Consider the following 359,735-nt stretch of genomic DNA (forward strand, 5'->3'; position numbering starts at 1 on the left):
AGCTTTACTTCCGCCCGTGCCTCCAGCTCCGCCTTGGAGAAGACCCCGAACCGTTCAAACATGGCGATGGCTTCCGGCCGGATCAGCGCGGGCTCCGCGTCCACCATGCTGGGCAGATTCGGCAGCCCGCGGCGGGCGGCCTCCTGTACCCATTCCTCGGAGTAACCGTTTCCGTTAAATACAACCCTTTGATGCTCCGCCGCATATTTCTTGATCAGATTGTGACATGTCATCGGCACATCGTCCGACCGTTCCAATTCATCGGCCACTTCGCAAAACGCCTCGGCGACCATCGTATTCAATACCGTGTTGGCGCAGGAGATGGAATCAGAGGAACCGACCATACGGAACTCGAACTTATTTCCGGTAAAGGCGAACGGGGAGGTCCGGTTCCGGTCAGTAGCGTCCTTGGAAAAAGCCGGCAGCGTGCTGACGCCGGTTTTCAGTCTTCCGCCCTTGATGCTGTGGGTGGCGGTGCCGGTATCGATCAGCTGGGAAAGAACGTCTTCCAGCTGTTCCCCAAGGAACACTGAGATAATCGCAGGCGGCGCCTCCTGGCGGCCCAGACGGTAGTCGTTCCCCACGCAGGAAGCAGATGCCCGCAAAATATCCGCATGTTCATCCACCGCTTTTAAAATACTGGTCAAAATCAAGAGAAACTGTATGTTTTCATGGGGCGTTTTTCCAGGCTCCAAAAGATTGATTCCGTCATCCGTGGTCAGGGACCAGTTGTTGTGCTTGCCGGATCCGTTGATCCCGTCGAAAGGTTTTTCGTGGAGCAGGCAGGCCATGCCATGGCGGGCCGCCACTTTTTTCAGCGTCTCCATCATCAGCTGATTCTGATCGGTGGCCAGGTTGGCCTCTCCGTAAATCGGAGCCAGCTCGTGCTGGGCGGGCGCAGCCTCATTGTGCTGGGTCTTTGCCGGAACACCAAGCTTCCACAGCTCTTGGTTGACGTCTTTCATGTAGACGCCGACCCGCTCCCTGATACTCCCAAAATAGTGATCATCCATCTCCTGGCCCTTCGGCGGTTTCGCGCCGAATAACGTCCGGCCGGCGTAGATCAGATCCTTTCGCTGCAAGAATTTCTGCCGGTCCACCAGGAAATATTCCTGCTCTGCTCCGACCGAAGGGGTCGCCCGCTTCGAGGTCGTATTGCCAAGGGCGCGCAGCAGCCGCATGGTCTGGATATTCAGCGCCTGGATGGAGCGGAGCAGAGGGGTTTTTTTATCCAAAGCTTCCCCGGTATAGGAACAAAATGCAGTGGGAATGCAGAGCACAACGCCGCTGGCGTCTTCCTTTAAAAAGGCAGGTGACGTACAATCCCAGGATGTGTAGCCCCTGGCCTCAAAGGTCGAGCGCAGGCCGCCGGATGGGAATGAGGACGCGTCCGGCTCTCCTTTGATCAGCTCCTTGCCGGAAAACTCCATGATGGTCTTCCCCTCCGGTCCCGGCGCGCAGATAAACGAGTCGTGCTTTTCCGCCGTCACGCCGGTCAGGGGCTGAAACCAGTGAGTATAGTGAGTGGCCCCGCGCTCCACGGCCCAGTCCTTCATCGTATTGGCAACCACTTCGGCGGTCGCCCGGTTCAGCTCGGCTCCCTCCCGGATCGTCCGCTTTAAATCCTCATATACTTTTTTCGGCAGACGTTCCCGCATCACCACATCATTAAAAACATTTGCGCCGAACAGCTCTGTTGCCGCTTCGCTCATTTCCTTATCCTCCTGGTCATTGTTTTCGGCCAAAAGATCCGTGAGGCATGCCCCACATTTCTCATGCTTTTCTGAAATAATATCTAAGCATACATCAAAAAAGCTTCGGTTTCAAGTCATTTTTCCTGCATCCGGGCTGAAATTTCATCGCATTTGCGTACCCTAAGGGACAGACCCTGTGCATCCTTAATGGAGCGTTTTTTGTTCGATCGGGAATTCCAAAGGAATTTCCTATGAAATCAAAAAGTCCTCAACCCCTTGGAAGGCCGAGGACTTTCCTCCGATGGCGGCTGGACAATTAGGAAGCTTCCGCTTTCCCGCCGGACGAAGCCAAGTTTATTTCTGGTGCTTATTTACAATCCGGGTCTCATAGGTTCCCGTAGCAAGATCAATGTAGCGCACGAACAGGGATACTTTGTTGTCCTCGTTCAGATTGTTCCAGACAAGGTCCGTAAAGAAATCGATGTCGCCGGGGATCGCCACCCAGGTCGGCTCTCCCTCAAAGCTCGGAAGCGGGTTGCCGTCGCCCACGTAGGTGTGGATGAAATGCCCCTCCCCTGCCTTCGGGTTCTCGTAGGCAAAGGTAAAGCGGTGACAGGACTCCGGATCGCCCTGATTGCTCTTTAAGATGGAAAGGGCGTAATTGTATGTTCCGTTCTCAATGTGCATGATGCCCGAAATCCTAGGGGTATAGTTCGGCGCATCCGGCTCAAACTCGCGGCAGCGCAGAGACTGTTCAAAAGTAAGCTGCTTGTCCATGCCCTCATAGATGGTGTCTGTCTGGTCCCCGTTTGTCACAATGGTTTTATTTCCCAGGACACGGACCGGCGCATAAATAATCAGGCTCGGATCCACCAGCTTGGAAGGGTCGAAAGCCTCGGTGCGGATGCCCTCTCCGTCCGTGACAAATACACGGTTGCGGCTGTTCTCACTTCTTCCCATAATAAAGTAGGCGGTCACAGCCTTCGTGCCGTCCTCCGATTTGCCGATCACGATGCCCCGGCCGGGATAAGCGTTGCTGCTAAGCTCTGTCTTCAGACATTTCTTTTCCATTTTCTGTTTCCTCCTGAAGTGGTATTTGCGCCCTGTGGCTTTTCTCGACTTTCATTCATGGTAATGTCTGCGTAAGCAGACATGTCTGTTTCATAGGAAATAAAAAAACCCAGGTACTCCAACGTAGTGCCCAGGCGGTCGACTTTGATTCCTGCGTGCTCCCTGTGGTTTTTCCACTCATCCGCCAGTTACACGCTCTTTTTAATCATACCCTACTGAATCTCCGTTTGCAAGCAGATTTTGTAAAAGTTTGCCTCCAAAATAATCATTGACAAAGTAAGAAATTCGGTATAAAATAACATTAGATATATAACATATGCTCTTTAAAGGAGAAACCATGCCTCCCAAAACAAAAGTGACAAAAGAAAGTATTCTCGCCGCTGCGCTCCAGCTTGTCCGCGAGAGCGGAGCCGCCGCTTTAAATGCGCGGGCCGTGGCAAGGCGACTGGACTGTTCGACACAGCCGATTTTCAGCAACTATGCCTCGATGGAGGAGCTGAGAGAAGATGTCCTAAAAGCAGCGGATGAACGTTACCAACAGTATCTGGCGGATGGCAGGAAGGACCCGTCCTATCCGCCCTATAAGGCAAGCGGTATGGCCTATATCCGCTTCGCCAAGGAGGAACGGGAGCTGTTCAAGCTCTTATTTATGCGGGACCGCTCCGGGGAGATCATCGAGGAAGACCGGGAAGGAATTGCAGATCTGATTCAGCTGATCGCCGCCAACACCGGACTGTCTCCGGATGAGGCCTACTTGTTTCATCTTGAAATGTGGATCTATGTCCACGGCATCGCCACCATGGTCGCCACAGCCTATCTGGATTGGGATTGGGAGATGATCAGCAGGCTCATGACCGACGCTTATGAAGGGATAAAGGGGCGTTTTACCGCCGTCTCTGCCAGGAGGTAAACATATGGATTCCATTGTCATTCAGGGCCTGACCAAAACATACAAGGATGTCACGGCCGTCAACCATTTAGATCTGTCCATCCGAGACGGCGAGCTTTTTTCTCTGTTGGGCGTCAACGGGGCGGGAAAAACCACCACCATTAAGATGCTTTCCTGCCTGACCAGTCCCACCGGCGGCGACGCGCTGCTGAAGGGTAAAAGCATTAAAAACGATCCTCAGGCCGTCAAGTCCATCATTGCAGTCTCTCCCCAGGAGACCGCGGTTGCCCCCAATCTGACGGTAAAAGAAAATCTGGGGCTGATGGCCGGCGCCCACGGCTTTTCCAGGGAAACGGCGAAAAAGAAAGAGGCCGAATTGATGGATCAATTCGATCTCCGCGAGATTTCCGGCAAGAAAGCGAAAAAGCTCTCCGGTGGCTGGCAGCGCAGGCTCAGCATTGCCATGGCCTTGATTTCAGAACCTCAGATCCTGTTTTTGGATGAACCCACGCTGGGCCTGGATGTGCTGGCGCGCAGCGACCTGTGGGATGTGATCCGGTCCCTGAAAGGAAAAGTAACCATTATTCTGACTACGCACTATATGGAGGAGGCTGAGGCGCTCTCAGACCGGATCGCGATCCTGAAAAATGGCAGTCTGCTGATCGCCGGGACCGCCGGTGAAATCAAAGACCGGGCCGGAACGGAAAAATTTGAGGACGCTTTTGTAAAGCTGGTTAAGGAGGGAAAATAAATGGGCGCTATGACTTGCTCCGAACGCACGGCAAAAGAAATTCTGCGGGATCCGCTGAATCTGGCTTTTGGAATCGGATTTCCCCTGGTGATCCTTCTTCTGCTGTCGGCCATCCAGGCGAATATTCCCGTCAGCCTTTTTGAGATCAGCTCCCTTACTCCGGGAATCGTTGTCTTCGGCCTCTCCTTTCTGACGCTTTTTTCCGCGACACTGATTTCCAAAGACAGAACCAGCTCTCTGATCCAGCGGCTTTATACAACGCCTTTGCGCGCAGGCGATTTCATTCTCGGATATTTGCTTCCGATGATCCCCATCGCCATGATGCAGAGCGTCATCTGCTTTCTTTTCGCCCTCTTCCTGGGGCTTGAAGTCACCGTTCAGCTGATCTACTGTGTTCTGTTCACCGTACCCATCTCCCTGTTTTTTATTGCTCTTGGGCTTCTGTGCGGCACGCTCTTTAATGATAAGCAGGTGGGCGGCATCTGCGGCGCCCTGCTGACCAATTTGGCCGCCTGGCTGTCGGGAACCTGGTTTGATCTGGATCTGGTGGGAGGCGCATTCCGGAAAGTCGCATACGCTCTTCCCTTCGTCCATGCCGTGGAGCTGGAGCGCGCCGTATTGGCGGGCAACTGGGAAGGAATCTTCCCACATCTCTGGTGGGTGCTGGGATATGCCGCCGCCGTCTTAATCCTGGCGGTCTTCGTGTTTACCAGAAAAATGCGGGCAAATTAAAAAGGAATTTCCTATGCCGGTTCGTTCTTATGGTCAGGCTAAAATTAAACGCAGGTGTAGCCGCCGTCGATGGGCAGGATCACGCCGGTCACATAGGACGCCTCGTCGCTGGCCAGGAAAATCGCGCCGGCATTCAGCTCTCCGGATACGCCGTAGCGGCCCAGCGGCACCGTCATCTTCATGTAGGCGGTGAACGCCTCCGTCTTCAGCGTGTCCACCGTCAGCTCCGTCTCAAAATAGCCGGGGCAGATCGCGTTGCAGGTGATGTTATATTTGGCAAGCTCCGCCGCAACGGCTCTCGTAAAGTTGACCACGCCGCCCTTGGATGTATGATAGGCTACGGTATCCATCGCCGTATTGCCGACCAGGCCGTACATCGACGCGATGTTGATGATTCTGCCGTACTGTTTTTTCTTCATGATATTGCCGAAGGCGCGGGTTACGTAAAACACGCTGTTCATATCGGTATCAATGGTGAAATCCCACTCGTCATTGGTCATATCGAGAACACCGGCGTTCTTCGCGGATCCGGCGCAGTTTACCAGCACGTCCACCTTTCCGAACTCAGCCTCTACCTGCTTCGCGGCCTCGTCCACCATTGTGGAATCCGTCACGTCGCAGCGAACCGGCAGGCACTTCCGCCCCATCGCGCGGATCTCCCCGGCCAGGCTGTTCAGTTTTTCCATTCTTCTTGCCATGATTACCAAATCAGCCCCCTGGCCGGCGAAACCTCTGGCCATCTGGGCTCCCAATCCGGAGGAAGCTCCGGACACTACTACGACTCTTCCAGTCAAATCAAACATATCAAATCCTCCAATCCTACTCTCTGCCTCCTGAAAATATTTCCCGGCAGACAGGGGCAGCCAGCTGTTAAGACGGCTGCTTCATTTATTGCCTATTCTATTATAACGAATATCGATATTTTTTCAAGTGAAGATCGCAGGATAAAACGAAGGGATTCGTTCTCAAAATTTGGACGGCGGCTTGAAAAAAGATATGGGTTCCTGTATCAGAATCCTTTCCCTCACTTCCAAAAGCCCCCGGTTTTCCGTGACTTTCCTAACAGTCCAGTAGGAAATTCCCCGGATTTCATTGACTTTTCCCGCGCCGCCCGCTATCGTATAGGCAGGCTTGCAAGACCAAATCTGCTGCTGGTTTTCCGGCAGAGTCAGGAGACAGAAAAGAATGGAAAATAAGAAGACATTCGGAGCCTATATTCTTCGGCGGCGAAAGGAACTGAATTTAACGCAGCGGGAATTTGCCGAAAAACTGTATGTGACGGAATCAGCTGTCAGCAAATGGGAGCGAGGAGTTTCCCATAGTTAAAGATATTACATCCAGTGTGCAATACCCACGCTTATACATCACTTGTCACGCTCCAATGGGCGGAGGCAAAGAATTTTTTATAAAAATACAGTCCTGTTCTGAGTAATAAAAAACCTCCTTTAGAATTGTATAAAGAACACAAACCGTTCTGAATACAACAAAGGAGGTTTTTTTATGGAAGGTAAAACTTACGGTTATGTCCGTGTATCTACAAAAGAACAATGCGAGGATCGCCAGATCATCGCCCTGTACGAATTTCCTGTTTCGGAGAGCAATATTTACATGGATAAACTCAGTGGGAAGGATTTCAACCGACCGCAGTACCGGAAACTGCTGAAAAAACTCCGTCCCGGTGATCTTCTGGTCATCAAATCTATTGATCGGTTGGGACGCAATTATGAGGAAATCCTGTTACAATGGCGGATTATCACTAAGGAGAAGCAGGCGGATGTGGTGGTGTTAGATATGCCTCTCTTAGATACTCGAAAATCAGGTGATAATTTAACAGGAACCTTTGTGACTGATCTTGTACTACAGATTCTTTCGTATGTAGCGCAGACCGAACGCGAGAATATTCATCAGCGGCAGAAGGAAGGTATCGCTGCGGCAAAACTGCGGGGCGTACAGTTCGGGAGGCCAAGAAAAACTGTACCGAAGGAATTTTGGACACTCAAAGAGGCGTGGGAAAACAAAGAAATTTCTTCACGGGAGGCCGCACGGCAGCTTTCCATTGCGCAGGATACTTTTCTGCGGTGGGCTCACAAGTTTACCACATCACAAAAATAAAATTTATGCGAATGAAAATGTAGACTTTTTCATTCGATGTTTATTTTAGATATTCCAAGTTCATTTTACTGGTTTTTCGTTTCTTATCATAAAAATGAGAACAGAATTCTAGCTTTCAATATTATATAATGCTCGAATGAAAAAGTCTACAATATCGGGTAAAAGTGAGGAAGGCAGCAGGATATCGTGAGGAAATTAAAAAAGAAAAAACAAATGTTCAAAAATAACGCCGAGATCCAGCAAAGGTTTAGCGAAACACATTTCATTGCTGTAATATTGTTTCTCACATTTTTTATATTGACTTTTGTTGGTGCAGGAAGCTTTATCGTGGTATCTCTCGTGGGTTTGTTCCTGTGCGTCGCAGGGCTTCTACAAGGATCTGTAAAGGCGGATCTTTGGATATTGATACCACTGATCCTCTATAATATCATCAGCCTTCTCTCGGGATACCGGATTTATGGCAACACACTGGAGGGACTTGCTTCTACTCAATCGGTTTTTCCAGTAGTCTATCTGCTGGCGGCATATCTTGGCAGCAGTGAACGGACGGTTCTCAAACGATGGTGTGCTATATGGGTCGGCGTAATGGCAGTAATGGGAATCGGGCAATTCATTATGGCGGCATTTACCTCAACAGCCTCCAGGCTGTCCGGCGCCATGGGAAATCCAAATGCCATGGGCGTCATGCTGGTTTTCGGCTGGTTTGCGCTGCAAAGCTGCCTTTTAGATGCTAAAGAGGGACCGCCGTTACTTAAAAAGCTCCTGCATGGGTTAGAGTTTTTTATATTGGCGGCTCTTGCGCTGACCTTGTCGATGGGAGCTTTTGGAGCCCTCGCTGTCGGAATGCTTGCGATGCACATCTATGGAAAAGAAAACTTCTCCGCTTTGCTTTGCAGAGGGGCTGAAATCATTTTCGCTGTTGCCTGCGGTATTCTCCTTTACATAGTCGGAGATTCCACAGATTGTCCCTGGCTTTGCCTTCTCCTCTGTGTCTATATCTTCGTCGGCGCATGGTACAGGGAAGAATTCAAACATTATCTGGAGAATGCGCAATGGCTGACTGTCCTGATCTGCTTGGCGGGGATTTGCGGTACAGGCCTATTGTTCTTTTTAAGACCGAATGCGGCTGCGACCTTCACGGAACGTCTGGCCATGATAAAAAATGGGTTGGGCTATCTTGGAACAGCTCCTCTATTGGGAGTGGGGCCGTATCAATGGCGATGGCTGAATTTACAGGACACGGATTTGTACTTTAATACATGGCACATTCATAACATATTTGTCCATATTGGCGTGGAATTGGGGCTGATTGCCATGGCTATGCTGATTGTTGCCGCCGTTCGCCATGTGATGAAAAAAGAAGATTCGGCGCAGCGGGGCGCATTTTTTGCCGCTCTTACCCACAACCTGATGGACACCAGCTTTTTCTATGTCGCAACCATGCCGTTTCTCATTATGATTTCAGATAAAGACGAAAAAAGAACCCGACTGTTAAGTGGTGCCGCCGTGAAGTGCATTTTGGGTTTATTTGCAGCGCTGTTTGCCTGGAATACGCTTCAGTGTCTGTTATAAGGAGGTGAGCAGGCGGTTGAATAGTAAAAACAAGTCCGTGCCGCCGCGGTACGTGATGGCTATTTTGCTGATTGGTTTCTGTGTTTTGTCTGCCGTTACCCTGGTTGGGGCGTATCAGGCGAAAAAAGCACTTCCGCCTTACGTGGGAAAGCAGCTAACGGAAGCAGAGATGAACGAGGTCATTGCAAGAAATAGCCCTTTTACTTCCTATGTTCATCTGTCTCCTAATGCGGATTTTCCCCGGGAGTCGGAAATTACGAAGATTACCATTCACCATATGGGTGCAGATCTTACCCTGGAGCGGCTTGGGGAATCCTTTGCCAAGAGGGATCGGAATGCTTCTTCCAACTATGGAATTGACCGAAACGGCAGCGTGGCGCTCTATGTGGAGGAAGCAAACCGGTCATGGGCAAGCTCTAATGCAGAAAATGACCATATGGCAATCACCATCGAGGTAGCCAATGAAACCATCGGAGGCGACTGGCGGGTAAGCGAAGCATCTTACCAGGCGCTGATTGAGCTATGCGCAGATATTTGCAGGAGAAACGGCATACACCAGCTAGAATATACAGGAGATGCCGGCGGAAATCTGACCACCCATAATATGTTCCGGAAGGATACGGAGTGTCCGGGTCCTTACCTGGAAGGGAAAATGGCAGAGATTGCCGAAGCGGTGAATCAAAAGCTGAGTGATTCACGGGAATGAGCCATTTAGTAAAAGAGCATCGCTTGATAATGGAGTATACTTGCATGGTTATGGAGATTAAAAGAAAGAGGTAAACAGTAATGAGTGAATTAAAAAAACATGTTTATTGCGGCATCATAGGACTGATGCTGTGCCTGGCCGGCTTAATTGCTCTGGGGAGTGGCAGCATAGTTGTCAATGCCGAAGACGGTCCATATGACACTTATGTGGGAGGCAAGGGGAACACCCTGATCTTCCAGAAACAGTGGGACGATGATAATGACACAGAGGGCAGGCCGGAAGAGATTACTTTCAGCGTATACTTAGAGGATAATGATAGACCAGGTGGATACGTGGGGCATTCAAAAAGAGAAACCATTTCTCTGAGCGCGAAAAATAATTGGACTTATACATATACAGATAGCGGCCTTAGCTATGTGCCGAATACTGTGAAGGAAGTAAATGTTGATGGATATGCGTATGGCGGGGTAACCGTTGATAATAAGTACGATTACTCCAAATACGAAGGCACAGTCACAGTCACATTAACGAATAAAAAACAGAAATTAGAGGTAACTAGCGCAGAACTTGGAATCAACGGCATTAAGACCTTGACAGGACGGGAATTTCAAATAGGGGATAAGTTTAAATTTGAAATCCGAAACAGCGCCAATGCACCTGCAAATCAGCCTCTGCCGGATAAAACGGTATGTGAGATTACCCCGGCATCCGGTAACAGTGCAGATATTGGGTTCGGTACCTTTACTTTCAAAAATCCGGGAACATACATCTATGTTATTTCGGAAGTTCTGCCGCAGCAAGGCGGCGCAGAGATCATCCCGGGCGTCACCTACGATACAACCGGTTACCGGCTGACGGTCGATGTTACAAACGATGACACGGCCAAAGAACTTAAAATTTCAAATGTCAAAATTGAGTCATCGCCGCGGCAGGAAGCCGGCGCCTGGACAGAAATATATAATGGCGCGGCTTTGCCCGGCCAGCAATATTGTAATTTTACCAATACGTATACATCGCTGGAACAAACCATATCCTTAACCGGTACAAAGGTGTTGGAAAACAAGAAACTGGCCGATTATGGGAATGACCAGTTTAAGTTTATCGTGGAAGCTGTCGGTAGAAAAGCCGCGGACGGCAGCTATGAAAAGGATCCTGACCAACCGATGCCTGCCGGAAGCGCTGATGGTGTTTACACCTGCAAAAACCTTGTCACAGGCGGCATTGTTCTAGCGAACAACACATTTACACAACAGCATGTCGGCAAGGAATACCGTTATACAATCCGGGAGGCACAGCCGACTGCAGACGGGACATTTAACGGCGCTCCGCTAGAGGGGGCATATAAGGTAGACATCGTAACCGGGGCCCCCACAAATGAAGAGGTTACAGCGGACGGAACGATAAAATGGGTATACAAAGGCGTAACTTTTGATAATCATGTCCACACAATAGATGTAACAGCGGGAAAAGTAACGAATGATGCCGGACAAGAGGATATCAAAGTGTCAGTCACCCATGATACGCATAACACCAGCGGCAGCGCTATGCAGAATTTTGTCTTCATCAATAAGTACAACTCCGACGCCAGCATTGCGCTGACCGGCACGAAGAAGCTGACCGGCCGCGACTTTGCGGCGGGGGATGCATTTACCTTTGACATCATCCCCATGTTCGACGCGCCGGTTCCGGTTGACGGCGAAGGAAATGAGTTGACGCAGGTCACCATTGAGCCTACCGGCGGTACGGAGGCTGCAATCGACTTTGGAACTCTCCTTTTTGATGTCACAGACTTGGGCACGGATGTGGACGAAAAAATATTTAGTTATAGCGTCAGTGAAAGGAACGGCGACGCCGAGGGTATGACCTACGACAGTCGGCAAAGGATTATCCAAGTCAAGGTGACGAAGGGCGGAACTGGCAAGATGAGCGCGGAACTGGTATCGGATCAAAGTGAGCTTATCTGGAACAATGTATATCAAAGCACGCCTGTCACTCCTGATCCCGATGAGACCAGTCTTACGGTGAAGAAAGAGTGGGTGCTGAATGACGGCGGCAAAGCAACGGATTCCATCAAGGTGGAACTGCTGCGAAACGGTGAGCGCTTTGACGAGATCACGCTGAACGCTCACAATGGCTGGGAGTATACATGGAACGATCTGGCTGGCGGCTACCGTTGGTCGGTGGCCGAAGTTGATGTGCCGGAGGGCTTTACTGCGGAAGTTTCAAATCAGGGGAACACATGGATTATCACCAACGATGATATTCCCTCGAAGCCTGTAGAACCCACTGATCCGAAGAAACCGGTTGATGATGCTCCCAAGACAGGGGATGAAACGAATTTGACTCTGTGGATGGCTCTTTTCGGAATTTCCGGCATGGGTGTAATTATTACATTGCTGGGAAGCAAACGCAAATATAGAGGAAAATGAGTATGTTGAAATCTATGGAAAAAAATAAGAAGTATATTTTAAGGATGTTTGCTACACCCTTTCCATGTGGCTGCAATTTGATTTTTCCGTATGGAACAGCATACAGACCTCGGTCAATGTTCTGGCCATCCTCCTCATGGTTTTACTGGTCTCATCGGCCGTATTCGGGGTGATGGGAGTCATTTCCTGCCACAAACAAAAAGATTCGATATCATAAAAACGAAGGCTGGCTGAAAAAGAATTTCCTACAAAACAACAATCGGGGGAGTGCCAAGCACTCCCCCTGATCCATTCCATCGTTTTTACGCTTTTCCCACTGATCCGAACAGGGTCAGTTTTTCTTTCACTTTTGCCTTGATGGCTTCCGCGCCGGGAGCCAGAAGCTTTCTCGGATCAAAGCCCTTGCCCTCCAGATCCTTGCCGGCCTCGATGTATTTGCGGGTCGCTTCCGCGAAGACAAGCTGGCACTCGGTATTCACGTTGATCTTCGCCACACCAAGGGAGATCGCCGTTTGAATCATATCCGCCGGGATGCCGGTGCCGCCGTGGAGCACCAGAGGCATATCGCCGACTTCTTTTTTGATATTTTCCAGGATATCGAAACGCAGTCCCGGCCAGTTCGCCGGATATTTGCCGTGGATATTGCCGATGCCGGCCGCCAGGAAATCAATCCCCAGGTCCGCAATCATCTTGCACTCCTTCGGATCCGCGCACTCGCCCATGCCGACCACGCCGTCTTCCTCGCCGCCGATGGCGCCCACCTCTGCTTCCAGGGAAATCCCCTTGGAGTGGCAGACTTCCACCAGTTCTTTCGTCTTTGCGATATTTTCTTCGATCGGGTACTGGGAGCCGTCAAACATAACGGATTTAAATCCGGCGTCGATGCACTTGTAGCAGTGTTCATAGCTGCCGTGATCCAGGTGCAGGGCCACCGGCACGCTGATCTTCATCTCTTCCAGCATTCCATTTACCATGCCGACAATGGTCTTGTAACCGGCCATATATTTTCCCGCGCCTTCCGATACTCCCAGGATGATCGGGGACTGAAGCTCCTCCACCACCTGCAGCACGGACTTGGCCCACTCCAGATTATTGATATTGATCTGGGCGACCGCATATTTTCCTTCTCTTGCCTTCTGAAGCATCTCTGCTGCTGAAACAACCATGTTAATCTCCTCCCGTTCTTTCCGACTGTCCTCGGAAGCCGACACCGGACCGCTCTGCTGCGGCGCAGCATCACATCTGGTTTATTATATCATAAAAATACGACATACGTCAATACACGCGGATGCAGCTGGCGATTTCCCGCACTGTGGAAAGGCTCTTCAAAACCGTCATGGCGTCCTGGAATCCGGACTCTTTGACCTGATCCGTGATGATGACCAGCTCGGCGGTTTCCGCCTGTCGGCTTTTGCTTTTCTGCACGACCTGGGCAATGCCGACGCCGTTATTTCCCAGCACGCTTGCGATACCGGCCAGGACGCCGGGGCGGTTGGCGGCCCGGATCCGAAGGAAGAAGCGGCTGACCGACTCTTCAATCGGCTTCACCGTAAGCTGCTTGTAACAACTGCATCCGACTCTTCCGCTGCACCCGTGAATCAGGTTGCGGATCTCATCGATGATATCCCCCATCACGGCGCTGGCCGTCGGCATCTCCCCGGCCCCGCGGCCCATGAACATCGCGTCGTCCACCGCGTCGCCGTGGACAAACACCGCGTTAAAAGAATCCTTGACCGTGGCCAAGGGGTGCTCCGCCGGAATCAGCATCGGATGGACCTTTACCTCAATGCCGTCCCCATCGTTCCTCGCCACGCCCAAAAGCTTGATCTCATAGCCGAACTCATGGGCATAGCGGATATCCTTAGAGGAAATCTTCGTGATTCCCTCGGTGTAAACCTGGGAGAAGGTCACACGGGAGTTAAACGCCAAGCAGGCCATAATCGCGATCTTTCTGCCCGCGTCGTAGCCTTCCACATCCGCGGTGGGATCCGCCTCGGCATAGCCCAGCTCCGTGGCCTTGGCCAGCGCCTCCTCGTAATCCATGCCTTCGTCGGACATTTTGCTCAAAATATAATTGGTGGTGCCGTTGACAATTCCCATGACCTCGGTCAAATGATTGCCCGCCAGGGACTGCTTTAACGGACGGATGATCGGGATCGCTCCCGCCACAGCCGCCTCGAACTGCAAATCGCAGGAATTGGCATCCGCCGCTTCCATCAGCTCCCGGCCCCGCTCCGCCAGCAGGTCCTTATTCGCCGTCACCACCTGCTTGCCTGCATTCAAGGCTTCTATAATATAAGTCCTGGCCGGTTCAATGCCTCCCATCAGCTCCACCACCAATTGGATTTCCGGATCCTCGATGATCTCCTTCCAGTTGTCGGTCAAAAGCTCTCTCGGTATGCCCGGCCGGTCTTTCTTCACATCCCGGACCAAGATCTTGCAGATGGAAAGGGCGGCTCCGGCCTTTTCCACCATCTCATTCTCCAGGCTTTTCACCAGTTTATATACACCTCCGCCCACTGTCCCGATGCCGAGCAGCGCGGCTTTGATCGTCCTGTTCTCCATTTCATTCCCTCCTGCACGTTCCAGCCCCATTGTGCGGGGAAGCCGGAATCTGCTTTTCACTATAGCGCAAAACAGAAAAGAAGTCAACGAAAGCCATTCCTCAAAACGCTGCTTCTAAAAAGAAAAAGCGGCGGCGCATTCCAGGGCGATCGTCAGATAGCGGTCGCCGGAATGAATTCCATAATCCGTCAAATCCCTGGGCTCCCATTGGGCTGCGTCCAGATTGTCTGCGCCGAATAAAAACTGCATCAGCGGGATCCCCCGAAATCTCCCAACCGCCAGGGACGCGGAGCACTCCATCTCAACCGCAATGCAGCCCTGCTCCTTCCTCTCCGCAATCCTTTGGGCCGTCTCCCGATAAATTCCATCGGTCGTCCAGGTCTTCCCGGCGACATAGGGAATCCCGTGCTTTTCCAGACATGCTTTCAGGATCCGGAGACACCGGGGATCCGCCTCGATTTCCTCTGCGCCGGGCAGATAGTGATAACTGGTTCCCTCATCCCGGACAGCAGAGGAGGGGAGGATCAAGCGATCTCCCACGGCGTCTTGGTTTAAAACGCCGCAGACGCCAAACTGAACCAGTTTTTTCGCACCCATGGCAATGACCTCCTCTAAACCGGCCGCACAGGCGGGCGCGCCGACCCGCGAAAGAAAAAGCCCGATCTTTTTCCCGGCATAGCAAGTCTCATAGACCGGAAGGCTTCCGTTCGCCGTGCAGAGTTCGGCAATGGCCGAAACTGCATTCCTCTCCGCATAATTTCTTATGATTCCCTCGGAAAATGTGGTGATGCAGACCTCTGGGAAGCCGGGAACCGGTTTCGTCGTATCGCCGGGGTTGATAAATGCGGTCTTCTCCTCACTAAAATGCTGAAAAACAGTTGCCATCGGATTCCCTCCTTACCAATATCGCTCTGATTTCCCGAAGCATCCCGGCCGACCGGCATCAGTTTGCTGTACATTCGGATCCCCTGATAGGAAAATACGATCAGGTCAAAGACTGCCTGCACATCCACATCGGCAAATTCCTTCCGGCCGACGCCGTATTGGATCAGCTTCTTCCAGGCCCGAAAGGAGGCCTGATACTGTTCCGCCAGCGGATTGTCCTGGGCCGAGTTTTCCTTCCTGCTGTAATACTCATAGATGGCGACGCTCAGGGAAGACTGGCTGTCGGTCATTTCCTCCCGGTAGCGTTCCAAAACCTCATCCAGAATGCTGACGGCGGATTGGTCTCGTTCTATTTTTGCATTTATCTCGTCTTCCTGGCTGCTCATAAGATCACGAAGGATCTCCTGAAAAATCTGCTGGGTGCTCTCATAGTGGCAATAGAGCCCGCCCCTGCTCAGGCCGGATACTTCGCAGACGTCCTTCATGGTCACATCCTTGAAGCCTTTCTCGGCAAACAAAAGGGCGGCTTTTTCTTTGATCCACTTTCTTGTCTCGATTCCTCTCTTATTCATAAAAAATAGGAACATCCGCCGGCACCATGCAGCCGGCGGATGTTCCTTCTATATTTTATTGTGACTTCGCTTTTTCGAAACCGCGTGGCTTCCCTGCCTGCCGCACGCTCTATCCCGTTTTACACGATCGCTCCCCCGCCGTCCACAACGATGAATTGTCCCTGGACATAGCTGGAAGCGTCGCTGGACAGATACAGGACCGTTCCGTTCAGCTCTCCTTTATTTCCAGGGCGGCCCGCCGGGTTCATCGCGGAGTAGCCCTGTAAGAATGCCTCGGACTTAAACAGAGTCCCCGCCGTCATCTCCGACTCAAAGAGGGCCGGGCCGATAGCGTTCACCGTGATTCCATATCTCGCATAGGAGCAGGCCATTCCTTTCGTCAGGCCGAGCACGGCGGATTTGGACGCATTGTAAGAATGGCGGATGAAGGTATCGTTCTTGTCGGCGATCACGGCGTTGACCGATGCGATATTCACAATCTTTCCGTAGCCCCTCTCCTTCATCTGCGGCACCACGTATTTGGACACGAGAAAGATTCCCTTTACGTTGGTGTCGAAGGACCGGTCCCACTCTTCCACAGACATGGAGTCCACGCCGCCGCGGACCGCGACCCCTGCGTTGTTCAGCAGGATGTCAATGTGTCCGAATTCCTTTAAAACTGTCTCGACGGCAGCCTGAACGCTGTCCTCTTTTGTGACGTCACAGCCCACCGCCAGGATTTTCCGGCCGGTCTTTTCGAGTCCCGCCTTCACCTCGTTCAGTTTCTCCACACGTCTTGCCAGCAGCGCCACATCCGCTCCGGCCTCTGCATAGGCCAAAGCCGCGTCCGCGCCCAGACCGGAGCTCGCCCCGGTTATCACCGCTACTTTTCCAGTCAGATCAAATAAATTTGCCATATTGGACTTCCTTTCTTCTCTCATCTTTAAACGCGCCCGGTCTCCATGAACGCGGTCCTGTCGTAGCGCCCGGTCAGGAGATACGGAATAATGGCGTCCGCATCCAGGTTTTCCGCCAGGTTCAGCTTGTGAACAAGCAGGCTGTTCTTGGAATAAGCCCCTCCAATGATCGTGTGAACCGGCAGCTCGGCCCAGGGATCGTCCACGCTGGACTCCAGTGTCAATTCAGCAAATCCAGGCTCCCAGGACTGATAATTGTATTCGCACTGGTTCATCAGCAGAGCTCCGTTTCTGAAATGGGACACGCCGTTCTCATCGGGCTCCCGGTCAAAGTGGAAATAAAAGCCGCCGCCAAAGGTCTGCTTTCCGGCCGCCGGGGCCTGATAGAGGACATGGGTCAGAGGGCTGTTGTACTCGCCGATCTGCAAGGCGGCGTTCACAAGCTGGGTACCCCGGCGGGTTACACCGGCGGTCACCTGGTTTCCTTCCCGTCGGATCACGAACTCCGCTCCCAGCTTCTTCGGAATACTGCCGTTGTCCCGGCCGCACTGCACGGCCATCTCAGCTCCGGGCCCTCCCAGCACCAGACCCAGGGGGTACAGGCCCAGGTTCTTCCCGTAGGTGGCGTACACGCCAAGAATCGCCTCATAGTAGTCGTCGGCAAAGGAAGGCTTGCGCACATGGCAGACCGAGAGAGTAACCACCGGCATCGAAAACGGCGCCAAAGGCGGCGGAAGAAGTCTTGCGATGGCAGCCGGGTCCGTCAGATAGGCCAAATACAGCCCCTCCTGCTCATCCATCAAGGATACCTTGCCGAAATTCGGCAAATCCTCCTTTGGAACCAGGAAACTGGGAGCTTTCTTTTCCGCAAAGAGCTCTCTTCCGGCTTCATATCCGGTGCGGACCGCCGGGGCAATGGTCCCGTCTTTCACCGCGCTTCCGACCACCTTCACCTCCACGCCTTTTTCTCTCAGCGCATCGGCTAGAGCATGGTCCGGCCGAAAGCCCAGGGACAAAATTACAGCGTCAGCTTCCAGCGTTTTACTCTCATGGCTTTCCACCTGTTCCAGCGTCACGCCGTCCGGGCGGATTTCCTTTAAAGCGTGGCCCAGCAGGAAATTTGCCCCGTATTTTTTCAGGCGGCCGCAGACATCCATCACATTGGTGTGATTGGCGCCCGGCGCAACCGCGTTCAGCATATCCACAACCGTAACCTGATTTCCTCCGGCGGCCAGATATTCCGCCGTCTCCAAACCGGTCAGCCCTGCTCCAATTACCGCGAGACGCTTCCCGGACAAAACCACTTTCCCGGTCAGCACCTCCTCAATCGTATGGACATTATCCCCATGGATTCCAGGAATTTTCCCCGGTATGACCGAGGCGGATCCGGTGGCGATGATCACGGCGTCCGGACGGCAGTTCATCACGCGCTCCACCGTGGCTTCTGTGTTCAGCATCACTTCCACGCCAAGACGGCCGAATTCTTCTTCATAATAATCCGCCACCCACTGCATCCGCTCTTTCAGAGGAGGCTTCTTGGCCAGGTTGACAGTTCCTCCCAGTTCTTCCTTCCGGTCCATCAGCGTCACTTTGACGCCCCGGAGAGCCAGTGTCTGCGCCGCGCACATTCCGGCGGGGCCGCCGCCCACCACCACAACGCGGTGTCCTTTGGGATCATAGGGCAGTTCGGCGTATTTCCTTTCACGGGCCAGCCGCGGGTTCACCGCGCATTCCGGCGGCATCCCGGCCGCATTGTACTCGTTTAAACTCTCAAAGCAGCGCAGGCAGGAAATACATTTCCGCAGCTCCCTCTCCCTGCCTTCCTGCACCTTTCTGCCCCACTCCTCGTCGGCCAGCCAGGCGCGGCCCAGGGAGATAAAATCTTCCACGCCGTCCTCCAGGAATTTTTCCGCCGTCTCCGGCTCCCGGATGGCGGACACGCCGATGACCGGAACCTTGACATGGCTCTTCACCACGGCGATCATCTCCCGCCGCCAGCCTTGTCCGAAGGACACCGGTTCCACGCAGGTCATCCCCGTCTCATAGAGGCCGCAGCTGACATCCAGGAAATCTATCCCCGCCTGCTCCAAGGTCACGGCGATTTTAACGCCGTCCTGAATATGAATATAGTCCTCGGTCACGCCGGTCTGATCCAAAAATTCTTCCACGGAAAGGCGGACGCCAATCGGGAAGTCCGGACCGCAGGTCTCCCGGATTCCCTGGATGATCTCCGTCACGATCCGAAGGCGGTTTTCAAAACTTCCGCCGTACTCATCTTCCCGCTTATTGGTGTAAGGGGACAGGAACTGCTGCAATAAATAGCCGTGGGCCGCGTGGAGCTCCACCCCGTCGCAGCCTGCTTTCTGAACCCGGACCGCGCCGTCGATGAACTGGCAGATCAAGGCTTTGATCTCCTCCGTGGTCAGAGCCCTGGTCTCCTGCTGTACATATTTACAGGGAATCGGGGACGGCGCCACCACAGGCTGGCCTCCGATCAGAGCGGAAACCGTCTCGCGCCCTGGATGGTGCAGCTGAATGAAAATCTTTGTTCCATGTTTATGTACCGCCCCGGCCAGCCGGGAAAGCGGCTCAATGTGGCGGTCCTTGGTGACGGAAAGCTGGCGGAGAAGTCCGGCTCCGTGGACGTCGTTCACCCGTGTGATTTCCGGCAGGATCAGCCCGGCGCCCCCGATCGCCCTCGCCTCATAGTAGGCGATCATGTCCTCCGACGGCGTTCCGTCCAGATTCGCAAGGCCGATCCCCATCGGGGACATGACCAGCCGGTTTTTCACCGTTACCGTTCCGATTTTTCCCGGCTCAAATAATTTTTCGTACATTTTTCTACCTCCTGCATTCCTCTGGCGCTTCCCTATCGTGTTGTTATAACCTTATATAATTTTCTTTCATTTTTCAACGTGCATCGTGAATGATAAATAATTGACATTTCGTGCACCATGCACTATACTGAACCCAAAAGAGGTGCAGCGCTTGCTGCCGGGCGGCGAAAACCAGAGGTGTGCAGATGACATTTTCCCAGTTGGTTCAGCAGATTGGCAAGACACAGGAAATCGAAACTTTGTCCCAGGAAATCGACGGAGACCTTCAAGACGTCGCTCTGATCGACGGGATGCAGGAGCACTACCACAAGAATACCCTCTATTTTGGTTATGACAACCAAATCAAGGCCGGTTCCCCTCTCCCTCCCCAGTGCATCCTGGCCCGTTCCTGGGATCCGGACACACCGGACGTGTTTCCCACAGGTGGAGTGAACCTTGCCCTGGTGGAGTCCCCAGCACTGTTTTCGATCTTCAATCAAGCGAAAGTCCGGGTGGAAGCCACGAGAAGCCGGGGCCTATACGAAGAACTGACCGCTCTGGCGGATGAGACCCGCTCCCTGGAGGCTGTGCTGAACGCCGCGGCCATCCGCCTCGGAAATTCTCTGGTGTTCAATGATACCACCTTCAAAATCATCGCCAGCTCCACGTCCATCCCGGTGGTGGATCCCCTCTGGAAGGAGAATATTAAGCAGGGCTATTGCAGCTATGAATTTATCCAGACGGTCCGGGAGCTGGAGCCTTTAAGGAACATGACTTCTTCCACGGAAGCCGTGGAAGTCACCTGCCCGGAATCGCCCTACCGGAAACTCAGCTGCAAGGTCTTTCACAACAGTGTGCAGGTCGGTTTCGTGCTGATGATTGAAGGGGAAACCTTATTCTTGCCTTCCCACCGGGAGATGCTGCGCTCCGTCAGCCATGCTCTCAGTTACATCATCGACCGGTATCATCCGGAACTGCATCAAGGCGCCAGCCTCTACCAACAGTTTCTCTACGACCTTTTGATCGGAGCGCCCTCCGATGAAATGCTGGCCCGCCTGAACGGCATCGACTTTCCGCCCCGCATGTTCGTTCTCTTCCTCCAACCGACCCAGTTTCTGGGCCGCAGGCATTTAAAGGAGCAGGTGACCCAGCGGATCAAACAGACCTTTCCGGGAACCCATGTGACCTACCACAAAAACGGCGTCGTGGCCCTGGTTCCCCTGAGGCAGACCGTAGAGATTCTGCCGGAGCATCTGGCGAGTTTAAAGGAATTCTCTCAAAGCGAGCATGTCCGAGCCGGTATCAGCAATGCGTTCTCCCATATCGAAAACTTCGTCACCCACTATGAACAGGCCCACGCCGCCATTGAGCTGGGGCAGAAACTGGCTCCGGACGAAACGGTCTGCCGCTACCTGGACTACCAAATCTTCGACCTGTTCTCGGAAGTTAAAAATCCAGATTCCCTCGGCCGTTTCTGCCACCCGGCCCTGGCACTCCTGCGGCAGTATGACCATAAAAATAACACACAGTTCTATCAGACCCTGTGTGTCTACCTGGAATGCGGCGGCAGCATCAAGCTGACTTCCGAACGGCTCTTCATCCACCGGAACTCTCTGGTCTACCGGATGAACCGAATCGCCGGGGTCTGCCAGATCGACCTGGAGGACCCGGACACCTGCCTACTGCTGCGGATCTCCTACTTCATCGACCGGTATAATGGTTTGCAATCCTTTTGAGAAATAAATTTTGAAAAAAGCGGGAGAGCCATCCGATGGCCTCCCGCCTGTTTGTTATGAAAAAAAGTCAAAATCACTTTGCTTCTGTCCCCCAGGGTATCCCTTTCAGCGCCTTTCTCAGGAACAAAATGGAGAGAATCAAGGAGACAATCTCCGCCAGGGGAAACGCCAGCCAAACCGCCTCCAGATTTCCGGTTTTAGACAAAAGCCAGGCAATCGGCACCAGGGCCAGAAGCTGGCGGCCCAGAGAAATCCAAAGACTGTACATGCTCTTTCCCAGGGCCTGGCACGCGGAGCCGCTGATTACGCAGAACCCGGCGACCAGGAAGCTGAGAGAGATGGTGCGCAGGGCGGGCACGCCGATCGCCAGCATATCCTCCGAAGCGTCGAAGGCCTTTAAGAGCAGGTCCGGCGCCAACTGGAATACGGCAAAACCGATCAGCATAATCCCCACGGCATAAAACATACTGTACTTGATGGTCTTGTGCATCCGATCCCTTTTCCCTGCGCCCAGGTTAAAAGCCACAACCGGCACCATGCCGTTGTTCAAGCCGAAGATCGGCATAAAGAAAAAGCTCTGGAGCTTAAAGTATGCGCCGAACACGGCTACCGCCGTGGTGGAAAACGCAAATAAGATCTGGTTCATCGCAAAAGTCATCACCGACCCGATGGACATCATCAAAATCGAGGGCACGCCGATCGCAAGGACCCGCAGGGAAATCTGTTTCTGCGGGCGGAGATAATGCCTTCCAAACTGTAAATCCGGGTTCTTCTTGAAGTTAAAGAAGACCGCCAGGGTCCCGGCCGCGCACTGCCCGATCACCGTGGCCGCCGCTGCTCCGGCCACCCCCAGCTTTGGCATGCCAAACAAGCCGAAAATCAGAATCGGATCCAAGATAATATTGAGCACGGCTCCTGTTCCCTGGGTGATCATGGCGTAGAACGTCCGCCCGGTGGATTGAAGCAGGCGCTCAAATGTCACCTGAGTAAACAATCCGAAGGAACAGATGCAGCAGATTTTCAGGTAAGCTGCGGAGGGCTCCCGGATCGTATCGACCCCGGTTTGGGTCGATACAAAAAAGTCCATCGCAAAAATTCCCAGCAGGATAAAAATCCCGCATCCCACGGCATTCAAAAAAATCCCTTGCCCGGCGGTCCGGTTGGCCCGGTCAAAATTCCGCTCCCCCAGTGACCGGGACAGCAGGGCGTTCATGCCGACTCCGATTCCGGAGCTGACCGCAATCATCAGGTTCTGCATCGGAAAAGCGATAGACACAGCCGTCAAGGCGTCTTCACTGATCTTTGAGACAAAGACGCTGTCCACCACATTGTAAAGGGCCTGGACCAGCATCGAAATGATCATCGGCACCGACATGGAGAGCAGCAGCCGGTTCACCGGCATCACGCCCATCTTGTTTTCCGTTCCTTCTTTTTGTACTTCCACTCTGATAAATCCTTCTTTCTACTATAAATGATACCTGTTTCGATTGACAGGGTATCAGTATAAAAGAATAAAAAATTTATGTCAAGCGAATTCGGGAAAGAAAAACAGCTTCCCAACCATCCACTGTGCTTCGCCTGCCGGGCAAACACAATTGATGATCAAGAAGCTATTTTTTATTGAAACCGTATCGAAAACCGGGAACCGCTGATCCTATGGCTCCGCCAGATCAATGCCTGTGCTTCTTATTTATCCCCGCACACTTCCGCCATGTGGGCCGCCAGATCCAGCACCTTGTGGCTGTAGCCCCACTCGTTGTCATACCAGGCGATCAGCTTGACAAAGTGATCGTTCAGCATGATGCCGGCCGTCTCATCCAGAATGCAGGTATGTACCTCGCCCAGCATATCGGAGGAGACCACCTCGTCGTGAATGCAGGTTACAATCCCCTTCATGGTCGTCTCGGAAGCCTCGCGGACCTTCTCGCAGATCGCTTCATAGGTCGTGCCGGTCTGCAGGCGGGCCGTCAGGTCTACCACGGAGACATCGTTGGTCGGCACGCGGAAGGACATTCCGGTCAGCTTTCCGGCCAGGGACGGGATCACCAGGCCGCAGGCCTTCGCCGCGCCGGTGGTGGAAGGGATGATATTGTCAAATACGGAACGGCCTGTCCTCCAGTCGCGGCCGGCGCGGGCATCAACAGCCTTCTGCTTTGCCGTACAGGAATGGATCGTGGACATCAGACCTTCCTCGATTCCGAAATTGTCGTTTACGATCTTTACCAGAGGAGCCAGGCAGTTGGTCGTACAGGACGCATTGGATACGATATTGTACTCCGGCTTGTACTCCATGTGGTTGACGCCCATCACGAACGTGGGCATGACCTTATCTTTCGTAGGAGCCGTAATGACGACCTTCTTCGCCCCTGCTACCAGGTGAGCGTTGGATTTTTCCACCGTGTTGAACGCGCCGGTCGATTCAATGATGTACTCTGCTCCACACGCCTTCCAGGGAATCTCGGCGGGATCGGTCTCACTGTATACCGGAACCTTTTTACCATTCACAAGGATCCCGTCCTCCGCGGCTTCCAGAGTGCCATGGAAACGGCCAAAGATCGAATCATATTTCGCCATATAAACCATGTGCGGAATGTCGGCGTTCCGCAGATTGATGCCGCAGAGATTGAACTCCTCGCTTCTTTCCGCCAGGATCCGGAAAATGACTCGGCCGATTCGTCCAAATCCATTGATTCCTACTTGAATTGCCATACTTACTGTCTCCTTTAATTGCCTCCCAAATTAACAGCGAACCTGTCTAATATCATCATACCATATTTTCCCGAAATGTCATCTGTTTTTCCTAATTTTTTCTAGCAAACTCTTTCAGAGCCGAAAGAGTTTCCTCTCCCGGAACCAATTCCCGCAGATCCGCCGGAAGAGGGATTTCCCAGGAAAGCGGGGCTCCGGTAAACGGCTGGAAAAGCGCCGCCGCCGCCGCGTGAAGGGCGGCCCGGCCCAGGCCGGATTCCTCGGTTCCATACAAAGGATCGCCCAGAAGCGGATGGCCGATGGCAGCCATGTGAACCCGGATCTGGTGGGTCCGCCCGGTCCATAGGAGAAAGGCCACGAGCGAATAGGTTTTGTATTCCCGCACCACCCGGTACTCGGTCCGGGCCGGTTTTCCGTCCGCGCAGACCTGCATCCGCATTCCTCCCCCCGGCATCCTTCCGACCGGGGCGTCGATCGTTCCTTCGCTCTGCTGGGGCCGTCCCAACACAAGCGCCAGATAGACTTTCTGGAACCGGCCATTCTCTCTCTGCCGCGCCAGGCGGAGCGCCGCCGCCTTATGCTTTGCAAAAACCATCAGTCCCGAAGTATCCCGGTCCAGACGCCCGATGGAGTGAAGGTGGGAGAACCCCTGACCTTCCAGACAGTTCAGCAGAGAATCGGCGTAGTGTCCGGGAGACGGGTGGACCACAACCCCGGACGGTTTATTCACAGCCAAGATATCTTCATCCTCATAGATCACAAAAACAGCGCCCTCAGCCGGGACAAGAAGGCATCCCCCGGTCTCCCGGAACGTCACACTCAGACAGTCGCCTTCCCGCACAACAACGTCCGTCCGGACCCGTATTCCATTCAGCAAAATCCCATCCGGCTGGAATTTTAAGCTGCGGATCTGCCTTGCCGAAAGCGCCAGGCTGCTGTCCAGAATCCATCCAACAGTCTTTCCTGCTTCGCCTGAGGAAACGGCATGGTCTAATTTTCTCTCCACCCTGCCCTCCTTTAACACAAGAACTGGTAGAACGCCGTCATCACCGGCATCGTCACAATGCACAAGATCACCGACATTACGTTAATGGATCCCGCGATTTTGGCGTCTTCGATGCTTTTATATAAGTTAGCAATCTGCGTTACCGCCACCGCTACCGGGGCGCTGACCGCCAGCATGGTGACCAGGAGGACACTCTTGATCGTTTCATCCCCCATGGTAATCCCGGAGATCCGTACGCCGAGGATAAAGAGCGCCGGACAGGCCAAGAGCCTTGCCCCACAGACCAAATAGTTTTTCCCGCGCCGGAACACTTCCTTTAAATCGGAATCCGCCATCAGCATCCCGATCAGAAACATACAGACCGGCCCAATGATCGCTCCCACATTGTCCACCGTGGTCGCCAGGATAGAGGGCAGGGGAATCCTCGCCACAAACAAGGACAAACCCACGACGATTCCGACGATGTTGGGATTCGTCACGATTTTTTTCCAGCCCCCGTTCTCGCTTCCTCCCATCAGCCAGACGCCGTGGGTCCAGATCAGCACGTTTTGGGCCGCGATGAACGCGCAGGTGTAAAATACAAATTCTTTCCCTAAAAGAGCGCTGACCAGCGGAATCAACAGGTTCCCCCCGTTGGAATAAATCATGGAGCTGCACTCAACGGCAGATAATCCCAGAGGCTTTTTCACCAGATGCCCCAACAGAATCAGAACCACCTGGGCGGTAATCGCTGCCACAAACGCAACCACAAGGCCGTGCAGCTTATCCGCGCTGAACTCAATCTGAAAGGCGCTGATAATCATGCAGGGGCAGGCCAAATAGACCGTAACCGCCGAGAGCACATTGCTCTGCTCCGAGCGGAGTATCTTCTTTTTCACCAAGGTAAATCCCATCAATACCATCAGGGCCATGGACAAGATCTGTTTCATCAACAAGTAACTTAATTCCATCTCTCTTCCTCCCGCCTGCCGCAGATAAGGCACAGCGAATCTATTATACTCCCGGCTTCCCGGAGAACGCAAGCGGAATCCTTAAGAGAGATCAGCCCGGATCAGAACCGCCCTCCGCTTTCTGGTTTTCCTGCTTCAGCGCCTCCAAAAGCTCCTGGGGCACGATCGCTTCAATCTCCTGAAAAACGGGCTGGGCCAGGCCGCGCAGCGCTTCCTGTTCCACTTCTGTCAGATGGTACACCGTCAGCCCTTCTTCCCCCCGTCCTTGGCTGTTCTCCCTGTACATCTCTTCCTGCCGGGCGCCGAACAAGTCCCGGAGAGTCCGTTTCAACACTGTCTGATACTCACTGGGAAGGGACTGAAAAGTTTCGGCGTTCATCACAAAGGCGCTTCCCATGACAAACAAGGGACATTTCAGCGCATAGGGCTGCGCGTCCAGCAAGTTTTGGCTCTTTAAAATTGTATATGTGGTCTCAATTCCGTCCACTCCCTTCTCGTCCAGGATATAGGGCAGGCCGTTCAATCCAATATCTTCTACCCGCGTCATGCCTAAAAGATCGAACAGCTTGTTGTGGAACGCGCTGCCGCTGGTTCTGAGCCGGATCCCCTGGAGCTGCTTTAGGGAAGTGATTGGGGCTGCGGAGGAAATCAGCCAGTATTCGCCGGTCCGCAGATACAAAAGTTCCAGCCCTTGTTTTTGGAAGCATTCATTCATCCGGTCAAAGAACATGCCCTCATACACCATATAGGGGCGGATGTATTCCTCATAGCAGGCGGGAATATCCAGCACCGTCGCTTCCGGCACGATGGACGCACAGGCCGATGTGCTGCACGCCACAATGGATAAGGTCCCGTTTTGAACGGCTTTTAGCATCTCCTCGCCGCTGCCCAGGACATTGTCCCCATACAAAGACAACTCCACATCCCCCTCGGTTCCCTCGTACATCCGATCCTTCCACTGCGTTAAACTGGCCGTATACCCTGTGCCGGAATAGCCGACGCCAAAGCCATAGGCCGCCCGATCCCGCTCCGTCTGTACCGGGGCGGTTTCGGATTCCGAAACCAAAACGCTTTCCCTGCACCCCGCCAGGCTGAGCAGGCCAAGAAGCAGCGCGGCCGCCATCCATCTCCCTTTTCCTGTAGTCATCTATTCCTCCCGCTGTTTTTCTATGGTCATCCTTGTTTTCGATAGGTACCCGGAGTCATATTTTTATACCGCTTAAAAACCCGGTTAAAATTTTGCAGGGAATTAAAACCGGTTTTAAAACCAATTTCCTTCACCGGGATCTTCGTCTGCCGCAGCAAGATTTCTGCGCGCTCCACCCGGCACTGATTGACATAGCTGACAAAATTCATTCCGCAAATCTCACAGAACAGGCGGCTTAGATACGCGCTATTGATTCCCACCATCTCCGCCACCAGATCCAGAGACAGGCTGCTGTCCGCCGAGTGCTCCTCGATATACTCCCTGGCCTGCTGGACATACCGGTTCTTGCTTTTTTGGCCGTAATGGCCCAGGCACCCGATCGCACGCTGGCTGGTTTTCCGCACCACCTGTTCCAGATGTTCCCGGTCATCTTCTTCCGCGCTCTGGTGGTACGGTGCAAAAAGGTCCATCTTGTCCTCCGTGGCATGGAGGGAAATCATCCGCTCCGCCAGAGCGCCGATAAGTTCCTCGTACCGCCCCCGTATTTCCTGCTCGTCTCCCGCGGCCTCCCGGATCCGGTCCAGCAGTCCGTCCAGAGCGGCATAGGCCTTTTTCCAATCCCCGCCCACAGCCGGTTCTAAGATTTCATGAAAATCCACCCTGCTGCCGCTGTTTTCTTCCTCCTGATCCCAGTGATAACGCCGGTACCGGAAATCCTCGCGGGCTTCCCGATAGGAATCCGGGAGATTTTGAATCCCCCGGTAAACGCTGCCGGAGCCGATCAAAAAGGAATGCTCCGCTCCGCACTGTTCGCCGAACGCGGTCACCTGATCCGCGCAGTCCGCCTTCCACCTGCCGGCCTGCTCCGCCGTCCATTCTTCCGGCAGACGGACAATCAGAACCAGAGAAGCGTCATCCATCAAAACCGGCTCCAAAATCACCTGAGATTCCAGGGCCTCCTCCTTTGCCAAGCTCTGGCACAGTTTTCCCATCACCATATCCGCATCTCCGGGAAAATCCTCGGTCAGCCCCCCGACAAACACCAGGTAGCGTCCGTCTTCTCCCAGGCGGCCGCCCAACTGGTGGAGACGTTCTTTTAGGAGTGAGTCGGGGAACGTTCTGCCCATCAAAAGGTTTTTATAAAACCGCTCCCGGACAATGGGAGCCATGGCTTCCACCTCCTGGGTTAAGTTATCTTTTTTCTCCAGCGTGGTTTCATAAATTCTCCGCACGGTATCCAGTTCCGTCTCCCCGTTCCCCGCTCCCGGTTCTTCTTTTCCGCCGACAAAGGAACGCAGTTTGTGAATCGGGGTATAGATGGTAAGCGTCACAAACACCGCGGCGGCGGCGCTGATTCCCAAAAAGAGGACTGCCCAGACGCCAAACACCCGCAGCGTGGCCCGTAAGTCCAGCACGTTGTTGTCCGAGTCATTCTGAATCCCGAATTTCCACCCGGTTTCCCCGGTATAATCCATTGTGAAAGGGACAGCCTGCTCCCCATTCCCCGCCGTTCCCGTGCCGTAGATCTCATCCCCGGACGGCGACAGCACCGCCAGGCAATCCGACGGATCCGTTAAAAGATCCCCCAGGAAATCGAACAAGACCTTCCTGTCGATCTCTGCCAAGATCGCCCCATTGGTCTCCGGCGTCGGATAATCGACCAGCACGGCCACCTCCTCGCCTACCGTAATCAAATGCACAGAAAAATCTTCCTTTCCCAGCTCGGTCCGGACAGCCTGGGAATGAAATTCCGGAAGATATTGCCGGAACGCGCTTTCCTTGATTTCCCCGATATTCCCCTGATCATCATAGAGCATTCCGTCATGGTAGCTGAACAGGACCGCCGATTTTGCCAGAGGGTAATCGCTCTGAAAACTTGAGAGGGTTTTGATGATTTCCGTCTTATCGTGATAAGTAATCCGTTCCGGAATCAGAACGGCTTTGGTGATCTCCGTATTCCACAAAACGGAGCGCATGGCGCGCCCCAGATCCAGCAGGGCCGTATCCGCGTATTCGCTGGCGGTGATCAAAATCTGCTCTTGATAATTTTTGCTTCTCTCCCGGTAGCTCTCAGACAGATAAGAATGGACAAAGAAAAAGACCAAAAGAAACATCAGAAAAACCATTGCCACAAGAAGCAGCAAAATCCGATAAAATAAACGCTTGGATTTCATATTCTGAAAGATTTTCATCCCATTTCCTTCCCATTTCCTGCTAACTTGGCTGCTTTGTGCTAATCATGATAGCACAAAAAAATCCCGCCGGAAAGACACACTTTTCGACGGGATGGTAAAGAAATGTTACTTTTCGGGTCCCTGCGCTTGCCGGGTCCCGTTTTTATCCGATTACGGTGATCAAATCCGTTGCCACAGCCACCCAGGTCATGATCACGGCGTTGATCACGGCGCCGGTATGGAAGCCGCCAGTTTTTTTGTAGCAGTATGTCGTCACCTTGCACGTGATCAAATAGGTCAGGATACAATTCAACAGCGTGGAATTCGCGCGGGACATCTGCACATTGGTGATGGCCGTGTAGCCGGTGAGGAACAGTTTTCCGTATGTAAAGATCAAAAACGCAGCCGCCGGAATGGTGCTGGAAAGCCACACCAGGAAGGTAAAACGGCCCTCCGACTGGTTCCGGAGTTTCAGGCCGATGGTCTGGCTGAAATTAAAGATACCAAAGAAGAGCAGGTACAAGGGGAAGTAAGTCAAAAACAGCCCCCATCTGGTATCGTTCAAGACATTGATCTGCACCTTCCACAGCCGGGGAGACAGCCCGAAGAACGTCTCTCCCGCCTGAACGAGTCCATACACCACAAGGACCGCCAAAAAGCCCAGCAGCAGGGATTTGAAAAAGTTCGGCCAGGTGGTCTTGGCGTGAGTCAGGATCCGTTCTTTATTGATGTTTTTATCCCATTTAAAACGGATGGCGAGGATCACCACCGTAAGCAAAGCGCTGCATCCGAACCAGAACACAAACCCGTTGGTATTGTTGATCCGCAGAATATTTTTCACATGGCCCAGGATTGTCTGGCCATTATAGATGGCCCACTTGCAGATCAACGTGTTGATGATGGCCGGCATGATAAAGTAAAACAGGAACGGCGCATTGACGCCGGATACCGGTTCCGGCATCGGACGCTTGATACTCTGGAAAAAGCGGCGCTCCAGCAGGAAAGAAATCATCGGGAAGAGCATCATCAAAGCGCCCACCATGGCAAGGGAGGTGCCGAGCTCCTTTACCCCGTAGATCGTCCCCTCCGCTTGAAGCAAAGCAGGCGCCAGCGCTTTTTCAAAGAAGGCAACCGTATCCAGAATGGGAGTTTTAAGGACCAGGGCTGTCGCATGGCCTGAATTTCCCGTATAGAGAATCCGCCCGGTTCCGTCCTCTGTGTTTCCGTACCAATTTCCCATCTCGATTTCCGAGACGCCCAGCTGTTCCGTAAAAGGCGCCGCCGTGGCAATATCCCGCGGGGAAGATTTTCCCTGACCATAGGTGTTGTCCCAGCTTCCGATAAAGACGCCCATGTTGATTCCTTCCAGGTTAAAAGTTCCGGCGCCCAGATACATCACCGCTTTCATGCCCTCCGCTACCTGGGCCGCGTCGTCGCCGGTGGTCACCGCATATTTCGCCCGTCCGCTTCCGGCCGAATGTCCGACCGCGCCCATCCGGGTTTCATCCACAAAAGCCAACTCTTTCAGGTACGCCATGGCACCTCTGGATCCCACATCCGGCCGTGTCACCACGTCGGACCGTCCGATCGTATAGGGATCCACAGCCATAACCACATAGCCGCGCCTTGCCAGTTCGATGCAGACGCCGCTGAGATTTTCCAGGCTTGCATTTCCACCGGGAAGCCCCAAAATTCCGGGAGCCGGCGTCTCCGGCGTAGCATTGTCCGGAATGTACATTTTCGCGCTCATCTCATAGCCGTCGTTGGTAACGAATTCAATCCGGTCCACGCGGACAGTTCCTCCGCCGGTCTCCGCATACTTCGCGATTCCAAATCCTGCCGTGAGAATGATCAGAGCCAAAATCGCTACCAGCAATTTTTTGTCTAATTTCTTTTCTCTCATATCATGATTCCTCCTCTCCTCTTAAGGGAATTGATTGTGTCGAAATCATCATAAGAGATTATCATTCCAATTTCCAGAAACGATTTTTTGTAAGAAAACCGATTTCCACGAAAAAGTAAAGAATTGTTCTTTATTCAAAAAAATGTTCCTGATTCTCCTGATTCAGCCCTGTTGTTCCCGCTCAAGCCGGTTCCGAGAAAAACAATAGGTTCAGGGAAGAGAGCTCCTCTCTTTTCCCTGAACCTTGAAAGCTGCGGTTCCTCCGGCTTCATGCCAGCCCCAATAGCCAAACAGCGCTGTGAAACAGAAAACACACGGTAATACCCGCCAGGGTCGGCACCAGGAAGGCCGCGGCGGTCCATTTCCAGCTCCCGCTCTCCTTTTTGATCGTCAGACAGGTCGTAGAACAGGGCCAGTGCATCAGGAAAAACAGCATAACGCTGACCGCCGTCACCCAGGTCCAGCCGTTGGAGACAAAAAGTTCGCGCAGCAAGGTCAGGTCGCTGATGTCGATCAGGGAGCCCTGGGCCATATAGGCCATGATCATGACCGGTATCACGATCTCATTGGCTGGAAACCCTAGAATAAAGGCCATCAGGATCACTCCGTCCATGCCGAGAAGGCGGGCGAAAGGATCCAGGAAACCGGCACACCAGGCCAAAAGGCTCTGTCCGCCGGCGGACAGGTTCGCCATCACCCAGATCAGGACGCCTGCGGGAGCTGCCACCACCAGAGCGCGGCCCAGCACAAAGAGGGTCCGGTCAAAGATGGAGCGGACAATCACCTTGCCGATCTGGGGTTTCCGGTAAGGGGGCAGTTCCAGGGTGAAGGAGGAAGGGACCCCTTTTAATACGGTCTTGGAAAGAATCCGGGATGAGACAAAGGTCATCAACACCCCCAGCACGATCACCATCGCCAGAAAAATAGAGGATAAAATCGAGGCCCCAAAGCCGCTGGCCCCGCCTAAAAAGAACATGGTGATGACCGCGATCAGCCCAGGGAACCTCCCGTTGCAGGGCACGAAGGCGTTTGTCAGCATGGCGATCAGCCGTTCTCTGGGAGAGTCGATGATCCGGCACCCGACGATGCCGGCGGCGTTGCATCCAAAGCCCATGCACATGTCGAAGGAAATCTGCGGCGCGCAATGTCCCTCTCCTCCTCTTTCCATCCGTAAAAAATACGGATTACCTGCGTGCAGCGGCCGTCCGCTCCCGGCTCCCCCTGGCAGACCTCGATCCGCTCCACCAGCCTGTGCAACAGAGAAAACGAAGGGTCTTCTCCCCGGAGCGCTTCATCCAGCCAGGAAAAGATGTCCCCGCTTTCTATCTCCCTATTTCCGCCGTTATCTTTTTCGGCAAGCGCCTTCCGTCTCGCCGTCACCGTTTTCTGCTCCGCCTCATAGCCGTCCAACAATTTGTAAAAGCGGGGCTCATCCAGCTTTCCGCTCTCCCGGTCCTCATAGAGGTGGCGGATGATCCCGTCCAGTTCTGCTTCCCGCCGTCGGAGCTGTTTTTCCTGCGTCTTTCTGGATCTTCCCGCCTGTTCAGTGTTCCGCTGTTTTAGGCATACCTTGAGCTCTTTCTTTTCCTCTTCTGATAGAGACAGAAGCTCCCGGAATTCGCGGCCCATGATCTCCCAGAGATTCTCGTAGGAAATCCGGTGGCTACCACATTCCCGGATTCCGTAGCGCTTGTATCCGCCGCAGACCAGAGCGTAGCAGCCAGAACGGGAGGCGGCCGTAGACATCCCGCGCCCGCAGTCCCCGCACCGGGCAATGCCGGAAAAGGCGTTCTGAAAGCCATTTTTCGGCTGCCTTCTCCGGGAAACACGCCGTCTCATCACCCGGTGAAAGACCTCCTCGGTCACCAGGGCTTCATGGCGGCCCGGCACCACGGTCCACGCTTCCTTTGGCTTTGCCAATGTTTTCTTGCTTTTCAACGTCGGTTTTTCGGTCTTTCCCTGAACAACGCAGCCCAGATACACTTGGTTTCCCAGCATCTTGCACACCATTGATGAAGTCCATTCTCCCCGGACGGAACAGCCGCACGGCGTCAGATCCGGCCGGTTCCTGCTCCGGTACAACGCCGGTGTCAAGATCCCTTTTTCATTGAATACGTCTGCAATTTGGGCCGGAGAATCTCCCCGGTCTGCCAAACGGAACATTTCCCGGACCACCTCTGCGGCTTCCGGGTCCGGGAGCAGATGATTCTTGTCCTCCGGATCTTTCCGGTAACCGTAAGGGGCGAAATTCCCAATAAAAGCGCCTTCCTTCCTCTTGGTCCGGAAAGCGCTGCGGATTTTTCTGGAAGTATCTCTGGCATACATCTCATTGATCACATTTTTAAAAGGGGCGATGTCGGTGTCCTCCTGCTCCGAATCATAGCCGTCGTTCACCGCAATGTAACGAACCCCTTTGGCGGGAAAATAGATCTCCGTATACCGGCCTGCCGCGATATAATCCCGGCCCAGGCGGGAGAGATCCTTGGTGATCACCAGATTGACGCGCCCGGCCTCGATATCTTCTATCATCCGCTGCCACTGCGGCCGGTCAAAATTGGTTCCGGAATACCCGTCGTCGGCGTACTCTCCGTACACGGAAAAACCGTGCTCTTTTGCAAAGGCGCGCAGCATCTTTCTCTGGGTGGCAATGCTGGAACTCTCCCGCAGACCGTCCTCCCTGGAAAGCCTCATGTAGAGAGCGGCGTGGTATGCTTTCTCTCCCTTATTCAAAGGCTCTCGCCTCCAATCTCTCTTTAAGAATTTCCCCGATCCGCTCTTTCCTGGACTTTTTCCCGATAAAATACCGCTCGACCTTAACCGTTACATCCGGCAGTTCATACCGGCGGACCTCCTCTTTCCTTTCTTCCACTCGGCGTTCACCTCCTGGAACAGCCTATTCCGGACGGCTTGTTCCCTATGCCCGGAAGAGGAACTCCGCTCCCGACAACTTTATTCTATACTCCCGCATTCCGGCTACATTTTCCGTTCTTCTTTTTTTGACAAAAGATGCCGAAATGGATTGCAACCATTGGTAAAACAATGTATAAATAGATTATAAACTTTGTTGAAAGAACCGTTTCTTTTCCGGGCGGCAGACATAAGAGGAAGAATTCCAATGGTTTTAGAAATTGAATCGCAGCTGCACCCCCTATCTCTCAGCCAAAAGAATATTTGGAATCTGGAGAAAAGCATTCCGGGAACTTCCATTAACAATATCTGTACTACAATTCGCATTGAAGGACGGCTTGACTTTTTACTCTTACAAAAAAGTATTCACCTGCTGTTAAAATCCGACATCTCCCTCCGCACCCAGCTCACGTTAAAAGATGAAGAGCCTTGCCAGTATTTTGTTCCTTACCAGGAAGAAACTCTGGAGGTCTATGATTTCTCCCACACCGGGGAGGACGGCATCCATAGCTGGGAGGAGGCCACGACAAGAGAAGTCCTGCCTCTGCTGGATGCCCCGCTGTACCGCTTTTATCTGTTCCGCGCAGGCGAAAACAAAGGCGGCGTGCTGATCAAGGTCCATCACATCATCTCCGACGGCTGGTCCCAGGTCCTAATCTGCAACCGGATCGCGGAAACCTATCTGAAACTGCTCTCCGGCGAAACGCCGGACATGCCGGAAGCTCCCAGCTACCTGCTCCATGTGGAGGAAGAAAACGAGTATCTGGCATCCCGCGCCTATAAAAAAGACCTGGCCTATTGGAAAGAAATGGTGGAAAAATCCGGGGAACCCTCCTCGATCAAATCCGTCAAGACCGCTGCGGTCAGCCCGGTGGGAAGACGCCTCAGCTTTGAACTGCCCCAGGTTCTCAACCATGCCATTTACTCCTTCTGCCAGAAAAACCGGGTGGCGCCTTTTGCTGTTTTTTATATGGCTCTCGCCATCTATTTCAAACGGATCGGCGGGGACCGCCGCTTCACGATCGGCGTTCCCATCTTTAACCGCACCAATTTCACATTTAAGCAGAGCACCGGCATGTTCGTCAACACGCTGCCCTTTTTCAATGAAATCAGCGACGAATGGAGCCTATCGGAGTTCAACGAACAGTTGATGGAAGCCTGGTTTGACCTGCTGCGCCACCAGCGGTTCCCCTTTCCGCACATTGCCCGGCTGGCCGCCGAAGGAAATGGGTCTGACGGCCGCCTCTTTCAGATTGCGCTTTCCTATCAGGACAGCAAAATCTATGAGAGCCCCATTGCCTCGGTTCACTTTTCCGGCCGCTGGCACTACGGGGGGTATCAGGCGGAGCAGCTCTGCATCCATCTGAGCAACATGGAGGATCACCGGAGATACTCGGTGGACTATGATTACCTCAGCCAATTTTTCAGCGAACAGGAGATCGAAGATCTCCACCGCCGCATCTGCAACATTTTGGAGGAGGCGCTGAAATATCCGGACAAACCGATTCACAGCCTTTCGGTCCTCACCAGTGAAGAGCGGGAGCAGGTGCTCTATACCTTTAATCAGACAACAAAATACTGGGAAGAAGGAAGCCTTCAAAGCGCCTATGCGCGGATCATCCGCGAATATCCGTCCCGCGCCGCCGTGATTCAAAACGGAACCCGCACCAGCTATCAGGCTCTGGCAGAGAACGCCCACGCCATTTCCGCGGCGGTCCGCCGGACCATCCAGGAGCCCAACGCCCTGGTCGCGGTTCTGCTCCCGAAAAGCCCTGCTTTATTTGCCGCGATCGCCGGGATCCTGGAATCCGGCTGCGCCTTTTTGCTGATCTCCGCCGAATGGCCGGACCGTCGCATCCTTGACGTCCTGGAAAGCAGCGGCTCCGCCGCGCTCCTGACCGATTTCTCCGTGTGCTCGAAGGATCTCGCGTCCCGCGCGGATCTCCCGGTCTTGTTTGCCGGCCGGCTTCCGGAACAAGAGCCGGATCCTGCCATGGAAGGTGGCCTAAAAATCAGTGACGAAGACCTGGCTTATGTGGTTTATACCTCCGGCAGCACCGGAAAGCCCAAGGGTATTGAAATCACACGGCGTTCTCTTTTTCAGTTTGCCATGGCCATGGCACCGGTTTACGGAAAAGGAGCCGTGCTCTCCGTGTGCAGCGTGGGATTCGACGCCTTCTTGATCGAAAGCGCCGCGGCAATGCTGAACGGACGCACGATCGTACTGGCCGGCGAGGGAGAGGAAGAGTCCCCCAGGGCTTTGGCCGGGTTGATCCGCGGCTATGCCGTGGGTTTTCTCAGCATCACGCCCTCACGACTCTCCGCCATGCTGAAAGTACCGGAATTCCGCTCCGCCATGCGGCTGATGGAAAGTATTGTCTGCGGAGGGGAAGCCTTCCCCAGCGACCTTTTAGGGCAGCTTTTCGCCTGCACCCATGCAAGGATTTTTAATCAGTACGGACCTTCCGAGGCTACCATCGGCGTCAGCTTAAAACTGTTAAACGAGGCTCATCGCCTGACGGCCGGACGGCCCATGCCCGGCTGCAAACTTTATGTGCTGGACGACTGGATGAATCCTCTCCCGATTGGCGTATACGGAACCCTCTATATCGGAGGAGTCTGTGTCGGAAGGGGCTACCGGAACGCGCCGGAGCTGACTGCCGAAAGTTTTCTGGAAAATCCTTTTGAGAGCGGCGGAAGGCTCTACAATACGGGAGATGTGGCCTGTTGGACCAAGGAAGGGGAAATCCTTCTGGCAGGGAGAAAGGACCGCCAGGTAAAGCTGCGGGGCCTTCGCATCGAACCCCAGGAAGTCGCCGCCTGTCTGGCCTCCCACCCGGAAGTCACCGAAGCGGCCGCGCGGGTCTGCCTGATTCAAAATCAACCGGTTTTAACCGGATATTACTGTGCCAGCGGAGACGTTACTGTCTCCGAGCTTTTAACTTTTTTAGCCTCCTATCTTCCCCGGTACATGGTGCCTGCCGAGCTGATCCGTCTGGAACGGCTCCCTCTCACTGCAAACGGGAAGGTGGATGAATCCCGTCTGCCGGACCCGGAGCCGTTTGCCGCGCCGGCAGGTGGCCGGGAAAGCTCCCGCCTGGCCGGACAGATTCTGGAGATCTTTTCCCGGATCCTGGGACAGGATGAATTATCCTGCGACAGCGATTATTTCCTTTTCGGAGGAAATTCTCTAAATGCGATGGAAACCCTGGGGGAAGTGGAAGCCCTGACCGGAAAAAGGCTTCGCGTCACAGACCTTTACGCCTGCCACACGGCGCGCCGCCTGGCGGAGCTTTTAGAAAAGGACGGCTCCGAAGGGAAGGAAGCACAGGAGTCTCTTTCTCCTGCGCCGAAACTGGATCGGTATCCGCTGACGCCGATTCAGCAGGGAATCTATGTCCAGTCTTTCCTGGACCCGACCGGATACGCTTACCACATGGCCGGAGCCTTTCTGCTGCCGGAATCTCCGGATCCCGAACGGCTGCAGGACGCTTTCCGCCGTCTGATCGCGGAGGACGCCATCTTCCGGACCGCCTTTGCCCAGGATCCGGATGGAATTTTCGCCCATGTAAAAGAGTCCGTCTCCTTTGATCTGGGAAGATTAAGCGCCGGCTGCTTCGACGAGGCAGAACGCGCCTTTCTTGCGCCTTTTGACCTGGCTGCGCCTCCGCTGCTCCACGCTGCTTTGTGGGACGGCGGCGAAGAAGGATGCTGCCTATTTCTCGACATCCATCACATGATCGGGGACGGCATGAGCACCCCTGTCCTGCTGGAACGGCTCAGCGCCGGCTATGCAGGGACCGCCGCTCCTTCAGCTGCCCTTAGTTATCTGGACTATGCCTGGGCAGCATCCCGCGCGGAACAACCGGGGAATGAAAAGGACAAAGGATACTGGAAGGAGCATCTGACGCCGCTTCCCTCTCCTTTCCTTCTCCCGGCGGACAAACCCCGGCCCAAGGAATTCACCTTCCGGGGAAAGGCAGTGCTCCACGCCTTTTCGGAAGAGCTCAGTAAAAAATGCAGGACGTTTTGTCAGGATCACGGCGTCTCTCCCTACGTCCTGTTTTTATCGGCCGTTGGGGTACTGCTTTCCGCCGCCGCAAGAACCACGGATTTTCTGATCGGAACGCCGGTCTCCGGGCGGCGCCGTCCGGAATACAAAAAGATCTGCGGACCGTTTATCGACACCATGCCGGTTCGCCTGCGGCCAGAAAAAGATCTGCCCCTTGCCTCCTACCTGGCCATGGTCCAGGATGAGGTGACCGGACTTTTGGACCACCCCGGCTGCTCCTTGGAAGAGATGATCGAAATGTTCTCTCTTCCCCGCACCGTCAATCAAAATCCGCTGTATCAGACGGCGTTTTCCATGCGTCCTTTTGAAGCCGGCGCCCTTTGTTTCAACGGAAAACCAGCGCTGTACCGCCCGGTTTCCACCGGTACAGCCAAATCTGACCTGAGCATCGAGGCCGCGGTTGAACAGGGGATCTGCCAGCTCCGGCTGGAATATGCCGATGATCTTTTCACGGAAGAGACCATTGTCTTTTACGGGTGCTGTATCGAACAGATCACGGCGGAGATCGTAAGAGGAAAGGCCAAAACCATCGGAGAGCTTACCCTGATGAGTCCTGCGGACCGGCTCCGCCTGATTGACCGGCCAAACCGCTCTTATTATCCGTTCCTGAACCTGCCGGTTCATCAGCTGGTAAAAGAGCGGGCGGAACTGTTCCCGGAACAGGCCGCGGTGATCTTCCACGGACAAGAATTCACTTTAGGGCAAATAGAATCACAGGCCTGCGGCATCGCCGGGCTGCTTACATCCTGCGGGGTTACAAAAGGAGAGGCCGTCGGCCTGATCTGCCGCCGTACCTCTGCCCTGTTCGCAGCGATGCTGGGAATCCTAAAAGCAGGCGCAGCTTATGTCCCGATGTTGACCAATTACCCGGCCGCACGGATCAAGACAATCACAGAGACCGCGGGCATACGCCGGATCCTCTGTGACTCCGATTCCGCCGCCATGCTTCCGGAGGAAGTACAGGAACTCCTCCTTCCTCTGGAACAGGCAAAAGAAGGCGATTTTGAAGATGTGCCTGTGTCCGGCCAGGATCCGATCCATATTTTGTTTACTTCCGGTTCCACCGGAAAGCCCAAGGGAGTCCGCATCCCCCACCGCGCCGTCTCGAACCTTTATGAGAGCGTGCGGGAGATGATGGAGGAGCCAAAAGCGCCGGTTCTCTGCGCTAGCCAGGCAATTTTTGATATCTTTATCACGGAAAGCCTGCTGCCTCTTGCCATGGGGAAACCGGTGGTCCTGGCCGATGAAGAGGAGATGCTTCTGCCCTGGAAAATGGCGGAGCTGGCTGCGGCCAACCAAATCGGCTATATGCAGTTCACCGCCTCCCGGCTCCAAATGTGTCTCGGCAACCATAAGTTTTGCCGGGCCGCTTCGGGACTTCACTTCGTCATCGTCGGCGGGGAAGCCGTTGCGCCGGAGCTGGTGAAGAAATTTAAGCAGGTCAGTTCCGGCCGCCTGGTCAACCTGTACGGGCCGACGGAAGCCACCGTCTACACCACGATGATTGATCTTCTTCCCGAAGAGCCCGTCACCATCGGCCGTCCGATGCGGAATATGCGGGTGTACGTGATGGATGAAGAGCAAAAGCCGGTGCTCCCCACGGCCTGCGGCGAACTCTACCTGGCCGGGGCCGGGATCGCCGACGGCTATGAGGGCCAGCCGGACCTGACCAGGGAAGCCTTCCTCCCCGATTACTATTTTCCCGGTGAAAAAATGTACCGCAGCGGCGACCTGGGCCGCCTTCGCGCGGACGGAACACTGGATTACCTGGGCCGGAAGGACGCTCAGGTCAAGGTAAACGGCGTGCGAATTGAATTGACGGAGATCACCAGCGTGATGCTCCAATCGGGCCTGGCGGCTCAGGCTGCCGCCCTGCCCCTGAAAAAACCCGACGGATCCGCGGAAATCTGTGCTTTTTTTGAACAGACAGAGGAAAGGGTGGACGGAGAAGCGATGAAAACCAAGCTTCGCGCCATGCTCCCTTCCCACATGATGCCGTCCCGGATCTTTGCCCTAAAGAAGATGCCGCTGACCACAACGGGAAAGACCGACTTGCAGGCCTTAAAAAAGCTCTGCTCTTGCCCGGAAGTTTCCCCCTCTCCCAGCGTCCGGGAGGAAAGAGATCCATTCCCTGCTGCCGGAGATTCCTTGTTGCCAGAGGAGGAAAATCAGCTTTCGGAGCCCGGAGAATTCCTTTCCGGCGCTCCCTTGCAGAGAACCGAGGAGCCTCCCTCCTCACTTTCCGGCCAGGCTCCCACGGCAAAAGCGCTGCTTTCCATCTGGAAGGAAACGCTGGGCCGGGAGGATCTCTCCGAGGAGATTTCCTTCTTTGAACAGGGAGGCAGTTCTCTGGCCGCGCTGAGCGTGCTCAGCCGTTATTACAATGAACATTGGGAAATGACGCTGGGTGAATTTTATCAAAACCCCACCGCGTCCGCTCAGGCAAGCCTGCTCGCATCAGGCCTAAAAGTTTCCTCCGGACAGGTTGAAGAACCGGATTGCGCAAAAACAGACGCCCCTTATGGGACGCCCGAAACGCAGCCGGCCCCTCTTTCGGCCATGTGGCCTCCGCAGCCAATTTATCCCCGTTTTGTGCCGTCTTCTTCCGGTGAAATCAGCCGGAGGGACGGTATGATCCTGATCACCGGAGCCACCGGATTTTTCGGCTCCCACCTGGTCAAAGCGCTCTTAGAACAGGGCGCCGGTCCCATCTGCTGCCTGGTCCGCGGAGGAAAAGAAGCTCTCCTCGATGCTCTAACCTGGTATTTTGGGCGGGGCTGGGCCATGCAGGCCATCCACTGCATCCACGTGGCAACCGGCGATATCACGCTGCCAAATCTCGGCCTCTCCGAGACAGACCGCCGTTTTCTGTCCGGGCGAACCGCCCTGATCTACCATTGCGCGGCGGATGTGCGCCACTACACGGAAAGCAGTATTTTGCAGCGCACCAACACCGAAGGAACCAAGAATCTGATCCGCCTGGCTCTGGAGGAAGGGGCCGGGCTCCACTATATGTCCACCGCCAGCATCAGCGGGGAATATCTGGCGGACGCTCCGGATTCTTCCGCCGTCTTTACGGAACATGATTTTCAGATCGGCCAGAATTGGTCGGAGAACGTGTATGTGAAGAGCAAGTTTTTGGCGGAGGCCGACATCTATCGGGCCATGAAGCAGGGACTCCATGCCAAAGTCTTCCGCCTGGGCCGCCTGGTCGGCCGGGATGCCGACGGAGTATTCCAAAAGAATCCGGACAGCAACGCCTTTTATTTAATGCTTCGGGCCGGTATCCGGCTGGGCGCTCTCCCTTTGTCCCTTGCGGACACGGGCATTGATCTGACGCCGGTGGATATCTGCGCCGAAGCGGTTGTGGCTCTTAGCCGCAGTGAGGCCACCGCCTATCATCTGGTGAGTCCCCAAGAGATATCTCTGCGCCGGATTACCGAATCCATCGCACCCCAAGTGATGATTTTGGAGGACGCCGTTTTTTCCGAACGGCTGGAAGCGGCCCTCCGCCAAGATGACCGGCAAATTTTGGCGCCTCTGGTGGAGTTTTGGAACCGGGCCCGCCAAAAGCCGGTCCGGATCTCGGTCAGCGCCCAAAAGACCCACCAGGCGTTAAAAGAGCTTGGCTTTATCTGGCCGTCCCCGTCCCCCGCCAGACTCTTGTCTGGATTTACGCATCCTTTCAACGAGGTGAACTGAATGATATCTGATCTTTCCGCCGCTATTTTCGTCGGGGCTCTGGTTGCAATCCTGGTGTTTATTGTCTGGAACATCCGGACTCCCCGGAAATTGCAGCTCATCAATAAGCTGTACCTGGCAATCGCCGTGCTCTATGCGGTCTGGGTGCTGGCGCTGCTCTTCATCCGGTTTACCCGGCCGGAACAAAGGGGCCTGCTTTTTATCTGGGACGCCATCACCAATTCCGTCGGCACCTTTTTGCCTCCTCTTTATTTGTGTATCGCCCTCTCCTTTGTCAAGGGAGGCGGACAGCTGCCGCGGTGGCACCGGTATCTCTTCATCATTCCGGTCATCAGCAACATTGTAATCTGGACCAATCCGATTCACCACCTCCAATACCAGGTATTTTCGGTGGTGAAAAGCGAGATTGTCTTTGGGCCCTATGTGGTGGTTTCCGGTTTGTACTGCTATCTCTGCCTGGCCTCCGGCATCGGCCTGATGATTCGCTTCGCCCTGAAAAACCGGGTCGGCCTGTACATCAAACAGTGCGTGCTGTTTGCGCTGGGCGGACTGTGCCCCCTTGCCGTCGGCATTTTGGCCACGATCTCGGAAAATATGCCGATTACATCAACGCCAATCAGCTTTATCTCAACCATTGTCTGCAATGGGATTGCAATTTACCAGCTGCACTTTTTGGATATCCAGCCCCTGGCCACCCAACAGGTGTTGGATTGGATCTCCGACTGTTATCTGGTTCTCAGCGACAAAGGCCTGGTGATCAGTTATAACCGGCCCTTTGCCGAAGTTTTTGCCTCCCGGTATGGGATCGCAGAAAACCGTTTTCTCCGGGACTGCGTCAAAAAGGAAGACGTCTCCCATAAAACGGCTGTGTATCATTTGATCACGGCCGTGGAATCCTGCCGCCAAGCCCAGTCGGTGATCTCCTATGAACAGGCAGTCACTATCCAAAAGGATGGCGCCGCACAAAAGTATTATTATATCACCGATATTTCTCCGCTGATGGTCCACAATGAGCTTTCCGGTTTTGTCGCGATCTTTAAAGACATCACTCAGCTAAAAAAGAGTATGCAGCAGCTCTCGGAAAGCCAGGCGAGAATGATGGAGCAGGAACGGCTGGCATCCCTGGGCCAGATGATCGGCGGCGTCGCCCACAACTTGAAAACTCCGATTATGAGCATCTCCGGCTGTATCTCGGCCGCAGAAGCCCTGATCGAAGAATGCGAGGACAGTCTGGACGATCCCCAGGTAGAAAAGGACGATTACCGGGAAATCTACGGAGAAATCCGCACCTGGTTTGATAAGGTGCGGGAATCCACCGCCTACATGTCGGATATCATCACCGCCATCAAGGGACAGGCGACCAACGCCGCGCTCACCCAGGAAGCGACGTTCCCCCTCGACGAACTGATCAAACGAGCGCAGCTTTTAATGCGCCATGAACTGTTCAGCGGAAACTGCCGCCTGATCACAGAGTTCGGCCCATGGAAGGAAGTGACGCTTCACGGCGATATCAACAATTTGGTTCAGGTGCTGAATAACCTGATTTCCAATGCCATCGACGCGCAGAAACAGGTGGGCGGCGGCGATATCGTCATCGGCGCGAAACGAGACGAAGAATCCTTCCAGATTTACGTGAAGGACTCCGGTCCGGGGGTAAGCCCTGGGGTACGCCGGAAACTTTTCAAAGAAATGGTCACCAGCAAAGGGACGCATGGCACCGGGCTGGGACTCTATATTTCCAACGCCATGATCCGCGGGAAATTCGGCGGATCCATGTGGGTGGAGGACAACCCCGACGGAGGAGCGGTCTTTACGATCTCCATCCCGTCGAGGCTTGTCGCCATAACCAATGCGGAGGAAAAGAAAGGAGGGGATACCAATGAGACGGAATAAAACATCCGAGAAAAAGGAATATTCCATTCTGGCGCTGGATGATGATCCGATCATGACTTCCACGCTCCAGGCTTATTTTGAACGTTCCGGCTTTCAGGTGGACGTTGAGAACGACCCGAATCAGGCGATCGAACGGATCCGGGAAAATCATTATGATATTCTTTTGCTGGACTTTTTGATGACCCCGATCTGCGGCGACCAGGTGGTCGCGGAAATCCGCAAATTCAACAAGGAGCTTTTTATTATCCTGCTGACCGGGCACAAGAGTATGGCTCCACCCATCCGGACGATCCGGCAGTTGGATATTCAAGGATATTATGAAAAAAGCGACCGGTTTGACCAGCTGGAACTTCTGGTGGAATCCTGTGTCAAATCCATTAAACAGATGAAAACCATTCGAAGCTATCAGAACGGACTTTCCTCCATCATAGAATTTCTGCCCCAGGTTTACCATCTGCAATCTCTGGATCACATGGCGGAGCAGATACTGGAGGCATTGTCGTCTCTGTTTTCCTGCACCGGCTGTTTTCTGGCGGTTCTGCCCCAGAAAAATGCCAAAGATGCCAAGGTTCAGATTTTTCAAAAGGGGGACTTAGAGGATACTGGACGGATGATCGAAGAGATCCGCACCGGTTCTTCCTCCGAACAAAAAGAGGAATCTGTCCTGACGGCTCTTCTTTCCGCTGAGACGTTTTCCCCTGTTGTGTTAGGCGCCGTACTGGCCCAGCCTCCGCTTTATGAAGAGCGCCAGCTCTTTTCCATCTTTGCCCGGCAGACAGAGGCCGCGCTGGGAAACAACGCGCTGCACGGCTTGGTCCGCAGGAAAAATGAAGAACTGACCCAAGCCTACGACAAGCTTGGCGACAGCTACATGGGAATCATCAGCGCCATGCGCCTGATGGTGGACGCCAAGGATTTCAATACCAGAGGCCATTCGGACCGGGTTTCCGAAATCTCCTACCGCATTGCCAAGGAGATGGGGAGGGAGAAAGAATTCTGTGACCGGGTTCGCATGGCCGGCTTGTTTCACGATATCGGAAAAGTCGGCGTTCCGGATCAGATCCTGTTAAAGCCTGCCAAGCTGACGGACGAAGAATTTGACATCATCAAGCGCCATTGCAGCGCGGGCGCGCAGATCCTTTCCGCCGTCCCGTTGTTCCAAAGTATTGTGCCGGCTGTGCGGGCCCACCATGAAAGGCTGGACGGAACCGGGTATCCGGATGGGGTGAAACGCGATGAGATTCCCCTGGAAGCCAGGATTATTTCCGTGGCGGATTCGCTGGATGCCATGATCTCCGACCGGCAGTACCGAAAAGGCTTCCCTCTTTCCAAAGCCCTCGATGAGCTCCGCCGAGGAAAAGGCACGCAGTTTGATCCTGATCTGGTCGATATTCTTTTGGGTCTGATCGAGAAGATGGGGGCAGAACAATTTTTAGAGGAGACCGGGGCAAAGAGGAATTCAGAGCCGCCTGTAAAGTAGGAATCGATTAGGAAGGGAACAATTAATGAAGAAATTTCTATGGAACGAAGTGGATACTTACGACAACTTCGCCGATTTCTGCACCGGAATGAACCAGAAATTTGGTCCAAAACCAGCGGTTTCCTATTTTGACCGCCGCGGCGATGAAATATGCTATACCTATCAGGAGATGACGGATCAGGCGGCTGGACTTCGGGAAGCCTTGATTCACCGCGGGCTCGGCGGCCGCCATATCGCGATTGTAGGGGAAAATTCTTACGAATGGATCGTCGCTTACCTGGCCATTACCTCCTGCGGCGGCACGGCCGTCTGCATTGATGCCGAGCAATCCGACGAGGCGATCCGGGAGATGGTTGCAAACGCCGACTCCCAGGCTGTTTTTGCCGCCCGCACCTATGTGTCCATCTGCCGCCCGCTTTTGGACGACAAGAAGATTTCCTTCCTGTTTTCTCTGGAAAAGGAGAAGGGCGAAGATGAATTTTCTTTCCAGTCTCTATGCCAGGAAGGCGAAGAACGGATCAAAACAAAGGGGATCACGCCCTGTAAGGTCGGTCCGGATCAGACAGCGGTCATTGTCTATACTTCCGGTACCACCAGCATCTCCAAACCGGTCATGCTCAGCCAAAAAGCTGTTTTGCACAACGCCAGCAATGCCGTCCGCTTTGTTTCCACCGAGGAGAAGGTCTACACGTCTCTTCCGTTTTATCATACTTACGGGATGACCAGCGCGGTCCTGACCACTCTGGTTCACGGCACGCACCTGTACATCAACGGAAATTTAAAGACGGCCATGCGCGATCTGCATCTGGCCCAGCCGGACTCCATGCTCACCGTTCCGCTGATGGTGGAAGCCATACACAATCAAATCTGGCTGAACGCGGAAAAAGAAGGGAAGGCGGAGGACTTGCGCCGTCTCTTTAAATGGCGTTCTTCCCTGAAACGACTGAGGATTCCAGGGAAAAGCAAAATCTTAGAGGAGCTCCGCCGGAAGGCCTTGGGAAATCTGCACATCATCATTTCCGGAGGCGCCCATCTGAGCAAAGCGATCGCGGAAGAATTTCAGGCCATGGGCGTCCTGGTTCTGGAGGGCTACGGTATCACCGAATGCGCTCCAATGGTTGCGGTGAACAGCAATCGTTCCTACAATCTGGAGTCGGTCGGCTATGTGCTCCCCGGCACGGAAGTTAAGATTGTGGAGGAAGAAATCTGGGTCCGCGGGGAATCCGTGATGAAAGGATATTACAAACGGGAAGATCTGACGGCCGAGGCCCTGGAAGACGGGTGGTTTAAAACCGGCGATCTGGGATATCTGGATAAAAACGGCTTTTTATTCATCACCGGGCGCAAAAAGAATCTGATCGTCTTTAAAAACGGAAAGAAAATTTCCCCGGAGAAGCTGGAGGAGCTGATTCGCGCCATTCCTCTGGTCAAAGACGTGGTGGTCTACGGCGCAGCCAATGGAACATCCGCCGACGATGTGACGCTGGCCGCCAGCATTTATCCGGACCCGGCGCGCTCCGAGGGCATGTCTTCCTACGAAATTTTAGAGCATTTGCAGGGAGAGATCAACCAGATCAACGCCGCCCTGCCGCTTTACCAGCAGATCCAGCTGGTCAACATCCGGGAGCAGGAATTCTCCAAAACCGCCTCCCAAAAAATAAAGCGGCACATGGTTTAATGCCGGAGACTTCAGCCCGGCCCGAAGCGGCCATCCATTCAGACAGCAGCAGGGAAAACAGGAGGTTATTTATGCTGGAACTCATACAGAGAATCGTATATGAAGCAACAGGGAAAGAGGGAATCACTTACGACACGGATTTTGTCCAGGATCTTGCCTTAAATTCTTTTGACATTATGAGCATTGTCAGTGCGTTTGAGGTGCATTTCGATACGGAAATTCCAACGCGGGACGTCTGGCAGCTGCACCAGGTAAAAGATGTGATTGCGTATATGAAAGAAAGAGGAATCGAAGAGCCCTGAGCAAATGCGAAACGCCTGGTCTGCGCAGCCCTGATTTCCCTTGACACATGGTCAGCGCTTGTTTTCCGCAGGCGCAGCATTTTTGAAAGCACTTATCCAGATTAAAGGCAACCCGCGGCAGATATCCAAAATCCTCCAGAAGAGTAAAAAGCGGAAAGAAAATCGCCATGGGCGGCAGCATCACCGAGATAATCCAGGCCACGACCCGGTACACGCCGCAGATCAGAAGATCCGTCAGCCAGACAGGGAAAATGCTTCCGGCAGCCAGCTCCAACAGACGGTCCTCAATCCAGAAAAGCCCTTTTGAGAGCAGTTCCGATGGGTAATTGGCTCCGGTGATGGTCAGCCAGAAAACACCGCATAAAAGCAAGAGCATAATCGGGAATCCGGTAGCGCGGCTGGTAAACAACCGGTCCAGCTTCCGGTCCCTTTTATTGTAGGAGGATACAGTGCAGTGAACTACCCCGTCGCAGACCTCCTCTGCTTTTTTCACAAAGGATGCGGCTACATCGTCTTTTCGCTGCCGTTCCCCGATTTCATCCTGTTCCAGATCGCCTTTGATCCGCGCCAAGCAGTACACCAGGCGCTCTTCCTGCATCAGCTCGACTCCCAGGCTCTGGGATAAGGCTTCCAAAAGTCCGGCGTCCGCATCCAAGAGGCGGGCGCAAAGCCAGCGGGGGTTCGGCCAATCGGGGCAAAGTTCCTGCACGACCGGCATCAGCTTCTTGATCGCGTCTTCCAGGTAATCCGGATATTCCACCACCAGCGGTTTCACATCCCCATAGCCGCAGACTGCCTCCACCGCGTCCATCAGCTCCGTCAGTCCCCGGCCGCTGCGGGCCGCTGCTCCCACCACCGGCACTTTCAGGCGTTTTTCCAGCAGCTCCAAGTCCAGGGTCAGTTTTTTCTTCTCCGCCTCATCCATCAGGTTCACACAGACCACCGTCCGGGGAACCGCTTCCAGCACCTGGATTACCAGGTTCAGGTTTCGTTCGAGGCAGGTCGCGTCACAGACTACCACAACCGCATCTGGATTTCCAAAGCAGATAAAATCTCTGGCTACTTCTTCCTCCGCCGAATGGGCCAAAAGAGAGTAGCAGCCGGGAATATCCACCAACACGTAGCCCCGGTCCCGGTGACGGCAATACCCTTGGGCATTGGCCACGGTTTTTCCTGGCCAATTTCCTGTGTGCTGATGCATTCCAGTCAGCTCATTGAATACAGTGCTCTTCCCCACATTCGGGTTCCCAGCCAGCGCAACCACCCGGTCCCCCTCGTCTTGTTTTACAATCACCAGTCCCCGGTCCAAGGACTGGATTCCCACGGATTCCCTGCTCAGTCCCATCGCATCTTCCTCTACTCGGCATACCGGATAAAGATCCGGTCGGATTCCTGACTGCGCAGCGCAATCACGGCTCCTCTCACCAGATAAGCGGCGGGATCGCCCAGCGGGCTTTTTCCCACACACTCCACAGAAGTTCCCTCAATCAGCCCCATATCCTGCAGTCTACGGCGGATGTCGTCTGCCGATTCCAGACGGGCAATCACAGCTTTCTGCCCACGGTTTAGTTTTTTTAAGCTCTCCATATTCTTCATAATCGGTTCTCCTTCATTCATAAGATAAAACAGGCGCCCTCAGGCTCACCTGAAATTTTTTATTTGATTTTAGTGTCCGGAAACTTTGTTTCCATACCCTAATATATGGGTTGGGGCCGTTTCCGGTTCCGATATTTCAGAAGATTTTTGAAGCCGTTTATAATCAAAGCCCCACAGGAGGAAATATGGAGAACGTTCCAAAATTCTATACGCTCGCAGGCTACTCACGCCTGGAAAAAAAGAAGCTGACCGCTTCCATGGAAGATTATCTGGAAATGATCCTCCGCCTGGGAGAGAAGGAACAGCCCGTCCGCATCCATCAGCTGGCCGAAGCTCTTCATGTGAAAGCCTCTTCCGCCTCCAAAATGGTCTCAAACCTAAAAGAGCTGGGCCTGGTTGATTTTGAAAAATACGGGTCTGTCTCTCCGACGCAGGAGGGTAACGAGGCGGGAGCCTTTCTGCTGTTCCGCCACCAGACCCTGCAGGAATTTTTCTGCTGGCTGAACCAAAGCGAGGACGAACTGGAGCAGGTGGAGAAGGTGGAGCACTTTATCACGCCCCAAACCTTAACCAGCATGCGGCGCTTTCTGGACGGCCGCAAGGACAGCGCGGGGGAGGAAAACAACGCGGGGGAGAAAAGGTCTTAAACCGGCCCTCTCTCCCCCGCTTTTGTTCCTCACAGGTATTTTTTCAAGACAGAAAATAAGTTCTTCCGGTCAATCGGCTTTGCGATGTGGGCGTTCATCCCGGCATCCAGGCATTTCCGGACATCCCCGGCAAAAGCATTGGCCGTCATCGCAACAATCGGGATACTTTCCGCCTGCGGATGGCTGCTGCCCCGGATCACTTCTGTGGCTTCATAGCCGTCCATCAGCGGCATCTGGATATCCATCAGAATCATATGGAATTCTCCCACTTCACTTTCGGTAAAGGCAGCCGCGCCTTCCTTCCCGTTATTTGCCACCGTAACTTTGGCCCCCAGTTTCTCCAGGATTCTTCTGGCGACTAGCTGATTGATCGGGTGATCTTCCACCAGCAAAACGCTCCGCCCGGACAGATCCGGTTCGCTTTTTTGCACACCCAAAACCATCTCGTCTTCCATCGGCTCCTCGTCCGCAAAAGAGAGGGGAAGCGTCACGATAAACCGGGTTCCGCCTTCCGGCTCGCTTTTCACCTCGATCATGCCGCCCTTATAGTCCACCAGGTTCTTGACAATGGAAAGTCCCAGGCCGGTGCCCTCGGTGCGCCGCACCTCCTGATTCTCCACCCGGTAAAAGGGCTCGAAGATCCTTGCCAATTTATCCGGCGAAATCCCGATGCCGCTGTCCGAGATGGTAAAACGATACCAGCCAAGCCGTTCATTTTTAGGGCTCAGCTCCGTCACATCAAAGGCAACGGTTCCCCCTTCCGGCGTAAACTTGAACGCATTGCTCAGCAAATTATCTATAATCTGCTGAATTCTCAAAACGTCCCCCACACAGCAGTCGTGCTTCACATGAATCGACGGCTGAAAACAGATCCCCTTTCGGTCCGCCAATACCTGGTTTCTCTCCACTGTCCGCTTCAATTCTGTACTGTGGCGGAACGGCTCACGCGCCAGGATCATCCGGCCGCTTTCAATCCGGCTCATATCCAGGATATCATTGATCAGCCGAAGCAGGTGCTCCGAAGAATTCTTGATCACTCCCAGGCTCTCTATGGTTTGTTCCTGGTTATCCGGGTCTGCCAGGGCGAGATCCGTCATCCCAATGATTGCATTCATGGGAGTCCGGATATCGTGACTCATGGAGGAGAGAAAGTCTGTTTTTGCTTTGCTGGCTTCCTGGGCCATCACCAGTGCATCTTTTAATTCCTCTTTTGTCTTCTGCTCCGCCAGGAGCATATCCGTCACATCCGCTCTCACGATACAGATCGTGTTGCGGGTCTCATCTCCCCACAGCACATTAAACTGCTTGTGCCGAAGCCCGTCCTTGGTCTGAAAAGAAACGATAAACTCGTAGCCCGTGGTTTTCTCTTCCAGCTGCCGCCGCATGTTCCCCACCTGAAACTGATCCCGGATTTTTTCTAGTTCCTCCCCGCGGACTTCCTTCAGCATAATATTCTGCAGCACTTCGGAAAAACGTTCTGACCGGTAAGGTGCCAGGTTATTCAACACGCTCTCCCTGGTATACATCACGAAATTCTCTGTGGCCAAGTCGATGAACCCTGCCAGCTCAAAGGTATAAGCCAGCATATTGAGAAGACCCTGCTGTTCACGCACCGACTCCGTAACGTCAGTCCGGGACAGGCAGACCCGCCCCAGCCGTTCATCGATATAAAAAATCAGCATATTTTTGGTCTGAACGATGCCGTCCGGGGTCATCAGGGAATAGTGAAACGAATAGGAGCCGTCCTCCGTCAGTCTTCTTTTGATGGTTCCAAGATCCAGCATCTCGGAGCAGAGATCCTTGTCTTTCGGAAGAACCCCCTCTTCCAGAAAAGGCTTTGCCTGTCCGGTAAAACTTCCAAGGGCCGTCGGAAGTGCCCCCTCCTTCTGTCCTCCGGAAATCAGTTTGTACCGGTCGTGGATCAAATCCACATCTGCAATAAAATCGGAATTGATGTTCACAAGACGATGAAGCACCCGTTCCGACATCACTTGTTCCGTATCGTCCGAAACCGCCAGAACTCCGATCACATCCCCGCTCTCCGGAGACCGCACCAGATCCACATTGATCCGGACATACCGCCCCTGCGCTTCCTGCGGCAGGCGGAGGAAGCATTTCAGTTCATGCTTTAGGCTGCCCTGTTCAAACGCCTCCCGCATCGGCTGATTAAGGAACAGCTGATAGAATTTCTGCTGATCCTCCTCGTCCAAAATCAGGCTGCCGAACGCAGTAAAAAATTTCTCCCGGTCCATTCCGAACTGTTCCAGAAGGCGGCTGCCGGTCTTATCCGTGACTTCCACCATTTTTCCCTGCGTTATATTGCAATGCCCCGCCATAATCTCATTGGTGTCCAAAGTCCGGTGGTGGCGGATCAGCATGTCATCGTATTTTTTGCGGAGACGGATCTGTTCTTCCATGTCCTTCGTGACATCGTGGCAGACAGAATAAATACGGATCGATCCATCCGCTTCCACAATCCGGCTGGAATTATTCCTCACCCATATATAGCTTTCATCTTTTCTCTTCATCCGGAAAATCGCCTCGGAAAAATCCAGCTCCCCCTGTAAATGCCGGTCGATAATTTGGAACACGGGGTCCACATCCTCCGGATGAATGCAGGACCTGAGATCGGATCCCAACACGCGGCATGCCTCTTCCTGGCTCCTTCCGGTCATAGCGGCCAAGCCTTCGGATAAAAATTCAACAGCCAAAGATCCGTCCGGCCGGTAGCTTAGCACCAGCACCCCGCCCGGCAGATGCCGGATCAGCGTCTGATAATATTTTTCCAGTCGTTCCTTTTCCTTCCTGGTTGCAACGTCCTTTGTGATATCCGCTACATAAACCACGTAGGCCGGAACCCCATTCCAATCATACGCCTTGGCTCTCACCGAATAACTCTTCTCGTATTCGGGAATTACCATCTCATGGTTTTGATGATCCGCCAGGCAGTCTTTCATAACACAAAAAGGACAAGGCTCCTTCATTCCATGGAGCGCTTCGTAACATTTTTGTTCCATCAGACCGCCGGAATCATTCTGAAACAGGTGAACGGATTCATTGGCGTAGAGGAGGCAGTACGTTTCCCTCTCAATCACATAAATGCCGTCCGCAGCGTCATTGGCTATGCCCTGGTACAGCTCCGCCCCGGTAGATACGGAAGATTTTTGCTGGGTGACGTCCAGGAACAGGGCCTGCATCATGATACTGCCATTCTCCGCCCACGTTTTCTTCACTCCGGCAGAGATCCAGCGAATCACTCCGTCTGCGCCGAGAATCCGGCAGGTGTATTCCGCATCTTCCTTTTTCCCTTTCAGATAGCTGCGATGCGCATTTTTCACCGCCTCCCTGTCCCTTGGATCAATCAAAGAATACCATTCCAGCTCCCCGCCGGAGATCACAGCTGTACTGTCGGAAAAGCCCAAAACAGCCAGCGCTTTCTTATTGCAATACCTTATCTTAGGATTTTCCTCTATCGTATACCAGATGGAACCGCAAGGAAGAGCCGAATACAAATCCCGGAGAGATTCATACATCGCATCCCGCACATCCGCCCGATTCTCCGAGCCGCCCATATTGTCTCCTCCTCAGCTATCGAAGTGCTCTTATCTTCTCAAATTCTTCCGTAATCTTCCGGTATTTCGAATCTAGATTTTCCGTAACGCCCGACCGCAGCGGCTCCACGATTTCACAGACCGCATCGTATAAAGGCTGGAACCCCATGTTGCCCACGACTCCCTTTAGCGTGTGTGCGGCGGCAAAGGCAACTTCATAGTCTTTTTTTTCCAGTGCATCACCTAGATTTCCCAAACTTTCATCCCGTAAAAACATGTCGAAACAGCGCTGATACAGCCCCTCATCATTTAAGAAGCGCCCCATCGTAGTCTTGAGATCTACGCCATATTGCTCCAATCGCTTCATCCATTCACTCATTGCCGAGTTCTCCTTTCCGGTAAATAAAATGATGCAGGGTCTGATATAATTTCTGCGGTTCGATCGGTTTTGCCAGGTGTGCGTTCATCCCCGCCCGTTTACTCTTGTCAATGTCTTCGTCAAACGCATTGGCCGTCATGGCGATGATCGGAATCTGCGCCGCATCCGAATTGCTCAGATGCCGGATGCTGGAACAGGCCGTCAGCCCATCCATCAGCGGCATCCGGATATCCATCAAGATGGCATCATAATAACCTGCCGGAGACTTGCTGTACATCTCCATCGCCCGAAGGCCATTGTCGGCAGTTTCCACCTGGAATCCTACTTTTTCCAGAAGTTTTAAAGCGATCTCCGTGTTCAGTGGATGGTCTTCCGCCAGCAGCACCCGCTTTCCCTGAAATAGATATTCCTGTATGGTTTTACTCTGAATTTCTTCTTCCTTCTGTCCTAAAGCCTTGCCGAAGGCTGAGATCAGTGAAGACTTGAACATCGGCTTGCTCATCAGCAGATTCACCCCTGCCCGCTTCGCCTCATGTTCTATTACAACCCAGTCATAAGCGGTCATGATGATAATCGTCACTTCCGGTCCCACCAATTTCCGAATCTGTCTCGCGGTCTCGATGCCGTCCATTTCAGGCATTTTCCAATCGATCAAAATCATGTCGAAATATCTCTTCGCCGCCCAAAGCTCCTTTACCCGGCCGATCGCTTTCCGCCCGCTGTCCACCCATTCCGCCGTAACCCCCATTTCTTTCAGAGTTACAATCGCGCTCTCGCATACCGCAACATCGTCGTCCACAACCAATGTTTTCAGGCGGGAAAAATTTTGAATACGCTTTTTATCATACCGGCGCTGCTCTTCCTCGGTGGTCCCCAGCTTCACATCCACCGTAAATTCTGATCCGATCCCTCGGATGGAGCGGACAGAAATCTTTCCGTCCATCATATCCACGATACTCTTGGAAATGGCAAGCCCCAGCCCTGTGCCGCCATAGGATGAGGTGGTGCCGGTGCTTTCTTGCGCAAACGGCTCAAAAATATGGGGCAGGAACTCTTCGCTGATTCCGATTCCCATATCGTTGATGACGAAGCGGAGGATTGTATCCTTTTTGCTTTTCTCCCTTCGGGAAACAGAGAAAGAAACTTTCCCTCCCTCTTCGGTAAATTTCACCGCATTGCTCAGGATATTGATCAGGACCTGCTGCAGTTTCATCGCATCACCGATATAATAATCGTCCAGCGCCGGATCTACAATACACTCGAAGTCAACCCCCTTGGCTCCCGCCTGGGAGGAACAGATGGCGTTGATCCCATTCAGGAATTCTTCCATGGGAATCTTTTCATTTTTGAGCAGCATCTTTCCGCTTTCAATCCGGCTCATATCCAGAATATCATTGATCAAAGACAGCAAAAAGCGGGATGAGATCCCAATCTTGGAGATGCAGTCTGCAACTTCCTCGTCGTTACCAATGGCCTGTGCCGCGATGGTGCTCATGCCGATGATCGCATTCATCGGCGTCCGGATTTCATGGCTCATACGGGACAGGAAATCGCTCTTCGCCGCATTAGCCTGCTCCGCAGCCACCAGCGCCGCCGCCAGGTTTTCTTTCTGGCGCCGTTCCTGTTCCACAATATTCGTCACGTCAATCCGCGTCAGGCAGAGCCGTTCCATGGTCCGGTCCAAATAAAAACATTGCAGGCGCTTTACGCGGACTTCTTTCCCATTCTCCTGCACCCGGAACTGGAAGGAGTAGGAATCTTCTTTCTGCAAATACCGCCTCAAAAAATCAAAGTCGAGAATGGTATAGCAGACTTCCCGCTCCTCTTCCGGAACAACGCTGTCAATATAACGTTTGTTCTCACTGATAAAGCGTCCCCGCTCCGGCGGAGGACTTCCCGCCTTTTCGTTCCAGGAAATCATCCGGTATCGGTCATGAATGAGATCCACATCCGCGATATAGTCGTAATTGATATCGACCGACCGTTTTAAGATTTGCTCCATGATTTTTTGTTCTGTGGTGTCAAAGGAATAAAAGAAAAAAATCAGATCCCCGTTTTCTGGGTTCTGATAGGAACGGATCGTCGACTGGTTCCAGATTATCGTCCCATCCGCGCACTTTCTCTGCATCTCAAAACTATAGTGCCGTCTTCCTTCCGAAAAATCCTCCAGCACCCGTTCCCTGTTGAGCATCCGGAGAATCTCCTCCGCTTGATCCGGTTCCACCGCGGACCGGGCCAGATTTTGAATAGCCTCGTCATAAGAAATGCCCGCCTTGGCAAAAATCAGATTCTTTTCGGCATAGTAGGACTCCACAATGCCTTTGGTCACGTTGATGCGCCCTTTGGTCAACAGATTCGAGGTGGACAGCTCCGACGAGTAGTTCAACTCCTTCTCGTACTGTTCCCGAATCTGTTCCCGCTGACGGCGCTGCTCAGTGGCATCTACAAAAACACAGTAAAGTGACTTTTCTCCGTTTTTCTCTAAAAACGGCTGTATTTTCATCGAGATCCAGCAAACCTCCCCGTCCTTACGCACCACACGGACTTCCAGCGCGCCTCTCTCCTGCTTTTCCAAAAGCAGAAGGAGGGTTTTCTTTATCTCAGGCAGGTCCTCCGCGAACGTCACCGCCGCCATCCCGCCGCCCATCGCGGAAAACTCCTGTCTGGTATATCCCAGAAATTCAAACAATCCGTCGTTGGCCTGGATCACGGTCCATATGGCATCGGGCCGGCAGCGAAAAACAGCGCCCGGAATATTATTGTAGAGATTAAAAACCTCCTGTTGAGCCAAGCGCTGTTCCGTAATGTCGATGCAGACCGAGATAACCGCAGGTTTTCCATTCTCAGCAATTATTTTTCTTCCCACGCTGTGCATCCAAAGATAACTGCCATCTTTTTTGTGCATCCGGTATTCCACTACGTATTCATCCCCATGGGCTAATTGTTCCATGATCCGGTGTTCCGTCTCTGCTTCATCGTCCGGATGGACGCAGTTGGTAATCTGTCCCTTGATGTCTTCCACAAATTCTTGTTCGGAGGAATAGCCCAGATATTCCCGCATTCGTTTATTGATAAAATAAAAAGGAAAATGCGGCTCCAGATAGCCGCCCATCATTCCGCCGGCAACCGTATCATCAAAGAGCGCTTCTCTCTGCTTCCGGACCTTCTCTAATACCAGCGTTTCCGGATAGTGCTCCTCGCCGGTCTGGCTTCCTCCTGGCTCGGAAAAATTCAGGTGCCGGATCAGCCAGACTCCGTCCAGCAAGGTCAAAGCAAAGACTGCCCGCAGACGCCAGGTATAGGTCTGATTATTCAAGGTAAAATCCATAACGGCCAACATAACGCCGCTTTCCAGCTCTTGCTCGTAGGAGCCCCCATAGATCACCTGAAAAGGCTCCCGGATCTCGGCGATATCCCGGCGCAGATAATCAAACATCGCCGTCTTTCCGTTGGCGTCTTCCGACTTCCCGGTTCCGACAAAGGTGATATCTTCAGCCAGATAAGAGGCGGCGCCGGCGAGGTCTCTCTCCTCAAACCAGCACCGGCAAAAATTTTTTACTGTGTCCCATATCAACTCGTTCCCCGTCATGATTCCTGTTCCTCCCAAAGGCAGCAGCGCCCTTTCCCCAATCCCTTTGCCCGATAAAGCGCTTTGTCCGCCCGCAGGATTACTTCATCTAAAGATTCTCCCGTCCGATACATCGTCGTTCCGGCCGAGCAGGAAATCATTCCTAACTCTTCGCCCAGTTCACAATTTCTGGCCGCTTCGCAAATCCTCTGACCTTTTTTTTGCGCCGCCTCCGCAGAAGGCATATTTTTCATCACAACCAGAAATTCATCACCGCCGATCCGAGCGGCGATATCATCCGTCCGGATCTCAGAGCGCAAGATCACCCCAAACTGCTTAAGCAGCCGGTCCCCGACCGGATGTCCAAATGTATCGTTGCATTGCTTTAAATCATCCAGATCAAAGATAAAGACCGCGTGGTTTTCTTTCCGGTTTCCCAATTCCTCCACAGCAGCTTCAAATCCCCGGCGATTGAGCAGCCCAGTCAAAAAGTCACTGTAGGCGGCGCGCTGCATCAGGCTTGCCTGGTTTTGAATCATATTTCCCTGCTGTTCCAGCTGGGACGCCCGCACCACCAGGCGTACGGTATTCTTTAAAATCACAGGGTCAAACGGGCTCTCCACATAGTCTTCGGCGCCCGCTTTCAAGGCTCTCCGTTTGTTTTCCTTGCCGGGGGCTCCAGTTAAAATCACCGGGATCTCCGCCAGCTCAGCCTCCCCGCGTATCCGGTCCAGCAGCTCCATCCCTCCGATTCCAGGCAGGTCCAAACTGATCAAAGCCGTTACGATATCTCTGGATTCTCTCTTTAGATAATCCAGCGTAGCGTCCCCGTCTTTCATCTCCACCACTTCGTACGTCCCGGTCAGCGTCTGTTTGGCTGTCTCCCGGCAGGCCGCCTGGCCGTCGGCCACCAAAATCACGCCGCCCTGGAATGCTTCGCCGGATAAGGAGTCTTCCGGATCCTCCCCTTCCTCGCCTTCTGCATTCTTGTTGGTTAGAAAACCTTCAAATTCTTCATTCGGCACCGGCCGGGCCAGGTAATATCCCTGCGCATAGCGGCAGTTGATGGCCAGCAGTTTCTGCATCTGCTCTTCGGTTTCCACCCCTTCCGCAATGACCTGAAGGTTCATCCACCGGGCCAGCTCAATGATAAAGCGCAGGATGCTGCGCTTGCCCACCTTCGCCGTCTCATTCTGGATAAACTTAATATCCAGCTTCAAGACATCGATCGGAAGTTCATTCAACATATTTAAGGAAGAATAGCCGCTTCCAAAGTCGTCCATCTCAATCACAAAGCCTAAGTCCCTAAGCGCCGCCACTGTGTCGATGATCTGCTTGGGATTTTCCGTGTAAGCGCTCTCCGTAATTTCCAAGTGGAGCTGGGCAGGGCTTAACTGGTATCGTTCCACCATGCTCTTTAAAATTACCGGCAGGTTTTCATTATAGATATCCGCGCGGGATACGTTGACGGAAATCGGGACAACCGGAAGCCCCCGGTCCATCCAGTTCCGGATCAGCGCACAGGTGCCTTCCCATATATATTGATCCAATTTCGTAATAAATCCATTTTTTTCGAACAGGGGGATGAATTCCCCCGGAGAAAGGAAACCGCGCTCGGAATGCAGCCACCGCACCAAGGCTTCCGCCCCGGACAGCCGCCCCGTCTGAATGTTATATTTCGGCTGCAAATAGATCAGGAACTGCTTCGTGGCCAGCGCCGTCTCCATGCTGTCCGTAATGGACTGCTCCAGCAGCATTTTTTTTCTCAGGTTCTCGTCATAGTAGGCAAAATATTTTCCATAGCGGCCTTTGATGCTCTCAATGGCCAGCGCCGCACGGTCGCACATTTGGTCGACGGAGATGGTGGGATCCGTGATCCGGTAGATTCCCCATTTCATCACCAGCGTCCCTGCGTCGGTGAACTGATTCAGCTCCTGGTTTGCCCGCTCAAAAAGATCCGTCGTATATTCCGCACCGCGCTCCATGAGGCACACAAAAATATCCGATGACATACGGCCAAAGATCCCGTTTCCTCCGACGGACGGAAGGACATGATCTGCGATATAGCGCAGGAGCCTGTCTCCGTTTTTTACGCCGAAAACATCGTTGACCAGCTTAAAGTTTTCAATATCGGAGCAAATGATGTCGTACTGTTTCTCCGGATTCTGATCCAGGATCCGCCTGACTTTCTGATAAAAAAATTCTTTGCTGTAGAGGCCGGTCAGACGGTCGTATTCCATCAGGTTCATCATCGCGGAGGTTTCACGCAGATTGATGATGCTGGCCACCCGGTGGCGGATGATCTGCGCCTTGTACGGCTTCGTGATGAAATCCGTGGCCCCCTGAGACAGGGCGGAAATCTCGTCTTCCTCACTGCCGCTCTGCGTCGCCACAATCACGGGGATGGAGGAGATGGCCGGGTCTGCTTTCATTCGTCCGAGAAACGTAAAGCCATCCATCACAGGCATGACCAGATCCAACAGGATCAGGGATATGCCTTCTCCATACTGATGAAGCAGATCCAACGCTTCTTTCCCGTTTTCTGCCTCTACGACCTCATATTCTCCTGACAAAATCCCAAGAAGGATCTGCCGGTTGATCTCCGCATCTTCTACCACAAGAATTTTTTTCCGTGAAAACATAGCCGAACCCATACCTCATCTGAACCGTTCCAAAACGGTTTATTTCTTCCTCTCAAAATTCCAGAAAAATCAAAGACTGTACATTTTTTATTCGGTAAAATCAGCTTTACCGTCCTATGTTATATGATACCTCTTTTTTCCGGGCCGGTCAAATGATATTAAATTCATTTGATCTACTTTTCCGTCATCTCAGGATCATATTTCGTATTTCCTGAGATTTCGCCATCCGTGCCGATGAATCTACGCGGAGATAGACCTTACCGGAAACCGTGCATGGCTTTTCTCTCAGCTCCGCCACGTCCAGGATCAGAATCGCCTTTTCTCTGGAACCGGAAAGCCGAAACAGCTGAAAGTCCACCTCCGGACAGGGATCGCAGAGATCCCGGATGGAATTGATGATCCGAAGCTTCATTTCATCGGCCCGGCTCAGTTCCACCCCTACCACCTCGCCGCTGTCCTCCACGCCGATCAGGATCAGGCCGCCTCCCGGCGTGTTGGCGAACGCCCCGATCTCATAGGAGATATCCCGCCCTCCCGGCAGCTGACGTTTAAATTCGAAATTCTCCTGTTCTTTCAAAATCAACAACTCATCCAAGGAATAGCCCAGCCTTTTTTCCAGATATAAATCAACGTCCGTGGTCAATTCCCGGATCTGCTCTCCTTCCTCCGGCTGGCCGAGTCCCAGGACGACAAACGGATATTGGAGCGGCAGAGGCGACAGTCCGGTCAGGATTTCCTCGATATCCTCAAAGGAAACGCACCGCAGCGGTCTCCGGACGCTCTTCATGAACAGCAAAACCACGACCAGGCTGATCTGACCGGTCTTCACAATCAAGGGAAACTTCACAAACAAATCGCTGATCAAAAAATCCCGCTTCCCCAAGGCCAGGGAAATTCCCACGTTCCCCTTCGCCCCGTCGATATGCTGTACTTTGTCCTGTCCATACCGGATGACAACATCCCCGTCCCATTCCTTTTGTTTCAAGGCCTCCAGAAATCCATGTTCAAAATCCCGCAGGGAAATCTCTCTCCGGCTTGGAAATCTTTCCCGGAGAAAGTCCTCTTCCTTTATCTGTGATATGGTTTTCCGGATTTCTTCCAACTGTTCCGGATACTGTGTATTCAGCAGATTCCAGCCTTTAAAATGGCTGATGATTTTCCCGATTTGCATGGTCGTCCACCCCGCTTCCACCGCCTCCCGGACCGTATTTTCCACGGAAGAACCGGTCGACGCAGTTTTTCTTTGTAGTTATACTATATCATATCTATACCTGAATCGGTATAGATGGATATAAAAATCCAAAGGGGCCCAGGCATTTGCCCGGGCCCCTATCTATAAATCCTCGCTTTGGTTAGGGTACGAGGAATTGTCTTTACCCTTCAATCATGATATGCTTCTGCTGCTCAATTTGTTTCTTTTCTTTTTTCGGGACGGACAGTTTCAGGATGCCGTCCTCGAACTTCGCGTGAATCTCATCCTGGGTCACTGCCTCGCCGACATAAAAGCTGCGGGAACAGCTACCGGCATACCGCTCACGGCGGATGTAGGTTCCCTTCTGATCGCTCTCATCTTTGTCCAGACTCTTGGTGGCGCTGACTGTCAGATAGCCGTCCTCCAATTTCGCGGAAATATCTTCTTTTTTAAAGCCCGGCAGATCGATCGCCACCTCATAGGTTCCGTCCGTCTCCTTCACGTCGGTTTTCATCAGGTTCTTTTCTCTCTTGCCGTACAGCGGATTGCGTTTTCCGTAAAATTCGCTTTCAAAAGGGAAATTCATCATCTCATCAAATAAGTTCTCTCCAAAAATACTAGGCATCAACATAACTCATTCCTCCATTCTTTCTGACACCCTGTGCCTTTTTTGGAACTTATTCTCCGGTCCTTTTGATCGGGGAAATCGGATCGGGATCCTTTGATTGGATCCTCTTCCTTTGTTCTGAATCTGTTATAGCACATGTTGCTAGCACTGTCAAGAGTCGAGTGCTAATTTTATATTTATTTTAGTTTTTTCTTTTTTTATTTATTCAATTTAAAATATCATAATGCTTTTAACTGTTTACACTTGCTTTTCTTCCATACCAGTTAGTTGTTTTCAGACATTTCTTTGTATTTTTTATCATACCCCAAAACAACCTGTATCGATTCGCTCATCAAGATCAACCCCGGCCTTTTCCTGTCATCGCCTCATGCTCGGAGTGGATCTCACGGTAAAGTTTCCGCACGTCCCAGTCCTGATTGGTGGCCGTCATCACTGCCTTATACGGAATGCGAATCCCGGCTTTGCGCAGCGCCGCCAGCACCGCATCCACCCTGCCGCCGGAGAGTCCGGCCATCACAAAAAGTTCCTCCGCAAGGTCTTCCGCTGTCTTGTCCTTCGCTGCTGTTTCGCTTAGCACCTCCCGTTCATCGGGCGGTGCTTCTGCTGCCGTTTCACGCGGTTCTCCCCGTCCATCCGGAGATCCACTACCGGGTCTAGCACTCAAGTCCTCTCTCCCAGCGCCCTCGGTTTTCCCCTCCTGCTGGTCTCTCTGCTGGCCTGTCTGCTTCTCCCCGGCCAGGACGCCGACCGGCAGGTCATACTGGTCCGGTCCCACGCTCTTTAGCCGCAGGCGCAGCGGCATCAAGGCTCTCTTCACCTGATTCCGCCTGGCTGTATCGTTAAAGTTGATCAATAAGATGGTTTCTTTCATTCTCCGATTCCTTTCCCTGATTCTCCATATTGTTTCCGGATAAACCGCACGAAGGCCTTCGCCTCGGTGCTCAGCTTCCGGTTTTTCTTTGACACAATCCCGATCTCCAAGTTCGCCTCCGGTTCCGCCAGCTCTGCAAAGCATACCCTTTTCTGCCCGGCGGCAATCTCCTTCATCACGAAATAGCCGAGATTTCCCTCCAGCATCCGAAACGCAGTGCCATGCTGCTGGGTGCACAAAAACACTTCCGGCTCCAGCCCCCGGCGCCGGATCTGGCGCTCAATCACCGGAAGATTTTTGCTGTCGTTCTGTTCCAAAATCATAGGGTAGCGGACCACCTCCGGAAAGGTGACCCTGTCTCGGCCGGCCAAAGGGTGCTCCGGCCGCATGCAGTACACCACGCAGGACCGGGTAAACGGCTCCACTTGGAACTCCTCGCGGGAAATCCGGTTGGTGACCAGGATGGCGAGGTCCGCCGCCTCATGGGAAACGGCCTCCAGCGCGCTTTTTTTGATGGTTTCGCTGATCTTAACAACCAGATCCGGGCGCGTCCTCCGGTATTTCCAGATCGGCTCCGCCACAGCAAAGGCTCCGATCGGCGACATGGTCGCAATCCGAAGCTCCTTGTTCCGCCGCCCCAGCTCACGCATGCCGGAAAGCGCCTGGTCTGTCTCAAAAAGCAGCTCTTTCGCCTGGAGGAGAAAACGCTCCCCCTCCGCCGTCAGCTCCAAACGTCTGCTCGACCGCTGGAAGAGAATCACTCCGAATTCCTGTTCCAGCGCGTGGATCGCCTTGGTCAGCACCGGCTGAGTTACATGGAATTCCTCAGCGGCCCTGGTCATGCCTCCGTACTTGCAGACCGCCGTGAAATACCGCACATGGGACAATTTCATCGCCCGCGCCTCCTGTTCTTCTCTCCCCTCAGACACCAGAAAATCCCGCCCATTCTCCGGCCGTCCGGCATGTTAGCTCTTTCCCTGATACTCTTCTTCAATAAACTGCACGAACTGGCTGGTATCCGAGTACAGCCGCTTTCCCTTTTTCCAGACCAAACCGATCTCCAGGTCGGCCAAGGGCTCCGCCAGCTCGGCCGTGCAGACCCCGTCCTGCATCCCGGCCAGCTCCCGCATCACAAAATACCCGGTATCGCCGTCCAGCACCTGGAAGGCCGTGTTGTGCTGCTGGGTGCGGAGAATGATCCTGGGAAAGAGGCCCTGTCTTCTCATCTCCCGCTCAACGGCGGGCATATTTTTCCGGTCATGCTGCTCTAAAATCATTGGGTACGGGGCAAGCTCCGCAAAGGAAAGCTGCTCTCTTCCTGCCAGAGGATGCTCCGGCCGCATACAGTAGACGACGCGGGAGCGGGCAAAAGGGAGAACCGAAAAATCCTCCCGCGAAATTCGATTTACAATCAGGATTCCCACGTCGGCCCGCTCCTTTTTGATCTCTTCCAGCACCTCTGTCTTTACGGTTTCCCGGACGGAAATTTTCAATTCGGGTCTGGCCTTTCGGAACTCCCGGACCGGCCCATCCACCACATAAGCGCCGATGGGGGACATGGTAGCGATGTTCACCACATTGCGTTTTCCGCCCAGATCCTGCATGTTCCGGGCGATCCGGTCTGCATGGGCCAGGAGTGACTCGGCCTTTTCCCAAAAGACCTGTCCGGCCTCGGTCAGCACCAATTTTTTTCCGGCCCGCCGAAACAGCTCCACCTCCAGCTCTTCCTCCAACGCCTTGACGGCTTTGCTCAGAGCGGGCTGAGAAATCTGAAATTCCGCGGCGGCCTTTGTCAGGCTGCCGCACCGGCAGGCGGCGACAAAATAGCGAAGCTGAGAAAAACGCATAAAAGCCCTCCTTTGCGGTCATTATACCATGTCTCCGACATGGTACCGCTCCGCTTTGGATGGCCACTTCGCTTCGCTTCGGGCCGGTATCATGTCCACTTCGTGCACATTATACCATCCTTTCTCTTCTTTTTCCATCTATACCCGGTTTTCCTGGTTTCATTCCTTCTAGTTATATGCAAATAATTTATAACCATTTCCTTTTTGAATGGGATCTTGTTAAAATACAGCTAGATTCTTAAGAACAGTTGAGGCGCGCCCTAGCTCACACAGGCGGCGGCAGATTCGGCCCGGCTCATTCCGAGCAAGCTGTGCCAAACATACCGCTCACAGGAAAGGAGTATCTTCATGTTCACCCAGCCTCTTTTACCCTCCGGGCGGAGAGTAAGATTCATCCACGAATTCCACGGTGTCTATTTCCGCTCCGGCTATGACAAACTGTTTCTGGATCGCGCCCTCTACGAGCCAGTCTTCCCGGTCTTTGAGCAGGACGGCGTCTTTTTCCTCTCCCTGGAGGACCTTTCCCGCATTTACTCCCCGGACCTCCTCGTCCAGGTGGAGGGCGGACGGATCCGCCTGAGGTTTCAAAAATATCTGGACACCATGGAGCGGGTTCAGATTGACAGGCAGTGGTATCTCCGGGAAGTTCCCGCAGAAGAAGCCGTCCTGGCCGTCGGGGAGCCGCTGGCCCAGGCCCATGGAGAATGGATCGAGCTCTCCGCAGGTCCCAGGGAAATCGGCGGCATCCTTTATCTTCCGGCCATTGAGGTGATGACGAAGATCTTTGGCGCGCGGACGGTCCCAGCCAAAAACATGACCGTACTCACCTTCTATGAGGACCTGACGTTCCCCCTCGTTTTGTGGCGGTATTACAGCTCGGTTGTGCGCGGCCGGACGTGCGGGGAGATTCACCGCTCCTTCTGGTTCGAGGAGGGCAGGCGGGTCATTCCGTATCACATGTACATTCCCACCGGTTATCAGCCGGATACCCCTAACAAAGCGGTATTCTATTTTCACGGCGGCGGCGGCAATGAAAGCCGCTTTTACGACCAGTCCGGCCAGAAAGCCCAGCTTTATGCGGAAGATAGAGGCTATATCGTCGCCGGAACCAACGGCTATATCCTCAGCTCCTTTTACGGAAGCCTGGTTCCGATCATTCAAACCCTTGACGTTCTAGATCCGGAAAAGGTCGCATATGAAAATCCGGAGGGTTGGCCGGAGGAAACTCTCCTGCTGCGCCGCCTGGCAGGCCTCTCTATGGAGCGGCAGTTTGAAGAAATCTTCGGGCGCTGGAATCTGGACAAAGAAAATCTGTTTGCCGCGGGAAATTCCGCCGGATCCGTAGCCTGTATGCAGTATGTGCTGATGAGACCCGGCCTGTTCAACGCCATCTGCCCCACCGGCGGCTTCGTCAACTATCATTTTTATGACTTGCGCCAATTCGCCGCCAATCTCGCCCCCCGGCACGCGCTTTTTGTCTGCGGCACCGAGGATGAGCACGGTTTCGACTATGTGATGCGGGGCTGGGCCGAGATGGACCGCCTCGGCATTCCCTACCAAAAGCTTGTGGTCGGAGGCGGCGATCATCCCTCCGGCTGGAGCCAGGTGACGGACCGGATCTTTGACTTTTTTGACAGCTGTCTGACGAAATAAAGATATCAGGAGAAAAGGAGAACACTATGGCGGAGCAAACCAAACCCAAAGGCGGCGGCTACCTTCAAGCGCTGAAAAACATTTTGACCAACCGGAACTTTCTTTTGCTGATTTTGATCCGGGCCAGCTATTCCATCGCTACTGAATTAAATAAGACCACCATCAGCAAATTTGGGGCGGCGGTCGGCGCTTCGGCCGCGGTACTCGGCGTGGTCGCAAGCCTTTATTCCATCACGCAGATGATCAGCCGGCCGATTTCCGGGCGGATTATCGACAGGCTAAACCAAAAAAAGGTGCTGATATCCACATTTATCCTCTATATCCTTGTGAATATCCTATACGTCTTCACCTCCAATGTCCCGCTCTATATCTTTGACCGGATGCTCTATGGTTTTGCCAGCGTATTTGTCATGACCAGCATGGGAACCGTGGTCGGCGCTTCCGTGGATAAGAAGGCGATGGGAACCGCTTTCGGCGTCTATCTGTTCATGCCGAAGGCAGTCTCCGCCATCGTGCCGGTCCTCAGCGTCAATATCTACAATACCATGGGACCCAACGGCGTTTTCTACGGCAGCGCGGCTTTCTGTGCTCTCTGCGCCGTTCTGTCCTGTTTCATCCGTGTGGAGGATGCCAGCAAGCTTTACCGGGCGGCGGCCGAGAAAGCGGGAAAGATCAAATTCAAGCTCTCCAACTTCATCGCCTTCGAGTCTCTTCCCGCCGTGGGAATGCGCTTCTTTACCAGCTTTCTGTTCACGCTGACCCAGACTTACCTGGTGCTCCACGGCGATGAATTGGGCATCGAAAACGCAGCAATTTATTTCTCCATGTACACCCTGCTCTCCATGTGGGGCGGTATTGTCGGCGGGCCGCTCTATGACAAACTGGGCATGGATTTTATCATCTTCCCAATGCTGGGAGGCGCGGCGATCGCCACCTTATTCTGCGGCTTCGCCACGTCGGCCACCCACTTTATGCTGGCGGGCATTGCTTTTGGCTTTACCTACGGCATGTCCAACCCGGCCTGCTCCGCGGCGGCCATTGCCATGGCTTCCCCCGAACGGAGGGGGATCGCCACCGCCACCAATCTTTTGGTGCCGGATGTCTGCTCGGTGGTCACCGGCTTTCTGATCGGATATCTGGCGGACGCCTTCGGCTATGCCGCAACGTTTCGGGTGATGGTCGTTTTCCCGATCCTTGGATTTATCTTTTATCTGTTCAGCCGCCGGAAAATCCAAAACGCCATCTCGGCGAAGACCGATGCTTAAATCCGCTTCTTGCCCCAAGCTTCCGGAAGCGGGAAAAGGGGAAGCCGTATGAAAAAATATCCGAATTCTTTTTTGATCCTGATCGCCTTGATCCTGGTTTCCTGCGCTTTGACCTGGCTGATTCCCGCCGGTTCCTATGCGCGGGAAGCCGGGGAGTCCGGCGATTCCACCTCCGTGGGCCAGTTTTCCTATGGGGAACCCACGCCGGTCAGCCCCCTGGCGCTCCCCGGCTATATCGTGGACGGCTTTGCCAAAAATATGGATCTGATCCTGGTCCTGCTCTTTTCCGGAGGAGCCTTCTCCCTCGTCAATGCCTCCGGCGCTCTGCAAGCCCTGATCCACGGTATCGCCGCCAAATGCCAAAAGCGCAGGCTGCTGCTTCTGATCCTTTTGACCTCTGCCTTTGCGCTGATCTGCTCAAATCAGGCGCTCCAGCTCTTCATCCCTTTTGTGCCGGTGCTCGTCCTGCTGACCGTCTCCATGGGATACGATTCCATCACCGGCGCCGCCCTTTTGATCCTCGGCGGCGGGGTTGGCTTCTCCACTGGAACGCTCCGCACCACGACCACCCTGATCGCCCAAAAGATCGCCGGTCTCCCGCTCTACTCCGGCCTCTGGTTCCGGGCCCTCTGCCTGGTAATTTTCCTGGTTCCCACCTGCCTGTTTCTTTGCCTCTATGCAAGAAAAATCGAACAAGGCCCGAAAATAAGTCCCATGTATGACCTGGACCGGCAGCTTTATTCCGACACGGACCGGATCGGAAAGCGCCTCTCCTCCCATGCGGATCCGTCCGGACAGGCACTTTCCTGTCCCCTGACCAAAAAGCACAAGCGTGTGCTGGCCATCCTGATCGTTGCCCTGGCTTTGATGGTTTACGGCACGCTCCGCTTTTCCTGGAGCGTCCGGCAGCTGGCGGCTGTATTCCTGGTTTTGGGGATCGGAGTGGGAATTCTGGAACGCCTCCCGTCCGATGAAATCTCCGGCTTATTCCTAAAAGGCAGCAGTTCCCTGCTGTCTGCGGCCTTTTTGGTCGGCTTTGGAACTTCCATCTCCCTGATCCTGTCCGCAGGGGGGATTACCGACACGATCATCCATGCTCTCTCCCAAACCTTGAGCCTGGCGCCCCGTTGGAGTCAGGGCGCCTGCATGTACCTGGCAAACACCTTGGTCAATGTATTCATCACCTCCGGCACCGCCCAGGCTTCGGTGGTAATGCCGATCTTTATTCCGGTGGCAGATCATTTGGAAATGACGAGGCAGACCGCGGTTTTAGCCTACAATTTCGGGGATGGTTTTTCCAATTATATTCTTCCCACCTCCAGCGCTCTGATGGGGATCCTGGGCGCGGCGAAAATCCCGTTTGGGCGGTGGGTGAAGTTTATGGGGAAAATGTTTCTGATCTGGGCCGCGCTCTCCTGCCTCCTCGTCACCATCGCCCAAGCGATCCGGCTGGGGCCGTGCTGATGGATTGCCGTTGATGCAATCTCCTTTCAGTGTTATACTAAAAAAGATAAGCCGCCTGCCGCGGCTATAAATAAAGAAATTTGGGGAATTGCATGAAACATAGAGAGAAACTGACAATCGGAATCCTGGCCCATGTGGACGCCGGAAAAACCACCTTGGCCGAGGCCATCCTTTATCTGACCGGCAGCATCCGAAAACTGGGGCGGGTGGACCACGGGGACGCCTTCCTGGACACCTACAGCCTGGAAAAAGCCAGGGGGATCACCATCTTTTCCAAACAGGCAGGATTTCCCCTGGGGGACTACGATGTGACTCTTCTGGATACGCCGGGGCACGTGGATTTTTCCGCAGAGATGGAGCGGACGCTGCAGGTCTTGGACTACGCCATCCTGATCATCAGCGGGGCCGGCGGCGTACCGGGACACGTCCGCACGTTATGGCATCTCCTGGCCCGGTATGGAATCCCGGTTTTTCTATTCATCAATAAGATGGATCAGCCGGGGACTGATCCGGAGGCCATCCTTGCGGGGCTCCGGGAACAGCTGGACGACCGGTGCGTGGATTTTGACAAGTCTCAAAACCGGCAAACATGGATGGAGAATCTGGTTCTTTGCGACGAAGCTTTGCTGGAACAATATCTCGATCAGGGAACCATCGCGCAGGGGGAGATCATCCGCCTCATCCGGGAGCGGAAGGTGTTCCCCTGCTATTTCGGTTCCGCGCTGAAGCTGACCGGGGTGGAAGAATTCCTGGACGGCATGGCTTCCCTGATCCAGCCGCCTGCCCGCAAAGAAGCCTTCGGCGCAAAGGTCTATAAAATTTCCAGGGACAGTCAGGGGAACCGGCTGACCCACATGAAGATCACCGGCGGAAGCCTCAAGGTGAAAGCCCTGCTTTCCAACCGGGAGGAGGGGAACGACAGAGAAAAAGAGACCTGGGAGGAGAAAGTGGATCAGATCCGGGTCTACTCCGGCTCTGGATTCCAAACCGTGGAGGAGGCCCCTGCCGGAACGGTCTGCGCCGTGACCGGGCTGAGCCGCACCTACTCCGGCCAGGGCTTTGGGGGGGAGCACGCCTCCGAGCTGCCGGTTCTGGAACCGGTCTTAACCTATCAGATCTTACTGCCGGAAGGCACTGACATCCCCGGCACGTTTCAGAAGCTGACGCAGCTCGGTGAGGAAGAACCACAGTTAAACATGGTCTGGGACGAGCAGGCCGGGGAAATCCGGGTTCAGCTGATGGGCGAGGTCCAGTTGGAGATACTGAAAAGTTTACTCTGGGAACGCTTTGGGCTGGAAGCGGAATTCGGGACCGGGAGGATTGTCTATAAGGAAACGATTTCGAGCCCAGTGGAAGGGGTGGGCCACTTTGAACCGCTGCGCCACTATGCTGAGGTTCACCTGAGGATGGAACCGGGAGAGCCGGGCAGCGGCCTGGTATTTGGTACAGAATGCAGCGAGGACGTACTGGACCGGAACTGGCAGCGTCTGGTTCTGACTCATCTGGAGGAGAAAAAACACCGGGGCATCCTGACCGGATCGGAGATCACCGACATGAAAATCACCCTTGTGTCCGGGAGAGCCCATCCCAAGCACACCGAAGGGGGAGACTTTCGGCAGGCGACCTACCGGGCGGTCCGGCAGGGTCTGATGCAGGCCGGATGTAGGCTTTTGGAGCCGGTCTATGAATTCCGTCTGGAAATCCCATCGGACAAAGTAGGCCGCGCCCTGACGGATATCCAAAACATGCACGGCAAGTTTTCTCCGCCGGAACTGTTAAAGGATCAAGCGGTCCTGACCGGCACGGCGCCGGTATCTTTCATGCAGGGCTACCAGCGGGAGGTGACCTCCTACACCAAAGGGTGCGGACGGCTGTTTTGTACCGTCAAGGGCTATGAACCCTGCCACAACGAGGAGGAAGTGATCTTAGCCTCCGGCTATGAAGCCGAAGCCGATGTGGAAAATCCGTCCGCCTCTGTTTTTTGTTCCCACGGAGGCAGTTTCCTGGTCCCCTGGGATCAGGTCCCGGAGCACATGCACCTGGAATACCGGCGCGGGCCAAAGGAACCTGCGTCGGCTCCCGCCCCGGCCATCCCCCGGCCGTTTCTCACCGGCGGACAGACCTCGGATGCCGACGAAAAGGAGCTGGAGGCGATTTTTACCAGAACCTACGGCCCGGACCGAAGGGCGGAGCGCAGCAAAAAAAGCCGGATGGACAGCGTCCCTCAGACCAGGTTCCGCCAGCCTCAGCCGAAAAAGGATCCGGAAAAGGAATACCTGCTGGTGGACGGCTACAATATCATCTTTGCCTGGGAGGAGTTAAAAGAGCTGGCCAAGGTCAACATCGAAGGCGCCCGGAATTACCTGATGGATATTCTCTGCAATTATCAGGGATTTCAAAAAAATAACGTGATCCTCGTCTTCGACGCCTATAAAGTAAAAGGAAATCCCGGCGAGGTATTCCCTTATCACAATATCCATGTAGTTTACACAAAGGAAGCCGAGACGGCGGACCAATACATCGAAAAAACTGTCCATGAAATCGGACGGAAATACGAGGTGACCGTGGCCACCTCTGACGCGCTGGAACAGGTCATCATCCTGGGCCAGGGCGCCACCCGTCTCTCGGCCCAGGGATTGCGGGAGGCGGTGGAAGCAGCCAAGATAGAGATCCGGGAAATCTGCGAAAGCCGGACAAAGGAGGAGAAAAACTACCTGTTCAACCACCTTCCGGAAGATATGGTGGATTGGATGGAAGAAGTTCGCTTGGGAAAAAAGACGCTGGAATGAGGAAGGGAAAAGGGTATTGTAAAGTGGACACCGCACCATAAGGTTATTTTACTTCAGCCCCGCTGTTCCTGGGCGTCGTCGTCACCTGACAGACGGTCAGTACACTGTCCCGAACGTTGAATTTAATCTCCCACCCGGCAAAGCGGAAGCCATAGACGCGCTCCGGGTCGTTCTGGTAGGAAGGCCTCGGATCGCTGGCCAGGACGCCGATCAGCGCTTCCCGGCGTCCCACAGGAATCTGCTCCAGCAGGTCCTTGGGAAACTCCACCGAAAGGCGGTAATCCTTGGTGCTCTCGGCAAATCCTCCCCTGGCCTCCGGATGGCTGTCCACAAAGGACAGATAAGGCTTGATGTCATAAATCGGCGTCCCGTCCATCAAATCCGCCCCGGTGATATGAAGAACCGGCCCCAGATTAGGATGAAGCTCAATGCGCTCCAGCTGAACCGATGACAGCCCAATCGGGTTAGGGCGGAAGGGGGACCGGGTGGCGAACACTCCCATGCGGCGGTTCCCTCCGAGCCGGGGCGGCCGCACGGTCGGGGACCAGGTTCCCCGGACGGACTCGGAGAACTCCCAAAGAAGCCAGATATAGGAAAAATCCTCCAGCCCCCGCACCGCATCAGGGTTCCGGAACTCCGGCTCAAAGACAATCTTCGCTTTCAGGGCCTGGACGAGGCCGCTCTGTCGCGGGATTCCAAACTTGGTTGGAAAATCCGTACAGATCCTGGCAATTACTTTCATCGGCTGAGACATCTTCTCCTCCCCTCCACTCTCCTTTTTGCAATTCTTCCGAGTACTGCCTCCGCTGTTTTCTCGCTCTATCTCGGAAATCCTCTATCGAAGGCAAAAACTGATATTTCTGCTTCAAATCCCGGTTTTTTAACCGCTGATCTGTTCAAAATTTCTGTCCGTCAGATAGGATTCCAGATCATCCTTGTTTTTATCCTTCAAGTCTGCAATCGGCGTTCCCTGGTATTGGTGGGTATAAGCATGCTGCTTTGTGCTCTGGTAAATCTTACCGTCCACATAAACCAAGGATGCGCTCCAATTGGCGTGGGATTTATTATTCCCAGGGGCCGCGTACAGGATCACCGTGCCGTCGAACAACGTATACGGCCGCCAATACAAATCCTGATCGGCAAAATGGGACGCATTTTTCATCCGGTCCGCCACTTTTAACAACGATCCCCGTTCGTCATAGACGTTGGAAATCAAATCTTTTCGGTCAAAACCCGGCTTATTAATATCTTTGTAAACCTTCTGTGACAGAGAAATATAGCTCTTCTCGCTTTCCACGCAAGGACAGAGCACCTCCACCGACCGCACGCCGTCGATGGTGGACACCTCCAGCGTATATTTTTCATTGTGCACCGGGCAGTATGCTTCCTTCTCCGCATAAAAACCCAGATCCGCCATATAGTCGATGGGATCGTCTCCCAACACCGCTTTTACCTCCACGGTATCCTTACATTCCCTCAGCTCCTGGTTTTCAATGGAAACCATCTGGAAAACCCTGGCAATCTCGCTTCGCTGAATCTCGCACCGCTTTAGCTGCGCCTTATGTATATATTGTACACAGGTGGGGACCAGGATCGCCATCAGGATCGCAAGTATCACGAGGACCACGATCAGCTCCACCAGGGTAAAGCCCTCTTTTCGATTTTTCATGAAATGGCAACCGCCTTCCCAGCCAAAGCCGTCCGTACCGCTACTAATAAAAATCAGAGGGCGCCGCCTTGGTTCCTTTGCTCAGTAGATCTATTCTATCATCTTCTCTCCAGAAAATCCACCAAAATACATGAAATCTCCCGCGCCTGAATCGAGTGCTCCGTTTCTCCGGAAGTGCCGCCGCAAAAAAAGCAAGTCAAGGATCCCATGGGTTCCTTGGCTTGCCTCTTTGTCCCTCATCTCTTTATTACAGCGTTTTCCTTCTCATGATCCGGATGGCAGCCGCCAGGGCCGAAACCGCCAGAACTGCGCAGATCAGCAGAGGCGGCAGAAAGTCTGAGACAGTCAGATTTCCATTTAACAGTTCCATGTTATCCATGATCAGGCGCACCGGGAGATAATCCCGGACCGGCGGCAGCAGCTGAAGAAGCATCATCGCCAAAAAGGTTCCTCCGGCAACAAACAAGCTCCCGGAGCTCCCCTTGGTCAGGGTGCCACCGAGCAGCAGCAATTGAATCAGCAGCGCGCCGAAGGCCCAGACGAGAAACACGGCGAAGCCGAGGCGAGGGGGCCAAAGCGTTTTCCAGAAAATCCAGCCGTAAAGCAGACTGGCTCCAAAGGCCAAACCATAGCAGACCGTCCAAATCAGCAGGGCTGCCGTGCTTTTAGCCAATATGACGTCGGAACGGGACAGCCCCTTGGTCACAAAATTAACCAAAGTGCCTTTCGTGAACTCTGCCGAGAGAATCGTGCTGAAAAGGATCACCAGCACAATCAGGCCAATCTGGGGCACGTTTTTAAAAAACTGGGCCCAGGAATCGAGAATGGCCGGCTCGCCGATTCCCAGGTTCGCTCCTTCCGGCAGAAAAGCGGCCACCAGGTCCGGCAGGTACTTTGCCGACAGGGGACTCATAATCCCCAGGGCCAGAAACACCAGCGCCAAAATCAGAAACTTATAAGTGCGGAGGTTTTCCATCATTTCCTTTTTGAAAAATGCGCAGTAGCCGTTCACTGTACCACCTCCAAAAACAGATTTTCTAAGGTCGGCTCTTCCCGCTCCAGTTTTACCGGCATCAGGCCATGTTCCCCAAACAGTGTGAAGAGCTCCGCCTCTGTCTTTCGTATCTCCGCGGTACGAAGGGTCAGGGTATGCCGTCCCTCCAGAGCGCAGATTCCCAATTTTTTCTCCTGACAGAGAGAAAGCAGATGCCTGGCATCCGTCTCGGATTCCAGTTCCACCCGCAAAGTATCGCTCCCGCCGGCCTCTCGGAGCCGTTCCAGATCCCCGCCAAGAGCGATCCTGCCGTCTTTTAAAATCGCAATCTGGTCGCAGATCCGCTCCACATCGGCCAGGACATGGGTGGAGAAAATCACCGTCGTATTCTCTCTCGCCCTGCTCAGCAGATCCAAGATTTCTTTCCGCCCCATGGGGTCCAGCGCGGACGTGGGCTCGTCACAGATCAAGAGCCGCGGCCTGCCGAACAGTGCCTGGGCGATTCCAAGGCGCTGTTTCATGCCTCTGGAAAAGCCTGCGATCCGTTTTTTCCGGAAAGAGGAAAGGCCGGTCATCTCCAAAAGTTCCTCGCACCGTTTCCCGCATTCCTTTGCACTCACGCCCGCTACTTTTCCGCAAAGTGTCAAATACTCCGTTGACGTCATGTACCCGTAAAATTCCGGTACGTCCGGCAGATAGCCGATCATCCGGTTCGTCCTGGCGTCCCCAAAGCGCACCGGAGTCTGACACACGCTCAGATTGCCGGCATCGGCCTTTATCAATCCCAGAATGATTTTCATCGTGGTGGTCTTTCCCGCCCCGTTTTGTCCGATCAGGCCAAATACCGAATGCTCCGGCACCGCCAGGTCCAAGCCCCGGAGCACCGGACGGCCGCCGAAGCTCTTTTTCAGCTCGGAAATTTCTAAGACGTTCATTCCTCTTCCCCCCGTCCAAAAACAAAGTAGGCGATCGGGCCCAAAAACTGTACGAGAATTACGACCACAATCCAAATCCCTTTGCTGCCGTGGCGGTAATGAGGATGGCGCAGCACATGGACCAGCGCAAACAAGGCAAGGCCCACTTCAATGAGAATCAGCGGCAGCAGAGCCGGTAAATATTCCATCAGCGTTTCCATGGCTCCCCCTCCTTATATTTGCTTTAATTTCTCTACGCAGCTCCGAAAGCGGAAATCATCCCGGATAAAATCAAACACCGGATTTTGTTCCAGCGCGGCCACGATGGATGCTTTCACCAGCTTCGGCCCCCGCGGCGCCCTTGCTCCGAGGCTGAAATCCTGGAACCATTTTTCCAGGGAATAGAAATAATCGTCCCCGTGGAGCTCTAAGATGTCGTCCCGCTGGCAGACCGCCACAAACCGGTCCAGCGCGGCCAACGTCCGGTCCTTTTCCTTTCTCCCGGCGTATACCGTAGCGGCGATCAGGGATAGGCTTAAGGACGTGGTCGCATGGAGGCCGTCGAGCTGAAAGGCGCCGGCCACAGTGAAAAGCCGTTCTAAGGTAATGTCCTCCACTTCCTTCTGTCCGGGACACAGTGCCATATAGTTGATCAAATCCTGAATTAAGAACAACAGGTGCTGATAGGCTGTGATCAGGAATATTTCCTTGGCCCGGTCCGGGTTTCCCAATAACTGATAGGACGCGGCAATCAGTTCGGCATCCTGTGCCATCGGGAGGATATCCTCCCCCAGCACGTTCAGGGCTTCTGCCGCTCTGCCGGTCATCAAATAAACATAAGCTTCCACATAAACAGCGTCATGAATCAACGCTGCGTCCCTGCTTTCCTCCGCCACCCGGCGGCAAAGCTCCAACGTCTCTTCCTGCAGCGCCGCGTCCGCCTGCAAATCACAGTTGTTTAAATAGAGCACCGCTACCTGCAACAAAAACGGAAAGCAGGAGTAATATTTTTTGACATATTCCCTTGATTTTTCCAGCGCCTCCGCCTTATTTTCACCGGTAAGCGCCTCCGCCAATTCCTGATAGATCTTGCGGATCGCCTCCTTGGTCAGCTGGGGCTCATAACCGATCAGCTGATCCACGGAAATATTAAAAAGCGACGCCAGCTGGGGCAGAAGCAGAATATCCGGGTAGCTGTTTCCCGTCTCCCTTAATTAAAGATATTGTTGGGTAAAAAAGAAAGGTCAGTCGATTTTGCCGATGAAGCGGTAGTAGATTTCTACTTCCTGCTCACGGCTTCCGTCCTCGCCCTTGACAGCTTCGTGGACGGTTATTTTTTCAATTAGAGTGTTCAGAAGTTCGGCGGTCAGCTCCACAGGGTTGACATACTGTTTCATCAGGGCAATCCACTTTTCAGCATCCGCTGCGGTCTGTACGGCGGCTTCCATCGTTTCGTGAAGCTGTCTTATTTTTGTTTCAAGCTCCTTTTGCTCGTTCTGGTACTTCTCGGACAGCATATTGAAGTTATACTCGGTTATGCGTCCGGCAGACCAGTCCTCATACATTTTAGCAAACAGCCCGTCAACCTCGGCTTTACGCTTCTCTGCCTTTTTCAGCTCCGCAGCCTGCTTTTTCTTCGCAGAGTTTCTTTCCCTGTCGCTGGCATTGAGCAGGCGTTTCAGCAGATTGTCCTCGTCTTTCTGTGCCAGCATAGACCAGTATTGCAGTCTTGCAAGCACATAGGCATACAGTACATCATAGCGGATATAGTGCATGGAACACTGGCGTAATCCCTGCCCGTGCTTGCTGCAATGGTAGTACCCGTATGGGTTCTTATTCTGCTTGTTTTCCCCATAGGCTAAAGACCATCCGCAGTCTGCACATTTTATCAATCCTGCGAAAATCTGTGTCGTACCGTTTCTGCGTTTCCTGCGTCTGCTTGCAATCAGCTCCTGAACTTTTTGGAACACTTCTTCAGAAATGATGGCTTCGTGGGTATTTTCCACACGATACCATTCTTCCTGCGGCTTCCGCACCTTTTTCTTGTTCTTGAATGAAATGTTGCTCTGCTTGTTGTGAATGCTGTGACCGATGTAGGTTTCCTCTTTCAAAATGCTCTTGACCTGTGCTATCGTCCACGCATAGGCTTTTTCTGCGGGCGCACCGGCGTAGATATTGGCGAAAGTCCCGTATCTTTCATAGTTCAGCCAGCCGGGGGTAGGTACTTTTTCCTCCACCAGAATCCGTGTAATGCTGGCGGCTCCACGCCCGTGTACAGCAAGGTCAAAAATCTTCTCTACAATCCAGCGTGTTTCCGGGTCGATCAGAAGATGACCTTTTTTGTCCGGGTCTTTTACATAGCCCAGCGGTGCATAGGCTCCATAGTGTGCGCCATTGGCAAATCTTGTGTGCATGGCAGCCTTGACCTTTTTGCTGGTCTGTCGGGCGTGCATTTCATTCAGGATGTTTAAGAACGGTGCAAGCTCGCTTTCTCCGTTGATGGTGTCCACATTGTCATTGATGGCAATGTAGCGTACTCCCTTGCTGGGGAAATAGATTTCCGTGTACTGACCGGTCAGGATATAGTTTCTTCCCAGACGGGATAAGTCCTTTGTGACAACGCAGTTGATTTTCCCGTCTTCGATGTCATCAATCATCCTTTGGAAACTTGGACGCTCGAAATTTGTCCCACTCCATCCGTCGTCAATGTACTCGTCTACAACGGTCAGCCCATGCTCTGCGGCATACTGTCTAAGCATCATGCGCTGGGTCTGGATACTGCCGCTTTCCCCCTGTAATTCATCGTCACGGCTCAATCTCAAATATAGTGCAGTGTTATAAATCGTTGTATTGTATGGTTGTTTCACGGTTAAAAATCCTCCTTCTAAAAGAAACAACCCACGCTTATACAATACTCGCTGGTACAAGTATATCATAAGCGTGGGCTGATTGACAGTCGTTATTCCGTATTTTTTCAGGAAGCGGCGGCAGCGTGCTGGATCACATCTTCCAGCAGGCTGTCAAGCGGCTTCCCATCCTGTGCGAAATGCTCCGATACCTTGATACGGACTTTCCCCATGACAAAATACTGGGTGCCGTCTTTTTCGGTAAGCAGGGTGCCGCTGTTTTTGTTATTGCTCTCGTTTTTGCTTTTTGCCATAGGCAGTTACCTCCATAAATGAAATATGCCCGACAAGGGAATGTCAGACAGGTGTACAGCCGCAGACTGTCTCCGTGTCAACCAAACCGTGTCAACCGGCAGAAAAGACTTTGAAAACAATCCATAGGCGCTCTATTATTACTTTTTACTTTTTCTTTGATTTCTTGGTTGACATGGTTGACAAAGGAGAGAAATGCCCCAAATATCAGGCTTTTCCCCGTCAACCGGCTGTCAACCAAAGCGTCAACCAAACTGTCAACCGGTGGCTTTTCAGAATGGAAGTTCCATTTGCCGGGCTTCTTCTTCCGTGATTTCCTGAAAACCGTCCCCCTCCGGCGGAGCTTGGTTGACACGCTCCCAGCCTTTTTGAGAACCGTATTTCTTATACCGCTTCGGGCTTTTGTAGGCTACCCAGCCCTGTATGATGCCGCCCGCAATGCCGGTATTCATAATCTCGCAGATTGCCCGTGTCTCCCAGTCTGCCGGGGAATTTAAGTTCCCCAGCGCTTCCTCATAAAGCTGCTTGGAACATACCCTGTCGCCGGTGTAGTCCTCCAAATAGGCGTAGATCATGCCCGCCTGCGTGTCCTCCTGCATGAAGTCCTGCTGATGGGCGTTCAGGTATCGGTTCATTTCTATGCTGAATGACAGCTTATACTTCCCGCTGCGGTAAACCGTCATGGCTTCCGCCCACATCTGTTCGATATATGCCCTCGCTGCCGCTTCATCGTCCAGTATGTGAACCTCCGCCCGTTCTGGGTACACCGTTACGGGGAGAAAGCGCCGGTTGCCAGTGCGGTCACGGGGTAAAAAGTCCTGCCGGTTGGTCGTCCCTCCAAATACACATTGCCGCAGCCGGTCTGCCGGGTGTGTCTCATACGGCACTTTGTAGGTTTCTTTCTGGCGGCTTAAGAATGACTTGATTTCCTCAATGCTCTTGGCGTTGGCTGTGGCAATCATCTCCGACATCTCGATAATCCAATGCCCTTGCAGCTTACGGTACACGTTTTCATCGTCCAGCTTCTTCAAATCGTCTGAAAACCATTCGTCCCTGCCTGCCAGCAGCCGGAAAAAGGTAGATTTCCCGGCTCCCTGACCGCCAACCAGACAGAGCATGACCTCAAACTTGCTCCCCGGTCTGAATACCCGCCGGATGGCTCCCATCAGGAACAGTTTCAAGGCTTCATAGGTGTATTCGTCCGTATCGGCTCCCAGAAAGTGATGCAGGGCGTAACGGATGCGCTCTGTGCCGTCCCATTGCAGGCTGTTCAGGTAATCCCTGACCGGATGGTAGCGGTTTTCATTGGCAACAATCTTGATGGCGCTCTGCACCTTTTTCTCGCTGGTAAGCCCGTAATTTTCTTCCAGATACAAAAGCAGGTAGTTCATATCCATGTCGGTCAGCGTGGCACTGGTGCGCTCCCAGCCCAGCGGCTTCACAATGTCAACCTGCTCCGTCAAAAGGTTCAGGCGCAGCGCCCCACGGAACAGCGGGTCACGCTGGAACACCGTCAGGCAGTTTCGGATGCTGTTCTTCACGCCGCCTTTCTGCGTCCCCTCTAACGTCTCCCGGATTTCTGCCGGTGTCTGCGCCGGTTCCATTGTGTCCATCGTCCTTTTGACCGCTTCCTGCGTTTCCGGCGGCAAGCTCTGAAATTCGCTGTTCAAGCCGCAACACCTCCTTTCCCTGTGCGGCGATCAATGCCGCTTTTTCTTCTATTTCTCCGTATAACAAAATATCCAAAAGGTATTCTGTGTAGCTTATCCTCTGCAACGCTTCCACAAACAGAGGATGCCAGATGCCATCCTGCGGCTGTGGGGCGTATGCTGTTTTCCAATGCTCCAGCAGGCGCAGATAATCGCATAGCACCCGGAAACAATACCGTTCCGTTTCCTTAAATCGCTGCTCCGCTGATTTTTGCCGGGGCTGTGACCTGTTGTGACGCTTCCTATCTGGCGGTGCACTGCCGGATTTCTCATAGGAAACGCCGAAGTCCTCCGCAAGTCTGACCGCAGCTTCCCGTTTCCCCAATCCATGCAGCAAAGCGGCAAAGTCGATCACATCCCCGGAAGCTCCGCAGCCGAAGCAGTAAAAGTGGCTGTCCACTTTCATGCTGGGCGTGCGGTCATTGTGGAATGGACAGCAGACCATGCCGTTTCTCCCCACCCGGATTCCATAGAATGAAGCAGCCTGCCGGGTGGTAACAGACTGTTTCACCGCTTCAAATACATTCAAGTGCTCCCTCCATAAAAATGCCGGTAGCGGTAAAGCTGCCGGTTATGTCATAGCTCCATCTCGTTCTTCTTTCTCTGCACTTCCTGCGGCTGCTCCCTCCGGCGCAGTGCGGTATCTACGGCGTTCTGCACCTGCCGCAGCCGTATGACTTCCTCACGGAGCGGCTTGTGCTGCGGGGACAGTTCGGCATACTCTGTTTTTAACTGTGCGTATTCCTGTTTCCATGCTTTCAGGGCAATGGGTTTTCCATCCAGTTTTTCTTTCAAAATACGGCGGGCGGCATAAAACAGCCGTAACTCCGCACCGTGGGATGTTTCAAATTTCTCCCTCTGTTTCTTAAACTTGATATTGTTCAATTCCGTATGGACAGGTTTTAGCCGCTGGTAATTCTCGCCCTTCCTTATCAACTCCTGCAATTCCTTTATCCGGGCAGATTTCTTTTTCATGGAGCCGCTTAACGCTTCAAATTCTTCGCTGACAGAGGAAAGACGCTCCTGCAAATCCTCCAATGTGAGCAGCTTATTTTCTGTCAGATAATTGACGGCTTCGGCAAACTGCTTTAAGTTTCCGGTTCTGGCTTTATTGCTCCATGCCCCTGCGTTGCGCTGGTTGTAATAAGCGATCAGCAGGTCGGCAAGGTTCGGTATCTGCGGTTTGGAAAGTTCTTCTTTTACCTCTGCCATCCAGCCAAACAGGGCTTTGATCTTCTTTCTCACATCCTGTATGAGCCGGTTGGTGGCTTTAATCCAGCGGTTCAGTTCCCCTTTCTCGGTACGGATGCCCTTTGCTTCCATCTGCCGGACATTAGCGCCCTCGTGGACAGTAGGTATCAGGTCAAGCCCCTGCCGCACATAGGAACGGTGGTCGATACGCACATCCAGCCCTTTTTCCTCAAATTTTGTATTAACGGCAACCGCCCACTGCTCCCGCCAGTGTTCCAGCGTTTCCGGCTCGTGCCAGTCGGTGGTATGGACAGCGTTAAACATATAATCGCCGTTTTTATCCCGGATTCGGTTTCCATCTTCATCAAGAAGATATTCACGCCGCTGTTTTTGTCCCCATGTGCCATCCGGGTTCAAGGGGCGCATGGTTGTCATCACATGGAAATGCGGGTTGGGGATGCCGCCGTCCTCTTTCTCCGGGCTGTGAAAAGCAAGGTCGGCAATCATGCCTTTTGCCACAAACTGCTCCTGCACGAACTTCCTCGCCAGCCCCATGTTTTCTTCCAGCGTCAATTCATTCTGCATGGCAATATCAAAGGAATAGGCAAGCTGGGCTTTTGGATGTTTCTCGCAGCTCTCCACAGCATTCCAGAGGGTCGCCCGGTCAAGATATATTTCCGGCGCATGGGGCGGCAACATGATTTCCGAAGCGATCACGCCGCCCTTTTTGGTGTAGTCGCTGACTTCCCCATAGTAGTTGCTGTAAAGACGCTCCCCGGCTCGGTAGGCTGCGCTGGCAATGGCGCTCTGACCGGCGCTGCGCTTTATCTGTGCGATTGAAAAATGATAAAGTGCTATTCTTAGTCACCGCCTTTCTCCTGCCCGGAAATACGGGCGTGGTTCTCTGCGGCAGACCGGATGAAATATTCCGCCTGCGGCAGATTCAAAATGCTTTCCATGAGGGAATAAAATTTCGTTTCGGTCAGCTCCTTTGTCTGCGGCGCAATGCTCTCAATGGCTGCCCCACGGGTAATCAGCCGGTGCGTCCTCTGTTGCCGGGAACCGCTTTCCAGATACGTCTGCCGGTTTTTCAAACGCTGCATTTTCCGCTTTTCCTGTTCCAGCAGAATGGTAGTTTTTTCATATTCCTGCTTCAACTGTTCCAAAGATTTCTCCATGTTCTCACATCCTTTTCTTAGTAAGATAAAGAAAGACCATCCGCAGACAGTCTGTGTGTCAATGCTTCTATAAAACCCGATGAAAAGGGAAAAACGCAGAGCGGATTTCTCTTTTCGGCGGGTGCACAGGGGATAGCCGCTTTAGCGGCGCAAGGGGGTGCAGCCACCTTGTCGGAGCGAAGCGAACGCAGACCTCGGATTGCTGATTTCATCAGCGGCAGAGGTAAGCTCCGCAGGACGCACGATACGGGGCTGAAAGACCTGTATAGAAGTGCGCTTTTAGTTCCTAAGGGATTTTGCCGTTTCCGGCAGTCCTGACCTTTTTCTTGGAACGCTTGGAAAGATATTTTGGACAGTCAATCACAACCGCCCGGAAGCTCTGTTTACATTTGTGCTGGCATTTCCGGCACAGTTCGTTGTAAGTGATACGGCTGCGGTCATTTAAGAAGAAAGACCATTCCAGCCGCCGCTTTTTGCTCATTCTTGCCATAACCGGCTCCTTTCTCCGTTTCTATCTGATGTACGCAGACAGGCGGTTTTTGTGTAGCGTTTCGGTATCATTTTCAAGGATTTTTCCCTCTGTATGCCCCTTTGGAAAGGGCGGCAGTATTGAGTCGGGGAATGATACTTCACGCTTATTTGTCGCTTCCCGGTACGGTTTCGGAGCCTTTTGCCATCCATTCAAAGAAAGCAATTTTGCTGACCTTGATAAGCCTGCCCCTGTGGAATGCCGGAAAGCCGGGGGTGTGTACCAGCTCATAGGCGCTCGCTCTTGAAATTCCCATAATCCGCTGGATGTCCGCCACATCTAAAACCAGCGGTAAATCCTCGTAGCTGTTCAATCTCTTTTTATCGTTCATTCTGTTCCTCCCATAAACCAAATAGGTTAAAATGCTTCCTGCTGCCGTTCTCCCCAAAAGCCGTTTTCCTGCCCCATTCCTGCGGTGTTTCCCTGCATTGGTGCGCCGGATGCGTCACTTCTCCTGCCGGTCATATCCCTTTTGGACGGTCATTCGCTTGTCAAGGTACTGTATGGTACGAAATTACCAACTGCAATCATCATAGCGGACTATCCTTGACAAAACAATGCTTATGCGATACCATGAGTGTAACGGATATAACCAAATTATATAATTACCATAAGCAAAGGCAGGGGATAGGGATGGAGAATCAGTTTATACGGCATGAGCCATGTTTTGAGAGGATTTTGTTTATCCTGACGCTGGACAGGAAGAAAATGAAAGAGCGAATTTTGATTGGGGAAGAACAGCAGATCCGCTTCCGGCTGAACGGGAGCCAAAACACAGAGGTGCTTTGTGATATGACACGACCGCTTGGAACTTTTTTGATAAACTTTGAGCGTGACACGGGCAGAGATTGGAACTTATACGGGCTTTCTCCGCTGCGGCAAGCTCTCCACTCCAACCGATGGAAACAGCCGGAGCTGGAGCAGGCGGCAAGCGGATTTCTTTGGGAGAAATATCTTAGCAACGACCCTCTGAAAATGTATGTGGCGTTCCGTATCTGGAACAGCTATCTGCTTGCCAGAGAACCCCGTGACCGTAACGCTGCCTGTGACCGCTTCATGGATAAAATGAGCAGCCTGATCGGGGTATTCCATAACGAAGCCGTGAGCTTTGACAAAGAGACAGGAAAACCGAAACATTTTCAAGCTGGCAGCCTTTATTTCAAAGGCGCACCGTCAGAAGATACCCGGCTTGACCTCTGGTTCCCGGACAACCGGCGCACAGAAGAATGTGTGTCTGCCTATGCGTCCCTCTACCCGCTGATTACCTATTATCTGAACAGGTTGAATGACTGGGGACTTTGCTTCCGGCGGTGCAAGGTCTGTGGGAAATATTTTCTGGCAAAGAGCCAGCGGTATGAGCTGTGCAGCGACAAATGCCGCAAAGCGCAGGCACTTCAAAACAAGCGGGAATTTGACGAGAGGGCAAGAGAAAATAACTATGACCTGCTTTATAAAAATGAATGCCAGAACTGGCGCAACAAAATAAACCGGGTAAAAAATACCGCAGGCTTTCCGGCTGACCGTCTGGAAAAAATACAGGCTGCCTTTTCTAACTTTAAGAAAGAAGCCTTACAGAGAAAAAAGGCGGTAAAAACAGGAACAGCCAGCCCGAAAGAATTTACGGACTGGCTGTATCAGCAGAGTAATGTAATTGTGGGGCTGACCGACTATTAACCAAAAAACGCTGCAATATCGCAGCGTTTTTCAGAATTTCGTTGCTTTTTTGCAGCGTGTGTGCTATACTTAGACAAGTCAGGAGGCTGGTCATGAAACGATTAGGAGAACAGCTGAGAAAACTTCGTCAGGATTCAACTTTCAGTCTTAACGACGTTTATAAAAAAACGGGAATCCACGATTCGGTTCTCAGCCATATTGAAAAGGGCGAAACTCAAAATCCAGCCCCAGCTACATTAAAAAAGCTGGCTGGATTATATGATGTAAATGTAATTTCTTTATACTTGCTATGTGGATATCTTGATGAAAACGACTTGACACAATATCAGAGGTGCTTTTCTGGCGTTGATTTATTGACTGATGAAGAAAGAGACCTTGTTCAAAAACAAATTGATATACTTACAAAGAAATCTCAGAGGTGATTCCGTATGATTTTTAGATTAGGTGAGTTGTTCTGTGGCCCCGGCGGGTTGGCTTACGGAGCAATGAATGCTCAGATTGAAAACCCCAACTTTAGAATAGTCCATCAATGGGCAAATGATTATGATGGAGATACCTGCGAAACATATAGGCACAATATCTGCCCGAATCATCCTGAAACGGTTTACCATGCAGACATACGCAAATTCAATTTGAAGGGGCTTCCGGATATAGATGCTCTGGCATTTGGTTTTCCATGCAACGACTACAGCGTTGTAGGCGAACAAAAAGGTATGGACGGTGTGTATGGGCCACTTTACTCTTACGGCGTAAAAGTTTTAAATCTATATAGACCAATGTGGTTTCTGGCTGAAAATGTAGGCGGTCTCAGAAATGCTAATGACGGAAAAGCATTTTCAAAAATTTTGTTGGAAATGAGTGAAGCGGGCTACACATTGACACCACATCTATATAAATTTGAACAGTATGGAGTGCCGCAGGCTCGGCACCGTATTATCATAGTTGGGATTCGCAATGACCTTAATGTTAAATATCATGTCCCTTCACCTGAGCCATACAAGGATATTGACAACACCTGCAAGACTGCAATAGAGATTCCGCCCATTCCAGCAGATGCTTTTAACAATGAAGCCACCAAGCAATCGCCGACAGTTGTAAAGCGCCTAAATTATATCAAACCCGGCGAAAATGCTTTTACAGCAGACATTCCAGAAGATCTCCAGCTCCATATCAATGGAGCTAAAATCAGTCAAATATACAAAAGACTTGATCCAACCAAACCTGCGTACACTGTAACAGGAAGCGGCGGCGGAGGAACACATATTTATCATTGGTCTGAACCAAGAGCCCTCACTAATCGTGAGCGGGCGCGGCTCCAAACTTTTCCTGACAGCTACCAATTTATCGGAAGTAAGGAAAGTGTTCGCAAACAAATCGGAATGGCTGTTCCCTGTCAGGGTGCTCAGATTATTTTTGAGGCAATACTAAAAAGTTTTGCTGGAATTGACTATCCTTTTGTCGAACCTAATATTAACGAATAAAAATGGAGGAGTGAACTTCAATCCTAAAGTTCACCCCTCCATTTTTGAATTATAGTTTTTCAATTACGATTTCCGTAGGGCTTGTCCATGTAACCCTAATCTTGTCGCCAATGGAAGCTTCTGTCTGATAAAGCCAATTACCTATTGCTTTCAAGTCTTTATCGCCGGAAAACTGTTTCGCATATCGAGGATTATCTTGATTTCCTTGTGCTCGAATAACTCCTTGATATAAACCGTCTGCTGAGCTACAATAAAAAAGATTTTCTCCAAAAACATCTTTCCCATCAGTTCCATTTTGATTAAAAATATTATTGGAATAAGCGACGTTTGCTGGTATTGGTATGTATCCTTCGCCATATACAACCCCACGGGAATTCGTATATCGATAGGAACCCCATTCTAAATGTGTACGTTTTAATGTGATTTCATAAGATGTTATCATTAAGTCAACCTCCTTAGTCAAATTTATGTTTCTATGATTTTATCATATAGTATTTCCAGATTTTGCTCGGCAACCTTTTTCTTTAATTGACACTCCCATATTATCAGAACTCGCCATCCTTGTTCAGTGAGCAACGCAATGTTCTGAGCATCACGCTCAACATTGCGGTTGATTTTCTTGCTCCAATATTCCACATTTGAAGAAGGCCATACAAATCTTCCACAGTCATGCTTGTGCCAAAAGCACCCATTGACAAATATCACTGCTTTATATTTTTTCAGCACAATATCTGGACATCCCGGAAGCTTCCTGACATTTTTTCTATATCTCAATCCTTTTGAAAACAGGTATTTCCGAACAATTTCTTCTGGTTTTGTGTTTTTACTCCTTATATGTGACATATTCATGCTTCGAATTTCTTTTGTGTGATTATCGGCCATTTTATCACCACACTTTCATTGAATGTCATGAACAGCAAAATCCATATAATATTGTTCCTCATCCAATTTATAAAAGGTTACATCCGTTCTTCCATACGCCTCCAAATCTGCTTTTGTTACAAAAGCACCATTGGACAAACCAAGTCTATTTCGGAAGTATTCTCCTAACTGTGCATTGCTGAGAGGCGTTGTGATAGCCTTGTCGCCTTGCTGCTGAACGCGGAGAATCAGCTGATGCCTGTCATCAGTAAGAACTGTAAAATGCTGTTCATCCAGAGGGAAAAATCCTGTTCTGGCTATTTTGGTAGGCAACGGGATATAAGCTTCATTCTTATTGCGTTTCCCCCTCTGCCCCCAGTTAAGTCCAGATTTTTTCCCAACATCGCCTGAGCGTGAAAGCAGTGAAAGCGTAACAGATGGGATGTCTTGTCCAGTGATACTTCCAACCAAATTATTTTCTTCATCAAGAATAGGATGTGTTGCATGAAGCACAATCTGATCTTCAATCTCGCCATGATTACAATAAATTGTATCTTGTTCTATTTTATTATAATATGCCAACGCTTCCTGCAAGTCACATTCAGTCATAACTTCTCTGCGTTCACGACCAAATGCGCTCTGTGTGAAGTTGGCAGAGCCAATAAATGCTCTCATTGGAGTTGTTTCTTTCAGCCAGATATACAGCTTTGTATGCACAGGAGCATTTTCACACACATAACTGCATGAAAAACTACCTACTTCTGCTGGCAGAGTTGCCGAATCCACAAGAGATTTAAAGCCTTCATGAATTGATATGCTTAATCCATCATAAGGAACCATGCCAACAATCAGCGATATGTCAATTTTCTTTTCTGTTTTCTTCTCAATATTTTTAAAAAGCCATGAAGCCATATTGGGTGTGGCATATCCGCTTATAATAAGCAGATGGTCTGCCCCTGAGGACAGCGGCTCCCAAAATATCCTTTCCAGAAGTTCTGTGTCAAACATTTTTTCACCCCTGTAATCCTATATTTTATTCTTCTGTTACATTGTAGTACACAACCCCGGACGGCAGTTTAATATTAGGAATCCACAATTTTCTTCCATCCCACCCTTTGTTTCCAGTAACTTTATACATAGTCAAAACAGTCTGCTCCGTGTATGCCGCACCAAGAGACCAATCATTCGGGGACAGCAATGCACCGGTTCCTTTTGCAACATCTCTGTTTCTGCGTACAATTAAATATCCCTGAGCAGTCGGCTTGTCAGAGAGCATTATATTTAGCACATCAGAAAATGCCTGTACGCTAAAGTCGTCCGCAGACGAAATATGTTTTAAAATTTCCTGCATAAGCCGGAGATTCACTTGATATATCGGTTCTTTATCGTCAAACGGAGCCAATAAACTGTCCAATGCATCTATACTGTCGTTTTCCGGTGAAAACGGGTAGTAATTTGTGCCGCCTGAAATCATAGAAACTTTTTTGTTGTTCAAAACATTTGCTCTGGTTGGATTTAACCCTTCCGGGTAATAAACTCTAATTCTCTCGCCTCCATTTTCCACCTGTGAAATTATGGAATTATTTGTTGCGTTTATATCTGCAAACAGCTTATATAAAGGTTCATCAATGAAAACTTTCATCAGACCAGGGTCTCGATCATATCCAAACATACGGCTGTGCTGCCACATTGTATCTGCCTGTGGCTTTTTGCTGGTTCTCGTATAATAAATCGTATGAAGCCCCGGAAAAGTTACCCCTCGCCCTAATGTATTTCCGCCTACTACTATGTTATATCCGCAGGCATATTCTTCACTGGAAACTTCATTTTTTCCATTCATAATCAGTATTTTAACACTGTTATTCAACAGCATTTTTTCTGTTTCTGCAAACAATGAATTAAAGGACACCTTAACGCTCTTTTCTGGCTTCAAGCTGGCATATTCTTTTTCCAGAGCCTCTTTAAACGCACCATGCAGATTATCCAAACACCAACTTAATTCTTTTTCAAAATCTGCTGCAAATTTGCTGTGAACATTTTGCCTTACACTTGGATGAATTAAGCAGTTTGATACCTTTCCGCCAGAAGCCGCAGTTTGTCCGGCAACAGCCAAGTGATGTAGAAGAACCGATCTGGTTGGATTATCCAAATCTTCAAGAAAAGAAATACAGTCAGCTCGCTGGTTTTTCGGAAAAAAGAAATCTCCCCCTAAATACGCTTCTCCAGGCTGGAAATAGTATGTAAAATACGGATGCCAGCCCGAAGCCAATGTTTGAAGCAGCAACGCCTGCGGTGTGCCGGTTACCTGCAAATAAATACTGCTGGAAGATTCATTTTTAATCATATCCAAGTATCTATTGATTGATGATTTTTTCCCTTTATTTATAAGCGTGTTAAGCGAGGCGGCATCCGCTTCATCGTCAATAATAAACAAAGGATTCCCTTTCATAAAACCCGTAGAGTTCAAAATGCCAGCCCATAATTTTAAAATGCGGTAATTTTTCTTCAGCACAATAATGGTTGGTTCAATCAAACTGTTTTCTAAAAAGAGACCTCCATCTGTTTCTCCACAAATACAAAACCCTGAAAGATCTGACTTCACTCTATCAAGAGTTTGTTGTTGCAATACAACATTGTCTGTTGTCAGCAACACAAAAACAGGGAATCCCAAATCAGCTGCTTTGCACATGATTCCAAACATCTGTCCAGTTTTTCCTGACTGCACATTGCCAAATAGGAGACCAATTTCATGACTGCTGAATGAAAATGTTTTAATGTACTGATTTCCTACATCTTCAGCTGTTTTAGAAATTGATTCTGCCAGCTTAATATTCCCCCGATCTGATATTGTTTTTAGATATTGTTTAAGATATTTCATTTACTGCTCCTCGTCTATATCGCCTGATTCAAAAGAAAACAGCCAGACATCTAATTCATTCCCATTCTCATCTAACGCCTTTTTAGTGGTTTTCGTCAACACCAACTGATTACAGCCGTATGCCTCCAACATTTCTTGTGTAATCATACCAATTCTGTCTGTATCTCCCCCTGTATCGTTTACTGGAGAAACAAGCCCTGCCGTCGCAAGTCTGCCTTTAATCCACCGTCCCATAATCAGCTCATTGCCAACTGCGCTGAACTGTTTGTTTCCATCACTTGTGGTATGCACTTTAAACCAATATCCATCATCCGTAGCTACAAAGAACGGCTTATTTTTCTCCGGATAGCCTTCTGCTCGTGTAATGCCTTTGCTTACCGTCAGTTGGGTTTCATACCAATCTCTCGCTTTTCTTGCACTTCTTGGGGCAGCATAGCAAACATTTAAATTTGATTTAGTAAAATGTTTCCCATCGTCCAAATGGCGTTCTGCATATTTAGGAACCTTTAATGGAAGCACAAAAGAAATTTCAGTCAAATATTCCTGATAAAGAGAAACCTCAGACATCGGAATTTTTTCAACATTTTCAATGTTATTCAACGATGTGTTTTCTTCGTGAATCAAAGTCATTCCGGTAATCTCAGAAATATTTTCAGAACAAATTGGCTGTTTTAACCTATGGACAAGACGAGCCGCCTGACTGCATTCTGCAACACTATCAATAAAAACAGCCGTTTCAAATTGTCTTCTATTTGAAGCCTCCAATTTTATAACGCCTAAATTTGCAGAGCCAATAATAGCTGAAAAAATGCCGTCGTCCTTATAGAAGCAATACATCTTGCCGTGATATTTAAAAGACTTTACCAACCGTATTTCACCAATGCCTTTGCGATTCCATTCAGCATTTATATCCAGTGCTGTACGATAGGAACTTTCAGGCATCCCTTCGATAAAGTACATTCCAATATTCAAGCAGATTTTCTGAATGCTGTATCGTTCAACCATATCATTCAGTTCTATCAATGATGCTTTAGAAATATAGCCTACCGCCAACTCTACCTGATCGGCTTTTTCAAACTGTTCATGAATACAATCAATTATGGATTGCTGTCCATTTTCCAAACCAACCGGAAGCATATCCGAACAAATCAATTTCATCTAAGTCACTCCTTCCGAGGTGAATGTGTTGGATTTATTATACACTATGACGCTGTGAAATTCCACCTCCGAAGTCGGTCTCAGGCGAAAAAAGGGCAGACACTTCGCTCTATCGCGGAATGTCTGCCCTGCTCAATCCCTATAAAGTTTTTTGATACTAATAAGTAATGTATAAGCGTGGTGTTGTTATGTCTGGTGTGGTATCTTTAACTATGGGAAACTCCGGTTTCCCACTTGGAGACCGCAGACTTAGAGACGCCCAGGTATTCCGCCAGTTCGTCCTGCGTAATCCCCCGTTCCCGGCGCAGACACAAAATATTTCTTCCCAATTTCATTTCACTCATGGCAATCCTCCTTTCTATGGGCTTATTATAGGGTGTTCCGGCAACGAATACAATCGAGTAGCGCGAAACATCGGGAGAAAAAGTTTCCGCGCAGGAAACTTTTTCTTGCTCTGGAAAGGCACGTAGGATACCATCCAGCCTTTCCTTAGAAGAAATTCCCAAAGAAAAAAACCGGCCTCCCATTCGTCAGATTTTCGGTCTGACTTTTGGGGGCCGGTTCACTTTTACGGACTGCCCAATTCCTTCCTTCTTCTGCTTTTCTTTTTACCCAATCTTTTTCCGCTGCCAGGGAAAGGGGGCCTTCTCTTCTCCCCCGGCATAGCCCTTATAATCCTCCGTGTGCAGCAGCCGGTTGGCATTTTCCACCCGCTCTTTCGTCGGAGGGCGGACGCCTTCCAGGCGGTAGGGAATCCCCAGCTGCGCCCACTTGAATGTCCCAAGCGTATGGTAAGGCAAGACCTCCAGCCGCTCCACGTTTTTCAGTGATTTCACAAACGCATTAAGACGCCCAAGGAACACGTCGTCATCGTTTCTCTCCGGCACCAGCACATGGCGGATCCAGACCGGCTTTCCGGTCTCTGAGAGATACCTGGCCAGATCTAAAATATTTTCATTCCCCCACCCGGTCAGCTCCCGGTGTCCTTCCGGGTCAATATGCTTTAGGTCCAGGAGAACCAGATCCGTATCCTTCATCAACAACTGGAACTTCTGGAAAAACGGCTCTTCTCTGGTAAATGGGCCGCCGGAAGTGTCCAGAACCGTGTGAACGCCCTCTTTCTTTGCTTTCCGGAACAGGTCAATCAGAAAATCAATCTGAAGCAGAGGCTCCCCTCCGCTGACCGTGATGCCGCCGTTCTCCCCCCAGTAAGGTCGGTAGCGGAGCGCCTGAGCCAGGAGCTCGTCCGCGGTCCGCTTCGCCCCGGCCGAAAGTTTCCAGGTATCCGGGTTGTGGCAGAACTGACAGCGCATCCGGCAGCCCTGCAAGAAGATCACGAACCGGACGCCGGGGCCGTCGACGGATCCAAAGGTTTCGATGGAGTGGACATAGCCAAATCCCGCATTAGATTTTTTCATGGGAACTCCTCGCAATTACATCCAGCTGCTGTTCGCGGGTCAGGTCAATAAACTTCACCGCATAGCCGGACACACGGATCGTAAAGTTCTGATACTCTTCTTTTTCCGGGTGCTCCATGGCGTCTTTCAGCGTCTCAATGCCAAACACATTGACATTCAGGTGATGCGCTCCCTGGTCAAAATATCCGTCCAGGATGTGCACCAGGTTCCGGACCCGTTCCTCGTCGGTGTGGCCGATCGCGTCCGGGTTAATGGTCTGGGTGTTGGAAATGCCGTCCAGCGCCCACTCATAAGGCAGCTTTGCCACGGAATTCAGGGAAGCCAAAAGTCCATTCTTCTCCGCTCCGTAACTGGGATTCGCTCCAGGGGAGAGGGGCTCTCCGGCCTTTCTGCCGTCCGGCAGCGCTCCGGTAGCCTTGCCGTAAACCACATTGGAGGTAATGGTCAGGATCGAAGTGGTCGGCTCGGAATCCCGGTACGTGTGGTATTTTTTGATATCCTTCAGGAACGTGTGGAGCAGCCATACGGCAATGTCGTCGGCCCGGTCGTCATCGTTTCCGTAGCGGGGGAAATCGCCTTCAATCTCGTAATCCACAACCAGACCGCTTTCATCCCGGATGGCTTTTACCTTGGCATAGCGGATCGCGGACAGCGAATCCACCACGTGGGAGAATCCGGCGATGCCGGTGGCAAAAGTCCGGCGCACGTCCGTATCGATCAAGGCCATCTCGGCGGCCTCGTAGTAATATTTATCGTGCATATACTGAATCAAATTCAGGGTATTCACATACAGACCGGCCAGCCAGTCCATCATCTGCTCGTATTTTTGGATCACTTCCTCATAATCCAGGTACTCCGAGGTAATCGGGCGGAACTCCGGCCCCATCTGCTCGCGGGTCTTCTCGTCCACGCCGCCGTTGATGGCATAGAGCAGGCACTTGGCCAGGTTAGCGCGGGCGCCAAAAAACTGCATTTCCTTTCCGGTCTGAGTGGCGGAGACGCAGCAGCAGATGGAGTAATCATCCCCCCACACCGGCCGCATGACATCGTCGTTTTCGTACTGGATCGAATTGGTTTTTACGGAAATATAGGCTGCGTACTGTTTGAAATTCTCCGGCAGGCGGGATGAGTACAGCACAGTCAAATTCGGCTCCGGCGCAGGCCCCATGTTTTCCAGGGTATGCAGAATCCGGTAATCACTCTTGGTCACCATCGAACGTCCGTCCTGGCCAAGGCCGCCCACTTCCAGCGTGGCCCAGACCGGATCTCCGGAAAAGAGCTGATTGTAGGACGGAACCCGCGCGAATTTCACCATGCGGAATTTCATAACCATGTGATCGACCAGCTCCTGGGCTTCCTTCTCCGTCAAAACACCATTTTCCAGATCTCTTTCAATATAGATATCCAGGAAGGTGGAAATCCGGCCGACACTCATGGCCGCGCCGTTTTGGGTCTTGATCGCAGCCAGATAACCAAAGTACAGCCACTGAGCCGCTTCCTTCGCGTTGGCGGCCGGCTGGGAAATGTCAAAACCGTAGGCTTCCGCCATCTTTTTCATATCCGAAAGCGCCCGGTACTGCATGGAAATTTCTTCCCTCTGGCGGATGACATCATCGGTCATGATCCCACAGCCGCAGCTGTCGTAATCTTCTTTTTTCTTTTCCATCAAAAAATCCACGCCGTACAGGGCTACCCGGCGGTAATCGCCGACAATCCGGCCGCGGCCGTAGGTGTCGGGCAGGCCGGTGATGATCTTATTGTGGCGGGCTTTTTTCATCTCCGGTGTGTAGGCGTCGAACACGCCCTGATTGTGGGTTTTGTGGTACTCGGTAAAAATTTTGTGAAGCTCCGGCGCAGGGGTATAGCCGTTGGCCGTGCAGGCGTCCTCCGCCATCTTAATCCCGCCGAAGGGCATGAACGCGCGTTTCAGCGGCTTATCAGTCTGAAGGCCAACTACCTGCTCCAGATCTTTCAGATCTTCCCTGATATAGCCAGGCCCATGGGAGGTCAAAGTGGACACGATCTCCGTATCCATATCCAGGATTCCGCCCTTTTTGCGCTCTTCTTTTTGCAGCTTCTGCAATGCGCCCCAGAGCTTTTCCGTGGCCTCGGTGGGGCCTTCTAAAAAAGAAGCATCTCCCTGATAGGGAGTATAATTGTTCTGGATAAAATCTCGGGTATTGATCTCTTCCTTCCAGAGCCTTCCTTTAAAACCATTCCATTGCTCTCGTTGTGACATCATTTCTTCCTCCTTCATCGCATACGATTCCGCACAAGTCTTTCTCGTTGGTTTTCTCCTTCCTAAGGATTCCCAAAAATCGAAAAATCTTCCAAAGGGTACAAAAAAACCAACCCTCTGCAGCGGCTTCAGCCCAGACGGTCGGCTCAATACTCGTTATACTTCCTGTGGTCAATTCCACTTCCGTCAGTCATATAACGTTATTAATATATCATGTTTTTAAGGAATGTCAAGGGAATTCAAATGGAAATTCCTCGCGGAATTGTGGCCGTGAGAAGGAGCCGCTGGTTGCTACAATACGATTTTCTGCATTACCTTCAATATTTGATCTGCAATATTTTCCTTTATATAAACGGGATTCAAATGATTTTTGGAGTATTTTAAATACGAATCTGCCGATAGTGCTACCAGCAGTTTGGTAAAAAAACGTTCCCAGCTAAAATTTTCTGCACTTTCAATATAATCATAGGGCTCATCTAATATTTTTTTCAAATCCCGATCTTCCAGCAACCCGCTTTTTAATATCATCCATTCAAAGGATTCCGGCAAATACAGATGAAATCTTGGCTCTAATTTCATCAGATTTAACAATTTCTCTATTTCCGAGCCAAATGCTGCACCATCCGCAACAATCAAAGTTTCTCCAGCTTTTGTACTCAAGGCAACAGAAAAAAGGTTCTATTTTCCTTGCGCGCTCAGACAGTTTTTCCCTTTTCTCTTACAGATATGGGCAAAAAATTGAAAACCTGCATTGGAATCTTCAGTTATAACCTGTCTGGGAATAATCGGAGATGTATCGTCCTGTTTTCCATATAGATGATAGAACTCATTGTAAATCTGCTTCAAAGTACCGTATTTCCCAGAATTGCGGATCCCATAGACCTCTTCTACACTGTAGGGCAACGTGGGCAGCCCCTCTCTAGCTACAATCACATAATAATTATCTGTTTTCTGAATATAGGCTGCAAATTCCCTTGAGGCAACAAAACGATTTCCTTCATCAATAAAAACAATGCTGTCCTGTATGACGGATAATGACGCTTCCCAATTCCGTCCGGATAAAGCCGTACATTTTTTCTCACATTTTAAATTAATGCCACTGTCCGTACCATTTTCATCGAACTCCCGGACCATTTCCACCAGTATTGTTTTTCCTGTAGCGCTGTCCCCACGAATCAACGTTATATTTCGTTTTATTTCGAAATCATAACGAATCCGCTTATTTTCTATAACAATCCGATATTTTCCCTTCATCTACACCACCTACACATAAAGTCCGGCAATCAGGATCAGTTCTTTCCAGTTATGGACCATTTTATCCTCATTCAAAACATGAATCTCAAACTCGTCCTCCCCAAAATCCATCAGGTGTCGTAAGTTAATGGTCAAGTCCTGTTTCTGTGCTATTTTCAAAATCCATTTTGCACAATTATCGCCACAGGCTGAGGCATTGAATATTTTCTCCGGAACATTTTTCATCAAAATCAACGTTTTGACACCTCCGGACAGACTCATCGGAGAAATTTTTCCCAAAACCGGACTGTCAATCACTGCGCTGTCCAGCACACACGATTGATCAATATCTAAAATCATCTCTTTTGCAAAAGAATCCGTAATCCATTCGTCCTCATACACATTTTTGAAATATACAGGAGGATTATAAATCGCTTCCGGCATCTCGCCGTAAAATATGTGTAACAATAATGTTACCTCCTCGTCCATGGTCTCCACAATAACTTCTTTATTTCTGTGATTATACCATATCCCAAAATAAAATAAAACACCGAAATAGATCGCAGCGTTCCGTCAAAAATCCATATCAGCGTTCCAATAAAAAGACGCCGCCCGATCCATCGTTCTTTCCGCTGCGTCCCGCCAGATCGGGGGGCCGCGCCGAACGAAACCTTTCTCATTGGCAGCGTCCTTTCTTTTTCCCTGACAGTCAAGCCGTGAGGGAATCTGTCCTTCTGTCTTACAGATTTTTTACCTTTTCCGTGATCTCCAAAAGCTGCTCCTCCTTTGGCACATACTGGATCCGGATCTTGTCCAGGCAGATGTCAAAACCGCAGGCTTTCAGCTCGTCTTCCACCAGGCCGATGCTCTGGCCGCCCCAGCCGTAGGAACCGAAAGCGAATGCCTTGCGGTTTTTCGGAGAAAGGCCTTTCAGGTAGCACAGGAACGAGGCCACCGTCGGAAGCATCTGATTGTTCAGCGTCGGGGAACCCACCGCGATGTACGTGCAGTCCAGCACATCCGTCAGGATATCGGAATTATGGCAGCACTTCAAGTCAAAGAGCTTTGCGCAGATTCCCTTTTGGGTAAAGCCCTCCAACACGGCGAGAGCCATCTGCTCCGTGGAATGCCACATGCTGTCGAAAACCACCAGCGCCTTTTCTTCGGTCGCGCCGGATGTCCATTTCCCGTAGGCTTCCAAAATCTCCTTGATATGGCCGCGCCAGATCACGCCGTGGCTGGGGCAGATCATCTCGAAATCCAGTCCGCCGCAGGCCGTCACCGCGCCGCCCGCCTGCTTGCTGTAGGGCATGACGATGTTGGCATAGTATTTCTTTGCCTCCTGCAATACCACATCCAAAGGCTCCTGGTCGTCGAACCGGCCGTTGGAAGCATAGTGCTGTCCAAAGGCATCATTGGAAAAAAGAATCTTCTCCTCCGGGCAGTAGGTGACCATGTTATCCGGCCAATGCACCATCGGCGTAGTCACAAAGGCAAGGCTCCGCTCCCCCAGAGAAAGGGTGTCGCCGCCTTTAACCGGCATATAGTCGTATTCTCCGTAGTGAGCCGTCAGCCCCTTGATGCCGGACGGAGCGCTGGTGACGACCTTCGCGTTGGGGCATGCCTTCATGATAACCGGAAGGGCCCCGGAATGGTCCATCTCCACATGGTTGGAAACCACGTAATCGATCTTTTCCGGATCCACGACACTGCGGATTCTCGCCAGCAGCTCTCCGGCAAAGGGCGCTTTCACCGTATCAATCAAGGTAATCTTTTCATCGATGATCAGGTACGCATTATAGGTAGCGCCCCGATTCGTTGTATATCCATGGAAATTCCGAACCGACCAATCCACGGCACCGACCCAATAGATGCCTTTTTTCACTTCGATAGCTTTCATAGGGACCTCCTATTTTCTTAATTGTTTTCTCAGCTTTTTATTATAGCAAAGAGCTTCTTTTTTTACAAGCTGGAATAGAAATAGGAATCATTTCTTTTTTAAAGAATCAGAGGTTCTTTTCTTATCTGCAATACCGGCCCCGCTGGCATAAGAAACCATTGATATAACTTAATGTGTAATAATTAATATGTTAATCTCAAGAAATAATCTTTATAGAATGAATTTCATAGTCTAATAAGTTGACATTACGTGGAAATAATGCGATAATATACAGAAATGCCATTACAAATTACAGAGGAAAATCGCCGCGCCGCCAAAAGCGGCCCGGCTCAACCATCAGGAGGCCATCATGACTCTAACACAGATGCAGTATTTTGCTACCGTATGCCAGCTCCAGAATATTTCCATGGCAGCAAAAGTCCTATACATCTCTCAGCCCGCGCTCTCGGCCGCGCTCTCCGATCTGGAACGGGAAGTCGGCTTTAAGCTTTTTAACCGGAAGAGCAAGGGAGTCTATCCCACGGAGGAAGGGCTCCTTTTTCTGGATCATGTTCTGGCCGTGCTCAAACGCTACAATCTTTTAAAGAGGGAGATCCCTCTGATCTCTCTGAATCAGAACATCATCAAGGTAGGTTTTCGCCCATTCGCCGGAGAAAATGACTTTTTCCGTATCTACAAAGACTTCGAACAGGAGCACAAAGACATCATCCTCCGGGTGAATGAAATGAGCAATAACTCACCCAGCATTTATCTGGACGAAGGACTGATCGATTTTCTGATCGCCCCCAGAGCCAGAGTTCCCGACGACTGGATCACCCGCTACGAATATCACCAGATCGGTGTCGAGAATAGGCAGTTGTACTGCCATGTCGACTGCCCTCTTGCCAGCCACCAGACCATCACCCTAAAGGATATCTCCGAATATCCCTTTGTCTTTTGGGAGGGGCATACCTCGCTGATTGAAAACCTGACCGAAATATTGGCTCAGGAAGGGCTTACGTTAAACATCGCCGCCGTACTGCCTCAGCTGACAGGACTTTTGCAGTTCATCTGCAACAATCTGGCCGTGGGCTTTTTAACCGGAGACTTTTTAAAATACATCTCCATTATTCAGGAACTTCCGCTGCCCACCAAAGACGGAGAAAACATCCTCACCCCATCCGTCAACGTGTACGCCTTTTGGAAAAAGGAAATCGAAAAATTCAAAAACAAAAAACTTTTTATTGATTATATCAGGAGCCTTTGAGAAAAGGGCCGCCGGGCAAAAGCTTGGCGGCCTTTTCCTATCTCGCATTATAAATCAGATTCCCGCAAGTGTAAAAGACGAATCTCTTTTCTGTTATAAGTTTTATTTATATAAGCGCGAAAAGATATATTTGCGCAATTGCCGCCGTTTTCATAAGATAGAGCCATAGGAACAGAAAGGAGCTTTATCATGGCATTGCTTCAGGTAAAAATTGAATCGGGAATCGTAGAAGGCATTCCGGGATGGAATCAGGCGGTAGGACTGTTCCGCGGGATTCCCTACGCCGCTCCCCCGGTCGGGGAACTCCGTTTTAAGGAGCCGCAGCCGGTGAAACCTTGGGACGGCGTGTTAAAAGCATATAACTACGGCAATATTAGCTATCAGGAACGGCGCGCTTCCGAGGGCGGCGGCGACCTGATCGGAAACGAGTTTTACTGCGTGGACTGGCCCCGCAGTGAAGACTGCCTCTACTTAAACGTCTGGACTCCGGCCAACAGTGCGGAGGAAAAGCTCCCGGTGGGCGTGTATCTCCACGGCGGCGGCTATGCCCAGGGCTACGGCCATCTGAACTGCTACGACGGCGAAGGCTTTGCCAAGAGAGGCTGCATCACCGTAACCTTAAACCACCGCCTCGGCATCTTCGGCTATCTGGCGCATCCGGAACTGACCGCAGAAAATGAACATCACAGTTCCGGCAACTACGGAGTGCTGGACATCATTGCAGCTTTAAAGTGGGTGAAGCGCAACATCGCAGCCTTCGGAGGCGACCCGGATAAGATCACGGTTTTCGGCCAGTCCGGCGGCGGCAGCAAGGTGATGACCATGATTGCCTCTCCCCTGACCAAGGGACTGATCACCGGCGCTATCATGCAGTCCGGCGGCGGCCTGACCCGCGTCCGCGGAGAACTGACACTGGCGGAAGCGGAGAAAAAGGGAGCCGAGGTGCTGAAAGGAATCGGCTATGAAAGCATAAAAGAGGCCCGCGCGGCCAGCTCCGAGGAACTGTTGGCCGGCATCCGCCGGTATGTTTCCGGCAATGCGTTCCAATCCATGAACCTCTTCGCCCCCAACGCGGATGGCTATGTCTTCCCGAAACACTGGAACGAACTGTTTCTCACCGGTCAGTATCCGGATATCCCCACCATGATCGGCTGCACTTCCGAGGAATTCGTGGACGACAACTTCATCACCGGGGGAAAAACGAATCTTCCCTCCCGGCAGGAAGCTCTGGCCGACGGGGAGAACCTGTTCGGGAAAGGATACGGCGAAGCCTTCCTGAAGTCCATTCACTACGACGACAATCCGGAGATTGCCAAGGAAATGTACCGCAAGTATGTGAGGATGACCGGCGCGACCCTGGCGGCGGATCTGGCTTGGTGTGAAAACCAGCTGGCGCAGGGGAAACAGCCTTCCTACCAGTATTTCCTGACCCTGGTTCCGCCTTCGGCCACCAGCGCTCATCACAGCGCGGAGCACCACTACGTCTTCCAGACCCTGACGAAGAGCAAACGGCCCTATACCGGCCGGGACTGGGATCTTTCCAATCAGCTGGCGGACTACTGGGCCAACTTTATCCAATCAGGAAACCCAAACGGGGAAGGCCTGCCGGAATGGACGCCTTATACCAAGGAGTCCAAACAGGCGATGGACATCGATTACGATCTCCATATGATCGACGAGCAGACCAATGATTTCGTGGATCTGATCACGGAGTATAATCTCAAAAAGAAATAACATGCGCGGGAAATCCTCTCTGTCCGGCTGAGCCGTCCGCCCGATCAGGAAGGATAGGGATCCGGACGAAGAGGATTTTTCGCAAATGGTGAGAAAATTGGAGAATAGAAATGAATAGCGAAACTACATCTATAAACAAATCAAAAAGCAGTTCCATCTGGACCCCAACGTTTATCAGCATATTCATCGTAAACTTCGCCTTGAACATGGGACAGTTCATGATGAATACACTGATCCCCAAATACGCCGACCACCTGGGCGCCACAGCCTCCATCGTAGGGCTGGTTTCCAGCATGTTCGCCGTCACCGCCCTGGCGATCCGTCCACTGGCCGGTCCTGCCTTTGATTTTTTCAGCAAAAAGAAGCTGTTGATGCTGGCGATCGGTGTGATCGCCCTGGCCTTCGTCGGCTACAGTCTGTCGAGCAGCGTTCAGATGGTCATGGTGTTCCGCCTTCTGCACGGCTTCGGCGTGGGCTGTACGGCTCCGCTGGCCTTGGCCATCGCCAGCGACGCGCTGCCGGATGAGAAAATGGGATCCGGCATCGGAGTCTTTTCCCTGGCCCAGGCTATATCCTCGGCCATCGGCCCCTCCCTGGGGCTTTCTCTGTCCCAGAGTATCGGCTACAGTGCTACTTTTGCCATCGGAGCCGTCACCGTAGGGTTCTCCTGCGCTCTGACGCTGATCATCAAAGAAGCGCCGAGGCCGAAGGACCGGGGACGTTTCCGGATCAGCCCGGACAAAATCGTAGCAAAAGAAGCGGTCATGCCCGCGATCATCATGATTTTCCTGGCCATGTCCTATTCCTGCATCAACTCCTTCATTGCGATCTATGGAGCGGAGCGGAATGTGGAACAGATCGGCCTGTTTTTTACCGTCTATGCGATCTGCCTGCTGCTGAGCCGTCCTTTGAGCGGTACGATCTCCGACCGGTTCGGGTTGGATAAATCCATCGTGCCCGCCTGCATTTGCTTTGCCGCCGCCTTCTTATTGATCAGCATTGCGGATTCGCTGCCTCTTTTCCTGTTGGCCGGGGCAGCCTCCGCCTTTGGTTACGGCGCCTGCCAGCCTGCTATCCAGGCCCTTTGCATGCGCTGCGTGCCCAAGGAGCGGAGAGGCGCAGGGGCCAACACCAACTACATCGGCGTGGATATCGGAAATCTCCTGGGGCCGGTCATTGCCGGACGGATTGCTGAGGCGGTACAGGCGTCCAGCGGTGTGGCGGTGCAGGGATATTCTGTAATGTACCGGTGTATGATTCTCCCGATTGGGATTGCATTGGTTTTGTTTCTGGCCAACCGGAGGAGCCTGCTGGCAAAATCGAAAAATTAAAAGGGGGTGAGGACGGTGCGGCAGGTGCGGATTCCTTTGATCGCCTCCATTGCAGCGTTCTTTGTGAACATATTTTTCAACTGGGGCTTTATCTTCGGCAAGCTGGGCGCGCCGGAGATGCAGATCGCGGGCGCGGCTTTAGGAACTGTCATCGCTTCCTGATGGTGGCCGATCTCTTCTTCCTTTGGGCGGTCTCCGTACCCCTCGGCGCAGCGGCCGGTCTGGTCTGGGGATTATCACCGTTTTGGATTTATATCTGTCTGAAACTCGAATACCTGCTGAAAACTGTCTGGTGCATCGCCCGGCTGCGGAGCCGCAAATGGATCCGCACCGTATAGACAAGTCTCTAAAAGATTCACTCTAAAACGTTCCTTTGCCGATCCGCTCCATCCCTAGGCCGCCGCGCCTTCCGGATGGAGCACCGCTGGCCGGCCGTATATGCTCAGCAGACTTCCGCTTCCTATTATCACATCCCATCCGCATGTCAGTTCTGATATCCCATTTGATCTATAAACTTAATCTTTCTAAGGGTTTCGTTACACTTTTGATACATTCCGGAGGCTTTTTCGATGCAATCCGCCGATATGATAAAGAAAATCAAGAAAACAGGAAGAGTGTGATTGCTTATGAAGATGAATCAAAAACGAATTTCCATGTTGGCCCTGTGCCTGGGAATCACCCTGGCCTTCTCCGCCTGCCAGCAGTCGCCGGAAAAAGAAGTGGTAGTGGGGAAAGAGACGATGCAAAATCAGACGTCCGGCGCTGCCGGTAAGACCGGTGATTCGAATCCGACCGCCGCCGCCCCAGGCGCCCTCCAGGAAACAGCTTATCAAAAAAGCTTTGAACCGGCGGATAACCTCCGCTATGTGGTGGATGCAACGGTAACCAGCTACGACTCCTCGATGCCGGTATTCCGCGCCAAGCCCTATGAGTTTACCGCCGAGGAAGTACGTACTCTGACCGAGTACTTCTTCCAGGGCGAGACTGCCTATGAGAACCGGTCTATCCTGACCAAGGAGCAGATCGAAAAGCGGATTCTGGAGCTGACTCAATGGGCCAGCGACACCGAAGGCCTCCTGGTCTGCGCCGGAAATGAGCAGGAAGCCCAGAAAATGAAGGAAAATTACGAACAGCAGATTCAAACCTGGAAAACGCTCTATGAGAGCGCCCCGGAAACCTATCAGCCGAACGAATGCGACTGGGAGTTCCACCCGGAAAGCTATTTTTATGATGAAATGAGCGTGGTCGATCAAACTCCGTCCGAAGGCGGTATGACCGCCGAAGCCTCTTGTATTCGAGCTACCGCTGCGGTAGGCGGCCACACCCTGGAGATGGATGCGGTGAACCGAACTTCCGATTCGGATCCGAGCCACTCGTTTCTTCTCGCCCGTTCCTGGGAGGACGATGCGTGGAACAAAGGCGGCACCACCGGTACTGAGGAAGAAGCGATTGCCCGCGCCGGGGAATGCCTGAAAGCCCTGGGTCTTGACAGCCGCTGGACACAGAAAGACTGCACCCGAATTCCTGTCTATGCGGGCTGCCGGGAAGATGCGCCGGAATCCGGCTATTATTATACGATCACCTACTTGCCGCTCTATAATGGCTATTCCCTGTCCGATCTGCCTCAGCCCACCGACGAATCGAAAAAAGAACAGTACGCCATGTTCTATGAGTATGAATCCTTGACGATCACGGTCGCCGGCAACGAGATTATCCAGTTTAGCTGGTCGAATCCCCTGGAAATCACTTCGGTGGAAAATGCCGGGGCAACGGAACTTTCTTTTGACCAGATCATGGAGCGGTTCGGGGAGCAGATGGAACTCTCCTATCCGATCGACTGGTTCCGGCTGGTGCAGGCGGACGTTCAGGAGGCTGAAATCCGGATTTCCAAGATCCAGAGGAACCTTGCCCGGATTCAGATCCCGGATGCAGACATGGAATTTTATTTGATCCCGGCCTGGTCTTTCTACGGAATCGTGGGAACCCGCGACAGCGGCAGTCAGGACTTGTCGTTCGGAACAAAATCGCTGGATTCCGAAGGAAATTCCGTCCAGACGGAACCTTATGTGCATGCTATCCTTGCTTTTAATGCCATGGACGGCAGCGTCATCAATATTATCCAGGGATATTGACATCCCCTATGGATATCCTCGCTTCGCCGGGGGCAGACCGATTTGGCCTGCCCCCTGAGGTGCGTTAACAAAGGAATTTGCCGCGCAGCATGCTGCGGCGCAAATTCGTTCCGCAAAGCGGAATGATGGATCACTGAGGAGGAGAGAGATGAAAACAAAGCGAAAACGAAGCTCCCTGTTGGCCCTGTGCCTGGGAATCACCCTGGCGCTTTCCGCCTGCCAGCCTTCGCCGGATAAAGAGGTGGTGGTGGGCAAGGATCAGATTCAGGATTTGGTCTCCAACACCAAGGAGGCAGAAACCGCCGCGCCGAAGGAAACAGCTGCTTTTACTGAGGCCGCGATAAAAGAAAGCACGTTTCAAAAGACCTACGAACCGGCGGAAAATCTCCGCTATATTGTGGATGCGACAGTGAAAACTTACGATTCCTCCATGCCGGTGCTGCGCGCCAAACCCCATGAGTTTACCAGCGAGGAGGTCCGCTCCCTGGCGGAGTATTTTTTCCAGGGGCAGACCGCCTATGAGACCCGATCCGTTATGACGAAGGAACAGATCGAAAAACGAATCCTGGATCTGACCCAGTGGGCCAATGATACGGAAGGCCTCCTCGCCTGCGCCAACAATGAGGAAGAAGCCAGGCAAATGAAAGAGCAGTACGAAAAAGAAATCCGGATCTGGGAGGAGCGCTATCAAACCGCTCCGGAAAAATACCAGCCGAAAGAATGCGACTGGCAGTTTTACCCGGAAACCTATTTTGACGAAGAACTGGAAGTAAGCGAAGAACTCTATACGGATATCTGCGAAGTGGACAAAAATTATTACATCAAGGCCAGCGCCACCGTAAACGGGCGCGAGGTCCAAATCGAGGCGCTGAACCGGACTGCGGGCAGCTATCTCGGCCATTCTTTTTCCTTTGGGATCCCCTGGAGCGACAGCTTCTGGATGAACGGAGGAACCACCGGGACCGAAGAGGAAGCCCAGGCCGCCGCGGAACAGCTTTTAAAGGACCTGGGAATGTCGGGCCAATGGAAATTTCAGACTTGTTACCGGCAGGATCTAAGCCGCGCCGACCAGCCGGATAAAAAAGGCGGTTATACCTATAATCTTCGATTTCTGCCGGTTTACGAGAACTTTCCCCTTTCCGATCTGCCTTATCCTTCGATGGAATGGGACGAGGAGCGCTACGCTCCCTTTTACAACTACGAAGAACTGGAAATTATCATAGCCGACGGGGAAGTCGTACATGTTTCCTGGTCATCACCGCTGGACGTCTCCGTGGAAAATCCTGCCGTGGCGGAGCTTTCTTTTGATCAAATCATGGAGCGCTTCGGAGAACAGATGGAGGCCTCCTATCCTCTGGACTGGTTCCAGCACGGGGAAACCTGTTTTAAAGTCCATGAAGCGGAAATCAAAATCACGGAAATCCAGCGTGGATTTGCCCGGATACTCGTCCCGGACGCCACCATGGAATATTATCTAATCCCCGCCTGGTCCTTTTATGGCGTCATCGGAACGCGGTACGATGATCAAACAAAACTAAGCTATGGCTATGATACGACCGATGATTTGGGGAACACGGTCCATCACGAGGAAAAACCGGTTCACCGGCTGACGCTTAACGCGCTGGACGGCAGCGTCGTCAATACACTGTTGGGATACTGATTTTATCCCGGCAGACCAGGGCGCCTGCCGCCTTATCTGAGGAGAGGATCTCCTGAAAGCTGGTTTTGAGAGGGGCGAAAATGCTCCTCTCACTCTTTTTTCAGCGGGCTCCGGATATCAAATCCAGGGTTCAGCCCCTGTATTTCCGGGAGTTCCCAGAGCTCCAACAGAAACGTCCTGGCAATCTTCGACAGCGTTTTGTTGGCCGGGACAGACAGAACGATGTTCCTCTCCCGGTCCGAGGGGACCGGAAACGCCACATACTCGCCGATCCGGGTAAATGCCTCGGCGTCGCACTCCGGGACCACCGAGACGAGATTTCCTTCTTTCAGGATGGAAAGCATCACGGTCCGCTCATCGGTGATGCAGGCCACTTTCGGGGTAAAGCCTTCGCTCTCACAGAGCTGATATCCGGGCGGCATTTTATTGGAATTCGGCGTCACAAAGACGAACTGCTCGTTCCGGATCATGTCTAATGTAACGGGATCTTTTTCCGCCAGCGGATGGCTCTTCGACATCAAGATGCAGTGCCTGTCCCGATCCAGGATCAGCATCTCCCCGGATTCCGATCCCGGCGGCTCCGCGCAGATAAAGAAGTCCAGGATATCCGGGTCAAGGGAAGCCAGACTGACGCAGTTTTTGACGGAGATCAGCACATCCGGATGCCGGGCAAGGAAACGGGCGATAAAAGGATACAGCTTTAATTCGCTTTTTGACCCTCCGATAAAGACAGCGTTGGACTTTCCAGAGGCAATCAGGTTCCGTTTCATCTGATTCCGGTTCAGCAGTTCAAAAACAGAATTGATATCCCGCAGGAAATTCTGTCCGTCCTCATTTAAGACAATGCTCTTTCCTTTCCGGTCAAAGAGCTCGATGCCTAATTCCTCTTCCAGATGTTTGATGGAAGTGCTTAAGGACGGCTGGGAGACATGCAGGATCTCCGCGGTCTTGGTGATATTCTGGTATCTTGCCACTTCTTGAAAATATTTCAGCTGTAATAAATTCATGCCATCTCCTTTGTACGGTGTTTCCCAACCATTTTCCGGCTGATCTCATTTGTATTTCTCATTATACCGTTTCTGCTTTCCCATTACAATGGCTGAAATAAGCGGCTTTCTTCCCCCTCCCCTATATCTAATAACCAAATTCGTATTTCCGTTTCCTGTCCCGAAAAGATATAGTGAATACAAAAGAACCAGGAGGATCGAGAATGAATCTATTGATTGAAAAAGATGTGGAAATTCCCATGCGGGACGGAGTCTTGCTGAGGGCGGACATCTACCGGCCGCAGGATGACGAAAAGCACCCTGCTCTGGTACTCCGTTCGCCCTATGAAAAAGAAACCCTGGACCGTAGATGGGGGCAGTTAAGTCCCATTGGCTTTGCCAAGGCCGGATACTGCGTGGTCTATCAGGATGTCCGCGGGACCGGCACCTCGGACGGTGCTTTTAACTTCCTTTTTGACCAGGGAGACGATGGCTACGATACCATTGAATGGGCCGCCGCCCAGCCCTGGTGCGACGGAACGGTCGGCGCCTTCGGCCACTCCTACTATGCCTATACCCAGCTGGCTGCCGCGGCAAAACTGCCGCCCCATTTAAAGTGCATCTGCCCGTTCATGCAGAGCTGCAAGCCCAAATATTCCGGAGGCTTCCTTCCCAATGCCCTCCACGCAGACTGGCTTTTGCAGCAGGCGGAGCGCTATCTGAAACGGATTTTGGACCCTGAAAAGCAGGCGGAAGCCCGTCGCATGCTGGATCAGTACACCCAAAATATGCCGGAGCAGTTCCTGCACGTGCCGGAAATCGACATGCCCGCCATGCAGCTTTACCCCTGGTTTCCCTACATGGAGGAGTACCGCATCAAAGTCGCAGGCTTTGACGACCCGGAAATCCCGAAAAAGGAAGGCCGCCCCATCGACCTTTCCCACGTCCTGACCCCTGCCCTGATGTACTGCGGCCTTTACGACACCTCCTCCAAAAACGGTCCCATTGAAAATTTTGAGACACTGACCAAGGAAAATCCCAATGAACAGGTGCGCCAGGGAACCCGGCTGGTGATCGGCCCCTGGAATCATTCCTGTATCTTCAGCAATCAGCAGGGAGAACTGAGTTTTCCCGGAGCCGACGGGGAAGCCCTTGGCATTCAGGGCCACATCATCCGGTTTTTCGACTATTGGCTGAAAGGGGAGGAGAACGGCATGGACCAGGAACCTCCGATCCGTCTTTATGTCATGGGGAAGAATCAGTGGAGGGACGAATACGAATGGCCGCTGGCCCGCACGGTCTACACGGATTTTTACTTGAGAAGCCAGGGCTCTGCCAACACGCTCCACGGGGATGGGGTTCTCTCGCAAAATCCGCCGCCGGAGAACGAACCGGCGGACACCTTCCTCTATGACCCGGAAAACCCGGCGCCTTCCCGGTCTCCCGGCGGCTGTGCCGGACCGATCCAGGATTTCCGCCCCGTGGAGGAACGTCAGGACGTGCTGGTCTACACGACGCCTGTTCTGGAGCAGGGAATCGAGGTAACCGGCAAGGTCCAGGCAGAGCTTGCCGTCTCGTCTTCCGCAAAGGACACCGACTTTTTCTGCCGCCTGCTGGATGTCTGGCCCAGCGGAAAAGCATTAAACATTACGGAAGGGATCGTCCGGGCCCGATACAACAACACCTATCAGGCAAAGCTTCTCACGCCGGGTGAGATCCGAACCCTTACGGTGGACATGGGAAATACCAGCATCTATTTTAAGAAGGGCCACCGGATCCGGCTGGAAGTTACCAGCAGTTGTTTCCCGATGTACGACCGCAACCACAACACCGGAAACCGTCCCGGCACGGACAAAGAGCTTGCCGCCGCCACCAATCAGGTCCACCACTCGCAAAAAGCCCTATCCCGGCTGATCTTGCCCGTGATACCGGAAAAAGCGCAGTAGCCGCCGCGATTCCACGCGGCCGAATCACCCGCCGGGCCCGCCCGGCAGTTCTTACCATGAGGAGGAAGAGAGATGGAACAATCCTATATCGTACTTATCATTCTGGCTGTCATGATCCTTGGTTTTATTCTCAACAAGTGGTCCTACGGCCTGACCACGATGATCTGCTGCGCCCTGTTAGCTCTGACCGGCGTCCTGCCGATTCAGGATGCTTTTGCCGGTTTCTGCAATAAAACGCTGATCATGATCGCGTGCATTTTTGTGATCAGCTACGCTTTTGGAAAGACCAGTTTTCTGCATTCCGTCCAGGTGAAAATCCTGGGAATGCAGGGCGGGAAATCCGCGCTGGCCATTCTCTTGATTTTCTGCGCGCTGATCGCATTCTTCGCCCAGATGATGGTCGCCACCACCACCGTGGCGCTGATGATCATGCTGCTGGGAATCCTCAGCGCAGACAATGAGCTCTGCGCTTCCCGCGTCCTGCTCCCCACCGCGCTTCTGGCAAGCCTTTGGACCTCCAAAGTCCCCGTGGCCATGGGAGCCACGGCCTCTTCCCGTCTGAACGCTTTTTTGGAGGCTTATGGGGAACAGTTTACCTTTGGTCTGACCGATGTCTTTAAAGTCAGCATTGTTCCTCTGATCCTGCTGTCGGTCTACTTTATTCTCGGCTATAAACTGCTTCCGAAAAATGAGATCGACGCCTCCAAGATCGGAAGCGTCAAGGAGTACCAAGCGATTCCCCGCAGCCAGGAGATCGTCACCTATCTTGTCTTTATCTGTGTGATGGGTTCTTTCTTCTTCGGCCGTACGCTCGGCGACGTGATGTATCTGATGCCTGTCCTCGGAGTAATCGTGCTGCAGATCACCAAAACCCTGACCATGAAGGAAGTGCTGCAAAACTTGAGCACCGATATGGTATTTATGCTGGCCGGAATCTTTGTCCTGTCGGACGCCCTGACTTCCAGCGGCGCCGGCGAACTTCTGGGAAATGCCATCAACAGCCTCCTCGGCAGCAATCCTTCCCGGCTTGCCATCGTCGTGGTATTCACCCTGGGCAGCGGAATCATGACCAACTTCATGAACAACACCGCCACCTATAATGTCTTAGTTCCCCTGGCCGCCGCGGCTTCCGTGGCCGGAGGCTTTGATCCGAGGGCCGCTGTCATGGGCGCCGCCATGGCCAGCTATTTCACCATCCTCCCCTACGGCGCCACCAATGTGGCCATGGCCTTTGCCGCCGGGCATTACACCCTGAAAAACACGCTGAAATTCACACTTCCGTTTTTCTTGATCGCTGAGGTCAGCACCATCCTCTGCGCAATGTGGATCTTCCCCAGTTAAGAATCAACAGCGGAAAATCTTCCTGCAACACACAAAGCCCCGCCGCCTGACAGAATCTTCTTTTGTCAGGCGGCGGGGCTTTTTTCTTCTATTCTCCGGATGTCAGCCGTTCCGCCAACTCGTTTAGCAGCCCGTCGCAGGCGGCTAAGACCTCCTGAATCAAGGCCCGGTCCGCCCCGTCGTAATGGATTCCGGCAGCGACCGTGCAGGGTTCTCCAATGGCATCCGCCAATGACTTCGCCCAACGCCCGGTCACAGCGGCTTCCTTATGGGTGCCGAAGGAAATTGTTTTTTCCTCCGGATACCCGGCCCCGGTGACCGCCCCCACATGGGTGCGCGATCCTCCGGTCACCAGAACATGGAGGCCGTGATCCAGCCGGACCGCCTCCACTAAGATCCGGCTTCCTCCTACCATCCGGCTTAGCTCGATTCGCTCCATTTTATCCCTTCCCATTCATAGAGATCCCCGGTGTCGATGTCCAGCTGGCGAAGGATCTTCCCCACCACGTGATTGGTACAGTCCTCCACCGTCTCCGGGTGCTGATAGTAGCTGAGCATCGGCGGCAGAACCACCGCTCCCAGCTGGCTGACCTCCAGGAGATTTTTCAGATGAACCGTTCCCAGAGGACACTCCCGCGCCACCAGGATCAGTTTCCGCCTCTCCTTTAACATCACATCGGCAGCCCGCAGCAGCAGATTGTCGCTGTAGCCGCAGGCGATTCCCGCTACAGTCTTCATACTGCACGGCACAACCACCATCCCGGCGGCCGGAAAGGTTCCGCTGGCCGGTCCTGCTCCCAGGTTCCGGTTCTCATACACCACATCCGCCAGGGAACATAACTCCTTTAGAGAACATTTGCCCTCCTGCCTCACCACATGTCCGGCCGCCTCGGTCAGAATCAGATGCGTTTCCACTTCCGACATCTCCGCCAGACGCCGCAGCAGCGCCTCGGTCAGCGGAATGCCGGTGGCGCCGCTGACCCCCACGATCAAACGCTTCTTCTTCATTTCTTTTTCCCGAACAGCTCCGGCACAAAACGGCTGGGATCGCACTCCATGAACCGCGCCCGGCGGAAGCGCTCTTTCTGCGGATACGGCACCGTACAGTCAAAGATCGTCTTGCAGGCAATCCCAACGTCCGGAATCGAGGCATGGTAAGCCGGGTTCGAGCTGGGATCCAACGGATGGCAGCGGACGCCGGGGATAAAAATCGTATCCAGGTTGCCCTGATACCGCGTATTCATCGCCCACAGAACGTCGTCGGAGTCAAAAATATCCACATCCTCATCCACGAGAATCACGTTTTTCAGCTCCGGGAAAGAGCTGAAAGCCAGAATCGCGGCCTGTCTCTGACGCCCCTCGTCGCTGGGCATGGATTTCTTTATCTGAAGCACCGCCATGTATTTTCCGCCTCCGGCTGCATGGGCGTAGACGTTCTGTACCCGTCCCGGCATGGCCTTCTCCGCCATCTGGAGGATGCTGGCCTCCGTGCAGATGCCCGCCATATTCACGTGCTCCATGCTGGGACCGATACAGGTCTGCATGATCGGCTGATTCCGGTGGGTCACTGCTTTCACCTTGATCTTCCAGCACTGGCTGCTGGCCGGGCCGGTATAGCCAGGGAATTCCGGCATGGCGTAGCCGCTGCCGCTGTTTTGATCCTCCTGCAGGCGGACGCCGGGGATCACCTCTCCCTCGATGACATACTCGGCATTGGCGATGGCTTTCTCCGGGATTGTCAGACACGGACAAAGTTCCACCGGTTTTTCCCGAAGCGCTCCGGCAATGGAAAGCTCGTTAAAGCCGAGAGGGGTTGTCGGCGGTTCAAAACACGAAGTCACTTCGATGGCCGGATCCACGCCGATGCTGATGGAGATCGGCAGTCGCTGCCCCAGCTCCTCGGCCCGCTCCGCCATGGCTCCGATATGCCGGGCTCCCGGCGTAAAGAAAATCGAAAGCTCGTCCTTGCCCTGGATGCAGAGACGGTGAATCGTCACATCCCCGCGCCCGGTGTCGGGATGGCTGGCGTAGCACATGCCAAACGTTATATAGGGGCCTGCGTCGTCCGGCGTATTGGTCGGGGCCGGAATCAGACGGAACAAATCGAAGTCTTCCTCCTCCGCCCGGTGAACCACTTCCTGACAGGGAGCCGGTCCCTCTTTTACCACGGGTTCCAGGGGACGTCCGGCGCATTCTCCAAGCAAATGGCCCAGCCGGTCCGGCTCGCAGCCAAGCATCCTGCCGACCCGTGCTCTGCTGGACAAAAGGCCGATCAGGACCCGATCGTCCGGATGGCCGTTCACGTTGTTAAAAATCATAGCCGGACCGTTTACCTTGGTCGGACGCTGCACCGTGCCGCCTGCCCCCACATAGCGGTACACACCGGCCAGCTCCGCCATGGGTTCCACCGGCACATCCGTCTCCACCAGCTCGCCCGGCGTCTCGGCTAAAAGGGCTAAGGCCGACCGCAGGTCCGTGATATCCGTTCGATTGTTCATGTTCTGCCTCCTTCAATGAGAAACCAGGATCCTTCCCTCCGGACTCCTTCTTTCGTGAAGTTCCTGTTTGGTTTCACTTTTACTCTCTTTGTTTATGATTATAGAAGAGAACGCCGGCAAAAGCAATTCAACTTCCCCTCCATGGTATTCCATCATGGAATAGTCGGACAATTTACACTTTACAAGGGACGGCCGGATATGCTAAAGTAGGAAAAGGGAATGCTCCTGCGGCAAACGAAAGAGATGAGTCTATAAGCAATACATGACAAGCATAAAACAAGCTGCGTAAAATGGGGCAAGGCAATAGAGAAACAGGACGCAGAAATCAAGAAACAACAGGAGGAGGGAACAGCATGAACATCGAACGGCTCCGTTATCTGGTGGTTTTATCGGAATCACGCACCTTTTCCGAAGCCGCCGACCGGCTTTTTACAACCCAGGGAAATGTGTCCAAACAGATCCTGGCATTGGAGAAGGAACTGGGAGTTCTTTTGGCGGACCGCTCCGGCCGGACCGTCACTCTGACAGAGGCGGGAAAAGCCGTCATCATCCGCGCCAGAACGATTTTAAATGAATATGCGGCTCTCCGCCAGGATGCCGCCGCCTTCTCGCCTTCCAGCCGGCCGGTGGTCCGGATTTGCTCCATCCCGGTGATGGCCCACTACCAGATCACGGAAATCCTCAGCAGCTTCCACGCCGGACACCCCCGGTTTCGGATGGATATCCGGGAAGCCGAGGGCGTCAATATACCGGAAGAACTGATCAAGAGGACAGCCGACTTGGCTTTTGCCCGCAGCGACTACCTGGACAACGAAGAGTTCGAGGCGCTTCCATTCTGCCGGGATGAGCTGGCCGCGGTCCTCCCCTGCTCTCATCCTCTGGCAGGCCGCTCTCCCCTGAACCTGAACGAGTTAAAGGGCGAATCCTTTTTGCAGTTAGGTCCCTCCTCCAATCTCTACGACACCTTTGAGGAGAGCTGCCGCCTGGCCGGATTCGAGCCGGACGTGGCCTACACCGGCACCCGGATCGAGAATATCCTGGAGCTGGTGGAAGGGGGGATGGGAATCTCCTTGATGATGCGGCGCGCCGCGGAATACAACCGGACCGGGCCCATCGCCATCCTGCCACTGAAAGAAAAAATCACCAGCGAAATCGCGCTGATCCGCCTGCGCCGCGCCCGCCACTCTCCGGCGGCCAAAGAATTTTGGAACCATTTTCAAGAATCCATCGGATCCGATTTTGACGCTTAGGCGGAAATCATTCTCATTTTTTCCTATCGTTTCTGCAGTTGCTCAAAAATCGCCTGGCCCGTCGGCGTTCCGGCCAAACCGCCTCTTCCGGTCTCCCGCAGGTCCACGCTCATCACGTCGCCCACATTCCGCATCGCGTCGATGACCTCGTCGGGCGGAATCACACTGCGGATCCCGGCCAGCGCCATATCGGAAGCGCTGAGGGCGTTCACCGCGCCGATCACATTGCGCTTGACGCAGGGGATCTCCACCAGGCCCGCCACCGGGTCGCAGACCAGACCCATCAGATTTTTCAAGGCCATGGCCGCGCTGTGAAGGATCGCCTCGGTATCCCCTCCCCCCAGATAGGTCAAGGCCCCGGCCGCCATGGCGCTGGACGCGCCGATTTCCGCCTGGCAGCCGCCTTTTGCTCCGGAGATGCTGGAACGCACTGCGATCACGCCTCCGATCCCGGCCGCCACATACATGGCTTTTAGAATCGCGTTCTCGCCGGGGCGGCATTCCTCCTCATAGGTCAAAAGGACCGCCGGCAGCACACCGCAGGACCCGGCCGTCGGCGCGGCCACGATCCGTTTCATGCAGGCGTTGCTCTCGCCCATCTTCAGCGCCTTTGCAATCACACGGCCGAAGAACGGCCCGCAGAGCCCCTTTCCCGCTTCCACGTAAGCCTCCATCCGGCTTCCGTCTCCTCCGACCAGGCCGCTGGCGGATTTCAGGCTGCCGTCATACCCCTGGTCCGCCTCCCTCATGGCCTCATACATCTCCTGCATCTTTTTCCAGGATTCCTCCGGCTCCACCTGGGAAAACATACAATCGTCCTCCAAGACCACACGCCAGAAGGAAAACTCCTTCTCTCTTGCTCTCTCTGCAATATCCGCCAACGACGTAAATCCCATCACGCGCCCTCCTTCAGACTCAGATAGGTCACCTTCTGCACCTCCGGCAGCCGCCTCAGCTGTTCCCGTATCTCTTCCGGCACTTCCTGGTCGCACTCCAGCACCATCACCGCGTCGCCGCCGGGGCTGTCCCGGTACAACTGCATGGTTGCAATATTAACCTCTTTTTCCTTGAGCAGAGAAGTGACCTCGGTCACGGATCCCGGAATATCCTGGTTCCGGATGACCAGCGTAGGGCTCTCGCCGCTGAAATGGGCCTCAATGCCGTCCACCTGACAGATGCGGATCCTGCCGCCGCCAAGGGAAGAACCGGTCACTTCCATCGTCTGCCCGCTCACTCCAATCATCCGAATCCGGGCCGTATTGGGATTGACGTCCCTCAGGTCAGCCTGTCCAAAGGTGATTTTGACTCCGGCTTCCTCCGCGATCCGAAAGCTATATGGAATCCGGCTGTCATCCGGCTTCATATGAAGCAGGCCGGCCACCAGCGCCCGGTCGGTGCCGTGCCCCTTGCCGGTGGCGAGAAAGGAGCCGTAGAGATCGATTCTGGCCTCTTTCACCGGTTCTCCCAGAAGAAGCCCTGCGATATAGCCGATGCGCACGGCCCCGGCTGTGTGGGAACTGGACGGGCCCACCATGATCGGGCCGATAATGTCAAACACTCCCATAGGAATTTTCCTTCCTTTCACAAAAATGCCTCTCAGGTTTTTCATCGACTTGAGAGGCAAAATGAAGTATCAGATAAAGGTGGCGATCTCCTCCAAAGTCTTTTTCCGAAGCTTAGGGAGCTCATAATTCGGGTCGGGCTTCCCGACGCAGAGGACCATGACCGGAGTTTCCCCCTCTGGGCGGCCCAAAAGCGTGCGCAGGAAAGCAGGCGGAGCCGGCGTATAGGTCAGGCTGGCATAACCCGCATTCCGGATCGCATTGATCAGAAATCCAATGGAGATGCCGGCGGATTCCGGCACATAATAGTTCTTATCCTGGGTTCCGTCCGGCAAGGTCCGGTAGAACTCCTTAAAGATTACGATCAGGCAGGGCGCCTGGGTTAAAAAGGGCTTTTCCCAATTCACTTCCAATTTTGCCAGATCCGCGCGCCATTCGTCGCTGATCTTATTTTGATAAAAATCCTTTTCCACTTCCTCGGCCTGTTCCCGGATCTTTTTCTTCATCTCCGGGTCGGTCACCACGCAAAAATGCCAGGGCTGCTTGTCGGCTCCGCTGGGCGCTGTGCCCGCGGTCAAAATGCAGTCCTTGATCACCTCCAGGTCCACCGGTTCTTCCAGAAAAGAACGGTAAGTCCTCCTCTTGCGGCTTTCCTCCAACAATTCCTTTGATGTCAGCGGCATCCTCTTCCTCCTCGCTCACACCAGCTTCTCGGAGCCGTTTAACACAGCCTCCGCCAGCCGGTCTCCTTCATAGGCTACCTTTAAGGTAAAAAACGGCGCGTCTCTCTCCAGCAGATCGAAGAAAATCCGATCGCCCTCCCAGAGATTCAGCCGGTCCAGCTCCTTTTTGGAAACCCATTCCAGCGTCCCTTCCGGGCAGGGGCCGATCTCTCCCTCATATTTGTCCGCGGTAAACAAGTACATGTGCTCGGTCTCCCAGCGGTCCGAGATAAACGTGACGATCCCTCTCAGGCGGAAACTCGTCAGGGTGAGGCCGGTTTCTTCCCAGACCTCCCGGAGCAGACAGTCCTCCGGGCTTTCCTTTTCCTCAAACTTTCCGCCTACCCCGATCCACTTGTCCTTATTCAGATCATGTTCTTTCTTCACCCGGTGCAGCATCAGGTAGCAGCCGTCTTTTTCAATATAGCAAAGGGTTGTAAACAGCATCTTACCGATACAGCGGATACTTTCCGCAAATCTCAGTCACCATGGCCCGAACGGCGCCGGCCTGGTTTTCAAAGTCCACGGCGGTCCGGTGAATACATTCCGCTATCACATCCATGTCCGCTTCCTTTAAGCCTCTGGTGGTCACGGCCGCCGTTCCCAGGCGTACGCCGCTGGTCACAAAAGGCTTCTCCGGGTCATTGGGGATCGCGTTCTTGTTGGCGGTGATGTAGACGGAATCCAGGCGCTTCTCCAGCTCCTTGCCCGTGATGTTAAGGGAACGCAGGTCCGCCAGCATCAGATGATTGTCCGTACCGCCGGATACCAGATTGACGCCGCGGCTTAAGAGCCCGTTCGCCAGGGCGCCTGCATTTTTCACGATTTGGGAGGCGTACTCCTTAAACTCCGGTTTCAGAGCCTCGCCAAAGCAGACCGCCTTTGCCGCGATCACGTGCATCAGAGGGCCGCCCTGGGTGCCGGGGAAAATCGCCTTATTGATGGCAGGGCCGTGCTCGGCCTTCGCCAGGATCATGCCTCCGCGGGGCCCGCGCAGGGTCTTATGGGTGGTGGTGGTCACAATATCCGCATAGGGCACGGGAGACGGATGCGCGCCGCCGGCCACCAGACCGGCGATGTGGGCCATGTCCACCATCAGCAGCGCGTCTACTTCCTTTGCGATCTCGCCAAGGCGCTTAAAATCGATAATCCGGGGATAAGCAGATGCGCCGGCCACAATCATTTTCGGGCGAACCTCTTTCGCCTTTGCTTCCACCGCGTCATAGTCCAGCAGGCCGCTGTCGGTCACGCCGTAAGGCACAAAATGATAAAGCTGGCCGCTCAGGTTCACCGGCGCGCCGTGGGACAGATGGCCACCGTGAGCCAGGCTCATACCCATCACGGTATCGCCGGGCTTTAAGAAAGCAGCATAGACCGCCATATTGGCCTGGGCGCCGGAATGGGGCTGTACATTGGCAAACTCCGCGCCAAACAGCTTTTTCGCCCGCTCAATGGCCACATTCTCCACCACGTCCACTTCTTCGCAGCCGCCATAATACCGCTTTCCCGGATAGCCTTCGGCATATTTGTTGGTCAATACACTTCCCATCGCAGCCATGACGGCCGGGGAAACGAGATTCTCCGAAGCAATCAGCTCCAAATTCCGCTGCTGGCGCGCCAGCTCCTTTGCCATAGCGCTTCCGATTTCAGGGTCGGCCTGTGACACGAACCCGATCGTATCCATCATATCCTGATACATTTGTCTGTCCCTTTCTTATCCGTAGTCTCCCAAATATTTGAAATAAAATAATTTAGTACGCTTTTCCCCAATATACCATGGCTTTCGCCGGACGGCCGCAGCAAATACAGGTATCGCTTAAATGCTCCTGCTCAAACGGCATACACCGGGAGGTGGCGCCGGTCTCTTCTTTGATCTTCAGCTCGCAAGCCTCGTCCCCGCACCACATGGTTTTCACAAACCCAGGCTTCGTTGCCACAGTTTCTTTGAAAGTCTCATAGTCGTCCGCCTGATAAATATGGCTCTCCAGATGCGTCTTGGCCCGGTGAAGCATATCGTTCTGCATCTGCTCCAGCATCGCACCGGCCACGGCGGTCAGCTGCTCAAAAGGAACCACCCGCTTTTCTCTGGTATCGCGGCGGACCAATACGGCCTGTCCTGCTTCCAGGTCCTTGGGTCCGATCTCCACGCGCAGCGGGATTCCCCGCATCTCCTGCTCGGAAAACTTCCATCCCGGACTCTTGTCGGAATCATCCACTTTTGTCTGAAAGCCCGCCTGAATCAACTGTTCCTTGATTTCCATGGCCTTCTCCAGAACGCCTTCCTTGTGCTGGGCGATGGGCATCACCATGATCTGCGTCGGGGCAATCCGGGGAGGCAGAACCAGTCCGCTGTCGTCGCCGTGCACCATGATAATCGCGCCGATGATCCGGGTCGAAAGTCCCCAGGATGTCTGATGCACGTACTGCAGCTTGTTCTCCTTATCGGAATACTGAATCCCGAAGGCACGGGCAAAACCGTCGCCGAAGTTATGGCTGGTGCCGGACTGCAATGCCTTACCGTCGTGCATCAGCGCCTCGATGGTGTAGGTGGAGTGGGCTCCGGCAAATTTTTCCTTATCCGTCTTTCTTCCGCGGATGACCGGAATCGCCAGAACATTCTCGCAGAAATCCGCATAGATTTTCAGCATCAGAACCGTGCGCTCCTCCGCTTCCTCTGCGGTGGCGTGAGCGGTGTGGCCTTCCTGCCACAAAAACTCCGTGGTTCTGAGGAACGGCCGGGTGGTCTTCTCCCAACGGACCACCGAACACCACTGATTATAGAGCTTCGGCAGATCCCGGTGGGACTGAACAATATTTTTATACAGATCGCAGAACAAAGTCTCCGAAGTCGGACGGACGCAGAGCCGCTCCTGCAGTTTTTCATTTCCGCCGTGGGTCACCCAGGCAACCTCCGGAGCAAATCCTTCCACATGTTCCTTTTCCTTCTGCAAAAGGCTCTCCGGGATGAACAGCGGCATCGCCACGTTCTCCACGCCTGTTTCCTTAAATCTTGCGTCCAGCTGCTGCATAATGTTTTCCCAGATCGCATAGCCGTTGGGCCTTAAAATCATACAGCCTTTGACGCTGGAATATTCCACCAGCTCCGCCTTTTTCACCACATCGGTGTACCACTGGGCAAAGTCCTCCGCCATCGGAGTGATTGCCTCGACAAACTTCTTTTCCTTTGCCATCTATTTTCTCCTTTAATGTAATGCGCTAAAGTGTTCCTATGATAGCATAAAAACTGCTAAAATTCAACCGCCTGCCGGGAAAAAAGCGAGGTTTTCTTAGGATTCCGCAACAAATTTGATACCTGCCCGGCAGCGGCAGAAATGATTGACCAAAGAGAGATCCCGGTACCGGAAATTTTCCGGTCCGTGCTCCAATCCCGGCACTTTTCTATGGGGAAGGACTGGCCTAATGCAAGTGCAGATAGCACAGTGCGCATCCCCAATAAAAATCAAGATTTCCCGCGGTTTTCCGCGGGAAATCCTTCTTCTCTTTTCTGATTTAGATTTTGAACCGGTAGCCCACGCCCCAAATTGTCTCAATGTACTGAGGCTTTGAGGTATCGAACTCAATCTTCTCCCGGATTTTCTTGATATGCACGGTCACGGTCGCGATGTCTCCGATGGATTCCATATCCCAGATATTCCGGAACAGTTCCTCTTTGGTATACACGCGGTTTGGGTTTTCCGCCAGGAAGGTCAAAAGATCGAATTCCTTGGTCGTAAACTGTCTTTCCTCCCCGTTTACATAAACTCTCCGGGCCGTCTTGTCAATCTTTAGGCCGCGGATTTCAATGATCTCATTTTTCTGGACGCTGCTTCCAATCAGCCGGTCATAGCGGGACAGATGCGCCTTCACCCGCGCCACCAGCTCGCTGGGGCTGAAAGGCTTTGTAATATAATCGTCGGCGCCCAGGCCCAGTCCGCGGATCTTGTCAATGTCGTCCTTTTTCGCGGAGACCATCAGGATCGGTGTATTCTTCTCCTGACGAATCTTTTTGCAGATCTCAAATCCGTCCATGCCTGGAAGCATTAGATCCAGAATAAACAGATCAAATTCTTCCTTGAGCGCCCTGGTCAGCCCGGTCGTCCCATTGTTTTCGATCTCCACCTCAAAACCGGAGAGCTCCAGATAGTCTTTCTCCAACTCCGCGATGCTCTCTTCGTCTTCCACAATCAAAATTCTGCTCATTCCACAGGTACCTCCTGGTATTTTCTCAGGACAAAGTGCATGATCGTCCCGGTGTTTTCTTTGCTGGTGGCCCAGATCCGGCCGCCGTGATCCTCAATGATTTTCCGCACGATGGAGAGCCCGATCCCGCTGCCCCCGGTGGACGAGTTCCTAGAAGCATCCGCCCGGTAAAACCGGTCGAAGATGTAGGGCAGATCCCGGACTGAGATTCCCCGGCCGTTGTCCTCGATCTCCACCTGGACAAAATCGCCGGAATCCCGGATCCGCATATTGATGATCCCTTTTTTCTTGTCCATATACTTGACGGAATTGCTGATGATGTTGTTGATCACCCGTTTTAACTGCTCGGCATCCCCGATGATCGTCACATCCTCGGTCAGATAATTATAGTAGGTCAGCTCAATATTCTTTGCCGAAAGCTCTAATTTCAGCTCCTCGGCGCAGTCGCCGAAATAATCGTCGACCTTGATCTTGGAGAAATTGTACGGAATCCGGTTGGTGTCGATCTTGGTATACAGGGTCAGCTCATCGATCAGCTTATCCATGTCATTGGCTTTATTATAGATCGTCCTCACATATTTATCCAACTTTTCCGGTGAGGAAGCCACGCCGTCCAAAATCCCTTCCACATAACCCTTGATTGCGGTGATCGGAGTTTTCAGGTCATGGGAAATGTTGCTGATCAGCACCTTATTGTCCGCGTCATACTGCATTTTCTCCTCGGAATTTTCTTTCAGGCGCAGACGCATCTCCTCAAAAGCCATACAAAGCTCGCTGATCTCGTCTTTCCCGCTGACGTCGATGGAGAAATCCAGATTCCCGTTTTTGATCTCCCTGGTCGCTTTTTTCAGCGTGCCGAGAGGACGGAGGATCGAGCCGTACAGCCAGACCGTCAGGAGGATGGCTGTCAAAATCAGTACCAGGATGATCACATAGATCACATCCATAATCACGCTTCGTACCTCCGGCAGCGCCGGTTCCACATTGGTCACGATAAAAAGGCTTCCCTCTTTGCCGTCCGGAAACAGAAAATCCTGCTGGCTCATCAGGCACTGGGCGTCCCCGCCCAGATAAATGCCTTCCTGATTCATGCTGTCCGAGCCATACCCATAGCCAGGCAGGCGGTGAAAAAGCGCTTCGGCCGCCGCGTCGCCGTAATACAGGATCTGTCCGTCTTTTCGAACGATCAGATAAGAATGCTTTTCCACCAGCCGCTGATTCAGGTTTTTCAGATAATCCGGATCCTGGAGCGCCGAAACATCTTCCTGGAGGATCAGCTCCACCTCGTCCCGCATGCTCTGGGTCAGCGCGTTAAAAAGCTGTAACGAATTCGAGGAAATCAGGCCCTCCGTGTCGCTTAGCCCGTAAATTTCCCGCAGGGCTTTGATCTGAAAATTGTTCATCACCATCACGGACGCCCCGATCAAAAGAATCGGCGCCAGGACAATGGTTAGAAAGGAAATGGTCAGCTTTGTCCTCAGTTTCATTTTAATTTTATCTCCCTCAGACCCTGGTTGCTGAACTGGAGAAACCGGCTGCCGCTCAGGAAGTACAGTTTTCTGGTGGTTCCCTCCAGGTTTCCGTGGAATTTTTCTTTCCCGCTCTGATCCAGAACCAGACATTCCGTTTCGTCATAAAAAATCAGATAATCTCCGGAAAACTCCCCGTGTGTGTAGGAAAATGGGATTTCCGCATTCATTTTTTCTTTTCCGGACGTGTTGTAGAGATGCAGGCGGTATTTGCCGCCGTCCTCCTTCTCCACAATGGCGATGCTGTCGTCCGAGGTAAAGACGCTCTGCACTTCCTGCTCGCAGGGGATCTCCGCGACCTGCTTCGGCTGGGCCTCATTGGCCAGGGAAAACAGATAGGCTTTGCTGTCTCCAAACGCGCAGACTAACTGATCGTTCAGATAGCGGATTTCCGGGAACAGCATTTCCCCATATTTGAAGAACCCCACGACGCGGTCCGCTTCGGTCTTTCCCACGTCAAAGTTGTAAAAAGCAATCCGGCTCTGCATGCTGCCCTGGTCCATATAGACGATGGAGACCGCAAGCCCGGTCCCGGTCGGCGACAGGGACAGATCCAGCGGATAGCCCTCACCGGCCAGCGCCGTCTTTACCTTGATATCCAGTTTTAATCCGGTTTTATCATAAAAATAAATGTAGCTGGCATCCGTATCGTCTAATACCAGCGCCAGGACTCCATGGGCAGAGACAGTCAGATTTAAAATGGATAGGTTTGTCTGGACCGTCCCCTGGACACCTTCCTCGTTAAATATAAAAGCGGTCTGGGATTTCAAGTCTGCAATCGCGCCGTATTCTCCGTTCACAGCGACCGATGGATTCCGCATGGAATAGCCATAATTCCAGAGCAGGTTTCCCGACCGGTCCAGGTAAGACATGCCGTCTTTTCCGTACTGCAAAATTCCCATGCCGAAATCCATGAATTCCGACACGCTCTCGCCGGCCGCCTCTTTTTCCCTCACGATCTCGGCGGTCTCATAGTGGATCCGGCTGCTGATAAAATTCCATAGCAGAAAAACCAGCAGGGCAGCCCCCAGCGCAGCCGCGGCAATGCAAAGCCTTCTCAGCCGGTATCGCCGGACCTCCTCGTGCATGGACTGCAGCTCCTCCTCGGAAGGCTCCGGCGGTTCCGAGACCACCCGGCGGCGCAGCTGCATTTTTTTCTTCTCACGGGAGTAATTTTGATCTTGGTTCATCTATCTAAATTCCTGTCTTATGCGATTTTCTCACCTGCTCCTCCCCGATGGAAAAGAACCAGGCCTCACTTTGTTACATATGGTATCATGTCTGGCGACATTAAGCCATGTCTGGCGACATTATACCACATTTTCCAGTAAAGTGCATAAAGTTTTTGTAAACAGTCCTTCTTCGGACGCGTGCTGGCAGAAGGCGGACGGCCCGATATGGCGGGGCGGCATGAAACAGAAAAAGGAAAGCCAGGGGACCCCCTGTCCCAAACCGGCTTTCCCCTTGCCTATTCACTCCGGCAGAATCAGTCTTTGCCCGCTTAAGATCTCATCCGGATTTTGGATGTTATTGATCTCACAAAAACGCTTCATCGGCCCCAAGGTCCCGTACAGCTTCCAGCAGATTTCGCTGAGAGTCTCCCCTTCTTTCACCAAATAGATGGAATCCGCCGATACTGCCTTTGTCTCCGGCTCAGTCTCTTCCTCCGTGGGTTCCTCTGTCGGCTCCTCCGTAGGCTCCGTCTCCGGTTCCGTGGTCTCCGGCTCGGTCGATTCCGGCTCCGTGGGAGAGGCCGTCGTGGACGCTTCCGTCGCAGCCGCCGATTCGCTGGATGGAACCGTCACCGTCACTTCGCTCTGGGAGGCCGACGCAGAAGGCTCCCCCGAAGCATTGGACGGGGTCACGGACCCGGCCACCAGGCTTTCTCCCGTCTCCGGCACGGTCGCAGACACCGCTGCCGTTCCATTCTCCAAGGACAGCAGGTCATTTACCGAAGTCTCCAGCCCCTTTAGCTTTTCTCGATAATTGAAAAAGGTTACGCCAACCAAAAGAATTGCCACGCAGGCCGCGGCCAGGCGAACCTGTTTCCAGCCGCTCTCCGACAGAAAACTCTGCTTGTCCTTCGGCTTCGGCTCTTCCCCGCTTGGTTTCGCCGGTGCTTCCTGCTGCGGTTCCTCGTTTTTTCCCGGTGAAAGCCAGCTTGCTTTTTTCCCGCTCAGAAGGCGAGGCCCCGGCTTTCCCGCCTCGTCCCCGCGTGATGCTAAAAAATTTCGCTTGTCCCTCCGATCCCGCTTCTCATTTCCGCCGGATTTGCGCATCTCCTCCATCCGGGCGCGGAACTGCTGAACCACAGCTTCCCGCCCCTCTTCCCGCGGCGGTTCTATTTTCCGTTCCGACTCCATGTAAGCCTGCATCGGCTCATTTCTCTCGTAATATATGTAATACCCTTTCATCCGGTCCAGTCCGCCCTTCCAAAGCATGTAAAAGGCTTCCTGATCATCGTCATCGTGGAGCAGAAGGACCTTGTCCCCCTGGGCAAACGCCTCCTCATAAGTTTTTTTCAAAGACAGCTTGTCCACCAAGCCGCCGGATTTTTCATAGACAAACCAGCCGCATACTCCCATATCCGGAAAAAATTCTTCTTTCCGCCGAAAGATATCCTTCCAGGTGCTCTCTGTAAACCGCAGCCGTCCATTTTCGAAATCAGCCGCCCGCGTCTCCAGCGCGCCGGAAATGAACAGGCAAGGTACGCCCTCCCGCACCTGATGTCTGCCAAACAACACGCCGACCCGCCAGGATTCCGCAGACAGCTCCAGTTTTTGGAAATAACTGCAAACATAGTCTTCAACGTAAATCTTGATCCGATCCTCTTTTTCTCCCATCTGCCGCATATTCTTTGGCAGGAGCTTTTCATTTTCCGCCATACCATCACCCCATTATCAAATTTCCCGAAACCTGCGGGCCGGATCCGGCCCGCAGAATCCTATGGGGTATCGTAGCACAGGCAAAGTGAGAAATTTATCAATTCCTGTCCGTAATTTCCAAAAATGTTTCGACAGATTTTATGCCTGAGCAAATCGCGTCGGCCAACTCCATCACCGTTCCCAGACGGATGCTCTGCAGCATCATTGGTTCCCGGCATTGTCCGTTTCCGACCACGCCGGTAATAAAGATATCACCGACCCGGTTCAGCCGCTTCCGCACGCCAAGACCGGGACGGATTCCCCCTCTTCCGAGAGAAATCGTGCCTACTTGTTCCTGCCTTCCGATCGACGCGTCAATCGCCACCACCACATGGGCCGGATATCTTCGCTGGATTTCTTCGACGGTCTCCTCCAAATTTACCGCATGAACCGGCCGGGAGAGAGTTCCGACGATCCGGCATCCCCCCACCAGTTGGTGCTCCAGCTTGTAACCGATAATAGGACCCAGACTGTCGCCGGTGGACCGGTCGCTGCCGATACACAGAAACAGTACTTCCCTTTTGGCCTCGGTCTGTTTTACGCCTTCAATCAGGCTGCCCAGATGGGCGGCGAAGGAGCGGGGCGAAAAAGAGGGCCCCGGCTCATAATAACAAATTTCATTTTGCATTTCTTTCACAATCATCACCGCTATCCAGTATTTCCAGATTTTACAGCTTTATGCGGAAAAGCCAATAACCGAGTTTTTCAGCAGGCCGGTACTGTCGGAATCCAAACATCTCCGCAACCCGGTAATCCTGGTTCATACTGTCGCCCGGCACCCCGATAAAATACAGTTCCTCCTGGACGTCCTTCGCCAAAATCAGATGACGGTGAGCGTAATATCCGTTCAACAGGAAATCGTTCCCGCCCAGATGCCAGTATTCACGGGGCAGGCGGCCGATATCCTGAACCGAAATCCTCAGCACTTCCCAGGGGTCTTCCGGGCCGAAGGGCTGATATATCGGGTATGTATTCCAGAGCTGGTTCCAGGTGATCCGGGGATCCACGTTCCAGGCAAGGTCAGGCTCCAGCGCCTGGGCCGAGACATCCGCCACTGCTTCCTGTCCGGTTCCTCCGGCCGCAGACCGTTCCCTCTGTTCCCCTGCGCTGGGCGTCGCCTCTTGATTCACTCTGTCCGGCTGAATTTCACGGGGCCTCCGGCTTTCGGAAGGCTCCGCCGGTTCAGGAGCGGAGTTCTGCATTCCCGGTCTTTGTTCTGGAGCCATGCCGTTCGTCAGATCTGTCTCCTCCGGCTCTTCGGCCCGGACGCGCCGCTCCGGCGCAGCGGGATTTTGCCGTTCCAGAGGCTCCGGGTTCTCCGCCGGATTGTTCGGCTCCGGCGCCATACGGCTCTGACCCGGTCCCGCCTCATCTATCCCAGGCGCGATTTCCGGCGAAGGCGCTTCCTCCTGGAACTCTTGCTCCGGTTCTTCCGTCCGGCTTGCTCTGTCCAGCTCCGAAGTCTCGGAAGATTCTGCTCCCCCGGAAGGAATTTCAGTCCGGCCGGACATCTGTTCCGGGAGCGGGCGTTCCGCCTCGCCGGGAACCTCCGGCCCCGCCGCGGAATCCGGACTGATCTGAGGCGGCATCTCTTCGGCAGCCCTCTCTTCCCCCTGCCGTCTGCTTCTCTCCGGCGTCCCTTCCAGGGGAGTCTCTCCCTCTTCGTTTTCCCGACTCAAAGAGGATTCCCGGCGGCTGTTTTCCTGCTCTGCAACGCGTTCCCCGCCGCGGGTTCCCTCTGCTTCCTGACCGGGTTCCATCCTCTGTCTGCCTTCCTGTTCCTGCTCCACGGATCCCAGCGGCTCTCCCCCCGGCCCCTGATCCAGGACCGCCGGTTCCTGCTGACCTTCTCCCGGATTCTCCACATTCTCCGCCAGCGGCTGCTCCGGTTCCCGGCGCGGTTCCGGCGCTCCCTCGTCCGCATTCTTGCTGTTTTCAGCCTCTTCCTCTTCCCAGGGCCTGCGCTCATCCCAAAAGCTGAAATACTTCTTTCCGCTGCCATCCGGGAAAACACCGATTCCACAAAATTCACCGAGGGGAAGGCCGCTTCCCGCTATGTTTTGCGCCTGGGTTAAAAAGGCCCCCTCGGCCCCTGATGCCCGGACCGGCATGGTTCCAAGAAAGATCTGTCCAGGCTCCCTTCCGCAGCGAAACATTTCGGCCCGTCCGACTTTTTGGCCCTCAACGTCTCCTTTCAGAAAGATCCGCAGGCGGCACTGCCCGTTCCTCACTTCCAACCGGACAAAGCCGACATTTTTTCCCTGGGTTCTTCCGTGGTATTCGTACAAATAAGAAATAACTCTCCGGTATTCCATCATAAAAAATCCCCCCATACAACACTGTTATTAAGCATTGTATGAGGGGCAAGCCATTTTCATGCCTGATCGGGCAAAGCCCATTTCTGCGGAATTTTGAAATTTCGATGGGCTCCCATCGTGGTACCTGTTTTAGTCGGCGATTTCCTCATAACCGGTCAGATCCGGAAGATTCAGGACCACTTTGTCCCCAAAATTGGTATATTCCTCCGTGATATCATACGTAAGCGAAGCGGTGAATCCCTCGGCCGACAAGTCCACCTTAAGATGAAGTTCCGTCTTCTGGGGCACATTATCCTCGTTCATCAGAAAGCTTCCGTCCGCGTCCACAAAGTTCATGGTCAGCGCTTCCCCGTAAGTATCCTGATATTCCTTGATCTGCGGAATGCTGTCGGAGATCTTTCTCACATCCTCCGCGCCGATCCCAAAATTGATCGTATAGGTTCCGTTCTCTTCCTTCAACTCCATGTTCCGGTAATCCTTGGCTTCCAGCCTAGAAAAGAGGTTCAGTCCGTTAAAAATCTGGGACGAAGCCTGATCTTCGGTCACCGACTGCTGGTAGCGGGTTCCCGCCATGTCCACATACAGCTTTCCACCGGTATAAACATAGGAGATTGGGACCGTCATCGGGCTTCCGGTTCCCATATCCAGGTTCATGTTCGCTTCAAAAAGCAGGGCCCGTTCCGCGCCTCCTTCCCCGCTTCTTCCCGTCTCTTTCACCGTGCCAGTCATTCCATTCTGCGCAGAGCCTCCCTCCTGGGACACCGCCGCATTCATTGTCAGACTAATCTCAACAGCATCCTTTTTCGACCAGGATTCCGCCGCTTTTTTATAAACCGATTCTGCAGTTGCTTTTCCGGAGCACCCTGCCAGGGAAATCCCCAGCACAATGCCAATCAACATCGCCGCCGCTTTCTTCATCTCTGTCTCCTCCTCCCGTATGCTTGCCTATCTATCGGGCCCCCAGGTAACTTTCCCTGCGGACTGTGCCTCCACGCTTTTCCATTCTTGCCGGGGCAGCTGCCCGCTTGTTTTTAGAGTCTTCGCCCACTCTTTAGTCAGTGGGGCGACGGCGGCTGAGATAATTGCTCAAAGCCGCAAACTGCTCTAACGTTAACGCTTCTCCCCGCACACTGGCCGGAAGCCCCAGCTCCGCGATCGTCTCCTGGATTTCTTCCTTAGAAAAGGAGAGCTCCGGAGAATTGTTCAGCCCGTTGGCCAAGGTCTTCCTCCGCTGGTTAAAGGAGGCCCGGATCAGCCGGAACAGGAGAGCCTCATCCTCCACCTGAACCGGTTTCTCCCGGTGAGCCGTCAGACGGATCACCGCGGAACCGACATTGGGCCTGGGAATAAAACAGTTCGGGGGGACGTTGGCTGCCAGATACGGCTCGGCATAATACTGCACCGCAAGGGACAAAGCGCCATAATCCTTGGTTCCAGGACCGGCTTTCATCCGGTCCGCCACCTCTTTCTGCACCATAATGGTGATATTGTCAAGCGGTACGCCGCTCTCGAAAAGTCCCATGATAATCGGGGTTGTTATATAATAAGGAAGGTTGGCCACCACTTTCACCGGCTTTCCCCCATTCCTGCTTTCCGCAAGCGCCTTTACGTCAAGCTGCAAAATGTCCCCGTGGATAATCTCCACATTGGCGCAGCCGGAAAGAGTTTCCTTTAAAATGGGAATCAGATGATCGTCGATTTCCACCGCCGCCACCTGGCGGGCCGCCTCGGAGAGAGCCTGGGTCATCGTCCCGATCCCCGGACCAATCTCCAGGACAAAATCATCCTTTGTCACGCCGGCGGCCCGGATAATCTTATCCAGCACATGACTGTCTACCAGAAAGTTTTGACCGAACCGTTTCTGAAACGCAAATTCATTTTTCCGTATGACCGCGATCGTGGCCTGCGGGTCTACCAGTCGTTCCATGGCTCCTCCTTACTCTCTTGGCTGTGGCAGCCGGTAAAACCGAAACGCATTTTCCCAGGCCGCCTGCTCCACCGTCTCCGGCGAAACCTGCTTCAGCCCGGCAATCGCCTGGATTACCCCCGGCAGATAGCCCGACCAATTTCTTTTCCCTCTGTGGGGAACCGGGGCCAGATAAGGGCAGTCGGTCTCCAGCAGCAGCCGGTCCAAAGGCATGTAGGAGACGACCTCTTTCAGTTTCTTTGCATTGGCAAACGTTACCACACCGCCGATTCCCAGGTAATATCCCATATTCAGGTACTCCCTCGCCATCTCCACGCCATAGGAGAAGCAATGGATCACCATCGAAAAATCTGGCCCTCCGGCCTCCCGGATCAAGTCCAGCGTATCCTTCGCTGCGTCCCGGCTGTGGATAATCACCGGTTTTTGAAGCGCCTTTGCCAAGGTGAGCTGGGCGGAAAACCACTTTTTTTGAATCTCCCGGTCCGGCTCATTCCAATGGTAATCCAAACCGATCTCCCCCACCGCCACGGCTTTCGGATGCCGGAGGCACCGGCGGAGCCAATCCAGGCTGGCGGCTGGTTCTCCCTCCCGGATCGTTTCTTCCGGGCTTCGTTCGAATTCCGCCGTGTCCGAAGGGTGCACACCCGCCGCAGCATAGAAAAAGTCATATTCCTCCGCCAGCTTTAGGCTGTTCTCGGTGCTTTCCCTGTTTGCGCCTACATTGACCACCCGCCGGATTCCAGAGGCGGAGAGTTCATTCAGGACCTCCGCCCGGTCCGCTTGAAATGCCTCATCGTCATAATGGGCATGCGTATCAAAAATCATCGAATTTCCGCTCCCGCCGGCATCTCTTTTTCCGGAACCATCAGAGAAAGATTGCCTTCCGCATCCTCGGCACAGAGAATCATCCCCTCGGACAGCACTCCGGCCAGTTTTGCCGGCTTCAAGTTAGTCACAACCATCACTTTTTTGCCGACCATTTCCTCCGGGGAATAATGGGCCTTGATGCCGGACACGATCTGGCGCACCTCATGGCCGATCTTTACCTGGGAGCAAAGGAGCTTTTTGGATTTCTTCACAGCCTCGCAGGCAATCACCTCTCCGATCTGGAATTGCAGCTTTCCAAACTCCTCGATATCAATCTCCGGCTTCTTTTCCAGATCAATAACCGGCTCTTCTTTTTCTTCCTGTTTGGGAGGAAACAGGGTGTTCACCTTTTCCATCACTTCGTTCAAGTCCTGTCTGGCGAAGAGAATCTCCGGCTTTTCCGTCACCTTGCCGCCGGACGGATATTTTCCGAACACATCCAACTCGTCAATGGGACGCAGGGACGCGGACAGCTGGGCTGCAATCTTCCCCGCTGTCTCCGGAAGGAAGGATTCCAGGAGGGACGCGCCGATCAGAATGCCTTCCACCAGGTTGTAGAGCACGGTCGCCAGGCGGTCTTTTTTGTCCTCTTCCTTGGCCAGCGCCCAGGGCATGGTCTCGTCGATATACTTATTGCAGCGCTTGAACAGGTTAAAGATCTCGGTCAGAGCGTCGGCCACGCGAAGTTTCTCCATCTTTGCGTTCACTTTGCCGACCGTCTCCAGAACCGTCTTTTTCAGGTCTTCGTCCACCGGCTCCGCTGCGCCGGTATCCCTCACTGTTCCGCCGAAATATTTGTTGCTCATGGCGATGGTCCGGTTCACCAGGTTGCCGAGAGTATTGGCAAGGTCCGAATTCACCCGCTCCACCATCAGCTCCCAGGAAATCACGCCGTCGTTCTCAAAGGGCATCTCATGAAGCACGAAGTAGCGCACGGCGTCGACGCCGAAGAAATCCACCAGAGTATCGGCATACAGCACATTTCCTTTGGACTTGCTCATCTTGCCGTCACCCTGCAAGAGCCAGGGATGTCCAAAAATCTGCTTCGGCAGCGGCTCGCCGAGGGCCATCAGGAAAATCGGCCAGTAAATTGTGTGAAAACGGATGATATCTTTTCCGATCAAATGCAGGTCCGCAGGCCAGAGCTTCTTGTACTGCTCGCTGGAATTTCCGTCCGCGTCGTAGCCGATGCCGGTGATATAGTTGGTCAGGGCATCCAGCCAGACATAGGTCACATGCTTCGGATCAAAGGAAACCGGAATTCCCCAGGTAAAGGAGGTCCGGGATACGCACAGGTCCTGAAGGCCCGGCAGCAGGAAGTTGTTCATCATCTCATTCTTCCGGGCAACCGGCTGGATAAAATCCGGGTGGGTGTTGATGTGCTCGATCAGGCGGTCTGCATATTTGCTCATGCGGAAAAAGTATGCCTCTTCCTTCGCGGGCTGGACCGGGCGGCCGCAGTCGGGGCATTTGCCGTCCACCAGCTGGGATTCGGTGAAGAAGGATTCGCAGGGTGTACAGTACATTCCTTCATAGTAACCCTTGTAGATGTCACCCTGGTCGTAGAGCTTCTTGAAAATCTTCTGCACCTGCGCTTCATGGTCCACATCCGTGGTGCGGATGAACTTATCGTAGGAAGTATTCAGGAGATCCCAGAGAAATTTTACCGTACCGGCTACCTGATCCACGAATTCTTTCGGAGTAACACCTGCCTCCTGAGCCTTCTGCTCGATCTTCTGGCCGTGTTCGTCGGTTCCGGTCTGGAAGAATACGTCGTAGCCCTGGGCCCTCTTGTAGCGCGCGATGCTGTCGGCCAATACGATCTCGTAGCAGTTTCCAATATGGGGCTTGCCGGAAGTGTAGGCGATAGCCGTTGTAATGTAGTATGGGGTTTTACAGTTTTTGCACATGTTCTTTATCCTTTCTTAGGTGATGTTTCTTTTTTTACTGAATATAAGCCAGAATAGTAAGCAGGAATTTCGCTTTGCGAAATTCTGCGCCGCAATTTGTCGCGTCAGCGACATCTTCCTTTGCATTTGTGAGTGCCTCTTTAGCGGAGCTTTTTTGTTTGATAGGAAATTCCAAAGGAATTTCCTATCAAACAAAAAAGCTCCCGTCCTGTATCCTAGGACGAGAGCCTGCGCTTCGTGTTACCACCTGGGTTCGCTCCCGCCTCGCGGCGAAAGCCTCTGTGAGTACGGGAAACTCCGATACTCCGGCGCGTTTACGGGCGCTCCCGTCGCATCCTAATGCCGTCAGGCAGTCGGGTGCGCAGCTCCAAGACCATCTTCTGCTGCAGCTCCTGCACTCCTTTTCAGCTTCCGGAGCTCTCTGTGGCTTCACCTGCGGCATACTCTTCTCTTCATTGCTTTTGTCTTTATTGTTTCCGGGAACCCCGGAAATCCTTGTGTTTTCTCATTCTACTATGTTTTCCGGCGGCTGTCAACCCCAGGGCATTAGCAAGCCTCCGACCAGGCACCACTCCCCGTCTATTTTTGCCACCGTCGCGCTGCCCTTTAAGCTGCTGTCCCGGACGCTGCCATTGGAAAACAGAAAGTCCTTGATATCCTGAATATCCAAGGCATCCTCATCATCCGATTCCAAATTTACTTGAACCCGAAGAGCATAGGCGGCATCGATCTCTTCGATATCCAGGCCATACCCTTGGAGCTCTTTGGTCAGCGCCCGAATCTTTCTGTCCGTCATCTCCTCTTCTTCCAGGACTTTATAAGTCAATTTAATCTTCGTCCCATCCAGCAGGTCTTCCAGCCGCTCCTGGATGATGTCAATCATCTCCTCTTTATCCGAATCCACATAGGAGGTCTCCCAAAACGCCTCCGGCACCGCCTTCATCAGTTCCTTCGCGTCTTCATTTTGGATTCCATGAATCAGGTGATCCAGCGGTTTTTCATAGGAATTTCCTCCCACCAGCTTAACGATCAGGATGATCAGTGCAATCACAACAACAGCGATCGCAGCCACCACAATGATCCCGATTTTCCGGTTCTGACTTTTTGCCTCCACAAATCCGCCGTTATCGCCCGAAGGCGCCCCTCCCAGAGGCGTCCCGCACGCACTGCAGAACCGAACCCCATCCGCCAGCTCTTTCCCACATTTTGGACAAAACATTTCTTTTTCCCCTTTCTCTATTCTGCACTCCCGCCGGAATCGCATCAGCAAAAATTATGATTCCCGCTGCGCCCGCTCATCCACGGCCGGGAAGGCTTTTCTGCTTTAATACATCAGACCGCCAAGAATGCCCCACTGTCCGTCTACCTTTCCCACCAGGACCGACAGTTTCACGCTGTTCCCGCGAATGGTTCCTCCCAGAGAAAAATCCTCCTCAAAATCCTTTGCGTTATAGCTATCCTTGGATTCAACCGTGATTCTCAGTTTCAGCTCATAAGCTTCGGTGATCTGCGTCTCATCCAGCCCATAGTCTTCCATGCGCTCCTCGTAGAATTCCCGCCGCTCGGAATCCAGTTTTTTCTTTCCCGTCACTTCATAGGACAAACGCAGCCGGATTCCGTCCCGTTTCTCCTCTAACTCCTCCTGGACATTTTCAATCCATTCTTCCTTGGTCCAATCCGCTTCTTCCTGCAAGCTCCAGTAGATCTCCGGCATACCTTTCAGCATCTCCTTGGCATCCGTATCTTCGATTCCTTCCAGAAAATATCTGATTGGCCTCTCAAATCCGGGAGTGCGGAGCGATACCACGGCCAAAAGCAGCAAGAGGACAATCAGCAAAGCAAAGCCGCCCACCGCAAACATGCCGATTTTCCTGTATCTCCTGACGTCTTCCTCTGCATTTCTCTTCTCTTCCAAGATCAGCGGCATCGTGCCCACAGGGCTGCCGCAGCCGCTGCAAAACTTTACGCCATCCTTTAGTTCTTTCCCACATTTCGGACAAAGCATCCTATTTTCCTCTCGTCACATAGCCCTTCTCTTATGAAATCTATGCCAGTTATAAGGGAAATTCCCCATTTTCCGTCAATCTTCTATAAGCATATCGCAAAACCAGAAACTGTGCAAGTATCAATCCATGGGTTCGGGCCTTGGATCCAAAAAAAGGCTGCCGCAAAAATGGGCTTTCATACAAGATATCGGCTTTTGTATCAAAGCCAAGCTGTATATCTTGTAGAAATTTCCCATTTTGCGACAGCCCCATCTTCGGACACGCGCTGCCCGCAGAGATACTTGATCGCAGTATTCTCTGCTTTATGCTTCTGTAAATTGATCTTTTCCTACGCCGCACAGAGGGCAAACAAAATCTTCCGGAACATCTTCCCATTTCGTTCCGGGCTCAATGCCATGATCCGGGGCCCCGTCGGCTTCGTCGTATTCCCATCCGCAAACTTCACAAATATATTTCATCTGCACTTCCTCCTGATCGGATATATTCTGCGCATCCAACTGCCTGGCTCTGCCCGAAAACAGCTGCCGCCGGCTTCGTCTGCGTTTGCTTATTTTATCACATTCTCATGAAAAAAGCAATGAAATTTCAGACGCAGGCGGATTCTTGAAATGAGATACAAAAACCAGCGGATAAAAGCCGGTTTGTGCTTTTACTATATTTTTTTTCTCATTCATGCTATACTGATACCCAAATACAAAATTTATCGGAATCATGAAAGGAGGTCTCCATGACCAAACAAGAATTCGCCGATTTAGCCGGCAAGGGCCTGATTCTCCTGGACGGAGCGACCGGCTCCAATCTCATCAAGGCCGGCATGCCCCGCGGCACCTGCACCGAGAAGTGGGTGTTAGAACATCCCGATGTCTTGATCGATCTGCAAAAAGCTTATGTTCAGGCCGGAAGCCAAATTGTTTTTGCCCCGACTTTTGGCGTCAACCGTTTTAATATGGAAAGTTTCGGCCTTGCCGGGCAATTAGAGCCTATGATCCGCCGCCTGGTTGGTTTCTCCCAGGAGGCAGTTGGCGGAAAGGCGCTGATCGCCGGGGACATCTCCACCACCGGCCAGATGCTGGAGCCAAGAGGTACGATGACTTACGAACGTTTGCTGGAAATCTATAGTGAACAGATCACACTGCTGGTGGAAGCCGGCGTCGATCTTTTAGGCGCTGAGACGCTGATGAGCATTGATGAGGCCATGGCGATTCTGGACGCGGCCGCTTCCGTATGCGACCTTCCGGTCATGTGCAGCTTGACCCTGGAAGCCGACGGCACGGCCCTCTACGGAGGAAGCGCTGTGGAAACCATGGAAACCTTACAGGAAATGGGAGCGGCTGCGGTTGGCGTCAATTGTTCCGTGGGGCCGGACCAGTTGGAAGCGGTGATTGCCTCCATGAAATCGGTCGCCAAGGTCCCGGTCATCGCCAAACCTAACGCGGGCCTCCCCACCATCACACCGGAAGGCGAAGCCATTTACCGGATGGGGTCCGAAGAGTTTGTCCGTTACATGAAAGTGTTGGTGGATGCGGGCGCCGGAATCATCGGCGGATGCTGCGGTACTACGCCGGAATTTATCGAGGGATTAGCCGCAATGAAACAGTCACTCTTATAAGGAATGTTTTCAAGTTCTCGGTTCATCCCCTTTTACCAGATTTCTAGAAACGTGAAATTGGGAACGCGGACGACTATTTTAGCGTCACCGCGTATAAAATAAATAGAAAAGATGGGAAAGCAGTATTCTATGAAAAAACGATTTATTTCTCTGACCGCCTGTCTGCTGGCATTGCTTTTGATCCTGGGAAGCTGCCAGTCCGGCGGACCTTCAGGGCCTGCGGAAAACAACGATTCTTCCACGGAAGGAACGGCCGCCGAAAGTCTCTCCGAAAAGGACCGCGTTCAACAGGAATTCGATCAATTTACCGAAGATCTGTTCCTGGAAAATGTGGACTCCGACACCATTTCCCTGCACTATGTCCTGGCCGACCCGGCCGCTCTCGGCATCACGGATGTCCCGATCACGTTTGGGGAAATGAGCGCTGCCTCCTACCAGGAGGCGGTCCAAAGCATCAAGGATTCCAGGGCGAAGCTTTCCGCCTTCTCCTATGAACTCCTGAGCGGCGATCAGCAGCTGACCTACGACATCTTGATGTCATACCTTACCACTGAACTTGCATCGGAAAAGTATGAGCTTTACGCAGAATCCTTAGGCCCAACTACCGGGATTCAGGCGCAGCTTCCGGTGCTTTTGGCGGAGTATACCTTCTATACGGTAAACGATATTGACGTCTATTTGAAGCTTCTGGAAAAGCTGCCGGATTACTTCTCCTCAATTCTGGATTTTGAAAAGCGCAAGTCCGAAGCCGGGCTGTTCTTTTCCGATGAGACGGCGGACGGCGTCATTGAATCCTGCGATAACTTCATTGAAGATCCAGAGAACAATTATCTGATCGAGGTGTTCAATGACAAGATCGATGAGAGATCCGACCTGACCGATGAGCAGAAAGCCGATTATAAAGCTCAAAATCAGGAGCGGATCGAAAAATTTGTAATCCCCGCTTACCGCCTGCTATCGGAAGGGCTGCAGGCGCTAAAGGGCACGGGGACCAACGACAAAGGGCTGGCAGGCCTGCCGGACGGCGCCAATTATTACGCTTGTCTGGCCGCTTCTGACACCGGTTCTTCTTGGACTCCGGAGGAAATGATTAAAAGACTGACGGCCCGGATGGCCCAAGATATGATGGGGATCAGCACCGTCATCCAAACCGACAAAGACTGGATGACGAAATTTGATTCGTTCCAATTCGGCCTGACTGAGCCGGCCGACATTTTAGAAGATTTGCAGAAAAAAATCACGGCTGATTTTCCGGAACTGGCCGGGACCAGCTATAAAGTAAATTATGTCCACGAGTCGCTGGAAAAAAATATGAGTCCCGCCTTTTATTTGACTCCTCCGATTGATGTGGATACGGAGAACGCCATCTATATCAACCGGGCCAGCGGATCCGACAGTCTCTATACCACGCTGGCCCATGAAGGATATCCGGGCCATTTATACCAAAACGTTTATTTTGACCGGACCGAGCCCTGCCATCTGCGTCATCTGCTGAACTTTGTCGGCTACAGTGAAGGCTGGGCGACCTATGTGGAAAATCTGGCCTATGGATTTAATACCAATGCCGATGCCCCGGCGATCCAATTACAGCAGCTAAACAACTCCTTATCTCTGGAGCTTTCCGCCCTGGCGGACTTGTATGTCAATTACAAGGGATATTCTCTGGAAGAGTTGCAGACTTTCCTGGCCGGGTTCGGCTATGATGACGCGGCGACCGCAAAATCCATCTTTGATTATGTGGTCGCGGAGCCCGGCGCTTACCTGCCTTACGTGATCGGCTGGCTGGAAATCGAAGATCTGAAATCTTCCGCGCAGACGGCTCTGGGCGACCGGTTTAAGCTGAAAGAATTTCACCGGTTCCTGCTGGATATTGGCCCCGCCCCTTTTGATGTGATTGAAAAGTATATGAACGAATGGCTGGAAACGCAATGATAAAAAATAGCTGCGAAGCAGTTATTTTTGTCCAAACGAAGCAACGCGGAGTTCGGACTTCCCGTTCTTTTTATGGAGCGACGGAGGAGCGAAATAAAAATAGCTGCGAAGCAGTTATTTTTGTCCAAACGGAGCGAAGCGGAGTTCGGACTTCCCGTCCTTTTTTATGAAGCATCCCAAAGAGCGAAATGAGAAATCGTTCCGCTCTTTGGGATGCTCCGCGCCGCTGCGCGCCGGGAAGCCATCAGAATTTTTGATGTCAGAAAAAGCCCCTGTCTCTGTAATCGAAATTACAGGAACAGGAGCTTTTTTACGGTTCCTCTTTATTTCATTTTCCCTCAGCCTTTGCGGCAGGAAAATTCACCTTTTCTAGGTGAGCTTTACTGAGCGGCGGTCGTGGCGGCAGCCGTGGACTCAACCAACTGTTTGGAGAGATCCACCAGATCCTGGAGCGTCATCTCCGCAGTGGCGGAAGTGAAATAAGAGTCAATCTGGGTAACCAGTGCTGCCACCTGGCTGTCGATCTGAGCTTTTACTTTCTCATCAGTCTTCGCCAGCTCTACCAGAGAGGAGAAGTTATCCATCATGGCATCGCCGATGTCCATCAAAACAGCATTGGCCGCAGCGGTTTTCTCTTCATCCGTAGCTTTGGACCATTCCGTCTTGGTCCAGCCCATGTAAACAGCGTTATCGCCAGCTTCCGTGGTTGCGCCGGCTTCCGCCGCCGTCGTAGCTGCTGCGGTGGTCTCTGCCGCCGTCGTAGGCGCAGCGGTCGTCTCCGCCTCTGTCGTAGGTGCAGCAGTCGTCTCTGCCGCTGTGGTGGATGCCGCCGTCGTATTCTTATCGTCCGAAGAGCAGGCAAGCATCATCGTGCTGCAAGCAAGCAGCGCCAGTACCAACATTCCAACTTTTTTCATTTCTTAAAATCCCCTTCTAAAATTGATTTCCTTACTCGCCAAATACGGCTTTATAATCCGCCTGAAACTTTGCAATTCCCTGATCTGTCAAAGGGTGCTTTGTCATCTGTTCAATTACTTTATAAGGAACCGTGGCGATATCCGCTCCGGCGAGTGCGCTGTCTGTTACGTGTATCGGATTCCGGATGCTGGCGGCGATGATTTTCGTCTTCAGCCCCTGTACGGCAAACATTTCCGCAATGGTGCGGATCAGATCAATCCCCGGCACGGAAATGTCGTCCAGCCGGCCTAAAAACGGAGATACAAAGGTCGCCCCGGCTCTTGCCGCCAAAAGCGCCTGATTAGCTGAAAACACCAAGGTCACATTCGTCTTGATTCCCTCTTTGGACAGAATCTTGCAAGCTTTTAAGCCTTCCGCCGTCATCGGGATCTTGACCACCATATTCTTATGGATTGCAGCGATCTCACGGCCTTCCTGAACCATCCCCTCGGCATCCACCGTCGTGGCTTTCACTTCGCCGCTGATCGGTCCGTCCACAATCGAGGCAATCTCTGCAATCACCCGTTTAAAATCGCGGCCTTCCTTTGCGATCAAAGAAGGATTGGTCGTCACTCCGCTGATCACGCCCATGTCGTTCGCCTTTTTAATCTCCTCAATATTGGCAGTATCGATAAATAATTCCATTGCCTTTCTCCTTTCCGTATTTGCCAGCATTGCTGAGCAATCTTGGGTATCGTCCAGGGGTCTGCCCCCCTGGGTACAACAGTATAAAAGATCTGCCAAGGGCAAATCAACAAACCAAATTTTCCTTCCCCATAATACACCGAATTCCTCGGTTTGGCAACCGAAAGATTCTCATTGCCATGGATTGTAGGGATTTTTTTTCGGCCTGCGCTTCAAAAGATAGAACACCAGGCCCACCAGGATTCCAAATACCAGCCCCGAGATGTGCGCTACATTGTTTACCTCCACCGATAAATAGCCGGAAACCAAGGTTAAGGCAATCAGAAGAACCATCTGCTGTAAGGAAATCCCTTCCGCGTCCCGCCCCAGAAGCGCCACGGCGAACATGCCGCCGCACACCCCGAACACAGCGCCGGAAGCGCCGGCGGAAATGACCGCATAATCGTTGGTCGTAAAGTATACGAATACAGAAACCAGGTTCGCTCCCACCGCGCTGACCAGATAGAGCACCAGATAGGGGATATGCCCCAGAATATTTTCCAGCCGGTATCCCAGCACAGCCAATATTAGCATATTCCCCATCAGATGATTGATGTCAAAATGTAAAAAAGCAGCTGTCAACACACGGTAAAACTCCCCGTCCTGAACTCCGGTCAACGTAACGCCCCCGCCGTCTAAAACTTCGTAAAGCGCAGCCGGGATTCCGAATAGGTCCGGCCCAAAAAAGAAGAGCGCATTCACGCCCACCAGGAAAATCGTAATCACCGGATATTGCCGCCAGATCCATCGAAAATTCACAATAGCCTCACTTTCTAACATTGCTTTGCCTGCGGTTATCGTACCATTCGTCCCGGCAATTGTCAACAGAAAAAGGAGCTGCAAGCAGCTCCTCTCCGGCCGGCTTCCGTATGGGCGTTACGGAAATCAGATGCGGGCTGCATCCGGTACCGGCAGCGCACGGGCAATTGGGGAACGGAGAAAAACGCCTCGTGCGCACGACTGTCTTTTGACAATGTAACGCTATTATAGAGGAAGATCAGCTATTTTGCAAGAGATTTTTTGTCTTTTCTGGAAATCGGTGGACTTATTCTTTGTTTTATGACTCTAGTTTGATCGGCTGTACAAAAACTGTAAGGCTACAATTGTTTCTATGTCCGCCGGATCCCCGTAAAAAGTCCATCCTTTCCACAAGAAAAGCCCAAGGAACCTAACGCCTTTACTGGAACAGATATTTTAAATCCGCCAACATAATCTCATCTCCCGCCTGAACTGGATACCGCCGGTTCGGCTCCAGCTTTACACCGTTTAGATACGTACCATTTGTTGAATTGCAGTCGATCAGGTAGATCTCTCCTTCCTGCTGCTCTAACCTGGCATGAATCCGGCTGATCACCGACCGTTTTAGCTGGTAATCACAGGCCCCTTCCATCTTACCGATCACAAAAGGCATGCGGGAAATATGAATCGTATCATGCTTCAGAGAATTCTGGCTGATTAGCAGCCTTTCTCTGGTTTCTGGGACAAAATTCCCCTGCAAAAACTCCGTGACTGCCTCCCCGCTGTCCGGAAAATCGAGGGCGGGTGCTTCTTCTTTCCGCTGTGGCCGCCGGCGCATCTCCCACTCCCGGAGAAGCAAGCCAGCCAAAAAGACCAATGCTACCGCCAGGATCAACACTCCCCAAGAAACCGTATTATCCGGCGGCTCCCATAGTCCCAGCAAATAGAACAGACCAATCGTCCCCATTCCGGCCGCCATCACCACCGTACCTGCCATGGGCCTTTTTTGTTTCTTTTTAGGGGGAAGGATCACCGGATCTTCCTCTTCTTCCGGCATCCAGGCTTCCGCTTTCTCCGGGGCGGAAATTGCTTCCTCCTCTCCGTCCAATGCGGGGAACAAATCTTCAAACCCAAAGAATTCTCTGCGGCTGATCTGAAACAACTCGTAGGCCGCCTGTGCGCTTTTTTCCTCCATCGGATCGATTTTATTCAAAAAATACTGAATCAGCTGACGCAGTCTGCCGAAAAAATCTTCTCTACGCCCAGGATGACAGCACAAGCGCACCTGGGAAAGCCCTTCTTCCGGAACATAAAGAAATTCCGGCTCCAACAGCACATGGTTAACATCAATCAGGTACTCCTCCAAATGTTCCAACACCCGATAGATCCCAAACAGCAGTTCCCGGATATCCTCCAGGCACGCTTGCTTTTTCTCCCAAATTTTATGCAGCGGGCGGCAGCCTGTGATCCCAAAATAGTATTCCTCTCTCCCGTCCGCCCAATGGATCCGGCAGTCCAACAGCCCTGGAATCTGATTTTCCTCCATGATGCGCATGGCGTAAGTATCCGGTTTCATCTCCCCGTCCAGAATCAGGTATGTCTCATTCAGTTCCCTGCGGTAGCGCACATCCAATTGCCTCACCTCGATTCCGCAAGCAGACGGCCAGTCCGCAAAAGCCGGACCGGATCGATTTCCTTCCGCTTCACATAACATTGAAAGGTTCCGTTCTGTTTTATACCAAAAATGCTCTGCCCTCCCCCGGCAGTAGCGCGGAACGTCTTCCCCTGTTTTTCCACGTCCGCACCTTCCGGCTCCGCCCAGAATAACCACTCCAATTCCTGATTCAGCCAGGCGGATGCCGAATCGGCAGACTCGCGTCTAGTCCTCTGTACACTCTCCAAAGTCAAAGCCTCGGCTACGCCTGCGTCTCTCAGCCACATCCCAAAAGTAATCACGAAGAAAATCGCGCCGAGAACCAACGGCATGACAAGAGCCGCTTCCACCGTGACGCTTCCCTGCCTTTTCAACCCATCTCCTCCTTTTCCGCTCATATGCTTCCTTCATTGCAGAAATAAAATGCCTGTCTCCGCCGCCCATAGAAACGGCACAAAGGCCAGCCGTTTTTTTCTCCCTGCCTTCCCGCAGAAAAATAAGATCACAGCCCACAGGGAGGAGAGTAGTAAACCAAGAATCAAGAGAGAAAAGGCTTCTCTTCCGCCAAGAAACCAACCGGCATCCATCAAAACCCAGCCATCTCCGCTTCCCACTGCGCCATTGCTGACGCGGCTGAATAAAAGGATGATCGCTCCGGTCAAAAGGCATTCAGCCGCAGCCAAAGGATCCCAGCCGTTTCTCCAAATAAAACTGATTCCTCCCAGCAGGAATCCTCCGAGAAGCCAGGGAAACGAAAGCTCTTTCGTTCGGAAATCCTGAACCGACAATATTCCCAGCAGGCCCCACGCCACCCATTTCTGCATCCTCTATTCCTCCGCATATCAAATTCTAATTTTTGTCCACTCAGTCTCTCCGGCGCACCGGCAGCCGGGGAACATTCTACTCACCATCTCTTTTACAAAACCTTCCGATCATCCGTAAACTCGGCTTCCCCCGCACCGGCTGCAAGGCGGAAGCGTCACTTCTAATTTCCGTTTGGTCTGAACGTTTCGTTTGAGTCCTCCGCATTCTCTGTCCGTATGATACCGGTTTCCTTCTTGCGTAATCCAGACAATCGCCGGAGTATCCGAATATTTCGCACATCTCTCACAGGGCCGGTACCGTCCTCCCGCTTCATTGCGCCTGCCGTCCACCGAACCAAAAGCGACTTCCCGGATGGAAAGATTCAAGTGTGTGCACTCCATGGAACGATGATAGACCGTGCCGTTCTCCGCCACATACACCAACGCTTCCTCTTCCCCGCTTCCGCCGTCCTCCGCCAGATTCCCGGTCCAGGCGCGGCGGCGGCAGATCTGTGTGACCGGGATTTCCGTCAGACTGCCGAAGGAAATGGGAAGCCGGACCCGGTAAGAAACGCGTATCTCAATCCAATCTCCGTCCTCCATCCAGGAACTTCCCAAAAAGGAAAGCCCTCCGCTCCCTCCGCTGACGCAGGATTGCTCCAGCCGCTCCCGCCCAATCTTCCCGATCACCCGCTCCCTCAAGACCGCAAGCGTCACGCCTCCAGTGACCCACGCTTCCACGCCGCTTCCGGAAAGCGCTTCCCCGTGGTCCTCTCCCCCCTTAAAAAGGGATGCCACGCCGAAAGCCGCCGCCATCTCTTCCCCGGCCTCCTCCGCCGCCGCCTGAATTTCCAGGCCCACCTGCATTGCGGGTTCGATCCCCAAAAAACAGATCACCGCTATCAAAAACAAGGTCATCACCAACGCTGCCTCGACAGTGAGACTGCCCGGCGAGATACCCTCCGATATCTTCCCTGCGGGAACACAAGAAAGTTTCATTCGGGGTCTTGGGGAATCTATTGTGAGTTTTCTTTCTTGCTCCCTTCCTTCGGCAGAAAAAGACTTGTCCCGTAGGGAAGACATCGGAAGGCACCTCCATTCTGTATTCTATCACCAAGGCGGCAATTCGCTGATGCCGTGAAATCCGCATTCCATCCATTCCTCGTTTAATAATGATATCCTGTCTCCGCCTCCCACTCCTGCCTTTTTCCCCAAGCTTCCGCCGGCTGAAAAGCCGGGAGAGCCAGAAAACGAAAGCGGTTCTCCGCCCGCAGGGAAGCTTCACAGGAATAAACCAAACAGTCAAAGCGAAACCCAGGCGAGAGACGTTCCATGGACTGCTGGATCATATCCATCGCCCGATAGCACTTCTCCCCGCGACCGGCAGAAAGAAGCAGCAGCCTCAAATAATCCTCGTAGGACAGCCCCTCCGCGTCCTTCTCCTTTGCCGCCTGATGGTTCTTCTCCCAGTGGATCAGCCCCTCTAAGCTTGTCTGCCAGGAGTCCTTCCCTTTTCTCAGAGGCACAACCCCACCATCCAGCAGCAGCCGGACGTCCGCCAGCGACTCGCCATAAGCCCAGGCTGCCAAAATAAGACCGCTTAACCCCGTGACTAGAAAAGGAATTCCGGTCCAGCCCACCAGGGCGGTGGCCGCAGTTTGCGCCACGGTGCGGCTGGAAGAATCCGAGAGGAGGTAAACCAGATTAAACGCCTCCCGAACCCATAAAATCCGGTGAACGACTTCGCTTAAATTCTCCCGGTCGCTCTCCCCTCCGCTAATTACGTATTCCAACTGGCAGACGGTTCCTTCCTGCGGCGGATCGGAGGTGTAGCAGTCCAAAAAACGCAGCAGATATTCATCAAATAAGAGGGTATCCAGGATATTGGAGACGCCGTCGGAAGCCTGCACCGGACTGTTCTCCGCCGCCCGGCCCCGTTCATCCGCCTGCATCTCGGAGGGACAAAACGCCCAGGTATACGGTTCCCCCGAAAGTTTTTCCGGGTTTTCCACAACCAGTGCCAAAACTCCGGAAGAAATCAACTGTTTCACCGCGTCAATCACATTGCCCTGTGGAATCACCGGCGCTTCTTCCGTCCGATCCGACTCCCCGCCGCTCTCCGCCGCTCCTTCCATGCCCGTTTGTTCCCCGCCGCTTTCTGCCGCGTTTTCCTGTCCTGTCTTTACAGCATCCTCTGCTTCTTTTTTCCAGTTCTCATATTGTTTCTCAACCTCCGCAAAAGAGAATTCTCCCTTCTCTGCACTTTCCCCGACCACCTGGGCCACCGTCTTCGAGCCGTCCCCTAATCTCTCCTGTAACTCCTGCCATAAGATCGCCACGCTTCCCGTCTTCATATAATCCAACACTGCTTTTTCGAACACAGCGCCCTCTTGGTCCGTGGCAAATACCAACTGGGATACCTGAACTTCAGAGACGTCCGGCGCCGTCCAGTCCAATCCGGAGAGGGGAGAGGGGTCTTCTCCTAATTGGGAAGCGCAGGCAAGCATCTCCTCCCGGATCCGGCTCCCCTCCCGATCCCCGCCCGAACAAAACAGGAGCTGGTATTTTTCCCAGAGAATCCGGTCATATCCGGCAAATACAGACTGTAAAGAAGAATCCGCCGCCAATTGAAGCCGGTATCGGAGTCCCGCGCTTCTGGCCGACTCCAGGCACACGCACAGGAATGACAGGATGACCGTGAGGATCAGGCAAAGAAATACCGTAATCTGACCGCTTCGTCTCATATGCCTCCTCAGTGATAGATGTTCTGGGATTTCTGGGAGATGCTGCTGAAAATATTGCTGACCAGCGCAGTGAGCTGCGTCTTAAAAATCAACACCAAAGCGATCAGCACGACCAAGATCAGTAAAATTTCCACGACGCCCACGCCTTCCTCGTCCTGCAAAAAATTCTTCCTATTATCCATCTTGTCCTCCTCTTCTTAAAATGCCAGAAACGCTGGTACCATCAGTAAAACCAACACCAATCCGAATAAAAGAATCATCGGGAACAGCAGCTTGGAAGAAACCTCCTCCCCTTGCTTTCTGGCCAGTTGAAGCCGCTCCTCAAAGGCATCTGCCGCTTCTTTTTCCAAAAGGACTGCCAACCCTTTCGTGCCTTTCCTTCCGTTGGCCTCCAGCAGACTGCCCAAGCGAAGATAAGGGGGCAGCCCGCATCGCTTCCCAAAATCACGATACGCCCTCTCCTCACCGGCCCCCTGCTCCATGGCATGAACCGTTAAAGCCATCTCTTCATACAGATACCGGCGTTTTCCATCTTTTAAATCCGCCTCCCGAACCATCCGTTCCCAAGCCTGGCGAATCGGAAGCCCGGCTCCGGTCAGCACATTCAATTTGCCGACCATTTCCCCGTAGTCCAAAGTCAGCTCCCGGTTCCTTTTTGCATACGCTTCCTTTAGCTTTTGGTCCTCCCAATACAGCAGAGCGCCTGCGGCTAAAATTCCCAGTACGAAAAACATCCCTGCATTTCCCTTCGATGACGGACGGGAAAAGGCCACCGGCTCCCCATCAATCGCATCCGGGAGCGCCAGGAAATCACTGTCCCTCCCCTCCCGGTCTGCCTGCCGGATCGCCGCTTCCGTTCGTTCCAGGAAGGCTTGTTCCGGCGTTTTCCTGGGCTCCACCAACACAATCGGAACCTCCCTGCTGCGCTCCACCGGAGCTCTCCCCTCCGCTTCATAGCGCAGCGTCATGTCCAGACTGGTCTTCTTGCCTTCTCCAAAGACCACCTCCGTGGTGATCGTGCCGTCCGCGTCTACCAAACAAGATTCCCGCGGACTCCAGGAAACGGTCATTCCGTCCGTGGCGGATTCCGTCTGAAAATTCAATTTTCCCCATACTTCATCGAGTGATGCGTTTTCACCGAGGACCTGGAAAAGGGCCTCCTCCTCCGCCTCCCGAAATAAGGTGTCCAGTTCTTCCTCCGTATAGCGGCGGCCCGTCACTTCAGCCCGGATCGGAAAGGAGCCGACGCTTCCCTCCACCTCCAGATCGACGTATGTCTGCGCCCCCTCCCCATCCGGCCGCTCTAAGCAGGTCTCCGGCGCCTCCCCCGATGCCAAATAGCAGGCCAGAGATAAAAGTCCCGCGGCAAAAAAGCAAACCGATGCTCCGGCCAGACGCCGCGCATCCAACTCTCTCGCCGCCTGTTCGGGAATTTTTCCCGGATAAACCGCCCGCAGTCTGGCCTTCCTGGTCTCGGAGACAGCCGGTCTTCCTCTTTTCCGCATCCAGGCATAATAGGCATCCGCCAATCTTTGGCCTCCTCTGTTCCTCATGACTCTCCCTCCAACGTCCGGCCGATGATCCGCTCCCCCCAAAAAACTGCCAGCCCATAAACCAGGAGACACCCGCTCATCACGGTGCGCCCCAGGATTCCTTGATACAGCGGATCCGTAAAACCTGGGTTCCCGATACTGACATAGAGGAGCATGGCCGCCGGCATGCCGCTCATGATTTTCTGTTCCAGCCTTTTTCCCGCCATGATGGTCCGAATTTCCTCCTTCATCCTCGCCTCGCTTCGCAGCGTTTCGGCGGTACGGTTCAAAATCTTCACCAGATCGCCTCCGCTTCGCTTCGCAATGGCAAACACATCAGCCAATTGCCGGATCTCATCGAGCCCGCTGCGCGCCGCCAGGTCGGCAAATGCCTGCTCCACCGGACAATTCATCCGAAGCTTGCGGTTCAGGAATTCCAGTTCTTCCACAATCATGCCCTCTCTTCCATACACGGATATCATTTCTTTTTTCGCTTCCTCCACCGCATTTTCCACAGAATACCCGGCGGACAAGGCGGAAGCAAGAGACGTCAGGCTGTCCCGGAACTGCCGGGCCAGACGCTCCTTTCGGTCACTTTGCATTTTCTTTTGTCCCCGCCGGACCGTCAAAACCATAAAAGGGATGCAGAGGATCAGGGCGAAAAAACTTCGGTAAAACAGCCAGGCAGCGCCTGCGCCCAGGGCCAGGCCTTTTACGGAATAAAATCCCCATTCCTGCACGCTCAGTTTATATGTCCGATAATCCTGCGGCTTCCAGCTTTTGTCTGGAGCAGAGCTCTCCGACTTGTTCCAGACGGCCCTTTTCCCTTTGATAGGAATACAAAGGATTCCAAGAAATTCTGCCTTCTTCATCTTCCCGCACCTCCGTAATCTCCAGAACTTTTCTGCTGCCGTCCCGCATCCGCCCCAGATGCACCATTACATCCAGGGCTGAAATAATCTGTCCCCGCACGGCGGACACAGGGAGGTCTCCTCCCATCAGCACCATGGTCTCCAGCCGGGAGATCATATCCTTCGGACTGTTTCCGTGGCCCGTGGACAAAGATCCGTCGTGGCCTGTGTTCATCGCTTGCAGCATATCTAAAGCCTCCGGCCCCCGGACCTCCCCCACCAGGATCCGATCCGGCCGCATCCGCAGGCTGGCCCGGATCAAGTCCCGGATCGAAACCTCATTTTCCCCTTCCAGATTGGCGTTTCTGGCCTCCAGACGCACCAGGTTTGCGATCCCGCGAAGCTGCAGTTCCGCAGAATCTTCGATGGTGATCACCCGTTCTGTGCCGGGAATAAACTGGGAGAGCGCGTTCAAAAACGTGGTTTTTCCGGATCCGGTCCCCCCGCTGACAAAAAGATTGTATCTGGCCTCCACCAAGCGTTGTAAAAAGCGTGCGGCTTCCCCTGTCAGGCTTCCCCATTCCAACAATTTCTCCATGGTTACCGGATCCCCTGGAAACTTACGGATGGTGAGAATCGGCCCGTCCGGCGCCACAGGCGGCAAAACCACATGGACACGGGAGCCGTCCTCCAGCCTGGCGTCGACGATCGGCGAGGAGGTGTTGACGGTACGGTTTACCTTGGATACAATCTGCTGAATGACGTCCTCCAGCTTTTCTGCCGAAGAAAAGCGCCGGTTCCAGCAACGGACTTTCCCCTCCCGCTCTAAAAAGACCGCTTCGGTTCCGTTCACCATAATCTCTGTGATAGACGGATCCTCCACCAGTTCCTGTAAAATATCCAGGCGGCGGAACGAGTCAAAGATCCTTTTCCGGCAGGCTGCTCTCTGGCCCACCGACAAGAAACGCTGCTTACTCTGTCTCACCAGCACCCGGTCAATTCTGGCCAGCAGTTCCTCATCGCTGATCTCCTCTGAAAGATCCAACTCCGCCATCACAGCTTCCTGTAATTGTCTTTCGACCTCCATCCCTTCTCCTCCTCATCCAACAGATTCTTTACATATTTTCCAAAGGCACTCCACCGCAGCCCCCGGTAATCTCCGCACCCTCCGGCAAGCCAGGGATAGTACGGCAGTGTGATCCGGCGAACCCGTTCCAGGAGATCCTCTTTTCCAATCTGCCTGGCATAGGCCTCAAAAGCGTCCGCTTTTGCCTGGGAAGTCCGGTCTTCACAGACCGGCATGTAAATCCTGTGGCACAGCTCCAACGCCGGGACCGGATCCGCCAAAGCAGCGCCGAAGTCGATCACCAAAGACCGGTAGGAATCCCCTGCTCCAACTTCACGGATCAACTGCAAAATCTCTTTTGTGGAGCTGCCGCGGATATCCGCCGGACAGGAAACCGGAGGAAGGTACGCGAGCTTGCCCAAAAATTCCATGCGGCCGGCTAATCCGCCGGACTCCCGGCCCACGCGCCGGTAGTATAGGACATCCGACAAGTCTTCCTCATACACTTTTCCAAACAGCGCAGGAAAACCAGAGTATTCCTCCAAGTTCAGATAGAGTGCGGCACCTTTTTCTGCCAAAAGCTGTCCTAAAATTAAGGAAAAGGTGGTTTTATAGCATCGGCCCACCGGCGAATACACCCCAAACCCCTTTGCCCGCAGTTTTGTCCCCTCCGCCGTCTCGGCGGTTCCACCGAAAAGCCGTTCTGCTTCCCGCAGAATCCGTCCGCAAGACTGGTATTTATAAATCCCCGGATGTGTTCCGCCGGAATACTCTCGTTCTTCCGTCAGCAGCAAAATTTTTTCCGCCTGCTGTTCCAGGCGTCCACTCAGAATTTCCGGCGGCACCAGCGCCAAGTCCGCTTGCTGTTCCTCCAGGAAGCGTTCCAGTTCTTCCTTTTCTGTAAAAGGAAGTATCTCAAATAAAGCGCCCTCCCGATGATTGCCGAAATCCGCAAACCTCGCCGCATAATCCCGGTCTTCATCATAAAAAATCAATTTCCTTTTTCTCACCGCATCTCATCCGGCCGCCAATAATAGAATCGTCCATACGCCTCCTAGAATCGGGAGCGCCAACGGCAGTCTTGCCTGCGGATCCTCCCTGGCCGGATATGGTAACACCTCCTTTCGGGCTATCATCTCATGAATATATCGGAAAAAACAGTGAATTCGGGCTTTCCAAAAACCGTTACGGCGGCGGACGGCAGCGACTCCCGCCACACCATATAGGCAAGACAAGAAAAAGAGAAAGAGAACGTCCCGGTAACCTAGATAACACCCCAGAACGCCAAGAAGCTTTCCGTCCCCGGCTCCCAACATGCCGAGACGAATCAGCGGAGAAAGAATCAGAACGGTCGCGAATCCCCTGAGAAAATAGGAGGGGTACGGGTCCCAAGAAAAGCCCAGCAGCCAGAAGACAGCCAGCAGCCGGTTGGGAATCCGCCCCAGGGAAAGATCCCAGAGCGCAGCCAGGGACGTCAGCAGCAACAGGCAAAAACATTTCCCGTCACACAAGCAAAGGAACACCTCCCTTCCCGCAGATCTTTAATAATACCGGTGAAAAGCTTTTCGCTTTGGTCCAGCGGCCTATCCTTTCAGGAAAAGGGCGCAAAAAATCCAGCGTCACCGCCATAGATCAGATGATTTTCATCCACGGAATCATGGAATCGGAACATAGAAGATCAGGAATAAAGACAAGATAAAAAATAAATTGAGATAAGATTGAAAACGAAACAAAAACAGAAACTAGATCTGTAATGCTTATGATTTTCTATCATAAACCCTATCCGGTAAAATGTCAAGCTCTTTCTTCTACAGTTTTAAATAAATATGTATTTTCAGACAATCCACACAAAAATCCCATTTGTCCGGTAATATTTACTTATGCAAAATCTGCCGGCCCTTCTGTAAGTTTCCCCGTCCGGATCCGTCGAAAAAAATGCCAAAGGCGAAACGCTTGCAGCCCGGCGGCCTCCAAGGCAACCGCTGATTTTTTATTACGCTCCTTTTTCCATAATAAAAAAACGGAAAGTTGTTTTATCTCAAATGACAGAGCATGATATATTCTTCTTCATCCTCGTCAACAACTTCAAATCCCATTTTTTTATACATTCGTACAGCATAGTTTGTTTTTTGTACGGCAAGTGACGCTTGTTTATATCCTTTATCTTTTAGAATACGGAGCATTTCTTTCATCAAGGCAGTACCTATTCCCAGCCCCCGATAGTCCTTATACAATGAAATTGCAAAGGACGGGGTATCATCGTCTATATGCCCATAGTCATTCATAATGCGTACCCAAACTGCGCCGACTACCTTTTCATCTACTTCCGCAACTAAACCGATATCGTCTTCTTTCTTTCCGAAATCAGTTATATATACCTTCAATTCTGACTGAGTGATAATTGATTTCGGCGGTGCAGACATTCCCTCTGGCACAAATATAGCTTCATATAAAAAAGATTCTAATAAGCTATATTCTTCCTCCGATATCTTTCTGATTTTACAGTCCATAGCCGCCTCCTACAACTTCTGATTTCTCAAGTACGTCTTCTCCGCCAAAGGCGAACGTTCTTTTTCCTTTTACTCTAATTTTAAACGTTGAATCTGTCAAGTTATCCTACATATCCTTATATCGTGTTTCAAGTCTTTAATCCATTGCTATTTTTTATTTCGCTCCTCCGTCGCTCCATTAAAAAGAGGCGGAGAGAAATTTTTCTCTCCGCCTGCGCAGCTCATAGGTAACATTACTGAGCCAAAGAATTCTTGAAAGCGTCAACTGTCGCATCGCCCAGAGCTTCGCGAACCAGTTTCTCTACCGTTTCCGTGCCCATATCCTTCATCTTCTGAAGTTCGGAATCCGGAAGCTCAATGTAAGTCAGGCCAGCGTCGATCAGAGCCTGTTTATCGGTCTCAGCGCTTTCCTTCATCAGGTTTTCCGCATACGTTTTTGCTTCCTCTGCCGCCTCATCAAACTGAGCCTGTACCTCAGCCGGCATGCTCTCATACAGAGCCTTGTTTACGATGAACAGGTTCGGGTACAGAATGTGATGCGTGTCCACCAGGTAGGACTGAACCTCGGCAAATCCTGCGTTCAGAGCGGTGTCGTAAGGATTCTCCTGAGCGTCCACCAGACCCTGCTGCAAGGACAGATACAGCTCATTGAAAGCAACCGGAGTCGGGTTTGCGCCTACCGCTTTCCAGAAAGCAATATGGTTGTTGTTCTCCAGGGTACGGATATTCAGTCCCTTGAAATCCTCAGCTGTCTTCAGTTCCTTCTTGGAGGTTACCTCACGGAAGGTAGCCGCCTGCGCAAAGCTCATGACTTTGTAGCCGGACTTGTCAAAAGAATCGTAGAGGATCTTGGAGAATTCGCTGTCGTTTAAAACCTTGTCGATCTGCTCCTGGGTGCAGCCCAAGAAAGCATAGGGAATATCCAATACAGCCAGTTCCGGTACAAAGGATACCGCGGGCGAAGGCTGGAAAATCATTCCGCCGATATCGCCGGTCTGCAGGCTCTGCATCATCTCGCCGTAGGTTCCCAGCTGGGATCCGGAGTAAACGTCCACGGTTACTACGCCGCCGGTCTTCTCCTCCACCAGCTCTTTAAATTTCAGGCAGTACAGGTCGCCGATGGATTTCTCCGCCGCGCCATGGCCCATGATGTAATGATAATTCTCGCCATCCGCCGCAGGCGCCGCCGTGGTGCCCTCCGCTGCCGCTGTTGTGGCGGCGTCATTTCCTCCCGCCGTGGTGCCTGCCGCTGCCGTCGTGCTGCCGGATCCGCTTCCGCAGGCAGTAAAACACAGACATCCAGCCAGCAGAAGGCTCATCATCGCTTTCTTCATCTTCATATCTCTTCTCCTCTTCTTGCTATATTTCCACCCTGCCGGAACACTCCGGCAGGAAATGGGGGCCAAATGAAATTACAGGAACATCAAACTCAACGCCGGTATGTAGGTAATCAGAAGAACCGCTATCAGGAATACTAAAATGAACGGTATCGACTTTTTCCCAAGCGTCATCACCGGCGTATCCACCATCGGCGAGACCACAAACAGGTTTAGGCCAAACGGCGGAGTAACCAGGCCGATTGCCAGGCAGACAACCAGGATAACGCCGAAATGGATCGGGCTTACGCCAAAATTTTGCAGAGTCGGCAGGAAAATCGGAGCCATGATAACGATGGCGGGACCGGTATCCATGACCATACCCAGCAGGAAAAACAAGACCACGACCGCCAGCAGGAAAATCGCGCTGGAGCTGATATTCGCGGCCATGAAAGCCGAGATATCCTGCGGCGCCCGCAACAGGGTCAGCACACGGCTGAACGCCGTGGCAATGGCCAAAATAAAGCAAAGCGGCGCATACCCTTTTACCGAAGAAATCACTAAATCCCAGATGTCTTTCACCCGGATCGTCCGGTAAATAAACAGGCTGACAAACAGGGAATAGAACACGGAAATACAGGCTGCCTCGGTCGGAGTGGTCAGACCGGAGTAGATGCCTCCCAGAATAATGACCGGGGAGAGCAGCGCCCAAAAGCTTTCCTTTAACAGGTGGCCCAGGCCCTGAGCTTTGATCTTGGTATAATTCTCCAAAATCCGCTCCTTGTCTTCCCCATTTCTCTTACAGTAGACAAAAGCGTAACCCATCAGGCAGAGGCCGACTAAGATTCCTGGAATGATACCGGCGATAAACAGATTTCCCACCGAGGCGCCCGTAGCCAGGCCGTAGAGTACAAACGGGATGGACGGAGGAATCACAACGCCAAGGCTTCCGGCCGTTGCGATCATCGCCGCGGAAAAGTCTTTATCGTAACCCAGATTTCTAAGAACCGGAATCGTCATGGCGCCGACGGCAGCGGCCGTTGCCGGGCCGGATCCGGAGATCGCGCCGTAAAACAGACAGGTGGCAATGGCTGCGCAGGGCATGCCTGCCGTCCGTTTTCCTAAGAAATAGGCAAAAACATCAAACAGTTTCTTGGAGATTCCTCCTCTTGCCATCAGTACGCCGGCAAGAATAAACAGCGGAACCGCGAGAATCGAAATCGTATCCGCGCCGCCAAAGATTGCGCGGATCAAAGCCTCCACAGTCGGAGCGCCCTTCACTCCTACCATTGCAGGAAAAATCGAAGAGATCGACAGGGAGGATACAATCGGCAGTCCGAGAACCAGGCAGACCGCAAATACCAAAAATACTAAACCAGCCATGCTTTTCCCCCTCCTACAGCGATTCCGACGGGTCCGTCGGCTTCACATCATTTTTTCCTGTCAAATCAAAATAAATTTTCTGAACGCTCCGCAGGCTTGCCAGGGCAAACCCTACCGGGATGATCATGTAGATCAGATACATTGGGATCTCCAATGCCGGCGACGTCTGGCCGCTGACCTGCACGTTCTGTACCACGGAAATCGAGCATTTGCACAGAAACGCGTACAGAACCACATTGACCAGGTCCAGCACCAGCTCGGCAATCTTGTGGATTGTCTTCGGCAGCATTTCCAAAATCAAATCCACGCGCAGAATATTCTTCATCCGAATCGTACAGCCAATGCTCAAGAACACCGACCACACATAGAAGTACCGGGCAATCTCTTCCGCCCAGGACAGCGAGTTCTTTGCGAACACGCGCATCAGAATCTGTGCCATCAGGATCAGAGCCATTCCAACCAGCAATACGCCCAGAATGGACTCTTCCAGATTCTTCTCCAGTTTGTGTAAAAACTTCACAAAACTCCCTCCTCATCCATCATTTTTTGTCCAGCCCCATCTCTTTCAGATTTTCCTTCACGTGTTCCAGGTCCTCTTCCAGAAATGTCTGAAAATCAGCCGAATTCAAGAAACTTTTTTCCACCCCGTACTCCTCGCAGAAATTCTGATACTCCTCCGATTCATACGCTTCGGTGAACAGCCGCTCCAGCTCTGCTTTCCGCTCATCCGGCACGTCGCTGGGACAGACAATCCCCTGGAAAGAACCGGCTACAATCGGATAGCCCAGCTCTTTGCAGGTCGGGTACTGCTCGAATGCCTTCAGCCGTTCCTCCGACATCACCGCCAGAATCCGCGCTTTTCCTTCCTCCACATAGGGTTGAAACACCGACGGCTCCAAAGTTACCAGATCCAGTTCCCCATTGGTCAGCGCTACGGCGGCAAGGGCCGCTCCTTCAAATGAAACATGGGAAAACTTGACGCCGGCAGCCTCTTCCAGCTTCGCCGCGCAGATGTGCCAGATGCTTCCGATCCCCACATCTCCGGTCCGCAGCTCTTCCGGATGTTCTTTGGCATAGGCCAGCAACTCCTCCAGCGTTTGAAACGGCGAATCCGCCGGAACCGCGACGCAGGCCGGGATGGTGTTCATCCGGATGATCGGATAAAAATCTTCCAGCTTATAATCCGCCTTCCCCTGAGCCAGCAATGTGTTCAGCTCCGCCGTCACAATCCCCAGCGTGTAGCCATCCGGTTCCGCCTCCTTCTGTGCGGAAAAACCGACGGCTCCTCCGGCTCCGGTCTGATTGGTGACCATCACCACCTGGCCGATTTTTTCTCCGACAATCTGGCTCAGCCTCCGGGCATTGACATCCGCGCTTCCGCCGGGCGCCCAGGGACAGATGATTTCCACCTCGCTGTTAAAAGAAGAAAATTCCGGCGTAGGGGACTCTTTCTGTGCCAGCTCCGGATCCGACCGGCCGGAACAGCCGCCCAAAAGCATAGCAGCGATTCCCAGTGTCAGCAGAAAATACCCGTTTCCTTTTTTCATTTTCCTCCGCCTTTCTGCCTCAGCTGTTCTAAGGCCAGTGTAAAAAAAGTCATGATAAAAAACAAGAAGAAATACTATGCTGTCTTTCTGGATTTTGCATAATATTTCTTCCATCCTAAAATTTGTTCTCTTTTCTGAAATATGTTTCATTTTACGGTTGGGAGGAAGTCCGGACTTTCTCCGCCTCCGCCAGCATTTCATCTACTTTTTCATCCCCCAGGTTCTTTCGCAGCAAGTCCAAAACCACATTGCCGCCCTGGCGGAACATCTCCTTCAGCTCCTTCGACGGCTCCACTACCTGTAGCCCATAGTCGTTTCGCAGCGTCTCCAAGACCTGTTCTTCCCGCTCCGGCATCTGGCGAATCAGTTCCTCGCGGAGATCATCGGCAAACCCCATGATGAATTTTTCTTGTTCCTCCGTCAGAGATTCAAAGCGATCCTCATTCATTGCCAGCACATAGATCATCGGCATGTGCTTGGTGATGGTGATCGTGGTCTGCAGATCCATCAGATTCTCGGCAAGCAATGTCCCGATCGGATTTTCCTGCCCCTGTGCGATGCCTTCTTGCAGGCAAAAACGAAGCTCTTCAAAAGAATAGGGCACGGCCTGCGCGCCGAGACTATTCCAAAATGCTTCGTGGTAGGCATTCTCGATGACCCGCACCCGCAGCCCCTTTAAATCCTGGGGCGTGACCACCTCCCGGTCGCTGCTGAGCTCTCGGTAAGAGCAGGCAAACACAGCTAAAAGTTTGATTCCCGCTGCCGAATAATATTCCCGCATAACATCCAGATAAGGACCTGCCAAAAACTCGTTCCACTGGTCCAAAGAATCAAAGAGCCCCGGCACTTCCAAGAGGGCTGCCTCAGGGATCGCCGAAGTCTGCGACCCCGGCACCGACTGAATCATGTCCAAGGTTCCCAGGCGGACGCCGTGGACGACCCGCACATCGTCCCCCAGCCGGTAACGGTCATAGCTTCGGATTTTCACCAGCCCCCCGGACTGTTCTTCCAGCTTCTCCAGCTGTTCCGCCAAAATGATTCCCTGAGGGGAATCCGTCCAGTTCCCGCAGGATGCCAGAGACAAATACAAAGCCTCTGATTCCGGCGTCTTCGTCTCTTTCGAAACTGCCTCCGTGGGAGGCGCGGACACCGGATTTTCGGAAGCACAGGACGTGAAAAGAAGAACGGCAAGCAGCCAGATTCCGTATCTCTTTATTCGTTTCATCTTACTCCTCCCCCATCCGTTTTTCCGCCGTCCGGCGCTCCCGGTACTGTTTCGGCGACATGCCGGTATATTTCTTAAACACACGCCCAAAGCTCTGGGCGGAATTAAAGCCGCATTTATAGCCGATCTCCGAGACATTGAGCCTCGTCTCCATCAGAAAGCGCTTGGCCTGCTCGACCCGATAATGATTCAGCCAGGAAGTCAGGCCTTCTCCGATTCCCTCAGTGAAAACGCCGCTGAGGTAAGAATAAGAGATTCCCATGGCCTCGCTGATCTCGTTTAAACGAAGCTTTCCTTCCATATAATGCTGGGCAATATATTCTTTGGCCTCCGAGACATAGCGGTTGTGGCTCTTCTTTCCATTCTCAGAAAGCAGGGTCAGCGCTCTTTGATAGAAGTCTTCCACATCCGACTTGGAGGGGGCCGGTTCCAGAAGATCGATTTTGGCCTCCCGCAGCTCTTCCTTGCTGATCCGGCAGGAAATCAGATGTTCCATCACTTCGTCCACCAGGAAACGGTAACAGGCTTCCTCGCCTTTTTCTCTGGCATGAATCTCTGTCAGCAAAAGGCGGCATTCCTCCAGGGCCGCCTCCGGATTTCCCTTTTCCGCCAAGTCGCAGATTCTCCGGGACCGCTCCGTGTAATACCGCGCCTCATAGGGCACCGACTCTTTCTCCGGCTCCTCATCCTCAGCCAAATACTGCTGATAGCGGATATTTTCCAGGGCCTCATGGTAAGAAAACGGCAGCGACATCAAGTCGTCATATACATTTCCGCGGCCAAGTTTCAGGCGGTAGGGAAGATTTCCCGCCTGCTCCTCCACCGAATCCTGTATTTTTTTACAGTTCTCCCGAATTTTCAGCACCGACACGTCTTCCGAAAAACAAAACGCAGCCGCCGCTCTCGTCGGGCTCATGGAGCAGACGCAGATCCGGTATTCCTGTCCTTCCATCTCATTTAATATTTTGAGAAGGCTTCTCTGATAGAGCTCTTTTTCCAAAATCGTCAGCTCTTCGTCCTGGGTGTATTCCAATTCTCCCACCAGGACAATGTAATAACCCGATCTCAGTTCCGGCCTTCCAATGGCTTCCAGCGTACTCAAAACCTGAGAGGTGGCGACTTCCTTTCCAATCAGGATGCTTCGGATCTGCTGCTCTAAAACATCCCCGGATATCGCCTCCATCAGCTCACGGTGCTGTTCGTTCTTATCCCAGGATTCCAGGTAGGCCAGCTCCAGGATATCCGCTTCATTCGGCGTCTTCCGATGAGTACCCGGTTTATCCCTTCGTTTCTTCGGGTTCGTGGTAATCTGGATCAGCCGGTTGATCGGCTGGTAAACGCTTTTCGTGATGTAGACGGTAAACATCTGGCTGACCACGATATAGACAAGCAAAAACGGCACGATTAAACTCAGCAGCGAGGAAACCGACGCTGTCTTCTGCCCTGTATCCGTGCGGATAAAATAATTCCATCCCAGCCGCGGCGAAATGTAGCGGTAATACTCTGCATGGGGATTCCGGCTGTCTTCCGTTGTAAAAAGAGAGGTTTTGTTCAAATCCTCCCGCTGGGGACCGGCCGCCATATAATCAAACAGCAGGGTGCCGTTTGCGTCCGTCACATAGATCGTTGTGTTATACTGGGAATTTTCCATTTGAATGATATCGTACAGAGAACTGCGGTCGATTTCATAGAAAAGTACGCCGACAAAATTAGGAAGGCAGAAGTCAGAGGCTAAAAAGATCCGGCGGTTGTACAAAAGCAGTCTCCATTCGCTGGTCTCTTCCGGGTCGCGTCCCTCCTCCCGAATCTTTAAGTAGGAGTTGACCATATCCTTATCTCCCAGCTCTTCCAGGGGAATATGGGTTCCGCTGTAAAGATAAACCTCATTATATCCAGGCAAAAAGAGATAGGACTTTCGAACCAATTCGTTTTCTTCCACCGAATCCTGAAGAATGCGAATGACCCGGTAGGCCAAATCGGCGTCCTGGGAATCCGGGCGGATCATCAGGCTGATAAAATCCTCCGACCAGAGGCTTCTCGTCATGCCTTTCGCCATCAAGTCAAACGTGAGATCTACGTTGGAACTGACTCGCTGCAGTTGGTGAAGATTTAAATTTTCTATATTCTCTTTTTGACTCTTCACTGTAATCTGGTTAAAAAACAAGCCAAATGCAAGCGCTGTCAGAAGAGATAAGCCGGTCAAAAGGCCTAATGTTTTGAAGAATAATCGCTTGTGCCGGAAAACCCGCCCCGCTTTCTCCCAGGGTTTCTCTCCTTCCATAGACATCCTCCTCTTTGGTATGGGACATTCGGGTTTTATTATATCATAAAACTTTAAGAAAATCTATTTTGGGTTTCAGTTTTTGGTCTTCCGCCTCCATCCCAGCAAGTAGCGTCCGGCTCCCGCCAGATCCGCCAGCACCCATCCGATCGGTACCGCCGCCCAAATGCCCAGCACACCGATTCCCGGCACCGCGGACAGGACGTACGCCAAGATCACGCGGGTCCCCAGCGAAATTACCGTCAGGACCACTGACATTCCCGGCATCTTAACCGCCCGGTAAAATCCATACAGCAAAAACAGCAGGCCAATGCCAAAATAAAAAGCTCCCTCAATGCGTAGATACCCTACGCCCACCGCAATAATTTCCGTTTCCTCCGGGCGCACGAAAATCTGCATCAGCGGGCGCGCAAAGACGCAGACCACGAGGCTCACCGCAGCGCTGAACACAAAAGAAGTGCACACGGCGCTGCGAATTCCTTTGGTGATCCGGTCGTGTTTTTTGGCCCCGTAATTCTGGGCAATAAATGTGGAGAACGCATTGCCGAACTCCTGCACCGGCATGTAGGCGAAAGAATCTATCTTCACCGCAGCTGCAAACGCCGCCATCACCACGGCCCCAAAGCTGTTGACAAGCCCCTGAACCAGCAAAATGCCGAAATTCATCACCGACTGCTGGATACATGTTAAAAAGGAAAGGCTTGCGATTTCTTTCAAAATCCGGGGATTCCACACCATATGGCGCCGGTTGATCTTCAGCTGCGGGAACCGTCTCCACGTATAAATCACGATCCCAAGGCCGGAGCCATACTGGGCGATCACCGTTGCGGCCGCCGCTCCTTCCACGCCCCAATGAAAACCAAGAACAAACAGAAAATCCAGAGCGATGTTCAGCCCGGCCGATATTCCAAGAAAGATCAAAGGCGTGGTGGAGTTTCCCACCGCTCTCAAAAGAGAGGCAAAATAATTGTACAGAAACGTCGCGCTGATTCCCCAAAAAATAATCCAAAGGTAGGCCCGCATCAACTCATATAGTTCCTCCGGGACCTGCAAAAGCCGGATAATCGGGTCAATGCCCAGCAGAACCAAAAGATTAATCAAAATGGATACCAGCGCAATCAGCACAAACGAATGAAAGATGCTGGCCTTTAATTTTTCCTCGTCCTGCTCCCCGAAAGAAAGGGAAAAAACAGCCCCGCTGCCCATGCAGAGCCCCAGCAGAATCGAAGTCAAAAAGGTCATTAACGTATAGGAAGAGCCGACGGCAGCCAAGGCATGGGAGCCCAAATAGCGGCCGACAATCCAGGTGTCCGCCACATTATACATCTGCTGCAGTAAGCTGCCGAGCATCATCGGCAGCGCAAACCGCAGCAGGTTTTTTGTTATATTGCCGTTCAAAAGATTTTGCTGCACAATCTAGTCTCCTTTATTCCACAGATACCTGGCAAGCGTCTCCCGCGCTGAGATCAGAGATCCCACACTTCATAGGCCGTATACCCATGATCCAAATGATACCCCAGCTTCTCCGCCAAGGCCACCGACCGCCTGTCATGGGCGTCCCAGCTTGGGTACAGCCCCCGTTTCAGGCATTCCAAGATCAGCCCCGCGCCGCAGGCGTAGGCCAGCCCCTGCCCCCGGTATTCCTCCCTGGTATCGATCTCAATTTCGATCCCCTCCCGGTACCGGGCATAGGAGGAGGCCCCGGACACCAGCAGATCCCCTTTCAAAACCGCCATTCCCAGTCCCAGATCCCGGTACCGGGCATAGCTGTTGAATTGGGAAACCAAATCCCTGCTCCAATCGTTTTCTCCACATTTTTCATACAGCTCCCGGTCAATGATCCGCATGGAATAGCCGGTTTTCAGCGAATCTGCCGCTGCCTGAAGGTGCTCCTTCGAAAATCCACCGGCTTCCTTCCGGATCGCATACCGTTCTATTTTTTTCGCGCTGCTGCCAAAGCAAGCCTCAATCAAGCGTCCCCACGCTTCATTCCCTGGCACCAGAATCCGAAACTTCGTGGAGCTTTCCGGACGGAATCGAACCAATTCCGGATCCGGCTGTCCTGCAAAAAGGCAAAAGTCTCCCAGGATTGCCGCCGCTGATTTCGGGTTCTCCGGCGCGTCCCCATAGACCGCCCCCATCACGCCCTGGAGGCAGGATAGAATCATTGCCTCCTGCCACCCTTTAAAAAGCCGTTCCGCTTTTCCCGGATCTTCCATTTTAACAATCATTCGTTTCCTCCTCTATCCCGCCCGCAGATTGGCGCTCAGCCAAATCTGCATCACGCGTTCCCTGTCTTCCAAGCGAATTTTACGAATCATGTCCTCTCCTCTTCATACAGGAGCCTGAAATGAGCGCCGTTCCACGCTTCGCTCTCCAAATATTGAATCCGGTCCGTGACCAGCCGCGGATTTTGTTCCGCTGCCAGCTCCAACAGGCCGTAGATCTCCTTCTCATCCACAAGCTGCCCCATGACCTCGGAACGGACCGAGGAGTCCGTAAAACGTATCACAAGATCCGCCTTTTCTTCCGCGGCGGCTTCTGAGAACACCTGCTGAAGCCGTTCTTTCTCATAACCGGAAAACAGCAGGTTGTTCTTCACAAAATAATTGCACGCGGTGGCGGTACACACCGGGAGTTCCCATTGGCCGTCGGGCTGGTGGGTTCGGAACAGCTCCCCCGACGTGACGCAGAAATAGCTGTAATCGATGAAGTCTTTCGGAGCTTCTGTTTCACCGGAAAAAACCGGGTCCCCCCAGGTCGGATCCAAATAGTAATAGTCGCCGTCCAGCCGGACCAAATTCCAGGCATGGCTTCCGCCTTCCGCCGTCCCGCTTACAAAGGTGCAGAAAATCCCCAAACGGTTCAAAAGATACTGGACCGTCCTCGCATAACCGGCACACACCCCTTCGCCCTTTGTGATTACGTGGTACATTGACTGGTCGTTTTGTCCCTCCTGGTAATCGGTCTGCAAAATGACCCGGTCGTACACGGCCTTTACCTTTTCATAATCCGTCCAGGAGTCCGAAATCCCGGAAAGCAGACGGTCCGCCGCAGCCTCCACTTCTTTCTTCGCGGCAGGAAGCTCCTCTTTCCCCATGGAATATTCAAAATAATAAGTAATATCCATCACAATCCCATTTAATGTGTGGGTATTCAGTCTGCTCCCCCCGGACAGCCAGAAAAACTCCGGCCAATCCATCCGCAGCGCCTCCCCGGCCCGAAGGATTTCCTCCTCCGAAACGCCCTGGGTGATCACGGACGGCTCACAGTCGGCAACTGCCGCTGCCATACGATCATATACTTCCTGCTCCCGGCTGTCTAGGACTCCTCTTGCGTAGCGGTTCTCGCCGGTTTCCAGGGCCGCCGCGGATTCTCCCGCCGCGTCGCTTCCCGCCGTCTGCCAATCCGTCCGGCTTTCCTCCCCACCCCAAAAAAGACCTTGTTCCGTGTTTCCCCGATTGCAGCCATTCAAAAAAAGTACCGCTGTCAAAAAAAGCAGGGCGGCTCTCTTTCCCCGTTTTTCTCTCAAAATCATTCTCCTCTTTGATCCACTTCCGTGTACAGCCTCGTTTGTCTCTTCTACCATCTTATCAGAAATGATTGGATTGTAAATAGCTTTTTCCCGCAGCCCCGGAGGCCTTGACCGGCAAATGCCGGCTGAATCCGGCGAAAGCCCTTGCAAAGAATGTCTCGATTTACTATACTGATATCATAATAGGTTTACAACATTTTACTGAAGCCGCTGAAAATCTCACCTGGGACCGCGCATTTCCTTCGTTTTATGTGATGGAAATGCCTCTCTGTTAAATGCTTCCATGCAAAAAGTGTCCCTTCCATGAGGTCCGCCGCACACCTCGCGTTAAGCCTTTTGCGGGAATAATCGTCGGTATAGACAAAAAGGAGTAACAAAAGATGAAGAGCTGGGCCAACCACATTCTTAAGACCACCATCTTATTTCTGACTCTGACTGCTTTCTGCGTTCCTGTACATGCGGAGGAAACGGATTCCTCCACGGTTTTGACCGTCGCTTTTCCGGAAAATACCGGAATCAATGAGGTCTATGAAGACGGTACGTATGGGGGCTGTGTCTATGACTGGCTTCACGAGATCTCGAAATATACGGGCTGGAAGTACGAATTTGTCACTGGAGATGCCAGCGAATTGTTAAACGAAATGACCGAGGGAAAATATGATCTGATGGGCGGCATGTACTATGGAGAAAATTATAAGGAATATTATTGCTACCCGAAGTATGTGATGGGTTCCAACTACTCCCTTCTGATCTACCGTCAGGACGACAATTCCATCAAAAATTTCGACCATACTACTCTCAATGGAAAGAAAATTGGCGTGTTGAAAAAAGCCACCAGCAAAATTAATCGTCTAGAAAAATTTCTAGATTTCAATAAGATCGAATGCGAGCTGGTCTATTACGAGACCATCGAAGATTATGAAGCCTGCTTAGAGAAGCAGGAAGTCGATCTCCTATACGGCAGCGACGTCTACATGAAAGATTCTTATAATGTTGCCGCCAAGATCGAAGCCGACCCTTACTACATTGTCACGTCCAGCAAAAGACCAGATTTGTGTGAACAGCTGTCCGAGGCCATGAGCGCCATCTATTCCGCAAACCCCAATTTCGCCGCCGATCTCTACAATAAATATTTTCCAAGCCAATACATCAATTCCATCGTCTTCACCGAGGAAGAGAGCCAGTTTATCCAAAACAGCAAGCCTATTTCCGTTGCGGTGTTGGAGGACCGGCATCCCCTTTATTATGAGGAGGATGGGGAAATCAAAGGGATGATCCCCGCGTGCCTGAATCTGGTTGCCGGTCGGACCGGACTTACGTTTGAATATACCGGCGCTTCCTCCTATGGAGAACTGCTGGAAATCGTTCAATCCGGCAAAGCGGATTTAATCGGATGTTTTATGAACGACGACTATTCGGCGGATTCGCTTCAGCTGGTCCGCACTGCGCGCTTTGCCGCGCTGGATTCCGTCATCCTGCGCAACAAACAGTCAAATCCCTCCTCCGGCTACCTGATGATGGCCCTGCCGTCCGGAAAGGACACGAAACCGCGCAATGAGGGGGATTCCATTCGGTATTATGAAACCTATGAGGATTGCCTTAATGCCGTAAACCGGGGGGAAACAGATTACACGCAGATTCCGGCCGCCTTTGTGGAAGACTTATACACGAAAAACTATTATGCCAATATCACGATATTAGCTGATACCAATGAGGAAGAAGAACTGACGCTGGCCCTCGCCTCCCCGGCCAATGTCTGCCTGTACTCCGTATTAAACAAAGCCATCTATAACCTGTCGGAGGATGAACTGAACAGCATTTCCTCTCAGGATTTGCTGGCCACCCGCTCCAGCGCCGTAACGGTCAAGAGCCTGCTTTACACGAACCCCGTCATGGTGATTTCCATCTGCGTAGGTTTTGTCATTCTCGTATCCGCCATCATTTTGCTGGTCAACATCTATAAGATGAAGACAAAGATGATGCGCCTGAAATTGGAGAAAGCCGAGGAAACAAGCAGGGCAAAATCGGATTTCCTGTCACGGATGTCCCATGAGATCCGCACCCCCATGAACGCGATCATCGGTTTGACCAATCTGGCCCTGATGACCGAAGAAGCCCCTCCCGTCGTCAAGGAGGACCTGCTTAAAATTGATTCCTCAGCCAAATTTCTGCTCTCTTTGCTCAACGATGTGCTGGACATGTCTAAAATCGATTGCCAAAAAATGAAATTGGAGACAGCCCCGTTTGACCTGGGCGAGACGGTTGACCAACTGAAAAATATGTTTTTGATTCAGGCGGAACAAAAAGGGGTTCGCCTTCTTTTCGACTGCCCGCCGTCCAACTCCCTATACATCGGCGATGAAATGCGGATCCACCAGATTTTAACCAACCTGCTCTCCAATGCCTGTAAATTTACGGACAAGGGAGGAAGGGTTACCCTATCCATCTCGGAGACAAGCCGGAGCGGGGACCTGGCTGGCCTTTTATTCTGCGTCAAAGATACCGGGATCGGGATCAAGGAGGAGGATCTGGAACGCGTTTTCCACTCCTTTGAGCAGTCGGAAGGCGGAAACCGGAAAGTGCCGGGCACCGGACTCGGCCTGTCCATCAGCCGAAGTCTCGTACGGTTGATGGGGGGTGATCTCCAGGTAAAAAGCACTGCTGGAGAAGGCTCCGAATTTTATTTCACCATCCAGCTTCCCATGTACCGGGGAACTTGGGAAAAGAAACCATCTCTCACCGAAAATGAACTGCCGGAATTGAATGGGCTTAAGGTTCTTCTGGCAGAAGATAACGAAATCAACGCAGAAATCGCCATGGAGCTCCTTGCACTGCAAAATATCCAGGTAGAATGGGCGGAAAATGGACAGCAGGCCGTTGATCTTTTTGCCAGCCATCCCGCCGGGTATTATGACTTAATCCTTATGGACGTCAATATGCCGGTCAAGGATGGTTTGACCGCCACAAGGGAAATCCGCGCCATGGACCGCCCTGATGCAGACGCAGTCCCGATTCTAGCCATGACCGCCAATACCTTCCAGGAAGACCGGGAACAGGCATCGAATGCCGGAATGACAGGGTTCCTTCCCAAGCCGTTCGATGTGGAACAGTTGTACCGCGTCCTGTGGGAATCGGTGGGGCAGAAAGAATAGCTCTCATGGCCCAAAAGGCTCCCGCAATTCCTGTTCCCCGAAATAAGCCCGCGCTATTTGATCCAGCTGTCCGGCGATCTCCCGGAAATCCCGGTTCAAATCCAAGGTCCTGGCGCTGATCCGATTGCCGCCGAAGGAAAACTCGCAGTCCGGGGCGATGGCTTCCTCTGTTTTCGCATAGAGCAGCAGGCCGGATACCCGGCCGGTATTCTCTGCATCCCGATTTTTCACGTAGGTAAAGATCTGATACAGGTGGCCGGAATGCAGTTTATGGTTTCCGTACTGCGACTGCATGGTGTGAGAATAATATTTGGTATCCACGATCAGCACCTGTTCTTTATACCGCAGGGTAATATCAGTCTGCATCACGGGCAGAAACCGGATCATGCTCTCATCTGCCCTGTCATCCAGATTCCAGGGAATCTGCGCGCGCTTCACTTCGTCCAGATACGGATGGTGGCGGCGGAAATATTCCAGCACAAACCGCTCGAACAGCTGCTCCATATGTTTTTCAGTGAAAGAAGCGATTTTGTACCGGCCTTGCTCCGCCGCCGGGAGAAGGCCGTCCAGGACAAAATAGCAAATATGGATCAGCATCCGGTAGTTCTGATTGTTCCGCTGGAAACGGAGCTGATCCCAGCGGATCTTGGCCGGATCAATCCGGTCTACGCCATCCAAGTACAAAAGCACCTTTTTCAGCTCTGCTTTATGTTTTTGTTTTACCGCCGGTTCCTTCAGCAGGATCCAGACAGCTGTCTTTAGGATCTGGTTCCACTGATTATTCTCGGACAGCTCGTCAAACTCGCAGGCAAGCCGAGGCTTGCCCTGCCAGTGATTTTGTATGGTTCCATATAGATTCAGCTTCCCCTTAAGCGCCGGCAAATCCTTCTGCCGCACAGCATACTCCCGATAGAGTCCCTGCTTAACCTGGCGGGCAATGCCCTTTGCGAGAATTGCCGCAAACAAATCCGCCGTCTGGTCAAACTCTTCCGCCGCCACTTCCTCGAAATCCGACTGCCTCAGCACCTGAAACGCGTAGGTCAGCATATAGTAAATATTCTTAATCCAGATCCCTTTGTCTTTAATCATGGAAAACACCGCTCAGCGTATTCTTCCACTGCTGCAGTTTCTCCGGTTCGTCAAACCAATATTCCTCCAGCATCGGAAAAATATCATAGAAGACAACCTCCCTCATCCATTCTTCCGTACATTCGCTTTGTCCGCAAAAGTAGCTGTGTCCGATGCAAAACCCCTTTCCCAGAGAACGGTCCGCCGTGATTTCTCTGTTCAGCGCATCAATCCTTTGGATCAAAACGTCGAACATCTCACTGTCCAGCTTCTCCCGGTAGGTCTGAAACCCTTCCGAGTGAAAACCTGGTTCCAGCTCGAAAAAACCGAACCTCCTGCGCAGAGCGTAATCAATCATGGCCAGACTGCGGTCCGCTGTGTTCATCATACCGATCAGGTACAAATTTTCCGGGACGCTGAAAGGCGTGCCGCTGTAAGCCAACGTCGCTTTGGTCCCGCGGTAATCCTTTTCGATCAGCATCAGCAGTTCACCGAAAATCTTGCTCAGATTGCCGCGGTTGATCTCATCAATGATAAAAAAGTAATCTTTTTCCGGGTGGTTGGCCGCCTGCACGCAGAACCTGTAAAAGATGCCGTTGGTCAACTGAAATCCATCCGCCTGGGGCCGGTATCCCATGACAAAATCCTCATAGGAGTAATTTTGATGAAACTGGATGAATTCGATCCGCGAATCGTCCTTCTCCCCCATCATGGCATAGGCCAGGCGTTTCGCCGCAAAGGTCTTTCCCACGCCCGGAGCCCCTTGGAGAATCAGGTTTTTCTTGTGCCGCAGCAAGGAAACCAACGTGTTGAAAGAATCCGGCGGCAGATAGACTTCCGATAAAAAGGCACTTCTGTCATACAGTTCCTTTTCCTTTGCCGCCGAAGAGACCGGATTGCTCTCACGGATCAGGTCCAGAATAAAATCGTATTCCCCTTTGGTAATCCGGAACAGGCTCCCCTGGGAATTGGTGAAATACTCCATTCGTTCCAGCTCCGGGCAGCTCTTTAAGACCTGATAATCCACCGGGGATGTCAAACTCTCCACCTTTTTGAAATAAAGATTCTTTCCGTCGTTTTCCTGCGCGATGACAGCGAGCGCCACCACCTGCTTGACCGGGTAGGATTCATAGCCGATCACCAGGTCCCCGGCTTTTGCATTCAAGAAATTCTGAAAGATTCGCCGCTTATTTCCATTGTCATTGTATAAGGTATAGCTCTGCACATCCCCGACGGCAAGACCGGCAAAACTCCAGATCTTCGGATTCGCGTTCAGCCACCAATAGCCCCGGACATCGTGGGAATCCTCCAGGAGCGCGGGAAGCGTCAGGCCAAAATAGGGCTGCAAGATCAACGCTTCCCATTGTGCCCGGTCGCCTTCCCGCACCTCGATGCAGGTAGAATTGTCATTGGGCGTCCACCACTTTTGCGCGCCCGTGTAGGGAGATGTGTCTTTTGATTTTGCAATCAGCGTATATTCCCGTTGATACCATCCGCCCTGTTTTTCCGGATTTTCCGTCGCCTCATCCGAAGAAATCCTGCCCAGCAGCTGAATGCTGTTTCCGTAGCAAAGATAAAAATAGTCGCCCTTTTTCATGGACAGCATAAAACTGTCGCCCTGGCTCACCTTGCAGGTCCCTTTGGGCTTTGTGTCCTTATTCACCACAATCACTCGCTTTTCTTCGAGCGCCCGAAGTTCGCTGTCAGAGAAGAAATCCGGACCATGGCTGATCTTCCAGAACGCCGGCTCCGTTCCCGCATAGAGAGAAATGTCGGACAGGTCGGTCTGATCCAGCGCAGCGTTCAATTCCTCACGCAGTTTCCAGATGAAACTGCCCTGTATTTCTCCATCGGCTTTTTTCCCCATATATAATATCGGCCACCATCTCGTATTTCCTTCCGCATCCTGCATCAAGGGGCAGCCGGTCTTGTCCGCGACTCTCTTCGCCAGAAAGGCGGATCCGGTCTTGTAAAAATTCTTGTCCTTGCCGTATTTGACCGCAAGCTGGGAACAGGTGGCCTTTCCCCCGTAATCCTTCAACCGTTTCATGATCTCCAGACTGCTGACAGAAAACACTGCATCGTCGGACAGCAGCTTTTTCCATTGATCCACGGAAAGATTGGGGCTGTAATCCGCCGGAAACCACTCTCCGGCATCGCCGGAGGTTTCCCTGGAATAAAACCGGCTGATAAAAAATCCAACGTCGATAGTCATGGTCTTTCTCTCGGTATCCGGGTCCATGGCGCCGGTGACCACGTTTCGGAACATTTGATCCAGCGCGGGATCCTTTATCAGCTCCTCGCAGATCTCATCGTAGAGCTGAAATCCTCGGATCATATTGGCGGCGGACAGCTCCTTTTTCGGGATAAAATCGCTTTCCAGCTGTTTCGCTACGGCGAGGCACTCGGAATACTTGTATATGTAATACCGGTCGGGATAGCGCAGCCACAAGTAGGTGCTGATGGCATTGGTATTCTGATAGTGCTGTTTCCAATGGCCGTCGTCATATTTTATACGGAGACGGTCGGACTCGGACTGGAACCAGTCGACGCGGCTGCTTAAGCTTTTTGTCTCATCATACAGGTTCTGAAACATGGACCGGACCGCTTCCGGATCGGCTTTTGCGAAATTCAGGATCATGGTCCTGGGGTAGAAATATCCGGATGTCAGAAGATTGTCGGTTTTCTCGGTGGCAGTTTCCAGCATAGACGCAAAATTGGGAGCCGAAAGATCCCAGTGGGACTGGAAGTGTTTAACCGCCTCCCACTTATACTTTTCTTTGACCCAGTGGCCGGGAAAATATTCTTTGTATGCTGTGATCACGGCGGATAAGGCTTCTGAATTGATCATGGCGTGTCCTCCTAAGTGGTTTGATGGAAAGCGCAGATGGCTGGTAAAATTATACCATATATTTCAGTATTTGACTCTTTTCCATTACAAATTCCGTTAGAAATGTATTCTTGCTCCCCGGATTCAAACCGCCGGAGCTCCATCCTTGGCCGCCGCAGCCGGCTTTCACACGCCACTGTCAGACATCCTTTCTGACCCTGAAAAATCATAGCACAGCGGCAATTTTCTGTGGTATGCTATGAAAAAGGAACCAATCAATCCGCAAAATAGGAGGAGCCATGACTGTATTAGAATTCGGAAAAAAGCTTAGAGAAATGTATGAGATCAAAGGGGCAAACAAGGTCGCTATGGTCCATCTTTTCGGGATCATCTATGCCGACCAGATGAATAAGGCCGGAATTAAACCGCTTGAGGTAGCGATAGCCGCTCAGATCTCGGAATCTTATTGGACGGAGATCAATAAGGGCAAAAATCTGGCTCGGTATGTGGAGTTAAAACCGGAATATGCCGGGAAATTTTAAGGGGATGGGATTTTAGATCCAGGGAATTGGGGAACCGGGTGGGCCATCGGGAATTCCATTTGCAGCAGCGATCCTGGATTTGATAGAAAAAGCACGGGTCGTATCCACGCGGACAACGGGGAGTCCGCCTTCTTTTATGGATTGGAAAATGTCAGCGACTGCCGGGAGTCAAAACCCATCTTCTTAAATTCCGAACAGAGGAAATCGATCCGGATCGGAGTGATTTTAATACAATACATGGTATGGGACAGTTTTCTCAAATTCTCGGCTGGAATCTTTTTATTGGCGAGCACGCCCAAATACGCCTCTGACCACGGCTCCACCATCTCCGCCGTGCCCATCACCTGCATACCGGCCAACGCATGAAAACCGCTGTATCCGTCAAACTTTCTCACACCGCTCCGTTATCATTGAAACTCCGTTGTACCACATGCCCGAAGGAAGTTCTTAATATTCTCTTTTTCCCGCTTTACATCCGCATTTCCGCGCCCCATCCTGTCACAAAATCCGAACAAGGCAGCCTCTCTGATATCGACCCGGCGTTTCATTTCCTTTAACTGCGCATGCTTTCCTCCCTTTGTCACAAACAGGATCTGCATGTGATAACGCACCAGCCCGCAGACCTTTTCAATCAACATTTTTTCCGCCTGAACTGCTTCCAGGAACTCCCGTGCCAGCTTTTCGCCAACCAAATTATGATTGTAGGAGGTAATCCTTCCCTTTCGGTATTGGGTGGCCGCCGGTTTTCCGATATCATGGAGCAGGGCCGCCCACATGAATGCCCGCGGGGCGCTGCTGCGAGTCCGATATTTTGCCGCGGTGTCCACCACCATCATCGTGTGAATCCATACGCTGCCTTCGGGGTGGTATTGGGGGGATTGTTTCGTTTCTTTCATCCGGCTCAGCATCTCAAACGGATACCGGCAAAACATCTCGGATTCTCCCGCCCTCTCCAGGTATTCTGATGGCTTTTCATCCAGAAGCAGATGATTTTCGATCTCCTGAAAGAATTCTTCCGGGTTCATATTTCTTCCTCCCGCGCTGAAATCGAACCGATCCATTTGGTATCGGCCCCATGTCTGCTTATAATACAAAATTGAAAACGTTTTGGGCTGAGAGATCGGATTCTCTCTGGTTTCAAAACTGGTTTTCTTCCTTTCCTATTATTTCTAAATCAGAGGAAAATTATCACTTCATTCCTTATATCCAAGCTGCAAAAGTCTGCAGTAAGACTGCATTACCCCTTCTCTCGTTCCACACTCGATTGCACAAGTAAAAGCTCGTCCTCTCAATGAATAGAAAATACGATCCACCGGGACATTGCCGCAGCCCAGTCCAAGGTGCGAATCCCGGCTGCCGGAATTGTCATGAAGATGCAAATGGGTGATATAGTTTCCCAGGTTCTCCGTCCAGTCACAGATCGGGGCTTCGGAAAAACAGTTGGCGTGTCCGGCATCAAAGCACAGCCGAAAATTGGGCATTCCCACCTTTTCCACGACCTCTTTCAAAGGTTCCCATTTCCGGTCAAAAACATTCTCTAGTACAATCTCCATTTCTTTTTTGTTTTGAAGAAATTCCCGGTAAAATTCGGCTACCCGATCCGCCCAGCCGATCAATAAATAAGCGTCCGGATACAGGCAAGTATGATACACGATCTTCCGGGCCCCCAGCTCGCAGGCCGCGATGTATGCCTGTTCGTACCGCATCTTTGTCACCCGGTAGATTTCTTTGTCAAATGCCATGGGATTCAAATCTAAAAAGGGCCCATGAATGGTCAGTTTCTCCGTTCCCATCATCTGAAGGCGTTTTTTGTAGGAACGAATGCTTTCTGACAAATGATCCAGATTTTCCGATACAGAAAATTCAATACTTTCTACTCCTGCTCCGGTTTTTTCTATTACGTCTCTCATCTCTTCGTCCGGGAGCAGATGGCTGATATATATCATTGGGCTACCTTTCTTCATGGAAACATCGCATTTTAATGTAATCATACCACTGTCACGATCACTTTTAAAGTCTCCCTTTTAACTGCCGCCTCCCTTTGCCTCCCTGGGGTAGATTTTTCTGGACAAACCAGGGGTCCCGTGATATATTGAAAGAAATTCGGGGACGCTTCCTGCCTCCATAGGCCAGCTTGGCGGAGTCCGGATGTTTTGACAAATGAATTTGTTTTATCGTGCCTGCCGGCAGCGGGAATCAGGTGAAAATCCTGAACGATGAGGTCACTGTAAGGGGATTGATTATCCTTCAAGTCAGGTTACCTGCCGATAGGCGGAATGAAGCTTCCGTTCAAAGCAAATCATTCTGAGAGAAATTGGCCAGACAGGTTTACTCACCGGAGGTGCGCCTGTCTTTTTTATTTGTTCCGGGAACAGGAGGAGGGAATATGACAGAAAACAAGAACGGTTCTAAGGGGCTGATCATCGGCTTGATTGCCTTGGCAGTAATATGCGGGGCAGGATGGCTCCTCAACTACTATGTTATGCCGAAAGGCGAAGAAGGCGCCAAAACAATTCAGGTCCAGGTCGTGCACAGTGACCAGAGCGCGAAGGATTTGGAGTATCACACAGACGCCGCTTATCTCGGTGAAGTTTTGAAAGCAGAAAAGCTTGTGGAAGGGGAGGAAGGCCAGTACGGCATGTTTATCACGACTGTGGACGGCGAGACAGCCGATGCTTCCCGGCAGCAATGGTGGTGTCTCACCAAGGGCGGCGAATCCGTCAACACTTCCGCGGACCAGACTCCGATCGCGGACGGTGACGTATTTGAATTGACATTGACGGAAGGTTATTGATTCCTGGTTTGGAAGAAGGGATTATATGAAGACAAAAGACCTGGTGATCCTTGCCATGCTGACCGGTATTATTTTTGCCGCGCAGGTGGGCATGGCGTATCTGCCTAATATTGAAGTCGTGACTTTGCTCGTGATCCTCTATACGCAGATTTATAAGAAAAAAGTATTTTTCATCATCTATGCTTTCGTGGGCCTGGAAGGTATTTTCTATGGATTCGGAATTTGGTGGCTGAATTACCTTTATATCTGGCCCTTATTGGCGCTCCTGGTCTTGCTGCTGGGAAAAAAGAACACTTCCCCGCTTTTTTGGGCAATTATCTCCGGCGCTTATGGGCTGAGCTTCGGCATGCTCTGCGCGATTCCTTATTTTTTTGCTGGCGGCGTGGGCGCTGGGATTGCTTACTGGATCGCCGGAATCCCCTATGATATTGCTCACTGTATTGGAAATGTTGTGCTATGCCTGCTTTTGTACCGCCCTCTCCATTATGCGATGACACGGATGGTGAGGACCGCTTCGGGGGAGAAGGATGCGTTAAGCCAGACGTAGGCTTCCTGACGGTGGATTTTAAGGGGGACATTGTTACGCCCCCGTATGGTCTTATTGTGATTTCACGTTGTTTTCGCTAATATCTACGGAAAGATATCCGATTCGCTCTGAGCGCCTCATTCAGGTTTTCTATTCATTCAGCTTTTATCCCAGACATACTGTTCTTTTAGTACCCTGATTTCCTCTGCATGTCCCTTTAAATCCGTCGGCGTTTCTAAAATAAACGACAGTTGATATAGGCAGGGATGATTGATAATCGTTCGGATGGTATCCTCACCTATTTTTCCATTTCCAATAAGCGTATGCCTATCTTTATGGCTTGCCCTATCGTTCATGCTGTCATTTATGTGGAATGCTTTTAAATATTTCAGGCCAATGATACGGTCGAATTGCTCCAGGACTTCATCCAAATGATTCACAATATCGTATCCCGAATCCCACATATGACAGGCATCCATGCAGATTCCTATTTTATCCTTCTGCTCTACCCTGTCCAATATATTCTTTAGCTCCTCGAAACGCTGCCCGACTTCGCTTCCTTTTCCAGACATGGTTTCCAGCAAAACTGTTGTCTGCATATCCGGAAACATAACGTGATTGAGCGCTTCTGCGATCTGACCGACCGCACAGCCCACCGACTGTTTTAACCGATTGCCCGGATGAAGGTTATAAAAATTCCCTGGCATAAATTCCATCCGCTTCAAATCCTCATCCAACATCTGCACAGAAAGTTCCCTTAGATGCCGGCTGGATGAACAAAGATTCAAGGTATATGGCGCATGCGCCAGAAAAGGGGTGAAACTGTGCTTTCTTAGGATATCCCGGAATGCCTCGAATTCATCTTGTTTGATTTCTTTCGCCCTGGCTCCTCGTGGATTGCGGATGAAGAGCTGAAACGTATTCGCTCCGATCTGGATCGCATTTTTTGCCAACGCTGTGTAGCCCTTTGCTACGGATAAATGAGTGCCTATTTTTAGTTGTGCTTTGGTTTCCGAAGAGGATCCGGCTGTTGAATTGTTTGTCATGGGGTTATTGTTTGTATTTGGTGATATATTATGTGGGGTGGATGGTAGATGCGGTAAGTAGTTTAGGAAACTGGCGCAGATTACGCTTGCTTTATTGTTAAATTGAGGGGTACCTGCTACGATATGGCGAAGGTGTACCAGTCGATAATTTTGTCCTGTCATTTGAACCATATTTCAATATTATAGAAATGATTTAGATATACTATTGACTATTTCCGATAGCGATAGTAACTTTATAATAAAAACAATTTAGATAGTGTCAAGTGATGTATGAAAAAAACGAGTCAAAAAAACAGGCTCAAATGAACCTTGAAAACTGCAAATATTGATAGTTGAAAGCTCTCCGAGGGTATAGGGCAGAGCCCGAACCCACCCTCGCCGGAAGTCAGGAAAAGGGCGCAGCTGCCCCTTTTCTGCTGAACAGGATAATCCGTGTACCTCATGTCAAATGACTTTAACGGCATAGCAGAACTCCGTTCCATTATTCCACGGTTCACCTGACAACGGTTCCGCTCCGTTATGCTGATGCCTGGTTTTGAAGATTCAGGATCGTCTGTTGTCCGAGGAAAATGAGAAGCTGCCACTTGCCAGGCATGTTATCGGCTCCGTTCAGCATCTCAACCTCATTCAATCCTTTATATCCGGCATATTTATGTGGCCGGAGAGAGTTATAATAGGCAACCCAGAGAGCCAGGTCATAGTTGGCGCCGTTGATGTTATCAAAACCGTTCGTAGGCCTGTAAGAAGCCTTATAGGTACGGTTCAGCCGTTCGATCATCTGATTGAACGGACGAAACTCTTTGGATACTTCATTGTCGTTGGTAAGTCCAATCACCTGAGTATTCTCAAACTTGAATTTTTTGCCAAACTCGTGGAAGAACTGCTGGGCGGCGAGAGGGTAGGCGATATAACCTTCAAGTGGCGGAAAGCCATTCTCATGGCGAGAATGCAGAGGCCGACCCCGCGGTTGAAAGATACCCGATAGCCGATGATAGAGCGTTTTGCAGCATCCATGATGAACCAGATATAAGTCTTGATACCACGGATTTTGATATAGGTTTCGTCAGCAGCAAAGACACTGCCAGAGCCGTAATCATAGTTGTCAACAAAAGGCTTAATACAGATAGCGACAGTCTTGCAGTAATTCGCTATCTGCTGATGGGAAATGGAGATGTTGTACAAATCCTTTAAGGCCTGAGAGACAGCCCGAGATTTACGTGAAGAGTCAGTCACAGGGCCATTGTGTTGGAATCAAACTTGCTGAACTTTAGGGAGGAGGCATTCTTTGGCAAAGAGTTTAGATCCATGCGAAAACAATCTATCTCAAATTCGCGGTAGATGTAGTGGAGTTTATATTTATATTTACCATAGTCTTCATTCAGATCCTTTTTATCGACTTTACGAAGATTGTGAAGGTAGTAAGGACACTTGGGGTTCACACATTTATGGATGATGAAGTGCTTGCGGTTCTTTTTGGGAACGAGGGTATTCCCACAGTGCGGGCAGCGGAGCTTGACTTAGGAAAAACGGCTTTCTTCGGGAGAGAATCGGGTATCACAGACCTTGCAGAGAAGCTGTCCTTTGTAACCGTTGTTCTTGTAAGGATAAGGTGCAAAAAACAATAGTCTTCACGCCTCACCACACAACAACGATCCAACCTCACAAAATTATTATTTAACGCTCTTCTGCAACAGGACAATTCTTCCCAGATGCGGTGAAAGTTATCTTTAATGCTACATGGCAAAAGGTTCGGCTCTTTATTTATAATAAATTAACTGATTTGGAATATCCCCCCTCTTTCCCCTTTGGTTTTCCCCCCTGGTAAGAATTTCACTCCTTTTGCCCCACCTTAAATATCGAATATATGTGCTTTATTATCCTACCAATAAATCTTTTATCCATTTAAGTGCCACCAGTACTTCCTTCCAGGCGCAAGGCATTTTCACAATTATAAACTTCACCCAGAAATGTCAGAATGTATAAAATTCACTAAAATAATTGCAGCATTGATATGTACAAGAACTCATTGATCCTGTTTTCGAAAAGGCCACAAGCAGGAAGTACAGGCGTTTGGTGTAACCACCAAAGAGCTTCTTGCAATAGCTGGCTGGAGCAGGAATGGTAGTTACGAAATGACTACAAAGGAAGGCACCGCACCCTATTGGAAGCGTCTATATGGCCTTCTTGAATCTTCTAACTTGAACGCCATGGTGGTCAATACCCACCATATGGAATCCTTTTCCCTACAGACAGGCATATTTCCTCGTGGATCGTGTTACGCTCCGGCGATAATAAAAATGCTAATAACGGAAGTTCGGTAAGGCCAGAAACGGAAACTTCTTGCTGCAGACCGCTCTGATTACCTGCGTCCACGCAGCTGTAAAGAATAAAAATTCATACTTACATGTGCAGTCTATAAGGATCAGTACCTCTCGTGGAAATAAACTCACGTATGTTAAGACTATCCCTTCAATGTTCATTGCCATTTATCATGTCCTCAAATACGGAGTAGTTTTCAAAGATCTTGGTGCTGATTATTACATCCAGTTTAACAAGGAATGCATAATCAATTATTGTAAATCATTACCTTTTATTTGATTGCAATATCTATGTAACAACTGCGCATTTTTGAGATCAGTAGATCCACCTTTAGAAAAAGGAATAACATGATCTATTTCGCAATCATTCATATTTAAAATTTCATTTCCACAATAGCCACATTTACATCCTTTATAAAAGAGCTGGTTTCTCACATTGTCTGTAAAAAATCTATTTCCTTTCTCCATTCCACTTTTACCAACTACCGTTATTAACAGACTCCATATTCTACTAATTCTTCCAAAAACCTTTTTTCTCGAATTTGTTCCCGCATAAACATTGTTTTTATAATTTTCATCAAACATTTTCACTTTTTCTATCGCACTCCTAATTGCATCTGCATGATTTATCAAATCACATTTTTCATAAAAAGAGAACGGAATCATAATAGAATCATAAACCGCACCGTTAAATTTTTTCCTGCCTTTTTCTTCATAAGCAAAAAAAGCTGTATTCCCTAAAATCATTTTTACAGTATCAATAGTGCTGTTAAACAAAAGCTTTGCTTTTTGTATTTCAGAATCATTATCATTCTGATGAATAGACATATATTTATTCATAGCATTTACATAAGTATCATCAAGAATCATTGATTCTCTTAAAACAAAGAACCTTAATATTCTTTCCTCATATATACTTCTATTGTCTTTATCGTGAAATAATTCAATCAGCTGACTATTTTTTAAAACAATTTCTTTTAGCATATTATTAAAGCTGCCTCGATAAATACAATTACGCAATTCTTGTGGTTTTAGTGATACTGCACCTAAATTAAGCCTGGAGAAAATTTCATACTTTAAATCTTGAGATTCTCTTCCCAGACAAATAGTCTTCAGACAACTTACATTTAACTTACGTTGTATATTTTTATCCAAATTTTTAAAATATTTGTCATTTAACATGCTTAGTTGAGATAAACCAATTAACGAATACTAATTCTTTAGAAATTTTACAAATGACGTTATCCGTTGTTGCCCATCAATCACTGAATATACGCCGTCGTCTTCTTCACATAAATATATTATTGGAATGGGTATTCCTAATAAAACCGATTCTATTAAACTAGATGCGCGTTTAGTATCATAAATATATTTGCGTTGATAGTCCGGATCTGTAATAATATCATTTGCATCATACATTTCTTTTAGCTGTGATAATGACAATTCTTTCGACTCTGTGTGAATAGTGACTCCATTATATGTATTCATTTATCTATTAGTTCTCCTTAACTATCATTACTTAATCATCAATTCGTATGCCAATTGTTCTCACTGAATTCATAATTTTAGATTTACTTTTTTGGTGTTATATTAATATAACACCTCACCACATGCTTTGCATTGTATACAATTCTTTATTATTTTCATAGCGGTTTCTCCCGTCCTTTATCGAATCCCTATATTCCTATTTCCGACGCAATTCGACACAAACCTCGCAATGTGTTGAGGGTGTGAAAAAGATTCCCGAAAGGCGTGATTAGACCTTGGCGAAAAATCCGGCACACATAAAAACCTTTCCTTTTGTAACCGGCGATAACTCAAAACTTATCTATATCTACCTTTACACTTTCTCATTCTGCGTAAAAAGGTAAATAACAGAAACTATTTCCCTTATGCATATATGGCAATCGGAATTACGATTACAGCAGGACCTGAAATCTTCGTCTTTAATTCTGGCAAGTTAAACTGTTTAGTATCATCCGTATTAAAGCCTGCAAACATTTCGTTCAACATTTCCTCGGGCAAAACTGACAGCGTTGTTTTTCTCAAAAGATCAATATTTTCAGTCTGATTCTTACAAATTGCAATAACCTTACCTAATACCCTAAAACGCCCTCCAAGAATTTCCGAAATATTATCATTAGATAAATACTGTTCCTGTGCAGAAAGGACTACAGTTCCTTTTTCATCTGTCAGTATAAAGTCAATAGTCCCTGTATGTTTTAACTCATCAGCAAAAGATTTAATTTGCCGTACCGTTTCACTCTCCTGCTGTTTTTGATTCTTTGCCTGATTCTTACCACCTAGCTGGGGTTTTTCAGTAAAAATATCTGCCATACGAAAAACATCAACAAATATGTCCATGTAATTTATCAACGGATTCTTTTGAAGTTCTCCTTCAACTTCAATGAAATCACCAATTCGCATTTTTGAAACATCAAAGTCTAAATTCAAAATTTTTTCATTAAGCAAAAAGCTGCGAAATTTAGAAAGCAATGATACGTTAGTATGAACCTTTTCTTTCTCAACGCTTTCATTCTCACCATTATTTCCGCTATGGGCCAATTCTCCAGATATATTAATTTTAAGCAGTTTGCTTAAAATAGTAGCGGATGTTGATACACCACCCTCCAACCTCTGTGAAGAATTATTTTCTTTATGCTCCGTATAATTTACCTGACTGACCATAGAAAAGCCATCTTCCATAATGGCAAGCATATCTAAAACAATTTTTTCATTAATATAGGCAGGAACAATGAGGTGTTCCAATTTAACATTATTATACATTTCATTATCCTTTCTTTATATGTTTTTGTAATTCTACTTTATTTTCGACACAATTTCACACAAACCTCACAATATGTTGAGGCTGTGATACGGATTTTCCGAAAGGCACAGTTTGTCCTTGACGAAGCCATTATAATTTCTTATAAAATAGATACTTGGCCTTTTTAGCACATATCTATCATATCCTTTACCGCCTTATCAAAATCTGATTCAATAGGTTGCGTTCTATTAAAAATTTCGTACTCTTCATGTGCCTTTTCAATTGCCTGTTTATGTGATATCCGTCCATTATCCTTAAGAATCTTATATTGCCTGAATTCAAGAAATGCATTAACACTCCTTTCAAATTCAGCCATAGTGAATACATTTTCCCGTTCAATCAAATCTTCGATATAGTCAAAATATCCTGTAACAGCACGTTCCAACTGTCGAATTTGCTTCTCATCAAGATAATTTTTTGCAATTACCACATCTGATTTTAATACCCTGCCATCCGGAGCATTTTTCCATGTTGTCAGTCCCATATGTTCTTTATTATGATCAGCAGTCTTATATACAATCTCTGCTGCCGTATGATTTGTGATAGCATAATGAAACTTGTTTTGTATAGTGGCATAAAAGTGATAAGCGACTTCTGAATCTTTCGTATAATCAATACTGCATTCGGCAAATATATCAGTAATTTGCTGCCATATTCTACGTTCGCTTGCCCGAATGGAGCGAACTCTTTCAAGTAGTTCTCTAAAATAATCTTTACCGAAGGCGGCGCGCCCCTGCTTTAGTCTCTCGTCATCAAGTACAAATCCCTTTTGCATGTACTCTTTTAGAACCTTAGTAGCCCATATTCGGAACTGCGTAGCTTTTTTAGAATTTACTCTATATCCAACAGAAACAATCGCATCAAGATTATAAAAATTAGTCTCCGAAGTCTGTGTTTTCCCCTCAATCGCACCGTGCTGGGTGGTTATTTCCATTTTGGAAATAACCACTTCTTCAGCCAATTCACCATCCGCAAAAATATTTTTTAGATGCTTACTAATTGCGGGGACTTGAACGCCAAATAATTCTGCCATCGTCTTTTGGGTGACCCACAGAGTTTCATCCTTTATATATGCATTTACAGATACATCTCCGTCTTCAGAATTATACAGCACCATTTCCATCTGCTTTGGAAAATCATCCATAATAATCTTCCCTCCCTTCATACAGTAATCAAGAGCGTACTCTATTACTATTTCTGGCAAATCTTTACACAAACCTCACAATGCCCCGACATAGGAAACATATCCACCGGCTGCCCCTCAACCATCCGATATCCCCCCTCCCCCAGCACCTTCACATCCCGCGCCAGGGTCGCCGAATCGCACGACACATAAACAATTCTTTCCGGCTGCATCCGCACAATCGTCTCCAGCAGCTCTCTCTCGCACCCTTTCCGGGGCGGATCCACCACGATCACGTCCGCTCTGGCCGTTCCTTCCCGGTACTTCTCCGGCAGCACTTCCTCCGCCTTCCCGACAAAGAATTCCGCGTTTGTGATTCCGTTCAGCGCTGCATTCTCCCGTGCGTTTTCAATAGCCTCCGGCACGATCTCCACTCCGTACACCATCTTCGCCTTCCTGGCCAGAAACAAAGATATGGTCCCGGTCCCGCAGTAAAGATCCCAGACCGTCTCCTCCCCGGTCAGCCCCGCGTACTTAAGCGCGGTCCGGTACAGAACTTCGGTCTGTCTTTTATTCACCTGATAAAAGGCCAGCGGAGAAATCCGGTACCGGTTCTCCCCGATCCGATCCTCAATCGCCAGAGGCCCAAAAAGCGGAACCAACTGCTTCCCCAGAATCACATTGGTCCGCTCCTGATTCACATTCAGTGAAATGGAAGTCATTCCGGGAGTCTCCCGCAGCCTCTCCACCAGCCGGTCTGCCGCTGGGACCCGCTTCCCATTGATCACCAGGCAAACCATAATCTGCCCGGTCTTCTCCGACTCCCGGATGAGAACATGACGAACCAGGCCGCGCCCGCTTTCCTCATCGTAGGGCTCTACCCGATTCTCCTTCATCCATCGTTTTACGATGCCCAAAATTTCCTCATTGACCGGGCTTCCCAGAAAACACCGCTCAGTCTCCACGATCCGGTGGCTCCGGGCCGCATAAAAGCCGGCCACAATCTCCCCGTTTTTATCCCGGCCCACCGGAAACTGCGCCTTGTTCCGGTACTCCCACGGGTCTTCCATCCCAAGCACTGGCAGCACCTTCGGGTCCTCCATGCTGCCGATCCGGATCAGATGCTCCCGCACCTTCTTTCGTTTCCACTCCAGCTGGCTCTCATAGCTCATGGCCTGTAATTGGCAGCCGCCGCAGGGTCCTGCCACCGGGCATCGAGGTTCCACGCGGCAGGGCGAAGCCTCTTTCACCTCCATGACGCGTGCATAGCCATAGGTCTTTTTCGCCTTGATTACCTTGGCCTCCACCACATCCCCGATCACCGCATCTTTTAAAAAGAGGGTATAGCCGTCAACCTTACCAATACCCTCTCCACTCTCCGTCATATCTTCAATTTTCACTGTAACCAGCTGATTCTTTTCCATTCCACCTGCCGGATGGAGCCCTCCCCATCCGCTTCCTTTCCCAATCCCTCTGCCGGCTTCCGCAACCCCTTCTCAACTCCGGGTAGTCTTCCTGACATTCGTCTCCAGCAGCCTTTGATATCCCAGCCACTCTTCCCCGCCGTCCCCGGCGCTCTGCAGCAGCTCGCACATGGTCTCCAGCTTCGCATCGGTATTGTCCGCGAAGTGCAGCGCCACCGCCTCAATCAGCGCCGGCTTTTTCGGGGATCCATATTCCAGTTCCCCGTGGTGGGACAAGATCAAATGCCCCAGCTCTGTGGCGGTCTGCTCCGGAAAGCCCGGAATCGTACGGACGTGCTCTCGAACCATCTCATATCCGATTACGATATGTCCCAAAAGCTGCCCTTCGTCGGTGTAATCATTGGCCGGGAACGGAGCCAGCTCCTCCAATTTTCCGATATCGTGGCACAGCGCGCCGGTGATCAGCAGATCCCGGTTCAGGATCGGATAAGCGCTGCAATAGTAATTGCAAAGTTCCGTGACCCGCAGGGTGTGCTGGAGCAGGCCTCCGACAAAACTGTGATGCACGCTTTTCGCCGCCGAATGGCTCTTGAACCGGCGGGCAAATGCGTCGTCTCCGAAAAAGCTCTCCGCCAATTCCCGCAGCTTATCGCTTTCAATGCTTTTCACAAAACCCATCAGTTTCCGGTACATGTCCTCCACCGGAAACGGAGACACCGGCAGATAATCCGCCGCATTGTACTCCCCGTCCTGAGCCACCCGGACCCGGCGGATATTCATTTGAAGGGAGCCCTGAAAACTGGTCACATCGCCGTCCACCTGGATATAATCCATGGCCTCAAAGTGGTGAATCGCATTACCCAGCTCCCAGATCTTCCCGTCCAGGGTGCCGGTTTTGTCCTGGAGCACCAGGGAGTAATAGGATTTCCCCATCTTGGTCTTGGCGCTCACTTTATTTTTGCAGAGGTAGATCTCGGAAATCCGGTCTCCCTCGTGTAAAGTCTCAATGTATTTCATCCTCTTATCCTTTCTCTACCGCGGCACCAGCTGTACCGCAAATACCTTTTCGGCATAGCCTTCCCGGCCGCCGCGCTGAATCGTCACTTCAACCTGTGCATCCGCCGGAAGAGTCTCCAATAGCGTCTGCAAATCTTTCATCGCCGCCACGGCCGTGCCGTCCACCGCGGTCAGAATGTCTCCGCTCTGCAATCCGGCCAGGTAGGCGGGCTTGTCCGTCACACACTTGGTGATGTAGATGCCCATCGGAATCCCCCGCTCCTCCGAGACCGTGGCCGAGACGCTCTGTCCTTTGATTCCCAGACAAGCAATCTGAGCACCGTTGGAGAGCCGTTCGATCACGCCTTTCATATCGGAGACGGACAGCGCCCGAATGACATTGGTCTTGTCCGTCGAACCATACTTTCCGGTGATCCATCCCACCACTTCCCCGTCCAGGTTGTACAAAAAACCGGAGGAGGAAGAGCCGCCCACGATATCCGTGTACATCACACGGAGCTGGCTGTCCTCGCCCTGCACATTGTTATTGATATAGGAAATAATTCCAAAGCCCACCGACTTCATCGCGCCCATCGGACTTCCCATGGCGATAACCGGGCTTCCCTGGGTCGTCAGATAGGAATTCCCCAGCGCCGCCGGCTGAATATAGGCGCGCAGATCGTCCTCCAGCGAGTCCGCCGGGACAGCGACCACTGCGACTCCTGTGGTTTCGTCGATCTGTTTCAGATAGGCGTCCCCTTCCCCATGGTTTCCAAAAGAGATGTGAACGCTCTCCTGCCCGCTTACGATGGCCGAATCCGTCAGGATCAAGACTTCCTGGCTGGTAATGGCGACGATGATGCCGCTGCTTTGCTGATCGCTGGAAAATTCGTTGTCAAACCAATCTTTGTCCGTGAACTCGGCCGTCACAGTCACCAATCCCTTGTTGGCCTCCACCATGGTATTCCCAACCGCCGTGTAGATTCCCTTTACGTCCTCGATCCCATTCCTGCTGCGATCGACGGCAGCCTGCACCATCCGTTCCAGTTCCTCCCGGTCAACGGCCGTGCCGGATTCCGCCGGAGCCTGGGTTGCCGGAGCCTCGGTGGTCACGGGAGCAGTCGTCAGATCGTCCCGGTTCAGCGTAATGCTCTCCGGCGGTTCGGTCTCCCCGAAACGTTCCTCCCAAAACGGACGTGACACTACAAAAGTCAGACTGGCTGCCAGACCAAAGACAAGCCCCATTCCTAAGGTAAACAGCGCCAGCCGCCCCCATCTCCTCGGCGGCTCTCTCTTCACGATTGTCTCACGGATAAACTCCCGCTTTTCCTTTTTCTCGTCCTTCGATTTATCACCGGGGTTATCTGCCATACCGCATTACCTCCATGGGGCTATTATAGTAGATTTTTCGTGCTTTGTGAAGCATTTTCCAGTGGAAACTTCGGCCGCGGCGCACTGGACAGGTTTTTCCTCCTGTGCTATACTCTCCTTATGAACGAAAAAGCATTGAAAACCTTAGAATATTACAAGATTATCCAAAAGTTAACGGACTTCGCCAATACGCCGGCCGCCAAGGAAATGTGCCGGAATCTGGAACCAATGACAGAGATTGCGGCTATCGAACGAGCCCAGAAAGAGACCAGCGACGCGGAGATGCGGATCATTGCAGGGGGCAGTCTCTCCTTTTCCGGCGTCCGCGACATCCGCCCCGCTGTCAAACGGTTGGAGGTGGGCAGTTCCCTCAATATTCCGGAGCTGCTGCAGATCGGCTCCCTGCTTGGCGTCGCCGCCCGCGCCAAAGGCTACGGCCGCCGGGAGGACCGGGAAAATCCCGATTCCCTGGAGGACTTTTTTGCGTCCCTGGAACCGCTGACGCCGCTGCGCCAGGACATTGACCGCTGCATTCTCTCCGAAGAGGAAATCAGTGACGACGCCAGTCCCGGACTGCGCCATGTACGCCGCTCCATCCGCAGCGCCAATGATAAAATCCACACACAGCTGAACGCCCTCGTGGTCAGCGCCCGCAGCTATCTGCAAGACGGCGTTATCACGATGCGGGACGGCCGCTACTGCGTCCCGGTGCGGCAAGAGTATAAAACCCAGGTTCCCGGCCTGATCCACGACTATTCCAGCAGTGGTTCCACCGCCTTCATTGAGCCCATGTCCGTGGTGAAGCTGAACAATGAACTACGGGAACTGGAAATCCAGGAAAAGAAAGAAATTGAGGCGGTTTTAGCCGGCCTCAGCAATCAGGCAGCCGAATTCAGCGCGGTCCTGACGCAGAATTTCCACATCCTGACCACCCTGGATTTCATCTTCGCCAAGGCAATGCTGTCGCGGAGCTACAAAGGAAGCGCCCCGATCTTTAACCTGGACCGCCAGATCCAGATCAAAGAAGGACGTCACCCGCTGCTGCCCGCAAAGAGTGTTGTGCCCATCGACGTGTGGCTGGGGAAAGACTTCGATCTTCTCGTGGTCACGGGCCCCAACACCGGCGGTAAGACCGTCTCCCTGAAAACCATCGGTCTTTTCACCTTGATGGGCCAGGCCGGTCTTCATATCCCGGCTGCCTCCGGTTCCCGCCTGGGCGTTTTCCAGGAAATCTTCTCCGACATCGGCGACGAGCAGAGCATTGAGCAGAGTCTCAGCACCTTCTCGGCCCACATGACCAATATTGTACGCATTCTGAAACAGGCCGATGAAAATTCCCTGGTCTTGTTTGACGAATTGGGCGCGGGCACGGACCCGACCGAGGGCGCGGCCCTGGCGGAAGCCATCCTCTCAAGGCTTCACCGGCAGGGAATCCGTACCGTGGCGACCACCCACTACAGCGAGTTGAAAATTTATGCCCTTTCCACCGAAGGGGTGGAAAATGCCTGCTGTGAATTCAACGTGGAAACGCTCCGCCCCACTTACCGTCTTCTGATCGGAGTCCCCGGCAAGAGCAACGCCTTTGCCATCTCCCAGAAGCTGGGGCTCCCGGTGGAGATCATCGAGGAGGCCAAAGAGTCCATCGGCCAGCAGGAAGAAGCCTTTGAGGATGTCATCTCCGATCTGGACGCCCAGCGGCGGATTCTGGAACAGGAAAAGAAGGAAGCGGGACGTCTGCGCGCTGAAGTGGAAAAACTGCAAAAAGAACTGTCCGGAAAACAGGACCGCCTGAACGAACAGAAAGAACGGATTCTGCGGGAGGCCAAGGAGGAAGCCCGCAATATTCTTCAGCAGGCCAAGGATTCGGCGGACAAAACCATTCGCAGCCTGCACAAACACGGAATGCTGATCGACAAAGACCTGGAAGCCGCGAGAAGCGGCCTGCGGGAACAGATTTCCGGATTGGATCAAGGGCTTTCCCGGAAACAGCAAAAGCCGAAGAAGCAAAACGACGCCAAGGATTTCAAAATCGGCGACGCGGTCCGCGTGCTTTCCCTGAACCTGAACGGGACGGTCAGCACCCTTCCGAACGCCAAAGGCGATCTCTTTGTCCAGATGGGAATCCTTCGCTCACAAGTCAACATCTCCGATTTGGAACTGCTTCCGGACGACGGAATTTCCGTGGGCGGGAAGAAGAATTACAGCGGGGCCGGATCCATCAAGATGTCGAAATCCGCTGCGATCCGCCCGGAGCTGAACTTGATTGGAAAAACCGTCGACGAAGCGCTTCCGGAGCTGGACAAATATCTGGACGACGCCTATCTCGCCCATCTGTCTCAGGTGCGCATCATCCACGGCCGCGGCACCGGCGCACTAAAAAAAGCGGTCCAGAATTTCCTTCGCACGTATAAGCATGTGGCCAAGTACCGGCCAGGCGAGTTCGACGAGGGCGGCTACGGTGTTACGGTTGTAGAATTCAAAGAATAGGAGGCGTTATGGCAAAACAGAAAATCCTGATTGTCGATGACGATACGAATATCTCAGAGCTGATTTCCCTCTACCTGACCAAGGAATGTTTTGAGACGAAATGTGTGGAGAACGGGGAGGACGCGTTGGTGGCGTTCTCCACCTTCCTCCCGGATCTGATTCTGCTGGATCTGATGCTGCCTGGCATGGACGGCTACCAGGTCTGCCGGGAGATCCGGAAGAGTTCCCGTACCCCGATCATCATGCTCTCCGCCAAAGGCGAAGTCTTCGACAAAGTGCTGGGGCTGGAGCTGGGGGCCGACGACTACATGATTAAGCCCTTTGACTCCAAGGAGCTGGTGGCGCGGGTTAAGGCCGTACTGCGCCGCACTTACGTGGAAGAAGCTCCGGCCAAGGAAAGCGGCAGCCAGATCGTGCGCCTGCCGGATCTGACCGTGAACCTGACCAATTACTCGGTCACTTACATGGGAAAAGCGCTGGATATGCCCCCGAAGGAGCTGGAGCTCTTATATTTTCTGGCCTCCTCGCCGAACCAGGTCTTTACCAGGGATCAGCTGTTGGATCATGTCTGGGGCTACGAGTATGTCGGAGACAGCCGCACCGTCGATGTCCACATCAAACGGCTGCGGGAAAAACTAAAGGACAACGAGGCTTGGTCCCTGTCCACGGTCTGGGGGATCGGCTACCGTTTTGAAGTAAAAAACAGAAATCGGAATTAAGTCCCCTTTCTGTCACGGAGGCACTTTATGCGTAAACCATTGTATTTGAAGTTTGTCCTGGGCTACCTGCTCTTTGCCGTCGTCTCTTTTCTTTTTATTGCCACGGCGTCGGCCCGAATGACTTATCTTCACTGTCTTGACAAGAAGGCGGACGAGCTGAGAGACATGGCGATCCGGATCTCGGAGAGCTGCAGTGGTTTTTATAAAGGAAGCACCGACGGATATGACGATTTTTTTCAGCCGCTGACCCAGCTTGCCCTGTTTTCCGATACGCGGATCTGGTTCATTGACCCGGAAGGCACCCTGGCCTATGATTCGGCCGGGATTTTGACCGATACCACCGTCGAAGATTTTGACCCCAACGACACGGACTCCCCTTACCGGACCGGGACCTTCTATGACACCCTCACGGAAAAATCCGTCTCAGTCTCGGCGGCGATTACAGGAAACTTTCAAACTTACGGCTATGTGGTCGTCCATCAGCCCTTGTCCCAGATCTCCCGGATCAGCGACGGAATGCTGATCCCGATTTACCTGACGTTTCTCGTAATCTTTGCCATCTCCCTGATCATCCTGGTGATCTTCCGCTATTGCGTGGCCCAGCCGCTCAAAGCGATCACCCAGGGAGCCAAGGAGTACGCGGCCGGGAACCTGAAATATACCGTCAAAGTGGATTCCGACGATGAGATGGGGTATCTGGCCGACACACTGAATTTTATGGCGCATGAGCTGAACAACTCCGAAGAATACCAGAAAAAATTCATTGCCAATGTCAGCCATGATTTCCGTTCCCCTCTGACCTCGATCAAAGGGTATCTGGAAGCGATGGCCGACGGCGTCATCCCGCCGGAAAATCAGGAAAAATATCTCCGCATCGTGATCAGCGAAACGGAACGGCTGAACAAGCTGACCCAGGGGCTTTTGTCCCTGAATTCTTTGGACCGCGCCAATCTGCACCTGGACAAATCCGATTTTGATATCAATACGATCATCAAAAGCACCTGCGAAACCTTTGAGGGGATCTGCGGACAAAAGGGCATCACCTTTGACCTGACATTCCCGGACGTCACCACCATGGTCTGCGCCGATATGGGGAAAATCCAGCAGGTTCTTTACAACCTGGTGGACAATGCGATCAAATTTTCGCCGGAAAATTCTTCGATCGCCATCCAGGTCAGCGAAAAGAATGATAAAGTCTTCGTCTCCGTCAAAGATTTCGGAGTGGGCATTCCAAAGGAAAACCTGAAAAAAATCTGGACCCGTTTTTTTAAGAGCGACGAATCCAGAGGAAAAGATAAGCGGGGAACCGGCCTCGGCCTTTCCATTGTCCGGGAGATCATCCAGGCCCATCAGGAAACCATCGATGTGATCAGCACCGAAGGCGCCGGGACCGAATTCATTTTCCGCCTGCCGAAAGCCCTATGAAATCGGAAGGCGCTTTTCCGCCATGTGACTGCGGGGCGCCGCATCAGTCCTCTTTTTTCCGGATCCCCAGTTTGTCCTGAAGATATGGCATCAATCCCCCGGCTTCAAACTGCTGCACCAGGTTGGCGGGAATCGGCGAGCCCTGAATCGTGAGATCCTTGGTCCAGTTATAAATGATTCCCGTGGCCGGGTCCACCTCCAGCTGATCTCCCACGTCCGCGCTGGCTGTGATGCCAGGGGCCTCAATGCACACCAGCCCCAGATTGATGGCGGAGCGGTAAAAAATGCGCGCAAACTCCTCGCCGATAATAGCCTTTGCCCCGCACATCTGAATGCTGGTGGGCGCAGACTCCCGGCTGGACCCGCAGCCAAAGTTCACGCCTACCACCAAAATCCCGCCGCCTCCGGCCGCCATTTTTTCCGGAAAGTCACGGTCCGCCACCCGCAGGCAGCATTCCGCCCAGTCCTTCGGCCCATATCCCTTTCCCTTGCTGAACTGATTGGAAGAAATCATATCCGTGTCGATATGGTCGCCCAGTTTTACATTGACTTTACCGCAAATTTTCTCCATATGGTGTCCCCTCCCGTCTACATAGTTTCTCTGGGATCGGTTATATAACCGGTCAGCGCGCTTGCCGCCGCCACCGCAGGCGAGGCCACGTACACCCGGCCTTCCGGGCTTCCCATCCGGCCGACATAGTTCCTGTTGTTCGTGGCAAGGCAGTTCTCCCCAGGCAGCAGCGGGTTTTGAATCCCGCAGGCGCCGCAGCCGGGATTTCCGACAATACACCCCGCCTCCGCCAGCGTTTCCAGATAGCCCTCGCGGGCCGCCGCCTCATAGACCACATTGGAGGCCGGATAGAGAATACACTTTAAGCCGTGCTTTATCTTTTTTCCTTTTAAGATGCCGGCGATCACTGCGATATCCTCCAGACGCCCGTTCGTACAGGCCCCCATCAGAATCTGGTTTAGCGGAACCTTACCCACCTCTCCCACCGGAACGCCGTTGGCCGGGCTAAAGGGCACCGCCACCATGGGATCCAGCTCGTCCGCATTGATTTCAATGGTGCGGCAGTACTCGGCGTCCTTATCGCTCTGATAAAACATCATTTCGGATTCGTCCACACCGCGTTCCCGCATAAAATCTGCCACGATCTCGTCCGGCTCAATGATTGCGTTCTTTGCCCCGCCCTCCACCGACATATTGCACATGGTAAACCGAGAGGAAACCGATAATTGATGGACCAGATCTCCCGTAAATTCCAACGTTTTGTAAGTCGCCCCATTTGCCCCGGTGATCGAGAGCACTTTCAGGATCAGATCCTTTGACATCACATATTTTGGAAGGCTGCCGCTGATATGGACGCGGATTGCCTGCGGCACCTTAAACCAAAGTTCCCCTGTCGCCATGACCGCGCAGGCCTCGGTGGAACCGATTCCGGTGGAAAACGCTCCCACGGCCCCGTAGGATACGGTATGGGAATCCGCCCCTACATAAACCTTTCCAGGTTTTGCCGTTCCGCTTTCCAACATGAATTGATGGCTGATTCCCTGCATGTAATGCAGCTGTGTCCCATAATCCTCACAGAATTTTATATTTTCCTGAACCTTCTCCGCGTAGACCCGCGTGCAAGGAGGCGCAAAATGGTCAATAAACACATGTACATGCTCCGGATTTTTCACCCGGAACCCGTGATCCCGGAAGATATAATAAGTCATTGCGCCTGTCGCGTCCTGAATGATCATATCCTCGATTTTGGCGGTCACGATCTCCCCCGCCTTCACCTCTTTTCGGCCCGCGGCATGTGCAAGGATTTTTTCCGTTATCGTCATGCCCATAAAAATTCCTCCTGATTACGAGGCTGCTGCAAAAGGGGACGAGTTTCCTCATACCCCTCGGCCCGATGGCCGCCGTCCCATTTACCGGAACGCTTTTTGCAGCAGCCCCACTCTTGTCAGCGCTCAAAGATCAGTTGCTGAACGCATCCTCAACCGAGCATTTCATATCATAAATTTCCTTGCCTAATTCGCCGAACTCCGCCGCATAGGCATCATATACCGGGTTCATCTTCTCCTGCATTTTCGCCCACTCTTCATCGGGCAGCTCGATGTACTCGGCCAGATTTTTCTTTACTTCCTCCCGGTCCGAATTCTGGCGGTCCGGATAAACCTCGATCGTACGGGCCAGGCATTCCTTGGCCGCGTCCGCCATAATCTGCCGCTGATTCTCGGAAAGCTGATCCCAAGCTTCATTGCTGCAGCAGACAAAGTAAGGGCTGTAGCTGTTGTTTACACTGGGAACCACCATATAAGGACAGAGTTCATACAGCTTGTTGTTCAAAATCGTGTTGGGCGTCGTCATTGCTCCGTCCACCACCCCCGTCTGCAAACTGAGATACAGATCGGAAGAGCTGATGAAGGTCGGCGTACAGCCAAGTGCATTCAGGATATCATCGGAAATCCCGCCGGTGGTCCGGACCTTCCAGCCGGTATATTCTTCCGCCGTATGGATTGGTTTGCTGAATACCATATCGACATATCCCCCTTGGCCGATCGTACCGATATACTTGACACCGGCGTTGTCAAAGGCGGTGAAGATCTGGTCATGGCAGGCTTCCATCACATCGTAGCACAGTTTAAGCCGGTCTGTCAGTTCCTTGGCCGGAGCCGTGCAGGGCATATTCATCACCTCAAGGTCAGGCACCGATCCCTCTACATAAGAGGTATTGACCAGGTACATGTCGATGGTTCCCATCACCATCGCGGACACGGACTCGGTTCCTTTTACTAGCGTCTCCGAAGGGTAAAGCTCAATGGTGACAGTTCCGTTGGACAGCTCTTTGACGCGGTCGGCCCACCACTGCAGATCTTCGCCTCGGTAGTCCTCCAGAGTAAAGGTTAGCCCGCACTTTAAGGTAACGGAAGGATCCTCCGCCGAAGCTGCACCCGCCGACCCGGCGGAAGCGCCCGTGGTCCCGGCAGGGGCCGCCGTTGTCTCCGCCTGTTTTTCTCCGCAGGCGGTCATGCCAAGCGCCATCGTAAGCGCAAATGCAAGGGCAACAATACGTTTTTTCATGAATTTTTCCTCCTTTATTTGTGTGAATTCTTAATTCCTCCGGTTTAAATCAGACACAACGCAATTCCAGGGAAAATGCAGAGCAGTACAATCATGACGATATCAATCAGCAGCATCGGCAAAGCGCCCATCACAGTCTCATTCAGGGAAACATCCGGCGCCAGGCCCTTCACCACGTATGCCGCAAGACCTACGGGAGGGGTAACCACCGCAATACAGAAGTTCACGATACAGGTCACGGCAAACCAGACCGGATCGAACCCCAGTGCCGTGATCAGCGGGAAAATCACCGGCATGGTGAGCAGGAAAATGGACCCGCAGTCGAAAAACATTCCCAGGAACAGATAGGCAATATGGATGACAAGAAATACGACCCATTTGCTGAGCCCCTGCTCCACAATCCAGTTGCTCAGCATCTGCGGCAGGTTCAGCGCCGTCAGCACATAAGAGAAAAGCTGAGCCGCAACCATGATCAAAATGATGGTGGCGCAGGTTTTCACGGATTTCTTTAAAGCTTCAAAAAATCTCGGAAAGGTCAGCCTTCTCATGCAGAGGGTGATCAAGATGGCTCCCACCGCGCCGACGCTCGCCGCCTCCGAGCAGGTGGCAAAACCGCCGTAAATGCTGCCGATCACCAGGAAAATCAGGATAAGGACCGGAAGGATGGTCTTTAAGGAGGAAAGCTTTTCTTTCCAGGAGTAATGCTCAAAAGTGACTCCCTTCATTCTTCCGCTGGCCAGAATGATGTAGACGGCATACAGCAGACAAAGGGTGATGCCGGGTACAATTCCCGCCAGGAAAAGTTCTCCCACCGAGGTCTCTGTGATCACGCCGTAGCTGATCATGGGGACACTGGGGGGAATCAGCATCCCCAGGCCGGAGGTGGCCGCCACAACGCCGCAGGCCAGCTTTGGATCATAGCCTTTCTTTCGCATTTCCGGGATAGCCACGCCGCCTACGATGGCGGCCACGCCGATGGCTGTCCCGCTCACCGCTCCGAAGATGGTGGAGGAGGCCGCCGTGCCGATGGCCATGCCGCCGGGAAGCCGCCCGAACCATTTTTCCATCGTGCCGAAAAGGTCTGCGCCAATGTTGGTGCACATCAGCACTTCCGCCATCAGGATAAAGATGGGAACGGAGGCAAGGGTGGAGTTATTGGAAGCGGCCCAGGAAATATTGGCGACCGCCGCCAGCGGCTTCGGACCCAGAAAAAGGAGAATTCCGATGACGCTGGTAACGCCGATGGAAAAGGCCACCGGAACCCCCAGCATCAAGAATGCAATCAACAACGCCAGTATGGTAATGGCAGGTATCGCCCAATCCATTATTTTTTTCCCTCCTTTGTCTTTTCTTTTTTCTCTTCTTGATACTCATAAATGGTTTTCAAAAACAATACAATGGAGGTAAAGCAAAGAAGCAGTGATCCTGCCGGGACTGCCAGCTGAGGGATCCACAAAGGAGTCGCCAGCGCAGAGTTGGATTTCCAGCCCTTCGTCAGGGAAATCTGCATCAGCTCCGTGGACTTATAAAACAAGACTGACAGAAACACAAAGCTCATCCCAATACTGAAAAGCTTGACAACAAACTGAATCCTTGGCTTCATCTTCTGGATCAGCGCATCGACCGTCGTCATCCCTCCCTGACTATACGCGTAGGGTGCAGCCAGAAAAGCAATAAAGGCGAACAGGTAGCCGCTGTATTCTCCCACCCAGACATTGGAGTGGTTAAAAACATAGCGGCAGATAACTTCATAAAATGTTGAAAATACGATCAGAACCAACATCAAGGAAGAAAGATACCATAACGCCTTGTTGACTTTATCCACGGTTGCAAAAAATTTTTTCACTGTGTTACTCTCCTTTCCCGTTTTTTCTCTCAATGAATTAATTGTTCTATCTATTTTCTATCATAATTTCTCTTTTTAAGCTAATACCTATATCCTCATACGAGCCATAGCTTCCCGGTTATACCACCTCTTTGTCCCGAATTTATCCTTTGTTTTATTCCCCTTTTTCGCTGAAATGTGCTATAATTACACAGAAAAAAGATAGGATGATCCTACTGCCGAAAAGGTTCACCGAGATAGGGAAAGGAGGGAAAACCCATGACGATTGCTCAGATTGCCTGTTTTTTAAAAGCAGCTGAATGCAGGAACATCTCCAAGGCCGCCGGGCAGATGTACATTTCCCAGCCTTCGCTCAGCAAGCACATCACCTTGCTGGAGGAGGAACTGGGGCTTCGGTTATTTGAAAGGAAAAGCCAAGGAGTTTCTCTGACGAAATCCGGCGAAATCATGCGGGATTTTTTCCTCAGCGCGAAAGAACAGTACGAGACGGCGATCCTCACCGCGAAACAGTACGATAAAGAGCCGGTGAGAACGCTGCGGGTCGTCTGTATTGAGGGAAGCGACATTTCCTTCTTCTACCCCAAATTCAACCAGATTTTGCAGGAAAAAAACGCCAAAATTCAACTGCTTTTGGAGGGCTATAACTATTCCAGCATGATTCAGGGGCTGCAGTCCGGCTCCATCGACGTCGCCCTGGCCATCTCCTGCAATTTTAAAGAGAGCAAGGACATCGCCGTACAGCATCTTTTTACCATCGGCGGCAAAGTCCTGATCGGCAACAACCATCCACTGGCGAAAAAAGAGAAGCTGTCCCCTGCCGATTTCCGGGGACAGACGCTGTATTCCCTGGCCCCGTCCACCATGTCTCAAAGCCACCGGAGCTATTATACGGAGCAATTCCGAAAGCGTGGGATTGAGATCGAAATCTCCTACCTTCCTTCTCTCTCTTCTATTTTTACGAAGCTGCAGAGCGGATCCGGCTTTGCCATTGTCGGGGACTGGATTATGATTCCCCACAATATGTATGTGTGCACCTTTCCCGATGATCCGCTGGACTTTTCTTTTGATATGGGAATCGCCTGGAAGCCCAAGAAGTGCTCCAGCGTCACGAAGGAATTTATACAAATTATCACTGAATACTATGGGGCAAGGGCGATGCTTAATTCCGAAGCCAAATGATCGGATATCGAACCAACACTTTTCTCCTAGGTTTATTCCATAAAAACTGTCATTTATATTTTAACAAGTGATTTCTCTTGTATTTTCTGATGTAGTTATCTATAATAATAGAATAGATTGTAAAATTAGGACGGAGATTGTCATACATTGGGCAGCAACTGAAACAGCAGAGATAGAATATTATTTATTCCAAGGAGAAGCGATGAAAGAGATTACAAAATCTGAATCAAAAGTCATGATGGTGATCTGGAGTTCCTCTCAGGACCTGGGGCTCCAAGAGATTATGGCCCTGCTGGAAACCAACTATGATTCCTTATGGAAGCCTCAAACAGTGTCTACCTTCCTCGCCCGCCTGACCAAAAAAGGATATTTAAATATGTACAGGCAGGGACGCCAATTTCTCTATCGGGTTATGGTAGAAAAAGAAGACTACATTCATTGGATGCTCTCCGGTATGATTGATTTCTGGTTTGACGGGAAGAAAGAAAACTTAATTCAAGTGCTAGATCGATAAAAAAAGGGCTGCGCAAAATGGAGTATCTGGAAGGAAAATCCATTTTTGTGACAGCCCTTTTTTAATAAAGACTATATTTCCGCTCAGAGCAGCTCCTCGCTCTGGTGAATCCCGGTTATGGAGTATTCGACCCACTCGGCGATATTTGTCGCATGATCCCCGATGCGTTCCAGATACTTGGCAATCATGATCTGATCGATGGCCCGGCTTCCGTCGCCCCTGCCGGCTGCAATGGAGGAAATCAATTCGTCCTTGATCTGGTCGAAAAAGCGGTCCACGATATCGTCCTCCGCGATCACCCGCTTCGCCAGCTCCCGGTCTCCTTTCACATAGGCGGACACGCTCTGGTTCACCATACCGGCGGCCGAGCGCGCCATCTTTCCGATCTCTGCGAGAACTTTTCCTTCCGTCATTTTTCCGGACTGAATGATCTCCGCGATATCCGCCGCCTGATCCCCGATCCGCTCCATATCCGTGATCATTTTAAGCGCAGCCGAGATCTGGCGCAGATCACCGGCCACCGGCTGCTGCTGCAGCAAAAGTTTCAGGCACAGACTCTCGATATCTTTTTCCATCCGGTCAATCTCGCCGTCGGCCTCCATCACTTCTTTTGCACGCTTCAAATTTCCTTCATCCAGGGCCTTTGCCGCCTCCCCGATCGCTTTCTCGCAGAGCTCCCCCATACGAACCAGTTCTTCCTTCAGTTGTTTGAGCTGCTTTTCATATTGATCCCGCATCAGCCGAACCTCCCTGTAATATAATCCTCGGTGCGCGAATCCGACGGCAGGGAAAAGAGCTTTTCCGTATTCCCTTTTTCCACCACCTCTCCCAGGAGGAAGAACGCCGTGTCGTCTGAAACCCGGACCGCCTGCTGCATGTTGTGGGTGACGATGATGATCGTATAATTCTTTTTCAGCTCCAGCGCCAAATCCTCAATCTTTGAAGTGGAGATCGGGTCCAGGGCCGATGTCGGTTCATCCATCAGGATGATGTCCGGCTCCACGGCAAGGGTCCGGGCAATGCAAAGCCTCTGCTGCTGGCCGCCGGAAAGTCCCATCGCGCTCTTGTGCAGCCGGTCTTTCAGTTCGTCCCAGATCGCCGCCTGGCGGAGGCTTCGCTCCACGATCTCATCCAGCTGATGTTTTCTCCGGATACCATGAATCCTCGGACCGTAAGCCACATTGTCATAGACGCTCTTGGGAAATGGATTGGGCTGCTGAAAGACCATGCCTACCCGGTGACGCAGCTCAATCGAATCCATGTCCCGGTAGATATCCCGGCCGTCCATCCGAATCGTACCCTCGATCCGCACATTCTCCACCAGATCATTCATCCGGTTCAACGTTTTTAAAAAGGTGGATTTCCCGCACCCGGAGGGACCGATCAGAGCGGTAATCTTATTTTTCTCTATTTTCATATCAATCTGTTTCAGCGCGTGGAAATTTCCATAATACAGATTCAGCGCACTGATGTCGAATTGATTTCCATTTTGAGGAATCGCTATTTTATCTTCCATTTTTACTCCTTATTGATCGTCTCAACTCTTCTCGCCGGAATTTTTCCGGCTGATCCGCCTGCTCAGCGCGTTGGCTGCAATGCTGAACACCAAGACCAAAATCATCAAAACTGCCGACGCCAGATTGGCAAGGTCTCTGTCCTGTCCGTTGGTCTGAAGGTTCCAGATCTGGATGGACAAAGTTTCCGCCGGACGGAAAGGGTTAAAAGGGCAGGTCGGGGAGGTAATATCCCAGTTGCCCCAGCGCAGGTCGCTGCCGGAACCGGTGGTATAAAGCAGCGCGGCCGCCTCGCCAAAGCCCCGTCCAGCCGCCAAAATCACGCCGGTCATGATCCGCGGCACACAGGCCGGAAGCAGCACGTGAAAGACGGACTGCCATTTGGTCGCGCCCACGCCCATGCTCGCCTGGAAATATCCAGGCGGCAGGTCCTTGATGGCGTCTTCCGTTGTCTTGGTGATCAAAGGAAGGGTCAGGATCGAGACGGAAAGCGCGCCGGCCATCAGGCTCTTTCCCATTCCAAAGAAAACAAGGAATACCAGATAGCCGAACAGACCCACCACAATGGAGGGCAGGGAAGAAAGCGTCTCGATGCAAAGGCACAAAAACCTTGTCGCCTTTCCCTGCTTCGCATACATCGCCAGGTAGATTCCCGCCGAGACGCCGATCGGGACGGAAAACAGGAGGGAGAGGAACACCAGATAAACCGTGTTGAATAGCTGATTCCCAATACTTCCCTTGCGCAAAAAACCAAACATTTCCGGCGTCGCCCCGGCCAGCCCTCCTAGGATTACCTTGGAGGCGAAGGCAAACAAAAGGGCAAAAAAGAAAAATGCCACCGCATAAAATACAAACGTCATCCCCCGGTCGACCCGTTGGGAACGTCTTACTTTTTGTTTCATTCAGTACTCCTTCCTACTGTTTTGCCGCATACTCCCGCTGTTTGGAGAAATGGTGAATCAGGAAAATGAAAAACAGCGAGATGAGAAACAGCAGTAATGCCATGGACCACAGCGCCGACTTGGTTTCTCCGCCTTCCATCGCGTTTCCCATCTGGGCGGCAATCTCGGTGGTCAATGTCTTGGTCGTAGAAAAGATACTGGTGGGAAGTGCCGTTGTCTGGCCGATGACCATGGCCACAGCCAAAGCCTCTCCAAACGCCCGCGCCAACCCTAAGATAACACCGGACAGAATCCCTGGCTTTGCAGCTGGTATCACCACACGGTAGATCGCCTGCCATCTGGTGGAGCCAAGACCGTAGGCCGCCATCCGGCAGTCCTGGGGGACAGAGCGGATCGCATCCGCCGATACGCTGGTGATCGTCGGAAAAATCATCACCGCCAGCACAATCCCGGCGGCCAGGACCGAATGTCCCACCTGCCGGTCAAACACCGTCTTGATCGCAGGCACCAGTACGGTCAGGCCGACCCAGCCGTACACCACCGACGGGATCCCGGCAAAGATTTCCACCACCGGTCGGTAAAACCGCTCCCCGAATTTTGGGGAAATATCTGTCATAAAGATCGCGGTCCCCAGGGAAAACGGCGTTGCAATGATCAGGGCCAGCAGGCAGGTCGTCAGGGATCCCACGAGAAAGATTAAAGATCCAACCGCTCCTCCCCCCGCCATGCTGTCCTCCGGCGCCCACTCGGCGGTGCCGATAAATTCCCAAAGGGAATGGCCGAAAACCGTAAATGTGGCGGACCCTTTATAGACCAGAAAAGCACCGATGACGATGGTCAGCAAAATGACAAAAAGCCCGCCGGCGGTCATCAGGCTGCGCCAGAAATATTCTTTGGCAAACATGCTCTTTTCTTTGTTTTTATTCATCTTTCCTCCCAGGTACAAGGAAAAAAGGATCTTGCCCCACCGATATTTCCGATGGAATCGGAAGGCGGCCGTTTTCCGACGCCCGCCTTCCTTTTTGGATCCCTTTCCTGTTTTAGTGTTCCGTCTTGGTCATCTTGGAGGAAACGCCGTATCCCAGGGCTTCCATCTGGCCGCCGTATTCTTCGGACATGATGTAGTCGAGAAATGCCTTGGTCACCGCGTCCGGCTCGCCTTTGGTGTACATATGTTCAAAGGTCCAAACCGGATAAGTTCCGTTATATGTGTTCTCAAGCGTAGGCTCCACACCGTCGATGGCGATGGTGGCAACACCGGGGTCGCCGACCAGGTAGGAAAGAGCCACGTAGCCGATCGCGCCCTTCGTGTCCTTTACATTCTGGAGCAGAACGCCGGAATCATCGGTCTCCATGGATACATTGGAGGCTTCCTTGTTGCCGTCGAGGGCATATTTCTGGAAAGTGGCGCGGGTTCCGGAGGATTCCGGACGCGTAATCAGGACAATTTCCTCGTCCGGTCCGCCGACCTCGCTCCAGTTTTTGATTGTTCCGGTAAAGATTCCGATCAGCTGCTCTTTGGTCAGGCTGGTCACGCCGCCGTCCTTGACATCCGGATTGACAATGGGGGCCATGGTAATCACGCAGACCGGATGATCCACCAGATCCGTGCACTGGGCCGCGTCCAGTTTTTCTTCGGCCGTCACATCGGAGTTCCCGATGTTGACGGTGCCCTCGGCCACCTGCTTTAATCCCTCGCCGGATCCGCCGGCATCGATGGTGATGGAAACGTCCGGATATTTTTGATTGAAGGCCTCCGCCGCGTCATCTGCGAGAGGTTTTAAGGCGGAAGAGCCTGCCGCTGTGATCGTTCCGCTCAAATCAGCGCCCGCCTGGTTCGCGGTGGTATTTGCCGCGCCGGTCGATGCCCCGGCTGTCGTGGATCCGGCCGCCGTGGTTTTTGCCGCCGTGGTTTTTGCCGTCGTTGTGGTCTGTTCATTGGTGCCGCATCCCGCCAGAGCGGAAGCCGCCATCAGTGCGCTCATTAAAATTGCTGCTGTCTTTCTTTTCATAACACATTCTCCTCTTTTCTTTTTCAACTTTTTCTCTTTTACAAGACGCATTTTAGCAAGGTCTTGTAAAAATCAGAGGATGGTTATGTTAGATTTATGTAAAAAAACGCAGGATTTATCCTCGATAAATCCTGCGAAAAATTAAAATCGTTCTCTTCTCTTCTAATCCGCCGGGAAAAATCCGTTCCCAGTCCCAAAAGATCCGGCTTCTCCCCTTTCGCACCGCCCGCTTTTCTTACCAATGCAGCCGGTGCAGCTTCCCTTCTCTCTGCATCCCTGCGAAGTTCTGCTGCCGCAACGCTTCATAGAGCACAATCGCCACTGAATTAGAGAGGTTCAAAGACCGGATTTCCTCATTCATCGGAATCCGAATCGCCGTCTCCTTATAATTTACCAGGATCTCTTCCGGTATCCCTGCGCTCTCTTTGCCGAACATCAAGAAGCAGTCCGGCTCGTACTCCACCTCGGTGTAGACCTGCTCCGCCTTGGTGGTCGCCATATAAATCTTCGCGCCGGGATTTTTCTCCAAGAAATCTTCAAAGTTGTCATAAACCGTGACGTCCAGTTCCTTCCAGTAATCGAGCCCCGCCCGCTTTAAGCTTTTTTCATCCAGACGGAACCCCAGCGGACAGATCAGGTGAAGCCTGGTCCCGGTCGCCGTGCAGGTACGCCCGATATTTCCGGTATTGGCCGGCATTTCCGGCTGGTGCAATACGACGTTCATGCCTGCTGCTCCTGATCCAGCCGCTTCACGAAGCGCTCCAGCCGGTCCAAAGCTTCCCGGAGGCTGTCGAGGGAATAGGCGTAGGAGACCCGCAGGAATCCTTCACCGGACCCGCCGAACGCCGTCCCCGGCACAACGGCCACCTTCTCCTCTTTCAGGAACCGGTTGGCAAACTCTTCACTGGTCATCCCAAACCGCTTGATATTCGGGAAACAGTAAAAAGCGCCGTGGGGCTCAAAGCAGGGAAGGCCCATCTCCTCGAACCGGCGCAGCAGATACCTCCGGCGCTGGTCATAGGATTCCCGCATTTCCTCGATATCCCGATCCCCGTTCTTCATGGCCTCGATGGCCGCATACTGGCTGTTGGTCGGCGCGCACATAATCGTATACTGATGAATCTTCGTCATCTGCTCGATTAGAAACGCAGGTCCTGCCGCATAGCCCAGCCGCCATCCGGTCATGGCATAGGCCTTGGAGAATCCGTTGATCACCAGCGTCCGCTCCCGCATCCCCGGCAGGGAAGCGATACTGGTGTGCTCCCCGTGATAGGAAAGCTCCGAGTAAATCTCATCGGACAGCACAAAAACATCTTTCTCAATCAGGACATCCGTCAATGCTAAAAGCTCCTCCCGGTCCATCACAGCTCCGGTCGGGTTGTTGGGGAAGGGCAGGATCAAAACTTTCGTCTTCGGCGTGATGGCTGCCAGCAGTTCTTCCCTCGTCAGCTTAAATTGATTTTTCTCCTGCAGCTCGATCACCACCGGCTTGCCGTCGGCAAGTAAGGCGCAGGGCAGATAGGACACATAGCTGGGCTCCGGAATCAAAACCTCATCCCCAGGGTTCAGCATGGCCCGCAGAGCCAGGTCGATGGCCTCGCTTCCGCCCACCGTGATCAAGACTTCCTTTGACGGATCATATCCCGTATGAATCCGCCGCTTCAAGTACCGGCCTATCTCCTCCCGAAGAGGCATCAGGCCGCTGTTGGACGTATAAAACGTGCGGCCTTTCTTCAAGGAATAGATCCCCTCTTCCCGGACATGCCAGGGCGTGTCAAAATCCGGTTCCCCGACGCCGAGGGAGATCGCGTCGGGCATCTCGCTGACGATATCAAAAAATTTCCTGATGCCGGACGGCGCAAGCTCAACAACTTTATCCGCTAAAAAATTTCTCATGGCATTACCAACATCCTTTCATCCTTGGCTTCCTCGGCCAGCACGGTTCCGTGATCCTTATATTTCTTCAGCACAAAATGGGTGGAGGTGCTTAAGACCGCCTCCATGGGGCTCAGCTTATCCGCGACGAACTGGGCCACCTCCCGCATGGTTTTCCCTTCCAAGATCACCGTAAAATCAAAGGCTCCGGACATCAGATAGACTGCCTGAACCTCCGGATAGTTATAGATCTGCCCGGCAATGCTGTCGAAGCCCATTCCCCTCTGAGGGGTAACCTTCACTTCGATCAGGGCGGTCACTTTATCGGTTCCGGTCTTGTCCCAGTTGATCAGCGTGTGGTAGCCGCCGATCACCTTTTCTTTTTCCATCGCCGCAATCTCTGCCGAGACGGCCTCTTCGGTTTCCCCCAGTAGGATTGCCAGATCCCGCGCCGTGATCCGTGCGTTCTTTTCCAAAATCGTCAGAATTTTTTCTCTCATTGTTGCTCCTTTCCGGCTGTGGCCTGCCTGAGGCAGACAGCCTCATACCCCCTTGCCAAATCCTGCGTCCACAAATCAGACTCCGGATCCCAGCCGAACCGAACCAATTCGTCCGGCTGAGGCTTGGTCAGATACCGCGTCCCCTCCTCGCTTACGACGACGCGCCTCTTTCCCGGATCCGTGCGGCCGATCACAGTCCCCGGCAGCCAATTTCCATTTTCCGTTATATACAGCAGCCCGCCGGACAGCAGCCCATACGGTGTCACATCCAAAAGCTCGCAGATCTCAACGGTCTCCTGTTTCACAGGAATCCGTGAAAGCTCCACATAGAGCCCGGTCTCCGCCGCCTCTCCCAGCCGCCAGAGCGCGCCGAAAACGCCGCCCGGCCCGATGGGAACCGCGGCCAAATAGCCGGTAACCGCGGCCGGTTTTTCCGGAACTAGTTTCGCCTGTTTTACAAAATACGCCGGAAAGCGCTGAAAAAGCTTTTCTTCAAAGCGGCCCGCCAAAAGCGCGCCGCCCAGATCTCCGGCCGATCCGGTCATCACGATATCCATTAAAACAGGGTCAAAATACCGCTCAAAAGCGGCACCACCATACAGAGCACCAGCAGGCCGACGATGACCCAGACAATCCCTCTTTTTGACTTCTTATCTTTAAAATTAAACATAATTTCTTCCTTTCTGGCTCAGGCCTTTGCGGAAGGGCAGACGTCCTTCAGGAAGCAGTTTCCGCAGTCCGGTTTCCGCGCCGTGCAGATACTGCGGCCCAGCGTAATGATATGAATGTTATAAAGAATCCAGTGGTCCTTTGGAATGACCTCCATCAGATCAAACTCCACTTTCACCGGATCGTCCTCGCCGGTAAAACCCAGCTTTTTTGAGATCCGCTTCACATGGGTATCCACCACGATACTAGGATCATTGTAAATATTGCCCCGGATCACATTGGCCGTCTTGCGGCCCACGCCGGCAAGCCCGGTCAGCTCCTCTAGGGTACCCGGCACTTCCCCGCCGTATTTCTCCACCAAATCCTTCGCGCAGGAAATGATGTTCTTCGCTTTATTATGGTAAAACCCGGTGGAGTGGATATCCTGTTCCAGCTCCGCCAGATCTGCATTTGCAAATTTCTCCAGCGTGTCGTATTTCCGAAATAAATCCTTTGTCACGATGTTTACTCGGGCATCGGTGCATTGGGCGCTCAGCATCACGGCAATTAAAAGCTGCCAGGGTGTCTCATAATTCAGATAACAGCGGTATTCCATCCCATACTCGGCGTCCATACGCCGCAGGACCTCCGCCACCCGTTCTTTCGTGGTCATGGCTTATGCTTCCAGATTTGCTGCCTTTTCCGGATGTTTTTCCATCCAGCCTTTGGCATAGCTGCAAGAAGTGCGCGTCTTCCATCCCTGTTCCTCGATCCGGGCGATGGCTGCAGCCATCAGCTTTCCGGCCACGCCCTGGCCTCTCAGCTTGTCGGACACAAAGGTATGATTCAAGTCCACCACGCCGGGCGCAACCTCCGGAAAATCGATTTCCGCCAACAGTTCGCCGTCTTCCGCCTCTGCATAAATGCGATGTGCCTCATAAATAAATTCCATGATTCGCTCCTTTCCTTCGCGCCGCCCCTCTGGGCAGGCCAACTTTTCCGCCGCTTCCGGGCGGGTCCGCGATTGCTCCGCAATCCTGCGATTTTCCGGTCCGTCAGTCCAATGGGCAGGACAGAATTTTCGCATTATTCGTCAAGGGGCTGCGGCGCCGGTAATCAAATATCAGCAGCCGCGTCTCCCCGGTTTCCGTATGAAAAACTTCCGTATGAACCGCCCGCGCCAGCTCCTTGGCCCCGCAGTCTTCATAGTGGGGAAGCAGTTTATGGGTCTCCGCCTCCCTGGCAAGAAAACGTCTGATCCGATCCCGATAAGGGGACAGGTCCCTGCCAAAGGACGGACGGCTTTTCAAATTTTCCCTGGCATAGCAATCCACCAACAGACGCATCCGGAACCCTTCTTCTCTCTCCGGCGCGGCCGTGCGGAAAAACTCCAACAGGATTTCATATTTCCGGATGCGGGACGGCTGTAAAACAAAGAGTCCGTGTTCCCGGTAATATCCGGCCAAGGCTTCATACATGGCGAAAGGGCCGGCAAACTGGCCTTCCAGTTCCTCCAACGAATAAGAAAACTGGCCGCTGTTGTAATAAAGTTCCAGGACTTCTTCGATTTCTTTCAGGCGAAGAACCTCCTCGCAGGAGAGCCAGTTGGTCATAAGGACCTCATAGGGTGGTTTTCTCGTGGCCAGAATCCCATATTCCGCCGCCTTTTCCTCCATGTAAGAGCCTTTCAGCACTTTCAGAAAGCCCAGCTGCAGCTGTTCCGGCCGCAGGGCATACACTTCGTCAAAAGACCGGCCGAAGCTTTGATAATCCTCATAGGGAAGACCTGCGATTAAATCCAGATGCTGATGGATATTCCCCCAGGAATTGATCTCGCGGACCAGGGCAGCGACCTTGGAAAAATCCATCTGACGCCGGATCTCTTTCAGTGTGCGCGGATTCGTGGACTGAACGCCAATCTCCAGCTGTACGGCTCCCGGCCGCATTTCCTTTAAGACCGCCATCATCTCAGAATCCAGCAGATCCGCCGCGATTTCAAAATGAAAATTGGTCACGCCGTTGTCATGATCCCGCAAAAAACGCCAGATGGCCAGCGCATGATCCTTCCGGCAATTAAAGGTCCGGTCGATAAACTTCACCTGGGGCGCCTTCCGGTCCAGGAAAAAGGACAGCTCTTTCTCTACCTGAGCCAGGCTGCGGAAATCCATCCCCCGCTCGATCGAAGACAGGCAGTAGCTGCACGAAAACGGACAGCCCCTGCTGCTCTCATAATAAATGATCCGGTTTTCAAAACCGTCCGCGTCCGAATACCAAAAGGGGATTTCCGACAAGGGGATCACTCCGTACTCCCCGCTTCGAAGGATCCGTACAGGCGGCGCGGAACGTCCCGCCCGGTAGCGGTTTGAAAGCCAGGCAAAAACCGCCTCCCCTGGGCCTGTCATCACGCCGGTGACCGGCAATCTTTCGAGAACCTTCTCCGCATCGTAGCTGACCTCCGGCCCTCCCAGCCAGATATCCGTCTCCGGAAGCATCCGCTTCAGGTCAAAAATCAGCTCCTCCACATAGGGCATATTCCAAATGTAGCAGGAAAAGGCCAGCACATCCGGATGGCGGCGGTACAGGTCCCCTCTTACCTCGGATATCGGATGATTGATTGTATATTCCGCGATTTCCACCGATTCCGCCGCGGCTCCCGCACAGGCTTTTAGGCTGTGCACCGCCGGATTGGAGTGGATATACTTCGCATTGATAGCAGCCAGCAAAATTTTCATGTGTCCTATTATATAGCTTTTGCGAAAAGAAGGCAAGTCTTTCCCTTGTGGGAAAAAAACTCCGATGCTATAATACATACGCCGGCGGTCCGAAAAATCGTCATGACCGTCCAGGATGGAAGGAATGGATCAATATGGAAATTGAAAGAAAGTTTCTGGTCAAAGAAATGCCGGAACAGTTAGAACAGTATGAGCGCCTCTCCTTAGAGCAGGCTTACCTGTGCACCTCCCCGGTGGTCCGGGTGCGCCGTCAGAACGATGATTATTATCTGACCTATAAAGGCCGCGGAAAAATGATTCGGGAAGAATATAATTTGCCCTTGAATCGGGATGCCTATGAACATCTTCTGGAAAAGGCGGATGGAAATAAGATCACAAAAAAGCGGGTGAAAATTCCTCTCGCCCCCTATGTGGTGGAACTGGACCTTTTCGAGGGAATCCTTGCGGGACTCGTCATCGCAGAAGTTGAATTTCCCACGAAAGAGGAGGCCCTCACCTTTCTCCCGCCTTCCTGGCTCGGAGAGGACGTCACCGCCGACCACCGGTTCCACAACAGCTTTCTGAGCGGGATCCAAAGCGCCGAAGAGGCGGCCGGGATTTTTGGGCCGCAGTTTCCCTCAGCGTCCCTTCAGACACTTTAAAATCGCCAGAGCCGTATACAAAAAAGGCCCGGCACCGTCACGTGCCAGGCCTTTTCTTTTTATTCGTGCATATAATCCAGAGGATCCACGGGCGTCCCGTCTTTGGTCATGCCAAAGTATAAGTTACAGCCCTCCACCACATAATATTTGGTGGGAGTGTCCAGAGAAGCCATGACCTCTCCGGCCTCGACGGTATCGCCGGTGGAGACATCGACGGTTTTCAGCTGGCCGTAGGTCGCTTCATAGCCGCCGCCCATATCCAGGACAATATAGTTGCCAATCTCTTCGTTGTTGTTGATCTCTTTTACCACGCCGGACGCAGCCGCCGTAACCTCCATGTCGGGCTCTCCCTGAATCAGGATGGCCGGACTGACCTTATAGGTTTCCAAAGTCGGATAGAACACGGTGGTGTCCATGCTGAACTCCCGTAGGATTTCGCCCTCGATGGGCCATTTCAGCGAATCTTCCTCGGAAAATACCGGAGCAGCCACTTCTTTTTCTGTGGTCTCTTCGGTTTCCGGCTCGGTCTGCTTTTCCGTTTCCGGCTCCGCCTCCGTCGTCTCTTCCTTGGTCGGGCGAGCCGCTACCGGCTCCTCGGCGTCGGTAGCCTGAGTCTGCGGGACCGTAGGTGCGGACTGGGTCTGCGGAACTTCGCTCGTGCCGTACACGACCTGTTCCGGAGATTCATCCATAGGCAGGTACTGATTTTCCTTATTCTCATCGGAACCCTTGCTGAGCAGCATCGCGCCGGTGGCCGCGATACCAACAGCTAAGAGCCCCACCGCCAGAGAATAAAACAAACGTCCATTGAAAAATCTTTTGAATTTATTCACGTCGTCACCCCTATCTTTACTTCTTGTTTTTACTGTTCACAAGTTGATAGGGATAGTGTTGACATGTTACGGAAATGTTATTCATTTCCCGTTCGACTTTTCCTTTGTTTCCATCCAACCCCTGCCGGCTCGCAAGAACGCGGCGCTGCCCGGAATCAGAAAACGGGCGGAAGCTCCGCCCATCTCTGTTATATTTCGATTTTATTCAGATGCCAGATTTCATCCACATATTCCTGAATGGTCCGGTCCGAAGAGAACTTGCCGGAGTGAGCCACATTCAAGATCGCCGCGCGGCTCCACCATTCCTGGTCCCGGTAAGCGGCCTCCACGCGTTTCTGCGCGGCCTCGTAGGCGCGGAAATCCTTTAAAATAAAGTAGGTATCCGCCTTCGCCGTGCTCTTGGTGTTCAACAGGGAATTGTAGAGCGGGCGGAATAGCTCTGGGTTTTCCGGGGAATAAAATCCGTTGATCAGCTGCATCAGCACCTGGCGGATCCCAGCATCCTGGTTAAAGATCTGCATCGGATCATAGCCGCCCTCTTTTTCATAGCGGATGACCTCCTCGGCCGAGAGCCCGAAGATAAATGCGTTCTCCGCGCCGACCTCCTCGACGATCTCCACATTGGCGCCGTCCATGGTCCCAAGAGTCAGCGCCCCGTTCAGCATGAATTTCATGTTCCCGGTGCCGCTGGCTTCCTTGCTGGCCGTGGAAATCTGTTCACTGACATCGCTGGCCGCAAAGATGATCTCGGCGTTGGACACCCGATAATCCTCGATAAACACCACCTTGAGTTTTCCGTGGATTGACGGATCGTTGTTCACGACCTTGGCCACCGCATTGATCAATTTGATCGTCAGCTTCGCCACCTGATAGCCCGCGGCCGCCTTGGCGCCGAAAATGAAGGTGCGGGGCGTCAGATCCATGCCGGGATTGGCCCGCAGCTCATTGTAAAGGTACATCACATGCAGGATGTTCAAAAGCTGGCGTTTGTATTCATGGAGCCTCTTCACCTGTACGTCAAAGATCGACCCCGGATCCACGTCAATTCCGTTGTTTTCCTTAATGTATTCCGAAAGACGCAGTTTGTTCTGGTATTTGATCATGCGGAATTCCTGCCGGCATGCCGGATCATCCGCCAGGGGTGCCAGCTTCCTGATCTGGGAAAGGTCTGTGATCCAGCCGTCGCCGATCTTCCTGGTTACCCAGTCGGCCAGCAGAGGGTTCCCGTGGAGCAGGAAGCGGCGCTGCGTAATGCCGTTGGTTTTATTGTTAAATTTCCAGGGCATCATTTCATAGAAATCTCTGAGCTCCTGGGTTTTCAAAATCTCCGTGTGCAGTCTCGCCACGCCGTTGACCGAAAAACTGCCGACAATGGCCAGGTTGGCCATCCGCACCTGCCCGTCATAGAGCACGGCCATGTTCTTCACCTTTTGCGGCTGATTCGGGTACTTCGCCCGGATCTCGTCGACAAAACGCCGGTTGATCTCATCCACGATCTGATACACCCGCGGCAGCAGCCGGGAAAACAGGTCGATGGGCCATTTTTCCAGCGCCTCGGCCATGATCGTATGGTTGGTGTACGCGCAGGTCTTGGTGGTGATCTCCCATGCCTCATCCCAGCCCAGATACTCTTCGTCCAGGAGAATCCGCATCAGCTCCGCCACTGCAATCGACGGGTGGGTATCGTTCATCTGGAAGCAGACCCGCTCCGGAAGCCGATGGATCTCCCCGCCGGACTCCTTATACCGCTCCACCGCCCGCTGAACCGTGGCCGACACGAAGAAATACTGCTGTTTCAGACGCAGTTCTTTTCCGGCATAGTGTTCGTCGCAGGGATAGAGCACCTTGCAGATGGTCTCCGCCAGGTTCTCCTGTTCCGCCGCCCGCTGGTAATCGCCCTGGTTAAAAGCATTCAGCTCCAGATCTTCCACCGGCTCGGCGCTCCAAATCCGAAGCGTATCCACCACACCGTTCCCATAACCGATCACCGGCAGGTCGTAGGGTACGGCCAGCACCGCCTGGCAGCCTTCCTGTACATAGTGAGGCTGGCCGTTGGGGCCGGTCTCGCAGCGGGTGTAGCCGCCGAACTTGATTTCCTTCTTATATTCTTCCCGGCGCACCTCAAAAGGATTCGGCAGACGGAGCCAATTATCCGGCACCTCTTTCTGGAAGCCGTTTTCGATCTGCTGCTTAAACATTCCGTATTTATAGCGGATCCCGCAGCCGTACGCCGGATAGCCCAGCGTAGCTAAGGAATCTAAAAAGCAGGCGGCCAGACGGCCGAGTCCGCCGTTTCCGAGAGCCCAGTCCCGCTCCTGATCCTCGATCAGGTTCAGATTCACCCCGAATTCCTCCAGGACCTCCTGCACTTCTTTTAGCGCCTGGATATTGATGATATCGTTTCCCAGAGCGCGGCCCATCAAAAATTCCATCGAAAGGTAGTAAACCATCTTACATCCCTGTTCGTCCGTCAGCCGCTTCGTGTCAATCCAGGCGTCGATGATCTGTTCTTTTACGGCATAGCCGACAGCCAGATAGATCTGCTCCGGGTTGGCGTTTTCAATTTTTACTTTTGAGTTCAGTTTCACCAGCTCGATCACCCGGCGGCGAAATACTTCTTTGTCAAACTGATATTTGTTCATGGCACCTCCAATGTCTGTAACCGATACCGTACCGCCAAGTACGGAAAAGAAGGCTGCCTTCCGATGATACGCTCATCCGAGACAGCCCTCCCAATTGCTGTATTCCCAGTCTTATCCGATTTTTTCAACGCCGAGCGTTACGTTCTCGCCATTGATGTTCCATTCTTTACTATAACCGATTTTGTCGTTAAATACAAGATCCTCCGCCAATACTTCCGGCAGAATTTCCTCCTTATGATTTTTCAGCAGATCTTCGATCTTCGCATTCCCCTCGGCGGAAATCCGAATATGGTCCATGACCTCAAAGCCAGCTTCCTTCCGCATGGTCTGCACCTTGCTGATGATCTCGCGGATGAATCCTTCCTCCAAAAGCTCAGGCGTCAGCGCCGTATCCATGACGACGGTCATCTCGCCGGACGCCTCGGAGACAAAGCCCTCGGTCTGCGCCGAATCGATCAGCAGGTCCTCTTTACCTAAGACCGCCTTTCCGGTGGAAATCGTCAGTTTTAGCTCCCCGGTTTCATTCAGCTCATCCATGGCAGCATTGCCGTCGATCTCGGAGAGAAGCGTGCGGATCTCGTTGAGCTGCTTGCCGTACTTCGGCCCCAGCGTCCGCATCTGCGGCTTGAAGGTGTAGGAAGTGAACGCCCGGACATCTTCGGTAAACTTCACGTTCTTAACATTCAGCTCCTCGCGGATGATGTCGGTGTAGAAGCTGTCCAGCGCAAACGGAGCCTTCACAAACATCTGGGCCATCGGCTGACGGTTTTTGATGTTGGACGCATTCCGGCAGGCGCGGCCGAGCACCACGATTTTTAAAACCTCATCCATGTCGGCTTCCAGCTTTTTGTCAATCCACTCTTCGTTTACGGCCGGATAGTCGCACAGATGGACGCTCTCCGGAGCCTTCGGATCGATGTTTCGCACCAGGTTCTGGTACATATCCTCCGTGATGAACGGCACCAGCGGAGCGGCCAGTTTGGCCACCGTCACGAGAGCCGTGTACAGCGTCATATAGGCGTTGATCTTATCCTGCTCCATGCCCTTTGCCCAGAAACGCTCCCGGCTGCGGCGGACATACCAGTTGCTCATATCATCGACAAAACTTTGCAGCGCTCTTGCGCTCTCCGGAATCTGGTAATTGTCAAGGCAACCATCGACGGTCTTCGTCAGGGTGTTCAGCTTGGACAGCAGCCATTTATCCATGACGCACAATTTATCATATTCCAAGGTATACTTGGTTGCGTCAAATTCATCAATATTGGCATATAAAACAAAGAACGCGTAGGTATTCCAAAGGGTTCCCATGAACTTTCTCTGTCCCTCGGTGACCGCTTTTCCGTGGAAACGGTTGGGCAGCCACGGGGCGCTGTTGACATAGAAATACCAGCGGATCGCGTCGGCGCCGTACTGCTCCAAAGCTTCCATCGGGTCCACGGCGTTGCCCTTTGATTTGCTCATCTTCTGGCCGTTTTCATCCTGTACGTGGCCCAGGACAATGACATTCTTATAAGGAGCCTCATTGAAGACCAGCGTGGAGATGGCAAGCAGGGAGTAGAACCATCCGCGGGTCTGGTCCACGGCTTCGCTGATAAAAGCAGCCGGGAAGTTCTTCTTAAAGGTCTCCTGGTTTTCAAAAGGATAGTGGTACTGGGCGAACGGCATGGCTCCGGAATCAAACCAGCAGTCGATCACCTCCGGCACCCGGTGCATCTCTTTTCCGCACTTGGGGCAGGTGATGGTCACTGCGTCGATATAAGGGCGGTGCAGCTCAATATTGTCCGGGCAATTCTTCGACATGCTCTTTAATTCTTCAATGCTGCCGATGGAATGCTGATGTCCGCACTCACACTGCCAGATATTAAGAGGCGTGCCCCAGTAACGGTTCCGGCTGATACCCCAGTCCTGGACATTCTCCAGCCAGTCGCCGAAACGGCCCTTGCCGATGCTCTCCGGAATCCAGTTGATCGTATTGTTGTTGCGGATCAAATCTTCCTTCACCGCGGTCATCTTGATAAACCAGGAATCTCTCGCATAGTAGAGCAGCGGGGTGTCGCAGCGCCAGCAGTGCGGATAGCTGTGCTCAAATTCCAGCACGCGGAACAAAAGGCCGGACTCCTGTAAAGCCTTGATCACCTCTTTGTCGGCATCCTTGCAGAACATACCGGCCCAGGGGGTTTCTTTTGTCATCTGCCCTTTCGGATCCACCAGCTGAACAAAGGGCAGGCCGTAATTGCGGCCCACATTGGCGTCGTCCTCACCGAAGGCAGGCGCGATATGAACGATGCCGGTGCCGTCGGTCAGGGTGACATAGGTGTCACAGGTCACATAGAACGCTCTCTTGTTCACCTTAGCGAACGGGAAGAGCGGCTCGTATTCGCGGTATTCCAGATCCTTTCCGACGTACGTCTCCAGGACCTTGTACTCGCCCTCCAGGACACTGTCGCAGAGAGCCTCGGCCAGGATGTACTTCCTGCCCTCGTTCTCCACCTTGACATAGGTTTCCTTCGGATTCACGCAGAGGGCCACGTTGCTGGGCAGGGTCCAGGGGGTCGTAGTCCAGGCCAGGAAATAGGTGTCCTCCTCGCCGGCCGCGCGGAACCGGGCGATCAGGGATTTTTCCTTGACGTCCTTGTAGCCCTGAGCCACCTCGTGGCTCGAAAGCGGGGTGCCGCAGCGAGGGCAGTAGGGAACAATCTTAAAACCTTTGTAGAGAAGATCTTTGTCCCAGATCTGCTTTAACGCCCACCACTCGGACTCAATAAATTCATTGTGGTAGGTCACGTAAGGGTTCTCCATATCGGCCCAGAATCCGACCTTGTTGGAAAATTCCTCCCACATGCCCTTGTATTTCCAGACGCTTTCCTTGCATTTCTTGATGAAAGGCTCCAGGCCGTACTGCTCGATCTGCTCCTTGCCGTCCAGGCCCAGCTGCTTTTCCACTTCCAGTTCCACCGGCAGGCCGTGGGTATCCCAGCCGGCCTTTCTCGGCACGTTGTAACCCTTCATCGTGCGGTAGCGCGGAATCATGTCCTTGATGACGCGGGTCAGGACATGTCCGATGTGGGGCTTTCCGTTCGCGGTGGGCGGTCCGTCGTAAAACATATATTCCGGGCTGCCCTCCCGGATTTCCATACTCTTCTGGAAGATATGGTTTTCTTCCCAGAACTTCTCAACCTTCTTTTCCCGTTCCACAAAATTCATGTCCGTGGATACTTTCTGATACATGAGTGGATCTCCTCCTTTGACCATTCTCTCCATACACAAAAACCTCCATCCCAAACAGGACGAAGGCCATTCGCTATACCACCTATTTGCTGCATACGCCCATCCGGGGATATGTGCTCTCGATAACGGGAGAAACCGTCTGAGCCTACCAGCCGTCCGGCTTTCGGTCAGAAACTCCGAAGTGATTTTCCGCAAAGCTTACTGGCGCCGGCTCTCATCCTTCCCGGCTCGCTGTGGCGTTTGGTCTAAGCGTACTCTCTTCCTCTACGTTGTTCGTCAATTTCGTGTTCCTTATTATAATGTCTGCTTGAAGAAATGTCAAGTGTTTTGGCCGCAAAAACACCAATTATCCAGGAAAGGTAAGTTTTCTCTTGTGAAAAGGGCTCCTACTATGCTATAATCACGTGGAATAGACAAGCACTCCCCGCCGGAACCCACCTCCGGGGCGCGTCAATACAGTGATAGGAGGCTTTCATGAAGAACAGAAATCTGACCCTGATGACAGATTTATACGAATTGACAATGATGCAGGGTTATTTTAACGAAGACACCCGTGAAGTCGTGGTTTTTGATATGTTCTACCGGAAAAATCCCTGCGGCAGCGGCTATGCCATCGCAGCGGGTCTGGAGCAGCTGATCGACTACATCCGGCATTTGCAGTTTACTTACGACGACATCACTTATCTGCGTTCCCTGGGAATTTTTTCCGAGGAATTCCTGGAATACCTGCGCGGCTTCCATTTCTCCGGCGATATCTATGCGATCCCGGAAGGAAGCGTGGTCTTCCCTTATGAGCCGCTGGTCAAGGTCGTCGCTCCGATCATGGAGGCGCAGCTGATCGAAACCACGCTCTTAAATTTGATCAATCATCAAAGCCTGATCGCCACCAAGGCGTCCCGCGTCTGCTGGGCGGCCGAAGGCGACGGCATCATGGAATTCGGCCTTCGCCGGGCTCAGGGCCCGGATGCCGGCACCTACGGCGCACGGGCGGCGATCATCGGAGGCTGCTGCGGCACCAGCAATGTCCTGGCCGGCCAAATGTTCAACGTGCCGGTAAAGGGTACCCACGCTCACAGCTGGATCATGAGTTTTCCGGATGAGCTGACCGCCTTCCGGAACTATGCCAAACTCTATCCCAAGGCCTGCATTCTCCTGGTCGATACTTACAATACCCTGCAGTGCGGCGTACCTCATGCCATCCAGGTGTTCCAGGAGATGAGAGACGCTGGCATTGAATTTGGCCTGTATGGAATCCGTCTGGACAGCGGCGATCTGGCCTACCTCTCCAAGGAAGCGCGGAAGATGCTGGATGAGGCAGGCTTCCAAGACGCCGTCATCTCAGCCTCCTGCGATCTGGATGAGTATCTGATCCAGAGCCTGAAAGACCAGGGCGCGCTGATCACTTCCTGGGGCGTAGGCACCAACATGATCACCTCCAAGGACTGCCCGTCCTTCGGCGGCGTCTATAAGCTGGCCGCCATCCAGGATGAAAAAACCGGAGAGTTTATCCCGAAGATTAAGCGTTCCGAAAACAACGAAAAAATCACCAATCCCGGAAATAAGATTATCTACCGGATTTATAAAAAAGATACGGGGAAAATCATCGGTGATCTGATTGCGCTGGAAGGGGAGACTTTCCCGGAGGACAAGGATCTGATGATCTTTGATCCGACCTTTATCTGGAAAAAGACTCTGCTCAAAGGCGGCACTTATACGATGAAGGAAATCCTGGTTCCCATTTACAAAAAAGGGCTCTGCGTATACGAGTCCCCCAGCGTCCTGGAAATCCAGGAATACTGCAAGAAAGAACTGAGCACACTGTGGGATGAAACCCGCCGTTTTATCAACCCCCACAAGGTTTATGTGGATTTATCCCAGAAGCTTTACAACCTGAAGATCCAACTTCTGGACAGCCTGAACTGACCGGAGGAAACCATGTTACGATTTTTACTAGTCGCCGCTTTGGTCATCCTGTTTTTGACAACCGTAGGCCTGATCCTGCTGGGCGTCGAAGGGGTGATCGGAAAAGTAAATAAAAAACGAAAAGATACCAGCAGCCTGCATATCATTCAGGCCATGTTCCGGATTATCTTAAAAGTATCCGGCGTGAAGATGAACGTGATCGGGCAGGACCGGATTCCCAAGGACACAGCGGTTCTCTACGTCAGCAACCACCGCAGCTACTTCGACATTGTCAGCGGCTACACCCTGGTGCCGGGGCTGACCGGCTTCATCGCCAAGAAGGAGATGGAAAAAATCCCGCTTCTAAGCCAGTGGATGAAAAACCTCTACTGTCTGTTTTTGGACCGGGAGAACTTAAAGGCCGGCCTGAAAACGATTTTGGAGGCCATCTCCTATGTCAAATCCGGCGTCTCGATCTGGATCTGCCCGGAAGGCACCAGAAATCACGGGGAGACCATGCTGCCCTTTAAGGAGGGAAGTTTCAAGATCGCTGAAAAGTCCGGCTGTCCCATTGTGCCGGTGGCCTTTTTCAAGACCGACGATATCTACGAGAACCATCATCCTGCCATCCGGATGACGGAAGTCACCATTCAGTTCGGAGAGCCCATCGAAGTCGCTTCGATGAGCAAAGAAGAAAAAAAGGCCCTGAGCCATCTGGTTCAGGGCAAGATACAGGAAATGTACAGCGAAGCGGCCGCAAAGGCGGCGGAAGAGGCAGCCAGGAATTAAGCCGCGCCCCCCGTCACCTCCGCAATTTTCGCATCGATCATTCCACGGACCATGGAGGCCACCTCCATGGTCTTTTTGTCTTTGTATTCTTCATAAGGAATGGGAGGAAGATAGTGGATCTGGATCGTCACCGGCGCAATCGAGTTGGTGTCAAACGCCTTGTAGCAGTCCACCAGAGCCACCGGAACAATCGGACATTTGGCGTAGTAGGCCGCCTTGAAACTGCCGCCTTTAAAGTCCAGGGTCTGATTTCCCTTCCGGCTGCGGGTCCCCTCGCTGAAAATCAGATAATTCCGTCCCTTTTTCACTTCCTCGGCAATCGCGTGGATCGTCCGCATGGCGCTTTTCACATCGTCCCGGTCAATCGTAATCCCCCTCAAAATCATCCGGACCTGTTTCAGCATAAAAGTGTTGGTCACTTCTCTTTTCATGACGGGCACAAAAGGATGGGGATCCGTCTCAAAAAATGCGAGCGTGTCGTAGAGCCCCTGATGATTCGGATAAATCATATATCCCATCTCCTGCGGGAGATTTTCCACGCCGGAGCTGACCACCGTCACCCGCCCGGCTTTGTTCGCCTTGGTCAGAATGCGCTTGATCAGGCGGTAACGGGATTCCTCGGTGCCGGCATTGGTGTACGCATAGATCATTAGACGGACAAACCAATAAGGGACAAAGAGAATCAACCGGAATACCATAAACGTAATACGTTTCATTGCTTCACCTCCTCAGGTCAAAGACCATTTGTCAGTATACAAGAATTTTTCCGGAAATACAAGGGAAACCCATCAGCGCCGGATGGTTTTCCCTTCTTTCTCCCCGTGCAAAAGCGCCTGCACCGTCATGAGCAGGACGTCTGAAAGCAGCTCTCCCTCCCCCGCCGTTACGCAGCGCTCCGGGTCCCGATCCACCAGGGGCCTCAGGGCTTGGGGAAAGAAGGCGAGATCTGCCGCCTCCAGCAGGGGAAGGTCAAATTCACTGTCCCCGGCGGACCAAATCTCCGGGCAGCCGGTCCTCTCCTGCAGACGCCGCACTGCCGCCCCCTTTTCCAGTGATTGGGGGAGAGCGTAAATCTTGCTCCCGTTCCGGTATACGTTCAGCCGGGAGTATTTCTCTTCTTTCAGGCGGGAAATGCTTTGCTCCGGACGGCCGCTCTTGGTGAATAGAAACAGACCGTCAACCAGCCGCACCTCAAAGTTTCGGTCCGGGTCCTCCTCCATCCTGCGCCGGGCGTCCAAAAGCTCGTCCGCCGCATCCCGCATCCGTTCTTCCGTCTCCGCTCTCCACTCCGGGTCTTCTTTTCCTCCGGTCAGAAGAGTCCCTCCATTGCTGACCAAGGCAAAGTCCGGGGTCCAGTCCGGGAAGAAGCAGATTCTTCGATATTGGTCTGCGGAGCGGGTCGAGACAGGCACAAAGAGGATTTCTTCGCGGAGATCCCGGAGCAGTTCCCAGGATTTTCTGGTCATAAAGGAAAGTTCTTTATCCTCCATGGTCTCCACCAAAACCTTGTCCCGTCCGATGTCCTGCTTGTAAGAATAAATCAGCGTATTGTCCAGGTCGGACGCCAGCATTCGTTTCGCCATCGTTTTCTCCCTCTCTTCTCAGCGGAGCGTTTTTTGTTACACAGAAAATCCCGCAGGATTTCTCTTGGAATCACAAGAGTGCGGCAAATGTTCTGCCGCACTCTCAGCCTCTTACTTATTCCCGGCCCGGAAAATCAGCTTCCGGATCAAGTCGATGGGATACATGGTCAGCGCCATCAAAATGACGATCAGCCAGCCCTTCAGGCCAAACCGCTCACAGCTGAAGATCTCACCGATCACGCCGCCCACGGAGACCATCACGATCTGGACCAGCATAATCAGGCACCACACCTTGATAAAGACAGGGTTCTCCTTGATGTGCGCCAGCACATTCAAGCTGTCGCTGCGGACATTAAACGCATTCACCATGAAGGCAAACACAAACATGCAGAAAAAGCCGGTGTAGAACTGGGCCTCATTCTCAAAGAAGGTGGAAAATACCGGCACCTTAAACCACAGCAGGCTCATGATGGTCAGCCAGCCACCCATGATCAGGATCTGGATCGCCATGGGCTTGCTGATGATGGATTCGTCCCTCCTCCTCGGCCGGTGGCGCATGTATTCGGTCAGCGCAGGCTCGCCGGCAAACATGATCGAAGCCAAGCTGTCCATACAGAGATTAATCCAGAGCAGGTGCGTCACCTTTAACGGTGCTTCAATGCCAAGGAACGGGCAGATCGCGGATACCAGCACCGCAGCCACGTTGATCACCAGCTGCATCTTGCAGAATTTCAGGATATTGATATACAAGGTCCGGCCATACCAAACCGCATTTTTAATCGAGTTGAAGTTGTCGTCCAGGATTACCAGCTTGCCGGCTTCCTTGGCGACGTCCGTGCCGCTTCCCATGGCAAAGCCGACGTCGGCCGCCTTCAGGGCCGGGCTGTCGTTGACTCCGTCGCCGGTCATGCCGACCACCAGGTTCAGTTCCTGACAGATCTTTACCATACGGCTCTTATCCGTGGGCAGAGCGCGGGAAATCACGCGGATATTCTGGATCTTCTCCTTGACCTCCTCGTCGCTCATGGCATTCAGCTCGGCGGACGTCAGCGCCAGATCCGTCTCGTTCTGGAAGAGTCCCGCCTCCTTGGCGATGGCAACCGCGGTCTCCTTCCGGTCGCCGGTGATCATGATAACCTGAATTCCGGCCTCCTGTACTTCGCGGATCGCCTCCTTGGCCTCCGGCCGCACATCGTCGCGGATGCCGACCAGTCCGACCAGAACCACGTCGTCATTAATCTCATCGCGGACCAGGGGGCTCGGACTGTAGCCGAACGCCAGGACACGCATAGCCCGGTTTGCCAGAGCATCGATCTTCTCATTGACCACATCCAGATCCAGATCTTTTTCCTGACCTTCTTTATCCAGATATTTCTTCGCCTTTGCGAGAATCCGCTCCGGAGCGCCTTTATAGAACGTGCGTCCCTGGGCGGCAATATAGGCCTGGCTGAATTTGTTGGCGCTGTTAAACTCCTGCAGGTCCGTCACGACGCACTCTTCGTTCTTTGCCAGGATCTGATAGGTCTCCTCGCCGAGGAATTTCAGCAAAGCCTGATCCGTCATATTTCCGCCGACTACGTGATGGCGGCTGTCAAACATGGCCCCGGTATTCTTGCCGATGCAAAGATCAAGATTTCCTTTGATCGCCGTCGCCGCTCCGCTGGCCTTCACGTCCAGGACCTCGCCGTCGCCGGTCAAAAACTCCACGACCTCCAGCTGCCCCTTGGTGATGGTTCCGGTCTTATCGCTGAAAAGAATATTGAGGGATCCGGCTGTCTCGATTCCGATGGACTTCCGGACCAGCACCTTGACCTTGTAGAGCTTTCCGGTATTCTGCATCAAGACCAGAGCGATTACCAGCGGCAGGCCTTCCGGCACCGCGCACACAATGATGGTGATCGCCACGGAAACGGCGGTCATCAGCCCCTTTAACACGGCCACCCAGCCCAGCGCCAGGTAAGCGGAGACGCCTCCGGCCAAGATCACGTAGTGGATCAGATATGCCACGGCGATCACAATACCGCCGATGTAGCCAAAGATAGAAATCTGATTGGCCAGCTTATTCAGCTTTACTTTCAGAGGGGAGTCCGGCTCCTTGTCCTCCATGTCTTTCGCCATCTGGCCCATCATGGTGGCCGCGCCGACTTTCTGGACTTCCATATAACCCTCGCCGTCCAGCACGGTCGCCCCGCGGAACAGGCTGTGGGAATCCACGAAAGTATCTCCGGTGATTTCCTCCGGGATCACGAACCCTTCTTCAGCGGCCGTCTTCTTACATTCCTCGGCTTCGCCGTTCAGGGCGCTGTTGTCCACGGACAGCTTGCCCTTCACTAAAACGCCATCGGCCAGCACCTTGTCTCCCGACTGCAGGATCACCACGTCCCCTACCACAAGGTCGTCGACCTCGATGACGGTCAGCACGCCGTTACGGAGAACTTTGGCCACATCCTTTTTCTGGGATTCCTTTAATTTCCGGTAGGCGTTATCGTTGGATACGCCTGTCTTCGCCGATACAAAGTTTACCAGCAGCACGGCGATGATCGTGCCCACCGGCTCAAACCATTCGCTCTGCCCGGCAAAGAACATCACCAGCATGATGACGGCAATCACGCAGAGGATCCGGATCATCGGGTCCTGGAATCCCTCCAAAAACTGCTGCCAAAACGTTTCCGGCTCCGCTTCCTGGATATAGTTGGAGCCATGTTTCTTCCGGCTTTCCTCGACCTCCTGGTCGGTCAGCCCCTGATACCTTTTGTCCATTTTACTCATTTCTCCATCGAAATCTTTTCAAGCTTTGTTCTGCCCTCAGGAAATACGAACCGTTTCGCTTTCCCGGTAACAGAAAAGAAAGGGGAGACTGGTCTCCCCTCTTCCCCCTTTGAAAGAAGTTTTACATGTACCGTTTTGCGAGATCTCCGAGGCCCGGATCCTGGGTGGCCTGGCCAATGGCGCTGAATTTCCATTCTCCGCCGTGACGGTAAATCTCTCCGAAAATCATGGCGGTCATATTGTCGTAGCTCTCAGACAGGTTGTAGCGGCACATTTCCTGATTGTTTCTCGCGTCAACCAGGCGGATAAACGCGTTCCGGATCATGCCGAAATGCTGCTTTCTCTTCACCGCGTCGTAGATATTGACCACCAACACGATCCGGTCGTACTCCGCAGGAATTTTCTGCAGTTCCACAACGATCTGCTCGTCGTCCCCTTCGCCCGCTCCGGTCAGGTTGTCGCCCATATGATGAATCGCACGGCTCTTGTGCTCCAGATTGCCGAAATAAACAATATCCTTGGTTCCGCCGACCAGTTTGCCGTTCTGCAAAATCAGCGCGGAGGCATCGCAGTCGATGGCAGCCGGCTTCATGGAGAATAATCCCCGCGGCCGGGGCGCCTCGTCCCAGCCCAGGCCCACGATCACGCGGTCCAAACCGGCATTGTCCTTTGACAGGCTAACTTTTTGTCCCTTTTGTAAACTAACGGCCATTTTAAAGCCCTCCTATTCCGTTTCCACCCCATAATTTGCACAGAGCGCCGCCAGGCCTCCCTGGTAGCCGCTTCCAATCGCATTAAACTTCCACTCGTCGCCGTGGCGGTACAGTTCACCGAACACAGCCGCCGTCTCGATCGAGAAATCCTCGCCCAGATCATAGCGCAGCAGCTCTTCGCCGGACTGCTCGTTCACAATCCGCACAAACGAATTGTCCACCTGGCCGAAATTCTGTCCTCTGGCCTCCGCCTCGTAGATCGTGACCGTAAAGGCAATCCGGGTAACCTGAGCCGGCACTTTGGAAAGATCGATCCGAATCTGCTCATCGTCCCCCTCGCCTTCTCCGGTCCGGTTATCACCCATGTGCTCCACCGCACCGCTGGGATCCTTTGCGTTGCCAAAAAAGATGAAATCCTCCGAGCGGGTCACCTGTCCATTCTCTCCCAGCAGGAACGCGGACGCGTCGAGATCAAAATCTCCGCCCGTGTCATATCGGTTCAGATCCCAGCCCAAACCGACCAGAACCTTCTGCAATCCCGGATTTCCTTTGGTCAGACTTACTTTCTGACCTTTTGTCAAACAAACCGGCATATTGTCCTCCTTTATTCCGTATCAATGCCATAGTTGGCGCAGAGCGCCGCCAGGCCGCCCTGGTAACCACTTCCGATCGCGTTGAACTTCCACTCTCCTCCATGGCGGTAAATCTCGCCGACCACAACCGCGGTCTCAATGGAGAAGTCCTCACCCAGGTCATAGTGGATGATTTCCTGATTCGTATCCTCGTCCACAATGCGGATGTAGGAATTGCTGACCTGTCCGAAATTCTGACGGCGGGACTCCGCGTCAAAAATTGTTACGGTAAACGCAACCCGCGCGATATTGGCAGGAACCTTCGTCAGATCCACTTTGATCTGCTCGTCGTCGCCTTCGCCCTCGCCGGTCAGGTTGTCGCCCATGTGCTCCACAGACTCGCTGCTATGTTTTAAGTTGTTATAGAAAATGAAATCTTCTCCGCTGGGAGCCTTGCCGCTCTCGTTCAGCAGGAACGCCGCTGCGTCCAGGTCAAAGTCCGCTCCGCCGTCATACTGGTTTACATCCCAGCCCAGGCCGACCATGATGTGCTTCAGTCCCGGATTTCCCTTTGTCAGATCTACTTTTTGTCCTTTTTGAAGATTTACAGGCATTTGATTACCCTCCTTATTTTGAGATATGATAAATTGCCGTTACCGGCTGGTTACATTTTCTGTCCCTGAGACGTCATCATTTTCTGGAACTCGCCTTTGATCGCGGCCAGACGCTGCTGATCCTCGGCCCGTTTCTGTTTGGCGTTCTCCTGGATCTGCTTGGTCTCTTCGATGCCGGTGACGATGGTATGCCACGTATTTTCCAAAGTCTCAATCTTGATGGAGCTTCCGGAAGCCAGCTGAGCCGTCATCTTAGACTGGTTCACCGTGTTCTGGGCATTCTTGATCAGCATCTCGTTGGTCTTCTCATCCAGCGCGGACATGGCCTCGGCCTGGATCCGCTGGCGTTTTAAGAGAATCGCCTGGGTCAGGGCCTGCTTAAACACCGGCAGCGTGATGATGAAAGCGGAATTGATCTTGCGGACCAGGTTCATGTTGCTGAACTCCATGGTCTTCAGCATGGGGATCGACTGCATCGCCACGTTCTCGGCAATCCGCAGATCCTGGGTTCTCTGCTCCAGCATCATCTGGGCCTGTTCCAGGCTTTGCAGCTCAAACTGAATCGAAGGATCCCCGCTGGCCTCAAAGTCTTTCTGGCGCTGTTCCCGGTACTGGGCGATTTCATTTACGCCCTGTTCCCCGGCCAGAATATACTTTTCCAGCTCGTGGAAGAATTCCACGTTGGTCTGGAACATTTCCTCCAGCTTTTTATTGGACTGCTTGATCTCCGCCTCATACTGCTTTAACTGCACGTAGATCTTGTCCACCTCTTCGCCCATGGTATGGTATTTGGCCAGGATTTTGTCCAGCTGCTTGCGCATGTTGTTGAACAATTTTCCGAAGAGGCCAGGATTTTCCTTGATCTCCTCGATATCAAATTTCTCCATGATCTTGGCCAGGGTGTTCAGCATCGCGCTGGAATCGTCCAACTGGCTCATATTCATGTTGTTTAACACCGCGTCGGAGCAGCGGGACACGTTTTCCGCCACCTCGCCGCCGAAGCTGACGATGGTGTCCAGCTCATAGACGGAAATGGTGCTGGCGATCCGGTCCACTTCCTCCGAATTTACCATCTGTGTCCGCAGCTTCTGCTGATCCTCCATAACGTCGAAGGGCACGATTTCGGTTTCCTCGACCGCCGGAGCCGCCGGCTTTGTTCCCGCCGGTGAGTTAAAATTTAATCCCATATCTGCTCATCCTCTCTTGAATATTTTATTCCATAAGCCGCCCTGCTGGCTTCCCCCCGCCGTAGAATCCCAGTTGGGAATCCGCAGATCGTAAAGGTACTCCCCGATCTCATGCTCGATCAGCCATTTTTTTTCAAAATGCTGTTCTACGACCTGATACCCGGTCGGCACGAAGAATACCACGTCGAAACCGATCAGAGAAAGCAGCGCGGCCGCAATCCCATCCTCCAGGCTCAGCACCCGCTCATCGGGGCAGACAAAGATCAGCTTTGGATTTTTTTTCGTAAAGTCAAATTTCTGGATCCTTCTTAGGATCTCCCGGTTCAGGCTCAGTCCCACGGCTAAAATCCGGTATTCAATCCCCTGGGTAAAGGTTCCCCGGATCCACTGACGGTCGATCAGATATTGGATCCTGCTGAGAATATAATTCTGAATTTCCTCCCGCAAAATTCCGTAGGTATAACACTTGTGCGCCTTGATTTTCTGCCGGTCCAGCCGCCGGTTCTTGAAGAACTGGGCGGTGTACGCCATCAAAGGATCGCTGTCGCTGAGGCGGAAATCCCGCTTCACAAAAACCGCGTCGGGTGTCAGAAGTTTCCGGATTTCTTTCCAGTATTCCTCCACGTTCCCATTTTTCACGCCGCTGACTTTGGCCGCCAGCACCGGCAGCACCACTTCGTCCTGGAGAACCTCGAAATTCGGCCGGTAGGTCAATTCCTGATCCCAGAGAAGGCCGATCTCTTCGTACATGGTCTGCAAAATCAAGGGCTCTGCTTTCTTATACTGCCGCTCCCGGTACATGCCCGTGTCCTGATACAGCATGGTGTTTAATTCCTGCTCGGCATGGTAAGCTACGGTTCCCGCATTGAGATCCGAGACGCTTTTCGGAAAATGGGCGAGGACCACGGTGTTTTCCTGTTTCCGCTCAAAGAGGCGCGGATCGCTCCACTCCCCTCCGCCTCCCGCCTGGGGGCTGATCTCCCAGACATCCACGGGCAGCAGGGACAAAAACCGGAGGAACAAAGCTTCCTGTTTCCGGCAGGTTCCAAAGTAAACGGCGGTTGGGTAGGCATCTTCCTTCCATCCTTGAAAAAGCTCCTGGCAATAACGGTTCCACCAACAGGCAAGATATACTGCCTGATTTTTCAGCCGGTTCAGGCTGATGCCCGGCTCCCCGGCTTCCTCATCCAAAAGCGCGGCAAAGGCTTTTCGGACCATGCCATCCAGCGCAGGCTTTGCGAGATACCGAAGTCTTCCGGCCAGCCCGCCGGCGATCTGCCCCAGGCTTTGGTAATTCTGTGGATTTACGGCCTGGATTTCTTCATTGGACGGAGGCGGCAGCGATTCCCAAACCACGAACTTCCGGCCCTGGGCCTCTATATCCACCTTCCAGCGAAAAAGCTCCTGGCTGTAAGTAACCGGATCTTCCGCGCCGGTCATCCGAATCAGCATGTTGTAGATCACCTGGGGCTCGCCGCCCCGCTCCGCCCTCTTTTTCCGGGAATCCCCAAAAAGATCGCCGGACAGCCACGCGTTGGTCCCGACCAGGGGACGCTCGGCTCCTGCCGGACGAACCGGGGAAGCAGCCCGGGCAGACGGCACAGACGGCCGGACCGGCGGCGTGGCTGGTCGAATGGGCGGCACAGACGGACGAACCGGAGGCGGTGTCATTCTGACCGTCGTGGGACGCGGCCGCGCCGTCTGCGGCGCAGGATTCCCTCCCGGCGGACTCATTCTCACCGGAGCGCCTCCCGGCCGGACCGAAGGCCCCTGCGGCGCGGTCCTGACCGGCGCCCGGTTTCCGGCCGCGGCCTGCAATGCTTCCTTCTCCAGCGCCGCTATGGAAAATCCCGGAGGAAAATCCGATGCCGCCGCCCCCGTATAGGGGAAAGAGCGACGGGAGCCGGGATCCAGTTTCAGGTATCCCTGATCCCCCTGGTATTCCAAGAGAATAATATCGCAGCCAGCCTCAGCCAGGATCGAAAGTAAATCCAGCTCATAGCGGCTGACCGTGCCTTCGTACAAGATCTTCGGCACCTGATCCTTTCCCAACTGGTTCAGGATCCGCTCAAACTTATAATAAAGCCAGCACATAAACTTGATATACGCGTTCCGCAGCATATCCTGGCTTTTTCCTTCCCGTTTTAAAAAATCCAGTGTGCTCATCATTGATAAGACCACGTCTTCCCGCTGGCCGTCGCTCAGGCGGGGCAGCCAGCGCTTCATGGCGGCCGCCACGAACTCCTTGTCCGGGCGGAAGTCCTTCCCCATGATCTCCTCATAGTAGTCCAGCTGTTTTTCATTTGGATTCGGCAGCTTGCCCAAAAGCACGACGCCGCACTGCTTTGCCTGTTTTAAATAGAGTTCAATAAACCGCCGGATTTCCTCGCTGTAGCGAAAAAACCGATAGAAATAAACCCCCTTCTCGCTACGCGAGGACAAAGGGAGCCAGAAATCCTCCAATCTGTGAATTTGAACTCTTCGGTACATGATCCCCTACCCCTATCCTGTTGTTTCCGGCCACGCCCGGCGATTTCGCGGAACGCGGCTGCCGCTCTCACCGATGCGCGGCTGGTTTTCCTGTCATCCGTACTGTCTTTCAGTGTAACACATTTACCGGTCCGCTGCAATTATTTTCAGATATCCCTGCATTTTCGGATAATGCCGCAGGCCCTGTAATGCTCCAGGGGATAGAACTCCACCGGCACCTGTTTTTCCTCTGCCAGCCGGAGCAGGTGGCGCAGCATCGGGCTGTCCTTTTCCGCCTCCCGGATCAAAATCTGATGCGGCACGCGGCGCAGCAAAACACGGGTAGTCTCCCCGATCCCCGGCTTGACAAAGTTGATATCCGAGATCCCAAAATGGGAGACAATCTCCTCCACTTCCTGAAACCCATTTCTCAGACGCCCGGCATTCTCCGGATCCAGAGCTTTTGTTTCGCGCTGGCTGCCGTTCCCGTCAAATTCCGCCTCCACCGTATGGAGGAAATCGTAGGACAAATCCTGTTCTTCCATCTCGCCATAATAAACTGCCCCGTGAAAATCATCTGGTCCGATCAGGTCATCCCTCAGGACCGTGCGGCTGATCAGCCCGGAAACCGTGCAGTTCAGGCAAGAGCTGGGAATCAAAAGATCCTCCCTGGTCCCGGCAAGACGCGTCAGCCCGGCAGGATCGGCCAGAACCGCCAGTTCAGGGCTGACGCCGGGAAATGCCCGGCACTCCCGTTCCAGTTCCCGGAGAATCGCGCCTTTGCCAATCCAGCCGTCGACAAACTGAAGCTGCTCCGGCCGAAATCGTTCCAGGAGATACCGCATCGCATTTTTGTCGATCCCCCGGTCCCGGATAATCGATATGCCGTAGTGAGGCACCTCGAAACCGTATTGCCGTCTCAGGTAGTGTTTCATTAAAATTCCGGCGGGAATCCCGGCTCTTGCCAGAGAAACCAGCACCAAATCCCGGCCCTTTTCGGCATAGACCAGTTCCGCAGCTCCTGCGGCCGCCTGGGCCGTCCCGGCTGCGTAGTGCCGCAGCGCTTCCCGGTAAGCTTCCATATATTCCGGGGTTGGCACGTATTCCCGCGGCAGCATCTCCGAATAATGGGTGCCGGACTGGATCCGCCGTTCCCTTTCCTCCGTGGACTGGGGCGCGAGCATTCCTGTAATGTCCTTTAACAGCAGGACAACATCCTCTTCCTTATATGTGCTTCTCATCGGTATCCACCAACCAAAATATTTTGACTTGATCGTTTCCCGCCTTCTTCAAAGCAGAAAGCAGCGAGGCCATGCCGTCCGTCCTCCCCTGCGCCGCATCTGTCAGCACAAACACCTGGTCGTAGGCTGCCAGGTTGTAGACAAATGTGGTCCGCCCCTCCTCATATAAGCTGTTCAGCCGGTACCGGCTGTGAAGGGGATAATCCTCCTCCCTGCTTGTCCGGATCGGGCTGCGGGTCGTCGCATGGAAGCGAACCTCCCTCCCGGCCGTTTGCAGCCGGGAAGCCGTAATCAAAGCCGGATACATCAATTCCTCGGTTCCCAGCACCAAAACCCGGCCTGCCGAATCCGGAACGGTTTGGGAAAGCTTCTCCGCCAATGCTTCACATTGTTTCTGGTATTCCTGAATCTCTACGGCCCGGCGGGTATTCCCAGCCCCCGGCAGCTGATATTCTTCCACCTGCTCCGGAAGAAGGCCGTCCGCCGCGTCCTGCATCTCGCCGTCATAGGCAAACCGGTCCACCTGCATTCCCAGCTTTTGATTTTCCGTCTCCAACAAATAAAACAGCTCAATCGAATCCTTCCGGAACCGATCCCGCACAGCAGGCTCCATACCGTTCAAAAATGACGCGATTGCATAGCGGCAGTCCGGCCCGCATTCCTTCTCCAGTTCCCGGATCAGATTTAGAATCGTGTTTCCGGTCGTCACCTCGTCATCCACGAAAATAACACGGTCCGCCGCCCTTAAAATCGGGATCAGCCCGTCTTTCACCAATTTCTGCTCCGTGGCATGGCTGTGAACTTCGGAAAAATAAAGGTATTCTGCACCGGTAACATCTTCCCGCGTCGTCTGAATGTACTCCGTCTCCTGAGGCAGGGCGGCTGCCACCCCTGCTCCAACCGCAGTCGCCGTCTCAGCAAAGCCGATGACCAGCACGCGTTCCTCCGCCCCGGTCCGGGAAGCGATCTCACCGGCCAGCGCAGAATAAAGGGCTCTCACGGCAAGAGGATCCGCTGGGACATGCTTACCTTGAAGCGGGTTTACAAGAAGATAGGGACGCCGGCTGTTGTTCTCCCGTCCGGCCACCCACACCAGATCTGATTGTGTATATGTTTTCTGTTCATTTAATATCTTGTTCATGGGTATAATTATACTACATACCTTTGCAAAAAATCTATTAATATTCTTTAAATTTATATATAATTCATGGAAAATGGCAGGGACGGATCATCCCTACTGCGGCAGAGAGAAAACTCCGGATGAAAAAGGCGCCGGATCCGTTTGTAAACCCCGGAGGGGAAAGGCTTGCCGCTTGTAAAAGAGCCTGGGTGTGCTATAATCATTTTAACACAACAAGACTGCCGGAGAAAATACCTATGAACGATCATCTATTTTCCACAGTAATCAACAAAATGGGACTGACCGATATGGCTGCTTTCTGTCAGATAAACGGGCGTTTTTCCGACTATCGGAAAGATGTCTGGTTTTTTGGCCTTTTGACCCGTGCCGGGCAAGAGGGACCCGCCCGCGAGCTTCAAAAATGCACTGAACTCTTAGAAATCCGGCGGCAGAGAACGGAGGCGGGATATCTGTGCCTCTCCCGCTTGGAGAACCGGATGTCCCCTGATCAGGTGGCATTCTATCGGGACGTGCGGAGGGAATTCGATGAAAATCCCCATGAGCTTGCGCTTTCTTTCCGCTTTGAGGATTCCACCCTCCAAGATTCCCTGATCGTGCGCTTTCATCAAGTGCTGCGTACCTACCGGGAAGGCGCTCCCGGCGCAAGTCCTTCCATGCTGGAAAATTTTTCGGTCCGGCTGCTGTTTTGGATCGACTTATATTTCCCCGCCCTGTTTGCGGGAAAATTGATTCTCGCCGCCTCCCCGAAGTTTCTCTACTCCGGTCCTCTGAAATGGCCGGAATATCTGTTTTTATATTTTCTCGTGCAGTCCGGCTGCGACGTCCTTTTTCTCGTGGAGCAAGACCGTTTCTGTCTCGATGAAAAGTGGAAAAACCTGGCCATGATCCGGCCTTTTCAGGAGTCCCTTTTGTTTAAAAAGGAACACTCGCCCACGGCGCCGGTTTCTGCGCCGCGCCGGCCTATCGCTGCCGCTTGCCCGGCATCTCCTGTGCCAGAACGCCGTCCGGGCGTTTCCCCGCCTGCTGCCGGATCCGCCCCTGTGACAAGACAGCCCATCCGTCCGTCTCTGGCGCGCCCTCCGAAAAGGACTAAGCCGCCCGCAGGTTCCCGGCCGCCGGGGACGCCTCCTGCCTCCCGGCCCGCCGCGCTTCCGGCGCGGGCGCAGACGCCTTCGGTTCCAGCCGGACGTCCCTCCGCCGCTTCCTACCGCCCAGCCCCTTCCAGGGAACCCCTGAGCTATGAGGAGCTGGCAAAGCTTGCGGCGAGTGTGGTCATGATCCAGGTTTTTGACCGGAACAACCAGTGCTTTAAGACCGGATCCGGCGTTTTTATCGGGGAAGAAGGCTATATTCTGACCAACTTCCATGTGGTCAGCGACGGCGCGTATTACCGGGTTCAGCTGGAAGGGGAGACCGAGACCCATCCAACCGATGACCTGCTGAAATACCATCCTCTCAGCGATCTGGCCTTGCTGCGGATCGACCGCCGCTGCCATCCGATCCCGCTGATGAAGCAGGGTGAAACTCTGGTACGCGGCCAGAAAGTCGTTGCCATCGGAAGTCCGCTGGGGTTGTTCAACTCCGTCTCCGACGGCATTATCTCCGGCTTCCGTGACATCGACGGACACTCCATGATCCAGTTCACCGCTCCCACCTCCCACGGGAGCTCCGGAGGGGCGCTGCTGAACCTGTACGGAGAGCTGATCGGAATCCTGACCGCAGGCTTCGACAACGGGCAGAACTTGAACCTGGCTGTGGATATCAAGACGATTTCCCAGTTCTGCCGCGGATTTCTTCCCAGCCAATAAAAAACGGGAAACACCGATACCAAAACAAGAGATACAGATTTCAAAGAAAAAAGTTGCCGCCGCCGCGGCAGAACGGAGATCCTATGAGAAAGCAATACCAAGGTGACTATGAATTGAACGGGGTCCGGAACGGAAAAAAGACCTACCAATATGTCGGAAGATGGTACCATATTCCGCTGGAGCCAAAAGAATACCGAAAATTTTGGATATTACAGCTGCTGCTTGCCCTAGCCCTTCTGGGTATCCTGATTGCGGCCGGCCTCCTGCCGACTATTTCCCTCTACGCCATTTATGCTGCCCTGCCTTTCGGCGCCAGCTTCATTCTTCTGCTGTTTTTCCTGATTGAGGCGGCCTTTTGCCCGTTCCGTCCGGAAAAGATGGAACGAATGCAGTACGAGCAGCAATATGGGCGGCTGCGGAAGATTTCCTTTGCCAACTCCATCCTTTTTTCCGCCAGTTTCGTGACAAATTTGATCGCCACGCTGGTCCATTCGGCTGTTACGCCCCAGAGTCTGATCCAGCTGGCCCTGCTCCTGGCGCTAAGTCTGCTTGGAGTGATCTTGTACCGGGTAGAAAAGAAGCTACCGGTTGAAATGGACTGAGAAGAGATTTCGGTTTCGAACCTCCTGCCCGCGGCTGCATAAACTATGAAAAAAAGGAGATATCATTATGTCATTTCCTTTTCCTGGATATTATCCGCCGCGGCCGCCTGTAGGCCCCCCTCCTCCTCCGCCAAGACCGCCGGTTCCACCGCCGCCGGGTCCGCCCGGTCCGCCCCCTCCTCCGCCGCCTGGCCCTTGCAGCGGCGGATGCCGTCCGACTCCTCCTCCGCCTCCTCCGCCCGGTCCCTGCGGCGGCGGATGCCGTCCGACTCCTCCTCCGCCGCCGCTTCCGCCGAGACCGCCCTATGGTCCGCGGCCCCCTTACGGACCAAGGCCGCCCCGCAGGCCGCTGTTTCCTTTTGGGCCCTTCGGGCGCTGGTAGCTTGCTTATTCACATTTTGTCTTTATTTTTTTAACAATTATTTCACGCAGGAAACATAATTTCTTCACGTTCCCTGGGTATACTAACATCATCAAAAGGAAATCAGAAAAACATCTGAGGAACTTCAAAATAGCGTACTGGCGATTGATTGATTGCTTTTTTTCATATTTTTCCTTCCCTTTTTCAAACAGGGCCCGCAAGGGTCCTGTTTGTTTTTGTTCTGGTGCGCAAAAAGCGCAGGAAAAGAGGCTCTCCTGCACCGCGCCCTGCAAAATTGAGTTGACGTAGGAAAGCTAAGACTCGGAACGAAGATCTTTTGCCTCCTCCTGCTCCATCAGCCGGTAAGAAAAATTCAAATACAGCAATTCCTCCGGATCCGAAAGCTCCGACTCCAAAATCTCTTTGATCCGTTCCAGCCGGTACAAAAACGTGCTCCGGTGGATAAACAGACGGCGGGCCGCCTGGGTAGCATTCGAATTCTCCTCCAAATAGATCCGAAGCGTTTTGTAGTATTCGGTATGCTGGTTCTCATCCTGCTTTCGAAGTTTCAAAAGCCCCTCATGGCACAGCATATACCCCGGAAGGCGGCGGGCGGACTGTTCCAGGATATAGGAAAACGCCACGCTGTTAAACCAATGGATCCATAAATAAGGCTTCCGCCGGCTGCCCACGTCAAGGGCGATGGTTGCCTGCACGTACTGGCGGCGCAGGTTGGAATGTCCCTGCATCACCCGGCTGTATCCGGCCTTCAGGAAACTTTCCCGGATAAAATATTTGAGACGCCCGCTCAGTTCCTCTATGTCTCCCCCTGCCAGGGTCAAGTTAAAAAACGTTACGATATCCTTCTGGAAGGTAAAACTGCATGCCGGAGAATACCACTCCTCCATATAGCTGCAAGTTGCATTGGCAGTCAGATTTTTCTCGTCCAGATACGTGGTCTGGAAGACCAGGCAGAGGTAGGAATCCTGCTCCCCCCATCCCAGAGCCGAAATCTTGCGGCTGTTCTCCACATAGTCCGCCGTCCGGTCCGACAAAATTCGTTTAAAAACTGCCCGCAGACTATCGCTGTCCGGCAGCGCCGTGCCTTTCCGGTACAGAAGCCTGCCTGCAAAACAGGCCAGGCGCTCCAGGATACAGGCGTCGCCTTCCCCCAGTTTTCTTTCTTGCTCCATCAAAACCAGCCGGTGCGTCGAACTGCCCTGGCGGCGAAGGTTTACATTCCAGGAGCCAAATCCCATGATATGGCCTGGATACCAGAACGCGCCCTCTGTTTCCAGCATCTGATTGTAAAGCTCGTCCTCTTTCAGAGCATTGATGTATTCCATCTGCTCCGGGCCGGGGCGGAAAAATTCCGCTCCCGCCGGAAATTGATCCAGCCCTGCCTGGGCGGTCAGGGAAAAATCCCGGGCCACCACAGCCAGGGGATTTTGAAATACCGGATGAGACCGCTCCAGCAACTCCCTCACACTGCCGTCCCGTTCCAAAATCTGCTCTAAATCTTCCTCCCACGTTTCCAATTCGTCGAAGACAGTTTGAAGCGCATTGAAGACCGCGGCCAATTCTCCCTGTTGCACTCGGATCCAGTCGCTTTTCCAGGGAAGCTCCGAGGCCTCCCCGCAAAAAAGGAAACAGCACGATCCGGCATGCTCCGGTTCCTTCACCGGACGGTCCGTGAGGTAAAAATGTTCCGGAAGGATATCCTGGCCTTCCACATACAAAAGAGGGCGTCCCAACCGGGGCCCCCCTTTTCGCAACTCATATTCCAGGCTTGGAAACCAGGCTTTCAGCCGTTCTGCCGCCGTAACCGCCGTTAATTTCATGGGCCCTCCCGTTAATTAGTAAATTTCTTCGCCACCTCAGCCGCATCCACCGCCGTCTCCGTATAGGCATCCGCCCCAATTTCATCAGCGAACTCCTGGGTGACAGAGCCTCCGCCGACCATGATCTTTAGATTCGGCGGCCCGCTCTCACGGAGACTTTTCACAACACGGCGCATCTCCGGCATGGAAGTCGTCAGCAAGGATGAGATGCAGACAATCTGCACCTGAGGGTTGTCCTGCACCGCTTTTAAAAATTGTTTTTCCGACACATCCACGCCCAGATCGATCACGTGGAATCCAGCGCTTCGAAACATCATGGCAACCAAATTTTTTCCTACGTCGTGCAGGTCTCCCTCTATCGTCCCCAGCAGGACAGTCCCTAAAAAACAGACTTTGTCTTTTTCCAAATAGGGCTCCAAAATATTCAATCCTTTCCGCATGCTCCTCGCAGCGGCCAGGATTCTGGGAATGTCGCCGTCATTATTCCGGTAGTACTCTCCTGCGTTTCGCATCGCCGTTATCATCGCTTCTTCCAGGATCACAGAAGGGCGGATTCCTTCCTCCACTGCACGGGAGATCAGCCGCTCTGCATCTTTCGGGCGGCCGTTTTCGATTGCCGCCTGGATTTCTTCAAGGATAGGCATTTATCTTCCCCCTATCACGATCATGCTTTTAGTATAACGGCTATCGGAACAAAAAACAACTGGTATATGCGATTGTCGCAGGTCCATAATAGTACTGGAGTCCGTTATCCCTGCACACCTCTGTCACCAGCATTCCATAAGCCTCCATGGATGCGAAGCACTTTTTTGGAAAACGGCAGGGCGCATCCGGATAGGTACAGGCCTTGCATCTGGTGCAGCATCCGGCGCCGATCGCCAGCACGTCCTCACCGGCAAGTAAAAGGCGGTCATGCAGTTTCTGGAAACTCTCTTTATGCCTGGCCTCGGTTTCCATCATACCTTCTCCGTCCATCTCATCTTCCAACTGTCCCACAGTCTGAACCAGAATACCCGAAGAACAAGCCGCGATCCGCTCCCGGCATTCCTCCAGGGTGCCGCAGCCAGGCGGGCAGCTCCAGTTTTTTCCGTACATCCGGCAGGAATTACTCTGACACATCTGCCTTACCTCCGGAAGCAGCCTCAACGTTTTTACTTCAAGGGGAACCACATGGGAAAAGCCAATCTCTTTTCCTATTTGCCCCCAGTCCTCCCAATTCATCTATTTCCCCGCTCCTTCCTCATCTGGAAATTCCAATTCATCCACGAATGCATCTTGAAACTGCGGCAGGGACGCCAATTCCAGAAATTCGGTCTTGTCTGCCAGCTTGGCTGCATCTTCCCATGCCCCGGCCTGGAGCAGCACCCGCTTTGCCCCCTCACCTGCCGCATTTCCCACGGGGATCAGCTTTTCTTTACATTCCCTGGGAATCAGCCCGATCGCGCAGGCGCTCTCCGGATTGAGATACGTTCCAAAAGCTCCGGCCAGATAAACCCGATCGATCTGATTCAGGGATACCCCCATGGCCTCGGCCAAAAGATGAATCCCCGCCGCAATGGCGCCTTTTGCCAACTGTACTTCCCGGATATCCTTTTGACTGAGGAACACGCCCTTTTGCCCCTGTTCCGGCCGGATCAGCCAATAAACTTCCGAGCCATCGACCTTGCCGTCCCCGCACAGCTTGCCGCTCTCATCCATGGCTCCCAGCTTCAGGAGAGCGGCAATCCCATCAATCAGCCCGGATCCGCATATCCCCTGGGCCGGACCGCCGCCGATCACCTGACAGCGCAGGCCGCCGTCCTCCAGGTCCACATGCTCAACCGCTCCCTGGGTCCCCCGCATCCCGCAGGATATTTTTGCGCCCTCCAGCGCAGGACCAGCTGCTGTCGAACAGGCAATACGCCGTTCTTTATTTCCGATTACCAGCTCCCCATTGGTGCCGATGTCAATCAGAAGAGACAGGGACGTCTCCTGACCTAGCCCGGTGGCAAGCAGGCCCCCGATGGTGTCCGCTCCGACAAAACCGGCGATCAGCGGCAGGAAAAAGAGTTCCGCGCTTAAAGCCGCAGTAAATCCGCATTCCCCGGCAGGCAGGATCAGACCCTCCCGAACCGCAGGCTGGTAAGGCGCATGGACCATGGAATCCGGCGAAAAGCCCAAAAACAGATGGTGCATACAGGAATTCCCCACCATGCTGATCTGATAAACATCAAACCGGGAAACTCCCGCCCTTTCACAAAGCTGGCCAAGAAGGGAGTCCGCCTCCCGGCGCACGCACTGGGTCAGCTCCTCCTCCCCATTGGTCAAAGCATGGTTGGATCGCTGGATCACATCCGCCCCAAAAGAGACCTGCGGGTTCACTGCGCTTCCGGACGCCAGTTCCTCTCCGGTTTCCAGATCCAGCAGATAGGCGGCGATCGTTGTGGTTCCAATGTCAAAGGCCGCGCCTAAAAGGCGTCTTCCCGGCTCTGAAGATAAATACAAATCCAAGATTCGATCCCTGCGGCGGACCACGGCAAGCTCACAGCCGCCGCCTGTTTTCAATTCCGAAAGCCGCCGGACCATCTGCTGCCGGGGAGGCACCGGTTCCGCGAGGGCAAGCTGGAGCCGTTCCCACTCGGAAAGTTTTTTCTGGTGCTTTCTCGGCGGCAGCGTGACTAGTTCCTTCCGGATGGAAGGGGAGAAAACGACCTCAGTCTGAAACCCTTCCGTCAAAATCCGCAGCTTCCTGTTTTCTCCCAGGGTCTCCACACAGAGATCCTGCTCCACCGGCGTGCAGCAGGCCTTCACCAGGCGCGCCGTCTCCCCGGGAACTTCTAGCCTGACCAGGCATTTTCCGCACTTTCCCTGACCGCCGCAGGGAGCGTCCGGCTGAATGCCGGCCTGGATTTCCGCGTCCAGCAGAGTGGTTCCCTTCTCCACAAGGATTTTCACATTCTCTTTCCGAAAAAAAACGGTGTATGCTGACATAGTCCCTCCCTTTTGATTTAAGACCAGTATAACAAAAAAGCAAGAGCTGCCGCAACTATTTCCGTTCCGGCAGCTCTTGCTTTTCCCTTTGATTAATTATGCCGCCAGCTCTTTTGCTTTCTGAGCAGCGGACGCAGCGTCGGCCGTATAGGCATCCGCACCGATTTCGTCTGCAAAAGCCTGGGTAATCGGAGCCCCGCCGACCATGATTTTAATGGATCCGCGGAAATCCTGAGCGCTCAAAGCCTCCACCGTCGTCTTCATCGCCGGCATCGTCGTGGTCAGCAGCGCAGACAGGCAGACAATCTTCACTTCCGGATCCGCCTTGACCGCTTCCACAAATTTCTCCGGAGCAACATCCACGCCCAGATCGGTCACTTCAAACCCGGCACTCTCGATCATCATGGATACCAGGTTCTTTCCGATGTCATGGAGGTCTCCGGCCACGGTTCCGATGATCACTTTTCCGTTGGTAGCAGTGCTGCCGGACGCCAGATGAGGTTTCAGAACCTCCACGCCCTTCTTCATTGCACGGGCCGCCACCAGCATTTCCGGAACAAAAATCTCATTATTTTTAAATCTCTCTCCAACCACAGCCATCGCGTCAATCATTCCATTCAGAATTTCCGTGGCAGGGGTGCCCTCGTCCAGCGCTCCCTGTACCGCAGCTCCGACTAATTTCGACTTTCCACGCTCCACAAGATCTACTACTTCCGCTAATTTACTCATTTTCTTATCCTCCTTCTATCCTGGTTATTTTACCGGTCCGATCAGACCGTCCCGGTAGGCTCCGATATATTCCATACAATAATCATCCATACCCAAAAGCGCTTCCGTTGCATAAATCAATCCCAGCATATCCCGGTTGGTCGGATCCAAAATTCCGCTGTCCAGGCCGGCGTTCATCGCCAAGACTAAAAAGCCCTGATTGATCAGCTTGCGTACCGGCAGGTTAAAGGAAATATTGCTGACCGCGGCCGTGATATGAATCTCCGGATACCGCTCTCTGACTGTCTGAATTACTTCGATATTCGTCGCAATCCCGTCCTCAGAGGTGCAGAGCATCTCGACCAGAGGATCAATATGGATCCGGCTGGGGGCAATCCCATACTCTTCCGCTTTCTTCATAATCTTATCAAACACCCGAAGACGATCCGCCGCACATTTGGGGATTCCGGTGTCATCGCTGAGCAAGGCAATGACCTGCCAATCCTTATTTTCCGCCTGCGCCATGATCGGAAAGATCGTGTCCAGCTTCGATCCCTCGCCGGAGACCGAATTAAACAATCCCGGCTTATTGCAGAAACGGTACGCCTCTGTCAGAACCGCCGCGCTGGGGCTGTCAACGGAAATCGGGAGATCCGTCACTTCCTGAATGCAGTCAATCATCCAGTGAAGCGTCTCGACCTCTTCCACTTCCGGAACCGACGCGCAACAGTCAATAAACGTGGCATTCGCCTCCGCCTGCATTCTGGCGCGGTTTTTAATGAATTCTCCATCTCTGCGGGCAATCGCATCCGCCACGGCAGGGATGGAACCATTGATTTTTTCGCCGATAATAATCATTTTTCAGCCTCCCATCTTCCTTGCTGACTTTATTGTATCAAAAGGGCTTTGAAAAGGATATCCGGCAGACTTGGGAATTTTTCCTTTTCTCTTCCTACACTTTGTAGGAAGAGAATTTAAAGTTGCTTTTTTGTTTCTCTTACCTCAAAAACGACCAAAAGAAAGCAACAATTGTATACGCAGCGAAACATTTCTGCTCATATCGTAATTATTTGTGTCCAATTTCGTCCATCTATTTCCTTTTTACGCTAAAATCCTCCATGATTCTCTTAACATAACAAGGGAGGATTGTCATATGAACACAGAAAGTATTGGGTCTACCATTCAGGCTATTTCCGGACATCCGACAATGCTCGGATATCAGTATCTCCAGGACGCTGTTTCGCTCTGTATAGAAGCAGGATCCTTTCCCAACCGTCAGGTCATCCAGGTACTGTATCAATCGATCGCCGAAAAGTATGGCACTGGCACAGGAAACGTCGCCCGGAACATTGCCAGGGCGACAGATGACTGCTGGGATCATGGAGACCAAGAAGAATTAAAGAACATAGTCGGGCACAAACTGGCCGACAAACCGTCTCCGGCGGAACTGATTTACTACTTGTTTCGCTATCTCTCAAAATAAGAGAATCGTTCCAGAAACGGAAAGGACGAAAAAAGAAAACCCCCGGCAATACGCTTGCGCGCCTGCCGGGGGTTTTGGCTTTTCTGTAATTATTTGAGGGTAACCTTTGCTCCCTCTTTCTCCAGAGCTTCCTTGGCGGCATTGGCCTCTTCCTTGGAAACTTCGCTCTTGAATACCTTCGGAGCGCCGTCTACGACTTCCTTGGCTTCCTTCAGGCCCAAGCCAGTCAGCTCGCGGACAACCTTGATAACCTTAACCTTGTTCGGTCCGATCTCGGTCAGCTCTACGTCAAAGGAATCCTTCTCCTCAGCAGCCTCGGCAGCGCCGCCAGCAGCAGCAACCACAACACCCGCAGCAGCGGATACACCAAACTTCTCTTCGCAGGCCTTAACCAGGTCGTTCAGCTCTAATACGGACAGCTCTTCTACAGCTGCAATGATCTCTTCAATCGTCAGTTTTGCCATTTTCTTTTCCTCCAATAAGATTTTTGAATGGTTTTGTTTCAGGCGTTAAGCCTCAGCCGGCGCGTCTTTCTCAGCGATCTGCTTAATAACGCGGGCAAAGTTTGCAATCGGAGACTGCAGGCTGCCAAGCAGCTTGGACAGCAGTTCCTCTCTGCTGGGAACGGCGGCAACAGCGGCGATTCCCTTTTCATCATAGTAGGTTCCTTCTACAACGCCGGACTTCATCGAAAAGCTTTCCACCATCTTCGCATACTTCGCGATGATTCTGGCCGGAGCCGTCGCGTCGGTCTTAGAAACCGCAATCGCAGTCGGGCCTTCCAGATCTTTGGACAGCTCTTCAAACGAAGTGCCCTTGACCGCCAGATTCACTAAAGTGTTCTTGTACACCTTGTAAGTAATTCCGGCTTCTCTCAGCTCTTTCCGAAGCTGGGTGTCCACATCTACCGTGATTCCTCTGTAATTCACGAGGACAGCAGACTGAGCGCCGTCAAGCAGTTCGGAAACCTCCTGAACGATCGGCTGTTTTAATTCTACTTTTGCCATGTTTTCGGTTACCTCCTTATAGATTGCCGCGGCAGGCCGCGGTTTGTGGCTGTGATTCACGGCCACGGAGCACCTCTGTCGAAAGATATATGAAAAAGAATTTCCTATGGAACAAGAAAACGCCCTTCCATCCAAAGACGAAAGGGCGGCAATACGCTTCTATGCGAATCTCCTTCCTCGGCAGGCGGACAAGTCCTTACGCCTCACGGCACCTGCTGTCTTCGGCAGCGGTAATTCTTAAATAAGATAACACAGTTTCCTGTGGTTGTCAACAAAAACTTAAGCGTTCATCAGCTTCGTCGCATTCAGACGAACGCCGGGGCCCATCGTGGAGCTCATGGTAACGCTCTTCAGATATGCGCCCTTCACAGCCGCGGGCTTTGCCTTCATGATCGCGCCCATCAGAGCGTTGAAGTTGTCGGCAAGCTGCTCCTCGGTGAAGGAAGCCTTTCCAACCGGAACATGGATGATGTTGGTCTTATCGAGACGGTACTCGATCTTACCGGCTTTGATGTCGTTGATGGCCTTGGTGACGTCCATCGTAACAGTACCGGCCTTCGGGTTGGGCATCAGGCCCTTCGGTCCCAAGACACGGCCCAGACGTCCCACAACGCCCATCATATCAGGCGTAGCGACAACTACGTCGAAATCCAGCCAGCCTTCGTTCTGGATCTTCGGGATCAGCTCCTCAGCGCCCACATAGTCGGCTCCGGCAGCCTGCGCCTCGTCGGCCTTCACTCCCTTGGCGAATACCAGGACGCGAACCGTCTTACCGGTTCCGTGAGGCAGAACAACAGCGCCGCGGACCTGCTGGTCGGCATGACGGCCGTCACAGCCTGTGCGGATATGAACTTCAACGGTCTCATCAAATTTTGCAGTAGCGGTCTTCTTTACCAGTGCAATCGCCTCTTCGGTATCGTACTGAGCGGTACGGTCGACGGCTTTTGCAGCTTCTACATATTTCTTTCCTCTCTTCATCTGCGTACCCTCCTATCAGTCTTCTACTACGATGCCCATGCTTCTGGCCGTACCGGCAATCATGCTGGTGGCGGCTTCGATGGAAGCGGCATTCAGGTCAGGCATCTTCAGCTCAGCGATCTTCTGAACTTCGGATCTCTTGATCGTAGCAACCTTCGTGCGGTTCGGAACACCGGAACCGGATTTGATCTTGCAGGCCTTCTTCAGCAGAACAGCGGCCGGCGGGGTCTTCGTGATGAAGCTGAAGCTTCTGTCCGCATAAACCGTGATCACGACAGGGATGATCATGTCGCCCTGATCAGCGGTTCTCGCGTTGAATTCCTTTGTGAACTGTACGATGTTCACACCGTGCTGACCCAGAGCGGGGCCGACCGGCGGTGCCGGGGTCGCTTTGCCAGCAGGAATCTGTAATTTGATGTAACCTGTTACTTTCTTTGCCATTTGGCTTTCCTCCTATTTTCTTCAGCCTTTCGGCTGATGGTGGTGTTTGGCGGGGCGGATCCCCCTCCCACACTCCACCCGCTTTCGCGGATGTTTTTACAGTTTTCGAACTTCTGTGAAGCTCAGTTCCACCGGGGTCTCCCGGCCGAACATATCGACATGAATGGTAACGCTTTGTTTCCCTTCATTGATCGCTTTGATAACACCGACTGTGCCTTCCCAGATTCCGGCGGTCACCGTAACCGTATCACCCACCGCAAAATCGATGACCAGATCATCGCTTGCAATGCCCATATGATACATCTCTTCCGGCGACAGCGGCACCGGTTTGCTTCCCGGTCCCACGAATCCGGTCACGCCGCGGGTATTTCGAACGACATACCAGGTATCGTCGTTCATGACCATATTAATCAGAACATATCCAGGGAACATCTTTTTCTGGACCGTCTTCTTCACTCCGTTTTTCAGCTCTACCACATCCTGCATCGGCACTGCCACTTCCAGAATCTCGTCGTGAAGCTTCCGGTTCTCTATGGTCTTTTCCAAGTCTGCTTTTACCTTATTCTCATATCCGGAATAGGTATGCACAACGTACCAGTTTGCTTCTGCCATACAATCACCCTTCGCCTTTACAGAATAAAGCCAAGACCGAACTTAATCACCGTATCCAGAATGGCAATCAGGACACCCAGGAATACGCCGGAAAGGATGACGGCAAACGTCTGTTTTCCCGCTTTCTTTTTATCTGGCCAGATGATTTTCTTAAACTCTGCCTTCAGATTTTTGAAGTGGTTCTTCTTTTCCTTTTTCTCGGCTTTCTCCTTCGGAACCGCTTCGTTCGTATTCTCTCCCATAGGCTCAAACCTTTCTAAACGACTTCGCTAAGCGCCGTTCTCTATCTGAAATCCCGCTTCCGTAGCGGCCAGGGGCCGCGGCGCCGGATTTCATCATAAATCATGCCGCGAAACGGCTAACCGGTGACAAATTATTTGGTCTCTCTGTGCATCGTATGAGTCTTGCAGAATTTGCAGTATTTCTTGGTTTCCATTCGTTCCGGATGGTTTTTCTTTTCCTTCATCATGTCATAGTTTCTCTGCTTGCACTCGGTGCATGCCAAGGTGATCTTCACGCGCATTTCTTTTACCTCCACTGGGATTGTTCTATTGGTTTTGGTCGTTTTTATACACAAAAAAAAGACCTAAATCTTCTGACGTGTTCTGTAAATATACCACAAGAATGTTGTCCCGTCAAGTGGTTATAGGCGGTTTTTTCCAATGCTAAAGCAAAAATTTAATCCTACTCCCTTTTCAGCTTTGCCTAATCAAACGTAAACAAGGAATCCAGCGGTTTCCGCTCCGGCAGGCTGGGGATTTGGCCCGCTTTTGCCACGGCAAGCATCTCCTGATAATCGGTCCGGATCGAGGCATAAGTCTCCATTATTTTTTCTCCGGTATGTCCGATCGTCTCCATGAAATCATCGTAATGATCAATCACGGCCTTTACCCCGCGGCGGCCTATTTTTCCTTGATCCGCCATCTCTTGAAGCACTCTTTTTGTCTTTTCCTTATCAAAAGCTTCCTTATAACTTCTGCGGCGGACCAACGCGCTGACAATATCCGAAATGGCGCAGACCCGCTCCTCCAGAGACAAGTCTTCCGCCTTTAACCCCAGCGGGTATCCGGAGCCGTCCAGTTTCTCGTGATGCCGCACCGCGATCCGGTATGCTTTTGGGTTCACATACCCATCCAGAATCTTCCCTGTCTCCGTCACGTGCTTTTTCATAACCTCAAATTCTTCCGGGCTCAGTCTGCCGGGCTTTTCCAAAATCTCTACAGGGGTCGATACCTTCCCGATATCGTGAAGCAAAGCGCCGTAATAAAGATCCGAATAACTGTCTTCGGGGATCTCCAGCAGCCTGGCCAGCGCAATGCTGGCTCCCACCGTCGTGATCGTATGAAGCACCATAAATTCACTGCGGAAATCAATGGATAGAGCCAGCATCTCCAAAAACCGCCGGCGTTCCTGAGCGGAAAAGTGCATACGGCAGACGACATTTTGCAGCTCTTCTCCGTATCGTCCGGAAGATAGCCCTTCCCGGATCCTGCTCTCCGCCGAGAGGCACAAATCCACGTTCTCTATTGAAAAGAACCGGTCTCTGCGGGGTTCCAGATAGCTCCTAAAATCCAGTTCATTTTTCCAAACCGAATCCACCCGGTCCGCAAGATGAATGATATCCGCCAGCCGCAGGCTTTTCCCTTCGATACCAGCCTCCTGAAGCCGCTTAAAACCGACGTGATGGTATAAAACGCCCTCTGCTCCGCCGGAAAGGGGTGACAGGCGTTTGAGATACAGCGCCCCATAGATCGAGTGCTCCCAAACCGTCTGGGATTCAAATTCCATCATCCGGTCGATCTCATCCGTCTTATAGGCCCCGATATCGTGGAGCAGGCAAAGCACCAATACCGCTGCATTTTTCCGCGCATTCAGATCGACCCCTGCGCTGCGCAAAAGTTCCAGCGCAATATAGGCCACCCGTTCCCCATGATCCACCAGCCTGGGATCCACACAGCTCAGCGTGCGGCGGATAATCCCCCAAACCATCCGATCCTCAATGATCTCCATCCCGTTTCTCCGTTCCCATCTATAATCTCCAAAAGGCGTCTCTGTCCGAAGATTTACCCGCGGGCACAAACGGCGGAAATCTCCGCCGGCTGACTCTGCCTGTTCTGCTTACTGGTTAGATTATTACATGTAACCGAAAAAAAGACAAGAGCAGCGGATCACTTTTTATCGACAAATCTGAGAAACTCGCGGATCCATTCCCATCACTTTTTCCTTCAGCTCCCGGTCCACGGTCACCCGCCCCTCGATATGGCGGAGGATCTCATGGTTCAGCCCCCAGAGGTCGCCGAGATATTGGTTTAAAACCAGTTTCTCACCCTTCACCCGGTATTGAATCGGACAGACAGAAGTAAAATCAAAGCGTTCTTCCTCCACCTGTTCAAAATCTTTCCACAAGTATATTTTTTGCTTCCTCCCGTTGACAAAGACGAGTCCGTCCGCCCGGACCTGATAATAAGTCCGTTCCGCCACCCGCTTTGCCCCCCATTGGAGCAGATAGAGGAATGCCATTTCCACCAGCAGGAATAAAACCGTCAAAGGCGCGCCTTTAAGATAAGGGAAGCGCGGAATCACCAGCGCGTCATAAAGAAAATAGAAGGAAAAAATCATCAAAGATCCGGCCCCCATTCCCAGCGTCCTGTATTTAAAAAATCTTCTTCCCAGACGGTAAATATTATCCTCGCGCATTTTTCTTTTCTCCTCCCGATCAATAGGTGCAGGTTCCTCATGCCGCCGCTCAAGCACTTTTCCAATCACAGGCCGGCGGTCAGAGGATATCCTCTTCTTTTGAAAAAACTTCTTCCGGAAAACCGGTCAGCGTATCCCGCCGCCTTACTTCCATATGGGGCGATTGGTCAAAAATCATTTTGTTTTCCCCTCGGTAGGGTTCCCAGGAAAGCTCAGGAGTTTCCGGATTTCCGGTCAGGATAAACCGGCGGATTCCGGCCCTGAGACAGGAAGAAATCCTGCTTGCCTCCGCTCTTTTTTCTTCCGTAACGCCAAAGGACGGAAGACTCCACTGCCCCATCAAAAAGTGAAAGCCCATCCCATGGCAGGCTGGAGGATATTCAAAGGAATAGCACCAGACCGGATTTTCCTCACGGTAAAGCTGATTTGCCAATTCATCACTGTAATAGCGGTACATAAAATCCGACAGCACCTCCGCCCACGCTTCTTCTTGGTCCTTTCCCTCCGCCTCCAGTTTCCGGTAGTGGTTCCAGGCGATTTCACTGTGAGTCCCAAATAAATCTTCCAGAACCTGCTCCCTGTTTTCCGTAAAAGCCGGTTTCCCCGCCAGCGGAGAAAGCTCCCATCTGCCGCTCCCAATCACAGCCGCGCCCTTCCAGCGCGCCCCCTCCTGCCAGCGCCTTTTCCAGCCTGAATCAAACAATTCCCCGTCCAGCACCGGGCCGAAAAAGCAGGTGGATCCTTCTACGCCGCACAGCGCGGCCTGTGCCTGAATCAATTCCTCTCCGGAAAGGGTAAGGAGGGAAGCCTCCTCCGGCAGATACCGGAGATACCTGTGGGTAACCTGATCCGCAGTCTTTTTGCCCCGAAAGGACTGCATGGCTCCGCTTTCCAGGATGACCCGGCGGCAGACCTGCTGGAATTCCGGCAGTGTCAGCAAGGAGGCGATTGCCTTGGCGCCGGCGGAGATTCCAAGTAAGGTGATATTTTCCGGATCCCCGCCAAAGGCGGATATATGGTCCCGGACCCACCGGACCGCCAGCAGCAGGTCCTTAATGCCGTTGTTTCCGGAACCGGCGTAATCCGTTCCGTACTCCTCCCCCAGCTGGAGAAAGCCCAAAACGCCGAGGCGGTAATTGACGGACACAAACACCATCGCATCCTCCTCCATGAACCGGTCCCCCGCACGCTCCGGCGCTGAATTGCTTCCCACCTGGAACGCTCCCCCGTGGACATAGACGGCCACCGGAAGCCGCGCCTTTTCGTCCGGACATTTTGTCCAGACGTTCAGGTTCAAGCAGTCCTCGGATCCCACCACATAAAGATCCGCATCTCTGGGCTTTACCCCCAGAAAACTGGGCTGCATCGCCTTTGGCCCGTAGGAAACGCAGTCCCTGATCCCGTCCCAGACTACCGGCTTTGGCGCTCGGAAGCGCTCTGCCATGCCGTAAGGGATCCCTAAAAATTCATATCCATTTTCTGTCTTTCTTCCGCGAATCCTGCCGCAGGAAGCGTCAACAATCCATTCTTCCATGGAACCTCCCACATAGAAAAGCTGCTGCATGATGGATGGTTTCTCATTTTGCAGCAGCTTTTCTTCATTTTAGCAAACTCGATTACTGAATTCCCAAAGATTTCATCACCAGGTCCACGGGCTCATCGCCCGCCAGTTCCCGGATCAGGGGCCAGCAATTCTTACCTGCTTCCAAAACTTTGGCGTAGTCCTCGTCGGACCACTGGATCAAAGTGATTCCGGCTTCTTCCAAAGCTTTTTTGGCGTTTTCTTCTTCTTCCACGCCTACCTGATACAGATAAGCCTCGGCAGCTGCGCTGGCCGCTTTGATCAAAGCCTGATAATCCTCCGGCAAGCCGTCATAGCAGGCTTTGTTCATCCAAATGCCCGCCACGAACATCTGGTGATTGGTCTCGGTCACATACTTCTGTACTTCAAAAAACTTATTGGTCACAATCGTATTATAAGGATTTTCCTGCGCATTGACCAAGCCCTGCTGCAGGGAAACATAGAGATCGTTGAAGGCGAGAGGCGTAGGGTTCGCGCCGCAGGCTTTCCAGAATGCCATCTGCACATTGTTTTCCGTGACGCGAATATCCAGCCCGCTCAGATCGTCGAAGGTCTTTAATTCCTTATAGGAGCTGGTGACCCGGAATCCGTAAGGGGTCAGCATCAGCAGCTCAAATCCAAGATTGTGGAAGGCCTTGTCCGTGTACTGGCGCACCTCGGTGCCGCTTTCGGTCAGTTTTAAAGCGTCCTCCCGGCTGGTCATGGCCCCGTTCATGTCAAAATATCCCAGAGAGTCGTCCACCAGACCGCCGACATTTCCGCAGCCCATCTGGATTGTGTTGGCTTTCAAATTCTGGTTGATTTCCGTGGCGGTTCCCAGCGTACTGTCCGGGTAGACTTCCACCTGGATATTTCCATTGCTGCCGTCTTCAATCAGTTTTTCCAGGTAAGCATAACCTTTGGAGCTGGCCGACTGGGAAGATCCGTTGTGAGCCCACACCAGTTTCACCGAATCCGTGCTGGTCACCGTCACGCCAAGTTCTGCGGCAGTCAGCTCGCCTTTTGCCGCCTTTTCCCGGTCAAAGCCGCCGGAAGAATTCTCTCCTGTCTCCGCCTTCGATGAGGCTTCCCCCGCAGCCCTTGTCCCAGAAGCCGCTGTTGCAGCCTCTGTTTTGGATGCCGCAGTCTCCGCCGCAGTTGTCCCGCTCTCTCCGCTGCCGCAGCCTGCCGCCGATAAGGTCATAGCCGCCGCCATTAAAATGGCCATCATTCTCTTTCCGTTTTTCATGTTTCTCCTCCATTTTCATATGATCATATTCCAATCCCCGCCCGCTCTGCGGGCCAGGGCAGATCCACTGAATTCAACGATCCGTCAGACAAGCCCAGCCGTTTTCCCCGGATAACCGCTACAGGAACAGTAAAGACAGCTGCGGCACAAAGGTTACAATCAGCAGCGCGGCCAGGAAAAAGAGCATGAACGGCACCGCCGCCTTGGCTATCCGCATGGGGGATTCCCCCACCAATGGCGCCGCCACGAACAGATTGACGCCGATCGGAGGGCTGACCAGGCCGATCGCCAGGTTGATGATCAAGATCACGCCGAAATGAATCGGGCTGACGCCAAAGCTCTGCGCCGCGGTCAAAATCACCGGTCCCATGATGATAATACCGGACGTGGTCTCGCCCACCATTCCCAGAAACAGAAACACCACATTGATCAGCAGCAGAAAAAGGACCTTGCTGTCGATGGTGCTGGTCAGATAGTCGGAGATAATCTCCGGCGCATGGAGCAGGTGCAGAATTTTTCCAAACGCGCCGCCAAATCCCAGCAGTAGGCACATTGGGGCGTAGCTTTTCACCGCGCCCGCCAAAAACGCCGGGAGTTCTTTCAGTTTCATGCTCTTATAAAATGCCAGGCAGACAAAGATCGCATAGAAAATGGATACGCAGGCCGCTTCCGTCGGGGTGACGATCCCACTGTAAATCCCTCCCAGGATAATGACTGGGGTCAGGAGCGCCCAAAAGCCTTCTTTTAAAACCCGCAGGCAGCCTTTCTTTTTCAGCTCCTGATGGTTTGCCCGGATCTTTTCCTTGTCTTCGCCCCGGCGCTTGCAGTAAAGATAGGCGTACAGCATCAGCACAAAGGCAACCAGAATACCCGGTACAATACCGGCGATAAACAGATCGCCCACCGAGACGCCGCAGGCCACACCGTAGACAATAAACGGAATGCTGGGCGGAATGATTACCCCAAGCCCTCCTGCCGTGGCCACCAGAGCCGTAGAAAAAATCTTGTCATAACCAAGCTTCGTCAGGATCGGAATGCACATGGCCCCGACTGCCGCCACCGTAGCCGGCCCGGATCCGGAGATCGCCCCGTAAAAGAGGCAGGTGACCACCACCGCACAGGGAATTCCGGCCGTTACCTCGCCGATAAAATAGGCGAACACATCGAACAGACGGCGGGAAATTCCTCCTCTTGCCATGATGGAGCCGGAAAGCATGAACAAAGGAATGGCAATCAGCGACGTGGAGTCCAGGGCGCTGACCACTGCCCGAAGCACAAACTGATAGTTGCCGGTAAACGTGTTGTCCGCCACATAGGGAAGAATGGAAGGCAGCGCGGTACAGGCTGCCAGCGGCACTCCTAAAAAGATTAAGACAAAAAATAAGATAAATACAATACCCAGCACCTTTATTCTCCCTCCTCTTTGGTTTCCGCCTCTCCGCGGCCCTTTTTCTCCTCCGGGCCGTGGATCATGCTCAAAATGATGTTTTGAATCTGCCTCAGCGTTCCCAGACCAAATCCGACCAGACAGCTCGCATAGACATATTGGAGCGGAAGGCGCAGCGCTGTGCTGAGCGCTTTGGACTCCGCCGCCATCTGTACCAGAAATATGGACTGATAAAAGAAGAAGGCATAAGTACCCAGCAACAAGATCTTTGCCAGATAATCCAGGGCTGTACCAATCCCTTTGGGCAGGACCGACGTCAAAATGTCCAGGTTAATCGCGTTATTCTTTCTGACGCAGTAACCTGCGCTCAGCAGTCCGGACCAGACAAAACAGTAGCGGCTCAGCTCTTCGGGCCATGCCATCGCGCTGCGGAAAAAATAGCGCATAATAACCTGAAACAGAATGACACAGGTGATCACCGCCAGCAGCCCCACCATCAGCGTTTCTTCCAAATGCTCGTCCAACCAGTGAATTGCTTTTTTCATAGTTGTCCACCTCTCTTCAACCATTGATTTATCAGAATTTACCTTTTGTTTGACCTCTTATTTTTTTATTGTCAGCGGCTTTTCTCCATCCCTTTCCCTCCTGTCCCTCTTTTCCAACAGCATACCATATATGCAAAAAATCATGCTCTCATGGTGCTCTAAAACATTCCCATCTTTTGAGTTGTTCTTTTCATTTTCATTGTTTTACCGGGTAAAATGCAAAATTCTTATCATCATCCACAAAATTCCCACCTCATTTTTCTTTTCCCTGCATTGAATGTAAAGTGAATTTATGTTAGGATAGCAATATCCACTACCGGTTCCCATTCTTCACCGTCCACGTCCTGAAAGGAGCCTTTGCCATGTACATTTATGATAAGCCCGGCTTTGAAAACAGCCCGTTCCGCCAGCCTCCCTTTATGCACATTACGCAGGTCGGTCATCTGAAAAAAGTCCTCCCCTGGATCCAATACCCGCATATCCATGAGGATGAGTATGAGATTTCCTTCATCATGAACGGGTCCGGCATACTGAACCTTCCCGGCACCGTCCTACCGCTGCTGGAAAACTCCATCACCATTATCCCGCCCAAGGTGGCTCACTGTTACAGCCGCGAGCAGGGAGACCAGGAGATGGAGTATTACGTCATCCGGTTCCGGGCGGATTCCTCCGGTTCCCCGGTTCAAAGGCAGTTGGAAGCTCTCGATACAGCCACTGCGGTCAGCTCTGAAAAAATCCCCTATATTCAAAAGCTGCTGGACATTATCCTGGCACTTGCCGCGGACACCGAAGGAAAAATCGATGAGACGATCCAGACAATTTCTCTCTCCGTCCTCCAAATGACGTCCGACGAGCTCCGCCGGGCCGGGCGGACCGTAATCACTCACACACCCGTCTACGCCAACGATATCCTCCGTTACCTGCAAAACCATGTGGGCCGCACGGTCACGCTGGAGGATCTCTCCCGTGAATTCAATCTCAGCCCGTCCCATATCTCGCGGGTGTTCCTGAAAACTTATCACACCTCGCCGATCCACTACCTAATTTATTGCCGGATGAGGGAAGCGCGGACCTATATCCTGAATCAAAATATGCCGTCCCAGGAGATCGCAAGAAAGCTGGCCTATAAGACGACTTATCACTTTGTAAAGGCTTTTGAAAACTTTTATGGCTGCCACCCGGATCAATATTTGGAGTTTGTGGCGGAGATTGAACCATAGGAGGAATTCCAGCGGTTATCCCGCCCGTATATCCAAAAATACGATCCCAATGGGTATCCGGACTACGGCGGCCTCGTGATGAAAGTGACGTCTTTGGGCAGGGCATCTGCTATTGCCCGAACTGCTGGCCCTAGGAATAAGGTGAGAGAAAAGATAGAGATACGAATCAAAATAATCATGAAATGAGGAAGGGTATTGAGCCAAGAAAAAACATCCAATTATGAAACTGCCTGCGAACAATGGCGAATCCGTTTTCTAGAAATGGATCAAGATCAACTGATGCAAAGGCTTCCTGAGCTGAAGCCGGAGGGAGACTTCCTTTGCCTCTTCCATTTTGGGAAGAAATACGGAATTCACCGCAGGACAGGTGAAATTGTCCTGCTTTCGGAAGAAGGTTCTGTCCCCATCACGGTGAAGCTGAATCTTTATACTCTTTTTGGATATGTCTCCCCCAAAGCAGCCCTTCGCGGAGAGTGGGTTCCCTTTGAAAACCTGAGAGGAACCGCCCCCTTTGCTCCGGCATTCCGAAAAGGCGTAATCGAGTCATATGCCCGCACGTTCACCGGGCATATGGACCGCCTCCAGGCTGCGATGGAATCCATGGGCGGAATCCGGCTGCCCTACTCAGATTTAGGGTATCAGGTGGATGCTTTCGCGTGCATTCCAGTTCGCTTCCTTTTCTGGGAGGGTGACGATGAATTTCCGGCCCAGGCAAATATTCTCTTTGACGCCAGCGCAACGGATTTCATCCATGGGGAAAGCATCGTGTCCATCGCCATGGTCGGACTGGCGCAATTGGCGGAGTCCGCCGGGCTTTTGATGGATCCGAATGCGATTCCGCTGATGTAGGAGCATCTGATCTTCTTTCATGGAAGAACGGACCGCCAGGTTGCAGAAACTGCTAAACTCACTTATAATAAAAGAAAAGGAGACCTTATATGACGGACAAAAAATGGGAAGAACTGCAGATCAAAGATGACTTTATGTTCGGCATTATTATGAGGAATCCGGAAATCTGCCGGATGGTGCTGGAGCGGATATTAGAAATTCAAATTGAGCGGGTAGAATACCCAGAAGAGCAAAAGAGCATCCGGTTGTTAAAGGACGCCAAAAGTGTACGACTGGATGTATATGTCAAAGACAACCGGGAGACGGTATACAATGTAGAGATTCAAACAACGAATCCCGGAAATCTAGAGAAGAGAAGCCGTTATTACCAGGGTATGATTGATTTGAATCTGATCAGTCAGGGAGAGAGCTATACAAAGTTAAATCAATGCTACATTATTTTCATCTGTACCTTTGACCCCTTCGGTGAAGGCTGGTATCGGTATACCTTTGAAAGCCGGTGCCGGGAAAACAAAGAGCTGGTATTGCAAGATGAGGCCACAAGAATCTTCCTGAATACAAAAGGTACGCGGGACGATGTATCCGGCCATGTAAAACGTTTTTTACATTTCCTGGATTCCGCATCCGATCCGGATCCCGGAGACGATCTGTTGGTAAAAATAAACCAAGAGCTGGAAAATGTCCGCAAGAACCAAGAATGGAGGCGAGAATATATGACACTGTTGATGGAACTGAAAGAACGGGAAGAACGTGGGAAAGCTGAGGGTAGGAAAGAAGGGCGGAAAGAAGGACGAAAAGAAGGACGAAAAGAAGGGCGAAAAGAAGGGCGGAAAGAAGAAAGAAAAGAATTAGTCCGCACTATGAGGAAGAATGGAATTTCACCAGAGCAGATTGCAAAACTAACTGGAATTTCACTGGAAGAGATTCGGTCGGCGGAAATTGACGATCCGGATGCGTTCTAAAAGATTTCCAATAAAAAAATCCGAGTCTCCCAAAGCGGGACTCGGACTTTTTTATAGCGCACTGTGTTTACTCTTCGATCACTACCAGCACGTCTCCGCCCTTAACTCTTTGATCCTCCTCGACTAGAACTTCCGCCACAATTCCCGCCACAGGGGACAGAACCGGCTGAAACATCTTCATCGCCTCGATCGTGGCTACCTGTGTCTTGACATCCACATGATCGCCTTCTTTTACTTTTACTTCTGTGATTACTCCGGGTACTCTTGTTTTGATCTCCATTTTTTATCCCTTTCTTTTTGCATTACGCCCTTGGCGTTTTTTATGAATAGAAGGAAGATTCTTCTCCCATCCGATCACATCCATGTTCCTGCTTCCGCTCGCCCGCCGCGATTGCCGGATCAGGTTTTAAATCAGCTCTTTTCTCTCAAAAATACCGGCATAGTCCCATCCTTTCACCAGCACCGTCCGCTGGTCCGACAGCCATTCGGCAAGTTTTACGCCCCTGCCTCCGGGAAGCTGCAGTTCCAAATCCAATTTCCGCCCCCAACGCCCGGATAAAGCTGTGCACGCAGCATAAAATTCTTGCAGATTGCCGCCGTCTTTTTCCCGCACCAACAGGTCCAAGTCTGAATCCTGGTGCAGGTAGGGAAGGCCGGTCAACGCTTCCATGGCCGCCGCCCCCGCCAGACCCAGCGAAATTCCAAGGGTCTCTCCCAGATCCCTCAACTCACCGAGGAGCCCGCGGAAAGCTTCCGGCCACCTCTCGTTTCGTTCAAACACCTGATAAGGGGAGAGAAGCGTATCCACGGAACTGAGAGGCACTGCGGAGGCAATACGAAAACGGCTCCCCGAATCCCGCAACCAGGAAGACCACCCCACCTGCAGCATCCCTTTTCCCGGATGGTCCTGTCTCCGGACAATCGCCGGTATGGGCCACTGGCCGCAGCGCCCCAAAATCAATTCTTCCAAATGGGGAATCCATGCTTCCCCACAGTCCTCCTTACTGTTGCCAAACGCATACAGCCTTCCGCTTCCATTGACAAAAACAAAATCATGCCGATTGATCTCTCTCACCGCTTCACCCACGTTCCATCCCTCTTAGGATTTTTTTGATAATTTTTCTGTGCCTCCACCAAAGAGTCCAAGAGCATCGTAGCTTCCGGTCCTTCCAAAATAATCCCTTGTTCCTGCCGTGCATCCGGAATCAGCTTTACCCGTGTCTTGCCGCCCGGCACAAAATTCTCGGATACCCGGACGATCCGGCTTTTTATCCGAAGGATACTCTTTGCCGCCCGCCGCGCCGTCAAGACATTCTCTACCCGGCAAGATAAAATCTGAGTCTCCCAGGAAACGCCTCCCTCTGCCGGAGCATGGGTGACCAGCCGTCCCTCGGAATTCAGGCAATGACTCCCCTTCCGGAAAGAGTCTCCCACCACCAGCGCGCCGACCGCCGGATAAACCACATCCGGTTCTTTGGGATGTTCTATCAGACGAATATCCGGCCTCAGCAAAATCCCGTCGAAAGCCAGCCAGCCAAATTCCTGACAGCCGTACAGGTCGTGGAGCTCCCAGCCTTTTTGCCCTTCCAAAATTTCCGACAGCCGTGAATCCAGGGGCGTCCCGGCAGCCAAAAGAATCATCCGTTTCGGCAGCAGGCCGCCAATGCCCAGCCGGAACGCGTCTTCCAGGGCGGCGCGGAGAAAGGAGGATTCCCCGACCGTCACCGTTACGTCTTCCCGGCACCAGGCCAAAAGAAGCGCCTCCCGGCTGGATCGCTCCAAAAACACCGGCCGAAGCTTTGCTTCTTCCAGCGCGCCGCGGGAAAAAACTGACACCAGAGGGGCATAAGTCACCAAAATCTTATCTCCCTTGGAAAGCGGCAGGCGGCGGAATACTTCCGCTGCCGCCTGCCGCCTGCCTTCCAGCTCCTCATAGACGACTCCCACCGGCGTTTGAAATGCGCTGGTCCCGGTGGTAAAGGCCATGTACGCATAATTTTTCGGGACATGGACCTCCTCCCGGACATGGGCGGCTGTTGGACCATCCATCCATTTTTGAGCCAGCGAACGCTGCTCCATCTCTGGAAAAGAAGGGGCGGTGCGGCAGAGCTGCTCCATTCGTTCCAGTTCTTTCAAAGAGGCTTTGTAACTTGTCTCCTCTTCCAAAGCTCTCCGATGGTTTTCATCTCCCATAGGCTTCCTTCCGCCAAGGACGGTACGAATCCGCGATTTCGGCGTATTCCTCCTCCATTTTTCGGATCACGCGGGAGCGCCAGACGCGGCCTCCCCGTTCGTTTCCCAGCGCTGCCCTCCCCATAGGACCCGTTTTTCCTTCCGCTTTCTGTTCCCGGACTTCCCCGATCTGCCGGATGACGCGGGGGCGGATCTCCTCCACCGAATCAATTATTTCTTCCACCCCACCGAGGCGGTAAAAGAAATCCGCGCCGGCGGCAAATACCGGATTTGTCTTTGACAGAGCTTCCAGCTGCTCAATATCCAGCTTGGTAATCCGAGAAATACTGCTGACCGGCATGACATGGATCATGGTGCCAAACCCAGGGTTCATAGCTAAGATCCGGTCCGCCTGCAGGCCGTGGCAGAGAAATGCCCCGCTGATGGCCCGCCCAATCACCACCGCAATCACCGGATGACCTGCCATCCTCGCTTCCGCCAGAGCCAGCTGATACGCTCCGGTGGCCTTGTTCATTCCGGCGATTTCCTCCAATTTTCCCGGCGCGTTTCCAGGCGTATCCACCAATAAAAGAAGCGGCCGTTTCTGAGACGCCGGCTTCTTACGGTCCGCCTCCCGTACGGCGTATACTGCAAGTGCCATCTTGTATGCTTCTTCCAGACCGATGACGCCAAAATAAACCACCGGAAATTTTTCGTTTATGGCCTGAGCGTCATTGGCCAGGACCGTCACCTCCTGGCCGTCCAAAAGGCCGCTACCCACAACAGCTCCCGGACCGAGATCAGCAGGAAAACGCTCTCCCGCCACCAAATTTTCCCGGAAACTTCCGGAATCCAACAGCCAGTCGATGGCTTCTCTTCCCTTTCCGATCAAACTTTCTGTCACTGCTCTCCCCTCCTTCTTCGAACCGCATGGGTCAAAAATTCCTCCACATCCATGTCTGGATACTCCTCGGCCATCGGATTTCCCATGGCCTTCCAGACGTCTCTGGCGTCCGACGGCGCCAAATCCGCCAGCCATTCTGCAACGTCCAGCTGCTCTTTCACCAGTGCCGGAGACCCGATCCTGCGGCACTTTTCCATTTCCTCATAGGGCTTTTCCAGGATGTCTCCGATCGCCTGACGGAATGCTTCGATGGAATCCGGAACCAGCACATTGCAGTCCCGCATCAAATACTTGTGCTTGCCGCCGGTCGTTCGGGAAATCAGCGATTTGTCCGCGGAGTCAAATTCTTCCTTTCCGATCTCCTGCTCGATCACCTCCGGACCGGTCAGCCCCAGACGTCCCTCCGGGCTCATGACAATGACATCCACGGCCGCCGCCACAAAACCCATGCCCCCAAAGCAGCCCACCTTGCTCCCGATCAAGCCCAGCACCGGCACCTTTCCCCGGCAGCACTGGATCTGATCCATGACTTCGGCGTGCGCCAATAAACCGGCGTTTGCCTCGTGGAGCCGCACCCCTCCGGTCTCAAAAGAAATGATTACCGCCGGACGGCAATCTTCCTGTGCGCCGTGGGATTTCCACTCTTCATATTCCGCAAGGGCCAACTGAAAAATCCCCACCATCTTTGCCCCGCCGACCTCTCCGACCGCGCCGCCGATGAAACGCCCTTCCTGAGAGATCACGAAAACCGGATGCTGCCGGACCATTCCTACCCCGGTTACGATCCCATCGTCAAAGGAAACCGCCTCGCCCAGCACCGGAAGGTGCGGACTCGTCAGCCGGTCCCTGGGCCCGGCCAATTCCTGAAAAGTTCCGGCATCGGTCAGCCCGGCCGCCCGCTCTCTGGCAGTTGCCCCAAGAAAACTTTGTCTGCTCATGTTTTCTCTCCTTCTCTTTCTAAAAATATTTCAGGAATACCTGCTTCTCTCAGCGCTTGTTTCAGGCGCAGGGACACCACAAATGGGGTCGCATTGTTGTCATTAATGGAGACCGCCAGATCTCCGATCTGATTTTCTTCCACAAAATCTTTGAGCACCGCTTCCCAAATGTACTCGAACCCATGTACCGGGGTGACCACCTGAACCGAGACCGCGCCAGCCTGTGCTTTTTGCTCCAGCAAAATTTCCAGGTCGCCGGAACCCACCACACCGGTATGGCTCCACTCTTTCTTTATGGTGCAACCCGTTTTCCCCGGAAACGTATAGGTCAACGTCTGTAATGCCATAACTTCCTCCTTTACCATGTTTTAAAACGGACCGGCGGATGGTATAGCCCCTTGGACCATTCCACCAGCTCCCGGATACTCTTTGCAGCCAGCAGACTTCGGTTGGCGTCGGAGACGTCGATCCCCAGATCTTCCGGCGTCTTTACGATTCCCCTCCGCCTCAGCTCTTTGGTCTTTTCTCTCTCTGCCTTTCTCCCCACCGGAGTATAGCCGGCCACTGCGCGGATGGCCGCGGTGCGTTCCTCCAAGCTCGTGCATTTGTGCAGGTAAGCGATTCCGGTCTCCGTCACGATATGGGTCAAGTCATCCCCGTAGATCATGACCGGAGGAATCGGCAGATGGGCCGTTTTCTGCAAGTTCCAGGCATCCAGCTCCTCCACAAAACCGGGGACCATCTTTTCCCGGAAGGTGTCCTGCATTTGGACCACCAGACGGCGTCCCCGCGGCATATGGCCAAGAGTCTCCCTCCGCATCCCGTCCTCCTCGCCGCATTTGAGCCAGGCCTCGCTTGCGTGGCGGCGCCCTCTGGCATCGCAGCCCATGTTGGGCGCCCCGCCGAAACCGGCGATCCGGCTGGCCGTGGCCGTTGAACTGTTTCCTTCTTCATCGATTTGAAGCGTGCTTCCGATAAACATATCGCAGGCATAATGGCCGGCGGTCTGACTCATTGCCCGGTTCGAGCGCAGCGTCCCGTCCGGTCCGACAAAAAAGATGTCCGGACGGTTCCTGATATATTCCTCCATGCCCAATTCCCCGCCGAAACAATGGATACCCGTAACCCATCCGGACTCGATGGCTGGAATCAGCGTGGGGTGGGGATTCAGGGCAAAATAGGAACAGATCTTTCCTTTCAGCCCTAATTGCTCTCCGTAAGTCGGAAGCAAAAGCTCAATGGCCGCCGTGTCAAACCCGATCCCATGGTTCAGGCGCTGGACTCCATACTCCGCGTAGATCCCCTTGATCGCCATCATGGCCCGCAGAATCTGCGCCTCCGTGATCAGTGCCGGGTCCCTGGTAAATAAAGGCTCCACATAGAACGGCCGCGGCGCCTCCACCACGTAGTCAATCCAGTCCCCCGGAATATCCACCCGCGGGAGCCGGTCCACCACCCGATTGACCTGGGCAATCACGATCCCCTGTTTAAAGTGGGTTGCCTCCACCACCACCGGTGTGTCCTCCGTGTTAAAACCGGTATACAAGTTTCCTTCCCGGTCTGCCTCCACCGCGGCCACCAGGGCGACACGAGGAATCAAATCCATAAAGTAGCGTCCGAATAATTCCAGATAGGTATGGATCGAACCCAATTCCATTTTCCCTTTTTGGACCAGTTCCGCCAACTTTGCTGCCTGGGGGCCGGAATAGGAGAAGTCAATTTTCTTTGCGATCCCCTTTTCCAGTAATTTGATGTGGCTGTCCATCGCCACAGCTGACTGAACCAGGTGAAGATCGCGGACCTTTTCCTGATTCACGCGGCAAAGTTTTTCGGCCAAAAAATCCGCTTGTTTTTGGTTGTTCCCCTCCAGACAAACCCGGTCTCCCGGACGAATGACCGCTTCCAGAAGGCGTCCGGTATCTTTCGCCGCCACCAGCTTCTTTTCTATCCGGTACGCATCCCCCTGTTTCAGGCGGCTTTCCCGGTCCTCTTTTAGACGACACCAATCCATATTTCTCTTATTCCTTTCCTGTATGTAGTCTCTTTCATTCCCTTTCGATGGCAAATATTTTCCCAAATCGAAACAGGCAGGGCTCAGACACTTCGTTGAGGCAGCCGCGCCGGAGATGGATCGAAAAGGGAAAAAAGAAAAAGAGGACAGTTTCCCCTTGTTTGGGATCCATCCTCTTACTCTCGTCATCATTCAATTTTAACGTCATCGAACCGCGCTTTTGTGCCGAGCCCGCGCTGTCAGATATTCATCACACCGAGTCCGCACCGCTCATGGCTGGACATTGGATGGATCGCCGACTCTCCAAACATGGCCACCGCCAGCCAATGCTGCTTTCGAATAATCGCCACCTTCAAAGCCAAATCCGTATCCGACGCCACATTGATAAACACCCCGCGTTTTGCTTCCTCACAGGCATGGAGCAGCGCATGCATCTCGTGGCCCAGCTTTTCAATCACGCCGCCGTTCAGGCTGGCGCCGATCACGGCCCGGTTGATTTTCTCCTGGAAATCCCGGCTGGACTTTCCGCCAACCTCCGTCACCACCAGCTTCCATCCCTCCTTGGCAAAGGAAGCTTTCACGGACTCTTCTTCTGCCAGCGTTCTGGTCAAAGCCAGCCGCATCGCGCGGTATCCGATTCCTTCCCAATAATTGCTTTCCATCTCCGGATGATTCATTCTCTGCCTCTCTTTCTCTCAAGCAATCCTTCCCATGGGAAATATGCCATGTCCCTCGATTCTGTTGCCCCGGCGATTTAGTGGGGCATGATGTTCTATAGGCCTGCTTTGCTTTAAATATCAGACTTCCGCCATTTTGCGTGTTCCGGGGCCGTCTCCTGTCTGACTGCATTATAACATGCCCCCATAAACCGGACAAGTCTTCTCCGTCCCGGATTTTATCCGACCAGTTTTTATCCGACCAGCCCGATCGTGGATACGAACACGCCTGCCACAATCGCGCTGGTGATCACGCCGCAGATGTTGGCCCCCATGGCTAACGGCAGCAGCATCGCAAAAGGATTTTCCTCCTCCGCCGCATGCTGCGCCAGCTTTGCGGTGGTCGGCACACAAGAAACCCCCGCAATGCCGATCACCGGGTTGAAGTCCCCCTTCTTTACCTTATAAAACAGCCAGCCGCCCAGCAGACCGCCGATCCCGGAGATCGTCAGCGCAAGAATCCCCAAAACCAAAATCACGATCACAACCGGATTCAAAATCGTGGACGCCTCACAGAGCGTTCCCAGCAGCAATCCCAGGAAGAAGGTCGACACGTAAGTGATGCCCTCCTCCAGCATTTTCTGGTAGGGGAGCACTTCCGCTTCCTTGACCGCCACCCCAACAAAAAAGGAAAAAATCAAAGGCGCAGCCATCGGCAGGAGCAGGCAGAGCACGCCGCAGGTGATCACGATAAAAATAAACTTCGTTTTCTGCGGTACGTCCGGCGGATATACCTCCACGTCGATCCCCCGGTACTTTTTCGGCACGATCAGACGGATCAGATACGGATAACCGCCGTAGGTCAGGCTCAGATACAGGTAGGCAATGATCGAAATCGGCACGAAGATTTCCGGGGAGAGCATCAGCGATGTAAACAGGACCATTGGTCCGTCCGCTCCCCCGATGGTGGCGATGGCCGCCGCCTGGCCGGCATCCAAATGAAACACCGAGACGCCGAGAATCAGTGCCGCGAAGCTACCAAGTTCCGCAAACAGCGCGATCGTGATGGAAGTCCAGGGCCGCGCCAGCAGAAAGCTGATCTCGCTCCTGGCTCCGATGCCCATGAAGACCAGGCAGGCGATCAGACCATTGCTGAAGGTCAGATTATAAATCGGCTGGAGGAAATTTACCTGGATCGCGTCGATAATCCCGGCGGCATCGCCGACCAGGGGATCCAGGAACAGGGTTCCGATTCCCCCGCCCTCCAGAAACATCTGTCCCGCGTTGACTGCGATCATGCCAATGCCCATGGGAATCATGATCAAGGGTTCCAGTTTGCGGGTAAAGCCCATATAAGCCAGGACAAATCCCAATGCAATTAGAAGCAGACGTGCGATTGCAATGGAAAGATCCGATTGAAAAAGGGTTCCGATCCCCGGAAAAAGCTGTGCTAGAAAATCCATGTTACTTCCCCTCCTTTTTCTTCTCCCGTTTCCGGAAAGCCCGATCCGTCGCCACGATGATGCCGATCACCAGATAGGACAAAACGATCGTCAGAAGATAAGCAAGGCCGCTGTAGGCTACAATATTCATTTACCCCTCCTAAAAGACAAAAAAAGGAAAGCGAATCTACACTCACTTTCCTCAAACTCTCAGTCGCTATGAAATTGATCAATTTCTCTTTTTCTCTCGAACTCTGGCTTTAGAGTAGCACACTCTTTTTTAAAATGCAAGCACTTTTTTTAACTCGATTGAGGCCGAATCATTTTTCACTAATCTCAATATTCCTGACGGAACCATCTAGCCTTGACAATAGCAAAAAACCGATTCGACTAGATGATGCGAAGAGAAGCCCAGAATGTAATTTATAGTTTTTATTTGAATAAGACTGTACACTCCATAGCAGATATGATACCATGAGAGTACTCATTTCAAACGGGAGGATGCGACATGACGGATCGAGAAATACTGGAATCTATGGCCGATATCATTCGGCCGGTTATTGATCGGCTGGATCAGCTTGAGGAATTGTTAAACAAGCTAGAAGCTGAGGTTAAAAAAATCAATGTAACGCTGGAAAAAGTGACGAACCACAGCATTCAGATTATCGCAGAGGGACAAGATAACATGCACTGTAGATTAGGCGCCCTGTTGGAATCCCCTCAAAATATGGCCGACAGGATTCGGCTTAATGAACTGGAAGGGAAAGTGAACCGCTTGCAAGCGGATGTTGATGAACTGAAAACAAAACTAGCGTAAATGATAAATACAGAGAGTGCAGAATCCTCTTCCATTTGGGAAGGGCTCTGCACTTTTCTCTTTTCGCTGGTTCATAGATACGGACTAAAACGATAATAATAGGTCGAAGTAGTTGGCTCATACAGTTGCTACCGCTTAATGGCTGGGCCGCCGGAAAATACTAGATATCAGGGACATGTCCAATAACGTTTCCGCATCCTGCAATCTCGAAATGCAATCGCAAGGAAGCCTAAACTCCCCTGCACTCCGCTTGGACAAAATTCCCTGTTCCGCATCTATTTTTTATTACGCTCCTCCGTCGCTCCATAAAAAAGGGCGGGAAGTCCGAACTCCACGTTGCTCCGTTTGGACAAAAATATCTGCTTCGCAGCTATTTTTTATTTCTGATAACAGTTTCCTGTGCTATAATAAAAATAGAAAATAACAAAGCGCAGAGGCCCCAAAGGGGCGGACCTACGCATCCATAGAGGAGCGTTTTTTGACACAAGTTTCTAGCACCATTCCGCCTCGGAGGTGACCAATATGGATTTCAACCAAAACCCAGAATGGAAAGACAGCACGCGGACACCGGAATTGGATCCGGACGCCACATCCGGCGCAGCCACCCCCTCAGCCAATTCCAGCAGTACCGAATCACCGGACGCGCCTTTCTCTGATACCGTCCCAAATCCCTCAACCGCTCCCAATCCCTGGCGCGCTCCCTTCGACATGATCTTAGGGGGGCTGGTCCTGACATTTTTCAACCTGAGTTCCGGTCTCATTTCCCATTTCTTTACCGTCACCGGATATCTTCTCTTAATTTTCGGTTTCCGCCGCCTGGGTCGGATCAATCCACACCTTCGCAGGGGGGAAATTCTCGCCGCCTTTTTACTCGTCTGGCATACGTTCTGGATCATTGCCGCCGCCACGCCGTTCTCTTCTATTCCAGAAGGATACCTCCTCGCGCCCATCCTGGGAGCCGCCGCTCAGCTTGCGCTGCTTTGGGAATTCCGCCAGGGCTTGCTGGAAGTATACCGCGCAGCCGGGCAGATTCCCACCAGAGATCCGCTTCGCGGGGCGTTGATTCTATTTTGTCTGCCGCTGGCACTTACTTTCTTTGGCTGGGTCATGCAAGGATGGGCCGCCTTGATCTATGCCGGTTTTTATATCGCGGTTCTCCGCTCCCTGTCTAAACTCGGCGATGAACTGGCTCAAATCGAAAACCCGTTTAAAGAAGCGCCGGTAAAAATCCAAGGTGCGGTTTTGGGTATCAGCTATCTGGGGGGCTGCGCAATCCTCCTTGTTCTTTGTTGTTTCTATTTCAATCATTCGCTTCCGGCTGCTTCCGCTTTTTTGCCCGCAAATTCTCCCGGTGTTTTAAGTTCCTTGTCTGCTCTGGGAATCCCCTCGGACATTGTTTCGGATCTTGCCCCGGAGGATGCGGCCCTCCTGGCCAAAGCGTTCTGCGCAAAAGTAGAAAAAGAGACGTTGATATTCTACGACGACAATACCTCTTCCCGGCGCAGCAAAAAGGATGACTCCCCTCAGCTTCAGACAACGACAATCTTTGCCCTATGCCCCGATCACACTCTATACGTATTGGAGCATTTCCGTCTGGAACAGGGAAACGCTTACTGGCAGGACGGCTTTTCCCTGAGGGGTGGAAACGATTTCTCCCTGAGGAGCGGGCTACTGCTCTACGACAACGGACAGGCAAGCTATGGTATGCCGGTTCCCCGTCTCAAACAAGAAGGGTTCACCTCGTCCTCCTGGATGGGTGAGATCTACACCGAAACGATTACCGGCGCCGTCAATTATCCTCTGGGGGCGGAAAATCAGCGAGGATATATTCTCTATCAGGAACTTTTGTCCGGCGAGAGACCTTATACGGATCTCAGCATGTATTTCGCCCATTTTACTAACCCTTTCCGTTTTCCCTATGAGAACACCGAGGACCGCATCCGGAGCGGCGAACTTACCTCCGACCGGCAAAGACAGCTATTTTTAAATTTTGAATCCCCCGCACTGCCCTGATTTTTTGCCCACTCCCTGATTATGAAAATCCATCCGTCTCTATGTCCGCCGGCTCTCCGCCAGCGCAATCCAGTGCTGCATGGCGGGCGACCGGTATTTCTGCTTGTGATAGATCAGGCAGACCGTATTCTGAAAAGAAAAATCCGCAAGGGTTATCCTGGCTAACCCTTACTTTTTCAGCTCAGCCTCCGCTACCTTTTCGGGCAGTATCGTAACCCCTAGTCCGCAGCGGGCCGCCTCCAACAGCGCTGTCTCGGAAGCGCTCTCCCAGGCCGGCTCGACGCTGCGTTCTTGACTGACGAAGAGATTCAAAAAGCCATTGCCGCCTATTATGCTCTGGTGACCTTCCTCGACAGCCCGGTGTGCGTAGTTCTCACCGCCCTGCGGGAGGCTGGTCTGACGGAGAATATCAGGATTTTATATCTGGACGATCACGGAGATTCCGCTGGGGAACACGGTCTGTTTTTCAAGTCTACGATGAACGAGGGGTCCGTCCGCATCCCCCTGATCGCTGCGGGCCCCGGTATCCCTTGCGCAAAGGGGATTATAAATTGATCCGGTATATGGGTTATGAGCAGTGCCAGTTGTTTGATCTGGGAAAGGATCCGGAAGAAAATTACGATCTGGGGAGTCTTTTGAAATACCGCCCTGTGGCGGCGAAACTAAACCGGGATCTGGAAAAAATCTGCGATCCGGAAGCTCTCAATGAAGCTTCCCAAAAAGCCCAGCAGGAACTGATTGAATCCAAAGGAGGGTTTCCGGCCGTGCTGGCAAAAGGTCTGACCCCTTACTCCGCTGTTCCCAAGGGTCTGGGAATCGGACCGCATGGAGAGGAAACAGAAAATGCCTGATGGAACACCCATTATCCCCCGATACGGTGGGGCGAATCCAGGACAAACTGAATAAACGTATCCACCACAGGCACATGCCGCGCCGCCTCTGCCACCGCCAGATAGACATACCGGGACAAGCGCGGCTCGATCTCCACCACTTGGACGTTCTTCCCGCCATATTTGCCGGCGCTGTTCCTCGTGACCAACGTAGCGGCAAACCCATTGGCTACCAGGCTGATGTTGGTCAGGATATGAGTGTTTTTGGTGATCCTGGTACGGAAAAACGCTTCTCCCCTCTTGGCGGTGTCCAATGTATCGTTTCTCAGCATTTCCTTTAACAGGCTGCTGTCCCCTTCCCGGATACTGATTTCCACCTCCGGGAATTTTTTCTGGTAGGAGGAAACCAGATCCGTCAGCAGATACAAAGAGCTGCATTGGGCCAATCCCACGGAAATGCTGCCTTCGCCGCTGTCCTGGAAAATGCGGAAGGATTTTTTCATCCGCTCCTCCTGGGATAGCATCTGCCTGGCATATTCCAGAAAAATCTCCCCTTCCTTTGTGATCATGACGCCCTTCTTTGTTCTTCCGAAAATCCGGATCCCAAGTTCTGCCTCCAGTTTCCCAATCTGCACGGAAATGACTGATTGGGAGACATAGCAGGCTTCCTCCGCCCACGCTCCGCTGCCGGCCCCCGCAATCCCGCCGGTCTGCAAACCGCTTTATCGGGCTTTGGTCGAAAAAGAAATCCTGGCTGAAGAAAGACCACTTTTCATTATCAAACATGACACATAGATGTCGTCATTCCATGTTATAATAAAAATGTCCTGAAAAAGGAGAAAACGCGGCTCGCCGCCGCAGAATAGAGGATCATATGAGCGAATTTGAACAGTTGGGATGGGTCACGGTCGGCCCGGAGAATATTGACAAAGAACATATCTGCTGTGCCATCACTGATAAAAAAGGCGAGACCTGCGTCTCGTCGAAAAAAGCATGGATGAAGGAGCGTTTCACGGACGGGCTTGTCTTTCTCCGCCTGAATGCCAGGGGAAAGGCCTTCATCGAATACATCCCAGCTGAAAACGCCTGGTGCCCGATTGAGGCGGACGGCTACCTGCACATCAACTGCTTCTGGGTGTCCGGAAAATTTCAAGGCCATGGGATTGCGGGACAGCTTCTTGAAAAATGTATCGAGGATGCGAAAACCAAAGGAAAACTCGGCCTGACTGTGATTGCCTCGGAAAAGAAAAAACCATTCCTCTCCGACCCTGGATACCTGAAACGCCATGGTTTTCTGGCGGCGGACACAGCGTCCCCTTATTTCGTGCTCTACTATCTGCCTTTCACAGAGAACGCGCCGGCGCCGAAATTCAAAGAATGCGCAAAGTACGGGAAGGTGGAAGAACCCGGTATGGTTCTCTACTACACCAACCAGTGCCCTCATACGGACAAGTACGCGCCTTTCATCGGGGAAGTTGCCAAAAAACGGGGAGCCGCCTTTACGCTGCACAAAATTGAGACAATCAAAGAGGCTCAAAACGCTCCGACGCCGTTTCCCACGTACAGCTTCTTTTATGAGGGGGAATTCGTCACCAACGAAATTTTCAGCGAGAAAAAATTTTTACAATTTTTAGAGAGCCATGGCCTTTAGGCCGTCCAGCCATTGACTTTTCAAATCGATTCCATTATAATGAAATTCCAAAACCGTGTCATACGCGGATGTGGATTTTTCTAGCGTCAATCCCTTGACCAGCTACTTTTCGCCACACAGCTACCCTGGTAACTGTGTGGTTTTTTTATTGTCAAAAAGTTCAAAGAAAGAGGTGTCCCCATTGGATCAAACATTTATGAAGGAAAAATCCATCCTGCCGCTGGTTATCACCATGGCGATTCCCATGAGCATATCCATGCTGGTCAGCTCCCTTTACAATATCGTAGACAGTTTTTTTGTCGCCCAGATCAGCGAAAATGCCATGACCGCCCTCTCCTTCGTCTACCCGGTCCAAAACCTAGTAAACGCGGTTTCGGTTGGCTTTGGCATCGGCATAAACGCCTCGGTGGCCTATTATCTCGGCGCTCAAAATCCGGACCGTGCCAATGCGTCCGCCGCCTATGGAATCCTGCTGAACAGCCTGCATGGACTTATCCTGACCGTCGTCTGCCTTGCCGCCATGCCCGGCTTTCTGCGCCTTTTCACGTCCGACGGGGACGTGATCGGCCTCGGCCTCCAGTATTCCAATATTACTCTTTTGTTTACGGTTCCGATTATGATTTCCATTTCCTTTGAAAAAATCTTTCAATCGGTGGGAAGAATGACTGTCTCCATGTTCAGCATGATCTGCGGCTGTGTGGCTAATATTATCTTGGACCCGCTCCTTATCTTCGGCATCGGCCCCTTTCCCGCATGGGGAATAAAGGGCGCGGCCATCGCCACCGGATTGGGCCAGACCCTTTCCTTGGTAATTTATATTATCATTTTCATCCGCAGGCCGATCCCTGTCAAATTCCGGCTGCACTGCCCTGGTTCCAAAAAGATGCTGCTTTTCCGGCTCTATGCCGTCGGAATCCCGGCCACCCTGAACATGGCCCTGCCGTCGCTACTGGTCTCGGTGCTGAATTCCTTCCTCGCCGCGTTTTCACAATCCTACGTCCTCATTCTCGGCGCTTACTATAAGCTGCAGACGTTCCTGTACCTGACGGCCAACGGCGTTGTTCAGGGGATGCGGCCTCTGATCAGCTATAACTACGGCGCTGGGGAATACCGGCGCGTCCGCAAAATATTTCAGACCGGGCTCTTTTTGATCTCAGCCATCCTGTTGTTTGGCACCATCCTCTGCCAGATCATTCCGGGAAGACTGATGGGGCTGTTCACGGAAAATGAAGCCACCATCTCCGAGGGAGCCATTGCTCTGCGCATCATCAGCCTGGGGTTCTTTGCTTCCTCTTTGTCTGTCGCCGCCTCCGGAACGCTGGAGGGGTTGGGGAAAGGCCTGCCTTCGCTGGTCATCTCGCTGTTGCGCTATGCGCTCCTAATCCTTCCCTGCGCCTTTTTCCTCAGCCGGGTTTTGGGTGTGGAAGGGATCTGGCACGCATTTTGGATCACGGAAGCCGTGGCAGCCGCGGCCTCCCTAACGCTCTATCTATCCGCCATGCGTACCACCTCCAGAAGGCCGGAAATCTGATCTGCATTTCCACAAGCAGCGGTATTTGGCATCACTTTTTCCACATACGAAAGCCTTTTATCCCTATCCGATGGGGACGAAAGGCTTTTTTGTGATATAAAACGCTCCGCTGAAGATGCACAGGGTCTGCCCCTGGGGTACGCAAATGCAAAAGAAGATGTCGCTGACGCGACACATTTGCTGCGCAGAATTTCGCTGAGAGAAATCTCTTTTCATTTAAAAGGGATTGACAAATGCACTTACCCTAACTATAATGTACTTATTCAATAAGTACATTATAGTTAGGCAGGAGGGCCCCCTGTGGAAATTATAATCAGCAGTAACACCAGCAAGCCGATCTATGAGCAGATTACTTCACAGATCAAGGCCATGATCATGAGTGGTGAACTGCGCACCGGCGATCCCATCCCTTCGATGCGGGCGCTGGCAAAATCCATTCATGTCAGTGTCATTACGGTTCAAAAAGCATATGAAGATTTACAGAGAGACGGATTTATCGAGACAACCGTCGGACGCGGCAGTTTTGTCTCGGCTCAAAACAAGAACTTTTACCAGGAAGAACAGCAGCGCCAGGCGGAAGAGCATTTGCAGGAAGCCGCCGGCATTGCCCGCGCCAGCGGGATCCCGCTGAGCAAGTTGGTGGAACTCTTAACGATGTTCTATCAGGAGGAGGAATAACGATGGATGCCATTTTACAGGTGGACGGCTTGACGAAGCATTATCCGGATTTTATGCTGGATCACGTTTCCTTTTCTATCCCGAAAGGCGCTATCATGGGATTGATCGGTGAAAATGGAGCAGGAAAAAGCACTACCATCAAGGCCATTCTGGATCTGATTCGCAAAGAAGAAGGTACGGTAACTTTTTGGGGGCAAGAACTGCGCTCCGATGCCAAACAGCTGAAGGAAGAGATCGGTGTCGTTTTCGACGGAGTGAATTTCTATGAAACGCTGACGCCGGAGCAGATCGGTAAAATTTCGAATTCCGCTTACACGCAGTGGGATCCGCCGGTTTATCAGGATTATCTGAAGCGTTTTCAGCTTCCCGCCCGGAAAGAGATCAAGACATTTTCCAAAGGAATGAAAATGAAACTGTGCATTGCCATCGCGCTTTCCCACCACCCGAAGCTTCTGATTCTGGACGAAGCCACCAGCGGCCTGGATCCGGTGATGCGGGACGACATTTTGGAAGTGTTTCTGGACTTTGTGCAGGATGAGAACCATTCGATTCTCATGTCCTCTCACATCACCACGGATCTGGAAAAAATCGCGGATTATATTACATTTATCCATCATGGAAAAGTTCTCTTCTGCAAGCCCAAAGATGAACTCCGCTATCAATATGGTATCATCCGGTGCGGCAGCGCCGCCTTTGACGCCATCGACAAGACAGAAATCCTGGCCTGCCGGAAATCCGATTATCAGTGGGACGTCTTGGTGGCGGATAAAGAAAAGGCAAAAAGAAAATATAAGAATACTGTTGTGGATGATGCTTCAATCGATGATATTCTTCTTCTCTATGTAAAGGGGGAATCCGTATCATGAAGAGTTTGATCCAAAAAGATTTGTACAATATCGGCCACAATATGAAAGCAATGGCCTTGCTCCTGCTTGTTTTTGCCGTGATTCTTATCCCGTTTTCCGGCCCGCAGACCTATGTCATCGCCTGTACCGTCCTGTGCAGCATCATGATCACCACCACGTTCAGCTTTGACGACCAGTGCAAATGGAACAAATACGCCATGGTGATGCCGATTTCGAAAAAAGACTTGGTGGGCGGAAAATTTATTGTTCTGCTGATTTTCTGCTTAGTAGGCGTCGTCAGCGGTTTTCTCATCGGTCTGGCCGGCGGAGTAATCACCCACAAACTATCCTTTCAGGCGGACGGCATTTTGACTTTGCTCCTTACATCCCTTGCCGGACTTGCCATCGCTGAGATTATGGGGAGTATTTCCATCCCTCTGGTATTCAAATTCGGAGCGGAGAAAGCGCGGATGCTGCTGTTAGTCTCAGTTTTGATTCCCATGGCCCTGTTTTACGGGGTATTCTGGCTGATCCGGACGCTGGGCGGAACTACGGAAGACCAGGCGGTTCTGATCCTGCTCTACAGCGCTCCGGTTGTTGCGATTCTGTGCAATATAGCTATGTATGGAATCAGCCTTCGGATATTTTCGAATCAAGAGTTATAGAAGAGATCTCGCCCTGCAATCTTCCCAGCCGCAAATATGTTGCGTCAGCGACATCTTCCTTTCCATTTGCGAACCTCAGAGGGCAGATCTTGCGCCTCTTCAGCAGCGCGAGATTTGTCCCGCTCGAAGCTCTCTGTCAGACGCAAGTTGCCAGCTGCCGGTCAATTGATTTTGCAGTAGCTGGCAACTTGCGTCTATTTTGTTATCCTTTTTTACGATTTATCCTCATTTCCGATCCCAGAGTCAGACTAGGTGGACAGATCTCTGCCGCCGGAAGTCTACCTCAATAATGCCTCCCACCGTCTCTGATACAAGCCCTCCCCTTCGCGGCATTCCTCCAGGAACGGCTCTGCCTTCCGCCTCACTTCCTCTTCCGTCAGGTTCCTGCCGCTGATCGCTTCCCAAACCCGGCACAGCTGATTGAGCGAAAATTGCTCCGGCATCAGCAGCAGGGCGATGCCTTCCCGATCCGCCTTCTTTTTCAGGCATTCCAGCGCAAAACCAATGATCTTCGCATGGTCAAACGCCAGCCCGTCGTTGTCAATGATCCGCCACTCTTCCCGGCGGTTCGAAACTGTCACCGTGACCCTCCGCTCCAAGTGGGCCCGAAGCAGCGTTCCTTCATTTATCAACGTTAAGGTATAAAAAAGGCTTCGCCGGATTCCATCGGTCAGATTTTCCTTATGCTCTTCCTGAAGTTTCCATTCCACGGAAAACCAGCGGGCATCCCTGGCGTCGTCGCCTGCTTTAACGGATACCCGGCTCCCATCGATCAGGGCCATATGGGCGCAGCTCATGACCCACATCCGGGGATCCCTTCCCCAATCGCTGAAAACCTGGAGCTGCTCCAAATACCCTTGTTCTACATGGGTCTCCTCAAAAAGTTCCCGGACCGCAGCCTCCTCCGCAGACTCCCCCTCGTTCACAAAACCGCCAGGCAGCGCCCATTGGCCGAGAAACGGATGGCCGCCCCGCTTAACCAGCAGGAGGCGAAGCTCCTGCTTCTCCTTTTTTTGGCTGTCCACAGAAAAGATAACCATGTCCGCCGCCACCGACGGCTTTTTATAGCGGTCCGGGTTGTAGGAAGCTAAAAATTCGGCTTCGGTCAACCCTTTTTTATCTCTCAACTCATCGCTCATTCTCTAAATCCCTTTCCGGCATTCCATAAAACATCCGGCATTCCGGACCGTCAAGATGCCAATTTTACGTCCAATATACCGGGGGAGTCAGCGGTTCGGAGATCCGGACAGCCGTCTCCCGCAGAAAATCATCCAGTTTTGCCAGCGCCCGCTCCCGCAGATCCTCCGGCGCCGGTTCATATGCTTCGGCCAGGCTTCCCGCGATGGCCGCAATCGTATCACTGTCCCCGCCGATGGAAATCGCAAGCCGGATCACATCCGAAAAATCTTCCCCCTCCAGAAACGCCTCGATCGCCTGGGGCACCGACCCTTCACAGCTGACGTCAAACGAATAGGACGGCCGGATTGTATCCAGGGTAAATTTCATGTCGTAGAGTTCTCCTGCATATTTTTGTATTTCCTCTTTTCCGGCTCCGGTCCGGAGCAAATAGATGCAGGCGGCAACCGCTCCGGCTCCCTTAATCCCATACGCATGATTGTGGGTGATCTCCGCGGACAGACGGGCAAATAGTTTGGCTTCCTCCAACGATTCCGCAAGCCAGCCGCAAAAGGAGGCTCTCATAGCCGCTCCATTTCCCCAGCTTCCATAGGGCTCCATGGATCCCTCTCTGGCCCAGGCAAGAAACCGGCCGCCGTACCCGGCGGAAGGGTATCGCAAAGTAAAGTCCCGGACTGACCGGGCAATGGAACTGCGCACCTGAGCCTGCATTTCCTCGTCAACAAAAAGACGGCTGCGGTCCGCCTCTTCCAGCCCGCGGAGAATCCCATCAGCCACCGCGTATGTCAGAACCGAATCATCGGTAAAATGGTCCCGGTCCGTGATCAGCTCTTTTGGTTTCTCCTTTGTATTATGCCACTCATACCAGGAACCGGAAACATCGCCCATCAGGGCGCCGGTCATCAAAAATCCTTGCATTGGAACACCTCCTCACTCTCATTTCCTAGTCTTCTCTGTTTCCTGTGATCCAAACAGCGGATCTTCTTCTTTTGAGAAAAGCATAGCACAAACCGGGCGGGGCTTCAATCCATAGAAAAAAATGACCGGGTGCCAAAGCCCGGCCATTCCGTTTTCCTCATTCTTCATCGTCCTAAGCGTCAGATTCGGGGGCTCCTGCGAACCATCTCTTCCGCCTCATGCGATTCCGCCTTTTTTTGCCTTCGGCAAACTGCTGGAAATCCGTTTCCGGAACATCCGGCCGGCCTGTCGTTTCCGCCGGTGCGCCTGTCTCCCCGTCCGTATTTTTCGTCTCTCCGCCGGCATTTCTAGTCTCTTGGTCCGCTCCCTCGGAGGTGCCGGTAAAATCCACGGCGGCATCGTTTTCTACTGCCGTGGCCGTCGTGGCCGTATCTGTTTTCTCCGCCTGAGCCTCCGTTTGTTCCGCTGAGCGCTTTGTCGGATCCGTTTTCTCCGATATATTCCCGTCCCGACCTTTACACCCGGCAACCAGGAGCAAAACTGCCAGTGCCAAAAGAAACGCCAGTGCCGGCAACCGTTTTCTTCCTCTTCTTTCTTTCATGCCGCCCCCTGAATCAAATCTGCATTTCCTCCGTACTTACATAGCTTCTGGCTAAAGCATATCATAAACCGGAGGCAGATTCAATGGAGCAGGCGGGTCAGCCGTTCTGATCGCCTCCGGACACTTTTCCCTTAGGCAGTACCGCCCCAGATGGGCATTTCTCAAAGCAGTTGCCGCAGTGGAGACAGTGCTCTTGTAAAATCTGATAGGGCATACCGGGGAGAATCGCCTGCTGAGGGCAGCACCCGGCGCAAATCCCACAGCCAGTACAGGCGCCGGTAATCTCGTAGCCTCTCCCTGATCGGGCTCCTTTTCCGATCAGATAGGTTTCCCGAAAAATCGGGCTGACTCCCAGATTAAAATACTCAATTTCCATATCCCGCAGACAAAATACAATTCCAATTTCTCTGGTTTCTCCGGGATACACATTGGCAAGGTATGGCTGCTCTTTAAAAATAGCATCCACCCATTTCTTCTGCTCCCCCGCAGGTGCGGCAAAAGCTTTTCCGGAAACTCGGATCATTTCCTTATATCTGGTGTACCCCAATATCTGCACACGGCCGTCGGAGAGCAATTCCCGGCAGAAACTTTTTCCCCTGGCGGTAAAAAAGCAGAGTGCGTCCGGCTCATAATGAATGGCGCTGATATTGCGCACCTGGGGATTCCCCTCGCCGTCAACCGTAGCAAAGCTCAAAACTCCTACATACTGCAATTTTTTCAGACATGTCAGCGCGTCCATGCGGTTCCGCCTCCCTCAATGATTATGCTCCGCCCGGTCCTCCTCGGCTTCTCCGCCGGATAATCTCCGTCGCAGTAGCCAAGCAATACAAAACAGCGGGCAATATAATTTTCTGGAATTTTCCATTCTTTCAAAAACCCTCTTCCCGCTTCATTGTCAAAGGTCGCCTCCCCTCTGGCAATGATACAGGACGCAATCCCAAGTTCCGTTGCCGCCAGCACCATATTTTCCGCGCAGCAAAAGGCATCCGGAATGCTATATAAAAAATTCTTCGGTCCAAACAGAATGCAGACGGTCGGCGCGCCGTAAAAACCGCTTTTTATGGACGGATCATCAATGATACTTGGCTGATCCTTGGATACATAAGAGCCCGCCAGATTTTCCCGGCTGAATTTTGCAAGATTTAACCTGCCGATCTGGTCGCTCCGTTCCTTGTCGTGGAGAGCGCAAAGAATGGGGCGCTGTCCTCCCCCCGCATTCGGGGCCCAGAGCCCGGCTTCCATAATTTTCTCCAGATCCCCGCGCTCGATTTGCCTATCCTGATACTTTCGGATGGACCGGCGGTATTTCATCAATTGGAATAATTCCATTCCTGTATCTCCTTCCAACATTGCGGGTCGGCGGCATAAAAATTTCCGCTTTTCCCGCTGCCGACGGCCGGGCATCCCCGGCACCATGCTAACAGTTCACATTTTGAGCATTTTTCAAATTTTGTATAGTCTCGATAGTTTTCCATCTGACAGACCCACACATCCGCCAGCCGGTCTTCCAATCCGTTGCCGACTTTACTGTTTTGAACACGGCGGCAGGCATAAATATCACCGTTTGGCAAAATCGTTATATGGCAATTCCCACAATTGCAGCCACCGTAGATGGTCCCTTCCCCTGCGCTATCCGGGATTTTAAAAGTACCTTTTTCATATTCATAAAGAGTCCAAAGATGATCTTTTTTGTTGAAATAAGTCGAACATCCCGCCGCCTCATATTCTTGGAACTTATGGTCACAAATTTCCAGTAGTTCCCGATACTCCTGCGGCGTCATACCCGTGTACTTCTCCTCGCTGGTGGGGCAATAACGGGCAAAAGCAAACACATCCACGTGATGGGCGACAACCGTATCAATGATCGCGGCAACCTCTTTTCTGTTCGTACCCGAAACCGTAGTCATAATTACAGACTGGATGCCCGCTTTATTGATGCAATCAATTTTTTCAAGCGTGCAGGCAAAGGAACCCTGTTTGCGGAACCAATCGTGTGTTTCCTGCATTCCATCCAGGGAAAGCTGATATTTCTGACAGCCGTGATCCCGGAGTCTCCGGCACACTTCATCCGTCAGATGGAAGGGGTTTCCAAGAATCGTAAATGGAATCCCATGCTCCTTCAGCAGAGCCAGCAGTTTCCAAAAATCCGGGTGCAAAATCGGGTCGCCGCCGGTGAGATAAAAGTAAGGAAGACGGTCATATACCTCGCAGAAATCCATGCAATTATAAAAGATCTCCTGTATTTGTGCCCAAGTCATAATATTTAATTTTATCCGGTTATCTTCCGAGAAAATATAGCAATGCTTACACCTCTGGTCGCACTCATCTGTAATGTGCCACTGAAAAGAAAAATACTCTTTCATTATATTATCCTCTTAAAGGGAATGGTTCTCCCTGTTATAAGCGAAGTTCCCGACAGGTCTCCCGCCGGGAACTGATTGAATATGGACTGTTTACTTTGCACCGGCGCCGCAGGCGGTTCCGCAGGCCGCGGGTTTCTCCTCCGGCTTTCCTTCCGTTCCGCAGGCAGTACCGCAGACCGCGGGTTTCTCCTCTGGCTTTCCTTCCGTTCCGCAGGCTGCAGGTTTTTCACCTGCTCCGCAGGCGGAAGCCGGGGCCTGTGCCTTCTTTGTCCATCCAAATAAATTTGAAAGCGCCATCCTTTCTTACCTCCAATCCAGTTTTACGAATCCATTTCCTTATTCGCAATCTTATTGTAAATCATGGCCGCATCAAAAAACAGTACGCACAAATCTATTACTTAGGCACCTTTTGGTAACCTTCTTGCAATATGAATTCACCTATACTATAATTTCAATGTAACATTCCGTTTTGACTATTGGAGGCAACTATAATATGTTAACCAAGGAAGAATTGCCGGAATGTCCGGTGGCCGTCACAGTACAGATTATTGGAAGTAAGTGGAAGCTTTTGATCTTACGGAATTTGCTGCAACGCCCATGGCGTTTCAATGAACTGAGGAAGTCCCTCGCCGGCGTCAGTCAGAAAGTATTGACGGACAGCCTGCGATCCATGGAAGCGGATGGAATCATCACACGTACCGTTTATCCAGAGGTTCCGCCTCATGTCGAATATTCCTTAAATGAATTGGGAGAATCCATGCGTCCGATCATGAAATCCATGGAAGAATGGGGCGTTAGCTATAAAAACAATATGAGATGACTGGATACAGGCCGTCGGATTTTTAATATTGTCGGAGTGGCGATCCCCTGCTTCCTATTGATTTTGTCTTTTTCCGAAATCCCGCATGAGAGCTGCCGCAGCCACTTTTCAGGCGGATTGTCCTCCCCTTTTTGGCTGCCACAGGAAAAAGTGATGTAAATGCAATCTATGCCGATGAGAATGTGTGGCTTAGTCAAAAATTCAGTTGCTCGAATTTTTCGAGTAACTGCCGGCGACGGAAAAGGATACAATACAAAGCATTACAATTTAAAAGCAATTATATCAGTCGGAAACAAAGTGGATTCCCCTCGTGCAGTACAATTTCGTAAATGGGCGAATAATATTATAGAGGAATATACAATCAAGGGCGTCTGTATCGTATCGAACAAAATCTTAAATTTGTTCATCTGAAATACACAAAAGTAAACCCCACCCCCGCTGCTCATGTTTTTGGCATTGTTTCATATTTTGATTGCAGAATTACATTATAATAAAAATGTGCGCGGCATATCAATCTCTACGCCACGCACACTTCGATTCTATTTTTTTATCTCCCCTGGGCAATATTGCAAAGAGATTCTATCTATATCTGCTCCGCCTGATACTTCGTAATCTTCGTCTCCACCTGATACTGTTTCTTCTTCTCTCCCCAGGCTTTGAAATGCTCCGTCTGCTGATGCGTCTTCAGCGCGTCTTCATCTTTCCACACCTCGACTAACAGCAGCTGATCCTCCACGCCGACCGGCTGATAGTAGGTATATTCAATATTTCCCTCCTCCTGCCGGGACATCTCGCCGATCTGAGCTTCCTTTAATGCGGCCTGGAATTCCTCCAGGCTGGTCCCCTTCATCTGAAAATGTACATGTAAGATAATCATAAAATCCTCCTTCCGCCGCAGCGCCGCGGCTATATTAACTTTAATCTACTGATTTTTCCCAATACAGACGGAGGCCAGATAGACTTTTTCCGCCCCGGCCTGTTTCAGAACCCTGGCACATGCCTCCGCTGTGCTTCCGGTGGTAAAAATATCATCCACCAGCAAAATCCGCCTGAGCCCCTGAAGCGTCCCCGTGACCTCCATGGCCTGTTCCAGGTTTCTCTGCCTGGCCTCGGCGTTCAGCTCTTTCTGGGCTGTGGTTTTCTTTTTCCGGATCAGCACGCTCTCCCAAACAGGAAGTCTCAGCTTCTCCCCGATCCGCTCCGCCAGCACCTCCGCCTGGTTATAGCCGCGGAACCGCTCTCTGCTTTTATGAGCGGGCACAGGGAAAACCGCCTGAGGCCGCCAGCGCCGGAGCCGGTCGCCATACCGCTTCACCAATTCTTCCGCATAGAAATCCGCGTATTCGGGCCGTCCTCCATATTTAAATCCCTGGATGGATTTCTTCGCGGCCGCATCATAGTTTAATAACGCCACGCCGCCGTCAAAGGAACGGCCCCGCTTGGCACAGTCGTAGCAGTCCTCCATCTCCGGCTCTAAAATCTCTTTCCCGCAGTGCATACAGGTCGGCTCTTTTACATAGGAAAACAGTTTCCGACATTCCGGACAGATCAGTCCTCCCCTTGGCTTTACAATATCTCCGCAGGCTGGGCAGCGCCTGGGGTAAAGCCATTCAAGAACCCGGCTTCTTCCAGCTTCCAATCCTCCACCTCCCGGATACAGTCGGTAAGTCCGGAGTAGCGTTTTTGCTCCTCCGCATTGTCCACCATGGCCTGAAAGGCTTCCGGCAGCCCGACGATGCAGACGCAAGACCTGGCCCGCGTCACGGCCGTATAGATCAGATTCCGATTCATCAACATGCGGGGGCCGGTCAAAACCGGGATCACAACCGCCGGATACTCGCTTCCTTGCGCCTTGTGCACCGTCACCGCATAGGCTAGTTCCAGCTCGTCCGCCTGCTTGAACGGATAAGACACCAGGCGGCCCTCATCGAATTCCACCAAAAGTTCCTCGGAAAAAAGGTTCATCTCCCGGATGGTGCCCATGTCGCCGTTGAACACACCGGTTCCCTTCTCCTTGGGAATCCCGTAGGAATCCCTCATCTCCCATTCCACCTGATAGTTGTTCCGGATCTGCATGACCTTGTCGCCTTCCCGGAAGATTCCCTGGGGAAACTGCTTCTCTTTTTTAGAAGCATCGGGCGGATTCAGAAAATGCTGGAGCACACTGTTTAGATGTTCCACCCCCAGCACGCCTTTCCGCATCGGCGTCAGAACCTGGATATCAAAAGGTTTCGCATGGACATAGCCCGGAAGCTTATCCCGGACGAGGCCAATCACCGCATTGATCACCTGATTGGCCTCGTTCCGTTTGACGAACAGAAAATCCCGGCTCCGCTTATCCGCATTGATCCAATCCCCATCGTGGATCCGATGGGCGTTTAAAACGATATCGCTTGCTTCCTCCTGCCGGAAGATCCTGGTCAGGCACACTACATGAAAGCTCTCGGAATCAATGATATCCCGCAGAACATTGCCCGGCCCGACCGACGGGAGCTGACTCGCGTCCCCGACCAAGATCAGCCGGGTTCCCACCTGTACCGCCTTTAAAAGCGAGTAAAACAAGTGAATGTCCACCATGGACATCTCGTCGATCACAACCACATCCGCGTCCAGAGGATTGGACTCGTTCCGCTCAAAACGCACCGACGCGTCGGAACCTTCCCCGCCGGGCATCCCCGAAAACTCCAGCATCCGATGAATGGTCCTGGCTTCGAACCCGGTGGCTTCGGTCATGCGCTTAGCTGCCCTTCCGGTGGGCGCCGCCAGCTGAATCTCCAGACCGGCCTGCTCGAAATACCGGAGGATCGCGTTGATCGTCGTGGTCTTGCCGGTGCCCGGTCCGCCGGTGATCACAGTCACCCCGCCGCGGACCGCGACCTGCACCGCCTCCCGCTGCAAATCGTCCAGTTCCACGCCCTCTTCCCTCTCGCACTTGAGGAGGAATTCTTCCAGTTCTTTTTCGTCGGCTTCATAATCCACGTCGAGATCCTTCAACATCTTGGCCGTGTTCATCTCCATATAGTAATACATGGCTGTATAGACCGCCGGCTCCCCGTTTTTCTCCTTCACCACCAGGCGCTTGTCCAGCACCAGATCCATGATGTGCTTGTCCATCGCGCCGTCCGGCACGTCCAGCAAAAGAGACGCATTCCGGAGCAGTTCCTCCTCCGGCAGATAGACGTGGCCGGAAGAAACCGCCCGCATCAGGGTATAATAAATCCCGCTCCGAATCCGAAAATCCGAATCCGTGTGGATTCCGGCCTTCTGGGCGATCTCGTCCGCAATCTTAAATCCAACGCCGGGAATATCATCCGCGATCTGATACGGATTCGTTTGAACAAGACTGTAGAGCTGCGGTCCATATTTTTCATAGATTTTTACAGCTAGATTCAGGGAAATTCCATATTGCTGGAGAAAGAGCATCGCCTGGCGCAGTTCCCGTTTTTCCGCCACCTGAACGGCTATCTGCCGGGCGCCGTTTTCGCTGATGCCTTTCACCTCGGACAGGCGTTCCGGCTCTTCGTCAATGATGCGGAGGGTGTCCGCCTTGAATTTTTTCACGATGCGGGCCGCCAGCTGGGGACCGATGCCCTTCACCGCACCGGAACCCAGATAGCGCTCAATAGAAATGACGTCCTCCGGAGCCGTCACCTGATACCGCTCCACAGACAACTGTTCCCCATATAGGGGATGGCTGGTAAATGTCCCCTCGGCTTCAAGGGGTTCGCCTTCGCTTACATGGGGAAGTATTCCTACCAATGTATAGGTTTCGGAATCTGTCGTCAGTTCCAGAACCGTGTAGCCGTTTTCCTTGTTGCGGTAAACGATATGCTCCACATATCCTTTCACAGTTTCCATTCATGCCTCCGTCTGCCGGCCGGGCCGGATTACTTCTTATTAATATCCGACTTCGCCTCATGAATGAATTCGATAAATTTGCCGGTGCCGATGGCAACCACGTTCATCGGCTCCTCGGCGATCATCGTATTGATGCCGGTCTTTTCCTCGATCAGCTCGTCCAATCCGCCGAGCAGGCTGCCGCCGCCGGTCATCACGATTCCGCGCTCATAGACGTCCGCCGCCAGCTCCGGGGGCGTGCGCTCCAGCACATTGTGGACGGATTCCACAATCTTTAAGGCAGGCTCCTTCAAAGCCTCCATCATCTCATCGGATGTGATGGTCATGGTCTTCGGCAGACCGGTCACCAGATTCCGGCCGCGGACATCCATGGTCAGCATCTCCGGGCGCGGATAAGCGCAGCCAATGTTGATCTTGATTTCCTCTGCCGTTCTCTCACCGATCAGAAGGTTATGCTTCTTTCTCATATAGCGGACGATCGCTTCGTCGAAATCATCGCCGGCCACCTTCACCGAAGTGCTGACGACGGTACCGCCCAGGGAAATCACCGCGATATCCGAAGTACCGCCGCCGATGTCCACGATCATATTGCCGCAGGCCTTGGAAATGTCGATACCGGCGCCGATGGCGGCCGCTACCGGCTCCTCAATGATGCTGACCTCGCGGGCGCCCGCCTGATAAGTCGCATCCTCCACGGCCTTTTTCTCCACCTCAGTGGCTCCGCTGGGAATGCAGACGCTGATCCTCGGTTTTCTCAGGGTCTTCTTCCCCATGGCCTTCTTGATAAAATACTTTAACATCTTTTCGGTGATGGCGTAATCGGAAATCACGCCCTGACGCAGAGGGCGGATCGCCACGATGTTGCCCGGCGTACGGCCAATCATTTTCCGGGCCTCTTCACCGATTTCCTTGATCTCGTTCGTGTCCCGGTCGAAAGCAACGACCGAGGGCTCCTTTAATACAATTCCTTTTCCTTTTATATAGACCAGAATGCTGGCTGTTCCCAAATCAATTCCGATGTCCATGGAAAGCATAGATGAATACCTCCTTTTTTACGGTCTCGTTTCTATTATATACAAATCACCGCCTTTTTCAAATGGTTTTTCTCTTAAGATTGAAATTAATGCGCGCGCCGCAGGCGGAAAGCAGGCCCGGCCTGCGCAGTTTGTCGAGCCCGCTTTCTTTCTGTCGAAAATGGCCGCTTTCGGCATCCTGCGGCGCTTAGAATCCCAGCGTTTTCAAAAACTCCGAAGACGCCACGCCGTCACTCCCTATGAATGGAGCTTGTCCAGGAAATGGAGAATGGCGGCTGCCGCAAGGCTTGCCAGAACTCCGATCACAAAATCTGTCATAAGGTGAATCCTCCTTTCTTATCCTCCTTGAGGCCTCACCTTAAATATGACAGAATGAAAGCAAAAAATTTTTTCGCATGCAGGAAATTTTCATCCACCGACCACAGGAATGTGTGGTTTTATGTGTTTTACCTACTTTTCTTTTGTGGTTTTCTTGATTCATCCATGTCCTTTTTCATTTCGCTTAATAATTGCAATATTTTAACGTTTAAATCATATTTTATTTATAGATATTTTATACTTTGTTTGTGATTTTGCGTCCCTACGATCCCAAAAATCTCCTTTGGCCCAAATTTACAGCCACAAAAAAGGGAACGGAGCCAATCCACAGCGGAACTGGCTCCATTCCCTTTTCTCATATCTCAACCGGTAATTCGGCAATCGTTGGGGGGATTGGCGGTGGGAACGGGGAATCCCACCGCCAACGAGCATAAAAAAGCTTTTTCACCACGAAAAGTGGTATATAGGAAGTATAAAACGTATATGTGAATAAATTATGAACATCTTAAGAAAAACGTAAGGTTTTTTACAAATTTTGTCGGAAGAGGGAACACTCAATGTGTTCATTTGTAGTTACATGATGTTTTTAGCCGAGAACGATCCAGATGTTGTTGAAAGGGGTTCCATTTTGTGGATATTTCTGTGTTTTGCCAACAACCGGAAGGCAGCCGCGCGTGAAATCCCTCCGGAACAGCTTGACAGAACAGCGGCTTCTTCGTTATAATTCGAATTCAATATCATTGCATTCAGGAAGCAAACGCAGGGCAGAACAACAAAATGACGGGACAAGGTGATTGAAAATGGCAATGTGGAATCCATGGCGCGGCTGTCACAGGCACAGCGAAGGCTGTCAATACTGTTATATCCATAAAGGCGACTTCAAGCGCGGGGTTGATACGAACCAAATTGTAAAGACAGACAATTTCTATGCTCCTGTCGCGAAAAACAAGTCGGGAGCCTACAAGATCAAATCGGGACAACTGGTGTATCTCTGTTTTTCCACTGATTTTTTGATTGAGGACGCCGATCATTGGCGCGAAGAGTGCTGGCGTATGATACAGGAGCGCCAGGACCTGCACTTTCTCTTTCTGACCAAACGGATCGAGCGTTTTCTCGACTGTATTCCAGAAGACTGGAACGACGGATATGACAATGTGACCGTCGGCTGCACAGTTGAAAATCAAAGCCGGGCGGATGAACGGCTTTCCCTTTTTCAGAAGCTTCCCATCAAGCATCGGAATATCATCTGTCAGCCGCTGATCGGCCCGATCGATCTTTCCGCCTATTTGGAGAATACCGAGTTGGTTGTGGTTGGCGGCGAGTCAGATAAGAATGCCAGGCCCCTGAATTATCAGTGGGTGCTTGCCATCCGGGAACAATGCGTTTCTCATCATGTGCATTTTGAATTCCGGCAGTGCGGGACGCATTTTATCAAAGACGGCAAAACCTATACCTTAAATGTCCGTGATCTGTGCAGCCAGGCAAGAAAAGCCGGAATCAACTGTTGAACCGGTAAATCAGGGTTTTGCGGACAGAAAGCAAGAACCCGCGACCTTGCCGCAAAAGGCAAGCAATGACCTCTCTTTTTTGTGCAAGCAGAGAGAGGAAAAGTTATAGGAAAAGCATTATAATAAGAAACGTACATGGATCTGCAAAAAAGGAGGCGTCCCGATGGAATGGGTGGAGCGATTAAACCAGAGCATGAATTACATTGAGGAACATTTGACGGAGGAAATTGACTATGAACAGCTTGGACGGATCGCCTGCTGCTCTGCCTATCATTATCAACGAATGTTTACCTATATGGCAGGCATTTCCCTGGCAGAGTATATCCGCCGGCGAAAAATGTCACTGGCGGCGGTGGATCTGAGGGAGGGGAAGGAGCGGGTGATTGATGTAGCCGCGAAATACGGTTATCATTCCCCCACCGCATTCAACCGGGCGTTCCAGGCTTTTCACGGGATTGCCCCATCGTCGGTGAAAATCGAAGGCGCAGCCGTAAAGTCTTTTTCTCCCATTGTATTTCGAATTGCTGTGAAAGGAGCAACAGAAATGAATTATCGAATAGAAACCAAAGATGCTTTTCGTATTATCGGTGTATCCGCACCGCTTGACAAAGAAATAGAAAACAATTTTATGGTGGTGCCGAAGCTGTGGCAGGATGCCGCCGAAAGCGGAATCATTCAAAAATTGGCGGGCATGATGGACGCGCCGCCGATGGGGCTTTTGGGGGTCAGCGCCTGCCATGATGCAGACCAGTGGCGCTATTTTATCGCGGTTTCCAGCACCAAGAAAAGCGACGAATTTGAGGAATACGCGGTCCCCGCGTCCACCTGGGCCATTTTCTCCGGAACAGGAACGAACCAGTCCATTCAGGAATTGGAACAGCGCATCATAACGGAATGGCTTCCGACTTCCGGATATGAGTACGCCGACGCTCCGGACCTTGAGGTCTATCTCAATCCGGACCCGCAAAACGCGCAGTACGAGGTATGGATTCCCGTGACAAGAAAACAGGCATAAAGAGAGGTGTTTATGGATGAAAAATTCTGTCTATTTCTGGAAACTGTTGATGACCGTTATCGCGATTTCGTAAATCAAATCCACGCGTATTTAACGGAAAAAGGCTGCAAGTGCAAGATCCAAACCGCGAAAAGCGGGTATACCGTATCGTATGTATTCAACAATAACAGGACTTTCGCGACCTTTCTGTCACGAAAAACAGGGATGAAGCTGCGGATCTATCCCAAACAGCTTCAAAAATACCAAGGATTTTTGGACTCTCTTCCGGAAAAGATGAAAGAGGAAATCAAAAAATCCTCTGTCTGCAAACGACTGGTCAATCCCGACGAATGCAATCCAAAATGCGTGATGGGATACGCCTTTATCATGGATGGCGAACCTTACCAGAAATGCCGCCATATGGCGTTTCAGCCTACCCTGAGCGAGGAAAACAATCCGTTCCTGCTGCGTTTCTTGGAATACGAGCTTGAGAACAGCTGCTGAGCCTCTCACTCTTTGTCCTTTGCCTCTTTTTTTTGCTGCCTTTGAATCCGAAGCATCTCCCGACGGAACGCCGCCTGTTTTTTCAGCATATGGAAGCTGTCCCGATAGCGGCCTGATGTTGCGGTCGGGTTCCGCTTCAACATGCCGGAGGAAGACTCCTGGGCTTTCCTTAGCAGCTCCTCAACCTGATGACCGGCAAGCTTTGCCTTTTCCCGGACCATCTGGTATCCCGGATTTTCCTCCCGGCGCGCTCTCTCGATTCCTCTGGCCGTCCACCAATCATCCAGGCGTTTTTCCCAGGCCTCGGTTCTTCCTTCCGCCTTATCCTCCATATTCTGACGGATCAATTCCAGCCTCTCGCTGATGGCCTGGGCCGCGTCGTCCATGCGCTCACCCAGCTGTTCGTAGGCTTCCCGCAGCTGCGCCTCCATTTCTGCTTTGGCCTTCTCCAGAGCAGACAGGACTTTGGCAAGATCCAGAGCCGCCTTGACCGAAATCACGGTGTCGTAGACAAACGCCGCGCCGATCGTGCCGTCCAAAACTGCCAGAAGAACAAAGGGCATCGCCATCACCATCTGTTCTAAGGGCTTATGGGCGATCTCCGTCAAAAACAGGGTAAGAACCCCCCAGAACAGGGAGGATTTTAGACAGATCACACCTTTATAATTCCATTTCTGGTTGCTGTAATCCCAATACTTGACCTTAAAAATGGCCTCCATCCCCAGCCCCACCACCAATTCCAAAAGGGTGGCTCCGACCACGCCGGAAAGGTAGGTCAGAATCAGGTTCCCCCGAAACGGCAGGGAGGCAAAGAGCATGATCACTGCGCCCGATCCGTACAGCGGCAGCATGGGAAGATGCAAAAAACCGCGGTTTACCCACCGCTTTTCTTTCACGGAGACGAAACAGCTTTCCCAGATCCAACCGATAAAGCAATAAATAAAAAAGAACAGCATCCACTGCAAAGGAGTGTAGGAATACATAAAATCCTCTTTTCTGCGCATTCATGGCAGCGTAAAAAATGTCTCACATTAAACTGCCGCGGCCGTTTTTCTCAAACGGATTGTGTTATTTTAGAATAACAGACCCTTCCTCCTCTGTCAATCCGGGGACAATCAGAATTTTTCCCCGATTTCATACTTTTTCATTCTGCGCCACAGGCTGGACTTGCTGATCCCCAAAAGCTTCGCCGCCTCCTGACGCTTTCCTCCGGTTTGGTTCAAAGCCCAGGTGATCTGCTCTTTTTCCTGTTCTTCGTCCCCCTTTTCTCCGGCGGGCGGCATCCGGACCGTCAAGTCTTCCTCCCCGGCCAGATAAATCATCTTTAACTGCCGCAAGATAAACTCCGGTTCCAGGGCGCATTCCCCCGCCACCACCACCAGCCTCTCACAGAAATTGCGGAGCTGGCGCACGTTGCCTTTCCAGGAAAAACCGGCAATCACATCTCCCGCCTCCGGGGTAATCCACACGTTCTTGTGATACTTCTTTCCAAAGTCGTCCAGAAACCGCTTTGCCAGAAGCACCGAGTCCCGCCCCCGCTGCCGAAGGGGCGGAATTACGAGGGAAAGCACGTTCAAGCGATAGTACAGATCCTCCCGGAATTCCCCCTTCTCCACCTGGCGGATCAGGTTTTTGTTGGAAGCTGCGATCACGCGGATGTCCACGGGGATTTCTTTGTCGTCCCCGACCCGCCGCAAGGTCCGCTCTTCCAGGACGCGCAGAAGCCGGACCTGCCCTTGCAGGTCCATCTCCGAGATTTCATCCAGGAAGATCGTTCCCCCGTCGGCAATCTCGATCAACCCCTTCTTTCCTTTCCGCAGGGCGCCGGTAAACGCGCCTTCCACATAGCCGAACAGCTCGCTCTCCAGCAGATTCGGGGAAAAGGCGCCGCAGTTCAGGGCCACGAAAGGCTCGTTTTTTCTGGCCCCTGCATTGTGAATACTCTGGGCAAACAGCTCTTTTCCCGTTCCGGTCTCCCCCATCAAGAGAACATTGGAGTGATAATGGGCAAACTGTTCCGCCATCTGCTTTATTTCGTGCATCTCAAAGGAGCTGCCGAGAATATCGGAAAAATGATATTTTGCCTGATGCCCTTTGGCGTAGAGCTCCTGCTTGACCGCGGTCTCCATCCCTTCCAGCTTTTGGATTTCCGTCAGGTAGACCACCGCGCCCGACGGTTTCTCCTTTTGGGTTCCGGCATGAAGGGAAGTGGCGTTGGCCAAAACCGTATTTCCCCGCAAAGTCAGGATCTTCCCGAAGAGATTTTTCTCCTCCCGGATCACCGCCAGGATTTCTCCGCTCAAAAAAGCAGGGATCCGGTCCCAGACAAAAACGCCCAGAATCTCTTTCTCCGAGCAGTCCAGCAATTTTGACGCCGCCAGATTACAGAAAGAAATTCTCCCCTCCGAATCCGTCATCAAAACAGCTTCGAAGGCGTAGTCCATCAGTTCCCGCATCTCCCGCGTCTTTTCTTTATGGGCCTTGACGCCCCGCGCCACCACCGCGGCGGTCCGGAGCGCCTCCCAGATCATTTCCATGCTGGCGGCTTCCACACGGAAATAGGCTTCCAGCCCCACTTGCTCCGCAATCCGCTTCATGTTCTGGCCACAGATGACGAGATCAAAGCCCTTGGCCTTTTGTTCCAGGAGAAACTCTTCCCCCCGGTTCAGCATTTCCCTGGGAACCACCACATTGGATATCTCCATATCGAAAATTTCGCTGTACATATCTTCCTCGATATAAAGACGCTGATGGGTGATCAAGGCAACCTTTCTTCTCCGGCCCGCCTCCTGCCAATAAGCATCCCCTTTGTGCTTTTTTAAGTGATAGAGAAGACGGGTTGTCATCATCCCAACCACCGGGTCCGTCACAATCGGGATGGGGCAATTCAGGCTTTGCAGAAGCGCGAGAATCCTCCCTTTTGCTAAAATGACATCCACATCCAGGTTCTCCGCGATCGCCGCATATTCTTTTACCTGCTCCCAGTCATCATTCGGAACCACATTCGGATAAATTTCCACATTCAGCTCTTTCGCCATCCGGATCGCGTGGGTCAGCTCTGCCTGTTCCATGGTGAGATACATGATTTTAATCAAATGGCTCCCTCCTCTCTTTCTACTCCTCCCGCCGCCAAAATGAAAAAGGAGCCGCCACCGAAAGCAACGGCCCCTGAATGAAAAACAAACCTTACTGGTTCAACCAGATATCCTCGGCGGAATAGCCGTAAGCCACCCGGTTCCGGTTCATCCCTTCCACATAATCCTGGGAGAAAAGGTAGGCCGGACAGATCCACATGGCCTCCAGCACACACTCATCGTAGCTTAAGAGCCTGCTGCATTCCTTCAGGTACTGCTTCTTTTCCTCCAGCGTTTTCGCCGACAGCGCCTTGGTCAGAGCGTCTTCATATTCATCGGAGACGTTCATCACCTTTCCATAGGAGCCTTCACGGGAGTAGACCCGTTTTAACGTGGAGGCAATATCCAGATAACCCGGCGACAGGCCCAGCAACAGACCGGGGGTGGTGCCGGATTCCCTGAGATCGGTCAGCGTGGTCACCACCTGCACCTCTGCCCGGATTCCCAGTTCCGAAAGGCTGGCCTGGATGGCCGTGGCATCCTTTGAATTGCTGGCAGTGCAGAAAATCGTCGTATCGAATCCGTCCGGATATCCGGCGTCCGCCAATAAAGACTTGGCCTTTTCCGCATCATAGGCCGGATCTTCCAGCTCATCGTCGAAATGATAGGAGCCGGTGATGCCAAACTGATTGGAAGCGTAGGCATATTTTCCCTTGGCTGCAAAGGCAACGGCATCCCAGTCGATTCCATAGCGGAACACGGCCTGGCGCACCGCCACGTTGTTCCAGGGATCGCCTTCCACGGTGCTGTTGGGGTAGAATACGCCGATGCTGATGTCGCCGGGCATTCCCAAACTCTGATTTTCATAGCCCGCGGCCAGGATCATGTCGATGATCTGGCTGTTGTCGCTGTTGTAAAAATCGACCTCTTTATTTAGGAAGGCGGAGGCAGCCGTGGTCCCCTCGGTCAGGCAGATCACCTCGATGCCGTCCAGATACGGTTCTCCCTGCCAGTAATCCTCATTTTTGACAAAGGTCAGCTTCGTGTCGGCCTCATAGCTTTCCAGCTTATAGGGGCCGGTGCCGACCATATTGACTTTGCACCAGTCCTCGCCGTGCTCTTCATAGGCTTTTTTCGAGTGCATGTACATCTTCCCGATCAGGTTCTCCCACTCCAAAGAGAAAGTGGCAAAGTGAATCTCCACCGTGTAGTCGTCCAATACTTTCACCTCGGTGGGATTTCCCAATGAGGCGGCTCTTCCCGCGGCCAGAGCCGTATCAAAGGTCCACTTTAAAACCTCTGCATTCAGATCCGATCCGTCGGTAAACTGGATTCCCTCCCGAAGTTTCACGGTCAGCGTCAGCTTTTCATCGTCGCGGACCATTGACTCCGCCAGAAGCAGATCATAAGTGCCGTCCTTGTAGATCCGGGCCAAAGGCTCGATCGCCGGTGCGATAAAAAGGTCCGCGTTGGTGCTGGACGCCGTCACCGTAAAGAACGACATGGGAACTACGGCCTCCGCGCTGCGGAATACGCCTCCCTTTTTCGGCTCCGCCTGTCCTTCCGCGTGAGTGGCTGAGGCAGACTCTTTTGCCGCTGTGCCCGTCTGGGTCGCCGCCGCAGATGTACCGGCTGCCGTCGCTCCGGCCGCCGCGGTCTCGCCGGAGCCGCCGCAGCCCGTCAGAGAAACCGCCATCAGTCCGGCCAGCAGGCAAGCTGTCCATCTTTTCCTGTTTTTCATAGATTTCCTCCTTTATTTTTTTATATAAACCCCGGTCCGCTCCCATTTCCAGTAACGGGCCGAAGTGCATACCGCGGGCAAAGACCTGCCGCCCGTTTGAGTGATCTCTCTTCCGGCCAGGTCCGATTCCCGGACAACAATCAGGCATCCTCCTGCTGTTCATAGAGAAAACAAGCCACCCTGTGTCCCGGCTTTACTTCTTTCAGCTGGGGCGTCTCTTTCCGGCACCGGTCTTCTGTCAGATTGCACCGGTCGCTGAAGGGACAGCCCGCCGGGCGTTTTAAAATGCTGGGAACTTCCCCTTTCAGGGGAATGCGCTCGCGCCCCGCATCGGGGTTGGCATCCGGCACTGCCGAGAGCAGCGCTTTTGTGTAAGGATGAAGCGGCTCCTCGTAGAGATCCAGGCAATCCGAGAACTCTACGATCCTCCCCAGGTACATGACCATAATCCGGTCGCTGATGTGCTTCACCACCGCCAGGTCATGGGCGATAAAAAGATAGGTCAGCCCCAGGCGGCTCTGCAGTTCCTCCAGCAGATTGATGATCTGCGCCTGGATCGAGACATCCAGGGCGGAGATCGGCTCATCGCACACGATCAGGGACGGGTTGGAGGCAAGCGCCCTGGCAATCCCCAGGCGCTGACGCTGGCCGCCGGAAAATTCATGGGGAACCCGTTCCCGAAGCTCCGGGCTCAGGCCCACCAGCCGGAACAACTCGTCCACCTTTGCCTCATATTCTTCCTGACTTTTTGTCAGGTGGTGGATCTTAAGAGATTCCCCCACGATGGATCCGGCTGTCTGCCGCGGATCCAGGGAAGAAAACGGGTCCTGAAAGATCATCTGCATTTTGGGCCGGAAGGAGATCAGTTCCGAATCTTTCATCCGGGCAATATCCGTTCCTTCAAAAATCACTTCCCCCTCGTCCGGCCGGTAAACCCGCATCAGGCAGCGGGCCAACGTCGTTTTTCCGCAGCCGCTCTCCCCAACGATTCCTAAGGTCTCCCCCTTACGGACCTGAAAGGTGATATCCTCGATCGCCTTTACCTCCCCGATCTTTTTCCGGATCAGCCCTTTATAGACCGGAAAGTATTTCCGAACCTTCCGGATATCCAGGCAGAGCTCCGGCTTTATCGTCTTTTTTGCCGTCTCTTTTTGAAGCTTATGGGAAAGCTCCTCTTCTCTTTGTTCCAGTTCCTCCCCGCTTAAGAAACAGGCGATGCTGTGGCCCTCTTCCGTCATCCGCAGCGGGGGAATGCCCTCTTTGCATCGTTCTTTCCGATACTCACAGCGGGGATAAAACGGACAGTAGGGCGGACGGTTTGCCGGGTTGGGGGGAAGCCCGTCGATGGGTACCAGTACTTTTCCCTTGGGATCGCTGAGCCTTGGAATTGCTTTCAAGAGCCCGCGGGTATAAGGGTGCTCCGGCCTGCGAAACAGGGCTTTCGTGCCCGCATGCTCCATGATATGGCCGGAGTACATGACGTAGATCCGCTCTGCATACTGAGCCACGATTCCCAGGTTATGGGTCACAATGATGATGGAGGTTCCGGTCTTTTTCGCAATGTCCTGCATCATCTCCAAAAGCTGGGCCTGGGTGGTCACATCCAGCGCCGTGGTCGCCTCGTCCGCAATCAGGATTTCCGGTTCCGCCGCCAGGGCCATGGCGATCATAATTCTCTGGCGCATCCCGCCGGAAAACTGCTGGGCATAGTAGCCGAAACGGCTTTCCGCGTCCGGGATATTGACCAGTTTCAGCATTTCGACGGCTTTGGCCCTGGCCGCCTCCTTGTCCAGGCCCAAATGCAGCATGATGGTCTCCTGGATCTGGTAGCCCACGGTCAGGACCGGGTTCAGGGAGGTCATGGGCTCCTGGAAAATCATGCCGATCTTGCCCCCGCGGACCTCCCGCATTTTTTCTCCGTTGGGAGGGTAGCTCAAGAGGTTGTCTTTCCCATTTTCCAGATAGACTTCGCCCCCGGCCACCCGCCCTGGGGAGGAGATCAGCTGCAAGAGGCTCATCATGGTCACGGATTTTCCGCTCCCGGATTCCCCGACCACCCCGATGATCTCCCCCGGATTCAGATAGAAAGAGACGCCGTCCACCGCGTTCACCACATTTCCGTCCGTGACGAACTGAGCTTTTATATTTCTTACTTCCAATAACTTGTCCACACCGGTTCTCCTTTCCTCAAATATCGCCGCGCAGCCGGGGATCCAGAGCGTCCCGGATGCCGTCGCCGAACATGTTCAGGCAGATGACCAGGATGGCAACGCAGATACCGGGCGTGATGGCAAAGACCGGATTGGTCAGCAGATACGCCTTTCCGTCGCTGACCATGGAGCCCCAGGAGGCAGTCGGAACGCTGACTCCGACGCCCAGGAAGCTGAGACCGGCTTCCACCAAGATTGTCTGACCGACCTGCTGGGTCATCATGACAATGATCGGGGAAAGGCTGTTGGGTAAAATATGCTTGTACATCAGGCGCAGGTTTTTGCTTCCCTGGAGTTTTCCAGCCATCACAAAGTCGCTTCCCTTGATCTTTAACACCTCGGCCCGCATCATCCGGACATAGCCCGGCACCGTGGATAGGCCGAGAATAATCGCCAGATTCCGAAGGCCGCCGCCGAACACGGCAATCAGGGCCATGGCCAGCACCGTGTTTGGAATCGACATCAGTGCTTCACAGGAGCGCATAATCACCGCGTCGGCCCAGCCGCCGAGATAGGCGGCGCACATCCCTAAAAAGGTTCCTGCCACACAGGCAATGGCCACCGCCAGAACGCCGACGGCCAGAGAGACCCTGGAGCCGTAGATGATACGGCTTAACACATCGCGCCCCAGATCGTCCGTTCCCAACAGATGCGCGCCGGAGGGACTTTGCAGGGCCGCAAAGAAGTCTGTTTTATTGGGGTCATAGGGGGCCAAAAGAGGCGCCAGAACGGCAATCAGGATGAACGCCAAAACGCCGATTGCCCCGAACAGCACCACTTTCCGCCGGAACAATGCCTTTACAAACTTTCGTCTGCTCTCCTGCTTTCTCTCCTTGGCCGTCCGTGCTTTTTCCAGTATTGTTTCCATCGTCCGACCTCCTTCCTACTCCGATTCCACCAGGCTGATCCGGGGATCCACCAGCATGTAGAGCAAATCCGTCACGATGTAAGCCAGGCAGGATACCAGCGCCGTCAGCAGGACGCAGGCCTGGACCACCGGGATGTCTTTTCCCCCGATGGCTTTCACAAACAGAGAACCCATGCCGGGGATCTGAAACACCGACTCCACGAACATGGAGCCCCCGACCATGAAGGCCAGACGATTTCCCAGCATCGTGATGATCGGGATCAGACCGTTTTTCATCACATGGATCAAGATAACTTTCTTCTCCCTCAGCCCCTTGGAACGGGCGGTCCGGACATAATCCTGCCGGATCACCTCCAGCATGCTGGAGCGGGTCTGCCTGGTCACGCCTGCGATACTGCCGATGGACAGGCAGATCAGCGGCATGATCAGCTGCTTCATGTGCATCCCGAAGTCTTCCCAGGGCCAGGTAAACCCGTAGGACGGCAGCAGCCCCGACTTCAGGGCAAGAAAATACATCAGACAGATGCCGATCCAAAATTGGGGCAGGCAGTTGCAGAGGTTGGCGATGAAGGTCAGAATAGAGTCCGCCTTCTTCCCCCGGTACACCGCGGTCAGCATGCCAAACAGGATGCCGATGGGATAACCGATCACCGTGGACAAAACTGCCAGATAAAGGGTGACGGTCACCCTTGAAGCAATCAGTTCTTCCACTTCCACATGATATTGATAGGACACGCCGAAATCGCCCTGAAACACTCCTCCGAGCCAGCCGGCATACCGAGTAATCAAAGGTTTGTCCAGCCCCAGCTGTTCATAGGCGACCTGATATTCCTCCGGCGTGATGTCCTCCCCCAGCATGGCGTACACCGGATCCCCCGGTATAAAGGACATCAGGAGGAATACCAAAATGGAAACTAGGAACATGACGAGAATCGTCTGCCCCAGCCGTTTCAATAAATACTTCCCCATACGGTCTTGCTCTCCTTTCTACTTACAGACCCGCCTTTCCTCTCAGCCGTTCCAGGGCGTAATCCCGCAGGAAAGCCGACATAGGGGTCTCCGGCATGGGAATCATTCCGTTGCCGCCGCCGAATTCCCGGACCAGAGGACATTGTTTTGTGTAGGGAATCCAAAACGGATGCGCCCCGTCGTTGGGCGTGCCGGTTTTTATGAAATTGCACCAGGAATCGCACATGCAGTTGGACAGGTCCAAGTCTCTTCCCGTGTAAGGCCGGTCTATCCTCAAAAAGGTCTGAAAGACATAGGCATGTTCGCCGGAATGGAACGCGCCTTTATGATCGTCCCTGGAACCGGGTGGGAAAAGAAATACTGAAACACCGGCCTGCGGCCCAGCTCCAGCTGCTTTTCCGAGAACGCCTGGGCCGAAGCCCACATATGATCCGCCGAACTGCGCCGCTCCGTCTCCTCCGCCCCGGCTTTGGTGTCCGCCCGCGCAGCTTTCAAATACTGTTCTGCAAAAACACCGTATTTCTCCCCGATTTCCCGGCGGTATTTTTCCAGATCAATGTCCCGTCTCCCCATGATATAGGTGAACTCGTCCGCCATGGTCCCGGTCAGATAGTCCACATCCGCATAACGGCCCGCCCGGACCGCATCCATGGTGCTCTCAAAAAACAGTTCGTTATCCTGGCAGCGGCCAAAGGGACTGTAAGAATCCCCTTCCTTCTTCGGGCGCTCCCGGCAGAAATCGTAATAATACTCCACCAGGCGGCCGCCGGGTATCCGCCGGGCTTCTTCCACGGTCCGGACTCCGATGTACCGGAAAAACTCCTCTCCGATTTGCTCCGCATCGGCAAGCGTCACATCCTTGTCCTGCACGATCCCTCCCAGGCCGCCTCCGCTCTGCATGACGCAGCGCTGAAACAGTCCCTGGGCTTTCGGCATCGCCGCCAGATCCATCACCGCCCCGGCCCCGCCGGACTGGCCCAGAATGGTCACCCGGTCCGGGTCCCCGCCAAAGGCCGCGATATTTCTCTTAACCCATTGCAGAGCCGCCAGAATATCCCGATACGCGTAATTGCCCGACGCGGCGACGCCCCTCTCTTTCCGGCTTTCCTCCGTCAGCTCCCGGTGAGCCAGGAAACCGAACACATTGAGGCGGTAGCCGATCGTGACGAAAATCACGCCCCGTTTGGCAAAGGCTTCCCCGTCGTAAGCCATGTTGATGCAGTCTCCGTGCTGCATTCCTCCTCCGTGAATCCAGAAAGCGACGGGCAGCCGGTCTTCCGGGGTTTTGGCCGGAGTCCAGATATTGGCGGTCAGCACGTCCTCACTGTAACGGCGCTCCACATAAAATTCCTTCTGATAAAAGTCTCCGCCTCCCAGGACGCGTTTTTGATGGCAGGCGTCCCCGAAAAGATAAGCCTCCCGGACGCCGTCCCAGGGTTTCATGGGTACCGGCGGGCGGAAGCGGAGCGGACCTACGGGCGGAGCCGCATAGGGCACGCCTTTATGTACGGCAACTCTCTGATTTCCTGCAAAAGTTCCTCTCAGTTTTCCTTCTTCTACCTCAACTTCCAGAAGCGCCATCGGCTATTCCCCCTCCTTGTTTTTCAATCTGACAAACGGCTGGCCAAACAACCGCTTCATCCCGGCGTTTGGCTTCAGCTCCATCACCTCCGGACACTCCTTGGTGTAAGGCGTCCACTCCGGCAGCCCCTCCCCGTTGGGGTTCCCGAATTTAATGAAATTCGTCCAGTAGCCGCAGGCCAGGTTGGACAATTCCATATCCTCCCCGCGGTATGGCCGCCAGATCCGGAACAAGGTCTGGAATACATAGGGATGCTCCGCCGAGTGGAAGGCTCCCGGATGGTCATCGCCGGGCGGCGTGTGGCTGAACAAATATTGATAAACCGGGGTTCTGCCCTGCTCCACCTGAAGCTCGCTCCAGGCGCAGCATCCGCAGATGTGCCTGGCCGGCATCTCGGAAATATCCTCCCGCTCTTCCTTTGGAATCTCAAAATAGTACTCGCTGGCCGGTCCCATCTCGTCCCGGATGATCTCATAGGAACTCCGGTCTTTGGGCGCCTCCTTCGGAGCCTCCATAGGGCCGTTCGCCATTTCATCTAAGGTACCGCCCATCAGATAGGAGATCCGGTGATGCTTATTTTTCAGAACCTGGTTCAGCATATCGTCCTCCACCGCGTACCCGTCGACAACCGGCTTAAAGTAAAGGCCAAAGCGGCCTCCCTTAAACTTGATATATCGGGACAGCAGCTCTTCCCCGGATAGCCCTCTGGCCTCTTTTATGGAAGAAACGCCGATCTTATGAACGAAATCCGCTCCGAATTGCTCCGCAGCGGCCAAAGGCTTGTTGATTGGCTCCCGCAGTGGGGCCAGCACAATGGAACTCTGGATGATCGCCCGGCGGATATCCCCGCGGGTCAAAGGGGAACCGCAGAGAAGCTGTACGCTGCCTCCGCCCGCCGACTGGCCGAAAATCGTGATCTGCTCCGGGTCTCCGCCGAAAGCTGCAATATTTTTCCTGACCCATTTCAGGGCGGCAATCTGATCCAGCAGGCCATAATTTCCGGAGGAGGCGTGCTCGTTCTCCGCGGTCAGCTCCGGATGAGCCAAAAAACCGTAAACGCCGACCCGGTAGTTGATGGTCACCGTGACAACCCCCCGTTTTCCGAAAGCCTCCCCGTCGTAGCTCTTATTGATTCCCATTCCGGCGCTGAATCCGCCGCCATGGATGAAAAAGGCCACTGGCAGCCGGTCCTGATCCGATTCCGCCGGCGTCCAGATGTTCAGATACAGGCAGTCCTCGCTCATCGGAAAGCGGACTTCGTAAAACTCCTTCTGATAAAAAGATCCTTTTTCCGCCTGTTCCTGAAGGCAAATATCGGAAAATGTATAGGCATCCCGCACGCCCTCCCATGGCTCCGGCGGCTGCGGTTCTCTCCACCGCAGTTCACCCACCGGCGGCGCCGCATAGGGAACTCCCTTGAAAACGCTGACTTTGTCGTTGCCGGAATACGTGCCCCGCAGGACTCCGCTCTCCACTTTTGCTATCAATAGCGCCATTTTCTCCCCCTTACGATAAGATTCCTTCGTATCCGGCCTGTTGAAACCGGTTGTCCTTGTTCTGGCCTTATATACCGCAAGTTCCGTGCCACTTATATCGCGTTTTTCCCACAAAAATACATTTACTTTCACTTGATATTGCATTTGCCTGGATTTTTCTGGATATTTACAAGATTATAAAAAAATATTTTCAAGAAAAGCATTTAGATTGTACGACAGGAACCATTATTTCATTTCAGTTGAACGGTTTAATTCTGAAACGTTGGGTTCTCGCTGAAAAAAGCCTCCCCTCCTGCTGTCAGCCGGATTTTCCGGTAATCCGGCTGACAGCAGGAGGGGAGGTACATAAAAAATTTTAGAAAAGTGGTTTCCAGAGCAAACACAGATTCTGGAGATTAGCGGTGTCCGTTGTGAAGCAGGTATTTCTCCCGCGTGGCCAGGCCACCCCGGATATGGCGCTCCGATTTGTTTACATCTAAAACGACTCTGGCCTGCGCTGCCAGGGCAGGGTTGATCAGAGGAAGTCTCTCGGTCACATCCTTGTGAACCGTGGACTTTGAAATCCCGAACTTTTTGGCCGTCTGACGGACGGTAGCATTGTGATCTATAATGTAATTGGCAATCGCTACCGCGCGTTCTTCGATATAATCTTTCAAGGAAAACCCCTCGGAATAATTGTTTTTACAATGTATGCTTCAGGGCCGCCGGTCATGCACACGGTTTCTGTTTTTATGGAACTGTTTCCAGCGTCACTCTCCGCCCTTCTTCCGCGGACTGATAGGCGGCATATAAAATGCGGATCGTATCATACGCCAGCGTAAAATCTGAGTCTGGAACACGGTCAAACGCGACGGCTTCCATGAAATTTTGAAGCTCGCCGGTATATCCCCTGACAAATTCATCGTTTACCCAGGCGCGGTTCCATCCGGTTTTATGGGTCAGGAACTGAGAAATCTCTATATCTTCCAGCCCTTTCTCATCCATAAAATAACTTTCCAGCATGTCCGTAGGGGTAATATTGCATTTCAGCGCGCAGTCATTGCTGTAAATCTGGATATAATTCTGGGACCCGCCCAATACGGTATCCGCCGCAATGGCCAGTGCTTTGGTGCCGTCGGAAAAGGTAACCGTCAGGTTGCTGTAATCTTCCACGTCCTCCGGGCGCGCCAGCAAATGTTCTTTTTCCCTGTCCGTCAGGCATTCCGTGGTAACGCCGCAGTCCGCTGTCACGCTGACCGCGCGGATCTCCTCCCCGCGGGCCAGCGCTTCCTGCCGCTTGAGCCACAGCATTCCCGCCAGAGGGTGACAGCCGTTTCTCATCAGAATCCCTCCGCCGGTGCCGCTCCACTTCCCGGCCAGCGAGGAACTGCTTCCATTGAGACTCAGTTCTCCTCTCATACAGAGAATTTTACTCTTCTTTGCCCGCAGCATTTCCGCCGCCCGCTGGACCGGGGGAGCATAGACAAAGTTCTCCGCATACATAAACTTCTTCCCGCTGTCCTCCGCCACGCTTTTCAGCTCTTCCATGGACCGAAGGACTTCCCGGTACATGACGGATTTCGGCGTGGTCCGGCCAACGTTCTCCTCTCCCCGTTTTCCGAAATATCCGGTCAGCGGCTTTTCACAGATCACGTGTTTTCCCGCCCGCAGCGCCTTCACCGCCATCTCGCAGTGTAAAAACGGCGGCGTGACAAGATCAATCACGTCGATCTCCGGATCCCGCAGCAAGTCTTCATAATCTGAAGCCGCGTGTTCGTATCCGTAGCGCTCTTTGATTTGCTCCGCCGCTTCCAGGCGCACATCGCAGATGGTTTTCAGCCGGACATTGACACCGCAGACTCTTTGATAACCGCTTGCGTGAAGATCTGCCGCATATCCGGCGCCAATGGTTCCTACTACTACGGTTTTTTTCTCGGTCATTTTCTTCCCTCTCCTTTATCTGGTATACCCGGCCGCCTTCAGGTAAGCGTCCATCAGCGCCGGGTCAATGGTCTCCTCCATGCGGGCAATGGCGTTGTCCAGGGCCGCCGTTTTCAGCGCTTCCCGGATTCCGGGGATCTGGTCAAAATCCAGGAAGGTCATCCCTTGCTCTTGAAGGAATTCCAGATCATTCTCCATGGACTCGTCCGCCACTTCCTGGGCATAGGGCAGTAATTCTTCCATGGTTTGGTCCACCATCTTCTGATATTCCGGCGGAAGGGCGTCATAGGCTGTCTTTCCCATGAAAATCACGTTGCACTGAGGAACATGGTTTGAGTTCGTCACATACTTCTGAACCTCATAGAATTTGGAGGCAACCGTGGTGCGGTAAGGGTTTTCCTGGGCTTCCAGCAAGCCCTGCTGCAAGGACAGGTACAGTTCGGAAAAGGCAAGGGGCGTGGGCGCCAGCGTGGCGTCGGTCCAAAACGCGATGTGATTGGCATTATCCTGCACACGCATCTGCATCCCGGCAAGATCTTCAAAGCTCTTGATTTCGCGGTTCGTCGTGATACAGCGGAATCCCTGGTCCGCCACCAGCATCAGTGCAAGGTCCTGGGCTTCAAACTTTTCCTTCAGCAAAGAAAGGAAGGTCTCATCGGAAAGCGCTTTCCGCACCGACTCCACGTTGTCAAAGAGGAAGGGGAGATCGGCGATTCCACAGTCGGAAACCGTGTTGGTGACCGATGCCGTATTGGTGCACTGCATGGTCAGATCCCCCTGGATCACGCTGAGAATCATCTCGGAGTCGCTCCCCATCTGACCGTTGGCGTAGACATTTACCTTTATTTTTCCGCCGCTGTACTCCTCCAATTTCTCTTTGATTTTCAAACACATGGAATGATTCCAGGAATCCTCGGTTCCGGTGTGCCCGATGGAAAACGTCATTTCCGGTAAATCCGAAGCAGCGGCGGCTGCCGCGGTCGCACCTGCCGCGGTCGCACCTGCCGCGGTATCTCCTCCGGCGGCCTCGGTGGTGTTCGGCGAGACGGTCGTCGCCGCGCCGGAGCTTCCGCACCCGTATAAGGAACAGGCCAGCGCCATTGCCAGGATACCACATAAGATTTTCTTTTTCATTTTTTTCCTCCTCATAAATTTGTTTTTATATAAAAGATGCCTCAGACGCTTACAGCAGCATCAGGCTGATCGCAGGAATATAGGTAATCAGCATCAAAGCAATGAAAAACATCACGATGTAGGGAAGAGCCTTCTTGGCCAGAGTGATCACCGGGACTCCGGAAAGAGACTGGGCCACATAAAGATTTACTCCCACCGGCGGCGTCACAAACCCAATCGCCAGATTCACCACCATAATAATTCCGAAATGCACCGGGTCAACCCCAACCGCCTGCACCAGCGGGAGCATCACTGGGGTAAAAATCAGGATATTGGGAGACGTGTCGATGATCATCCCCATAAATAATAGGAAGAGATTCAAGACAAAGAGCAGCACAATCCGGTTTTCCAACAAACCGCCCGCCAGGGAAAATACAACCTCAGAAGCCTGCATCAGGGACAAAACCCTGGAAAACGCGGAGGCCGCCCCGATTACCAGGAGCATGGGCGCCGTCGTCTTTACCGCTTCCACACAGAGAAGGATCAAATCCTTGGGCCTTAAGGTACGGTAAATAAACAGGCCCACCAGCGCCGCATAAAAGACGCCGATCAAAGCTGCCTCCGTGGGTGTGACGATCCCACCGTAAATGCCGCCCAGGATGATGATCGGAGACAGCAGCGCCCAAAAACTGCTTTTTAGCACCCCTAGGAAGCCTTTCTCACGGAGCACGGCGACCCGGTTCCGGATCCGTTCTTTATCCTCCCCTTTGGTCTTGCAATAGTAGACCGCATAGATCATCAGGCACAGGGCAATCAATATTCCTGGGATCACTCCCGCCAGAAACATATCTCCCACCGAAGCGCCGCTTGCCATGCTGTAGACAATGAAGGGAACGGAAGGCGGGATGATCACCCCCAATCCACCTGCAATCGCTACAGTGCTGGCATTAAACGCATGATCATATCCCATGTCATCTAAAATAGGGATTGTCATGGTGCCGACAGCCGCCGTGGTAGCCGGGGCGGAACCGGAGATTGCCCCGTAAAACAGGCAGGTGATGATGGATGCACAGGGCATCCCTCCGGTCTTATCGCCGATCAGGTAGGCAAATACATCGAACAGTTTCTTGGCGATTCCGCTTTGGGCCATAATGATGCCGCCCAGGATAAACAGAGGGATTGCCAAAAGGGGGGTGCTGTTTAAACCGCCCACCACATTGCGCAGAACAAAAGGCACGGTAGCCGTAAAGCCCGGATCCATCAGACTGGGGATCAGCGCGACCGCCAGCAGCATCACGCCGATGGGCACGGTCAATACGAGCATTACAGCCATCGCTCCAAAGATAACGCCTAGCATTTTTTCTCACCATCCTTCCCCATCTCCGTCATCCGGGATTTCTCCGCTTCCTCTTTCGCTGCAAACGCCTTTGCATTTTTGGCGTCCGGTTTGCTTTTCAGCGTGAGGATCAAGCCTTGCGCCAGCCGCAGCACAGTCAGGGCAAAGCAAAAAGGAATCGCGCCGTACACGTAGTTCATTGAAATGTCGATGCTGGACCATCGTTGATTCGTGCTTCGCACAATGGAAAAGGATTGGCAGGTCAGATAGGTGAACATAACCAGCATAAAGACCTGTACGAGCACGCGGAGGAATTTTAAGACCGAAGCCGGTAAGATCGTATCGAGTATTTCCAGCCGGATGATGGTATCCGCGTGCAGTGTATAGCTAATACTCAGAAATCCCATCCAGACAAACAGATACCGCCCCAACTCCTCTGACCACTCGATGGAGGCTCCCAAAAATTTCCGCGCTACAACCTGTGCCCCCATGACAAAAACGATCACCAGCAGGGCGCAAACCATCAGTAAAATCTCAAAATTTCTGTCAAGCCACTTGATTGTTTTCATCTTTCACCTCAAATTCTTGCTTTGCTATTCCAGGCACTGCTTTGCCGACTGTAACGCCCTTCGCGCATGTTCCTCAAAGCCGATCTCCTCTAGGCGCTTCACGTGCGGTACTTCTATCCCCCTGACAATATCCTCCGGCAGTTTTTCCAGGATCGCCTTCAGGTCAATGGCGCCTTCCCCCGGATAAAGACGTTCCTTTCTTCCGGTATGAATCAGCATTTCCGGATCGTCGGGAATCTCCCGGATTGTATCGCACAGGTGCATGAACCGAAACCACTCTTGCGGAAGCCCCTCCAGCTCCTTCAGATTCACGCGGGAGCGGTAAAAATGAAGGGCATCCACCACAATTCCCACATTTGGCAGGGCCACCTCCCGCAGCAGTTCCACCGTCTGCCTGAGATTTACTACGCTGGCCCAGGTTACAAATTCCACGTTCACGTCCTGGCCATAGACCGCCGCCAGCCGGCAGAGCTCGCCAAACTGCTCCGTATAAAAGCCCCGGTCCGCTGTCCAGATATTGCTCAGTACATGCCGGATCCCCAGCTCCGCCGCCGCTTCCAGGTGCGGCTCATATCTATGCACGTCCACCCCGTCATCGATTCTCACATTTTCCGTGTCATTGATCCGAATACCTGTCTCCCGGCATGCCGCCAGGGTCTCGGCCCGCAGCTTGCGGTCTGTGATATCGTGCGGAACCTCTCCCGGCAGTCCCATGGGAATCGTCCGCAGGCTGACGGCATCATATCCCGCCGCTGCAGCCGTGCGGATAAACGCAGGCGGCGGACAGGCGATGTCCGTCAGGTGAACCAGTGAATAGGTGTGTTTCATGATCATGTCCTCCTAAATTTAATACTGTAAGCCTCCATTGACATCCAATACCTCGCCCGTCGTCCAGGACGCGTCGTCGCTCCCTAAATATGCCACCGCCGCAGCCGCGTCATCAAAGGTTCCAATCCGTCCCAGCCGGATCCCCTCCAGCAGCCGCTCCTGCTCTTTGGCAGGAAGGGAGGTAAACATACCGCCTCCGATGGGGCCGGGGGCCACACAGTTGACTGTGATATTCCATGGCCCCAATTCATAGCCCAGCAACTGCGTCATCCCGACGACGCCGCCTTTCGTCGCCGCATAATTCACCCCCACTCCGGGACGGCCGGTCCGGCCGCCGATGGAAGAGATCAATACGATTCGTCCATACCGCCTGTCTTTCATATGGCCGGCAACGGATTTCACAGAATTGTAGGTTCCCGTCAGGTTGACATCAACCACATCCTTCCAGTCCTTCTCCGTCAGCAAATCAATCGGATGATGACGCAGAATACCTGCCGTGGTCACCAAAATATCGATTTTTCCGAACCACTCCACCCCCTTTTGAACCGCTGTACAGCAATCCCGGTAAATTCTCACATCGGAGAGCAAAAAACGGGTGCGGTCAGAGTAGCCCAATTCGTCGAATTCTTGCTTTAACCTAGCCAAAGTGTCCTGGGTATGATCCGTTACAAGCACACGGCCCCCCTCAGACAGCAAACGAAGGGCAACGGCCCTTCCCATCCCTCCGCCGCCGGTGATGAGGGCGGTCTTTTCCTCAAAACGCTGTAAAACCATGATTCAATCACCTCAATTTCATTCAATATATCCGCTGACGTCGCTTTGCAGTTATTTTTCGTTTTGTCGCCTACATTGTTCGTGCTGTCAAGCAAAATATATATTGTTCAGCAACATTTCGCTTTTTTCTTATTTGCAAGATTTCAATCTCAACAATATCAACTCAGCGGCCTGTAAATTCATATTACATCAAATAGTCTCGAATTACTAATGCGATTAATACATTGCACTATGTACGAAATACATGGATTCTTTTTACTTACGAAACCAATCGCTCTGCCCTGAATGGATTGAAATTTCCGAATAAAACAAAAAAGCCTGCATGATAGGCGTTCGCTTATCACACAGACTTTTTCCTGCAATACCAATCCGGTCACTTCTGCTCCCGTTCGTTTTTTACCGTGTTGACAACAAATTTCCGAAACTGCTCCACCACTGGCAGGCGAAATTCCTCCTGCCGCCAAAACATATACAGCGAGCGTTTCAGCCGGTGATGCTCCAACGGTACGGAGACCACGTGATATACATTGACCTCCTGGATCCACGGCATAATGCTGACGCCTATGCCGGCCGCCACCATACTTGCAATCATTTTTTCATTCTGGGCCTCGATGATCTGCCTGGGCCTTACTCCATATTCCCGAAAAAAAATTTCCAGGTCGCAGCGAGTACCGCACTGGCTGTTGTAGGTGACCAGCGGCTCCCGGCAGAGCTCCTCCAACGTAATGTTTTCCTTTTGAGCCAAGGGATGGCTCACCGGTACCACCGCCATCAATTCTTCGCTCATGACTTCAAAATATTGAAAACCGGGCCGGTCTATTTTTGCGCCGAACCCCAGATCCACCTCCCCAGCCTCGATTTTCGCAAGCCCGATCCCCGTGGCCTCCATATCCAGAATCTGAAACTGTATCTTCCGATATTCCGGAATCTCTTTATATCCCCGCATTAGATTCGGCAGAAAATGATAATGCAGGGTATGGGAAACCGCCAGCCGGATGGTGCCCTTCGTCGGATCCGCCGCTTCCTGAGCCTCGCTTTGCGCCAGTTCCAATTCACGCAGGATCAAGGCCACATGTTCGTCGAACTTTTTTCCATGGACCGTCACCTCAATGTTTCTCCCCTTTTTCACGAACAGGGGAACGCCCAATTCCTCCTCCAGCTTCGACATGGAGTGGCTCAAATTCGATTGGGAAACAGACAGTTCCTGAGAAGCCTTCGTGTAATTTTTTCGTTCTGCAATTTTATGGAAATAAGTGAGCTGCTGCAGGTTCATAATTCCCCCTCGATTCCTCGCATCGTATGGATTGCTGTTTTTTCTATCTTTCGTGTCTATTATAAGCAAAAAACAGATTATATTCAACTAAGAATCGTTCCCATCCGAAGCCTTTTACCGATTTTCCCTCTCTTGCTTCCTTTCCCGGTATTGTGTTGATTTTTCCCCGGCGGCAACGTATACTAGAACCATCGAAACGAGCAAGCGCTTCCCTTATGAGGTATCCCATGGAATTAATACAAATGCAGGCGTTCGTCAGTCTGGCTCAGACCCAGCACATGCCGAGGACCGCCCAGGAAATGAATACCAGTCAATCTCACATCAGCAAACTGATCTCCTCCCTGGAAGCCGAATTGGGCATGAAGCTGTTCAACCGGGTCGGGCGGGGCGTGGTTTTAAACGAGCACGGCCACATCTTCTATGAGTATGCTTCCAATGCCCTGCAGACGGTGCGCAACGGCGAAACCGCATTAAAAAGCCTCCGCGGCTCCGTGATCGGGACTGTCCGCATCGGTAATTACGCCTTTGCCTCGGTTCTGCATCCCTGCGTCCGCGCTTTTTCCGAAAAAAATCCGGAGGTAGACTTTTTCTTCTCTGAGGTTCAGCAGTCCGACGCCAACATCCTGATGAACACGACGGATCTGGTCTTGGCCGGGGCCCACGGGGATTCCTATCCGCTGCGGGCTTATTTCCCGATTTACCGGGATTTGCTGGAGGAGGAATTTTATGCGGTTCTGTCTCCCAAGCTGATTCCATACCCTGCAGATAAAAAATCAATCCGCCTGGAGGAGCTAAAACCCTATCCTTTGATTGAAGTGGCCGACTCCCCTTTTTATCAAAACTGGCTTTTCCAGGGACAGAATGTCAAACAGCTCCGTGAATTATTCGGAACCACCTTTCGGGTCGGCTACATGGTCAATGATTTTTACGCCAAGGTTTCGCTGCTGGATCAGGGGGTGGGCTTTTCCTTCTTCCCGCAGGTCTGCCTCAAACCGGCCCTCCGGTTTGCCCCGGACCTCCAGATCTTCCGCATCGAAGGCCATGCCACGGCAAGGCGGGTTCTGGCCGCCAGAAAACAGCGGGAGCAGATGACTCCTGCCGCCCGCGCTTTCTGGGACTTTTTATTGGAATATTATCATCTGGATCCGGACGCCGGGGAGGACTAAAAAGCCGCAGACGCGCTGGAAAAGCTCCTCTGACGCGTCTGAAGTTTATGCCAGCGTCCAATTCTGGCTTTCCGCCTGCAATTTCACCATGCGGGCATAGATTCCCTTTTTCTTCAGCAGCTTTTCGGGCGTTCCCTGCTCCGCCACCGTGCCGCCGTCCAGCACCACGATTTTGTCCGCGCCCGCCACCGTGCGCATCCGGTGGGCGATGACCAGAACCGTCTTATCTTGAATCAGGCGGGAAAGGGCAGTCTGGATCAGGGTTTCATTTTCCACGTCAAGGGAAGCGGTGGCCTCGTCCAGCAGGATGACCGGCGCATTTTTGAGAAACGCGCGGGCAATGGAAATTCTCTGCCGTTCCCCTCCGGAGAGCTCACAGCCGTTCTCCCCGATGCTGGTATTCCATTTCTGCGGCAGCCTCTCCGCAAATTCGTCGCAGTTGGCCAGCCGCGCGGCAGCCAGCACTTCTTCATCTGTCGCTTCCTTCTTTCCAATGCGGATATTTTCCATGATGGTGTTGTCAAACAAGGTGACATCCTGAAAAACAATGGAGTACAGAGAGAGCAGGGCTTCCGGATCAATATCCGAAATGTCCATGCCGCCTACGGTGATTTTCCCTTTATCGATATCCCAAAACCGGGAAGCCAAACGGGAAACCGTTGTTTTCCCGCCGCCGGACGGGCCGACCAGCGCCGTAACATCCCCCTGTTTCGCTGTAAAGGAAACGTCTCTTAAGACAGTCTCCCCTGTGTTGTAGGCAAATCCCACATGGTCAAAGGCAATATCATAGCCTTTGTTCGTCAGCCTGCTTTCTCCCTGTTGAATCGGGTGATCGAAGATTTCATTCATGCGGGCAATGTTGGTGCGGGTGCTGATCACCGCCGCCAGGTTCTGCAAGGCCCCCTGCAGCGGATCGTAGAGGCGGGATACCACCAGCAGGAACAAGAAGAAAGTAAGAATGTCCAGCGACCCCTGTATGAGCAGAATCGAACCCACCAGCGCTACGGTGGCAATGCCCAGTCTCAGGATAAGGGATGCGGATACGACAAAGGCCGCCAGGCTGAATTCATTGATGATGGAACGCTTCTCCACCGCGCGGATTTTCTTTTCCAAACCTTTCAGATACGCCTTTTCCGCATTGTTCGCTTTTAGATCCCGGACTGTTTCGATGCACTCTTGGATTCCGCCGGCGCAGGCCATTTTGGCATCCATCGCTTTCTGGTTCAAGTGTTCTTGCACCTTTGCGGAAAAACCCACGATGGCAAAAGAAACCGGCATCACATACAAAGCGGCCAGAGCCATGCGCCAGTCATAAACAAAGAGGCTAACGGAAATGAGCAGCGTGGAAATGACAGAACCCGCCAGCTCCGGGATAAAGTGGGAAAAGCTTTGTTCCAAAAACGTGCAGTCCGCCATGATGGTGCTGGTCAGATCGGCAAGGTCTTTCTTCCCGAAAAAGGACAAGGGGATTTTCCGCAGCCGTTCCGCGAGGGTGATCCGCCGCACACCGCTTTCCACATACGTTGCGAAGTAGGTGGCGTTATACTGGAAGTAGGTGGCGAGAAGAATCAGCCCCACGCACAGGACGCAGCCGGCAAGATAAAAAACAGTGTTGCCGCCGGCTCCGCCGTCCATCAGATCGCCGACGAGTTTATATAAAAGTCCCACCGGGAACAGAAAGGAAATATTTTGAAACACGCAGGCAATGCAGCCCTTAATCAAATCCTTTGCCCCCTGTTCGGACAGGGCGTATCTTTTTTGCAGCAGTCTTACCATATCTTATCCCTCCTTTGAAACCTTCCACTGTACGGAGCTCTGATAATTGTCCCACATCCGGCGGAACAGTCCGTCCCGTTCCAGCAATTCCCGGCTGGCGCCGCTCTCCGCAATGGTTCCGTCCTTCACCACATAAATCTGATCGACTTTAGCCACGGTAGAAAGCCGGTGAGCGATCATAATGACCGTCTTTCCTTTGGACAGCCGGGAGAACGCCGCCTGCACCTTCGCTTCATTGTCCGGATCCGCAAAGGCCGTGGCTTCATCCAAAATGATCACCGGAGCATCTTTCAGCATGACGCGGGCAATGGCGATCCGTTGCTGTTCGCCGCCGGAGAGAAAAACGCCTTTTGTGCCGACGACAGTGTTCACGCCGTCCGGCAGCTTTTCAATGATGTCGCCGCACTGGGCGTGAAGCAGAGCCTCCCTGACCTCCTCATCGGTGGCGTCCGGCCTGCCCATCCGCACGTTTTCTAAGATCGACGCTTTGATTAAGCGGCTGTTCTGGAAGACAAAGGAAACGGTGTTCATCAATTCCTCTTTCGAAATTTCCTTCACATCCACGCCTCCGATTTTCACCACGCCGCTCTGCGGGTCGAAGAAACGGGAGATGAGATTGGCAAGGGTCGTTTTCCCGCCGCCGGACGGGCCGACAAAAGCCACGGTTTGCCCCGCTGGTATGGAAAAGGAGATATTTTTCAGCACATCCTTTTTTCCGTCATAGCTGAAACGTATATTCTTGACTTCCACCGACCCGTCTTTGGGCGATTTGGGATGTCTGGTTTCTTTTAAAGGAGCCAAATCCAGCACGCTGTCAATCCGCCGGAGGGCGTCGTCCACAATCATGGCGTTCTCACTCTGGAACATAATCTTAGTCAGAGTCACCGAGATGATGGGCGTAATGATGATATAAAAAATCAGATTCAGCAAGAATTCCGTTGTCACTCCATCCTGAGTAAAGAACAGGCTTCCCGCAATCAGGAAGGCAAACACCCCGTTGATGGCCGCCGTGTAGAGCATCATGGGAGTGCGGAGCTCTTTGGTATAGGCGATCACCCATTTTTGATAACGGTCGATGGAACCTTTAAACTTTTTGAAAGAGAAAATGGTCTGGCCAAAGGTTTTCACCACCGGAATTCCCCGGACATATTCTACCGCTTCATTGGACATATCCTCCAACGCATTCTGATATTCTTTCATTCTTTGCTGCATCTTCTCCCCAGTCATAGTCATCATGATCAGAAAGCCAAGGAGCACCGGCGCCAGGCTCAAAAGCCCCAGCCGCCAGTCGAAGACAAACAGCAATAACAACAAGCCGCAAGGCGTGGCGATTGCCCCTGCACGGTCGGGGAGCTGGTGCGCCAAATAGGTTTCCGTCGCCGCGCTGGATTCATTGACGATCTTCCTCAATTTCCCGCTGCCGAACTCCTCCGCAGCGCCGAGGGGCAGCCGGACCACATGTTCCATGGCGGCAATCCGCAGATTCGTGGCGATGCGGAAGGCTCCCAGATGGGAGCACATGAGCCCGGCTATGTACACCAGCACGGCAACCACCGCATACAGCACCGCCATTAAGCCGTAATGCGTCAGATTCTGGGCTTTATCAAAATCCGGCGCCGCCTCCAGCACTTCTTTCATGATCCACCAGATATACCAATAGGGGATCAGAGCAATCAAAGCGCTGGCCGCGGATAAAATCCACGAAGCATAGGTCAGGTATTTGTGGCCGCCTGCAATCCTCAGCAGGCGTGACAAATTGGATTGCTTTTTCAACAAGAATTCCTCCTTTGACATTGAATTTATGATACAGAAGGCGTTGACATTGCCCTCGGATATCCCTCTTGGTTAGTTATCGCTAACCATATTTGAAAAATTATAGAGCATTACTGCCCCATAATTTTCATCCATCCCGCGGTATAAAAAGCCCGCATTTCCTCGACATAATTTTCCGCGTCTGCCAGCGGCATTTCATGGATCACCAGTTCAAAGAAGGTATGAAGCATACCGGTAATCAAAATATGCTCCAGCGTGGAATCAATTCTCGGTGAAGGCCGGCCCAGCTCCTCCAAAACACGTTGGTAGGCATGGGTGCTTTCCGCTTCCGTCTCCGCCATCTCGTCGATCAGCCTGGCAAAGCGCGTACCCTCCGCGCAGCAGAGAATCAGCTTCAGCTCGTCTAAGTGTTCATAGGCATAATGCAGAATATCAAACAGGCAGCTTCCGGAAAATTCGCCCATGACCTCCATCTGCCTCTTTTTGGGAAGCCCGGCGAACTCCCGATGAGCGTCTTGGTAGCGGTTGATAATAAAGCGATAAGCGTCTCCGGCCAGCGCCTCGAACAATTCCTCTTTGCTTTTGTAATAGCCGTAAAACGCCCCGGTCGTCATCCCGACGGATTTTACGATATTCCGCAGGGATGCAGCTTGGAAGCCTTTGTTCAAAAACTCCTCTTTCGCCGCCTGATGAATCCGCTCCAGTGTGGTCGCATGTTCCGTTGTCATTGATCCGCCTCTTTATAACGTCGTTATATAGCACTGTTATATCATAACGCCGCGCCAGCCGGCTGTCAAGTCCCAAGATTTTTCTTTCTATTGCGGAGGGACAAATATAGAGGGCAAAAAGCAAAAAGGATTCGCGTCATTTCCGAAAGAACTCATTGACAAACAGGCAAGGATACGGTATACTTTTTAATCAGTTAGCAAGCACTAACATTGCTTGCTTTTTCTTTTCCTGCTTAGTTAGTTCATACTAACATCGTATTTATGATGAATTGATCAGGAAGTGGATCTCCCGCTCCTGCCGGCGGGTCAAAAAAACAAAAAAAGGCGGGCAAAACCATGATGATCCAGAAACGGCTGATCAGGACAGTCAGCGAAAGTAAAAAATATATTGCAGGGAACGTCCTCTTGCAGTGGTGCTCCCTGGCAGCGAACATTGCTTTGATGCTCAGCATTGCCCGGATGTTTTCGGCATTATTTTTTAAAGCCGCAGACTCTGCCACCATTCTTTCGGCGATGGCAGCCGCCGTATTGGCTCTGTGCATCCGCTTTCTCTGTACGATCGGAGCCAGCAGAATGGGATATCTTTCCGCCAAAGCGGTCAAGAAGGTCCTGCGGGAACAAATTTACCAAAAACTGCTGCGTTTGGGCGCGTCCTATGAAGAACAAGTCAGAACCTCCGAGGTGGTGCAGGTAGCGGTCGAAGGCGTGGATCAGCTAGAAACCTACTTTGGGGCTTACCTGCCCCAATTCTTTTACAGTATGCTGGCGCCTCTGACATTGTTTGCCGCCCTCTGTTTTGTGAACGTTCCGTCGGCAGCCGTTCTTCTGGTCTGTGTGCCGCTGATTCCCATTGCGATTGCGGCGGTGCAGACCTGGGCGAAAAAACTGCTCTCAAAATACTGGGGGCAGTACACCGCTTTGGGCGATACTTTTTTAGAAAACTTGCAGGGCCTTACCACCCTGAAGATCTATCAGGCTGATGAATTCAAGAATCAGGAAATGAATGAGGAAGCCGAGAAATTCCGCAAAATTACGATGAAGGTGCTCACCATGCAGCTGAATTCTATCATCATTATGGATTTGGTCGCCTACGGCGGCGCGGCTTTGGGTGTTATTGTGGCGGTGACCCAATATGCCGGCGGACATACCTCTCTGGCGGGCTGCCTCCTGATCCTCCTGCTGGCCGCGGATTTCTTCCTCCCCATGCGGCAGTTCGGCTCGTTTTTCCATATCGCCATGAACGGCATGGCGGCCAGCGACAAGATCTTCCGGCTGCTGGATCTGCCGGAAATGAGACACGAGTCCTCGCAGGACATACCGAAAGACAGCGATATCGTCTGTTCCGGCTTAGGGTTCTCCTATGAGCCGGACCGCCCGGTCCTCCAAGGGGTTAACCTGCGGTTTCCGGCGGGGAGTTTCACTGCGCTGGTGGGCGAGAGCGGCTGCGGAAAATCCACTGTCGCGTCGATTCTTATGGGGCGGAATCGGGGATATTCCGGTTCCGTATCCATCGGCGGCGCGGAGCTAAAAACGTTGGGGGAGGAGAGTCTGATGCGCCACATCACCTATATCAGCCATGAAAGCTATTTGTTCAAAGGAACGGTGCGGGACAATCTGCTGATGGGAAAACCGGGGGCGTCCGACAAAGAGCTGTGGGCGGTCCTAAAGCAAGTCAAACTCGACGGATTCCTAAAAACGGAACAGGGACTTGATACGCCGCTTTTAGAGAGAGCAGCAAACCTCTCCGGCGGGCAATGTCAGCGGCTGGCATTGGCGAGGGCGCTACTGCATCACAGTCCGGTCTACCTATTCGACGAAGCTACCTCCAATATCGATGTAGAGAGTGAAAACGATATCATGGCGCAGATTCATGAGTTGGCAAAAACAAAGACGGTTCTCCTGATTTCCCACCGGCTGGCAAATGTCGTGACGGCAGACCAGATCTATGTGCTAGACGGGGGAAACGTCGCCGAGCACGGCAGCCATAAGGAATTGCTGCAAAACCACGGTCTGTATAAGCGGCTCTGGACCGCCCAGCAAGACTTGGAAAACTACCGGAAGGATGGTGAGACTGCGTGAAAAGACGAAGTGGTTTTCAGGTGATGGCAAGGCTGATCGAGCTGGTAAAGCCTTTATCCGGCTATATGCTGCTGGCAATTCTCATGGGACTGATCGGCCATCTGTGCGCCGCCTTCCTCACCATATTCGGGGGCTATGCGGTGCTGAACGCTCTGGATGCGAAAACTCCGTTCTCGATTTCCGCCCTTTTTGCCGGCATGGCTATGTTTGCCCTGCTGCGGGGCGTCCTGCGCTACGCGGAGCAGGCGTGCAATCATTTCATTGCGTTTCGGCTGCTTGCCCTGATCCGCGACAAAGTATTCCGGGCGCTGCGGCGTCTCTGTCCCGCAAAACTGGAGAGCCGGGATAAGGGAGACCTGATTTCGGTCATCACTTCCGATATCGAATTGTTGGAGGTCTTCTATGCCCATACGATTTCCCCCACCGCCATTGCCTTCGCCTTCACCCTCGTCATGTGCCTGTTTATCGGAAGTTATCACTGGGCGCTGGGGATTTTGGCGCTGGCCGCGTACTCCATCGTAGGCCTTGTGATCCCTCTGGTTACCTCAAAATACAGCGGGGACAGCGGGATGAAGTTCCGGTCAAAATCCGGAGATCTGAGCAGTTTCGTACTGGACAGCCTGCGAGGGCTTTCCGAGACGATTCAGTACGGCCAGGGACAAAAGCGCCTGGAAGTGATGAGCCGGCGCACCGGCGAACTATCCCAGGAAGAGGAGCGCATGAAGCGGGCCGCGGGCCGGAATATGGCGGTAACGAACACCGTTGTGCTGGCGTTTGATCTAATCATGCTGTTTGCATCCGCCCTCCTCTTCCAGAAGGGAACTGTGGCCTTTGACGGGGTTTTGATTCCCACCCTTGCCTTATTTTCCTCCTTTGGCCCGGTGATCGCGCTGGCCGGCCTCGGCAGCACCTTACAGAACACCTTCGCAGCGGGAAACCGGGTGCTGGATATCTTAGATGAAACCCCGACGGTGGAAGAAATCATCGGTAAAAAAGAAGTGTTGTTCACCGGCGCTTCGGCGGAGCATATCACCTTTTCCTATGGAGAGGAGACCATTCTTTCCAATGTCTCTGTTCCCATACCAGAGCATTCCGTCATCGGGATCATCGGGCGCAGCGGCAGCGGAAAATCAACGTTGCTGAAGTTGTTCATGCGGTTCTGGAAGGTGCAGCAGGGGAGCGTGAAACTGTCCGAGATCCAGGTGGAGGACATCAACACGGCAAATTTGCGGGAGATGGAGAGCTTTGTAACCCAGGAAACCTATCTGTTCCACGACAGCATACGGAACAATCTGCGAGTCGCCAAGCCGGACGCCAGCAATGCGGAAATTGAGAAAGCCTGCCGAAAGGCGTCGGTGCATGACTTCATTCTGAGCCTCCCCCAGGGGTACGACACTCCGGTCGGGGAGCTGGGCAGCACCTTGTCCGGCGGGGAACGGCAGCGGCTGGGATTGGCAAGAGCCTTTTTGCACAACGCACCCTTCTTGCTGCTGGACGAACCGACCAGCAACCTCGACAGTCTGAATGAGGCCGTGATTCTCAAATCCCTCCATGAAGAACGCGAGGGCAAGACCGTGGTTCTGGTCTCCCACCGGCAGTCCACCATGCGGATAGCCGGCACCATCTATTCCGTAGAAAACGGGAGGATGAGCTGATGGCAAAAAGTGTTGAGACAAAGCGGGGACGGGAAAAAGAGATGGTTTCCCAGATGATTGCCCTGTATTGCAAAAAGCAGCACCATACGAAAAATGGCCTGTGCGCTGCATGCGCGGCTTTGGATGCTTACGCCAGACAGCGGTCGGAAAAATGTCCGTTTATGGAGACAAAAACCTTTTGTTCCAACTGCAGCGTGCACTGTTATAAGCCGGTGATGCGGGAAAAAATCAGGGCGGTGATGCGTTTTGCCGGCCCTCGCATGATCCTTTATCACCCGGTGGCGGCCATAAGGCATATGGTGGAAAGCCAAAAAGAAAAGAGACGATTGGAGAATACGGAATGAAATTCAGAAAAATCTTGTATCTAATCCTCGGATGTATTGGGTTGGGATTGGGAGCCGTAGGGGCTGTTTTGCCTCTGCTTCCGGCCTTTCCGTTTTTGCTCCTGGCGGCCTTTTGCTTTGCCAAAAGCTCGGAAAAGCTGCATCTGTGGTTTACCGGAACCAAACTGTATCGGAACAATCTGGAGAGCTATCTTAAAGGCCAGGGGATGACCTGGAGCACAAAAATCCGTATTATGATCACCGTGACTTTGCTGATGACCATTGGATTTTTGATGATGAACGAAATTATGGCGGGGCGGATCGTCCTGACTCTTGTCTGGGTGTTCCACATTCTTTATTTTCTGTTTGGGGTGAAGACGAGGAAGACGGTTTCATCCGAATAATGGAAGTGAGAGGGATGTCTGTCGTCCCTGCCGCACGATAAAAAAACTCTATGGGAACCCGGTCTGCTTTTTGGCATCCGATCCGTCCCATAGAGTTTTTTTATATTCCGGCTTTTCAGCAGATTTCACGGATCCAGGCAAACAGCTGGTCCATCTCATAGTCCCCGGCGTGGGGCACTTCCCAGGGCATCGCGTAATCCACTTCCACGCCGGTCCGGCGCAGCGCGGCGGCAAAGATCGCGGAAATCGCCATGGAGGTATCCCGGTCCAGGGTGCCGAAGCGGATCCGGTAGTGGCGGCAGGCCCTATCTTCCACAAAGGTCATGGGGTTCATCATCGCCACAACCTCCGGATCCGCCAATTTTCCATTCACCACACTGTGCTCCTTCCCGTACTGGGTAAAGTGCTGGAAGCGGGTGTCTGCGGTTCCGAACAGCTCATTTTCTGGGGATCCCAGATCCCACTGGTCAAAGGCGGGGAGCTGTTTCATCCGGGTCGCATAGCGTGCATGGGCCGCCAGATCCAGAGACGTCACCCGGCCGTCTTCCACGGTAATCCAGGGCATCGAAGACAGGTCGGCGCCCTCATCCAAAGCCTTCTGGGCGGAAGCCATCACAAATCCTGTCACGTAGTCGCGGAAACTTCCGCTGCCGTCTTCTTTTAAGGTCAGTTCCCGGCCGTCCTCATCCTTAAGCCCCAGGCCGTTCACATAGTCCGCAAACCGAGCGACCAGAATGTCGGATTCTTTTTGCTGCTCCTCGGTCATATCCCCCTTGACCCAGGATTCCAGCAGCTCGCCTCCCACATTTTTTACAATATGGAGCTCATAGTGGTTGACCCCGTGGAACATCCACTCATAAGCCATATCCGAATGTTCCAGATTCATCACTGGGGTGAAGCAGCTGGCCGCATAGACGTCGTCCCTCTCCCCGGCAGCCCCCAGCTCTTTCAGATAGGGTTCAAAAACCGGACTGTTTCCTGAGGTTCCAAGCAAGGCCGACAGCGCGCCCCCGGCGCTGGTCCCATTGCTGATGATGCGTTCCGGGTCTCCCATGATCCGGTCCCGGTTGTGGCGCAGATAGCGCACCGCCGCTTTCAAATCCACGATGTGGGCGGGCGCGCAGCCCAGGAAGCGTCCTTTCTCATCCGTCACCGTCCGGCCGCGGGAACCGGGCGCCGCAACCACAAACCCGGCAGCCAACGCGTAGAACAGCCCGTTGGGCTTTCCTTTCGCCCAAAGACGGAAACTGGGGCCAGGCCGGTCCGCAGGCCCCGACGCATAGGCTCCGGACGCGTTGGAGAAAAAGATCGGCACGGTTTTCCCCGTGTAGCCATGAATGGTTTTCCCCTCGTAGTATTCCTCCGGTACGTACAGATTCAGTTTTTGATGCTCCGCATCCACCGGATGTTCCACGTAGACCCGGTCTTCAAAGGCCCGGAACCGTATTGTGATTCCATCTAAGGTTAAAGTCCGGACTTCATAATCCGACTCATTGAAATCCAAAGAGATCGACATATTGATTCATTCCTTTCCAAACGGATTTGCCCGCTGACGCGGGCAAGTCCTTCCTAAAAATTTACAGCAGGCCGAAATAAAACGGCACCCAGACAGCCGATACCACCGCCTGCACCAGTACGATCGGCGCGCCGAATTTGATCATGTCTTTATAAGAATAACCGCCCATGGTGTAAGCCAGCATACCGCCGGGTCCGGACAGAGGTGTCATAATAGAGGCCATGGAGGACAGGTCGATGACGCAGACAATCGCCAGCGGGTTCAGGCCCACGCCGATGCAGGCGGCGATCATGATCGGCGTCATGATATTCACCAGCGCATTGTTGTCCATAAACTGGGTCACGGTTGCACAGAAGACGAACATAATAATGCAGAGCAGCACCAGGCTGGATTTCGAGGTGATCACCTTGCTGGAAACCTCGGCGATGATATCCACGGCTCCGGAGGATTGCAGGGCGGAGCAGATAGCGATGCCGAATCCCACCATGAACACGATGGACCAGTTCACCGAACCAAACGCTTCCCGGTGAGGCAGGATGTCGAGCAGCATATAGAGTACCGCGCCGGCAAAGGAAATCTGACCGGGAGAAAGGCCCAGCTGATTATTGAAAATCAGGCCGGTCAGGACGGCGAGAAAGATGAAATAGGCCGCTTTCTCCCTCCAGGGGCTTAAAGTACTCTCCTTTAACGACATTTCCGCCGGGATATCGCTGCTGGTCCGGCCCGGCACGCTGGGCATCAGCTTGTAGCCGATCAGGACCACGAAAATCATGGATGCGATGACGCCGGGCAGACGGGTCAGCATGATGTCCCAGAATCCCAGATCCACTCCTGCGTTCAGTGCGGTCAAGTATTCATTTTTCTGCATGAAGATCGTGGCGCTCATACCGATCGGAAACAGGCCGATTCCGAACTGAGATCCAACCAGCGCAGGGAGAATCAGCTTGGTCCGGGGAACATCATTGGTATCCGCCAAGCCCACCAGCAGGGGAATCGTTGCCATCAAGGAACTGACGCCGCCCATAAACTGGCAGAGGATAAAAGGCACCAACATAGCTACGACGTAGAGAAGGCGTTCTCCGCCGTTCATCTTCTTCACCAGTTTGGTGATGTGATGAAGAATATTGGTTTTCATCAGGCCTGCGCTGCAGATCATCATGCAGACCATGGTGATGATGGTATTTCCGGAAAACTGGCCGAAGGCCGTTCCGGTATCCAGGATTTTCGTGAACCACAGGAAACCCAGCGTCAGCATCACGACGATGCAGGGCTCAATTTTCCCCCAGATCATAAATACAATCATAAACAGGAAGGCGGCAAGGACCATTGCCATTTGGACTGTCATATTTGCTCTCTCCTTTTTTGTTACTTTTGTGGGATACCGGTATCTTTCGTTTCCATGTCTACTGTACCAATTTTCTCTGCTGGATTCAATCTATGGATCTGCATGGATCGTTTCCATTCAGGAATTGAATTTCCTTGTTTGCGTTTGGTATATTTAATCTATGGTCAAAAAAAGAACGGCTGCGCCTGAAACGCATCCGCTCTTTTTGCCAGGTATACTTCCCTATTTTCACAGCCTGCCGAAATCCTTACTCCCGCTGCTGCCTCATTCTTTTATAATTTTTAAACGCTGAGGGGTGCTTCGAAATAAAAAGCGCATAGATCAGAGCAAAAACCGGATAAATCAGGAGAATCAGGCAGAACGTGGTTCGGTAGGAAAAGGCCGTGATCAATATCCCGGAAAAGAGGCCTCCGACCGCCGCGCAGACATCCCAGCCGCAGGAATAGGTGGACGAAGCGGCGCCCCGCCGGTCCGGGGAAACGATCCGCACCGACATGATCTGAAAGCCGGTGACGGTCAGCCCGTAGCCGATCCCCATCAAAAAAGCCCCTGCCAGCACCAGCAAAGGAGACGCCGAAAAGGTAAGCGCCAAAATACCGGCGATGAACAAGACGGCGCTGATGTAGACAATCGGAGCTTCCCCGTAGCGTCTGCTGATCTTTCCGACGAAGAGCCTGGCACTGAACGTGCCGCAGGCCTGGGCCGTATAAAAAAGACCAGGCGTTTGCAGGACCGCCCTCTGGATCAGGAAAACCGACAGGTAAGGATTGATCGCACCGCTGCCCAGGGCGATAAAGCCTTCCAGCGCAGAAGCCGGAAGCGCCTCCTTCTCATAGATCAGATCCCGCACTTTTTCCTGGTGGAACGGCGTCTTCCTTTCCGCCAGGATTTCGCGGAAGTGGAACTTACGAATCAAGAGAAAGGCAGCCAACGTAGCGGCCGAAATCGCGCCGAATACGCCGGCGGCCCCAAAACGTGCCCAAAGCCAGAGGCCGACGCCGGGGGCAATGGCGTTCGCTACGGAATTGCTGAATCCAAAGTAGCCGACGCCTTCCGTAAACGTATCCTCGGACAGCGAATCATAGGCGTTAGCCATCATCGCCGTGGTTGCAGCCGCCGAGACGGCTGCGTTGATAAAGCGGATCAAATAGATCAGGAGAATGGACGCAGCAAACACATAGCCCATCTGGATAAAGACGAGGGAAAACAGGCCGAAAATGAGGATGGATTTCCGGCTTCGGTGGTCCAGAAACCATCCGGCCAAAGGCCGGATCAACAGGCAGGCGGAGGCTTGGATATACGAACAAATACCGACGTCGATCTCCGCGCCTCCCCTGGAAAAAATATAGAGGGAAAAGGTGCTTCCCATGGCGTTTCCTGCTGTCAAAAGAAGCAGGTTCGCCAAAAGGATTCTGCAATAATCCGGTGTCCAAAGACGTGCATTCTCTGTATTCATATTGCTGCTTCCCCTCCACAAATGTGATCTTCCCCGCGGCCGAATGTACACCGCCGATGTCAAAAACAGCGGAAGAACATTACAGTTCTATCAGGTCATGAGAAACACGGATCAAATTCTCATTTCCGCCGTCTTTTATGATGACCTGATCTTCGATCCTGACGCCGCCCCAGCCGGGGATGTAGAGGCCCGGTTCGATCGTGGTCACGACATTTTCTTCATAGACGGCGGCGGCGCCTGGCCGGATAAAGGGCACCTCATGGACAAATAGGCCGATGCCGTGGCCCAGTCCGTTATAATGATAGGGATAATACGGCGTATCCTTGATGGCCTGAACGGAAGCTTCGTAGACATCTTTGCACTTCGTGCCCGCCTTCATCACCGCCAGAGAGTCTTCCAGCATCCGTTTCACCAAATCGTAGACTTCTCTCTGCTTTTCGCTGGCCTTTCCCACCACAACGGTGCGGGTCATATCACTCATATAGCCATTGAATTGACAGCCGTAATCCATCAGGACAAAGTCGCCGTACTGCACCGCCCGCTCGGAAGGGATTCCGTGAAGGAGGCTGGTGTTGGGGCCGGAAATCAAAATATTGCCGTAGGGCTTCGTGTCCGCCCCTTCGAAAACCATGTAGGAGGACAGTTTGGCCGCCAGCTCTTTTTCGGTCACACCCACGCGGATGTCGTCCAGAATCCGGTAAAACGCCCGGCAGGAAATCTCACAGGCCGCGCGCAGATCCTCGATCTCTTCCGGCGTTTTAATGCTGCGGAGATTCTCCACCACGTTCTCGGTGGGAATCAGCTCTGCGTCCGTCTCTGCCTTCAGCTGACTATACTCCCCAAAACTCAGGGCATCCGACTCAAAGCCAATGCTTTTGATATTCTGTTCTTTACAGACATGGGCGAGGGCCTTCATCATGGTGCCGCCCACCGCGCGCCAGTTGACCAGCGTGAAGTCCGGCGCTTCCAGCTCCGCCTGTTCGGTGTATCGGGGGTCGGTGATCAAAAAACCTCCGTCCGGCGTCATCAGCACACAGGAGTCCTTGCCCTTAAATCCACTGGCCCAGCGGACATTCGGATCCTTTTTCAGAAACAGCGCCTCTATCTTACTTTGACGAAACCAGGGAATCAACCGCTCATTGAACATAATCATTTTTCCTTTCCATTTCTTTTTTATGAACCGGGAGCTGGCCACCAGAAAGGCCGCCGCCGAAAAGAATCAGCAGGGCGATACAGCACCCTGCTGATTCCACTTCTCCTATAACAGCATAGGCCAAGCAATGCTATTTCTTATCCATCATCATTTTGCCCAATGAACCAGAGCCATCTGGTAGAGGCAGGCGTCGTCCATGGTCAGCTGGTTGCTGTGGGCTATCGCGTTGACAACCGCATACATGGCGACGGAAGGGACTTCCTCCATGTAGAGTTCGATCAGATCCTTATAGTAACCTTTCCGTTTCTCCACATCGCTGGTCCCGTTGCCGAGAGCCACCAGTTCGTCGGCCTTCGGATTGACATAGCGGCTATAGTTGCCGGAAACCGGAATATTGGCGGAGTTCATATAGATGCCGACAGCCGCGCCAAAGTCAAAGGAATTGTTGGACCAGCTGAAGGGGCAGATCTCCACTTCGCCGTTGGAGCACTGATCCAGGAATGCAGAACGCTCCATGGTCTCCACCTTCGCGTCCAGGCCGATAGCGTTTAAAGTGCCTTGCAGCCAGACAGAGAGCGTTGCATAAGGCTCCGTATTGTAGGACTTGATGGTGCAGGTCGCGCCGGTATTGCCGCACTCTTCCACGAGAGCTTTGGCCTTTTCGACGTTGTACTCATAGGTGGTGGAGGGGACAAAATCCGGGTTGCCGGTCACCCGGTCGCCGAGATCGCAGGGATAAGTGACAACCTGGCCCTGGCCGCTGCCGCAGACTGCAAGGGCTTCTTCTTTATTGATGGCGTAGGCAACCGCCTGGCGCATCCTTACATCGGTGAACAGACCGGTCTCACAATTCATATAGATAGACTCGTTCCGGCAGGTCAGCGCCTCGCTGATGGCAACGTTGTCCGCCATTTTGAGGGTGTCGAGGGCCACGCCTGAGACCGGATTGAAATACAAGTCCAGCTCGCCGGTCTGAAGGGCCACCACCGCCGCGTTCATGTCGGAGATCGCAACGAGCTTTAAATGTTTCAGATCCACCGGATCGCCGTAATAGTCATCACGGGCTTCCATGGTCACGGAGACATTGTCCTCCCAGCCGGTAACAACATAGGGGCCGGAGGAAACAATCTTATCCGCCGAAGTGCCGTAGTCTTCCCCGTACTGCTCATATGCCTTTTTGGAGAAGATGCCGCCGTACTGGATCAGACACAGGGAAGAAATCCGGGACGCATCAGCCGACTTGTAGTGAAGAATACAGGTATGATCGTCCACAACCTCTACGTTGTCCAGATCTTTGTGCACCCAAGCCCACTGGCTGCACTCATCGCGGATAAATTCCATGGAAAACTTTACGTCTTCCGCGGTAATCGGGTCGCCGGTGCTGAAGGTCGCATCCTTCAGATGGAAGGTATAATCCAGCCCGTCCTCGGAGATCTCCCAGCTTTCCGCCAGATAGCCGACAATCTCGCCGTTGATTTTGCGGATCAGGGTATCATAGACCTGGTCGCCCGCCGCAATATCGTTTCCGGCGGTGATGTACTTCATGTTGAAGTTCACGATCATGCTGGCGCTGCCGTAGACGATCTGGCGGTCGTGGTCAATATCGCCGGCCTCTCCGCCCTGCGCCTGGCTTTGCTGTTCACCGCCTCCTCCTTGGGTTCCGCCCTGTGTACCACTGGCTGCATTGCCGCCGCAGGCGGTAAGGGACAGCGTCGTACAAAGAGCAAGAAGAACTGCGAGGAACCTTTTTGGCTTTTTCATATGATTTTCCTCCTCATTATTTTGTGCAGTACGGGCTGCACGTTTATCTACCATCGGCGGGAGCCGATAATAACAAAGTTAACTGCCGGCGAGGACGCAGGCGACCTTGTGGCCGTCTCCAAGATCCACAAGTTTGAGATCTCTTCCGGTACATTCTGGCCGGCAATGTTCACAGCGCTTGGCAAAGCGGCAGCCGGCCGGCGGGTCAATCGGACTTGTCACCTCGCCGCGGATCAGCTTGCGCTCCTTGTCGGAGCCGAGTACCGGCTTTAAGATTGCATCCAGCAGTGCCTGGGTATAAGGATGCTTCGGATTTGCAAAAAGCTCATCGGACGGCGCAATCTCCACGCACTGGCCGAGATACATGACCATGATGACATCGGAAATATGCTTGACTACCGCCAGATTATGGGTAATGAACAGATACGTCAGCCCCAGGTCTCGCTGCATATCCATCAGCAGGTTCAGAATTTGCGCCTGAATGGAGACGTCCAGCGCAGAAACCGGCTCGTCGCAGACAATAAACTTGGGGTTCAGGGCTAATGCCCTCGCCACACCGATCCTCTGTCTGCGGCCGCCGTCCAGCTCATGAGGATAAGAGTTGATATAGCGTTCCGCCAGACCGACGGTTTCCATCAGCTCCTGGACACGGCGCAGAACTTCCGCATTGCTGGAATAAACTTTGTTCATGATAAGGGGCTCGGCGATCAGCTCATAGATGGACATTCTGGGATCCAGAGATGAGTAGGGATCCTGAAAAATCATCTGAACTTTTCTCCGAACCTTTTTAAACTCCCTCTTGGAACAGGACACAATGTCCTGACCATCCAGGTTAATCTGGCCGGAGGTGGCGGGAAGCAATCCCATAACCACACGGCCCAGCGTCGATTTGCCGCAGCCCGATTCTCCGACGACTCCCAGGGTCTGTCCTTCCGGAATCTCAAGGTTAATGCCGTCCACCGCGTGCAGCTGGCGGTTTGTGCCGACCGTAAAATATTTTTTGAGGTCAACCGTTTCAACCAAGTTTTTCATCGTTAACCTCCTTTCGATACAGGTTGCACAGGATCCTGTGTTCGTTTTCTTTATATAAGTAAGGGGCTCCCTGCCTGCATTCCTCCATGCAGTGGGGGCAGCGCGGTCCGAATTTACAGCCTTCCGGCAGATTGGCAGGGTCCGGCATCAGGCCGTCAATGGGATTCAGCCGTTCCGTCTTTTCATCCAAATTCGGGATGGCGTTAAAAAGCCCGACGGTATAAGGATGATGGACTGCGCCGTTGAAGATATCTTCTGCCGTACCGGCTTCCACAATCTCACCGGCATACATCACGGCAACTTTATCGCAGGTCTCCGCCACAACGCCCAGGTCATGGGTAATGATGATCATGGATGTTCCCAGCTCACTCTTCAAGGTTTCCATCAGCTTCAGAACCTGCGCCTGAATCGTAACGTCCAGGGCCGTGGTGGGTTCGTCCGCAATCAGCAGCTGCGGCGCGCAGGCCAGGGCGATCGCAATCACGATACGCTGCTTCATGCCGCCGGAAAACTGATGGGGATACTCTTTTTTCCGCTCCGCGGGTATGCCGACCAGATTGAAGAGTTCATCGACACGTGCATTTAGCTCTTCCTTGGATTTCCCGGCGGTATTATGGATCTCCAGGGATTCCAGAACCTGATCGCCGACGGTCAGAGCCGGGTTCAGGGCAGTCATGGGATCCTGGAAGATAATCGATATTTCCGCCCCGCGGACATGGCGCATCTCCGGAATCGTCTTTTCAAACAGATTTTCACCGTGGAACAGGATTTTTCCGCCCAGAACACGGCCCGTGCGCTCCGGCAGCAGGCGCAGGATCGTTAACGCCGTCGTGGTCTTCCCGGCGCCGGTTTCCCCCACCAGGCCGATGGTCTCCTTTTCATTCAAGGAAAAGCTGATCCCATTTACAGCATGGACGGTAGCTTCGTCCGTCTGATAGACGACCTCTAAATTTTCAATTTCCAGTAATGGTTTTTTTTCTTCCATTTTGTTCCCCCTTTAGTCCTTCAGCTTCGGATCCAGCGCGTCGCGCAGGCCGTCGCCCATCAGATTCATCGACAGCGCCGTAAAGCCAATGGCAAGGCCCGGGAACAAAACCATGTAGGGATACATCGTCATGTAAGTCCTGGCCTCGTTCAGCATCGCGCCCCATTCCGGAGCGGGAGGCTGGATTCCCATGCCAACAAAGCTGATTCCCGCGGCAGAGATAATCGCGCTGCCGACCGCCATGGTTGCCTGTACGATAATAGGTCCGATGGCGTTCGGGAGAACGTGCTTTAAAATAATCTGAAAATCGGGGGTCCCGCAGGAATGCGCCGCCTCGATGTAGGTCTGGCCGGTAACGCCTAAAACAGAGGAGCGGATAATTCTACAGTATCGCGGGACGCTGGAAATCGTCATGGCCATCAGAACGTTCCCCAGACTGGTTCCGAGAGCAGCCACGATAGCCAGCGCCAGCATCGTGGTGGGGATACACATGATGGAGTCAAGGACACGCATGACAATCGCATCAAACCGGCCTCCCAGATATCCGCAGACTGCGCCCAGCATCCCGCCCAGGGTCACTCCGATGATGACGGAGCCAAAGCCCACCAGCAGCGAGTTCCGGGAGCCGTGGACGATACGGGCGAAAAGATCCCGGCCATAATTATCCGTGCCGAACCAGTGGGATGCGGAAGGGCTTTGCAGGCGCTCCGACGCGACCTGCGTGACGGAGACGTCATAGCTTACGATCACATCAGCCAGGATCGTGACCAGCAGAATGACAGCGAATAAAATCATCCCAAACAGAGCCAGCTTATTCTTTCTAAAGCGGCGCCAGGTCTCCTGGCTGCGGCTTTTCTTCTTAATTTTTGATTGTCCCGTTTTCAGGACTTCCTTCTCTTTACTCATAGTCACCCCTTACCTTCTCATTTCTTCACGTAGCGGGCCTTGATCTGGGGATCGATGAATCCGTAAAGAATATCGACAACCAGCATGACCAAGGTATAGCATACTGCAAGAATAACGATTGCGCCCACAACGACAGGAATATCTTTGCTGCGGATCGACGTCAGAATCAAGGTGCCCACACCGTTCAGGGTAAACACGGTTTCCACCGTAACCGTGCCGCCGAGCAGGGTGCCGAAGTTCATGCCGGCCATGGTAACGACAGGCATCAGCGCATTGCGGAGCGCATGGCGGTAAATGACAATGCCTTCTTTCTGCCCCTTGGCCCTTGCAGTGCGGACATAGTCCATACGGATGGATTCCAGCAAGGAGGTCCTGGTCATACGCAGCTGAGACGCAATAAAGGAGCATGCTGTGGTAAACCAGGGAAGGATATAATGTGCAAAACTGCCGGTTCCGTAAGATGGAAGCCAGCCTAAATTCTGCGCAAAAAGTATGACAAGCATCATGCCGATCCAAAACGCCGGGAAGGACGCCAGTATCATCGCAAGCGTCGTGCCCGCGACATCAAAAATACTGTACTGCTTCACCGCCGCCAAGATCCCAAGCAGAACGCCGACAACGATTCCGATTACGGTCGCGCCGGCCGCCAGGGTTACGGTCACCGGAAAACGAGCCAAAACGGATTCCAAAACACCTTTGCCGGTCACCCAGCTGGTGCCGAGGTCGCCCTGGCAAAGCTGCAATATGTATTTTCCGTAGCGGACCAGGAACGGCTTATCGTAACCCAGCTCGACGTTTTTCGCTTCAATCGCTTCTTCCGACGCCATCTGGCCAAGGATAAGCTGGCCAGGGCTGCTCGGCGTCAAATCCAAAATAAAATAAACCACAAACACAATAATGAGAATGGTCGGGATCAACGCCAACAAACGTTTTAATACAAATTTTCCCACGTATTTTCCTCCTGACATTCACGCAGCTCATTTCCGGTCCGCGCCGGGCGGATCCCCAAACAGAGGATTGCCGGGAAAAAGCTTCTTTTGATCGTTCGCTGCGGGTTAGACGCCTGCCTGATATTTGATATCACCTTCGCCTATGGTGTATACAACGCGCGCTCCCATGTCCGTACCGGGCAGGCCTTTGAACACAGCAAAGTTTGCATCTTTATTCACTTCAATCGATCCGAGGCGGTCCTGCAGCCCCAATACTCTGGCTGGGTGAATGGTCACCATCTTCAACACGCGAAGAGGATCCGCGCCCTCCCGGACAGCCTGTTCCATGTGGCTTAGCAGAGCGTCCAGACCCTCCAGAGGAGAGTCAACGGTCAGACAGCACTCCGTCCCCAGCGCATCCAGCTTGGCAACGGCGGACACATCGACAAAACGAGATTCAAAAAAGGATTTGCGGCCGCCGATAGGTCCATAGACAATTCCGCATCCGCTTTCTGCAATTTCATCGAGATAATTTCCCGCACCCCAGGCGTGCTCGATCGTAAAGCGGACGCCGTATTTAGTCAGGCACTGAATGGCGGCGGCCATATCATTGTGCGTACAGTGAATACGGGCCGGTATCTCCTTTTTGAGAACCGGGATCGCCACTTCATACTGTTCGTTGCACTCCACCTGTTCCCCGCGCTCCTTGGCATCCAGGTACGCCTTTGCGTTGGCAAAATACTCTTCCAGGATGAAGGTGACGCCCATGCGGGAATCCGGTTCCATTCCTTGATTCTGAAACATGCCTTTCGGGTTCTCGCCGAGGGAGAGTTTCAGGCACATATTTCTTTTCAGGCACATCTCAAAGATGTTGTCGCCCCAGGTTCTGGCCGCAAAGCCGGTGCCGTCGATCACATCGCTGCTGCCGGGAATAACGCCCAGGGTGGTTATGCCGTTTTCCAATGCGTAATGGAAAACGGGATTCAACGGATCGGCGCTGTAGATTGCTTCCATCTCAGGGCTGACCGGGTGCGCCGTGTCGGTTCCGTAAAGAAGGCCGGTTGCCTCACCGTCAGGCCCAAGTCCTGCATGGGAGTGGCTGTCAACCAGACCGGGGAGAAGATTCAGACCGGTCAGATCCAGAACCTCCGCGCCCTCTGCCGCAAGGTTCTCTCCAATTTTTGTGATCTTCCCGTTCTCACAAAGGACATCGCCAACGAAGGGGGCCTCGTCCGTCTGGGGATAAATCGTCGCGTTTTTCAATAATAGCATGTTTCTGGCCTCCTCTTTACGCCTGATAAACCGTCTCGCCGCCGATTACGGTTTCCAAAAGCTTTGCTCCGCATTTTTCCATAGGATTTCCATCGTACACGACATAGTCTGCGTCGAGGCCTGCTTTTAAGAGACCGATCCGATCAGAAACGCCGAACAGCTCCGCAGGGTTTGCCGTCAGCATACTGACGATAGTTTCGCTGTTCTTGCAGGTCTGCATCAACTTGGATACGTTCCAGAAAAGCATCTCACTTCCCCAGGACATGTCCGGTCCAAGAACTGTGAGGCCAAATTTTGTGCCGCTTTCCGCCATAGCGGTCAACTTCGAAAAATCAATTTTGTGCGCCAGCTGTACGGAGCTGCGGGAGGTATCGCCGAGGACGACGGCTGCGTTTCTCTCCTTGATGGAATCGCATGCCCGGTCCGCCTCGTAGGAAAGCGTCAGGATGATCTTCATATCCGGATAAGGTTTGGTAATCTCAAATAAGCGCTCCATTTCAGGCGCGTTCTCGCACGCGAAAAGAAGCGGCATCCGCCCGGAGCGGACCGCATCCATCACTTCTCTCGTTCTCTGACTGCGGTAGTCTGCGCCGTATTCCGTGCGGGCCAGCGCTTCCCTCAGCAGATTCGCCATCGACATCGGCGTCTTCGGGCCGCCCTTTCCCTTAAAGATTCGGATCACTTCGCTGGTAAAAGATCCTTTCAGCGCCACATCACGGCGAACCGTAATCTTGTTCACATTTTTTCCCACCGTTTTTACAACGGCGCAGGTTCCGCCCAGAACCCCTTCATTTCCAGGGGTTACGACCATGCTTGTGATCCCTGCTTGATACAATTTCTGAAAAGAAAGCTCGTCCGGATCCAGGGAGTGCCAGATATCCAGATAAGGAGTGACCGGATTGGAGTTTTCATTGTAATCCTTTGCAAAATAGGCCATGTCTTGCGTGCCGAGGAAATTGCCGGAATCAATAAAACCGGGAAAAATGTCTTTTCCTGTCATGTCACGCATGCCGCCGCCGGATAAAGACTTCCCGATTTCTTCGATCTTCCCGTCTGCGATTTTCATGTCGCCCAGAAAGACTTCCCCATTTCCCACATGGATGATTGCATTTTTCAAAATCATACCCACTGTTCGCCGCCTTTTGTATCCAGCAGCTCTCCTTTCCACTTTCTATTAAATTATTGGCAATAGAATATCCTATTCTATGTACTTTTGTGACTTCTTAGTTTTGTGTCTATAGTGGTTCCATTTTACAAAAAACTACATTACTTGTCAATATATGACAACAAATATCTGAGATACCATCAAAATTATTCGGAAAAATGTATAAAACAGTCTTTTCCTCTTTATTATCCATCGTTAAATTTATAATGATCAGAAACGATAGGCCTGTTTGCCCCGAAAAGAAGAAAATATCTCTAAACAGGAGAACAGACAACGGCGTTAGGGCCATATAAATGCTCGCGCCCGATAAAGTATGATAGATATGACTATCTTTCCCTCTTTCACATTTATAGGCTGAAAAGGGAAATAGTAGATTGATTTTTTCGCCATCTTGCTCTAAAATAAGCCTTATAGCATTGGCTAATTGCACAAATTCAAGCCCGAATTTTTCACTTTCGACGGACAATTCCGCCTCCTCGGCTTTTCTCTTTGATTTTTAAAGGGCGGATGGGAGAATGAAATCTTATCAATTCAAAATATTTCTAGTCTGTGAGATAAGGAGAGAGCGATATGATATTACCATTTGACCCCTTAAAGTATTCTTATGCCTCCCGCCGGAGAGTCATGTATGCAAAAAACGGCATGGTCTGCACCTCTCAGCCGCTGGCGGCCCAGGCAGGCCTCGCCATTTTACGGCAGGGAGGGAACGCGGCCGACGCCGCTGTAGCGGCAGCGGCCTGTCTGACCGTGGTGGAGCCAAGCTGCAATGGGATTGGCGGCGATGCTTTTGCTTTGATCTGGATTGAAAAAGAGAAGAAGCTATATGGACTCAACGGAAGCGGACCGGCACCGATGCTGCTGGACGTCTCCGCTATCCGGGAAAAATATGGCGCCATGCCGAAATATGGCTGGATACCGGTTACCGTTCCCGGAATTCCATCTGCCTGGGCCACCCTGTCTGGCCAGTATGGAAAGCTGCCGTTTGAAGACCTGATGAAACCTGCCATCCGTTACGCCGAGGAAGGATACCCCCTTTCCCCGGTGATCTCCGAACAGTGGGGCCGGGCCTACCGGGAATTTGAGAAAAATTGCCGGGAGGAGAGCCAAGAGTATTGGTTTCGGACATTTGCGCCCAAAGGACGGGCTTACCGCGCAGGCGAGATCGTCACCTTGCCGGACCATGGAAAAACGCTTGCGGAAATCGGGCGGACCAAGGCCGAATCCTTTTACCGAGGCGCGCTGGCGGAGAAAATCGACGCCTGGTCGAGAAAAACCGGCGGCTATCTCCGAAAGGAAGATCTTGCAGCCTATCATGCGGAAGCCGTCACTCCCATTGAAACCAACTACCGGGGGTATACCGTCTCTGAGATTCCGCCCAACGGCCATGGCGTGGTCGCGCTGATGGCTTTAAATATTCTAGAAGGATTTGAGTTCCACACCCGCGATACCGCAGAGACCATCCACCGGCAGATCGAATCCATGAAACTGGCCTTTGTGGATGGCCAGCGCTATGTCACCGATCCTCGTCATATGAAGGTGACGGTGGATCAGTTGCTTTCCAGACAGTACGCGGCAGAACGCCGCCGCCTGATTGGAGAAGAGGCCGTGGATCCGGTCTGCGGAGACCCGGCCTGCGGCGGCACGGTCTATCTCTGCGCCGCGGACGGGGAGGGCAATATGATTTCTTATATCCAGTCGAATTACATGGGCTTTGGTTCCGCCGTCGTAATTCCGGAGACGGGCATCGCCATGCAGAACCGCGGCGCCAATTTTTATTTGGATCCGGCCAGCGAAAACTGTGCCGCCCCCGGAAAAAGACCTTATCACACCATCATTCCGGGCTTTCTCCTAAAGGACGGCGAGGCCGTTGGTCCCTTCGGCGTGATGGGAGGCTTCATGCAGCCCCAAGGCCATTTGCAGATGGTAACAAACCTCGTCGACTTTCACATGAATCCCCAGGAATCCCTGGATGCCCCTCGCTGGCAGTGGGTCGGCGGAAAAAACATCGAGGTGGAGCGGGATTTCCCGCCTGTGCTTACAGAACAGCTGATGCGGATGGGCCATATTGTCAAGGTGGTGCCGGATGGAAGAACCATGGGATGCGGACAGATTATCTGGAAAAATGAAGAAGGGGTTCTGGCAGGCGGTTCGGAACCCCGCACGGATGGAATTGCGGCGGCCTATTGACAGGCCGCCGCCGAGGTTTTTATAAGAACTGTTCCAGGGACTGACGGTCCAGCAGGTGCAGCACGTGACCTTCGATCCGAAAGTACCCGGCTTCCTCCATGCGCCGGAGCTCCTGGTTCAGGGAAGAACGGGATACATGAAGGGTATTGGCCCAGATCGTCTGGGACTTAGGCAGACGAATATATTCATTCTGGGACAGGTTATTCATGCTGAGAAGCCAAAATGAAATTCTCTGCTGGATCGTCTGATAATGTAGGCAATTGAGCAGCGTCTGATTTTTCATCCCCCTTTCCGCTGTGTACAGCAGGAAGGAGTACATCATCTCCGGATCTTCCCTCAGCATACGTTCAAAAACAGAAGTTGCGATCCACGCAACTTCTGTTTTTTTCACAGCCACAAGGGCATACGTATATACTTTTTTTCCGGTGAAATAAAGGAACTCTGGAAAAACATCGTCATTTTCAAAATAAGCGCAGCACAGCTCATTCCCGTTAAAGGTATACTTTTCCGCTTTCAGGCAGCCGTCCACAACAATCCCAAATTCTTTGATGGGATCATGGATCGGATGAATGAGGCTTGCCGTCTTGTACGTAGAAAACCTCAGGTACTTGGCGAAGGTTTCATGGTGAAGGCATTGGCTGGCAAACGATGTTCTCAACAGAGTCCCTCCTGATACTTATGCGAGCGCCTGATCCAAGAAATCACAGACATCGTCGTAGGCTCGTTCCCCATTGAAGCGCTGCAGCTCTTTCCCGGCCCGGTAGACCGCCACAACCGGAATCCCTTCCACATGGCAGCCCTCCGCAATGTCTTTATTCTCATCGACATTGACAAAACGGACGTGGAAATTGTCGCTGAATTCCTCCTTTAAAGCTTCTTCTAAGACCGGGTGGAGAGCTTTGCAGTGTACGCACCGCTCCGCGCCGAAGAGTACCAGCACTGGTTTATCTCTTACCTTCAGCACCTTATCATTCCAGTCCGCCAGGGAGGAAACCGGCTCAAACACGCTGGTATCCACAGTGAATACCTTCTCCCGTTTGCTGACATCTTCCTCATCGTCCGTGGCGACGCACAGAGCGACATCCTGATAATAAGGAAGCGTTCCTTTCACATCGATCACTTTCTTCGCGCCGAACGCGCCTGCGTTCGCAACCCGGAAGGTCGTATTCTCCATCTTGGGGATTGGGACCTCCACAGGCACAGGCTCTTGGGGAACATAACTGTATGGATAACGGTAGGCACGGTAAATCATGTTGTTCCTCGGCCCTGTCTCATTATGAGTATAGTAGGGTGAAATCCATTCCCATACAATTTCATGTTCTTTTGTCACCTCTATTATACGTCCGTCGCTTCCTTCTGTCACTAGGGTATTTCCATTGGGAAGACGCTGCGCGCTGGAAACATAAGGGCTATAGAACTTGCTGGCGTCGGTGGGGATGGCGTTTCCCAGTTCCTTCGGCGTCAGCTTCCATACGACCTCCAGGGTAACGGGATTAAATTCCAGTACGCGGCTGTAATCGCGCAGCGCATTTTTGGTCCCGTTTTTCGAACCCGGATTGGGCACGCCGTAACCGGCCCAGCCGCCGTTGTCGAAAACCAACAGGTTCCCCTCTCCCGGCAGTCCCTTCGGGATCATGTGGAAATGGTGCTGGCCAATGATCCATCCGAGTTTCTTCAACTCCGGCGTCGCGTTGAAATCCGGTCCGATTTTCCAGACAATATGCCCGGTTTCTTTGTCAAGAATTGCCAGAATGTTGGATTCGCGGCAGTCAAAGATGATGTTATCCGGCTTAAAGCGTTTGTCCCCCTGGTCATACCACTTGTTCGGCCCCAGATAACTCATGCAGTTGACATGCTGGTAATCCCCGATCCCGCCGTCGGAGGAGCGCAGATTCGGATCACGGGCCAGGACGTTTAACGCCGCCTCATCAAATCCCATTTCGTCAAAATGGTCGGAGATAGACCATTTCCAGAGAATATTGCCTTCCCAGTCCACTTCGATCATACAGTCGTCCAGCAATTTTTTATCCGAAACTTTCGGATTGTGCAGCGTCTGATGCACCAAAATCAGGGTATTTCCCGAAAGGGGCTTTGCCTCCATGCCGGGCACGTAATATCCCACAGGATTTCCTTCCCGCTGGTAATCATGGTGCTGGCGGGCCATCCACCGGTGATCCCTGCCCGGATCGTTGATCTCCTCAAATTGATCAAATTTCCATACAATATTTCCATCGTAGTCAATTTCAATTAAGTTGACGCCGTCCTGCATGCCATAATCTGGATGACGGTAACCGGATAAACCCATCACATATCCGCCGGGCAGAAGCTTGGGCGGCATGGCGTGCATATTCCAGCGCCGGATTTCATTGCCGTTCATATCGAACAGCAAAACCCCATCGTTGATCAACGGTACGATTGTGTATCCACTCCAGCATTTTTCCGGGTCATAAATTGTGACTCCGTGAGGGAAAATACTCGGCTGTCCCATGTTTCATTCCTCCATTCGTTTACTTTTCCAGGTTTGTCAGTTTCCCATTCTCATAATAAGCGCAGGCAGGCGACGCGGTTAAACCAAGCTGCTGATATAAAAGCGTCTGCCTTGTAATATCCTGGCGGATGACACGGTATTGGTCTTTCAGCCTCAGTTCCATCTTGGTAACCGCCTCAATCTGTGCATTGTCATAAGGATTGTAGAAAAGAAAAGCAACCTTTCCGCTGTCCGGCGAGAGTATCGCATCCAGCTGCTTTTTCTCTTTCACGTAGCGCTCGCTGGCAGTCGCCGCAATCGCCCCGTCGGACGCGGAGGTAACCACCTGCCTCAGGAACGTCTGCGTACAGTCGCCAACCGCGTAAATCCCCGGCACGCTGGTTTCTTTCTTCTCATTCACTTTGATATAGCCTTTGCCGTCGCATTCCACCAGATCCTTGACAAAATCTGTCTGCGGAACCATTCCTACAAAGAAAAAGATCCCGTCGGCTTTTACTTCCGTGCTCGTGTTGGTCACAACATTTTTGATCACGAGGCTCTCCACGCTGGCGTTTCCTTTGATCTCCTGTAAAGTGGAGTTCCAGATAAATTTTATTTTGGGATTGTGGAAGGCTGTTTCCGCGGCCACCTCGTTGCAGTCCAGATGGCCCTCTTCATGCAATACAATGACTGTGACACTGGAAGCAAATCCCGTCAGATAATCGGCTTCTTCAATCGCCTGGTCTCCGGCGCCCAATACATAGATATTCTTTCCTTTAAAAAATTCGGCGTCACAGGTCGCGCAATAAGCGACTCCATGGCCGGTAAACTCGGTCTCGCCGGGTATCCCCAGGCTCCTGGGCTTGGTTCCCATATCCAGTATCACACAATTCGACTCAAAATCGCCCCTCCGTTTGGTATGTACGAGGAAGTTCCCATTTTCCAGCTTTTCTAACCCGATTACCGTGGTCCGCTTAAATTCGTTGGTCGCATAGCTTTGCGCGTGTTCCCGGAACCGTTCCATCAGTCCGGCGCCGCTTTCGGAAACCACGCTCGGGTAATTCCGGATTTCCACTGTATCGTTAACCCGGCCTCCGTAATTGCCTTTTTCAATCAATAGGGTCTTCCTCTGCGCGCGTCCGGCATAAATTGCCGCCGCCAGGCCGCCGGGCCCTCCGCCGATAATGATGACATCGTATGTCCCGCCCATTTTTAATGCTCCTTTTCTTGTCTCGATTCTATGTTACGGATATTCCGCCTGCTGTCCCATTACTACTATGATCAGTTACTATTATGATAACACTCTTTTTTTCACAAAACTTGTTGGAGGTCCAACAGAGCGTTAAAATTATATTACTCTAAATCAGGTGAAAAAAACGGCGTGGTTTTTACAAATCACGCCGTTCGCCGCAGGTAGCCCTTATTCTAATTCCTCTTTATTTCCCTCACTGCGGATTTCCTTTAAAAACCGTTCGCCGTACTTTTGGAATTTAAACTCTCCCACACCGGGAACCGACAGCATTTCCGCTTTCGTCGTCGGCTGCATCCGGCACATATGCGTCAGGGTTTTATCGGAAAATACCACGTACGGAGGCACCTGTTCTTCCTTTGCAATCGCCATCCGAAGCGACCGCAGCGTCTCAAATTGAGCCTGCTCCTCATCGGATAACACAATGCCCGCCGTCTTGCTTTTTTTCAGCTTGCGGCCGCTCTTTTTGCCCTCGCTCTTCTCCGGCTCCCTGGCCATCTTCATAACCAGTTCTTCTTCCCCGTCGAGGAGTCCTCTGGACTTTGCCGTCAGCTTCACCACCGCGTACTCATCGTTTGTCACCGTCAGATATTCCTGCAGCAGCAGATAATTTAAAATCTGGCGGAGCTGATAGACCGGTGTCTTTGCCTCACATCCATAATAAGGGTTCTCATCCATGCGGTAATTCCGGATCTTCGCCGTGTTGGCCCCCCGCAGCGTATCCAAAATCACATTGGTTCCATACCGCTGGCGGCAGGACTCCACGCAGCCGGTCAGCGCCCGCGCCGTTTCGGTCACATCCACCGTCTCAAACTGGGTCAGGCAATTCCCGCAGTTTCCACAGTAATTTGCCCCGTATTCTCCGAAATAGCGCAGGATATAATCCCGCAGGCACTCATTGGTGAAACAATAAAAGGTCATCTTCCGCAGCCGCTCCCGGTCCCGCTCTTTGATGATCTCCCGCGTCACCGCATCCAGTTCCCGGTTATCCTGGTTATTTTCTATGAAGAGCTGGTTCGTAATCACATCCTGGCCGCCGTAAAAAAGGATACACTCCGCAGGTTCTCCGTCCCGCCCGGCGCGGCCCGCTTCCTGATAGTAGCTCTCCATATCCTTCGGCATGCTGTAGTGAAGCACAAAACGGACATTGGACTTATCGATTCCCATGCCAAAAGCATTGGTCGCCACCATGACCGGCGAGCGGTCAAAGATAAAGTCCTCCTGATTTTTCCGCCGCTCTTCATCCCGAAGGCCGGCATGATACCGGGTGGCCGGAATTCCGTCATCCTGCAGGCGGCTGCAAACCTCCTCCACATGCCTGCGCGTCAGGCAATAGATGATCCCGGAGGCGCCGGGATGAGCGTCAAGGTAGGCCTTGACCGCCGCGTACTTATCTTTCGGCGTCTCCACTCCGAAAAAGAGATTTGGCCGGTCAAAACCGGACGTCAAAACCGTGGGTTCCCGCAGCATCAAGATGTCCATGATATCGTCGCGGACCTCCTTGGTCGCGGTGGCCGTAAAGGCGCTGACCACCGGCCGTTTTGGCAGGCTTTCGATAAAATCCACGATTTTCAAATAACTGGGCCGGAAATCCTGTCCCCACTGGGACACGCAGTGGGCTTCGTCCACGGCTACCATGGAGATTTCTACACTCCGTGCAAAGTCCAGAAAGGCTGCGGTGGCAAGCCGCTCCGGAGCCACATAGATGATGGGATATTTGCCCTCCCCGGCCAGCCGTAGCGCTTTTGCATACTGTCCCGGCGTCAGGGAGCTGTTTAAAAATGCGGCCGAAATCCCCGCCTGGTTCAAAGCTCCCACCTGATCCTTCATCAGAGAGATCAAAGGGGAGATCACCAGGGTAATCCCCGGCAGCATCAGGGCCGGGACCTGATAGCACAACGATTTGCCCGCGCCGGTCGGCATGATGCCGAGGGCGTCCCTCCCCTCCAGGATACTGTCGATCAGGACCTCCTGCCCGGTCCGGAATGCGTCGTATCCAAAATATTTCTTTAGTACCTGTTCCTTCGTCACTTCTGTTCCTCCGTTTCCCCCCAAGACCGTTTTTGTTCCACCTCGATCAGGTAGATCTTTCCTTTCAGCCGGTTCAGTATCTCATTGGTCTCCGCTCCCCTTCCAAGAGAAAGATCCCCCAGCACCATCACCTCGTCCCCGCGGCGCATCCGCCGGTTCCACTGCTCCACCATAAAATCATTCATTTCCTGACCAGAGCCAAATCCCCGCCTGTCCATCTGGTTATTCAGCGATTCGTGAAAGAAATGCAAATCGGATATATAATATCTCATTGGAACACCCCTTTCCTCTTTTTCCATGAGATTCACGGTACAAATTCTTTATCTGTTTTTGCGCCTTCCTGCGGCCTCTATTTTCATTTCCCGTGTTTGTCCCCTAATTCTTGCCTTTTATTGCTGATCTTTCCCACGCTCCAATTATTTATTATACTGGAAAAACAGCGATATGATAAGTCTGGTCTTTCCTTTGTCCTCCAACTATAATAGAAGGCGGAACTATTTTCGACAGTATTAGTCAAAAGGAGGGAGCCCCATGAAAATTTCATACGACGATTTTTTTCTTGTCCTGCCCGACAACAAGCGGCGCCGTGAATTTGCCGTCACGATCAGCGAGGCCGGCCGGTTTTGCCTGAACAGCAGTCTCCGCCAGGAAGTCGGCGAATCCGCCCTGGAAATTTTCATGTCCAGAGATTACAACACCGTGCTGATGAGGTTAAAAGAAGGTGGACTCCGGATAAACAAGAATGGATATTTTAACTCAAAGCTTCTGATCAAGGAAATGGCGGAGAAAAAAATCAGCCTGCCAGCACATTATATCATGGAATGGGAAAAAGGAGAAAAATTTTGGATTGGAAAACGGGAACAACACCTGATTCCCCTCTCTGCAAAAAAACGGCAAGCCTCAAAAATTGTGAAACTGGAGGAATTTGTATAAATGAAACTGCCAGAAGCGCCGGAGGTTTATGAAAAACTGATTCATAATATCTGCCGGGAATATATCGGCCCGCTGGACTTTGGGGAAAGAGAATCGCTGGCCTGGGCGGCCTTGTTCGTGGCCTTTCTGACCTATCCCCCGCACCTGTACAGGGAAGAAGAGTATATACGGAAATGTATTTTTGAAGCGTTTGACCTGGCCCGCCGGAAGGCCAACCAACGATTTCATCTAGAGACGCCGTTTCCCTTTGACCGCACCGGCGAAGCTGCCGGACTTGCCCTTGGCACAGACGTATTTTGCCGCTCAGAGGCCTCTCCGGAACAAGATGTGATTTTTCTGGATTTTCTCGACACACTGAGCCGGGAAGAACGGATCACCGCCTTGTGTTTCGCCCACAGATGCGACCGGCAGGATATCCTGGAAATGCTGCGCTGGCATCCGCAGAGGCTGGAGCGGCACATGGAAGAGATCCGGCAGAAATGGCGATGGTATCATCTCGAAGGGGAGGCCGGTGATTGGGCTCTCCGCCATGGCAATCCATAACCGGCTTATCCTGCCTGCCGGCGGACCTTAAAAGCTCCGCCGGCAGGCGCGTCCCTGTCCCTAATCCACCCAAGGGCGGATCCGGTAAACGGCGCCGATGGACTCGCAGATCTTCCGGCATTCTTCCTCTTCGGCCTCGGTCAGGGTGGTGGCCACCGTCGTCAGCACCACCGTCGGCACATATCGGGTACAGTCCTTTGCAAATTGCAGCATGGCATCGAAGGAAATATCGCCGAATTTCGGCCGCACCAGCTCATGATATCGGTCCTTGTTCGGCGTATTCAGACTGATGGAAACCGTGTCGATCAGGCCGGCCAGCAGCGGAGCGACCGGCTTTTTATGAATCAGGTCCGCCAGGCCGTTGGTGTTGATACGGATCGGCTGGGAATAGTGGGCTTTACAGTATTTCGCAACTTCCAGCAGCACAGAAAGAGCCTCCATCGGCTCTCCAAACCCGCAGAATACAATCTCCCGGTAACGGGTCATATCAAATTTCGCAAACTCTGCCAGCACCTCTGAAAGGTCCGGTGTGTGCGCAAGCCACAGAGAGCCGGAATTTTCCATATGATCCCTGGTCTGCCGCAGACAGAACGTGCAGGCGCAAGGACAATGATTGGTCAGATTCACATAAAGGCTTTCGCCCACTTCATATAAAATCGTCATTTCCATTCCCTTCCCGGTATCGATTCCGTTTTATTTTAATTTACACAAAAACTCTTCAAAACAAACGCCGTCCGTCAGCGGCAAATCCATCTCAATGGAGCGCAGAATACACTTTTTGATAAAATTCGAGGCCTTTTTCACCGACTCCCGGAACGGCACCCCATTGACCGCATCGGCGGCCACAATGGCGGAAAAGATATCCCCGGTGCCAGAGCGCTGGGTCCCTACCCGGTGAGTCCGAAGGATCGCTGGTTTTTCCCCCTTTTCATAACAGTAATTGGCAATGAATTCTCCCTGAGGGATCCCGGTGATCACGATCTTTTCCGGCCCCTCCGCACAGAGGGTTTCCGCTAGCTGCCGCAGATCCTTCTTCCGCCAGCGGTCCGGCCGGTAAGGCGTATCCGTCAGTAGGCAGGCCTCAGTCAGATTCGGCGTCAAAATATCGGCATATCCCACCAGCTTCTTCATCTCCTGACACATCTCCGCCGTATAAGTCGCATAGGGCTTTCCGTAATCCCCCATAACCGGGTCCACGAGAATCCAGTTGTCGTCCCGGCCGAAATCCTGCAAAAAGCGGATTACGATTTGTATCTGTTCCTTGGACCCAAGAAAGCCCGTGCAGATGCCGGAGAACTGAAGGCCCAGTTTTTTCCACTCGTCAATGTACGGCTGCATCCGGTCCGTGTAATTCTCAAAGAAAAAGCTGGAAAATCCGGTATGGTTGGAAAAAATCGACGTGGGAACCGGGCAGCATTGAATCTTCATGGCGGATATAATCGGAAGGGCCACTGCTATTGAGCAGCGGCCGAATCCCGATATATCATTGATCACAGCAATTTTTTTCTGATGGTTATGAGAGGTCATTTCCTCTCCTCCTTTACCGATTTCCTTCTCGAATCCGCGCTATGCCTCCCGGATGATCCGGCCGACATGGGCTTTTTCAAACAAAAAGCCAACGGCGTAGAATAAGACGATGGCAAAAATTCCCTTGACCGTAAGCCCCGGAATCTGGGCCGCACCGGCCGCCAGGTTTCCGGCCAGGATGGTTCCCCCGATAAAATATCCGAAAACCATCTCCGCGATACCTACCACAGAAGCAATCAGTGTGCGGGGCGCCGCCATCCGGACTTCCCCTTTCTTCCTCGCCAGATAGCCGATCAGCAAACCCATCAGCGCCTTGGTGATCAGAGTGGTGGGAACCCACTGGGCATAGCCGGTCAAAAGATCCGCTAGGGCGGAACCGATTCCTCCCGCCGCCGCGCCGGCCGCCGGTCCTAAAAATACGCCAACCAGCAAAATCACCGCATCCCCCAAATGCGCGTATCCCAAGGGAATCGGAATCTGAATCACCATCGTGCCGATGCAAACCAAAGCAATGGCAAGAGCGCCAATGCTGATCTTTTTTGTCATATCCGTCTTCATTTTTCTACCCTCCAAAGTGAACTCACTTTGAAGCCGACGCGTCCTTTTCAAAGTAACTGTATCATAATAGAAAAATGCACTTTTTAAAACAGCCAGTTTTGGACATTTTAACCAGTCCAGTTGCAGTAACCCCTACGCTCCTTTTGTTCCGATCTGCTCTCCCAACCTGACCGGGTACTCCTCGCCCCGTGCGGTCGCGTTCAAAATCTCTTCTTTGATCTTTACGGCATCCCGCTGCAGCAGCAGGAGAATCGTCGATCCGCCGAACTCGAACCGGCCTTTTTCCTGTCCCCGCAAGATCCGCCCTTTTCCCGGCTGATCGTTGCAGATCCGTCCCACCAGCATAGCGCCGACTTCCATCATCACCATGTCCCCAAAATTCTCGGTCCGGAGCACCGTATATTCCCGGCTGTTCTGCCGGTATACCGGGCACGCCTCGGTGGCGATGGGCTGCACGGTGTGGAGAATCCCCGGCAGAAAGCGATTCTCACTCTTGATCCCGTTGTCCGGATAGCAATAATGGTGGTAGTGGGACGGCGTCAGCCGGAAAATCAAACACTGCCCGCCGGAAAAAGCCTCGGCCAGCCCGCGGCTCTTCAGCAAGTCAAAAACCGTATAGTAGGAATCCTTGATGGCAAAGACCGACTGCCGGTCAATGGGAAGCGCAGTCAAAAGCCCGTCGCACGGAGCAATCAGGTGATTTTTATCCGGATCCACCGGGCGGATGTCCTCCTTCAAGTTCCGTACGAAAAAGGAATTAAAACAGGGCCACTCCTCTTTTCGATAGTCGGAAAGGTCCAGCCGGTTCTGCCGGATAAACACAGGAATCAGGAAACGGGAAGCCGGAGAATCCAAAAACCTGCCCACGGTTTTTGAGAGGGCAGGTTTTGTCAGCGCTTTTAGTAAACAGCGGCCTACAGGGGTGTGGTAGAGAAAGGTAAGCATGCGATTCGATCTCCATATTTGTAAACTAAGAAAAATACAACGGTTCCAAAAGCAGCGACCAAAACAAGGCCGTGCATATAAATCTTCTTTACTTTCATTTTGCTCAGGAAAGCCAGGCCCAAAACCAGCAAGGCGATATTATAGAATCGTACTACGGAAAATTTCGTCGGGATATCCAAAAGCAGCATGGTCGGAATCAGCAGCGACACATTGGTGACCGGAAGACCCAGATAATACTTTCGCTTACCGCCCTCCTCCTGTACCCGGTTCATCTCCTGAACGTTGAAATAGCCCAGGCGGATCACCGCAGCCAGAACATAGAAAAACATGCAGAAATAGCCGAATGCCGAGCGGATCCCAACCGCATAGCCGATCACCGCCGGGAATACGCCAAAGCAGACAAGATCACAGAGAGAATCAATCTGGATTCCAAAGTTTTTTGCATCCTCCGAACGCTTACAGGTCCGGGCAATCGCCCCGTCGAACATATCGCAGAATCCGCAGACCATCAGACAGAGAATGGCAATCCGAAGATTCCCTTCCATCGCCTGAACCATGCCGAGCACTGCGGACCCCAGGCCCACATAAGTAAGGATTACAGAATAGTTATAATAGCCAATCATTTTGGCGTTCCTCCTGAATTCGTAAGATTGTTGGGGGGTGTTTGTGTTTTCTTCTTTTTGAACATTGTGGACAGTTGAATCCCGCTGATCACAATTCCGGACAGCAGCACCATCAGGTAAAAAGAAATTCCGCGGGAAAGCAAAACAGCCGATGTCAGAAGATGGTTTCCAAAAATAGGACCGAACAACACTAAAAAGGCTTTCTCACTGATCCCGACCGCTCCGGGCAAGGGCAGCATATCCACACACATCGACAAAAGCAGCTGCACCGCCAAAAGCTGTGTGATTCCATATCCACGCAAGCCAAAGGAGCGATAGATCAAATAAGGAATGATTAACAACGCCAAACGTTGAATCACCAATACCCCGAACGTACGGAGCACAATCACGGGATGGGCTTTCATGAAACTGGTGCAGCGCCGGTATTGGACGCTCTTCCGGGCCAAAGAAAACACATGGCGTTCCGCGTCTTTCACCAGATGCAGCTTCCCCAAGAGCCTTAAAACAGTGGTACTCAGGAAATAGACCAGCCGCTTCGAAAACAGCAGACAGCAAAGCCCGAAAATCAAAGCCACGTTTAAGACCAGGCCCAAGATAAACAGATAGCGCATCACAAAGATCTTTTCCGCCATCATCGGCCAGTTGATCAAAAAGAAAATCAGCGTAAGCATTAAAAAGGCCAGTTTATATAGGGCGGTAACCGCCAATAATATCACCGAGGAATCAGAGATGCTGTAACCATCTTGCTTCATGTAGACCAGCTGCATCGGCTGCCCGCCTGTGCTGGAAGGTGTCAGGGCACTGAAGTAAAATTCCACAAAAGAATACTTGAAGCACCGCCAGATTGACATCGATTGTCCCAGTCCGTGCAGCAACACCCGGATACACCAGCCGCCGCAGAAAATATACAGCAGCATAGAAGCGACCGCCAAAAGGATGTAACCCTTTTTTGCGGCCATCACCGATGCCCAAACCATTGTGATGTTCCGGTCACGCAGCAGCAAATAGAACGTAACCCCCATCAGTGCCACGAGAACAGACATCTCCAGCACAACTTTTTTGGGACGACTCATAATTCAATTTTCCAATCTAGAGTATTCCGGACCTCACCAAAGTCCGCTTATTTATCAGGTTCCTACTGAACAGTTAGTATATCATGAAATTCTTATTTTGTCTTTAAGAAATCCTAAATTTTATCGATAGAGCACAAATCTCCTTGAAATAATAGGCTATTGCGGTTAAAATTAGAGGGAAGCTCCAAAAGGAATTCAGAAAGGCAGGAACATCATGAAAGACGAATCGTGCATTTTTTGTAAAATAGCCAATGGAGAAATCCCTTCCTCCACGATCTATGAGGACGAAAATTTCCGTGTGATCCTGGACCTGGGTCCGGCCAGCAGGGGCCACGCTCTGATTCTTCCCAAGGAACATTTTGCGGATGTCTGCGCCCTCCCGGACGGCTGGGCGGCAAAAGTTCTGCCTCTGGGCGCAAAGATCGGCGCCGCCATGAAAAAAGCGCTCGGCTGCACCGGTTTCAACCTGGTCCAGAACAACGGAGTCTCCGCCGGACAGACGGTCTTCCATTTCCATATGCACGTGATTCCCCGCTATGACGGCGCTCTCTCGATCGTTTCCTGGGAACCGGGAAAAGCGTCGCCGGAAGAGCTTGCGGAACTTGCAAAGGAAATCAAAGACGCGCTTTAACCCTACTGAGACCATGGCCGTTTTGAAGCAGAATCATAAAAATTCCGGAACATAGCCGGGATTTTTATGATTTCTGTCCCCGGAAACATCAATCTTCTTCAATCACCTGGAGCTCTAAATAGTCAAAAGGAATGGTCTCCACAAAATTATCCTGGGAAAACCGCGTTTTTGACCGGCGCTGGAATTCGTTTACATTCTGGTCCAGCCAAATCGGAACGCTCAAGTCAAACTCCATACACAAATCATGGAGCGCCTCAAATATCTTGGTAGTCCGGGTCTGATCCGAAACATTCTCAATCACAGAATCCCGAACCAGCCGGTTCTCTTTCCAAATTTTTCCCCAAATCCTCATAAATTTCTTCCTCGAATGTTTTTTAAAAACTCTGTCAACTCTGCAAAGCTGCCGGCCAAACGTTCCTTTTCCTCCGGAGAATACTGCCGGAGCGCCGTAGTCACCGGCTCCAGCGCTGATCTGGCAAATTCATCCATGCGCCGCTGGCCATCCGTAGTGATCCGAATATAAACCAATCTGCGGTTGACTTGATCGTGAATCCGCTCCACATAATTTTTCCCCTCCAGATCATTGACCAGCTTGGTCAGCTGCTGTTTGGAAATTTGGAGCGCCTCCGCCAGCATCGTCATTGTAATCGGGACTCCCTCAGAATGAGTCAATGTGAACAAAACAAAAAATGTATGTGAGTTCATCTTTAACTCTGCTTCCGATGCCGCCGATTTTTTTAAAGTAAGCATGAAATCTGAGAATACGTCAAAAAATAAAGAAGCCAGTTCTTCGTCTTTCCGTGGATTCATGCACCTGCCTCCTTCTTTCGAACCATTGGTCGTTTCTGCTCCCGGCCATTTTCCGGAAGCGTCCTGCGGACAAGACCGCGTAACACACATTATAAAGCATTTGCGAGAAAAGTCAATAAATACTCTAAAGTAAATATTATATTTATATTAAACGCTTGACAATGATTTCAGAAAGATGTATTGTTTCCCTGTAAGAGGAGGAACTGCCATGCAGGAAGTGAAAAACACAAAAAAGCCTTTACTTTATTATTTTCTGATCGCTACACTGATCTTAATGCTCTTAAATATTTTCGTATTCCCCACTCTGACATCCGCTAAAGTGACCGAAGTGGACTACGGCACCTTTTTGCGGATGATTGATGAGAAGAAAATTAAAGAGGTGGAAGTCACCGATACGGAAATCGTGTTCTCCGACAATGAGGACCAGCCCAATTACTACAAAACCGGTAAGATGGATGATCCCCAGCTCACCGAACGGCTTTATCAGGCGGGCGCCAAGTTCGGCCAGGAAATCGTCGAGCAGATGTCGCCGCTTCTCAGTATCCTTTTGACCTGGATCCTTCCGTTCCTGATCATGATCTTTCTGGGACAGCTGCTCTGGAAATCCATGGCAAAAAAGATGGGCGGAGGCATGGGGAATGCCATGACCTTTGGAAAGAGCAATGCCAAAGTCTATGTTCAGTCCACCACCGGCATCAAATTCGCAGATGTCGCCGGGGAGGATGAGGCCAAGGAGATTCTCACCGAGATCGTAGATTTTCTCCATAACCCAGCCAAGTATACGGAAATCGGCGCCACCATGCCGAAAGGAGCGCTTTTAGTCGGCCCTCCCGGAACCGGTAAAACCCTTCTCGCCAAAGCAGTGGCCGGGGAAGCCAACGTTCCGTTCTTCTCGATCTCCGGATCGGAATTTGTCGAGATGTTTGTAGGCATGGGCGCAGCCAAGGTCCGCGACCTGTTCCAACAGGCCAATGAAAAGGCTCCCTGTATCGTTTTTATCGACGAGATCGACACGATCGGCAAAAAACGGGGAAACGGCAACCTGGGAGGAAACGACGAGAGGGAACAGACGTTAAACCAGCTTTTGACCGAGATGGACGGTTTCGACGGCCGGAAGGGTGTTATGATCCTGGCTGCCACCAACCGGCCGGACAGTCTGGATCCCGCCTTGCTGCGTCCCGGCCGCTTTGACCGCCGCGTACCGGTGGAGCTCCCGGATCTGAAAGGCAGAGAAGAGATCCTGAAAGTGCATGCCAAGAAAATCCACATCGGGGACGGCGTCGATTTTGGAGCCATCGCCAGAGCCGCCGCCGGCGCATCCGGCGCAGAGCTCGCCAACATTGTCAATGAAGCCGCCCTGCGCGCGGTCCGGGAAAATCGGAAATTCGTGACGCAGGCCGACCTGGAAGAAAGCGTCGAGGTCGTCATTGCCGGATATCAAAAGAAAAACCGCGTTCTGTCTAACAAAGAAAAACTGATCGTGGCCTATCATGAAATCGGCCACGCCCTGGTGGCGGCTAAACAGACTGAGTCCGCCCCGGTGCACAAAATCACCATCATCCCCCGCACCTCAGGAGCCCTGGGCTATACGATGCAGGTAGAAGAAGGCGACCATTTCCTGATGACCAAAGAAGAGATGGAAAACAAGATCGCCACTTTAACCGGCGGCCGTGTGGCGGAAGAGCTGATTTTTCACTCCATTACCACCGGAGCTTCCAATGATATTGAGCAGGCAACCCGCCTGGCAAGAGCCATGATCACCCGTTACGGCATGTCAGACGAATTCGGCATGGTAGCGCTGGAAACCGTCAACAACCAATACCTCGGCGGCGACGCGTCTCTTGCCTGTTCGGAGACCACGGCGGCAGCCATCGACCAAAAGGTAATCGAGGTCGTCCGCACCCAGCAGGAACGGGCCTCCAAAATCCTGACGGATAATATTCAAAAGCTCCATGGGCTTGCCAAGGTGCTTTATGAGAAAGAAACCATTACCGGCGAGGAATTTATGGAAATTCTGGAAAGACCGGCGCTGTCTCTGGAGAAAAATCCGGTGGAAGCAAATTAAAAATCACGTTTATCTTCGATTATAGAAACAGGAGATGCGATCCGGCAGTTTCACGCTGCCGCGCATCTCCTGTTTCTCGCTGTAAACCGGCCGCGCCGTCACCCCTGTTCCGTATGATTCAAAAGTTCCCGTCTTTCCTTCCAATCCGGAAGATAACGCTCCACCAGCTCCCAAAACTCTTTTCCGTGGTTTGGAACCTGAAGATGCGAAAGTTCATGGACAATTACGTATTCCAAACACTTCTCCGGCTTTTCAGCCAGATGCAGGTTCAGCCAGATATTTCCCGTCCTGACATTGCAGGTCCCCCAACGCGTTTTCATCTCTCTGATCCGCCATCCCTCCGCCCGGAGTCCCATTTTCCTTTCCCAGATCGGAAACAATAAATTCGCCTTGTCCTTTAGTATCTGCCGGTACCATTCCCGGAGACAGGCCAGCTTTTTTTCCTCCGTGCTCCCTGGCCGGAGCGACAAGATCACGCGTTCCTCCGCCATCCGCACAGAAGGCTTCCTGATCCGTTCCTCCACTTGGAGCAGATACGGTTTTCCCCAGACCCAGATCCGGCCGTCAAATACCCAGCCCATAGGGTCCGGCCTGCCGCTCATCTCTTCTCTTCTCTCGCGGATCCAGTCCAGTCGGGAACGGACAAAACTCTCAATCTCGGAATCCGGCGCCAAGCGAGGCGCAGAGACAAAAACCGCCCCATCGGGCGGCTTTACCCTAAGGTATAAATTCTGAATCCGTTTTCGCTGAATCTCCACACGGATTTCTTCCACCTGTATCGCCATCACAAATCCTTTCTTTTCCAATCCGGCGTTTTCAGCCGTATTCTTTTTCAATCCCCGGCCCTATTGGGAAAACGCTGATGGAACAGTGCTGTTATCATAGCAGTATCGTCCCGTGAAGTCAACCAAAAGAAGTCCGGCGGAGGGGAAAGGCAAAAAGGCAGAGAGCCCACATCCCCGTATGAGAATTTCAAAAAATCCAACCGTGATTTCTTTCTTATCAATATAATTCCATTTTATATAGTTAATCATTGACGATTTGTTGGGAATTTAGTAGAATTTTTATATCATACGATTTAGGAGGATGGGGAATTGAAGGGAAAACAAATCATTCTGTTATTGGCTGTATGCTTGGGCTTAACCGCCTGCTCTCCGGGTGAAAGCAGCACAACCATAAGTGTGGAGGAAACCTCTGCCCTTACGGTCACTGCAGTGGAAGAAACCACCGCTGCGCCCACCGCTGAGGCCTCTGCTGCCTTTGCTTCTACTGCCGTACCGGAGACAACCGCTGCAGAATCCACGACTGCGGCTGCGGTTTTATCTCATGATTTTGACAGCAGTTCAAACCTAAAAAAAGCGGTAAGACAAGTCTGCTTTGAAGTGCCGGAGAAATGGACGGAAACCCGTTCCGGCGATGATTTAATCTTTTATTATCCGTCCGGAGCAATGATGATGGTCCAATATTTAGACAACGACAAAGCAGATTTTACAAACGAGACGGTTCAGCAGGCGTTCTTGGACGGCGTCGCTCAATCTTACACGGATTATCAATTAATCCGCTCCTATATTGATTCACAGAATATCTTTCGTTTTTCTTTCTCCGGCCAGCTTCAGGGACAGTTGTTTCTCATGGACGGCGCGGTAATCGCCATGGATGAAGGAATCTGCAACATTATGTTCGGCACGGTTCAGCCCGCCGCCGTCGACTATTCAGAAGATTTTCAGGCCGTGCTTGATTCCATTGAAATCAAAGATCCGGAAAATCCGTCCGAAGATTCGCCTCAGACTGAGCCCGCTGCGGAAACTACGGTTCCGGCCTCCGTTGTACAAGGAAAAGAATCGACGAAAGAGGACTCTGGAGTTGAAAAAGTCTGGATTAGTAAAAGCGGAAAAAAATACCACCGAAATTCCAGCTGCAGCAATATGAAAAATCCAAAACAGATCCCCATCGACGAGGCGGAGGCACAGGGAAGGCAGCCATGTAAGAAGTGTTACTGATTCATCCCGTCCGATGCTGTTGCAAGGTCCGTCTCAAGTTCTGTGTTTCCTTTGAGCATTTCAAAAATTAGAAACGCCGCCCCTGACGGACCCTTGGCCCGGCAGAGGCGGCGTATTTTTCTATCTGTTTTTCCTCTTCTGCCCTGCCATTTCTTTTGGGCAAAAGATATCATTTTTTCCGTATACTTAGCTGTTTGGCTTTCTTTTTGTATTCGGCCCCATGCCTTCCCTGCGGGAATTATGGGTCTGATTTTGGTTTTCTGGCTTTACTTTCTCGGTAATACTGTTAAATTCCTCATTTGATTTCTTCTGTGCCTGTTGTTCCAGTTTATCTTTATCCATCCAATCACCTCTTCTTTAGTATGGATTACAGGATCAAAAATATACCAAAGTTTTTCTTTCTTTGCCTTTTACCAACTTTCGTAAAAACTATCTAGCAGATATCAGTGAAGGAGACAGTTGTTATGCCACAATCCATTGATTCCTGTATTGACCGGATTGCCGGACATCCCACGCATATTGGCTATCAATATCTCTCGAAGGCAGTCCATCTCGTACTCCAATACGGTTACCCCACACGCAGCCTGACCATCTTTCTTTATCCTAAAATCTCAGAGGAAACCGGCGCCACCGCTCATAATGTCGCCAGAGCGATCGCCCGCGCCGTAGAAGATTGCTGGGAGCATGGAAGCCGCCGTGAATTGGAAAAGGTCGCAGGCCGGCATCTGCCGGAAAAGCCGACTCCTGGAGAGCTGATCTATTATCTGGTCCGCTATCTCTGCGATTAACCGCGCTGGATTAAAGAAACGCCGCCCCCGCAAAGCTTTTCGCTAAACGAAGATGGCGTTATGAGTGGGCCATTGGGGGCCCGAACCCCAGATATCCTGATTAAGAGCCGAATGAGTCTTGTCTCATTTCGGGTTGACAGCTCCTATTCCTTGTAGTAAATTTATTCTGGGAGCCAATAAGGGCGCATGGCAGGCCGTCACTCGCAAGAGAAAGGGGGCCTGGCCGATGGTTACATATGGTGATTTGTTCACTTTCGTGATCATGTTATTCGCTGTTGCAGCATTTTTTCGCAACAAAAAATAGCGCCCTCACCCTGAGCAAGTAGAGGCGCTATTTTTTGGAAACTCGAAAACCGGGCGGCCAGTTATGCGCTGGCTTATTGGCTCTCTTGTTAAGTCTATTATATGTCAACCTTGGCGTTTTTGTCAAGTCCCAGCCGGTGGCAGATCGCAGACAATAATTTTTTACATATCGCGGCAACCGATCAGCTGATGCACTATGATATTTACCGGCTTGATCCCATTTTCTTTCAGTCGGCTTATAAATACTAAGGTGGATACTCTTTGGCTTACGATCAAGTAATTGCGGCTGGTTAAAAAATACCAGCTACAACTACTCGTGACACATTTCGACAATCCCAAACACGAGGAAACGCCACCCCCGCAAAGCTTTTCGCTAAACGAAGATGGCGTTATGAGTGGGCCATTGGGGGCTCGAACCCCAGACACCCTGATTAAGAGTCAGGTGCTCTACCAACTGAGCTAATGGCCCGTATCATTTCCCGTCGGTAACGGAACGAGACTTATTATAGCGTATACCGACGAGAAATGCAAGTACTTTTTTGACAAATTATAAAACTTTTTTCAGGACCGCTTCCAGGCTCGCTTCCGGGGTCAAGCCCAGTACAGAGTCCACGATCTGACCATTCTGAAACAGCACCATATAAGGGATCGAACGAACTTGGTATTTCGAAGCGGTGGCGGTATTCTCATCGACATTCAGCTTGCCGATCACAAGCTTTCCCTCATAGCGGTCCGAAAGCTTCTCCAACACCGGGCCCATCATCTTACAAGGGCCGCACCAGTCGGCGAAAAAATCCACAAGCACCGGCTTGTCCGACTTCAAGACTTCTTCTTCGAAATTGCCGTCCGTAAAAACCTTTGTCATTTTGTTTCCTCCTATTTTCGTTGGTTATTCAAAGCATCCTTCACTTCATCCAGCCGTTTTTTTACCAGAAACGCCCTCTTATCCAGATTCCCTTTCCGGCTGGTCATTCTTGCCAACTTCGCCTGCCAACTTCTCCGGACACCCATATTGCACCCCACATCTGCCATTCTCATTTCTAGTATATGGAGCGCGGTCCCGTCCTATTCCGTTCCTTGATCGGCAATCAGCTTATAAATCGGATTTCCCATGGCAGAAAACCGTTCCTCATACTCTGTCATGATATTTCCTTCCTTCAGCTCGCTGTGATGCAGGTCATTGGTACTTGCGATCAGCCGCCAACCGCTTTCTGCCACCGATTCCAGAGAAAATTCAAACAGGCTCCGGTTGTCCGTCTTAAATTCCAAGCGGCCGGTCCGTGTCAAAATTTTTTGATAACGGGCCAGAAACGTGCCGGAAGTCAGCCTGCGCTTGGCATGACGGTCCTTCGGCCATGGATCCGAAAAATTCAAATAGATCCGATCCACCTCGCCGGGCGCAAACACCTCTGTGATATCCTCCGCGTCCATCCGGATCAGACGCAGATTTGGAAGCCTCAGCTCCTCCTGCTTCTGAACCGCGCGCAGCAGCACGCTGGAGTATTTCTCAATTCCAATATAATTAACATCCGGATGCGCCATGGCCATTCCTGTCAAAAATTTGCCTTTCCCCATTCCGATTTCGATATGAACCGGATCATCGTTTCCAAAAAGCGCAGCCCAATTTCCTTTTTGCTGCTCCGGGTATAAAACGACAAACTCGCTGTCCGCAATGACTTCGCGGGCGCCCGGAACATTTTTTAACCGCATGGTTTTCTGATTTCCTCCTCTGTCCCCTCAGGGTATTATGCCTTTCATTTTACCTGAAAACCCCAAGCATTTCCACTGTTTTTTTCAAATGATTGAAAATCATTCCATTTTGTGATATAAATACAAACGAAGTCCACAAGACCTCTTTTATTAATAAGGAGATAACTCATGAAAAAGCAACCGATCATCCGGATCCTCGCGCTTTTTTTGGCGTTCTGCCTTTTCGGTATGCCTCTGCCGGTTCTGGCGGGCACCGAAGAGGAAGTGCTGACCGATCTCACGGTTCTGGAGGGCATGCCCGCCACGCCGTCCATCGAAGCCCCGAACGCTATTCTGATTGAAGCGAAAACCGGCACGATCCTATATGCAAAAGGGGCAAACGAGTCCCACTACCCGGCCAGCATTACCAAAGTGATGACTGCGCTGCTGACCATTGAAAATTGTTCTCTGGACGATGTTGTCACCTTTTCTTACCGCGCCACCCACGAGCTGGAAGACAACAGCAGCGGAATTGCCCGCACGGAAGGGGAAGAACTGTCGGTCCGCGACTGCCTCTACGGTCTTCTGGTGGCGTCCGCCAATGAAGTCGCTCAGGCTTTGGCGGAACACATCTCCGGCTCCCTGGAAGCCTTTGCGGATCGGATGAATGAAAAGGCGGCTGAGCTGGGCTGCACCAACACCCACTTCGCCAACCCTTCCGGCCTGAATGACCCGGAACATTACACGACTGCCCATGATATGGCCCTGATCATGCGGGCCGCCGTTTCCAATCCCACCTTCCTGGAAATTAACTCCACCACCAGCTACACCATTCCTGCCACCAATAAGCACAAAGACACGCTTCCGATCACCATGAAGCATAAACTTCTCCTGCCTGGGTCCGGTCACTATGACTACGCTGTCGCGGGAAAGACCGGGTACACGTCTTTAGCCGGTTATACCCTGGTTACCTATGCGGTAAAGGATGATATGGAGCTGATCTGTGTGATTTTAGACGGACCGACCTCAGAATCCCGGTACACTTCAACCACCGCCCTATTTGACTATGGATTTAACCATTTTCAGATGTACCGTGTCTCACAGATCGACGATGGAACCCACTCCGGAATCGCCGCCTCCGACAACTCCTATCTGGACAACAGCATGCTGTCCCTGTCCGTATCGGCGGACGAATGGATTGTCCTGCCGGACTCTATCCCGGCAACCTCTCTGGAAACTCAGTTTTCCTGGAACGGAGGAGGGGACGGAAGCTCTCTGGCAACGGTCACTTATTCCTATCGCGGCGTCCCGGTCGGCACGGCCAATCTGACGGTAAAAACAGAGGAAGACTCCACTTTCCCCTACAACGGAGCATCGTTTGACAGTAAGGAACGCAGCAATATCAGTGTCTGGACGGTTGCCGGAATTCTCTTGATCGCAGCCGGCGCCCTCTTGGTTATCCTTCTTTTGGTCACACTCTTAAAGAGAAAGAAAAAACACTTTTATTCCGCTCCCCGCTCCCGCAGAAAAAGACCCCGCTCCCGCGGCAGATACTGAGACAAAAAGAACCCGCCGCAAGGCAGGTTCTTTTTGTGAGAAAGGAGAGGGTTATAAGGTCTTGTGGATGAGGCAAGAACCTTATTGGAAAACTATATAAACAACTTTTTTGTTGTTACATACAGTATAACCAAGAAACATGACGGTTATGTGTCCTGCCTCTTAAGGATTCCGAAATTTTAAAAAGAAAATCGAAACAGAATCGAAACTAGGAAGGAACACAAGCAGGCAGAAACCATTCGTAACAGGTCCCCATCTGTCATGATCTTCCTTTTTTTCTCCGATCCCTGCGTCTCGACCGAATCTGTTCCTTCTTTTCCCTTAATTTCTGAACTGCTTCCTCATCGGCCGGCTTAATCGTTTTCACCGCAAACACCCGTCCGTCCGGGGTCTTTTTTATTCTGATTTTTCCTTTGATATAACCATGCCTCGGACACTGCACCAAAGAAAGGTACACATTGGTCCCGGCGGAAAACCAGCGGATCCGTTTCCACACCGGCAATCCGCATCGGCTACATCTCATCGAGTTCACCACCCGGTCCATCATGGCTTCTTCTTTCGTCGAAAAGCTTTTTGAGACAAACTTCGTATAGGTGCCAAAATCCCGGTAAATCTCTTCCTGGCGGCAGGTGGGAATCCGGTGATAGTCCACAGATTCATAGCGGCTCACCTCTTCAAGATCCATCCGTTTCATCACCTCAGCCGTATAGTACGTGTCGTCAAAGGCCCGATGAAATGGGATCGTTTTCTCAATTCCCAAATATTCCACCGCCTGCTCCAAGGCCAGCCTGCTTTTTCCGTCATCGTAGAGAAGACTGAACATTTTCTGCAGATCATAAAAAAACAGAGGATTGGGCAGCGTATTTTTGATCCGGTAATAATCCATATTCCGTTGTAATTCATTTAAATCCAGGCTTCCCCAGGTCACAAACTTGAAGTCCTCCCCGCACCATTCTAAGAAATCACGGATCACGGGGGAAAAGGTCCTGGCTTTATCCAGCTCCTCCTGCTCCATATGGATCACTTCCTTGGTGCGAAAATGGAGGCGGCGGTAGACCAGCGGCCGGATCACTTCCTGAAACCGTCCAATTTCTTTTTTTTCTTCGTCCAGCTTGATCGCGCCGATCTCCACAATCTCAAAGGGAAGTTTCGGATTTTCTTTTTCCTTCCCTTGCGGGCACTGGTTCCATTCCAGATCAAAGATTACATAGTTCATAAGCGTTCCTTAGATTTGTTTATTCTAATACGGAAAAACGAGGTATTAGGCCAGTATCATGTCTTACGACATTATACCATGTCTTCGACATTGTATCGCTCCGCTTGGGATGGCCACTACGCTTCGCTTCGGGCCGGTATCATGTCTTACGACATTATACCATGTCTCCCCCAAAAAGGGAACTTTCTCGGTCTTTATTTTTTTCCGCGCAAATTCTTCTTTATTTCGTTTGCGTTTTCATGTATACTAGAGGAAAACGGAACGAAAAGCCAGCGCGGCGACTAATGCCGCGAGGTTTTTTCATGTCTTCGGAAGCGCAGGCCCCTGCCTGATGGTTCCGACATTATTTTTTACCGTAGATGAGGGGAAGCTATGGACATCCTATCTTTTTTGCCGCTCTTTGCCGGCATCGGCCTGTTCCTGTACGGAATGAACCTGCTGGCCAAGGCGATTGAGCGTTTGGCAGGCGCCAAACTGGAAAAAACTCTGGAAACACTGACCAGCAACAAATGGAAGGGCCTGGCCCTTGGCACAGGCGTCACCGCAATCATCCAGAGTTCTGCCGCCACCACGATCACCGTGGTCGGATTCGTCAACGCCGGCATGATGAAACTAACCCAGGCGCTCCCGGTTATCTTCGGAGCCAACATCGGTTCTACCGCCACCGCCCAGATTCTTCGTCTGGGAGATTTGGAATCCGGCGGTCTTTTTCTTTCCTTATTAAAGCCCTCCGCTTTCGCACCGATTATCATTGCCGTCGGAGCCGGCATTATGCTGATGGCCAAACGAAAAAAGACGAAAAATATCGCCAATCTTTTACTTGGCTTCGGCATTTTATTCTGGGGTATGACCACCATGGAGAACACCCTGTCGCCTTTGCGGAACGATCCCAATTTTCAAAAACTTTTCCTGGCGTTTGAAAATCCGCTTCTCGGTATTTTAGTCGGCGCACTGGTTACTGCTGTGATTCAGAGCTCCTCGGCTTCCGTCGGTATCCTGCAGGCGCTCTCGTCCACAGGGACCGTCTCCTTTGCCATGGCGTTTCCCCTGATTCTCGGCCAGAATATCGGCAAATGTCTCGCCGTGATCCTGGCAAGCTTCGGCACCAGCCGGAATTCCAAGCGCGCCGTGCTGGTTCATCTTCTCTTCAATATTTTTGGCGTCATCCTCTTTGCCTGCGGCATGTATGGGTTAAACGCCGTCTTCCACTTTACCTTTTTCAGTGAAATCGTGAACCGCGGCGACATTGCCACCATTCACACGGGATTTAACTTAATCACTGCTTTGGTCCTGATGCCTTTCGTCAATGCGCTGGCCAGACTTTCCGAACACCTGATCAAAGAAGATGAATCCCTTCATACCAGCCATGCCCTGGATTACCTGGACGAGCTGTTCTTGAAAAACCCCGGCGTCGCCCTGGAGCAATGTAAGAAAGTGCTCTACAGCATGGGGGACTCCATTCAGGAAAACCTGACGATAGCGGAGAGCCTTCTCCTGGACAAATATGACCTTCGCCAACTGGCCCAGTTGGAAGAAAATGAACGGTTTCTGGATAAGTGTGAGGCATCCTTGGGAGAATATCTGGTAAAAGTCACCAGACACAGCCTGTCGGAGCAGGAGTCCCACGAGGCCACGGAAATCCTCCAATGTGTCAGCGATTACGAGCGGATCGGCGACTACTGCGTCAATATCTCGGAAACCGCCGAATACATGTCGGAAACCAATATCGCATTTACCGAACAGGGGATGCGCGAGGCCCGAATCCTTTTTGAGGCCGTGCACAATATTGTCAATGAAACCCTGGCTGCATTCCAAACCGAGGAGAAAGACCATATTTCCTCTGTGGAACCGCTGGAAGAAGCCATTGACGCGATTATCGCCGAGCTGAGAAACCACCATATTGAGCGGCTGCAAAAAGGGACCTGCGCCGTTGATACTGGGATTTCGTTTATCGAACTGCTGAACAACGTCGAGCGAATCTCCGACCATTGTTCCAATATCGCAGTCTATATCGTTCAAAAGCAAAAAGTGGATGAAGACTTTGACCGCCACAGTTATCTGAAAGCCGTCCACCGCGGAGAGCTGGCCGGGTATCAGGAGCGTTTTAACAAATACTGTGAGCAGTACCTGGTTCCCCTCCTGGAAAACAAACCCAAGAAGGAAGGAAAGTCATGAACATACCCGCTCTCACCGCCGCCGATATTCATTACCTTCCGCCGGCAGTAAGCTGGCAGGACGCCATCCGCCTAAGTCTTCTCCCGCTCCTCGAAAGAGGCGCGGCAGACCCGGAATACGCGGATGCGATTATTCAAAACACATTGGAATTCGGCCCCTACTATATTCTGCTCCCGGAAATCGCTTTGATTCACGGCCGTCCGGAGCAGGGTGCCCGATCGGAAGGGCTGGCTGTAACGGGATTTTCCGCGCCGGTTGAGTTTCCGGAGAACCGGCCGGTCCGGTTAGTTTTCGCTATGACTGCGTTGGACAGTGAAAATCATCTGTCCGTTATGGCTTACCTTTCTCGCCTGCTCTCGGATGAAGAACGCGTGAAAAAGTTGCTTTCCGCTGCCAGCGCGGAGGAACTTTGCGCCGTCTGCCTGTCCGATTTGCCGATTCCGTGAGAATCCGGTCAAAAAACGGCAAAAAAAGTGTTTACATCTTCAAAATCCATGCTATAGTATTATCGGAGTGATTCGCGGCAACCGCCAAAGCCTCGTGGGATTGGCTTGGCTCTTGCTTTGCGGGAATAAAGGAGAGGAAAAAATGGCAATACAAAGAATTCTTTGCTGCTGCGCCTCCGGCGTGGGGTCGTCCCTGCTGATGCGGATGAATGTTGAACAAGCTTTGAAGGCGATGGGAAAAACAGGAATTACCGTGCGCCATTCATCCCTGGACAACGCATCCGCCGAGAACGCTGATTTGTTCATCGTAGGCGGAGATCTGGAAAAGTTTGCCGGAAAGCTCCCAAAGGTCATCGTGCTTTCCAATATAATGTCGATGCCGGAACTCACAGAGAAGCTTGCGAAGGCTTTTCACGAATAGAAGAATCTGGAGGTCAAATCATGGAGAAAAAGGAACTGCAGGCATGTAAGATCCATTCCGCAAAGGTGCGTCTGGATGTCCTGAAGATGCTGAAATGGAGAAGGTACGGCCATCTGGGCGGCGCCATGTCCATCATTGAGCTTCTTTCCGTCCTGTACAACCGTCACCTGCGCCACGACGCGAAAAATCCGAACTGGGAAGACCGGGATTATCTGGTATTGTCCAAGGGACACGCCGGCCCCGCCCTTTACGCGACGCTGGCCGAACAGGGCTATTTTGACAAAGATATGCTGTTTACCCTGAACGAAGGCGGCACCAAACTTCCGTCCCATCCCGATAAAACCAAGACGCCCGGAGTGGACGCCACCACCGGTTCCCTCGGCCAGGGCACTTCCCTGGCGGCTGGTCTGGGTTATACGCTGCGTCTGGAGCACTCCGGCCAGAAAGTCTATTTGATTGCCGGCGACGGTGAGCTGAACGAAGGTCAGTGCTGGGAAGCTTTCCAGTTTATCGCCTCTCACAAACTGAATGAGGTCATTGTTTTCATCGACGAAAACAAGCGCCAGCTCGACGGCTGGACGGAAAATATTATCCGCCAGTTTGATATTGCGGAAAAGATGCGCGCTTTTGGCTTTTACACCGTACGCTGCGACGGTTCCGATGAGGAAGCGATCGATAAAGCAATCGAGGAAGTAAAGGGTGTAAAAGATCAGGCGGTCTGCGTCGTCATGAATACGATCAAAGGCCAGGGATCCCCCTACTGGGAAGCTCTGGTGGACAACCACGCACCGAAATTCAACGCCGAAGCCGACGCTGCGACCGATGAAGATATCGCCCGCATCGAGGCCTGGCTGAAAGAAAACGGAGGGCTGTAAGCATGTGGAAATTAGCGATGGATGGAAAGGATCAGGAGCTTCGGGCCGTATTTGCCGACACCTTAAACGCCCTGATCGATGAAAATGAAAAAGTGTTTGTCATGGATGCCGACTTGGCCGGTGCATCCAAGTTTGGAAAAGTTCAGAAAGCCCATCCGGATAACTTTCTGAATATGGGAATCTCCGAGGCGAATATGATGTGCGCGGCCGCCGGCATGTCGATGCGTGGATACGTGCCGTTTGTCCATACCTTCGCGCCTTTTGCCGCCAGACGTTCCCTGGACCAGATTTTCCTCTCCGGCGCCTACGCCAAAAATACGATCAACATCTACGGTTCCGATCCCGGCGTGTGCGTGGCCGCCAACGGCGGTACCCACACTTCCTTTGAGGACGTAGCCATCATGCGGACGATTCCGGAAGCCATGGTTTTTGACCCGGCCGACGGCGCTCAGCTTGCCTGGCTGATCCGGGAGCTGGTTCCCTTAAAAGGAGTGCACTATATCCGCGCCAACCGGAAAAACACCGTGAATATCTATGCCGAAGGCTCCACTTTCACGATTGGAAAGGGAAATATCCTCCGGGAAGGTTCCGACGTTCTCCTCATTGCGATGGGCGAAGTCCTGCACGATGCGATCTACGCGGCGGAAGAATTGGCTGCCGAGGGAATTTCCGTGGAAGTCGTGGATATGTTCACGGTAAAACCGCTGGATTCCGAGTTGATCTTAAGGGAAGCTGCCGGCAAAAAGCTGGTCGTTACCTTTGAAAATCACAGTATCATCGGCGGACTGGGCGGCGCTGTCGCCGAGGTTATGGCCGAGGGAGGCTGCGGTGTAAAACTGAAACGGATCGGCGTAAACGACCAGTTCGGCCAGGTTGGAACGCTCTCCTATTTAAAGAGCGCCTTTGGCTTGACTCAGGAGAATTGTGTAAAGGTGATCAAAGAGAATCTGTAGTTTAGGAACCCCGCCGAACGAGTGAAAGGAAAAAGTTGCCTGCGGTCCAAGATCATCCGCAGACAACTTTTTTAATTGTTCTTCCAAATACGAAGTTTGCCCGGAAAAACAAGAGAAGCCTTACTCCTTCACCTGCGCGCCCAGCTGCAAGAGCCCGCCAATCCCAAAGAACAAGACCGCCCCGGCCAAAAGGATTCCGATGGTGAGCCCAAAGGAACTGCCGATCCGCACAAAAAATACCGCCAGCTTTTCCGCCAACCCAACGTTAAACTCCAACAGCGCAGGAAGCAGGACAAACAAGCCGACCGGCAGGCCAACGGAAAGTCCGATGGTCACCGCTTTTCCTCCCCGGTAGGAGAGCGCTGCCAGAAGATATCCAAAACTGTAAAGCATCAGGTATGCAGCAAGCAGGATCACAAAATTCATTGGGATATGAGCGAAAATTCCATCTTCCCACTGATAGAGCTGCACCAGCACAGGCCGGTAGGCGGTAAGATCCAAAGCCCGGTTGATCAGCGTCGCAAAAGAGGCTAACAACGTATCCATCATGGCCATCCCGGCACAGAGAATGGCATAGGAAATACACTGGGATTTCAGGATTGTCTTCCGGCCCACGCCACCCTGGATCAAAAAGTAAAAGTCTTCCTTAAACGAACAGCAGCCAATCACAAAGACGCAGATCAGTGTTGCCGATTCCATGCCGCCAAATCCTCCAGCATGGAGTACCCGGCTAAAAACCGTCATAAACACCAACAGCAGGATAATAACCAGATAAAAGGATCCGACCTCTCGTTTCATTGCGTTGAGCTGATAATAAATTGCTCCTTTTTGTTTCATACTTCTCCCTCCTCACCGGTCAGCCGGACAAAAAGCTTTTGCAAATCCATCTTGGACAGCTCCAGCCCCTCCGGAAGTGTATTCGGACTCTTTTCTCCCCAGAAATATGCTGCTTTCAGCCCGCCGAAACTTTCTTCGGCAATCACCGGCCGTCCCTGCTTATAGCGGTCCACATCCGCCGCTTTTCCGGAAACCGCATAACCCTGCTCCAGCAGTTCCTCCCGTGATCCCTGGTAGATCAGCTTTCCTTTTCGTATCAGCAGCACATCCTCAATCACATTGGCCACTTCCTCAATCAGATGGGTGGAGATCACGGCCGTAAACGGACGTTCCATGTACTTTTCCAGAAAGATCCGGTAAAACAGTTCCCGGTGATTGGCATCCAGTCCGAGTACCGGTTCGTCAAAAAAGATAATCGGATTGTTGGAAGAAAGAGCCATGATAATTTTAAAGATCGAACGGTATCCGGTGGACAGCTTATTCACTTTGGTCTTCATCGAAAGGCGGAACTTCTCCGCCAGGCTGTCAGCGTACTTTCTGTCAAAGTGCGGGTACAGTTTTTCACCGTAGCGGAATGCTTCCCTAACCTTCATCCCATCCGGATAAAGATCCAGTTCACTCATCAGATAAATCTTTCCCATCGCATCCTCAGACTTCAAGACCGGATTTCCATCCACCTTGGCCGCGCCCTGGTCGGGGAAAATCCAACCGGCTAATATCTTTAGGAGGGTGCTCTTCCCGGCCCCATTTCGCCCTAAAAGCCCATAAATTTTATTTTCTTCCAAGGTAAAACCGACGTCGTCCAGCGCCCTGATCGATCCATAGCTCTTCCCGATTCCCCTTGCTTCAATTCTGCTCATGATCAAATCCCCTCTCAATCATCTGCTTGATATCGTCTTTGGTCAGCTGAAGGCGCTTCGCCTCCTCCACCAGAGCTCCAATGTATTTATCGTAAAATTGTTCCTTTCGCTTTCCCCGAAGCTGCGCCGCAGCGCCTTCACTGACAAACATGCCGATCCCCCTTTGCTTATAAACCACGCCCGCGTCCACCAATAAGTTGATCCCCTTCAGAGCCGTCGCCGGATTGATCTTGTACCGGACGGAAAATTCCGTGATCGACGGAATTTGGCTGCCTTCGGGAAACACCCCGGATAGAATACCGTCCTCCAACCCTTCCGCTATCTGGAGGAAGATCGGTTTTTCATCGTCCAAATGTATCATTCGGCTCTTCCTTTCCACTTGTCTTTTGGTTAATTACTTGAGTGATTAACCATGCAACAAGTATAGCCAAGAATTCTTTGTTTGTCAAGAGTTTTTTGAAAATTACCGATAAGAACCGTTGCGGGTTTTGTCGGAACATGTTATACTACACTCAATTTCTATGAGAAAAGGAGAAAAACTATGGAAGGTTATGAAATGCTACAGGTCGGCTGGCTTTCCATCCTGCCGCCGCTCCTAGCCATCATTTTGGCTCTGCTGACCAAAGAAGTGTATTCTTCGCTTCTGATCGGCGTTGCCTCCGGCCTCGTCATCTACAGCTGTTCGGCTGGAACCGGCGTAATGGAAGGACTTTTTATGGTCCCGAAGATGATGGCGGAACAGATTGGGGGGAACGGTTTTATGATCTTGTTCCTGTCCCTGCTGGGCGCTTTGGTCGCTGTGGTCACCATGGCCGGGGGATCGCGGGCCTACGGGAACTGGGCCAGCAAAAAGATCAAGTCCCCCGCCGGAGCCAAGACCTGTACGGCCGCTCTGGGCTGCCTGATCTTTATCGACGACTATTTTAACTGTCTCACCGTCGGTACCGTAATGCAGCCGGTTACGGACAAATTCAAAATAGCCAGAGAAAAGCTGGCCTATCTGATCGACGCCACTGCCGCGCCGATCTGTATCATTTCCCCGATTTCCAGCTGGGCCGTCGCCGTAGCAGGGCAGCTGGGTTCGGAGGAAGACGGATTCTCCGCTTTTGTACAGGCAATCCCCTATAACTTTTATGCCCTGCTTACGATTATTATGGTCTTTTTCCTGTGTCTGACCAAATTTGATTTTGGACCGATGAAAAAGGCACAGGCGGACGCTCTGGACAGCGAATATCAAGAAACTGGAGTTTCCGATGAGATTCAGGGAATCCACGTCTCCCCGAACGGGAAAGTCCTGGATCTGGTCATCCCCATCATCGTCTTGGTGATCTGTTCCATCCTGGGAATGGCTTATGTCGGCGGGTATTTCACCGGGGAAGTTGGTTTCATCGAGGCCATCGGCGACCAGCCTACCTTCGGCCTGTCCCTCGGCGCTTTTGCCGCCCTGGTGGTTGCGGCCGTGATGTATCTCCCCCGCAAGCTTCTCACCTTCCACGACTTTATGAACGGCTGTGTCAGCGGTGTAAAGTCTATGGTCCCGGCCATCATGATTCTGACCTTTGCCTGGTCCCTCAGCAGCACCTGCCGTTATATGCTGGGCACCGGCCCCTTTGTCAGTGGTGTGGTGGAAAGTTCCGGCGTGCCGCTCAGCATCCTGCCTGCCTTTGTCTTCCTGATCGCAGCGTTTCTGTCTTTCTCGATGGGAACTGCCTGGGGAACTTTTGGCATTCTGCTGCCGATTGTGATTTCCATCTGTTCCGGCGAAGCTGGCGCCCCTTATATGCTCTCGGCCATGGGCGCCACCCTGGCTGGTTCGGTTTACGGCGACCACTGTTCCCCGATTTCCGACACGACGATCCTATCCTCCACCGGCGCCAAGTGTGATCACCTGAAACATGTGTCCACACAGCTTCCGTACAGCACATTTGTGGCGGCGATCTGTTTTGTCGGATATCTGCTGGCAGGCATCATGAAGAGCCCGTGGATCCCGCTGCTCTGTTCCGTGGCGCTGATGTTCTTCTGCTTCTTCCTGTTCAGCAAATTTGACGGGAAAAAACAGACAGAATAACCGTCTGTCCGGCAAGAAGGAGGCAGATCCAAATGGTTTGGACCTGCCTCCTTTTATTTTTTTAATAAATAAGGAATCCTTTCAAGTCTGCAACTTAGAACAGACCGCTGATCTTTCCGTTCTCATCCACGTCGATCTTCTCCGCCGCCGGCGCCTTCGGCAGACCAGGCATGGTCATGATATCGCCCGTCAGCGCTACGATGAATCCGGCTCCCGCCGAAATCTTCAGGTTTCTCACCGTCACCGTGAATCCCTTCGGCGCTCCCTTTAACGACGCGTCATCCGAAAAGCTGTACTGCGTCTTCGCCACGCAGATCGGGCACTTGTCGAAACCAAGCTTCGTCAGCTGCTCCGCCTGCTTCTTCGCATTTGCCGTCAGCTGCACTCC

Annotated in this window: 326 protein-coding genes, 1 tRNA gene, 2 pseudogenes, 3 riboswitches and 1 other annotated feature (1 of these 333 running past the window's edge); of the genes and pseudogenes, 84 read left to right on the top strand and 245 right to left on the bottom strand. The window is 52.4% G+C overall.

What is annotated here, in order from left to right; genetic code table 11:
* Both MUB23_RS05445 and MUB23_RS05450 read right to left on the bottom strand, forming a co-directional pair.
* Nucleotides 1-1,712 carry the 5' portion of a glutamine synthetase III family protein gene (locus tag MUB23_RS05445; RefSeq protein ID WP_244799328.1) on the bottom strand. The gene continues 400 nt to the left of window position 1, outside the view, so 1,712 of the gene's 2,112 nt are visible here — the first part of the coding sequence; it begins with the start codon at nt 1,710-1,712; the stop codon falls past the left edge of the window.
* Nucleotides 1,713-2,048: 336 nt separating this feature from the next.
* The gene (locus tag MUB23_RS05450) at nt 2,049-2,765 is read right to left on the bottom strand and encodes an IMP cyclohydrolase (RefSeq protein ID WP_244799329.1); all 717 of its coding nucleotides are present in this window, start codon (nt 2,763-2,765) and stop codon (nt 2,049-2,051) included.
* A 121-nt stretch (nt 2,766-2,886) separates the two neighbouring features.
* A riboswitch (ZMP/ZTP riboswitch) is annotated at nt 2,887-2,967 on the bottom strand.
* Between the two features lie 135 nt (nt 2,968-3,102).
* Here MUB23_RS05450 and MUB23_RS05455 point away from each other — a divergent pair.
* The 3 genes from MUB23_RS05455 to MUB23_RS05465 are packed head-to-tail and all read left to right on the top strand — an operon-like array spanning nt 3,103 to nt 5,137.
* The gene (locus MUB23_RS05455; RefSeq protein ID WP_244799330.1) at nt 3,103-3,675 is read left to right on the top strand and encodes a TetR/AcrR family transcriptional regulator; all 573 of its coding nucleotides are present in this window, start codon (nt 3,103-3,105) and stop codon (nt 3,673-3,675) included.
* A 4-nt stretch (nt 3,676-3,679) separates the two neighbouring features.
* Nucleotides 3,680-4,405: an ABC transporter ATP-binding protein gene (locus tag MUB23_RS05460; protein WP_244799331.1), complete on the top strand. Its 726-nt coding sequence runs from the start codon at nt 3,680-3,682 to the stop codon at nt 4,403-4,405.
* Entirely contained in the window at nt 4,406-5,137 is a 732-nt protein-coding gene (locus MUB23_RS05465) for an ABC transporter permease (RefSeq protein ID WP_244799332.1), read from the top strand.
* A gap of 44 nt (nt 5,138-5,181) precedes the next feature.
* Here the strand turns inward: MUB23_RS05465 and MUB23_RS05470 are convergent, their stop codons facing one another.
* Nucleotides 5,182-5,940, bottom strand: a complete 759-nt coding sequence (locus MUB23_RS05470; RefSeq protein WP_244799333.1) for an SDR family NAD(P)-dependent oxidoreductase — start codon at nt 5,938-5,940, stop codon at nt 5,182-5,184.
* A 382-nt stretch (nt 5,941-6,322) separates the two neighbouring features.
* Between MUB23_RS05470 and MUB23_RS05475 the strand changes: the two genes are divergently transcribed.
* The 5 genes from MUB23_RS05475 to MUB23_RS05495 all read left to right on the top strand — a co-directional run bounded on the left by MUB23_RS05475 (nt 6,323) and on the right by MUB23_RS05495 (nt 11,956).
* The gene (locus tag MUB23_RS05475) at nt 6,323-6,463 is read left to right on the top strand and encodes a helix-turn-helix domain-containing protein (RefSeq protein ID WP_244799334.1); all 141 of its coding nucleotides are present in this window, start codon (nt 6,323-6,325) and stop codon (nt 6,461-6,463) included.
* 174 nt (nt 6,464-6,637) lie between these two features.
* Nucleotides 6,638-7,249 carry a recombinase family protein gene (locus tag MUB23_RS05480; RefSeq protein ID WP_244799335.1) on the top strand — a complete coding sequence of 204 codons (612 nt, stop codon included), beginning with the start codon at nt 6,638-6,640 and terminating at the stop codon, nt 7,247-7,249.
* Nucleotides 7,250-7,435: 186 nt separating this feature from the next.
* Nucleotides 7,436-8,821: an O-antigen ligase family protein gene (locus MUB23_RS05485; RefSeq protein WP_244799336.1), complete on the top strand. Its 1,386-nt coding sequence runs from the start codon at nt 7,436-7,438 to the stop codon at nt 8,819-8,821.
* A gap of 16 nt (nt 8,822-8,837) precedes the next feature.
* Nucleotides 8,838-9,527 carry a peptidoglycan recognition protein family protein gene (locus MUB23_RS05490; RefSeq protein ID WP_244799337.1) on the top strand — a complete coding sequence of 230 codons (690 nt, stop codon included), beginning with the start codon at nt 8,838-8,840 and terminating at the stop codon, nt 9,525-9,527.
* A gap of 80 nt (nt 9,528-9,607) precedes the next feature.
* Nucleotides 9,608-11,956 (top strand): Spy0128 family protein, encoded by a 2,349-nt coding sequence (locus MUB23_RS05495; protein WP_244799338.1) that lies wholly within the window; start codon nt 9,608-9,610, stop codon nt 11,954-11,956.
* Nucleotides 11,957-12,258: 302 nt separating this feature from the next.
* Here the strand turns inward: MUB23_RS05495 and fba are convergent, their stop codons facing one another.
* The 6 genes from fba to MUB23_RS05525 all read right to left on the bottom strand — a co-directional run bounded on the left by fba (nt 12,259) and on the right by MUB23_RS05525 (nt 19,711).
* Nucleotides 12,259-13,122: a class II fructose-1,6-bisphosphate aldolase gene (gene fba / locus MUB23_RS05500; protein ID WP_244799339.1), complete on the bottom strand. Its 864-nt coding sequence runs from the start codon at nt 13,120-13,122 to the stop codon at nt 12,259-12,261.
* 109 nt (nt 13,123-13,231) lie between these two features.
* On the bottom strand, nt 13,232-14,521 hold the full coding sequence (locus MUB23_RS05505) for a homoserine dehydrogenase (RefSeq protein WP_244799340.1): 1,290 nt from the start codon (nt 14,519-14,521) through the stop codon (nt 13,232-13,234).
* 114 nt (nt 14,522-14,635) lie between these two features.
* Entirely contained in the window at nt 14,636-15,361 is a 726-nt protein-coding gene (locus MUB23_RS05510; protein ID WP_330641816.1) for a nucleoside phosphorylase, read from the bottom strand.
* Nucleotides 15,283-15,978 carry a TetR/AcrR family transcriptional regulator gene (locus MUB23_RS05515; protein ID WP_330641792.1) on the bottom strand — a complete coding sequence of 232 codons (696 nt, stop codon included), beginning with the start codon at nt 15,976-15,978 and terminating at the stop codon, nt 15,283-15,285. The genes MUB23_RS05510 and MUB23_RS05515 overlap by 79 nt, the downstream gene beginning before the upstream one ends.
* A gap of 119 nt (nt 15,979-16,097) precedes the next feature.
* Nucleotides 16,098-16,874 carry an SDR family NAD(P)-dependent oxidoreductase gene (locus MUB23_RS05520; RefSeq protein WP_244799342.1) on the bottom strand — a complete coding sequence of 259 codons (777 nt, stop codon included), beginning with the start codon at nt 16,872-16,874 and terminating at the stop codon, nt 16,098-16,100.
* Nucleotides 16,875-16,900: 26 nt separating this feature from the next.
* On the bottom strand, nt 16,901-19,711 hold the full coding sequence (locus tag MUB23_RS05525; RefSeq protein ID WP_244799343.1) for an oxidoreductase: 2,811 nt from the start codon (nt 19,709-19,711) through the stop codon (nt 16,901-16,903).
* Nucleotides 19,712-19,896: 185 nt separating this feature from the next.
* Between MUB23_RS05525 and MUB23_RS05530 the strand changes: the two genes are divergently transcribed.
* Entirely contained in the window at nt 19,897-21,426 is a 1,530-nt protein-coding gene (locus MUB23_RS05530) for a PucR family transcriptional regulator (RefSeq protein ID WP_244799344.1), read from the top strand.
* A 73-nt stretch (nt 21,427-21,499) separates the two neighbouring features.
* Here the strand turns inward: MUB23_RS05530 and MUB23_RS05535 are convergent, their stop codons facing one another.
* The 10 genes and pseudogenes from MUB23_RS05535 to MUB23_RS05580 all read right to left on the bottom strand — a co-directional run bounded on the left by MUB23_RS05535 (nt 21,500) and on the right by MUB23_RS05580 (nt 34,184).
* Entirely contained in the window at nt 21,500-22,870 is a 1,371-nt protein-coding gene (locus tag MUB23_RS05535) for an MATE family efflux transporter (RefSeq protein WP_330641793.1), read from the bottom strand.
* 242 nt (nt 22,871-23,112) lie between these two features.
* Nucleotides 23,113-24,135: a type I glyceraldehyde-3-phosphate dehydrogenase gene (gap, locus tag MUB23_RS05540; RefSeq protein WP_244799345.1), complete on the bottom strand. Its 1,023-nt coding sequence runs from the start codon at nt 24,133-24,135 to the stop codon at nt 23,113-23,115.
* A 91-nt stretch (nt 24,136-24,226) separates the two neighbouring features.
* Nucleotides 24,227-25,141, bottom strand: a complete 915-nt coding sequence (locus tag MUB23_RS05545) for an RluA family pseudouridine synthase (RefSeq protein ID WP_244799346.1) — start codon at nt 25,139-25,141, stop codon at nt 24,227-24,229.
* Between the two features lie 11 nt (nt 25,142-25,152).
* Nucleotides 25,153-26,091, bottom strand: a complete 939-nt coding sequence (locus tag MUB23_RS05550; RefSeq protein ID WP_244799347.1) for an AEC family transporter — start codon at nt 26,089-26,091, stop codon at nt 25,153-25,155.
* Between the two features lie 91 nt (nt 26,092-26,182).
* The gene (locus MUB23_RS05555) at nt 26,183-27,238 is read right to left on the bottom strand and encodes a TRAP transporter substrate-binding protein (RefSeq protein WP_244799348.1); all 1,056 of its coding nucleotides are present in this window, start codon (nt 27,236-27,238) and stop codon (nt 26,183-26,185) included.
* Nucleotides 27,239-27,264: 26 nt separating this feature from the next.
* Nucleotides 27,265-29,430, bottom strand: coding sequence for a helix-turn-helix domain-containing protein (locus tag MUB23_RS05560; RefSeq protein ID WP_244799349.1), 2,166 nt, complete (start codon nt 29,428-29,430; stop codon nt 27,265-27,267).
* A gap of 145 nt (nt 29,431-29,575) precedes the next feature.
* On the bottom strand, nt 29,576-31,315 hold the full coding sequence (locus MUB23_RS05565) for a hypothetical protein (RefSeq protein WP_244799350.1): 1,740 nt from the start codon (nt 31,313-31,315) through the stop codon (nt 29,576-29,578).
* A gap of 268 nt (nt 31,316-31,583) precedes the next feature.
* Nucleotides 31,584-32,438, bottom strand: a pseudogene (locus MUB23_RS05570) (nucleoside recognition domain-containing protein); the annotation flags it as partial.
* Nucleotides 32,360-34,045, bottom strand: a complete 1,686-nt coding sequence (locus tag MUB23_RS05575; protein ID WP_330641796.1) for a recombinase family protein — start codon at nt 34,043-34,045, stop codon at nt 32,360-32,362. The gene MUB23_RS05575 and the pseudogene MUB23_RS05570, both read right to left, overlap by 79 nt.
* On the bottom strand, nt 34,038-34,184 hold the full coding sequence (locus MUB23_RS05580) for a hypothetical protein (protein WP_244799351.1): 147 nt from the start codon (nt 34,182-34,184) through the stop codon (nt 34,038-34,040). Before MUB23_RS05580 ends, MUB23_RS05575 begins: the two co-directional genes overlap by 8 nt.
* Nucleotides 34,185-34,430: 246 nt before the next feature.
* On the opposite strand from MUB23_RS05580, the gene MUB23_RS05585 reads away from it, so the two are divergent.
* The 5 genes from MUB23_RS05585 to MUB23_RS19975 are packed head-to-tail and all read left to right on the top strand — an operon-like array spanning nt 34,431 to nt 47,349.
* Nucleotides 34,431-41,996 (top strand): non-ribosomal peptide synthetase, encoded by a 7,566-nt coding sequence (locus tag MUB23_RS05585; RefSeq protein WP_244799352.1) that lies wholly within the window; start codon nt 34,431-34,433, stop codon nt 41,994-41,996.
* Nucleotides 41,997-43,889 carry a sensor histidine kinase gene (locus MUB23_RS05590; protein WP_244799353.1) on the top strand — a complete coding sequence of 631 codons (1,893 nt, stop codon included), beginning with the start codon at nt 41,997-41,999 and terminating at the stop codon, nt 43,887-43,889. It abuts the gene before it with no gap.
* Nucleotides 43,876-45,369: an HD domain-containing response regulator gene (locus MUB23_RS05595; RefSeq protein WP_244799354.1), complete on the top strand. Its 1,494-nt coding sequence runs from the start codon at nt 43,876-43,878 to the stop codon at nt 45,367-45,369. The genes MUB23_RS05590 and MUB23_RS05595 overlap by 14 nt, the downstream gene beginning before the upstream one ends.
* A 25-nt stretch (nt 45,370-45,394) precedes the next feature.
* Nucleotides 45,395-47,047, top strand: a complete 1,653-nt coding sequence (locus tag MUB23_RS05600) for an AMP-dependent synthetase/ligase (protein ID WP_244799355.1) — start codon at nt 45,395-45,397, stop codon at nt 47,045-47,047.
* A complete protein-coding gene (locus MUB23_RS19975) occupies nt 47,047-47,349 on the top strand; it encodes a phosphopantetheine-binding protein (RefSeq protein WP_334302780.1) in 303 nt (100 codons plus the stop codon). The genes MUB23_RS05600 and MUB23_RS19975 overlap by 1 nt, the downstream gene beginning before the upstream one ends.
* Here MUB23_RS19975 and MUB23_RS05610 read toward each other — a convergent pair.
* The gene (locus tag MUB23_RS05610) at nt 47,234-48,694 is read right to left on the bottom strand and encodes a ferrous iron transporter B (protein WP_244799356.1); all 1,461 of its coding nucleotides are present in this window, start codon (nt 48,692-48,694) and stop codon (nt 47,234-47,236) included. The two genes, MUB23_RS19975 and MUB23_RS05610, sit on opposite strands and share 116 nt — an antisense overlap.
* An 11-nt stretch (nt 48,695-48,705) precedes the next feature.
* Complete coding sequence (locus MUB23_RS05615) at nt 48,706-48,945, bottom strand: FeoA family protein (RefSeq protein WP_244799357.1); 240 nt, start codon at nt 48,943-48,945, stop codon at nt 48,706-48,708.
* 185 nt (nt 48,946-49,130) lie between these two features.
* On the opposite strand from MUB23_RS05615, the gene MUB23_RS05620 reads away from it, so the two are divergent.
* A complete protein-coding gene (locus MUB23_RS05620; protein WP_244799358.1) occupies nt 49,131-49,592 on the top strand; it encodes a metal-dependent transcriptional regulator in 462 nt (153 codons plus the stop codon).
* A gap of 29 nt (nt 49,593-49,621) precedes the next feature.
* On the opposite strand, the gene MUB23_RS05625 is transcribed toward MUB23_RS05620, so the two are convergent.
* The 9 genes from MUB23_RS05625 to MUB23_RS05665 form a co-directional block, all read right to left on the bottom strand.
* Nucleotides 49,622-53,164 carry an ATP-binding protein gene (locus MUB23_RS05625; protein ID WP_244799359.1) on the bottom strand — a complete coding sequence of 1,181 codons (3,543 nt, stop codon included), beginning with the start codon at nt 53,162-53,164 and terminating at the stop codon, nt 49,622-49,624.
* Between the two features lie 16 nt (nt 53,165-53,180).
* Nucleotides 53,181-53,522, bottom strand: coding sequence for an Hpt domain-containing protein (locus tag MUB23_RS05630; protein WP_244799360.1), 342 nt, complete (start codon nt 53,520-53,522; stop codon nt 53,181-53,183).
* Nucleotides 53,515-57,111, bottom strand: a complete 3,597-nt coding sequence (locus MUB23_RS05635; RefSeq protein WP_244799361.1) for a response regulator — start codon at nt 57,109-57,111, stop codon at nt 53,515-53,517. Before MUB23_RS05635 ends, MUB23_RS05630 begins: the two co-directional genes overlap by 8 nt.
* Nucleotides 57,108-59,732, bottom strand: a complete 2,625-nt coding sequence (locus tag MUB23_RS05640; RefSeq protein ID WP_244799362.1) for an EAL domain-containing protein — start codon at nt 59,730-59,732, stop codon at nt 57,108-57,110. Before MUB23_RS05640 ends, MUB23_RS05635 begins: the two co-directional genes overlap by 4 nt.
* Before the next feature lie 184 nt (nt 59,733-59,916).
* Nucleotides 59,917-60,903 (bottom strand): RNA-binding domain-containing protein, encoded by a 987-nt coding sequence (locus MUB23_RS05645; RefSeq protein WP_244799363.1) that lies wholly within the window; start codon nt 60,901-60,903, stop codon nt 59,917-59,919.
* 202 nt (nt 60,904-61,105) lie between these two features.
* Nucleotides 61,106-61,555, bottom strand: coding sequence for an Hsp20/alpha crystallin family protein (locus MUB23_RS05650; protein ID WP_244799364.1), 450 nt, complete (start codon nt 61,553-61,555; stop codon nt 61,106-61,108).
* 334 nt (nt 61,556-61,889) lie between these two features.
* Entirely contained in the window at nt 61,890-62,423 is a 534-nt protein-coding gene (locus tag MUB23_RS05655; RefSeq protein ID WP_244799365.1) for a DUF3783 domain-containing protein, read from the bottom strand.
* Nucleotides 62,420-63,316, bottom strand: a complete 897-nt coding sequence (locus MUB23_RS05660) for a LysR family transcriptional regulator (RefSeq protein WP_244799366.1) — start codon at nt 63,314-63,316, stop codon at nt 62,420-62,422. Before MUB23_RS05660 ends, MUB23_RS05655 begins: the two co-directional genes overlap by 4 nt.
* A gap of 72 nt (nt 63,317-63,388) precedes the next feature.
* Complete coding sequence (locus tag MUB23_RS05665) at nt 63,389-64,270, bottom strand: LysR family transcriptional regulator (protein ID WP_244799367.1); 882 nt, start codon at nt 64,268-64,270, stop codon at nt 63,389-63,391.
* 348 nt (nt 64,271-64,618) lie between these two features.
* On the opposite strand from MUB23_RS05665, the gene MUB23_RS05670 reads away from it, so the two are divergent.
* The 4 genes from MUB23_RS05670 to MUB23_RS05685 all read left to right on the top strand — a co-directional run bounded on the left by MUB23_RS05670 (nt 64,619) and on the right by MUB23_RS05685 (nt 71,441).
* Nucleotides 64,619-65,923: a hypothetical protein gene (locus MUB23_RS05670; RefSeq protein WP_244799368.1), complete on the top strand. Its 1,305-nt coding sequence runs from the start codon at nt 64,619-64,621 to the stop codon at nt 65,921-65,923.
* Between the two features lie 26 nt (nt 65,924-65,949).
* Nucleotides 65,950-67,188: an MFS transporter gene (locus tag MUB23_RS05675; protein ID WP_244799369.1), complete on the top strand. Its 1,239-nt coding sequence runs from the start codon at nt 65,950-65,952 to the stop codon at nt 67,186-67,188.
* Between the two features lie 48 nt (nt 67,189-67,236).
* Nucleotides 67,237-68,652, top strand: a complete 1,416-nt coding sequence (locus MUB23_RS05680) for a YfcC family protein (protein ID WP_244799370.1) — start codon at nt 67,237-67,239, stop codon at nt 68,650-68,652.
* 92 nt (nt 68,653-68,744) lie between these two features.
* A complete protein-coding gene (locus MUB23_RS05685; RefSeq protein WP_244799371.1) occupies nt 68,745-71,441 on the top strand; it encodes a translation factor GTPase family protein in 2,697 nt (898 codons plus the stop codon).
* 43 nt (nt 71,442-71,484) lie between these two features.
* Here MUB23_RS05685 and tsaA read toward each other — a convergent pair whose 3' ends face one another.
* The 14 genes from tsaA to MUB23_RS05755 all read right to left on the bottom strand — a co-directional run bounded on the left by tsaA (nt 71,485) and on the right by MUB23_RS05755 (nt 83,114).
* Nucleotides 71,485-72,195: a tRNA (N6-threonylcarbamoyladenosine(37)-N6)-methyltransferase TrmO gene (gene tsaA / locus MUB23_RS05690; protein WP_244799372.1), complete on the bottom strand. Its 711-nt coding sequence runs from the start codon at nt 72,193-72,195 to the stop codon at nt 71,485-71,487.
* Nucleotides 72,196-72,321: 126 nt separating this feature from the next.
* Nucleotides 72,322-73,110, bottom strand: coding sequence for a prepilin-type N-terminal cleavage/methylation domain-containing protein (locus MUB23_RS05695; protein ID WP_244799373.1), 789 nt, complete (start codon nt 73,108-73,110; stop codon nt 72,322-72,324).
* Between the two features lie 247 nt (nt 73,111-73,357).
* Entirely contained in the window at nt 73,358-74,122 is a 765-nt protein-coding gene (locus tag MUB23_RS05700) for an ABC transporter permease (protein ID WP_244799374.1), read from the bottom strand.
* The gene (locus tag MUB23_RS05705; protein WP_244799375.1) at nt 74,119-75,039 is read right to left on the bottom strand and encodes an ABC transporter ATP-binding protein; all 921 of its coding nucleotides are present in this window, start codon (nt 75,037-75,039) and stop codon (nt 74,119-74,121) included. Before MUB23_RS05705 ends, MUB23_RS05700 begins: the two co-directional genes overlap by 4 nt.
* Complete coding sequence (locus MUB23_RS05710; RefSeq protein ID WP_244799376.1) at nt 75,036-75,239, bottom strand: PLD nuclease N-terminal domain-containing protein; 204 nt, start codon at nt 75,237-75,239, stop codon at nt 75,036-75,038. Before MUB23_RS05710 ends, MUB23_RS05705 begins: the two co-directional genes overlap by 4 nt.
* A 12-nt stretch (nt 75,240-75,251) precedes the next feature.
* Nucleotides 75,252-76,160 (bottom strand): hypothetical protein, encoded by a 909-nt coding sequence (locus MUB23_RS05715; RefSeq protein WP_244799377.1) that lies wholly within the window; start codon nt 76,158-76,160, stop codon nt 75,252-75,254.
* 102 nt (nt 76,161-76,262) lie between these two features.
* The gene (locus tag MUB23_RS05720; protein WP_118703324.1) at nt 76,263-77,885 is read right to left on the bottom strand and encodes a recombinase family protein; all 1,623 of its coding nucleotides are present in this window, start codon (nt 77,883-77,885) and stop codon (nt 76,263-76,265) included.
* Between the two features lie 107 nt (nt 77,886-77,992).
* The gene (locus MUB23_RS05725; protein ID WP_004849804.1) at nt 77,993-78,178 is read right to left on the bottom strand and encodes a hypothetical protein; all 186 of its coding nucleotides are present in this window, start codon (nt 78,176-78,178) and stop codon (nt 77,993-77,995) included.
* Between the two features lie 270 nt (nt 78,179-78,448).
* Nucleotides 78,449-79,789, bottom strand: coding sequence for a virulence-associated E family protein (locus MUB23_RS05730; protein WP_244799378.1), 1,341 nt, complete (start codon nt 79,787-79,789; stop codon nt 78,449-78,451).
* Nucleotides 79,674-80,414, bottom strand: coding sequence for a CHC2 zinc finger domain-containing protein (locus tag MUB23_RS05735; RefSeq protein WP_244799379.1), 741 nt, complete (start codon nt 80,412-80,414; stop codon nt 79,674-79,676). The genes MUB23_RS05730 and MUB23_RS05735 overlap by 116 nt, the downstream gene beginning before the upstream one ends.
* A 47-nt stretch (nt 80,415-80,461) precedes the next feature.
* Nucleotides 80,462-81,934 (bottom strand): MobQ family relaxase, encoded by a 1,473-nt coding sequence (gene mobQ, locus MUB23_RS05740; protein WP_244799687.1) that lies wholly within the window; start codon nt 81,932-81,934, stop codon nt 80,462-80,464.
* Nucleotides 81,935-81,936: 2 nt separating this feature from the next.
* Nucleotides 81,937-82,254: a DUF3847 domain-containing protein gene (locus MUB23_RS05745; protein ID WP_244799380.1), complete on the bottom strand. Its 318-nt coding sequence runs from the start codon at nt 82,252-82,254 to the stop codon at nt 81,937-81,939.
* Nucleotides 82,255-82,540: 286 nt separating this feature from the next.
* On the bottom strand, nt 82,541-82,744 hold the full coding sequence (locus tag MUB23_RS05750; protein WP_244799381.1) for a hypothetical protein: 204 nt from the start codon (nt 82,742-82,744) through the stop codon (nt 82,541-82,543).
* Between the two features lie 145 nt (nt 82,745-82,889).
* Nucleotides 82,890-83,114 carry a helix-turn-helix domain-containing protein gene (locus tag MUB23_RS05755; RefSeq protein ID WP_244799382.1) on the bottom strand — a complete coding sequence of 75 codons (225 nt, stop codon included), beginning with the start codon at nt 83,112-83,114 and terminating at the stop codon, nt 82,890-82,892.
* 302 nt (nt 83,115-83,416) lie between these two features.
* Between MUB23_RS05755 and MUB23_RS05760 the strand changes: the two genes are divergently transcribed.
* From MUB23_RS05760 to MUB23_RS05770, 3 genes are all read left to right on the top strand, one after another.
* Complete coding sequence (locus tag MUB23_RS05760; protein WP_244799383.1) at nt 83,417-84,457, top strand: DUF6076 domain-containing protein; 1,041 nt, start codon at nt 83,417-83,419, stop codon at nt 84,455-84,457.
* Between the two features lie 92 nt (nt 84,458-84,549).
* Nucleotides 84,550-84,879 carry a helix-turn-helix domain-containing protein gene (locus tag MUB23_RS05765; protein ID WP_244799384.1) on the top strand — a complete coding sequence of 110 codons (330 nt, stop codon included), beginning with the start codon at nt 84,550-84,552 and terminating at the stop codon, nt 84,877-84,879.
* Between the two features lie 6 nt (nt 84,880-84,885).
* Nucleotides 84,886-85,938, top strand: coding sequence for a DNA cytosine methyltransferase (locus MUB23_RS05770; RefSeq protein ID WP_244799385.1), 1,053 nt, complete (start codon nt 84,886-84,888; stop codon nt 85,936-85,938).
* Between the two features lie 49 nt (nt 85,939-85,987).
* On the opposite strand, the gene MUB23_RS05775 is transcribed toward MUB23_RS05770, so the two are convergent.
* From MUB23_RS05775 to MUB23_RS05825, 12 genes are all read right to left on the bottom strand, one after another.
* Complete coding sequence (locus tag MUB23_RS05775; RefSeq protein WP_244799386.1) at nt 85,988-86,380, bottom strand: hypothetical protein; 393 nt, start codon at nt 86,378-86,380, stop codon at nt 85,988-85,990.
* A gap of 23 nt (nt 86,381-86,403) precedes the next feature.
* Nucleotides 86,404-86,820: a very short patch repair endonuclease gene (locus MUB23_RS05780; RefSeq protein ID WP_244799387.1), complete on the bottom strand. Its 417-nt coding sequence runs from the start codon at nt 86,818-86,820 to the stop codon at nt 86,404-86,406.
* 15 nt (nt 86,821-86,835) lie between these two features.
* Entirely contained in the window at nt 86,836-87,807 is a 972-nt protein-coding gene (locus tag MUB23_RS05785) for a restriction endonuclease PLD domain-containing protein (protein WP_244799388.1), read from the bottom strand.
* 25 nt (nt 87,808-87,832) lie between these two features.
* Nucleotides 87,833-89,677, bottom strand: coding sequence for a Z1 domain-containing protein (locus MUB23_RS05790; protein WP_244799389.1), 1,845 nt, complete (start codon nt 89,675-89,677; stop codon nt 87,833-87,835).
* Entirely contained in the window at nt 89,678-90,835 is a 1,158-nt protein-coding gene (locus MUB23_RS05795; protein ID WP_244799390.1) for a restriction endonuclease PLD domain-containing protein, read from the bottom strand.
* Nucleotides 90,836-91,041: 206 nt separating this feature from the next.
* Complete coding sequence (locus MUB23_RS05800; RefSeq protein ID WP_244799391.1) at nt 91,042-91,179, bottom strand: helix-turn-helix transcriptional regulator; 138 nt, start codon at nt 91,177-91,179, stop codon at nt 91,042-91,044.
* Between the two features lie 264 nt (nt 91,180-91,443).
* Nucleotides 91,444-92,253, bottom strand: coding sequence for a pyruvate formate-lyase-activating protein (gene pflA / locus MUB23_RS05805; protein WP_244799392.1), 810 nt, complete (start codon nt 92,251-92,253; stop codon nt 91,444-91,446).
* Nucleotides 92,240-94,492: a formate C-acetyltransferase gene (pflB, locus tag MUB23_RS05810; protein WP_244799688.1), complete on the bottom strand. Its 2,253-nt coding sequence runs from the start codon at nt 94,490-94,492 to the stop codon at nt 92,240-92,242. Before pflB ends, pflA begins: the two co-directional genes overlap by 14 nt.
* A gap of 124 nt (nt 94,493-94,616) precedes the next feature.
* Nucleotides 94,617-94,696: riboswitch (ZMP/ZTP riboswitch) on the bottom strand.
* Between the two features lie 87 nt (nt 94,697-94,783).
* Nucleotides 94,784-95,128 (bottom strand): hypothetical protein, encoded by a 345-nt coding sequence (locus tag MUB23_RS19770; protein ID WP_330641799.1) that lies wholly within the window; start codon nt 95,126-95,128, stop codon nt 94,784-94,786.
* Between the two features lie 42 nt (nt 95,129-95,170).
* Complete coding sequence (locus MUB23_RS19775) at nt 95,171-95,746, bottom strand: Fis family transcriptional regulator (protein ID WP_330641800.1); 576 nt, start codon at nt 95,744-95,746, stop codon at nt 95,171-95,173.
* Nucleotides 95,747-95,755: 9 nt separating this feature from the next.
* Nucleotides 95,756-96,193, bottom strand: coding sequence for a DUF4869 domain-containing protein (locus tag MUB23_RS05820; RefSeq protein WP_244799393.1), 438 nt, complete (start codon nt 96,191-96,193; stop codon nt 95,756-95,758).
* Between the two features lie 271 nt (nt 96,194-96,464).
* Nucleotides 96,465-97,625, bottom strand: a complete 1,161-nt coding sequence (locus MUB23_RS05825) for an FprA family A-type flavoprotein (protein ID WP_244799394.1) — start codon at nt 97,623-97,625, stop codon at nt 96,465-96,467.
* Between the two features lie 349 nt (nt 97,626-97,974).
* Between MUB23_RS05825 and MUB23_RS05830 the strand changes: the two genes are divergently transcribed.
* The 6 genes from MUB23_RS05830 (at nt 97,975) to MUB23_RS05855 (ending at nt 105,728) form a co-directional block, all read left to right on the top strand.
* Complete coding sequence (locus MUB23_RS05830; protein ID WP_244799395.1) at nt 97,975-98,871, top strand: LysR family transcriptional regulator; 897 nt, start codon at nt 97,975-97,977, stop codon at nt 98,869-98,871.
* 189 nt (nt 98,872-99,060) lie between these two features.
* Complete coding sequence (locus MUB23_RS05835; RefSeq protein WP_244799396.1) at nt 99,061-100,605, top strand: carboxylesterase/lipase family protein; 1,545 nt, start codon at nt 99,061-99,063, stop codon at nt 100,603-100,605.
* Between the two features lie 110 nt (nt 100,606-100,715).
* Complete coding sequence (locus MUB23_RS05840; RefSeq protein ID WP_244799397.1) at nt 100,716-101,936, top strand: MFS transporter; 1,221 nt, start codon at nt 100,716-100,718, stop codon at nt 101,934-101,936.
* A gap of 15 nt (nt 101,937-101,951) precedes the next feature.
* Entirely contained in the window at nt 101,952-102,098 is a 147-nt protein-coding gene (locus MUB23_RS05845; protein WP_244799398.1) for a hypothetical protein, read from the top strand.
* A gap of 464 nt (nt 102,099-102,562) precedes the next feature.
* Nucleotides 102,563-104,068, top strand: a complete 1,506-nt coding sequence (locus MUB23_RS05850; protein WP_244799399.1) for a DUF6034 family protein — start codon at nt 102,563-102,565, stop codon at nt 104,066-104,068.
* Between the two features lie 148 nt (nt 104,069-104,216).
* Complete coding sequence (locus tag MUB23_RS05855) at nt 104,217-105,728, top strand: DUF6034 family protein (protein ID WP_244799400.1); 1,512 nt, start codon at nt 104,217-104,219, stop codon at nt 105,726-105,728.
* Between the two features lie 89 nt (nt 105,729-105,817).
* On the opposite strand, the gene MUB23_RS05860 is transcribed toward MUB23_RS05855, so the two are convergent.
* On the bottom strand, nt 105,818-106,735 hold the full coding sequence (locus tag MUB23_RS05860) for a LysR family transcriptional regulator (protein ID WP_244799401.1): 918 nt from the start codon (nt 106,733-106,735) through the stop codon (nt 105,818-105,820).
* A 203-nt stretch (nt 106,736-106,938) separates the two neighbouring features.
* On the opposite strand from MUB23_RS05860, the gene MUB23_RS05865 reads away from it, so the two are divergent.
* Entirely contained in the window at nt 106,939-108,660 is a 1,722-nt protein-coding gene (locus MUB23_RS05865; protein WP_244799402.1) for a CocE/NonD family hydrolase, read from the top strand.
* A 72-nt stretch (nt 108,661-108,732) separates the two neighbouring features.
* Entirely contained in the window at nt 108,733-110,001 is a 1,269-nt protein-coding gene (locus MUB23_RS05870) for an SLC13 family permease (protein WP_244799403.1), read from the top strand.
* Nucleotides 110,002-110,089: 88 nt separating this feature from the next.
* Here the strand turns inward: MUB23_RS05870 and MUB23_RS05875 are convergent, their stop codons facing one another.
* From MUB23_RS05875 to MUB23_RS05885, 3 genes are read right to left on the bottom strand one after another with little or no spacing between them, the layout of a single operon-like run.
* The gene (locus MUB23_RS05875) at nt 110,090-110,440 is read right to left on the bottom strand and encodes a prenylated flavin chaperone LpdD (RefSeq protein WP_244799404.1); all 351 of its coding nucleotides are present in this window, start codon (nt 110,438-110,440) and stop codon (nt 110,090-110,092) included.
* Nucleotides 110,422-111,009 carry a UbiX family flavin prenyltransferase gene (locus MUB23_RS05880; RefSeq protein WP_244799405.1) on the bottom strand — a complete coding sequence of 196 codons (588 nt, stop codon included), beginning with the start codon at nt 111,007-111,009 and terminating at the stop codon, nt 110,422-110,424. The genes MUB23_RS05875 and MUB23_RS05880 overlap by 19 nt, the downstream gene beginning before the upstream one ends.
* Nucleotides 111,006-112,499: a UbiD family decarboxylase gene (locus MUB23_RS05885; protein WP_244799406.1), complete on the bottom strand. Its 1,494-nt coding sequence runs from the start codon at nt 112,497-112,499 to the stop codon at nt 111,006-111,008. Before MUB23_RS05885 ends, MUB23_RS05880 begins: the two co-directional genes overlap by 4 nt.
* Nucleotides 112,500-112,852: 353 nt before the next feature.
* Between MUB23_RS05885 and MUB23_RS05890 the strand changes: the two genes are divergently transcribed.
* Nucleotides 112,853-113,749 carry a LysR family transcriptional regulator gene (locus MUB23_RS05890; protein WP_244799407.1) on the top strand — a complete coding sequence of 299 codons (897 nt, stop codon included), beginning with the start codon at nt 112,853-112,855 and terminating at the stop codon, nt 113,747-113,749.
* A 23-nt stretch (nt 113,750-113,772) separates the two neighbouring features.
* Here the strand turns inward: MUB23_RS05890 and sdaAA are convergent, their stop codons facing one another.
* From sdaAA to MUB23_RS05985, 19 genes are all read right to left on the bottom strand, one after another.
* Entirely contained in the window at nt 113,773-114,645 is an 873-nt protein-coding gene (gene sdaAA / locus MUB23_RS05895; protein ID WP_244799408.1) for an L-serine ammonia-lyase, iron-sulfur-dependent, subunit alpha, read from the bottom strand.
* Nucleotides 114,645-115,313 (bottom strand): L-serine ammonia-lyase, iron-sulfur-dependent subunit beta, encoded by a 669-nt coding sequence (gene sdaAB / locus MUB23_RS05900; RefSeq protein WP_244799409.1) that lies wholly within the window; start codon nt 115,311-115,313, stop codon nt 114,645-114,647. The genes sdaAA and sdaAB overlap by 1 nt, the downstream gene beginning before the upstream one ends.
* A gap of 69 nt (nt 115,314-115,382) precedes the next feature.
* Nucleotides 115,383-115,994 (bottom strand): nitroreductase family protein, encoded by a 612-nt coding sequence (locus tag MUB23_RS05905; RefSeq protein WP_244799410.1) that lies wholly within the window; start codon nt 115,992-115,994, stop codon nt 115,383-115,385.
* 15 nt (nt 115,995-116,009) lie between these two features.
* Complete coding sequence (locus MUB23_RS05910) at nt 116,010-116,480, bottom strand: NUDIX hydrolase (protein WP_244799411.1); 471 nt, start codon at nt 116,478-116,480, stop codon at nt 116,010-116,012.
* A 1-nt stretch (nt 116,481) separates the two neighbouring features.
* Nucleotides 116,482-117,732, bottom strand: coding sequence for a serine hydroxymethyltransferase (gene glyA, locus MUB23_RS05915; RefSeq protein ID WP_244799412.1), 1,251 nt, complete (start codon nt 117,730-117,732; stop codon nt 116,482-116,484).
* A gap of 52 nt (nt 117,733-117,784) precedes the next feature.
* Complete coding sequence (gene proS, locus MUB23_RS05920) at nt 117,785-119,224, bottom strand: proline--tRNA ligase (RefSeq protein WP_244799413.1); 1,440 nt, start codon at nt 119,222-119,224, stop codon at nt 117,785-117,787.
* A 319-nt stretch (nt 119,225-119,543) separates the two neighbouring features.
* Nucleotides 119,544-120,233 carry a response regulator transcription factor gene (locus tag MUB23_RS05925; RefSeq protein WP_244799414.1) on the bottom strand — a complete coding sequence of 230 codons (690 nt, stop codon included), beginning with the start codon at nt 120,231-120,233 and terminating at the stop codon, nt 119,544-119,546.
* Nucleotides 120,230-121,720: a sensor histidine kinase gene (locus MUB23_RS05930; protein ID WP_244799415.1), complete on the bottom strand. Its 1,491-nt coding sequence runs from the start codon at nt 121,718-121,720 to the stop codon at nt 120,230-120,232. The genes MUB23_RS05925 and MUB23_RS05930 overlap by 4 nt, the downstream gene beginning before the upstream one ends.
* On the bottom strand, nt 121,717-122,952 hold the full coding sequence (locus MUB23_RS05935) for a DUF5711 family protein (RefSeq protein ID WP_244799416.1): 1,236 nt from the start codon (nt 122,950-122,952) through the stop codon (nt 121,717-121,719). Before MUB23_RS05935 ends, MUB23_RS05930 begins: the two co-directional genes overlap by 4 nt.
* 282 nt (nt 122,953-123,234) lie before the next feature.
* Entirely contained in the window at nt 123,235-124,647 is a 1,413-nt protein-coding gene (locus MUB23_RS05940; protein ID WP_244799417.1) for a LysM peptidoglycan-binding domain-containing protein, read from the bottom strand.
* Between the two features lie 97 nt (nt 124,648-124,744).
* Entirely contained in the window at nt 124,745-125,329 is a 585-nt protein-coding gene (gene yyaC, locus MUB23_RS05945; RefSeq protein WP_244799418.1) for a spore protease YyaC, read from the bottom strand.
* A gap of 25 nt (nt 125,330-125,354) precedes the next feature.
* Nucleotides 125,355-127,004 (bottom strand): hypothetical protein, encoded by a 1,650-nt coding sequence (locus MUB23_RS05950; RefSeq protein WP_244799419.1) that lies wholly within the window; start codon nt 127,002-127,004, stop codon nt 125,355-125,357.
* Between the two features lie 129 nt (nt 127,005-127,133).
* The gene (locus MUB23_RS05955; RefSeq protein WP_244799420.1) at nt 127,134-127,922 is read right to left on the bottom strand and encodes a hypothetical protein; all 789 of its coding nucleotides are present in this window, start codon (nt 127,920-127,922) and stop codon (nt 127,134-127,136) included.
* Between the two features lie 133 nt (nt 127,923-128,055).
* Nucleotides 128,056-128,931 carry a 16S rRNA (adenine(1518)-N(6)/adenine(1519)-N(6))-dimethyltransferase RsmA gene (gene rsmA / locus MUB23_RS05960; protein ID WP_244799421.1) on the bottom strand — a complete coding sequence of 292 codons (876 nt, stop codon included), beginning with the start codon at nt 128,929-128,931 and terminating at the stop codon, nt 128,056-128,058.
* Nucleotides 128,932-128,940: 9 nt separating this feature from the next.
* Nucleotides 128,941-129,756 (bottom strand): TatD family hydrolase, encoded by an 816-nt coding sequence (locus MUB23_RS05965; RefSeq protein ID WP_244799422.1) that lies wholly within the window; start codon nt 129,754-129,756, stop codon nt 128,941-128,943.
* Nucleotides 129,753-131,708, bottom strand: coding sequence for a methionine--tRNA ligase (gene metG, locus MUB23_RS05970; protein ID WP_244799423.1), 1,956 nt, complete (start codon nt 131,706-131,708; stop codon nt 129,753-129,755). Before metG ends, MUB23_RS05965 begins: the two co-directional genes overlap by 4 nt.
* A gap of 532 nt (nt 131,709-132,240) precedes the next feature.
* Nucleotides 132,241-132,927: a zinc ribbon domain-containing protein gene (locus MUB23_RS05975; protein WP_244799424.1), complete on the bottom strand. Its 687-nt coding sequence runs from the start codon at nt 132,925-132,927 to the stop codon at nt 132,241-132,243.
* Nucleotides 132,928-133,032: 105 nt separating this feature from the next.
* Nucleotides 133,033-133,713 carry a zinc ribbon domain-containing protein gene (locus MUB23_RS05980; protein WP_244799425.1) on the bottom strand — a complete coding sequence of 227 codons (681 nt, stop codon included), beginning with the start codon at nt 133,711-133,713 and terminating at the stop codon, nt 133,033-133,035.
* 303 nt (nt 133,714-134,016) lie between these two features.
* Nucleotides 134,017-134,172: a rubredoxin gene (locus tag MUB23_RS05985; RefSeq protein WP_244799426.1), complete on the bottom strand. Its 156-nt coding sequence runs from the start codon at nt 134,170-134,172 to the stop codon at nt 134,017-134,019.
* 269 nt (nt 134,173-134,441) lie between these two features.
* On the opposite strand from MUB23_RS05985, the gene MUB23_RS05990 reads away from it, so the two are divergent.
* Both MUB23_RS05990 and MUB23_RS05995 read left to right on the top strand, forming a co-directional pair.
* Nucleotides 134,442-135,323: a homocysteine S-methyltransferase family protein gene (locus tag MUB23_RS05990; RefSeq protein ID WP_244799427.1), complete on the top strand. Its 882-nt coding sequence runs from the start codon at nt 134,442-134,444 to the stop codon at nt 135,321-135,323.
* 129 nt (nt 135,324-135,452) lie between these two features.
* Complete coding sequence (locus MUB23_RS05995) at nt 135,453-137,255, top strand: DUF885 domain-containing protein (protein ID WP_244799428.1); 1,803 nt, start codon at nt 135,453-135,455, stop codon at nt 137,253-137,255.
* A 380-nt stretch (nt 137,256-137,635) separates the two neighbouring features.
* Here the strand turns inward: MUB23_RS05995 and MUB23_RS06000 are convergent, their stop codons facing one another.
* The 24 genes from MUB23_RS06000 to MUB23_RS06115 all read right to left on the bottom strand — a co-directional run bounded on the left by MUB23_RS06000 (nt 137,636) and on the right by MUB23_RS06115 (nt 162,078).
* Nucleotides 137,636-138,172 carry a hypothetical protein gene (locus MUB23_RS06000; RefSeq protein ID WP_244799429.1) on the bottom strand — a complete coding sequence of 179 codons (537 nt, stop codon included), beginning with the start codon at nt 138,170-138,172 and terminating at the stop codon, nt 137,636-137,638.
* Nucleotides 138,173-138,203: 31 nt separating this feature from the next.
* Entirely contained in the window at nt 138,204-138,857 is a 654-nt protein-coding gene (gene fsa, locus MUB23_RS06005; RefSeq protein WP_244799430.1) for a fructose-6-phosphate aldolase, read from the bottom strand.
* 171 nt (nt 138,858-139,028) lie between these two features.
* Nucleotides 139,029-139,655, bottom strand: coding sequence for a rhomboid family intramembrane serine protease (locus MUB23_RS06010; protein ID WP_244799431.1), 627 nt, complete (start codon nt 139,653-139,655; stop codon nt 139,029-139,031).
* A 418-nt stretch (nt 139,656-140,073) separates the two neighbouring features.
* Entirely contained in the window at nt 140,074-141,276 is a 1,203-nt protein-coding gene (locus tag MUB23_RS06015; protein WP_244799432.1) for a DUF6382 domain-containing protein, read from the bottom strand.
* A complete protein-coding gene (locus MUB23_RS06020) occupies nt 141,273-141,662 on the bottom strand; it encodes a TadE/TadG family type IV pilus assembly protein (protein ID WP_244799433.1) in 390 nt (129 codons plus the stop codon). The genes MUB23_RS06015 and MUB23_RS06020 overlap by 4 nt, the downstream gene beginning before the upstream one ends.
* A gap of 33 nt (nt 141,663-141,695) precedes the next feature.
* Nucleotides 141,696-142,112, bottom strand: coding sequence for a prepilin peptidase (locus tag MUB23_RS06025; RefSeq protein ID WP_244799434.1), 417 nt, complete (start codon nt 142,110-142,112; stop codon nt 141,696-141,698).
* A gap of 108 nt (nt 142,113-142,220) precedes the next feature.
* Nucleotides 142,221-143,090 (bottom strand): hypothetical protein, encoded by an 870-nt coding sequence (locus MUB23_RS06030; RefSeq protein WP_244799435.1) that lies wholly within the window; start codon nt 143,088-143,090, stop codon nt 142,221-142,223.
* 167 nt (nt 143,091-143,257) lie between these two features.
* Nucleotides 143,258-144,835 carry a DUF5702 domain-containing protein gene (locus tag MUB23_RS06035; protein WP_244799436.1) on the bottom strand — a complete coding sequence of 526 codons (1,578 nt, stop codon included), beginning with the start codon at nt 144,833-144,835 and terminating at the stop codon, nt 143,258-143,260.
* An 8-nt stretch (nt 144,836-144,843) separates the two neighbouring features.
* Nucleotides 144,844-145,017 (bottom strand): Flp1 family type IVb pilin, encoded by a 174-nt coding sequence (locus tag MUB23_RS06040; RefSeq protein WP_244799438.1) that lies wholly within the window; start codon nt 145,015-145,017, stop codon nt 144,844-144,846.
* Nucleotides 145,018-145,032: 15 nt separating this feature from the next.
* A complete protein-coding gene (locus tag MUB23_RS06045; RefSeq protein ID WP_244799440.1) occupies nt 145,033-146,388 on the bottom strand; it encodes a type II secretion system F family protein in 1,356 nt (451 codons plus the stop codon).
* Entirely contained in the window at nt 146,385-147,002 is a 618-nt protein-coding gene (locus MUB23_RS06050; protein WP_330641817.1) for a type II secretion system F family protein, read from the bottom strand. Before MUB23_RS06050 ends, MUB23_RS06045 begins: the two co-directional genes overlap by 4 nt.
* A 112-nt stretch (nt 147,003-147,114) precedes the next feature.
* On the bottom strand, nt 147,115-148,305 hold the full coding sequence (locus MUB23_RS06055) for a CpaF family protein (protein WP_244799441.1): 1,191 nt from the start codon (nt 148,303-148,305) through the stop codon (nt 147,115-147,117).
* A complete protein-coding gene (locus MUB23_RS06060; RefSeq protein WP_244799442.1) occupies nt 148,272-149,294 on the bottom strand; it encodes a hypothetical protein in 1,023 nt (340 codons plus the stop codon). Before MUB23_RS06060 ends, MUB23_RS06055 begins: the two co-directional genes overlap by 34 nt.
* Before the next feature lie 6 nt (nt 149,295-149,300).
* Complete coding sequence (locus tag MUB23_RS06065) at nt 149,301-149,795, bottom strand: prepilin peptidase (protein WP_244799444.1); 495 nt, start codon at nt 149,793-149,795, stop codon at nt 149,301-149,303.
* A gap of 522 nt (nt 149,796-150,317) precedes the next feature.
* Nucleotides 150,318-150,794 (bottom strand): GNAT family N-acetyltransferase, encoded by a 477-nt coding sequence (locus MUB23_RS06070; protein WP_244799447.1) that lies wholly within the window; start codon nt 150,792-150,794, stop codon nt 150,318-150,320.
* Between the two features lie 233 nt (nt 150,795-151,027).
* On the bottom strand, nt 151,028-152,134 hold the full coding sequence (locus tag MUB23_RS06075; RefSeq protein WP_244799448.1) for a TRAP transporter substrate-binding protein: 1,107 nt from the start codon (nt 152,132-152,134) through the stop codon (nt 151,028-151,030).
* 72 nt (nt 152,135-152,206) lie between these two features.
* Entirely contained in the window at nt 152,207-153,493 is a 1,287-nt protein-coding gene (locus tag MUB23_RS06080; RefSeq protein WP_244799450.1) for a TRAP transporter large permease, read from the bottom strand.
* A gap of 13 nt (nt 153,494-153,506) precedes the next feature.
* On the bottom strand, nt 153,507-154,013 hold the full coding sequence (locus MUB23_RS06085; protein ID WP_244799451.1) for a TRAP transporter small permease: 507 nt from the start codon (nt 154,011-154,013) through the stop codon (nt 153,507-153,509).
* Between the two features lie 19 nt (nt 154,014-154,032).
* A complete protein-coding gene (locus MUB23_RS06090) occupies nt 154,033-155,040 on the bottom strand; it encodes a tripartite tricarboxylate transporter substrate binding protein (protein ID WP_244799452.1) in 1,008 nt (335 codons plus the stop codon).
* A 151-nt stretch (nt 155,041-155,191) separates the two neighbouring features.
* Nucleotides 155,192-156,265 carry a TRAP transporter substrate-binding protein gene (locus MUB23_RS06095; RefSeq protein WP_244799453.1) on the bottom strand — a complete coding sequence of 358 codons (1,074 nt, stop codon included), beginning with the start codon at nt 156,263-156,265 and terminating at the stop codon, nt 155,192-155,194.
* 1 nt (nt 156,266) lies between these two features.
* The gene (locus tag MUB23_RS06100) at nt 156,267-158,546 is read right to left on the bottom strand and encodes a helix-turn-helix domain-containing protein (RefSeq protein WP_244799454.1); all 2,280 of its coding nucleotides are present in this window, start codon (nt 158,544-158,546) and stop codon (nt 156,267-156,269) included.
* 75 nt (nt 158,547-158,621) lie between these two features.
* Nucleotides 158,622-159,959: an MATE family efflux transporter gene (locus tag MUB23_RS06105; protein WP_244799455.1), complete on the bottom strand. Its 1,338-nt coding sequence runs from the start codon at nt 159,957-159,959 to the stop codon at nt 158,622-158,624.
* A 53-nt stretch (nt 159,960-160,012) separates the two neighbouring features.
* The gene (locus tag MUB23_RS06110; RefSeq protein WP_244799456.1) at nt 160,013-160,777 is read right to left on the bottom strand and encodes a GNAT family N-acetyltransferase; all 765 of its coding nucleotides are present in this window, start codon (nt 160,775-160,777) and stop codon (nt 160,013-160,015) included.
* A gap of 86 nt (nt 160,778-160,863) precedes the next feature.
* Nucleotides 160,864-162,078 carry a transglutaminase domain-containing protein gene (locus MUB23_RS06115; RefSeq protein WP_244799458.1) on the bottom strand — a complete coding sequence of 405 codons (1,215 nt, stop codon included), beginning with the start codon at nt 162,076-162,078 and terminating at the stop codon, nt 160,864-160,866.
* A 383-nt stretch (nt 162,079-162,461) separates the two neighbouring features.
* Between MUB23_RS06115 and MUB23_RS06120 the strand changes: the two genes are divergently transcribed.
* A complete protein-coding gene (locus MUB23_RS06120; RefSeq protein WP_244799459.1) occupies nt 162,462-165,233 on the top strand; it encodes an ATP-binding protein in 2,772 nt (923 codons plus the stop codon).
* A 3-nt stretch (nt 165,234-165,236) separates the two neighbouring features.
* Here MUB23_RS06120 and mcrC read toward each other — a convergent pair whose 3' ends face one another.
* Both mcrC and MUB23_RS06130 read right to left on the bottom strand, forming a co-directional pair.
* A complete protein-coding gene (gene mcrC, locus MUB23_RS06125) occupies nt 165,237-166,322 on the bottom strand; it encodes a 5-methylcytosine-specific restriction endonuclease system specificity protein McrC (protein WP_244799460.1) in 1,086 nt (361 codons plus the stop codon).
* A complete protein-coding gene (locus tag MUB23_RS06130) occupies nt 166,315-169,152 on the bottom strand; it encodes an AAA family ATPase (RefSeq protein ID WP_244799462.1) in 2,838 nt (945 codons plus the stop codon). Before MUB23_RS06130 ends, mcrC begins: the two co-directional genes overlap by 8 nt.
* Before the next feature lie 278 nt (nt 169,153-169,430).
* On the opposite strand from MUB23_RS06130, the gene MUB23_RS06135 reads away from it, so the two are divergent.
* Nucleotides 169,431-169,673: an HTH-like domain-containing protein gene (locus MUB23_RS06135; protein ID WP_244799463.1), complete on the top strand. Its 243-nt coding sequence runs from the start codon at nt 169,431-169,433 to the stop codon at nt 169,671-169,673.
* A gap of 134 nt (nt 169,674-169,807) precedes the next feature.
* On the opposite strand, the gene MUB23_RS06140 is transcribed toward MUB23_RS06135, so the two are convergent.
* The 3 genes from MUB23_RS06140 to MUB23_RS06150 all read right to left on the bottom strand — a co-directional run bounded on the left by MUB23_RS06140 (nt 169,808) and on the right by MUB23_RS06150 (nt 171,619).
* Nucleotides 169,808-170,068, bottom strand: a complete 261-nt coding sequence (locus MUB23_RS06140) for a hypothetical protein (protein WP_244799464.1) — start codon at nt 170,066-170,068, stop codon at nt 169,808-169,810.
* 12 nt (nt 170,069-170,080) lie between these two features.
* On the bottom strand, nt 170,081-170,698 hold the full coding sequence (locus tag MUB23_RS06145) for an HDIG domain-containing metalloprotein (RefSeq protein ID WP_244799466.1): 618 nt from the start codon (nt 170,696-170,698) through the stop codon (nt 170,081-170,083).
* Nucleotides 170,699-170,866: 168 nt separating this feature from the next.
* Nucleotides 170,867-171,619: a sugar phosphate isomerase/epimerase family protein gene (locus tag MUB23_RS06150; RefSeq protein WP_244799467.1), complete on the bottom strand. Its 753-nt coding sequence runs from the start codon at nt 171,617-171,619 to the stop codon at nt 170,867-170,869.
* A 219-nt stretch (nt 171,620-171,838) separates the two neighbouring features.
* Nucleotides 171,839-171,981, top strand: a riboswitch (adenosylcobalamin (AdoCbl) riboswitch).
* Between the two features lie 78 nt (nt 171,982-172,059).
* On the opposite strand from MUB23_RS06150, the gene MUB23_RS06155 reads away from it, so the two are divergent.
* Nucleotides 172,060-172,467 carry a DUF4430 domain-containing protein gene (locus MUB23_RS06155; protein ID WP_244799469.1) on the top strand — a complete coding sequence of 136 codons (408 nt, stop codon included), beginning with the start codon at nt 172,060-172,062 and terminating at the stop codon, nt 172,465-172,467.
* 25 nt (nt 172,468-172,492) lie between these two features.
* A complete protein-coding gene (locus tag MUB23_RS06160; RefSeq protein ID WP_244799471.1) occupies nt 172,493-173,014 on the top strand; it encodes a hypothetical protein in 522 nt (173 codons plus the stop codon).
* Nucleotides 173,015-173,151: 137 nt separating this feature from the next.
* On the opposite strand, the gene MUB23_RS06165 is transcribed toward MUB23_RS06160, so the two are convergent.
* The 9 genes and pseudogenes from MUB23_RS06165 to MUB23_RS06205 all read right to left on the bottom strand — a co-directional run bounded on the left by MUB23_RS06165 (nt 173,152) and on the right by MUB23_RS06205 (nt 184,098).
* Nucleotides 173,152-174,210, bottom strand: a complete 1,059-nt coding sequence (locus tag MUB23_RS06165) for a deoxyribonuclease IV (protein WP_330641801.1) — start codon at nt 174,208-174,210, stop codon at nt 173,152-173,154.
* A 346-nt stretch (nt 174,211-174,556) separates the two neighbouring features.
* A pseudogene (locus tag MUB23_RS19980) lies at nt 174,557-175,646 on the bottom strand (integrase core domain-containing protein); the annotation flags it as partial.
* Between the two features lie 963 nt (nt 175,647-176,609).
* A complete protein-coding gene (locus tag MUB23_RS06175) occupies nt 176,610-177,539 on the bottom strand; it encodes an HNH endonuclease (protein ID WP_244799472.1) in 930 nt (309 codons plus the stop codon).
* Between the two features lie 30 nt (nt 177,540-177,569).
* Nucleotides 177,570-177,845, bottom strand: a complete 276-nt coding sequence (locus tag MUB23_RS06180) for a DUF262 domain-containing protein (RefSeq protein ID WP_244799473.1) — start codon at nt 177,843-177,845, stop codon at nt 177,570-177,572.
* 402 nt (nt 177,846-178,247) lie between these two features.
* Nucleotides 178,248-179,144 (bottom strand): DUF6414 family protein, encoded by an 897-nt coding sequence (locus tag MUB23_RS06185; RefSeq protein ID WP_244799475.1) that lies wholly within the window; start codon nt 179,142-179,144, stop codon nt 178,248-178,250.
* Nucleotides 179,145-179,308: 164 nt separating this feature from the next.
* Entirely contained in the window at nt 179,309-180,328 is a 1,020-nt protein-coding gene (locus MUB23_RS06190) for a virulence RhuM family protein (protein ID WP_244799477.1), read from the bottom strand.
* Between the two features lie 47 nt (nt 180,329-180,375).
* Nucleotides 180,376-181,731, bottom strand: coding sequence for a 23S rRNA (uracil(1939)-C(5))-methyltransferase RlmD (gene rlmD / locus MUB23_RS06195; protein ID WP_244799479.1), 1,356 nt, complete (start codon nt 181,729-181,731; stop codon nt 180,376-180,378).
* Nucleotides 181,732-181,803: 72 nt separating this feature from the next.
* Complete coding sequence (locus MUB23_RS06200) at nt 181,804-182,748, bottom strand: 3'-5' exoribonuclease YhaM family protein (protein WP_244799480.1); 945 nt, start codon at nt 182,746-182,748, stop codon at nt 181,804-181,806.
* 15 nt (nt 182,749-182,763) lie between these two features.
* A complete protein-coding gene (locus MUB23_RS06205) occupies nt 182,764-184,098 on the bottom strand; it encodes a S1C family serine protease (RefSeq protein WP_244799482.1) in 1,335 nt (444 codons plus the stop codon).
* Between the two features lie 120 nt (nt 184,099-184,218).
* Here MUB23_RS06205 and MUB23_RS06210 point away from each other — a divergent pair, with 120 nt between their 5' ends.
* The 3 genes from MUB23_RS06210 to MUB23_RS06220 are packed head-to-tail and all read left to right on the top strand — an operon-like array spanning nt 184,219 to nt 188,729.
* A complete protein-coding gene (locus tag MUB23_RS06210) occupies nt 184,219-186,585 on the top strand; it encodes an endonuclease MutS2 (RefSeq protein WP_244799483.1) in 2,367 nt (788 codons plus the stop codon).
* 8 nt (nt 186,586-186,593) lie between these two features.
* The gene (locus MUB23_RS06215; protein WP_244799485.1) at nt 186,594-187,304 is read left to right on the top strand and encodes a response regulator transcription factor; all 711 of its coding nucleotides are present in this window, start codon (nt 186,594-186,596) and stop codon (nt 187,302-187,304) included.
* Between the two features lie 27 nt (nt 187,305-187,331).
* Nucleotides 187,332-188,729 carry a HAMP domain-containing sensor histidine kinase gene (locus MUB23_RS06220; protein ID WP_244799487.1) on the top strand — a complete coding sequence of 466 codons (1,398 nt, stop codon included), beginning with the start codon at nt 187,332-187,334 and terminating at the stop codon, nt 188,727-188,729.
* Between the two features lie 43 nt (nt 188,730-188,772).
* Here MUB23_RS06220 and MUB23_RS06225 read toward each other — a convergent pair whose 3' ends face one another.
* From MUB23_RS06225 to MUB23_RS06245, 5 genes are all read right to left on the bottom strand, one after another.
* Nucleotides 188,773-189,300: a LeuD/DmdB family oxidoreductase small subunit gene (locus tag MUB23_RS06225; RefSeq protein WP_244799489.1), complete on the bottom strand. Its 528-nt coding sequence runs from the start codon at nt 189,298-189,300 to the stop codon at nt 188,773-188,775.
* A gap of 17 nt (nt 189,301-189,317) precedes the next feature.
* Entirely contained in the window at nt 189,318-190,568 is a 1,251-nt protein-coding gene (locus MUB23_RS06230) for a 3-isopropylmalate dehydratase large subunit (RefSeq protein ID WP_244799490.1), read from the bottom strand.
* Nucleotides 190,569-190,698: 130 nt separating this feature from the next.
* Nucleotides 190,699-191,805 carry a TRAP transporter substrate-binding protein gene (locus tag MUB23_RS06235; protein ID WP_244799491.1) on the bottom strand — a complete coding sequence of 369 codons (1,107 nt, stop codon included), beginning with the start codon at nt 191,803-191,805 and terminating at the stop codon, nt 190,699-190,701.
* 44 nt (nt 191,806-191,849) lie between these two features.
* The gene (locus MUB23_RS06240) at nt 191,850-193,130 is read right to left on the bottom strand and encodes a TRAP transporter large permease (protein ID WP_244799492.1); all 1,281 of its coding nucleotides are present in this window, start codon (nt 193,128-193,130) and stop codon (nt 191,850-191,852) included.
* On the bottom strand, nt 193,130-193,651 hold the full coding sequence (locus tag MUB23_RS06245; RefSeq protein ID WP_244799494.1) for a TRAP transporter small permease: 522 nt from the start codon (nt 193,649-193,651) through the stop codon (nt 193,130-193,132). The genes MUB23_RS06240 and MUB23_RS06245 overlap by 1 nt, the downstream gene beginning before the upstream one ends.
* A 258-nt stretch (nt 193,652-193,909) precedes the next feature.
* On the opposite strand from MUB23_RS06245, the gene MUB23_RS06250 reads away from it, so the two are divergent.
* Nucleotides 193,910-194,830 carry a LysR family transcriptional regulator gene (locus MUB23_RS06250; protein WP_244799495.1) on the top strand — a complete coding sequence of 307 codons (921 nt, stop codon included), beginning with the start codon at nt 193,910-193,912 and terminating at the stop codon, nt 194,828-194,830.
* A gap of 202 nt (nt 194,831-195,032) precedes the next feature.
* Nucleotides 195,033-195,344 (top strand): BlaI/MecI/CopY family transcriptional regulator, encoded by a 312-nt coding sequence (locus MUB23_RS06255; RefSeq protein WP_244799497.1) that lies wholly within the window; start codon nt 195,033-195,035, stop codon nt 195,342-195,344.
* 83 nt (nt 195,345-195,427) lie between these two features.
* On the opposite strand, the gene phoU is transcribed toward MUB23_RS06255, so the two are convergent.
* The 12 genes from phoU to MUB23_RS06315 all read right to left on the bottom strand — a co-directional run bounded on the left by phoU (nt 195,428) and on the right by MUB23_RS06315 (nt 205,527).
* Complete coding sequence (phoU, locus tag MUB23_RS06260; RefSeq protein WP_244799498.1) at nt 195,428-196,081, bottom strand: phosphate signaling complex protein PhoU; 654 nt, start codon at nt 196,079-196,081, stop codon at nt 195,428-195,430.
* Nucleotides 196,081-196,860 carry a phosphate ABC transporter ATP-binding protein PstB gene (gene pstB / locus MUB23_RS06265; RefSeq protein WP_244799500.1) on the bottom strand — a complete coding sequence of 260 codons (780 nt, stop codon included), beginning with the start codon at nt 196,858-196,860 and terminating at the stop codon, nt 196,081-196,083. Before pstB ends, phoU begins: the two co-directional genes overlap by 1 nt.
* Before the next feature lie 21 nt (nt 196,861-196,881).
* The gene (pstA, locus tag MUB23_RS06270; RefSeq protein ID WP_244799501.1) at nt 196,882-197,760 is read right to left on the bottom strand and encodes a phosphate ABC transporter permease PstA; all 879 of its coding nucleotides are present in this window, start codon (nt 197,758-197,760) and stop codon (nt 196,882-196,884) included.
* 13 nt (nt 197,761-197,773) lie between these two features.
* On the bottom strand, nt 197,774-198,688 hold the full coding sequence (gene pstC, locus MUB23_RS06275; protein ID WP_244799502.1) for a phosphate ABC transporter permease subunit PstC: 915 nt from the start codon (nt 198,686-198,688) through the stop codon (nt 197,774-197,776).
* A 112-nt stretch (nt 198,689-198,800) separates the two neighbouring features.
* Nucleotides 198,801-199,772 (bottom strand): phosphate ABC transporter substrate-binding protein, encoded by a 972-nt coding sequence (locus MUB23_RS06280; protein ID WP_244799507.1) that lies wholly within the window; start codon nt 199,770-199,772, stop codon nt 198,801-198,803.
* A 235-nt stretch (nt 199,773-200,007) separates the two neighbouring features.
* Nucleotides 200,008-200,496 (bottom strand): tRNA (cytidine(34)-2'-O)-methyltransferase, encoded by a 489-nt coding sequence (locus tag MUB23_RS06285; RefSeq protein ID WP_244799518.1) that lies wholly within the window; start codon nt 200,494-200,496, stop codon nt 200,008-200,010.
* On the bottom strand, nt 200,493-201,668 hold the full coding sequence (locus tag MUB23_RS06290) for an aminotransferase class I/II-fold pyridoxal phosphate-dependent enzyme (RefSeq protein ID WP_244799522.1): 1,176 nt from the start codon (nt 201,666-201,668) through the stop codon (nt 200,493-200,495). The genes MUB23_RS06285 and MUB23_RS06290 overlap by 4 nt, the downstream gene beginning before the upstream one ends.
* A complete protein-coding gene (locus tag MUB23_RS06295; protein ID WP_244799523.1) occupies nt 201,665-202,147 on the bottom strand; it encodes an Lrp/AsnC family transcriptional regulator in 483 nt (160 codons plus the stop codon). The genes MUB23_RS06290 and MUB23_RS06295 overlap by 4 nt, the downstream gene beginning before the upstream one ends.
* Nucleotides 202,144-202,704: a hypothetical protein gene (locus MUB23_RS06300; protein ID WP_244799524.1), complete on the bottom strand. Its 561-nt coding sequence runs from the start codon at nt 202,702-202,704 to the stop codon at nt 202,144-202,146. Before MUB23_RS06300 ends, MUB23_RS06295 begins: the two co-directional genes overlap by 4 nt.
* Before the next feature lie 131 nt (nt 202,705-202,835).
* The gene (gene nth, locus MUB23_RS06305; RefSeq protein WP_244799525.1) at nt 202,836-203,468 is read right to left on the bottom strand and encodes an endonuclease III; all 633 of its coding nucleotides are present in this window, start codon (nt 203,466-203,468) and stop codon (nt 202,836-202,838) included.
* A 3-nt stretch (nt 203,469-203,471) separates the two neighbouring features.
* On the bottom strand, nt 203,472-203,747 hold the full coding sequence (locus MUB23_RS06310; protein WP_244799526.1) for a GNAT family N-acetyltransferase: 276 nt from the start codon (nt 203,745-203,747) through the stop codon (nt 203,472-203,474).
* Nucleotides 203,748-203,850: 103 nt separating this feature from the next.
* Complete coding sequence (locus MUB23_RS06315; RefSeq protein ID WP_244799527.1) at nt 203,851-205,527, bottom strand: B12-binding domain-containing radical SAM protein; 1,677 nt, start codon at nt 205,525-205,527, stop codon at nt 203,851-203,853.
* A 134-nt stretch (nt 205,528-205,661) separates the two neighbouring features.
* Between MUB23_RS06315 and MUB23_RS06320 the strand changes: the two genes are divergently transcribed.
* Nucleotides 205,662-206,168, top strand: a complete 507-nt coding sequence (locus tag MUB23_RS06320; RefSeq protein ID WP_244799528.1) for a CYTH domain-containing protein — start codon at nt 205,662-205,664, stop codon at nt 206,166-206,168.
* Between the two features lie 59 nt (nt 206,169-206,227).
* Here MUB23_RS06320 and MUB23_RS19790 read toward each other — a convergent pair whose 3' ends face one another.
* The 3 genes from MUB23_RS19790 to ileS form a co-directional block, all read right to left on the bottom strand.
* Nucleotides 206,228-207,001, bottom strand: coding sequence for a M23 family metallopeptidase (locus MUB23_RS19790; protein WP_244799529.1), 774 nt, complete (start codon nt 206,999-207,001; stop codon nt 206,228-206,230).
* Nucleotides 207,002-207,189: 188 nt separating this feature from the next.
* Complete coding sequence (locus MUB23_RS06330) at nt 207,190-209,643, bottom strand: glycogen/starch/alpha-glucan phosphorylase (RefSeq protein WP_244799530.1); 2,454 nt, start codon at nt 209,641-209,643, stop codon at nt 207,190-207,192.
* 111 nt (nt 209,644-209,754) lie between these two features.
* On the bottom strand, nt 209,755-212,871 hold the full coding sequence (gene ileS, locus MUB23_RS06335) for an isoleucine--tRNA ligase (RefSeq protein ID WP_244799531.1): 3,117 nt from the start codon (nt 212,869-212,871) through the stop codon (nt 209,755-209,757).
* Nucleotides 212,872-213,345: 474 nt separating this feature from the next.
* Here ileS and MUB23_RS06340 point away from each other — a divergent pair, with 474 nt between their 5' ends.
* The gene (locus MUB23_RS06340; protein WP_244799532.1) at nt 213,346-214,794 is read left to right on the top strand and encodes a nicotinate phosphoribosyltransferase; all 1,449 of its coding nucleotides are present in this window, start codon (nt 213,346-213,348) and stop codon (nt 214,792-214,794) included.
* A gap of 12 nt (nt 214,795-214,806) precedes the next feature.
* Nucleotides 214,807-215,562, top strand: coding sequence for a lysophospholipid acyltransferase family protein (locus tag MUB23_RS06345; protein WP_244799533.1), 756 nt, complete (start codon nt 214,807-214,809; stop codon nt 215,560-215,562).
* On the opposite strand, the gene MUB23_RS06350 is transcribed toward MUB23_RS06345, so the two are convergent.
* The 10 genes from MUB23_RS06350 to MUB23_RS06395 form a co-directional block, all read right to left on the bottom strand.
* Nucleotides 215,559-216,278: a lysophospholipid acyltransferase family protein gene (locus MUB23_RS06350; RefSeq protein WP_244799534.1), complete on the bottom strand. Its 720-nt coding sequence runs from the start codon at nt 216,276-216,278 to the stop codon at nt 215,559-215,561. The genes MUB23_RS06345 and MUB23_RS06350 overlap by 4 nt on opposite strands.
* Before the next feature lie 72 nt (nt 216,279-216,350).
* Nucleotides 216,351-217,145, bottom strand: a complete 795-nt coding sequence (locus MUB23_RS06355; protein ID WP_244799535.1) for an HAD family hydrolase — start codon at nt 217,143-217,145, stop codon at nt 216,351-216,353.
* A gap of 111 nt (nt 217,146-217,256) precedes the next feature.
* Nucleotides 217,257-219,905: a calcium-translocating P-type ATPase, PMCA-type gene (locus MUB23_RS06360; RefSeq protein ID WP_244799536.1), complete on the bottom strand. Its 2,649-nt coding sequence runs from the start codon at nt 219,903-219,905 to the stop codon at nt 217,257-217,259.
* A 130-nt stretch (nt 219,906-220,035) separates the two neighbouring features.
* The gene (locus tag MUB23_RS06365) at nt 220,036-220,626 is read right to left on the bottom strand and encodes a TerD family protein (protein ID WP_244799537.1); all 591 of its coding nucleotides are present in this window, start codon (nt 220,624-220,626) and stop codon (nt 220,036-220,038) included.
* 12 nt (nt 220,627-220,638) lie between these two features.
* Nucleotides 220,639-221,220, bottom strand: coding sequence for a TerD family protein (locus MUB23_RS06370; protein ID WP_244799538.1), 582 nt, complete (start codon nt 221,218-221,220; stop codon nt 220,639-220,641).
* An 11-nt stretch (nt 221,221-221,231) separates the two neighbouring features.
* Nucleotides 221,232-221,813 (bottom strand): TerD family protein, encoded by a 582-nt coding sequence (locus tag MUB23_RS06375; RefSeq protein WP_244799539.1) that lies wholly within the window; start codon nt 221,811-221,813, stop codon nt 221,232-221,234.
* A 50-nt stretch (nt 221,814-221,863) separates the two neighbouring features.
* Nucleotides 221,864-223,000 (bottom strand): toxic anion resistance protein, encoded by a 1,137-nt coding sequence (locus MUB23_RS06380; RefSeq protein WP_244799540.1) that lies wholly within the window; start codon nt 222,998-223,000, stop codon nt 221,864-221,866.
* Nucleotides 223,001-223,006: 6 nt separating this feature from the next.
* Nucleotides 223,007-225,490, bottom strand: a complete 2,484-nt coding sequence (locus tag MUB23_RS06385; protein ID WP_244799541.1) for a YceG family protein — start codon at nt 225,488-225,490, stop codon at nt 223,007-223,009.
* Nucleotides 225,491-225,636: 146 nt separating this feature from the next.
* Nucleotides 225,637-226,710 carry a cysteine protease StiP family protein gene (locus MUB23_RS06390; protein ID WP_244799542.1) on the bottom strand — a complete coding sequence of 358 codons (1,074 nt, stop codon included), beginning with the start codon at nt 226,708-226,710 and terminating at the stop codon, nt 225,637-225,639.
* Nucleotides 226,694-227,851 (bottom strand): phosphoribosyltransferase domain-containing protein, encoded by a 1,158-nt coding sequence (locus tag MUB23_RS06395; protein WP_244799543.1) that lies wholly within the window; start codon nt 227,849-227,851, stop codon nt 226,694-226,696. The genes MUB23_RS06390 and MUB23_RS06395 overlap by 17 nt, the downstream gene beginning before the upstream one ends.
* Before the next feature lie 236 nt (nt 227,852-228,087).
* Here MUB23_RS06395 and MUB23_RS06400 point away from each other — a divergent pair, with 236 nt between their 5' ends.
* Nucleotides 228,088-229,659: a S1 family peptidase gene (locus MUB23_RS06400; protein WP_244799544.1), complete on the top strand. Its 1,572-nt coding sequence runs from the start codon at nt 228,088-228,090 to the stop codon at nt 229,657-229,659.
* Nucleotides 229,660-229,742: 83 nt separating this feature from the next.
* Nucleotides 229,743-230,261: a hypothetical protein gene (locus MUB23_RS06405; RefSeq protein WP_244799545.1), complete on the top strand. Its 519-nt coding sequence runs from the start codon at nt 229,743-229,745 to the stop codon at nt 230,259-230,261.
* 65 nt (nt 230,262-230,326) lie between these two features.
* On the opposite strand, the gene MUB23_RS06410 is transcribed toward MUB23_RS06405, so the two are convergent.
* From MUB23_RS06410 to MUB23_RS06440, 7 genes are all read right to left on the bottom strand, one after another.
* Complete coding sequence (locus MUB23_RS06410) at nt 230,327-230,656, bottom strand: hypothetical protein (protein WP_244799546.1); 330 nt, start codon at nt 230,654-230,656, stop codon at nt 230,327-230,329.
* Nucleotides 230,657-230,936: 280 nt separating this feature from the next.
* Nucleotides 230,937-232,463, bottom strand: a complete 1,527-nt coding sequence (locus tag MUB23_RS06415) for a PucR family transcriptional regulator (RefSeq protein ID WP_244799547.1) — start codon at nt 232,461-232,463, stop codon at nt 230,937-230,939.
* A gap of 11 nt (nt 232,464-232,474) precedes the next feature.
* A complete protein-coding gene (locus MUB23_RS06420) occupies nt 232,475-233,107 on the bottom strand; it encodes a cobalamin B12-binding domain-containing protein (protein ID WP_244799548.1) in 633 nt (210 codons plus the stop codon).
* A 40-nt stretch (nt 233,108-233,147) separates the two neighbouring features.
* A complete protein-coding gene (locus tag MUB23_RS06425) occupies nt 233,148-233,684 on the bottom strand; it encodes a DUF2284 domain-containing protein (RefSeq protein ID WP_244799549.1) in 537 nt (178 codons plus the stop codon).
* Nucleotides 233,685-235,433 (bottom strand): ASKHA domain-containing protein, encoded by a 1,749-nt coding sequence (locus MUB23_RS06430; protein WP_244799550.1) that lies wholly within the window; start codon nt 235,431-235,433, stop codon nt 233,685-233,687. It lies immediately after the preceding gene.
* A 96-nt stretch (nt 235,434-235,529) separates the two neighbouring features.
* On the bottom strand, nt 235,530-236,162 hold the full coding sequence (locus MUB23_RS06435; protein ID WP_244799551.1) for a corrinoid protein: 633 nt from the start codon (nt 236,160-236,162) through the stop codon (nt 235,530-235,532).
* Nucleotides 236,163-236,186: 24 nt separating this feature from the next.
* The gene (locus MUB23_RS06440) at nt 236,187-236,999 is read right to left on the bottom strand and encodes a methyltetrahydrofolate cobalamin methyltransferase (RefSeq protein WP_244799552.1); all 813 of its coding nucleotides are present in this window, start codon (nt 236,997-236,999) and stop codon (nt 236,187-236,189) included.
* Between the two features lie 295 nt (nt 237,000-237,294).
* Between MUB23_RS06440 and MUB23_RS06445 the strand changes: the two genes are divergently transcribed.
* Nucleotides 237,295-237,624, top strand: coding sequence for a sporulation initiation factor Spo0A C-terminal domain-containing protein (locus tag MUB23_RS06445; RefSeq protein ID WP_244799553.1), 330 nt, complete (start codon nt 237,295-237,297; stop codon nt 237,622-237,624).
* An 89-nt stretch (nt 237,625-237,713) separates the two neighbouring features.
* Here MUB23_RS06445 and rplL read toward each other — a convergent pair whose 3' ends face one another.
* The 13 genes from rplL to MUB23_RS06510 all read right to left on the bottom strand — a co-directional run bounded on the left by rplL (nt 237,714) and on the right by MUB23_RS06510 (nt 248,101).
* Complete coding sequence (gene rplL / locus MUB23_RS06450; protein ID WP_244799554.1) at nt 237,714-238,088, bottom strand: 50S ribosomal protein L7/L12; 375 nt, start codon at nt 238,086-238,088, stop codon at nt 237,714-237,716.
* Nucleotides 238,089-238,133: 45 nt separating this feature from the next.
* Entirely contained in the window at nt 238,134-238,631 is a 498-nt protein-coding gene (gene rplJ, locus MUB23_RS06455; protein WP_244799555.1) for a 50S ribosomal protein L10, read from the bottom strand.
* A gap of 105 nt (nt 238,632-238,736) precedes the next feature.
* Nucleotides 238,737-238,874, bottom strand: a sequence feature (ribosomal protein L10 leader region).
* 36 nt (nt 238,875-238,910) lie between these two features.
* A complete protein-coding gene (gene rplA, locus MUB23_RS06460) occupies nt 238,911-239,609 on the bottom strand; it encodes a 50S ribosomal protein L1 (RefSeq protein WP_244799556.1) in 699 nt (232 codons plus the stop codon).
* Between the two features lie 15 nt (nt 239,610-239,624).
* Nucleotides 239,625-240,050 (bottom strand): 50S ribosomal protein L11, encoded by a 426-nt coding sequence (gene rplK / locus MUB23_RS06465; protein ID WP_244799557.1) that lies wholly within the window; start codon nt 240,048-240,050, stop codon nt 239,625-239,627.
* Nucleotides 240,051-240,146: 96 nt separating this feature from the next.
* Complete coding sequence (nusG, locus tag MUB23_RS06470; protein ID WP_244799558.1) at nt 240,147-240,662, bottom strand: transcription termination/antitermination protein NusG; 516 nt, start codon at nt 240,660-240,662, stop codon at nt 240,147-240,149.
* Between the two features lie 17 nt (nt 240,663-240,679).
* The gene (gene secE, locus MUB23_RS06475) at nt 240,680-240,904 is read right to left on the bottom strand and encodes a preprotein translocase subunit SecE (protein WP_244799559.1); all 225 of its coding nucleotides are present in this window, start codon (nt 240,902-240,904) and stop codon (nt 240,680-240,682) included.
* A gap of 131 nt (nt 240,905-241,035) precedes the next feature.
* Nucleotides 241,036-241,185 carry a 50S ribosomal protein L33 gene (gene rpmG / locus MUB23_RS06480; RefSeq protein ID WP_244799560.1) on the bottom strand — a complete coding sequence of 50 codons (150 nt, stop codon included), beginning with the start codon at nt 241,183-241,185 and terminating at the stop codon, nt 241,036-241,038.
* Between the two features lie 182 nt (nt 241,186-241,367).
* Entirely contained in the window at nt 241,368-242,672 is a 1,305-nt protein-coding gene (locus MUB23_RS06485) for an HD-GYP domain-containing protein (RefSeq protein ID WP_244799561.1), read from the bottom strand.
* Between the two features lie 165 nt (nt 242,673-242,837).
* Complete coding sequence (locus MUB23_RS06490; RefSeq protein ID WP_244799562.1) at nt 242,838-243,359, bottom strand: hypothetical protein; 522 nt, start codon at nt 243,357-243,359, stop codon at nt 242,838-242,840.
* A 79-nt stretch (nt 243,360-243,438) separates the two neighbouring features.
* Nucleotides 243,439-244,893 (bottom strand): carboxylesterase family protein, encoded by a 1,455-nt coding sequence (locus MUB23_RS06495; protein WP_244799563.1) that lies wholly within the window; start codon nt 244,891-244,893, stop codon nt 243,439-243,441.
* An 82-nt stretch (nt 244,894-244,975) separates the two neighbouring features.
* Nucleotides 244,976-246,169 (bottom strand): TRAP transporter substrate-binding protein, encoded by a 1,194-nt coding sequence (locus MUB23_RS06500; protein ID WP_244799564.1) that lies wholly within the window; start codon nt 246,167-246,169, stop codon nt 244,976-244,978.
* Nucleotides 246,170-246,287: 118 nt separating this feature from the next.
* A complete protein-coding gene (locus MUB23_RS06505; protein ID WP_244799565.1) occupies nt 246,288-247,574 on the bottom strand; it encodes a TRAP transporter large permease in 1,287 nt (428 codons plus the stop codon).
* Nucleotides 247,575-247,576: 2 nt separating this feature from the next.
* A complete protein-coding gene (locus MUB23_RS06510; protein ID WP_244799566.1) occupies nt 247,577-248,101 on the bottom strand; it encodes a TRAP transporter small permease in 525 nt (174 codons plus the stop codon).
* A gap of 362 nt (nt 248,102-248,463) precedes the next feature.
* Here MUB23_RS06510 and MUB23_RS06515 point away from each other — a divergent pair, with 362 nt between their 5' ends.
* From MUB23_RS06515 to MUB23_RS06525, 3 genes are all read left to right on the top strand, one after another.
* Entirely contained in the window at nt 248,464-249,321 is an 858-nt protein-coding gene (locus tag MUB23_RS06515; protein ID WP_244799567.1) for an AraC family transcriptional regulator, read from the top strand.
* Between the two features lie 195 nt (nt 249,322-249,516).
* Nucleotides 249,517-250,170: a DUF3786 domain-containing protein gene (locus MUB23_RS06520; RefSeq protein WP_244799568.1), complete on the top strand. Its 654-nt coding sequence runs from the start codon at nt 249,517-249,519 to the stop codon at nt 250,168-250,170.
* A gap of 89 nt (nt 250,171-250,259) precedes the next feature.
* A complete protein-coding gene (locus tag MUB23_RS06525) occupies nt 250,260-251,132 on the top strand; it encodes an Rpn family recombination-promoting nuclease/putative transposase (protein WP_244799569.1) in 873 nt (290 codons plus the stop codon).
* A gap of 67 nt (nt 251,133-251,199) precedes the next feature.
* On the opposite strand, the gene MUB23_RS06530 is transcribed toward MUB23_RS06525, so the two are convergent.
* The 10 genes from MUB23_RS06530 to MUB23_RS19665 form a co-directional block, all read right to left on the bottom strand.
* A complete protein-coding gene (locus MUB23_RS06530; RefSeq protein ID WP_244799570.1) occupies nt 251,200-251,412 on the bottom strand; it encodes a biotin/lipoyl-containing protein in 213 nt (70 codons plus the stop codon).
* Nucleotides 251,413-251,538: 126 nt separating this feature from the next.
* Nucleotides 251,539-252,219 (bottom strand): malonate decarboxylase holo-[acyl-carrier-protein] synthase, encoded by a 681-nt coding sequence (mdcG, locus tag MUB23_RS06535; RefSeq protein WP_244799571.1) that lies wholly within the window; start codon nt 252,217-252,219, stop codon nt 251,539-251,541.
* Entirely contained in the window at nt 252,204-253,325 is a 1,122-nt protein-coding gene (locus tag MUB23_RS06540; RefSeq protein WP_244799572.1) for an acyl carrier protein, read from the bottom strand. Before MUB23_RS06540 ends, mdcG begins: the two co-directional genes overlap by 16 nt.
* A complete protein-coding gene (mdcE, locus tag MUB23_RS06545; RefSeq protein ID WP_244799573.1) occupies nt 253,315-254,208 on the bottom strand; it encodes a biotin-independent malonate decarboxylase subunit gamma in 894 nt (297 codons plus the stop codon). Before mdcE ends, MUB23_RS06540 begins: the two co-directional genes overlap by 11 nt.
* On the bottom strand, nt 254,205-255,146 hold the full coding sequence (locus MUB23_RS06550; protein WP_244799574.1) for a biotin-independent malonate decarboxylase subunit beta: 942 nt from the start codon (nt 255,144-255,146) through the stop codon (nt 254,205-254,207). Before MUB23_RS06550 ends, mdcE begins: the two co-directional genes overlap by 4 nt.
* Entirely contained in the window at nt 255,143-255,493 is a 351-nt protein-coding gene (gene mdcC, locus MUB23_RS06555) for a malonate decarboxylase acyl carrier protein (protein ID WP_244799575.1), read from the bottom strand. Before mdcC ends, MUB23_RS06550 begins: the two co-directional genes overlap by 4 nt.
* A gap of 11 nt (nt 255,494-255,504) precedes the next feature.
* Entirely contained in the window at nt 255,505-257,157 is a 1,653-nt protein-coding gene (mdcA, locus tag MUB23_RS06560; protein ID WP_244799576.1) for a malonate decarboxylase subunit alpha, read from the bottom strand.
* A 239-nt stretch (nt 257,158-257,396) separates the two neighbouring features.
* Nucleotides 257,397-257,834 carry a HutP family protein gene (locus MUB23_RS06565; RefSeq protein ID WP_244799577.1) on the bottom strand — a complete coding sequence of 146 codons (438 nt, stop codon included), beginning with the start codon at nt 257,832-257,834 and terminating at the stop codon, nt 257,397-257,399.
* 233 nt (nt 257,835-258,067) lie between these two features.
* Nucleotides 258,068-259,276, bottom strand: coding sequence for a Na+-transporting malonate decarboxylase, carboxybiotin decarboxylase subunit (gene madB / locus MUB23_RS06570; RefSeq protein WP_244799578.1), 1,209 nt, complete (start codon nt 259,274-259,276; stop codon nt 258,068-258,070).
* 1 nt (nt 259,277) lies between these two features.
* Complete coding sequence (locus MUB23_RS19665; protein WP_280515679.1) at nt 259,278-259,406, bottom strand: hypothetical protein; 129 nt, start codon at nt 259,404-259,406, stop codon at nt 259,278-259,280.
* A 357-nt stretch (nt 259,407-259,763) separates the two neighbouring features.
* Here MUB23_RS19665 and MUB23_RS06575 point away from each other — a divergent pair, with 357 nt between their 5' ends.
* The 4 genes from MUB23_RS06575 to MUB23_RS06590 all read left to right on the top strand — a co-directional run bounded on the left by MUB23_RS06575 (nt 259,764) and on the right by MUB23_RS06590 (nt 262,936).
* Nucleotides 259,764-260,072, top strand: coding sequence for a hypothetical protein (locus tag MUB23_RS06575; RefSeq protein ID WP_244799579.1), 309 nt, complete (start codon nt 259,764-259,766; stop codon nt 260,070-260,072).
* A 522-nt stretch (nt 260,073-260,594) separates the two neighbouring features.
* Nucleotides 260,595-262,085, top strand: a complete 1,491-nt coding sequence (locus MUB23_RS06580; protein WP_244799580.1) for a hypothetical protein — start codon at nt 260,595-260,597, stop codon at nt 262,083-262,085.
* 291 nt (nt 262,086-262,376) lie between these two features.
* A complete protein-coding gene (locus MUB23_RS06585; RefSeq protein ID WP_244799581.1) occupies nt 262,377-262,640 on the top strand; it encodes a sulfatase-like hydrolase/transferase in 264 nt (87 codons plus the stop codon).
* A complete protein-coding gene (locus MUB23_RS06590; RefSeq protein ID WP_244799582.1) occupies nt 262,637-262,936 on the top strand; it encodes a hypothetical protein in 300 nt (99 codons plus the stop codon). Before MUB23_RS06585 ends, MUB23_RS06590 begins: the two co-directional genes overlap by 4 nt.
* Before the next feature lie 11 nt (nt 262,937-262,947).
* Here the strand turns inward: MUB23_RS06590 and MUB23_RS06595 are convergent, their stop codons facing one another.
* A complete protein-coding gene (locus MUB23_RS06595) occupies nt 262,948-263,631 on the bottom strand; it encodes a LysR family transcriptional regulator (RefSeq protein WP_244799583.1) in 684 nt (227 codons plus the stop codon).
* A gap of 158 nt (nt 263,632-263,789) precedes the next feature.
* Here MUB23_RS06595 and MUB23_RS06600 point away from each other — a divergent pair, with 158 nt between their 5' ends.
* The 5 genes from MUB23_RS06600 to MUB23_RS06620 all read left to right on the top strand — a co-directional run bounded on the left by MUB23_RS06600 (nt 263,790) and on the right by MUB23_RS06620 (nt 268,285).
* Nucleotides 263,790-264,566, top strand: a complete 777-nt coding sequence (locus MUB23_RS06600) for a GNAT family N-acetyltransferase (RefSeq protein WP_244799584.1) — start codon at nt 263,790-263,792, stop codon at nt 264,564-264,566.
* A gap of 181 nt (nt 264,567-264,747) precedes the next feature.
* Nucleotides 264,748-266,097 (top strand): MATE family efflux transporter, encoded by a 1,350-nt coding sequence (locus MUB23_RS06605; RefSeq protein ID WP_244799585.1) that lies wholly within the window; start codon nt 264,748-264,750, stop codon nt 266,095-266,097.
* 300 nt (nt 266,098-266,397) lie between these two features.
* On the top strand, nt 266,398-266,775 hold the full coding sequence (locus tag MUB23_RS06610) for a GntR family transcriptional regulator (RefSeq protein WP_244799586.1): 378 nt from the start codon (nt 266,398-266,400) through the stop codon (nt 266,773-266,775).
* Between the two features lie 2 nt (nt 266,776-266,777).
* Complete coding sequence (locus MUB23_RS06615) at nt 266,778-267,641, top strand: ABC transporter ATP-binding protein (protein WP_244799587.1); 864 nt, start codon at nt 266,778-266,780, stop codon at nt 267,639-267,641.
* The gene (locus MUB23_RS06620) at nt 267,638-268,285 is read left to right on the top strand and encodes an ABC-2 transporter permease (protein WP_244799588.1); all 648 of its coding nucleotides are present in this window, start codon (nt 267,638-267,640) and stop codon (nt 268,283-268,285) included. Before MUB23_RS06615 ends, MUB23_RS06620 begins: the two co-directional genes overlap by 4 nt.
* Before the next feature lie 278 nt (nt 268,286-268,563).
* On the opposite strand, the gene MUB23_RS06625 is transcribed toward MUB23_RS06620, so the two are convergent.
* From MUB23_RS06625 to acgA, 7 genes are all read right to left on the bottom strand, one after another.
* Nucleotides 268,564-269,424, bottom strand: coding sequence for an NUDIX hydrolase (locus MUB23_RS06625; protein WP_280515680.1), 861 nt, complete (start codon nt 269,422-269,424; stop codon nt 268,564-268,566).
* 64 nt (nt 269,425-269,488) lie between these two features.
* The gene (locus MUB23_RS06630; RefSeq protein WP_244799589.1) at nt 269,489-270,340 is read right to left on the bottom strand and encodes an ADP-ribosylglycohydrolase family protein; all 852 of its coding nucleotides are present in this window, start codon (nt 270,338-270,340) and stop codon (nt 269,489-269,491) included.
* A gap of 172 nt (nt 270,341-270,512) precedes the next feature.
* Nucleotides 270,513-270,941 (bottom strand): hypothetical protein, encoded by a 429-nt coding sequence (locus MUB23_RS06635; RefSeq protein WP_244799590.1) that lies wholly within the window; start codon nt 270,939-270,941, stop codon nt 270,513-270,515.
* Between the two features lie 97 nt (nt 270,942-271,038).
* Complete coding sequence (locus MUB23_RS06640; protein WP_244799591.1) at nt 271,039-271,680, bottom strand: pyridoxamine 5'-phosphate oxidase family protein; 642 nt, start codon at nt 271,678-271,680, stop codon at nt 271,039-271,041.
* Nucleotides 271,668-272,270 (bottom strand): nitroreductase family protein, encoded by a 603-nt coding sequence (locus MUB23_RS06645; RefSeq protein WP_244799592.1) that lies wholly within the window; start codon nt 272,268-272,270, stop codon nt 271,668-271,670. The genes MUB23_RS06640 and MUB23_RS06645 overlap by 13 nt, the downstream gene beginning before the upstream one ends.
* Nucleotides 272,252-273,304 (bottom strand): radical SAM/SPASM domain protein, ACGX system, encoded by a 1,053-nt coding sequence (gene acgM, locus MUB23_RS06650; RefSeq protein WP_244799593.1) that lies wholly within the window; start codon nt 273,302-273,304, stop codon nt 272,252-272,254. Before acgM ends, MUB23_RS06645 begins: the two co-directional genes overlap by 19 nt.
* A gap of 90 nt (nt 273,305-273,394) precedes the next feature.
* On the bottom strand, nt 273,395-273,601 hold the full coding sequence (gene acgA / locus MUB23_RS06655; protein WP_244799594.1) for an ACGX-repeat peptide: 207 nt from the start codon (nt 273,599-273,601) through the stop codon (nt 273,395-273,397).
* A 196-nt stretch (nt 273,602-273,797) separates the two neighbouring features.
* On the opposite strand from acgA, the gene MUB23_RS06660 reads away from it, so the two are divergent.
* Together MUB23_RS06660 and rhuM are read left to right on the top strand one after the other, a co-directional pair.
* Entirely contained in the window at nt 273,798-274,124 is a 327-nt protein-coding gene (locus MUB23_RS06660; protein WP_244799595.1) for a winged helix-turn-helix transcriptional regulator, read from the top strand.
* A gap of 180 nt (nt 274,125-274,304) precedes the next feature.
* A complete protein-coding gene (gene rhuM / locus MUB23_RS06665; protein ID WP_330641818.1) occupies nt 274,305-274,535 on the top strand; it encodes a RhuM family protein in 231 nt (76 codons plus the stop codon).
* A 172-nt stretch (nt 274,536-274,707) separates the two neighbouring features.
* Here the strand turns inward: rhuM and MUB23_RS06670 are convergent, their stop codons facing one another.
* From MUB23_RS06670 to MUB23_RS06685, 4 genes are read right to left on the bottom strand one after another with little or no spacing between them, the layout of a single operon-like run.
* Entirely contained in the window at nt 274,708-275,001 is a 294-nt protein-coding gene (locus MUB23_RS06670) for a putative quinol monooxygenase (protein ID WP_244799596.1), read from the bottom strand.
* 45 nt (nt 275,002-275,046) lie between these two features.
* Nucleotides 275,047-275,763, bottom strand: a complete 717-nt coding sequence (locus MUB23_RS06675; protein ID WP_244799597.1) for a ComF family protein — start codon at nt 275,761-275,763, stop codon at nt 275,047-275,049.
* Nucleotides 275,691-277,982 carry an SF1B family DNA helicase RecD2 gene (gene recD2 / locus MUB23_RS06680; RefSeq protein WP_244799598.1) on the bottom strand — a complete coding sequence of 764 codons (2,292 nt, stop codon included), beginning with the start codon at nt 277,980-277,982 and terminating at the stop codon, nt 275,691-275,693. Before recD2 ends, MUB23_RS06675 begins: the two co-directional genes overlap by 73 nt.
* 29 nt (nt 277,983-278,011) lie before the next feature.
* Entirely contained in the window at nt 278,012-279,016 is a 1,005-nt protein-coding gene (locus MUB23_RS06685; protein ID WP_244799599.1) for a rod shape-determining protein, read from the bottom strand.
* A gap of 1,118 nt (nt 279,017-280,134) precedes the next feature.
* Here MUB23_RS06685 and MUB23_RS06690 point away from each other — a divergent pair.
* From MUB23_RS06690 to MUB23_RS06700, 3 genes are all read left to right on the top strand, one after another.
* The gene (locus MUB23_RS06690) at nt 280,135-280,842 is read left to right on the top strand and encodes a DUF5131 family protein (protein WP_244799600.1); all 708 of its coding nucleotides are present in this window, start codon (nt 280,135-280,137) and stop codon (nt 280,840-280,842) included.
* Nucleotides 280,843-281,005: 163 nt separating this feature from the next.
* Nucleotides 281,006-281,857 (top strand): AraC family transcriptional regulator, encoded by an 852-nt coding sequence (locus tag MUB23_RS06695; RefSeq protein WP_244799601.1) that lies wholly within the window; start codon nt 281,006-281,008, stop codon nt 281,855-281,857.
* A 204-nt stretch (nt 281,858-282,061) separates the two neighbouring features.
* Nucleotides 282,062-282,340, top strand: coding sequence for a hypothetical protein (locus tag MUB23_RS06700; protein WP_244799602.1), 279 nt, complete (start codon nt 282,062-282,064; stop codon nt 282,338-282,340).
* 5 nt (nt 282,341-282,345) lie between these two features.
* Here MUB23_RS06700 and MUB23_RS06705 read toward each other — a convergent pair whose 3' ends face one another.
* From MUB23_RS06705 to MUB23_RS06790, 17 genes are all read right to left on the bottom strand, one after another.
* The gene (locus MUB23_RS06705; protein ID WP_244799603.1) at nt 282,346-283,323 is read right to left on the bottom strand and encodes a putative ABC transporter permease; all 978 of its coding nucleotides are present in this window, start codon (nt 283,321-283,323) and stop codon (nt 282,346-282,348) included.
* Nucleotides 283,324-283,455: 132 nt separating this feature from the next.
* Nucleotides 283,456-285,435, bottom strand: coding sequence for a sigma 54-interacting transcriptional regulator (locus MUB23_RS06710; protein ID WP_244799604.1), 1,980 nt, complete (start codon nt 285,433-285,435; stop codon nt 283,456-283,458).
* Between the two features lie 91 nt (nt 285,436-285,526).
* Nucleotides 285,527-287,155: an ABC transporter substrate-binding protein gene (locus MUB23_RS06715; RefSeq protein ID WP_244799605.1), complete on the bottom strand. Its 1,629-nt coding sequence runs from the start codon at nt 287,153-287,155 to the stop codon at nt 285,527-285,529.
* Nucleotides 287,156-287,295: 140 nt separating this feature from the next.
* The gene (locus tag MUB23_RS19795) at nt 287,296-289,326 is read right to left on the bottom strand and encodes an ABC transporter ATP-binding protein (protein WP_330641806.1); all 2,031 of its coding nucleotides are present in this window, start codon (nt 289,324-289,326) and stop codon (nt 287,296-287,298) included.
* Nucleotides 289,327-289,342: 16 nt separating this feature from the next.
* Nucleotides 289,343-290,233 carry an ABC transporter permease gene (locus MUB23_RS06730; protein WP_244799606.1) on the bottom strand — a complete coding sequence of 297 codons (891 nt, stop codon included), beginning with the start codon at nt 290,231-290,233 and terminating at the stop codon, nt 289,343-289,345.
* Between the two features lie 15 nt (nt 290,234-290,248).
* Nucleotides 290,249-291,202: an ABC transporter permease gene (locus MUB23_RS06735; RefSeq protein WP_244799607.1), complete on the bottom strand. Its 954-nt coding sequence runs from the start codon at nt 291,200-291,202 to the stop codon at nt 290,249-290,251.
* Nucleotides 291,203-291,224: 22 nt separating this feature from the next.
* Nucleotides 291,225-291,479: a carboxylesterase family protein gene (locus MUB23_RS06740; protein ID WP_244799608.1), complete on the bottom strand. Its 255-nt coding sequence runs from the start codon at nt 291,477-291,479 to the stop codon at nt 291,225-291,227.
* Entirely contained in the window at nt 291,476-292,783 is a 1,308-nt protein-coding gene (locus tag MUB23_RS06745; RefSeq protein ID WP_244799609.1) for a carboxylesterase/lipase family protein, read from the bottom strand. Before MUB23_RS06745 ends, MUB23_RS06740 begins: the two co-directional genes overlap by 4 nt.
* 3 nt (nt 292,784-292,786) lie before the next feature.
* Nucleotides 292,787-294,280 carry a carboxylesterase/lipase family protein gene (locus MUB23_RS06750; RefSeq protein ID WP_244799610.1) on the bottom strand — a complete coding sequence of 498 codons (1,494 nt, stop codon included), beginning with the start codon at nt 294,278-294,280 and terminating at the stop codon, nt 292,787-292,789.
* 395 nt (nt 294,281-294,675) lie between these two features.
* A complete protein-coding gene (spoIIID, locus tag MUB23_RS06755) occupies nt 294,676-294,936 on the bottom strand; it encodes a sporulation transcriptional regulator SpoIIID (RefSeq protein WP_244799611.1) in 261 nt (86 codons plus the stop codon).
* Between the two features lie 73 nt (nt 294,937-295,009).
* Nucleotides 295,010-296,200, bottom strand: a complete 1,191-nt coding sequence (locus MUB23_RS06760; RefSeq protein ID WP_244799612.1) for a Gfo/Idh/MocA family protein — start codon at nt 296,198-296,200, stop codon at nt 295,010-295,012.
* A 15-nt stretch (nt 296,201-296,215) separates the two neighbouring features.
* Nucleotides 296,216-297,334, bottom strand: coding sequence for a TRAP transporter substrate-binding protein (locus MUB23_RS06765; protein ID WP_244799613.1), 1,119 nt, complete (start codon nt 297,332-297,334; stop codon nt 296,216-296,218).
* Nucleotides 297,335-297,383: 49 nt separating this feature from the next.
* A complete protein-coding gene (locus MUB23_RS06770) occupies nt 297,384-298,670 on the bottom strand; it encodes a TRAP transporter large permease (protein WP_244799614.1) in 1,287 nt (428 codons plus the stop codon).
* Nucleotides 298,664-299,218 (bottom strand): TRAP transporter small permease, encoded by a 555-nt coding sequence (locus tag MUB23_RS06775; protein ID WP_244799615.1) that lies wholly within the window; start codon nt 299,216-299,218, stop codon nt 298,664-298,666. Before MUB23_RS06775 ends, MUB23_RS06770 begins: the two co-directional genes overlap by 7 nt.
* A gap of 24 nt (nt 299,219-299,242) precedes the next feature.
* Nucleotides 299,243-300,046, bottom strand: a complete 804-nt coding sequence (locus MUB23_RS06780) for a sugar phosphate isomerase/epimerase family protein (protein WP_244799616.1) — start codon at nt 300,044-300,046, stop codon at nt 299,243-299,245.
* A gap of 18 nt (nt 300,047-300,064) precedes the next feature.
* Nucleotides 300,065-300,820, bottom strand: coding sequence for an SDR family NAD(P)-dependent oxidoreductase (locus MUB23_RS06785; RefSeq protein ID WP_244799617.1), 756 nt, complete (start codon nt 300,818-300,820; stop codon nt 300,065-300,067).
* A 373-nt stretch (nt 300,821-301,193) separates the two neighbouring features.
* Complete coding sequence (locus tag MUB23_RS06790; RefSeq protein WP_244799618.1) at nt 301,194-302,093, bottom strand: LysR family transcriptional regulator; 900 nt, start codon at nt 302,091-302,093, stop codon at nt 301,194-301,196.
* A gap of 227 nt (nt 302,094-302,320) precedes the next feature.
* Here MUB23_RS06790 and MUB23_RS06795 point away from each other — a divergent pair, with 227 nt between their 5' ends.
* Nucleotides 302,321-303,259, top strand: coding sequence for a LysR family transcriptional regulator (locus MUB23_RS06795; protein ID WP_244799619.1), 939 nt, complete (start codon nt 302,321-302,323; stop codon nt 303,257-303,259).
* A gap of 45 nt (nt 303,260-303,304) precedes the next feature.
* On the opposite strand, the gene MUB23_RS06800 is transcribed toward MUB23_RS06795, so the two are convergent.
* The 3 genes from MUB23_RS06800 to MUB23_RS06810 all read right to left on the bottom strand — a co-directional run bounded on the left by MUB23_RS06800 (nt 303,305) and on the right by MUB23_RS06810 (nt 307,536).
* Nucleotides 303,305-305,035 carry an ABC transporter ATP-binding protein gene (locus MUB23_RS06800; protein WP_244799620.1) on the bottom strand — a complete coding sequence of 577 codons (1,731 nt, stop codon included), beginning with the start codon at nt 305,033-305,035 and terminating at the stop codon, nt 303,305-303,307.
* 3 nt (nt 305,036-305,038) lie between these two features.
* Nucleotides 305,039-306,808, bottom strand: a complete 1,770-nt coding sequence (locus MUB23_RS06805; RefSeq protein WP_244799693.1) for an ABC transporter ATP-binding protein — start codon at nt 306,806-306,808, stop codon at nt 305,039-305,041.
* Between the two features lie 110 nt (nt 306,809-306,918).
* Nucleotides 306,919-307,536: a TetR/AcrR family transcriptional regulator gene (locus MUB23_RS06810; RefSeq protein ID WP_244799621.1), complete on the bottom strand. Its 618-nt coding sequence runs from the start codon at nt 307,534-307,536 to the stop codon at nt 306,919-306,921.
* 336 nt (nt 307,537-307,872) lie between these two features.
* Between MUB23_RS06810 and MUB23_RS06815 the strand changes: the two genes are divergently transcribed.
* Genes MUB23_RS06815 through MUB23_RS06830 form a run of 4 tightly spaced genes read left to right on the top strand, consistent with a single transcriptional unit; the run spans nt 307,873 to nt 311,997 of the window.
* On the top strand, nt 307,873-309,615 hold the full coding sequence (locus MUB23_RS06815) for an ABC transporter ATP-binding protein/permease (RefSeq protein WP_244799622.1): 1,743 nt from the start codon (nt 307,873-307,875) through the stop codon (nt 309,613-309,615).
* The gene (cydC, locus tag MUB23_RS06820) at nt 309,612-311,270 is read left to right on the top strand and encodes a thiol reductant ABC exporter subunit CydC (protein ID WP_330641808.1); all 1,659 of its coding nucleotides are present in this window, start codon (nt 309,612-309,614) and stop codon (nt 311,268-311,270) included. The genes MUB23_RS06815 and cydC overlap by 4 nt, the downstream gene beginning before the upstream one ends.
* A complete protein-coding gene (locus MUB23_RS06825) occupies nt 311,270-311,614 on the top strand; it encodes a nitrous oxide-stimulated promoter family protein (protein ID WP_244799623.1) in 345 nt (114 codons plus the stop codon). Before cydC ends, MUB23_RS06825 begins: the two co-directional genes overlap by 1 nt.
* A complete protein-coding gene (locus MUB23_RS06830; RefSeq protein WP_244799624.1) occupies nt 311,611-311,997 on the top strand; it encodes a YbaN family protein in 387 nt (128 codons plus the stop codon). Before MUB23_RS06825 ends, MUB23_RS06830 begins: the two co-directional genes overlap by 4 nt.
* A gap of 115 nt (nt 311,998-312,112) precedes the next feature.
* Here MUB23_RS06830 and MUB23_RS06835 read toward each other — a convergent pair whose 3' ends face one another.
* The 12 genes from MUB23_RS06835 to MUB23_RS06890 all read right to left on the bottom strand — a co-directional run bounded on the left by MUB23_RS06835 (nt 312,113) and on the right by MUB23_RS06890 (nt 325,983).
* Complete coding sequence (locus tag MUB23_RS06835; protein WP_244799625.1) at nt 312,113-313,513, bottom strand: subtype B tannase; 1,401 nt, start codon at nt 313,511-313,513, stop codon at nt 312,113-312,115.
* Between the two features lie 61 nt (nt 313,514-313,574).
* Nucleotides 313,575-314,858: an SLC13 family permease gene (locus MUB23_RS06840; RefSeq protein WP_244799626.1), complete on the bottom strand. Its 1,284-nt coding sequence runs from the start codon at nt 314,856-314,858 to the stop codon at nt 313,575-313,577.
* A 247-nt stretch (nt 314,859-315,105) separates the two neighbouring features.
* Nucleotides 315,106-316,314: an MFS transporter gene (locus MUB23_RS06845; protein WP_244799627.1), complete on the bottom strand. Its 1,209-nt coding sequence runs from the start codon at nt 316,312-316,314 to the stop codon at nt 315,106-315,108.
* Nucleotides 316,315-316,393: 79 nt separating this feature from the next.
* Complete coding sequence (locus MUB23_RS06850) at nt 316,394-317,461, bottom strand: M24 family metallopeptidase (RefSeq protein ID WP_244799628.1); 1,068 nt, start codon at nt 317,459-317,461, stop codon at nt 316,394-316,396.
* Nucleotides 317,462-317,614: 153 nt separating this feature from the next.
* Complete coding sequence (locus MUB23_RS06855; protein ID WP_244799629.1) at nt 317,615-319,228, bottom strand: ABC transporter substrate-binding protein; 1,614 nt, start codon at nt 319,226-319,228, stop codon at nt 317,615-317,617.
* A 78-nt stretch (nt 319,229-319,306) separates the two neighbouring features.
* Complete coding sequence (locus tag MUB23_RS06860) at nt 319,307-320,260, bottom strand: ABC transporter ATP-binding protein (protein WP_244799630.1); 954 nt, start codon at nt 320,258-320,260, stop codon at nt 319,307-319,309.
* Nucleotides 320,244-321,245 carry an ABC transporter ATP-binding protein gene (locus MUB23_RS06865; RefSeq protein ID WP_244799631.1) on the bottom strand — a complete coding sequence of 334 codons (1,002 nt, stop codon included), beginning with the start codon at nt 321,243-321,245 and terminating at the stop codon, nt 320,244-320,246. Before MUB23_RS06865 ends, MUB23_RS06860 begins: the two co-directional genes overlap by 17 nt.
* 12 nt (nt 321,246-321,257) lie before the next feature.
* On the bottom strand, nt 321,258-322,151 hold the full coding sequence (locus tag MUB23_RS06870; protein ID WP_244799632.1) for an ABC transporter permease: 894 nt from the start codon (nt 322,149-322,151) through the stop codon (nt 321,258-321,260).
* Between the two features lie 17 nt (nt 322,152-322,168).
* Complete coding sequence (locus MUB23_RS06875) at nt 322,169-323,101, bottom strand: ABC transporter permease (protein ID WP_244799633.1); 933 nt, start codon at nt 323,099-323,101, stop codon at nt 322,169-322,171.
* 105 nt (nt 323,102-323,206) lie between these two features.
* Nucleotides 323,207-324,352 (bottom strand): amidohydrolase family protein, encoded by a 1,146-nt coding sequence (locus MUB23_RS06880; protein WP_244799634.1) that lies wholly within the window; start codon nt 324,350-324,352, stop codon nt 323,207-323,209.
* A 16-nt stretch (nt 324,353-324,368) separates the two neighbouring features.
* Nucleotides 324,369-325,475, bottom strand: a complete 1,107-nt coding sequence (locus tag MUB23_RS06885; RefSeq protein WP_244799695.1) for an amidohydrolase family protein — start codon at nt 325,473-325,475, stop codon at nt 324,369-324,371.
* Between the two features lie 112 nt (nt 325,476-325,587).
* Nucleotides 325,588-325,983: a hypothetical protein gene (locus MUB23_RS06890; RefSeq protein ID WP_244799635.1), complete on the bottom strand. Its 396-nt coding sequence runs from the start codon at nt 325,981-325,983 to the stop codon at nt 325,588-325,590.
* A gap of 104 nt (nt 325,984-326,087) precedes the next feature.
* Here MUB23_RS06890 and MUB23_RS06895 point away from each other — a divergent pair, with 104 nt between their 5' ends.
* Complete coding sequence (locus MUB23_RS06895; RefSeq protein ID WP_244799636.1) at nt 326,088-327,704, top strand: gamma-glutamyltransferase family protein; 1,617 nt, start codon at nt 326,088-326,090, stop codon at nt 327,702-327,704.
* 19 nt (nt 327,705-327,723) lie between these two features.
* Here the strand turns inward: MUB23_RS06895 and MUB23_RS06900 are convergent, their stop codons facing one another.
* The 5 genes from MUB23_RS06900 to MUB23_RS06920 all read right to left on the bottom strand — a co-directional run bounded on the left by MUB23_RS06900 (nt 327,724) and on the right by MUB23_RS06920 (nt 333,723).
* Entirely contained in the window at nt 327,724-328,362 is a 639-nt protein-coding gene (locus tag MUB23_RS06900) for a Crp/Fnr family transcriptional regulator (protein WP_244799637.1), read from the bottom strand.
* 18 nt (nt 328,363-328,380) lie between these two features.
* Nucleotides 328,381-330,192, bottom strand: coding sequence for an aryl-sulfate sulfotransferase (locus MUB23_RS06905; RefSeq protein ID WP_244799638.1), 1,812 nt, complete (start codon nt 330,190-330,192; stop codon nt 328,381-328,383).
* Nucleotides 330,193-330,211: 19 nt separating this feature from the next.
* Nucleotides 330,212-331,381 (bottom strand): NAD(P)/FAD-dependent oxidoreductase, encoded by a 1,170-nt coding sequence (locus MUB23_RS06910; RefSeq protein WP_244799639.1) that lies wholly within the window; start codon nt 331,379-331,381, stop codon nt 330,212-330,214.
* A 210-nt stretch (nt 331,382-331,591) separates the two neighbouring features.
* Nucleotides 331,592-333,451, bottom strand: coding sequence for a DNA helicase RecQ (gene recQ, locus MUB23_RS06915; RefSeq protein ID WP_244799640.1), 1,860 nt, complete (start codon nt 333,449-333,451; stop codon nt 331,592-331,594).
* Nucleotides 333,448-333,723, bottom strand: a complete 276-nt coding sequence (locus MUB23_RS06920) for a hypothetical protein (protein ID WP_244799641.1) — start codon at nt 333,721-333,723, stop codon at nt 333,448-333,450. The genes recQ and MUB23_RS06920 overlap by 4 nt, the downstream gene beginning before the upstream one ends.
* A 259-nt stretch (nt 333,724-333,982) precedes the next feature.
* Between MUB23_RS06920 and MUB23_RS06925 the strand changes: the two genes are divergently transcribed.
* Together MUB23_RS06925 and MUB23_RS06930 are read left to right on the top strand one after the other, a co-directional pair.
* The gene (locus tag MUB23_RS06925) at nt 333,983-334,384 is read left to right on the top strand and encodes a hypothetical protein (RefSeq protein ID WP_244799642.1); all 402 of its coding nucleotides are present in this window, start codon (nt 333,983-333,985) and stop codon (nt 334,382-334,384) included.
* Nucleotides 334,385-334,927, top strand: a complete 543-nt coding sequence (locus MUB23_RS06930) for a hypothetical protein (protein ID WP_244799643.1) — start codon at nt 334,385-334,387, stop codon at nt 334,925-334,927. It begins immediately after the preceding gene.
* 60 nt (nt 334,928-334,987) lie between these two features.
* On the opposite strand, the gene MUB23_RS06935 is transcribed toward MUB23_RS06930, so the two are convergent.
* From MUB23_RS06935 to MUB23_RS06960, 6 genes are all read right to left on the bottom strand, one after another.
* Entirely contained in the window at nt 334,988-335,590 is a 603-nt protein-coding gene (locus MUB23_RS06935) for a TIGR04100 family radical SAM protein (protein WP_244799644.1), read from the bottom strand.
* Nucleotides 335,591-335,620: 30 nt separating this feature from the next.
* The gene (locus MUB23_RS06940) at nt 335,621-336,454 is read right to left on the bottom strand and encodes a pyridoxamine kinase (RefSeq protein WP_244799645.1); all 834 of its coding nucleotides are present in this window, start codon (nt 336,452-336,454) and stop codon (nt 335,621-335,623) included.
* 39 nt (nt 336,455-336,493) lie between these two features.
* On the bottom strand, nt 336,494-337,012 hold the full coding sequence (locus tag MUB23_RS06945; RefSeq protein WP_244799646.1) for an ECF transporter S component: 519 nt from the start codon (nt 337,010-337,012) through the stop codon (nt 336,494-336,496).
* 132 nt (nt 337,013-337,144) lie between these two features.
* On the bottom strand, nt 337,145-337,957 hold the full coding sequence (locus MUB23_RS06950) for a phosphatidylserine decarboxylase (protein WP_244799647.1): 813 nt from the start codon (nt 337,955-337,957) through the stop codon (nt 337,145-337,147).
* The gene (locus MUB23_RS06955) at nt 337,927-338,580 is read right to left on the bottom strand and encodes a CDP-alcohol phosphatidyltransferase family protein (protein WP_244799648.1); all 654 of its coding nucleotides are present in this window, start codon (nt 338,578-338,580) and stop codon (nt 337,927-337,929) included. Before MUB23_RS06955 ends, MUB23_RS06950 begins: the two co-directional genes overlap by 31 nt.
* Complete coding sequence (locus MUB23_RS06960; protein WP_244799649.1) at nt 338,577-339,653, bottom strand: lysylphosphatidylglycerol synthase transmembrane domain-containing protein; 1,077 nt, start codon at nt 339,651-339,653, stop codon at nt 338,577-338,579. The genes MUB23_RS06955 and MUB23_RS06960 overlap by 4 nt, the downstream gene beginning before the upstream one ends.
* Nucleotides 339,654-339,867: 214 nt before the next feature.
* On the opposite strand from MUB23_RS06960, the gene MUB23_RS06965 reads away from it, so the two are divergent.
* Nucleotides 339,868-340,284: an HIT family protein gene (locus MUB23_RS06965; RefSeq protein ID WP_244799650.1), complete on the top strand. Its 417-nt coding sequence runs from the start codon at nt 339,868-339,870 to the stop codon at nt 340,282-340,284.
* Nucleotides 340,285-340,372: 88 nt separating this feature from the next.
* Here the strand turns inward: MUB23_RS06965 and MUB23_RS06970 are convergent, their stop codons facing one another.
* Together MUB23_RS06970 and MUB23_RS06975 are read right to left on the bottom strand one after the other, a co-directional pair.
* Nucleotides 340,373-340,636, bottom strand: coding sequence for a hypothetical protein (locus tag MUB23_RS06970; protein ID WP_244799651.1), 264 nt, complete (start codon nt 340,634-340,636; stop codon nt 340,373-340,375).
* Entirely contained in the window at nt 340,633-341,094 is a 462-nt protein-coding gene (locus MUB23_RS06975) for a MarR family winged helix-turn-helix transcriptional regulator (protein WP_244799652.1), read from the bottom strand. Before MUB23_RS06975 ends, MUB23_RS06970 begins: the two co-directional genes overlap by 4 nt.
* A gap of 208 nt (nt 341,095-341,302) precedes the next feature.
* Between MUB23_RS06975 and ftsH the strand changes: the two genes are divergently transcribed.
* Nucleotides 341,303-343,159 (top strand): ATP-dependent zinc metalloprotease FtsH, encoded by a 1,857-nt coding sequence (gene ftsH / locus MUB23_RS06980; RefSeq protein ID WP_244799653.1) that lies wholly within the window; start codon nt 341,303-341,305, stop codon nt 343,157-343,159.
* Nucleotides 343,160-343,257: 98 nt separating this feature from the next.
* Here ftsH and MUB23_RS06985 read toward each other — a convergent pair whose 3' ends face one another.
* A complete protein-coding gene (locus MUB23_RS06985; protein WP_244799654.1) occupies nt 343,258-343,995 on the bottom strand; it encodes a M48 family metallopeptidase in 738 nt (245 codons plus the stop codon).
* Nucleotides 343,996-344,253: 258 nt separating this feature from the next.
* Here MUB23_RS06985 and MUB23_RS06990 point away from each other — a divergent pair, with 258 nt between their 5' ends.
* Nucleotides 344,254-345,159 carry a hypothetical protein gene (locus tag MUB23_RS06990; RefSeq protein WP_244799655.1) on the top strand — a complete coding sequence of 302 codons (906 nt, stop codon included), beginning with the start codon at nt 344,254-344,256 and terminating at the stop codon, nt 345,157-345,159.
* Between the two features lie 186 nt (nt 345,160-345,345).
* On the opposite strand, the gene MUB23_RS06995 is transcribed toward MUB23_RS06990, so the two are convergent.
* Nucleotides 345,346-345,501, bottom strand: coding sequence for a hypothetical protein (locus MUB23_RS06995; protein WP_244799656.1), 156 nt, complete (start codon nt 345,499-345,501; stop codon nt 345,346-345,348).
* Nucleotides 345,502-345,623: 122 nt separating this feature from the next.
* Here MUB23_RS06995 and MUB23_RS07000 point away from each other — a divergent pair, with 122 nt between their 5' ends.
* Nucleotides 345,624-345,947: a sporulation initiation factor Spo0A C-terminal domain-containing protein gene (locus MUB23_RS07000; RefSeq protein ID WP_244799657.1), complete on the top strand. Its 324-nt coding sequence runs from the start codon at nt 345,624-345,626 to the stop codon at nt 345,945-345,947.
* Between the two features lie 699 nt (nt 345,948-346,646).
* On the opposite strand, the gene MUB23_RS07005 is transcribed toward MUB23_RS07000, so the two are convergent.
* The 4 genes from MUB23_RS07005 to trmB form a co-directional block, all read right to left on the bottom strand.
* A tRNA-Lys gene (locus MUB23_RS07005) sits at nt 346,647-346,719 on the bottom strand.
* Between the two features lie 78 nt (nt 346,720-346,797).
* The gene (trxA, locus tag MUB23_RS07010) at nt 346,798-347,115 is read right to left on the bottom strand and encodes a thioredoxin (protein ID WP_244799658.1); all 318 of its coding nucleotides are present in this window, start codon (nt 347,113-347,115) and stop codon (nt 346,798-346,800) included.
* An 11-nt stretch (nt 347,116-347,126) separates the two neighbouring features.
* Nucleotides 347,127-347,282, bottom strand: a complete 156-nt coding sequence (locus MUB23_RS07015; protein ID WP_244799659.1) for a hypothetical protein — start codon at nt 347,280-347,282, stop codon at nt 347,127-347,129.
* 33 nt (nt 347,283-347,315) lie between these two features.
* Nucleotides 347,316-347,960, bottom strand: a complete 645-nt coding sequence (gene trmB, locus MUB23_RS07020; RefSeq protein ID WP_244799660.1) for a tRNA (guanosine(46)-N7)-methyltransferase TrmB — start codon at nt 347,958-347,960, stop codon at nt 347,316-347,318.
* A gap of 168 nt (nt 347,961-348,128) precedes the next feature.
* Between trmB and MUB23_RS07025 the strand changes: the two genes are divergently transcribed.
* Entirely contained in the window at nt 348,129-349,496 is a 1,368-nt protein-coding gene (locus MUB23_RS07025; protein WP_244799661.1) for a D-alanyl-D-alanine carboxypeptidase family protein, read from the top strand.
* Nucleotides 349,497-349,755: 259 nt separating this feature from the next.
* On the opposite strand, the gene MUB23_RS07030 is transcribed toward MUB23_RS07025, so the two are convergent.
* Nucleotides 349,756-350,712: a 3'-5' exonuclease gene (locus MUB23_RS07030; protein ID WP_244799662.1), complete on the bottom strand. Its 957-nt coding sequence runs from the start codon at nt 350,710-350,712 to the stop codon at nt 349,756-349,758.
* A 372-nt stretch (nt 350,713-351,084) separates the two neighbouring features.
* Between MUB23_RS07030 and MUB23_RS07035 the strand changes: the two genes are divergently transcribed.
* The 5 genes from MUB23_RS07035 to MUB23_RS07055 all read left to right on the top strand — a co-directional run bounded on the left by MUB23_RS07035 (nt 351,085) and on the right by MUB23_RS07055 (nt 355,582).
* A complete protein-coding gene (locus MUB23_RS07035) occupies nt 351,085-352,887 on the top strand; it encodes a Na/Pi cotransporter family protein (RefSeq protein WP_244799663.1) in 1,803 nt (600 codons plus the stop codon).
* The gene (locus MUB23_RS07040; RefSeq protein ID WP_244799664.1) at nt 352,884-353,333 is read left to right on the top strand and encodes a PTS sugar transporter subunit IIA; all 450 of its coding nucleotides are present in this window, start codon (nt 352,884-352,886) and stop codon (nt 353,331-353,333) included. The genes MUB23_RS07035 and MUB23_RS07040 overlap by 4 nt, the downstream gene beginning before the upstream one ends.
* Before the next feature lie 142 nt (nt 353,334-353,475).
* Nucleotides 353,476-353,754, top strand: a complete 279-nt coding sequence (locus tag MUB23_RS07045) for a PTS sugar transporter subunit IIB (protein ID WP_244799665.1) — start codon at nt 353,476-353,478, stop codon at nt 353,752-353,754.
* A gap of 20 nt (nt 353,755-353,774) precedes the next feature.
* Complete coding sequence (locus tag MUB23_RS07050; RefSeq protein WP_244799666.1) at nt 353,775-354,629, top strand: transketolase; 855 nt, start codon at nt 353,775-353,777, stop codon at nt 354,627-354,629.
* Between the two features lie 2 nt (nt 354,630-354,631).
* On the top strand, nt 354,632-355,582 hold the full coding sequence (locus MUB23_RS07055) for a transketolase family protein (RefSeq protein ID WP_244799667.1): 951 nt from the start codon (nt 354,632-354,634) through the stop codon (nt 355,580-355,582).
* Between the two features lie 120 nt (nt 355,583-355,702).
* On the opposite strand, the gene MUB23_RS07060 is transcribed toward MUB23_RS07055, so the two are convergent.
* From MUB23_RS07060 to MUB23_RS07070, 3 genes are read right to left on the bottom strand one after another with little or no spacing between them, the layout of a single operon-like run.
* Nucleotides 355,703-356,419 (bottom strand): hypothetical protein, encoded by a 717-nt coding sequence (locus tag MUB23_RS07060; RefSeq protein WP_244799668.1) that lies wholly within the window; start codon nt 356,417-356,419, stop codon nt 355,703-355,705.
* Nucleotides 356,416-357,279, bottom strand: coding sequence for an ABC transporter ATP-binding protein (locus MUB23_RS07065; RefSeq protein ID WP_244799669.1), 864 nt, complete (start codon nt 357,277-357,279; stop codon nt 356,416-356,418). The genes MUB23_RS07060 and MUB23_RS07065 overlap by 4 nt, the downstream gene beginning before the upstream one ends.
* Nucleotides 357,266-357,640: a GntR family transcriptional regulator gene (locus tag MUB23_RS07070; RefSeq protein WP_244799670.1), complete on the bottom strand. Its 375-nt coding sequence runs from the start codon at nt 357,638-357,640 to the stop codon at nt 357,266-357,268. Before MUB23_RS07070 ends, MUB23_RS07065 begins: the two co-directional genes overlap by 14 nt.
* Before the next feature lie 180 nt (nt 357,641-357,820).
* Here MUB23_RS07070 and MUB23_RS07075 point away from each other — a divergent pair, with 180 nt between their 5' ends.
* The gene (locus tag MUB23_RS07075) at nt 357,821-359,347 is read left to right on the top strand and encodes a Na+/H+ antiporter NhaC family protein (RefSeq protein WP_244799671.1); all 1,527 of its coding nucleotides are present in this window, start codon (nt 357,821-357,823) and stop codon (nt 359,345-359,347) included.
* A 94-nt stretch (nt 359,348-359,441) separates the two neighbouring features.
* Here MUB23_RS07075 and MUB23_RS07080 read toward each other — a convergent pair.
* The coding region (locus MUB23_RS07080; protein ID WP_244799672.1) for a formate--tetrahydrofolate ligase at nt 359,442-359,735 on the bottom strand (294 nt) is incomplete at its 5' end.

Source organism: Cuneatibacter sp. NSJ-177 (assembly GCF_022867805.1).
Lineage (GTDB): Bacteria > Bacillota > Clostridia > Lachnospirales > Lachnospiraceae > Pseudolachnospira.

Coding starts and splice junctions, on each gene's coding strand:
- MUB23_RS06180 (WP_244799473.1), bottom strand. CDS start 177,845: ATGAATACATATAATGGAGTCACTATTCACACAGAGTCGAAAGAATTG.
- MUB23_RS06310 (WP_244799526.1), bottom strand. CDS start 203,747: ATGGAATTTATTTATGAGGCACATCGCATTTATGCAGAGGCGGAAGAC.
- mdcC (WP_244799575.1), bottom strand. CDS start 255,493: ATGGCATTACAGACGTTGACCTATACGTTTCCGGGGAAAACGGGTTGC.
- MUB23_RS06770 (WP_244799614.1), bottom strand. CDS start 298,670: ATGCTAGGCGTTATCTTTGGAGCGATGGCTGTAATGCTCGTATTGACC.
- MUB23_RS05505 (WP_244799340.1), bottom strand. CDS start 14,521: ATGGAGAACAGGACGATCAAAGCCGCGCTGCTCGGCATCGGGACAGTG.
- MUB23_RS05925 (WP_244799414.1), bottom strand. CDS start 120,233: ATGAGCAGAATTTTGATTGTGGAAGACGAAGAGAGCATCGCGGAGTTG.
- MUB23_RS06850 (WP_244799628.1), bottom strand. CDS start 317,461: ATGTTCAATGAGCGGTTGATTCCCTGGTTTCGTCAAAGTAAGATAGAG.
- MUB23_RS06705 (WP_244799603.1), bottom strand. CDS start 283,323: ATGTATTCCTACACTCCTTTGCAGTGGATGCTGTTCTTTTTTATTTAT.
- MUB23_RS06040 (WP_244799438.1), bottom strand. CDS start 145,017: ATGGATAATAGGAAGAATTTTTTGCAGGACGAGGAAGGCGTGGGCGTC.
- MUB23_RS05695 (WP_244799373.1), bottom strand. CDS start 73,110: ATGAAAAATCGAAAAGAGGGCTTTACCCTGGTGGAGCTGATCGTGGTC.
- MUB23_RS06640 (WP_244799591.1), bottom strand. CDS start 271,680: ATGGACGCGCTGACATGTCTGAAAAAATTGCAGTATGTAGGAGTTTTG.
- MUB23_RS06855 (WP_244799629.1), bottom strand. CDS start 319,228: ATGAAAAAGCCAAAAAGGTTCCTCGCAGTTCTTCTTGCTCTTTGTACG.
- MUB23_RS06485 (WP_244799561.1), bottom strand. CDS start 242,672: ATGGAGATCATTGAGGATCGGATGGTTTGGGGGATTATCCGCCGCACG.
- MUB23_RS05480 (WP_244799335.1), top strand. CDS start 6,638: ATGGAAGGTAAAACTTACGGTTATGTCCGTGTATCTACAAAAGAACAA.
- MUB23_RS07015 (WP_244799659.1), bottom strand. CDS start 347,282: ATGGCAGATGTGGGGTGCAATATGGGTGTCCGGAGAAGTTGGCAGGCG.
- ftsH (WP_244799653.1), top strand. CDS start 341,303: ATGCAGGAAGTGAAAAACACAAAAAAGCCTTTACTTTATTATTTTCTG.
- MUB23_RS06540 (WP_244799572.1), bottom strand. CDS start 253,325: ATGGGAGATGAAAACCATCGGAGAGCTTTGGAAGAGGAGACAAGTTAC.
- MUB23_RS06745 (WP_244799609.1), bottom strand. CDS start 292,783: ATGGCGCTTCTGGAAGTTGAGGTAGAAGAAGGAAAACTGAGAGGAACT.
- MUB23_RS06390 (WP_244799542.1), bottom strand. CDS start 226,710: ATGAGAAGCACATATAAGGAAGAGGATGTTGTCCTGCTGTTAAAGGAC.
- MUB23_RS06050 (WP_330641817.1), bottom strand. CDS start 147,002: ATGGTTTTGACGGTCCGGCGGGGACAAAAGAAAATGCAAAGTGACCGA.
- MUB23_RS06185 (WP_244799475.1), bottom strand. CDS start 179,144: ATGTATAATAATGTTAAATTGGAACACCTCATTGTTCCTGCCTATATT.
- MUB23_RS19775 (WP_330641800.1), bottom strand. CDS start 95,746: ATGAAGGGAAAATATCGGATTGTTATAGAAAATAAGCGGATTCGTTAT.
- MUB23_RS06840 (WP_244799626.1), bottom strand. CDS start 314,858: ATGACAGTCCAAATGGCAATGGTCCTTGCCGCCTTCCTGTTTATGATT.
- MUB23_RS06970 (WP_244799651.1), bottom strand. CDS start 340,636: ATGAGGATTTGGGGAAAAATTTGGAAAGAGAACCGGCTGGTTCGGGAT.
- MUB23_RS05770 (WP_244799385.1), top strand. CDS start 84,886: ATGATTTTTAGATTAGGTGAGTTGTTCTGTGGCCCCGGCGGGTTGGCT.
- glyA (WP_244799412.1), bottom strand. CDS start 117,732: ATGTATCAGGATATGATGGATACGATCGGGTTCGTGTCACAGGCCGAC.
- fba (WP_244799339.1), bottom strand. CDS start 13,122: ATGGTTGTTTCAGCAGCAGAGATGCTTCAGAAGGCAAGAGAAGGAAAA.
- MUB23_RS06880 (WP_244799634.1), bottom strand. CDS start 324,352: ATGCTATTATTGAAAAACGCGACGATTTATCCCCAGACGGACGAGGCC.
- acgM (WP_244799593.1), bottom strand. CDS start 273,304: ATGAAAGAGTATTTTTCTTTTCAGTGGCACATTACAGATGAGTGCGAC.
- MUB23_RS07030 (WP_244799662.1), bottom strand. CDS start 350,712: ATGAACTATGTAATCTTTGATCTGGAATGGAACCAGTGCCCGCAAGGG.
- MUB23_RS06150 (WP_244799467.1), bottom strand. CDS start 171,619: ATGATATATATCAGCCATCTGCTCCCGGACGAAGAGATGAGAGACGTA.
- MUB23_RS05525 (WP_244799343.1), bottom strand. CDS start 19,711: ATGTACGAAAAATTATTTGAGCCGGGAAAAATCGGAACGGTAACGGTG.
- MUB23_RS05785 (WP_244799388.1), bottom strand. CDS start 87,807: ATGTTTGACACAGAACTTCTGGAAAGGATATTTTGGGAGCCGCTGTCC.
- MUB23_RS06635 (WP_244799590.1), bottom strand. CDS start 270,941: ATGAAAGAAAGAAGAGGAAGAAAACGGTTGCCGGCACTGGCGTTTCTT.
- MUB23_RS05565 (WP_244799350.1), bottom strand. CDS start 31,315: ATGAGAGAAAAGAAATTAGACAAAAAATTGCTGGTAGCGATTTTGGCT.
- MUB23_RS06925 (WP_244799642.1), top strand. CDS start 333,983: ATGAAAATTTCATACGACGATTTTTTTCTTGTCCTGCCCGACAACAAG.
- gap (WP_244799345.1), bottom strand. CDS start 24,135: ATGGCAATTCAAGTAGGAATCAATGGATTTGGACGAATCGGCCGAGTC.
- MUB23_RS06440 (WP_244799552.1), bottom strand. CDS start 236,999: ATGATTATTATCGGCGAAAAAATCAATGGTTCCATCCCTGCCGTGGCG.
- MUB23_RS06690 (WP_244799600.1), top strand. CDS start 280,135: ATGGCAATGTGGAATCCATGGCGCGGCTGTCACAGGCACAGCGAAGGC.
- MUB23_RS05470 (WP_244799333.1), bottom strand. CDS start 5,940: ATGTTTGATTTGACTGGAAGAGTCGTAGTAGTGTCCGGAGCTTCCTCC.
- MUB23_RS07050 (WP_244799666.1), top strand. CDS start 353,775: ATGGAGAAAAAGGAACTGCAGGCATGTAAGATCCATTCCGCAAAGGTG.
- MUB23_RS05675 (WP_244799369.1), top strand. CDS start 65,950: ATGGCGGAGCAAACCAAACCCAAAGGCGGCGGCTACCTTCAAGCGCTG.
- MUB23_RS06580 (WP_244799580.1), top strand. CDS start 260,595: ATGGATTTCAACCAAAACCCAGAATGGAAAGACAGCACGCGGACACCG.
- MUB23_RS05520 (WP_244799342.1), bottom strand. CDS start 16,874: ATGGCAAATTTATTTGATCTGACTGGAAAAGTAGCGGTGATAACCGGG.
- MUB23_RS05515 (WP_330641792.1), bottom strand. CDS start 15,978: ATGAATAAGAGAGGAATCGAGACAAGAAAGTGGATCAAAGAAAAAGCC.
- MUB23_RS06280 (WP_244799507.1), bottom strand. CDS start 199,772: ATGAAAAGAAAGACAGCAGCAATTTTAATGAGCGCACTGATGGCGGCT.
- MUB23_RS06895 (WP_244799636.1), top strand. CDS start 326,088: ATGATATTACCATTTGACCCCTTAAAGTATTCTTATGCCTCCCGCCGG.
- MUB23_RS07040 (WP_244799664.1), top strand. CDS start 352,884: ATGAACATACCCGCTCTCACCGCCGCCGATATTCATTACCTTCCGCCG.
- MUB23_RS05860 (WP_244799401.1), bottom strand. CDS start 106,735: ATGAATTTATTACAGCTGAAATATTTTCAAGAAGTGGCAAGATACCAG.
- MUB23_RS06075 (WP_244799448.1), bottom strand. CDS start 152,134: ATGAAGATGAAGAAAGCGATGATGAGCCTTCTGCTGGCTGGATGTCTG.
- MUB23_RS06385 (WP_244799541.1), bottom strand. CDS start 225,490: ATGTACCGAAGAGTTCAAATTCACAGATTGGAGGATTTCTGGCTCCCT.
- MUB23_RS05850 (WP_244799399.1), top strand. CDS start 102,563: ATGAAGATGAATCAAAAACGAATTTCCATGTTGGCCCTGTGCCTGGGA.
- trxA (WP_244799658.1), bottom strand. CDS start 347,115: ATGACAAAGGTTTTTACGGACGGCAATTTCGAAGAAGAAGTCTTGAAG.
- MUB23_RS06730 (WP_244799606.1), bottom strand. CDS start 290,233: ATGGAAACAATACTGGAAAAAGCACGGACGGCCAAGGAGAGAAAGCAG.
- MUB23_RS06370 (WP_244799538.1), bottom strand. CDS start 221,220: ATGCCGGTTTGTTTGACAAAAGGTCAGAAAGTAAGTCTGACCAAAGGA.
- MUB23_RS06000 (WP_244799429.1), bottom strand. CDS start 138,172: ATGAAAAAAGTTGGAATGTTGGTACTGGCGCTGCTTGCTTGCAGCACG.
- MUB23_RS06175 (WP_244799472.1), bottom strand. CDS start 177,539: ATGTTAAATGACAAATATTTTAAAAATTTGGATAAAAATATACAACGT.
- MUB23_RS06825 (WP_244799623.1), top strand. CDS start 311,270: ATGGCAAAAAGTGTTGAGACAAAGCGGGGACGGGAAAAAGAGATGGTT.
- MUB23_RS05790 (WP_244799389.1), bottom strand. CDS start 89,677: ATGAAATATCTTAAACAATATCTAAAAACAATATCAGATCGGGGGAAT.
- MUB23_RS06975 (WP_244799652.1), bottom strand. CDS start 341,094: ATGAATCCACGGAAAGACGAAGAACTGGCTTCTTTATTTTTTGACGTA.
- MUB23_RS05725 (WP_004849804.1), bottom strand. CDS start 78,178: ATGGCAAAAAGCAAAAACGAGAGCAATAACAAAAACAGCGGCACCCTG.
- MUB23_RS06565 (WP_244799577.1), bottom strand. CDS start 257,834: ATGAATCATCCGGAGATGGAAAGCAATTATTGGGAAGGAATCGGATAC.
- MUB23_RS06420 (WP_244799548.1), bottom strand. CDS start 233,107: ATGCCTATCCTTGAAGAAATCCAGGCGGCAATCGAAAACGGCCGCCCG.
- MUB23_RS06130 (WP_244799462.1), bottom strand. CDS start 169,152: ATGATCAATTCAGAAGCCTTATCCGCCGTGATCACAGCATACAAAGAA.
- mdcA (WP_244799576.1), bottom strand. CDS start 257,157: ATGGATTGGTGTCGTCTAAAAGAGGACCGGGAAAGCCGCCTGAAACAG.
- MUB23_RS06575 (WP_244799579.1), top strand. CDS start 259,764: ATGACGGATCGAGAAATACTGGAATCTATGGCCGATATCATTCGGCCG.
- MUB23_RS06055 (WP_244799441.1), bottom strand. CDS start 148,305: ATGGAGGTCGAAAGACAATTACAGGAAGCTGTGATGGCGGAGTTGGAT.
- MUB23_RS05655 (WP_244799365.1), bottom strand. CDS start 62,423: ATGAAAGAAACCATCTTATTGATCAACTTTAACGATACAGCCAGGCGG.
- phoU (WP_244799498.1), bottom strand. CDS start 196,081: ATGCGGGATCAATATGAAAAGCAGCTCAAACAACTGAAGGAAGAACTG.
- rpmG (WP_244799560.1), bottom strand. CDS start 241,185: ATGCGCGTGAAGATCACCTTGGCATGCACCGAGTGCAAGCAGAGAAAC.
- MUB23_RS07025 (WP_244799661.1), top strand. CDS start 348,129: ATGAAAAAGCAACCGATCATCCGGATCCTCGCGCTTTTTTTGGCGTTC.
- MUB23_RS05560 (WP_244799349.1), bottom strand. CDS start 29,430: ATGAAAATCTTTCAGAATATGAAATCCAAGCGTTTATTTTATCGGATT.
- MUB23_RS05955 (WP_244799420.1), bottom strand. CDS start 127,922: ATGAAGAAAGCGGCGGCGATGTTGATTGGCATTGTGCTGGGGATTTCC.
- MUB23_RS06210 (WP_244799483.1), top strand. CDS start 184,219: ATGAACGAAAAAGCATTGAAAACCTTAGAATATTACAAGATTATCCAA.
- MUB23_RS05965 (WP_244799422.1), bottom strand. CDS start 129,756: ATGATTTTTGATACGCATGCCCATTATGACGATGAGGCATTTCAAGCG.
- MUB23_RS06355 (WP_244799535.1), bottom strand. CDS start 217,145: ATGGCGAAACGAATGCTGGCGTCCGACCTGGACAATACGCTGATTTAT.
- MUB23_RS06965 (WP_244799650.1), top strand. CDS start 339,868: ATGAAAGACGAATCGTGCATTTTTTGTAAAATAGCCAATGGAGAAATC.
- MUB23_RS06760 (WP_244799612.1), bottom strand. CDS start 296,200: ATGACCGAGAAAAAAACCGTAGTAGTAGGAACCATTGGCGCCGGATAT.
- MUB23_RS06285 (WP_244799518.1), bottom strand. CDS start 200,496: ATGAACGTCGTATTGCACCAGCCGGAAATGCCGGCCAATACCGGAAAT.
- MUB23_RS05800 (WP_244799391.1), bottom strand. CDS start 91,179: ATGAGTGAAATGAAATTGGGAAGAAATATTTTGTGTCTGCGCCGGGAA.
- rplA (WP_244799556.1), bottom strand. CDS start 239,609: ATGAAGAGAGGAAAGAAATATGTAGAAGCTGCAAAAGCCGTCGACCGT.
- MUB23_RS06625 (WP_280515680.1), bottom strand. CDS start 269,424: ATGAGCGATGAGTTGAGAGATAAAAAAGGGTTGACCGAAGCCGAATTT.
- MUB23_RS06845 (WP_244799627.1), bottom strand. CDS start 316,314: ATGAATACAGAGAATGCACGTCTTTGGACACCGGATTATTGCAGAATC.
- MUB23_RS05825 (WP_244799394.1), bottom strand. CDS start 97,625: ATGAAAGCTATCGAAGTGAAAAAAGGCATCTATTGGGTCGGTGCCGTG.
- MUB23_RS05980 (WP_244799425.1), bottom strand. CDS start 133,713: ATGCTTTGTCCGAAATGTGGGAAAGAACTAAAGGATGGCGTAAAGTTT.
- MUB23_RS05645 (WP_244799363.1), bottom strand. CDS start 60,903: ATGCAAATCGGGAAAATCATCAGCCATTTTAAAGGCTGGAATCTGCTG.
- MUB23_RS05870 (WP_244799403.1), top strand. CDS start 108,733: ATGGAACAATCCTATATCGTACTTATCATTCTGGCTGTCATGATCCTT.
- sdaAB (WP_244799409.1), bottom strand. CDS start 115,313: ATGGGAGTGTTTGACATTATCGGCCCGATCATGGTGGGCCCGTCCAGT.
- MUB23_RS06735 (WP_244799607.1), bottom strand. CDS start 291,202: ATGGGGAAGTATTTATTGAAACGGCTGGGGCAGACGATTCTCGTCATG.
- MUB23_RS06500 (WP_244799564.1), bottom strand. CDS start 246,169: ATGAAAAACGGAAAGAGAATGATGGCCATTTTAATGGCGGCGGCTATG.
- MUB23_RS06960 (WP_244799649.1), bottom strand. CDS start 339,653: ATGAGTCGTCCCAAAAAAGTTGTGCTGGAGATGTCTGTTCTCGTGGCA.
- MUB23_RS06345 (WP_244799533.1), top strand. CDS start 214,807: ATGTTACGATTTTTACTAGTCGCCGCTTTGGTCATCCTGTTTTTGACA.
- MUB23_RS06800 (WP_244799620.1), bottom strand. CDS start 305,035: ATGGTAAGACTGCTGCAAAAAAGATACGCCCTGTCCGAACAGGGGGCA.
- MUB23_RS06295 (WP_244799523.1), bottom strand. CDS start 202,147: ATGAGAGAAAAAATTCTGACGATTTTGGAAAAGAACGCACGGATCACG.
- MUB23_RS06905 (WP_244799638.1), bottom strand. CDS start 330,192: ATGGGACAGCCGAGTATTTTCCCTCACGGAGTCACAATTTATGACCCG.
- MUB23_RS07045 (WP_244799665.1), top strand. CDS start 353,476: ATGGCAATACAAAGAATTCTTTGCTGCTGCGCCTCCGGCGTGGGGTCG.
- proS (WP_244799413.1), bottom strand. CDS start 119,224: ATGGCAAAGGAAAAGAAGTTTGTCGAGGCAATCACTCCGATGGCGGAG.
- MUB23_RS05460 (WP_244799331.1), top strand. CDS start 3,680: ATGGATTCCATTGTCATTCAGGGCCTGACCAAAACATACAAGGATGTC.
- trmB (WP_244799660.1), bottom strand. CDS start 347,960: ATGCGGTTAAAAAATGTTCCGGGCGCCCGCGAAGTCATTGCGGACAGC.
- MUB23_RS06660 (WP_244799595.1), top strand. CDS start 273,798: ATGTTAACCAAGGAAGAATTGCCGGAATGTCCGGTGGCCGTCACAGTA.
- MUB23_RS05455 (WP_244799330.1), top strand. CDS start 3,103: ATGCCTCCCAAAACAAAAGTGACAAAAGAAAGTATTCTCGCCGCTGCG.
- MUB23_RS05705 (WP_244799375.1), bottom strand. CDS start 75,039: ATGAACGTCTTAGAAATTTCCGAGCTGAAAAAGAGCTTCGGCGGCCGT.
- MUB23_RS05990 (WP_244799427.1), top strand. CDS start 134,442: ATGACCAAACAAGAATTCGCCGATTTAGCCGGCAAGGGCCTGATTCTC.
- MUB23_RS19665 (WP_280515679.1), bottom strand. CDS start 259,406: ATGAATATTGTAGCCTACAGCGGCCTTGCTTATCTTCTGACGATCGTT.
- MUB23_RS06090 (WP_244799452.1), bottom strand. CDS start 155,040: ATGAAAAAAGGAAACGGGTATTTTCTGCTGACACTGGGAATCGCTGCT.
- MUB23_RS05775 (WP_244799386.1), bottom strand. CDS start 86,380: ATGATAACATCTTATGAAATCACATTAAAACGTACACATTTAGAATGG.
- MUB23_RS05765 (WP_244799384.1), top strand. CDS start 84,550: ATGAAACGATTAGGAGAACAGCTGAGAAAACTTCGTCAGGATTCAACT.
- MUB23_RS06775 (WP_244799615.1), bottom strand. CDS start 299,218: ATGAAAACAATCAAGTGGCTTGACAGAAATTTTGAGATTTTACTGATG.
- secE (WP_244799559.1), bottom strand. CDS start 240,904: ATGGGAGAGAATACGAACGAAGCGGTTCCGAAGGAGAAAGCCGAGAAA.
- MUB23_RS06870 (WP_244799632.1), bottom strand. CDS start 322,151: ATGAGTAAAGAGAAGGAAGTCCTGAAAACGGGACAATCAAAAATTAAG.
- MUB23_RS06510 (WP_244799566.1), bottom strand. CDS start 248,101: ATGAAAAAAGCAATTCACTGGTTGGACGAGCATTTGGAAGAAACGCTG.
- MUB23_RS07075 (WP_244799671.1), top strand. CDS start 357,821: ATGGAAGGTTATGAAATGCTACAGGTCGGCTGGCTTTCCATCCTGCCG.
- MUB23_RS05935 (WP_244799416.1), bottom strand. CDS start 122,952: ATGAACCAAGATCAAAATTACTCCCGTGAGAAGAAAAAAATGCAGCTG.
- MUB23_RS05985 (WP_244799426.1), bottom strand. CDS start 134,172: ATGAAATATATTTGTGAAGTTTGCGGATGGGAATACGACGAAGCCGAC.
- MUB23_RS06240 (WP_244799492.1), bottom strand. CDS start 193,130: ATGGATTGGGCGATACCTGCCATTACCATACTGGCGTTGTTGATTGCA.
- MUB23_RS05670 (WP_244799368.1), top strand. CDS start 64,619: ATGTTCACCCAGCCTCTTTTACCCTCCGGGCGGAGAGTAAGATTCATC.
- MUB23_RS06835 (WP_244799625.1), bottom strand. CDS start 313,513: ATGTCGATCTCTTTGGATTTCAATGAGTCGGATTATGAAGTCCGGACT.
- MUB23_RS06750 (WP_244799610.1), bottom strand. CDS start 294,280: ATGGCGCTATTGATAGCAAAAGTGGAGAGCGGAGTCCTGCGGGGCACG.
- tsaA (WP_244799372.1), bottom strand. CDS start 72,195: ATGTCTCAGCCGATGAAAGTAATTGCCAGGATCTGTACGGATTTTCCA.
- MUB23_RS06630 (WP_244799589.1), bottom strand. CDS start 270,340: ATGCAAGGATTTTTGATGACCGGCGCCCTGATGGGCGATGTTTCCGGT.
- MUB23_RS07060 (WP_244799668.1), bottom strand. CDS start 356,419: ATGAAACAAAAAGGAGCAATTTATTATCAGCTCAACGCAATGAAACGA.
- rhuM (WP_330641818.1), top strand. CDS start 274,305: ATGTGTGGCTTAGTCAAAAATTCAGTTGCTCGAATTTTTCGAGTAACT.
- MUB23_RS05495 (WP_244799338.1), top strand. CDS start 9,608: ATGAGTGAATTAAAAAAACATGTTTATTGCGGCATCATAGGACTGATG.
- MUB23_RS06340 (WP_244799532.1), top strand. CDS start 213,346: ATGAAGAACAGAAATCTGACCCTGATGACAGATTTATACGAATTGACA.
- MUB23_RS06645 (WP_244799592.1), bottom strand. CDS start 272,270: ATGGAATTATTCCAATTGATGAAATACCGCCGGTCCATCCGAAAGTAT.
- nusG (WP_244799558.1), bottom strand. CDS start 240,662: ATGGCAGAAGCAAACTGGTACGTTGTGCATACCTATTCCGGATATGAG.
- rsmA (WP_244799421.1), bottom strand. CDS start 128,931: ATGGAACGACTGGTAGACCCGCAGGCCACGATCGCGGTCATACGGAAA.
- MUB23_RS06160 (WP_244799471.1), top strand. CDS start 172,493: ATGAAGACAAAAGACCTGGTGATCCTTGCCATGCTGACCGGTATTATT.
- MUB23_RS06290 (WP_244799522.1), bottom strand. CDS start 201,668: ATGAGAAATTTTTTAGCGGATAAAGTTGTTGAGCTTGCGCCGTCCGGC.
- MUB23_RS05710 (WP_244799376.1), bottom strand. CDS start 75,239: ATGGAAACGCTGATGGAATATTTACCGGCTCTGCTGCCGCTGATTCTC.
- MUB23_RS06400 (WP_244799544.1), top strand. CDS start 228,088: ATGAACGATCATCTATTTTCCACAGTAATCAACAAAATGGGACTGACC.
- MUB23_RS06700 (WP_244799602.1), top strand. CDS start 282,062: ATGAAGCTGCGGATCTATCCCAAACAGCTTCAAAAATACCAAGGATTT.
- MUB23_RS05620 (WP_244799358.1), top strand. CDS start 49,131: ATGGAGAACGTTCCAAAATTCTATACGCTCGCAGGCTACTCACGCCTG.
- pflB (WP_244799688.1), bottom strand. CDS start 94,492: ATGTCACAACGAGAGCAATGGAATGGTTTTAAAGGAAGGCTCTGGAAG.
- MUB23_RS06380 (WP_244799540.1), bottom strand. CDS start 223,000: ATGGGATTAAATTTTAACTCACCGGCGGGAACAAAGCCGGCGGCTCCG.
- MUB23_RS06145 (WP_244799466.1), bottom strand. CDS start 170,698: ATGAACCCGGAAGAATTCTTTCAGGAGATCGAAAATCATCTGCTTCTG.
- MUB23_RS06780 (WP_244799616.1), bottom strand. CDS start 300,046: ATGAAACACACCTATTCACTGGTTCACCTGACGGACATCGCCTGTCCG.
- MUB23_RS05880 (WP_244799405.1), bottom strand. CDS start 111,009: ATGAAGAAGAAGCGTTTGATCGTGGGGGTCAGCGGCGCCACCGGCATT.
- MUB23_RS06035 (WP_244799436.1), bottom strand. CDS start 144,835: ATGAGACGAAGCGGTCAGATTACGGTATTTCTTTGCCTGATCCTCACG.
- MUB23_RS06405 (WP_244799545.1), top strand. CDS start 229,743: ATGAGAAAGCAATACCAAGGTGACTATGAATTGAACGGGGTCCGGAAC.
- MUB23_RS06025 (WP_244799434.1), bottom strand. CDS start 142,112: ATGCAGAAATGGGTGGCGTGGGGCCTGCTGGGAATATTGTCGGTTCAG.
- MUB23_RS05930 (WP_244799415.1), bottom strand. CDS start 121,720: ATGAAACTGAGGACAAAGCTGACCATTTCCTTTCTAACCATTGTCCTG.
- MUB23_RS06795 (WP_244799619.1), top strand. CDS start 302,321: ATGGAATTAATACAAATGCAGGCGTTCGTCAGTCTGGCTCAGACCCAG.
- MUB23_RS05640 (WP_244799362.1), bottom strand. CDS start 59,732: ATGTTTTCACGGAAAAAAATTCTTGTGGTAGAAGATGCGGAGATCAAC.
- MUB23_RS06350 (WP_244799534.1), bottom strand. CDS start 216,278: ATGAAACGTATTACGTTTATGGTATTCCGGTTGATTCTCTTTGTCCCT.
- MUB23_RS06765 (WP_244799613.1), bottom strand. CDS start 297,334: ATGAAAAAGAAAATCTTATGTGGTATCCTGGCAATGGCGCTGGCCTGT.
- MUB23_RS05635 (WP_244799361.1), bottom strand. CDS start 57,111: ATGACGGGGAACGAGTTGATATGGGACACAGTAAAAAATTTTTGCCGG.
- MUB23_RS05650 (WP_244799364.1), bottom strand. CDS start 61,555: ATGTTGATGCCTAGTATTTTTGGAGAGAACTTATTTGATGAGATGATG.
- MUB23_RS06315 (WP_244799527.1), bottom strand. CDS start 205,527: ATGAAAATTTTGCTGGCTGCTATCAATGCGAAGTATATCCACTCCAAT.
- MUB23_RS05795 (WP_244799390.1), bottom strand. CDS start 90,835: ATGAAATTGATTTGTTCGGATATGCTTCCGGTTGGTTTGGAAAATGGA.
- MUB23_RS06950 (WP_244799647.1), bottom strand. CDS start 337,957: ATGCTTACCTTTCTCTACCACACCCCTGTAGGCCGCTGTTTACTAAAA.
- MUB23_RS06300 (WP_244799524.1), bottom strand. CDS start 202,704: ATGGATATCGTGATGACCGGATCGGCCGGAGATCTGGGCGGCGCGCTT.
- mcrC (WP_244799460.1), bottom strand. CDS start 166,322: ATGATTAAAGACAAAGGGATCTGGATTAAGAATATTTACTATATGCTG.
- MUB23_RS06860 (WP_244799630.1), bottom strand. CDS start 320,260: ATGAAAAACTTGGTTGAAACGGTTGACCTCAAAAAATATTTTACGGTC.
- MUB23_RS07070 (WP_244799670.1), bottom strand. CDS start 357,640: ATGATACATTTGGACGATGAAAAACCGATCTTCCTCCAGATAGCGGAA.
- MUB23_RS06155 (WP_244799469.1), top strand. CDS start 172,060: ATGACAGAAAACAAGAACGGTTCTAAGGGGCTGATCATCGGCTTGATT.
- MUB23_RS05750 (WP_244799381.1), bottom strand. CDS start 82,744: ATGGCAAGAATGAGCAAAAAGCGGCGGCTGGAATGGTCTTTCTTCTTA.
- MUB23_RS06685 (WP_244799599.1), bottom strand. CDS start 279,016: ATGCTTTCCATGGACATCGGAATTGATTTGGGAACAGCCAGCATTCTG.
- MUB23_RS05680 (WP_244799370.1), top strand. CDS start 67,237: ATGAAAAAATATCCGAATTCTTTTTTGATCCTGATCGCCTTGATCCTG.
- fsa (WP_244799430.1), bottom strand. CDS start 138,857: ATGGAATTATTTATCGATACTGCCAATATTGAGGAGATTAAAAAGGCG.
- MUB23_RS06940 (WP_244799645.1), bottom strand. CDS start 336,454: ATGACCTCTCATAACCATCAGAAAAAAATTGCTGTGATCAATGATATA.
- MUB23_RS06670 (WP_244799596.1), bottom strand. CDS start 275,001: ATGATTATCTTACATGTACATTTTCAGATGAAGGGGACCAGCCTGGAG.
- MUB23_RS06615 (WP_244799587.1), top strand. CDS start 266,778: ATGGATGCCATTTTACAGGTGGACGGCTTGACGAAGCATTATCCGGAT.
- MUB23_RS05610 (WP_244799356.1), bottom strand. CDS start 48,694: ATGGGACTGAGCAGGGAATCCGTGGGAATCCAGTCCTTGGACCGGGGA.
- pflA (WP_244799392.1), bottom strand. CDS start 92,253: ATGAAAAAATCTAATGCGGGATTTGGCTATGTCCACTCCATCGAAACC.
- MUB23_RS05590 (WP_244799353.1), top strand. CDS start 41,997: ATGATATCTGATCTTTCCGCCGCTATTTTCGTCGGGGCTCTGGTTGCA.
- MUB23_RS05885 (WP_244799406.1), bottom strand. CDS start 112,499: ATGAACAATCGAACGGATATCACGGACCTGCGGTCGGCCTTAGCCCTT.
- MUB23_RS06205 (WP_244799482.1), bottom strand. CDS start 184,098: ATGGCAGATAACCCCGGTGATAAATCGAAGGACGAGAAAAAGGAAAAG.
- MUB23_RS05585 (WP_244799352.1), top strand. CDS start 34,431: ATGGTTTTAGAAATTGAATCGCAGCTGCACCCCCTATCTCTCAGCCAA.
- MUB23_RS06045 (WP_244799440.1), bottom strand. CDS start 146,388: ATGAGGAACAGAGGAGGCCAAAGATTGGCGGATGCCTATTATGCCTGG.
- rplJ (WP_244799555.1), bottom strand. CDS start 238,631: ATGGCAAAAGTAGAATTAAAACAGCCGATCGTTCAGGAGGTTTCCGAA.
- MUB23_RS06790 (WP_244799618.1), bottom strand. CDS start 302,093: ATGAACCTGCAGCAGCTCACTTATTTCCATAAAATTGCAGAACGAAAA.
- MUB23_RS06955 (WP_244799648.1), bottom strand. CDS start 338,580: ATGATTGGCTATTATAACTATTCTGTAATCCTTACTTATGTGGGCCTG.
- pstA (WP_244799501.1), bottom strand. CDS start 197,760: ATGAAACAAAAAGTAAGACGTTCCCAACGGGTCGACCGGGGGATGACG.
- MUB23_RS05550 (WP_244799347.1), bottom strand. CDS start 26,091: ATGGAATTAAGTTACTTGTTGATGAAACAGATCTTGTCCATGGCCCTG.
- madB (WP_244799578.1), bottom strand. CDS start 259,276: ATGGATTTTCTAGCACAGCTTTTTCCGGGGATCGGAACCCTTTTTCAA.
- MUB23_RS06095 (WP_244799453.1), bottom strand. CDS start 156,265: ATGAAACGAATAAAGAGATACGGAATCTGGCTGCTTGCCGTTCTTCTT.
- recD2 (WP_244799598.1), bottom strand. CDS start 277,982: ATGGAAACTGTGAAAGGATATGTGGAGCATATCGTTTACCGCAACAAG.
- MUB23_RS07055 (WP_244799667.1), top strand. CDS start 354,632: ATGTGGAAATTAGCGATGGATGGAAAGGATCAGGAGCTTCGGGCCGTA.
- MUB23_RS05780 (WP_244799387.1), bottom strand. CDS start 86,820: ATGGCCGATAATCACACAAAAGAAATTCGAAGCATGAATATGTCACAT.
- MUB23_RS06530 (WP_244799570.1), bottom strand. CDS start 251,412: ATGGAGATCAAAACAAGAGTACCCGGAGTAATCACAGAAGTAAAAGTA.
- MUB23_RS05940 (WP_244799417.1), bottom strand. CDS start 124,647: ATGGCGGAAAATGAAAAGCTCCTGCCAAAGAATATGCGGCAGATGGGA.
- MUB23_RS05975 (WP_244799424.1), bottom strand. CDS start 132,927: ATGTTTTGTCCAAAATGTGGGAAAGAGCTGGCGGATGGGGTTCGGTTC.
- MUB23_RS05615 (WP_244799357.1), bottom strand. CDS start 48,945: ATGAAGAATATGGAGAGCTTAAAAAAACTAAACCGTGGGCAGAAAGCT.
- rplL (WP_244799554.1), bottom strand. CDS start 238,088: ATGGCAAAACTGACGATTGAAGAGATCATTGCAGCTGTAGAAGAGCTG.
- MUB23_RS06220 (WP_244799487.1), top strand. CDS start 187,332: ATGCGTAAACCATTGTATTTGAAGTTTGTCCTGGGCTACCTGCTCTTT.
- MUB23_RS05600 (WP_244799355.1), top strand. CDS start 45,395: ATGAAGAAATTTCTATGGAACGAAGTGGATACTTACGACAACTTCGCC.
- MUB23_RS06190 (WP_244799477.1), bottom strand. CDS start 180,328: ATGGATGATTTTCCAAAGCAGATGGAAATGGTGCTGTATAATTCTGAA.
- MUB23_RS05630 (WP_244799360.1), bottom strand. CDS start 53,522: ATGAGTGAATGGATGAAGCGATTGGAGCAATATGGCGTAGATCTCAAG.
- MUB23_RS06100 (WP_244799454.1), bottom strand. CDS start 158,546: ATGGAAGGAGAGAAACCCTGGGAGAAAGCGGGGCGGGTTTTCCGGCAC.
- MUB23_RS05450 (WP_244799329.1), bottom strand. CDS start 2,765: ATGGAAAAGAAATGTCTGAAGACAGAGCTTAGCAGCAACGCTTATCCC.
- MUB23_RS05465 (WP_244799332.1), top strand. CDS start 4,406: ATGGGCGCTATGACTTGCTCCGAACGCACGGCAAAAGAAATTCTGCGG.
- MUB23_RS06930 (WP_244799643.1), top strand. CDS start 334,385: ATGAAACTGCCAGAAGCGCCGGAGGTTTATGAAAAACTGATTCATAAT.
- MUB23_RS05555 (WP_244799348.1), bottom strand. CDS start 27,238: ATGACTACAGGAAAAGGGAGATGGATGGCGGCCGCGCTGCTTCTTGGC.
- MUB23_RS05685 (WP_244799371.1), top strand. CDS start 68,745: ATGAAACATAGAGAGAAACTGACAATCGGAATCCTGGCCCATGTGGAC.
- MUB23_RS05530 (WP_244799344.1), top strand. CDS start 19,897: ATGACATTTTCCCAGTTGGTTCAGCAGATTGGCAAGACACAGGAAATC.
- MUB23_RS06495 (WP_244799563.1), bottom strand. CDS start 244,893: ATGGAAGAATGGATTGTTGACGCTTCCTGCGGCAGGATTCGCGGAAGA.
- MUB23_RS06995 (WP_244799656.1), bottom strand. CDS start 345,501: ATGGATAAAGATAAACTGGAACAACAGGCACAGAAGAAATCAAATGAG.
- MUB23_RS06945 (WP_244799646.1), bottom strand. CDS start 337,012: ATGAAGACGGATATGACAAAAAAGATCAGCATTGGCGCTCTTGCCATT.
- MUB23_RS05760 (WP_244799383.1), top strand. CDS start 83,417: ATGGAGAATCAGTTTATACGGCATGAGCCATGTTTTGAGAGGATTTTG.
- MUB23_RS06715 (WP_244799605.1), bottom strand. CDS start 287,155: ATGAAAAACAGGAAAAGATGGACAGCTTGCCTGCTGGCCGGACTGATG.
- MUB23_RS06830 (WP_244799624.1), top strand. CDS start 311,611: ATGAAATTCAGAAAAATCTTGTATCTAATCCTCGGATGTATTGGGTTG.
- MUB23_RS05835 (WP_244799396.1), top strand. CDS start 99,061: ATGGCATTGCTTCAGGTAAAAATTGAATCGGGAATCGTAGAAGGCATT.
- acgA (WP_244799594.1), bottom strand. CDS start 273,601: ATGGCGCTTTCAAATTTATTTGGATGGACAAAGAAGGCACAGGCCCCG.
- MUB23_RS05905 (WP_244799410.1), bottom strand. CDS start 115,994: ATGCCGCTGACATCAAAGGAATTGTTGGAGGAAAGCCGCAAGAGGAGG.
- MUB23_RS06235 (WP_244799491.1), bottom strand. CDS start 191,805: ATGAAAAAACGTATTGTTGCCCTTGCATTTGCGCTTACGATGGCGCTT.
- MUB23_RS05730 (WP_244799378.1), bottom strand. CDS start 79,789: ATGGACACAATGGAACCGGCGCAGACACCGGCAGAAATCCGGGAGACG.
- MUB23_RS06200 (WP_244799480.1), bottom strand. CDS start 182,748: ATGAAATACATTGAGACTTTACACGAGGGAGACCGGATTTCCGAGATC.
- MUB23_RS07000 (WP_244799657.1), top strand. CDS start 345,624: ATGCCACAATCCATTGATTCCTGTATTGACCGGATTGCCGGACATCCC.
- MUB23_RS07035 (WP_244799663.1), top strand. CDS start 351,085: ATGGACATCCTATCTTTTTTGCCGCTCTTTGCCGGCATCGGCCTGTTC.
- MUB23_RS06785 (WP_244799617.1), bottom strand. CDS start 300,820: ATGGTTTTACAGCGTTTTGAGGAAAAGACCGCCCTCATCACCGGCGGC.
- sdaAA (WP_244799408.1), bottom strand. CDS start 114,645: ATGGGATTTACGTCGTTGGCGGATATTGCAGAGAGAGCAAGAGAGAAG.
- nth (WP_244799525.1), bottom strand. CDS start 203,468: ATGACCACGAAAGAACGGGTGGCGGAGGTCCTGCGGCGTATGGACGCC.
- MUB23_RS06490 (WP_244799562.1), bottom strand. CDS start 243,359: ATGCGCGAGGATAATATTTACCGTCTGGGAAGAAGATTTTTTAAATAC.
- metG (WP_244799423.1), bottom strand. CDS start 131,708: ATGTGCAAAAACTGTAAAACCCCATACTACATTACAACGGCTATCGCC.
- MUB23_RS07065 (WP_244799669.1), bottom strand. CDS start 357,279: ATGAGCAGAATTGAAGCAAGGGGAATCGGGAAGAGCTATGGATCGATC.
- MUB23_RS06320 (WP_244799528.1), top strand. CDS start 205,662: ATGGAAATTGAAAGAAAGTTTCTGGTCAAAGAAATGCCGGAACAGTTA.
- MUB23_RS06515 (WP_244799567.1), top strand. CDS start 248,464: ATGTACATTTATGATAAGCCCGGCTTTGAAAACAGCCCGTTCCGCCAG.
- MUB23_RS05660 (WP_244799366.1), bottom strand. CDS start 63,316: ATGAAATTGTCCCATGTGCGGTATTTCACGGCGGTCTGCAAGTACGGA.
- MUB23_RS06225 (WP_244799489.1), bottom strand. CDS start 189,300: ATGGAGAAAATTTGCGGTAAAGTCAATGTAAAACTGGGCGACCATATC.
- pstB (WP_244799500.1), bottom strand. CDS start 196,860: ATGGAAGATAAAATAGCGATTCCTCAAAATGGAAATCAATTCGACATC.
- MUB23_RS05830 (WP_244799395.1), top strand. CDS start 97,975: ATGACTCTAACACAGATGCAGTATTTTGCTACCGTATGCCAGCTCCAG.
- MUB23_RS06920 (WP_244799641.1), bottom strand. CDS start 333,723: ATGAGATATTATATATCCGATTTGCATTTCTTTCACGAATCGCTGAAT.
- MUB23_RS06935 (WP_244799644.1), bottom strand. CDS start 335,590: ATGACGATTTTATATGAAGTGGGCGAAAGCCTTTATGTGAATCTGACC.
- MUB23_RS05910 (WP_244799411.1), bottom strand. CDS start 116,480: ATGCTGTTTACAACCCTTTGCTATATTGAAAAAGACGGCTGCTACCTG.
- pstC (WP_244799502.1), bottom strand. CDS start 198,688: ATGAATAAAAACAAAGAAAAGAGCATGTTTGCCAAAGAATATTTCTGG.
- MUB23_RS06250 (WP_244799495.1), top strand. CDS start 193,910: ATGACGATTGCTCAGATTGCCTGTTTTTTAAAAGCAGCTGAATGCAGG.
- MUB23_RS05875 (WP_244799404.1), bottom strand. CDS start 110,440: ATGGAGCGAATCGAGCTAAGCCGGATGGTAGGAGGAAGCCGGATCTTA.
- MUB23_RS06165 (WP_330641801.1), bottom strand. CDS start 174,210: ATGGTTCAAATGACAGGACAAAATTATCGACTGGTACACCTTCGCCAT.
- MUB23_RS06415 (WP_244799547.1), bottom strand. CDS start 232,463: ATGAAATTAACGGCGGTTACGGCGGCAGAACGGCTGAAAGCCTGGTTT.
- yyaC (WP_244799418.1), bottom strand. CDS start 125,329: ATGATTGTGAAAGAAATGCAAAATGAAATTTGTTATTATGAGCCGGGG.
- MUB23_RS05665 (WP_244799367.1), bottom strand. CDS start 64,270: ATGCGTTTTTCTCAGCTTCGCTATTTTGTCGCCGCCTGCCGGTGCGGC.
- MUB23_RS06375 (WP_244799539.1), bottom strand. CDS start 221,813: ATGCCTGTAAATCTTCAAAAAGGACAAAAAGTAGATCTGACAAAGGGA.
- MUB23_RS06810 (WP_244799621.1), bottom strand. CDS start 307,536: ATGACAACGGAACATGCGACCACACTGGAGCGGATTCATCAGGCGGCG.
- MUB23_RS05890 (WP_244799407.1), top strand. CDS start 112,853: ATGAACATCGAACGGCTCCGTTATCTGGTGGTTTTATCGGAATCACGC.
- MUB23_RS06120 (WP_244799459.1), top strand. CDS start 162,462: ATGAAGAGCTGGGCCAACCACATTCTTAAGACCACCATCTTATTTCTG.
- MUB23_RS05840 (WP_244799397.1), top strand. CDS start 100,716: ATGAATAGCGAAACTACATCTATAAACAAATCAAAAAGCAGTTCCATC.
- MUB23_RS05755 (WP_244799382.1), bottom strand. CDS start 83,114: ATGAACGATAAAAAGAGATTGAACAGCTACGAGGATTTACCGCTGGTT.
- MUB23_RS06430 (WP_244799550.1), bottom strand. CDS start 235,433: ATGTCAGCATACACCGTTTTTTTTCGGAAAGAGAATGTGAAAATCCTT.
- MUB23_RS06695 (WP_244799601.1), top strand. CDS start 281,006: ATGGAATGGGTGGAGCGATTAAACCAGAGCATGAATTACATTGAGGAA.
- MUB23_RS19975 (WP_334302780.1), top strand. CDS start 47,047: ATGCCGGAGACTTCAGCCCGGCCCGAAGCGGCCATCCATTCAGACAGC.
- MUB23_RS06425 (WP_244799549.1), bottom strand. CDS start 233,684: ATGAATTGGGAGGACTGGGGGCAAATAGGAAAAGAGATTGGCTTTTCC.
- MUB23_RS06360 (WP_244799536.1), bottom strand. CDS start 219,905: ATGGACAAAAGGTATCAGGGGCTGACCGACCAGGAGGTCGAGGAAAGC.
- MUB23_RS06600 (WP_244799584.1), top strand. CDS start 263,790: ATGAGCGAATTTGAACAGTTGGGATGGGTCACGGTCGGCCCGGAGAAT.
- MUB23_RS05950 (WP_244799419.1), bottom strand. CDS start 127,004: ATGATGGAATACCGGAGAGTTATTTCTTATTTGTACGAATACCACGGA.
- MUB23_RS06135 (WP_244799463.1), top strand. CDS start 169,431: ATGACTGTATTAGAATTCGGAAAAAAGCTTAGAGAAATGTATGAGATC.
- ileS (WP_244799531.1), bottom strand. CDS start 212,871: ATGTATCAGAAAGTATCCACGGACATGAATTTTGTGGAACGGGAAAAG.
- MUB23_RS05855 (WP_244799400.1), top strand. CDS start 104,217: ATGAAAACAAAGCGAAAACGAAGCTCCCTGTTGGCCCTGTGCCTGGGA.
- MUB23_RS06070 (WP_244799447.1), bottom strand. CDS start 150,794: ATGGACTGTAAAATCAGAAAGATATCGGAGGAAGAATATAGCTTATTA.
- MUB23_RS05625 (WP_244799359.1), bottom strand. CDS start 53,164: ATGGGCGGCTCGGAGAATCGGGCGGATGTGCGGGATGCGATGTATGAA.
- MUB23_RS06030 (WP_244799435.1), bottom strand. CDS start 143,090: ATGAAACTTTCTTGTGTTCCCGCAGGGAAGATATCGGAGGGTATCTCG.
- MUB23_RS05865 (WP_244799402.1), top strand. CDS start 106,939: ATGAATCTATTGATTGAAAAAGATGTGGAAATTCCCATGCGGGACGGA.
- MUB23_RS06885 (WP_244799695.1), bottom strand. CDS start 325,475: ATGATTTTGAAAAATGCAATCATCCATGTGGGAAATGGGGAAGTCTTT.
- MUB23_RS06815 (WP_244799622.1), top strand. CDS start 307,873: ATGATGATCCAGAAACGGCTGATCAGGACAGTCAGCGAAAGTAAAAAA.
- MUB23_RS06365 (WP_244799537.1), bottom strand. CDS start 220,626: ATGGCCGTTAGTTTACAAAAGGGACAAAAAGTTAGCCTGTCAAAGGAC.
- MUB23_RS06525 (WP_244799569.1), top strand. CDS start 250,260: ATGACGGACAAAAAATGGGAAGAACTGCAGATCAAAGATGACTTTATG.
- MUB23_RS05745 (WP_244799380.1), bottom strand. CDS start 82,254: ATGGAGAAATCTTTGGAACAGTTGAAGCAGGAATATGAAAAAACTACC.
- MUB23_RS06330 (WP_244799530.1), bottom strand. CDS start 209,643: ATGAACAAATATCAGTTTGACAAAGAAGTATTTCGCCGCCGGGTGATC.
- MUB23_RS06435 (WP_244799551.1), bottom strand. CDS start 236,162: ATGAGTAAATTAGCGGAAGTAGTAGATCTTGTGGAGCGTGGAAAGTCG.
- MUB23_RS06395 (WP_244799543.1), bottom strand. CDS start 227,851: ATGAACAAGATATTAAATGAACAGAAAACATATACACAATCAGATCTG.
- MUB23_RS05595 (WP_244799354.1), top strand. CDS start 43,876: ATGAGACGGAATAAAACATCCGAGAAAAAGGAATATTCCATTCTGGCG.
- MUB23_RS06550 (WP_244799574.1), bottom strand. CDS start 255,146: ATGAGCAGACAAAGTTTTCTTGGGGCAACTGCCAGAGAGCGGGCGGCC.
- MUB23_RS05995 (WP_244799428.1), top strand. CDS start 135,453: ATGAAAAAACGATTTATTTCTCTGACCGCCTGTCTGCTGGCATTGCTT.
- MUB23_RS06255 (WP_244799497.1), top strand. CDS start 195,033: ATGAAAGAGATTACAAAATCTGAATCAAAAGTCATGATGGTGATCTGG.
- rlmD (WP_244799479.1), bottom strand. CDS start 181,731: ATGGAAAAGAATCAGCTGGTTACAGTGAAAATTGAAGATATGACGGAG.
- MUB23_RS06445 (WP_244799553.1), top strand. CDS start 237,295: ATGAACACAGAAAGTATTGGGTCTACCATTCAGGCTATTTCCGGACAT.
- MUB23_RS06080 (WP_244799450.1), bottom strand. CDS start 153,493: ATGGCTGGTTTAGTATTTTTGGTATTTGCGGTCTGCCTGGTTCTCGGA.
- rplK (WP_244799557.1), bottom strand. CDS start 240,050: ATGGCAAAGAAAGTAACAGGTTACATCAAATTACAGATTCCTGCTGGC.
- MUB23_RS06110 (WP_244799456.1), bottom strand. CDS start 160,777: ATGATTGTTAAAATGGAAGATCCGGGAAAAGCGGAACGGCTTTTTAAA.
- MUB23_RS06215 (WP_244799485.1), top strand. CDS start 186,594: ATGGCAAAACAGAAAATCCTGATTGTCGATGACGATACGAATATCTCA.
- MUB23_RS06910 (WP_244799639.1), bottom strand. CDS start 331,381: ATGGGCGGGACATACGATGTCATCATTATCGGCGGAGGGCCCGGCGGC.
- MUB23_RS05475 (WP_244799334.1), top strand. CDS start 6,323: ATGGAAAATAAGAAGACATTCGGAGCCTATATTCTTCGGCGGCGAAAG.
- MUB23_RS06865 (WP_244799631.1), bottom strand. CDS start 321,245: ATGGAAGAAAAAAAACCATTACTGGAAATTGAAAATTTAGAGGTCGTC.
- MUB23_RS06230 (WP_244799490.1), bottom strand. CDS start 190,568: ATGGGCATGACGATAACGGAAAAAATCCTTGCACATGCCGCGGGCCGA.
- MUB23_RS06620 (WP_244799588.1), top strand. CDS start 267,638: ATGAAGAGTTTGATCCAAAAAGATTTGTACAATATCGGCCACAATATG.